The following is a 461,373-nucleotide window of genomic DNA, read 5'->3' on the forward strand; positions in this document are numbered from 1 at the left end:
CTTTAGCCAGGTTGTGGAACACTTCAGAACCCATACGTACTGCTTCTTTCAGGGATTTCGCGCCAACTGGCTGAATCATGAATTCCTGAATATCAACGTTGTTGTCTGCGTGCTCACCACCGTTGATGATGTTCATCATTGGTACAGGCATGGAGTATTTGCCTGGGGTGCCGTTCAGTTCAGCGATGTGCTCGAACAGTGGCATACCTTTAGCCGCCGCAGCCGCTTTGGCGTTCGCCAGGGAAACGGCCAGGATTGCGTTCGCACCGAAGTTAGATTTGTTTTCAGTACCGTCCAGATCGATCATGATCTTGTCGATGCCAGCCTGATCTTTGGCATCTTTGCCAACGATAGCCTGAGCAATAGGACCGTTAACAGCGCCAACCGCTTTCAGTACGCCTTTGCCCATGAAACGGGATTTGTCGCCATCACGCAGTTCCAGCGCTTCGCGGGAACCGGTAGAAGCACCTGATGGAGCAGCTGCCATACCGACGAAACCACCTTCCAGATGAACTTCGGCTTCAACGGTCGGGTTACCACGGGAGTCGATGATTTCACGACCGATGACTTTAACGATTTTGGACATTAGATTTTCCTCAGTACAAGTTAAACTAAAACTCCAGACAAACAACGCGTACCAAAGGTACGCGTTGCCGTTCTAACTTTTTTTACTTCGCCTGACGCTTCTGGTAGTCGCTGGCGGCCTTCACGAAGCCTGCAAACAGCGGATGCCCGTCACGTGGCGTTGAAGTAAATTCCGGGTGGAACTGGCAGGCGACAAACCACGGATGGTTTGGCACTTCGATGATCTCGACTAACTGATCATCCCCGGAGCGGCCCGCAACACGCAGACCCGCAGCTTCAATTTGTTTCAACAGCATGTTGTTGACTTCATAGCGGTGACGATGGCGCTCGGTGATGACCGGCTCGCCGTACAGCTTGCGAACCACGCTATCGTCAGTCAGCTGGCAGGCCTGTGCGCCGAGACGCATAGTGCCACCCAGATCGCTCTTCTCGGTACGGACTTCGACGTTACCGTCTTCATCACGCCATTCAGTGATAAGCGCCACAACAGGGTACTTACAGTCTGGCACAAATTCCGTAGAGTTCGCGTTTTCCATTCCCGCTACGTTGCGCGCAAATTCGATCAGCGCAACCTGCATACCCAGACAGATGCCGAGGTATGGAATATTGTTTTCACGCGCATAACGCGCGGTGGCGATCTTGCCTTCTACACCACGGTAGCCGAAGCCGCCAGGGATAAGGATAGCATCCAGATCTTTCAGGATTTCAACGCCACGCGTTTCAACATCCTGCGAATCAATCAGCTTGATGTTCACGGAGACACGGTTCTTCAGACCACCGTGTTTCAGCGCTTCGATCACGGACTTATAGGCATCCGGCAGCTCAATGTACTTGCCGACCATACCGATAGTCACTTCGCCTGCCGGGTTGGCTTCTTCGTAAATAACCTGTTCCCATTCAGACAGGTTTGCTTCCGGACAGTTCAAGCTGAATCGTTTACAAATATAATCGTCGAGACCCTGTGATTTCAACAGGCCCGGGATTTTATAAATGGAATCGACATCTTTCATTGAAATAACGGCTTTTTCAGGCACGTTACAGAACAATGCAATTTTCGCACGTTCGTTCGCCGGAATGGCGCGATCGGAACGGCAAACCAGGATGTCAGGCTGAATACCGATAGAGAGCAGCTCTTTAACAGAGTGCTGGGTCGGTTTGGTTTTCACTTCACCTGCCGCCGCCATGTAAGGCACCAGCGTCAGGTGCATGAACAGCGCGTGTTCACGACCAATGTCTACCGCCAGCTGACGAATCGCTTCGAGGAACGGCAGGGATTCGATATCACCCACGGTACCGCCGATTTCAACCAGCACAACGTCATGCCCTTCGCCACCGGCAAGGACACGCTCTTTGATGGCGTTAGTGATGTGTGGGATAACCTGCACGGTCGCGCCCAGATAGTCACCACGGCGCTCTTTACGCAGAACGTCAGAGTAGATGCGGCCAGTCGTAAAGTTATTACGACGGGTCATTTTGGTACGAATGAAACGCTCGTAGTGGCCAAGATCCAGATCGGTTTCAGCGCCGTCTTCAGTAACGAACACTTCCCCGTGTTGGGTTGGGCTCATGGTGCCAGGATCGACGTTGATGTACGGATCCAGTTTCATCATGGTCACATTGAGGCCACGGGCTTCAAGAATGGCTGCGAGGGAGGCTGCGGCAATGCCTTTACCCAGAGAGGATACGACCCCGCCGGTCACAAAAATATAGTTCGTTGTCATGCTGAACCTGAGAAGTTAGGGTGAAACGATGGAATAACCAGGACGGGAAAGTAGTATACCCGAACACGGCGAGCGCCACAAACTTTCATTCTCCGTCTCCATTCCAGGCCATGACAAACATAAGGAGTGAGAAAATAGCCCCTTTTGGGTAAATGTTTTTGACGCAAATCAAGCGCTTGTCATTTAAAAAATCACACAAATTGCGCTTGATCGCAAAATTTCGTTAGAGATCAGATTCCTGGCGCTTTACTTCCTGCCAGACTTCTTCCATCGCGTCGAGGTCAATACCGCTCATTTCCAGGCCTCGCGAGGCGACAATCCGCTCCACTTCGCGAAAGCGGCGCTCGAATTTCAGGTTGGCTTTTTGCAGCGCCGTTTCCGCTTTTACACCCAGGTGGCGAGAAAGGTTGACGGTCGCAAACAGCAGATCGCCCATCTCTTCCTCAAGCTTTGCTTCATCCACCACCGCCTGCTGCGCTTCGTGCATGACCTCGTCAATCTCTTCGTGCACTTTATCCAGCACCGGGCCGAGTGAGGTCCAGTCAAACCCCACGGCGGAGCAGCGTTTCTGGATTTTGTGCGCGCGCATCAGCGCGGGCAGGCTCAGCGGAATGTCGTCCAGCGCGGAGTGCTGGGATTTTTCTGCCCGCTCGGCGCTTTTGATCTGCTCCCAGCGGGCCAGGACTTCGCTGCTGGTCCCTGCGGTAGCGTCACCGAAAATATGGGGATGACGGCGCTCAAGCTTGTCGCTGATGGCAGCGCAGATATCGTCAAAGTTAAAGCGCCCCTCTTCCTGCGCCATCTGCGCGTAGAACACAACCTGGAAAAGCAGATCGCCCAGCTCGCCGCGCAGGTCGTCAAAATCTTCACGGGAAATCGCGTCCAGCACCTCGTAGGTCTCTTCAAGGGTGTACGGGGCGATGGTGGCGAAAGTCTGCTCTTTGTCCCACGGGCAGCCGTTTTCCGGGTCGCGCAGGCGTTTCATGATGCCGAGCAGGCGGTCGATTTGAGTCATAATACTGTCCTGATGAAAAAATGCCGGGTGGCGGCGTTGCCTTACCCGGCCTACGGAAGAGGATGTTTAGCCGCCGTGCAGACGACGCGCGTCAATCACATCCGGCACCTGGTTCAGCTTGCCGAGCACGCGGCCCAGCACCTGCAGGTTATAGATTTCGATGGTCATATCGATGGTGGCAAGCTGCTCGCGGGTATCGCTGCGGCTGGCGACGCCCAGCACGTTGACCTTCTCGTTGGCGAGAATGGTCGTGATGTCGCGCAGCAGGCCGCTGCGGTCGTTGGCAGTGACGCGCACCACCAGCGAGTAGCCGGCGGAGTAGCTCTCGCCCCAGACCGCTTCCACGATGCGCTCCGGCGCATGGGACTGCAGCTCGGCAAGCTGGTCGCAGTCGGAACGGTGAATCGAAATTCCGCGCCCCTGGGTGATAAAGCCAACGATATCGTCGCCTGGGATTGGCTGACAGCAGCGGGCAATGTGGTGCATCAGGTTACCGACACCTTCGACCACCACGCGGCCGTTGTCTTTGCTGCGCTGCTGCGGCGCGTAGGTTTTCTGCTGCAGCTGCTTCAGCGCCGCCGCGTCCTGCTCTTCCGCGCTTGGCTTATTGAACTGCGCCTGCAGGAAGTTCACCATCTGATTCAGACGAATATCACCGCCGCCAATCGCCGCTAACAGCTCATCAAGCTCGTTGAAGTTGTAGCGCGGCAGCAGGAATTTCTCCGCCTCTTTCAGGCTGATCCCGATATGCTCCAGCTCGTCGTCAAGGATCTGGCGGCCGGCAAGGATATTCTTGTCTCGATCCTGTTTGCGGAACCAGGCGTGAATCTTCGAGCGCCCGCGGCTGGTGGTGACATACCCCAGGTTCGGGTTAAGCCAGTCCCGGCTCGGGTTCGGCTGCTTCTGGGTAATGATTTCAATCTGGTCGCCCATCTGCAGCTGATAGGTGAACGGTACGATACGCCCGCCAATTTTCGCCCCGATGCAGCGGTGCCCCACATCGCTATGGATGTGGTAGGCAAAATCGAGCGGCGTAGAGCCGGCCGGCAGGTCGACAACGTCCCCTTTCGGGGTAAAGACGTAGACGCGATCGTCAAAGACCTGGCTGCGCACTTCGTCGAGCATCTCGCCGGAATCGGCCATCTCTTCCTGCCACGCAATCAGCTTACGCAGCCAGGCAATGCGGTCTTCGTGGCCTGAACGCGCCCCGCCGGACGTGCCTTCTTTGTATTTCCAGTGCGCTGCAACGCCCAGCTCGGCGTCCTCGTGCATCTGTTTGGTGCGGATCTGAATCTCGACCGTTTTACCGCCAGGGCCAAGCACCACGGTATGGATTGACTGATAGCCGTTCGGTTTGGGGTTGGCGACATAGTCGTCAAACTCATCGGGCAGATGGCGGAAGTGCGTGTGCACTATCCCCAGCGCGGCGTAGCAGTCCTGCAGACGCTCCGCCACGATACGCACGGCGCGCACGTCAAACAGCTCGTCAAAGGCGAGGTGTTTCTTCTGCATTTTGCGCCAGATGCTGTAGATGTGCTTTGGTCGACCGTAGACTTCAGCGCGCACGTTCTCTTCTTTCATCGCCTGGCGCAGGCCGCCGACAAATTCCTCGATATAATGCTCGCGGTCGATGCGGCGCTCGTGCAGGAGTTTGGCAATCCGTTTGTATTCCGCCGGGTGCAGATAGCGGAAGCAGTAATCTTCCAGCTCCCACTTCAGCTGACCAATCCCCAGCCGGTTCGCCAGCGGCGCATAGATGTTTGTACACTCTTTGGCAGCCAGCACGCGCTCGTCTTCCGGCGCATCCTTCACCTCTCGCAGATGGGCAATACGCTCGGCCAGCTTGATGACCACGCAGCGGAAATCATCCACCATGGCCAGCAGCATCCGGCGAACGTTATCGACCTGCTCTGAGGAGACGGAATCCGTATGCGCGGCTTTGAGCTGACGAATGGCTGCCATATCGCGCACGCCGTGGATCAGCGCGACGACGGATTTTCCGACGCTGTCGCGCAGCACGTCTTCGCTGACCACGTCCGCATCCGCGAGGGGGAAGAGCAGCGCGGCCTGCAGCGTTTCGATGTCCATGTTCAGCATGGACAGGATTTCAACCATCTCCACGCCTCGCCACAGGAGAAGATCGGCGTCGGGATGCCCCTGCGTGGTGCGCAGACAATAGGCCCAGGTTTCGGTTAAGCGTTCACACGACTGCTGGCTGGAAATTCCCAGACTTGCGATCCATTTTTGTGGGTCAAACTCCCCAGCTTTATTGAGATGTGCACTTCTTACCGCAACCATTGTCCTCTCCTTTAGGGACCAGGGCCTGTCGAAGTCGACAAGCCAAACAAATTAGATGTGCTCGAACAACACCATCGATTCCAGATGCCCAGTGTGCGGGAACATGTCCAGCATTGCCAGACGCTGAATCTGGTAACCCGCGCTGAGCAGTGCCTCGCTGTCCCGGGCAAGCGTTGCCGGGTTACAGGAAACATAGACCACACGCTTTGGCGCGAGTTTAATAATATGTGCCATCACGCCCGGGGCACCGGCACGCGCCGGGTCGAGCAAAATTTTATCGAAGCCCTGCTTTGCCCACGGCTGTTGGGTGACATCGTCCTCAAGATTTTGATGAAAGAATGTCACATTTTGCAAGCCGTTCTGCCGCGCGTTCTCCTGCCCTTTCGCCACCAGCGCCTCAACGCCTTCCACACCGACGACGCTGGCCGCTTCTTGCGCCAGCGGCAGCGTGAAGTTGCCCATTCCGCAGAACAGATCGAGCACCCGGTCGCTTTTCTGAACGTCCAGCCACGCCAGCGCTTTCGCCACCATCTGCTGGTTAACGCCATCATTGACCTGAATGAAATCCCGCGGGCTGAACGTTAAGCGTAGCCCGTTTGACGCATACCAGGGCGCCTCACCGGTAACCTGTTCAAGTATCTCGCTTTGTGGTGCAAGGAAAAGCGCCAGGTCGTGGGAATGCGAAAAGCGTTCCAGTTTTTCGCGATCTTTCTTCGACAACGGCGCGGTATGGCGCAGCACCATCAGCGGGCCATTGTTTGCCATGACCAGTTCGACGTGCCCAAGATGGCGTACGCCGTCCAGCCCGGAGAGGCAGATGCGCACTTCCGGAAGCAATGCCTCAAGATGGGGCACCAAAATGGGGCACCGCTTCACGTCAACGATGTCGCTGGAGCCGGCCTTGCGAAACCCCATCTCCAGCCGCTCCGTTTTTGGCTGATAGCTGAGGCTCAGGCGCGCGCGACGACGATAGCCCCAGGGCTCATCGGCAACAATTTCGTTAACGTCATGTTTGAGCAGACGCGCCAGCGCGCGGCTTTTGCTTTTTTGCTGTAATTCTGTGCTCGCATGCTGTTGCTGGCAGCCGCCGCACACGCCAAAATGGGGGCAGCGGGGTGCCACACGCTCCGGGCTATCGCTGAGGCGACGCTTAACCTGCCCGCGCGCAAACTGGCGTTTATCTTCCGTCAGCGTAATTTCTGCTCGTTCTGCTGGCAGTAAACCTGTTATAAACAGAGCCTTACCATTGTGGCGTGCCACTCCCTGGCCAAACGGATCGAGGTCCGTGGCCTCAACAGTGATGATTTGACGCGTCGTCACGCGTCGCTTTGCAGAGTAGAATTGCGCCATCGCCGAGATTTTTCTCACATAACCATAATTATCTTAATTGTCCCATAACGGAACGCCATGACCAACTACAGCCTGCGCGCGCGCATGATGATTTTGATCCTCGCCCCCACCGTTCTCATCGGTTTGCTGCTGAGTATCTTCTTTGTGGTGCACCGCTATAACGATTTGCAGCGACAGCTGGAAGATGCAGGCGCCAGCATTATCGAACCGCTTGCCGTCTCCAGCGAGTACGGCATGAACCTGCAAAACCGCGAATCCATTGGGCAGTTAATCAGCGTACTCCACCGCCGCCACTCGGACATCGTACGCGCCATTTCCGTTTACGACGAACATAACCGCCTGTTTGTGACCTCAAACTTTCATCTCGATCCGGCAGCACTGAAGATCCCTGACGGTACGCCGTTCCCGCGCCACCTCACCGTATTGCGGCGCGGCGATATCATGATCCTGCGCACGCCGATCGTGTCGGAAAGCTATTCCCCCGATGAGTCTGCGCAGTCCGACGCCAAATCCAGCAATAATATGCTGGGATATGTGGCGCTGGAGCTGGATCTCAAGTCGGTCCGGCTACAGCAGTACAAAGAGATCTTCATTTCCGGCGTGATGATGCTGTTCTGCATCGGCATTGCGCTGATCTTCGGCTGGCGCCTGATGCGCGACGTGACGGGTCCCATCCGCAACATGGTTAACACGGTTGACCGCATCCGCCGGGGACAGCTCGACAGCCGTGTGGAAGGGTTTATGCTGGGCGAGCTGGATATGCTGAAAAACGGCATCAACTCGATGGCGATGTCGCTGGCGGCGTATCACGAAGAGATGCAGCACAACGTTGACCAGGCGACGTCCGACCTGCGCGAAACGCTGGAGCAGATGGAGATCCAGAACGTTGAGCTGGATCTGGCGAAAAAGCGCGCTCAGGAAGCGGCGCGTATTAAATCGGAATTCCTTGCCAATATGTCGCACGAGCTGCGCACGCCGCTCAATGGCGTGATCGGCTTTACCCGTCTGACCCTGAAAAGCGAGCTCAACCCCACTCAGCGGGATCACCTGCACACCATTGAACGCTCGGCCAACAACCTGCTGGCGATCATTAACGACGTGCTGGACTTCTCCAAGCTGGAGGCGGGCAAGCTGATCCTCGAGAGTATCCCCTTCCCGCTGCGCAGCACGCTGGATGAGGTGGTGACGCTGCTCGCGCACTCATCGCACGACAAAGGCCTGGAGCTGACGCTTAACATTAAAAACGACGTGCCGGATAACGTTATTGGCGATCCGCTGCGCCTGCAGCAGGTCATAACCAACCTTGTCGGGAATGCCATTAAGTTCACCGAAAGCGGTAATATCGACATCCTGGTAGAGAAACGCTCGATCAGCAGCAATAAGGTCCAGATTGAAGTCCAGATCCGCGATACCGGCATCGGTATTCCGGAGCGCGACCAGTCGCGTCTGTTCCAGGCGTTCCGTCAGGCGGACGCCAGCATCTCCCGCCGTCATGGCGGTACCGGTCTGGGGCTGGTGATCACCCAGCGTCTGGTGAACGAGATGGGCGGCGATATCTCATTCCACAGCCAGCCAAACCGCGGTTCAACCTTCTGGTTCCACATTAATCTGGACCTTAATCCGAACGTGCTGACCGATGGCCCGGTGACGGACTGCCTGAAAGGCAAGCGTCTGGCCTACGTTGAACCTAACGCTGCGGCGGCGCAGTGTACGCTCGACATCTTAAGCACCACGCCGCTGGAGGTGGTCTACAGCCCCACCTTCTCGGCGCTTGCCGTAGAGCATTACGATATTCTGCTGATGGGCATTCCGGTCACCTTCACCGGCGAGTTGACCATGCAGCAGGAGCGCCTGGCGAAAGCCGCGTCGATGACCGACTACCTGCTGCTGGCTCTGCCGTGCCATGGGCAGCTCAACGCGGAAGAACTGAAAAACGACGGCGCGGCCGCGTGCCTTTTGAAACCACTGACCGCAACCCGTTTGCTGCCAGCCCTCACGGAATATTGCCGTCTTAGCCAGCATGCCCTTCCGCTGATTAACGATGAGCAAAAATTGCCGATGAGCGTGATGGCGGTGGATGATAATCCGGCCAACCTGAAGCTCATTGGCGCATTGCTTGAGGACCAGGTTCAGCATGTGGAGCTGTGCACCAGCGGCGCGCAGGCGGTTGAACAGGCTAAGCAGATGCAGTTCGATTTAATCCTGATGGATATTCAGATGCCGGGCATGGACGGCATCCGGGCGTGCGAGCTGATCCACCAGCTGCCGCATCAGCAGCAAACGCCGGTTATTGCTGTCACCGCGCACGCGATGGCGGGCCAGAAGGAGAAGCTGCTGAGCGCCGGGATGAATGATTACCTGGCGAAGCCCATCGATGAAGAGAAACTTCATAGCCTGCTGTTGCGCTATAAGCCGGGTCATATTGGCGGAACGTACACGGTTTCCAGCGAGCAGGCTGAGATAAGCGTTAATCAGAACGCCACCTTTGACTGGCAGCTCGCGCTGCGCCAGGCGGCAGGTAAACCCGATTTGGCCCGCGACATGCTGCAAATGCTGGTCGCGTTTCTGCCAGAAATTCGCAACAAGGTGGAAGAGCAGCTGGTGGGTGAAAACCCGGAAGATCTGCTGGACGCAATCCACAAGCTGCACGGCAGCTGCGGGTACAGCGGCGTACCGCGGCTGAAAAACCTCTGTCAGTTGCTGGAGCAGCAGCTGCGTGCGGGCACGCCGGAATCGGAGCTTGAACCGGAGTTCCTGGAGCTGCTGGATGAAATGGATAACGTGACGCGCGAAGCGATGAAGGTGTTGGGGAGCTGAGGTAAAAGCCCGGTGGCGCTACGCTTGCCGGGCCTACAGGTGCACTAACGTAGGCCGGGTAAGGCGAAGCCGCCACCCGGCAATCACAGCTAAAATGCCTGCCCCACTTTCAGCACCGCCGCGATATTCCTTGCGGCCATCCTGACGTTCTCGCCGGCATTTTCCAGCGCGTCTTCCAGCGTGCAGATGGTGTAGATCACGCTAAACACGGCATCAATGCCGTGATCGTGTACCACGCCAACGTCCGCCGTCAGGCTGCCTGCAATGCCAATAACGGGTTTGTTAAAGCGTTTTGCCACCTTTGCCACCCCCACCGGGACTTTGCCGTGGATCGTCTGGCTGTCAATGCGGCCTTCCCCCGTGATCACCAGATCCGCATCGGCCACCTGGTCGGACAGGTGTAGCGCATCGGTCACGATCTCAATGCCCTGGCGCAGCTGCGCGCCGCAAAAGGCGTAGAGCGCCGCGCCCATGCCCCCCGCCGCGCCGCCGCCAGCAAGGTTCAGCACGTCGATATCCAGGTCCCGGGCAATCACGCTTGCATAGTGCGCAAGCGCGTTGTCCAGGGTGACGATCATCTCGGGTGTGGCGCCCTTCTGCGGGCCGAATACGGCTGACGCGCCATCGTTCCCGGTAAGCGGATTGGTTACATCGCAGGCCACCTCAATCCGGCATTCCGCCAGACGCTTGTCCAGCCCGCTCAGGTCGATACGCGCGAGTTTTCCCAGCTCGCCCCCGCCCTGCCCAAGAGGCTGTTCATTGTCGTCCAGCAGCTTCGCCCCCAGCGCCTGCACCATCCCTGCGCCGCCGTCGTTGGTAGCGCTGCCGCCAATGCCAATAATAATATGCTTAACGCCCACATCCAGCGCGTGACGAATCAGTTCGCCCGTGCCCCAGGAGGTGGTTTTCAGCGGATTACGCTGCGAAGGCGCCACCCGCTCCAGGCCGCTTGCCGCCGCCATTTCAATAAAGGCGCTCTGCTTATCTCCGGACAAGCCATAGAACCCCTCCACGCGCTCGCCCAGCGGGCCGGTCACCGGAACATGCACAATGCTTCCCTGCGTTGCCGCGATCATCGCCTCAACCGTCCCTTCGCCACCGTCCGCGACCGGCAGCTTCACGTAAACCGCCTCGGGAAAGATCTCGCGAAAACCACGTTCTATCGCTGTCGCAACCTCAAGCGCACTCAAACTTTCCTTATACGAGTCCGGTGCGATAACAATTTTCATAAGCCATCCTTACGCATAGTCGTTACGTTAAGCATACACCACGTAAAAGACCGCTCATGGGAGCGGTCCCAATGCGTTTATCGTACCATGCACGGGCGTTTATTGTCGAATGTCCAGTCAGGGATGAGATACTGCATCGCCATCGCATCGTCGCGCGCGCCCAGACCGTGTTTCTGATACAGCTCATGGGCCTTCATGACCTGATCCATATCCAGCTCAACCCCCAGCCCCGGCGTGGAAGGCACCTGCACCATGCCACCTTTGATCTCAAACGGCTGCTTAGTGAGACGCTGATTACCTTCCTGCCAGATCCAGTGGGTGTCGATAGCAGTGATCGTGCCCGGCGCAGCGGCGGCGACGTGCGTGAACATCGCCAGCGAGATATCGAAGTGGTTGTTGGAGTGCGAACCCCAGGTCAGGCCAAACTCATGGCACATCTGCGCCACGCGAACCGACCCCTGCATCGTCCAGAAGTGCGGGTCAGCCAGCGGAATATCGACTGACTGGAGGGATAAGGTGTGTCCCATCTGACGCCAGTCGGTCGCAATCATATTGGTCGCGGTCGGCAGCCCCGTAGCGCGACGGAATTCCGCCATCACTTCACGGCCAGAGAAGCCTTGCTCAGCCCCGCACGGGTCCTCCGCGTAGGCCAGCACACCTTTCAGCTGCTTGCCGATCGCAATCGCTTCATTGAGAGACCAGGCCCCGTTCGGATCGAGCGTCACACGCGCCTGCGGGAAACGTTTTGCCAGCGCGGTGACGGCTTCCGCCTCTTCTTCCCCGGCCAGCACGCCGCCCTTCAGTTTGAAATCGTTGAAGCCATATTTTTCGTATGCCGCTTCCGCCAGGCGCACCACCGCATCCGGGGTCATTGCCTCGTCGTGGCGAAGCCGGTACCAGTCGCATTGTTCATCCGGCTGGCTCTGATACGGCAGTGGCGTCAGCTTGCGGTCGCCGACAAAGAACAGATAGCCCAGCATTTCCACTTCGCTACGCTGCTGCCCCTCGCCCAGCAGCGACGCAACGTTAACGCCCAGATGCTGGCCCAGCAGATCCAGCATCGCGGCTTCAATGCCGGTCACCACGTGGATAGTGGTGCGCAAATCGAAGGTCTGCAGACCCCGGCCCCCGGCATCGCGATCGGCAAAGGTGTTACGCACGGTGTTGAGGACATTTTTGTACTCACCCAGCGTTTTGCCCACCACCAGCGGAATGGCGTCCTCCAGCGTTTTGCGGATCTTCTCCCCGCCCGGAATTTCACCCACGCCGGTATGGCCGGCATTGTCTTTGATAATGACAATGTTGCGGGTAAAGAACGGCGCGTGCGCGCCGCTCAGATTCATCAGCATGCTGTCATGGCCCGCAACCGGAACGATCTGCATGGCGGTGACGACAGGGGTCGTAAAAGTACTCATCGTGTAATCCTTTTATCAGTGACGTCCGAAAACAGGGCGCTTACGGTCAAATGTCCAGCCGGGAATAAGGTACTGCATCGGGCCCGCATCGTTACGCGCGCCGCCCGGCAATTTTTTATACGCCTCATGGGCTTTATGGATCCGATCCCAGTCCAGCTCCACGCCCAGGCCCGGCACATCCGGTACGGCAATCTTGCCATTGATGATTTCCAGCGGATTTTTCGTCAGGCGGGCTTCGCCTTCCTGCCAAATCCAGTGCGTGTCGATGGCGGTCGGGTTACCCGGCGCCGCCGCGCCAACGTGGGTAAACATCGCCAGCGAAATATCAAAGTGATTGTTCGAATGACAGCCCCAGGTGAGCCCCCACTCATCGCACAGCTGCGCCACGCGGACCGCGCCTGAGAGCGTCCAGAAGTGCGGGTCCGCCAGCGGTATGTCGACGGCGTTGAGCATCACCGCATGGCCCATTTCGCGCCAGTTCGTGGCGATCATATTGGTCGCCACCGGCAGCCCGGTGGCCCGACGGAACTCGGTCATCACTTCGCGGCCCGAGAAGCCCTGTTCCGCGCCGCAGGGGTCTTCCGCATAGGTCAGGACATCCCCCAGCCCTTTGCACAGGCTAATCGCTTCATCCAGCAGCCATGCACCGTTTGGGTCAACGGTGATCCGAGCATCCGCAAAGCGTTTTTTCAGCGCCCGGACCGTTTCAATCTCCTGCTCGCCGGGCAGCACGCCGCCCTTCAGCTTGAAATCCTTAAAACCGTAGCGATCCTGCGCCGCCTCGGCCAGCCGCACCACCGCGTCGCTGGAGAGCGCTTCCTGGTGGCGCAACTGATACCAGTCGTGTTCGCCCCTGGAGCGAGCCAGATAGGGGAGATCGGTTTTATTGCGATCGCCAATGTAGAACAGATAGCCCAGCACGGTGACCGCATCGCGCTGTTTGCCGGGCCCCAGCAGTTCGCAGACCGGGACATTGAGCGCCTTACCCAGTAAATCAAGCAGAGCCGCTTCTAGTGCGGCGACCGCATTGACGCGCAGTTCAAACGTCCAGGCACCGTTACCGAACGTCTCAAAGTCTGCCGACTGGTTGCCCTTATGCACCCGCTGAACCACCCTGTTCAGACGGGCAATCTCCTGCCCCACCACCAGCGGAATGGCATCGACCAGCGTCTGGTAAATCACCTCTCCGCCAGGGGCCTCGCCCACGCCGGTATTCCCTGCGCTGTCTTTTAGCACGACGATATTACGGGTAAACCAGGCGTTATGGGCGCCGCCAATATTGAGCAGCATGCTGTCCTGTCCGGCCACCGGAATGACCTTCATCTCGGTGACGGTTGGGCTCAATTGCGTTGTCATCAGCCACGCTCCGCAACAGGTTTAAGTTCGACGCGTTTGATATCCCCCACCAGCACCAGGTAACTCAGGACCGCCACCAGCGCATGCACACCCACGTAGATTAGCGCACCGTTGAACGAGCCGGTGGTACCGACGATGTAGCCGATAGCGATGGGCGTCACAATCCCGGAGATGTTGCCGAACATGTTGAACAGACCGCCGCTCAGGCCGCTGATCTCTTTCGGGGCCGTATCCGCCATTACCGCCCAGCCCAGCGCGCCAATGCCTTTGCCGAAGAAGGCCATCGCCATAAAGCCGATAATCATCCACTCGGCATTGACGTAGTTACAGAACACCATGGTCATGGAGAGCAGCATGCCGAGCACGATGGGCGTTTTACGCGCGATGTTCAGTGAACCCGTGCGGCGCATCAGCCAGTCGGAAATCACCCCGCCGAGCACGCCCCCCACGAAGCCACAGATGGCCGGGACCGAGGCAACAAACCCCGCTTTCAGAATCGACATGCCGCGTGCCTGCACGAGGTACACCGGGAACCAGGTGATGAAAAAGTAGGTCAAGGCGTTGATACAGTACTGGCCCAGATAGATCCCGATCATCATGCGCGAGCCGACAAGCTGCCTGATCTGCGCCCATTTCTGGCTGAACGGCACTTTCGCCGTCGAGGATTTCTGATCCATGTTGATCAGCGCGCCGCCTTCAGCGATGTACTCCAGCTCTTTTTTGTTTACGCCAGGGTGCAGGTTGGGTTCGTGGATCACTTTCAGCCAGATAAAGCTAATGACGATCCCGAGTCCGCCCATAAAGAAGAACACGTGCGACCAGCCCACCTCATGGGTTAGCCAGCCCATAATGGGCGCAAAGATCACCGTCGCGAAGTACTGTGCGGAGTTGAAAATCGCCACCGCCGTTCCCCTCTCCTGCGCCGGGAACCAGGCCGCCACAATGCGGCTGTTGCCCGGGAAGGAAGGCGCTTCCGCTAAGCCCACCAGGAAGCGCAGCGTGAAGAGCGCGACGATAATGCCGAAGCCGCTGAAGATATCGACGAAGCCCTGCAGTAGGGTAAAGGCAGACCAGATAAAGATGGACCAAAAGTAGACCCGTTTCGAGCCAAAGCGGTCGAGCAGCCAGCCGCCAGGAATTTGCCCGATGACGTAGGCCCACGAGAAGGCGGAGAAAACGTAACCCATGCCCACGGGATCAAGGCCGATATCTTTTGCCATTTCCGAGCCGGCAATCGACAGCGTGGCGCGGTCACCATAGTTAAAGGACGTGACGATAAACAGCATCACCACTATCCAGTAGCGAGCATTGGTGCGCTTTTCAGCGCTGCTCGCTGCGTGGCTTAATGAACTCATTGTTGCACTCCTGAAACATAGCTTTCGCCTGGTTCATTCTGTACAGCACCGGTAGGGTAAGCAGAATGAGATTGGTTTTTGTCGTTTTGGTACGGCCTGAAGCCGTTTTATCGTGACCGAAAAAGTATATGAAGGAGTGCCTCTTCACCTCACCGTGCAAAAACACAGTATTAAAGGGCGTGAGGGAGGTTGTTTAGGGCATAAGCCCAGAGGAGTGGAAGGTGGTTCACGGAAATGGCGTTTGGTGCGGGGTGTGATGCCGGGTGGCAGCTACGCCTGACCCGGCCTGGAAAACCCGCAGGCCCGCGCAAGCGAAGCGCCGCCGGGCAGAGTGTTATTTGAGAAGTGAGGCCCAGTTCTCCACCCACGGGTTTGATTCGCTTTCTGGCTCCGGGTGCTCACCCGCATCAATCAGCAGCATCTCGCCGACGCGCTGGGCGCTCTGCTCCTGCAACAGCGCATCGAACTGCTTGCCGCCGCCGCAGAAGTTAGCGTAAGAGCTATCGCCGAGCGCGATGATGCCGTAGTGAACATCTGGCTGATAGCCAAGCTGGTCTTTAATGCCCTGAAACAGCGGCACGATGCTGTCCGGCAGATCGCCCTGCCCGGTGGTGGAGGTCACCACCAGAATGTATTTATCTTTATACTTTTCCCAGTCCGCCAGCTCCGGGTCTTCATAGACCGTGGCTTTATGGCCCTGGCTTGCCAGAATCGCCTCCGCCTCTTCCGCAACCAGCAGCGAGTTGCCGTACATTGTGCCGACAAAAATGCCTACTTCAGCCATGCTATTTTCCCATAGTGAATGCGCTTACTCTTCATCCTGAACGTTGCCCGATACAAACTCAACCCTTTCATTTTCGGGGAGTTGTCCCAGCCAGCCAAACTGTGACAGCGCCTGCATCCAGACGTCGTCCAGCCCCGCGCGGAGAGTCAGCGGCTCGCCGGTAAACGGGTGCGTCAGGCTCAGCTCGCTTGCGTGTAACATCAGACGATGGCAGCCAAAGTGTTCGGCCGCGCTGCGGTTCTGGCGCAAATCACCGTGTTTGCTGTCGCCAATAATCGGGTGGCGCAGATGCGCCAGATGGCGTCGCAGCTGGTGCTTGCGCCCGGTTTTCGGCAGAAGCTCGACCAGGCTGTAGCGTGTGGTCGGAAATTTGCTGGTGGCCACCGGCATTTCCGTGGTTGCCATGCCGCGATAATCCGTCACGGCCGGCTGCGGGCCTTTGTCATCCCGGGCAAATTTATCGCCGATTTTGTCCAGCTCCTCCACCAGCGGGTAGTCCAGGGTGGCGGACTCGGTCAGCCAGCCACGCACGATCGCGTGGTAGCGCTTCTGGATCTGGTGCTGTTCGAACTGCTGCGCCAGCAGACGGCCAGCTTCGCTGGAAAGCCCCATCAACAGCACGCCGGAGGTCGGCCTGTCGAGGCGATGGGCGGTAAACACATGCTGACCAATCTGGTCACGAACGGTCTGCATCACCACCACTTTCTCGTCGCGATCCAGCCAGCTGCGGTGCACCAGCCAGCCTGACGGTTTATTCACCGCCACCAGCCACTCGTCCTGATAGAGGATTTCCAGCGTCATGCATCTTCACCGGCAAACAGGGCATCCAGCTTTTCCAGTTCGACCAGCATGACGTCGCGCGCAGGGTGGGTCGCTTCGAGCGCCATTTCATAATAGGGAGAGACAGCAAACGCCTGCGGCAAGGGGTGCCCCCCCTCAAGCAGGGCGTGCATGCGCGGAATTAACACCCACTGCAGCCACTCGAAAGGCGCCAGCGTATCCAGGCAGAAAGGCTGGGTGCTGGTGAACGCTTCTGGCTGCGGCGCGGTCTCCTGCCACAGCTGATGTTGGCGCAAAAGGGCTTCGATGGCGTGCAACTGAGCACGAACGCTATCGTGTTGCGTCATAGTAACCTCAACTGAAAATGTGAACGGCGCGCAGCATAGCATTGCGAAAGGCAGAAATAAAAAAAGGGAGCACTGTAAAAACAGTGCTCCCGGTTCGTTCCGCAGCATTCCAGCTACAATTCGTGCTCCCTGCTCATCCGTGACAACTTTTCCTGAAGCCCGAAGGCCTGGTCATCCGTCTACCTTTCGCATCCTGCACACATCTTCCTGACGTGTTTGTTTCATCCTGAAACGTCCTGGCCTTCCTGACCCACCGACCATCCTGACCGGCTCTCGTTCTCCTTCCTGGAGGTGTCCCTTACGCATCCTGCGTTATCCACTTCGCTTCATCCAGAAGCCTTCCTGCTGCGCCATCCTGACGAGTCCTGTGTGAGAAACGCCATCATCCTGATGTTCGTTTCTCGTGTCGGCTTCCTGTCGACGGAGATAGAATCCGCTATTCCGCTTCGTCTTACAACCCACTCAGCCAGCGTTGTAAGACGCGGGGACTCCCTAAAAATAATAGGAGGAACAACTAATTCGTTGAAAAATAGAGTGATATTAATCTGAATTTAATGAGGTAATACTGAATGTTCCAGCGATCTCTCACAAACCTTGTAAGAGATCTCTCACACGCGCTGTAGCAGCATGGATTACAGAAGGGGCTCAAGTCGGGTGAGGAAATCCGCAAGAGAAGGGGCGAGAGTCTCGCGATTTCGGGTACCGATAGTCTCTTTAATCACTTCGCCTGACAGGTTACAGACGGAGATAACGTCCAGCTCGCTGTCCAGCGTGGCAATAAAGAGCGTCGGAGAAAGCTTAAGGCGTTTTTGCGTGACCAGATGACCGATCAGGTTTTCCTGAACACGCTGCAGATCGTCTTCGCTCCAGGTCTGCAACAGCGTCAGCGTCATGTCCGCAAAGCGCGCGGGCATATCCCCTGCAAACTGCGTGGCATAAAACGCATGAACCGCTGGTTGTACCACAATGTCCATTGCCCGTTCAACCGCATTTACATTCTGCTCGCCGTTATTCGGCTTCGGCTGCCAGATCACGTAATCCTCAAGCGAAGAGATAATGCACGGCGAAGGGACGCCATATAAATCAGCACTTTGCGGCCACGTGCCCTGCTTTTCATGCCATGCGTCGCAGTAGCGGGTCGTGAAGGTAGTGAGGGCATTTGCAGTTTCGATGTCCACCGATTTCTCTCTTCTTGTCAGACAGGATAAACTCAGGCCATAAGTGTACCTGTAAAGTGGCTATGAAACATGTCTTACGAAAATCATCAGGCGTTAACCGGCTTAACGCTGGGTAAATCGACCAATTACCGCGATACCTACGATGCAAGCCTGCTGCAGGGCGTGCCGCGTAGCCTGAACCGCGACCCTCTGGGACTGCACGCGGACGCGCTGCCGTTCGTGGGTGGCGATATCTGGACGCTGTACGAACTCTCGTGGCTCAACGCGCGCGGCCTGCCGCAGGTGGCGGTGGGTCACGTTGAGCTGGACTACGCCAGCGTGAATCTCGTCGAGTCGAAAAGCTTTAAGCTCTATCTCAACAGCTTTAACCAGACCAAATTCAACAGCTGGGACGACGTTCAGCGCACCCTGGAACGTGATCTAAGCGCCTGCGCGCAGGGAACGGTGAGCGTTTCACTGTATCGTCTGCACGAGCTGGAAGGCCAGCCGATCGCCCACTTCAACGGGACCTGCATCGACGATCAGGATATCGAGGTGGAGAATTATGAATTCAGCGCGGACTACCTCGAAAACGCGGCGAGCGGCAAGGTGGTCGAAGAGACGCTGGTCAGCCATCTGCTGAAATCCAACTGCCTGATCACGCATCAGCCGGACTGGGGTTCGGTGCAGATCCAGTATCGCGGGCCAAAAATCGACCGGGAAAAATTGCTACGCTACCTGGTGTCGTTCCGCCATCACAATGAATTCCACGAGCAGTGCGTGGAGCGCATCTTTAGCGATATCCAACGCTTCTGCCAGCCAGAAAAATTGAGCGTTTACGCGCGCTACACCCGCCGCGGCGGCCTGGACATCAACCCGTGGCGCACCAATACCGATTTTGTGCCGGCGACGGGCCGGCTGGTGCGTCAGTAATATAAATATTTTCACAATATGCGCGGTATCTTCCGCGCTTTAGGTTGTGAAACGTCACGCGGCAGGGCTATTGTAATCAACAGGGAAAGACGATAATCGTCCCGTAAGGAGCTCACTTGATTACACATATTAGCCCGCTTGGCTCAATGGATATGTTGTCGCAGCTGGAAGTGGACATGCTTAAACGCACGGCCAGCAGCGATCTTTATCAACTGTTTCGTAACTGTTCACTTGCCGTTCTGAACTCCGGAAGCCTGACAGATAACAGTAAAGAACTGCTGTCCCGCTTCGAAAGCTTTGATATCAACGTGCTGCGCCGCGAGCGCGGCGTGAAGCTTGAAGTCATCAACCCGCCGGAAGAGGCGTTTGTCGACGGACGCATCATCCGTTCACTTCAGGCTAACCTGTTTGCCGTGCTGCGTGACATCCTGTTTGTTAACGGGCAGATCCACAACGCAGGCCGTTTCCAGCATCTCGACCTGGAAAGCTCGGTCCATATCACCAACCTGGTGTTCTCTATTTTGCGCAACGCCCGTGCCCTGCACGTGGGTGAAGCGCCGAACATGGTCGTCTGCTGGGGCGGTCACTCCATTAACGAAACCGAATACCTTTATGCGCGTCGGGTGGGCACCCAGCTTGGCCTGCGCGAGCTGAATATCTGTACCGGATGTGGTCCGGGTGCGATGGAAGCGCCAATGAAAGGTGCCGCAGTGGGTCACGCGCAGCAGCGCTACAAAGAGGGACGGTTTATCGGCATGACCGAGCCGTCCATCATCGCCGCTGAGCCACCTAACCCGCTGGTTAACGAGCTGATTATCATGCCGGATATCGAAAAACGTCTTGAAGCGTTTGTTCGTATCGCCCACGGCATCATCATCTTCCCGGGCGGCGTGGGGACAGCGGAAGAGCTGCTCTATCTGCTGGGTATTCTGATGAACCCGGCCAACAAAGATCAGGTCCTGCCGCTGATCCTGACCGGGCCAAAAGAGAGCGCCGACTACTTCCGCGTGCTGGACGAGTTTATCGTACACACGCTGGGTGAAGCCGCGCGTCGTCACTATCGCATCATCATCGACGATGCTGCGGAAGTGGCGCGCCAGATGAAAAAAGCGATGCCGCTGGTGAAGGAGAACCGTCGCGATACCGGGGATGCCTACAGCTTTAACTGGTCAATCCGCATTGCACCGGATCTGCAGATTCCGTTCGAGCCTTCACACGAGAACATGGCGAACCTGAAACTTTACCCGGATCAGCCGGTGGAAGTCCTGGCCGCCGATCTGCGTCGCGCCTTCTCCGGGATTGTGGCGGGCAACGTCAAAGAGGTCGGTATACGCGCCATTGAGCAGTACGGTCCGTACAAGATCCACGGCGATCCGGAGATGATGCGCCGTATGGATGACATGCTGCAGGGCTTTGTCGCCCAGCACCGCATGAAGCTGCCGGGCTCTGCCTATATTCCTTGCTACGAAATCTGCACCTAACGCTTAGCGATATCTCATCAAAGCCGGGTCGCCCTGTTGCGCGTCCCGGCTTTTTTTATTCCTGATGTAATTCATAGGCATCACTAATATCTTTTACAAAATCGCCACAAACGCAAACGATTACCTGTATTTTTCAACCGTAAATTATCAGCCTTAATCCAAATTACCTGCCAGAAAATACTAAAAACCCATTTCTTTACAGCGAAAGACACCTATATCAAGGGCCAGTCTTTCAGCGCACATGTCGTTGGTGGTAGCCTTCGCGCGCGTAAATTCTCTTTGATGTTTTTTTAACAGATAAATGGTCTAAAGATGCCCACATCATAAGTGGATTATTGCATTTGGGATCGCGATCACTGATAGATTCATAACGAGAATGTATCTTTCCGCCCGCCAATAGTTACGGGCGAAAATTATTAAAAAACCGTCACTGAACGAATTTCATATTACCGTCAGGCACTTTTTCATCGGATTTGACTAAAAACCTGACAATTTGCTTCCTCCAGGAGATACAGATGGAAACCACTCAAACCAGCACCGTTGCTTCGATTGAATCCCGAAGTGGTTGGCGCAAAACGGATACCATGTGGATGCTTGGCCTTTACGGCACGGCAATCGGCGCTGGTGTACTGTTCCTTCCTATCAACGCAGGCGTCGGCGGTCTGATTCCGCTGATCATTATGGCTATCATTGCTTTCCCGATGACCTTCTTTGCACACCGCGGTCTGACCCGCTTCGTGCTGTCCGGTAAAAACCCGGGCGAAGACATCACTGAAGTGGTTGAAGAGCATTTCGGCGTGGGCGCAGGTAAACTGATTACCCTGCTCTACTTCTTTGCGATTTACCCTATCCTGCTGGTTTACAGCGTGGCGATCACCAACACCGTTGAAAGCTTCATGCTGCACCAGCTGCACATGACGCCGCCACCGCGTGCCATCCTGTCTCTGATCCTGATTGTCGGCATGATGACCATCGTGCGCTTCGGTGAGCAGATGATTGTGAAAGCGATGAGCGTGCTGGTGTTCCCGTTTGTGGCCGCACTGATGCTGCTGGCCTGCTACCTGATCCCACAGTGGAACGGCGCAGCGCTGGAAACCCTGTCCCTGAGCAGCGCGTCTGCGACCGGTAACGGCCTGCTGATGACCCTGTGGCTGGCGATCCCGGTAATGGTCTTCTCCTTCAACCACTCCCCAATCATCTCCTCTTTCGCCGTGGCGAAACGTGAAGAGTACGGTAATGGCGCAGAGAAGAAGTGCTCCAGCATCCTGGCACGCGCTCACATCATGATGGTGCTGACCGTTATGTTCTTCGTCTTCAGCTGCGTACTGAGCCTCTCCCCGGCGGACCTGGCGGCAGCGAAAGAGCAGAACATCTCAATTCTGTCTTACCTGGCGAACCACTTTAACGCACCGCTGATTGCGTGGATGGCACCGATCATCGCGATGATCGCCATCACCAAATCCTTCCTGGGCCACTACCTCGGCGCACGTGAAGGCTTCAACGGTATGGTGATTAAATCTCTGCGCGGTAAAGGCAAGAGCATTGAAATCAACAAGCTGAACAAAATCACTGCACTGTTCATGCTGCTCACCACCTGGGCGGTAGCGACGCTGAACCCAAGCATCCTGGGCATGATTGAAACCCTGGGCGGCCCGGTCATCGCGATGATTCTGTTCCTGATGCCGATGTACGCGATTCAGAAAGTCCCGGCTATGCGTAAGTACAGCGGTCATGTCAGCAACGTCTTTGTGGTTATCATGGGGCTTATCGCTATCTCTGCGATCTTCTACTCCCTGTACACCATGTTCTGATTCTCACCCGCGCCGTCCCCGGACGGCGCACACCCTCCTCTCTGACTGAAAGCAATGGACGCATCATGATTAGCGTATTCGATATCTTCAAAATCGGTATTGGTCCTTCCAGCTCTCACACCGTCGGACCGATGAAAGCCGGTAAGCAGTTCACGGATGACTTGATTGCACGCGGCATCCTGCACGACATCACCCGCGTGGTTGTCGATGTATACGGCTCACTTTCCCTGACCGGGAAAGGCCACCACACCGATATCGCCATTATCATGGGCCTGGCGGGAAACCTGCCGGATACCGTTGATATTGATGCGATCCCTGGCTTTATCCAGGACGTGAACACCCACGGGCGCCTGCTGCTGGCGAACGGCGAGCATGAGGTTGAATTCCCGGTTGACCACTGCATGAATTTCCATGCGGACAACCTGTCGCTACACGAAAACGGCATGCGCATTACCGCGCTGGACGGCGACAAAGCGGTATACAGCCAGACTTACTACTCTATCGGCGGCGGTTTTATCGTCGACGAAGACCACTTTGGTCAAACCAGTACCTCTTCTGTCGAGGTGCCGTATCCGTACAAAACGGCGGCAGACCTCCAGCGCCACTGCCAGGAGACGGGCCTTTCCCTCTCCGGTCTGATGATGAAGAACGAGCTGGCGCTGCACAGCAAAGAGGAGCTGGAACAGCACTTCGCTAACGTCTGGGAAGTGATGCGCGGCGGTATTGAGCGCGGGATCACCACCGAAGGCGTTCTGCCGGGCAAGCTTCGCGTACCGCGTCGTGCGGCAGCGCTGCGCCGTATGCTGGTGAGCACCGACAAAACGACTACGGACCCAATGGCCGTGGTGGACTGGATCAACATGTTCGCCCTGGCGGTAAACGAAGAAAACGCCGCAGGGGGCCGTGTGGTCACCGCGCCAACCAACGGTGCCTGCGGCATCGTTCCGGCCGTACTGGCGTACTACGACAAATTTATCCGTGAAGTGAACGCGAACTCGCTGGCACGCTACCTGCTGGTGGCCAGTGCGATTGGTTCGCTGTATAAGATGAACGCCTCCATTTCCGGTGCGGAAGTGGGCTGTCAGGGTGAAGTCGGCGTGGCGTGCTCCATGGCGGCGGCAGGTCTGGCGGAGCTGTTGGGCGCAAGCCCGGCGCAGGTGTGCATCGCTGCGGAAATCGGCATGGAACATAACCTGGGGCTGACCTGCGATCCGGTTGCCGGCCAGGTACAGGTTCCGTGCATCGAGCGTAACGCGATTGCCTCCGTGAAGGCGGTAAACGCGGCGCGTATGGCGCTGCGCCGCACCAGCGAACCGCGCGTCTGTCTCGATAAGGTTATCGAGACCATGTACGAAACCGGTAAAGATATGAACGCCAAATACCGCGAAACCTCTCGCGGTGGCCTGGCGATGAAGATCGTAACCTGCGATTAAGCCTCTCAGGAAGCCTCGTTTTGCGAGGCTTCTTCCTGTTTTCCCCACCATTCATAGTTTCACGCTGCTGACAGTGTTACCCTTCACGCATTAGATAGAAGGGAGATTATCTGTGGCCGTTCATTTACTTATCGTCGATGCACTTAACCTGATTCGCCGTATCCATGCGGTACAGGGGACGCCCTGTAAAGACACCTGCCTGCACGCGCTGGAACAGCTTATCCGCCACAGCGAGCCCACCCACGCGGTCGCGGTTTTTGATGACGAAGCCCGCAACACGGGCTGGCGGCAACAGCGTCTGCCCGACTACAAAGCCGGACGCGCACCGATGCCGGACGATCTTCACGCCGAATTACCCATGCTGCGCGCCGCATTTGAACAGCGGGGCGTCCCCTGCTGGGGCGCACAGGGAAATGAAGCCGACGATCTCGCGGCCACCCTGGCCGTAAAGGTGGCGAGTGCCGGGCATCAGGCCACGATCGTTTCAACGGATAAAGGCTACTGCCAGCTGCTCTCCCCGACTATTCGCATTCGCGACTATTTTCAAAAACGCTGGCTGGACGCGCCGTTCATCGCCAGCGAGTTTGGCGTATCGCCTGAGCAACTGCCGGATTACTGGGGCCTGGCAGGCATCAGCAGCTCTAAAGTTCCGGGCGTGGCCGGTATTGGGCCGAAGAGCGCCGCGCAGTTGCTGACCGATTTTCAGCGTCTGGAGGGCATTTACGCCCGTCTGGACGAGGTGCCCGAAAAATGGCGCAAGAAGCTGGAGGCGCATAAAGAGATGGCGTTTATCTGCCGGGAAATCGCAACGCTACAGACAGATTTACAGCTGGACGGGAATTTACAGCAGTTGCGCTTAGAACGTTAAAACGACTACAGGGTTTTTGTAGGCCCGGTAAGCGCAGCGCCACCGGGCAAAACAAAGCACGTATTAGCGCTCGTCGCGACGCCCGCCTACGGCCGCCCACCAGCGACGAATATGCACCGTCACCTCTTCGCGGTCGTGATACAGCTGACGCGCCTGGATCTCCACGTTAATCCCGTGTTCGTCCAGTTGCTCCTGAATGTAGGCCAGGTTCTGCGACACCTCCTCATAGCGCTTTTTCATCGGCAGCTTGAGGTTGAAAATGGTCTCGCGACACCAGCCGTTCACCAGCCAGGAGGCCATCAGCGCGGCCACTTTCGCCGGTTTCTCAACCATGTCGCACACCATCCATGAGATGTTGTTGCGGTTCGGGCGATAGCGGAAACCGTCTTCACGCAGCCAGGTGACCTGTCCGGTGTCCATCAGGCTTTGCGCCATTGGGCCGTTATCAACGGACGATACCCACATGTTGCGTTTCACCAGCTGATAGGTCCAGCCGCCCGGGCACGCGCCGAGATCGACAGCGTACATGCCGTTTGCCAGACGCTCATCCCACTCATCCGCCGGGATAAAGACGTGGAACGCCTCTTCCAGCTTCAGCGTAGAACGGCTTGGCGCATCGGCCGGGAAGCGCAAACGCGGAATGCCCATAAAGAAAGGAGAGTTGTTGGTGGTGTACGAATAGCCCGTATAGCAGCAGCCCGGTGCAATAAAGAAGATATGCACCACCGGACGCTTCGGCGTTTCGTAGTTCGTCAGCACGCCCGCCTCACGCAGCGCCGCGCGCAGCGGAACGGTGAACTTACGGCAGAACTTCATCAACTCTTTACTTTCGTTGGTATCCGCCACTTCAACGCGCAGATCGCCGCCCTTCTCCACCACGCCCTGCAGCATGCCCACGATTGGCGTGATGCGGTCTTCAGGGGGAAGGTCTTTGAGCAGCTCACCCGCGACAAACATCTGGCGCGCAAAAATCAGCGAGCTGAACGGCAGCTCGCGCGCCAGCTTATCCGCATCTTCAGGCTGATAGCATTCGAATACCACATAGCCCGCGTTTTCTTTTACGCGGGCAAAGCCGAAGATTTCGCGCTTCGCCGCTTTATCGGTAATTTCCGCGGCGCACTCTTTCTCAAACCCCGGGCGACAATATAAAACAACCTTATTCATGAACAACGCCCTTGCGTTTCAGACGGATAGCTCCGATAAACATTAATACCCAACCCGCCAGGAAGCTGACGCCACCGACAGGTGTAACAAACGCCCACAGGCGTAAATGCGAAAGTGCCAGACAGTAAAGGCTGCCGCTGAAAAGCACCGTACCCAGCGCCAGAAAGACGCTGCTCCAGTAAAACCAGATGCTGATACGGCGCTGCATCGCCACCGCCAGCCCAAAGATTGCCAGCGTATGGAACGCCTGATATTCAAGGCCGGTCTGGATCCAGCCCATCTCTACAGCGCCCAACGACTTGCTTAAGACATGTGCGCCAAAGGCGCCCAGTGCAACAAAAATAAAGCCACTCACCGCGGCAAAAATCAGCATGAATCGGCTGGTCATGTTTAAGTCCTGAATTGATGCGTGCCCGGCACACAAACGTTATTGTTCATACCTGAAGCGGAATTTTTCTTGCTCGCTTGCCGCCTTCGCCAGTATCCACTGCCGGAAGGCGGCTATTTTACCCAGTTCTGCCTGACTGTCATGACAAACCAGATAAAACGCATTCTTGCTGACCAGTACATCATTAAAAGGGCAGACCAGGCGACCTGCCTCTATTTCGGACTGCGCCATGACGTTGTTCGCCAACGCCACGCCCTGCCCGTGAATGGCAGCCTGTAACACCATCGCACTGTGGCTAAAGATGGGTCCCTGCTGCACGTTTATATGTGTAAGACCTAATTGACGGGTATAAGTTTGCCAGTCGCGTCGAGAGGCATCATGCAAAAGCGTATGCTGCGCCAGGTCAGCGGGAGACTTCAGCGCTTTGTCGCCCGTTAACAGCAGAGGGGAACAGACCGGCAGGAGATATTCTGCGTATAATTTCTCAACACGCAAGCCCGGCCAGTTACCGCGCCCATAAAAAATCGCGACGTCCACGTCATCGGCCAGCTTGTCTTCCTGACGATCCACGGCCTGGATTCGAACGTCTATCCCCGGATAAGCTGAGTTAAAGCTTGAGAGTCTTGGCACCAGCCACTGAATGGCAAAACTGGGCAATAAACTGACAGTCAGAGCACCTTTTGCACTGCGGGCCTGTAGCTTACGCGTGGCTTCAGTAAGCTGCGAAAAAATCTCTTTAATATCCTGAAAATAGCTCTGCCCCTCTTCGGTCAACAGCAACGAGCGGTTGCGTCGACGAAACAGCTTAAGGCCCAGAAAATCCTCCAGAGACTTGATTTGGTGACTTACTGCGGCCTGTGTCACAAAAAGCTCATCGGCTGCGCGGGTGAAGCTCAGGTGACGTGCTGCTGCATCAAAAACACGTAATGCGTTGAGGGGGGGCAATCGCTTTGACATGGTTATATGGCTTAGATGTTAAAGGAATTTAACAAATAGGAAACAACGTTTAACCTATTAGTTTTTTTTATCTGAGCCATTATAATTTGTCCGTTGAGGAACTACCAGCAAATACCTATAGTGGCGGCACTTCCTGAGCCGGAACGAAGAGCTTTTTTCGGAATGCGTGTTCTGAAGGGCTTTTGGCTTACGGTTGTGATGTTGTGTTGTTGTGTTTGCAATTGGTCTGCGATTCAGACCACGGTAGCAACGCTACCAATTTTTCACTTCCTGTACATTTACCCTGTCTGTCCATAGTGATTAATGTAGCACCGCCAACTTGCGGTGCTTTTTTTTCGCCTGCGATCGGTTAATGCTCGATCTCTTTCATCTCTTTCACGTCCGTGCGGTTGATCTGCTGCTTGTTCCCGTTAGCATCTTTGTACGAAATCATCCCGGTATCGTTATCGGTTGTCGGTTTCCCTTCCGAAACGATGGAACGACCATCGTTGGTGTGCATCACGTAGTTGTTACCGGAACAGGCGCTCAGGGCAAAAGTAAACGCACAGGCAGAGATGATTGCAGCTGTCTTATTCATGATTATTCTCCTTTAGCAATTAATGCTATTCAAACCTCGATTTATAACAGGCTAAAACATCCGCCTAACACTATTTAGCATAACCTGCTTTTTTGGGGTCATGAGGATAAGCAGACAATTCTGATAGATATCAACCTCCTTGCCCTGCCACGGAAATTGCGCGACGATCGTGATATTGAAATGAGGAATCCCATGAACGCTTTCAGTCCTGCGCAGTTCCGCGCACAGTTTCCGGCGCTGGCCGATGCCGGTATTTATCTGGACAGTGCCGCCACCGCCCTTAAGCCACAGGCGGTCATTGACGCCACGCAGCAGTTTTACAGCCTGAGCGCCGGGAACGTGCATCGCAGCCAGTTTGCCGAGGCGCAGCGATTAACCGCGCGCTACGAAGCCGCACGCGATCGCGTGGCGCACCTGATCAATGCCGAAAGCGGGAAAAATATCGTCTGGACGCGCGGCACCACCGAGGCCATCAATATGGTGGCCCAGTGCTACGCGCGCCCGCTGCTTCAGCCGGGCGATGAGATCGTCGTCAGCGAGGCGGAACATCACGCCAACCTGGTGCCGTGGCTGATGGTGGCCGAACAAACGGGTGCACGCGTGGTGAAGCTTCCGCTGGGCGCAGACCTTCTGCCCGATGTGGCCCGTCTCCCCGAGTTGATTACCCCCCGCAGCCGCATTCTGGCGCTTGGACAGATGTCTAACGTCACCGGTGGTTGCCCGGACCTGGCTCAGGCGATTCGCATCGCGCATGCCAACGGGATGGTGGTGATGGTCGACGGTGCGCAGGGCGTGGTGCATTTCCCCGCCGACGTGAAGGCGCTGGATATCGACTTCTATGCCTTCTCAGGACATAAGCTCTACGGGCCAACCGGTATTGGGGCGTTGTACGGCAAGCCAGAACTGCTGTCAAAAATGACGCCGTGGCTGGGTGGCGGCAAAATGATCACCGAAGTGTCGTTCGATGGCTTCAAAACGCAGGATGTTCCCTATCGCCTGGAGGCCGGTACGCCGAACGTGGCGGGTGTGATTGGCCTAAGCGCGGCGCTGGAGTGGCTGGCAGAAACAGACGTTGTGCAGGCTGAAAGCTGGAGCCGGGGACTGGCGACGCTGGCAGAGGAAGAACTGAAAAAGCGCCCGGGTTTCCGCTCGTTCCGCGTTCAGGACTCAAGCCTGCTCGCCTTTGATTTTACGGGCGTGCATCACAGCGACATGGTGACGCTGCTGGCGGGGTATGGCATCGCCCTGCGCGCCGGGCAGCACTGCGCGCAGCCGCTGCTGGCGGCGCTCGGCGTGAGCGGCACACTGCGCGCCTCGTTCGCGCCCTATAACACACAAAGCGATGTTGACGCGCTGGTCGCTGCCGTTGACCGCGCGCTTGAAATACTGGTGGATTAATGACTCACGCTGCTTTAGCCGGACATCCGTTTGGCACCGTCATCACTGAAGAGACGTTAAAACAGACCTTTGCCCCGCTTTCACAGTGGGAAGATAAATATCGCCAGCTGATTCTTCTTGGTAAGCAATTACCGACCCTCTCTGACGATCTCAAGGCGCAGGCGAAAGAGATCGCTGGCTGTGAAAACCGCGTCTGGCTGGGCGTAAGCGTGTCCGGCGAGAAGCTGCACTTCTTCGGCGACAGCGAAGGCCGCATCGTCCGGGGCCTGCTGGCCGTATTGTTGACGGCAGTGGAAGGGAAAAGTGCGGCGGAACTGCTGGCGCATTCGCCGCTGGCGTTATTTGATGAGCTGGGGCTGCGCGCACAGCTCAGCGCCTCGCGCGGTCAGGGGTTGATCGCGCTCAACGACGCAGTACTGGACGCCGCACGTCAGGCTCAGGCCTGACGTTCCGCCTTCGCCATCATCTTCTTCAGGGCGTGAGACACCGCCACAAAGCCGAAGGAAGCGGTCACCATGGTGGCCGCGCCAAAGCCTGAGGCGCAATCCATTCTCTTTGGCCCTTCCGCCGTGCTTTTCATCGCACACACGGAACCATCGGCCTGCGGGTAGACCAGCGCTTCGGTCGAGAACACGCAGTCTACGCCCAGCTTGCCCTTGCTGTTCTTCACCACGTTGAAGTCGCTCTTCAGGCGTTCACGCAGCTTGGCGGCCAGTGGATCCTGAATGGTTTTCGCCAGATCGGCCACCTGGATCTGCGTAGGGTCGATTTGCCCGCCCGCGCCGCCGGTCGTCACCAGGGGAACCTTGTAACGACGACAGTAGGCGATCAGCGCCGCTTTTGGACGCACGCTGTCGATGGCGTCAATCACATAGCTGTAGCCTTTGCTCATGTATTCAGCGACGTTATCAGCCGTCACAAAATCATCAATCACCGTGACCCGACATTCCGGGTTAATCAGGCGGATACGTTCCGCCATGACCTCAGATTTTGCCAGGCCGATGCTATCACGCAGGGCGTGGATTTGACGGTTGGTGTTGGTGACGCACACGTCATCCATATCAATCAGCGTGATTGCGCCAATACCGGTTCTCGCCAGCGCTTCTGCGGCCCACGACCCCACACCACCAATGCCCACGACGCAGACGTGCGCATCCGCAAACAGCTGCAGGGCTTTTTCACCATAGAGACGTGCCGTGCCGCCAAAACGCTGGCGCCAGGCATCGCTGATTACCACAGACATAACACCTCAGATGTAAAAAGGGTGAGGTTCTCCTCACCCTGAACAGTAATCCGTATTGCGCTCAGAATACCACAATCAGCCGCTGAATACGTTTCCGGCACCCGGTGCCGCCTTCAGCACCCACACGCGTCCGTAGTGGTTATACCAGCCTGCGCGGTGGCCTGCATCCGGGCCAATGCCCTGATAGATATCGAAGTGCTGCCCTTTGATCGCGCCGCCAACGTCCAGCGCCACCATCAGACGCAGCTCATACTGGCCGTTGAACTTGCCGTTGTTGTCCAGTAACGGGACCTCAGCCAGCAGCGTGGTGCCCGCAGGAATAATCGAACGATCCGATGCCACCGACGCACGGCCAATCAGCGGTACCGCGCTCGCCCCTTTCACCGGCGCGAAGTTTTGCGGTTTAAAGAAGACGAACGACGGGTTCTGCTCCAGCAGCTCACGCACCTCGGCTTCGCTGTGCTTTTCGCCCCACTCGCGGATCGCCTGCATCGACATGTCTTCTTTCTTCACTTCGCCGCGGTCGATCAGCACCTTGCCAATACTGCGATAGGCGTGGCCGTTTTTACCGGAATAGCTAAAGAAGTTAAGCGGCGAGCCGTCGCCAAAATCAATATAGCCGCTGCCCTGAACGTCCATGATGAAGTTGTCCATCAGGGAGTTGCTGTAAGCAAGAACGTAGTTTTCGCTCAGCGCACCGGCGTAGATCTCAGCGCGCGACGGCAGACGGCCGCGTTTTGGCGGCATGCGGTAGATAGGGTACTGGAACTCGCCCTGACGCGTGTGTCGTGCCTGAATAACCGGGGTGTAATAGCCGGTGAACTGGACGTTGCCGTAGTTATCGGCCCCTTCCATCTGCCAGGCGTCGATACCAAACTGACGCATGTTGCGCGTATCGCCGCCCGCCCGCAGCCAGTCCTGTACCGCGCTATAAACGTTGTTCTGTGCGCTGTACAGACGCGGTGACGCGTTGCGGATCTGGTAGACCTGCTCGGAGAAATCACCGGCATTGATCGGTGCGCCGACCGCATCAGGCTGATTAACTAAAGAGAAAGGCTGGGATAATTTCCCGTCTTTATACTGCTGACCGCGATCGGTCGGTTTGGAAGAACAGGCCGCAAGAATCGCTACCATTGCGCCCGCCATCAGATACTTCGCCCAACGTCCTTTCATTCTGTCTCGTCTTTAAGTTGCCCATTTCCGCGTGATGAAGATAACAAACCGCCAGGGCTAATGAAATGCGATCGCATGCCCTTTGGCAAATTTTGCGCAAAAAATAGTCCAAACCGCGCCATGTCGTTCAATTTGCATACAAAATCATGATAAATGTGAAAAAGGGGTTGCATCACAAGTCTATCCGAGTATAGTGCGCATCCACGGACGCGGGGTGGAGCAGCCTGGTAGCTCGTCGGGCTCATAACCCGAAGGTCGTCGGTTCAAATCCGGCCCCCGCAACCAATTAAAATTTGATGAAGTATCTTCTACGACTGTAGAAAGACGGACGCGGGGTGGAGCAGCCTGGTAGCTCGTCGGGCTCATAACCCGAAGGTCGTCGGTTCAAATCCGGCCCCCGCAACCAATTAAAATTTGATGAAGTATCTTCTACGACTGTAGAAAGACGGACGCGGGGTGGAGCAGCCTGGTAGCTCGTCGGGCTCATAACCCGAAGGTCGTCGGTTCAAATCCGGCCCCCGCAACCAATCAAATTTGAAGAAGTAAGTTTCTGCGAGAGTAGAAAGACGGACGCGGGGTGGAGCAGCCTGGTAGCTCGTCGGGCTCATAACCCGAAGGTCGTCGGTTCAAATCCGGCCCCCGCAACCAACACTTCTAAAACAATAAACACCCTTAAGGGTGTTTTTTTGTATCTGTCGTTTGTGAATTTGCCGGGCGTTTACCCGGCCAAAAGATCTACCCGCGCCGCGCCAGCGTCGCCCCGTCAGAGAAATACGCACGAATCCCTGCCAGAATCGACTCCGCCACTTCCTGCTGGAATTTTGCCGTCTTGAGCTTACGCTCCTCTTCCACGTTACTGATAAACGCGGTTTCAACCAGGATGGACGGGATATCCGGCGCCTTGAGTACCGCAAATCCGGCCTGTTCAACGCTGTTCTTGTGCAGCTTATTGATGTTGCCCAGCTTGCCCAGCACCGCTTTACCAAACTTCAGGCTGTCGTTAATGGTCAGCGACTGCACCATGTCGAACATGGTGTGGTCGACGTAGCGGTCGCCGCTTTTGCTCACGCCACCGATCAGGTCCGAGGCGTTCTGGGTATCCGCCAGGTATCTTGCTGCGGTACTGGTCGCGCCTTTGGTTGAGAGCGCAAACACCGACGAGCCGCTTGGCTGACGGCTGGTAAACGCATCCGCATGGATCGAGACGAACAAATCTGCGCGCTGCTTCTGTGCTTTCGCCACCCTGACCTTCAGCGGAATAAAGACGTCTTCATTACGCGTCATATAGGCGCGCATATTGCCTTCTTTATCAATCAGCGCCTTCAGACGACGGGCAATTTGCAGAACCACGTCTTTTTCACGCGTGCGGTATTTCCCCACCGCACCGGAGTCTTCGCCGCCGTGGCCTGGATCGAGCATGATCACAATCGGACGATCGCGCCCTGCTTTCCCCGGCTGCGGACCGCTTTGCGCCGGCGGAACCTGACGCTGCAGATCGCCTTTGTTGTAATCTTCCAGCAGGGCAAGAAGCGGATCCTGAATATCCGTCGCATTGGCCGGGTAGAGATCCATCACCAGGCGCTCTTTGAACGTCGCGACAGGCGCCAGGGCAAACAGCTGCGGCTTCACGTTCTGCTTCAGTTCAAACACCATGCGCACGGTTTGCGGATCGAACTGCCCGACGCGCGCCGATTTAATAAACGGATCGTCGCCGCGGATCTGCGCCGCCATCCCTTTCAGCACGGAGTTAAGGTTAACGCCTTCGAGATCCACCACCACACGTTCCGGGTTGCTGAGGGCAAATTGCTTATATTTCAGCACGCGATTGGATTCGACCGTCACGCGCGTATAGGTCGACGATGGCCAGACGCGCACCGCCACGACCTGACTGGTGGCGGCAAGACCGACCTGACTGACGCTAAGCAACCACATTGCCCCGGCCCCTTTTAACAAACGGCGGCGGCTTATTGCTGAATTGGATCCCGACATGCTTCTCCCGAGCAAGAACACTGACTGATATACAAAATGTCCAGATTGACCGAAAACTTTAACGAATGACGCATAAACTGTCATCTATAAAAGGGTAAACAATCATACGCTAACGCACGGATTACTTATCATTTTCTGTGGGTCGCGGAAAATTTGCGCTTGCACACGCGGCCACAATCGAATAAAAATACAGAAATTACGAATAAACATTCATTAAGGGTTGTGCCATGGTGAAGGAACGTAGAACCGAACTGGTCCAGGGATTCCGCCATTCTGTTCCCTATATCAACGCCCATCGGGGAAAAACGTTTGTCATCATGCTTGGCGGCGAAGCCATTGAGCATGAAAATTTTTCCAGCATCGTCAATGACATTGGCCTGCTGCACAGCCTGGGGATCCGCCTGGTGGTGGTCTATGGCGCGCGCCCGCAGATCGACGCTAACCTGGCCGCTCACCACCACGAGCCGATTTACCACAAGCATACCCGCGTCACGGATGCCAAAACCCTTGAGCTGGTGAAGCAGGCGGCAGGTCTGCTGCAGCTGGATATCACCGCTCGCCTGTCCATGAGCCTGAACAACACGCCGCTGCAGGGCGCGCATATCAACGTCGTGAGCGGCAACTTCATCATTGCCCAGCCGCTCGGCGTGGACGATGGCGTGGATTACTGCCACAGCGGCCGCATTCGTCGTATTGATGAAGAAGCCATACACCGCCAGCTGGACAGCGGCGCCATCGTGCTGATGGGCCCGGTCGCCGTTTCCGTGACCGGCGAAAGCTTTAACCTGACCTCAGAAGAGATCGCCACGCAGCTGGCGATCAAGCTGAAGGCGGAAAAAATGATTGGGTTCTGCTCCTCCCAGGGCGTCGTGAATGATGAAGGAACGATCGTGCCGGAACTCTTCCCGAATGAAGCCCAGGCCCGCGTGGAGGCGCTGGAAGCCGAAGGCGATTACCACTCCGGCACGGTCCGCTTCCTGCGTGGCGCCGTGAAGGCCTGCCGCAGCGGCGTGCGCCGTAGCCACCTGATCAGCTATCAGGAAGACGGCGCCCTGCTGCAGGAGCTGTTCTCCCGCGACGGTATTGGTACGCAGATTGTCATGGAGAGTGCGGAGCAGATCCGCCGCGCCACCATTAACGACATCGGCGGCATTCTGGAGCTGATCCGCCCGCTGGAACAGCAGGGCATTCTGGTGCGTCGTTCACGCGAGCAGCTGGAGATGGAGATCGACAAATTCACCATTATTCAGCGCGATAACCTGACGATTGCCTGCGCCGCGCTCTATCCGTTCCCGGAAGAGAAGATCGGTGAAATGGCCTGCGTGGCGGTGCATCCTGATTACCGCAGCTCTTCACGCGGTGAAATGCTGCTTGAGCGCGTGGCGGCACAGGCGCGCCAGATGGGGCTGAGCAAGCTGTTCGTCCTGACGACGCGCAGCATTCACTGGTTCCAGGAGCGCGGTTTCACGCCGGTGGATATCGATTCTCTGCCGGAAACGAAGAAAGAGATGTACAACTATCAGCGCCGTTCAAAAGTGCTGATGGCGGACCTGGGATGATACGACGCCCTCACCGTGCGGCGAGGGCTTTCATTCAGAGGGACTCAAATATCGCGCCCAGCCCGCTTCGGCGTTCCGTGCGGGTGGCAATCGCCTGCACCAGCACGCGTTCATCGGTATACAGCGACAGGCGCTGACGCGCGCGCGTAATGGCGGTATAGATCAGCTCGCGGGTAATGACGGGGGAAAGCTGCGTGGGCAGGATCAGCGCCGCGTGGTTAAACTCGGAGCCCTGGGACTTATGCACCGTCATCGCCCAGGCGGTTTCATGCTCGGGCAAACGGCTGGGCTGGAAAGACTTCACGCTCCCGTCCGGCATCTGGAACCAGACGCGCAGCCCCTGGCCGCAGTCGAGCGCAATCCCGATATCCCCGTTAAACAACCCCAGCGCGCTGTCGTTGCGGGAAATCATCACCGGCCGCCCTTCATACCAGCGCGAGTGCGGGGTGCGGTTTATTTTACGCTTTTGCACCAGCAGCTGTTCCAGCCTGTCGTTCAGGCCCCGGACACCAAAGGGACCTTCCCTCAGCGCACAGAGCAGCTGATATTCACCAAATGCGGCAATGACCTGCTCCGGCGAACGCTGCTGTTGTACGCCCGTCAGAAAGTGCTGATACCCCTGCAGGGCCTCATCCAGCATCGCCTGATACTCTTCCCCGGTCTGCAGCGATTTTTTCTCAATATCCGTAAAGGTGCCGTCAAACACCGCAGTGGTTGTGCGCCGGTCGCCCCGGTTCACGGCCGCCGCAAGCTGGCCGATACCGGAATCGCTGCCGAAGCGGTAGCTTTTCTGCAGCAGACACAGGCTGTCGCGCAGCGCCCCTGCAAGCGAATGGTTTTCAGAGGTAAGCGAGCATCCGGTGAGACGGGCTAGCTCCTGAGCGCGTTCTGCGGTATATCCCAGGCTGGCATAGGTGCAGATATCGCCCAGCACAGCCCCCGCCTCCACGGAGGCAAGCTGGTCGCGATCGCCCAGGAAAATAACGCGCGCGTGCGGCGGTAGGGCATCAATCAAACGCGACATCATCGTCAGGTCAATCATCGACGCCTCATCCACCACCAGCACATCCAGGTGCAGGGGATTACCGGCATGGTAGCGCAAACGCTGGCTGCCAGGCTGAGCGCCAAGCAAACGGTGTAGCGTGCTGGCTTCGTTGGGGAAAAGCGCCAGCTGCTCCCCGGTAAGCGGCAGCTTTTGCAGCGCGCCGCCTAACGACTCCGTCAGACGCGCCGCCGCTTTACCGGTGGGAGCCGCCAGGCGAATACGGCACTTTTGCTCACCCGAGAGCTGAATCAGCGCGGCAAGCAGTTTTGCCACGGTGGTCGTTTTCCCGGTGCCCGGTCCGCCTGAAATCACCGAGATCCGACGCGTTAAGGCCACGGCTGCCGCCACTTTCTGCCAGTCTGTCGCCTCGTCAGAGGAAAACAGCGCATCCAGCGTTTGCCGGAGCTGCGTTTCATCGCAGGGAAGCGGGGCGTTGGTCTCGCTGAAGAAGCGCGCCACCGTCAGTTCGTTACGCCACAGCCGGTTAAGATACAAACGCTCGCCGACCAGAATCATTGGCGTCCCGGTATCGGCTCCGCTCACGGCAGGCGAACCGCGTAGTATCGCCTGCCAGTCCAGTGCGTCACCCAGCAGCGCGAAACACGCCTGTAAAGCCGGGGGCATTTTCTCATCCACCGCCAGACGCGACAGCGGCAGGCATACGTGCCCCTCCCCCGCGTCTTTGCTCAGAATCGCGGCGGCAAGCATGACGGCAGGCTCCTCGCCTGCCACCATCATGGCAAACTGCACGTCCAGGTGGCGAAGTAATCGTTGTTCAACCGCGTCCAGCAGTAGCGCCTGCATCGTCATGCCATCTCCTCCGTGCCTGCGGCAAACAGGTTATCCATTTTTTCAATCAGTTCCGCAGCCGGACGCGTGCTAAAGACGCCGGAACGCGGGTCGTTGGCATCCACGCCGCGCAGGAACAGGTAAATCACGCCACCAAAATGCGCGTCGTAACGGTAATCGGCAATACGATGGCGCAGGTAACGGTGCAGCGCCAGGGTATAAAGCTGGTACTGCAGATCGTAGCGATGCAGTTGCATAGCCGACGCCATCGCCTGTTGGGTATAGGCTTCGCTGTTTTCACCCAGCCAGTTCGATTTGTAATCCAGCAGGTAGTAGCGCCCGTCGTGGCGGAAAACAAGGTCGATAAAGCCTTTTAGCATTCCTTGCACCTGGCGGAAGTTCAGCGGCGGGCACCCGGCGGACAGCGGATCGTACTCGCGGATCAACGCATCAAGCACCTCGGCCCTGAGCGGGCTGGCGATGGGGAGGTAAAACTCCATCTCCACCTGCTTATCTTTGGTGGTCAACTGGCTAAGCGAGATCCCCTGGGCCGTGAGCGGGGCGTGCAGAACCGCGCGGATCCATTCAGTAAGAACCGGCTGCCATTGCGCGTCGTAACCACCGCTCTGTAGCATCTTCAGCACCCACTCTTCGGAAACCGGCTGGGTAAAATCCAGCTCTTCAAACAGGCTGTGTAAAAACGTGCCCGGCGAGGCGCCGCGCGGGAACTGGTGCGGCGTCAGCACCGGCTCAGCGGGTACGCTACCGGCGCCTGCGGCATCCACGTCCAGTTTTGGCATCAGATCCTGCGCAATACTCTGCCCGTGCTGCTGTAAGCCAGAGTAGCTGGTCACGCGCCAGTCGTCGGCAATCGTACGTACCACCTGACGGGCATGGAGATCTGACTCGTGCGGCTCCGGCATGTGCCAGCGGCTGTTGTCGGGCAGCGATGGAATATACAGGGCAACATGCTCAGTACAAAGCGATTCGATGCACTGGCGCAGGCCCGCCGCGTCTTTGGGTTCACCCTGCTGAATAAGCCGCCCCAGCGCGCTCAGATGAAAATCGCTCTCTCCGCTCTTTTCGCCCCGACGACGGAACAGCGGCGCAACGCCCAGGCTGCAGTGCCATACCGAGCGGGTCAGCGCCACGTAGAGCAGGCGCAAATCTTCCGCCAGACGTTCGGCCTCTGCCAGCTCAACGCTGGACTCCGCGTTGCTGAGATCGAGCACCGCCTCGAACGACTCGCGATCGTGGTAAAAAGCCTGATCCTGCACGCGGTAATTGGCGATAAACGGCAGCCAGACCAGCGGATATTCCAGGCCTTTCGACTTGTGGATGGTGACGATCTGCACCAGATGTTTATCACTCTCGAGGCGCATCTGCTGGCTGGATGAATTGGTGTTCGGATCGGCAATCTGCTGCGCCAGCCAGCGCACCAGGGCGTGCTCGCTCTCCAGCTGCGTACCCGCCTCCTGCAAGAGTTCGCTGATGTGTAAAATATCGGTCAAACGCCGCTCGCCACCTGCGGTAGCCAGCATATTCTCGGCAATGTGGCGCTGAGCCATGAGCTCGCGCACCATCGCCATCACCCCGCGCTTCTGCCATCTTTCCCGGTAGTGGACAAACTCTTCCACCACCGCATCCCACGCGGCTTCGTCATTGTTGAGCGCATCAATATCGCGCGCGTTCAGTCCGAGCATCGCGCTGGCTAATGCGCTGCGCAATGTACTTTCCCGCTCCGGGGCCAGCACGGCCTGCAGCAGCCATAACATCTCCTGCGCCTCCAGCGTTTCAAAGACGCTGTCACGGTTCGAGAGGTAGACGGAGGGGATATTCAGTAACGTCAGGGCGTCGCGGATTAATGCGGCCTCCTGACGGCTGCGCACCAGCACCGTAATATCCGATGCCTTTACCGGGGTGGGGTTATCCCCCTTCCACAGCAGCGCCTCGCCTCGCGCTCCCGCACTGAGCCAGTCACGGATTTGCGCAGCACAGTGCTGGGCCATGGCATTTTGATAGTCGGCAACGCCGCAGCCTTCCCCATCCAGCAGCCAGAAGTTCATGGCAGGCTGCGTCACGCCGTTAAACTCGAAGCGCAACGAGGCATTTTTCGGGGCAAATTTTACCGGCTGAAACGGGATCTCACGGAACATAAACGCCGTATCCATGCGGCTAAACAGCGCGTTGACGCTTTCCACCATGCCGGGAGAGGAGCGCCAGTTGGTATCGAGCGTGTAGTGCGCATCAACCTCGCTGCGGGCCTTCATATAGGTGAAAATATCCGCACCGCGGAAGGCGTAGATGGCCTGTTTCGGATCGCCGATTAACAGCAGCGCGGTGTCGGGCTGCTGGCGCCAGATACGGCGGAAAATGCGGTACTGCTGAGGGTCGGTGTCCTGGAATTCGTCTATCATCGCCACCGGGAAGCGGGTGCGAATCGCGGCGGCAAGCGCTTCGCCATTTTCACTGCACAGCGCCGCATCCAGGCGGCTCAGCATATCGTCGAACCCCAGCTCGCCACGGCGGCGCTTTTCGCTCGCCACGGCTTCACGAATTTCCGTCATGGCGCGAGCGATCATCAGATCGTTGAGCGTAAGGGGCTCCGCCAGCAGGGTTTCAATCGCCACAAACAGGGGATGCTCAGGTACAATGCCGTCGGCTTTTGTCCGCTCAGCCAGGAAACGTTGGGAGAATTTCTCCAGCGCGTCCGGGAGCTGGTAGCCCCGCGTCTCTTCCTGCGCCCAGGCGCTGACCTTGTCGATCCATTTTCCCTGATTGCCACGGTTGAACTTGCGACGATCGATGCCGGAATTTTCGATGATGGCGTCAATCTCGCCGACTGACGCCATCCATTTTTGCTTGATGTCCGCAATTTTCGCGATGATTTTTTCATGCCGCGTGGCCAGGGTTTCATCTGCCGGCGGCGGGGATTTGATGACCGGCGCTTCCCCCTGCAGATAACGATCGATCGCGCGCAGCAGCGCTTCCGGGCCTTTCCAGAGCGCGTGTACCGCTTCGGCAATATCGCGCTGTAAGGGGTAGCAGTGGCGACGCCAGAAATCCGCGCAGGCCTGATAGCGAAGCACGGATTCATCTTCAATAAGCTGCTGTTCGAACAGCATACCGGACTCGAACGCGTTCAGGCTCAGCATGCGCTGGCAAAAACCGTGAATGGTAAAGACGGACGCTTCGTCCATCTGCCGTTCAGCGAGCAGCAGCCACTGGGCTGCCTGCTGCTTATCGGCAATCTCTTCCAGAAGGCTGGCGTAGAGGGGGTTATCCGTGCTCTGACGCAGACAGGCGATGCGCAGCTCGTGGATATTGGTACGAATACGGCCCCGCAGCTCCGCGGTAGCGGCCTCGGTGAAGGTGACCACCAGCAGCTCTTCCACGCTCAAAGGACGTGGAAAAGCGGCGTTGCCGCCAAGGCCTAACAGCAGGCGCAGATAGAGGGCGGCAATGGTGAAGGTTTTTCCCGTTCCCGCTGAGGCTTCAATCAATCGTTCACCCTGCAGAGGTAAACGTAAGGGATCAAGGGACTCAGCGGTATCGGTCATTCTTTCTTACTCCAGGGCATAGATTGCTGCAGCGCGCTGACGCTCTTCCAGACTTTCCAGCCTTTCGGATTCACGTATTCCGTTTTCCCGTTCTGGCTACCGGAAACCTGGGACAGGATGGTGATTCCCTGCGGCTTAATGACCGCCTGATGGAAGAAGTCGGCAACCTTCTGCGGCGTCAGCTGTTTTATCTCGGCCACTACTTTATCACGCGAATCAAATTTCAGATTACCGCGATCGAAATCTTTGCTCAGCTGCGAGGCTTCTTCACCCAGCGTCTGCGGCGGCTGCATCACCTGCGCGATGACGGCCTGCTGGATCTGGGCAAACTCTTCCGGCTTCATGGCACGCAGTTTTGCTTCCACCTGCGGGAAGAAAGCCTGGTAACGCTGCCAGAGATACGCCGGTTGTTTATCGCTGCTTTGCAGCAGGAACCCCAGCCCCCACTGACGACCGACGTTCATGGAGAAGGCAAACACCGCGTAGCCAAGCTGCTCCTCTGTGCGTAACTGGTTATAGAACCACGGCTGAATAATCTGTCCCAGCACGGCGCTCTGCGCTGAACTGGCGAATTCATCGTAGCCCGTTGGCACAAAGACCGCGGCCAGCGCGGAATCCGTGCTGTTACCCGCTTTTTCAAAGATTACATTCTGCTTTTTCTCAACCAGCACGTCCTGGTTGCGGCACCACTCGTCGCCTTTAGAGGCGAGCTGAGTGCGAACATTCTCCGCCAGGGTTTTGGCCTGCTCCTCACTCATGTTGCCAACGATCAGGAACTCCGGACGCGTGTTGGTTTTCAGCGCATCGCGGTACGCCAGCACGTCTTTTAAGGAGATGGAAGGCAGCAGCGCGCGGCGATCCTCACGCTGGAAATAAGGAACCTGCGACAGCATTTGCGCCGGCATAAGCGCCAGATCGTAAGCCTTGCCCTTCTCGGCAGAATCCATCATCTGGGCATACCAGGATTTAGCCTGCTCAAGCTGCTCTTCCGTCGGCGTGTAGCTGAAGTAGCCCTCCAGCAGGGCCTGGAACAGCTGAGGCAAGCGCTGGGTATAGCCGTTTGCATTAAGCATCAAACCGTTATTGGCGTTGGTGGAGAAGCTGATCCCGCCCACGGCGGCCTGGTTGCTGAGCTGATCGAGCGCGATACCGGCGAGATAGTCATTGAGCGCGAACATCACCTGATTTTTGGCGCTGTTCATGGCTTTCGGGTTACGCAGCACCACGCTGACATCGGCCTTTGGCTCGCTGGCGAAATAGCGGCTTGGGGTGTACACGACGCGCAGCGTGGGCTCATCAATGATGAGTTCCGGATGCGGGTAATCTTTCGTCGTTTTGATCAGCGAGAAGTCATCCGGAATATAGGGGTTCAGCTCCGGCAGCTTCAACGCAATCTCCCCGGCCTTCTTCTGCCAGTCGGCGAAGGTCTGGGCGCTGATTTTATCCACCTGATAAGGGGCATCGACAAAGTACGCCGTCTTGTTATGCGGTTCGTTCGGGCTGATGTACCAGATGCGGGCATTCTCCGGCGTCATCATCGCCAGGCGGGCTTTTACCGCCCCGGCATCATACTGGTCGGCAATATTTACCGCGTCGAGGGTATGTTCCACCGGCACGCGGATCATGGTGTCCGCCAGCCACTCCACATAATCCATGTCGCGGGTGATGGACGGGTAGCGGAAATCGAGATCCAGCACGTGCGCGAGTTCATCAAAATAGCGCTTATCGACGCCTTTCTCACGCAGTAAGGAGAGGTAGCTAAAGATAGCCGCTACGACTTCATCACGGTTGGCCTGTCCTTTGTCAGTCAGGGTGGCGGAGATCGCCAGCACGCCGCTATTGCCGTTCACAACCGGATCGGAGTCGGCGCGAATGCCTTCCGCCAGCCCCTGCTTTTGCAGCCAGTCAGACAGCGTACCCGGGCTACGGTTACCAATCAGATAGGTGACCAGCTCATCGGTTTTACTGCGGAACTGTGCCGTGTTGTTATCAATGCGGAATTCCACGCGCAGCACTTTGCGCGGCATGGCAGGAACGTAGTGGATCACGATGCCTTTTTGCGCGTCAGTGACCACCGGAACGGTTATTTGCGGCAGGTCGATATTTTTATTCGGCACCCGGCCAAAGGTTTTGGCCGCCATGGCTGCCAGCTCCGGCAACGGTTTATTGCTGTAGATGACCGCTTTCATCAGGTTGGCGGAGTAGTATTTATCGCGAAACGCGTGCAGGGCATCCAGCACCGGGCTGTTCGGTTTGTCGCTCAAGGTTTCCAGGTTACCACCGGAGAAGCGCGAACCCGGGTGCGCAGGGTTGATGGTTTCGGCGCTGACCTGCGCCATGCGCATACCGTCTCGCGTGCGGGCCATGGTCAGCTCGGCATTCACCGCATTACGTTCACGATCGGCGTATTTTTTATCCAGCAACGGCGCGGCGATGGAATCGGCAAGGCGATCGACAGCCCCTTCCAGCGCATCATTTTCGACTTCGAGATAAAAGGCCGTGCGGTACGGTGCCGTACTGGCATTGTGGCTGCCGCCATGCATCTTCAGAAATTCGGACAGGCTATCTGGCTGCGGGTATTTTTTTGACCCCATCAGCGTCATATGTTCCAGATAGTGTGCAAGCCCAGGATGAGCGTCAGGATCTTCCAGCGACCCAACCGGCACCACTAATGCCGACAGGGATTTCACCGCCTGCGGGTCGGAAACCAGCAGCACGGTCATCCCGTTATCAAGGCGAATAGCCTGATATTGACGGGTATCTTTTTCGCTCTTACGGATAGTTTCCTGAACGGGTTGCCAACCGGAGTCTGCGTGAGTGACGGGCGCCCAAAGGGCAATAAACAAAACAAACGCTTTAAACAAGGTGCTGCCTGGCATTACGACCTCTTTATCACGGCTACATCATTAACAAACTGCGTGCTGGACACGCCAACATCTCTTTCTTTGGGTACATCAGTCCGTGATAAGAAGTGCATCATAAATGAACACCTTTATCTGCGCAATTTTTATACAGCACTCAGGACTGATTAAATCTAAACAACGGCAACAGGTAGCGCTGCGCCTCTTCCGTGATCGCCTCAAAGTATTCTGGCTCGAGCGCTCGCCACAAACGCTGATACCAGACATCCTCACCTTCACCCCGCACCATCATGTTTCCTTCATAGGCCTGCATAAACTTACTGCGCGCTTTCTGGAGCGAAGCCTCATCCGTTAACATCGCATCATTCTGCGCGTCATAACAGGCTTTTATCCAGGCGCCGCCACTTTCCGGTAGTAACAGGAGCGGTTTGTTCATTCCCTGACGGTAGCCTTCAATGTACAAAGACAGATAACCTAACGCCTGCTCGGCCTCCATCGGCGGGAAGCGCCATTCGCCCTCTTTGCGCACGAAAATGCGGCTTTCGCCTTTATGCCCACCCGCACTGTAGACAAGATGTTCCAGCCAGAGTTGCAATCCTTGCGAAACGCTTAGCATTGAGGGCCGCCAGCGCAGCAGCCCATCCGGCTGTACCTGGGTTAACCAGCCCGTGAGCTGTACCCCGTTGCAGTTGAGATCAATTTCAATACTTTTCCCCGGCTGTCGGCACGCTCTTACGCGCTCTGCCAGAGCGGTCATCTCCTGGCACTGCGCCTCCCAGACGATCTCCCCGAACGCTCCGTAGGGCAGCTGACCCGCAGCACGGTAGCGACGGTAAAGTTTGTCCGCATCTTCCTCTTCAACCAGCGCATTCAGCAGCTGCAGGTTTAACTGGTAGCGCTCCAGACCTTCCAGCGTAAACGGTTCTGCATCAGGAATTTCACTCTCTTCAGAGCGGAAGTTGACCTGCAGTCGCTGCTGGAAGAAGGCGCGCACCGGATGTGCCCAAAACCGCTGAAGCTGCTCGAAGGTCAGGGTGTCGATGGGGCGCGGGTCAAGTTCCTGAATGAAATCAGTATGCGCATTCCCCTCTTTTTTCGCCGCCGGTAACCACTCATGGGCATAGCTCTGGCGCTCGCCGGCAATATAGTTCACCGGGTCAAACGGCATGCGGCTGTGGAAACAGGTGATATGGGCTTTCACCCTCTGCTCGCTTTCATCACAGTTGCGCTCTTCATCTCCCGGCAGGTAGTGGCTCTGGCCGATATAGTCCACCAGCTCCTGCACCAGTACGGAGGGGAAACGCTCGCTGTTGTCCTGAATAGAACGGCCGATATAGCTGATATAGAGCTTGCTCTGAGCAGAAATGAGCGCTTCAAGGAAGAGGTAGCGGTCATCATCCCGGCGGCTACGATCGCCCCGTTTTGGGTTTGCGCTCATCAAGTCGAACCCCAGCGGCGGCAGCGCGCGCGGATACACACCGTCGTTCATGCCAAGCAGGCAGACCACCCTGAACGGGATAGAACGCATGGGCATCAGGGTGCAGATATTGACAGGCCCCGCCAGGAAACGCTGGCTGATTCGCTCCTGGTCAAGCCGCTGCGTCAGCTCATCACGCAACAGCGACAGCGGGATGGCCTCGTGGTAGTGGGAATTCACGCCTTCGTCGATGATAGCCTGCCACTGGGTTTCAATGAGCGCCATCGCCGCTTCGGTGTCATTGTCCGGCAGGAAGAAATCATTGAGTAACGCCCTGCAGACCGGGAGCCATTCTTCAAGTGGACGCGGCTGCAACAGCGCATATCGCCAGCGATTAAGCTGCATTAATAGCGATGCTAAATGCCCTACCAGTTCAGCAATCAACCCGCTGGACTCATCATAAGGCAGCACCTCATTCCACTCGCCCTGGCTGCTTTCCATGGCGTAGCCCAACAGCATACGCGTCAGGCCAAATCGCCAGGTGTGCTGTCCGGTTGCGGGAAGCTCGAACTCCTGAACGTTATCGTCATCGATCCCCCAGCGCACGCCAGACTCATTCACCCACTGACGAAGGTAGCGCAGACCCTCTTCATTAATGTTGAAGCGTGCGGCCAGCACGGGAACATCCAGCAACGCCAGGACATCTTCGGAGATAAACCGGCTCTCCGGCAGTGAAAGCAGAGTGATAAACGCCTGCAATACCGGATGCGACTGGCGGGCACGACGGTCAGATATCGCGTAAGGCAGGTACCGTTCCCCCGTCGCGCTGCCAAAGACGGCCTGAATAAAGGGACTGTAGGTGTCGATATCCGCCACCATCACCACGATATCGCGTGGCGTCAGGTCGGGATCTTCCTGCAGCATCGCCAGCAGCTGGTCGTGAAGCACTTCGACCTCACGCTGCGGGCTGTGGCAAACGTGGATCGTGACGCTGCGATCGTCAGGATCCAGTTTTCGCTTATTGTCGCTGCGTTCGAACTCGTTCGCCGTCACGCCCATGACGGCGCGGTTTTCAAGATCCAGAATATCTAACTGAATATTATGCAGCAGGCAGTCCGGGGCGATCTCAACAAAGGCATCCACATCACCTTCACCTGAGGAAGTGATGTCTGAAAGCATGTGAATGTAGTCACGCCCCAGCTTCCCCCACGAGGCAAGCAGCGGATTGGGCAGGTTCTGGATACCGTCTTCATCGAAAAGCTGCCCGGCCGTCGAGCCGTCTTTAAACAGCGGGATGGATCGTTCTTCAAAAAGGCGCTTTCTTTGGCGAGTTACCAGCCGTGCAAGCCAGCGTTCGTCGAGAATATCCCCCCAATACTGTCGGCAAGGGTTGGTAAACAAAATATGAATATCAATATGTTTACCCAGCGCATTCAGCGCCTTCAGATAGACAGGGGGTAATGCGGATATCCCGCAGATAAAAACGCGTGACGGCAGTCGGGCCGGGCGTTCCGACGCATTTTCAAGTATCGAGATAAACCGATCGTAGAGATTGGCACGGTGCCACTTAGGCTGGCCCAGTCTCTCGGTATGCTCCACAAGCGCTTTCCACAGCGGGGCCTGCCATATTTGCGCCTCCGGCAGGCCTTCAACCAACTCGCCCGCTTCCCAACGAATTAACCAGTCGGAGCGGTAAACAAGGTATTGGTCGTAGAGATCGGCAGTGCGCGACGCCAGCTGGAACAGCTTGCGCTTGTCGGTATCGTCATTGAGGTAGTGGCGCAGCATGGCAAATTCATCGTGCTGCAGCATTTCCGGCAGCAGCGCCATCAGCTTCCAGCTCATGGCCTGCTTGTTGAAGGCGCTCTGCTCCGGGATATCCGGCAACACGCGGACAAACATCTCCCAGATGAAGCTCGCAGGCAGCGGAAAATCAATATTCGCGGCAATACCAAATTTGCGGGAAAGCGACATTTGCAGCCACTGCGCCATACCGGTGCTCTGCACCAGCACCATTTCAGGCTCAAAAGGATCGTCAAGCCGCTCGCGCTCAACGATAAACTCCATCAGTGCTTCCAGCACATCCAGACGATTTGAGTGGTAGACCCTTAACATAGACGCTCCCGACTACTGGCTAACCGGGCAATGCAGACGCGTTAACTCACCGCGCCGACCCAGAGAAGAAATAAGTGTAACCGTGATGCTGACACATCCTTCGAGCGTTGTCTGCCCCCGACTGGCCTGCCAGCCTGCCGGGAGAACATTTGTTGAGAGCTGAGACTGGTTCCAGGCATGGTGCCAGAGCTGGCGATACTGATTAAACACGGTGAACCGCGCCGCCAGCGCCCGGTGATACCCCGACAGTGCCGTCACGACCACCACCAGCAGCATCATCGCCAGCAGGACCTCAACCATGCTAAACCCTTTTTCTCTGCTCACGGCAGCTGACATAACGCACTCTCCTTAAGGGGGCAAAAATCGCTCCAGCCGTGAGGCGAAAAGCGCACTATCCCGTCGACGATCTCTCCCCTGCGCCAGAGCAGCAGGTCGTTGCCGCCGGCTATCAGTAGTACCCGCGCCTCGCTCAGCTGACGCAAACACACCCGCCATGCCGATGTCGTTTTGCACTGGACTGGTGGCGCTGACGCCCAGCGCTGAACGCGCCCCCACTCAAGCGCGGACTGCACCGTCGCCTGCTGCTGAAGCGAGCGGTTCTCACCGCCGACGAGCGCACTGAACGTTGTGAGCTGCTGATTGAGGCCCGTCAGGATCAAAGTACCAAGCACCAGTAAAAGCAGAACCAGCGCCAGCGAAGATATGCCGCGTTGACGATTCACAGGTTGTACCCCGTGACCGTATACAACGCCTGCCAGGGTTCCCCTTTTTCATCTTTACGCCTCGCGGCCAGTTCGATATTCAGCTCTGGCGCAAAACCGGCATGTTCGACTCTCCTCACCACAAAGTGTGCTATCGCAAGCCTGTCCGGGTCCGTGAGCTTTTCCCACCCTTTTCCTTCACACGACGTCGCGCCACGCAGGGTTTCCAGCGCCCCCGATTCCAGACGAAAACCGGTGCTGTCATTTTCTGACGCGCTGCTATCCCAGTAGCCGTTACTGTTGGCATCCCACCGCGCAATGATGCAGCGCCCCTGCCTGCCGATTGTCAGCGCCTGTCCCTGGCAATTTCCCGCGCAGTACCCTGCACGCTGAAGCTGTTTGCCGAGGGCGAACAGGCGTTGCCAGACCTCTTCTTCCAGCTCTCGCTGGGCAGATTGCAGTAATACCGCCCGCTGCAATCCGGGCAAAAAGCGCGATGCGCTTATCAATAACAGGCTGCTGATGGCCGTAGCAATCAGCACTTCGGTAAGCGAAAAGCCGCCCTGTCTCATCGACATTGTCCTCCCTCGGAGACCTTACACATCCTGATGCGCCCTCCGTCTGAAACGATAATCAGCCAGTCTCCGGCACGACTTTGAACGCGTATCCGCCCTGCCCATGCCGTATCCCGTAATCCATAGAACCCCAGCGACGGCGTGACCTCGCCGATCGCGACCTCAGGCCAGAGGGGGAGTAGCACAAAGGGACTGTCCTTCTCACAGACCTGCACGGCAGAGCTCACCAGACAGTCCCGATCGCCCACCCGCTGAAGGATAATTTGGTGGTCGCTGTTGTGGCGGTTGGCATGGTTGCGCAGAAACAGCAGGTAATCTCGCACCTGACTGGCGGTTTGCCACAGCCGCTGCTGCCGTTGCCAGCAGTCCCAGCCGTACAGGCCTGAGGCGCTGAGGATGACGACAAGCGAAACGGCGACCAGCGTTTCGATAAGCGTAAAACCGTTCTCTTTTTTCATACCGGGAGTGTGGCGAAGCGCCGTGAACATGACGAGCATCGGATTATCGTTTTGCGAGGCGTCATCCGCAGAATTGGGAGGGTTGCAGCGCGTTGCACGCCTTCTGGATAGCGCTTCGGGAAACGGGAGAAAGGCGAAAAAAAAACCGGCGCTAAACAGCACCGGTTGTGTCAGGCTTTACCGCATCAGATAGCGACAGGCGCTTTGATGCCCGGATGGGGGTCGTAGCCCTCAATCTCGAAATCTTCAAAGCGGTAGTCGAAGATGGATGCCGGTTTGCGTTTGATAATCAGCTTCGGCAGCGCACGCGGTTCGCGGGTAAGCTGGAGATGCGTCTGTTCCATATGGTTGCTGTAGAGATGGGTATCCCCACCGGTCCAGACGAAATCACCCACTTCCAGGTCGCACTGCTGCGCCATCATATGAACTAACAGTGCATAGCTGGCAATGTTAAACGGCAGGCCGAGGAACACGTCACAGGAGCGCTGGTAGAGCTGGCAGGAGAGCTTGCCGTCAGCGACATAGAACTGGAAGAACGCGTGGCACGGCGCCAGCGCCATTTTATCCAGTTCGCCAACGTTCCAGGCGGAAACGATGATGCGGCGCGAGTCCGGATCGTTTTTCAGCTGGTTCATCACGGTGGTGATCTGGTCAATATGGCGGCCATCAGGCGTTGGCCATGCGCGCCACTGCTTGCCGTAAACGGGGCCCAGGTTGCCGTTCTCGTCTGCCCATTCGTCCCAGATGGAAACGTTATTTTCGTGCAGATACGCAACGTTAGTATCGCCTTGCAGGAACCAGAGCAGTTCATGAATGATCGAGCGCAGGTGGCAGCGCTTTGTCGTCACCAGCGGGAAGCCTTCCTGCAGGTTGAAGCGCATCTGGTGGCCAAAAATGGAGAGCGTACCGGTACCGGTGCGGTCATTTTTCGGCGTGCCCTCATCGAGCACTTTTTTCATCAATTCAAGATACTGTTTCATGGTTCCTCAGGAAAGTTGTTGCTGTGGACGACGACGATACGCCCAAATCATCATAATGGCACCCGCGACGATCATCGGAATGGAGAGGATCTGCCCCATGCTGATGTACTGTACCCACTCGCCGGTAAACTGGGCGTCAGGCTGGCGGAAGAATTCGACGATGATGCGGAACGCGCCATAGCCAATCAGGAACAGCCCGGAAACAGCCCCCATCGGACGTGGCTTGCGGATAAACAGGTTGAGGATGATAAACAGCACCACGCCTTCCAGCGCCAGCTCGTACAGCTGGGACATATGGCGCGGCAGCACGCCGTAGGTATCGAAAATGGACTGCCACTCAGGATGCGACGGCAACAGCGCCATGTCTTCCGCGCGCGAGCCCGGGAACAGCATGGTAAAGGAAACGCTCGGGTCGACACGCCCCCACAGCTCACCGTTGATAAAGTTGCCCAGACGGCCAGCGCCGAGACCAAACGGGATCAGCGGTGCGATGAAATCTGACACCTGGAAGAAGTTGCGTTTGGTGCGTTTGGCAAAAATCACCATCACCAGAATCACCCCAATCAGGCCGCCGTGGAAGGACATGCCGCCGTCCCAGACGCGGAACAGATAGAGGGGATCGTTCAGGAAGACCGGGAAGTTATAGAACAGCACATACCCAATTCGGCCACCCAGGAACACGCCGAGGAAGCCCGCATAGAGCAGGTTTTCAACTTCGTTTTTAGTCCAGCCGCTGCCAGGACGGCTGGCGCGACGGCCCGCGAGCCACATGGCAAAAATGAAGCCCACCAGGTACATCAGACCGTACCAGTGAAGCGAAACAGGTCCTATTGAGAAAATGACCGGATCAAATTCCGGAAAATGCAGATAACCACTGTTCATCTGTCACCACAAGATGTTGTTATTCCGCTGAAAGTGGACAGCGGTAGAAATGCGATTCTGCCGTAAGCAGAGGCTCCAAAGTTGCGAATCATAGCACAAGGCGGGCGCGGAGGATGCGCCCGAGATGTAAAAGATGTGTATAGGGTTTTATGCGCGCTGATGCCCTCTCCCACAGGGAGAGGGAGAAAGGCTTTAGCGGCCGCCGCGGATCAGACCGCCCATACCGCGTCGTTCCATAAACGCCGCGACCTGGTGGCGAACCTCAGCAGCCAGCTGCGCCTCAAGGCTACGCTCTGCCAGCTCGCGGGCATCATTGATGTCAATATGCCGCAACAGATACTTCACGCGGGCAACAGCGCGACCGTTCATCGACAGATGGCGGTACCCCAGACCAATCAGGATCGCAACGCACATGGAGTCCCCGGCCATTTCACCGCACAGGCGTAAATCAATGCCGTACTGCTCCGCTTCACGGGCAATCATCGCTAAGGCGCGAATGATCGCCGGATGCAGGCTATCGTAGATACTGGCGACGCGGGTGTTGTTACGGTCGACGGCCAGAATATATTGCGTCAGGTCGTTCGTGCCGACAGAGATAAAATCAACCCGGTTCGCCAGCTGCGGCAGCATAAAGACCATAGACGGCACTTCAAGCATGACGCCGATCCGCGGTTTCGGAATCGCATAACCGATCATCTCTTCCACTTCACGGCCTGCACGTTCGATCAACCGACGCGCTTCGTCGATCTCATCGATGCTGGTGACCATCGGCAGCAGGATGCTGAGATTGCCCGTCGCCGCGTTGGCGCGGAGCATCGCGCGCACCTGGATCAGGAAGATCTCAGGCTGGTCGAGCGTAATGCGGATCCCACGCCAGCCCAGGCACGGGTTTTCTTCGCTGATCGGCATATAGGGCAGCTGTTTATCCGCCCCGACGTCCAGGGTTCGCAGGGTGACAGGTTTGTCGTTAAACATTTGCAGCATGCCCTGATACTGCGCCACCTGCTCCTCTTCAGAGGGAAAGCCGCTCTGCAGCATGAACGGGATTTCGGTGCGGTACAGGCCAATGCCGTCGATGCGACTGCCAAGCTTTTCTTCATGCTCAGGGCTTAAACCGGCGTTGAGCATGACTTTGATCCGCTCACCGCTCTTAAGCTGGGCGGGCAGGTTAACGTCATCTTCCGCCAGCTTGCTTAATTCATTCTCTTCGCTGATAAGACGCTGGTATTCCTGGAGCAGAACCGGCTCAGGATCGACCAGCAGCTCACCGCGATAGCCGTCGACCACCAGCGTACGGCGATGAAGTACCGACGGCTGAATGTCCGCCCCCATAACGGTAGGGATACCCAGCGCGCGCACCATAATGGCGGCGTGCGAGTTGGCGGCACCATCGCGCACCACCACACCGGCCAGCCTGTCCTGCGGCAGTTCAGCCAGCGTCGTTGCCGAGAGTTCGTCGGCGACCAGAACAAACCGTTTTGGCCAGGCGTTAGGCCCCTGAATGGTGTCATCAAGATGGAACAGCAGGCGCTGCCCCAGGGCGCGCAGATCGCCTGCGCGCTCTTTCAGGTAACCGTCGGTCAGTGCCGCAAATTGATCGGCAAATTTTTCGATGACCTTCTTAACCGCCCACTCCGCGACCGAGCCTTTATCCACTTCCGCAAAAAGCTCGCGGCGCAGGCGCGCATCGGAAAGCAGGTGCGAATAGAGGTCAAAGATGGCCGCCGTCTCTTTTTGCGCGCCTGCGGCAAAGCGCTTGCTGTAGCGACGAAATTCATTCGCGGCCTCTTCCAGCGCGGCGGTAAGACGCTCGCGCTCCAGCGCTTCATCAAGCGTTGAGGCTTCATAAACCTGCTCCATGAGCGGCAGCGTGGCATCCATCCAGCCTTCAGCAATCGCCACGCCTGGCGAGGCCGGAAGGGCACGAATGCGCGTATGGCGATACTGGCCAAAGAGCGCGGCAAGCTGAGACTGGGAGAGGATCGCCGCCATCTGCGTGGCCAGCGTGACGAGGAATGACTCCTCGCTTTCGTCGTACTGACGTAGCTCACGCTGCTGGACAACCAGCACGCCGAGCAGCTGGCGACGCTGGATAATCGGCACGCCAAGGAAAGCGCGGAAGCGCTCTTCTTTTACGGAAGGAATGTATTTAAAGCTGGGGTGTTTTTGCGCGTCAGCAAGGTTAATGGGTTCAGCCAGTCGCCCAACCAGACCCACGATACCCTCATCAAATGCGAGCGTTACGGTGCGTCCACGCGGTTTTTTCAAACCACGGGTCGCCATCAGGTAATAGCAGCGCCGATCGTGGTCGGCCAGATACACCGAACAGACCTCGGTCTCCATCGCAAGACAGATGTCGGTGACCAGAATATTCAGCGCCTCGTTCAGACGCGGCGCGCTGGCCACCTTCTCGACTATTTCTCGCAAGCGGGTGAGCATGATTTGCGTAGCTTAACCTCTTTTACGTCGCCAGGCAGGTGCGCTCTGCGGCTTAGGCGGGATCTCCTGAAGCTGCATCACCACACTTGCAAACTCTTTCATCACCCTACGGTAAACATCGCGCTTAAATGACACGACCTGACGAACAGGATACCAATAGCTCACCCAGCGCCAGCCATCGAACTCCGGCGTACTGCTGGTTTGCATATTGATGTCTGAATCGTTGCCCACCAACTGCAACAGAAACCACTTCTGTTTCTGGCCGATACAAACCGGCTTTGTGTCCCAACGCACCAAACGTTTCGGTAACTTGTAACGCAACCAGTTGCGGGTCGAAGCCAGGATGCGAACATCTTTTCGGCTCAAACCGACCTCTTCAAAAAGCTCCCGGTACATCGCTTGTTCTGGGGACTCTCCAGGATTGATCCCGCCTTGCGGGAACTGCCAGGAGTGCTGACCATATCGACGGGCCCACATCACCTGGCCCTGACGATTACAAATTACTATTCCTACGTTTGGGCGGTAGCCATCGTCATCAATCACCGGACTACCCCAAACTAAACCTTATATATGAATGATTGTTTCACACTACAGGGAGGCGGTAAACCACTCTCTTACAGGCCTGCAACCTAATAACAATTGAATAACTCACAAATATGTGCGGAGTTATAAACAGATATGAGACAGTAAAGGGAATTTTATTCACCTTTTCTGTGGATATAGTTGTGAAGAAGTGTCTGATTACCGATGAACAACCTCAAGCGCCGCGAAAGACCCTTTTATACCCCACCGCATTAATATGATTGTTTTCATAGTGTTATGAGTATTTACATAAACAAAAAACTGATTAGCGTGACGATCGTCACATCAGGGATCGTCGCACTGATGAAAGATCGAACAGCGTCGGTTTTATCCACAGATTGTGCCAATAAGTTAGTCACAATTTGTTTGAAAATTCGATTTTCATCGCACGTCAAGGCTGTAAATGGAAACAGTAGTCAGGGTTATGCCCAGTTATCCCATTTTTCTGTGGATAACATGGTGTAAGATCCTGTTCATTGTCAGTGACCAGATTTGAACAACCGGTTTTCTCACCCAGGCGGAACGATTCCAGACCAATAAAAAATCCTATAAATCATAGAGATGTCATATTGGTACAGAAATAGTTAAACTCTATCCACAGGGGACAATTTCTTCGTTTATTTTTTAATCAAAAGGTTACCGTCATGCACCCGCTTACACCCTTGCTCTCACCACCGTCCAGCGAGAGCCAGTTGCTACTGCAGGCACAGCGTCTGGCTGGCTTTTCGCTTGGCGAGCTGGCGGCAATGGCCGGGCTTCCGATCCCAAAGGATCTGAAGCGGGATAAAGGCTGGATCGGTATGCTGCTGGAGCTGTGGCTGGGTGCCAGCGCAGGGAGCAAACCCGAGCAGGATTTTGCAGCCCTTGGCGTGGAGTTAAAAACCATCCCAGTAGACCGCCAGGGCAAGCCGCTTGAGACCACCTTCGTCTGCGTTGCGCCATTAACCGGCAATACCGGCGTAACCTGGGAAACCAGCCACGTTCGCCACAAGCTGAAGCGCGTATTGTGGGTACCGGTTGAGGGTGAGCGTCAGATCCCCCTGGCCGACCGACGCGTCGGCGCGCCGCTGCTCTGGAGCCCTGACGAGGATGAGGAGCATCAGCTGCGTCTGGACTGGGAGGAGCTAATGGACATGATTGTGCTTGGGCAGGTAGAGCGTATCACCGCCCGACACGGAGAAGTATTACAGCTGCGTCCGAAAGCGGCCAACAGTAAAGCACTTACCGAGGCAATCGGCGCGCAGGGCGAGCCTATCCTGACGTTGCCGCGCGGTTTTTATCTCAAAAAGAATTTCACCGGTGCACTACTCGCACGTCATTTCCTGTTGAAAACATAGTTTTTTACTTATTTTGAGAGCTCTCGAACATAATCGACTGCTTTTTAAGATTTTACCGCTTCCTCAAGTCGCCATATCGGGTTAATACTAGATGATGATTTGATACAAGCCAGATGAGGACGATAACGATGAAAAAATGGGCAGTGTTAGTGTCAGCAGTCGGTTTAGCGTTTGCTGTATCGGGCTGTAGCAGCGATTACGTCATGGCGACAAAAGATGGTCGAATGATCCTGACCGACGGCAAACCCGAAGTCGACGATGATACCGGTCTGGTCAGCTACCGCGACCAGGAAGGCAATAAAATGCAGATCAATCGCGACGAAGTCTCGCAAATTATCGAGCGATAAACAGAGAGAGGTCAGTCGCTTGCTGGCCTTTTTGATTTTTTTCTTCCCCTTTTGCTTCCCCTCTGCCATGTTTATATTCCTTTGTCGGGCACGGCCTGACGCGGTCTATAAGTCTATTGAGGAAGCCGGCTATGCATTATCACCGTATCCCCCACAGCGCTCTGGAAATTAGCCAACTGGGGTTGGGCACGATGACATTTGGTGAACAAAACAGCGAAGCCGATGCCCATGCACAACTCGATTACGCCGTCAGCCAGGGCATTAACCTGATTGATGTCGCAGAGATGTACCCTGTACCGCCACGTCCTGAGACGCAGGGACTTACCGAAACCTACGTCGGTAACTGGCTGGCAAAACGCGGCAACCGTGAAAAGCTGGTGATTGCCTCCAAAGTCAGTGGCCCCGCGCGCAACAACGATACCGGGATCCGCCCGAATCAGATCCTCGATCGCAAAAATATCCGCGCTGCACTGGACGCCAGCCTCAAGCGTCTGCAAACCGACTATCTCGACCTCTACCAGGTGCACTGGCCGCAGCGGCCAACCAACTGCTTTGGTAAGCTCGGCTACAGCTGGAATGAGAGCGCCCCCACCGTGACGCTGCTGGAAACGCTGGAAGCGCTGACCGAATGCCAGCGTGCGGGAAAAATCCGCTACATTGGCGTGTCTAACGAAACGGCCTTTGGGGTCATGCGCTATCTGCACCTGGCGGATAAGCACGATCTGCCGCGTATCGTGACTATCCAGAACCCTTACAGCCTGCTTAACCGCAGCTATGAAGTGGGTCTGGCCGAAGTGACGCAGTATGAAGAAGTGGAACTGCTCGCCTACTCCTGTCTCGGCTTCGGCACGCTGACGGGGAAATACCTGAACGGTGCGAAACCGGCCGGTGCGCGTAATACCCTCTTTAGCCGCTTTACCCGCTACAGCGGCGAGCAGACGCAGAAAGCCGTTGCCGCCTATGTGGATATCGCGAAGCGTCACGGTCTTGACCCTGCGCAGATGGCGCTGGCCTTCGTGCGTCGTCAGCCGTTTGTTGCCAGTACCCTGCTGGGCGCAACCACGATGGAACAGCTGAAAACCAATATTGAGAGTTTCCATCTGAACCTGAGTGAAGAGGTGTTAGCGGAGATTGAAGCGGTGCATCAGGTTTATACTTATCCAGCACCGTAGCCTGATACTTTTGCCCGGTGGCGCTACGCTTACCGGGCCTGCAGGTGCTCAAACCCAGGCCGGGTAAGGCGAAGCCGCCACCCGGCTATATATCAACGGCGACGTTGCCACATCCACAAGCCCGCAATCGCAATCGCAAACAGCCCGCCAAACCCGACGCCAATCCCCACCACCGGCACACCCACTTTTACCGCCAGCGAGTAGAGTCCCAGCATTAACAGCATCGCCAGGTTTTCACCCAGGTTTTGTACGGCGATGGCATTCCCCGCCCCGACGGTCTGCTTGCCACGCTCCTGCAGCAACGCGTTCAGCGGCACCACGAAGAAGCCCCCCAGAATACCAATCAGGATCAGGAGGACATAGGCAGGCAATAACGCATGCTGCAGCGAGAAAATCAGCACCACAACGCCAATCAGGATCCCGGCGGGCATGCAGCGTGCTACCGTCTCGAGCGTCACCAGCTTCGCCGCCGCGCCTGCCCCCACAACAATGCCGATGGCCACCATCGCATTAAGATAGGTCGGCGTCGCGTTGTCAGTAATCCCCAGCGCCACGGGCACCCACAGCACCAGCAGGAAGCGCAGCGTAACGCCCGCGCCCCAGAACATACTGGTCCCCATCAGGGAGAAACGCGTTTCACCGTTACGCCACAGCACGCGGCAGGCAGTAAAGAAGCTGCCGGTCATTGGTTTAACGCGCCAGGACTGGCCCGGGCGAGCCACCGGCAGCTTCGGAATAAACAGGTTCGCCACGACCGCCCCGCCATACACCACCGCACACACGCCCAGTGCCGCCAGCACATGCCAGTCGGCCAGCACGCCGCCCGCGACGGATCCGAGCAGAATAGCGGCAATGGTTGACGATTCCATCAGGCCGTTGGCTTTCACCAGCTTATCCCCGGTGGTCAACTCGCCGAGGATGCCGTACTTCGCCGGCGAGTAGGCGGCGGCCCCAATGCCCACCAGCGTATAGCCAATAAACGGATTGAAGCCAAAGCAAATGCTGGCCGCCCCCAGCAGCTTGAGGCCGTTGGCAAACATCATCACCCGGCCTTTCGGGAAGCTGTCCGCCACCTGTCCCACAAATGGAGCAAAAATAATGTAAGCGCCCACAAACACCATCTGCAGGATCGGCTGACTCCAGTCGGGGTAAAACTCGGCTTTCAGCAGCGCCAGCGTGGCAAACAGCAGCGCGTTATCACCGAACGCAGAGAGAAACTGCGCGGCGATGACGGCCATCATGCCTTTCGACCTGAGGGATGTGTTAGTGTGTACTGACTCACGCATTTTGCTGTTCCGCCTCTTCAACCATGCCTTTCAGGGTCACGAAATCGGGCTTCCCGCTGCCCAGCACCGGGAGCTGTTTCAGGTAGCGAATATCGCGCGGCACGGCCAGTTCAGGAATACCGTGTTCGCGTGCATAGCTCAGTAATCTGTCGCGCTTAAGCTCACTGTCGGTCGTAAACAGTACCAGCGCCTCACCTTTGCTGGCATCGCTCTTCACGACGGTAGCGTGCATCTTCTCGGCAGACACGGCCGTCGCCAGTTGCTCAACCATTTCCAGAGAGACCATTTCACCGGCAATTTTGGCGAAGCGTTTTGCGCGTCCCTGGATCTGTACAAAGCCTTGTTCATCAAAGCGGACGATATCGCCGGTGTCGTACCAGCCGGTTTCAACCTCGCCGTTGACGTTCTCCGCCGTCGGCGCTTCCAGCACGCCCGGATTTTCCACGCGCAGATACCCGTTCATCACGTTTGGCCCTTTCAGCTGCAGGCGGCCACCGTCCTCTATGCCCGGCACCGCCAGCAGACGCGCGTCCATCCCCGGCAGAATGCGGCCAACCGTTCCCGGTTTCGCCGCCATCGGCACGTTAATCGAGACCACGGGCGCACACTCGGTCACGCCATAGCCTTCGAGAATGCGCAGACCAAACTTGTCCTGCCAGATCTGACGCGTGCTCTCCTGCAGTTTTTCTGCGCCAGCCACCACGTACCGCACGCGATAGAAGTCATACGGATTGGCGAAACGCGCATAGTTCCCCAGGAAGGTAGAGGTTCCGAACAGAACGGTACAGTTACGGTCATACACCAGCTCCGGCACGATGCGGTAATGCAGCGGGCTTGGGTAAAGGAATACTTCAGCGCCGGTCAGCAGCGGCGTAAACAGCCCCACCGTCAGGCCAAAGGAGTGGAACAGCGGCAGCGCCGACATAAAGCGGTCGTTCGCGGTAAAGTCGGCGATGCTTTTAATCTGCTCGACGTTCGCCAGAATGCTCTTGTGGCTGTGGACGACGCCTTTCGGGTTGCCCTCCGATCCCGACGTGAAGAGGATAATCGCGTCATCTTCCGGCTGCTGTTTGACCTGGGCCAGACGCGGCATCAGCAGATGCGCAAAAATCCACAGCTTGTCGCCGGTGGTCACGTCCGCTTTCAGATCTTCCAGGAAGACCCAGCGCACCTGAGTGAGCTGCTCGGGAAGATGCCAGAGCTTGCCTTTGTCCAGGAACTGGCGGGAGGTGAATACAGTATTGATTTGCGCAGCGGTTATCGCGCTGGTCAGCCCCTTCACGCCCGCCGTGTAGTTCATCATCGCCGGAATACGGCCCCGGGAAACCGCACCGAAAATCACCGCCGCGCTGATGCCCGCGTTAGGCAGCATCAGGCCTATCTTTTCGCCCTTTTTGCTGTACTTCTCCAGAATACGGCCCACAAACAGGGTTTTGGTCAGCAGCTTGCGATAGGTATCCGGAGTAAAGTTGATGTCTTCGATGCAGTTTTTCTTCGCGCCATAGCGGTACTGCGCGGAAAGCAGGGATTCGTACAGCGTTTCGCGCGGGCGCACGGCCATACGCGCTTCCATCATAATCTGATGCAGCATTTCCCCGGCGATTTTACGGCGATCGCGGGCACGCGGCGCGTCGGGCATCGGTAATGACGTTGGCGGCAGGATATGCAGCGTGATTTTGGGGAACAGACGCTGCTTCACCAGCCCCTTCAGACGGCTGAAATGGGTCAGCTCCGCGCCTTCAATACGCAGCGGCACCACGGTCGCTTTTGACTTCGCCGCAACAAACCCCGCGCCGTCGTAGATTTTCATCAGCGAACCGGTCACGGAGATCCGTCCTTCAGGGAAAATGACCACCGGGCGCCCCTGCTCGACCAGACGTACCAGATGCTTAATCATCATCGGCTTTGTCGGGTCGAGCGGCACAAAATCAATCAGCGGCGAGAGCCAGCGCATGTACCACTGCTGGCTGATGGAGGTATACACCGCAAACACCGGACGCACGGGCAAAAACAGCGCCAGCAGGATGCCGTCTATAAAGGAAACATGGTTTGGTGTGATCAAAACGCGTTCGCCGCTAAGCGCCCGGGTGTCGCCAGTGATGCGGATGCGAAAAAGAATACGGAAAAGCGTACGGAAGAACCCAAATAGCATCTCAACTCCCTTTGCCAGCCAGTGTGGAGGGTTATTAGTAAATGGTGGCAGATTACACGAGAAGTGATAAGGGAGCGACAGCAAAAGTGGAGGCGAAAAAAAACCTGCGCATCCGCGCAGGTTGGTGCAAGAGATGAGTACGAAACCGTACTAAGAATTCTCACCAATCAATACCTCTGGGATCTCAACTGTATCAACCTCTTTAACGCCCTTGCTATCGGACAATCGCAACAGCCTGAGGCAAAGTGTAACTAAAGGTTCAGATTCACATTTTTCAGACATGACTGGGCGTGTAACGATTACACCGCCAGGGGTGTGCTGCGTCACGTTTGTGGAGAGCGGAAATCCGCTCCCCTTGAATGCACGCCGCTTTTCCGCAACACTATTTGGTGTGTAAACGCTTACCCCCAATAAGAAGGTAATGAATGGCGACAATAAAGGATGTGGCCCGTCTGGCTGGCGTGTCGGTGGCAACCGTCTCGCGCGTGATTAATGATTCACCAAAGGCCAGTGACGCATCACGTCAGGCGGTACAAAGCGCCATGGAATCCCTGAATTATCATCCCAATGCCAACGCTCGCGCGCTCGCCCAGCAGTCCACAGAAACGATTGGTCTGGTGGTGGGCGATGTTTCTGATCCCTTTTTCGGCGCCATGGTGAAAGCGGTTGAACAGGTTTCCTATCAGACAGGCAATTTTTTGCTGATCGGCAATGGCTATCATAACGAACAAAAGGAACGCCAGGCCATTGAACAGCTGATCCGCCACCGCTGCGCGGCGCTGGTGGTTCACGCTAAAATGATCCCGGATGCCGAACTGATTCACCTGATGAAGCAGATGCCCGGAATGGTGATTATCAACCGTATCATTCCCGGCTTTGAGAAACGCTGTGTGGCCCTCGACGACCGCTACGGCGCCTGGCTTGCCACGCGGCACCTGATTCAGCAGGGCCATACCCGGATTGGCTATCTCTGTTCCAATCACCCCATTTCTGATGCGGAAGACCGTCTGCAGGGCTACTACGATGCCCTGCGTGAAAACGGGCTGCCGTGTAATGACCGTCTGGTGGCCTACGGCGAACCGGACGAGAGCGGCGGTGAACAGGCCATGACCGAACTGCTGGGCCGCGGACGGAATTTCACGGCGGTTGCCAGCTATAACGACTCTATGGCCGCAGGGGCAATGGGGGTGTTGAATGACAACGGAATTGAGGTACCGGCAGAAATTTCGCTGATTGGCTTCGACGACGTGCTGGTCTCCCGCTACGTTCGCCCGCGTCTGACCACCGTGCGCTACCCAATCATCACCATGGCAACGCAGGCCGCCGAGCTGGCGCTAGCGCTGGCTGAACAGCGCCAGCCGCCGGAAATTACCCATCTGTTTAGCCCGACGCTGGTCCGTCGTCACTCCGTTGCGTCGCCTGCAGAAGCGCAAAGCGAATAACGGTAGAGGTGCACCCGCGTGTTGGGGTATTCCAGCCCATCACCGATATACTGCCAGCCGTAACGTTCGTAGAAGTCGCGGCAGGCAGACCAGAGATGGAGCTCCTCATACCCGGACTGCGCGGCGTAAGCGATAACATGCCGCTGAAGTTCTCCCGCAAGCCCCTTGCCTCGCGCCGCGTCGTCTACGTAGAGCGCCGCCAGCCACGGACAGAGATCCTGACGGGTGATCAAATCGCAGCGCCAGAGTCCCACCGTGCCAAGAAGCTGTTCGCCGTCAACGGCAATGAACGTCAACGGTAATGCCCCAGGCGTCTGGCTGTGCTCAACAATGCTGTGGAAAAATTCCCGAGGAAGCCCTTCGCCAAAGGCCTGCCAGATCCAGTCGGTAACCTGCTCTGCGAAGTGTGGCGCCTTGTAAAGCGGGAGGATGACAGCCTTATTCATGTTTCACCTGCATTTTCTCATGTATTTACTGGCCTGATGCTCCAGCCCGGTTCGGTGATTATCTTACCAGAGTCAGGCTATTGAGTTTGACTTCAGGCTGGCCGGACGAATCGTTACCAAAAAGCGTGATCGTGGCAGAGTTTTTGCGCTTCCCGCATCGCTTATACGGCATAAGCTCTGTGGTAAACTGCAGATCGTTACGTGGAAGCAGGAATATAGAATGGCAACAATGCTGGATGTATCACTGCGCGCGGGCGTGTCGAAGGCCACGGTATCGCGCGTGCTGAACGGCACAGGTCAGGTAAAAGAGAGTACGCGTCAGCAGGTGTTTGCTGCGATGGAAGAGCTGGGCTATCGCCCGAACTTTCTCGCGCGCTCGCTGGCTAACCAGACCAGCAACAGCATTGGTCTGGTCGTCTCGACCTTTGACGGCTTTTATTTTGGCCGCCTTCTCCAGCAGGCGTCGCGGCAGACCGAAACTCACGGGAAACAGCTGATCGTCACCGACGGTCACGACGCGCCGGAACAGGAAGAGCAGGCGGTGCAGATGCTGGCCGATCGCCAGTGCGATGCCATCGTGCTTTACACGCGCTACATGAGCGAAAAAGCGATCGTCAAACTGATGAACACCGTGAAAACGCCGCTGGTGGTCATTAACCGTGAAGTGAGCCAGGCGCCGGATCGCTGCGTGTTCTTCGAACAGCAGGATGCCGCATTCAAGGCCGTGGATTACCTGATCGGCCAGGGCCATCGGGAGATCGCCTGTATCACCGTCCCGATCCACACTCCCACGGGTAAAGCGCGGCTGATGGGCTATCGCAAGGCGCTGGAAAAGCACGGTATCCGTCTGGACGAGCGCCGGATAAAGTACGGCGATGCAGGAATGACGCGGGGATACGAGCTTTGCAAGGAATTGATTGCCGACGGAGTACCGTTTAGCGCCCTGTTTGCCTGTAACGACGATATGGCGCTGGGGGCGTCCAAAGCGTTGCACCAGGCGGGGCTGAAAATCCCGCAGGATATCTCCCTGTTCGGCTTTGATGATGCCCCAAGCGCGAAATGGCTGGAGCCTGCGCTCTCGTCGGTTTATCTGCCCATCGACAATATGATTGTCACCGCCATCGATCAGGCGATCCGGCTGGCAAGAAACCAGCCGGTCGATGCCATCCCGCCGTTTACCGGCACGCTGGTGTTACGCGATTCGGTCACAACGGGGCCGTACTTTCATCAGATGAGTTCTAAAGCCAGCAGTTCCTGAATGGTCTGGCGACGGCGTATCAGCCGCGCCTTGCCATTATCAAACAGCACTTCCGGCAGCAGCGGGCGGCTATTGTAGTTAGAGGACATAGACGCCCCGTAGGCACCGGTATCATGCAGCACAAGATAATCACCCGGTTTGACCTCTGGCAGCGCGCGGGTTTCCACTTTGCCGCCCTCCTGCTGGGTAAACACGTCACCCGATTCGCACAGCGGCCCCGCAACGACCGTCTCAACGCGCGGCGCCTGCGTTAAATCGCGGCCGTCGGCAGCCAGGGCGGTAATGTGGTGATAGCTACCGTACATGGACGGACGCATCAGGTCGTTAAAGCCTGCATCAATCAAGACGAAGTGGCGAGACCCCATCTCTTTCACGCTGCGCACCTGAGAAACCAGCACGCCGGCTTCCGCCACCAGGAAACGACCCGGCTCAATTTCCAGCTTCACCGCGTGGCCCAGATGCGCGGCAATTTGATCGCGCGCGGCGCTCCACAAACCGTAATAGTGATCGGTATCGATCGCCTCTTCCCCTTCGCGATAAGGAATGGAGAGACCACCGCCCGCAGAGATCGCCTCCAGATCCTGACCGAAGTCGACAACCTGACGCACCATCGCGCCGCACACCTGTTCCAGGTGGCCGTAATCCACCCCAGAGCCAATGTGCATATGAATGCCCACCAGCTTCAGGTTGTAGCGCTGTAACACCTCCAGCGCGGCAGGCATGTCGGCATACCAGATCCCGTGCTTGCTGTTTTCGCCGCCGGTATTGGTTTTTTGGCTGTGGCCATGACCAAAGCCCGGGTTCACGCGCAGCCAGACGCGGTGGCCGGGAGAAACCTGACCGAGCTGCTCGAGCATATCCACAGAACCGGCATTTACCGGGATCTGCAGTTCGTGAACACGCGCCAGCGTCGCATCGTCGATCACATCGGCAGTAAAGACGATCGCGTCGCTGTCGGCTTTCGGATCGTATCCGGATACCAGCGCGCGCTCAATTTCGCCGAGTGAAACGGAGTCAACCTTCACGCCCTGCTCACGCATCAGGCGCAGAATATGAATATTGGAGCAGGCCTTCTGGGCAAAACGCACCACGTCGAACTGATGCAGGGCGGCGATCTTCTCGCGGACGATCTGCGCGTCGTAGACCCACACCGGACAGCCAAACTCGGCAGGCAGGCGCAGCAGGTTTTCGGCGTTCAAATCGGTATCAGTCTGGTTCAGCGGGCGTGGCATGGTCTTCTCCGGATAAATGCGTTTTGATGATTACGCCACAGCGCAAGGAGAATAAAAAATATCGTTTTATCGCGAGTCTATGCAAAAATGATATGGACAGTTCTCTGCTTTCAGGTGCCCTATGCCCGCCGTCAATTTACGCCATATCGAGATTTTTCACGCCGTGATGACCACCGGTAATCTCACCGAAGCCGCACAGATGCTGCACACCTCGCAGCCGACGGTGAGCCGCGAGCTGGCGCGCTTCGAGAAAGTGCTGGGGCTGAAGCTGTTCGAACGCACCCGGGGCCGGCTTCACCCGACGGTACAAGGATTACGCCTGTTCGAGGAAGTTCAGCGCTCCTGGTACGGGCTGGACAGAATAGTAAGTGCCGCGGAAAGCCTGCGCGAGTTTCGCCAGGGCGAGCTGTCGATCGTCTGCCTGCCCGTCTTTTCGCAATCCTTTTTGCCGATGCTGCTCCAGCCCTTTCTGGCCCGCTACCCGGAGGTCAGCCTCACCATCGTGCCGCAGGAATCTCCCCTGCTTGAAGAGTGGCTTTCGGCTCAGCGCCATGATTTAGGGCTAACCGAAACCCTCACCACCCCAGCGGGCACGGCGCGCACGGAGCTGCTCTCGTTAGATGAAGTGTGCGTTCTGCCCGCCGGGCATCGGCTTGCCGGTAAGGCGGTGCTCACGCCGGAGGATTTCCACGGGGAAAACTACATCAGCCTGTCGCAGACCGACAGTTACAGACAGCTGCTGGATACCCTGTTTGCAGAGCATCAGGTCAAACGGCGAATGGCGGTGGAAACGCACAGCGCGGCCTCGATTTGCGCGATGGTGCGTGCCGGCGTCGGCGTCGCGGTGGTGAATCCGCTCACGGCGCTGGATTATGCCGGAAGCGGGATCGTCATCCGCCGCTTTAGCGTGTCCGTCCCGTTCACCGTGAGCCTGATCCGTCCGCTACACCGTCCGGCTTCCGCGCTGGTGGACGCTTTCACCGAACACGTCATGGAGCACGCGCGTCAGGTGGCGCTTCGCTTACCTGACCTGCAGGACCCATTATGACAACATAAACGCCACGGCATCCGCAGCATGAATAGCGGTGGTATCAAATACCGGAAGAGGGCTTCGCTCAACGGGTACCAGCAAACCGATCTCCGTGCAGCCGAAGATCACCCCTTCAGCCCCCTGCTGCGCGAGTTTTTCGATGACGCTGACGTAGAAGGCGCGGGAGGTTTCGCTGAAGGTGCCGAGACAGAGCTCGTCAAAGATAATCTGATTGATGCGCACCCGGTCTTCTTCTTCAGGGATCAGGCTTTCGATCCCAAACGCGCTGCGCAAACGCCCGCGATAGAAATCCTGCTCCATGGTGTAGCGCGTGCCCAGCAGCGCTACGCGGCGCATCCTTGATGCCGCAATTGCACGCCCGGTCGCGTCAGCGATATGCAGGAACGGCAGCGAGCAGCGGTTCTCAATATGCGATGCCACCTTGTGCATGGTATTGGTACAAAGCAATATCCCCTCGGCCCCAGCCCGCTCTAGCCCCAGCGCCGCCTGGGCCAGGATCGCCCCGGCTTTATCCCACTCGCCGCTCGACTGGCAGGCTTCGATTTCATGAAAATCCACGCTGTGCAGCAGCAGGCTTGCGGAGTGCAGACCACCCAGACGCTGTTTTACCCCTTCGTTAATCAGGCGATAATAAGGGATTGTCGATTCCCAGCTCATTCCACCTAACAGGCCGATCGTTTTCATCATCCCTCCTTTTCGTTGATTTCTTCTTTTAACACAACCGGTGCCAATAAAAAAAGGCGCTCTGTTCAGCGCCTTGTTAAACAAAAATCGGTTATCTCCTGCATACGCTGGAATACGTAGACAGGCAATCCGATCACACGCCAATATTCCGCAGCTTCTCCCCGGCCATCAGCTTGCGCTCGATGTGTTCCAGCGTCACGCCTTTGGTTTCTGGAATCAGCCAGAACGTGACGCCAATAAATGCCACGTTCAGCACCGTATAGAGCCAGAACGTTCCCGCTGCACCAATCGCGTCCAGCAGCGTCAGGAAGGTCGCGCCGATGATCATGTTCGATACCCAGTTGGTGGTCGTGGAACAGGTGATGCCAAAGTCGCGGCATTTGAGCGGCTGAATTTCGGAGCATAGGATCCACACCACCGGCGCGGCGCTCATCGCGTAACCTGCGATACACATCATGGTCATCCCGACAGAAAGCCAGGAGAGTCCGCTGGAAGCCGTGCCGTTATCAAACTGCATCAGGCAGTAGCCGAGGATCAGCGTGCCGAGCGCCATCACGCTGAAGCCAATTTTCAGCGCCGGTTTGCGGCCCGCCTTGTCCACGGTGAATACGGCAATAAAGGTGGCAAACATGAAGGTCAGCCCGACCACCAGGGTGGCGATCATCTGCTGTTCGGTGGTGGTGAACCCCGCCATTTTGAAAATGCGCGGCGCGTAGTACATGATGATGTTCATGCCGGTGAACTGCTGCATCGCCTGCAGCAGCATGCCGAGGAAGACCGCCCGGCGCACGTTGCGGTTGATTTTAAACAGCGCCCAGCCCCCCTGCTTGAGCTTCAGGCTTTCGCGGATCTCGTTCAGCTCCTCGCGGGCTTTTTCAGAGGTATCGCGCAGCATGCGCAGCACCTCTTCCGCCTCCACGTGGCGCCCTTTTTGTGCCAGCCAGCGCGGGCTGTTCGGCAGGAAAATCACTAAAACAATCAGCACCACCGCTGGCAGCGCCAGCACGCCAAGCATTGCGCGCCAGTTGCCGCTGTAGCTGAAGTAGGTGTCAGACAGAAACGCCAGCACGATACCCAGCGTGACCATCAGCTGATACATGCTGATCATCTTCCCGCGCACGTTCTCGCTCGCCATTTCGGAGAGATAAAGCGGCGCCGTGTAGGAGGCAATCCCCACCGCCACGCCCAGCAGCACGCGGGAAAGCAGCAGAACCTCAACGTTTGCGGCAAAGGCGGAGCCAATGGAGCCGGCGACAAAAAGAATCGCCCCGGCCATCAGGCTGTATTTGCGCCCCAGGCGAAACGAGAGCCAACCGTTGAACAGCGCGCCAATGGCCGCGCCGAGCATCATGCTGCTCACCACCCACTCCTGCAGGCGGCTGCTCAGGGTAAAGTGATCGGTAATAAAGGGCAATGCACCGGCAATGACGCCAATATCCAGTCCAAATAACAGGCCCGCCACGGCGGCGGCAATAGAGACAAACTGGTTCATGCGGCGAGTATCACGCAGCGCAGCGGGCATTAGGGTAGAGTCATTTATAGATGTCATATTTTCCTGCCTGAACAGTGAAATTCGTTAAGTGAAATTACGAGATAGCGAGAAAAAGTGTCAGGCGGGAAAAGGTGAAGATATGGATTATTTCGCTGCGACATAGCGTTCTGTGATGGACATTACAATTTCAACTAACGCTGAATAATCACATGCTTTTACTAATCATCTAATTTTTAAAGATTAAAAGTGTGATGGCTGTCGTTCATGACTTTTTAGTATGGATTTTCCGTGTTTATCCATATGGATTTTGACATTTTTTAAGCAAAAAAAACCTCTGCCCAAAAGCAGAGGTCCAGACCCGATGCGGGCTATCGCGCCAGCCAGCCGCCATCGACCGCTACGGTGTAGCCGTTGATATAGTCCGATGCCGACGAGGCCAGAAAGACCACCGGCCCCATCAGATCGCCCGGAAGCCCCCAGCGCCCCGCCGGAATGCGGTCGAGGATTTCCGCGCTACGCTGCTCGTCCGCACGCAGCTGCTGCGTGTTGTTGGTCGCCATGTAACCCGGCGCAATCGCATTCACATTGATGTTGTGTTTCGCCCACTCGTTTGCCAGCAGGCGGGTCACGCCCATCACGGCGCTTTTGGAGGCGGTGTAAGACGGCACGCGGATACCCCCCTGGAACGAGAGCATGGAGGCAATATTCACGATCTTGCCGCCGTTCCCCTGCGCAATAAAGTGCTTTGCCGCCGCCTGGGACATGAAAAATACGCTCTTGATGTTCAGATCCATCACGTCGTCCCAGTCGCGCTCGCTGAAATTGATCGCATCTTCACGGCGAATCAGCCCGGCGTTGTTGACCAGAATGTCGATGTGACCGAATTCCGCCACCGCGCGATCCAGCAGTTCAGGAATGGCATCGATTTTACGCAGGTCGGCGGTCAGGCTCAGGAAGCGGCGGCCCAGGGCCGTCACGCGCTCGAGGGTTTCCGTCGGTTCAACGATATTAATTCCGACGATATCGCAGCCCGCTTCCGCCAGGCCTAACGCCATCCCCTGACCCAGCCCGGTGTCACACCCGGAAACCACCGCCACTTTCCCCTGCAGAGAGAATGCATCCAGAATCATGTTTATTCCTTACTCTTTCAGAGCCTGTCACTCACAGGCAGGTTTATGCGTCACTGCCCGCGACTAGCGCAGATCGCTGACCGCAACATGGTCCATATCATCAAAGACCTGGTTTTCACCCACCATTCCCCAGATAAAGGTGTAGGCTTTTGTCCCTACGCCGGAATGAATAGACCAGCTCGGCGAAATCACCGCCTGCTCGTTATGCATCACGATATGGCGCGTTTCCTGCGGCTGTCCCATCATGTGGAACACGCAGGCGTCCTCATCCATGTTGAAGTAGAAGTAGACTTCCATGCGGCGCTCGTGGGTATGGCACGGCATGGTATTCCACAGGTTGCCCGGCGCAAGTTCGGTCAACCCCATGCTGAGCTGGCAGGTCTCCAGCACGTCCGGCACGAAGTATTTATTGATGGTGCGGCGGTTGCTGGTGAGGTTGTCGCCCAGCGTCACGGGCGCGACGTCTGCCGGGGTCACCTTTTTGGTTGGACAGGTGGCGTGGGCCGGCGCGCAGTTATAGTAGAATTTCGCAGGCCTGCTGGCGTCGATGCTGGCAAAGACCACGTCTTTCGCCCCTTTACCCACGTACAGCGCCTCGCGATGGCCAATCTCATAGCACCGTCCGTCTACGGTGATGGTGCCCGGCCCGCCGATGTTAATCACCCCCAGCTCGCGACGTTCGAGGAAATAATTCACGCCCAGCTGTTTACCGACCTCGCCGCCCACGGAGACGGTTTTCGTGACGGGCATAATGCCGCCCACAATAATGCGGTCGATATGGCTGTAAACCATGGTGTACCTGTCAGCCTCGAATATCTGCTCGACTAAAAATGCCTTGCGCAGCCCCTGCGTATCCAGCGTTTTGGCGTGCGCGCTGTGGATGCTTTCTCTGACGTCCACGGTAACCTCCAGATGTGGTCATGCCCGAAGGCGGGAAGTAAAACGAAACAGCGTTCCGTTTTACATGATGAGCACATACTATCGGCATAAAGTGGGCTTTTCAATTATATTTAAAACAACGTTTCATTTTTATTTTTGTTTATCGCGGAATTGATGCCCGGATCACGCTAAAACCGTCGGGAGATAAAGATCACGATAAAAAAAACCTCCCGGAGGAGGTCTTTTTTTAATGAGGAAAAATTAGCGTTCAATGGCCAGCGCCACCCCTTGTCCGCCGCCTATACAGAGCGTGGCAATCCCTTTGCGGGCGTTGCGCTTCTTCATTTCGTGGACCAGCGAAACCAGGATCCGGCAGCCGGACGCCCCGATCGGGTGCCCCAGTGCGATCGCCCCACCGTTTACGTTGACCCGCAGCGGATCCCACTCCAGCATTTTTCCGACGGAGATCGCCTGCGCGGCATAGGCTTCGTTCACTTCGATCAGATCCACATCAGAAAGCTGCCACCCCGCACGCTCCAGACAGCGACGGGTCGCATAGACCGGCGCGATCCCCATTAACGCAGGATCCACGCCCACGCTGGCGAATGCCTTAATGCGGGCCAGCACGGGGAGATCGAGTTCAAGGGCTTTGCTTTCGCTCATCATCATCACGGCCGCGGCGCCGTCGTTAATGGAAGAGGCATTTCCCGCCGTGACCGAGCCCTGCATTTCAAACGCAGGATTCAGCCTCGCCAGCCCTTCAGCGCTGGCGTCGGTGCGCGGCTGTTCATCGGTATCCACAACGATAACCTCGCCCCCCTGACGCTGCGTGCTGACCGGGACAATTTCGTCCCGAAAACGGCCGGAATCAATCGCCGCACGCGCTTTTTGCTGCGAGCTTAACGCATAGGCATCCTGGACCTCACGGCTGATGCCGTACTCGCGCGCCAGGTTTTCCGCCGTTACGCCCATATGATAATCGTTGAAGGCATCCCACAGCCCGTCATGCACCAGGCTGTCGAGCAGCTGGCTGTTGCCCAGCTGCGCGCCGGTACGGCTGTCGGTCAGGACGTGCGGCGCGCGGCTCATATTCTCCTGCCCGCCCGCAATGATCACGTCCGCCTCACCACACTGAATGGCCTGCGTCGCGAGATGCAGCGCTTTTAATCCTGAACCACAGACGTCGTTGATAGTGATAGCGGAGACGGTATTGGGCAGTCCGCCCTTCAGCGCCGCCTGTCGCGCAGGGTTTTGCCCGGCACCGGCCGTGAGGACCTGTCCCAGAATCACCTCATCAACTTCCTGTGCTGCGATCCCGCTACGTTCTACCAGCGCTTTCACCACCACACTGCCCAGGTCAACCGCCGAGTGACGCGCGAGCGCTCCCTGAAAACAGCCGATAGCTGTACGCAACGCACCCACTATTACGACATCTTTCATCACGACCTCTGTGTTAAATGACATGACGATAGTAGAGGATTGTTACTGGCAATTATCTTAATTGTTTAAAAATAGTGAGTTTAATCACAAGGATCAGCGTGCATCCTGCAGATACTGCCGCAGCCAGCTTCCGGCAACGCCGGGAGGGGATCGTTTATTCCACAGCAGATCGATGCCGATCGCCCGCGGCCAGCCGGGAACATTGAGCTGTACCAGGGATTTCGCGGCGGCAAATTCCTCCACCAGCGCGCACGGCAAGACGCACCAGCCAAATCCCTGTACCGCCATACTCAAGAGTAACAGGTAATTCGGGGCTGACCAGACGGGCCCGCGCGCGATCTCCGCCTCACGCTCAAGATAGGTGCTCAGCCGCAGCTCTCGCCAGCCGTGCAGCTCGTCACGCTGAACGTCATCCTGCCCGGCCAGCGGATGCGTGGTCGCGACATAGATCGCCATGCGGGTCTGCATCGGCAGCCGGATGGCGCCAATATCCGTAGGATAACCGTCTCGCGCTTCGGTGAGGCCAATCTGCGCGCGCTCCTTTTGCAGCAGATCGATCACGTCCTCCTCTTCGCCAATCAGACATTCGAATTCCGTATGGGGAAAGCGCGCATCAAACTGCTTCATCATCTCTTCCAGCACGTCCGGGTTGAGGGTATCGGAAAGGACAAACGTCAGACGCGCCTCCGTTTGCGCCGTGAGCGACACCGCCAGCTCATCCAGCCGCGTGCTGGCGGCGAGAATAGCCTGCACGTAGCCCAGCACCTGTTCCCCCTGGGCCGTTAACACCGGCTGGCGGGCCGAACGGTCAAACAGCTCAAATCCCAGATCGGCTTCAAGGTTGGCAATGGACGTGCTGACCGTCGACTGGCTTTTACGCAGCCGGCGTGCGGCCGCAGAGAAAGAGCCTGCTGCAACGGTCTCGACAAACGCGGTCAGGGCTTCGGGTGAATAGCGCATAACCTATCTACTTTTACGATGGATACTATCTTTAATATATCAGCTTTAGCGATAAAAATAGGCCACATCAACGCCCATACTGGCGAATTAACGAGGTCTATCGCTATGCAACATCAGGATGCACTCCAACGTAAACTGCCGGAGCGGATCTTTCATGCTGTCTGTTTTGAAGGGATTGCGACGGCGATCCTCGCCCCTACCGCGGCGTGGCTTATGCAGCGTTCCGTGGTGGAAATGGGTGGGTTGACCATTATTTTGGCCACCACCGCCATGCTGTGGAACATTATTTATAACGTCGGCTTCGACCGTTTCTGGCCTGTTCAGCGCGTCAAACGTACGGCAAAAGTGCGTGCGCTGCATGCGCTGGGGTTCGAATGCGGCTTTATTGTGATTGGCGTGTCGATTGTCGCCGCCGTGCTGGGCGTCACCCTGCTGCAGGCATTCACACTGGAAATAGGTTTCTTCCTGTTCTTCCTGCCGTACACCATGTTCTATAACTGGGCGTACGATAATCTGCGTGAGAAATTTCTTAAGCGCCGCCAGCAACGACGCGCCCTGGCAGGCTGAACCGCCTCTGGCCGGACGCCCGTTCCGGCCCGACGTCTTCGAAGCAACTGCGCTCTTAAGGCATAACTATGGTAAATTGCACGCCATTCTGATGGTTTGATAGTTGATACGTTGCTCTAATGTCGAAAATTTGGTCAAAAGATGAGACTCTCTGGAGTTTCGCTCTCTACGGCACGGCCGTGGGCGCAGGAACGCTCTTCCTGCCCATTCAGCTGGGCTCCGCAGGCGCAATCGTCCTGTTTATTACCGCCCTCGTGGCCTACCCCTTAACCTACTGGCCGCACAAAGCGCTGGCGCAATTTATCCTGTCGTCGAAAACAAAAGGCAACGAAGGGATCACCGGCGCCGTTTCGCACTATTACGGCAGGAAGATCGGCAACCTGATCACCACGCTCTATTTCATCGCCTTCTTTGTGGTGGTGCAGATTTATGCGGTGGCCATCACCAACTCGTTAACCGAGCAGCTGGCAAAACACCTGACGGTAGACACCACCGTTCGCGTGCTGGTTAGCCTGGGCGTGGTGCTGGTCCTGAATCTGATCTTCCTGATGGGACGGCATATCACGATAAAAGTGATGGGCTTCCTGGTGTTTCCGCTGATCGCCTATTTCCTGTTTGTCTCGCTCTACCTGATCGGCAGCTGGCAACCCTCGCTGCTGACCAGCCAGATGGCCGTCGATCGCCATACGCTGCACCAGGTCTGGATTTCGATTCCGGTGATGGTGTTTGCGTTCAGCCACACGCCGATTATCTCGACGTTTGCCGTTGACCGCCGCGAGAAGTTCGGGGACGAGGCCATGGCTAAATGCAAGAAAATCATGAAGGTGGCATACCTGATTATCTGCCTGAGCGTGCTGTTCTTTGTCTTCAGCTGCCTGCTTTCTATTCCACCGTCGTATATTGTGGCCGCCAAAGAGGAAGGGGTGACAATCCTGTCTGCGCTGTCGATGATGCCCTCTTCACCGGCGTGGCTCGGCATTTCCGGGATTGTCGTGGCGATTATTGCGATGTCGAAATCGTTTCTCGGCACCTATTTTGGGGTGATTGAAGGGGCGACGGAGATCGTGAAGTCGTCGCTGAACCAGGTGGGCGTGAAAAAGAGCCGCGCCTTTAACCGCGCGATATCCATCATGGGGGTGTCGTTAATCACCTTTGCCGTCTGCTGCATTAACCCGAACGCCATTTCGATGATTTACGCCATCAGCGGCCCGCTTATCGCCATGATCCTGTTTATCATGCCGACGCTGTCGACGTATCTGATCCCCTCCCTGAAACCGTACCGTTCCATTGGCAACCTGCTGACGCTGATCGTCGGGGTGCTGTGCGTGTCGGTGATGTTTGTCGGCTAATTCCCTTTCCTGCCCGGCGCGCTGCCGGGCAGGCCATTCAACCCCGGCCTCCTGCTTACAGCGGAAAAGGCCTGTCCTGCACCACCGTTTTCATGACAAGCGTTGAGCGAAGATGCTGCACGCCGGGCATAGCGGAGAGCTTCTCGTCGTAGAGCTTCTGGAAAGCGGAAAGGTCGCGGGTCACGACGTGCATCAGATAATCAGGATCGCCAAACAGGCGCTGAGCCAGCACAATCTGCGGGATCTCCTCCACCGCCTCTTCAAACGCGCTGACCGCCTTGCGGTCACCCTCTTTCAGCGTCGCGAACACTATCGCCAGGAAGTTAAACCCCATTTTGGCGGGGTCGAGGCTGGCACGGTATCCCGTTATGGCCCCGCTTTGCTCCAGCGCCCGCACGCGACGATGGCACGGCGAGAGGCTCAGATTCACCCGCTCAGCCAGTTCGGTAAGCGACAGGCGGCCGTCAGACTGCAGCTCAGCAAGAATTTTTCTATCGATGCTATCCATGTGGAAGATTTTCTCATTTTCACCGTGTTATGAGCATAACATTGAAAGCCTATTTCGCAGTGTTAGCGATATTCTTTTTCGCAACGTATAACGCACTGCGGGAGTATTTCAGGACGATGGAAATGAGTATTGTGGCCGGCTTTTGGGTGGTTTCGTTTCTGCTCATCATGACCCCGGGGGCCGACTGGGCCTACGCTATTAGCGCCGGAATTAATGGACGCCGCGTGGTCCCGGCGGTGATGGGGCTGATGTCCGGGCATCTGCTAGCCACATTGATTGTGGTGGCAGGCGTGGGGGTATTGATTGCTCAACATCCGCTGGCGTTAGCCGGGCTCACCGTGGCGGGAGCCCTGTATCTCCTGTGGCTTGGCATAACGTTATTGCGTCACCCGGCCGCACCGGAGAAGGCCACCCAGCATGCGGGTAACTGGACGCAGTGGGCGGTGAAAGGACTCTGCATTAGCGGCCTTAACCCGAAGGTTTTTTTGCTGTTCCTGGCCCTGCTTCCGCAGTTTACAGACCCAACCGGAAGCTGGTCGATAGCGATGCAGATGTCCGCGCTTGGGATGATGCACCTTATTACCTGTACCCTGGTCTATCTGCTGGTGGGGTATGGTTCGAAAGCGGTGCTGGCGACCCGGCCACAGGCGGCCCGTCTGGTGAGCAGGGCATCGGGAGGGTTGATGGTGCTGATAGCGCTGGTACTGCTGTTTGAGCAGGTGAGATAACTGTCTTTTTTGCCGGGTGGCGCTGCGCTTACCCGGCCTACATTTCACAAAGATATCAATTAATTGCACAATTCATTGTAGACCCGTGCAAGCGTAGCGCCGCCGGGCGAAACTCACAAATCGCACGTTGTCAGCAGTCTGAAAAAACACCGGCCATCGCCGGTGTTATTTACGCCCGAATATCGTCATATTCCCGCGTTTTATCAAATTCATGTTTCGCGAACGGGCACAGCGGGATAATTTTGCGATTCTCACCGCGCATCTTCTCCACCACTTTCGCCACCAGCTGTTTACCGACGCCCTGCCCTTTCAGGCTCTCATCCACATCGGTGTGCTCGATAATGCTCAGGTGCTCGCCGGTTGGCACGAAGACAATCTCCGCCACCTGGTTGCCGTTCGCATCATTCACGTAAAACTTGTTATGGCCTTCCAGAATATCCATGGTTCCTCGCTTATTTTTGGCGATACTTCAGCGCACCGCTCGGGCAGGTATCAATCACGCGGACAACCGTTTCAACGTCCACTTCATCGGGAATAATCCACGGTTTACGTTTCAGATTAAACAGCTTTGCGCTCCCACGCACGCAGTTACCGGAGTGTTTGCAGATCCCGGTGTTGAAGTAGACGTCAATTTTCTCGCCGGTATAGGCCCGGTAACCCGCATCCAGTAGCTCTTTATCCATGACATTGCCTCTGTAATTATTATCGTGCTGAATGAAGCATAGCCTTACGGGATCCTGATGGCTATAACGCCGAAAACGAAAAGCCAGGTCACAACTCTTTTCTTGCCAGATTGCGTCCGCTATTTGCCCATGTCAGGCTCGGCAAATGTCACTTTTACATAACATCCGCAGGTTGAATGAAACGCAGACTCTCATTTCAGGTAAAGCTGTTTTTAGCGCTGGTGTGCTTCTCCTGCCTGCTGTTAGTTCTGCTGGGAACGATCCTGTTTCATTTTATTGACCGGCAGCTCCATCACGATCTCGGCCAGCGCGCCCGGGTGCAGGCCAGCCAGATCGCGCTGATGCCGGGTCTGGCGGCCATGGTCGCGGCCAGAGATATTCCGGGGATAGCCCGGTTAATTCAGCCGCTGCGCGCCCAAAGCGATGCCAGCTACATTGTGATTGGCGATACCGAGGAACAGCACCTCTATCATTCGGAATCCCCGGAACGCATAAATTTACCGATGATCGGCGGGGATAATGCGGAAGTATTACAGGGCAAAACCATTATTTCCGTGCGCCAGGGCGGGATTGGGGTTTCACTGCGCAGCAAAGCGCCGATCTTTAACGCGCAGCACCAGGTGATTGGTATTGTCTCGGTCGGCTATCTGACCTCCTATATTGCCAATATTAATGCCCGCATACTCTGGCAGTCCGGGCTGTACGGCGCGGGGCTTCTGCTGCTGCTGTTTATGTTCTCCTGGCTGTTTACCCGCAATCTCAAAAAACAGATGTTCCGACTGGAGCCGAAAGATATCGCTCAGCTGGTTTTGCAGCAGCGCGCGCTATTAGAAGCCATGTATGAAGGGGTATTTGCCGTCAATGATGAGAAGCAGCTGATTTTAATTAACCGCGCCGCACGAGAGATGCTGGATATCCGGCAAAGTGAGAAAGCGCTTATCGGCAAACCGCTGGAAGACGTTCTGCAGACGTCGCCGGGCTTTTTATCCCAGCGCTACGCCTCGGTGAGCAGCGGTAGCCACGACCAGATTGCGGTGCTGAACCAGCGGGAGGTGATCGTCAACCGCGTCGCGATTGAGGTCGAACCCGGCGTTGAAAGCGGCTGGGTCTACAGCTTTCGCGACAAAAATGACATCAACACCCTCAGCAGCCAGCTCAGTCAGATCAAGCGCTATGCGGATAACCTGCGCATTATGCGCCACGAGCAGCTGAACTGGACCGCCACGCTGGTGGGCTTGCTGCAGATGAAACACTATGACGAGGCGATTCGCTACATTCAGGTGCAGTCCGAAGGCGCGCAGCGCGTGCTGGACTTTGTCTCCGCCCGTTTTTCCTCTCCCGCGCTGTGCGGGCTGCTGCTCGGAAAATACGTCAGCGCGCGCGAAAAAGGGATCGAACTGCTGTTTGATCCCGCCTGCCAGCTCACCCGCATGCCCGCCACGCTCAACGAAACGGAGCTGATGTCCATTATTGGTAACCTGCTGGATAACGCGGTGGACGCGACCCTTAAGGCTCCGGTCCCCGCGCCGGTGGAACTCTACATTTCTGACCGAAACCAGGAGCTGCTGATCGAGGTGGCCGACCGGGGCTGCGGGGTGGAGGATGCGATGAAGCCGCATATTTTCCGCCAGGGATTCAGCAGCAAGCCGGAACGTGAAAACGACATTGTGGGTACCGAGCACGGTATTGGCCTGTATCTGGTGGCAGGATATATCGACAAGGCTGGCGGCAGCATTGAGATTGCCGACAACACGCCACAAGGGACTATTTTTTCTGTGTTTATTCCGAATGGGCAAAAGCATGACCCGAGCACTTGATGTTGTGATCGTTGAAGATGAGCCGCACCTGGCGGAGCTGCATCGCGAGTATATCGAGCAGAATTTTCATTTGCGCGTGGTGGGCATCGCCGCGTCGATTGAGCAGGCATGCCGCCTGATTCGTCAGCATCAGCCGCGGCTTATCCTGCTGGACAACTATCTCCCGGACGGTAAAGGCGTGGAGCTCATCGATAACCCGCTGCTGAAAAGCTACGAATGCTCGGTGATCTTCATCACCGCCGCCAGCGATATGCAAACCTGCAGCCACGCCATGCGCAGCGGCGCGTTTGACTACCTCATCAAGCCCGTCTTTTTCCAGCGCCTGCACGCCTCGCTGGAGCGTTTTATGCGCTTCATCCACACCGTACAGCAGGTGAAGGTGGTCGACCAGCATGCGCTGGATCGCCTGTTTCATCTGCCTGCCGCGGAAGCCTCCGTAACGCCGTCCACAAAGGGCATTGAACCCCAGACGCTGGAGCGGATAAAACGCCTGTTCGCCGAGCATCCCGACAGCGCGATGTCGGTTGAAGAGGTGGTGGAAAACGTGGGGATCAGCAAAACCACGGGGCGTCGCTACCTCGAATACTGCGTGGAGAGCGGGTTAATCAGCGTTGAAATGCTGTACGGCAATATTGGTCATCCTCGCCGGTTATACCGCAAAGCCCCCGATAAACCGTAATCCGCAACCGTTCGTTGGCTAACGTTCGCGGATTTTATGGTGTTAATTGCTGAAACGACGGCGACAATCACACTTCGGAATCATTGCCCTCGCCTCCCTATTGTCGGAGGCGCGCTTTACGCTATGTTGACAATTAGTTCCTCAAATGTAACTAAAAGGTTAACTATAATGTCGAACACGTTCCGAATTTCTCTGCTTACCGCTACCGTACTGTTCTCTGCTTCTGCACTGTCTGCCCTGCCGCAGGGTTATCCTGCTGAGTATCAAAAAGTGGTTGATGCCGCCACGAAAGAGGGCAAGGTTGTCATCTATTCCACTACCGACATCAAAGCTGCCGGGCCGCTGATCCAGGGCTTCGAAAAAACCTACCCGGGTATTAAAGTCGAATACAACGACATGAACAGCACCGAGCTGTACAACCGTTTCATCAGCGAACAGGCTTCCGGCGGCGTGAGCGGCGACGTGGTCTGGAGCTCCTCGATGGACACGGGCCTGAAGCTCGCCACCGACTACGCCATGGAGTACAAATCTCCGGAGCAAAGCCAGCTGCCGAAATGGGCGGTCTGGAAAGATAAGGCCTACGGCACCACCTATGAGCCGGTGGTCTTTATCTACAACAAGCGCCTGATCCCGGCCGGTGACGTGCCGGATTCTCACGCCGCGCTGGCGAAGCTGATTGCCAGCCAGACGGACAAATTCAAGAACAAAGTCACCACCTACGACATCGAAAAATCGGGTCTGGGCTTTATGCTCTCGGTGCAGGATCACAACGCCGATCCGAACTACTTTAAGACCCTGGCCGACGTCGCCAAAGGAGGCCTGTCGGTGCAGTCGTCTACCGGCACCATGATGGAGCGCGTCTCCTCCGGTGAAAACCTGATCGGCTTCAACATCCTCGGTTCCTACGCGGAAGCGCGTGCGAAGAACGATCCGTCACTCGGCATCTCCTATCCGAAGGATTACACCCTGGTGCTGTCGCGCGTGTCGTTCATCAGCCAGCAATCGCAAAACAGCAATGCCGCGAAGCTGTGGCTGGACTACGTGCTCTCTGAACAAGGGCAAAGCATTCTGGCCAACCAGGCGGACATTCCCTCCATTCGTAACGATATCGAAGGGAAAAATGATATCGACGGCCTGACCAAAATCCTCGGCAACGCGCTGAAGCCGATCCCGGTTGATGAAACGCTGCTGGAATACCTGCAGCCGAAAAAACGCCTGGAGTACATCAAAGAGTGGCGTACCGCCGCCGGTAAATAAGCGTCTGAGCGCGGCGCTGGCCGCCGCGCTCCCTTATCGACTGAGTTCGTTTTTCTGGGCTGCAACACCAGGGATACCCCATGAATACATTACGCAGAAAGTGGCAAAGCCTGCCGCGAGGCATCGTCGTGCTGATAACCGCCCTGGTTATCTACACGCCGCTGTCGTTTATCGTGATCCAGAGCTTCCTGTCCGCGCCGTTCTTTTCGCCGTCAAAAGAGTGGAGCTTTGAATCATTTGATTTTATTTTCACCGACCCCGATTTTTATAAGGCCCTGAAAAGCGGTTTTATTCTGGCTTTCGGGCTGGTCTTTATCTCTATCCCGCTGGGCGGCGTGCTGGCGTTTCTGATGGTGCGTACCGACCTGCCCGGTCGCCGGCTGATTGAGCCGCTGATCCTGGTCCCGATTTTCGTTTCACCGATGGTGCTGGGCTTCGGCTACGTGGTGGCCGCCGGTCCGGTGGGCTTTCTCTCCCAGTGGGCTGAGGCGCTGATTGGCTTTGTGCCTTGGAACATCTACGACATGTCGAGCATTGTGGTCATTGCCGGCCTGACGCACGTCCCGCACGCCTATCTGTATATCTCGTCAGCGCTGCGCAGCGTGGGCTCCGACGTGGAAGAAGCCGCGCGCACCGCGGGCGCGTCGCCCTGGCAGGTGATGACCTCCGTCAGCCTGCCGATGGTGCGCCCGTCTATTCTGTACGCCACCGTGCTGCTGTTCTTCCTCGGGCTGGAAGTGTTCGGCCTGATGCTGGTCCTCGGCGACCCGGAAGGCAACATGGTGCTGGCGACCTATCTCTATAAGCTGACGAACAAGATGGGTACCCCATCCTATAACCTGATGGCGGCGGTTGCCGTGGTGCTGATCTGCATCACCATCCCGCTGGTGATGCTCCAGCGTCGCCTGATGCGCACCGCCAACCGTTTCGTCACCATGAAGGGCAAGGCCTCGCAGGCCCGCGCGCTGCCGCTGGGTAAATGGCGCTGGGTGGCTGGCGCGGTGATTGCCTTCTGGCTCACCGTCACCATTGGCGTTCCATTGCTCGGCGTGGTGCTGCGCGCGTTTATCTCCAACTGGGGCGTGGGCGTTTCGCTGTGGGACGAGCTTTCTCTGAACACCTTCCGCACCATCTGGGCGCAGCCCAACCTGCTGCGCGCCATCGTTAACTCCATGGCGATTGGCGTCATTGGCGGCGCGCTGGCCGTGGTGTGCTACCTGTTTGTCGGCATTGCCATGCACCGCAAGCCGGATAACACCACGCGTTTCCTGGACTACAGCGTGCTGGTGCCGCGCGCCGTGCCTGGCCTGCTGGCGGGTCTGGCCTTCCTGTGGGTGTTCCTGTTCCTGCCGATGTGGCTGGATAACTCGCTGAAATCCGGCTGGCTTTCCGGGTTTGCCTGGACCGACTGGATGCGTGAAAACGTCATCGTCTGGCTACGCTCGCTGCGCAGCACCATTTTCAGCGTCTGGCTGGCCTATACCGTGGTGTGGATGGCTTACGGGCTGAGGCTTATCTCTTCCACGCTGCTGCAGGTAGGGCCGGAGCTTGAAGAGGCGGCGCGCAGCACCGGGGCGACGCGCGGGCAGATCACCCGCCACGTCACCATCCCGCTCTCCCGCTACGGCCTGATCGGTTCGTGGCTGCTAATGTTCCTGATCTTTGAACGCGAATACTCAACGGGTGTGTACCTGCTTTCACCCGGCACGGAGACCATCGGCTCGATGCTGGTTTCCCTCTGGGCCGCAGGCGCCATTGATATCGTGGCGGCGCTCTCTTTCATTAACATCCTGCTAGTCGTGGTAGGTCTGGGCATTGCCCTTCGTTTCGGAGTGAAAATACATGATTGAATTAGCGGTTGACGATCTGCACTTAACCTACGGCGACAATCCTGTTTTAAAAGGTGTCTCCATGAACCTGAAGCGCGGCGAAGTGGTCTCCCTGTTAGGCCCCTCCGGCAGCGGCAAAACCACCCTGCTGCGTGCCGTCGCGGGTCTGGAAAAGCCGACTCAGGGCTCGATTGTGATTGGCAACAATAAGGTTTACGACGGCACGCCGCGCAGCGAGGTCCCGGCGGAAGAGCGTAACCTGGGGCTGGTATTCCAGTCCTATGCCCTGTGGCCGCACAAAACCGTGTTTGAGAACGTGGCCTATCCGCTCAAGCTGCGCAAAGTCCCGGCCAAAGAGACCCAGCAGCGCGTGCAGGACGTGCTGGACCAGCTGGGTCTGGGCCATCTTGGCAAACGTCACCCGCACCAGCTCTCCGGTGGACAGCAGCAGCGCGTGGCGATCGGCCGGGCGCTGGTGTACAACCCGCCGGTGATTTTGCTGGACGAACCGCTCTCTAACCTCGACGCCAAGCTGCGCGAAGAGGCCCGCGTGTTCCTGCGCGAGCTGATTATCAAGCTCGGGCTATCGGCACTGATGGTGACGCACGACCAGAACGAAGCGATGTCCATATCCGACCGCATCCTGCTGCTCAACAACGGCAAAATTGAGCAACAGGGCACGCCGCAGGAGATGTACGGCTCGCCGAAAACGCTGTTTACCGCCGAGTTTATGGGCAGCAACAACCGCCTGCACGGCAAGGTCACCGAAGTGCGCGAAGGCAGAGCGCGTATCGAAGGCAAAGGCTGGGTGCTGTGGGGTCAGGCCGGTGAAGGGGTGCAGAGCGGTGATGAAGCCACGGCGGTGATCCGCGTCGAGCGCGTGGCGGTAGTCGAGGGGCCAGGGGAAAATCAGCTTGAGCTGCCGCTGCTTACCAGCATGTATCTCGGCGACCGCTGGGAATACCTGTTCCGCACGGTGGGGGATGATTTTGTCATTCGTGCGTATGGGCATGAGGTTCGGGATCCGCAGCACTGCCATCTTTCGCTGCCGGAGAAGCATGTTTGGGTGTTCCCGAAAGGGTGAATTTAAGAGGAAAAGGCTGCGGGATGCGGCCTTTATACGTTAGAAAACAGGAACAGCGTACCAAAGATCCTCATTTTTTAGATAGGGCAGAATCGTCTGCCGGGGCGGAGTAAATCTATAAATGACTTTGAGGTCTCTGTTAAACCCGTGGTGATTCAGGGGCGGTTTGCCCCCTTATTCTTTGGGATAAGAAAATTCAGCAGTGACTAAATGCGATTCTGATTTACCTGATTGGACGTCATACGCGAAGTTATACCGCTCTCCAGGTGCAAATTTAAATCCGAACACAGGAAGACACCCGCCCTTTTGAACATACACGGGCTTGTCATCAAAAATCTTGTGAAGAGAGTCGCTATTATCACTGTTGATTTGGATAGCAGTGATCCGTTCCTGTGGCTCCAGTGGTGACACCACACAAACTTGATTATCTTTGATTAATGCCGTTGTAGATTCACGATCTACCATTCGATCACCCGGCCCAGGGCATCCCGTTAAGATGAATACAACACCCAGCAACATTTTGTTCTTCATGTTTAACGCCCCTTCCCTGTTAAGATTTTCTGGTAAAGCGAAGGGACATCCTGCAACAAATCTACGCCCCTGTACATCCCCATGCGCCCTGGTCTCTGATAGTAAGACCACTGACTGACCCCATAAACCAGCAGTAACCAGTAATCAGCTAAAATAGAGGCTTGCTGTTCAAGAGAGTAATCAGTGAGTTTTTCTTTATCCAGCCTGTAGGTATATTCAGCAGCCCAGCTAAAAGCTCCCCGCATTCTCACCCATTGCCCGTGTTGGTGTTGCCAGACATGCCCCAGCTCATGGATGAAAACATATTTATCTTCGATGAAAACCGAGTTTGCGGAAAAGTCTTCTCTGTACATCGACTTTCTGTACCATAACTCTCCGTTTGGAGTCATCGCGTAGTTTTGTTTTTGTAGTCCGAATGGTAAATAACTGTCGCAATGAATCCAGACACGGCTATAAACTATCGAATCACCGAACACCCTACGAGCCATTGCAATCTCGCCTAATGTCATCCGGCGTAATTTTCCTTCCTCTGCCTGTGCGCTCATAAACTGTCCTCCTTGTATGATTTATATCAGGGTATCCAGGGAGCATAAAACGCGCAACTAACAGATTTAGGACAATAGAAGACATAAAGCCCCGTTGATGATGCAGCAACAAGCGGAGCGTAGCGACTTCATCAGATTGTCAGAGGGATCACACCTTATCAGGGTGCTCGTGTACCGTCAGGAGCGTGAGCGAAGCGCTGGCAGAGCCTGCATATCGTGTGCAGGTACGTTTACCACTATACACCTGTTTACGTGCCTCATAAGGCCGCACATCGGGCTTTAATGCGTGATCAATCTGTTGATGGCATAACGATGCCTGGATGGGCTTTATCTTCACGTTTTGCTATCGCGGTGTGAGGATGCTACTGCCGCCAACGCTGAGTTATACTGTCATCTCACCATGTAACTTAGCGTGACAGTTACCAAGGGCGGATCAAAATGGTAGAACCCATAGGCAACAAAAAATAGGTAACTATTTAAGTTCCTATTAGAGAAGGCTTCAAAGACTTGTTTACAAGTGGAAATTCTGGAGCGGGCGAAGGGAAAACACCCCCGCTCCAAAGATCTCGTAATCCCATGGATTTATTAACAAAAACTTTGTGCATTGTAGGAGGGTTTTGTAGGAGGAACTACAACGATTTACAAACCGCTTCACTCCAGAACGCTGATAAGTTTTAGCGCGTCACTTCTGACAGAATCTTGTATTCGCTCAGAGTCAGCGATCAATACCAAAGCCTCAATACTTAAACCATCCCTGATCACTTTTCGCGCTTTACTGAGACGGCTCCGGCAACTTTTCTCTGTATAACCCTCACGTGAGTGCATTTGCTCAATGATATAAGCGCTTGATAAATTTGAATCGGCAAAATGATGGTAGTAGTTTACGAAGCACTCCATCCCGATAGCCTTAAGGAGGGTGACCAGGGTAACACTACTCGTTATCTTATCTGGTTGATTCGATAACTCTTCCATAGGTTCGGGTGGAAGGGTTTGCATAGCCGCTTCATTGACTGAAGCCGAACTCCTGACAATCAATTCTTCTTTGATGGAACTAACTCGGGGATCAGTAAGAATCGCGCCCTTGAGGTTAACGATATGTGCGTTAACGTGGTCACTATGCCGAGCGTAATCTCGTATTACTTCATGTGGGATTTTGTAGGCATCAAGAATGTTGTAAGTTTCATCGAAAATAACGGCTATCAAATAATCAAAATCGGCAGCTTCATAGTTACGCAATGCACTGAGTTGCCGGGAAGGATTATCCGGCGTGACTCTCCTCGCTTTGATCTGCACTTTCTTGCCATCAGCATCAATGGCATCAGCACCCGCCGACGAATTACTGAGAAGAGTCATACCCAGTGCATTAGAAACCAGCCATTCAGCATAGTCACCAACAGGATTATTCTTGGTGCGAATGACACCTCTAGAACGCAACTGCGTTAAAATTTCGGAATGAAGTGACAGCAATTCAAGATTATTCAGCGCATTTAGCCAATCATATGATGTTAAATGATTATTTTTCAAAAACACTCTCCATTGCCGAAGTGAAATGCCACTGTAACGCCTACGTAACGCACCTGGATTTTGATGTTTTGTCGACTCTTATAGAAGAGTAAGACTGATTCATAGGTGTCTCATCTTTTACCAAAGAAGACTGTTCATTAATACAGCATCCAGAATTTATAAACTTACACTTACTTCACTTTCTCAGTTTGCCCCACCGCACTGCCGAAACAATACCCCAGTTGCCACTGGCATTGGGCCTACGCCATTTTGCTGTCTCCATGCTACGGAGATACTCAAGAGCTTCAGAAAACGTGCCAAAACGCTTCTGAGCCGCTTTATCACCTACGCCAAACGAACCATCACGGGTGCTCGCCAAACCGGGGTGAAAACAGGAACCATCGGCTGCGTATGGAACCAACAGTTCAGGATCATTATCTTCAGATGAGTCAGACGCTAACAACTGCCACGGCTCAACACTGAGAGCATTAGCCAGCACCTCAATCGCATCCAAAGACGCATTAGAACCGCCGCGTTCAATGCGGCTCATATAGCTACGAGCAAACCCACACCGATCGGCAAAGGCTTCCTGACTCATTCCGGTGGCAATGCGCAACTCTTTTACTCGTTGTCCAAACAGTTTTCTCAGGGTCATGTTCATGCTCTGAATTTGCGCAGATGTCCACTAAAGAGCCACGCACCAATAGTGACATTTTGAGTCAATGCGTTATCATGCGGTTAAAATCACCGCTGGGGTGGATTCTGAGGGATAACAACATGTCAAAAACACGGCTTAGTAAGCCCGGTTTTTCAGCCAAGTCTGTGCTGACCATTATGTTAATCGCTGCGTCATCTGCATCTTATGCAGCAGAAAGCATCGATCAACTGGCGACGCGCATCGGTATGGATCACTTTCGGGAAGCGATTAAGAATGGCGACCGTAACGCCTTTAAAACTCTACCGGCAAAAGGCTATAAAAACGGTCTTACCGGGCTGTTAATCAAAACTAACACTTACGTTAACCCCGAATACAGCTTTGCTGATTGCGATACGGACACCATTATTGTCTCGGTGCAAGAACACAAAACGCTCCCCGGTTGCCGCATATCTCTAAAGCTAGCGACTAAAGATGCTGACGGTAGCTATCACGATAATGGCATTCGCATCGAATACGGTATTGCGACCGGCTCCAAAAAGTTTATCGCCAACAATTCAATGTGGGCACAACATGCCATCAGCGGTGATAAAGTGTTAGAAGGTGCTATCCACCCGGATAAAACAAATAACCATAAAGATCAAATGTGCATGGGTATGGCTCAATTTACTGCAAACGTAACCGAAGGCCGAAACGGAGGAATGAGCAAAGGTGAATATTATCAGCGACTTGATAATATGAACGGTAAGTCCGAAGTCACTCCTCAAATGATCATGCTCTATAAGACCTTCGTTGACTACGTATATGAACACCCGAAACAAGATGCTCAGGTTTCAGCGGCCTTTGTTTACACTAACTGTATAAACAACTTCTGATCGCATACTGCATCTTTTTATCAAACCCACAGCAGGAGACAGGCAGATGTAACTACGTTATGCGGAAGCTATCTGGCATTTGAGTATATTATAGTTTCAAGAAAGCGTTTTCATCTCATGTAAAGGTTCCAGCTTTTGATACATCATTCCTAATTACTCCGGTCAGTTTAGAACTAGAAAGCTGACCGGTAAAAGCCACAATATTGAATACTTATAAATCATAACCAGAGCTTCAAAAACAGGCGGATATTCAAAGCAGCAGGATGTAATCCATAACCGTGAACAGGATTAATTATCACTAGGTATGCAACATATCCCATTCATCTCCAAGCACCCATCTTAAGGCAGATAACTTGCCATTGATCATTCCCCATTCAAAATCATCCCAAGGGCCAGTGTCTTCATATTGTTCTTCGACTTTCTCAGCTGCCAACTTTGCCCTTTCCCAGATATCTTCATGAATAACATTATTACCATGGCGTGCATCTCCTTTAGGTATTATAGAAATATCATCTATTTCAATTTTATACTCCCTGTATTTATGCCGGTTATACCATGCTTTTTCACAATACTCATTAATCGCAGTTAGTATGTCTGTTAAGCTTCTTGTGTCATCATCAAACCAATTATTTTCTTCTTCAAGCACACTTAAAAGCTCAGGTTCTATACTATTTATAGCCTCCGCAATATCTAAATGATAATGGACATTATCAGAAAATATTTCACCAAAATCCGGATGTGGATTTCGCCTATCAGTTAATGAGCTGAAATTCGTATAGTTTTCCGTAACAAAATGGAAGACGCCATTTTTATCTTTCATAAAGTCGTAAAACAACTCAATTAATATTGAATCAGCAACGCTGTTTTTCGAGCGATGAAAAGGGGCTCTCTTATCCAATGCCCTTGCCACGGCTTTTAACCGAACGGAATCACTAGCCTCAAGACTTATACATTTATCCATCAGAGATTCAATCATCTCCGCTGTATGCCCTGTAACTTCGCTTAAAATAGGCAAGCGACTTCCAACATCATTTAATACAGCTAGCGCTTGGTCCTTACCATTACCTCCATAAGCCCCAATTATTTTTTTGACTTTATGAAATTCCGAACCAATTTGCTGCTTAGTAGCCTCAATAACCCTGTCCTTATTTCGAAGGAATTCTTCCTTCACCAAGGTTGGGATTACAATAGCAGCGTTGTTACTATCCAATAATTGGTTAAATGCTTCAAGTAGTGCATGCTGGTTCTTTGACTTTGCTATAGTTAGCCAAACACAGGTATCGATGTAGAGATAATGCACTTTTTTAATCTCCGCAAGTAAGGAATAGAAACAATACTAATCTTCAGAGAAGTTGGTAACAATTATTAATAATCACCTTAAACCAAACTCAATGTTACTTCGGTCTTGGATGCCTATCTGATGGCACACCAATCATACATAATCCTGAATGGACGGCGATCAACTATGTGAATTAGCTATATAACATAACCTCTTTTAGACCACTCCTGACGGTTAAAAGAAATACATACCGCTACCCAAAATGCCAGCTCGAGCCTGAGATGCAGATGAGCCTTAATCAAGTATTGCAGCTATAGTGGCCCTGGAAACGCCGTATTCACGCGCTAACGCACTGACACTGGCTCCGCTATTCTTTTTCTCTATAATCGCCATACGGGCTTCTGGTGCGATTTTAGAAGGTCTGCCCAATTTCTTGCCTTCGGCTTTTGCTCGTGACAGCCCCGCCTGAGTGCGCTCAATGAGCAAGTCACGCTCCATCTCTGCAACCGCTGCCAGCATTGACAGCAGAAGCTTACCCGCAGCGGAGGTGAGATCAGTCGTGCCAAGCTGGTGGACAATAACCTTGATATTTCGGTCAGCCAACTTTCTGACAGTTTGCAGAACGTCAATCGCATCACGCCCCAGACGGTCTAGTTTTGCAACTACCAACGTTTCACCATCGCGGATTTTGCTGAGCATTTCAGAAAACGCTTTGCGTTGCACCGCAGGAACCTTCCCGCTAACAACATCAGTAAACCAAAAGTCGAAAGTCCATCCAGCTTGCTCAAGTTCCAAACGCTGGTTCTCAGTATCTTGCTGCGATGTCGAAACACGCCCGTAGCCAAAAATCGCCATAGTCATCTCCTCATCCGGCCCCTGCTAGAAATCGGTGTCAACAATAGGACGCCTGCCAACAATTGCCAAGGCTAATTTCTCCACAGTCTGGAAGTCACCTCAACAGAGATGCCGGAAAACGGTCGTTTGTTGGCGCTTAAATCCAGCAGAAACCTGTTAGGATGAAACCATCACATCCAAAGGACAATTGAAATGATCAAAGACGCTATTTTTTCACCGTGTGGTAAGTATCGTTACTCTTTATCAAGAGTCTGGGATGATTCAAAACCATATACGCTTTTCATCGGGCTGAATCCGTCATATGCGGACGCTGAGAACGATGATCAAACATTGAGCCGTTGCATATCGTTTGCCAAAAACTGGGGCTATGGTGGCGTATACATGGCCAACCTGTTCGCGTTCGTTCACACCGACCGCTTTGAGATGATGAAAGCAGCCGACCCTATTGGAGCCGACAACGACAGACACTTATTGCAGCTTATCGACGGAGCAGGCCTTATCGTTGCTGCATGGGGAAACGAAGGTAGACACCTTAAGCGCTCAACAGCCGTCCGTCAGCTATTGCCAGCAAGCACAATGTGCTTCGTCTTAAACGCCACAGGTGAACCGAGACACCCTCTGTATATGAAAAATGACAGTGTTCTCATACCCTTAAGTTAACAACGACTACTGCGTTCAGAATATGAACGCAGTAGATTGATAAGTAAGGTTTTTATCGTAAACTCGTTGTGCTACCGTGCTCGAAATGTTCTCAAATCTGCTCAGTTCGAATTACCCTGATGCCGGTTTGAAGTTCCGTTCAATAAGGTCGCACTATGAAAAGTCGAGAATGCAAAGCTGCCGAAGCAGACCGCAAATTCTTTAAAGTCTCAGCCGGGATTGACTGGCTGGACTTAAAGATCAGCTTATCCAGACTGACCCAGCATCGCTACGTTCAGGAAGAATTACTTAAAATCACAGGATTAAAACTTTGGGTTGAACCCTGCGGCATACGTATCTCAAAGTTGTCATCATGCGAACCCCGTCCCGGTAACAACGTCAAAACGTGGGTTAAACCCATGATAAGCAGCACTAACGATGTTTTTCGGATTCGCTTCCGTGATCTACTGGCAAACCATGGCGGGAAGCTGGAAGCAGTGCTCGAACAATTGCAAAAACGTTTCCCATTTGCATATGATCCGCAAATTGTGGGGGTCGAAGTCTTCTGCGATTTCAGGCACAAAGCTCGGTCGATTACCGCTACAAGTGCGATGACCTATCGACTTCAAAGCGCCCTGTTCAGCACGGGAAGTAAAGTCCTACAATTCAATCCCGTAGCTAGGCGAAATGTTTTCCTTGATGTTCCCGGTGCTCGAATCAATCCTGAATGGAACCTGAGAACGGGTAACAAGTGGGACAAAATCTCGTGGCAGGTCTATCACAAATGCACTGACGACGGTCAGAAACTACCTGTAAAAAAGCAACGCGCTCGTGTTGAAGTCACGTTAAAAGGTGCTGCGCTCACTCACTACTCTCTTCACCGCCTTAACGACATGCAGCGCTTTCGATTTGAAACCCTCGCTCACCTGTTCAAATTTCGCAAACCACTTGAGCCTGAAATGATGGCTGACGGTGATTTGTTCCGGTTGACCGCTATCAACGCAGTTCGTAAGGTGAACGACGCAACAGCCGAGCGCGGATTGCATTCTTTCAATAACATAGGACGAAGGGATAAACGTAGCTGGATGATGGTCAACGGTGACAAGCGCCTGCGGAAAGAAAGCTCGCATCTGGCGGTTGTTAGCGATCTGCAAAACGCCGTCAAGGGTGCTTTACGTCGCCTCCACGTTTAAGCCTCCGCCCATTTCGTTATTCCAAAAAAAAGTGACAATCAGCAGGAAAGAAGCCGCATTCCTGCTGGTCTGGATACAGTTCTCTTAATAACTGTATATATAACAACTCAACTATCAGCTTACACACCTTAGCTATCGGTGTTTGTCGTTTGCTGTTCCCTTCAATCAAACACGAACGGAACGTTTTTTACCTTCTTCATGTTCGCGGTATAAATGCAGCCGGATAAGCTGGGCGAGAGAAAGTGGATCTCCTAGATTTGGAAGCGACTCTTGCAGGCATAGCGTCCGAAAATTTCCGCGACGGCAAGGCATTCCTTATACTTAACAGTCAGTCATGATTGCATTTTTGACATGGCAGAGTAAGAATATTCTTAATGGTATTTTTTCTCATGACTAAAAACAGCTTAAAGGGTGATATGAACACACGCTTGGTAATAATGTTTTCTGTTAGCGTTATGCTTACAGGATGTGTAAAACACGTCGACCGTTCTCCAAAAGGAGATGTATCCCTTTTGACTTCGAATGAGCTTTGTCGGGCTGCTGGCTATGCTTACGCCACAGGTAATTCTGAACGTTTTTACGCTGCTGTAGCTGAAGGAAAGAAAAGGGATGCAAATCATACAATAGGTATTACCGGACCTGAATGCGGCACGATGAGCAATCTGGGAGCACTTCAGGCTCAACAAGATGCCCAAGAGAATCAATTAGCACAAGCTCGCTTTGCCGCCGGAATGCAGAACCTTTCAAATACCTTAGCCCAGCAACAACAGATGCAAATACAGCAACAAGCGGCCTTCGATGCCAATATGCAAGCGACACAAAACAATTATCAATTACAACAACTGAACAACAATATAAGCCAACTTAATAACAACTTAATCAATTGACTTAAGCATATAATTTTGCATCTGGCATCAACACAACATGCCAGCGGAATCGAAAGCATTCAATTTTCAAGGTGATGTATGCCCGTATCCAGTTATTACCAAGCCCAACCGGATAGTTATGTGCGCTTTGATTGGCGTGGCAATTCCATAGAAGGCGAGTTTTTCAGCTATGAGGAGTGTGGCCGAGATATCGATCCAAAATGGGGATACATCCGACCATTTGATAGAGTCATCAGACAACAACTAATCGATAATTTGCAAGCAACTCACGGGATTGATCTCCAGACATTCACCTCTCAAGGCGACCTGATCACCTGTGATGCTTTTGTCACCCATAAAGATCTGCAGGCAGCACACCAAGTTCTCGTAGAGTCCTTTGATTTCGTTGATGAATCGGAGCTTACAACTGAAAGGGAACACATCGGTAACTGCCGTGTCGATTTGATAAGACGCCAATACATTGTCGGCAGCAATCTTAAAGAGCCCAAAGAGTCTTTGGACAACCTCAATGCAGAGTTTCTTAAATGGGTAACACCTTTCTACACGCCGTTGCGTTACGAGCGGAAATGGTTAACCAAGCATCGTGAAGGGTTATTACGTTTTGGCGCGCTCGTTGCTGTCGCTGTTTTTGCCTATATCCACTACGGCTGATAATAGAAAAGCGAGACCTGTCCTGCGGTTTTGAGAAACCAACTTCATTCCGCACCATATTTACATCCTGCACTTAATAAAAATGCGATAAGGACAAATCGAATGAAAAAAGTAATGATGAAAACTGTTTTAGCCAGTTTGGTTGTATCCAGTATTACTGTGTTGACAGGTTGTGTAACCTCACCAGATATGGAAGCAGCTAAACAACCGCTGGGTAGTATAGTCAGTGTTGTTAACGTTCCCGGGGTTAAAAAGGATGTACTTTACAGTAGTTCCAAAATTTGGGTTGCAAAGGCCTTCACTGATTCTAACAGCGTAATCCAATATGCCGATAAAGAAGAAGGTTCGATTGTTGGCAAGGGGAATGTTCAATACCCATGTGACGGTTTTAATGATTGCTTAGCTAATGAAGATGTTCGATATAAATTCACTATGAAAATCGACACAAAGGATGATAAAGCTCGCATCACCTTTGATGATATCCACATTTATCGTCCAGCCCATGTAACCAGCGGGATTGCGCTCCCTGCCATAGATTCGCCAAATATGACTGTTGGTGGACAAGCAAAAGCTAAAAAAGCGTTGAATGATATTGTGGAACAATACAAACGCGAGATCGTGACTGAAAGTAGCTCTGCTGCAAAAGACTGGTAACAGCCATCAGCTCAAAAACTTACCGGATAAGTTTTTGAGCTTTTATATCTGGGATTATGTGTGGCCGCATAATGATAGTTATGACAAGTTATCACACGGCATTTTTATTGCATTCGAAAGCAACCTGTTTCACTTGGCTACGCTAGCAACTCTATGAGAGCGCCGCAAATTCCGCGCCATGATTTCCACTACCTTCTTTAAAAAACTCGCCAGAGAGCTTCCTGGCGGGTTAAATGCGCATGTCATCACCTATACAATCAGCCAAATGTCACGATGAAACGAAGTTCATAACCTCTACCAGTAGGCCAGACTTTTTTTACTGAAGATACTTTCCACCCATCGACGCTCCATTCACCTTCTTTCCCATCACTGAGTAAACCAACAATGTCGGCAATTTTTCCGGGAGAATGAGGAAACATCTTTTTCATTATTTCAAATGAACCGTTTATAAAATAACCTCGGGCAATTTTGATGGCATTTGGCTCTTGATTATTCATATTAAGGATGAGCATCAATTTCTTTGTTTTGTCCTGATTACCTGATACGTAGTAAGCGATGTTATTGTTCATAGTGTCGCTACTATTCGGCGTTTCTATCTCAAAATAGGGTGTTCCGCACGTATAGTCTTCGCTGCCTTCAGCATATGGTTTATAGGTTGACGGAGTTTTAATGAATGGCATTCCTGAAAGAAAATGGCAAGCATCTGAAGGAACCGGGTCAGGTATGCTAACGGCGAAACCTGGAGAGGAGATAATGGACAGCAACAAAAAAATAAACTTTTTATTCATGGCAAAAAATCCTGATCAAGCGAACCCAGTAAGATGTGTTTTATTGACCCGAGCAACATGCATGAAAGGTTACAATGTCAGGTCGTAACAATCCGTGTAACTAGTTTATCGGTCAGTTCAGCAGACACTTTATACCGCCGCCATGGGATCGATGTTGTTTCGTTTGGCAACTCGCTTCATGACCCGGATTGCTACTACCTCATTCGCACCTTTGACAGCGCTGAAAAATGGCTGCGGCTCTCAATGCTTTTTACGCAAGCGATGACTGGCACAGCGGTCCACGCGAAAACATCGTTGGCAGCATAGAGACCAGCATTAAAACAGTGATGAATCTACCAACTAAAAACGTGGAAGGGCTGCGGGTGCAATCGTAGGTTATATGGATTCACCAGACGCATTTTAAGCGCCTCAAAATTTGGCACTATGAAAATACTACCCTTAATAAAAAAAGCGCCACATAGCTTCCTGGTGCGTTTGGCACATCTTACGATTTATGTCTGCGCCGCGCGTCGATGACGCCTTGATAGATGCATGAATTTCACGCTGCCCTATCAGGGCGCGATAACGAACCGGAACGGTGATCCGCAGAACATAAATACCACTTGGACGTCGATATAGATTATCACGCTGCGCCATCGGCTGTATGACCCCTTTGTAGGAGGATCACGAGCGCCGTCACGTATGGTTTAGAAAAAGATAGTGGAATGAATACGTTAGGGGAATTCTGGAGCGGGCGAAGGGAATCGAAGCATCGAAGACAGTCACTCACTAACCATTTGTTTCATAAAGAATCATGAATCCTTTTGGTTACAGTAATGGTTACACATTGAGTGATCTCTGGTCAAGGCTGAATGAACGTAATGTTCCCCTCGGAGGAATAGAACCAAGCTGAGAAGTGCTGTAATGCCCTAATGTTTAAACTTCAAGAGATGGCAGCCCCCACTGCTCAGTGGTACAACTTTGAGAGGGCTACAGGGGGGAAGTCGTTAAACTTTATATATTAGATACCTGCGGAGATTTTTGTGAGGAATTTTAAGCACAAGAACCATCTGCTAGCGCCACCAGCCCCCACCGACCGCAAAGTGAAGACCAGTTAGCACCAAAGCAATGGTGATTGCGGCAGTAAAGAGAACACCACAAACCGACGATAATCTATTGAAGACAATGCGGTACACGATACCCAACAAGAACAAAACCCCGGAGGCCCACCAAAAGGCGCTCACTGCTCTAGCAAGCGTCCGATATGTTGACCACTGCACCCCACCATAAATGTAACCAGCCATGCAACCAGCAGCCAGTAATAATAAAGCCATCCCAACAAATGACCCGATACCTTTCAACATGTTGATATTCCTTTAAATAACCATAAAGCGGAGTCTAAAGGATAACCCGGATGCGGGCATACTGCTGATCGTTTGTCTCGATCGGTGAACTGAAATTGATCGCTGGTATCTATCACGATTGACACACGAGTCTTTCAAACGAGGGAGAGCAACGCATAATCAATTTTTGAAGTCGGGTAGTACAATCCTTTTCTGCCTGCGATATGAACACACCTCAAGTCGGTGCTAGACTAACTCTTGCCGCTGAACAAGCGGAACACTGTAATCGGGACGGATACTTCTGGAGCCAGGCATAGCTCGCATCTCTTGCGGGAAGTGCCATATATTAAAATCCTTATTCGGGAACGTATCATAATGAAACACATCCCAGCCAAGCAAAGCTGCCATTCGTTCAAAGGCCAGCTCTTTAGCCACTGACAGCTCCAATCGTGGATTGAGGTACTTCAAGTATCCAGAGTTAACAGCCCCGGTCAGAATGTCTACAACCTGTAATCCAAGATGATGCTTGGAATCGTGCATCGTCACAGACTTAACCAGCTTATTCATTCCTGCCCTAGCCAGCATGTTGTTAGCAACAATGCCTGTCACCTCATCGTTCTTTTTGTACTTATCAATCTTCTGATCAATTATGACCTCTACTTCGTTCTTAATCTGCTTCGCAACGTTTTTAACGAGCAATGTGTACGTTTGGTAAAAAGCCAGCTCCCTGTCCGTCTGCCAGTTGTTGTACATATTCTTCACAACAATAATCGAATGGAAACAACATGAGTTTTTTAGCACCATTGCCAGCAGCTCAATGCAGATATTTGCCTGCCCTGCACTGTTCTTTATCTTCGACCATTTCAACTCACCAATAATGCCGTACTTGTCCTTCAGCTTCTGGACTCGATTATTGAAGATATGCAGAGTGTCTTTACGCACACACAGCAAACCAATGCCATAACAGCGGTCACTCCCTGTCGTACCACTCTCATCACCAAAAGCCACGTATTCCATGCACAATACCCACTTTAAATTGTATGGATATTTTATGCTCAAACCAAGTTGTGGGCAATGTATTGCAGACTACTGAGGTACTCTGAAACGCCCCTACTGACCAACTTAGAGCCCTCAAGACCAGGAGGCAGAGGATGAACATTTAGAATATCTGTGAGGTTGAGATGAATAGTGTCTAATGGTAACACTGCTGATTATTACAAGAGTCATCAATGACAAGATTAATGAAAGGGGATAACTCTAAGTGCTCTTAAAGTTAGCCTTTAAGCTCTTATTATTATCTTGTGTAAACAAGTAATATAACTTTAAGGTCTTTAAGTAACACTTTAAGTTTAGCCCCTGCAGACCATATTAAATATGATTTCTATCATTGGCTATTCACTTATCGACTGACCCAGAGCACGCAGGAAGCATTCACTTTAAATAAACGCTTGGTGTCTGTAATTGGCCATCCCGCCCCTGAAAGGATGCGATAAGTTACGGTTAATTGTCATAGAGAGAAAACTTTTTGTCTTCTCTCTCCCTATAGTGAGTCGTTAATACCTAAGCACTCTTTTTGTCTCGCTTTTCGATACCCTGTCTAGGCCCCTCAGGCATACTCTGGAACATCGCCTCGATTTCTTTTGGTCTTGTGATTCGGTCATCGACAATGATATTCAACAGCTTAAAGAGGCCATGCGTTAACTGTGGGTCATCATCAAGGTTAATCTCTCCAGGATGGACCGCCTGATTCCCTACGATACGACAGATGTCTGCTGCTTGTTGAATGCGAGGAGGTAATCCTTTCTCCACGAGAGACTTTATGTCAGTGTTAATGTTGCTCCCCGGCTCGCCTAAGTGGACCATTAACTTCTGAAGACACAGACGGAGAAGCGCTGCGGCCCCTTTAGGAGACAGATTGACGATGCTTCTAGCCTCCATGTAGTCGGACTTACAGTCCTCCGGCATATCTGGGTTCGGCATTTCAACATTCGCAGATGCAGGAATTAGGAGGGACTCCTCAAACCAATATGAGTACTCCTCACAGCGCTCACATTGTGACACGTGCATAGGGAAAGCCATTTCATCATAGTAAGGATATAATTGGTCCCACTTTTGCTTAGCATACGCCTGACAGTACGGACAGTTAAAAGCTTCTTTCTTGAACTCCGCTGGTTCATACGGAACTGCCATTTATTTTACCTCCTTATAAATACCTACCATCACACTAACCAGCCTATCCACCTCAACCTCTTTAGCGTAGCGGTCATAGGTAATAGACCCTGAGCTATGCCCCATAATCGCCTGAGCATACGCTAATTCAACACCATGTTGTTTTAATTGAGTCGCAACTGTGTGTCTAAACGAGTGAAACGCTAAGCCTTCACGATCAGTAAGAACCTTGGGTAACAGCGTACGGTTAAACCATTTACTCACCTGCTCACCGTAACCGTTCTTCATTAAGCGCAAACCATCAAATACCATAGCGTCATCACCACCAGAGCCTCTACGGGTCTCTACAAGCGCCATAAAGTCAGCCAATACAAAACCATAGGCACCATCGACCAAAGGCACACAGCGATCACTGTGAGCGTTCTTGATGCTCTTACCCTGCAGGCTGTTATCGTCTTCATTGATATGGATATAGACAACTCCAGACTCAGTGGTCCTAATGTCTTTGACCTGAAGCTGAGCCACCTCATTAAGCCTTGCCCCAGTGATAGCAGCCAAAGCTGTAACGTAATAGTGATAGGGCTTACCAGAGGTCTTCTGAGAGTATGCCTTAGCGGCGACCAGTAATTGCCCCACCTGCTCCGTAGAGAAGGCGTTACGGGCCTCTGAGGCTTTACGCTGAGGGACCTTAAGCTCCAGACCTTCAGTCATGTTCTTTTTAATCAAGTCATTGCGCATAGCCCACTTAAAGACAGCCGCCATCTTAATAAGATACTTGTTGTTGATGGTAACGACATCCAGACAATCTGTCTTATCTTCACGGCTCAACAGGTCAGCAAGTGGGGCATCCTTAAAGCGCTGCTTACGGTTCCTAGGTAACTGCTGGAGCACATCACGAACTCTGAGCATGTCTGCTCTACTGGCTTCAGCATTGAGACCCAGATAGTCGAATATTTCGATTAACGCTGCGTGGGACGCTTTGTTTTCTCTTAAGGTGGCTGGCTTCCAGTTCTGAGCGTTCTCCGCTTCGTATTGCTCAAAGAGGCTCGCTACGGTGACGCTGGGCGTGACTTCTGGTTTTGCTTCTGGAGCACTAACAGATAAGGACACAGAGGCTTGGTCATCTTGCCAATCAATACAACTAAAACCATCGATATAATCTATGAGTGGCTTACTGTCTCCCGCATCGATACGCTTCATACAGGCCTTAAGCACTCCCAAAGCCTCGTGAATGTAACGATGCTGGTCAATGCTAAGGGGTTCACAGGCTAGTGCATCAACAAGGTTCCCACCGAGTTCTGAATAAAGCCCGCTATATGTTTCCCTCATGTCAGGCTCGAAGAGGTCAGAGCGGCCCGCCGATAGTTCCCATTCAGCGATGTCCTTGAGGTGCTCTCTCATTTCCTCATAGGTTGCGTTAGGGTTGTCTGCATGTATTGCCTTGAGTGCTGCCTTGATGTGCCGAGAGTGAGCCATAGCGGTACGTCTGTCCTTAGTCCGTAGTGATACTGAGGTCATTCTATCATTGTTTGGTTGCCTGACCCGAAGACGGAAATAGTAGACGCCGTTACGCTGGTAGAGATAGGAGACGGTTGGGAATTTGTGACTACTTGATAGCTGAATCATATGTCTGTATGCCCTGAGAGGGTTACACAGTGGGTTACAGTAAGTAACGCTGTAAGGAGGCATTAAGCCATATCCCAAAGGATTCAGTAACTTATTGAACTTCAAGAAGTGTCATGGAGCGGGCGAAGGGAATCGAACCCTCGTATAGAGCTTGGGAAGCTCTCGTTCTACCATTGAACTACGCCCGCTTTGAGGTGCGTAAGGCATTATAGACCTTACGCACCTTCATACAAGCCTCTTCACAACTAACCGGCGATTAAATAATCACTTAGCACTTCGGTTTGCTGCCGGGCGCAGGAAGATAGCGCTGCGGATCGATGGCCGTCGCCTTATAGCGGATCTGGAAATGCAGCTTCACTGAATCCGTACCGGTACTGCCCATGGTGGCAATCTTCTGCCCTGCTTTGACGTTCTGCCCGTTGTTGACCAGCATCGTGTCGTTGTGCGCATAGGCCGTGATGTAGTCTTCGCCATGCTTAATCATGATCAGGTTACCGTAGCCGCGCAGCTGGTTACCCACGTAAACCACCTTCCCGGCCCCGGAGGCATAAACCGGCGTACCGCGCGCAGCGGCGATATCAATACCCTTGTTGCCACCTTCAGAGAGTGAGTAAGGGGCGACCACTTTACCGCTGGCAGGCCAAATCCAGCAGCGCTGTCCAACCGGCGGCCATGACGATTGTGGCACCTGATAGGACGGCGTCACTTTGGCGGTTTTGCCTTTCGAAGAGGATTTTTTACCGGAGGACGATCCGCCGCTAACCTTCAGCTGCTGCCCCACCTCGATGGTGTAGGGCGGAGAAAGGTTATTCAGACGCGCCAGATCCTTCACGCTGGTCCCCGTTGCGCGCGAAATCCGGTACAGAGTGTCCCCGCGTTTGACGGTGTAGACCGAACCGGAATAGCTTCCCGTATCCGAAGATTTGCTCCCTGAACAGCCCGCCAGTAATAGCGTCAGCGTCAGGCAAAAAATAGCGGTAAGGGGTTTTCTCGTCAGGCTTCCTGCAAACAAAACAGATCCTCGGTCAGCGTGAATGGCGCACTATGATAACAGCCAAAACGAACAGGGGTCATGCCCTTTTCCGCTCTACGAGCCAAACCGTTCGTATAAGAATGCAGTATAATGCTTCGGCTGATGGTGCTGAACCACTCGGCAATTTGGCACTGGAGCATCAATGAGTATTCAAGAACACGTTATTTTGGTAAACGACCAGGGAATGGTGATTGGCACTCAGGAAAAATATGCCGCGCACACGTTACATACCCCGCTGCATCTGGCGTTCTCTTCCTGGCTTTTTAACGCAAAAGGCGAATGTCTGATCACCCGACGCGCCTTAAGCAAAAAAGCCTGGCCCGGCGTCTGGACCAACTCCGTGTGCGGCCACCCGCAGTCGGGTGAAGAGACAGTCCAGGCGATAATCCGCCGCTGCCGCTTCGAAGTGGGCGCAGAACTGACCGATATCACCGCCGTCGCCCCTGAATTTCGCTATCGGGAAACCGACCCGTCCGGGATCGTGGAAAACGAAATTTGCCCGGTATTCGCCGCCCGCATCACCAATGACGTGACGATAAACGAAGATGAAGTGATGGACTATCAGTGGGTTGAGCTGGACGCGCTATTCCGCGCGCTGGACGCGACGCCCTGGGCCTTTAGCCCGTGGATGGTCATGGAAGCGACGACCGCCCGCGAAAAACTCATAGCCTTCGCGGCGCAATAAAAAAGCCCCTTTCGGGGCTTTTTTTACATCTTAACGTCTTACTTGACCGGGCGCATCGCCGGGAACAGGATCACGTCGCGGATGGTGTGGCTGTTGGTGAACAGCATCACCATACGGTCGATACCAATTCCCAGACCCGCCGTTGGTGGCAGACCGTGCTCCAGCGCGGTCACGTAGTCTTCGTCGAAGAACATCGCTTCGTCGTCGCCTGCCGCCTTCGCGTCAACCTGATCCTGGAAGCGCTGAGCCTGGTCTTCCGCATCGTTCAGCTCGCTAAAGCCGTTGCCGATTTCACGGCCGCCGATGAAGAATTCGAAGCGGTCAGTGATTTCAGGGTTCTGGTCATTACGACGCGCCAGCGGAGAGACTTCAGCCGGGTACTCGGTGATGAAGGTAGGCTGAATCAGGTGCGCTTCGGCCACTTCTTCGAAGATCTCGGTCACGATACGGCCCAGACCCCAGCTCTTCTCAACCTTGATACCGATGCTTTCGGCGATCGCTTTCGCAGAATCGAAGTTATCCAGATCGGCCATGTTGGTTTCCGGACGGTACTTCTTGATCGCTTCGCGCATGGTCAGTTTTTCGAACGGCTTGCCGAAGTCGAAGACTTCTTCACCGTAAGGGACCTGCGTGGTGCCCAGAATATCCTGCGCCAGCGTACGGAACAGGGATTCGGTCAGCTCGATCAGATCTTTGTAATCCGCGTACGCCATATAGAGTTCCATCATGGTGAACTCTGGGTTATGACGAACGGAGATCCCTTCGTTACGGAAGTTACGGTTGATTTCGAACACGCGGTCAAAACCACCAACCACCAGACGCTTCAGGTACAGTTCCGGCGCGATACGCAGGTACATGTCCAGGTCCAGGGCGTTGTGATGGGTGATGAACGGACGCGCAGACGCGCCGCCCGGGATCACCTGCATCATTGGGGTTTCCACTTCCATAAAGTCGCGGTTCACCATGAACTGGCGGATACCGGCCATGATCTGGGAGCGAATTTTGAAGGTCTTGCGGGATTCATCGTTAGAGATGAGATCCAGGTAGCGCTGACGGTAGCGCGCTTCCTGATCCTGCAGGCCGTGGAATTTGTCCGGCAGCGGGCGCAGGGCTTTGGTCAGCAGACGCAGCTCAGTGCAGTGGATAGACAGTTCACCGGTTTTGGTTTTGAACAGTTTACCTTTCGCGCCCAGAATATCGCCCAGGTCCCACTTCTTGAACTGCTCGTTGTAGATGCCTTCCGGCAGATCGTCACGGGACACGTACAGCTGAATGCGGCCGCCAACGTCCTGCAGGGTCACGAAGGAGGCTTTACCCATGATACGACGGGTCATCATGCGGCCCGCAACGGCCACTTCAACGTTCAGCGCTTCCAGCTCTTCGTTCTCTTTCGCGTCGAAGTCAGCGTGCAGTTGGTCTGAGGTGTGGTCACGACGAAAATCGTTCGGGAACGGCACGCCCTGCTCGCGCAGCGCTGCCAGCTTCTCGCGGCGGGTTTTCAGTTCGTTGTTAAGATCGACTACCGCGTCAGCGCCCTGTGCTTGTTGTTCAGACATGTTGGTTCCTCATAACCCTGCTTTCAAACTTGCTTCGATAAATTGGTCCAGGCTGCCGTCCAGCACCGCCTGCGTGTTGCGGGTTTCAACCCCGGTACGCAGGTCTTTGATGCGGGAGTCATCAAGGACGTAAGAACGGATCTGGCTGCCCCAGCCGATGTCAGACTTGTTGTCTTCCATCGCCTGTTTCTCAGCATTTTTCTTCTGCATCTCCAGCTCATAAAGCTTCGCTTTCATCTGCTTCATGGCCTGGTCTTTGTTCTTATGCTGGGAACGGTCGTTCTGGCATTGCGTGACCAGCCCGGTTGGAATGTGGGTAATACGCACCGCAGATTCCGTACGGTTAACGTGCTGGCCGCCCGCGCCGGATGCGCGGTAAACGTCGATACGCAGGTCCGCCGGGTTAATTTCGATATCAATATCTTCATCAACTTCCGGGTAAACAAACGCGGAGCTGAAGGAGGTATGACGACGGCCGCCGGAGTCGAACGGGCTCTTACGCACCAGGCGGTGAACGCCCGTTTCGGTACGCAGCCAGCCGTAGGCGTAATCACCGATGATCTTGATGGTGACGGATTTAATACCGGCCACTTCACCTTCAGACTCTTCGATAATTTCGGTTTTGAAACCGCGCGCTTCGGCCCAGCGCAGGTACATGCGCATCAGCATGCTGGCCCAGTCCTGCGCTTCGGTACCGCCGGAACCTGCCTGAATATCGAGATAGCAGTCAGCGCTGTCGTATTCGCCGGAGAACATGCGACGGAATTCAAGCTGCGCCAGCTTCTCTTCCAGCACGTCGAGTTCTGCTACGGCTTCGTTAAAGGTCTCTTCGTCGTCGGCTTCGACGGCCAGCTCCAGCAAACCGGAAACATCTTCCAGCCCCTGGGCCATTTGATCCAGCGTATCTACGATAGCTTCGAGAGAGGAACGCTCTTTACCCAGCGCCTGTGCGCGTTCAGGTTCGTTCCAGACGTCCGGCTGTTCCAGCTCGGCGTTTACTTCTTCAAGACGCTCTTTCTTGGCATCGTAGTCAAAGATACCCCCTAAGAACGTCAGAGCGCTCCGTGAGGTCCTGAATACGGTTTTTTACCGGATTAATTTCAAACATGGTCTGTTTTCTTTTATGGACTTGTCAAAATGCGGTGATAAGAGCGGGATTGTACCGAATCCACGCCCTTTTTTATAGAGATTACTGCCGCTAAATTGGCCAGATATTGTCGATGATGATCTGAAGGGTGCGGTTACCGCGAAACTCGTTGATGTCCAGTTTGTACGCCAGCTCGACCTCGCGCACGCCGTTGTCCGGCCATACCGCCGTGTCAACGTTAAAGGCAATGCCGTCCAGCAGCGGGCCGCCGCCGACCGGTTCAACCATCACCTTCAGATGACGCTCGCCGACGATGCGCTGCTGCAGCAGGCGGAAACGGCCGTCGAACAGCGGCTCCGGGAACATCTGCCCCCATGGACCGGCATCGCGGAGCATTTGCGCCACGTCCATCGTCATCTCAAGCGGTGAAAGCTCGCCATCGGACACCACTTCCCCCTGCAGCAGGGCCGGGTCAATCCAGTCGGTGACCAGCTCGCCGAACAAGCGCTGAAACTCGTCGAATTTCGCCTCTTCCAGCGACAGGCCTGCCGCCATCGCATGGCCGCCGAACTTGATCATCAGGCCCGGATACAGCGTATCGAGACGCTCCAGCGCGTCGCGCATGTGCAGACCCTGAATCGAGCGGCCTGAGCCTTTCAGCGTGCCGTCGCCCGCGGGGGCGAAGGCGATCACCGGGCGGTGGAAGCGCTCTTTAATGCGCGACGCCAGAATGCCGACCACGCCCTGATGCCACTCGGGATGGTACATTGCCAGGCCGCCCGGCAGCGTGTCGCCGCTGCGCTCCAGTTTTTCGCACAGGGTCAGCGCTTCGGCCTGCATTCCCTGCTCAATCTCTTTACGTGTCTGGTTCAGGGCGTCCAGCTCGTTGGCCAGCACGCGCGCCTCACCGAGGTTGTCGCACAGCAGCAGCGCGACGCCAACGGACATATCGTCCAGTCTTCCGGCCGCGTTCAGGCGTGGACCGAGGGCAAAGCCCAAATCGCTTGCCGCCAGCTTGAGCGGGTCGCGGTTGGCGATTTCCAGCAGCGCCTTGATCCCCGGACGGCACTTGCCTGCCCGGATACGGCTTAAGCCCTGCCAGGTCAAAATACGATTATTGGTATCGAGCGGGACCACGTCCGCGACGGTACCCAGCGCCACCAGATCGAGATATTCGGCCAGGTTCGGTACGGCAATACCGCGGGATTCGAACCAGCCCTTGTCGCGTAACAGGGTACGCAGCGCCAGCATCAGATAAAACGCCACGCCTACGCCCGCGAGGGATTTCGACGGAAAATCACAGTCGCGCAGGTTGGGGTTAATAATCGCGTCGGCGGCAGGCAGCGTTTCACCGGGGAGATGGTGATCGGTAACCAGCACCGGGATCCCCAGCGCGTGGGCATGATCGACCCCCGCATGGGAAGAGATCCCGTTATCGACGGTCATGATCATCTGCGCACCGCGGGCGTGGGCCTGATCGACCACTTCCGGGCTGAGTCCGTAGCCGTCTTCAACACGGTTCGGCACCAGATACGTGACGTTATCGCAGCCCAGCGCGCGCAGGCTGAGCACGCTCAGCGCGGTGCTTGTTGCGCCGTCGGCGTCGAAATCCCCTACTACCACAATACGCGTGTTCTCACGCAGGGCGTTGTAGAGCATTTCAGTGGCTTTTTCGATGCCGTTCAGCTGCTGCCAGGGCAGCATCCCTTTTACGCTGCGTTCAAGATCCTCAGCACGACGCACGCCGCGGCTGGCGTAGAGGCGCTTCAGCAGCGGCGGGAGATCGTCCGGCAAATCAATCGGTTCAACCGCCTCGCGGCGGCGCAATTTTATCGGGGCTTTCACGCGGATTATTTACCACTAACCTGTTTCTGGTGCGCGTCGAGGAACTCTTTCATCTCTTTTGGTCCCTGATAGCCCGGAACGACGTACCCGTTGCTCAGGACAATCGCTGGCGTACCGCTCACGCCAAACTGCACGCCCAGCGCGTAGTGGTTAGCGATATCAATGTCGCAGGAGGCCGGCTTAACGCCTTTGCCGTTCATCGCGTCGTCAAACGCTTTGTTGCGGTCTTTTGCACACCAGATGGCCTTCATGTCCTGCTCCGGCTGGCTCTGCACGCCCGCGCGCGGGAAGGCCAGGTAACGCACGGTAATACCCAGCGCGTTGTAGTCTTTCATCTCTTCATGCAGCTTGTGGCAGTAGCCGCAGGTGATATCGGTGAAGACGGTAATAACGTGTTTTTCCTGCGCCGCCTTATAGACGATCATCTCTTTTTCGAGCGCGTTCAGGTTTTTCATCAGCAGCTGGTTGGTCACGTTGACCGGCTGCGCGCCGCTCACGTCGTACATTGGCCCCTGAATAATGTGTTTGCCGTCTTCGGTGACGTACAGCACGCCGCTGTTGGTCAGTACCGTTTTCATCCCGGCGACCGGTGCTGGCTGAATATCGCTGCCGGTGACGCCAAGCTTAGCGAGCGACTGTTTGATAGCGGCGTCGTCAGCATGGGCGAAACCGGTGAATGAGGCTGCCAGCAGGGTGAACAGCGCGAAACTCTTTTTCATAGTTGATCCTGTTACAATTCGTCGGCACTCACGCACGAGGGTGGTGCTGTTGGTGTAGCTGCCGCAGGCGTTCCGTCGCGACATGGGTGTAAATTTGCGTCGTGGAAAGATCGCTATGTCCCAGCAGCATCTGCACCACGCGTAAATCCGCGCCGTGGTTGAGCAGATGCGTCGCGAAGGCATGACGCAATACGTGCGGCGATAGCTTTTCACTGTCGATACCGGCCAGTGTGGCGTAATGCTTGATGCGATGCCAGAACGTTTGCCGCGTCATCTGCTGCGCGCGCTGGCTCGGAAATAGAACGTCGATAGACGCGCCGTTGAGCAGCCACGGGCGACCGTGCTCCAGATACGTTTCCAGCCAGTAAACCGCCTCTTCGCCCAGCGGAACCAGCCTTTCCTTGTTTCCTTTACCGATGACGCGCACCACGCCCTGACGCAGGCTGATGTCGCTCATCGTCAGGCCAACCAGCTCCGAAACGCGCAGGCCGGTAGCATACAATAGCTCAAGCATCGCTTTATCGCGTAACTCCAGCGGCAGGTCAACAGCCGGTGACTGTAATAATCTCTCAACTTGTGCTTCGCTGAGATCTTTCGGCAGCCGCTGCGGGAGCTTAGGGGATGCCAGCAGCGCGCTGGGATCGTCTTCGCGGATCTTCTCACGGTAGAGATGCTGGAACAGCCGACGCATGGCGCTGAGCAAGCGCGCAGAGCTGGTGGCTTTGTAGCCCCCTTCTACACGTTCACCGAGCAGCGCCTGCAGGTCGTCGCTTTGCGCGCTCGCCAGCGAGAGCTGCCGACGGGCCAGCCACTCCACCAGCATGGTAATATCGCGCCGGTAGGCGCTGAGCGTATTCTCGGCCAGATTTTTTTCCAGCCACAGCGCGTCGAGAAACTGTTCAACGAGTGCGAGATCCTTTTCCACATCAGCCCCTTTGATTCTGCAGTCAGGCCATTATGCCTGATTGTGACCGGTTTCTGGTACACTACGCGCAAAGTCAAAGCATGAATTGAGATAGTTACGCGATGAATATTGGTCTGTTCTATGGTTCCAGCACCTGCTACACCGAAATGGCGGCAGAGAAAATTCGCGACATCATTGGCCCGGAACTGGTGACGTTGCATAACCTGAAAGATGACGCGGTCGCGCTGATGGAACAGTACGATGTACTGATCCTGGGCATCCCAACCTGGGATTTTGGTGAGATACAGGAAGACTGGGAAGCCATCTGGGATCAACTCGACTCAGTCAATCTCGACGGCAAGATCATTGCCATGTACGGCATGGGAGATCAGCTGGGTTACGGGGAATGGTTCCTGGACGCACTCGGCATGCTGCACGACAAGCTCGCGCCGAAAGGGGTGTCGTTCATCGGCTACTGGCCAACCGAAGGTTACGAGTTCACCAGTAAAAAACCGATTATTGCCGACGGCGAGCTGTTTGTTGGGCTCGCGCTGGATGAAACCAACCAGTACGATCTTAGCGATGAACGTCTGCAAACCTGGTGCGAGCAGATTCTGGGCGAAATGGCAGAAAAGTTTAGCTAACGCGCGCTACCCCTGCGTCGTCTGCTGCAACAGCATCCGGCGCAGGTCTCGCCATTCGGCAGCATCCATACTGTCAGCCGCCAGCCAAAGATGCTGGCACCGCCCGCCGTCCACCTTGCGTAACCGTAACATCATGCCGCAGTTGAGCATCCAGGGCATACCGAGAATATCCCACTCTTTACCCTGCCAGCGCAGGCGGGAATCCATCAGTAATTTAATCTCTCCCTGACGGGCATTAATGCGACGCTGGCTGCGTACGCTGTCAAAAACGACAAACGAAAGTAGCAGCAGCCACAGCGGCGTATAGCTCAGCGGCCACGGCATCAGTAACACAAAGGCCGCAACCAGGCCGTGGAGCAATAAAGACATCCACTGCGAGCGCCACGAGACGCGAAGATCAGATTGCCACAGGACCACGTTCCCGATTCCGTGTTTGAATTAATTGCACCATCCGTTGCAACTCGGTGTCGGCGGGTTTGCCGTGGTTCATCAGCCAGTTGAATAAATCCGGATCGTCAGACTCAAGCAAGCGAACAAACAGACGCTTATCGTCGTCGCTTAAGGTGTCATACTCATATTCGAAGAAAGGCATGATGGAAATATCAAGTTCACGCATGCCGCGACGGCACGCCCAGTGAATACGGGCCTTGTTGTTAATATCCATGTTCAGTTTCCTGCATTACGTTTGGCACAGTCGGTACCCCATTCGGTGTTCTTTATTTCTCTACGGGGACACCAGCTAGTGTAACGTGTTTTTGACCGTTTCATTACTGGAATATTGCGATCAACAAGCAGGCTTCCAGAATAATCCCTACAAACACAGCGGATTACACTATTTTGCGTGGCGCTACGCAGAACCGGTTTATGGCACAAATGGCCTGTTGAAAGCGCTTGCATTGCCTGCAGGCTCTTTTACCATTAGGCATTATCAAAGCGTTAAGCAATTCAGGATATCGTTATGGCCTTTACACCATTTTCTCCTCGCCAGCCCGCCGCCTCTGCGCGTCTGCCGCTGACGCTTATTTCTCTTGATGACTGGGCGCTGGCAACGCTCACCGGTGCCGACGCCGAAAAATATCTGCAGGGCCAGGTGACCGCCGACGTCAGCCAGATGACCGAACACCAGCACCTGCTGGCCGCCCATTGCGACCCAAAAGGCAAAATGTGGAGCAACCTGCGTCTGTTCCGCCGTCAGGACGGCTTTGCCTTTATTGAGCGCCGCAGCCTGCGAGACGCCCAGCTCAAAGAGCTGAAAAAATACGCGGTCTTTTCCAAAGTCACCATTGCCGCAGACGACGAACATGTCCTGCTGGGTGTGGCCGGCTTCCAGGCGCGTGCGGCGCTGAAAAACCTGTTCAGCGAACTGCCGGATGCCGAAAAGCAGCTCGTCAGCGAAGGCGCCACCTCAATCCTGTGGTTTGAACACCCGGCGGAGCGTTTCCTGTTAGTCACGGATGCGGCAACTGCCGAACGCGTGACCGAAGCGCTGCGCGGCGAAGCGCAGCTCAACAACAGCCAGCAGTGGCTGGCGCTGAACATCGAAGCGGGTCTGCCGATCATTGACGCTGCAAACAGCGCGCAGTTTATTCCTCAGGCAACGAACTTACAGGCGCTGGGCGGCATCAGCTTTAAAAAAGGCTGCTACACCGGCCAGGAGATGGTCGCACGAGCAAAATTCCGCGGGGCAAACAAACGCGCGCTGTGGACGCTGGCGGGACATGCCAGCCGCGTCCCTGAAGCGGGTGAAGATTTAGAGCTGAAGATGGGTGAAAACTGGCGCCGAACCGGCACCGTATTAGCCGCCGTACAGCTGGATGATGGACGTCTTCTGGTGCAGGCCGTTATGAACAACGACATGGAAGCTGACAGCGTGTTCCGCGTGCGTGACGATGTGAACACGCTGAGCATCGAGCCGCTGCCGTATTCACTGGAAGAGTGATGCTGTATCGCCCGGTGGCGCTGCGCTTACCGGGCCTACTTATCCCGTAGGTCGGGTAAAGCGAAGCCGCCACCCGACGAAAAACTACACCTGCCCCACATACAAATAAATCGCCAAAAAGTGGCACACGCTGCCGCCCAGCACAAAACCGTGCCAGATAGCATGGTTGTACGGAATGCGCTTGCAGACGTAGAAAATGACGCCGAGCGAATACACCACGCCGCCTAAGGCCAGAAGCGTTACGCCCCCTATCGACAGTTTGATTGCCAGCTGGTACACCACGATCAGCGACAGCCAGCCCATGGTCAGATAGGTGACCAGCGACAGCACCTTAAACCGGTGCGCGATGGTGAGCTTAAACAGGATCCCGAGCAGCGCCAGACTCCAGATAACGATCATCAGCCCGCGCGACAGCGGTGAGTTGAGCCCCACCAGCAGAAACGGCGTATAGGTACCTGCAATGAGAAGATAGATAGCGCAGTGGTCAAATTTCTTGAGCCACATCTTGGCCCGCTGATGCGGGATCGCGTGATACAGCGTCGAGGCCAGAAACAGCAGGATCATGCTCCCGCCATAGAGGCTGTAGCTGGTAATCGCCATCGCGCTGGCATTGGCGTCTACCGCCTGCACCAGCAATAACACTAAACCGACAATCCCAAACACCAGGCCAATGCCGTGGCTGATGCTGTTGGCTATTTCCTCAGCCAGCGAATATCCCTGTGCGATTAATGGTCTACTCACCATACAAAACTCCGGGAAAACAAAAGATGATTATTCATCGCATCACTATGCTAACTGAGAATGATTCCAGTGAACACCTGTTAGCTAAAATAATTTCACTTCAGGATTTATACCTAAAAATCATAGGTATAAATGAATTTTTCACCTAACATTTGTTCACGTTAAAATTTAACCATTAAGAATCAAGAGCATAAAAATGGATCCTGCCGTCTGGCCGCATGTTATGATGGATACATGAGGTCTGAATAAGAGTTATGCCACTGTGAGTATGTTCACCCACTCCGCCATTGCCAGTCTCAATAACCTGGAGATGATGGTCTACAACTATGTCATTAAAAACCGTGACAAAGTCATGTACATGACCATCCGCGAGCTGGCGGATGCGGCGGGTGTCTCGACGACCACTATCCTGCGCTTTTGCCGCAAGCTTAACTGCGAAGGCTACTCGGAGTTTCGCGTTCGCTTTAAGCTTTATCTTGAACAAAACGAGCCCCAGCAGGCGAATTTCGGTGCCAGCGAAATAATCAGCTTCTTTAAAAGCGTAAATAATGAAGAGTTCGACGCGTTATTAGATAGTGCGGTCGATATTATTTTATCGTCGGAACGCATTATATTTGTCGGCGCAGGGACATCAGGCTCGCTGGCAAAATATGGCGCACGTTTCTTTTCTAATATCGGAAAATTCAGTAACCATATTGATGACCCTTATTTCCCGGTCACCAATGACATGGCGAAAAATGCGCTGGCGATTGTGCTCTCCGTCTCGGGTGAGACCGAGGAGATCCTGCGCTTCGCCAGCCAGTTTAGCCTGCATCACTGCAAGGTGCTCTCCATTACCAGCCACGAGCACTCGCGTCTCGCAAAACTGGCGGACTTTAATCTCTCCTGGCACGTTCCCCAGACGCGTATTGCAGGCGTCTACGATATCACCACGCAAATTCCCGTCATCTATATTCTGGAATCTCTCGGCCGTAAGCTGGCGAAGAAACTTGCAGAATAAAACATCCTGTTTTTTTGATGTGACAAATCACATTATGCCCAATTTGTTATATCGTGACATTTAATTTCGCTTTGCTAGACTCGATGCCAATAAGCCATTTATTGAGAATAGCAGCGATGAAAAAATTGACCTTACCAAAAGATTTTTTATGGGGTGGCGCGGTTGCCGCTCACCAGGTTGAAGGCGGCTGGAACAAAGGCGGCAAAGGGCCAAGCATTTGCGACGTATTAACCGGCGGCGCACACGGCGTGCCCCGCGAAATCACGCAGGACGTGGTGCCGGGAAAATACTATCCCAACCATGAAGCGATTGATTTCCACGGCCATTACAAGGAAGACATCAAGCTGTTTGCCGAGATGGGCTTCAAGTGTTTCCGCACCTCCATTGCCTGGACGCGTATCTTCCCGAACGGTGACGAAACGCAGCCAAACGAAGAAGGGCTGAAGTTTTACGACGACATGTTCGATGAGCTGCTGAAATACAACATCGAACCGGTGATCACCCTCTCCCACTTCGAAATGCCGCTGCACCTAGTGAAGGAGTACGGCAGCTGGACCAACCGTAAAGTGGTCGATTTCTTTGTGCGCTTCGCGGAAGTGGTCTTTGAGCGCTACAAAAACAAGGTCAAATACTGGATGACCTTCAACGAAATCAACAACCAGCGCAACTGGCGCGCCCCGCTGTTCGGCTACTGCTGCTCGGGCGTGGTCTATACGGAACATGAAAATCCGGAAGAGACCATGTACCAGGTCCTGCACCACCAGTTTGTGGCCAGCGCCCTGGCGGTGAAAGCCGCGCGCCGCATCAACCCGGAGATGAAAGTCGGCTGCATGCTGGCGATGGTGGCGCTCTATCCGTTCTCCTGCAAACCGGAAGACGTGATGTTCGCCCAGGAATCGATGCGCGAGCGCTACGTCTTTACCGACGTCCAGCTGCGCGGCTACTACCCGTCCTACGTGCTGAACGAATGGGAGCGTCGTGGCTTCTCCATCAAAATGGAAGCGGGTGACGAGCAGATCCTGCGCGAAGGCACCTGCGACTACCTGGGCTTCAGCTACTACATGACCAACGCGGTGAAGGCGGAAGGCGGCACCGGCGATGCCATTTCCGGTTTCGAAGGCAGCGTGCCGAACCCGCACGTGAAGGCGTCCGACTGGGGCTGGCAGATTGACCCGGTGGGCCTGCGCTATTCTCTGTGCGAACTGTACGAGCGTTACCAGAAGCCGCTGTTTATCGTTGAAAACGGCTTCGGTGCCTACGACAAGGTGGAAGAAGACGGCAGCATCAACGATGACTATCGCATCGACTACCTGCGTGCCCACGTGGAGGAGATGATCAAAGCCGTCACCCACGATGGCGTCGATCTGATGGGCTATACGCCATGGGGCTGTATCGACTGCGTGTCGTTCACCACCGGCCAGTACAGCAAGCGCTACGGCTTTATCTACGTGAACAAGCACGACGATGGCACGGGCGACATGTCGCGTTCCCGCAAGAAGAGCTTCGAGTGGTATAAAGGCGTGATTGCCAGCAACGGCGAGGCGCTGTGATTTTTTGCCCGGTGGCACTGCGCTTACCGGGCCTACACGAATAGGAGGCAGGGCCGCCACCCGGCTTATTTCCCGCCCGCTAACTCGATAAAACTCCCCGTCACGTACGACGCCTTTTCGCTCAGCAGCCAGACAATCGCCTGGGCGACCTCTTCCGGCTGGCCGCCGCGCTGCATCGGCAGCAACGCTTTCACGCGATCCACTCGCCCCGGTTCTCCGCCGGAAGCATGAATATCGGTATAGATCAGGCCCGGACGGACGCAGTTGACGCGAATGCCCTGCGCCGCCACCTCCAGCGACAGCCCCGTTGTCAGCGAATCCACCGCCCCCTTGGACGCGGCGTAATCCACATATTCACCCGGTGCGCCCAGGCGGGACGCCGCGGAAGAGACATTCACTATCGCCCCGCCCTTGCCGCCATGTTTGAAGGACATGCGTTTTACCGCTTCCCGGCAGCAGAGGAAGTAGCCCGTAACGTTGGTCGCCAGGACGCGGTTAATACGCTCAGCGGAGAGATTCTCAATGGTGGATTGCTCAAACAGAATCCCCGCATTATTGACCAGCGCGCTCAGCGGCTCGCCTTCACGATCGAGGCTTTCAAACATCGCCAGCACCTGAGCTTCATCACTGATGTCTGCCCGAACGGCAAAGGCTTTACCGCCCGCCTCAACAATCTGGTTGATCACATCCGTTGCGGCCTTAATGTTGTGATGATAGTTCACCGCCACGGTGTAGCCTTCGCGGGCCAGCTGCAGCGCAGTGGCCTTCCCAATGCCCCGGCTGGCGCCGGTCACAAGTGCAATGCCCATTTTCTTCTCCCAATAAAAAAGCCGGGTGGCGGCTTCGCCTTACCCGGCCTACGTTACTACATCAGCAATGTTACTGGTATTCGCTCATCGGCACGCAGGAGCAGAACAGGTTACGGTCGCCGTAGACATCATCAAGACGCTTCACGGTCGGCCAGTATTTGTTCGCCACGCCTGCCGGGAAGACGGCCAGCTCGCGGGAATAGCCGTGGTTCCACTCGGCCACCAGCTCGTGCTGGGTGTGCGGAGCGTTGACCAGCGGGTTATCTTCCAGCGTCCACTCGCCGTCCTGCACGCGGTCAATTTCCATGCGGATGGCCAGCATCGCGTCGATAAAGCGGTCCAGCTCGGCTTTACTTTCGGACTCCGTTGGCTCCACCATCAGCGTGCCCGCAACCGGGAACGACATGGTAGGCGCGTGGAAGCCGTAGTCGATCAGGCGTTTGGCAATGTCCAGCTCGCTAATGCCGGTCTGCTCTTTCAGCGGACGAATATCGAGGATGCACTCGTGCGCCACGCGACCGTCGCGGCCGGTATAGAGCACCGGGTAGGCAGACTTCAGGCGCGTCGCAATGTAGTTGGCGTTCAGAATGGCCACCTGGCTCGCCTGCTTCAGCCCTTCCGCGCCCATCATGCGGATGTACATCCAGCTGATTGGCAGGATAGAGGCGCTACCGAACGGTGCCGCAGAGACCGCGCCCTGACGGGTCAGCATGCCTTCGATCTGCACAACGCTGTGGCCTGGGACAAACGGTGCCAGGTGCGCTTTCACGCCGATTGGGCCCATGCCCGGGCCGCCACCGCCGTGCGGGATGCAGAAGGTTTTGTGCAGGTTAAGGTGCGACACGTCCGCGCCGATAAAGCCCGGAGAGGTAATGCCCACCTGCGCGTTCATGTTCGCGCCATCGAGGTATACCTGACCGCCGAACTGGTGCACCACTTCGCACACTTCACGGATGGTCTCTTCGTACACGCCGTGGGTGGACGGATAGGTCACCATGATGCAGGAGAGCTTGTCGCCCGCCTGTTCGGCTTTCGCGCGCAGGTCAGCCAGGTCGATGTTGCCGTTCTTATCGCACGCGACCACCACGACTTCCATGCCCGCCATCTGGGCTGAAGCCGGGTTGGTGCCGTGGGCGGAGCTTGGGATCAGGCAGATATCGCGATGGCCTTCGTTGCGGCTTTCGTGATAGTGACGGATTGCCAGCAGGCCCGCATATTCACCCTGCGCGCCGGAGTTCGGCTGCATGCAGAGCGCGTCGTAACCGGTCAGCTTCACCAGCCAGTCGGAAAGCTGGTTAATCATCACGTGATAACCTTCCGCCTGCTCCGGCGGGCAGAACGGGTGCAGCTCGGAGAATTCAGGCCAGGTGATCGGGATCATCTCTGCTGCGGCGTTCAGCTTCATGGTGCAGGATCCCAGCGGGATCATCGCCTGGTTCAGCGCCAGATCCTTGCGCTCCAGAGAGTGCATGTAACGCATCATCTCGGTCTCGCTGTGGTAGCGATTGAAGACCGGGTGCGTCAGGATGGCGTCGTTACGCAGCATGCTGTCCTGAATGGAGCGGCTGTCGAGCGCAACTTCTTTGTCGAGTGCGTCAATGTCCAGACCGTGCGCGTCACCCAGCAGCACGCTGAACAGGTTCAGGATATCGTCGCGGGTGGTGCTTTCATCCAGCGTAATGCCGACGGCGTTGTGGATGTCGCTGCGCAGGTTGATCTTTGCCGCGTCCGCACGCGCCAGCACGGCGGCTTTGTCCGCCACGTCCACGCACAGGGTATCGAAGTAGTGGGCATGGCGCAGCTTAAAACCTTTTTGCTGCAGTCCGCAGGCCAGGATATCGGCCAGGCGGTGAATGCGGCTGGCAATGCGTTTCAGGCCTGCCGGGCCGTGGAACACGGCGTACAGGCTGGCGATGTTAGCCAGCAGCACCTGTGAGGTACAGATGTTAGAGTTCGCTTTCTCGCGGCGGATATGCTGCTCGCGGGTCTGCATCGCCATGCGCAGCGCGGTATTACCGGCAGCGTCTTTGGAGACGCCGATAATACGGCCAGGCATGGAACGTTTGAATTCATCTTTCGCGCCGAAGAACGCCGCGTGCGGGCCGCCGTAGCCCATCGGTACGCCGAAGCGCTGCGCAGAGCCGAATACGATATCCGCGCCCTGTTTGCCCGGCGCCGTCAGCAGCACCAGCGCCATAAAATCGGCGGCAACGCTCACAACCACCTTGCGGGATTTCAGCTCGGCAATCAGCGCGCCGTAGTCGTGAACTTCACCGGTGGTGCCCACCTGCTGCAGCAGCACGCCGAAGACGTCCTGGTGATCCAGCACTTTGTCAGCGTCATCGACGATCACGTCAAAGCCGAAGGTTTCCGCACGTGTGCGCACCACGTCCAGCGTCTGCGGATGCACGTCCGCCGCCACGAAGAAGCGGTTGGCATTTTTCAGCTTGCTCACGCGCTTCGCCATCGCCATCGCTTCGGCGGCGGCGGTCGCTTCATCGAGCAGAGACGCGGAGGCGATATCCATACCGGTCAGATCCAGCGTTACCTGCTGGAAGTTCAGCAGCGCTTCCAGGCGACCCTGGGACACTTCTGGCTGATACGGCGTATAGGCGGTGTACCAGCCCGGGTTTTCCAGCATGTTGCGCAGGATCACCGGCGGCAACTGCACGTTGGTGTAGCCCATGCCAATGTAAGACTTATAGCGCTTGTTCAGGCCGGCGATAGCCTTCAGCTCCGCCAGCGCGGCGAACTCCGTGGTGGCTTCCCCCACCTGAGGCGGCGTGGCTAGCTGGATGTCTTTTGGCACAATCTGGCCGATCAGTGCGTTTAATGAATCCGCGCCAACCGTCTTCAGCATCTCCTGCTGTTGCTGAGCATCCGGCCCAATGTGACGTTCAATGAAGGCGCCACGGTTTTCAAGCTGGCTTAAAGTCTGTGTCATGAGCGATGGTTCCTGAAACGTGCAGTGAATCGTAGTTATCTGTAACGCTGTTGCCCGGTGGCGCTAACGCTTACCGGGCCTACGTTGATCTCCAGGCCGGATAAGCGCAGCGCCATCCGGCACAACGTTATTCGTCTTCCAGTAGTGCTTCGTATGCGGTCGCATCCAGCAGCGCGGCAACCTGGGATTCGTCGCTGGCTTTGATCTTGAAGATCCAGCCGCCTTCATAAGGCTCGCTGTTGACCAGCTCCGGGGAGTCGCTCAGCGCGTCGTTGACTGCAACAATCTCACCGCTTACCGGTGCGTAGATGTCTGATGCCGCTTTTACGGACTCCGCCACGGCGCAGTCGTCGCCCGCGCTCACGGTCGTGCCCACGTCAGGCAGGTCAACAAACACCATGTCGCCCAGCAGCTCCTGCGCGTGCTCGGTGATCCCGACGGTGTAAGTGCCGTCCGCCTCTTTACGCAGCCACTCGTGTTCTTTGCTGTATTTCAGTTCTGCTGGCACATTGCTCATTGAAGTTCTCCTGATAAAAATAGTTAGGCGACCGGCTTACCGGCGCGAACAAAAATCGGTTTGGTCACGTTGACCGGCATTTCGCGGTTGCGGATTTGCACCACCGCCGTTTCGCCAATGCCCGCCGGCACGCGTGCCAGTGCAATACTGTAGCCCAGCGTCGGTGAGAAGGTTCCGCTGGTGATCACGCCTTCGCGAGGATTGCCGTCAGCATCGGTAAAACGTACAGGCAGCTCGCCGCGCAGTACGCCTTTTTCCTTCATCACCAGGCCAACCAGCTGTTCAGTGCCCTTCTCGCGCTGCATCTCCAGCGCTTCACGGCCAATAAAGTCACGGTCAGCCGGTTCCCACGCGATGGTCCAGCCCATGTTGGCGGCCAGCGGAGAGACGCCTTCGTCCATCTCCTGACCGTAGAGGTTCATGCCCGCTTCCAGACGCAGCGTATCGCGCGCGCCCAGGCCCGCAGGCTTCACGCCCGCCTCCACCAGCGCACGCCAGAAATCAGCGGCCTTTTCGTTCGGCATCGCAATTTCGTAGCCCGCTTCACCGGTGTAGCCGGTGGTGGCGATAAACAGATCCCCCGCCTGCACGCCGAAGAACGGCTTCATGCCTTCGGTGGCTTTACGTTGCTCATCGTTGAACAGAGACGCGGCTTTCGCCTGCGCGTTAGGCCCCTGCACGGCGATCAGCGACAGGTCATCACGGACGGTGATGTCGATGGCATACGGTTCGGCGTGTTGGGTGATCCAGGAGAGGTCTTTTTCGCGGGTGGCGGAGTTTACAACGAGGCGGAAGAAATCTTCGGTGAAGTAGTAGACGATAAGGTCATCAATCACGCCGCCCGAGGCATTCAGCATGCCGGTATAGAGCGCTTTACCCGGCGTCTTCAGTTTGGCGACGTCGTTTGCCAGCAGATAACGCAAAAACTCCCGGGTGCGGCTACCGCGCAGATCGACAATCGTCATGTGGGACACGTCGAACATACCGGCATCGGTGCGCACCGCGTGGTGCTCATCAATCTGCGAGCCGTAGTGCAGCGGCATCATCCAGCCGTGGAAGTCCACCATTCGGGCGCCGCACAACACGTGTTGTTCGTACAAAGGAGTCTGTTGAGCCATCTTGTCCTCGTTGAAAAATACACCGTGAAACCCGGTATCGGCCCCGCGTTCGGGCACCGACGCAAACGTTCTCTTTTACCTGAACTTACCACCGAAAACGGCGGTTAACCATAAGGCAAAACAGGTCATCACATTAGCTTATGACCAAAAAACGCTGAAAAGCCTACAGAGTTATCCACTGGAAAAATGCGATTAACCCCGCACAAAATTCACAATGATCTAACAGGATTTAGCACATGGTGATATTTCGTGCGGAAAAACGGGCCGAATTTCTGTAACGAGAAAAACACGACATTAGATTATCTAATGCGAAAAATGACGTGAAATTAGAATATTTCAAACGAGGGAATTTCCCCGGCGCAGAGGCCGGGAAAAGAAAGTGTGACAGGGGTCTACATTAACGCAGCCAGTCCGGGAGGTCGTTCAGACCCATCGCCTGACGGAGGAGTTGGGGTTTAACACCCGGAAGAGTGTCAGCAAGCTTAAGGCCGATGTCGCGCAGCAATTTCTTCGCCGGATTTGACCCGGCAAACAGCTCGCGGAAGCCCTGCATGCCCGCCAGCATCATCGCCGCGCTGTGCTTGCGGCTGCGCTCGTAGCGACGCAGGTAGAGATGCTGGCCGATATCTTTGCCTTCACGATGCAGGCGACGCAGCTCTTCTACCAGTTCCGCCGCGTCCATAAAGCCAAGGTTGACGCCCTGCCCGGCCAGCGGATGAATGGTATGCGCCGCATCCCCCACCAGCGCCAGACGGTGCGCCGCAAACTGGCGCGCGTAGCGGCCGGTTAACGGGAACACCTGGCGCTCGCTTTCAAGCGTGCACAGGCCAAGGCGGTTATCAAAGGCCACGCACAGCGCCTGGTTAAAGGCCTCCGGCGTCGCCTCATGCATCTGCTGGGCTTTTTCCGGCACCAGGGACCAGACAATTGAGCACAGGTGCGGATCGGCAAGCGGCAGGAACGCCAGTATGCCATCGTTGTGGAAAATCTGGCGCGCCACGCCGCCGTGCGGCTCTTCGGTACGGATCGTCGCGACCAGAGCATGATGGCGGTAATCCCAGTACGTCAGCGGGATATCGGCTTTATTACGCAGCCAGGAGTTGGCACCGTCAGCACCGACCACCAGACGCGCGGTCAGCATGTCGCCACTCTGCAGGGTGATAAACGCCTCGTTTTCGCCCCACGCCACCTGCTGAATCTGCGCAGGCGCAATCAGCGTCACGTCGCTGCACTGCTGTGCTTTCTGCCAGAGCGCGTGGTGGATCACCGCGTTTTCAACGATGTGCCCCAGATGGCTATAGCCCATGCTTTCATCGTCAAAAGCAATATGACCAAAGCTGTCTTTATCCCACACTTCCATGCCGTGATAGCAGCTGGCGCGGTGCGCCACAATATCTGCCCAGACGCCAAGGTGCGTCAGCAGCTTTTCGCTGGCCGCATTGATCGCCGAGACGCGGAGTTCCGGCGGCGCATCCGGTGCAATGGGCTGAGGCTGCTTTTGCTCCAGCACCGCCACGCGCAGGCCGCTGCCCTGTAATCCGCAGGCCAATGCCAGTCCAACCATTCCGCCGCCAACGATGGCGACATCAACATTTTGCACGGTGATAACTCCTTAACGCGCGACCCAACCCAGGGTCCGCTGCGCCAGCACGTCACGTGCCGGAATGAATAATTCCATCGCCATCAGCCCAAGGTTGCGACCCGCAACCAGCGGTGCCCAGCGATTGGCAAAAAGATGAACCAGACCATCGGTCACACCGATGGTGGCCTCTTTATCCGCCTGTCGGCGCTTCTGGTAATGACTCAGCACCGAATAGGCCCCACAGTCTTTTTGCTCGCCCCACGCCTGCGCCAGAGATTCGGCCAGGCTCATGACATCGCGTAAGCCAAGGTTGAAACCTTGCCCCGCGATAGGGTGCAGCGTCTGCGCGGCATTACCGACGAGCGCCAGACGATGGGAGATGGACTGAGACGCCGTAGTAAGCGAAAGCGGGTAGACCGTCCGCTTGCCGGCATGGGTAATACGCCCCAGCCGCCAGCCAAAAGCTTTCTGCAGCTCGGTACAAAAACGTTCGTCAGACCAGGCCTTCACCTCTTCAGCCTTATCCTGCGGATGGCACCAGACCAGGGAACAGCGCCCGTCCGACATCGGCAGCATCGCCAGCGGGCCATGCTGCGTAAAGCGCTCAAAGGCCCTGCCGTTGTGGTCAGCTGCGGTAGCGACGTTCGCAATGACCGCCACCTGCCCGTAAGGCTGCTGGCGCCACTCCACGCCACACTGGGTGCCGAGCGACGAGCGCGAACCGTCCGCAGCGACCAGAAGCTGGCCTTCAAGGACGGTGCCGCTTTCCAGGGTCACGCTGACCGACGCGTCACTCCGGCTCACGCTGGCCACGCGCGCGGGACAATGCAGCGTGACGCCCGGCGCGTCCTGGAGCAGGCGGAACAGACGTAATCCGACGTCGTGCAGCTCAACAACCTGACCCAGGGCATCAATCCGATAATCCTGCGCGTCCAGCGTGACAAAGCCAGCATGGCCGCGATCGCTGACGTGAACGGTCCCGATCGCCGTAGCACGGTCGGCAATCGCCTGCCAGATCCCAATGCGGGAAAGCTGCTGGCAGGTGCCCTCCGCCAGCGCAATGGCGCGGGCATCAAAACCGGGGTGGTTCGACGCCTCTGGCGCAACGGCTTCTACCAGGTGCACCGGAAGCTGGCCCTGCGTCATATGCGAAATGGCCAGCGCCAGCGTGGCCCCGGTCATGCCGCCGCCCACGATAATCACGCTCATGCGCGTGCCGCTGCCATCAGCGCCTCGATATCGTCAGCGTTTTTCACGACGCTGGCGGTCAGGTTTTCGTTACCGGTTTCGGTGATCACGATGTCGTCTTCAATACGAATGCCAATCCCGCGGTATTCTTCTGGCACGTCGGCATCCGGCGCGATGTAGAGACCCGGCTCCACGGTTAACACCATGCCCGGCTCCAGCACGCGCGAACGGTCGGCGCCGTATGCGCCAACGTCATGCACGTCCAGCCCCAGCCAGTGGCTCAGGCCGTGCATGAAATACGGTCGGTGCGCATTTTCAGCAATCAGGGTGTCGACATCTCCTTTCAGGATCCCGAGCCTGACCAGACCGGTAATCATGATGCGCACCACTTCGCCGGTCACTTCCTGCATGGAAGTCCCCGGACGATACAGTTTGAGCGCTGTCTCAAGGGATTCGAGAACAATGTCGTAAATCGCGCGCTGTGCCGGCGAGAATTTACCGTTCACCGGGAAGGTACGGGTGATGTCCCCCGCATAGCCCTGATATTCGCAACCGGCGTCAATCAGCACCAGATCGCCGTCGCGCAGCGCACTTTCGTTTTCGGTGTAGTGCAGAATGCAGCCGTTTTCCCCGCCGCCGACAATGGTGTTGTAGGAGGGATAGCGCGCGCCGTGGCGGTTAAATTCGTGGTGAATTTCGCCTTCCAGCTGGTATTCGAACATCCCGGGACGGCATTTCTCCATGGCGCGGGTGTGTGCCAGCGCGCTGATTTCGCCCGCGCGGCGCATCACATTTAGCTCTTCCTCAGACTTGAACAGGCGCATCTCATGCACCACCGGACGCCAGTCCGTCAGCGTGGCCGGTGCGGACAGGTTCTGGCGCGAGCCTTTGCGCAGCTTATCCAGCGCGGTGAAGACAATCTCATCGGCGTAGGCATATTCGCCCTGCGCGTGATAGAGCACGTCGAGGCCGTTAAGCAGCTGGTAGAGCTGCTGGTTGATTTCGCTAAACGCCAGCGCCCGGTCAACGCCCAGCTTCGCCGGCGCGGCCTCCTGGCCCAGGCGGCGGCCAAACCAGATTTCGGCCGTCAGGTCGCGCACGCGGTTGAAAATCACGCTGTGGTTGTGGGTGTCATTGCTTTTAATCAGCACCAGCACCGCTTCCGGCTCGTTAAAGCCGGTGAAGTACCAGAAATCGCTGCTCTGGCGATAGGGATATTCGCTGTCGGCGCTGCGCGTCACTTCAGGCGCAGCAAAAATTAGCGCGGCGCTGCCCGGCTGCATTTTCGCCAGCAGCGCCTGACGGCGGCGCGAATACTCTTGACTCGAGATAACCATGACACCCTCCTGTGCGTTATTTTTCTTAATGTAAGGTTGGCTTACGAACTTCCGGTGCGGTCGGCTGTGAGCGCGTAAAGTTGTCGTGGCACAGCAGTGCCGCCACGCGCACGTACTCGATGATCTCTTCGAGAGACATTTCCAGCTCTTCCTGGTCTTCGTCTTCATCGTAGCCAAGCTGGGCAATGTTGCGCAGGTCGTCGATCGCCTCACCCGCTTCGCCGGTCACTTTATCCAGTTTAGGCTGCGTGACGCCCAGCCCCAGCAGATAGTGGTTTACCCAGCCGGCCAGCGCATCGGCGCGATCGAACACGCTGACGTCGTCGCCGTCAGGCAGATAAAGCTGAAAAAGGAAGCCATCGTCTTCCAGCGAATCGCTGATGGCGGCGTGCATTTTACGCAGCGCTTCCGCCAGCTCGTGACCAAACGCCAGCCCTTCATTCGTGAGGTCGTGGATCAGCGGCTGCCAGGAGCTGTCGCTGTTTCCGCCGCACAGCATGCCACTGATCAGACCGTGCATTTCGGCAGGGGTTAAACCGACTCCCTGCTGGTTCAGTAACTGGTTTAAATCCTTGTAACCAGGCATTTCGTTCTGTATAGACATGCGCATTCGTCATCATTGGGGGGAAGTTTCATGATATGCTACCACTTTGGACCCTGGTGATACCAGAAAAGGGCTTGTATCTTCACATCAGGGTAGCTATAGTGTCGCCCCTTCGCAGCCCCCGGGGCAGTAAGCGAAGGCAGCGCAGTCAATCAGCAGGAAGGTGGCATGTCTGCACAACCCGTCGATCTCCAGATTTTTGGCCGTTCACTGCGAGTGAATTGTCCGCCTGAACAAAGGGATGCTTTGAATCAGGCTGCGGACGATTTGAATCAGCGGTTGCAAGATCTAAAAGAACGCACTAGAGTCACAAATACTGAGCAGCTGGTTTTCATCGCCGCGTTGAACATCAGCTATGAACTGACTCAGGAAAAAGCGAAGACCCGCGACTACGCGGCAAGCATGGAGCAGCGCATAAAAATGCTCCAGCAGACCATAGAACAAGCATTGCTTGATCAAGGTCGCAATCCCGAAAGACCGGGACCCAAGTTTGAATAACACTTCTCAGTTGACTATGGTAGAGTAACTGTGAAGGCAAAATTTCTCTGAGATGTTCGCAAGCGGGCCAGTCCCCTGAGCCGATATTTCATACCACAAGAATGTGGCGCTCCATGGTTGGTGAGCATGCTCGGTTCGTCCGAGAAGCCTTAAAACTATGACGACACATTCACCTTGAACCAAGGGTTCAAGGGTTACAGCCTGCGGCGGCATCTCGGAGATTCCCTCTCTTTTCTTCTACCGACTACCATGACTCAATCCCCTGAAGTTTCAGCTTCACGCCAGGACATTCGTCAGCTCATTCGTCAACGCCGTCGTGCGTTAACCCCAGAACAGCAAGCGCATTTTGCCCAGCAGGCCTCCGCCCGTATGATGGCGTATCCCCCTGTCGTGATGGCGCGCACGGTTGCCCTGTTTCTGTCGTTTGACGGCGAGTTGGACACCCAACCGCTGATAGAGCAACTCTGGCGCGCCGGGAAGAAGGTATACCTGCCGGTGCTGCACCCGTTCAGCGAAGGCAATCTGCTTTTTTTGCACTATCACCCGCACAGCGAGCTGGTGGTGAATCGTCTGAAAATCACCGAGCCGAAACTCGATGTGCGCGACGTGCTGCCGCTGTCACAGCTGGATGTGCTGATTACGCCGCTGGTGGCGTTTGATGAGCAGGGACAGCGCCTGGGAATGGGCGGTGGTTTTTACGACAGAACGCTACAAAACTGGCAGCAGTATGGGTTGCAGCCGGTAGGCTACGCGCATGATTGCCAGGGCGTGGAGGCGTTGCCGGTGGAGAAATGGGATGTGCCGTTACCGGCGGTGGTGACGCCCAGCAAAATCTGGGTCTGGTAGGATAAAGCCGGGTGGCGGCTGCGCCTTACCCGGCCTACATAAATCCTCAAACATTGTAGGTCGGGTAAGCGTCAGCGCCCCCCGACACCACAGACCGCACCATCAGTAAAGCAGACGCGCGCGAATCGTCCCCGGAATGGCCTTCATGCTCAGCAGCGCTTTCTCGGCCACATCGTCATCCGCTTCGATATCAATGACCACATAGCCCATCTGCGAGTTGGTCTGCAGATACTGCGCGGCAATGTTGACGCCCTGCTCGGCAAAGATCTGGTTGATTGCGGTGAGCACGCCTGGACGGTTTTCGTGGATGTGCAGCAGACGACGACCGCCGTGCAGCGGCAGAGACACTTCCGGGAAGTTCACCGCAGAGAGCGTAGAACCGTTGTCGGAGTATTTGCTCAGTTTCCCCGCCACTTCCAGACCGATATTCTCCTGCGCTTCCTGCGTAGACCCGCCGATGTGCGGCGTCAGGATCACGTTGTCGAACTCGCACAGCGGAGAGGTGAACGGATCGCTGTTGGTGGCGGGCTCCGTTGGGAAAACGTCGATGGCCGCCCCTGCCAGATGCTTACGCTTCAGCGCATCGCACAGCGCAGGGATATCGACCACCGTGCCGCGCGCGGCGTTAATCAGCAGTGAGCCCGGCTTCATCAACGCCAGCTCTTCTGCGCCCATCATGTTTTTGGTGGACGCGTTTTCCGGCACGTGCAGGCTTACCACGTCACTCATGTTCAGCAGGTCAGACAGGTGTTGAACCTGGGTGGCATTGCCCAGCGGCAGCTTGCTTTCGATATCGTAAAAATAGACATGCATACCGAGAGATTCCGCCAGAATCCCCAGTTGGGTACCGATGTGGCCATAGCCGATGATACCCAGTTTTTTCCCACGGGCTTCGTAGGAGCCCGCAGCCAGTTTGTTCCAGACGCCGCGGTGTGCTTTAGCGTTAGCCTCCGGAATGCCGCGCAGGAGCAGCAGCAGTTCGCCAATCACCAGCTCCGCCACGGAACGGGTGTTAGAGAACGGGGCGTTGAAGACAGGAATACCGCGTTTCGCAGCAGCATTCAGGTCAACCTGGTTGGTACCGATGCAGAAGCAGCCGATAGCCACCAGCTTTTCCGCCGCGGCAATCACATCTTCAGTCAGGTGAGTACGGGATCGCAGGCCAATGAAGTGGGCATCACGGATGGACGCTTTCAGCTCTTCGGTATCAAGCGCGCCTTTGTGAAATTCGATGTTGGTGTAACCTGCCGCACGAAGGCTATCGATTGCTTTTTGATGCACGCCCTCGACCAGCAGGAATTTAATCTTGTCTTTCTCCAGTGATACCTTTGCCATTTACCCGACCCTGTTTTTGTCTGAACTGATGTTGTGCTGGATATAAATCCGCTGTAGCCAACATATCAAAAAAAACTATTGCAGCAATATGAACGTTTGCGTCAGTACGCTGAAGGAAAGTCATACAGCGCAAAATGGCAGAGGAAAATGCTATGGAAATTTACAAACGCGGAAGGATCGGCAAAAGAGGCATAAAAACGTGACACAAGTCACCGAATTTAGCGTTTCAAAAATTTTTTAGCGGGGGGAGGACTCCCCCCGTCAGATCATTTTACGATGGTTTTCACGCCGTCAGCGGTGCCGATCAGCGCCACATCCGCGCCACGGTTGGCGAATAGCCCTACGGTCACTACGCCTGGAATGCCGTTGATGGCGTTTTCCAGCGCAATCGCGTCAAGAATTTCCAGACCGTGAACGTCGAGGATCACGTTGCCGTTGTCGGTCACTACGCCCTGACGATATTCCGGACGACCGCCCAGCTTGACCAGCTGACGGGCAACCGCGCTGCGGGCCATCGGGATCACTTCAACCGGCAGCGGGAAATTCCCCAGAATGTCCACCTGCTTGGAGGCGTCGGCGATGCAGATAAACTTGTCCGCAACGGAGGCGATGATTTTTTCACGGGTCAGCGCCGCGCCGCCGCCTTTGATCATCTGCATGTGGCCGTTGATTTCATCCGCACCATCAACGTAAATCCCCAGACGATCCACTTCGTTAAGATCGAAAACGGTAATGCCGAGGCTTTTCAGCTTTTCCGTGGAAGCATCAGAGCTGGAAACCGCGCCCTCGATCTGCCCCTTCATCGTGCCCAGCGCATCGATAAAGTGTGCCGCGGTTGATCCTGTACCGACACCGACAATGGTACCCGGCTGTACGTACTGGAGAGCGGCCCATCCTACTGCTTTTTTCAGTTCATCCTGCGTCATGATCGTTTTGCCTGTGGTGTGAAAACTCAGGGCGCATTATAGAACACGTCGAATGGAATTCGTCTGCCACAAAGGGAAAATTGTGTCATAGTGCAGAATAAGCAAAATTAAGGAGCCAGCCAGAGCAATGAAACGTCCGGACTACAGAACACTACAGGCACTTGATGCAGTTATTCGTGAACGAGGCTTTGAGCGCGCGGCGCAAAAGCTTTGCATCACGCAGTCCGCCGTCTCTCAGCGTATCAAACAGCTTGAAAACATGTTCGGCCAGCCGCTGCTGGTGCGTACCGTGCCGCCACGTCCAACAGAGCAAGGGCAAAAGCTCCTCGCTCTGCTGCGTCAGGTTGAACTGCTGGAAGACGAGTGGCTGGGTGACGAACAAACGGGCTCTACGCCGCTGCTGCTCTCTCTGGCGGTCAACGCCGACAGTCTGGCAACCTGGCTGCTGCCGGCCCTGGCGCCGGTCCTCGCGGACTCCCCTATCCGTCTGAATTTGCAGGTTGAAGACGAAACCCGCACCCAGGAACGCCTGCGTCGCGGTGAAGTGGTTGGGGCGGTCAGTATTCAGCCTCAGGCGCTGCCAAGCTGCCTTGTCGATCAGTTAGGCGCCCTGGACTACCTGTTTGTGGGTTCAAAAGCCTTTGCGGAACGCTACTTCCCCAACGGCGTCACCCGCGCGGCGCTGCTGAAAGCCCCTGCCGTGGCCTTCGACCATCTGGACGATATGCATCAGGCGTTCCTGCAGCAAAACTTCGACCTGCCGCCGGGCAGCGTGCCGTGCCATATCGTGAACTCGTCAGAAGCCTTCGTGCAACTTGCGCGCCAGGGCACCACCTGCTGCATGATCCCGCACCTGCAGATTGAGAAAGAGTTGAAAAGCGGTGAGCTGATTGACTTAACGCCGGGGCTGTATCAGCGTCGGATGCTCTACTGGCACCGTTTTGCGCCGGAAAGCCGCATGATGCGCAACGTCACTGACGCGCTGCTGGCGTACGGGCATAAGGTATTGAGACAGGATTAAAAAGAAAAGCCGGGTGGCGGCCACGCCTTACCCGGCCTACAGATTACTGAGCCGGTTTCGGCTGTGCTGCAACAGGTTCAAGCTGGAACACCACATCCACCTGATCGTCGAACTGGATCGTCGGCTGCTCGTAAGTTTCCTGAGCGGATACCGGCGCTGCGTCAGCCTTCATCATACGAACCATCGGGCTTGGCTGGTAGTTAGAGACGTGGTAACGCACGCTGTAAACCGGACCGAGCTTGCTCTTAAAGCCAGAAGCCAGCTGTTCCGCCTGGTGAATGGCATCATCAATCGCCGCTTTACGCGCTTCGTCTTTGTATTTCTCCGGTTGCGCAACGCCCAGCGACACGGAACGGATCTCGTTCAGGCCCGCCTTCAGCGCACCATCCAGCAGCGAGTTAAGCTTATCCAGCTGACGCACGGTCACTTCAACGGTACGCACCGCACGGTAGCCTTTCAGGATGCTTTTGCCATTCTGGTAGTCATAATCGGGTTGAGTACGCAGGTTCGCAGAGTTGATATCTTTTTTACCGACACCGTTCTGCTCGAGGAAAGAGAGGTATTGCGCAACGCGATCGTCAGCCTGCTTCTTGGCCGTCGCTGCATCTTTCGCCGCCACATTCACCTCAATTGCCAGGGTTGCAACATCGGGTACCGCGTCCACGCTTGCGGTGCCTGACGTGACGATGTGCGGGCCATCCGGCAATTCGCTTGCCTGCACCGACACCGCACCGAAACTCACTAATGCCGCCAGGGCCATCACTTTGAACTTCACTGTCATTCCTCCATGTTGCGAAGAGTGCCCCAATAACAGGGCGCATGCCAGCAAGCTTAGCGGGTCTTATTCAGTTGTCCATAAGACAAGGATTAGTTGAACAATTCCTGGACATGATGAATCCCCTCTTTCGCCAGCTGGAAAGCGATAAACCACATCACCAGGCCGACCAGGGTATTAATGATGCGCTGGGCTTTGGCCGTACGCAGGCGGGGCGCCAGCCATGCCGCCAGAATGGCGAGACCGAAGAACCACAGGAAAGAGGCGCTGACCGTACCGAGCGCAAACCAGCGTTTCGGCTCAACGTCCAGTTGACCGCCCAGGCTGCCCAGCACGACGAAGGTGTCGAGATACACATGCGGGTTAAGCCAGGTCACCGCCAGCATGGTGACGATAATCTTCCAGCGCCCCTGCTTCATGACCTCCGCGCTCGCCAGTTCGAGGTTGCTGCTCATCGCCGTTTTCAGCGCGCCGAATCCGTACCAGAGCAGAAACGCCACGCCGCCCCAGGTGACCAGCGCCAGCAGCCACGGAGACTGCATCAGCAGCGCGCTGCCGCCAAAAATCCCGGCACAGATCAGCAGCAAATCGCTTACCGCGCACAGCAGGGCAATCATCAGATGGTACTGGCGGCGGATGCCCTGATTCATCACGAACGCATTTTGCGGGCCGAGGGGAAGGATCATAGCCGCACCTAAGGCAAGCCCTTGAAAATAATAAGATAGCATGATGATTTTCTCGCAGTGTTGTTCTGGAAGCTGACTATACTGCGCGAACTACATTAGATGAAATGGATAATATTAATTGGGTATTAGCGGAGCTTATGAAGGTAAAGCCCGGTGGCGCTAGCGCTTACCGGGCCTACAACGTCGGGGGATTACTCGGCGGCTTTCTCGCGTTTAAGATTCACGTCCATCTGCGGATACGGGAAACTGATGCCGTTGGCGTCGAAGTCGCGCTTAATGCGTTCCAGCACGTCCCAGTATACGTTTTGCAGATCGCTGCTTTTGCTCCAGATACGCACCACAAAGTTAATGGAGGAAGCGCCGAGTTCATTCAGGCGAACCGTCTGCTCTTTGTCTTTCAGAATGCGATCGTCAGAAGCAATGATGTTGGTAATCAGCGACTTCACCTGATCGATGTCGGAGTCGTATGCCACGCTGATAATCAGTTCGTTACGACGCACCGGCTCACGGGAGAAGTTGATGATGTTGCCCGCGATAATTTTCCCGTTCGGCACGACCACGATGCGGCCATCGACGGTACGCATAGTCGTTGAGAAAATCTGCACCTGCAGCACGGTTCCGGCAATGCCGCCAAGGTCAACGTATTCGCCGGAGCGGAACGGACGGAAGGTCACCAGCAGCACGCCTGCCGCCAGGTTTGAAAGCGAGCCCTGCAGTGCCAGACCAATGGCCAGACCGGCGGCACCGAGAACGGCAATGACGGAGGCGGTTTGCACCCCCACACGGCCCAGCGCGGCAATCAGCGTGAAGGCGATAATGCCGTAGCGCACCAGTGCGGAGAGGAAGTCTGCCACCGTGGCGTCAATGTGACGGGCCAGCATTACGCGGTTAACCGTATTCGAGACAATACGCGCCACGATCATCCCGACGATGATGATGGCAATCGCCGCGACGATGTTCACGGCATAGCTCAGCAGCAGGGCCTGGTTGCGCACCAGCCAGTTACCGGCGTTATTGATGCTGTCTACAACATCGAGTTGTTCCATTTATTCTTCCTTTTGTTAAACCAAAACACAAAATCCATCCCCCATGGAGACAGGCAGGTCAGTAAAGGGTAAACAAAAAGCACCGGCTTTGCCAAACAGATCACAAAAACAGGGCTGGCAGGGTATTGAAAAAGCATAAAAAAAGGCCCGCATTTGCGGGCCTTCTGATGCTGTTAGCAGCTCAAATTACAGAACGTCGATCGCGTTCAGTTCTTTGAAAGCCTGCTCCAGACGGGTCACCATGGACGTCTGCGCTGCGCGCAGCCATACGCGTGGATCGTAGTATTTCTTGTTCGGCTGGTCTTCGCCTTTCGGGTTGCCCAGTTGGCCCTGAAGGTAAGCTTCGTTCGCTTTGTAGTACTGCAGGATACCGTCCCAGGTTGCCCACTGGGTGTCGGTGTCGATGTTCATTTTCACGACGCCGTAGCTTACGGAGTCTTTGATTTCCTGAGCAGAAGAACCGGAACCGCCGTGGAAGACGAAGTTCAGGCTGTTGTGCGGCAGGTTGTGTTTCTTGGAAACGTATTCCTGAGAATCACGCAGGATGGTTGGGGTCAGAACCACGTTACCTGGTTTGTAAACGCCGTGTACGTTACCGAAGGACGCTGCAATGGTGAAGCGTGGGCTGATTTTGCTCAGCTCGGTGTAAGCGTAATCAACGTCTTCTGGCTGGGTGTACAGTGCAGAAGCGTCCATGTGGCTGTTGTCCACACCGTCTTCTTCACCGCCGGTGCAACCCAGTTCGATTTCCAGGGTCATGTCCATTTTGGCCATGCGCGCCAGGTACTTAGAGCAGATTTCGATGTTTTCGTGCAGTGACTCTTCAGACAGGTCGATCATGTGAGAAGAGAACAGTGGTTTACCGGTTGCCGCGAAGTGTTTTTCACCCGCGTCCAGCAGACCGTCGATCCACGGCAGCAGTTTCTTCGCGCAGTGGTCAGTATGCAGGATAACTGGAACACCGTAGTGTTCAGCCATCTGGTGAACGTGGTGCGCACCAGAGATAGCGCCCAGGATTGCAGCACCCTGAGGAATGTCAGTTTTCACGCCTTTACCTGCGATGAACGCAGCGCCGCCGTTAGAGAACTGAACGATAACCGGTGCTTTAACTTTAGCAGCAGTTTCCAGTACGGCGTTGATGGAGTCGGTACCCACGCAGTTAACTGCTGGCAGAGCGAAGTTGTTTTCTTTAGCTACCTGGAACACTTTCTGTACGTCATCACCAGTGATAACGCCAGGTTTTACGAAATCAAAAATTTTAGACATGTTGCTTAGTCCTGTATCTTCGGCCGTTAGAAAAGGTGCGAGCTCTTAAAAGCGCGCTGAAAATTGGGCAGGTTTCCCTGCCCTTGAATGGCTTACTTCTTAGCGCGCTCTTCGAGCATTGCTACTGCTGGCAGTACTTTGCCTTCCACGAATTCGAGGAATGCGCCGCCACCAGTGGAGATGTAGGAGATCTTGTCAGCGATACCGAACAGGTCGATTGCTGCCAGGGTGTCACCACCGCCTGCGATAGAGAACGCTTCGCTGTCTGCGATTGCGTTAGCCACGATTTCAGTCCCTTTGCGGAAGTTCGGGAATTCGAACACGCCAACAGGACCGTTCCACAGGATAGTTTTTGCGTTTTTGAGGATTTCAGCCAGTTTCTGTGCAGAAACGTCGCCCAGGTCCAGAATCTGCTCTTCGTCTTTGATGTCGTTTACAGATTTCAGGGTCGCGGTTGCGGTTTCGGAGAACTCAGTCGCGACGCGAACGTCAGTTGGAACCGGGATATCACAGGTACCCAGCAGGCGTTTGGCTTCGTCAACCAGGTCTGCTTCGTACAGGGATTTACCGACGTTGTGGCCCTGAGCGGCAACGAAGGTGTTCGCGATACCACCGCCAACGATCAGCTGGTCAGCGATTTTAGACAGAGAATCCAGAACGGTCAGTTTGGTAGAAACTTTAGAACCACCAACGATAGCGACCATCGGACGAGCAGGCTCTTTCAGTGCTTTACCCAGCGCTTCCAGTTCGTCAGCCAGCAGAGGACCGGCACACGCTACGTCTGCGAATTTACCGATACCATGGGTAGACGCCTGAGCACGGTGAGCCGTACCGAATGCATCCATCACGAATACGTCGCACAGTGCAGCGTATTTTTTGGACAGGGTTTCGTCGTCTTTCTTCTCGCCTTTGTTGAAGCGAACGTTTTCCAGCACAACCAGCTCACCGGCTGCAACGTCAACGCCGTCCAGGTAATCTTTCACCAGGCGAACCGGGTTGGACAGTTTGTCTTTCAGGTAATTAACCACTGGCAGCAGAGAGAACTCTTCGTTGTACTCGCCTTCAGTTGGACGACCCAGGTGGGAGGTGACCATCACTTTCGCGCCCTGCTTCAGAGCCAGCTCGATGGTTGGCAGAGATGCACGGATACGCGCGTCGCTGGTCACTTTGCCATCTTTAACCGGTACGTTCAGATCGGCACGGATGAAAACGCGTTTACCAGCCAGATCCAGATCGGTCATCTTAATTACAGACATGGTGAATCCTCTCGTTGATTCTTAAAGTTTTGCAGACGCACGATGCGCCTTACCTGAAACCTTGAGCAGCCATTGCTAACGTGGTGTCGAGCATTCGGTTAGCAAAGCCCCATTCGTTATCACACCAGACCAGCGTCTTGATAAGGTGTGCGCCACTGACCCTCGTTTGCGTGCCATCGACGATGGCGCTGTGCGGGTCGTGGTTAAAATCTACTGAGACCAACGGTAATTCCGTATAGTCAACTATACCATGAAATGCCCCCTGTGCCGCTTTTTGCAGCAACAGGTTGACTTCACACGCTTTTACCGGTTTTTTCACCGTCACGCTAAGGTCGATCGCGGTGACGTTGATCGTCGGGACGCGCACGGCAATCGCCTCAAAACGATCGTTGAACTGCGGAAAAATTCGGGTAATCCCAGCAGCCAGCTTTGTATCCACCGGAATGATTGACTGGCTCGCTGCACGCGTGCGCCGTAAATCCGGGTGGTAAGCGTCAATGACCTGTTGATCGTGCATGGCGGAGTGAATCGTGGTCACGGTGCCGGACTCAATGCCATACGCATCGTCTAACAGTTTGATGACCGGAATAATGCAGTTGGTGGTACAGGAGGCGTTGGAAACAATGCGGTGTTCGGCTTGCAGCTCATGCTGGTTGACGCCAAACACGACGGTCGCGTCGAGGTCGTTACTGCCGGGATGAGAAAACAGGACTTTTTTCGCACCAGCAGAGAGATGCGCTTCGCCATGTTCGCGATTGCCATACACACCGGTACAGTCAAGCACGACATCCACACCCAGTTCACGCCAGGGTAGCCCGGAGATGCTGTTCTCATGCAGCACACGAATAGCGTCATCACCCACAAAAAGCTGATCTCTTTCCTGGCGCACATCCCAGGCAAAGCGTCCGTGGCTGGTGTCATACTTCAACAAATGCGCCATGCCCGCAGCATCCGCCAGTTCATTGATTGCCACCACGGTCATTTCCGCCCGACGTCCGGATTCATACAAAGCACGAATCACATTACGCCCGATGCGACCGAAGCCGTTAATCGCTACGCGTACGGTCATAGATCTCCTGCAAAGCAATCCCTGAGTTTGAGGTGGCTGAAAGAGTAATCCAGCTACGCCCGAAGGGGAATCCTTGCTGTCACAAACTGCGATTGATTGGTCATTTGTCGAACATTTAATCGACTGAAACGCTTCAGCAAGAATAAGCGAATCGGGGAATAAAAGGAATGTCTGTCCAGATGAATAAGCGAGCTATATGACTTGCGTCACATTTTAGGTGGAATAATGCTGCTTACAAAAAAGCCGGGTGGCGCGCTAGCGCTTACCCGGCCTACTTTCGAGCCATTTGTAGGCCCGGTAAGCATAAGCGCCACCGGGCAAAACGGCGATTACAGCAGTTCTTTCGCCTTCGCGACAACGTTCTCAACGGTGAAGCCGAACTCTTCGAACAGCAGTTCTGCCGGAGCAGATTCACCGAAGGTGGTCATACCGACGATAGCGCCGTTCAGGCCCACGTATTTGAACCAGTAGTCAGCGATACCCGCTTCCACTGCCACACGCGCGGAAACCGCTTTAGGCAGTACGGATTCACGGTAAGCAGCATCCTGCTTGTCGAACGCGTCGGTAGACGGCATGGAAACCACGCGCGCCTTCACGCCTTCGGCAGTCAGTTTTTCCCATGCGGCAACAGCCAGTTCAACTTCAGAACCGGTAGCGATGAAGATCAGCTCTGGCTGGCCCGCGCAATCTTTCAGCACATAACCGCCGCGCGCGATATTCGCCAGCTGCTCTGGGGTACGTTCCTGCTGCGCCAGGTTCTGACGGGAGAGGATCAGCGCGGTAGGACCGTCCTGACGCTCAACGCCGTATTTCCACGCCACCGCGGATTCCACCTGGTCACATGGACGCCATGTGCTCATGTTCGGGGTCACGCGCAGGGAAGCCACCTGCTCTACCGGCTGGTGAGTTGGGCCGTCTTCGCCCAGACCGATGGAGTCGTGGGTATAGACCATCACCTGACGCTGTTTCATCAGCGCCGCCATACGCACGGCGTTACGCGCATATTCAACGAACATCAGGAAGGTAGAGGTGTACGGCAGGAAACCACCGTGCAGGGAGATACCGTTGGCAATCGCAGTCATACCGAATTCACGTACACCGTAATGGATGTAGTTACCGGCAGTGTCTTCGTTGATTGGCTTAGAACCGGACCACAGGGTCAGGTTAGATGGTGCCAGGTCAGCGGAGCCGCCGAGGAATTCAGGCAGCAGAGGACCGAACGCTTCAATGGCATTCTGAGACGCTTTACGGCTCGCGATTTTAGACGGGTTCGCCTGCAGCTTAGCGATGAATTCGTTCGCTTTCGCGTCGAAGTCAGACGGCATGTCACCTTTCATACGACGGGTGAATTCAGCCGCTTCCTGTGGGAAGGCTTTCGCGTAAGCAGCGAACTTCTCGTTCCATGCCGCTTCTTTTGCCTGGCCTACTTCTTTTGCATCCCACTGAACATAGATCTCAGATGGGATTTCGAATGCAGGGTATTTCCAGCCCAGCGCTTCGCGGGTCAGTGCGATTTCCGCGTCGCCCAGCGGCGCGCCGTGGGAGTCGTGCGTACCCGCTTTGTTCGGAGAACCGAAGCCGATGATGGTTTTGCACATCAACAGGGACGGTTTGTCCTTCACTGCGCGCGCTTCTTCTACTGCACGTTTAATCGAGTCAGCATCGTGGCCATCAACGCCACGCACAACGTGCCAGCCGTAGGCTTCGAAACGTGCAGCGGTGTCGTCAGTGAACCAGCCCTCAACGTGACCGTCGATGGAGATACCGTTGTCGTCATAGAACGCAACCAGTTTACCCAGCTTCAGGGTACCTGCCAGGGAGCACACTTCGTGAGAAATGCCTTCCATCATGCAGCCATCGCCCATGAACGCGTAGGTGAAGTGGTCAACGATGTCGTGGCCAGGACGGTTGAACTGCGCCGCCAGGGTCTTCTCAGCAATCGCCATACCCACAGCGTTTGCAATACCCTGACCCAGCGGGCCGGTGGTGGTTTCTACGCCAGCGGTGTAGCCCACTTCCGGGTGACCTGGAGTTTTGGAGTGCAGCTGACGGAAGTTTTTCAGCTCTTCGATAGGCAGATCGTAGCCGGTGAGGTGCAGCAGGCTATAGATCAGCATAGAGCCGTGGCCGTTGGACAGCACGAAACGGTCGCGGTCAGCCCATGATGGGTTCTGCGGGTTGTGGTTCAGGAAATCGCGCCACAGAACTTCGGCGATATCAGCCATACCCATAGGGGCCCCTGGGTGGCCGGATTTGGCTTTCTGTACTGCGTCCATGCTCAGCGCACGAATAGCATTAGCAAGCTCTTTACGTGAGGACATTTTAACTCCAGATCGGACTGTTAAAGGCCATGCCCTTGACGACAGCGCGTTTTGGGCTACGCCGGAAAAAAGTGCCAACAATGTAACCCAAGCCGCAAGTCATGTACATGGAGCATTCTTTTGCTTGTTAAGAAATCTCTGGATCATGCTCGCATGTTGCGCAATCTGCTCGCCCGGCCCTGTAGATATTCCTTATACTTAGCCCGACACCGGCTTCGCTGACGGTGCACTTTTCGGATTTTATTCAGATTAACGAGTACGGAAGCAACCTCATGAAAATGCGTGCAATAGTGCTGGCCCTGGGTACAACGCTCCTGCTGAGCGGCTGTCAGAATATGGACTCTAACGGTCTGATGACGTCAGGCGCAGAGGCCTTTCAGGCCTATTCCCTGAGCGATGCGCAGGTAAAAGCGCTGAGCGACCAGGCCTGTAAAGATATGGACGGAAAAGCCACCCTTGCGCCGTCTGACAGTACCTACACGCAGCGTCTGAATAAGATTGCTTCCGCGCTGGGCGATAACATCAACGGCCAGCCGGTGAACTACAAGGTGTACATGGCGAAAGACGTCAACGCCTTCGCGATGGCAAACGGCTGTATCCGCGTTTACAGCGGGCTGATGGACATGATGACCGACAACGAAGTGGAAGCGGTTATCGGCCATGAAATGGGCCACGTTGCCCTGGGCCACGTGAAGAAAGGGATGCAGGTAGCCCTGGGCACCAATGCCATCCGCGCAGCGGCAGCCTCTGCAGGCGGTATCGTTGGCAGCCTGTCGCAGTCACAGCTGGGCGACGTAGGTGAAAAGCTGGTGAACTCTCAGTTCTCCCAGCGCCAGGAGTCCGAAGCGGATGACTACTCCTACGATCTGTTGCGCAAACGCGGCATTAATCCATCCGGTTTAGCCACCAGCTTCGAAAAACTGGCCAAGCTGGAAGCGGGACGTCAAAGCTCCATGTTTGACGATCACCCTGCCTCAGAAGAACGCGCACAGCATATTCGCGACCGTATGGCCGCAGACGGAATTAAATAATTTCAGAAGGAGGCAGTTTTGCCTCCTTTTTATTTCGCATGAATTGTTAACTTAACAGCACGTATCGATAACACCCCTGGAAGCCCCGCAAAATCTGCCCTGTCACATCGAAACACCTGGTCACATAATTATTGCAAAGGTCACTTTTTCCGGTAATTATCCCCCCTGCAGTTATTCAATTAATATATCCAGACAGAGACGTTCCCTCCGTGAAAAAAGAATTATCATTAATTGCTTTAAGTTTATTTGCCGCATTACCTGCCGCTGCAAGTCAGCAATCCGACAGCCAGGGTTTTATTGACGACAGCCATCTGGACCTGTTTTTACGCAATGCGTATATCAGCCGTGATTATCATCAGGGCCAGCAGGACAAAGCCGAATGGGGTCAGGGGATCATCGCCACGTTTGCATCCGGCTATACTGAAGGACCGGTTGGCTTTGGTGTGGACGGTATTGCTCAATACGGCGTGCGCCTGGATGGCGGCCGCGGCAAGAGCGGCGCGGGCGGCATCGACTTCTTTAAGCAGGAAGACGACGGCCGGGCAAAATCCGATCTGGCAAAGTTTGGCGCAACCGCCAAAATGCGCATCTCGAATACCGTACTGAGCTACGGGAATCAGCGACCAGAATTGCCTATCGTGAATGCCGACAGCTCCCGCCTGCTGTTTGAAAGCTATACCGGCACCATGCTGACCTCAAAAGAGATCGATGGTCTGGAAATCAATGCCGGTTATTTCACGGACGAGCAGCGTAAAAGTGACGACCGCCACGACAGCGGGCTGAAGAGCCTCTCCTTCGGCGGCGCGAGCTACCAGTTCAACGACCAGTTCAGCGGCGCGCTTTACGCCTCTCACAATGAAGAGGTGATGAACAAGCAATATCTGGGCCTGAACTTCAAACAGCCGTTCAGCACCGGGCAGCAGCTGGTGCTCGACTTCAACGGTTATAACTCCCGTCTGGACCAGAGTTATGCGGACAGCCTCGACACGGGCCGCAGCAACGCTATCTGGAGCCTGGCGGCGAGCTACATCTGGGATATTCACACGTTCAAAGTGGCGTACCAGCAGAGCAGCGGCAGCACCGGCTACAACTACGGCGGCTACCGCGACCAGGGCGGCGTGGGTGATGGCGGTAACACCATCTGGCTGGCAAACTCCTACTGGTCTGATTTTAACGGCGAAGATGAACGTTCCTGGCAGGCATCCTACGGTCTGGACTTTGGTGGCCTTGGCCTGCCGGGTCTGAGCTGGACCACCGCCTACGTGCGCGGGGACAACATCAAAACCGCAGAAACCAGCAACGGCAAAGAGCACGAGTGGTTTAATCAGATCCAGTACCAGGTGCAGGATGGTCCGGCGAAGGATCTGAAACTGAAACTGCGCTATTCCGTACTGCGCGTCTCCAGCAACGCCAGCGATTATAACGTGGGTGGGGATGAGATCCGCGCTTACGTGGAATACCCGTTTAACGTCTTTTAAAGGCAATAAAAAACCTCTCCAGGGAGAGGTTTTTTTTACACCAGAAGAGGCTTATTCGCCTTTTTTGGCTGCCTGGATGTAGAGCATTTCCAGTGCCAGGGTCGCTGCGGCCAGCGCAGTGATCTCGGACTGGTCATACGCAGGCGCCACTTCCACCACGTCCATCCCGACAATGTTGAGATCCTTCAGGCCGCGCACCAGCTTGATGGCACGGTCTGAGGTCAGGCCGCCGATCACCGGCGTACCGGTACCCGGCGCAAATGCCGGATCCAGGCAGTCGATGTCGAAGGTCAGATACACAGGCATATCACCCACGATCTGCTTCACCTGCGCGAGGATGTCATCAACACCGCGATCGTTAACCTGACCCGCATCCAGCACGGTGAAGCCGTTGTCTTTGTCGAATTCAGTGCGAATACCGATCTGCACGGAGTGGTTCGGGTCGATCAGACCTTCATTCGGCGCGGTGAAGAACATGGTGCCGTGGTCAAACTCACAGCCGTTGGCGTAGGTGTCGGTGTGGGCATCGAAGTGCACCAGCGCCATTTTACCAAAGTGCTTCGCGTGGGCGCGCAGCAGCGGCAGGGTCACGAAGTGGTCGCCGCCGAAGGAGAGCATGCGCTTGCCGGCAGCCAGCAGCTTCTCGGCGTGGGCCTGCAGCTTTTCGCTCATCTCACGCGCGTCGCCAAAGGCGTACACCAGGTCACCGCAGTCCACCACGTTCAGACGCTCGCGCATGTCGAAGTTCCACGGGAAGCGGTTGTGCTCCCAGGCCAGGTTAGTGGAAACCTGACGGATCGCCGCCGGGCCATGACGCCCACCCGCACGGCCTGACGTTGCCATGTCGAACGGCACGCCGGTGATCACCCAGTCCGCATCACTGTCGTACGGCTGGAAGTTCATCGGAAGGCGTAAAAAACCAAACGCGTTAGATACCAGAGAGTTATCGTACTGATGACCTAAAGTGCTCATGTCCTGTCCTCGTATCATAGATAGACGATCGTTGCTAAAGGTGAAAAAAAATCCCTTCCGCGTCGTTAAGCCCGACGAGGAAGGGATCGTTTCATATCGTAATGCTGTATGGCGCTAAGAATAGCGCCTGAATCCATTAAATTCAAGCGACTCATAAATACAACATATATAGACAACCCATCCTATTCATCAAATAAAATCATAGCCATAAAAATATTATAATCTTTACAATCCATATATTTTCCAAGTGAATATTTAATTCATCCCACCATCTATTTCGCCCTTGTAATTCAAAGAAAAAAACACCTCATACCATATTCATACATACATAAACAGCATGAGACAGTCTCAATTCGGAATTTATTTAGTTTCATCCTGTGGTTTTCTCTTTTTTTACTCCCTACAATCCCGCCGCTTTATTAAAATTTATGTCTAAATGGAATTATCTATGAACAAATATTTAAAAATTGGTCTTTTTACCATTCTGGCGGGAGCGGGTTCTGCAGCAGCGGCAGAAGATGGCACAATTACCTTTGACGGAACGATCAGTGACGCCACCTGTATTATTACAGGCGGTGACGCACAGGGTGAATCCACCTCTCCTGATTTCACCGTGCATCTGCCAAGCGTCAGCACCACCGCGCTGGCCACTGCGGGTCAGCGCGCGGGAGACACGCCATTCTTCATTAAACTGAGCGGCTCAAATTGCACCAACAACAAAGTCGCCAGCGTCTTCTTCGAACTGGCACAGAGCACCAATATCAACACCGCGACCGGTAACCTGAAAAACACCGTTACCACGGGTGGTGCCGATAAAGTTGAAATCGGTCTGTTAGATTCCAGCAAAGCTGTTTTGGATCTGAACACCGCAAACAATAACCCGAAAACAGCGGTCATTTCGGGTAATACCGCTCGCTTCGACTACTGGGCGCAGTACGTTGCCACCGGCGGTGCGGCAACGGCCGGTAAAGTCACCACTGACGTCATTTATTCCATTAAGTACCAGTAAGACCTTTGAGCAGTGGGAGTGATCCCACTGCTTTCCCTGCCACATTTAGGAACGTTGAGCCTGATGGTCAGTAATATTCTCAAAGTAATGTTAATGGTGACATTGACGTGGTTCCCCTGCGCCAACGCCACTATACAAATTTTAACAACTCGTGTGGCATTCAATGCAAACGAGAGTGAACAAACCGTTCGCGTGAATAACCTCAGTAAAAACCCGGAGCTGGTGCAGGTCTGGCTTTCCAGCACCGACAAAACCGATGGGACGGAGAAGGAGAATCTTCCGTTCTTTATCAACCCTCCCGCTGCGCGCGTTAACGGTCAGAAAGGGAAAGTTTTCCGTATATTCCAGACAGAGGAAGCCGCAGGAAAATACCCGAAAGATCGCGAAACCCTGCTCTGGCTAAACGTACTGGATATTCCACCTGAACTGCCGGAAGAGGCGGATCGGAATCAGATAAAAATGGCGTTCCGCACGATGATCAAATTTTTCTATCGCCCTGCGGGCCTGAAAGGCAATCCCATGCAGGCGGGCGACGATCTGAAGTGGGAACTGCGTAAAGTGGCAAAGGGCTACGACGTGGTGGGAACCAATAATTCGCCTTTCCACGTGAGCATGACGAGCGTGTGGCTAACGAATGCCGACAATAAAGACATTGAGATCCCCGGTGACATGATTGTCCCTTATGGAACGCTGGTTTATCACTTTCCGCAGGTGAGCGCAGTGAGTGGACGCGGCATATTTAAATACAATTATATCACTGATTTAGGCGCATATATTAAGCGCACCTATAACTTTTAACTTTTTATACGTTCTACCTTTCGGAAGGTCAAATGTCCGCACGCCATAATAAATACAGGCTTCTCAAAAAAGCGAAAAGTACCCTTGGCCAGATAATGATTCTGGCATTGTGCATTTCAGGCCAGGTTAACGCAGAAACAGAAAAAAAAGCGGTAAACTTTTCTCGCGGCTTTATGAATTTCTATGACAGTGGATTAGACCTTAGCCAGTTCGACGGGGTAGATAAAATCCAGCCAGGTGATTACAAACTGGAAGTATTTAGCAACTTGCGGAAATTAGGAACCTGGCCCATTTCATTTATTCCGGCAAACAATACGCAGGGCGTAAATGCCTGCATGACGCCGGAAATGATTATCCGCTTTGATGTCGATACCAGCAAACTGCCGGAAAACTGGAAGACGGGCCGCTGCCTGATCCTCGAAACGCTTATCCCCGGCGCGACCGTCACCTACAACCAGGATGATGAGCGCCTGGATGTCACCGTTCCGCAGGCGATGCTGCTCAATACACCAGAGGGTTATATCAGCCCTGAACTATGGGATGACGGTGAACCTACCCTCATGGCCTCCTACGCGCTGAGTGGTTCAAGCACGCGCAACCGTGAGTTAGGTGAAACCAGCAACTATCTCTTTGGTAACCTGCAAACCGCTATGACGCTCGGTGCGTGGCGTTTTGTAACCTATGACACCCTGAACCTCGGCAATGATATTGAGGATGAAGGGGTCGATCATCTGCAGGCATTTGCCAGCCGGGGAATTGCGGCCTGGCAATCTGAAGTGGTGCTGGGCGATCTCAACACCAGCGGGGAGATGTTTGATACAACGGCTATTCGCGGCGTCAGACTCGCCACCGACGATCGCATGCTGCCGGATTCCGTGCGCAGCTATGCGCCTGTCGTTCGTGGTTTTGCCAACAGCAACGCGACGGTCACCATCAAGCAGTCCGGCAGTACCCTCTATGAAAAAGTGGTTCCCCCAGGCGAGTTTGCCATCAGCGATCTCTATGCAACGGGCTACAACGGCGATCTGGAAGTCACCGTCAAAGAGACCGATGGCACCATCAATTCCTTTACCGTCCCCTACTCCAGCGTTCCGCAGCTGCTGCGCGAAGGCTATTTTCGCTATTCGGTCACCTCGGGTGAAATCCGCAACACATTTCTTGCCGATGATCCGTGGATGACGGAAGGCACGCTTCAGTACGGTTTGCTTAATAATCTGACCGGTTACGTAGGCGCTCAAACCGCGTTTGATGGCGATTACAACGCCCTGCTGGGTGGTGTGGCTATCAATACCCCGCTGGGGGCATTAGGCCTGGACGTTACCCGCTCTTATACGAACTTTAACTCCAGCACCGGGAACGATGACTGCGGCTCACTGTGTGACATGTCCCTGCGTATCAGCCTTGCTAAAAATCTTTCCGAAACCGGGACAAATTTCAGCCTGGTGGGTTACCGCTACTCCAGTAAAAATTACTACTCGCTGTCGGATGCCGTCAGCGTGAAGCAGGCGCTGGAGCATGGTAACGACCGATATTTACCCGAACGCTATCGTGAACGCCTGGAAGCAAACATCAACCAGATGCTGCCTGCGGGTTGGGGAAGTTTCTACGTCAGTGGTTTCATCGGCAACATCTGGAACGATGAACTGGGCCGCACGGAAAAATCCAACTACGCGCTGGGATACAACAACCGGTTTGGCTCGTCGACCTGGGGCATTTCGCTTGGCCGAACCAACAATGAAGACGGTGGTCACGACGATACGATCTACCTGAGCGTATCTATGCCGCTCGGCCATCGTTATGAAAAACAGGCTCGCCTGGGAGCAAACTTTAGCTACAACAGTGATGAGGCCACCATCCGCACCTCGCTCAGCGGCTCGGCCGGCGAGCGATCGCAGTATGGCTTTAGCGGCTACTTCAGCGAGTCCAGCAGGCCAGAAACCAACTTCGGTACCAACCTGTCTTATGTGGGCGATAGCGCTTCCGGCGGCGTCGCGTTCAGCCAGTCCCTCCATAGCTTCATGGGCGGTCTGAACATGAACGGTGGCGTGGTTGTGCACCGTGGCGGTATCAATTTGACCCCAACGTTAGGCGACACCATTGGCGTGATAGAGGCCAAAGGCGCTGAAGGGGCAAGAGTTTACCCTGATTCAAATGCGGTCATTAAAGATAACGGCTACGGGATTGTCGGCTATCTGACGCCTTACAGATACAACGATGTCTTCATTGATCCAAAAGGTACATCAATGAGTGTCGATGTAGAGGATACGCGTAAGAGCATTGTGCCAACCGCCGGTGCCGCCGTGCATATCAAAATGGAAACACAGCAGAAGCAACAGACCTTTGTGCGCTTCACACATGCCTCCGGGCAAAAGATCCCCTTCGGCGCATCCATTACCGATGGTAGCAATACCACGCTCGGTATGGTCGGACAGGGTGGCCTGGCAATGCTGACCTTACCTGAACCTGGCAAGCCGATCGTTATTAAATGGAATAGTAATAAGGTGATGAACGCGTGCTCAGCAGAAGTCAATCACCTTTCTGATAACAGAAACACCCGCAACATGAATAAAGCCGCCTCCTTTAATGCAATAGATATTCTCTGCAAAGGCCTTTAACAGAAAATGAATAAATACATTACTACTCTGCTTTATCTCGTTTTATTATCCGTTTTATGGATGTTTACCCTTGAAGCAAAAGCCTCAGCGTGCAGACTCGAAGGCGTGGAAAAGGTTTTAAATATTACAGACGACATTACGTTAAACCCTGCGGATAAAGGCTCCACTGGAACGGTCTTATGGTCGAAAACGTATTCTGCACCTAACATCAAATATATCTGTGATGAATCAACGCAAACGCAGTGGCACACCGCTTACAGCCGAAATTATCTCTCTTCCTCGGTAGATAAAGTCTATACAACCGAAATTCCGGGTATCGGTATTCGGATGAAATGGCCAGCCAACGCAGGGAACACCTGGGTGCCGGGTAACTCCGGCTCTCCGGTGACCTGCAGCCCGAGCTGTTCTATCGACAACAGCACCGTATTGGTAGAGTTCGTGCAGACAGGTAATATTAATCAGGGAGAATCCGAGATCCCTGCCGGCGAAATGGTTAACGTAAAAGTCAAACCTTTGCTCACGCCAGAGGATGCGCTTCGTATTCTTACTATCAATTTCTCAGCGCCAATTAAAGTAAATACGCGTTCATGTTCCATTTATCCCTCGTCGACCAACGTCGATTTGGGGACCTACAGTATTGCCTCATTCCAGAATACGCTAAATTATCAAGGTGATAAAAAGGACTTTTCTATTACCATCACATGCCCGGAACAGGCACAAGTTGGCTTAACTTTCTCTTCCCTGATCAATACCAAATTCGCATCAATGAACGGTCTTTTGGGCGTCGAGACCGGCGAAGGCTACGCGAAAAATTTCGCGATTATGGTTTACGAAAAATCCAGCCCGTATGTCTCATCGGCCCTTGTTCTTGGAAAAGAATACCCTTTCCAGGTTTCATCCCGCTTAACTAAAAACTATCAGGCCCAGATATTCGTTCCTGCCGAGGTTAATCGCGAAAACTCATTAAGTGCTGGCAGGGTGGTCGGCGCAATTCAATACACCATGGCTTTAAGATAATTATCAAGGAGAGATTCGTGCTTCAGCGTTTTTCAAAATATGCACTTTTATTAGTGCCGTTCATTCCTGTGGCTCACGCTACGGCGGCACTCCCTGGTCAGCAAAATAAACAGGAACTGGATCGTCTCGAAAGACAAACCAGCCAGGCATTAATAGAAGAAGCCAAGCGGACCGAGCAGTTAATCCAGCAACAAAAAAAAATGCGCGAAGCCGGAGATGAAACCCTGGCCAGCAGCGACTCGAACTGGAAATTTCAGGTCAATCATATTGTCATCCTTGATGATACGCAGTTTGACAACTCACCGCAGCGTCAGGCGATTATCGATCGCTATGAGGGCAAAATGCTCGGTCGAACAGAAATATTTGAACTGGCCAAAGAACTGACCGATTTTTATATTTCTCGTGGTTATGCCACGACGCTGATTGGTGTTGAGCCCGGTAATATCAAAACGGGCACACTCTCTCTGCGGGTGATGTGGGGAAAAATACACGATCTTAAGGTTAACGGGCAAGCGCCGTCCTTCCGTGAACGCACGCGCATGTTCACTGCCTATCCTTTTGCGAAAGACAAGATTCTGAACATGCAGGATGTCGATCAAATGGTCGAAAACCTGCTGCGCGTTTACCCTAACGACAATATTGAAATTCAACCGTCTGTTATAAACAGCTATTCCGATCTTAATCTGCTGCACGTGCCTGCATTCCCTCTTTCGGTCACCGCGGGTCTTAACAACTCTGGCTTTAAGGCTGACGGCTGGCAGCAGTATTATGGCAGCGTAACCGCTAAAAACATTGCCGGCATCAATGATATTTTCAACGTTTATTATTCATGGAATAACCTGAAGAATAACCAGGATAATCAGGATTCGTGGTCAACGAGTTACAGCATCCCACTGGGTTATTGGTCGTTTGACGCGCTTTATTACAAATCCAGCTACGACAAAACGCTTGCCGGCAATAACGCCAGCTACGCTTCTGACGGAGATTCTGACCGTGCTTCTCTGCGTGTCAGCCGCATGCTCGGCCGTAACGCCACGGGTAAAACCAGCTGGTGGGCAAAAGTTGAAAGACGTAATAGCAACAACAGCATTGAAAACCAGCGTATAGACGTCAGCTCTAAAACCTATACCTCGATTTCGTCGGGCGCTACCTGGGTCGGCGCTCTGATGAACGGCTGGTTCTATGGCGATGTGGGCGTGACGGCAGCGGTTCCCTGGTTTGGTTCCGCCTGGAAAAACGATGCCGACCTTAAAGGGTTTGACCTTGATTACGTCAAGTACAACGGCATTGCCAGCTGGACGCGTCCGCTTTTTCAGTCTGGCCGTTTAGGTGGCGTGTATGAACTCAACGCAGGGTTCCAGTACACCCCGAACGTACTGGTTAGCGATGCAAAATTAACGCTGGGCGATGAATTCACCGTACGCGGCTTCAAGGACGATAGCCTGCTGGTTGATAGCGGCGGCTGGATCGCCAATACCCTGCAGTTTCCATTCGATGTTGGCGTCGGCGGTATCTATCAGCTTATTCCCTATGTAGGTTATGACCTGGGCTTTGCCAAAGATAATTGCCCTAAAGGCGTCAACGTATGTGATAGCCAATTCATGATGGGTGGCTCTGTCGGGATTAAAGCTACCGGTAGCCATTTTTCAACGTATGTCCTCGCGGGCTGGCCTATAAAAAAACCAGATTCACTGGAAGAGAATACCGTCGATAACACGGTCGTTTATTACAAGATGGAAGTAACGTTCTAATTTAAGGAATTTTTATGAGCAATAATAAAACCTCAAAAACGAAGCTAACCGCAGGGAATTTGCATAAACACCTTTGCCCACTTTTTATTTCAATAGCGGGTATTCTCGCAGCTAATGCCGAAGCCGCAACGGTGCCGGATGCCAGCCAGAGTAAAGGGCCAACAATGGGTCAGGCGGCTAACGGCACGCCAGTCGTGAATATCACCGATCCGAATGCGAAAGGCGTCTCGCATAATAAATTCGACCAGTTTAACGTTGATAAAAATGGCCTTATTTTTAACAACAGCATGCAGGATGGTGTGTCTAAGATCGGGGGTTACACGGTTAAAAACGCCCAGCTTGAGCATGAAGCAAAAGCAATTATCAGTGAAGTGACGGGAGCCCAGGCGTCCTATATTAACGGGACGATGGAAGTCTTCGGCAGAAAAGCGGACGTGATCGTTGCTAACCAAAACGGTATTAGCGTTAACGGCGCCACCACCATTAATGCCAACAGCCTGACGCTGAGTACCGGTAAGGTGCAGATGAAAGAGGACGGCAACTATAAACTAGCTGTTGAAAAAGGCACCGTGTCTCTCACAGGACAAGGCATTTCTACCGAAGGGCTAAGCTACTTCGACATTGTCAGCCGAAGTGCAAAACTGGAAGGTGAAATTGCCGGCCAGGCGGACGTTAAGGTAGTTGCCGGGCAGAACGATTACGATCTCTCCAGCCGCCAGCACACGACTCGCGCCACGGGTGACGGCCATACGCCGGATGTCGCGATTGACGGTCGGGCGATGGGGTCAATGTACGGTGGTAAAATTCAACTTATCAGCACCGAATCCGGCGCAGGCGTCCGTCATGAGGGCAGTATTATTGCCACGGGTGACATTGAGATCAGTGCGAACGGCGACGTGACGCTGACAGGTTTACGCAGCGATAAAAATGTCACTGTCAGCGGCAACAATATTGCCCTGAACAAAAACAGCAGCGGCACCGGAAGTACAGAAGCGCAAAATAATATTATCCTGCATGCGCTCTCTGGCATGACGGTGAATAACGACGTTATCTCCCGTAACGGCACGATCCGAATTGATGCCTCAACCCTGCTGCAAAATACGGCTGCTATCATTGCGCAAAACAGTGCCACAACAGCGGTACCCGCCATTCAGATTAATGTTGCCGGGCAGTACACCCTTTCCGGAAAACTAAAAGCGCTGGATGCTAACGGCGCTGTCATTTCCGGTGGCGTCGTGACGTTAAAAAATGGCGATTTTGTCGTCATCCAGAATGGCCAGCAGGTGCCCTTCAGCACCCTCGTCTCCGATGCGGAGATCGTCAGCAACAGTGGTAATGTCAACATCACCGCGGGCAGCATGACTAACAATGAAGGCGTTATTCTCGCGAAGAAAGGGACGCTGCAGTTCAACCTGACCGGTGCGTTTGAAAACAAGGGTTCCGTCAGCGCCACAGGGGATATCTGGATTGCATCAGGTTCAATGAAGAACAATGGCATCCTGTATGCCAGCAACGCCCAGACGCTGTCTGTCGGCCATCTCGACAACGCAGGCCGCCTCTACGCGGATAAAAACCTGGTTATGACCGCCAGCGCCCTGAACAACAGTGGTCATATTGGCGCTAATAGCGGTGAGATGCGCATTAAGGTCAACGGTGAGGTTTCAAACAGCGGCACCCTGAGCGGTAACGATGCGCTGATCTTCATTGATGCCGACGGCAACATCGTCAACGACGGCACCATTGCCAGCAACAAGCATGACGTGACGCTGGCATCCGGCGGCGACACGCTCAGCAATACCGGACGTATTGCAGGACGTAATGTCTCCACCCAGACCCGTAAAGCCAGTGCAAACGTCAGTAACAGCGGCACCATCAGTGCCAGCGAGAAACTGACCATCGCAACCGCGAATCTGAAAAACCAGGCCGGCACGCTGAGTGCGACCACTGACATGCAGCTTGATGTCAAAAAAGAGCTACAGAATAGTCAAAAAGGCAGCATTATTGCCGGGAAGAACCTCACCATAAAGGGTGACGGCGCGCTGGCAGTACACAATGACGATGGGCTGATCCAGGGCGATAATATCAATGCCAGCGGAATTTCCACCCTCTCTAACACCCATGACGCGCTGATCGCGGCAAGAGAAAACCTCTCCGTTACAGCGACATCGTTGCTTAACGACGCCTCAACCATTCAGGCCGGTAGCCTGACGCTCGATCGCGTCAGCACCGTCGATAACCTTAACGCCGCCACGCTGTATGCCAGCAAGACGCTGCAACTTACCCATCTCAACACGCTGAATAACACCGGCAGTTTTGTGATTTCTGACGGCACGCTGTCACTGTCCGATGTGAACACCCTCAATAACACTGAAGGTGCAACGCTATTCGGTGCTGGAAATACCACGCTGAGAAACGTAGGTACCCTTAATAACAGCGGCGCATCGATGATTAAATCGGATAATGCGCTCTCGATCGCGACGACCACGACGCTTAATAACAGCAGTGATGCAGTGATTGCCTCTGAGGGCAATCTGAATATCAGCGGCGTGAAGACGTTAAACAACCGCTCGGTGATTATCGGCAATGGCAATATCGCGATCGATGCCGTTGAGGAGCTGAAAAACGACGGTGTGGTTCAGGCAGGTCTGGATCTGATTATTCGCAACGTCAAAAACCTGGCCAACACAGGTGAAGGGCATGTTTTAGCTGCACTGCGTAACCTGACGATTGAAGACGTTGAGTCGCTCATCAACAGCGACGGCGCGGTCATCTCCGCCAATATGCAGACGGTGCTGAACGCCATCGGCGTTCTGACCAACCGCACGGCCGGTGTCATTCAGGCTGTAAACGGCCCGCTGGAGATTGTCGCCAACACGTTGAGCAACATTGGCAGCCTCACCGCAGAGGACGGGCAGCAGTCGGTGTCCACTCTCGTGGCGGGCGGCGACATTACGATCAATGCGCAAAACATGCTTAACACCGAACAGGCGGTGATTGTGTCGACGCAGAGCGATCTGTCAGTTAATGTCGCTAATAATCTGATCAACGCCAATGCAGCGGTACTATCGGGTGCCAACAATACGAACCTTAACGTAGCGGGCGGGACGATTAGCAACGAAAAAAATGCCCTGATCGCCGGGAATAACATCACGATTAATGCCTCGCAGCTGAATAATCATGATTCCGGCACGACCTCTGCCAGAAACGACCTCAACATCCATACCGGTTCATTCAATAACATCAATGGCATCCTCGAAGCGGGTCATGATTTATTGCTCAAGGTAAAAGACTCCATCGCGCTGAATGACAATAACCGCAGTATTCGTGCAGGTCATGATATGACGCTCAGCACGGAAGGTACGCTGTTCAACAACACCATGATGGAAGCCATCGGCAACCTGACGCTCCAGGCAGACGGTAAGGTGATCAACAGCAAGTCTGTGGTCACGGGGGGTGATTTACGCATCAACGCTAATGAGGTAATGAACAACAGCAACAGCCTGCTCTGGTCGTCAGGGAAGATGGATATTAATGCCCACGACGGTGCCTTTGTTAACGACTATAACGGTAACGTGCTGAGCATGGGTGACATGTCGCTCATCGCGAAAACGATTATCAACTCCGCCGGGATCATTCGCTCCGAACAGAACATCAATATTGATGCGGCCTCTCTGGAAAACCAGAGCACCTATACGGGTGGCACCATTTCGCAAACCCAAACGCAGGATGCCGTGGGTCAATGGGCCGGTATTGATAATGTGATGACGCAGGTCAGGATTACCACGGTTCTGCACATCCCGGTTCTGGCGTCAGATATCGCTATGAGTAAGCTCGGCGAAATCAGCGCCGGGAAAGATATTAATATTAACCAGCGCGGCATTTTCGACGAAAAAGAGGTTAAAAATAACGGCGGCCTGATCCAGGCGGGACGTGATATCACCATCACGGGTAATCTGCTGAACTCGCCAACCTATACCTCCGAATCCATGTATGACTATCTGAATCTCATCCTTGAGCAACCGATAGTACTGACCGACTACTGGAAGGTGGCAGCAGAGCACTACACGACGCTGACCTTCAACTCGCTCTATCAATACCTTGATTTCATCTTTGGTGACGGCGCACCTGCAACCAAAAGCGGTACCCAGGATCCAAACAGAGAGCGTAGCTATAAATCGCTTCTCGACGCCGCGAATGACTCAACCCAGCTCAACTACGTCATGAGCAAAGTGTTTGGTGAAACGTGGAATTCGCAAGATTACGCGACCCTGAACACGGCATGGCATAACCTGGTAAGCAATGACACCAGCATTACCCCTCTGAAGACGAATATGATCTACTTCGTGCCTTCAGAAAAAGGTGAAATCACGGCGGGTCGTAACTTTACGCACAATGGCGGCACGCTGGATAACGGCCTGGCTAACGCTGGCACAATCAAAGAAAACGCCAAAATTGAGAATATCGACGTGGGTGACTACACCATCGACACCGCCGTCGCGGGCTATGATGTTGCCATCAATACCAAAAAGCTGAATGAACTGGCCATGGGGATCAGCCCACCGCCGACCATCAAGGATTTGGTCTCTCTGCCGGGCATGTTTGAAGTCACTGACGAATTCAAAAAAGCCTCTGAGGCGGCGAAAAACGGTACCGAATACAGCGGCCCGGCCAACCACATCATTCCGATTTTCGAAACGCGCCCGGAAATGATCGATCAGAGCAAGTACAGCGGCTCTGACTACTATTTCGACAAGGTGGATTACACTACCACCGAAACCGTTAACGTCATTGGCGATAACTACTTTATCTCCGAACTGATTCGTCGAGAGATCAGCCGCTCCGTAGGCAGCATGTTTGCGATACGAGACGGTCTTGAAGGCGATGCGCTGGTACAAAACCTGATGGATAACGCCGGTATTGCGGCGAAAAACAGCGATCTAAATCTGGTGGTGGGGCAGCCTCTGAGCGAAGAGCAGCGCAATGGGCTAACCCAGGATATCGTCTGGTTCGTGAGCCAGAACATCAAAGGGACGGAAGTGCTGGTGCCGGTGGTCTACCTTTGCCCTGAAACCCTTAGCCAGCTGGCTAACGGTGATATCAGTAAAGGCACAGCGTCCATTGCAGCCGGAAATAGCCTTTCAGTTGATGCCACCGCCATTAACAACGTGAACGGTACCCTCTCCTCTAAGGGTGACGTCACGCTGAAATCCAAAGGGGATATTAACAACATCAGCAATGCGACAGATGCTGGCATCTCGGCGGGCGGTAACGTCTCAATGACGTCGGAAAATGGCAGCATTGCCTCAAACGGCGCGGCAGTGAACGCCGGTGGCGACATTGACATGAAGGCTGAAAAGGGCGACATCACCCTGACCGCATCTGTCGGACACGGCGAAGACGGCAAGCAGAAGATTCATGCGCACGATGATGGCGTCACCGCAGGCGGCAGTATCAACATGCAGGCGAAAACCATCACTTCCAACGCGGCTGATATTACGGCAGGCCAGGACGTGAATATGAAGGCGAGCGAAGGTGACGTCACCTTCAACGACCTGCATCAGATTGATTCTAACCGTACCATCAATACCGAGATCAACGGTCTGTCCAGCTATACCACCACCGACACCAAAACGGTGACCGGCGAAGCTATCGGCGCAACCGTCAAGGCTGGCGGCAATGTGCAGATTGATGCCAGCAAGAATGTGGTCATCGAAGGCGGCAGCATTGACGCGAAAAGCGGCTCCATCAACGCGGCAGAAAACGTTGAGATAAAGACGTCTGAAAACGTGTCCGCTGAGGAACACACCACACAGTCTCGCCAGTTTGTTGCTGAGGCCGGCATCAGCGGCGCCGGTAAATCCGCCTCGGCTTCCTACGGCAAAAACGACGGCACCACAAAAAATACCACCTCTGGCGACTACACCAGCGCAGGCGGTAATTCTGAAACCTCCGCGATTGGTGCCAAACCGGGCCGCGCACCGATCACCGATACTGCCGGTTTCAAGGTGGGTATGGAAGACACAACCGATACCGTGTCGACCCAGAGCAAGCAGAACACCAACGCGTCCATTAATTTTACCGATTCCGGTTCCGTAAATGCAGGAAAAACGGCGGATATTGGCGGCGCTGACCTCTCCGCCGGAGATAAGCTCAGCATTAACGCGAAGGATGTCGCAAGCACCAAATACGAGGATGAAACCAAAACCACCGTCACACATAAAGACCGCTTTGTCGGTGTTTCAGGTGAGGCCCACAGTGCGGTAGTTGATGCGATCGACAAAACCGGGAATCTCATTGATAAATCGCAGCAAGGCCAGTCGATTAACAGCGGAACCACCACGGCGGAAGTGCTGGGCGATGTGTCCAACATCATGCTAAACGATCTTGCTGGCGGCTCCGTCACTTTCGGCGGGAACACGACAAAAACGAAAGAAACGCGCACCGCAACGGCGGAGAATACCACCAATATTAATGCTAAAAACGTCAGCATTAATTCGACCAACGATACCACGCTCAACGGCGTGAACGTGAACTCGCAGAATACGGAGATCAATGCGGGTGGTAATGTGGACATTAACGCAGCGAAATCAACGACCTCTTACACCAATGAAACCGAAAAACACAAAGGCGGCCTTACCGCAGGCGTGGGAGTGGATATAACCGGCGCAAGCGGCGGTATTTCAGTCGATTACAACGGCAGTACGGAACACGGCTCGGGTAACTCTACGTCGTATAAGAACAGTACTATCAACGGCAACACGGTGACAGTGAACGCTGGCGGTGATATGAACATGAAGGGCGCTAACATCGATGCAGAAAAAGCGGATGTTAACGTTGCAGGCGATATGAATATCACCTCCGTGCAGAATACCGAGCACACCGAAAGCAGCCGCGGTAACTGGGGCGCTTCTGTGGGCATCTCCGTCTCGGCAGCGGGCATCATCCCGAACGCGTCCGTCAACGGGGGCGGCGGCTCTGAAAGTTACGATTCGTCTAAAACAGCGAAGCAATCCGGTATCAATACCAGCGGCGAGCTGAATGTGAAAACCGGAGGCGACCTCAATATGACCGGGGCTAATCTGGTATCTCAGGATGGCACCGGATCGGTGAACGTTGCGGGTGATATCAATGCGAAAACGCTGGAAGACCACGTTGAGCAGGATGGTCTGTACGGCGGTGGCGGCATTGGCCTGAGCAATGGCGTAGTGCCTTCCGGTAACATCTACGTCGACACCGTGGATGAAATTCACTACAACGAAACGCAGAAATCCACTATCGCCGTGGGTGACACCACCAGTGCGGCAGTGAATGGCGATCTCAATACCCATAAAGATGAAATGTCGGTTGTCACGCGTGATGAGAAAGAAGCAGGAAATAACATTTCCTACACGCTTGCCGATCCGGGGATTCGTAAGAAGAAGAAAAGCGGCGCTGACGCAGACAGCGATACTCCAGCGAAGCCGGATGACGGCCATACGGACGATGGCGGCTGCCCTCAGAAGTGTACGCCGACTAAGCCAGGCTCAACGCAGCAGCAGACGACAACCACGACGCGTACAACGTCTGATTCTCAGCATATGACGATTGAGAAAACGACGGCGACAACGACCTCCACGTCCGCCTCTTCGGTGGTCCATAAGGAGGCCGTCGCGTCTGAAACCGCACGCAGTGAAGCCGTGCCAAACGTTGCGCCGTCAACGTCCCAGCCGCTGACGCCAAAAGCGAAACCAGAGGCCGCAACGGTTACACCAAAAGCGAAACCAGAAGCCACAACGGTTACGCCAAAAGCGAAACCAGAAGCCACAACGGTTACGCCAGTGAAGAAATGGGCCGTACCGGAAACTAACTATCCGGTGCTCTCTCCGGGCTCTGCAACGGGTAAAACCGGTAAAGACATGCCGAAAACACCGGACCACAGGAAGTGGAATGGCGACATGACCAACGGCGTTGCGCCATCCAGCAACACCAAAGGCGATGACGTCAAGCTCTCGCCGGGTTCGTCCACCGGTCAGACCGGGATGGATATGCCGAAAACGCCGGAACACAAGCAGTGGAATGGCGACATGACCAACGGCGTTGCGCCATCCAGCAACACCAAAGGGAATGACGTTAAGCTTTCTCCGGGGTCGTCCACCGGTCAGACCGGGATGGACATGCCGAAAACGCCAGAACACAAGAAGTGGAATGGCGACATGAGCAAAGGTGCGATGAACGCGCGTCCACAGTGGAAGGCGTTGCAAATCGATCGACCGATTGATATCTATGCTCCGGTAACCATTACCTTCACCGACGAGCAGTACAGCTAAAACAAAAGGGTCTGACTTTCGTCAGACCCTTTTTTAACGCCCCTTTCGAACGTTATTCGTCTTCCAGATACGTATATCCGTACAGACCCGCTTCAAACTCTTCCAGGAACTGCTGCTGCAGCGCATCGTCCAGCCCGGTGTTTTTCACCTGGTCGCGGAACTGCGTGAGCAGGGTTTTCGGATCCAGCTGAACGTATTCCAGCATGTCCGCCACGGTATCCCCTTCGTCAGACAGCTCAACTTCCACGCTGCCGTCAGGGAAGACAAACACGTCAACCGCCTCGGTATCGCCGAACAGGTTGTGCATGTTGCCGAGGATCTCCTGATACGCGCCGACCATAAAGAAGCCCAGCATTGGCGGGTTCTCCGGGTCGTATTCCGGCATTGGCATCGTCGTGGCGATACCGTCGCCGTCCACGTAGTGGTCGATAGCGCCGTCAGAGTCGCAGGTGATGTCCAGCAGCACCGCGCGACGCTCCGGGGCGTGATTCAATCCTTCCAGCGGCAGAACCGGGAACAGCTGATCGATACCCCAGGCATCCGGCATCGACTGGAACAGCGAGAAGTTGACGTAAATCTTATCCGCCATACGCTCCTGCAACTCGTCGATTATCGGACGGTGGGCGCGGTTGCTCGGGTCGAGCTGCTTCTGCACTTCATGGCACATATTCAGATAGAGCTGCTCTGCCCACGCGCGCTCCTGCAGGCTGAAGGTGCCTGAAGAGTAGCCGACGTGAATGTCGTGCAGATCCATCTGGCTGTCGTGCAGCCATTCGCGCAGGGAACGGCGCGTGCCCGGCTCGTGCATCTCCTGCCAGGTTTCCCACATGCTTTGCAGGGAACGCGGGGCATCGTCTGCCGGCGGCGTCGCTTCGGTGGTTTCGCTGCGCTCAACGCCGATAATGTTAGAGACCAGCACCGTATGGTGCGCGGTCACCGCGCGACCGGATTCGGTAATCACCGTCGGGTGCGGCAGGCCGTTCTCTTCACAGGCGTCGCCGATCGCCCAGATGATGTTGTTCGCGTATTCGTTCAGGCCGTAGTTCACGGAACAATCAGATTGTGAGCGGGTCCCTTCATAGTCCACGCCCAGGCCGCCGCCCACGTCGAAGCACTGAATATTCACGCCAAGCTTGTGCAGCTCAACGTAGAAACGCGCCGATTCACGCACGCCGGTGGCGATATCGCGAATGTTGGCCATCTGCGAGCCGAGGTGGAAGTGCAGCAGCTGAATGCTGTCCAGACGGCCACGCTCGCGCAGAATTTCTACCAGCTGCAGCACCTGGTTGGCCGCCAGGCCGAACTTGGATTTTTCACCGCCGGAGGACTGCCATTTTCCGGAACCCTGTGACGCCAGACGCGCACGCACGCCAAGGCGCGGCACCACGTTCAGACGCTCGGCCTCTTCCAGCACGATGGCGATTTCAGTCATCTTCTCGATAACCAGATAGACCTTGTGGCCCATCTTCTCGCCAATCAGCGCCAGACGAATGTATTCACGGTCTTTATAGCCGTTACAGACGATCACTGAACGGGTCATCCCCGCATGCGCCAGCACGGCCATCAGTTCGGCTTTGGAACCTGCCTCCAGCCCCAGCGGCTCGCCGGAGTGGATCAGCGATTCAATCACGCGGCGGTGCTGGTTTACCTTGATCGGGTAAACCAGGAAGTAGTCGCCTTTATAGCCGTAGGATTCACGCGCGCGTTTGAACGCGGCGTTAATCGAACGCAGGCGATGTTGCAGGATCTGCGGGAAGCAGAACAGTGCAGGCAAACGCTGGCCCTGAGCCTCACGGGCTTTCACCAGTTTGGCGAGATCCACGCGCGCTTCAGGGACGTCCGGATCCGGGCAGACGCTGATGTGGCCCAGTTCGTTGACGTCGTAGTAGTTATTGCCCCACCAGGCAATATTGTAAGTGCGCAGCATCTTGCTGGCTTCCTCGGAGCTCATCGCAACCTCCTGCATAGAACGTAGTACACCCTGTTCGCCCGCTGACGAAGGCGAAAAAGAAGACATGTCGTCAGACATAGCGAACCTCAACTCTTTGTATTAAGTGTAAAACAGTTGACTACTATCGCAGCGTTATACGGCGATAACAACCCATAAACGGCTCCGTTTCCCAGCAGAGTATGCTGAAATCCAGACCGTGCGACCGGTTTCTTATTCATATCATTGTAAAACACGTATCCGAACTCTGTATGACAAGGTTCGGCGAAACCACGAGAAAACTCTTGTATTAACAAGAGCGCCCTTGTTCAGTTTTCACAAAGCGTGACCGGCCCTGGAATCCTGAGAAGCGCCGAGATGGGTATAACATCGGCAGGTTTGCAGACTAGAAATGCGGGTTGCGGGAATCAAATGCGCGCCAGAACGGCTGCGCTGAATTAGCGGAAAACGATGGTTCATTATCTCGTATCACCTCCACGGCCGCCTCTGCTGAAACGGACCCCAAGCCAAAGCTAAAAGTTCACTGCTTTACCCGGCTGGAAGTGGCGACACGATGAGTTCATCGAGCGCTTATTTTATATGAGCCGCGCGCCGCGTTTTATACCGAGAAGGGGGCTAAAAAGCAAAACAAAAATGCGCGTGTTGCCAGCACCGTCAGGAATTTTTGCCAGCAGCAATTTCAACTGAGTGAGAGATGAGTCAAAAAAAACTGGAAATCGGGTGAAGAAGTGACCTAAAATAGCCATCCAGATGTTAATCCATCTATACTGATTAACACTCATACTGCCAGTGTCAAAAACCTGCAGGCCTTGGTAGAATTATCTCCTTTGGCTATTCCACACAGCAGCTTGAGCTAACCAAATTCCTCTTAGGTGAAATAAAACATGGCAAAACACCTGTTTACGTCCGAGTCCGTATCAGAAGGACATCCTGATAAAATTGCTGACCAAATCTCCGATGCGGTGCTGGATGCGATCCTCGCGCAGGATCCAAAAGCACGCGTCGCGTGTGAAACCTATGTCAAAACCGGCATGGTTCTGGTTGGCGGTGAGATCACCACCAGCGCATGGGTTGATATCGAAGAGATCACCCGTAACACGGTGCGTGAGATCGGTTATGTGCATTCTGATATGGGCTTTGATGCCAACTCCTGCGCGGTACTGAGCGCAATTGGCAAACAGTCTCCAGACATCAACCAGGGCGTTGACCGTGCCGATCCGCTGGAACAGGGCGCGGGCGACCAGGGCCTGATGTTCGGCTATGCAACCAACGAAACCGACGTGCTGATGCCAGCGCCGGTCACCTACGCACACCGTCTGGTGCAGCGTCAGGCTGAAGTGCGTAAAAACGGCACCCTGCCGTGGCTGCGCCCGGATGCGAAGAGCCAGGTCACCTTCCAGTACGACGACGGTAAAATTGTCGGTATTGACGCGGTGGTTCTGTCTACCCAGCATGCCGAAGATATCGATCAGAAATCCCTGCAGGAAGCAGTGATGGAAGAGATCATCAAGCCGGTTCTGCCAACCGAATGGCTGAGCAGCGCCACCAAATTCTTCATCAACCCGACCGGACGCTTTGTTATCGGCGGCCCAATGGGTGACTGCGGCCTGACCGGTCGTAAAATCATCGTTGATACCTACGGCGGCATGGCGCGTCACGGTGGCGGTGCATTCTCCGGTAAAGATCCATCAAAAGTGGACCGTTCTGCAGCGTACGCGGCACGTTATGTGGCGAAAAACATCGTTGCTGCCGGCCTGGCTGACCGCTGTGAGATTCAGGTTTCCTACGCCATCGGCGTGGCTGAACCCACCTCCATCATGGTGGAAACCTTTGGTACTGAGAAAGTGCCTTCAGAACAGCTGACCCTGCTGGTGCGCGAGTTCTTCGACCTGCGCCCATACGGCCTGATTCAGATGCTGGATCTGCTGCACCCAATCTACAAAGAAACCGCTGCATACGGTCACTTTGGTCGTGAACATTTCCCATGGGAAAAAACCGACAAAGCCGCCCTGCTGCGTGAAGCTGCCGGTCTGAAGTAATCGACTGACATCGCTTTTAAAAGGCCAGCCTTCGGGCTGGCCTTTTGCATTTGTGCGATCATCCTTGCCCGGCGGCGCTTCGCTTGCACGGGCCTACGAGTTTTGGGCATTTGTAGGCCGGGTAAGGCGCAGCCGCCACCCGGCTGAAAGGTGTACCCTTTGGAACCGATTACACCGCACCGGTACCCCTCCGCTTTCAGAATATTCTCTTTGCATGATCGCCATTCTTCTGCTGTTACATTCCCTTTCAGTTAAGTCTGAAATATCTCCTTTCGCGATGCGCCTCACTTCATTTACCTCTATATTTTCAAAGCTTTAATTTTATTTACGGTTGCACACGAGTGTAACCGATTACACCTATGTGATTAATCTCACATATTTTTACGGGTCGCTCACCTACCCTTACCATCAATAAAACTGATAACCCAACTGGAGGGCATAATGCCTGACAATAAAAAACAGGGGCGTACGTCCAATAAGGCGATGACATTCTTCGTCTGTTTCCTCGCCGCCCTGGCAGGATTACTTTTTGGCCTGGATATCGGCGTGATTGCCGGTGCATTACCTTTCATCACTGACGAGTTCCAGATTAGCGCTCACACCCAGGAATGGGTGGTCAGCTCCATGATGTTCGGTGCGGCCGTTGGGGCCGTCGGCAGCGGCTGGCTCTCCTTCAAACTCGGACGTAAAAAGAGCCTGATGATTGGCGCGATCCTGTTCGTGGCCGGCTCACTCTTCTCCGCTGCTGCACCTAACGTTGAGGTCCTGCTGGTTTCCCGCGTGCTGCTCGGTCTGGCCGTGGGCGTGGCGTCCTATACCGCCCCACTGTATCTGTCGGAAATCGCGCCGGAGAAAATCCGCGGCAGTATGATTTCGATGTACCAGCTGATGATCACCATCGGTATTCTCGGTGCATATCTTTCCGATACCGCGTTTAGCTACAGCGGCGCATGGCGCTGGATGCTCGGCGTGATCATCATCCCTGCGGTTCTGCTGCTGATTGGCGTCTTCTTCCTGCCGGACAGCCCGCGCTGGTTTGCTGCAAAACGTCGCTTCCACGATGCCGAACGCGTGCTGATGCGCCTGCGCGATACCAGCGCGGAAGCGAAAAACGAGCTGGAAGAGATCCGCGAAAGCCTGAAGGTCAAACAGTCCGGCTGGGCGCTGTTTAAAGAGAACAGCAACTTCCGCCGGGCGGTGTTCCTCGGCGTACTGCTGCAGGTGATGCAGCAGTTCACGGGGATGAACGTCATCATGTACTACGCGCCCAAAATCTTTGAGCTGGCGGGTTACACCAACACCACCGAGCAGATGTGGGGGACCGTCATCGTGGGTCTGACCAACGTGCTGGCGACCTTTATCGCCATCGGTCTGGTGGACCGCTGGGGACGTAAGCCAACCCTGACGCTGGGCTTCCTGGTGATGGCGGCCGGTATGGGCGTCCTCGGTACCATGATGCATGTGGGCATTCACTCCCCAACCGCCCAGTACTTTGCGGTAGGCATGCTGCTGATGTTTATCGTCGGGTTTGCCATGAGCGCCGGTCCGCTGATCTGGGTGCTGTGTTCTGAGATCCAGCCGCTGAAAGGGCGTGATTTTGGTATCACCTGCTCTACCGCAACGAACTGGATTGCCAACATGATCGTCGGCGCAACGTTCCTGACCATGCTCAACACTCTGGGTAATGCCAATACCTTCTGGGTCTACGCCGGTCTGAACATCTTCTTTATTGTGCTGACTATCTGGCTGGTTCCGGAAACCAAACACGTTTCGCTGGAACATATTGAACGTAACCTGATGAAAGGTCGCCCGCTGCGCGAAATCGGCGCCCACGACTGATCCTCTTACGGGAGGCGCCTCTTGCGCCTCCCCGCTTCCCGCTTTATGCTCTGCCCCTATGAAAGCTCCCCGTCTCCCCATCGCCATTCAGCAAGCCGTTATGCGCAGCCTGCGGGAAAAACTCGCGCAGGCGAACCTGAAGCTTGGTCGCAATTACCCTGAACCTAAACTCGTCTACCAGCAGCGTGGCACCTCGGCCGGTACCGCCTGGCTGGAATCCTATGAGATCCGCCTGAACCCGGTTCTGATGATGGAAAACCAGCAGGCGTTTATTGATGAGGTGGTGCCGCACGAGCTGGCGCACCTGCTGGTGTGGAAACACTTCGGACGCGTAGCCCCCCACGGCAAGGAGTGGAAGTGGATGATGGAAGCGGTGCTCGGCGTTCCGGCGCGCAGAACCCATCAGTTCGAGCTGGAATCGGTGCGCCGCAATACCTTCCCCTACCGCTGTCAGTGTCAGCAGCACCAGCTTACCGTCCGCCGCCATAATCGCGTGGTGCGCGGCGAGGCAACCTACCGCTGCGTGAAATGCGGCGAGCCGCTGGTGGCGGAATAATTATCTGAACGTTCAGGAACTTTCCTGATCTGACTGATTGCATACAGGAACAACATTCGTTACGTTGCGGGCTCGTTTTGACACGGAGTGTAAGATGTCCCGTAATTTTTCTCTCGCGGTCGCCTTTCTGACGACGGCGCTCTCAGGCCACGCCCTGGCCGACGGTATCAACAGTTTCTCTCAGGCCAAAGCGGCCGGTGTAAAGGTCAACGCTGACGTACCGGGCGATTTCTACTGCGGCTGTAAAATTAACTGGCAGGGTAAAAAAGGGGTCGTTGACCTTGAGTCCTGCGGCTACAAGGTGCGTAAAAACGAAAACCGCGCCAGCCGTATTGAATGGGAACATGTCGTTCCGGCATGGCAGTTTGGCCACCAGCGCCAGTGCTGGCAGGATGGCGGACGTAAAAACTGCGCCAAAGATCCGGTTTACCGCCAGATGGAAAGCGACATGCATAACCTGCAGCCCGCGGTGGGCGAAGTGAACGGCGATCGCGGCAACTTCATGTACAGCCAGTGGAACGGTGGCGAAGGTCAGTACGGCCAGTGCGGTATGAAGATTGATTTTAAAGAGAAAGTCGCCGAGCCCCCTGCCCGCGCGCGCGGCAGCATTGCCCGCACCTATTTCTATATGCGCGACCGTTACGATCTCAACCTCTCCCGCCAGCAGACCCAGTTGTTCAACGCCTGGGACAAGCAGTACCCGGTGACGGAGTGGGAATGCCAGCGCGACGAGCGTATCGCCAGAGTCCAGGGGAATCACAACCCTTACGTCCAGCGGGCTTGCCAGGCGCAAAAGAGCTAACCTACACTACGGCAATTCGCTTATATCGCATGACACATGGAATTTCTGACTATGCGCATTCCCCGCATTTACCATCCTGAACTGATTACCGCAGGCCGTGAAATCGCCCTGTCTGATGACGCCGCCAACCACGTTGGCCGCGTGCTGCGCATGGGCACCGGCCAGGCAATACAATTGTTCGACGGCTCTAACCAGGTTTTCGACGCGGAAATCACGCGGGCGGATAAAAAAAGCGTACACGTGAACGTCCTGCGTGGTGAAGTGGATGACCGGGAATCACCGCTGCATATCCATCTGGGCCAGGTGATGTCGCGCGGCGAGAAAATGGAGTTCACGATTCAGAAATCCATTGAACTGGGTGTAAGCCTCATTACGCCACTTTTTTCTGAGCGCTGTGGCGTTAAACTGGATGCGGAACGTCTGAACAAAAAGATCCAGCAGTGGCAGAAAATTGCCATCGCGGCTTGCGAACAGAGTGGCCGCAACCGTATTCCGGAGATCCGCCCGGCGATGGATCTGGAGGAGTGGTGTGCAGAAGAGGACAGTGGGCTGAAGCTCAATCTTCATCCGCGCGCCAGCGCCAGCATCAATACGCTGCCGCTGCCCGTTGAGCGCGTTCGCCTGCTGATTGGCCCTGAAGGCGGCCTGTCGGCGGACGAAATTGCGATGACGGCACGTTACCAGTTTACTGATATTCTGTTGGGACCTCGCGTTCTGCGCACTGAGACAACGGCACTCACGGCCATTACCGCGCTACAGGTACGGTTTGGCGATCTGGGTTGACGCATAATTGGAGAGAAAGATGATCAAGCTCGGCATCGTGATGGACCCCATCGCAAACATCAACATCAAGAAAGATTCCAGCTTCGCCATGCTGCTGGAAGCGCAGCGTCGCGGCTATGAACTCCACTATATGGAGATGAACGATCTTTACCTGATCAACGGTGAAGCCCGCGCCCGCACCCGCATCGTTAACGTCGAGCAGAACTACGACAAATGGTATGAATTTGGCACAGAGCAGGACATTGCCCTGGCCGATCTCAACGTCATTCTGATGCGTAAAGATCCGCCATTCGACACCGAGTACATTTACTGCACCTATATCCTTGAACGTGCAGAAGAGAAGGGAACGCTGATCGTCAACAAGCCGCAGAGCCTGCGCGACTGTAACGAGAAGCTCTACACCGCCTGGTTCTCTGACCTGACGCCGGAAACCCTGGTGACCCGCAGCAAGGCGCAGTTGAAGGCATTCTGGCAGAAGCACGGCGACATCATCATGAAGCCGCTGGACGGGATGGGCGGCGCGTCGATTTTCCGCGTGAAAGAAGGCGACCCGAACATTGGCGTGATTGCCGAAACCCTGACCGAACTGGGCACCCGTTACTGCATGGCACAGAACTATATTCCGGCAATCAAGGACGGCGACAAACGCGTGCTGGTGGTGGATGGCGAACCGGTCCCTTACTGCCTGGCGCGTATCCCGCAGGGTGGCGAAACCCGTGGTAACCTGGCGGCCGGCGGTCGCGGTGAACCGCGTCCGTTGACCGAAAGCGACTGGGAAATTGCCCGCCGCGTAGGCCCGACGCTGAAAGCCAAAGGCCTGATCTTCGTCGGACTGGATATCATCGGCGATCGTCTGACCGAAGTGAACGTCACCAGCCCGACCTGCATTCGTGAAATTGAAGCGGAATTCCCGGTCTCGATCACCGGAATGCTGATGGACGCCATCGAAAAACGCCTGCAGAAATAACCCACCAATGAGTGACAGCGTCCGGGTTTCTCCGCATACTGGTCGCTGTCGCTTTTTAAACCAGGAAACAGTACCTCTGACAATGAATTTACAGCATCACTTTCTTATTGCCATGCCTGCTCTCCAGGACCCGATTTTTCGCCGCGCCGTGGTTTATATTTGTGAATACAATGAAGACGGTGCGATGGGTATTATCATTAATAAACCGCTGGAAAATCTTCAGGTTGAAGGGATTCTGGACAAGCTGAAAATCCCGGCTGAAGCGCGACTGCCGGAGATCCGGCTTGATAAGCCCGTGATGCTGGGTGGACCTCTTGCAGAAGATCGCGGCTTTATCCTGCATACGCCGCCGGTGTTCTCTTCCAGTATTCGCATTTCGGATAACACCGTCATCACCACCTCGCGTGACGTGCTCGAAACGCTGGGCACCGCAGAGCAGCCTTCTGAAGTGCTGGTGGCGCTGGGCTATTCGTCGTGGGAAAAAGGCCAGCTAGAGCAGGAGATCCTCGATAACGCCTGGCTCACCGCCCCTGCGGACATGAATATCCTGTTTAAAACGCCGATTGCCGATCGCTGGCGCGACGCGGCGAAGTTGATTGGCATTGATATCCTGACCATGCCTGGCGTAGCGGGGCACGCCTGATGAGCGGAACGCTTCTGGCCTTCGATTTTGGCACCAAAAGCATTGGCGTCGCCGTGGGGCAGCGCATCACCGGTACCGCGCGTCCGCTTACCGCCCTGAAGGCCAACGACGGTACGCCGGACTGGAATCTCATTGAGCGTCTGCTCAAAGAGTGGCAGCCGGATGACGTGATTGTCGGATTACCGCTCAACATGGACGGTACCGAACAGCCGCTGACCGCCCGGGCGCGTAAGTTCGCCAATAAAATCCATGGTCGCTTTGGTGTCTCCGTGAAGCTGCACGACGAGCGTCTCAGCACCGTCGAAGCGCGTGCGGGTCTGTTTGAGCACGGCGGCTTCCGGGCGCTGAACAAAGGCAGCGTGGACTCCGCTTCTGCCGTCATCATCCTCGAAAGCTATTTCGAGCAGGGCTTTTAAGCACAGGGGCCTAGAGCCGCCCCTGCGCCCGTCTCTCCGCCAGGCTTTGGTCAAAGTTCTGCATGCCTGCCTGCTGTCCGGTTTGAATCATGCCGGGCAGCTGCCACGTTTTTCCTTCTCGTATCAGATTTGCCGCCGCCGCGGTATTCACCAGCAGCTCATACAGCGCGACGCGCCCGTCCTGTAAGTCAGGAACCAGCTTCTGCGCCAGCACCGCCCGCAGGCTGCCGGCCAGCTGGTTACGCACCGGATCTTTCTCCTGCGCCGGGAACGTATCGACCAGCCGCTCAATCGCCTGCGATGCCCCGCGCGTATGCAGCGTCGCCAGCACCAGATGCCCGGTCTCCGCTGCCGTTAGCGCCAGGCGGATCGTTTCGCTGTCGCGCAACTCTCCCAGTAAAATCACGTCCGGATCTTGGCGTAAGGCACTGCGCAGCGCATCGGCAAATGACGGGCTGTGCTGGCCGATCTCCCGCTGCTGGATCAGGCAACGCTCGCTCTGATAGATAAACTCCACCGGATCTTCGAGCGTGAGAATATGGCCGTCAGTATGGTGGTTGAGAAAATCGACCATCGCCGCCAGCGTCGTGGATTTGCCGCTGCCGGTCGCCCCCGTCACCAGAATCAACCCGGACGCATTGGTTAACAGTTCCGGGATTGCCCTCGGCGCGCCCAGCGAAGCGAGCTGCGGACAGGTACGCGGCAACAGCCGCAGCGTCACAGAGACTCCGCGCATCTGCTTAAAGGCACTGCCGCGCAGGCGCTGGCCTCCCGCCACCGTCGCGGCAAAATCCACCTGCCCGTTGGCCCACCATATCCCCTGCTGCTCATCGTTGAGCCACGCTTTTAACAACTCCCCGAGGTCCGGAGAAGGAAACGGTGCCGGTTCAAGGCGGCCCGTTCTGCGCCAGCGAGGTGGCGAATCACTGCACAGGTGTAGATCGGAGACGTTATGCTTTACACTAAGGGCCACAATTTCTTCCACATCCATAGACTACTCCTCGGAAAATGAACGACATTGCGCATAACCTGGCACAGGTCCGGGACAAAATCTCAGCCGCCGCAACGCGTTGCGGCCGGGCTTCAGAAGAAATTACGCTGCTTGCAGTCAGCAAAACCAAGCCTGCGAGCGCCATCGCAGAAGCCATTGACGCAGGCCAGCGGGCGTTTGGTGAAAACTACGTCCAGGAAGGCGTGGATAAAATTCGCTACTTCCAGGAACAGGGGAAGACGGATCTGCAGTGGCACTTTATCGGCCCACTGCAGTCGAACAAAAGCCGTCTGGTGGCGGAGCACTTCGACTGGTGCCATACCGTTGACCGTCTGCGCATTGCGACACGCCTGAACGACCAGCGTCCGGCAGAGATGCCAGCGCTTAACGTGCTGATTCAAATCAACATCAGCGATGAAAACAGCAAGTCCGGTATTGCGCTGAGCGAGCTGGATGCGCTGGCAGCCGAGGTGGCCGAACTGCCGCGCTTAAGCCTGCGTGGTTTGATGGCAATCCCGGCGCCTGAGTCAAGTTATGAAAGGCAGTTTGCCGTGGCACAGCAAATGGCTGTAGCATTTGAGGCGCTTAAAGCGCGCTATAACACGGTAGACACGCTTTCTCTGGGCATGTCGGATGATATGGAAGCCGCCATTGCGGCAGGCAGCACGATGGTGCGCATCGGCACGGCAATTTTCGGTGCGCGCGACTACTCAAAATAATAAGGAAACCTGAGGAACGCCATGAAGACGTTGACTTTCCTGCTCTCAACGGTCATTGAGCTGTATACGATGGCGCTTTTGCTGCGCGTCTGGATGCAGTGGGCCCGCTGTGATTTTTACAATCCGTTCTCGCAGTTTGTCGTGAAAATCACGCAGCCTGTTGTCGGACCGCTGCGCCGTATTATCCCGGCCATGGGGCCCATCGACAGTTCGTCTCTGCTGGTGGCGTTTATTCTGAGCGTTATCAAAGCGATTGTGCTGTTTATGGTCTTCACCTTCCAGCCGATCATCTGGATTGTCGCCGTCCTGATTTTGATCAAAACCATCGGTCTGCTGATCTTCTGGGTGCTGCTGGTCATGGCGATCATGAGCTGGGTGAGCCAGGGCCGTAGCCCGGTGGAGTACGCCTTGATTCAGCTGACCGAGCCGCTGCTGCGCCCGATCCGTAACCTGCTTCCGTCTATGGGCGGCATCGATTTTTCGCCGATGATCCTGGTTCTGCTGCTCTATGTGATCAACATGGGGGTCGCTGAACTGCTGCAGTCCACGGGCGATATGCTGCTGCCGGGGCTGTGGATGGCGCTATGAGTGCCGTAAGCACCTGCGCTGACGGGCTGGTTTTACGGCTGTATATTCAGCCGAAAGCCAGCCGTGACGGTATTGTTGGACTGCATGGCGACGAGTTAAAAGTCGCCATCACTGCCCCGCCCGTTGACGGCCAGGCGAACGCGCATCTGACCAAATATCTGGCAAAACAGTTTCGCGTGGCTAAAAGCCAGGTCATCATTGAAAAAGGCGAACTGGGGCGGCATAAACAGGTAAAAATCCTCAACCCGCAATCTATCCCGACGGAAGTCGCGGCTTTGACAGAACAGGACTAAACCATGCAGAAAGTTGTTCTCGCGACCGGTAATGCCGGTAAAGTGCGCGAGCTGGCCTCGCTATTACATGATTTTGGGCTGGATGTGGTCGCCCAGACCGAGCTCGGCGTGGATTCCGCCGACGAGACGGGGCTGACGTTTATCGAAAACGCGATCCTGAAAGCACGCCATGCCGCACAGATTACGGGCCTGCCCGCAATCGCTGACGACTCCGGTCTGGCGGTCGATTTTCTCGGCGGCGCGCCGGGGATCTACTCTGCCCGCTATTCCGGCGTTGACGCTACCGACCAGCAGAATCTGGAAAAGCTGCTTGTCGCCCTGAAAGACGTCCCGGACGAACAGCGCACCGCGCAGTTCCACTGCGTGCTGGTCTATCTGCGTCACGCGGAAGACCCTACGCCGATCGTCTGCCACGGCAGCTGGCCGGGCGTGATTACCCGTGAAGCAGCTGGCAAAGGCGGCTTTGGCTATGACCCGATTTTCTTTGTCCCTTCCGAGGGCAAAACCGCTGCGGAACTGACCCGCGAAGAAAAAAGCGCGATATCCCACCGCGGACGCGCGCTGAAACTGTTACTGGAAGCACTGCGTAATGGCTAATTTGCCGCCTCTGAGTCTTTATATTCACATCCCGTGGTGCGTGCAAAAATGCCCGTACTGCGATTTCAACTCGCACGCGCTTAAGGGCGAAGTGCCGCACGATGACTACGTTGCGCATCTGCTGGCCGACCTGGATGTCGATGTACCTTACGCACAGGGACGTGAAGTTAAGACCATTTTCATTGGTGGCGGTACGCCGAGCCTGCTGTCAGGCCCGGCGATGCAAACGCTGCTGGACGGCGTGCGTGCGCGCCTGAACCTGGCAGCGGATGCTGAAATTACGATGGAAGCCAACCCCGGCACCGTTGAGGCCGACCGTTTTGTCGACTATCAGCGCGCGGGCGTGAACCGCATCTCCATCGGCGTGCAGAGCTTTAGCGAGCCGAAGCTGAAGCGCCTGGGGCGTATTCACGGCCCGGAAGAGGCGAAGCGCGCGGCAAACCTGGCGACCGGTCTTAATCTTCGCAGCTTTAATCTCGATCTGATGCACGGCCTGCCGGATCAGTCTCTGGAAGAGGCGCTGGACGATTTGCGCCAGGCCATTGCGCTGAATCCCCCTCATCTGTCGTGGTATCAGCTCACCATCGAGCCCAACACCCTGTTTGGCTCGCGTCCGCCGGTGCTGCCGGATGACGACGCGCTGTGGGATATCTTCGAGCAGGGTCACCAGCTGTTAACCGCTGCGGGCTATCAGCAGTACGAAACGTCGGCATATGCAAAGCCGGGCTACCAGTGTCAGCACAACCTGAACTACTGGCGCTTTGGCGACTATCTGGGCATCGGCTGCGGCGCACACGGCAAGGTGACCTTCCCGGACGGGCGTATTCTGCGTACTGCCAAAACCCGCCACCCTCGCGGGTATATGGAAGGCCGCTACCTGGAGCGTCAGCACGACGTCGAGGCGGCGGATAAGCCGTTTGAGTTCTTTATGAACCGCTTCCGTCTGCTGGAAGCCGCGCCGCGTAAAGAGTTTGCCCTTTATACCGGGTTGCCGGAAGCCGTGATTCGCCCACAAATAGATGAGGCGCTGGCGCAGGGGTATCTCAGGGAATGTGAGGAATACTGGCAGATCACCGAGCACGGCAAACTGTTCTTAAACTCCCTTCTCGAGTTGTTCCTCGCCGAAGAATCTGAAGGCTGATTCAGAATTTTGCATCCCGTTCTGCCGGCTGAGGGAAAGGCTGGCAGAGTGTGGGGATGGAAAAAATTCGTTCTTATGCAAAACAGCTCAGACGCGAGCTGACAAAAGAAGAAAGACGGCTTTGGTATTTACTGCGCAGTCGCCGTTTCGGAAATTATAAATTTCGGCGACAGCATCCTGTAGGCCACTACATTCTGGATTTCGCCTGCTGCGCGGCTCGTCTGGCCGTTGAGCTGGATGGCGGGCAACATGATGAAAATCAGGAATACGATCGTCAAAGAACGTGCTGGCTTAATGAGAAAGATTGGTATGTCATTCGTTTCTGGAACAACGAACTCTGGGATAACGAAGAGGCGGTATTAGAAAAGATCCTTGAGACACTGCAAATGCTACAACCCTCACCCCGGCCCTCTCCCTGAAAGGGAGAGGGAGCAAACCATCCCCTAGCCCCTTTGGGGAGAGGGTTAGGGTGAGGGGGAAAATTAATTACTTCAGCGTCCCCACCAGCGCCTTCCGGCTATCTTCCAGCGACACCACGCGCTTACACACGTCTTTGCCGAACTGCTGGAAATCATCTTCCTGGTTTTTCCACTCGTTCTGAATGGAGGTTTGCAGGCCGCCCAGACTGCCCAGCACGCCCTGCAGCGGGTTACCGCCGCCTTTCAGCACCGCTTTGGCGCCCATCTCGTTGATGCTGTCCTGCAGGATGCCGCCCATCGCCTGGTTCACCAGCTGCTGCCCGTCGGCACGGACCTGATCGATCGCCTTGTAGTGGAACGTCAGGCCGTCGGAGCGCGTCTCGATAATGCGGTTCATCTGTTCTTTAAGCTGCTTGTCCAGCTTCGTCAGGCGGGTGCGCATGTTACTGCTCTCACCCACCTCTTTGGTGATGATCTTATCCAGCGCCACGCGGCTCTTTTCGACGCGCGTCAGGGCACCTTCATTAATCCACGGCAGCGCGGTACGCAATTCGGACTGGTAGTCTTTCGCCTGCTCGCGCTGTGCGGCAGTCAGGTTGTACTGTTTGCCGTTATAGGTGACGTTCCCTTCTGGCGTAATCACCAGATTGCCGTTCTCGCCTTTGACCTGCACGGTTTGCGGGCTTAACACCACGTCATCACGCGGGGTGACGCTACATTGATAATCCGCATGGGCGGTGAATCCGGTTGCCATCAAAGCAACAGCCAGCAACGTTTTGCGCATCTTAAACACTCCCTCAGACAAAACGGGCCAGCTAATGCTGGCCCTTGACTGCTTTATTAGTCCCACCAAACGTCGAAAAGTTCGCTGACGCGGACATCTTCGAGCTTGTGATCTTCAAGCCATTTACGGACCAGGGCCTGATGTTCTTCGGTGCATTTACCCACTTCCTGGGTGCAGATCAGACCTTCCCAGGCCAGATAGCCGCTACCGTCGAAGGCCAGTTTGTTTGGCTCGATCACCTCGTTGATGAACGCATCCACGTCCTGATCGATCTGCTCAACGCTGGTGCCTTCCGGGAAACGCCACGCAACGGAGAAGCCCACTTCCTGGAATTCTTCGATGTGCATCTTTTTACGCAGACGACGGCTACGATTCTTTGCCATTATTTCACCCTCTCGAACATTAAGTCCCATACACCGTGACCAAGACGATGGCCACGCTGTTCAAATTTCGTTACCGGACGCGATTCCGGACGCGGTACATAGTCGTTATTCGCAGACTGGTTTTTATAACCGTCGAGCGACGACATCACTTCCAGCATATGTTCCGCATACGGTTCCCAGTCGGTTGCCATATGGAAGACACCGCCCAGCTTCAGCTTGCTTTTAACCAGCTCGGCAAACGGCGCCTGAACGATACGGCGTTTATTATGACGCGCTTTGTGCCACGGGTCAGGGAAAAAGAGCTGAACCATGGTTAAAGAATTGTCAGGAATCATTTTGTGCAGCACTTCCACCGCGTCGTGACACATCACGCGCAGGTTCTCAACGCCCTCTTCATGGGCCGTTGCCAGACACGCACCGACGCCCGGGGAGTGGACTTCGATACCGAGGAAGTTCTGCTCCGGGCGCGCTTTCGCCATGGTCACCAGCGAGGCGCCCATACCGAAGCCAATTTCCAGCGTGACCGGCGCGTCGCGGCCAAACAGCTCGGCAAAATCCAGAGGCTGCTCGCTGAACTCAACGCCCATCACCGGCCAGTAGTTGTCCAGCGCGTGTTGCTGACCTTTTGTCAGGCGGCCCTGACGACGGACAAAGCTGCGAATACGGCGCAGCGGGCGACCGTTTTCATCAAATTCCGGTGAAATGACGTCGTTTTTCATAAAAGAGTTGTCTGCTTGTGAGAATGTTCGGGAAACGGGCATTATCCAAAGTTAAGGCTTCTATGCAAGCATGGGAAAGATCCGGTTTACAGCAGATTGACGCTGTGCTGCAATCTGCGTCCCTGATTATGCGAATCGATGACCATGCAAGCCTCTCAATTTTCAGCCCAGGTGCTGGACTGGTACGACAAATACGGGCGTAAAACCCTGCCCTGGCAAATTGAAAAAACGCCGTACAAAGTATGGCTCTCCGAGGTGATGTTGCAACAAACGCAGGTCGCCACGGTGATCCCTTACTTCGAGCGTTTTATGGCGCGCTTCCCGACGGTCACCGATCTGGCGAACGCCCCGCTTGACGAGGTGCTGCACCTGTGGACCGGGCTGGGCTATTACGCCCGCGCGCGCAACTTGCACAAGGCCGCACAGCAGGTCGCGACGCGCCACAACGGTAAATTCCCGGAAACTTTCGACGAGGTGGCGGACTTACCCGGCGTCGGGCGTTCGACCGCAGGCGCTATTCTCTCCCTGTCTTTAGGCAAGCATTTCCCGATCCTCGACGGCAATGTGAAGCGCGTGCTGGCACGCTGCTATGCCGTTGACGGCTGGCCGGGGAAGAAGGATGTTGAAAAACGCCTTTGGGAAATCAGTGAAGCGGTTACCCCAGCCAACGGCGTCGAGCGTTTCAACCAGGCGATGATGGATCTCGGCGCCATGGTCTGCACGCGCTCAAAACCCAAATGCGAACTCTGCCCGGTAAATAACCTCTGCGTGGCGTATGCCAACCATTCCTGGGCGCAGTATCCGGGCAAGAAACCCAAACAGACGCTTCCGGAGCGCACCGGCTATATGCTGCTGATGCAGCACGGCGATGAGGTCTTCCTCGCCCAGCGTCCGCCGAGCGGTCTGTGGGGTGGTCTATACTGCTTCCCACAGTTTGAAGATGAAGACTTGCTGCGTGAATGGCTTAAACAGCGCGGGATTGCTGCCGATAACCTGACGCAGCAGACCGCGTTTCGCCACACCTTCAGCCATTTCCATCTGGATATTGTGCCGATGTGGCTTCCCGTGTCCTCCTTCGCCTCGTGCATGGATGAAGGCACCGCTCTCTGGTATAACTTAGCGCAACCGCCATCAGTCGGACTGGCGGCTCCCGTGGAGCGCCTGTTACAGCAATTACGTGCCGGTGCAATGGTTTAGCATCGACAAGAAAAAGAGGAATGAGTATGGCCAGAACGATTTTTTGTACTTTCCTGCAGCGTGACGCTGAGGGCCAGGATTTCCAGCTTTATCCGGGCGAGCTGGGTAAACGCATCTACAATGAAATCTCCAAAGAAGCCTGGGGACAGTGGCAGAAAAAGCAGACCATGCTGATCAACGAGAAGAAACTCAGCATGATGAACCCGGAACACCGCAAGCTGCTGGAGCAGGAGATGGTGAGCTTCCTGTTCGAAGGTAAAGACGTACACATCGAAGGCTATACGCCACCGGAAAAATAATATCGAGCGGCTGTTGCCGGTTGACGCTACGCTTACCCGGCCTACAAAACCGTAGGCCCGTGCAAGCATAGCGCCGCCGGGCAACAGCAACGACCAGGCAAACACAACACGCACTCCCGGAATGATGAAAAAACTTTTAGCGCTAGCCCTTGTTGCGCCGTTGCTGGTCTCGTGTTCGTCAAAAAAAGGCGATGATTACAACGAGGCCTGGATCAAGGACACCAACGGTTTTGACATTTTGATGGGGCAGTTTGCCCACAACATCGAGAACATATGGGGATTTAACGAAGTTCTTATTGCCGGACCTAAGGACTACGTTAAGTACACCGACGCCTATCTGACCCGTAGCCACATCAACTTTGATGAGGGGACGATCACGATTGAGACCATCGCAGGCACAGACCCTGCGGCTCGACTCCGTCAGGCCATTATCAAAACCCTGCTGATGGGTGACGATCCGGGCTCAATCGATCTCTACTCCGATGCCGACGATATCACCATCTCGAAAGAGCCGTTCCTGTACGGTCAGGTCGTCGATCAGACCGGCCAGCCGATCCGCTGGGAAGGTCGCGCCACGAAATTTGCCGACTACCTGCTGCAAACGCGCCTGAAGAGCCGCTCTAACGGTCTGAAGATTATCTACAGCGTCACCATCAACCTCGTCCCGAACCACCTCGACAAGCGTGCGCATAAGTACTTAGGCATGGTGCGTCAGGCCTCACGCAAGTACGGCGTGGATGAGTCGCTGATCCTGGCGATTATGCAGACCGAATCCTCGTTTAACCCGTATGCGGTAAGCCGTTCCGACGCCCTGGGGCTGATGCAGGTGGTGCAGCACAGCGCCGGTAAAGACGTGTTCCGCGCGCAGGGCAAATCCGGCACGCCGAGCCGCAGCTATCTGTTCGACCCGCAGAGCAACATTGATACCGGCACGGCCTATCTGGCGATGCTGAACAATGTCTACCTCGGCGGCATCGACAACCCGACGTCGCGTCGCTATGCGGTGATCACCGCCTATAACGGCGGCGCGGGCAGCGTGCTGCGCGTCTTCTCAAATGACAAAGTGCAGGCCGCAAACATCATCAACAGCATGGCGCCGGGGGATGTCTACGCCACCCTGACCACCCGCCACCCGTCCGCGGAATCCCGTCGTTATCTGTATAAGGTGAATACGGCGCAGAAGAACTACCGTCGCCGGTGATCCGCACACCTTCTCCTGCAAGGAGAAGGTGTTCTGCTTCCCCCCACCCATACGAAAATGTTATTTGCATCACAATCCAAACTGCAAATTAATGTGGATTGCATTTTTTTGCGGGAGGTAACAAAACATATCGTTGCCAACTGATAGAATTGCATCAAATAACAACCCTGAATGTTTCTATAACAACATATCTCCCGCTCACTTGTGAGGAAAGTAACATGAACCTTAAGCTGCAGCTTAAAATATTGTCGTTTCTGCAGTTCTGCCTGTGGGGTAGCTGGCTGACTACACTCGGCTCCTATATGTTTGTGACGCTCAAGTTCGATGGTGCGTCAATCGGTGCCGTCTACAGCTCGCTCGGTATTGCGGCTGTCTTCATGCCAACGCTGCTGGGGATCGTGGCGGATAAATGGTTAAGCGCCAAATGGCTGTACATGCTTTGCCACCTGGTGGGCGCGGGGACGCTGTTTATGGCAGCCCAGGTGACCACGCCGGGGGCGATGTTCATGGTGATCCTGCTTAACTCGCTGGCCTATATGCCAACGCTTGGGCTGATCAACACCATCTCCTACTACCGCCTGAAGTCCGCGGATATGGATATCGTCACCGATTTCCCGCCAATCCGTATCTGGGGCACCATCGGCTTTATCATGGCGATGTGGGGCGTAAGCTTCGCGGGCTTCGAACTGAGCCATATGCAGCTCTATATCGGTGCGGCACTCTCCGTATTGCTGGCGATCTTCACCCTGACGCTGCCAACCATTCCGGTGTCTAACCAGCAGAAAAACCAGAGCTGGAGCACCATGCTCGGCCTGGATGCCTTCGCGCTGTTCAAAAACAAACGCATGGCGATCTTCTTCATCTTCTCCATGCTGCTGGGCGCGGAGCTGCAGATCACCAACATGTTCGGCAACACCTTCCTGCACAGCTTCGATAACAACCCGCTGTTCTCCGGCAGCTTTATCGTTGAGCATGCGTCGGTAATGATGTCCATCTCTCAGATCTCTGAGACGCTGTTCATCCTGACCATCCCGTTCTTCCTGAGCCGCTACGGCATCAAGAACGTCATGCTGATCAGTATCGCGGCGTGGATGCTGCGCTTCGGTCTGTTCGCCTACGGCGACCCAAGCCCGTTCGGCACCGTGCTGCTGGTGCTGTCGATGATTGTTTACGGCTGCGCCTTCGACTTCTTCAACATCTCCGGCTCGGTGTTTGTGGAAAAAGAGGTTAAACCTGAAATCCGCGCCAGCGCGCAGGGTATGTTCCTGATGATGACCAACGGCTTCGGCTGTATTCTGGGCGGCGTGGTGAGCGGTAAAGTGGTTGAGATGTACACCACTAACGGCATCACCAACTGGCAGCCGGTGTGGCTGATCTTCGCGGCGTACTCGCTGGTGCTGTTCTTCGCGTTCATCGCGCTGTTCAAGTACAAGCACGTGCGTGAACCGCACGGTGCGCAGCCAATCGCGCATTGATTGTTGTGCCCGGTGGCGCTGCGCTTACCGGGCCTACAAAACCAGACCGTAGGCCGGGTAAGGCGAAGCCGCCACCCGGCTATTTTATTGCAGAAAGCACCCACCCCACCGACAGCAAATCCGCGCTGCCGCCCGGGCTCAGGTTCCGTTCAATCAGTGCGTTATCCATTCTGCTCAACGCCTCGCGGTCCCAGCCGTTATCCAGCAGTTCCCGCGCGTAGCCCTGAACGTAGCGCAGCCCTTCCATGCCGCCGCGCGACACGAGATTACTGTCCTGATTGACGGCCATCAGGCGCAACAGCAGGCCGTGAAGCGACTGTCCGTTCCACGAATCCAAAGCCTGACGCACCGTCGCAAAGCCGCTCTCCGCCTCACCGCGCGCGCCGGTTAAGCCGTACTGCTTAAACTGCCGCTCGCCCGCCGTCGCCTGTCCGCTGCGTGCGGCCAGCTCCCGCGACACCAGCCCGCGGCAGATGTTACTCACCTCACAGCAGAGGCTCTCTGCGGAGACATTTTTCACACGCCCGGCGGCGAAGCACAGTAACCCCAGGGCAAAAATGCCGCCCTTGTGGGTGTTTACTCCGTTCGTCGCAGCATACATCGCCTGCTCGCAGGCCAGCCCCATCGGGCGGAGAAGTCGTAGCTGTTCCCCAGCCGGTTTATCCGCATGCGCGCTGCCCAGCTCGGCAAAGCGCGAAAACCACGGCGTAATCGCCGCAATGCTGCGGACAAACAGCGCGTGGTCCATATCGCGATGGGAACCGTTGTTGAGCCTGTCCACCAGCCCCGGCTTGGGCGTCAGCTCCAGCTCCTGCCACAGCGCCGCCTCGGCAAGCGCGGGCACGTCAGCCGGGCGCGGTTTAGTCGCGAGCAAACCAGTCATCGATCGTCTTCTCCACGCGGGAAACCACCTGCTCAATGGGGTGATTGCGCGAACGGGAACAGGCGTGGGCGGGCGCGTCGCAGATCAGGCAGCGCCTGAGATTCCCCCCCAGCGACTGACGCCCGACGTGGCCGTGCTGAGGGCAAATCACGTCCAGATCCCACAGCCTGCCGAGCGGGTGCGTCTGCTCCAGATCCGCACAGTGCGCTTTGATTTCCACCGCCGGATGGGCCACGCACCAAAGGGCTTCAGGTCCGGTCGGGAGCCACAGCACCTGACGGTCCAGCACCTGCCAGCGGTTTTCCCACAGCAGCTGGTCGCACATCTGCAGCGCCACGCCCATGGTATTGCGGTAGCGCAGGCTGTCCTTGATCTCCCCTGGAGTGACCAGCGTGAGGGAAATCACCGGTTGTTGATAGTGCTCAAGCATGTCAGCCTGGCGCGCTGCGCGGCGCTCTTTCGCCGCCAGCAGTTCGTCAAGGCTGACACCCGCCCGCACGGGTGTCGCTAAAGTCATACGTCCTCCTTCACCTGTCGCACGGTGTCGATCACGCTGCCGTCGCGGTAGCGGATCACCCCGACGATTTTGTCGGTAAACTCAATCGGTTTCGGGACGCCGGTCAGGGAGATCGCCCGCTCGTACAGCGCGTTGATATCCACAACCTTCAGCCCGGCTTCCAGCAGCCGCTCGCGGATTTCCGGGCGCGCCGGGTTGACCGCGATGCCGTGATCGGTAACCAGCACGTCGATGCTTTCGCCCGGCGTGAGGCGCGTGGTAACCCGCTTCACGACCGTCGGAATGCGGCTGCGCAGCAGAGGGGCAACGACGATGGTCAGGTTCGCCGCGGCGGCCACGTCGCAGTGCCCGCCGGACGCGCCGCGCATCACGCCGTCGGATCCGGTGATGACGTTGACGTTGAACTCGACGTCGATTTCCAGGGCGCTGAGGATCACCACGTCGAGCTGGTCGCAGCTTGCCGCCTTGCTGCCGGGGTTGGCGTAAACGTTGGTGGAGATCTCCACGTGGTTCGGGTTGCGCGCCAGCGAGGCCGCCGCCTGACCGTCAAAGCACTGGGTATCGAGCAGCTTTTCGATGAGCCCCTTCTCGTGCAGATCCACCAGGCTGCCGGTGATGCCGCCGAGCGCAAAGCGCGCCTTCACGCCGCTGCGCTCCATCTTCTCTTCCATAAAGCGGGTGCAGGCCGTGGCCGCCGCGCCGGAGCCGGTCTGCATCGAGAAGCCCGGTTTGAAGTAGCCGGAATGCTCGATCACGTCCGCCGCATAGCGGGCGATCATCAGCTCGCGCGGGTTGCTGGTGACGCGCGCCGCGCCGACGCTGATTTTCGCCGGGTCGCCCACGCTCTCAACCTGCACGATGTAGTCCACCTGGTCCTGCACCAGGCTGGCGGGCATATTGGGGAACGGCACCAGTTCTTCAGTCAGCAGCACAACCTTGTGGGCAAAATGCGCGTCCACCATGGCGTAGCCCAGGGAACCGCAGCACGATTTTCCGTGCGTCCCGTTGGCGTTGCCAAACGCATCGCTGCACGGCACGCCGAGAAACGCCACGTCGATATTCAGCTCACCGTCCTGGAGCAGCTTCACGCGCCCGCCGTGGGAGTGAATTTGCACCGGCTCGTCCATCAGCCCGTGGGAGATGGCGTCTGCCAGCCTGCCGCGCATGCCGGAGGTGTAAATCCGGGTGATGACGCCGCTTTCGATATGCTCGATCAGCGCGTCGTTGCAGGTCATCAGCGAGCTGGAGGCCAGCGTCAGGTTTTTGAAGCCCATCCGCGCCAGCAGCGCCACGACGGTGTTAATCACCCGGTCGCCTTCGCGAAACGCGTGGTGGAAGGAGATGGTCATCCCGTCCTGCAGGCCGCAGCGTTTAACCGCCTCTTCAATGGAGGCACACAGCTTGCGGCTGTGCTTCGCATCGCTGTCCGCCAGCCACGGCGTGGCGCTGTGGGCGGTATCAAACGGTTTTAAGTCCCTCAGATGGGGAAAATTCACGTGAAGAAGTTCAGTCTGATTCATTGTCTTATCCTTACCGACGCACGCCGGAGGCCGCCGCGCGCTCCAGCACCACCTGCGCGTGGTTAATAATCGGTGCATCCACCATTTTGCCGTTGAGCGACACCACGCCCAGGCCGTTACGCTCGCCCTCTTCTGCCGCCTCAATCACCCTTCTGGCGTGATCCACCTCTTCCTGCGTCGGGGCGTAGGCGTTGTGCAGCAGGTCAATCTGGCGCGGGTTAATCAGCGATTTGCCGTTGAAGCCCATCTTGCGGATCAGATCGACCTCGCGCAGGAACCCGGCCTCGTCGTTAACGTCTGACCACACCACGTCGAAGGCGTCGATACCCGCCGCGCGGGCGGCGTGCAGCACGGCGCAGCGGGCGTAGAACAGCTCGGTGCCGTCGCCGCGCTCGGTCTGCATATCCATCACGTAGTCAAAGGCGGCCAGCGCAATGCCGATGAGGCGCGGAGAGCTGCGGGCAATCGCCACGGCGTTGATGACGCCAATGGCCGACTCAATCGCCGCCATCACGCGGGTGGAGCCGATCTCGCGGCCGCACGCCTGCTCGATGCGCTCGAGGTGACCCTCCAGCTCATAGATGTCGTCCGGGGTATCGGTTTTCGGCAGACGAATCACATCCACGCCTGCCCGCACGGCGGCTTCCAGATCCAGCAGGCCAAACGGCGTGCTCAGCGGGTTAATGCGCACCACGGTTTCGATATCCTGATACATCGGGTGCTGCAGCGCGTGGAACACCAGCATGCGCGCCGTATCCTTCTCGCGCAGGGCAACGGCGTCCTCAAGGTCAAACATGATGGAGTCGGGACGGTAGATAAAGGCGGTGGAGAGCATGGCGGCGTTGGCGCCCGGCAGGAACAGCATGCTGCGGCGGAGTTTGCTCATTTCAGCGCCCCCCAGTTGATGGCCTGTTCATCGGCGGCACGCAGCAGCGCGCTTTGCAGGCGGGCGCGGATCACACAGTCCAGCGCCCCTTTGTCTTCAATAATGATTAATCCCTGGTGCACGTTCATGGCGCGCAATGTGTCGTTGACCACCTGGCGAATTTGTTCGCCAAACTGCTTAATCACTTCGCTGTGGATGACGATCTCCAGCTCGCCGTGAGCGGGAGCAATTTTCACCATCAGGTCGCTGGACTCCTGCGTTCCGGCCAGCGCCTCCCTTACAATTTTCATGATAAATTCCTGGTAGTTAAGCGACTTCGGCACTCGCACGGTAATGCGTTTCGAGGTGCGCGAAGGTGGAGTCCGGGACAATCTCCCGGATCCGGGAAAACTGCTGTGTCTTCAGTAATCGGCGCACTTCGGACGCCGATATGGCGTTACCGGTGGCCTTGATGCGCGGCATTTCCACCACCTCAATATGCGAGGCCAGCAGGTCGTGCAGCGTCTGGTTGTACTGGCGGGTGATGTCGCAGAACGGCTCCGAGCCGATGAAGCGGTGCGTGATGCCGAGCGCCGGGGCGATGAAGTCCCTGAAGATCAGCACGTCGATCTCGCTCCACGCCTGCTGCACTTTGCCGGTCTCCTTCAGGAAGTAGGCCGGAAACGTGGCGCGGGAGATGATGTACTGCGAGCCTTCATGCACCACCACGTTCGGCAGATGCGCCACCCCCGCGCGCACCATCTCCAGACGCGCGCTGAACGGGAAGAACGATGCGTCTTCACGCACCACGAACAGATGCAGGGCATCGCACCGCTGCGCCGCCTGCTCCACCAGATGGCGGTGGCCGAGGGTAAACGGGTTGGCGTTCATCACGATGGCGCCAATCTTCTCTCCACATTTGCGGCTCGCGCGCAGAGAACGGCAGTAGCGCGCGATCCCCTGCGGGGTGTTCTCCATCAGCACGGCGTTGTTCCCGCTCTGGGCAATCGGCCAGAAGCCGCTGCGGGCAAAGCGCTCCCGGTTGCACGGCCGGGTGCAGAGGAAGAGGTGAAAATGGCCGCGCTCCAGCGCCGCATTTTGCACCTCCGCCAGCAGCCGCGCGCTGAGGTTCTCGCCACGAAGCTGCTCGTTGACCGCCACGCACTTGATAACGTTGGCGGCAAGCCCTGCGCACCCCACCAGCTGCGGGCCGGACCAGGCTTCGACGAACAGCGTGATGTCGTTGTCCAGGCCAAGGCCGCTGTCTGCCAGCAGATAACGGATCTGACTCAAGCGTTCCGGGTGTTTCGCCACCAGCGTGTGGCGAAAATCGATGGGTTGCGAATGCATGCTGCCGCCTTACTTAATGTGCTGCCGCAAGCCCGACGACAGGCGCTTCCACGATCACGTTGCTGAGATGACCGATATGCTCGATCTCCACCTCAATGCGATCCCCCTCTTTCATAAACAGCGGCGGATTGCGCTTTTTACCCACCCCGCCAGGGGATCCGGTGATGATCACATCGCCAGGACTCAAGCGGGTGAAGGTGCTGATGTATTCGATCAGCTCCGCCACCTTGTGGATCATGCTGCTGGTGTTGTCTTCCTGCACCATGCGGCCGTTCAGCCAGGTGCGGATTGCCAGTTGGTGCGGATCCGGGATCTCGTCCGCCGTCGCCATCCACGGGCCAAACGCGCCGGTTTTGCGCCAGTTTTTACCGGCGGTAAACCAGGTGTGCTGCCAGTCGCGGGCGGAGCCGTCCATGTAGCAGCTGTAGCCGGCCACGTGGCGCAGGGCGTCGTCGCGGCTGATGTTCTCCCCGCCTTTACCGATGATCACCGCCAGCTCGCCTTCGTAGTCGAATTCGCTGGAGTGGCGCGGCTTCAGCACCGGCTCGTTGTGGCCGGTCTGTGAGTCGGGGAAGCGGACAAACAGCGTCGGGGCCGGGTTGTGCTGGTCAAACTCCTTGCGCTTGTCGGCGTAGTTCATGCCCACGCAGAGGATTTTTTCCGGCTGCTCAATCACCGGTAAGAAGGTGATGGCGCTCATCGGCACGTCCACGGCATCGTTCAGGTAGCGGGTGGCCTGCGCCAGCCCGTTGCCCTGCAGCAGCGCTTTAAGGTCGCTGTAGCGGTCGCCCAGACGGCGACCTAAATCAATCACGCCGTCGGCCTGGACGATGCCGTAGCTGCGTTTTCCCTGGTATAAAAAGCTTGCGAGTTTCATTGTTCTTTCCTGAAAACTTAAACGAGGAAGTTGCCCAGAATCAGCAGTGAGATGGAGACGTTAATCGCCCCGCCGATACGGGTAGCAATCTGGGCGAACGGCATCAGGCTCATGCGGTTGCCTGCGGTCAGGATCGCCACGTCGCCGGTACCGCCCTGGCCGCTCTGGCAGCAGGAGACGATGGCGACATCAATCGGGTGCATGCCAATCTTTTTGCCGACGAAGAACCCGGTCGCCACCAGCGCGGAGACGGTGCTGATAATCACCAGCAGGTTGGTCAGCGTGAAGGCGGCCACCAGTTCATGCCATGGGGTGATGGCCACGCCAACGGCAAAGAGAATCGGGTAGGTCACAGAGGTCTGGAAGAACTTGTACACCACCTGCGAGCCTTCCAGCAGGCGCGGAGAGGCGCCGTTGCAGAGCTTCACCAGCACCGCCATAAACAGCATGCCGACCGGCGCAGGCAGGCCAATCAGCTTGTGGCCGAGCATGCCCAGCATGTAGAGCAGCACCGCCAGCAGCGCGCCGGAGGCGATGGTGGTCACGTCCGCTTTGCCGGAGAACGCGGGCTGAGAGACGGTGGCATCGGCATTGGCGCGGTTAGGCATCAGCTGACCTTCACCGGTCAGGTGTGGATAACGCTTGCCCAGCTGGTTCAGGCACCCGGAGATAATGATGGCAGTCAGACCGCCGAGCATGACCATCGGCAGCACGCGTCCGAGCGCCACGCCCTGGTCCATATGCAGCAGGGTGGCATAGCCGATGGAAAGCGGGATTGCCCCTTCCCCGACGCCGCCCGCCATGATCGGCAGGATGATAAAGAAGAAGATCTGGAATGGCTCAAGACCCAGCGCCAGGCCGACGCCCATCCCCACCAGCATGCCGACGATTTCGCCGCACAGCATCGGGAAGAAGATGCGCAGGAAGCCCTGAATCAGCACCGTGCGGTTCATGCTCATGATGCTGCCGACAATAATGCAGCAGATATAGAGGTAGAGAATGTTGGTGGATTTGTAGAACTTAGTGGTGGACTCGACCACCACGTCCGGCAGCAGGCCGTAATAGACCAGCGCGGAAGGGATAAAGGTGGCGCAAATCGCCGCCGCACCGAGCTTGCCGACAATCGGCAGGCGTTTGCCAAACTCACCGCAGGCAAAGCCGAAGAAGGCCAGCGTCGCCACCATCACCACGATATCGCTCGGCAGTTTTCCGCCCAGGCAATCAATGGCGATCAGCGCGCCCGCCAGAACGAACAGCGGCAGAGGAATAATCCCGATTTTCCAGGTATCCATAATATGCCACCAGCGCTCTTTGAGCGAAGGCCGCTGAATTTCAATCGGGTCGTGGGTAACAGAGAAAGAATCGTCAGTTGTGCTCATAATAAGCCCCTTGGTTATTTTGTGCGTTCAGCTTAGAGTCACAAAGGCTTACTTTATGTGAGGAATGGCATATTAAAAGCGAAGTTTTAATGGCAGCTATGGTTTTAATGGTTTCTTTTATTTAATGTGATTTACGCCTTATTTATGGCCGTGGTTTTTATGGTTTCTTTTCTGAATTGAACAAACAAATAACATTTATTCGTGCAGCCAGAGGCCACCCGTCTTTGGGATGATGCTTTTACAACGCCCGCTGTGCAAGGGATCACAAGTTTTCGGCAAAGCGGACGTCCGCGCGAAAAAAGATGATATATTGGCGTTCTTTGTCGCTACCTTGCGTGAGAGTTATGAAAGTCTCTTTCCAGATAAAGCTGTTTATTTCGCTGGTTGCCTTTTTCTCAGTGCTTTTTGCGTTACTGGGCGGATATTATTATGCCGATGTCGGGAAACAGCTTTATCAGGAAATGAGCACGCGCGCCAAAATACAGGCTGAAGAGATTGCGCTTATTCCAACATTGCGACATGAAGTTGAACAAAAGAATATCATCGCCATCCATGATTTTATGCAGAAGATTTCTGCGCACAGTGACGCCAGCTTTATTGTGATTGGTGATAATAAGGGCCAGCATCTTTTTCACTCCGTCTTCGCCGACAGAGTGGGCACCACGCTGGTAGGCGGTGACAACGAAGCCGTATTGCAGGGTAAAAGCACCACCACCATCCGCAAAGGCGGGTTGGGTATTTCGCTGCGCAGTAAGGCCCCCATCTTCAACGCTGCCGGACAGGTGGTCGGCATTGTTTCGGTCGGCTATCTCACCAGCTACCTGGACACCATTACCGTCAGTAAAGTGGTCAATATCCTGATTGCCGCGGTGCTGCTGCTGATTGCTCTCTTTATCTTCTCCTGGTTCTTTACCCGCAGTATTAAGAAGCAGATCTTCTCCCTCGAGCCGCGCGAGATCGGCCTGCTGGTGCGCCAGCAGAAGGCGTTGATGGAGTCTATTTATGAAGGCGTCATTGCCATTGACGATCAAAGGCGGATTGAAGTCATCAACCAGGCGGCGCGCAAGCTGCTGGGGCTGAGCCAGCCGGCCCGCGAGCTGCGCGGGCAGCTGATAAGCCAGGTGATCGATCCGGTCCCGTTCTTCGACACGCAGACGATGCTGGCGAAAGATACCCATGATGAGATTTGCCGTTTTAACGATCTCACGGTGATTGCCAGCCGGGTCCACATCATGCTTGAGGGGTCGCTGCAGGGCTGGGTGATCACCTTCCGCGATCGCAACGAGATCGACTCGCTGAGCGCCCAGCTCAGCCAGGTCAAACGCTACGTCGATAACCTTCGCATCATGCGCCATGAGCAGTTAAACCGGATGACCACCCTCTCCGGTCTGCTGCATATGGGCCGCTATGAGGAGGCGATTGGCTACATTCAGGCGCAGTCTGAACACGCTCAGGAGCTGCTGGACTTTATCTCTTCGCGCTTCAGCTCCCCGACCCTGTGCGGCCTGCTGCTGGGGAAAGCCGCCCGCGCGCGGGAGAAAGGGGTCGAGCTGAGTTTCGACCCGGCCTGTCGGCTGGACAGGCCGTTCCTGCCGTTGGGGGAACAAGAGCTGATTTCGATTATTGGCAACCTGCTGGATAACGCTATCGAAGCGACGCAGCGGTCGCCGCTTCCCCACGCGCCGGTGGAGGTGCTGATAAAGCTCAGCGACCAGGAGCTGATTATTGAAGTCGCCGACCAGGGCGTAGGCATCAAGCCGGAGATCCGTGAGCGGATCTTTGAGCGCGGCATCACCACCAAAACGCGCGGCGATCATGGGATTGGTCTGTATCTGATCGAAAGCTACGTCACACAGGCTGGCGGCGCGATAGAAGTTGCCGATAATATCCCGCGCGGCGCCATTTTCTCCCTGTTTATCCCGGCCACGGGAACCGCCCGGCAACTGGAAGACACCGACTATGCAACATGAACTTATCGACGTACTGATTGTTGAAGACGAGAACGAGCTGGCGCAACTGCACGCGGAGCTGATAGGCAAACATCCGCGTCTGAGGCTGGTGGGCATTGCCTCGTCGCTGGCTGCGGCCCAGGCAGAGCTTGCAAACAAACAGCCGCAGCTGGTGCTGCTGGATAACTATCTGCCGGACGGCAAAGGGATCTCGCTGATCAATAACCCCATGCTGGCCCGCGCCAACTGCTCGGTGATTTTTATTACCGCCGCCAGCGATATGGACACCTGCAGCCAGGCCATCCGCAACGGCGCGTTCGACTACATCCTCAAACCCGTCTCCTGGAAGCGGCTCAGCCAGTCGCTGGAGCGCTTCGTGCAGTTTGCCGAACAGCAGAGGGTCTGGAAGATTGTCGACCAGCAGAACGTGGATTCGCTGTATCAGCTTCAGGCGAAAAATTACCGCCAGGACAACGGCAGCAAGGGCATTGAGGAAAATACCCTGGCGCGGGTGCAGTCGCTGTTTAACGACAAGGCAACGCACAGCTTTACCGTGGATGAGGTGGTGAGCGAGACGGGATTGAGTAAAACCACCACCCGTCGCTATCTGGAGCACTGCGTGGAGGCGGGTTTTCTGACGGTGGAGATGCTGTACGGCAAGATTGGGCATCCAAGGAGGATGTACCGCCGCGCAGAAGCCTGAAGCGATATTGTAGGCCCGGTAAGCTTGCGCCACCGGGCAAATCGCCGGGTGGCGCTGACGCTTACCCGGCCTACGTTCGGGGGAGAGTCTACTTCAACACATATCCATACAGCCGCTTAATCCCGTCGGCATCCTTCTCGCTGTACACGCCCTGCAGCTCCGGCGAAAAGCCCGGCAGCAGGTTGATGCCCTCCTCCAGCGCCAGGAAGTAACGCTGTACCGCCCCGCCCCAGACTTCACCCGGCACCACGCACAGCACGCCCGGCGGATAGGGCAGCGCCCCTTCGGCAGCAATCCGCCCTTCGGCATCCCGTATGCGAACCAGCTCCACATTCCCGCGAATATACGCCTGATTGGCATCCTGCGGGTTCATCACCACCTCAGGCAGGCTCTTCTTGCGGAACATCGCCTTCTGCAAATCCTTCACGTCGAAGCTGACGTAGAGATCGTGCATCTCCTGACACAGTTGGCGAAGGGTATAATCCCGGTAGCGCACCGGGTATTTCTGGAAGATCGTCGGCAGCACGTCGGCCAGCGGGGTGTCGTCTTCAATATGCTGTTCAAACTGCCCCAGCATTGCCACCAGCTGAGCCAGCTTGTCGCTGCTTTCGGCAGGCGTCAGCAGGAACAGGATCGAGTTAAGGTCGCATTTTTCCGGCACGATGCCGTTTTCACGCAGGTAGTGCGCCAGAATCGTCGCCGGGATCCCGAAATCGGTGTACTCCCCGGTTTCGGCATCAATGCCCGGCGTGGTCAGCAGCAGCTTGCACGGGTCAACAAAGTACTGCTCGCTCGCATAGCCCTCAAATCCGTGCCATTTGGCCCCCGGCTCGAAGCTGAAGAAGCGCAGCTCGCTGGCAATGGCGTGCGTCGGATGATCCTGCCACGGCCGCCCCGCCACCACCGGTGGGATAAACGGCTTGATCATATGGCAGTTGGCAATGATGGCCTTGCGCGCCTCAATGCCCAGCTCCACACACTCGGCCCACAGCCTGCGCCCGCTTTCCCCTTCGTGGATTTTCGCATTGACATCCAGCGCCGCGAACAGCGGGTAAAACGGGCTGGTGGAGGCATGCAGCATAAAGGCGTTGTTCAGCCGCTTGTGCGGGCAGAAACGCGCCTGGCCGCGGATATGGTTATCCTTTTTATGGATCTGCGACGTTTGCGAGAACCCGGCCTGCTGTTTGTGCACCGACTGGGTCACAAAGATGCCCGGATCGTTCTCGTTCAGTTCCAGCAAGAGCGGGGACGTTTCCGCCATCATCGGAATAAACTGCTCGTAGCCTACCCAGGCGGAGTCAAAGAGAATGTAGTCGCACAGATGGCCGATCTTGTCGATCACCTGACGGGCGTTGTAGATCGTCCCGTCGTAGGTGCCAAGCTGAATGATCGCCAGGCGGAAGGGACGCGGCTCGTCGGCTTTCTCCGGCGCCGCCTCGCGGATCAGGTCCCGCAGATACGCGTCGTCAAAGCAGTGGTCGTCAATCCCGCCGATAAAGCCAAACGGGTTACGTGCGGCCTCAAGGTACACCGGCGTGGCGCCCGCCTGGATCAGCGCCCCGTGGTGGTTAGATTTATGGTTGTTGCGGTCGAACAGCACCAGATCGCCACGAGTGAGCAGCGCGTTGGTCACCACCTTGTTGGCCGCCGACGTGCCGTTCAGCACGAAGTAGGTTTTATCCGCGTTGAAGACTTTCGCCGCAAACTTTTGCGCATGCTTGGCGGACCCTTCGTGGATCAGCAGATCGCCCAGCTTCACGTCGGCATTGCACATGTCCGCGCGGAACACGTTCTCACCAAAGAAATCATAGAACTGCCGCCCTGCCGGATGCTTTTTGAAAAACGCGCCGTGCTGGTGGCCCGGACAGGCGAAAGTGCTGTTGCCCATCTCCACATACTGACTCAGGGTGTCGAAAAACGGCGGCAGCAGGTTCTCTTCGTAACGGCTGGCAGCAGTCTCCAGTTCCAGAAACTCCTGAGCTTTACCCGAGATGACCGCGGTGGCGCCGTCAGGCACCTCCGTTGGCTCCTGAGAGAAAATAAACACCGGTAAATGAAAGCCCGTGCGTTTCAGCAAGGCAAGGATGCCGCTGCGACTCTCTGTCGTCGTCATGACGACCGCTGCCACATCGGTGAAATCCGTGCTGTCCAGCGTCACCTTTTCGCGATGCGTAGACACCGTTGAGAGCAGCTCGCGGCTGACGGCGATTTTCATGGTTTTCATAAGCGCAATTACCCTCACCGAACGGTGAGACAGGGAGGAGAAAATTCGCGCAATAATGTCACCTTTTATTTTGAGGTGCAAGAAGGAATCAGTATGCACGTATATCACCCAAAGCTAAGGCCCGCGCAGCGCTGACGTGCCATAATAATGCAATATCAATGATTAAATAACAGGAGTTAAGCGTGGTTATCGGGCCATTTATCAACGCAGGAGCCGTATTGCTGGGCGGCGTACTCGGCGCAGTGCTGAGCCAGCGGCTGCCGGAGCGTATCCGCTCATCCATGCCCTCGATATTCGGCCTGGCCTCGTTAGGGATCGGTATTCTGTTAGTGGTCAAATGCGCCAACCTGCCGGTGATGGTGTTGGCCACCCTGCTCGGCGCGCTGATTGGCGAGTTTTGCTATCTGGAAAAAGGCATCAATAATGCGGTAGGCAAAGCCAAAAACCTGATAGCCCGACCGGGCAAGGCGAAGCACGGCACGCACGAGACGTTTATTCAGAACTACGTCGCCATCATTATTCTGTTTTGCGCCAGCGGCACCGGGATTTTCGGTTCGATGCAGGAAGGGATGACGGGCGACCCGAGCATTTTAATTGCAAAAGCGTTTCTGGATTTCTTCACCGCCACTATTTTTGCCACCACGCTCGGCATTGCCGTCGCGGCGATTTGCGTGCCGATGCTGCTTATCCAGCTGGCACTGGCTACCTGCGCCACGTTAATTCTCCCGCTCACTACGCCGGCGATGATGGCAGACTTTACCGCCGTCGGCGGCCTGCTGCTGCTGGCAACAGGGCTGCGCATCTGTGGGATCAAGATGTTTGCCGTGGTGAACATGCTGCCCGCGCTGCTGCTCGCCATGCCGCTCTCCGCGCTCTGGACGCACTTTTTCGCTTAAGGATGCGGCGAAATGGTGAGAGATTGCGCAGTCCGTAACGAAAACAACATTTTTCGTTGACGCCACCGGGCAGATCGGGTTTAATGCGCCCCGTTGCCCGGATAGCTCAGTCGGTAGAGCAGGGGATTGAAAATCCCCGTGTCCTTGGTTCGATTCCGAGTCCGGGCACCACTTATTCATACACGGACGTCCACTGACGTCCGTTTTTTGTTTTAAAGTCAACAAACTATCTACTTTATCCCCCTCGCTGACGTTCACTAACATTCATCAACATCCACATTGCCTTGATGGTATATCTGTTGGTATTGTTAGTTCGATACATTTTGTACCATCACAGGGAGGGGTAAACGATGGCTCTCACTGATGTCAAGGTAAGAAATGCCAAGCCCGCCGACAAGCCTGTAAAGCTCACTGACGGCAACGGCATGCATCTTCTTATTCATCCTAATGGCTCCAAATACTGGCGTCTACAATACCGCTTTGCAGGAAAACAAAAGCTACTGGCTCTTGGGGTCTACCCTGCTGTCTCTCTTGCTGATGCCCGTAACCGTAGAGATGATGCCAGAAGATTAATTGCTGCTGGTATCGACCCCTCTGAAAAGAAAAAATCTGAAAAGGTAGAGCAAAGCGGCGCTCTTGCTTTTGAGTCCGTTGCCAGAGACTGGCATGCAAGCAACATCAAATGGTCAGAAACACATGCTGAAAGGGTAATGAACAGCCTTATCAATCATGTGTTCCCTGTTATTGGTAAACGAAATATTACCGACCTCAAAACCCGTGACCTACTCCAACCTATTAAGGCGGCTGAAAAGTCCGGGCATCTTGAGATTGCTGCTCGTCTCCAGCAACGTATCACCGCTATCATGCGATATGCTGTTCATAACAGTATTATCGATAGTAATCCTGCACAGGACTTAGCAGGTGCCATTGCGACAGCAAAACGAGTCCATCGCCCGGCTCTTCCATTTGAACGCATTACAGAGCTTCTGAGCCGCATTGAGAGCTACAGAGGAAGACTGCTCACCCGCCTTGCTGTTCGACTCACTTTACTGACTTTTGTTCGTTCAAGTGAGATGCGTTTTGCCCGTTGGTCTGAAATTGATTTCAAGAATGCGCTCTGGACGATACCTGCAGAACGTGACGAACTTCAAGGGGTGAAACACTCCAGCCGTGGCTCTAAGATGAAAACCCCTCACCTTGTTCCATTAAGCAAGCAGGCTTTAGCCACCTTGAGAGAAATTCAGAAGCTCAGTGGAGATCAGGAAATCATCTTCATTGGTGATCACTATGCTTATAAACCCATGAGTGAAAACACTATCAACAACGCGCTTCGTAAAATGGGCTATGACACCAAAACAGAAGTTTGTGGACATGGTTTCCGCTCTATGGCCTGTAGTGCCTTAATCGAATCCGGCTTATGGTCAAAAGATGCTGTTGAGCGTCAGATGAGCCATCAGGAGCGTAACCATGTTCGCGCCGCTTACATCCATCTTGCTGAACATCTCGATGAGCGTAGGCTAATGCTACAGTGGTGGGCTGACTATCTTGATGCCAATCTTAACGATATGGTAAGGCCATTTGAGTTTGCCCACAGGTGATCGTTTTGAGTTTGAAATCCAAGGCTAACCGCTTGATAACCCATCACATAACAGTATATAACTCTTTGTTTTAAATATGAATGAATAGCCATCATTGGTTGATGGCTATGACTTGATACCGTAGAATGTTTACCAATTTCAGGCACCGATTTCCCGTGACCTCATGACGGATACTTTTTATGAAAAAAATAACTTCTGATATGACAGAACTACAATCAATGAATATAACTGAAGATAATATCAGCAAACTTAACTCTTTGTTTCCTGAAGCATTTAATGAAAACGGCATTGATTTTAACGTTTTAAAACAGCTTTTGGGTGAAAATGTAGACGAAAAAGAAGAACGCTATGGCCTGAACTGGCATGGTAAGCGTCAGGCTCGTCAGCTTGCTCTTACCCCTTCCCGTGGCACCTTACGCCCATGTAAAGATGAAAGCGTTGATTGGGATAACACCAAGAACCTCATGATCGAGGGTGATAACCTTGAAGTGTTAAAGCTTCTTCAAAAAAGCTACACTGGAAAAGTTAAGCTTATATATATTGATCCTCCTTACAACACCGGGAAAGATTTTGTTTATCCTGATAACTTCCAAGATAATATGAAAAATTATCTTGAAATCACAGGACAAACAGAAGAAGGTGTCCGGGTAAGTACAAATGCAGAAACCAGTGGGCGTTATCATACAGACTGGTTAAATATGATTTACCCACGATTAAAGCTTGCTAGAAACTTGTTGAAAGAAGATGGGGTTATTTTCATATCAATAGATGATAGTGAACAAGCAAATTTAAAAAAAATATGCGATGAAATATTTGGCGAGGAAAACTTCCTTGCATGTATCGCATGGGAAAAAAGATATACTCGTAGTAATAATGCCAAAAGATTTTATTCATTAAAAGACTCGATCTTATGCTATAGGAAATCTGATGCATTAGAGTATGTTAAAGAAGCAAGAAATGAAAAATCAGACTCTAATTATAGCAATCCAGACAATGACATCAGGGGGGACTGGACGACATCTTCATACATAAACCCCGCAACCAAGGAACAGCGTCCAAATTTAGCCTATGAAATAACCAGACCATTAAATGGCGAACAAGTCACGCATCCAACTCATGCTTGGAAGTATAGTATAAATGAACATTTGAAACATGTTGATGAAAAAAGGTTGTGGTGGGGTAAAGATGGTACTGCACAGTACCCAAGATTGAAATTATTTTTATCTGAACAGACAGATGGTTTAGTGCCGATTGATTTATGGAGTTATAAAGATGCCGGAACTACTGATGAGGGAGGCAGTGAAATAAAAGCACTTTTTGATAAGGTTGTTTTTGACACACCAAAACCTAAAAAATTAATTAATAAAATGCTATCAATAGCAACCAACAATGAATCCAATGATATAGTTCTAGATTTTTTTTCAGGTTCAGGAACTACTGGACACGCGGTAATTGAGAAAAACACGGAAGATAATGGAAATCGTAAATTTATTTTAGTACAACTTCCTGAGGTTTTATCTGAAGAAAATAGAGATCAGAAAGTAGCTGCTGATTTTTGCGATTCGATACTAAAACCTAAAACAATAGCTGAACTGACCAAAGAGCGCCTGCGTCGTGCAGGTAAAAAAGTTCGTGAAGACAATCCAGAATGGAAAGGAGATGTTGGTTTTCGTGTTTTCAAACTCGATACATCTAATATCCGTCCGTGGGAAGCCACAGCAGAAACCATCTCAGAACAGATTGACGCTTATGTAAGCCCAATCCTTGATGGCCGTAGTGAAGAAGATTTGCTTACAGAGTTGATGCTTAAGCGTGGCATTGACCTGAGTGTAAACATTGAAACCCGTCAGTTTGATGGATTAACCGTTTCTTGCGTTGACGGTGGCAAATTGTTTACCTGCTTTGCTAAACAAATCCCTGCATCTTCAGTAGAAAAACTGACCAAGGGGATCATCGACTGGCATAAGAGTTTAAAGGCTGGCAAAGATACTGTCTGCTATTTCCTTGATGACGCATTTGAAAATAACGTTGCTAAAACAAATCTTTGCGCCATTCTGGAACAGCATGGCCTGACTAACCTGCACAGCCTGTAAGGAATGAGATGAAACTACATTTTGAATCTGACCTTACCTATCAGCAAAACGCCATAACTTCGGTCTGTGATTTGTTTGAAGGGCAAGAGAAATGGGAAAGCGAAATGACTGTGCTGGCCCCAGCACAGGGTGCACTCTCATTTGAAGGCGCAACAGGTTCAATGCCTATAAACCCACAGATACCCGAAGATGATGTTCTGCTGAAAAACTTAAACAATGTTCAGTTGAAGAATCAGCTTCCACCTTCACCAGTGCTAGACAGCCATGACTTTACTGTCGAGATGGAAACAGGGACAGGTAAGACGTATGTTTATCTTCGCACCATGCTTGAGTTGAATAAACGATATGGCATGAGCAAATTTATCATCGTAGTTCCTTCCGTTGCCATCAAGGAAGGCGTTTATAAAACACTACAAATTACTGAAGAACATTTCAAAAGCCTTTATGCGGGAGTTCCATACCAATACTATCTGTATGACTCGTCAAAACCTGCGGATGTGCGAAATTTTGCAACCAGCTCTGTTATGCAGATCATGGTAATGACAGTTGGTGCGATTAACAAAAAAGACGTTAATAAGCTCTATCAGCCCAGTGAAAAAACGACCGTTGACGATATGGATAAACCAATCGATCTGATACGTGCTACACGTCCAATTATTATTGTCGACGAACCGCAAAGTGTGGATGGTGGCTTAAATGGTGCAGGTAAAACCGCACTTGATGCTATGCACCCAATGTTCACCATACGCTATTCAGCGACACATGTGCATAAACATCATATGGTGTATCGCCTCGATGCCATTGATGCCTATAATCAAAAACTGGTCAAACAGATCGAAGTTGCCGGGCTTGAAGTCCAGAATGCAAGCAATAGCCCCTATGTAAAATTGGTCAGTATTAACAGTAAGAAAAATAACATTAACGCGACTGTTATTGTTGATTTAGCCGATAAAAAAGGGATCGTGAATCGGTCAGAGATTACCGTGTATGACGGTACGACACTTGATGACGAAACGGGGCGTGATATTTATCAGGGATACAGGATAAGCGAAATCAGAACAGGCAAGGAAGGTTATCTTACACTGGAAACGCCTTCTAATACATATTATATGAAAGTAGGTGATGTCGTGGGTGATATTGACCCGATGCTCATCCAGCGTCATATGATTAGGCGTACAATTCGTGAACATCTTGATAAAGAACTTCGCCTGAATTCTCAGCAAATCAAGGTTCTCACCCTGTTCTTCATTGATAAGGTTGATTTCTATCGCCAGACTAATGAAGAAGGACTTCGTGAACCGGGTGAATATGCTCGTATCTTTGAAGAAGAATATCTAAAAGCGATCAAAAGCCCCGCATATAAAGATTTGCTCCCTTCTCATCCAGAACATGCTAAAGACGTTCATGATGGTTATTTTTCCATTGATAAAAAAGGTGGATGGGCTGAAACAACCGAAAGCAATAATGCAGGCCGCGAAAATGCGGAACGCGGTTATAACCTCATCATGAAAAATAAAGAGAAGCTTTTGAGTTTCTCGAATCCGGTGAGGTTTATTTTTTCACACTCTGCTTTAAAAGAAGGCTGGGATAACCCCAATGTATTCCAGATCTGTAGCCTTCGAGAGATGGGAAGTGAACGAGAACGTCGTCAAACATTAGGGCGTGGTCTTCGCCTGTGTGTTAACCAAGAGGGTGAACGTGTTCGTGATGACAGCATTAACATTCTGACTGTCGTTGCCAGTGAAAACTATGAAGCCTATGCCGAACGACTACAGAGCGAAATTGAGAACGAAACAGGCATCCGTTTTGGTATCATCGAAAAAGATGCGTTTGCACATCTGATCTTCTCTGATTCCCCGCAAGGTTTAGGTATCACCGGTTCACATGAGATTTGGTCTGAACTACAAACTGAAGGTTATCTTGAAAAATCGGGAAAAATCACCAAAGCCCTGAAAGAAGTATTATTCGAAAACACTTTTGTTGTTAGTGAGAAGTATGCCTCACTACAGGAACAAATTGAAACTATCCTGCGTAAATCAGCAGGGCGACTCAATATAAACAATGCTGATGAGCGTAAAACAATCAAATATCGGAAAGAAGTCTTAAACAGCCCAGAATTCAAAGCGTTATGGCAGCGCATTTGTCAAAAAACGCTGTACCGACTAGCATTTGATGAAGAAGAATTGATTAAATCCTGTACGAAATCACTTTCTGAAATGCAGCCTGTAGCAAAAGCAATGGTCAGTTTCAGCAAAGCAACAATCAAACAAAGTCAATCTGGCCTTGATGTCAAAGCTCAGTCTAATGGGACAACAAGCGCTGTAATAGATGTTGCAGAGCAGCCACTGCCAGATATTCTTGGTGTTCTACAGGAAAAAACCGGACTGACAAGACGCAGTTTAAGCACCATCCTGAAAGAGAGTGGAAGACTCGCTGATTTTGCTAAAAATCCACAGCAGTTTATCAGTGAAGCTATAGGCCGAATCAACTACTGCAAACGCCTGTCAATTGTTGATGGTATTAAATATTATCCACTAAAAGGAGAGGTGTATGCGCAAAGTCTCTTTATGGATAAAGAGCTAACAGGATATGCCCGTAATCTTTTTGAAACCTCGTCTAAGTCAGTTTACGAATATGTTCCTAAAGATTCTGAAGTCGAAAGCCGTTTCGCTCAGGAACTCGAAGAACAGGATGAAGTTAAGCTTTATGTGAAGCTTCCCGGTTGGTTTAAAATCCCGACGCCACTGGGAACCTACAATCCTGACTGGGCCTTAGTTATTGAAGACAATGGTGAAGAACATATTTACTTTGTTGTAGAGACAAAAAGTAAACACATTGGTCTTGGTAATGAAGAAGATGCGAAAATTACTTGTGGCAATGCTCATTTTATCTCACTCAAAGATCAGAAGCTTAATCCTGCGAGATATATGCTCTCTACAACCATAAATGATGTGTTAAGCAGTATATAAAATGGAAAAGGGCCTTAAGGCCCTTTCCTTTTCCCTTAAAGGGAACTCTCCATTGGAGAGAATACATATCCCCACACTTGGGGCAAATAAATCAGCCCATTGGGCTGTAAACTACTCCCCATATATGGGGCAATCAGACACTTCATGAAGTGAATGTTCTCAAGGAACCCTTATTAAGTACAACATTAGATGTAGATTGTCAAATATATTTTAATATTTATTAAATATATATTTGCTATCACCAATCACAATAAATTTATTCCTCCATAGTTATAAGATCAAACCAAGTTCCTAATATCTTATCTTTTTATATCTCATGGTATATATCTGAATGTCAAAACATGGTATAAAACAACCAGAGAGCATTTTTATAGGCTGCTATTAGTTGACTCTCCTTTCCCCTTTGCTGTTTCCTATAAAAGAGCCAGAGATAGATAATAGCATTTATATTTCTATCCTATTCACTCTGGATCGATCGGCTCACAGCTTATTAGGGCGCTCGGAACATCAACATAGGATAAAATACCTACCATTTAAATAAATCATAAGATGATACATGTCAAACTAACGCATAAATTTATGCGTTAGTTTAATCTTGCTTATCTGCAATGATAATTTTCGATGACTGTAATACCAGTCATAATATTAAGTATTTAACCACCTCTTCTACTTTACAGTCCACAGTTTTAGCTACTTAAGCAACCTTGGATAAAGAATTTTCTTTTGTCTTAAGGCGACTCAGGCGATTTTGTGCTTATGTTATTTTCGGTTTATAGGTTTCTGTTCTTGGTATTTAAAACTGTAAATTAATAGAAACGCGCACCTGAGGCACCGCATCGCAAGTAAATATCGGCATCGATTTCGACTTGATTTTCTGGATTGACGACAACTACCAGATACTTAAACGGGAAGTTCTATAATTCTTATCCGTTAGGGTATTTTGTGCTATAGTATTAATTCTCAGTTAACATTGTATCTCAAGGTGAGCATGAAAAACAATTTAGCAACTTGGATTTCCTTCTTGATTTTCTTTTTACTGATCTTTATTGTTCGATGGTGTTTGCTTCCCGATTATTTAAAAATTTCAGGATTAACATTTCTATTATTATTCGTTTTGAGTTTATTCACTTACATCATCCTTATGAACTGGATTGTTAAATCATCTACTCAAAACAAAGTCATAAGTTATTTCAAAAAAGGAAATGACTTAACAAAGCCACAAAGAAATTTATTCTTTTTTTCCGGTTTTATTGTCGGGATTATCATTCTGAAGTTTTTTTAGTTTCTCTTTTAGTCCATCAACTTCATCTCTTGTCCACAGATGATTCAATATTGCGGTTAGCCCCATAAGGCTAACCCCTAACAAACCTATTTCGAAAAATGATAAATACATATTAACCTCGCTTAAATTTATAAAAAATAGTGACCAGAAACTTATTCCTGCCTACCCACCATATCCTCAAGAAATCTTTTCCCTCGCAATTTAATTCTTGCTTTAGCCTCCGCATTGATATTTGAAGCTTGTAATAACACCCCCAATACAAACTCCTTATCGACATCTTCTACTTTAAAGCCAACAGCTTTAGCTACTTCAGCACCAAGGATGATCTTCAGGCGTGTCTCAGCGCTCTTGGATAAAGATTTCTCTTTGGTCTTGAGACGATTCAAACGCATCTGTGCTGAGGCTATTTTTTGTTTAATTGTTTTTTCTGTTCTAAGCTTTTTACCTTCTTTATTTTTCATGAATACATTATCTTCTTTTTCCACTACAAACCCCTTTTATATTATTTAATTCGTTAATTCATAAATTAACTCGTTTTATGATTAAGTAAAGGTAATGGAAGAAAGATATTTTATATTGTCTAGTTATATTAAACATCTGAAAGATTGAGACAAGGTTGTTGAAAGATAAAATTTGAGTGTTTCTGATAAATAGTATTCGGGTAAGCTAGCTCACCCGAATGTTTTGCTAATTACTTTTTAGACAGCTTCTCTAATACCTGCATTAACAGGGCAGTGATAACGAAGCAAAGTTGAAGCCCCATATACATGATTATTTTATCATTAGGAATATTCTTTGACTCCATAAAAACACCCAATAAATGGATAGTAGATATTGAAACTACTGAAAAGAAAACCTTATTTTTTAGAGATTCCACATCCATCTTGCCTATCCATGACAACTCATTATCTGCCCCTTTTACATTCAACCGTGAGACAAAGTTTTCATAGCCGGAAAAAATCACCATAACAAGCAATCCCCCGATCAGAACGAAGTCGATAAGTGATAGGAGGCTAAGTATTATTTCTTCATTGTTGTAATGGGCTACATTCAACACTATCTCATACAACTCTACAAAGAATTTATAGGCTAAAACTATCAGACTGGCAGATAGTCCCAGATATACCGGAGCCATTATCCATCTTGCTCCAAATAAGATACGCGTAAATAAATTGCCCATAAAAATCTCCTGTTTAGTAACCATGACTAACTGCCAACTTATTGATTAAATTACTATTACTTAACTATCGTTTTTCTTGAAGATAAGAACCATTTCAAATGAAAGCGGGTATCTTCTTGACCTGACACAATATGTCATTATATTTGATAAAATAAAAATAATGTTGCGAACACTGGCAACCGTGAACGTGCTCTACAAAGAACTGTTACTTTTATACCAAAAACGAATAAAAGAGGGATTCTCTATGAAGTTATGGAACAAAACGATTTTGGCTGCAGCAATAACCCTTCTCATCGCTGGTTGTGATGACGCGGATAAGAAAGTGGATAGCAACCTTAATCAAGCTAAGGAAGCCGCCAGCCAGATTAAAGATGCTGCTGCTGACAAAGCTTCATCCATTAAAGACGAAGCGGATAAGCATATTGATGCTGTTAAGCAGGAAGCCAATAAGCAAGCAGATCAACTCACTGAAAAGGCAAAATCCATCAAAGCAGAAGCTGACGCTAAAGCACAATCTTTAGCTGATCAGGCTAAAGCGAAAGGAGATGAAGTTAAAGCCGATGCTAAACAAAAAAGCGATCAAGTAGTAGAGAAGGCTGAACAGATTAAGGCACAAGCCATCTCCGGTGCTAACGAGCTGGCAACTGATGCTGCAGCTAAGACCCAAGAAATCAAAGACAGCATGAAAAAGGATAATACCCCAGCACAAGCTGATTCTACCCCAACTGAAAATAAACAGTAATTACAGGAGCCAATATGGGTATTTTATCTTGGATTATCTTCGGCCTCATCGCTGGTATCATCGCAAAATGGATTATGCCGGGTAAAGAAAACGTAGGGATTATCGTCACCATTATTCTGGGGATCGTCGGTGCTGTTGTAGGAGGCTACATTAGCACGTTCTTCGGATTCGGTAAGGTTGATGGGTTCAACTTTGGTAGCTTCGTCGTGGCAGTAATTGGCGCTATCGTTGTTCTATACATCTACAACAAAGTTAAAAGCTAAAGTTATAAAAAGGGGCATAGGCTATGCCCCTCTTACAAAGGCAAGGACTTAAACATGGAATATTACGGGATTGTTCTGCTAAAGTTTGTTATCGGGTTTGTTGTTGTCATATCTCATCTGAACTTTTCTGGCAAAACCCAGCTTTCACAAATGACTCCAGTTGACTTCATTGGGAACTTTGTTCTTGGCGGGATTATAGGTGGTGTTATATATAGTGATGCTATACCTATGCATCAATACATCATTACATTGTTTATTGGTGTTGCTCTTATTTCTTTACTCAATTGGGTAAGTAAACACGTCTGGTTTTTCAGGTCATTTACCATTGGTGAGCCAATCCCGATCATTAAAGACGGAAAGTTTTTGATGGAAAATATACTCAGGCGTCGAAATAAAATAGATATCATCAATGTCGCGTCTCAACTCCACTCTCAGGGCGTACATTCATTTCAGGAAATACGCTACGCACAAATAGAGCCAAGTGGTTCTCTGTCTGTGGTTTGCGAAGGCGGTAAAATGCCGTCAATAATTCTTATGAAAGATGGAAGAGCACGCCTTTCAGAACTCAGCGGGATTGAGAAAGACGAAGAGTGGCTCGATAACCTACTCAAAGAATCTGGAATAGAAAGAGAACAGGTATTCATCGCAGAGTTCTGGGATGGAGAAATTACATTTATCCTCAAAGATGGGAAAGTGAAGCGAAATCAACATTGAGACTTAAAGTATAAGCTGCAATTCATTTCTTTTACATGACTAACAGGTAAGAACTATGACTATCACAGCACGCCTTGGAGGCCGTACACTTCTTGGTGAAGGAACTTACATTATCCCATCAACTGAAACTTTATCTGTTTCGGTAAGCTTAACACCTGAAAAATTCCCGAAACTGGCAGAAGTAAAAACCTTAACACTCAATGTTGAATACAATGACTCAGTAGAAAAGCAAACGGTCTTTTTTTCACCTGATGGTGAAAATAGCTCGAAAATGACTCTTTGCAACTGGAATAATAGTTTAGGGACCACGCTAAACACATTGTATCCACTGATGAATATTGAAGGAAAAATGGTAGAGCTTTGCCTCTATAATGTGAGGGTGGGAGAAACAAACGTTTTGACTCTCCAGTTCTGGCTTCCAGAGTTATAATCTTTGATCAATATCAGTGTAATAAAAACCTTTTAAAGGAGTTAATATGGCTGGTTGGTTCGAATTAGATAAAAGCGTCAATAGTCAGTATAAATTTGTTCTCAAAGCTGGTAATGGAGAAGTCATCCTGACCAGTGAACTTTACACATCCAAAAGTGCTGCAGAAAATGGCATCGCATCGGTTCAGGCAAACTGCAAGCTTAATGAACGATACGAACTGAAAGATTCATCTAATGGAAAGTTTTATTTTAACCTAAAAGCGGCCAATCATCAGGTAATCGGCACCAGCCAGATGTACGCATCTAAGCAATCCCGCGATGTAGGTATCGCTTCCGTTAAAACAAATGGAACAACAGCAACGATCAAAGATAACACCTAATCGATATACCTAAAACCAAGCCTCACGGCTTGGTTTTAAACGGAAAAAGAAGCCCTTCATTAATTAGCGTCTTATAAGATATTTCACATATATCATTTGCACAATCTCTTGGTCCCGGATCGGCTCCCGTACCCGCAGCATTTTCCATGGTCGAAATCTTATCATATCGAATACTCACATACGCATTAACAGCATTTCCTATTTTCCTGATCTGTTCTCCCACTATACGGGCTAGAATCTGATCTTGTACGGACTTCATTTCTTGAAACTTCATAAATGTTATAGCTGAGCCAATACCAAGAACCAATACTAACTCCAGCAATGAAAACCCTCTTTTTATCATAGTTGCTCCCTCCTAATTCTGTTCCATTAATTACTAATTAACAAAATCATACAATTTAGCAATAGTCCTGCTTTGACTTTGTTGGATATCTGAATAAGATATATAATTATTTTTCGACATAAGAGGTTTAATATGAAGTTATTACCAATATTTTCTTTAATGGCTCTTTCCGCTTTTGCTTGTTCCGCAAATGCCGCAGATAACCACTCTAATAAAATTAATGTGAAAACAGGTTCTCAATTCAAAATTGAGCTTAAATCTAATCCAACGACTGGATATTCATGGATTTTACGAAAACTTCCCGATAATGTTGCATATGTTGGCAGTCAGTATGATGAAGATTCAACTTGCCAGAGTAAAAAACTTTTGGGTTGTGGTGGTAAAACGATAATGCATTTTATTGCTGTTTCTTCAGGTTTATCGCAAATCGAACTTCAGTATGCTCAACCTTGGGAGCCTCTTCCAAAAGAAAAGACCATATACAACATCCATGTTGAGTAGATAACACTAAAAAATGCTCAGTAGTATATTGCTGAGCATCACTCTATGCCTTTTTCATTCATGATTGCTTTATATTTTTCAATATACTTATTCATTAGAAGATTTTTATTGTAATTTAGTTCTTTCTGGTTGAATAATGCTTTTTTTATCTCACTCTTTGAATAGCCATTGTTAACCATTATAGCAAGTTTATTCATGTCTGTTATTCTTTTCATAATATAAATACACGAGCTTTGATTTTCCTCGCAAGAGTTACTTGCTATGTAGTCTTTACCTTTCTTTATATCCTCTTCCAATCTGCCGTTTCTCTTTAAGGCAAAGAAATAGTCGATTCGATTTTCTTGAAATATCGGAGAATATTGGTCGTATTTCTCATCAACATAGATTTTGTTGTATTTACCATCAACAAAAACAAGTGATAGCGGTAGTAAATTGTATTCAGCCTCTGCCATAAGCGCTCTACTATTTAGTTGTTCAGCTTCTATTGGCTTTGGTGAAGCATATATATGACTTGAAAACATTAAAATGATAATTAAAAAAAATCTTGTTTGCATACTTGGATATCCTCTATTGATTACTCACTTACTAGTATCAAATACTAGACGAATATCAATAGAGGAACTTCAAAAAGTTATCTCAAAGATTTATCTAAATTGTTATAGTCTCTTTCGATATCATAACAATTATAAGCTACATTTTTTGCTTCGGGAACCAATGACAACATTTTAACCATTTTGATAGCTTGTTTATTATCGATATGACAAGCCATTGATACCTTATTTAACAACTTTTCGCCTGTAATGAGTTTAGATTCTTGACTCATTTCACAGGCACAAGTTAGCTCACCAACTTCCACACCCTGAACTTTGGAGGGAAGTTCTGCTGCATGTGCTGGTAGAAGCAAAAAACCCAGTAAAGCTACCAGTATAGGTTTTACTCTCATTGATCATCTCACTTTGAATTATAGAGGAAAAATAAAAGTATCAGAAAACTCAAATCATAGAAAGCCCTATGAGCTGCGCTGTATGATTGTTGTAAACAATCAGCTGCTGAAATGGCTTGCCTGTTAATGATGGGATTTATCCCGAAAAAAAAGCATTTTGGTTTAAAAAATGAAATGTCAGTAAGCTAAAAATAAAATCATGCAACACAAACGAGTGCAACCACTAACATTTAATACCTAATACTCTCCCCGTTACTTATTTTATTAAATCAATGAAAACAATTTCATCTGTTATCTTTTGATTCTGTTTTTTGATTTTAATCTGTGAAATGTGCAACACATAAAAGCATCTGTTATTTTTACTATTTTATCTCAACTCCTCTTTCCCGCCTTACGGCGGGAGAGAAAAGAACTCCATTTGCCCTTACGGGCGCTTTCTAAACACCAAAACCCAATTATTGTCCTACCTCAACCGTTTATCCGATTCCTACCCTTTTAAATTAACAGATACTAAAACTAGTGTTATTAATTAAGAGTAAGAAAACTTTTTACATTGTCGTTATTTTTAGCTCCTTTAGGAGATATAAAAATAAAGCAATGCCCACCTATACACTGCTACGCAGTGTGTGGGGTCTACCGACGGTTGCCTGCCGCAGGCTAACACCGTTTCCTTCGGAAACAAGGTCAACGTCAACACCAGAGTTTTTCTTGCGAAAAACTAAAACCAGCATAGTCGCATTGGAGATTTATATTTTGGTTTGTTATTTAAGATTATATTGAGGTTCTTTTTATTGTATGGCTATTTTTCATCTTGATTTTAAAATTGTGAAACGAAGTGAGGGCAAATCTTCCGTTGCGAAGGCTGCTTATCATGCTCGTACAAGGATAACAGATGAAAGAACAGGCGATACGTATGATTATAGCCGTCGTACCGATTTATACGGACATTTCATATTAGCACCCGTTAATGCTCCTCAACATATTGTAAAAGACTCTACAGCATTGTGGAATGAAGTTGAAAGAGTTGAGCGTCAGAGCAACGGACAAACAGCTCGTTATTTCGATGTTTCCATTCCTGCCGAGTTAAATAATGATGACAAGAAAAAACTTGTCCTTGAGTATTGTCAGAAAAATTTCGTTGATAAAGGCATGATTGCCGATATCGCTTTCCACGATCTCGATAGTGATAATCCTCATGCTCACGTTATGTTGACGTTAAAAGCCATAGGCCCGGAAGGTTTTGGTAAAAAAGAAAGAAGCTGGAACGACAGAAAAATGTCTGTGTTGTGGCGTGAGTCATGGGCATCTATGGCTAACAGCTATCTCGAAGCCGCAGGTTCATCAGAACGTATTGACCATCGTTCCCTTCAGGCCCAGCATGAAGAGGCATTAGAAAAAGCGGCGGCTGCTCTGGACAATGAAGAACAAGCGCTATGGCTTGCTAAAGCCGCTGAAACAAACCGCCCTGCAATGAAACGTATCCACAGCGCTAAATGGCGTAGTAAAGCTGCTCAAGAGCAAAGAGCCGCAGAACAGGCTGTTCGTGATGCTGCCAAGCAAGAAGCCGTTGAAGTCTACAAAACATTCAGTAAGCTTGATCTTGAAATTGTTGTTGATGTCAGAAACTTTACGATTACACATCTTGCTGAACCAGAAGAGATTGTATTACCAAAAACAAGCTCCAACTCTTCTGCCAATGAAACGCAAAGACCTGTACTTGTAGCACCACCTCCTCATACTCGTATGCGAGGTGTTAAATCCTATCGTGATAAATCCAAAGTCAGTAAGGTTGTTGCTGGTAAGAAACCATTGGTCAGGATTACTGATTCTGGAAAAAATACTATTCTGAAAACATCCTCCTCTCAAGCCCTAAACAGGGCATCCAGAAGCGCCCCTGAACGTGTTAAGAGAAAACAGGCTATTCCACGTCAGGATAATATTTTTAAACGCTTCACAACTCTTGTAATTGATTTTTTCAAGCAGAAGTTTGTATGGGCTAAAGCAAACAAATCCCAAATTGATCTTATCAGTGAAGAACATGATAAACGTATTGCTGAAAACTATGTCTTTGATGAGGTATTAGGCCGTTCTATTCCTCGCGCTGAATATGAGAAAAAAGCCAAGTTTAACCAAGATAACTATAAACCAACACCGGATGAGATCAACCGTTTTCCAAGCCGCTTAACTAAAGCCGAAAAAGCGGATAACGCTCTGGACAATATGCCTATGATTTCGAATGACAGAAATATGCATGCAACAAAGTTAAAACCATCAAGATATCGTGATAGAACATGAACACATTAGTTAATTGTCTCATGTTTGTATTATCCCAAATACCTTCTTACATTTATCTTTCACTCAGGGCCGTGTAAGTATAGTATTATAGAGGAACTCCTTCAGCATTCTGGCAATATAATTCAAAGCTATTTAGCCATGAAGTTATTGCTTATATTTTAAGGTAGTGAATTACCTCTGATATAAGTGAAACTATCTTTATAACTTAATTTCACTGACCAAAGCACATCATCTTTACTAAGATAACCTCATTAACTTTTAAATTTATAATGTTTTTTTGTGATAAATCGTCATCTAATTTTTTAGCAAAGGTTCTAATTTAGGCGGTTATACAAATTAAAGCATGAATATTTTTTCATCGTTATAGTACTTGTCAATTTTTTCGTGTTGAATTATTATAACCACCAATATGATTTTTTGATTTTATCACAAGTGGAAGGGATACAATGCAAAATCATCTTAACATCCGTGGCGAACCTATACAGAGCGTATATTCCGAATACCGAAAAGGAAAATACATTGTTAATAGGAGATATCAACGTAAATTAGTATGGTCTTTACCAGAGAAGCAAAGATTTATAGACTCATTGATTAAACAATATCCCGTTCCTTTATTTTTGGGTGTAGTGTTTCAGCACAAAGAAAAAGGTTCATGTTTTGAAATACTTGACGGCATGCAACGGTTAGAAGCAATTACTTCTTTTATTGATGGGAAATTTAGTGTCGATGGGAAGTATTTTGATCTATCAGTTGTTGCAGAAACTAACCAACTATTAATTAACAAAGAATTAATTCAAAACGAACCTAAACTCGAGTTTGACTCCTGTAAAGCATTGCTTAATTATTTATTACCAATATCAACATCTTCATATACATCAAATGAGCATGTAGATGAAACATTCAGAAGAATAAATACTGGCGGCGTAAGATTATCAACACAGGAAGTAAGACAAGCAGGCAAAACTTGTGACTTCTCCCAGTTAGTCCGGAAATGCTCTATATATATAAGAGGTGATGTATCACATACAGATATTGTTGAATTGGGGAAAATGAGAGCAATCAGTTTAACAAAAAACGAATCTGATTACGGTATAAAAATCAGCGATACTTTTTGGAATAAAAATCATATTGTCACTACAGCCAATGTTTTAGCGTCACGTGATGAAGAATTGGTTGCGCACATTCTACTGTCTATTTTACTAGGAGGTAAAAGTCAAACCGCATCAAATTTCCTGAATGATGCATATCTTGAAGGTGCCCCTACCAATGTAAAAGCTAATGATTCAATAGCTAAGCACGGAATAGATACCCTATATAAACAGTTTTGCTTTGTATATGATGAGATAAAGAAAACAATAAACGAATTCCCTTGCATTTACTCCAAGCATCTATATAAGAGCAAGCCTGTAGGTGTTTCAGATTCTTTTCAGGTAGTTTTCCTTGCTTTTTATGAAAAGATGTTTAAGCAGAATAAAAAAATACAGAACTATAAATCACTATCAAAATTAATGAAAGGCTTAGCCAGTGAGTGTATGTCAGGATTAAGCAATAATAGAAAATGGACATCTGCTGACAGGACAAGAATGATAAGGGCTGTATCAGGTGTGCTCTCACCACAGTTTATTGCTAGAGAGGGAATGGATCCACTATCACAATCTTGGGTAGAGAACCTTGAAAATATTTTAAATCAATCCCGAACAGAAAATGTTTGCTATGATTTTAAGATTGGTTTTTACCCGCTCAACGAATCCAATGATTTTAATTCCGCTTTACTTTCTAAAGTCGTAAAAACATTAACCGCCATGGCAAATTCTCATGCGGGAGAAAATTATATAGTTGTAGGTGTTGCTGATAATCATCGTGATGCAGAAAAATATTGCGAGAAGTATAAATCCAAAGCTAGAAAATGTGGTGAGTTTTATATAACAGGAATAAACCACGAAGCTGATGCGAATATAACGAACATTGACAGGTATCAACAAAAAATAAAGCAACTAATTGAAAGGGAACCAATAAATGACACAACAAAAAGATTAATATTACGAAATATCCTACTTTGCAAATATTATGACAAAGATGTTTTAATCTTAAAGATAATCCGTGGTAAAGATCCAATTAAATATGATGGGAGTATTTATATTCGTAAAATGGCTAATACAGACCCTACCCCAATCGCTCAGGACGATGAGTTCGAATTTTATAAAGAATTTATCGAGCAATCTTCACGTTATCCATATTTATAGCATCATTATTTGATAATTTACTCCCAGCCTCGTAGGTTGGGAGTAAATTTGGCTTTTGAGTAATTTTTCTAATTACATTCTCCGCCTGAACATAATATTATCAGCGAAGATCGCCTTACCAGCTATAAAAGCTACAGCAAAAATTATTGGCAGACTGATAGTAGCTCCCGCCATACCTGTAGACATTCCGATCAGTATAGACAGGCCGAAGGTCAAAACTATAACAATGAAAGCATACCAGCCGGGGAAGGTTCCATACAGAACCGTCGCCATGCAGCCAGTACAAACATGCACACCGCGCTGGCTCTCTTTCAGGCAAAACGGACACTGGATTGTATTGTTTTCCATGATAGACCCCTTAGAGCGCTTTCCAGCCATTGCTGGTTTGAACAAGATTAATCATGCTCTCTTCAGGTTCATTCATACCCTTGACACTTGAGAACACTTTTTTGTCTACCCATGAAGGAACATCCGCCAACTTCCATGTATAAGACACGCGAACAACTTTCTGATTACCGTTTCCCGGTTCAGTCCATTCCTTTATCTCAGCAACCGCACGATGACCAACACAGGCACCATCTTTACGATCCCAAAACTCAACCGCTTGGCCTTTGTCTGTTACTTCCAGAACATCGACACTACTGAAACCATTAGCTTGTTGAGAAACATCAAGCAGCCCCTGATTAGCCAGACCTTTCAATATTTCATCACTGGCACTATACCCCGCTGAACGGTAGCCATGGTTGACCCGGATGGGGAAGCCCTTATTGAACACAATGTCATTATCCTGCAAGGAGTAGCACAGCTTTGAATGTGAAATCTTCGCATTGATAGCTTTCTCAAAATCACCTTTTTCACCGCAGCCTGATAACAACACGGTAAGGCCCGCAATGGCTAAAAATTTACGCATGGTTCTTATCCCTTTTTGTGACTGATAGTGCCGTTTTTCAGAACAACCAGATGAACTGGCATATCGGCATTGTTGACGGTAGCGAATCCACGGACTTCGAAATTGTTTACAGTTCCGGTGACGCTGACTTTCTGGCCTTTCTTATAAGTAAGAACGGTATCATCAATACCAGAGTAGTAATCCAGCCAGACCATCCCGCCGCAGTAGCTGGTATCGGTTGTTTTAAAGAGCAGATAATAGTTAGGGGCTGATTTGGGCATTCCCGTCATCATGTCGCTGGCACTTCTTCCCTTCGTAACTTCCAGAACAGTGGCATTGGTGATAGCGATCCTTTTGCCTGTCCATTTCTTTTCTGCTGCCATTGCATTTTCTTCATAGTCTTTGCAAACAGCACCAAGCCCAGATACAGATGATACCGGGCCAAGGCTTTGAGTGGTGGCAGTTCCCCCCAGCGCTTTACCTACTGAAGACAACGAAGAACTGATTGCGCCATTAACTGTATTTACGCCATCGTTGAGCTGCTGGCATCCTATTAGTGCGGCAGCAGACAGTACCAGTGGCATCACTATCCGTAATTTCATATCTATCCCCAATGTGTTGAAACTTTATGTCAAAGACAGCCCTACCCATAGGTTGGTCTCTCTGGGCTGAAAAAAAGCATTAATCAATTGATAGGATTCAATTTATTTTTCTGTTCGTCATATCGTTTGTATCGATCGAATTCAAATCATTTGATAGCTCAAGGCTATCATATATACACAATCGATCGATATAAACAATTAAAACACCGTTCAATTGACACCCATTCAATAGCTTAAACCTATCAAAAGCAATTTATTGATCTTTTATATCGATCAATAAGTGGTGTAATGTGCACGAAGAGCCATGTCAGTAGCTGTTTGCACATGGATGGAGATAGAAAGGTATAGGTCAGAACAGGTAATACCCTGTCGACCATTACGCAGACAGGGATTGTTAGATCTCAGGTAACGTAGCTATCTTCCGATATGGTGTTGCAAAAACCTGTATGCAACGCATGTTTTAATATGCTGTTTCATATGGAATGGTTGCTACCATTCAGATTTTTCAATCATCTTCCAAAGCACTCACACCGCTTGCCGGGAAATTGCTTTTCATATTATTCGATATCTTCGGAACTAAGGACTCTATTGTTTCTTCGCTAACTTGGCTCAGTTCAGAAATCAATCTTCTATATGTATTAATCATTCGTTCCTGATCACACTCATGTGCTGATTCTGATAAGAAGAAATAGTCATAATCTTTGATATGAATATTATCACCATTTTGCAAAGTGAGTTTTATTACTTGTTCATTCTCTTCAACATCTTTAACAATACAAGTCATAAATGGTATTTTTTTATTTGTATGAAAGAGCGTAATAACCTTAATGTTGTTCATTCTTTATTTTCCTTCTTTTTTATTATTTAATACCATATCGAATCGGTAAAAATCAAATTTAACTCATTTAATAAACGTTTTACCTTTTTTTCTTATTCTTTTGAAAAGATATATCTCTTATGAGCTAAAGCTCATGTGCTGACGCACGGCTACGCCCTAACGCTGTAAAAAATATTTAACGTTTTAACAATGGTATGTGCAATGTCTGAGGGAAAAGCCAAAAGGATCAACATCTATTCTTTTATTCATGATTAAATATTTTTGATCCTATATTTCATAACAGTATTAGCACTAAAAATATAGTATTTGCTCTTAAACGCATAGGAAAGCTATATCCCCAAAAGCAGCACTGAGTGATTGTCCGAAACAATCACATTGCTGAACAGGGTTCATCCCTGTTAATGATGGATTTATCCAAAAAAAGATCGCGTCGAAGACGCCAGATTAAGTGAAAGAATAATTAATTAAGTTCATATAATAAAAGCAGCGGTTTGTGATTGTAGAAAACAATCACTTCGCTGTAATAATATTATAAGATAAATAAAATAAGCAGTATAGTAGGTGTCTTTGTTGTAAGGCACAAATAAACCATGCAGAAAACCAGCCGAAATAACAAAAAAGAAAAACTGGACTCTCTTAACTTCTTACTAATTATTTAATTATAAGCACTCTCCCAGCCCAATAAAATCACCGCTTCGCAACTTTTTTTCCTATGTTTAAACATAGCAAACTCCTATGTTTAAACATAGATCCGTCCTATGTTTAAACATAGCAACATCTATGTTTAAACATAGATTATTTAACAAATAACTACATCATAAAAATATATTTTCTATTTTATTTATAGTTCTACTATTGACTTTCATTTTTTTGCATAGTATTAGAATACATATAACAAAAATAAAAAGAGAGAATAATATGAATACAAACGATTCTGATCTATTACACTTATTTGAATCATTAACAACCGAGCAAAAGATAGATATCGCAAGACGCTTGCTACAAAACAAAGAAATAAGATCAACTACAGTTATTTCTTCTGAGGATAATAAAGCAATCTCATTTTCCCAACCTTATGTATTTGCTTTTACTTCCAACTTTCGAGTTTTTTCTGATCTTGATATTTCTAAGAATGAATTCCGCGTATTAACCTACATCTTGGAATATATGGAGTTTGGAAATCTGATTAACCTTTCACAATCATCACTGTGCAAAGCATTGAATATCGCTTCCGGTAATATGTCTAACATTTTCAAAAAACTCAGACAGAAAGGAATACTCGTCGAGCATCATGGTCACCTCTATATCAACTCTAATATATTTGCAAAAGGGATGAGTCATCAACTGGATAAGAAACGTAAAGAACAGCTAAGCAACGCTCGCAATCTTTGCGCTGAAATAGAACAGTATCCAGATGAATATACGAAATATTCACAGGAAGAAAGAAGAAAACTGACATTAGAAACAGAGGTTAAAGAAATATATACTGACGCATTCGTTTTCAGTAAGAAGAGAAAGAATAATGCTGTTCCTAATACTAATAACAGCATTCATATCGATAAACCACGAAAGGTATATAAAAGAACAAAGGAAAACGAGGAAGCAAGGAGAAACTCTGTTGACGTATAATATCATAGGCAGAAAGTATCCTGATACAATAACAACTACAAGGAGATAACAATGAAAAAACTACCCGGTTCTCTTGAGATTAAAGTTCACGAAAAACTCTCTAAAAGTGATATCCTGAATATATTAGCTGAACAAATGACCATGCTTGAGGAAACATTTGGCATTCAGGAGTTTAAACTTTTCTCTTATCTTGAATGCTACATCGGAGATAAGAAACAGGCGTTATATTATAATAGCCGCAACTGTACCGTCGCTACCTTCAGATTAAAGGGGCTGGAATCCCCGGTAAACACAGCTAAGTTCATATCAAAGAAAAACGGACAACGCGTTGTTTCCTTTGACAAAGAACTGGATATAGACAGAATATCTGCTACAGTCCGAAATATACAAACCCATAATCCTTATCAGGGGTGGTCTAAAGGTGTCAGTGTTGTGCCAGCTTCAATCATCAGTCGAGTGATCCGCGAGGATATAATTCGAGCGCAGGAAGAACAAGGCCGACTTCATCGTATTGAGGAACAGCGCAAAAAAGATGAACAAATACGCAAAGAAAAAGAAAGAGAGGAATATGAACGACCTTTAAAAGCTTTTATCTCTTCAAAAATAAAAGAAAGTGGCTTATCTGAGAAGGATTTCAAAAAGCAGATTTGTTCAAGCTGCGACTATCTGAAAGACCGCGCCACAAAATCAAGATATTTTACTGAACGACCAGAATTATTTGACAAATATCAAAATGAAAGATTAATTCGTTTTTCGATAAAAGGCATCGATGGGAGAGTAGAAAAAGTAGAAATTTATACAGACACAGGTGAGCTTATTTTTAAACAGTATAAAACCAAGTAATGATTACATAGTCATGCCAATTTGACACTTACACCATATCACGTAATATAAATATACCCACTATTTTTTTACGAGGTATATATGAGGAAAGTAAAATTAGACAATGATGATTTAATTCAGTATCTGAACACCATCAAAGCATTAAAACAATATCCAACGATGTCTGAATACAGAGATGAATATCGCAGATTAAGAACCAATGGCTCCCCCTTAATTGAAGCAAAACAGTTTAAATCTGCGCACACTGATCTCTTTAGATTAGACCGAAAGAAAAAATCACTGCTCGGAAAATTTATTGAAGAACTTAATCCTATCAGCCATGCATCAGCTATTGCATCCAAGAGCCTTGAGAAGGTTCAGGAATCCATGCTCTACAGAAAAACTCTAATAGAAAAAACACCTGATGAACTCTTCGCTCTTGTCATCAAACAGCGTACAGAAGCTGCTCTTGAGTTCCAACGTTCTGTTGAACAGAGTCTTGAGCAACTTTCTAACATTTCGTCAGAGTTCGAACCATCAAGTCAACTACGACGAAAAATGGCCCTATAAATCGATCCTCTGCTTTTCGTTTGAAATGGTTCTAATAGATTGCTCTAATGCTAATATTTACTATATTATTAATATGTTGGTGTGTTTTAAATCGATCATCAGACAATACTGCACACCATTTCGATCCCCCATTTCAAACACAGGATGGCATAGTATGAGTGAAGCATTAAAGGTACTGAACAATATTCGTATACTTCGCGCACAGGCTCGTGAAACTGATCTGGAAACGCTGGAAGAGATGCTGGAAAAACTCTCTGTTATCGTGGATGAGCGCCGTGAGGAAGAACATGCAGTACTCAAGGAACAAGAACAACGTCAGGCTAAGCTTGAAGCCTTCCGCCGGAAACTGTTAGAAGATGGTATCGATCCTGCGGAGCTACTTTCAGCGGTAGGTTCCACTAAGCCTAAAACCAAATCGACACGCACTCCACGCCCTGCTAAGTATAAATATACAGATGATAACGGTAATGAGCAGACTTGGACTGGTCAGGGCCGTACTCCGAAAGCAATAGTGGCTGCTATTGAAGCAGGTAAAACACTGGAAGATTTCCAGATTTAATCTCATTACATTTTTTATTAAAAGCCGCCAATGTAATATTGTCGGCTATGCTTTTCACTTTAATTCTTACGATACGAATATGAGAAAGATATGACTGACCTATTCGATATAATCTATTCAGATCACCCAAAATCTGCAATTTTTTTTCTGTTTTTCATAGTAGTAAATTTAATCCTATGGGGTTGGAACAAAAAGCACCCGAACAGAAAAGGTGAAAATGATGCTCTCAAAAAACCACTAGTTTTCTTTCTTATTGTTGCTGGAGTCATTTACTTTATTCTGGTTGGTATTTCTGTAGTAGATTATTCCAAGAGTAAAAACCCAGTCAGTGATGTTCAGTATAACACTATTAAATAATAGTCTACCTCCCTCAAGGGAGGTTTTAAGCATAAAAGTAGATGTTCCATACAATGACAAATATGACACTAATGCATGTAATAACGTTAAAGTGTTCATCAAAGTATCGATATAATTTATTATCTTTGAGTGATGACAAGAATCTTACTGTTCTTTTTTTCATTGAAACCTCCTTTCTTATATAGTTACTAATTGAAAACCTCTCACAAGCGCCCTTCAGTCTTCTACTAAAAAGAGTAAGCCTTTTTATATGAACCTCATTTATTTTTTATCAGACTTTATTATTTACATATAACATTGTTCATTGATATGTCAACTAAGTTAAAAATCGAAAATAGGTTTCATAAATTCTGATGCAAGTGGTTTTTAATACTAAAAAATATCTTATCAACTAGCTATTAACTTTTAAGTGTGTTCCAAACATTTACTTGCTTATTCGCTAATAGGTCACTTCATCAGAAACTAGTTTCACCTCATATTGTCAGATTACGTATTACCGGAATCCATTCCGGTAACACTTTTTAGATATGCTCATGTATCCCTCTGAATAACATTACTGATATTATCTGTTTATGTCCATATCCCAGTCCAACACACTATAATCATCAAAAGATCGTCCCGACTCTATATTTCTTATCAACATATCCTTGACATATAAATCATGAAAAAACATCACCCTTTTTAATAGCTCTGTTATATTTATATATTCATACTTTTCCTTTCCTGTACCATAAGCAGCCTTGTAATACTCAAACTCAGTTAATACTTCCTTCATGTGGATTCGTAGTGCAAACTCAACAACATCTTCATCATTTACATAAATCACTGCATCATCTTTGTTTACACTTGCCATGCTGTATATCCTGTCCACATACAACATTAGCGTTGCTGAAATGGCGAATATCATTGTTTCATCTTTTTTACTCAGATTATCTTTCTTCATCTATATCCTCTTTTTTGATTTTTAGTATTTAATAAAAAAACAGTTAGTATTAACAAAACACCCAAGCATTACGCACAAGCCGTTCTGCAACCTCTTCAAAGTTGACCTCTGAAAGTTTTCCTTGATTTCCTTCTTGTGTAGTAAACTTCTCAAAGTTATGACAAATATGATTAATAGTGAGCCGTATAAATGCGCTCATAAAATCAGCGTCATCAACAAGGTGCGAAATGCTGTCACTACACATACCCTGCATTGTTTTCCAACTTGCTTCGAAAGAACGCTTCGCCAGATCATAAAACAGCTCAGTCGATGTATTTTTAATTTCAATATTTTTAGACATAATGACTCCACATTTTAAAATGATATTTATTGGTTTATTATTTCCAGCCCCATATGTGGGGCTAAACAGGGCTATATTTTTGAAACTTATATGCTCATCTTCTTTTATGGTTAACACGCAGTGTTATTAATACCACCTCCTTATCAACCATTTTTACTGAATGCCCTTGCTCATAATACTCAGCTCTGGCTGCTTTTTTAAAAGTAGCACCTGCATTTTTAATGCTCTCTTTATAAATGCCTTCCATGAATGCATCATCTTCCATTAACACATCAACTTCATCGGGACGAATTTCCTTAAGCGTATTTATTTTCATTTCATAGAATAAACTTGCCATATGCATGAAAACCTTCCGGGATTCTTTTATCAGTTTTTCACTCATTTCTCTACCTCTTGATTTATATTACACGCTGTTTATTTGCGCTGATTTCTATTCTTTTGTAATAAAGAACGTAACCATCCCCACTAAAACATTTAATCAAAAACTCATGATAGTTACTTAGTATAGTTTTAACCTCCGGGACTGATATGCGTTTAATCTTTATCTCTTCAGGACTTTCAAACCATTCCTGTAACGTGAGATTAATAATATCCATTATGAATATCTCCCTGTAAAATCCATCCTTCATTTTTTTCAGAAAAGCATCCTCCCTTAGATTGTAATATAAGTAATGTATTAACTCGTTATAGGTATTTATAACATCAGTAGTAAAGTTTGCTGTCTCAGGATTACTCGCGGTTATTTTTACTGGTATTTCATTCCAGCCTAAACATTTTTCGTTCATATTCACCTCTCTCATTAATAGTTAGTACGATACGCAGAATAAATAACTCTCAGATTCCTTCTCACCTCATCCAAGAACAGATAATATTCTTCCCCTTTATTATCTTTCATTGATTCAGCAAACTCTTGTTTTGTTCGCTCAATCACTTTAGCAATCACTTCTTCAACATAACGTCTGTTTTTAAAATAGCGCTCATAATCATTCCCCATACAATCAATCATGACCTGAAGATGTTTTCTAAAGTTATTTATTGCCATTTCCATAAATACTTCTGTCTCATCATTCGTAACAGTCACCACACAAGGCAGTACGTTTTTACTTTTCATATATTCCCCTTTTGTTTAAAATGTTTGCATTCAGATACGCAGCGAGATTTCGCAATCATTTTTTCAATCCACTCATCAATCTCACTTTCGATAAAGGCAATAGACCTTTCACTTATCTTTACTTGCTTTGGAAATCTTCCAGCCTTTATAAGCTCATAAATCCATGTCCTGCCAAATCCAGTTTTTCTTATTACTTCCGGCAACCGGATAAGTTTCGGGTGTTTTTCTTTATTGGTTTGAATCATATTTATCTCCATTATTTTTTACGTAATACCTATGATATTTTGTTTTATGGTGTGTTGTTCGATGTGATAATTGTATGGATTTTTCTTGTGATTTAGGAGGGACGTTCAGGGATAAGTTTTTTACGCAGATTTTTGGAATGGGAAAAATAGAGTATGTTCAGCCTTAGTGAATATAGGCGATATTTACATTGCGCAAAACACCGCCTTTTGGAAGATCAGTCCTGATCGGATTGCTCATCCTTACCAAGTTCCGCTCTGATTAGATCCTGAATATTCCAGTGTCTTCTGTCGTCGTATCTATATGTAAAATCGACAAAAGAGCGATAGTGAGCAAGGTTTGTCAGATACTTAACTGCCAGAGGATGATCTGTTGACTTCACCTTATCTACATCACGGATACCGTCTTTAAACTCATCAGGGTATAAAAAGCTGGTCAGTTGTGGCATACCAATCCTGACCTCTTCATCCTGCGCCCAGTACAGCAGGTCCATGATGGGGATAATGTTGTAATCGAGTATTTTTTTAAGGTTGCTGACCCCAAAGCGAAAATCTCTGGCTGGAGGCTCAGGAGCCTGTAGCTGCTGTTTCCACTCAGGAACCATGACTTTCAGGTGATTGATGATTTCTTCGGGTGATGTTTCTGCCAGATTAATTTGAACCAGCATCAGCCCTTCGTTGTTTACCTCGGCTTCCTTCAGGTAGTGCGAGACTTCCATATGAGGTAGGGGCTTTCCTTCCGGGTTAACGTATTTATCGAAAGCCGCAACATAACCCGCCACCTCCCATAGCCCTTGGTGTGTTACAGGCTTGATGGCATAGCTGGAAGACAGTCTTTTTTCTGGCCCCCCGAAAACATCACCAAACACGACCTTACCTTCAATCAGTTCTTCGTAATAGTTCTGATGCCTGCGACGGCTTTCAGGAGGCAACTCCCCACTGTTTTGCCCCATGCGGTAAGCGACAATCCTGTTTTCAATCTCTTGAAAAAGTTGTTCTACTGTCAAATTTTGCAGGACGCTGTAATTTTCAATGTTGAACCATTCATTAACAGCGCTGGCGATCTCCGCTTTGGTCATGTGGCATCTATCCTTCTGGCTTTACTTATCGCTTTGATATGTTATGAGTAAACATATCGGATTTGGTGACGGTAATCTATTGAATAGAGCAGGGAAAAGCAGCTGAACAATCAGTCCAGACTTGAAGATTGTTCAGTAAGATTTGGCAGGGTATGTTGTCATAACCAATTGAATATAATTGACTTTATTTGCAATCACACTTATAAACTGATGGTACATTGGTTGGTATACTTAAGGTGATTATGATTATTCTACATTTATTTCATATTGTTAACACAAACTACGATTCCGAGTCCGGCACCACTATTTAAAGAACCCGCCCTCGTGGCGGGTTTTTGCTTTCTGAGTCAACAACTTGTTGGTTTATCAGTAGTTACCCCTCTTATCTTTCCTCCGGCCCCGCTTCCCGGTGGTACAAAATGGGCATTATGATAAAGCCTACCAAAGACCGAAACGGCACCTACTATACAGTGGACACATGCCGGATTGCCCAGGGCCTCCGAAAACGTCCAGTCATGCTGCACATCCGGCCTGATTGATGGTGAAATTCCCGACAAAAACGCCTGGCTTTCCGCTGGTGTTGCCCTTTCCCTACTACAGCGGCCACTCAAGCGAGAACGGGCTTCTCATTGATGCCATTGAGCAAAAATCTGGCCTGATACTTCCGGTGATGCCCGGTGAAAGCCGTCTAGTAGGCCGAGGTGTGTAGCTGCAAAAAGCGACTTCTGCTTCAGACCCCGTAACCACATTGCTACTATATTGTGCATGCGTTGGCACGCATGGCAGTCAGAGGGAGCCGTTTATCAGTCTAAACAGACGCCGGTAAAGCAATTGAGAGGAATTACAATGGATGCAGCATTGCTTAACATGATGCAATCAGGTGGAAGAAATAAAGCCTGGGCGGAAACGATGGTGAATATGGAAGCCAGGAAACTGGTAAATACAGCCAACACTCTGTCGGCTTTTCATCTCAGCGATGGTCTGACTCGAATGAAGTTCATTCAGGAAATTCGGGACCTCATAGAACAACAGTTTACGCTAGCTCGTCAGGCTAAATCAGATAAAGAATGCATGGACTGCGTTAAAATACTTCGAGAAGAAAACTATAACCTCCTGGAACAAGCTCGTTTATTACGAACGAAGGCAGCGAAGCTTTACGCGAAAGTCGAGTTCATCCGAGAGAATAACAAAATTGTTGGGTATGTTATCTCGGCAGTTAGTGTTGTCCTGGCCGGTGCTGAAATAGCCGCAGGATTTACACTGATTGGCACGATGACCCCTCTCGGAGTTCTTGCTGGTGCGATTCTGGTTACTGACGGGGCAAACAGCATCAGTAAAGAAGTGGCTCGCTACGCAACGAACAACACTACCAGTGAAGGGCTGGTCGCGAATGCCGCGATGTCTACAGCTGAGTTTATGGGCTTTAGTCGTGAGAATGGTTTAGGTGTCTACAAATCAATCTCACTGGCCGCTAATGCGTATACCATTTTTGGCTTGTTACGGCGACCTGGTACCTGGCGACTGTTTCGTTATCTACCCACAGACTATTACCGAAAGGTGAGCACATTGAGCCGCCCGCAGCTTACAATGAAAATAGCGGGTTACGGCGTGAAAGCTAAGATTATTTTTGATCTGTTGTCCGTCAGCGACCCGTCTCAGAATTAGTCAGCATTTTACGGTAACGCCAGGATTTGTAGCCAAGTTTTGCTGGCGTTATATACCAGATAAAAGGTAGTACAATCAATAACGTGAGCGCAAGTGTCAGACTTGTATCCCTGGATGCAAGTAAAAGAGTTAAAGCCAGTATGATAAAGGCAATAATAGTTATCCACTTCATTGCCTTAAAACGATTGGCCAGATCATGAGTTACGCTATCAAACGAACCACCGTAATTCTCGATATTGTTTTTAAGCTTTTGAAGATCTCGTTTACTAAAACCTGATTTTAAAAGTGCTTCTTCGCTGGTCATTCTACTAACCGTCCCATAACTCACTGAAACATGTGACGAAGTTTAACTGAATTTGACGGATAAATCGCTACCTGACGATATTTGTCAAATTTATATTTATATCAAATAGTTGAAGATATCTTACAGTGGCGGTGACCAGACTCTTCAATCGTGTCCATGACAACGTCCTTGTGTCGTTTTGAGCCAGAGTAAATCCAAACCCAAGGCCAGGAAGTTGTCCTCATCCAGCGTTCTCAAACCTCTGAATACCGCCCACAATTATGCTTTTGTTCTCTCCCCAACCTAGGGATCGTTCCCACCTGCGCCCAGCAGTTTGTTTTTGAAGATAAACAAACACGCCTCGTTGAAGTTCTCCGCCCCCAGCCGTTCCGAGAGCGCCATTCGTTTGCGATAGAGACTTTTCACCGACGTATTCAGCTCGCCTGCAATCTCCTCCATTGACATCCCTGCTCTCAGCAACCGCAACATGATCGTTTCATGCGTGCTCAGCCGTAAATTCAGCAGCCACTTCGTGGTCAGGCGACGGCCCTTCATATTGAGCACCAGGTTAAACAGCGAGGCCATGTCCGGCGCCGTCAGCGACGTGTTCATAAACAGCTTCATACTGAGCAGATTCTCCTCGCGATGGCGCATATCAAGCATAACGCAGCAGATCGTTTTTTTCGTTCTGGCCGGATGGCGTATCAGATAATCATATAGACGGAGCGGCGCACGACTATCAATCAATACAGAATATTCATCTGCACCGTTATCAAATATGTTTCTGTCAATCGAATCGAGCAGGATAATATCCGGAAAAAATATCCGCATCCCCCTGACAAGGTAGCGGTCCTGAGTCACTAACACTATTGAAGTTGCCACTAACCATCCCTTTTAGATTAAAGCAAGAACGATCCTGCGAAAAGAAGACCGCCTTCGTTTTATAGCGCTGTTATATTAACGATAGATGTATTCTGGCTTTAGACATCCCTCAATACACACATTGATGAGTAAGACTTCCTGTAGACTATCATTCAATGTCTGTCTTTAATTATAAATAAAAAACAATCGCAGAAAAGTCACTTCTCTAAACATTAAGAATTTTTGTCATGAAACTTCCCAAACATGCACCAGAAAGTACTTTAATTGAGGCTGACAAGCGTCATTAAAAATATATACAAAACTGTCACAATAAAAATAAAATCATTATATTTCAATTAGTTGTAATTAATCGCTCAATTCAAAACAAACACAAAAAACTGCTCATTACAGAATTATCTCAAAACGACACAGCCGCTTTTCAGCATATTTATCGGGCAACATATCGGGTGTACATTACCTCCCATCCAGTCCACTAAGATGAGGCGCCATAATTACCTTTAAGTAAGTACCCCATAACGTTACTGCATTCAGATTTAATGTTCTCATTTATGGCCTTTAACGCAGAGTTAAAAGGCAGCCGTGTTATGCAATGGATTCATGATAAACAAATGGCAAATAGATATGGAAAGATCGCTTCGCTTCAGTACATTATTCTTTTATCGCACCCCAACATTATTGTTTCTGTTATTACTCTTTCCTGTTCTGGTTCAGGCGACGGAATCCGTTTATGAGCAACAGATTCAACAGGCGCGTAACGGTAATTACACGTCGTTTCTCGATTATCTTCAGCGCTATCAGCAGCAGCATGCCCTGACGCCTGAGCACGTTGCGGACTGGTTACAGGTGGCGGCCTGGGCAGGCCATGATGACGAGGTTATTCAGGTCTGGCAGCGCTACAGCATTTATATGCCGCTGCCCGCCCGCGGCGTTGCGGCTGTCGCGCAGGCCAGACGAAATCAGAAAGCGTGGGAGCCCGCTCTGGCGCTCTGGAAAGAAGCGCGCAGCCTTGCGCCGGATAACGACGATTATCGTATCGGCTATATCAAAACCCTGGCCGATGCCCGTAAAGATACGCTTGCCCTTCAGGAGGCCCGACGGCTGGTGGCGGAGGCCCCCTCGCAGGCGCATCTTCAGACGCTGGCATACGTCTGGCTACGCCAGGGAAAAAGCTGGGATCGGCTTTTAGCCGACACGCGCGCGCTGTATGTCGCGCCAGAAAATCACGCGCTTCTCCGCGAGCGGGTCGACGCGCTAACGGATAACCGGGTCAATACCCCCGCGCTCCTGCTTTCACAAAAGGTGGCGCTAGCCCCCGCGGAGCGTCGTCGTCTTGAGCTGAATGCCGCCGCCGAAAGCGTTCGCCTTGCAGATGTGCCGGGCAGAACAGAAAAGGAGCGCCTGCAGCTTGCGCAATCCGCGCTGAATCGTTACGACGCGCTGCTGTCTCGCTGGCAGAGCGAGCCGCAGGCCGCGGAAGACGTCGTGCTTGCGCGTATCGACCGGCTCGGCGCGCTGTATGCCCATGCCGATTACCCGCGGGTCATCAGCGAATATCAGGATCTGACGGCAGCCCGGCATCCGGTGCCGGGCTGGGCAATCGGCTGGGTGATCTCCGCATATCTGCAGGAGAAAAACGCTGCCGCCGCCTTCGCGCTTCTGCAACGCTATCCGCAGTACGCATCCGATCCGCAGGACGAGGAGCACGCGCTTTTCTACGCCTGGCTGGATACGGGAGAGTATCCGTCCGCCCGCCGGTATGCAGAGCGCCACACCCGCAACGTTCCCTGGACCCGTTACGATTTCGGCTCCCCTACTCCTCAGCCGAACGATCGGTGGCTTACCGGCCAGTCGCTCCGTTTTAACTATTTGCTGGCGACGAATGCCCTGCCGGAAGCCGAAAAGCTGGCGCGACGTCTGGCGACAACCGCGCCGGGCAATCAGGGATTGCAGATTGACTACGCCACCCTATTTCAGGCGCGAGGCCTGCCGCGCGCGGCCGAGCAAACGCTGAAAATGGCGGAGGCGCTGGAGCCCTCGAATCTGGAACTTGAGCAGCAGCAGGCTTACGTCGCCATGGATCTGCAGGAGTGGCGGCAGATGGATTTACTGGCCGACGACGTCATTGCCCGCGCGCCGCGCGATCGCAGCGCAAGGCGTCTGGACAGGCTCCGCACCGTCCACCATATGTCCGAGCTGCGCCTCAACGCGAGCAAGGGTTTGCACTCCGATAACCCCGTCAGCGGGACGCACGATCTCAACTGGGACGCCACGCTCTATGGCCCGCCCGTAGTGGATAACTGGCGGCTGTTTGCCGGCACCCGCTATGCAGAGGGCAATTTCGATGAAGGCAAAGGCTCCAGCCGTCACCTGTTGGGCGGCATCGAATGGCGGCCACGCGATCTCCAGCTCGAAGCCGAGCTCTCAAGCAACCGCTATCACGGCGCGAACAAGCCGGGCGCTCGCCTCTCAACGACGTACAGCCTCACCGATAGCTGGCAGGTCAGCGGCAGCCTTGAGCGCCTGTCGCGCAACACGCCCCTGCGGGCGTTACGCAACGGGATCAGCGCCAACCGGGGGGAAGGCGGGGTGCGCTGGTATCAAAACGAGCGCCGTGAGTATCAGTTCAGCGCCGCCCTCAGCCGCTTCTCGGATCATAACCGCCGACAGGAATACACCCTCACGGGCAAGGAGCGTCTCTGGCAGACCTCGTCCCTGACGCTGGATCTCGAACCGGGGATCGCCGCCAGCAAAAACAGCCTGCGGGACACCCTCTATTACAACCCGGCGCGGGATCTCTCCGTGACGGCCGCCCTGGCCGTTGACCATGAGATGTATCGCCATTACGACACCCTCTGGAGCCAGCAGTTCGTGGCGGGAGGCGGCCGCTACTGGCAGAAAAATCAGTCCGCTGGTGCCATCGCTCTGCTGGGTTACGGACAACGCGTTCAGTGGAACAACGTCATGGATACCGGCGTGATGCTGAACTGGGACAAGCGCCCTTACGACGGCAAACGCGAGAGCAACCTCTCCGTCACGTTTGATGCGACTTTACGCTTTTAAGGATGATGATAATGAACACACGTTTTTCCGCGAGCCTGATACTCATCGGCTGGCTCTGCCTCAGCGCAAATGTCTGCGCGCAGGCATTTTCGTTTATTGCGCCCAAAGATCGGCCGCAGCTGGAGGCGAGCAAACCCTGGCCGCAGAACCAGTTTCTGGTGCTGGCCTACCACGACGTCGAAGACGATGCCGCCGATCAGCGCTACCTCTCCGTGCGCACCAGCGCGCTAAACGAGCAGATAAGCTGGCTGCTGCACAACGGTTATCACGTCATCAGCGTGCAGGACATTCTGGATGCCCATGACGGAAAAAAAACGCTGCCGCCCAAAGCCGTTCTGCTCAGCTTTGACGACGGCTACAGCAGCTTTTACACCCGCGTCTGGCCACTGCTTCAGGCGTGGAACGTCCCTGCGCTCTGGGCGCCGGTGGGCAACTGGGTGGATACGCCGGAAAATCAAAAAGTTAACTTCGGCGGCCTGATGACGCCCCGCGATCGTTTCGCGACGTGGGATATGGTGCGCGAGCTCAGCCGGTCTCCGCTGATTGAGATCGGGTCGCACACCTGGGCCTCGCATTACGGCATTGTTGCCAACCCGCAGGGCAGCCGCGAACCCGCCATCGCCAACCGCTTTTACGATAAAGCGACGGGCCGCTATGAAACCGATCGGCAGTTCAGCCAGCGGATCGGCGATGACGTTCACAAAGTGACTGAAAAAATCACGCAGGTGACGGGCAAGGCGCCGCGCGCCTGGGTCTGGCCCTACGGTGCCGCCAACGGCACGTCGCTCGCCATCGCCAGACAGCAGGGTTATCAGCTGGCCTTTACCCTTGAGGACGGGCTGGGGAACGTGCAGGAGCTGGGCAACATCCCCCGTCTGCTGATCGCCGGCAATCCCTCGCTCAAGGCGTTTGCCAGTACGGTCAGCCAGGTTCAGGAGCGCGAACCCGTGCGCGTCATGCACGTCGACCTCGACTACGTTTACGATCCCAATCCAGCCCAGCAGACGCAAAATATCAACAGGCTGATCCAGCGGGTCTACGACATGAAAATCAGCCATGTTTTCCTGCAGGCGTTTGCCGACCCGCAGGGCGACGGCAGGATCAAGGCGCTCTATTTTCCCAACCGCCAGCTGCCGGTCCGGGCCGACCTGTTTAATTTTGTCTCCTGGCAGCTGCAAACCCGCGCGGGCGTAAAAGTCTTCGCGTGGATGCCGGTGCTCTCGTTCGATCTCGATCCTGCCCTGCCGCGCGTGCAGCGTCGGGACCGCTCGTCAGGCCAGCTGCGCGAAGCCACCGATCCCTATATCCGGCTCTCCCCGTGGGACCCGCAGGTGCGCCAGCAGGTGACGGACATCTATGAAGATCTGGCCCGCTATGCCAGCTTCAACGGGATCTTGTTCCATGACGATGCGGTGCTGACGGACGTGGACGATGGCCCTCAGAGCACAACACGTCAGAAAAGCCAGACGCTTATCGGGTTTACCCACGCCCTGAGCCTCGCGGTGAAGCATATCCGTGGCCCGCAGATAAAAACCGCGCGCAACATGTTCGCCTTGCCCATTCTGCAGCCCGAAAGCGAAGCGTGGTTCGCGCAGAATCTTGACGACTTTCTGGCGGAGTATGACTGGACGGTGCCGATGGCTATGCCGCTGATGGAGTCCATCCCGGCAGACGAGAGCGATGCCTGGCTGACGCGTCTGGTTAACGCGGTCGCCGCGCGTCCCGGCGCGCTCGATAAAACCATTTTCGAGCTGCAGGCCCGGGACTGGGATGGGAAACCGCAGCGCGCCGTTTCCGACAGCCAGCTGGCACAGTGGATGCGCGTGCTCCAGCTGAACGGCGTCAAAAACTACGGCTACTACCCCGACGACTTCATCAACAACCAACCTGATATCTCACGCATCAGGCCTGTATTTTCTTCGTACTGGTACCCTGACAATGACTGATCGCATTATCGCCTTTTCCATTTTATGTCTGGTATTCGGGTTGCCGTTAGGCGTGGCCGCCCTCTTTACCGGCGAGCTGATTCTGGATTTTGTGTTCTTCTGGCCGCTGTTCATGTCGGTGCTCTGGATAACCGGCGGCCTCTATTTCTGGTTTCAGCTTGAACGCCACTGGTCGTGGGAGAAAGAGACGCCCGCCCCGACGCTCGCCGGTGAGCCGCTCATCTCCATTCTTATCCCCTGCTTCAACGAGGGAAGGAATGCCCGGGAGACCATCAGCGCCGCGCTGGATCAGCGGTATGAAAATATCGAAGTTATCGCCATCAACGACGGCTCGTCTGACAAAACCGCGCAGGTGCTGCAGGCGCTGGCGCAGGAACATCCGCGCCTGCGGGTAATTAATCTCGCGGAAAACCAGGGGAAAGCGCTGGCGCTCAAAGCCGGGGCAGCGGCGGCCCGGGGCGATCTGCTGGTCTGCATTGACGGCGACGCCCTGCTCGACCGCGATACGGCAGCGTATCTGGTGGCCCCGCTGATTCAGTATCCCCACGTCGGTGCGGTCACCGGGAATCCGCGTATCCGCACGCGCTCCACGCTGATCGGTCGCATTCAGGTGGGCGAGTTCTCATCGATTATCGGGCTCATCAAGCGGACGCAGCGGATCTATGGCCGGGTCTTTACCGTCTCGGGCGTCATCGCCGCCTTTCGCCGACAGGCGCTGGCGGACGTCGGGTACTGGAGTCCGGACATGATCACCGAAGACATCGACATCAGCTGGAAGCTCCAACTGCGCCACTGGGATATCTTTTTCGAGCCGCGGGCGCTGTGCTGGATCCTGATGCCGGAGACGCTGAAGGGCCTGTGGAAACAGCGTCTGCGCTGGGCCCAGGGCGGTGCGGAGGTGTTCCTAGTCAACCTTCGCAGGATTGTGCGCTGGGAGCATCACCGCATGTGGCCCCTGTTTCTTGAGTATGCCCTGTCAACGCTGTGGGCCTTCGCGTACGCCATGACGGTGCTGTTATTTATCCTCAGCCATATCACGCCGATTCCCGCCAGGCTGACCGTGGAGAGCCTCTTTCCACCGGCGTTTACCGGGCTGCTGCTGGGCGTGATGTGCTTGTTGCAGTTCCTGGTCAGCCTGTTCATCGAGCGGCGCTATGAACGGAAGGTGACCAGCTCGCTTTTCTGGGTGATCTGGTTCCCGATGGTGTACTGGATGATCGGCCTGTTCACCACCCTCGTCGCGTTTCCAAAAGTCATGCTTAAACGCCAGCGCGCCCGCGCGCGCTGGATCAGTCCGGACCGGGGAAAAGGAAGCCTTCAATGAACGAAAATACCTTAATTCTGACCGAACATCGGCTGTTGCCACGTCTTTTCGATGCCGCGTTAACGCTGGTGGCGTGGGGAGGCTTTCTGTTTTTCCTGTATGCCCGGCTCTGGATGCAGCTCACCGAGGAGAGCGACCACCGCTGGAGCGTGATTATTGCGTCCTTTAATACGGTGTTGCTCTACCTGCTGTTCGCCGCGCTCAACGGCTGGCTGCTGATTTTGTGGTATCAGTACAATCGCCGTCGGGCCCACGCGAGGCGGCGTCAGCCGGGCTATTTTCCCCAGGAGGAGCTGGCCCGCAGCTTTAATGTCTCACCGCAGATCATCTCTGAGATGAGCCAGTACAACCTGCTGACGGTCTATCATGACCAGATTGGCCGCATCATCGATCTGAAGATCAACGGGCAGGAAGAGGAAGAACAGTAACGAAAAGCCCCCGCAGGATGCCCTGCGGGGGCTTTTTTATTGCGGGTAAGAGCTACTTATCTTTAACCACGATCAGCGGCTCAATATCGCTCTCTTTCTTCACCACCAGCGAGTCATCGCCGCGCAGGCAGGTCCCACCGTAGTTCCCGCCCACGGTAAAGGTACAGACCTGTATGTACTTGCCGTCGACCTTCGGCAGGCACCACAGCTGCTGGTAGATGTTTTTGCGGTCAACAAACTTGCCGCTGGATTTATCCAGCAGTTCGTCCTGGGCGCTAATCAGGTCGATATTGCTGCCGCAGCGTCCGGCAATCGGCTTAACGGCGTATCCGGTCTGCTTCAGCAGATCGTTGACCTCAAAATCGGTGTCGAGCAGGTAACGGTGATTCGGGAACAGTTGCCACAGCACCGGGAGAATCGCCTTGTTGCCGGGAATAACGGTCCACAGCGGTTCAAAGACCAGCACCTCCGGGCGCAGCAGGACGTCAATCAGGCGCACTTCGCCTTCAGGATGTCCGGTGCGGATCGGCACGGCGGCGTATTCGGTTTCGCTGACCTCGCGGATCTGCTCTATCGCCGTCTCCCACGCCCAGGTTTTCCACACGCAGTTGACGTGGCGACCCTCGTCGTCAATCAGCTGTCCGGCGGCATCCCAGCTCAGCGCCCCCAGCCCGTGGAGGATTTTGGTCTCGAACCCGGCCTGCATCAGCGAACGCTGAATAAAGAGCGCGTGATAGTCCTCTTCGACATCGTTGTCCTGCATGATGTGGACGAACGGCCGGGCGTGGCTGTGCTTCCAGGCGCCGGTCAGCTCTTCCAGCAGGCCTTCTGCCGGGTTATGCCCGTTGCCGCGATAGCCATTTTTCACCCACTCTTCGAGAATCAGCCCGCCCTCGGTATGGCAGGAGGCGGAGTCGGCATTGTACTCGTAGACCTTGATGCCGCGCTCATCCATGCAGAAATCCATACGACCGGTGATCATATGGTGACGACGCCACTGCCAGGAGAGGCGCAGGCGCGGCCAGAGGATTTTCGGGATGTCGAAAAGCGCCAGCAGGCTGTCGTCTTTCAGCACCTTGTCCGTGGCGTGCAGGTACATCAGGTGCAGCTCGTTGGTGGCTTTGATCAGCTCCTGTTCGGCGCTTTCGGTAATGGTGAAGTACTGGCAGGGATCTTTGTTGATCACGTGACCGTTGGCGCGAATATACGCCTGCTGCAGCGCGTCATTTTCGTTGAGCCATTTCCCGTCGAACTGACGTGTGTTTTTCAGCCGCGCGCCGCTGATTTTCAGCAGTTCGCCGTCGATTTCCGGCTGCGGAATGCTATGTTCTGTGTCGTCGGTCTGGATCATCCAGCCGAGAATTTCCGTGTCGCTGAAGGTGTCGTGGAGGATGTAACACCCGTTCTCCACGCTCAGGCGCAGCTCGCGCGTCCACTGCTGCCCGAGCGGCAGTGGGGAGTGAATCACGTTCTGCTCGGCGATACGCACCTTATCGTCCAGAAGCTGGGTGATCACCGCCACGTGGCCGGTCTCGTGAAACTCGCCGCCCTTTTGCCAGATCAGCAGCGCCCCGGCGCGCGGCGCGCGTTTTGAGCCGTTGGCAAACGCCTGAAGGGGCAGAATGTTATCGTTCACCACCTGACGCAAAAAGCGCAGAGAGAAAATTTCCCACGCCATACCGACGTCGGTAAACACGAAGCCATAGTTGAGGAACAGGAAACGGCGGGCAAACTCAACGCACTGCCACTTGTGGCCCATGTATTCGTTGCCGATGTAGCTGCGGAAATCCGCATCTTCCGGATAGTTTCGCGGGTCCAGACTGCCGTAATTTGAAGAGTAAATCGCCACGCCACCGGGCGCATAGCCTAACAATGTCCCGAATGGCGCATCACTGCTTAACGTTCCTTTACGCATGTATCCAACCTAAAACAGGCAGGCGGCAATTTTTATGGGTTGTCGTCGTCTGCACGTTGTAATTAACCTGACAGAGGAGCGTTTATCATACACCTGCGTGGTAAATAATTCGCCTTACCCGGCCGACAAAACACAAAACCCTGTAGGTCGGGTAAGCGAAGCGCCACCCGACACGTTTAAGGCTCACATCTTAAACAGCCAGCACGCCGCGAAATGCCCTGGCGCGATCTCCTGCATCGCTGGCTCCTGCGTCTGGCAAACCGGCATGGCGTGCGGGCAGCGGCTGCAGAACTTACAGCCCGGCAGCGCGGACGTAGGGCCGGGCATTTCGCCGCGCAGGGTGGCGTCTTCGAGGTTGCGAATCCGCGGGTCGGGCTGGGGAACCGCCGCCAGCAGCGCGCGGGTATAAGGGTGCGCCGGACGCTGATACAGCTCATTCGCCGGGGCCACCTCCACCAGCTTACCGAGGTACATCACCCCAATGCGGCTGGAGATATGACGCACCATCGAGAGATCGTGGGCGATGAACAGATAGGTCAGCCCCAGCTCCTGCTGCAGGTCCTGCAGAATATTCACCACCTGCGCCTGCACCGAGACGTCCAGCGCCGAGAGCGGCTCATCGCACAGCACAAATTCAGGACGCACGGACAACGCGCGGGCAATACTGATGCGCTGGCGCTGCCCGCCGCTGAACTCATGCGGGAACCGCTCAAGGTGCTCCTGCTTCAGCCCCACTTTGTAGAGCAGCGTTTCCGTCCGTTCGCGCTGTTCTTCACGGCTGTAGCCGTGGATCTGCATCGGCTCGGCCACCAGCTGCCGCACCGTCATGCCGGGGTTGAGCGAGGAGTAAGGATCCTGAAAAATCGCCTGCATCCGCTTACGCAGCGGCTTGAGCTCTCTTTCGCGAGCATGGGCAATCGCCTGTCCGGCAAAGTGGATCTCGCCCGCGGTGATATCGAAAAGGCGCAGAATGGCGCGCCCGAGGGTGGATTTCCCGCAGCCGGACTCGCCCACCAGGCCAAACGTCTCGCCGGGCTGGATATCAAAGCTCACGCCATCAACCGCCTTCACCGCCGCGCCTTTACGCAGCAGACCGCCGTTAAGCGCATAGTGTTTGCGCAGATCGCGCACGCTTACTAAAGGGGCCTGTTGTTCACTCATGCCTGAATCTCCTTATCGGCCCATAGCCAGCAGGCGGCGCGATGGCCTTCACCCATGGCGTAAAAAGCGGGCTGCCGTTCACACTGGGGCATGCGTTTCGGGCAGCGTTCGGCGAACGGACAGCCCGGCGGCGGGTTAAGCAGGCCAGGCGGCGCGCCCTCAATGGGCGATAAACGTTGGTTGACCTCATCCGGGCGCGGCAGCGAGGCCAGCAGCCCCTGGGTATAAGGATGTGCAGGGCGATAAAAAATATCCTCCACGCTCCCCTCCTCCATCACCAGCCCGCCGTACATCACCACCACGCGGCTGCAGACCTGCGCCACCACGCCGAGATCGTGGGTGATCAGCAGAATCGCGGTTTGGGTCTGCTGTTGCAGGCTTTTCAGCAGACGCAGGATCTGCGCCTGAATGGTAACGTCCAGCGCGGTGGTCGGCTCATCGGCAATAAGCAGCTTCGGGTTGCAGGAGAGCGCAATGGCGATCATCACCCGCTGGCGCATCCCGCCGCTGAACTCGTGGGGATACTGGTCGTATCGGCGTTCCGCCTCGGCAATCCCCACCTGTTCCAGCATGGCGATCGCCGCCGCTTTGGCCGCTCTTTTGGTGAGCCCTTTATTGCGCATCAGGATCTCTGCCATCTGTTTACCGATGGTCAGCACCGGGTTCAGGGCGGTCATCGGATCCTGGAAAATCATCGCGATCTCGTTGCCGCGAATGGCGCGCATCTGCGCAGGGGTTTTCTGCGCCAGATCGTCATTCTGGAAGCGAACGCTGCCGCCGGTTATCCGTCCGTTGCTCCCCAGAAGCTGAATGATCGACTTACAGGTGACGCTTTTCCCGCAGCCCGACTCGCCGACGATGCCGACAAGCTCCCCCGGCTGAACCTGAAAGCTCACGCCGCGCACCGCGTGAACCTCGCCCTCGCGGGTGCGGAAGGTGGTTTGCAGGTTCTCAAGCGCTAATAAGCTACTCATCGCGATTCGCTCCTGGCTCAAAGGCGGTACGGAACACATCGCCCAGCACGTTAAAGCTGAACACCGTCAGCAGGATAAGAATGCCGGGGAACATCGCCAGCCACGACGCTTCGCCAATATAAGACTGGGCGTTGTTGAGCATGCTTCCCCACGACGCCGCCGGTGCCTGTACGCCCAGCCCTAAGAAGCTGAGCGTCGACTCCATCAGAATGGCCGAGGCGATATTGAGCGTGGCGGCCACGATAATGGTCGGCAACACGCCGGGAATAATGTGGCGAACGATAATGCGCAGCGGGTGCTCCCCCGACGCGCGGGCATAAAGCACATACTCGCGCTCTTTCACCGACAGGGTTTCTGCGCGCACCAGCCGCGACATGTTCATCCACGTCAGCAGGCTGATGATCAGAATGATGTTATCCACGCCCGGCTTGAGGTACGCATTCACCACCAGCAGCAGGAAGAAGGCCGGAATGGCCATCAGGATATCCACGGCGCGCATCATCAGGTTGTCCAGCCAGCCGCCAAAGTAGCCGCTCACCGTTCCCACCACCGTGCCGATAAGAGTGGAAAAGAGCATGGCGAGAAAACCGACCATCAGGGAGATCTGCCCGCCATACAGCGCGCGGGTGAAGTAGTCGCGCCCGTACTCGTCGGTGCCAAACCAGTGCGCAGAATCCGGCGGCAGCGTGCGTGCGCCAAGCGCCATCCGATCCGGATCGTACGGACTCAAGCCCGCACAGAGCGCGGCGATAACAAATATAAAAAGCACAAACAGGGAGAACTGCGCCGGACGATTGCGGCGCAGCTGGTGACGAACCTGCTTCCAGCGTCTGCTCATGCGGGTTACCTCAGCGTACGAATGCGGGGATCGGCGAAGCGATAAAGCAGATCGGCGATCAGGTTACCGACGATCAGCATCATCGACGAGAGCATGACGATCGCCATGATCAGCGGGTAGTCCAGCGAGGCGATCGACTGGATCCCGAGCAGCCCCATCCCCGGCCAGGAGAAGACGCTTTCCGTCACGTAGGCCCCCACAATCAGCTCACCGAACGACAGCCCAAACAGGGTGATCACCGGCAGCAGCACGTTTTTCAGCACGTGGCGGAACAGAATGCTGGAACGCGTGGCGCCGTAAGCCAGCTGGGTCTGCACGTAGTCGGCCGAGAGCTGCGAGATGGTGTTGGAGCGGATGTAGCGCACGTAGCTGGAGAGGTTGTAGAACGTGAGGGCAATACACGGCAGCACGCCGTGGCGCAGCACGTCCAGCGTATTATCCTCCATGCCGATGGTGCGCATCCCCATGCTGGGGAACCAGTTAAGCTGCACGGCAAAGACCGTAATGAGCAAGATGCCGAACCAGAAAATCGGCACCGAGATGCCGATATAGGCGAACAGGTTCAGCAGGTGATCCAGCCAGCGGTGCTTAAATGCCCCCGCCAGCAGGCCCAGCGGTATGGCCAGCACGATCGCCAGCAGCAGCGACGCGCCCATCAGCCCCAGGGTGGCCGGAATGCGTTCGCCGATCATCTCCAGCACCGGCCGGTGGTAGATCAGCGAATAGCCGAGATCGCCCTGCAGGACGTTCTTCAGCCACAGGACGTACTGCGTGACCAGCGGCTTATCCAGCCCCAGACTCTGGCGAATACGTTCGATATCTTCCGGAGCCATGCGCGGCGTGATGTACGCCGCCACCGGATCGCCGGGCGCGAGCTTGACCAGCAAAAACGCCACCAGCGAAATGAAGAACAGCATCGGCAGCAGCTGCAGCAGCCGACGCGTGAGGAGTGTGTTCACGACATGCCCTTACCAAGGCCCCGACCCGACGGCCGGGGCAATCGCTTATTTCTGATAGATTTTTGACAGATCCTGGAACAGATAGACCGGTTTCGGCTCCGCTTCCTGGGTGCCGCCGAAACGCTTGTCTACCGCGACGGTCGCATTGGTATAGGCGATCGGGTAGTACGTCATGTCGTTCGCCACGGTCTGCTGAATTTGCTTGTAGATATCGGCACGTTTTGCGGCGTCGGTTTCCACGGCGCCTTTATCCCACAGGGCATCAAACTGCGGATTTTTGTAGTGCGCGTAGTTATAGGCTTCGTTGCTCATGAACAGCGATTTGTAGCCGTCCGGCTCTGAGCCCATGATGTAGCCGCCCAGGTTCAGCTCCCACGCGGTGTTGTTCATATCGAGGCTGCGCTGGGACATGGCGTTGGAGTCCAGCGGCATCAGCTCCACGTTCACCCCAATGCCCTTCAGCGCCTGCTGAATGTAGAGCGCCATGCTCTCCTGGGTTTTGTTGGTATTCACATACGCCAGGCGCAGCTTGAGGTTGTCCGGCGCGCCGGACGCTTTAAGCCGCTCTTTAGCTTTTTGCAGGTCGAATGTGTATTGCTCGACGTCATCCGTCTTGTAAAGCGTATCGGGCGTCAGGAAGGACGTCGCCGGTTTGGCGTAGTCCAGCGAGGTAAAGGCGGTCTGGGTCAGCTCGTCTTTGTTGATGGCGTACGCAATGGCCTGACGCAATTCTTTGCTCTTCATTACCGGCACGTTCTGGTTGAACGTCATATAGGCCAGACGGCCTTCCGGATAGACCACGAAGTCAAACTTACCGGTATTTTTCAGGCGGTTCACATCCTGCGGGTCAACCATCTTGAGGTTGATTTCACCGTTTTGCAGCGCAAGGTTGGCGGCGTTACTGTCTTTGGCGAAACGGTAGGTCACCGAATCTAGCTTCGCTTTGCCGTTCCAGTAATCGTCAAAACGGGTCAGGGCATAATATTGTCCGGCGCGGTACTCTTTAAATTTGAACGGCCCGGAGCCGACCGGTGCATCGTTTTTGCTGCTCTTTTCCAGGTCGCCTTCGCCGGCGAACACGTGCTGCGGGATCGGGTAGATCTGTACCAGCGTGCCGGTAAAGGCCGCGCTGACCTGCGGTAAGGTGAACTTAACGGTGCGGTCGTCAACCTTGCTTACCTGTACCGGCTTATCGCCGTAGGTGAACATGCTGCGGAAGAAGCTGTGCTGTTTGGCATCCAGCAGCTTATTGAAGGTGAAGACCACGTCGTCCGCCGTCAGCGGCTGGCCGTCCTGCCATTTCAGGTTGGGTTTTAACGTCAGGGTGTAGCTCAGGTTGTCGGCGGAGGGCGTCAGGCTTTCCGCCAGGCCCCATTCGATCTTACCGTTATTGAAGCTATAGAGCGGGGCATAGAGCGCCTGCATGATCGTCAACGTGGTACGGTCGCTGGCGTAGAGCGGATTTACAGCTAACGGGTCGCCGGAGGTAATACCGATAATCAGCGAACCGCCCGCTTTTGGCGCATCGCTTTTTGCCGCTGAGGGCGTATTTGTCTCTTTATTTTTCGCATCATCACAGCCCGCCAGGCCTAACGCGAGCGAAACAACCACTGCCGATAACAGAAGCTTGCGCATCTCACTAACTCCTTGCCTTATAAAGTGTTTATGACTGCATCTTTTATTTATGTTGAAGCATCATATGCAGCTTTATCCGTTTACGCATTAATTATGAAAATGCGATTTTCGATTAAGCTTATGCCGTATTTGATATATATAAGCAGCAGAAGGAATAGCGGTTAATTGCTTGCGCTCACAACGTTAAACGCTTCACAAATCTCCTGCTACACTGCCTCAACACATCACTCAAAAGGCAGGCCAACATGTCAGACAACACGTATCAGCCACCCAAAGTGTGGGAATGGAAAAAGAACAACGGCGGCGCGTTCGCCAACATCAACCGCCCCATTTCCGGCGCGACCCATGAGAAAGATCTTCCTGTCGGCTCTCACCCGCTGCAGCTCTACTCGCTGGGCACACCGAACGGCCAGAAAGTGACGATCATGCTCGAAGAGCTGCTGGCGCTGGGCGTGACGGGCGCGGAGTACGACGCGTGGTTGATCCGCATCGGCGAGGGCGACCAGTTCTCCAGCGGCTTCGTGGAGGTGAACCCGAACTCGAAAATCCCAGCGCTGCGTGACCACTCCACGAACCCGCCAACGCGCGTCTTTGAATCCGGCAATATCCTGCTCTATCTGGCGGAGAAATTCGGCCACTTCCTGCCGAAAGATCCGGCGGGACGCACCGAGACGCTGAACTGGCTGTTCTGGCTGCAGGGCGCGGCGCCGTTCCTCGGCGGCGGCTTTGGCCACTTCTATAACTATGCCCCGGTGAAAATTGAGTACGCGATTGACCGCTTCACCATGGAAGCTAAACGCCTGTTCGACGTGCTGGATAAACAGCTGGCGCGCGGTCGCTACGTGGCGGGTGAGGAGTACACCATTGCGGATATCGCCATCTGGCCATGGTTCGGCTGCGTGGCGCTGGGCAGCGTGTATAACGCCGCTGAGTTCCTCGACGCAGAAAAGTACACCAACGTGCAGCGCTGGGCGAAAGACGTGGCGAATCGCCATGCCGTTAAGCGCGGACGCATCGTTAACCGCACCAGCGGCGAGCTGAACGAGCAGCTCCACGAACGCCACGCGGCGAGCGACTTCGAGACCAATACGGAAGATAAGCGTCAGGCGTAATGTTCTGCCGGGCGGATCGCCGCCCGGCAACCGAGATCCTTTCGCAGGGCATGATTGGCCTAAAGGTTGAGCCGGTATTGCTGGCACTATCTGTGCGTTTTTCTCACCTCAGAGTGAGAAGCGACGTATCAACCGACAGCAGTCACAAAGGATCTGTTATGAAACTGATTAAAACAACGCTGGTTATCAGCGCCCTCATTTTTTCCACCTCGGGAATGGCCATCGATAAAACCGCCGCTGGCGCGGTAGCAGGCGCTGCCATTGGCGCGGCCACGGGCAAAGATCTGAAATCCACCGTTGGCGGTGCCGTTGTTGGCGCAGGCACGGGTGCCATGTTCAAAAACGGCGACAAAGGTAAAGCCGCGCGTAAAGGCGGCGCCGTAGGGGCTGCCGTGGGCGCAGGTGCCGCGGCGGTTACCGGCAAGAGCGTGCTGAAAGGTGCAGCCGTTGGCGCGGGAACGGGCGCGCTGATTGGTGAAGCGACGCACTGATAAACTTCGCCGGGCGTCGCAGCGCGTGCCCGGCCTCATGGCTGTTCAGTAATAACCCCGCACCCAATCTCGCATTTTTGCGAGCCGCTTTCCGAAATAGCATTTCCCCTCTGTCGCAGCGATGTTAACAATTGCCAGTCGTAGCCTGAAGATTACAATGCATTTGCTTATTGTAAACTACAGGCTACAATAATGGCTAAGGTTAAACACTACATCACAGCTGACGGGTATGACCCTTTTGATGCATATCTAAGAAGTGTGAAAGATCCCATAGCAAAAACCATGATTGCCACGCGTGTCGCCAGAATGTCAACGGGTAACTATGGTGATTGTAAACCATGCAGAGAGAGCGTTTCAGAGCTCAGAATTAACCAGGGGCCGGGTTACCGTGTCTATTTCAGCGAAGTCTCCGATCCGGCAGATGGCGCAGTGAGTCTGGTGCTACTGACTGGAACGAAAAAAAGCAAAGTGCAGATATTGAAAGAGCCGTTGAGTACCTCAACGACTACAAGCGCAGGATATAAAAGGAAATCGCAATGGCTAAATCAGTACTCCATGATGACGCAATGGTACAACTCCTGAAAGATTCTCCGGATTTCGCGCCCGTATATCTTCATCAGGCTTTCATTGAAATTGACGAGCCCGGAGGCTATGAGGCATTCATCCTGGCTTTACGACATGTTATAGAAGCCTCCGGCGGGATGACTGTCATTGCAAAACGCGCAGGCATTTCTCGCGAATCACTCTACAAATCACTTTCACCAAACGGTAATCCCTCATTTAAGCGTATCGCCGAAGTGGCATCTGCAACGGGATACCCAATATCCCGAATTGCAACAGCAGGATTAAACACAACAGCGTGAGAGCCACTCCAAAATAGGCCCGGATATGCGACCCGGGCAATACATCAATGGTGATCGTCATACTGATGCTCAATCACCATTCCTTCCGCCACGCTCGCCACATGGCGTGCACGCGGATGATAGACCGGAGCAGGGGCGGCATACGTTGTTTGTACAGGTGCAGGCGCAACGCTTACCGCCTCAGGAACCGTGGCTGACTGCGGAACAATCACGACCTTATACCCGGTGGGGACATCGACCGTGACGCTCTGGGCCATCGCTGTATTGACCACGGCAAAACCTGCCAGGGCTGCTAATAAAATAATACGGTTTTTCATAAATTGAATTATTTCCGGCTTCAAGAAGATAATTCATTATGTCGGCGAATTCTTAAGACAATATTAATTTTCATGTTCTGGAATGTGCAGAAAATGCCAAATATATTGTCACAAGCGAATATTTTAATTTTTGAAATATATTGACTTACGCTTTTTAAAAAGGCGGCAAGAAACATGTTCGCATGCCGCCTCGCCTGTTATGTTAATACTTTATATCCCGCGCTTTTTGCCGCCCGGCCTGTTTCATCTGACGTTTATCCTGGCGGCAGTCGTGATTACTCTGGTTATTGTTCGCCACGCAGGTCTGTTTCACCTGCCGTGACGCGTCGCGGGTTTCCTGCCTGACATCACGCGCCACGCGCCGCGCCTGCGCCTGCTGGGTCGCGCTGGTGGAAACCGAGAAAAGCGTCAGAAAAATGAGAGAAAGGACAGGGATAAAAGATAACGATCTGTTCATAGCAACACCTCGTAGAAGAGAGTCCAGAACGTCAGGCGTTAGCAAAAGAATAGCAGTTTCAGAGCACGCGGAATGGGGAAGGCGTTAATAATGTAAGGCCGCTCAAGGCGGCCTTATCACGTTGCGTTATGCCGTCAGGCGGAACTTCTGCACCGAGCGCTGAAGATCTTCGGTCTGACGCTCCAGCGCCGAAGCCGCCGCGGAAACCTCCTCCACCAGCGAGGCGTTTTGCTGGGTGACGCCGTCCATCTGGGTAATGGCGATACCGACCTGCGAAATGCCCTTACTCTGCTCCTCAGAGGCAGAGGCGATTTGCTTCATAATGGTCGTCACTTCCGTCACGTCCCGCAAAATCGCATCCATGGTCGTACCCGTGTCGCTTACCAGCTTTGCACCCTGCTCGACGCGGGACACGGAGTCGGTAATCAGCCCTTCAATCTCTTTCGCCGCGTTGGCGCTGCGGCTTGCCAGGTTGCGAACTTCGCCTGCGACGACGGCGAAGCCTCGGCCCTGTTCACCCGCGCGCGCGGCTTCAACCGCCGCGTTAAGTGCCAGAATATTGGTCTGGAAGGCAATGCTGTTAATGACGTTGGTGATTTCAGCAATTTTCTTCGAGCTTTCCGAAATACCGCTCATGGTGCTTACCACCTCTTCCACCAGCGAACCGCCGCGGCTGGCGGTGGTTGAGGCCACATCGGCCAGCTGGCTTGCCTGGCGGGCGCTCTCCGCGTTCAGTTTCACCGTAGCGGTCAGCTGTTCCATGCTGGCTGCCGTCTCTTCCAGTGCCGCCGCCTGCTCCTCGGTACGGGAGGAGAGATCGTTGTTACCGCTGGAAATCTCCGTCGCCCCGCGCCAGATATTTTCACTGCCGGAGCGGATCGTGCTGACCGCCTCGCGCAGGCTGTCCTGCATGGCGCTCAGCAGCGGCACCAGCTGTCCCACGCAGTTGCGGCCGAACGGCTCAATGGGCTGGCTGAGATCGCCCTGAGCAATCTGGCGGAACTGCTGGCGAATGCGGTCCAGCGGTTTGACCAGCATCGCGACCAGGTAACGGTCGGTGAAGAGCAGGATCAGCAGACCGACGATCGTGGCGACGATAATCACCGTACGGGTCATGCTGGTCAGGCCGTCCACCACCACGCGGGTGCTGTCGAGCGACTTCGCGGCAGCATTGTTGAACTCTTCAGCCGCCGCGCCGAACGCGCGGCTCAGCGTTGGCGTGACGTTATTAGCCTGCTGACGATAGCCGTCCAGCGCGCCCAGTTTCGCCTGCTGCATTTGCGGCGTCACGCCCTGTTCGAGCAGCGCCTGCCAGGCACCGATCACCCGGGAAGAGACCTGGGGGTCCATTGGGCCTGGGGAGATCGCTTTCATCTCTGCCAGCTTCTTGCCCATGTTATCCAGCGCCTGCTGGGCAGAGGCCAGATCCGGCGTGCCGCCTGCGGCTTTGACTTCCATTGCGCGGCTCAGACGGGTCACAAAGCGGAAATACTGATCGTTGCCCTGGCTGAGCACCGTCATCTGCTTGACCAGCTGGCGGTCCACCTCGTTGCCATCTGAAACGCGAGACAGAGACCAGGAGCTGTACAGCCCAACACCCGCCCACATTAAACAAAAGATCCCGAGAATCGCCAGCATGACGAAACGGATCGTGAAATTACGGAGCATATTCATAAGTCTTCCTTGCCGTGAGGGTGAATTCGCCCAGAGGCGAGTCTTACCCTCGTTATCGGCAGAAACTGACGAAGTTATACTATTTCGCGCGTAATTTTATAAAAATCTTCGCTACCCTGCCGTTCGCCGGAAAAGGATAATCACTGCGGGGAAAATCTTACTGCTCAATACATGTTTTCATATTTCAGCAGCCGTCGAAATGTAAAACAGACAAACAGTTAATTAACCTCACAACCCGAAAGGATGAATACCCTGATGAATGAGCCGGTCAAAGAACCGCACGACCGGTCAAGAAACCCTTTAATTTGTATGCAAATCATTCCAAAGCATTTAGCTCATGAATTAAATTAAATTTATTAATCATATTTAATTATTTAAACGCTAATTATTGTGCAGGATATTTTTTTAGATTTCATTACATCCTTACCTGCTGAGGAAGTTCTTATTTTAAATAAATTCATTTAAAAAGAGCCGGACAATTTTCGACTCATCCAGAGAACTTCAAATGCGCAAATTAATGAATCGTACATTGCTTTCGCAATGTGTATTAGTGGCTTTAACGTCATTTGGCGCCCAGGCTAACGTAACACCCGCTACGCCCTGCCAGCCGGGCGTGACATCGCAGACCTGCGGCTTAACGAAATATGTAGATAATAGTTTTTATGAAGATCCCGGCGTGACTAATGCCATTATGGCCGACACCACCGCAAATAATATCTTTATGGATGGAAGCCGTGAATCAGGGGATACCCAGTCATTAACCGTTTCTGGTACCGACATGTCCGGCCATTATATTCAGGGCAGCAACGGGGGGACGGCTAATATTACGGTGAATAACGGCGCCACCGTCGATATGATCGAAGTGGGCAATACCGGTGCAACCACCAATACGACGGTGACCATCGATGACGCCACGCTGAATGGCGAAAATGACGCCGGAAGCTACGAGGGCAAGAAAGCCTATATGATGGGTTCCGCCATTTATCTCGACCCCATGGATAAAGGTTACCACACCGTCAACGTTGAGGACGGCAGCATGCTGCACGGCAGTATTCTCAGTGCGGGAGCCGGTGCACAAAATATTGCCATCAGCAACAGCACGATGGATAAAGGCGGTATTTACGCGGGTAGCGATAAATCTGATACCAATATTACGCTGACAAACGCTTCCGTGGATGCCTCGCAGAGCGAAATCGCGCAGAACATCGACACGCTGGCGGTAAAACTGAGCGAATACAAGCCATTCAGCGACATCAACCTGGATGCCTTTGGCGATGTCGCCATCGCGATGTACGGAACGAAGGCTGATTCGCTGGCGCTGGATAACAGTACGGTCACCGGCGACATTGGGGCCTTTAACGAAAACGGCACCACGCTGATTTCATTGACCAATAACAGCGTGGTAAATGGCAATGTGACCGTCGATGGTAACGCCGCAAATTCCGTTCTGGTGGATAACAGCACCGTGAATGGCGAGATAAATACCAGCCAGAGTACGGGCAATAGCACAATTACGCTGCAGAACAACGCGACCGTCAACGGTGATATTACAACGGGTGCAGGTGATGATACGGTCGTGCTGACCAATGATTCACATGTCAATGGCAATGTTAACGGTGGTGACGGCAGCGATACCCTGTCAATGGATGCGGGCAGTTCTATATCCGGACAAATAAGCCAGTTTGAAACGGTAAATACCACCAGCGATAACAGCATTGCCATTGATAAAATTAACGATGCAACCAGCTGGAGTTTGCAAAACGGTTCAACCCTGATTGCCAACACCACCGGCAGCAATGCGCTGGTTACCATGAGCACCGACAGCTACGTGAATTTCGGTAATATTACCGGCGCAAATAACGCCGTGGTGGTGAACAGCATTACGCCGTCAGCGCAAAATCAGCAGGGAATAGTCCTGGGGACCTTCACCACGTCGGGCAGCAGTGCGCCGCAGAATTATGCAGCAGCCACGTTTACCAACGGCGACCAGACCGTGGAGAACCGTAGCGGCGCGTATAACTACAACAACAGTCTGAATATTGTTGCGGCCGACAGCGCGCCTCAGGCTCAGCTGACTGCAGATAATAGCCAGAGCTGGAATATTGAATTTAACAGCCAGAAGGGCAACCTTGCGAGCGACGTTCAGGGGCTGGTAGCCGGCCTGGATGCAGCGGAACAGGCCGGGCATCAGGTAGCGGATGACATCAGCAACCACATGAACCAGGTGCATCTGGCAAACCTGCTGGGAGAACAGCAGGACGGTGCGCAGGTCTGGGGCGATTTCCTTTATCAGAACGGTAATTTTAGCAACGACGTCGACTACAAAAGCATCACTCAGGGTGCGCAGGGCGGCGTAGACTGGACGGCGCATCTGGACAACGGCGACAGCGTCACCGGCGGTATCGCGCTGGCGTGGACGCGCAGCCGCGTGCAGGACACCAGCGACGGCGCGGATAGCTTCAAAGACAGCGTTTACGGTAACTACTACAGCCTGTATGGCGGCTGGCAGCAGGCGCTGAACGGCCGAACCTGGGGTCTGTTTGCTGACGGCAGCTTCAGCTACGGCGATATGCGTTACTCGCTGTCTGCCAACAACGTGACGGGCGATACCAGCGGTATGACGGAAGCGCTGCACGGCTCCACCGATGGCAGTCTGTATCTGGCGCAGGCCCGCACCGGGGTGAACGTGTTGCTGCCAGGCGAAACGCTGCTGCAACCCTACGCCACTCTTGGCTGGGATCAGACCAAAGCGAACGGCTTCTCTGACAGCGAAGTCACCTTTGCCGACAGCCAGGTCTCTTCCTGGAACGGCGGTGCGGGCGTGAGGCTCACCACCACCCTTCGCGATTTGAACAAGAACGTGAAGGTGATGCCGTGGATCGACGCGCGCTTCCAGAAAGAGTTCAGCGATGACACCGACATTCAGGCGGCGGATTATCACAACACCTCCGGTCACAACAACACCATGGGCATCTTTGGGGCAGGTATCAACGCCACCATCGCCCATAACTTCACCCTGACTACCGGCGTCTATGTCGGTACTGGCGATGTGGATAACGATGCCAGCGTACAGGCGGGGATGAGCTATAGCTTCTGATTGTCGTCTGATTGCCCGGTGACCTGCGTGTACCGGGCAGTGCGGGACTCAACGTCTGACGCATCCCGGGGAAAATTGCTGGCAGGGAGTTCTGCCATCGCTTCTCCCCGGGATTTGTGTTTTGATAAGGACAGAATGAAAACGCCGTTTCAAAAATTCATCGATAAGAAAAGGAGACATCATGTCCTGGTACCCTGCCCCTGACCGCTACGAGAACATGCAGTACCGCCACTGTGGCAAAAGCGGCCTTCGCCTGCCCGCGCTGTCGCTTGGCCTGTGGCATAGCTTCGGCCATATTCAGCCTCTTGATGCCCAGCGGGCGCTGCTGCGTAAAGCCTTTGACCTCGGCATTACCCATTTCGACCTTGCCAACAACTACGGCCCGCCAGCAGGCAGCGCGGAAGAGAATTTTGGCCGTCTGCTGCGGGAGGACTTTGCCGCGTATCGCGACGAGCTGGTTATCTCCACCAAGGCGGGTTACGACATGTGGGCCGGGCCATACGGCTCAGGCGGATCGCGCAAATATCTGCTCGCCAGCCTCGATCAGAGCCTGAAACGCCTGGGCGTCGACTACGTGGATATTTTCTATTCCCACCGCGTGGATGAAACCACGCCGATGGAAGAGACGGCCTCTGCGCTTGCCCACGCCGTGCAGAGCGGCAAAGCGCTGTATGTAGGCATTTCCTCCTATTCAACCGAGCGCACGCAAAAAATGGCCGAGCTGCTGCGCGAGTGGAAGATCCCCCTGCTGATCCACCAGCCGTCCTATAACCTGCTCAACCGCTGGGTCGATAAGACCGGTTTGCTGGATGCGCTGGCGGCAAACGGTACCGGGTGCATCGCCTTTACCCCGCTGGCGCAGGGGCTGCTGACCGGAAAATACCTGAACGGTATTCCTGAAGATTCACGCATGCAGCGTGAAGGCAAGAAAGTCCGCGGTCTGAACGAAAAAATGCTGACCGAAGCCAACCTGAACAGCCTGCGTTTGCTGAGTGAAATGGCGCAGGCGCGGGGTCAGACTATGGCGCAGATGGCGTTGAGCTGGCTGCTGAAAGACGCGCGCGTGACGTCAGTGCTGATTGGCGCAAGCCGCCCGGAACAGATTGAGGAGAACGTTCGGGCGCTGGATAACCTGCGCTTTACTGAGGACGAACTCAAGCGGATTGACCAGCATGTTGCGGATGGGGAGTTGAACCTGTGGCAGGCGTCGTCTGATAAATAATACCGCACCGAGCAGTCCCCTCTCCCCTTTGGGGAGAGGGTTAGGGTGAGGGGTAAGGCGTACTTTACTTCTTACTGATCTTATCCAGATACCCCATCACAAACGCAGACAGCACAAACGTCAGATGGATAATGACGTACCACATCAGTTTGTTATCCGGCACGTTCTTCGCGTCCATAAACACGCGTAGCAGGTGGATAGAAGAGATCGCCACAATCGACGCGGCCACTTTATTCTTCAGCGACGAGGCATCCATTTTGCCCAACCAGCTGAGCTTCTCTTTGCGCTCGTCGATATCCAGCTGAGAGACGAAATTCTCGTAGCCGGAGAACATCACCATTACCAGCAGCCCGCCCACCAGGGTCATATCCACCAGCGACAGCAGAACCAGAATCAAATCCGCCTCGGCAATGGAAAAGATATTCGGCAGAACGTGCAGGATTTCCTGAAAGAACTTAATCGTCAGCGCGATAAGCGCCAGCGAAAGGCCAAAATAGACGGGGGCCAGTATCCAGCGAGAGGCGTACATGGCGTTTTCAAAAAAGCGTTCCATAAAGTCCTGTTTGCAAAAGAAACCAGCGCCCAGTATATCCCAATGGCGCTGACTGTTTGCAATAGCTCACCAGTATGGTCACTCAGACGTTGTCGGGGTTAACCTCGGGACGGGCGTATTCCGGCCAGACCAGCACCACCAGCTCCGGGTAGGCTTCAAGGCTGAACTCACGAAAACACTGACGCAAATTTAATACGTCCAGATCGGAATAAGAGACCTTCTCGCCGTTAAGGCAGCGTTTTTTGATATTGTCATAATATTTATACACGGCTGAATTGAGATCGCTACAGCGACGCTGTGCTTCAAACAGTCCGGGCGTGTCATTAATTTCCGACATTTTCATGCGTTTAATTGTCGCGTGTAAAAAGTCGATATATTCATGGTTCACCCGCCAGTACCAGACAGGCGTAACGGAGTTCATCAATACAGAGAAATGGTCTTCCCCTTCCTCTTTTGTCATGAGTTCCGGTTGCGGCGGTTCACTGGTGTCTTTCGACACTTTCGTTTTATTGAACTCCTGCATCAATAAAAGCACACCAGCGGTCAGTAATAGTAATGTGATGACCGTAAAAAAGATGCTGTTCATGGGTAGGCTCCATTTTTTTGATTTTAAATTTGCCTCATGATATTGTCAACGAATCTCACGCCTTTACCAACCCCACCCTGTTGAAATTAAAGGAAATTAAAAATGCTGCCCGACTATCTCGTCCCGGCTAAGTACCACATTACGCCTGTGGAACAGCAACCGACGGAAGCAGAAAAAGAGGTCAGTTTCACTCAGGGGAAAAGAAAGCTCTCTGATTTCGAGCCTGATATATTAATTGGTGTTTCCCGTACCGGCAAATCCCGTAATATGTTGCTGGAAGAGCACGATCGTCATATAAAAGACCGCTTATTTCGCGCCATAAAAATTGAAGCCTTTGTCCACCTGCTGAATGATCTGCAGGCCGAAGGTGAAATAGATGCCCAGAAACTAAGTCAAATATTGGCCGAAAAAACCAAAGAAATTAACGAAGCGGGCAATGAAATTTGGCTTAACTTAATTACGCGCGAAAAAAACAACCCAATTTTTTATAGCCTGGGGGAGGATTAACGTGAAGGAAGTTAAAAATAACGACGTTTATTTGACTTTGGATGATAAAAAAAGTGATGAATTTATCTTAAAGCAAAATCTCGACGCGCTGCGAAACACAAAAAATGACGAGATGACGCGCATTACACAAGACCTGGTATCGATCCCGGCGACGCTGGTGCGGCTGAAATGGCAGAATCGCCGTGAGATTTATCCGCTGCAGGTCAAAGAAGAAATTTACGGTGCCGTGATGAACGCCATCATGGAACAGCGGCCAGAGCTAAAAGAGAAGCTTCTGGGACGCCTTGAGGCCAACTACCAGTATCTGCTTGCCAGAGAGATCGCCACCCTGCGTCTGACGCGCAAACTGTCAGACGGCGAGTACCGTACCTCAAACGTCACCTGCGTTGCGCTTGATGAGGACGCGCTGGCAACCCCCTCTACCGCACCGACGGAAAATAAGAACGCATAAACCCAACAGGCATAAAAAAAGCCGGCTTTCGCCAGCTTCTTTATCACTTCGCGGCCGCTTTCTCTTCGCCGACCAGCCCAATCTTCAGATAACCCGCCTGATGCAGCGTGTCCATTACCTTCATCATGGTTTCATAATCCACGGTTTTATCCGCACGGAAGAAGACCGTGGTGTCTTTTTTACCGCCGGTAAGCTGATCCAGCGCCGGGATAACAGAGTCGGCCGTTACCGGGTCGTTACCGAGGAACATCGATTTATCGGCCTTCACGGACAGATAGACAGGCTTTTCCGGGCGCGGCTGCGGCTGGCTGGACGAGGCTGGCAGATTCACCTTCACGTCCACCGTCGCCAGCGGCGCGGCCACCATGAAGATGATCAGCAGAACCAGCATGACGTCGATAAACGGCGTCACGTTGATCTCATGCATTTCGCCATTATCGTCCAGATTTTCGTTTAGACGCATCGCCATAATATCAACCTACGCGCAGTTTGGACGCCGCGTGCACCGGCTTAACGGCGCTGGCATTCAGGTCGAGATCGCGGCTCTGCAGCAGCAGAACCTGCGCGGCAACGTCACCGAGGGTGGCTTTGTAGCTGCCAATCATCCGCGCGAAGATGTTGTAGATAACCACCGCCGGAATCGCCGCGACCAGACCAATCGCCGTCGCCAGCAGCGCTTCGGCGATACCCGGCGCAACGACCGCCAGGTTGGTGGTTTGGGTCTGCGCGATACCGATAAAGCTGTTCATGATGCCCCAGACCGTACCGAAAAGACCGATGAACGGCGAAATCGCGCCGATGGTGGCCAGATAACCATTGCCGCGCCCCATGTGTCGGCCAACGGCCGCCACGCGACGTTCCAGACGGAAACCGGTACGCTCCTTGATGCCTTCGTTATCTTCACTGCCCGCGGAGAGTTCCAGCTCGTTCTGAGCTTCATTCACGAGCAGGGTAGTCAGGCTTTTCGCGTGGAAGGATGAGGTCATATCTGAGGCCTGATCCAGAGAGCGGGCTTCTGCCAGCTGTTGCTGTTCCCGCTTGAGGCGACGCTTCTGCGAAAGCAGCTCGGCGCTCTTGCTGAAGAAGATAGCCCAGGTGACAACGGACGCCAGAATCAGGCCGATCATCACAATCTTAACCACGATGTCAGCATGCTGATACATGCCCCAAACGGAGAGATCCGCCTGCATCAAATTATTACCCACTCTGTATCTCCAGGACGCAAATCACAAAATCTGAACGTAATAATATCAAAACATCGTCGAATTGATAGTAGTTCTCATTAGTATTTGCATAGTGCCGCAATTTTCGTTCACTTTCCTTGCGCTTACGCAGTAAAAATTTCTTATGCGCTTTTTTGCTAATATTTTCTGCTTATTCGATAAGCCTGCGGGTGCAGTTTTTTCCAATCGTGGTAGTCTGGACGTCCAGACGTATAAAAACAGGGTTAGCGAACATGACAACGAAGCATCTTGATACCACGCTGGTACAGGCAGGACGCAGCAAAAAATATACTCAGGGATCGGTCAACAGCGTGATTCAACGCGCCTCCTCGCTGGTGTTTGATACCGTTGAGGAGAAAAAAAACGCCACGCGCAACCGCGCAAAAGGCGGACTGTTTTATGGTCGTCGCGGCACGCTAACCCATTTTTCTTTACAGGAAGCGATGTGCGAGCTGGAAGGCGGCGCAGGCTGCGCGCTGTTCCCGTGCGGCGCGGCGGCGGTCGCCAACACCATTCTGGCGTTTGTGGAACAGGGCGACCATATCCTGATGACCAACACCGCCTATGAACCCAGCCAGGACTTCTGTACCAAAATCCTCAGCAAGCTTGGCGTGACGACCGGCTGGTTCGACCCGCTGATTGGTGAAGGTATTGCCGAACTTATTCAGCCAAACACGCGCATTGTATTCCTGGAATCGCCGGGGTCGCTCACCATGGAAGTTCACGACGTGCCGGCTATCGTCAAGGCCGTGCGCAGCAAAGCGCCAGAGGCGATCATTATGATCGACAACACCTGGGCGGCAGGCGTGCTGTTCAAAGCGCTGGAATTCGACATTGATATTTCCATCCAGGCGGCGACGAAATACCTGATTGGCCACTCTGACGGCATGATTGGTACTGCGGTTTCCAACGCGCGCTGCTGGGATCAGCTGCGTGAAAACGCCTATCTGATGGGCCAGATGGTGGATGCCGACACGGCGTACATGACCAGCCGCGGAATCCGCACGCTGGGCGTTCGCCTGCGTCAGCACCACGAAAGCAGCCTGAAGGTGGCCGAATGGCTGGCGCAGCATCCGCAGGTTGAGCGCGTAAACCATCCGGCGCTGCCGGGCAGTAAGGGGCATGAATTCTGGCAACGTGACTTTACGGGCAGCAGCGGTTTGTTCTCGTTTGTGCTGAAAAAACGGCTGAATAATGACGAGCTGGCAAGCTATCTGGATAATTTTAGCCTCTTCAGCATGGCCTACTCCTGGGGCGGTTTTGAATCCCTGATCCTGGCTAACCAGCCGGAGCAGATCGCGGCCCTGCGCCCCGGCGGTGAAGTGGACTTCAGCGGTACCCTGATTCGACTGCATATCGGTTTAGAAAATGTTGACGATCTGATTGCGGATTTAGCAGCAGGGTTCGAGCGTATCGTGTAGAGTGCTGGCTGAAAATGTACTCTCTGGACGCTTTTGTGGACACCGCAAGCAGAAAAGTCTGCATGAGTTGCGCCCGGGATCAAACCCGACGGGCGAATTAGGGAGTACAATAGCGCTATATCTGCTGTTCCACAGGAAAGTCCATGGCTGTTATTCAAGATATTATCGCGGCGCTCTGGCAACATGATTTTGCCGCCCTGGCGGATCCTCACGTCATAGGCGTCGTCTATTTCGTGATGTTCGCAACGCTGTTTCTGGAAAATGGATTACTGCCAGCTTCGTTTTTACCCGGTGACAGTCTGCTTTTGCTTGCCGGGGCGTTGATCGGCAAAGGCGTCATGGACTTTACGCCCACGATGGTTATCCTCACTTCCGCAGCCAGCCTGGGCTGCTGGCTGAGCTATCTGCAGGGCCGCTGGCTCGGCAACACGCGCGTGGTCAAAAGCTGGCTGGCGCAGTTACCCCATAAATACCATCAGCGTGCAACCTGCATGTTTGACCGACACGGCCTGCTTGCGCTGCTGGCCGGACGTTTTCTGGCGTTCGTTCGCACCCTTCTGCCGACGATGGCGGGCATTTCCGGTTTGTCGAACCGCCGCTTCCAGTTCTTCAACTGGCTGAGCGCCCTGCTTTGGGTTGGCGTGGTGACGACATTCGGCTATGCGCTGAATATGATCCCCTTCGTGAAACACCACGAAGATCAGGTGATGACCTTCCTGATGGTGCTGCCGATGTTCCTGCTGGTGGCGGGTCTGGTGGGAACCATCGCGGTAGTGATTAAGAAGAAGTACTGCAGCGCATAATTCAACAAAGCCGGGTGGCGCTATCGCTTACCCGGCCTACGTTTTTCGTCAGGCTCCCTGCATCGTTCTTATACGTGACGCATCCTCTCCCGGCGTGACGCCGAAATAGCGCTTAAACTCCCGACTGAACTGCGACGCACTTTCATAGCCCACCCGCATCGCCGCCGCGCTGGCCTTCATGCCGTCGTGGATCATCAGCATCCGCGCCTTATGCAGCCGGTAGGTTTTGAGGTACTGCAGCGGCGAAGTGCTGGTCACCGATTTAAAGTTATGGTGAAACGCCGAGACGCTCATATTGGCTTCCGCCGCCAGCTGGTCGACGCTGAGGTTTTCGGTGTACTGGCTTTCGATACGCTTGAGCACGCGGCTTATCAGGCTGAAGTGGGTCTGTCGGCTCACCAGGGCAAGTAACGCGCCGCCGCCCGGGCCCAGCAGCACGTGGTACAGAATTTCTCGGATAATCTGCTTGCCCAGTATGCGCGCGTCCAGCGGCCTCTCCATGACGTCCAGCAGACGCTCAATGGCGCAGAGGATCTCTTCCGACAGCGTTGCCGAGTTGATCCCGCTTGAGGCCATCGAAGGCTGGAAGAGTTCGTCTTCGCCAATCTCCATCAGCAGCTCCTGCAGCTGGAGGATATCAACATTGACGCGGATCCCCGCCAGCGGAACCGCCTCTGTCGCGAAGGTTTCACATTCGAAGGGTAAAGGTACTGTCAGCAGCAGATATTCATTGGTGTCGTAGCGGAACACGCGCTCGTTGATATAGCCAATTTTATGGCCTGAGAAGAGAAAAACGATGCCCGGCTGGTACATGACCGGCGTGCGCGTTCCGGGCTGCGTGCCGTAGAGCAGGCGAATGTCCGGCAGCAGATCGCTGGCACGATTTTCATTATCTATCAATCTCTTAATCTGCGCAGTGAGCTGCTGGCAGATAGCCTCACGGTTCATCTTGCGTTACTCCGGGTGCGGTTTTCGACGTTGACAGTGTGCGTTGTTTTCCGCGCTTTCTCCAGCGCTCTGTAGAAATGGGCAAGACATCGGCAGGAATGTGCATTGAGGGCGTAGCCCCGGACAGCCACAATGTGCAGCATCAGGTCGCCCTCTGCGCACCACGGTTTTTCACCCACTAAAGGGAACGAGCAATGAACAACTTTAATCTTCACACCCCAACCCGCATTCTGTTTGGTAAAGACGCTATCGCTGACCTGCGCGCACAGATCCCTGCTGACGCCCGCGTGCTGATCACCTACGGTGGCGGCAGCGTGAAAAAAACCGGCGTGCTGGATCAGGTTTACAGCGCGCTGGACGGTCTGGACGTGCGTGAGTTCGGCGGCATTGAGCCAAACCCGTCCTACGAAACGCTGATGAACGCGGTGAAAATCGCCCGCGAAGAAAACATCACCTTCCTGCTGGCGGTCGGCGGCGGCTCCGTGCTGGACGGCACCAAATTCATCGCGGCGGCAGCGCACTATGCTGACGGCATCGATCCGTGGCACATTCTGGAAACCCGCGGCAGCGACATCAAAAGCGCCATCCCGATGGGCTCCGTGCTGACCCTGCCGGCCACCGGTTCTGAATCCAACAAGGGCGCGGTGATCTCCCGTAAAACCACCGGCGACAAGCAGGCCTTCATGAACGAACACGTTCAGCCTGTCTTCGCCATCCTGGACCCGGTCTACACCTACACCCTGCCTGCGCGTCAGGTCGCGAACGGCGTGGTCGATGCCTTTGTTCATACCGTCGAGCAGTACGTCACGTATCCGGTGAACGCCAAAATTCAGGATCGCTTCGCGGAAGGCATTCTGCTGACGCTGATTGAAGAAGGTCCGAAAGCGCTGAAAGAGCCGGAAAACTATGACGTTCGCGCCAACGTGATGTGGGCCGCCACCCAGGCGCTGAATGGCCTGATCGGTGCTGGCGTGCCGCAGGACTGGGCGACGCACATGCTGGGCCACGAGCTGACGGCGATGCACGGTCTGGATCATGCGCAGACGCTGGCCGTTGTGCTGCCTGCGCTGTGGAATGAAAAACGTGATACCAAACGCGCCAAACTGCTGCAGTACGCTGAGCGCGTGTGGAACATCACCGAGGGTTCTGACGATGCGCGTATTGATGCCGCCATCGAAGCGACCCGCAGCTTCTTTGAAGGTCTGGGCGTGCCAACGCGTCTGTCTGGCTACGGTCTGGACGGCAGCTCTATCCCTGCCCTGCTGGCGAAACTCGAAGAGCATGGCATGACCCATCTGGGCGAGCACGGCGACATTACCCTGGACGTCAGCCGCCGTATTTACGAGGCGGCACGCTAAGCGTTTTTGTCCCCCCGACTTTCGTTTTTTGACATTTCGTCCAGACTTAATGCACACCCCATCGCCGGAGTCTCCCTCCGGCGATGCGCACCTGAAGGAGGAAAAATGGCAAACCAAACCGTAATCAAGCTGCAGGACGGCAACGTGATGCCCCAGCTGGGGCTAGGTGTATGGAAAGCCGGTAACGACGAGGTCGTCTCCGCCATTCATAAAGCCCTGGAAGTCGGCTACCGGTCGATTGACACCGCCGCCGCGTACAAAAACGAGGACGGCGTGGGGACCGCACTGGCCAGCGCCGGTGTCCCCCGCGATGAGTTATTCATCACCACGAAACTGTGGAATGACGATCAAAAGCGTCCCCGCGAAGCCCTGCAGGAGAGTCTAGAGAAGCTCCAGCTCGATTTCGTCGACCTGTATCTCATGCACTGGCCGGTTCCGGCCATCGACCATTACGTTGATGCCTGGAAAGGGATGATTGAACTGCAAAAAGCGGGGCTGGTGAAAAGTATCGGCGTCTGTAACTTCCAGGTTCATCACCTGCAGCGGCTGATTGACGAGACGGGCGTCGCGCCTGTGATTAACCAGATCGAGCTGCACCCGCTGTTGCAGCAGCGCCAGCTTCACGCCTGGAACGCCACGCATAAGATTCAGACCGAATCCTGGAGCCCGCTGGCTCAGGGCGGTGAAGGGGTATTCGATCAGAAAATTATCCGCGACCTGGCGGATAAATACGGCAAAACCCCGGCGCAGATCGTCATTCGCTGGCATCTGGACAACGGCCTGGTGGTGATCCCGAAATCGGTCACGCCATCGCGCATCGCCGAGAACTTCGACGTCTGGGATTTCCGTCTGGACAAAGATGAGCTGGGGGAAATTGCGAAGCTGGATAAGGGCAAGCGTTTAGGGCCGGACCCGGATCAGTTTGGCGGATAATCGCGTAAAAAAGCCGGGTGGCGGCTGCGCCTTACCCGGCCTACGCGCTGGCCTGTAGGCCCGGTAAGCGCTAGCGCCACCGGGCTTTGTTACAGGTTTAACCGATCTTACGTTTTACGGTCTTCTTCGTTCCCGCTCCACCGTTCGAACGCTGATGCACAATCGGCGTGTGCTTGGTCAGCGCCGGGCGCGTATTGCGATTCTGGCGACGCGCTTCGCGCATCTCCTCCAGCGTCGGGGCCGGTACCAGACAGTCGCGGCGCGAGCCGATCAAGTGCTTTTTGCCCATCTCTTCCAGCGCCTGGCGGATCAGCGGCCAGTTGGCCGGATCGTGGTAGCGCAGCAGCGCTTTGTGCAGACGACGCTGTTTATCCCCTTTCGGCACCACCACGTCTTCACTCTTATAGCCAATCTTACTCAGCGGGTTCTTGCCGGTGTAGTACATGGTCGTCGAGTTGGCGAGCGGTGACGGATAGAAGTTCTGCACCTGATCCAGGCGGAAGCGGCGCTGCTTCAGCCACAGCGCCAGGTTCACCATGTCCTCATCACGCGTGCCCGGGTGGGCGGAGATGAAGTACGGGATCAGATACTGCTCTTTGCCCGCCTGCTTCGAGTAGGTGTCGAACAGCTGTTTAAAACGATCGTAGCTGCCCATGCCCGGCTTCATCATCTTCGACAGCGGGCCTTCTTCGGTGTGCTCCGGCGCAATCTTCAGATAGCCACCCACGTGGTGCGTCGCCAGCTCTTTGATGTAGCGCGGATCTTCCACGGCGATGTCATAACGCACCCCGGACGCGATGAGGATCTTCTTGATGCCCTTCAGATCGCGCGCGCGGCGGTAGAGGTTGATCGTCGGCTCGTGGTTGGTGTCCATGTGTTCACAAATGCTCGGATAGACGCAGGAGAGGCGACGACAGGTCTGTTCCGCGCGCGGTGATTTGCAGCGCAGCATATACATGTTGGCGGTTGGGCCGCCAAGATCGGAAATCACGCCGGTAAAGCCCGGCACGGAATCGCGGATGGCTTCGATCTCATTGATGATTGAATCTTCAGAGCGGCTCTGAATAATGCGCCCTTCGTGCTCGGTAATGGAGCAGAAGGAACAGCCACCGAAGCAGCCGCGCATGATATTGATCGAGAAGCGGATCATCTCATACGCCGGGATGCGGGCGTTGCCGTACGCCGGGTGCGGCACGCGCTTGTACGGCAGCGCAAAGACGCTGTCCATCTCTTCGGTGGAGAGCGGGATCGCTGGCGGGTTGATCCAGATAAAGCGCTCGCCGTGCTTCTGCATCAGCGCGCGGGCGCAGCCCGGGTTTGTTTCATGGTGCAGAATACGGGACGCGTGCGCGTAGAGCACCTTGTCGGCTTTCACCTTCTCGTAGGAGGGCAGCAGTACGTAGGTCTTTTCCCACGGCTTCGGACGCGGCGGCTGCACGACGATCGCCTTCGCTTCCGCCTTCTTTGGCTCTACCGGTTTGTTATCGGCACACGGCAGATCGTCGCCGTACGGATGTGGGATCGGGTCGATTTTGCCCGGCATATCGATGATGCGGGAATCTACCCCGCGCCAGCCCGGCAGCGCCTCTTTCACCATAATGGCGGTATTGCGCACGTCGCGGATGCTGCTCACCGGCTCGCCCTGCGACAGGCGGTGCGCCACTTCCACCAGCGGACGCTCGCCGTTTCCGTAAATCAGCATGTCGGCCTTGGAATCCACCAGCACCGAGCGGCGCACGGTATCTGACCAGTAGTCGTAGTGCGCGGTGCGGCGCAGGCTCGCCTCGATGCCGCCCAGGATCACCGGCACGTCTTTCCAGGCTTCTTTGCAGCGCTGGGTGTAGACGAGGGTTGCGCGGTCCGGACGTTTGCCCGCCACGTTATCCGGCGTGTAGGCGTCGTCATGGCGCAGCTTACGGTCGGCGGTATAGCGGTTGATCATCGAGTCCATGTTGCCTGCGGTCACACCGAAGAACAGGTTCGGTTTACCCAGACGCATAAAGTCGTCTTTGCTGTTCCAGTCGGGCTGGGAGATGATCCCCACGCGGAAGCCCTGCGCTTCGAGCATACGGCCACAGATGGCCATGCCGAAGCTCGGGTGGTCAACGTAGGCATCGCCCGTGACCAGAATGATATCGCAGCTGTCCCAGCCCAGTTGGTCCATCTCTTCCCGGGACATCGGCAGGAACGGCGCCGGTCCAAAGCAGGCCGCCCAGTACTGGGGCCAGGAGAAGAGGTCACGATCCGGCTGGATCAGGGAAATTGCGCTCATAATGCTTCCGAAGAAAAAATAAACAAAAGGAGCGGGATTATACGCTGTTCATCTGCCAGATTTGAAGAAAAGGATGCAGGAAGCAGGCAGATATTCACGGAAGTCGTTAAAATACGCCGCCCTGATAATTTTGGATCATAATATTCACTCTATTTTCCGGTGATTTGCCCCGGAATGCGTGTTTGTGCGGAGCTCAGTTGTGAAGCCCAACGATTCGTTACATGTCTCCCAGCTGCGGGTTGTCCTGCACCTCTGCGGTTTCCTTGTGCTGCTGTACAGCCTTTCCATGCTGCCGCCGATGGTTATCGCCCTGCTGAACAAAGAGCGGACCTACTTTGCCTTCCTGACCACTTTTTTAACCTTTTTTAGTCTCGGAGGCTTAACCTGGCGGGCAACCCGCCACGCCGGCATCCAGCTGCGCACCCGCGACGGTTTCGTGATTATCGTGCTGTTCTGGCTGCTTTTTTCATTGATTAGCGCCATGCCGCTCTGGATGGATGACGGGCTTCAGCTCTCCTTTGCTGACGCGCTCTTTGAAGGGGTTTCCGGGATCACCACTACCGGAGCGACGGTGATCGGGGACGTCAGCGCCCTGCCTAAGTCGTACCTGTATTACCGCGCTCAGCTGAATTTCATTGGCGGGTTAGGCGTCATCGTGCTGGCCGTCGCGGTCCTGCCGCTGCTGGGCATTGGCGGCATGAAGCTCTATCAGTCAGAGATGCCGGGGCCGTTCAAGGAGGAGCGTCTGACGCCCCGCCTTGCCGATACCGCGCGCACGCTGTGGGTGACCTACTTCGCGCTGGGCGTGGCCTGCACTCTGGCCTACTGGCTGGCGGGAATGTCCTTTTTTGACGCCGTCTGTCACGGGCTTTCGACCGTGTCACTGGGCGGCTTCTCCACCCGCAGCGAGAGCATTGGTTTTTATGACAGCCACGCAATCGAGCTGGTTGCCGGGGCGTTTTCGCTGCTCTCCGCGTTTAACTTCACCCTCTGGTACGTCGCCATTGTCCGACGCACCCTGAAGCCGATTCGTCGCAGCCCGGAGGTTAAATTCTTCCTGAGCGCCGCTGCGGCGATTATCCTCATCACCGCCTGGCAGGTCTGGCATGCAGGCATGTACAGCCCCACGGATAGCCTGGTGCACGCCTTCTTCCTTGCCAGTTCGATGATGACCGATAACGGCCTGTCGACCGCCGACTACGCCCAATGGCCCACCCACACCATCTTCCTGTTGTTGAGCACCAGCTTTTTTGGCGGCTGCGTAGGCTCGACCTGCGGCGGGATCAAAGCCCTGCGTTTTTTGATTATGTTCAAGCAGAGTATTCAGGAGATGAACCAGCTGGCGCATCCGCGCGCGCTGCTGAGCATTAAGGTGGGCAAAAGCGTGGTGAATGAACGCGTCCTGCGCTCGGTCTGGAGCTTCTTCTTTCTCTACGTGATGATCACGGGCTTTTTTGTCTGGGCGCTTAATCTGATGGGCTACGATCTGTTTACGTCATTCGCGACGGTCGCCGCCTGTATCAACAACATGGGGCTGGGATTTGGCGAGACGGCGTCGACGTTCGGCACGTTAACAGAAGGGGCTAAGCTGTTGATGTGCGCGGCGATGATCTTAGGGCGTCTGGAAATTTACCCGGTGCTGATTCTGTTCTCGCGCTTTTTCTGGCGGGCATAAACCATTCCCGGCGAACCGGGAATGTCAGAGATTATGGCGCGGGGTTGATCAGCATTTGCCCTACGGACCCCCTGTCCATCATCTCCAGCGTCTGGCTGTGGAACAGGAACGGGAAGTGCGGCCACGAAGGCTGGCCGTAGTAGACGAGCAGTTCAACCTGACCGTCCACCCAGACGGTGTCTTTCCAGCCGCGATCTTCCGGGAACGGCATCGCGCCGTTAACGTTGCGGATCAGGAAGCTTACCCCTTCAATATGGAAGGACTGCGGCATATCTGAACGCACCGTCCAGCGCTCCCAGGTGCCCTGCTGCGCGGTGATGTCGATACGGTTGACGTCCCACAGCGCACCGTTGATGCCCGGATCGTCGCCCAGGCTGATATCACGGCTGCGCACCGGGGAGCCGCTCATGATCTCCTGCGGCAGCAGGCGCATGGGCAGGCTATCGGTCACCAGCGGCAGCAGGCCGGTTGGACGCAGGGTCAGCACCAGGGTCGAGACAAGAATGCTCGACGGTTCAAAGAACCCGCGAATACGGTCAACAATGCTTGCCGCTTCGCCGCAGGTCACAGAGACTTCATCCCCGTTGGTCATATCAATGAGAATTTCGCGACGCTCACCCGGCGCGAGCGCCAGCTGTTTGACGGACACCGGTGCCGGTAAAAAACCCTGATCGCCGGAGATCACGTGCAGCGGACGGCCATCGCTCATTTGCAGCTGATAGCGGCGCGAGTTAGACGCGTTGAGCAGGCGCAGGCGCACCCAGCCACGGGACACTTCGACATACGGGCTCTGCGCGCCGTTAACCAGCAGCGTATCGCCAACGAAGCCACCGCTCCCCGGTTCGCTGTATTCCGGCGTACCGAAATTATCCAGACGTTTGTCCTGGATGATAATCGGGAAGTCATCCACGCCGTAGTGGTTCGGGATCGGCAGGGATTTGCTGACTTCATCTTCCACCAGCCACATGCCGGCCAGGCCGTTATAGACCTGCTGCGCCGTGCGGTTAGGCGTGTTGGCGTGATACCACAGGGTTGCCGCGCTCTGGCGAATCGGCAGAACGGGCGCCCAGTCGGCGCTGGGCGACATCATGCGCGCCGCGCCGCCAATCAGCGGGCCAGGCACCTGCAGGCCGCTGATGGTCATGGCGACATTTTCAGGGGTACGGTTACTGTAGATGAGCTTTACGTCATCGCCATTCCACACGCGTATGGTCGGCCCAAGGTAACGTCCGTTAATGCCCCAGACCGGCGCACGCGTCCCCTGGGTAAAGGACCAGTGGCTGCGCTGCAGCGTCAGGAAAAGCGGCTGGCCGCGACGGGATTCAATGAGTGGCGGAATAGGCAGCGGCTGTTGCTGCCCGGCGGCGCTGGCTGTCAGCGGCATCGCACCCGCACAAAGGGCGATCCCCGAAGCCTGAATAAACTGACGCCGACTGAGTGACATATAAGCTCCATCTGAAACGACTAACAACGCGGGAATTCGTTTTCCCTTCAACGCCGGGTTAGATCTTACCGGCGGCTTCTCTCTCTGCGACTTCTTTGTCGAGCAGCGCAATATGCTCAGCCATCAGATCACGGCAGTGCGCTGCCAGCTCGCGCACCTGATCTTTACCGTATTTGCTGGTATCGACGGGTGGCAGCATTTCGACAATCACCAGCCCGTTATTCAGGCGGTTAAGATTAATCTTATTCGAAGTATTGGAAACGCACACAGGAATAATTGGAACACCTGCCGCAATTGCGGCATGAAACGCACCGGTTTTAAACGGCAGCAGGCCGCGGCCGCGGCTGCGCGTCCCTTCCGGGAACATCCAGATTGAGATCCTGCGCTTTTTAAAATGATTCACCACTTCTGCAATGGTGCCGTGCGCTTTTGCACGGTTATTACGGTCAATCAGCAGGTTACCGGTAAGCCAGTACAGCTGACCAAAAAACGGGATCCACAGCAGGCTTTTTTTGCCCACCGTCACGGTCGGTGGAAGCACGATATTGGAGGCCGTCACCATATCGTAGTTGTTCTGATGGTTGGCGATATAAATGGCGTTACCGAAATTCTCCGCTCCTTCCGGCAGGCGTTTTTCAACTTTCAGACCAAACAGCGGCGCAAGACGCCCGAACATATGGCCAAAGGTGGCGACATGCTTCGGATTACGCGGGCTGAACAGGCAATAAATAGAGCCGAAAATACAGACCAGAATACAGTAGATAACGGTAAGAATAAGACGAACAATATATAGCATAGCGACCTCTGAAGCCCTGACAGCTGACAATTATACTTCACCTGTGGCCAGGTAAGGACTTTATTACGAGCGCGTATTGTTAATCGCAACGCACGAATTAACAACGATTTTACGGGAAATTTTATTGAAATTCCCCCTCCGGACAGAGGGGGATATCATGACATTACTCTTCGCTGTCACCCGCCGCGCTGCGTGCAGGAGAGTCAATCTCCACGCGGTCGATACGCTGCAGGCCGCGCATCAGCGAGCCGCGGCGACCGCGCTCGCCCACCACCTTCTGCAGCTCTTCCGGACGAAGCTTGATTTTGCGCTTGCCGACGTGAATGGTCAGCGTGCTCTGCGGCGGCAGCAGGAAGAGGTGCGCCAGGCCATCTTCGCCTTTCGCGGCCTCCGCCGACGGGATGTTGATGATCTTGTTGCCCTTGCCTTTTGACAGCTCCGGCAGATCGCTGACCGGGAACATCAGCATACGTCCGGCGGTGGTGATCGCCAGCAGCATGTCGCTTTCGTTCTCGATCACCAGCGGTGCCATTACGTGAGCGTTGTCCGGCAGGCTAATCAGCGCCTTACCGGCACGGTTGCGGGAAACCAGATCGTTGAAGGTACAGATAAAACCGTAGCCCGCGTCAGACGCCAGCAGCAGCTTCTGGTCATCGGCTTCCATCAGCATATGGTCAACCGTCGCGCCCGGCGGCAGCGTCAGCTTGCCGGTCAGCGGTTCACCCTGCCCGCGCGCGGAAGGCAGCGTGATCGGGTCGATGGCATAGCTGCGACCGGTGGAGTCGATAAACGCCACCGGCTGGTTGCTCTTGCCTTTCACCGCCGCTTTGAAGCTGTCGCCCGCTTTGTAGCTGAGCCCCGGCGCGTCGATATCGTGGCCTTTGGCGCTGCGCACCCAGCCGCTCTGCGACAGGACAATGGTCACCGGCTCGGACGGCTGCATGTCGTGCTCGTTCATCGCCTTCGCTTCTTCGCGCTCGTGCAGCGGAGAACGACGGTCGTCACCAAACGCGTCGGCATCAGCCTGCAGCTCTTTCTTCAGCAGGTTATTCATCTTGCGTTCGGACGCGAGGATCGCCTGCAGCTGATCGCGCTCTTTTTCCAGCTCGTTCTGCTCGCCGCGGATCTTCATCTCTTCCAGTTTGGCGAGATGGCGCAGCTTCAGCTCGAGGATCGCTTCGGCCTGGGTTTCGCTGATGCCAAAGCGCGACATCAGGGCGGGCTTCGGCTCGTCCTCGGTACGGATGATCTCAATCACCTCGTCGATATTGAGGAACGCCACCAGCAAACCTTCGAGGATATGCAGGCGCTTAAGCACTTTCTCCAGACGATGGTTCAGACGACGGCGTACCGTATCGCGGCGGAACGTCAGCCATTCGGTGAGGATCTCCAGCAGGTTTTTCACCGCCGGGCGTCCGTCGAGGCCGATCATGTTCAGGTTAATGCGGTAGCTTTTTTCCAGATCCGTGGTGGCGAACAGGTGGTTCATCACCTGCTCCATGTCCACGCGGTTAGAACGCGGCACGATCACCAGACGGGTCGGGTTCTCGTGGTCAGATTCGTCACGCAGGTCGTCCACCATCGGCAGCTTTTTATTGCGCATCTGGGAGGCGATCTGCTCCAGCACTTTGGCACCGGAAACCTGATGCGGCAGCGCGGTGATCACCACGGCGCCGTCTTCTTTATTCCACACCGCGCGCATGCGCACGGAGCCGCGACCGTTCTGGTAGATTTTGCGGATTTCCGCACGCGAGGTGATGATTTCGGCTTCGGTCGGGAAGTCCGGGCCCTGCACGATATCCAGCAGATCGTCGAGCGAGGTTTTCGGCTGCTCAATCAGGGTGATGGCGGCTTTCGCCACTTCACGCAGGTTGTGCGGCGGAATGTCCGTCGCCATACCGACCGCAATCCCGGTGGTGCCGTTCAGCAGGATGTTCGGCAGACGCGCGGGCAGCATCTTCGGCTCCTGCAGCGTACCGTCGAAGTTCGGTACCCAGTCAACGGTCCCCTGCCCCAGCTCGCCCAGCAGCACTTCGGCATATTTAGAGAGGCGGGACTCGGTATAACGCATCGCCGCGAAGGATTTTGGGTCGTCCGGCGCCCCCCAGTTCCCTTGACCATCCACCAGCGGGTAACGGTAAGAGAACGGCTGCGCCATCAGCACCATCGCTTCATAACAGGCGCTGTCGCCGTGCGGATGGTATTTACCCAGTACGTCACCGACGGTACGGGCGGATTTCTTGAACTTGGCGGTGGCATTCAGCCCCAGTTCGGACATCGCATACACGATGCGGCGCTGTACGGGCTTCAGGCCATCCCCGATAAACGGCAACGCCCTGTCCATGATGACGTACATGGAGTAGTTCAGGTAGGCGTTTTCCGTGAATTCATGTAGCGCGAGGCGCTCTGCCATATCGCTCATTACGTGTGATTCCTCAACTCAGAAACCGAAGGGTTTCAGGCAATATTGCCGCAGATACTACCCTATCTGACGAGTTGAGTCACAAAGAAAAAGGGCCGCTTATGCGGCCCTTTTCGGGTTATTTGTTCAGCTTAATGACCTGCTTCACGTCGATTTCAAAATCGTTCCACTCTTTATCGACCTTGCCCTGGATTTCCACTTTATCCTGCGGGGTGACGGTCACGCCGTTCCAGCGCTTGTGGTCAATTTCCACGTTCACCGTGCCGGTCTCATCGCGGAAGGTGTAGCGGTCATCGGACAGGCGCTGGGTGATGTTCCCGCGCAGCTTCACCCAGCTGTCGTCCTTCATCTCTTTTACCTTCACCGCGGTGGTGAGGTTGGCGTCGTTATCGACAAAACCGCCTGCCTGCGTTTGGGTCTGGGTCTGTGCGGCTGACGGGCCGTTAAATCCGCCCTGCGCGGCAAAAACGGGGGCAGTGGTCATCATCATGATGGCGGCAATAGCAGCGAATTTTTTCATATTAACTCTCCCTTTAATCTGGTTTCGCAGTCCATTAAACAGGGTAATCCTTAACAACTTCTTAAGGGAAAAATTTATTTATTATTGCTGTACAGCAGGCGCTTACAGAGGGTTTACTGACGACATCAAGGAGGGAATATGCGCATTTTACTGGTAGAAGACGACACGTTAATCGGCGACGGTATCAGGGCGGGTTTAAGCAAAATGGGCTTTAGCGTGGACTGGTTTACCGACGGCAAAACCGGTCAGGCCGCGCTCGCGTCTGCGCCCTACGATGCCGTGGTGCTGGATCTGACGCTGCCGGAAATCGACGGTCTGGACATCCTGCGCGCGTGGCGCGAAAGCGGGCACAGCGAGCCGGTATTGATCCTGACCGCGCGGGATGCGCTTAACCAGCGCGTGGAAGGGCTGCGTCTTGGCGCGGATGATTATCTCTGCAAGCCGTTCGCGCTGATTGAAGTGGGTGCCCGCCTCGAGGCGCTGGTCCGCCGCAGCCACGGCCAGACGCATAGCGAGCTACGCCACGGCAAGGTCACGCTCGATCCGACCCGTCTCGTCGCCACGCTGGACGGTGAACCGCTGACGCTGAAGCCGAAAGAGTTCGCGCTGCTGGAACTGCTGATGCGCAATGCAGGCCGCGTGCTCCCTCGCAAGACGATTGAGGAAAAACTGTATACCTGGGACGACGACGTCTCCAGCAACGCGGTAGAAGTCCACGTTCATCATCTGCGCCGCAAGCTTGGCAGCGAGTTTATCCGCACCGTGCACGGCATCGGCTATACCCTGGGTGACGCATGAAGCTGACGCAACGCCTGAGCCTGAAGCTGCGCCTGACGCTCCTCTTTTTAGCGCTCTCTCTGACGGCATGGTTTGCCGCCAGCCTGGTGGCCTGGCAGCAGACCACCCACAAGCTGGATAAGCTCTTCGACACGCAGCAGATGCTGTTTGCCAAACGGCTGCTGACGATGGATCTTGACGAGATCCGCGCCCCCGAACGGATGCGCGAGCTCCCGAAAAAAGTGAAGCATGGCCGTCTCGATGACGACGCGCTGGCTTTCGCCATTTACGCCGTCGACGGCAAAATGCTGCTAAACGACGGCGAGAACGGGCGCGATATTCCGTACCACTATCGCCGCGACGGATTTGCTAACGGGCAGCTCCAGGATGATAACGACGAATGGCGTTTCCTGTGGCTGACCTCACCCGACGGGAAGTACCGCGTGGTGGTCGGCCAGGAGTGGGAGTACCGCCAGGATATGGCGCTGGACGTGGTCAGCTCGCAGCTCACGCCCTGGCTGGTAGCGCTGCCCGTGATGCTGCTCTTGCTGATTCTCCTCCTGAGCCGGGAGCTGAGGCCGCTGAAAAAGCTGGCGCAGACCCTGCGCTCCCGCTCGCCGGATGCGACCGAGGCGCTTGTGCTTCAGGGTGTGCCCACGGAAGTGCGCCCCCTGCTCGACGCGCTGAATCACCTCTTCGCACGTGCCCAGGAGATGATGACCCGCGAGCGCCGCTTTACGTCCGATGCCGCCCACGAGCTGCGCAGCCCGCTGGCGGCCCTGAAGGTGCAAACTGACGTGGCGCAGCTCTCGCAGGACGATCCGCAGGCGCGGGAAAAAGCGCAGGCACAGCTGCATGCGGGAATCGACCGAGCTTCCCGGCTGGTGGACCAACTCCTCACGCTGTCGCGTCTGGACTCGCTGGATAACCTGGACGATGTCGAACCGATAACGCTTGCCGATTTACTGCAGTCGGCGGTGCTGGATATCTGGCATCCGGCGCAGCATGCAGGGATTGATATTCGCCTCATCAACCATGCCCCGCAGGTCAAACGTCAAGGGCAGCCCCTGCTGCTCAGCCTGCTGGTGCGCAATCTGCTGGACAACGCCATCCGCTACAGTCCGCGCGGCAGCGTGGTGGACGTGACGCTGGACGCGCGTAGCTTTAGCGTGCGCGACAACGGTCCCGGCGTTGACCCCGAGGTGCTGGCGCGCATCGGCGAGCGTTTTTATCGTCCACCGGGCCAGAACGCCACGGGCAGCGGGCTGGGGCTCTCTATCGTCAGGCGCATTGCCGCGCTGCACGGGATGCGCGTCTCGCTGAGCAATGCGGCGGAAGGCGGCTTTGAGGTGAAGGTCAGCTGGTAGCGGATTATTGCATCTCCAGCAAAAGACTTTGCACATTTTGCTCATTTTTCCGCTCCGTCCTCGCGCGTAGAATACCCGGCATACTCTCATCGTCGAGGACAAATAATGAGCAACATCCTGATTATCAACGGTGCAAAAGAATTTGCGCACTCTAAAGGCCAGCTGAATGACACCCTGACCGAGGTCGCGGACGGTTTCCTGCGCGACGCCGGGCATGATGTTAAGGTCGTGCGTGCAGACAGCCACTACGACGTGAAAGCCGAAGTGCAGAACTTCCTGTGGGCTGACGTGGTGATCTGGCAGATGCCAGGCTGGTGGATGGGCGCGCCGTGGACCGTGAAAAAATACATGGACGACGTGTTCACCGAAGGTCATGGCTCGCTGTATGCCAGCGATGGGCGCACCCGCTCTGACGCGTCCAAAAAATACGGTTCAGGCGGCCTGATTCAGGGCAAAAAATATATGCTATCACTGACCTGGAACGCCCCGCTGGAAGCCTTCACCGAGAAAGATCAGTTCTTCGAGGGCGTGGGCGTGGACGGCGCGTACCTGCCGTTCCACAAGGCGAATCAGTTCCTGGGCATGGATCCGCTGCCGACCTTTATCGTTAACGACGTGATTAAAATGCCTGATGTCCCGCGCTATATCGCAGAATATCGCAAGCATCTCGCGGAAATTTTTGCTTAACTGGTAGCCTGGAATTAAAGGAGTAGTAAACATGCTTACCGTTATCGCAGAAATCCGTACTCGTCCAGGTCAACATCACCGCCAGGCGGTGCTGGATCAGTTCGCGAAAATCATCCCGACCGTACTGAAAGAAGAAGGCTGCCACGGCTACGCGCCGATGGTGGATGCCGCCACTGATGCCAGCTTCCAGGCGACCGCGCCGGACTCGATCATCATGGTTGAGCAGTGGGAAACCGTCGCGCATCTTGAAGCGCATCTGCAGACCGCGCACATGAAAGCGTGGAGCGACGCGGTGAAGGGCGACGTGCTGGAAACCCACATCCGCATCCTGGAGCAAGGGGTTTAAGTTCGTGGAATTTGCCGGGTGGCACTGCGTTTACCCGGCCAACAAAACCTGAACCGTAGGCCCGGTAAGCGCTAGCGCCACCGGGCTTTGTTGTTTTTAGCTGCTTTTCTTCCCTGGCTTTAACCCGCGATGGAGCTCATTGATGCGCTTCATTGACTTAATGGTGCGCTGCGGCTCGGTGGCGGCGACGGACAAAATGATCATCTCCAGACAGAGCAGCACCGTGCCGTGGAGCGGGATTTTACCCTTTTCGCCGCCGCGCGGAACGTGGATCACCACGCTGGCCTCCTTACTGAAACGCGAATCAAGGGCGTTGGTCAGCAGGATGGTGGGAATGCCCAGACGTTTTGCTTCACGCAGGGTGGTTTGCCCTTCCCGGTGCGCGGATTTCTGCGCCATCATCACCAGCACGTCACCGCGCTGAAGCGCAATCAGCTGTTCGGCAAGCCCGATCCCGGTACGGTTGAGCGGCGTGGCGGGTAACCCCATACGGCTGAACAGCCTGGCAGTGTACTCGGCCAGAATGCCGGAGGCGCCAATGCCAAATATGGCAACCTGCCTTGCCTGCGCCAGCAGTGAGACCGCCTGCGCCATCGCGTAGCGGTTGTGGGGCTCGGATAACACCTCGCAGGTGTGCTGATGTCCCTCCAGCACGAAATCAATGCTCGCGTTGACGTCGCTGGCGAGCGTGTTCACCGTGGTGGACATCTTTTCGCTGGAGGTGACCACCGGGCCAAACCACTGCTCCAGCGTCTGCTTGAGATCGCGCAGCCCGGCGAACCCCAGCGCCTGTATGGCGCGGACCACCGTGGCATCCGAGGTTTTCACTACGGCGGCAATCTCCATGGCGGTCTGCTCCATCACCGCTTCGCGGTTGTCATGGATATAGCGTGCGACCTGCAGCAGACGCGGCGTCAGCTGATGCGCCCGCGCGCGAAAGCGGTCGCCATAGACATCCACGCGCCCCTTCTCTTTGCGGATCACCGTGAGGCCTCCGGCAGCGGACGCCCGGCAATCTGTGACTGCACCTGCGCGGCCATCAGCCCTAAAGACGCGAACGAATTCGAGATCGCCTCTTCACGCGAGATCAGCACGTAGTGCCCGCTCCGGCAGGCATTCAGGAACTGACACCAGCCCGGCATCACCGCCTCCATCGCTGCCAGCTCGTCCTGCGGTTTACCGCCCGTATCCCCGCGCCAGGTAGCAAAGACGAAATCGGCATCCAGCTCCGGCAGGCGCTCGGCGCTGACGTCGATGCGCCCCCCTTCCGGGATGGACTCAATCAGTGGCGGGAATTTGAATCCGGCGTCGCGCAGAACGCGGCCCAGCGAGTGGTAGCTGTGCATGGCGTTGATTTTCCCCTGATTGGCCTGAATCACCGATACGGTGATTTTGCGCGTGTCGATGGTCGCCTTCAGCGCCTTGATTTGCTCCTGATATCGCCGCTCCAGAACCTTGAGCCGCGCCTGCGTTCCTGTCAGCTGAGCCAGCTTGCGGTAGATTTCCGGCGCGCCGCCGTCGAGATGATCGATGCTCACCGTCGGGGCAATTTTCGCTAATTGTTCCACCGGCGTGTTGCGGGTCGGCTCGGTAACGATCAGGTCAGGTTTGGCGGCGGCGATGGCTTCGATGTCAATATCCGCCGTGCCGATAAATTTGATATCGGAATTATCGAAGTCGACGCCGGTTAACATGCCGCTGGAGCGCAGAAAATGGCTGCCGTCCGGCCGCGTGCGGCCATGGCTCGCCACCGGCGGCACGCCAAGCTCAATCAGCGGAATGGTAATATCCAGATCGTGTAAGGAGACAATCCGTTTCGGGTGCACCGGCACCACCACCTTTCGGTTCAGATCGTCAGTAAAGATCTGCGTCGGCTCCGCCGCGCTCACCGCGAACCCCACCAGCAACAGCATCGAAAACAGTACGCGCATCATAATCCCCTAAAATCTGTCCCGGCGCTGCCAGAGCAGCAGCAGGAAAAACGGTCCGCCAATCAATGAAATGACAATTCCCGCCGGCAGCTGCAGCGGGAGGAATGCCAGACGTCCGACGTTATCCGCCAGCAGCACCAGCAGCGCGCCCAGCACGGCGCTTCCCGTCAGGAGCGCGGTCTGACCACCGCGCAGCAGCAGGCGCGCCATATGCGGGGCAATCAGCCCCACAAAGCCAATGCTGCCCACGCAGGAGACGCAGGCCGCCGTCAGCACTACCGGGGCGAGAACCCGCAGCAGTGCCAGCCGGGTTGTGCGCACGCCAAGGCCCGCGGCGGCCTGATTGCCGAGCAGCGCCACGTCCGCTGCCCGCGCGGTAAAGAGCAGCAGCGCAAACGCGGGGGCAGCCCAGAGCGCGGCCAGCCCTACCAGCGTCCAGTTTGCCGCGTGCAGGCTGCCCGCCAGCCACAGCATCGCCGTCTGCACGTCGCGCACGTCGGCGGTGGTCATAAAGACGCCCATTGCCGCGGCAAACGCCCACGACACGCCGATGCCGATCAAAATGAACCGCGGGCGCGAGATATCGCGCGCGAGGACGATCACCAGCAGCGCGGTCAGCAGCCCGCCGGCCATGCCAATCAGCGGACGCCAGGCCAGGCTCAGCGCCGGGAACTGAAAAATCAGCAACAGTACCGCCGCGCTACAGCCCTCCTTCACGCCGATAAGCCCCGGGTCAGCCAGTCCGTTGCGGGTGATGGACTGCATCGCCGCCCCCGCCATGCCGAGCATCGCGCCGCACAGCACCGCCATCAGCAGGCGCGGCAGGCGGATATCCATCACGACGTAGCGCGTCTCCGCCGTCAATGTTTCAGGCGAAAACAGCGCCCGCCCGATGGCAGAGTCGGGAATGGGCAGAGAACCGTGCGTCAGGCCAAAGCCCAGCAGGCCTAGCGCCATCAACGCGAAAAGCGACAGGTACGCCAGCGCCTTCGGGCGAACCAGCGCCGACAGGCGACCAACACGGATCGCGCGGAGTCCGGCCCGGTTCATTTGAACATCCTCGAGGCCATAAGGATGAACACGGGCGCGCCGACAAGGGCCGTCATGATGCCGGTTGCCAGCTCCCAGGGGGTAAACAGCGTGCGGGCAGCGATATCCGCCAGCAGCAGCACCAGCGCGCCGCACAGGGCCGACAGCGGCACCATCACGCGCAAATCGACCGACACCAGACGGCGGATGAGCTGCGGCACCACAAGGCCGATAAAGCCAATCGGTCCGGCGAGGGAGACGGCCGCGCCGCAGAGCAGCGCAATGGCCAGCAGGGCAAGGAGGCGGGTTTTCAGCAGCGACACGCCAAGCCCCTGCGCCATTCTGTCGCCCAGCGCCAGCATGTTGAGTGAGGGCGACAGCCCGATAGCAAGAACAAAACCAGCGGCTGCCGCCCACAGGGCGCTCTGGAGCATCTGCGCGTTGATCCCGGCGATATCACCCGCCAGCCAGGTGCGCAGAGAGAGTAGCGTCTGTTCATCCAGGATTAACACCGCGGCGGTAATCGACGAGGCAAACGCCGACATCGCCACGCCGCACAGGGTGACCTTCATCGGCGTGAGCCCGGTGCGACCGGTCGAGGAGAACATCAGCACCAGCAGAAACAGCGCGGCGGCACCGGCGGCGGCAATCAGCGGACGACCAAACGGCAGCGAAAGCCCAAGCGCGCTGGTCACCACCACCGCGAGCGCTGCCCCGGCGTTGAGCCCCAGAATATGCGGCTCGCCGAGCGGGTTGCGGATCACGGACTGCAGCAGCACGCCCGCCACGCCGAGCGCGGCGCCGGTAACCATTGCGGCGCAGAGGCGCAGCAGCCGTAGTCTGATGATGATGTTATGGTCGAAATTGCGCGGGTCGAAGTGAAAGAATGCCTCCACTACCGTTTGCGGGGCGATAAAGCGTGCACCGATCCCCAGATGAGCAATCGCCCCCATTGCCAACAGCAGGGTGAAAATCAGGAAAGCCAGAGAGATGCGCATCATGGCTTCTGAATGCTCTGGCGAAACGGCATAAAGAACGGTTTGCCGGTCAAGGGGTTGATGGACATATGCACGTCCACATCAAACACCGCTTTGATCAGCTCCGGCGTGCAGGCGTCGCCTTCATGTAGCACCCCCTCGACTTTTCCCTGGCGTAAAAAGACCAGGGAATCACCGTAGTTCACGGCAAAGTTGAGATCGTGCAGCACCACCACGACGGTACGCCCGTGCTGGCGGGTCAGGGCGTGCAGCAGTTCCAGGATCTCCACCTGGTAGCGAAGATCGAGGAACGTGGTGGGTTCATCCAGCAGGATATACGGCGTTTGCTGCGCCAGCGCCATGGCGATCCAGCAGCGCTGACGCTGGCCGCCGGATAAGCTTTCCACCGGCATATGGGCAAACGCTGCCGTGCCGGTCAGGCGCAGGGCCTCTTCCACCGCCAGTTCGTCCTCGTCGCTCCACTGGCGCATAACGTTTTGCCAGGGAAAGCGCCCGCGCGAGACCAGCTCAAAAACGGTTAACCCTTCCGGGAGCAGCGGGGACTGCGGGAGAATACCAAGCTGGCGGGCGACGGCTTTGGTCGGCTGCTCGTGGATCGCCTTGCCGTCGAGAACCGCCGCGCCGCCAAGCGGCTGGAGCAGCCGCGCAATGGTGCTCAACAGCGTGGATTTCCCGCAGCCGTTTGCGCCCACCAGAACGGTTATTTTCTGCTGGGGGATCGCAAGAGAGATATCATCAACGATGATTTTTTTCTGATAGCCCGCAGAGAGGTTCTCCAGAACCAGTCCCGGTTGTTTTGTGTTGTGAGCCACGTGAACGCCAACGTAATAAAAAAGCGCAACAAATATAAATAAAAATCATTCTCTTTTGAGAGTTTGACGCCACGCCATGTAGTAGTCAAGAGAAGAAACACCCTGAAAAAACCAGGGGTAACGGAGCGTTACCGTGCAGACCACAAAATTAATAAATCATTATTTTTCAATTAAATAATTAATTACCCTTGTACTTTCCCGTTGCGTTTCATGCATGTAGCCGATTTTTATCATTTTTCATTTACTACTACATTCCCGCATGATTGAATGATTCTCAATTACATGTTCGATGCCGATTCTGGCTAACGAGCAGAGCATAAAAGGGCAATGACTCACACATTCTTCCGTGAAGGTGATTCACGGATATTTTGGGATAACAGATGTAATGGCTACGTTCACACCTTCACTCTCTGGGGTAAAAGGGCGCGCGCTCTTTTCACTGCTGTTTATGGCGCCGCTGGCCCAGGCGGCGGACACCACCGCGGCTAAAGACGGCGAAACGCTTACCGTCACTGCCGATCCAAATACGCCGGCGGAAGCCACCAACGGCTACCAGCCGCTGAACACCTCCACCGCAACGCTGACCAACATGCCGATGCTGGATATCCCGCAGGTGGTGAATACCGTCAGCGATAAAGTGCTGGAGGATCAGCACGCCACCACGCTGGATGAGGCGCTCTATAACGTTAGCAACGTGGTCCAGACGAATACCCTCGGCGGTACGCAGGATGCCTTCGTGCGCCGCGGGTTTGGCGCGAACCGGGACGGCTCGATCATGACCAACGGCCTGCGCACCGTCCTGCCGCGCAGCTTTAACGCCGCCACCGAGCGCGTGGAGGTGCTTAAAGGCCCGGCCTCAACGCTGTATGGCATTCTCGATCCGGGCGGCCTGATTAACGTCGTCACCAAACGCCCGGAGAAAACCTTCGGTGGTTCTCTGTCCGCCACCTCCTCCAGCTTTGGCGGCGGCACCGGACAGGTCGATGTGACCGGCCCGATCGACGGCACGCGTCTGGCGTATCGCCTCACGGGTGAGTATCAGGACGAAGATTACTGGCGTAATTTTGGCAACGAACGCAGCACCTTTATCGCCCCGTCGCTCACCTGGTTCGGCGATGATGCCACCGTGACCGCGCTCTATTCGCATCGCGACTATAAGACGCCGTTCGATCGCGGAACGATCTTCGATCTCAACACCAAAAAGGCCGTTGATGTCGATCGTAAAACCCGATTTGACGAGCCGTTTAACGTGACCGATGGTCAGTCCGATCTGGCGCAGCTGAACGCGGAGTATCGCCTCAACAGCCAGTGGACCGCGAAGTTCGACTACAGCTACAGCCAGGACAAATACAGCGATAACCAGGCCCGCGTGATGGCCTACGATGCAAAAACCGGCAACCTGACCCGCCGCGTGGATGCGACCCAGGGCTCGACCCAGCGCATGCACAGCACCCGCGCGGATCTGCAGGGGAATGTCGATATTGCAGGCTTTTACAATGAGATCCTGAGCGGCGTATCGTATGAGAATTACGATTTGCTGCGTACGGACATGATGCGCTGTAAGAACGTCAAAGGTTTCAACATCTACCATCCGGTTTACGGCAAACTCAACAAGTGTACAACCGTCTCCGCCGCAGACAGCGACCAGACGCTCAAGCAGGAGAGTTATTCGGCCTACGCGCAGGATGCCCTGTACCTGACGGATAAGTGGATCGCCGTCGCCGGGATGCGCTATCAGTATTACACCCAGTACGCGGGCAAAGGTCGTCCGTTCAACGTCAACACCGACAGCCGCGACGAACAGTGGACGCCAAAGCTGGGGCTGGTTTACAAGCTCACGCCATCCGTCTCGCTGTTTGCCAACTACTCGCAGACGTTTATGCCGCAGTCGTCCATTGCAAGTTACATTGGCGACCTGCCGCCGGAAACCTCAAACGCCTACGAAGTGGGCGCGAAGTTCGACCTGTTCGACGGCGTTACCGCCAATATCGCGCTGTTTGATATCCACAAACGCAACGTGCTGTACAACGAAAGCGTGGGAGGTGAAACCATCGCCAAAACGGCGGGCCGCGTGCGATCCCAGGGCGTGGAGGTGGATCTTGCCGGGTCACTGACCGAGAACACCAATATTATCGCCAGCTACGGCTACACCGACGCGAAGGTGCTGGAAGACCCGGACTACGCGGGCAAACCGCTGCCGAACGTGCCGCGCCACACCGGCTCCCTGTTCCTGACGTACGATATTCACAATGTGTTTGCCGGGAATACCCTGACGCTGGGCGGTGGCGGACACGGCGTGAGCCGTCGTTCAGCGACCAACGGCGCGGATTATTATCTGCCGGGCTATTTTGTGGCGGATGCCTTTGCGGCCTATAAGATGAAGCTGCAGTATCCGGTGACGCTGCAGGTGAACGTGAAGAACCTGTTTGATAAGACCTACTACACCTCGTCCATTGCGACCAACAACCTGGGCAACCAGATTGGCGACCCTCGCGAAGTGCAGTTTACGGTGAAGATGGAGTTTTGATGTAAAAAAGCCCGGTGGCGCTAATGCTTACCGGGCCTGCGATCCATTCCCTCTCCCTGCGGGAGAGGGTTAGGGTGAGGGCATCAAGCCTCAATATCCGCCATATCGCCTTTCTCCTGCAGCCAGTTACGACGGTCTTCCGAACGTTTCTTGGCAAGGAGCATATCCATCATGGCGTTGGTCTGCTGTTCGTCTTCATCGCTGATCGTCAGCTGCACCAGACGGCGCGTGTTCGGATCCAGCGTCGTTTCGCGCAGCTGCATCGGGTTCATCTCGCCCAGCCCTTTAAAGCGCTGCACGTTCGGTTTGCCCTTCTTGCGCTTCAGCTGTTCCAGCACGCCCGCTTTCTCTTCTTCCGTCAGGGCGTAGTAAACCTCTTTGCCGAGGTCGATACGGTATAGCGGCGGCAGCGCCACGTAGACGTGACCGTTTTTCACCAGCGTACGGAAGTGCTTCACAAACAGCGCGCACAGCAGCGTGGCGATGTGCAGACCATCGGAGTCCGCATCCGCGAGAATGCAGATCTTGCCGTAGCGCAGCTGGCTCAGATCGTCGCTGTCCGGATCGATGCCGATCGCGACCGAGATATCGTGGACTTCCTGCGAGGCCAGCACTTCATCAGACGAGACTTCCCAGGTGTTCAGGATCTTACCCTTGAGCGGCATGATCGCCTGATATTCACGATCGCGCGCCTGCTTGGCCGACCCGCCCGCCGAGTCCCCTTCCACGAGGAACAGCTCGGTGCGGTTGAGATCCTGCGCGGTACAGTCTGCCAGCTTGCCCGGCAGCGCAGGGCCGCTGGTCAACTTTTTACGCACCACTTTTTTCGCCGCACGCAGACGACGCTGGGCGCTGGAGATCGCCATTTCGGCCAGCATCTCCGCCGCCTGAACGTTCTGGTTCAGCCACAGGGTAAAGGCATCTTTCACCACACCGGAGACGAACGCCGCACACTGGCGTGACGACAGACGTTCTTTGGTCTGACCGGCAAACTGCGGATCCTGCATCTTCACGGAGAGCACGTAGGCGCAGCGGTCCCAGATATCTTCCGCCGACAGCTTCACGCCGCGCGGCAGGATATTACGGTATTCGCAGAATTCGCGCATCGCATCCAGCAGCCCCTGACGCAGGCCGTTGACGTGGGTCCCGCCGAGCATAGTGGGGATCAGGTTAACGTAGCTTTCGGTCAGCAGCTCGCCGCCTTCCGGCAGCCACAGCAGCGCCCAGTCCACCGCTTCGGTATCGCCACTAAAGTTGCCGACGAACGGTTTTTCCGGCAGCGTTGGCAGGCCGTTTACCGCTTCGCACAGGTAGTCGTTCAGGCCATCGGCGTAGCACCAGGTCTGCTCGGTATTGTTAACGTGATCTTTAAAGGTGATTTCCACGCCCGGGCAAAGCACCGCTTTGGCTTTCAGCAGGTGCGTCAGGCGGGATACGGAAAAGCGCGGGCTGTCGAAGAAACTCTCGTCAGGCCAGAAGTGGACGCTGGTGCCGGTGTTGCGTTTGCCGCACGTGCCGACAACCTGCAGATCCTGCACCTTCTCGCCGTTTTCAAACGCGATGTTGTACACCTGGCCGTCGCGACGGACGTTCACTTCCACGCGTTTGGACAGGGCGTTGACGACGGAAATCCCCACGCCGTGCAGGCCACCGGAGAACTGGTAGTTTTTGTTGGAGAACTTACCGCCCGCATGCAGACGACAGAGGATCAGCTCAACGGCCGGAACGCCCTCTTCCGGGTGGATATCCACCGGCATGCCGCGCCCGTCGTCAATAACTTCCAGCGACTGATCGGCATGCAGGATGACGTCAACGCGTTTGGCATGGCCCGCCAGCGCTTCGTCCACACTGTTATCAATAACTTCCTGGCCCAGATGGTTTGGGCGCGTCGTATCGGTGTACATCCCCGGGCGGCGGCGAACCGGCTCAAGCCCGGTGAGGACCTCAATGGCATCAGCGTTATAGGTTTGCGTCATGATTTAAACTAGCAATTCGCATTGATTGTCAGTGGCTGTGCAGTCCAAGAAAATCGACAATCTGGGTGAAATGATTCTCAAAGCCCGTGAAAGCATGGTTTCCGCCCTCTTCTATAGTCTGGCGGCAGGAGGCGTAATACGCCACTGCCTGGCGGTAATCCAGCACTTCATCACCCGTCTGCTGCAGCAGCCAGATGAGATCCGGCGCCTCGAGCGGGTCGACCTGCATAACTTTGAGATCGTAAATATGGCGTGACTCTAGCACATATTGCTGGCCGGTGTAGGGGTTCTCGTTTTCGCCAAGAAAGTCCCGCAGCAGCTCAAATGGCCGTACCGCCGGATTAACCACCACGGCGGGCAGCATAAAGCATTGCGAGAGCCAGGTGGCGTAATATCCCCCCAGCGATGAACCGACCACACCAAAGGTTTCGCCGCCGTGCGCAAGCACGATGGATTCCAGCATTTCCGCGGCTTCTGCCGGGTAAGGCGGCAGCTGTGGGATAATCATCTCAACGTCAGGGTGATGCTCGCTCAGCCACTGGCGAAACTGTGTCGCTTTTGCGGAGCGCGGCGAACTGTTAAATCCGTGCAGATAAAGGAGCGTAGACATCAATAGCCTTCTGAAGCGGTGTCCGGGCGGAACTGTGCGCCGGTCAAACGGCAGACTTCCGTGGTCAGCGTGCCGTCGGGATGCAGTTCCAGCCAGCGCCAGCCTGGCGCGATGGTATCCAGCGTAAAGTTGGCGCAGTGCGGCTTAAACTGAACGCAGGTCGACGGCGTTGCCAGCATGCGGCGTCCGTTCCAGTCGAGATCCTGCTCCTGGTGAATATGCCCACACAGCAGATTTTTCACCCGCGGGAACTTCGCCAGCACGCGATCCAGCGCGGCGGAGTTGCGCAGGCTGTGCTGATCGAGCCAGCTGCAGCCCGCTGGCAGAGGATGATGATGAAGCAACAGCAGCGTGTGGCGTTCAGGTTCAGCCGCCAGTTTGGTCTCCAGCCAGTCGAGCTGAAACTCGCTTAACTCACCGTGCGGGACGCCGAACACCTGGCTGTCCAGCAGCAGGATCTGCCACTGTTCACCCGCAAAAACACATTTCGCCGGAGAAATCCCCGCATCCTGGAGAGAACTGTACATGGCGGGCTGAAAATCGTGGTTACCCGGCAGCCAGACGCAGGGCGCGCTAAAGCTCGCGATGCCTTCAGCAAAATGCTGGTAGGCCGCGGAAGATTGGTCCTGCGCCAGATCGCCCGTTGCGACAATCAGATCGCATGCACGGTTTTCAGCGTGAATGGCGCTCAGTACCGCCTGATAACTCTCCCAGGTATTCACCCCCAGCAGCGTTTCATGCTTTTCGGCAAAAAGGTGGGTATCGGTGATTTGTAATATCCTGACTGGCGCCCCACCAGCAACAGTCAGGTTCAACAGGCTTTCCAAATGGTGTCCTTAGGTAGGTTTATGACGCTAACAAACCGGAATCGCCATTGCTCCATGTGCTAAACAATACCTTAGCCAGTCGGCTAAAAACTGGTTAATTTGATGCTTTTCGTCGCGTTGATGCAACTTTTTATTCGGGTAATCATACCGCGCCTTGAAGCGAAAGATCTGCTGGCTTGAACACACTTCAGCGACCATCGCGTCGTGATAGAGGCGTACCGTCATCGACGGCAGGCTCCAGTAGCTAATGCTGGGTGCCGTTTGCTCAATCTCCACCAGCGTAGTGTAGCGCGTTGATTCTGTTATCGTTAATCGATACTGCGCGTTGCTCACCTGATAGCTTACCGTTTCGCCGGGTGCGTCGTTTCTCGGCAGCAGGCGGCGCAATTGTGCAAAATTGGTTTCGCACAGGCGCATCATTTCTGGGAAGTCAGGCGTATAGCGCTTCATTTTTTCCACTCGTTTCGTAATGTCTGATAATGCAGCTGCAGCCATTGCAGGGCGATGACAGACGCTGCGTTGTCGATTTTCCCCTCTTCTACCCACTGATAAGCCTGTTCCCGGCTCACCACATGAACCCGAATATCTTCGTTTTCATCAGCCAGACCGTGAATGCCTTCTGCGGTCGTGGCGTCCACTTCGCCCACCATAATGGATAAGCGTTCGCTGGTGCCACCCGGACTCGCCAGATAGCTCAACACCGGTTTGGTGCGGCCCACCACCAGCCCCGCCTCTTCCAGCGCCTCGCGCCGGGCGACGTCTTCAACCGTCTCGCCTTCTTCGATCATCCCGGCCACCATCTCCAGGAGCCACGGGCTCTCACTGACGTCATAAGCGGCGATGCGGATTTGCTCCACCAGCACGACTTCGTCACGCACTGGGTCAAAGGGTAGCAAGACTGCCGCATGCCCGCGCTCAAAAATTTCGCGTCTGATTTCGCCGCTCATTTCACCGTTAAACAGGCGATGCCTGAAACGGTAAAGATCCATTGAAAAAAAACCGCTATAAAGCGTTTCTCGTGCAATAATTTCTACATCGTTTTTGGCGAATGTCACGGGCAACTTTTCTGGTTTTTGCATGAGTCGAGTCCTGGTAGCAATGGTGATGAAATTGTGAATTTCAAGGCTGTTTGGCTGCCGTTTGTAAGGCTATATGATAGATTGGTGCAAATTACCGCCAGATGGCACGTAACGCCAACCTTTTGGTGTGGATGATTCTGTTAGAATCGGCAATTATTTTTTAATTAGATCAGCGCTAATACTGCTTCACAACAAGGAATGCAAATGAAGAAATTGCTCCCCATCCTTATCGGCCTGAGCCTGACGGGCTTCAGTGCAATGAGCCAGGCGGAAAACCTGTTACAGGTCTACCAGCAGGCACGTCTGGGCAACCCTGATTTACGTAAATCAGCGGCCGATCGTGATGCTGCGTTTGAAAAGATTAACGAAGCGCGTAGCCCCTTGCTGCCACAGTTAGGGTTAGGTGCAGATTATACCTACAGCAACGGTTTCCGCGACGCTAACGGCGTAAACTCCAATGCTACCAGTGCCTCACTGCAATTAACACAGACGCTGTTTGATATGTCCAAATGGCGTGCCCTGACCCTGCAGGAAAAGAGCGCGGGCATCCAGGATGTGACCTATCAGACCGACCAGCAGACGCTGATCCTGAACACAGCTACGGCGTACTTCAACGTGCTGAGCGCCATTGACGCGCTCTCCTACACCGAAGCGCAGAAACAGGCCATTTACCGTCAGTTAGATCAAACCACCCAGCGCTTCAACGTGGGTCTGGTGGCGATCACCGACGTGCAGAACGCCCGTTCACAGTACGACACCGTGCTGGCTAACGAAGTGACCGCGCGTAACAACCTCGACAACGCGCTGGAATCCCTGCGCCAGGTGACCGGGAACTACTATCCTGAGCTGGCCTCCCTGAACGTCGACAGCTTCAAAACGGATAAGCCGCAGGCCGTTAACGCCCTGCTGAAAGAGGCGGAAAACCGCAACCTGACGTTGCTGCAGGCGCGTCTGAACCAGGACCTGGCCCGCGAGCAAATTCGTCAGGCGCAGGACGGCCATCTGCCAACCCTGAGCCTGAGCGCCTCTACCGGCGTTTCTGACACCACCTACAGTGGCTCTAAAACCAATTCTGCCCAGTATGACGACAGCAATATGGGTCAGAACAAAGTGGGCCTGAGCTTCTCCCTGCCGCTGTATCAGGGCGGTCAGGTTAACTCCCAGGTGAAACAGGCGCAGTACAACTTTGTTGGCGCGAGCGAGCAGCTGGAAAGCGCCCATCGTAACGTGGTGCAGACCGTACGTTCATCCTTCAACAACGTGAACGCCTCAATCAGCAGCATCAACGCCTATAAACAGGCAGTTGTGTCTGCACAGAGCTCCCTGGACGCGATGGAAGCGGGTTACTCGGTCGGTACACGTACTATCGTTGACGTGCTCGACGCCACCACCACGCTGTACAACGCGAAGCAGCAGCTCTCCAGCGCGCGTTATCAGTACCTGATTAACCAGCTGAACATTAAGCAGGCTCTGGGTACGCTGAACGAGCAAGACCTGCAGATGCTGAACAGCGCACTGGGCAAGCCGGTCTCCACCTCTCCGGACAGCGTTGCACCGGAGAACCCGGAGCAGGTTGCCGCGGTTGATAACTTCAACGCTAACAGCAACACCCCTGCTGCACAGCCTGCTGCCGCGCGCACCACAGCGCCTGCCAGCAAGGGCAACAATCCGTTCCGTAACTAAGCATTGCCCGATGGCGCTTCGCTTATCGGGCCTACTGAATCGTAGGCCGGGTAAGCGCAGCGCCACCCGGCGCAAAATCACATCCGAACGTAAGCCAACGTAAAGATCCCCCTGATTCCGCCCCTCTTCGCTTCATTTTCAACCACTCATCCTCTATCCTGAGCGTTATTACCACTGGGTCCTGGAAGACAAACATGAAACGGACAAAAACGATCAATCACGCGTCGTTCCGCAAGAGCTGGAACGCACGTCACCTCACCCCTGTTGCGCTGGCGGTTACCGCTGTCTTTATGCTGGCAGGCTGTGAGAAAAACGATGAAACGGTTTCGCTGTATCAAAACGCGGACGACTGCTCCGCCGCAACCGGCAAAGCGGCCGAATGTAAAACGGCCTACACCAACGCGCTGAAAGAAGCGGAACGCACCGCGCCGAAATATGCCTCACGCGAAGACTGCGTAGCGGAATTTGGTGAAGGTCAGTGCCAGCAGGCACCGGCTCAGGCAGGCACGGCACCTGAAAATCAGGCACAGGCGCAATCCAGCGGCAGCTTCTGGATGCCGCTGATGGCAGGCTACATGATGGGCCGTCTGATGGGCGGCGGTGCGGGCTACCAGCAGCAGCCGCTGTTTAGCTCGAAAAACCCGGCCAGCCCGGCTTACGGTCAATATACCGATGCCAGCGGTAAAGGCTACGGCGCAGCGACTCCGGGCCGCACCGTAACCGTACCGAAAACCGCGATGGCGCCGAAGCCTGCGACCACCAGCACCATCACCCGCGGCGGGTTCGGTGAGTCTGTGGCGAAACAGACCAGCATGCAGCGCAGTGCATCAGGCACCTCTACTCGCTCAATGGGCGGCTAATCATGGAACGAGTCAGTATTACCGAGCGCCCGGACTGGCGCGAAAAAGCCACCGAGTACGGCTTTAACTTCCACACCATGTACGGCGAGCCGTACTGGTGTGAAGACGCTTACTACAAGCTCACCCTGGCCCAGGTTGAGAAGCTGGAAGAGGTCACGGCTGAGCTGCACCAGATGTGCCTCAAGGTGGTGGAAAAAGTCATCGACAGCGACGAGCTGATGGCCAAGTTTCGTATTCCAAAGCACACCTGGAGCTTTGTCCGCCAGTCGTGGAAAACGAATCAGCCTTCGCTTTACTCTCGCCTGGATCTGGCGTGGGACGGCGTGGGTGAACCGAAGCTTTTAGAAAACAACGCCGATACGCCAACCTCCCTTTATGAAGCGGCATTCTTCCAGTGGATCTGGCTGGAAGATCAAATGAACGCCGGAAACCTGCCGGAAGGCAGCGACCAGTTCAACAGCCTGCAGGAGAAGCTGATCGAGCGCTTTGCCGAGCTGCGCGAGCAGTTTGGCTTCAACCTGCTGCATCTCGCCTGCTGCCGCGACACGGAAGAAGATCGTGGCACGGTTCAGTATCTGCAGGATTGCGCCGCCGAAGCGGAAGTGGCGACCGAGTTCCTCTATATTGAGGATATCGGCCTGGGTGAAAAAGGTCAGTTTACGGACATGCAGGATCAGGTCATCAGCAACCTGTTCAAGCTCTACCCGTGGGAGTACATGCTGCGCGAGATGTTCTCCACCAAGCTGGAAGATGCAGGCGTGCGCTGGCTGGAACCGGCCTGGAAGAGCATTATCTCCAACAAGGCCCTGCTGCCGATGCTGTGGGAGATGTTCCCGAATCACCCTAACCTACTGCCAGCGTACTTTGCGGAAGATGATTACCCGCAGATGGAGAAATACGTCGTTAAGCCGATCTTCTCCCGCGAAGGCGCGAACGTGTCGATCATCGAAAACGGTAAAACGCTGGAAGCGGTTGAAGGGCCTTACGGCGAGGAAGGGATGATCGTCCAGGCGTTCTATCAACTGCCGAAATTTGGCGACAGCTATACGCTAATTGGCAGCTGGCTCATTAACGATCAACCTGCCGGAATTGGCATTCGCGAAGATCGCGCGCTGATCACGCAGGATCTGTCGCGGTTCTACCCGCATATTTTTGTGGAGTAAGATCTGCCGGGTGGCGGCTTCGCCTGACCCGGCCTACGGTTTTGTAGGCCCGGTAAGCGTAGCGCCACCGGGCATATTTTCACCCTACCTGCACCGACAGCATACTCAGACTTCCCATCTCTAATCCATCGACCGGGATCGTAACCGGCTCCTCACCGTCCCACGCGCCAAGCACGTACAGCAGCGGCAGGAAATGCTCCGGCGTCGGGTTAGAGAGCGAACCGCCCTCGTGCTCCAGATAGTTCACCAGCGGATGCGCCTCAGCCGGGCCTTGCCAGGTCAGGTTCGCTTTAACGTAGTCGTTAAAAGCGGTCGCCCACGGATATGGCGTGTTTTCGCCATGCCAGCGCGCCGTACGCAGGTTGTGCACCACGTTGCCGCTTGCCACCAGCATGATGCCTTCATCACGAAGCGTCGCCAGCTTGCGCCCCATCTCCAGATGCCAGGCAGCCGGTTTGGTGCTGTCGATGCTCAGCTGCACCATCGGGATATCCGCATCAGGATACATTTTTATCAGCACGCCCCATGAGCCATGGTCAAAGCCCCAGGCTTCTTTATCCAGCGCAACCGGAACAGGCGCCAGCAGTTCCACCAGCCTTTGTGCCAGCTCAGGCGAGCCGGGGGCCGGATAGTGCGTGTCATACAGCGCCTGCGGGAAGCCGCCAAAATCATGAATGGTTTTTGGCGCTTCCATGGCGGTCACGCCCGTGCCGCGGGTGAACCAGTGCGCAGATACCACCACAATCGCTTTTGGACGCGGCAGCGTCTCGCCCAGATGACGCCATGCGCGGGTATAGACGTTATCTTCCAGAACGTTCATTGGGCTGCCGTGGCCTAAAAACAGGGCTGGCATACGGGAAGAAGTCATGATGATATCCTTACAGAAGGTGTCAATTTAATGGTGCTACATTACGCGCAATCGGATAAAGATGAACGCTGATAAGCGTGAAGATCATCATCAGGAATTTTGAATGTAAGGAATGTGTAAAGCCGGGGTTCGCCCCTCGCTTTGCCAGAAATGAATCATTTATATTAATGATAATCATTATCATAAGGAGCAATCCATGTCAGTCCCTCTGATCCTGACCATACTGGCGGGCGCCGCGACCTTTATCGGCGCAATCCTCGGCGTGCTTGGTCAGAAGCCGTCAAACCGCGTGCTGGCCTTCTCGCTGGGCTTTGCTGCCGGGATCATGCTGCTTATCTCCCTGATGGAGATGCTCCCTGCTGCGCTGGGCACCGACGGGATGTCTCCCCTGCTGGGCTACGGCATGTTTGTCGTTGGCCTGCTGGGTTACTTTGCCCTCGACCGGATGCTACCCCACGCGCATCCGCAGGATTTAATGCAGAAAAACGTAACGCCTGTGCCGCGGAATATTAAGCGAACGGCGGTTCTGCTCACGCTGGGGATTAGCCTGCATAACTTCCCGGAAGGGGTCGCGACCTACGTGACGGCCAGCAGCAATCTGGAAATGGGCTTTGGCATCGCGCTGGCGGTGGCCTTACACAATATTCCTGAAGGTCTGGCGGTCGCCGGACCGGTGTATGCCGCCACGGGCTCGAAACGTACCGCGGTATTCTGGGCAGGAATTTCCGGGATGGCTGAAATCCTCGGCGGTGTCCTGGCCTGGTTGATTCTCGGAAGCCTGGTCTCCCCTGTCGTGATGGCCGCCATTATGGCCACAGTTGCCGGGATTATGGTGGCGCTTTCCGTCGATGAATTAATGCCGCTGGCGAAAGAGATCGATCCCAATAACAACCCCAGCTATGGCGTGCTGTGCGGAATGTCAGTCATGGGCTTAAGCCTGGTGTTATTGCAATCTGCAGGTATCGGTTAGGATTAGTCTGCCTCCGTATAATACGGAGGCAGACTTTCGAAACGTTAAGATATAGATAGAAATGATACGTTATTTTGTTGCCAACAAAGCCCTTGCAAAATATATAGCTTATAGAAATAGAATGATGAAATTTTATCAGTCCATTATCTGAGTTACTGCATATATTATGAATGTTAGCCGATGCTTACAATCAACATTAATTATATATTAATATAATCTTAAAATAGCTTTAAGATGCAGTAATCGCATCTCCCCTTCGTCCTCCCATATACTCCATTTGCGTTTTGAAACTTATATTCAGAGTATGAATTCGTTTGAAAAAGGATATTTTCATGTATATGGGTAAAAAAATTCTATTAGCTGTAACTATCGCTGCCGCAGTATCGGGTTCCGCCTTTGCTGCCGAGCAGGGGTCGGGAAAAATCAAATTCAAAGGCGTTGTTATTGATGCGCCTTGCAGCATTGCACCAGACAGCGTTGATAAAGAAGTCGATCTCGGTGAAGTGACCACAGCCGTGATCAATGCCAACAAGAAGTCCTCCGCAGTTCCGGTTGATATCAATCTGGAAAACTGCCAGCTTGACGATCCGGCCGACGAGACTGACACACCAGTGACCAAAGTCGATGTCACGTTTACCAGCTCAGCGACAGACGCGACCGACACCAGTCTGATGACCAATACCTATGCAAGTGGTGCACAGAACGTGGGCGTTCGTCTTCTGAATAACGCCGAAGCCAACATCACGCTGGGTGCTGCTAATGAGGTTGCTCTGCTGGCAGGTTCAACGACTCAAACGCTGCACTTCAAAGCATTAATGGAAGTGGTAACGGGTAAAACGGCGACTGCTGGCCAGGTGGAAGCTACAGCCAACTATATTCTGGCGTATAAATAACTACGCCATGTTTCAAATTAAACCGGCTGGCATTTAATGTCAGCCGGCGTTGAATGTATTTATTTGAGTAACAGGGCGATGACATATAAATTACAATGCATAATTATTATGACGTCCCTGTTTATGGCGGAACTTGCCTCCGCCACTGAATTTAACATCAATGCCATCGATAAAGATCAGCGTGGCAGCGTTGATTTATCTCTTTTTAAAGATCAAATATCGATCACACCAGGCGACTATTTTGTTACCGTTTCAATTAATGATATCCCGCTGGCAAATGGCTGGCAGCTCCGCTGGCAGGAGATAGACAAGAGCGTACACGTCTGTATTCCACCTGAACTGGCCGATACATTTGCTCTGCAGGACAATATCCGTAGCGCATTGGCGGAAAAAGACGGGTGCGTCGACTTTGCATCAAAACCGGATATTAAATTTAATTTTGAGCAATCCAGCCAGACGCTGAAGGTCACGATACCTCAGGCCTGGTTACAGTACCGTGCCGCAGACTGGATGCCCCCTTCAACCTGGGACAACGGCGTGCCGGGCGTACTACTGGATTACAATCTTTTTGCCAGTCATTACCAGCCGAACGATGGCAGCAGCACGGATAACGTCAACACTTATGGCACTGCCGGCGCGAATATGGGCGCGTGGCGACTGCGCGGTGATTATCAGTATACTCAAACCCATACCGACGCAGGTTCAGAGAATGACGGACGCTTTTCACGCCTCTATATGTTCCGCCCTCTCCCCTCGCTCGGAGCCAAACTCACACTGGGTGAAACGGATTTCCAGTCCGCTATTTTTGATGCCTTCACCTATACCGGTGCCTCCCTGATTAGCGATGAGCGCATGCTGCCATGGTCGCTGCGCGGCTACGCGCCACAAATTACCGGCCTCGCGCAAACTAACGCCACGGTAACGGTTAGCCTGGCTGACCGTGTCATTTACCAAAGCAACGTTCCGCCAGGGCCGTTTGTTATTCAGGATCTAAACCAGTCTGTACAGGGTACGCTGGACGTCAAAGTGACAGAAGAAGATGGGCGCGTAAGCACCTTCCAGGTTTCTGCGGAATCGGTGCCTTTTTTAACCCGCAAAGGTCAGGTTCGCTATAAGCTGGCGGCAGGAAAAGCACGCAAAGACGCCTCGCATGACGTTGAAGATAACGCGTTTATGAGCGGCGAATTCTCCTGGGGGATGCTGTCACAAACCTCCCTCTACGGCGGTACGCTCGCCGATGGCGATCGCTACCGGTCCGTTGCCGCCGGAATAGGTCAAAACATGGAGTACCTGGGCGCGCTCTCTTTTGACGTGACGCAGGCAACCAGCCAGTTGCCCAATCAGAATAGCCAGACAGGTTACAGCTACCGATTCAACTACAGTAAGCGTTTCGATACTACCGGCAGCCAGCTTACGCTCGCCAGTTATCGCTATTCCGACCCGCAGTTTCTCAGCTACGCCCGTTTTCTGGATGATGACAATAACGATCGGCAGTCAGAAAAACAGACGCTCAGCGTGACGGCAAGCCAGTACATTTCGGCGCTATCGCTCAACCTCTATGTGAACATGCTGCGTCAAACCTGGTGGAACGATTCCTCCTCCACGACGGGCAGCGTGACCGCAGGCTATAACTTTGATATCGGTCGCTGGAAAAATCTGGGCGTCACCGTGTCGTGGAGTAAAACCCACTATGAAGACGAAGACGACGATACGCAGTTCTATCTCTCACTGAGCGTACCGCTCGATCCCGATCATCGTCTGAATTACGACCTGCGCAACAGCGAGAGTCTGAGCCAGAACGTATCGTGGTATGACACATCAGACCGCAACAACACCTGGGGCGTTTCGGCAGGTACCGAAAGCGAGAAGTCAGATGCCGGCGCGCAGGTGAGCGGCAACTATCAACATTATTCTCCTTATGGCGACCTGAATCTCTCCGGGAGCGTTAAGGCTAACGAATACAATTCCCTGAGTGCCAGTTGGACCGGTTCATTCACCTCGACGGCTAAAGGCGCTGCGCTGCACCGCCGCAGCTACGGTAACGAGCCGCGCGTGATGGTCAGTACCGATGGCGTAGGCAACATCCCGCTGAACATGTCGCGGGATGAAACCAATCGCTTCGGGATTGGCGTTTTACCGTCCATCTCCAGCTATTCGCCTTCCAGCGTGCAGGTCAATATGAACAACCTGCCCGATGGCGTAGACGTTGACACCCGCGTCGTCACCTCAACCTGGACGGAAGGTGCCATCGGGTACCGTCAGATCGCGACGCGTGCAGGCAATGATATCGCAGGCATCTTACGAACTGCCTCTGGCACGCCGCCGCTGGGCGCCGTTGTTCGCCAGCTGGAAGACGATCGGCAGATTGCCATGGTCGCCGATGACGGCCACGTCTGGCTCGGCGCCGTAGAGCCACAACAACAGTTTCGCGTGACGTGGGGAGACAATCAGCAGTGCCGCTTCACGTTACCTTCACACCTTGAAAACAGTATGCAGTTGATACTGCCATGTCAGTAAGAAATCATGATGAAATTAACCTTACTCAAAAGCCTGTGCCTGATGCTGGTCGGCACAGCATTCACCACTCACGCGGCCGTAAACCTGGACCGCACGCGCATTGTCTTTCCGGAAAGCGACAAGGCCAGCAGCCTGAAGATTGAAAACCAGAGTAAAGCGCTGCCCTATCTGGCGCTCTCCTGGATTGAAGATGAGAAAGGCCGTAAAGAAGACAGGCATTTCATGGCGCTGCCTCCGATTCAACGCATTGAAGCGGGTTCCGCATCACAGGTCAGGATCGTTAAGCAAGCGGCCACCAGTCAGTTACCGAAAGACAGAGAATCCCTGTTTTATTTCAACCTGCGCGAAGTGCCGCCGAAAAGCACCAGCGCTAGCGATGAACGCAGCGTCATGCAGGTGGCGATGCAGAGCAGGATCAAGCTGTTCTGGCGCCCTAAAGCGATTACCAAAAAACCCGGCGAGCAGGCGGAAATGCGGATGGAAGTTTCAGCCACTGCGAATGGGCTGACCATACATAACCCGACGCCGTACTACATCACGCTGGCGTGGCTCAGTAAGAATGCCAGAACCATGCTGCCGGGCTTCGACAGCCTGATGCTTGCGCCTTTCGCGACAGCAACAACCTCTACCGGTGACTACCACGGTAACTATTACAGCATCGGTTATATCGACGATTACGGCGCGCTGAAAAAGGTCGACGTACAGTGCGCGGGAACGGCGCAGTGCTCGCTCAACGAACGGAAGATCGAAAAAGATGCGCAATCTCGCTAAGGTATTGTTCATAGTGCTGCTCTCAGTGCTGCCTTTAAGAGAAGCGCTGGCGCTCGACTGCTACCTGGGCGGTTCGGGCGGCCCCGTAGAAGAAACTAAAACGATCTCGCCGTTTGCTATCCCCAGTAATGCACAGGCAGGTGAGAAAATTTGGGAATCGGATGACATCAAAATCCCGGTGACATGCAACCACAATGTCACAAGCAGCTTTCAACCGGAGGATATTTTTGGCTGGGTGAATCCTTATCCTTCAACCTCCGATCCCTATTATGAACTGGGCGTAACCTATGAAGGGATAGACTACGATGCAAAAGGCCAGCCTAACGGCGTCGATACCCGACAGTGTCTGGACAACCAAAACATCACGATTTATACCCCCGAGCAGATCCGACAAATGGGATGGGAAAATCGTATCTGTTCCGGTAACCCGGATGATATCCACACTTCACGAACCTTCATTGCTCGTCTGCGCTTATACGTAAAAATTAAAGCCATGCCACCTCACGGCTACGTCAGCTCGCTGAGCGATTACATCGTTGTCCAGTTTGACGGAAAAGGCGGCGTGAACCAGATGTCGGATGCGAAAAACCTCAAATATCACATCAACGGGCTGCAAAATATTACCGTTCTGGACTGCGGGGCAACGTTCAGTATTTACCCTGAGAACCAGGAGATTGATTTCGGCACCTTTAGCGCACGCGATATCGTGAATCAACAGACGCGTAAACGGACCTTTTCGGTGAAGACGACGAAAGTGCAGGATGCCCAATGTTCAGATGGCTTCAAAATGGACTCGTCGTTCTATACAAATGAAGCGCTTACCGCCAACGATACCGCACTGCTGATAGGCAATGGCCTGAAGCTGAGGATCCTTAACGGAACCGAGCCCTACACCTTTAACCACTACAACGAATACGTGGATTTTACGGGCAGCACGCTTGAGCATGAGCAGCAATACACCGCAGAGCTGTCGCCGGTCGAAGGAAAAGCGATCCAGTCCGGCCCGTTCGAAACGGTGGTGCTGTTCAAAATTAACTACCACTAGAGACAAAAAAGCCGGGTTTCCCCGGCTTTTTCACATCAGCCATTTCAGCTGGCTTTGCGCTCGTGCGCCTGGCGATACTCGATCAGATCTTCAATCGTTACCACCGGCATGTTGTGCAGACGTGCGAAGGTGATGCACTCTGGCGCACGCGCCATAGTGCCGTCGTCGTTGGTCAGTTCACACAGCACGCCCGCAGGTTTGAAGCCTGCCAGCGTCACCAGGTCGATCGTCGCTTCGGTGTGACCGCCGCGGGTCAGCACGCCACCCGCCTGCGCGCGCAGTGGGAAGACGTGGCCTGGACGATGCAGATCGGATGGCTTCGCATCATCAGCAATCGCGGCACGTACGGTGGTCAGACGGTCAGCCGCAGACACACCGGTGGTCACGCCATGCGCCGCTTCAATGGTCACGGTAAATCCGGTACCAAAGGCGCTGGTGTTGTTTTCGACCATCATCGGCAGCTCGAGCTGCTTACGACGATCTTCGGTAATACACAGGCATACGATGCCGCTGCCGTGACGGATGGTCAGCGCCATCTGTTCAACGGTCATGTTTTCGGCGGCGAAAATCATGTCGCCTTCGTTTTCACGGTTTTCATCGTCAAGCACCATCACACCGCGGCCTTCGCGCAGTGCATCCAGTGCATGTTCAACACGTTGAGTTGAAGTGCCAAAAGAGGAAAGTAGCGTCTGATTCATGGTAAAAAAACCTCATTAACATTATGGTTACCAGAATCAGGGCAGTCTTAGGAGCGCCGTATAAGCGGCAAAAAGATAACGTGAGCGGGCCCATGCCCGACTGGATCGTTACTCTCTCCCATCCGGACTCTAACCGTCGGCCCCGGAATTACACCGGATCTGCTGACCTTTGAGAATTCACCCAAAGCGCTCGCGGGCTTTCAGCGTTAAGCTGATTTACCGCCGGTGGGGAATTTCGCCCCGCCCTGAGAATAAGCGAGATAACTATAACGCTATTGATTATCCTGGGCAATGCATAAGCATCAAACAATTTTGTTTACCCCGGGCATGACGCGCTACAATGGACACTAACACCTTTTCATCAAGGGAAACGACAATGATTGACCCGAAGAAAATTGAGCAAATTGCGCGTCAGGTTCACGAGTCTATGCCAAAAGGCATTCGTGAATTTGGTGATGACGTTGAGAAGAAAATCCGCCAGACGCTGCAGGCGCAGTTGGTTCGCCTTGATCTCGTCAGCCGCGAAGAGTTTGACGTGCAGACCCAGGTTCTGCTGCGCACCCGCGAGAAGCTGGCACTGCTGGAACAGCGTCTGACCGAGCTGGAAAACCGCAATGCGCCGGAAGAAGTGAAGCCAGCGCCAGCCATTCCGCCGGTGGATAACCAGGAGTAAGTGCGGCCTGTTGAGCCCGGTGGCGGCTACGCCTTACCGGGCCTGAATGAACGCGTAGGTCGGGTAAGGCGCAGCCGCCACCCGACATAAAAAAACGGGCCAATAGGCCCGTTTTTTACTGACTGTCTTTCTGGATCTTCTTGATGATGTTGGTGGTGGAACACCCATCCTCAAAGTTAAGCACCATCACCTCGCCGCCGTTGGCCCAGACCTCTTCGCTGCCCGCGATTTGCTCCGGCTTGTAATCCCCACCCTTCACCAGCAGGTCCGGCAGAATACCGGCAATCAGGCGCTGCGGCGTGTCTTCTTCAAACGACACCACCCAGTCCACGGCTTCCAGCGCGCCGAGCACGATCATACGCTGCTCCAGCGGGTTCACCGGACGCGTTTCACCCTTCAGGCGCTTCGTCGACGCATCGCTGTTCACCGCCACAATCAGGCGATCGCCCAGCTTACGCGCATTCGCCAGATACGACACGTGGCCCGCGTGCAGGATGTCGAACACGCCGTTAGTCATCACCACTTTTTCACCGCGCTTGCGCGCAGCGGCGACAGCCACTTTCAGCTCGTCTTCGGTCATCACACCGAAACCGGTGTCCGCACGGCCGCGCACCGCGTTTTCCAGCTCGATTGGGGAAACGGTTGAGGTACCGAGTTTACCGACGACCACACCTGCCGCGGCGTTGGCGAAGTAGCACGCTTCTTCCAGGGAGTTCCCCGCCGCCAGCGTCGCTGCCAGCACGCCGATCACCGTGTCGCCGGCACCGGTCACGTCATACACTTCCTGCGCCTGGGTTGGCATATGCAGCGGCGCCTTGCCCGGCTGCAGCAGCGTCATCCCCTGCTCGGAGCGGGTCACCAGCAGCGCAGATAATTCGAAGTCAGCAATGATCTTCATGCCGCGCTCAACCAGCTCTTCCTCGGTTTTGCATTTGCCCGCCACCGCTTCAAACTCGGAGAGGTTTGGCGTCAGGAGGGTTGCGCCGCGATAGCGCTCAAAGTCGGTGCCCTTAGGATCGATCAGCACCGGTACGCTGGCCTTACGCGCCAGCTGGATCATCGTCTGCACGCTGGCCAGCGCGCCTTTAGCGTAGTCGGACAGTACCAGCGCGCCGATATTGCCCAACGCCTGGTTAATGCGCTCGTGCAGCGGCTCGGGATCAACGCCTTCGAACCCTTCTTCAAAGTCGAGGCGGATCAGCTGCTGGTTACGTGACAGCACGCGCAGCTTGGTGATGGTCGGGTGGGTCGGAACAGAAACGAAGTCACACTTCACGTTCACGTCCGCCAGCGACTTGCTCAGCGCGCGCGCCGCATCGTCGATACCGGTCAGGCCAACCAGACGCGAGTGCGCGCCCAGAGAGGCTATGTTCATCGCCACGTTTGCCGCGCCGCCGGGACGCTCTTCAATGGTGTCGACCTTAACCACCGGTACCGGTGCTTCCGGAGAGATGCGGCTGGTCGGCCCATACCAGTAGCGATCCAGCATCACATCCCCAACAACCATTACCCCAGCACGTTCAAACTCTGGCAGTGTTACTTTCATTCCTGACTCCAGAAAGATTCACAATTTGCGCGCGATAATATCACACTTGATTTGTTACGCACGGTTCCACCAGCCACTTCTGCCAGCTGGCCGTTACCTGAGCGCGCTCTGCGACAAAACAGTCCAGCGCCACGTGCCCCGGCTGCTCCTGTAGCGCCAGGTGATGCAGCTCGTCGCGCAGCGTGGTGTAGGCGCGGGTTAAAGCCTGCGCCTCCTGCTCGTCCATAATGTTGTTTTGCGCCAGCAGCTCCAGAATGCGCACGTTATCCGACCAGCGGGTCAGCTTCGGCTTGTCGTGCGCGTGGAGCAGCACCAGATACTGGGTAATGAACTCAATATCGGTAATCCCGCCCTCGTCGGCTTTGATATCAAAGCGATCGCGGTGTTTATTACCCAGGTGCGCGCGCATTTTCTCGCGCATTTCGCGCACTTCCGTCTGCAGCGTACTGCCCTCGCGCGGGGTGGTCATCACATCCTTACGGACGGCATCGAACTGCGTTTTGAGCTGCGGATCGCCATACACCACGCGGGCGCGCACCAGCGCCTGATGCTCCCAGGTCCAGGCTTCATTCTTCTGATAATCGGCGAAGGACTCCGTTGAGGTGACCAGCATACCCGCCGCGCCGGACGGACGCAGGCGGGCATCCACTTCATACAAAATGCCCGACGAAGTGCGGGTGCTGAACAGGTGCATGATGCGCTGGGCCAGGCGCAGATAGAACTGACGCCCGTCAATCTCGCGCTCGCCGTCGGTCATCACGTCGACCGGGCAGTCATGCAGGAAAATTAAATCCAGATCGGAGCTGTATCCCAACTCCCAGCCGCCGAGCTTGCCATAACCGACCACGGCAAAGCCCCGCCCCTCACGGTCAGCAAGGTGCTTCGGCTGGCCGTAGCGGGCCACCATCTGCACCCACGCCTGCTGCACGACCGCGTCGATGATCGCCTCCGCGAGCCAGGTTAAGTGATCGCTCACTTTCATTACCGGCAGCGTTCCGGCGATATCCGCCGCCGCCACGCGCAGCATCTGGGCCTGCTTAAACTGTCGCAGCGCCTCCAGCTGCTGCTCTTCGTCCTCTTCCGGCACGCGCAGCAGATACTGACGCAGCTCGTCACGGTAGGCATCCGTCGCCGTGGGTTGATACAGGGTGTTTGGGTCGAGCAGTTCATCCAGCAGCAGAGGGTAGCGCGCCAGCTTGTTGGCCACCATCGGGGAGGCGGCGCAGAGGGAAATCAGGTGCTTCAGCGCCCCCGGAAACTCGCTCAAAAGCTCAAGGTACGTGGTGCGCGTGATGATCCCGCTCAGCAGCGGCATCATGCGCGACAGCGGCACCGGCGCATCCGCCCGCGAGCAGACCTCGCTCAGCAGGTGCGGCATCAGGTGATCCAGCACCTGACGGCCGCGCGGGCCAATGGCGCGCTTGTTCAGCTCAAGACGGAAATCGGCAATCAGCGCCACCACGCGATGGCGCGCGTCGTCGGTTAAATGCGTCAGCACCGGCGTGGTGTCATCTTCCTGGAGCGCGTCCTGCCACAGCTCGCGCCAGTGCTCGGAAAGGGCATCGTCCTGCGATTCGCTTTCGTCATCACCGATTAGCTCGTTGAAGATGCGGCGCACGCCTGCCATATGGGCATCGAGCCGTTCGGTCAGCGTTGACCAGTCATCCACGCGCATCCCCCAGGCCAGACGCGCCCGGTTAAGGTCATCCCCCGGCAGGGTCTGGGTCTGTTCGTCGTTGATGCTTTGCAGCAGGTTTTCCAGACGGCGCAGGAAAAGATAGGCCTCGCGCAGGGTTTGCGCGTCGCCGTCCGGCAGCAGGTGAAGCTGCTCGATGGCGCTCAGCGTCGGCAGCAGCGAGCGGGACTGTAGCGACGGCTCGCGCCCGCCGCGAATCAGCTGGAAGACCTGGACGATAAATTCGATTTCGCGAATGCCGCCCGCGCCGAGCTTGATGTTGTCCTTCAGCCCGCGACGGCGAACCTCACGGGCGATCATCCCTTTCATATTGCGCAGGGACTGGATCACGCTGAAGTCAATATAGCGACGGAACACGAACGGGCGCAGCATGGCGCGCAGCTCGTTGGCGTAGGCGTCATCGCTGTCGCCCATGATCCGCGCTTTGACCATCGCGTAACGCTCCCAGTCGCGCCCCTGCTCCTGGTAATAATCCTCCAGCGCGGCAAAGCTCAGCACCAGCGGCCCGCTATCGCCGAACGGACGCAGGCGCATGTCCACACGGTAAACAAAGCCGTCCTGCGTCGGCTGATCCAGCGCCTTAATCAGACGCTGACCGAGGCGGGTAAAGAACTGGGCGTTGTCCAGCTCGCGACGGCCGCCGCGCGTGGAGCCGTTCTCAGGCCAGGCGAAAATCAGGTCGATATCGGAGGAGAAGTTCAGCTCGCAACCGCCCAGCTTGCCCATCCCCAGAATCAACAGCGGCTGAGGAACCCCTTCCTCGCTGCACGGCGTGCCCCACTCTTTACAGCAGGCGGCGTAGAGCCAGTCGCGCGCGGCGACAATCAACGTCTGCGCCAGCTCGCTTAACTGCTGCAACGTACTCTCTTCACTCACCAGTTCCAGCGCCTGCGCCCAGGCAATGCGCACCATCACACGACGGCGGAACTGACGCAGGACGCGCATCAGCGTCGCCTCATCCGTGACGTCTTCAAGCGCGGCCTGCAGCCAGCCGGCATAGTGCCGCCACTCGTCCGCCTGCGGCGGTGCGTTCTCAAGCTCCGCCAGCCAGTCCGGGTAGACGGCAATGCTTTCCTGCACAAAATCACTGAAGACGAGCACACTTTTCGCCTGCTCGCTTAACGATGACGCCGGTAATGACTCAGGCAGACGTTCGCAAACGGTCTGCCACTGCTGCTGTAACGGTGAAGAAAGCGGCATTCTAGGGGTTCCTTGCCAGAGTTAACGTTTTCCGCTGTGCAGCCAGTACGGCTCCTGCGAAATGGCCTCGTTACGAAAATGCTCTATCTCAATATGCTGACGGGTTTCGATGGCATGCTTCAGCCCCTGCCAGTTTTCCAGCCACGCCTGCGCCTGTGGCCCGTCGTAGGCACCGGAAAGGAGCAGCATGCTGTCGATGTTGCGCGAAAGACGGGGAAGCTGATCGCCATACTTATCGCCGAGCGGATACGCAAAGGTGCTCTTCAGTTCGGCCGCATGACGGGAAAGATGAATATCTGCGAAACGCTTAAAGTTTTCCGCGATTTTGGCCTCGGCTTTCGCATCCAGGAAGGCGCGCCAGCCGCGCGTCACCAGAAACTCGGTCAGCGCCAGTTTTGCCGAAGCGGCTTGCGGACTGTAGATCGCCGTCTGCGCAGATACGTCCGAGAGCATCAGCGTTTCGGTTTGCGTCAGCAGATCACGTAAGTGAGCGCTCGCTTTGCGAGGAACAATACCGCCGAAGAGCGTCAGGGTATGGCGCACCAGGGCAATGGCCGCCAGCACGTGGGATTTGGCGTTTTTCACATTTCGTACCCACAGCTCTTCATGGTACTGCCACTGAGAAAGCGCCAGCTCCAGCGCGGCTTCCAGCCCCTGCTCAACGCTGGCTTTCGGCGCAACGCGCAAAATGGTCATCTCTTTCAGCACGCGCGGCGCATTTCCGGCGGCCAGATGGTAACCCCGCGCGGCTTTGCTCAGGCTCCCCTGGCGCAATCCGGACTGGTTCACCAGCCTGCGCGCCAGCTTCAGCACGTCATTTGCGTCCCCTTCCAGCAGCTCAAGCTCCAGTTCGCAGATCGGCTCCTGGTACTCACCCGCCTTCACCTCACCCAGATCGAGGGCGATTTCGATGCGGCTTTTACCTTCCGTCACCAGCCATTTCTCGCGCCAGAAATCGGTGCTGAACAGCGGCTGCACCTGCTCCGCCAGCGTGGCAGGCAGCTCGCCTTCCGGCCAGACTTCCGCCGGAAAACGTTCCAGCTCAAGTTCTGGCTGACTGATGTCGATATTGTATTCCGGACGCTGATGTAACCCGCCGACCACACGGCCGGCAATTTTCATCGTCATCTCGTAGCGCCCACTCGCGCCACGGATGCGCAGCCCCATATCGTGGCGGCGTAGCCAGTTATCCGGCGTTTCGTAATAAATATTAACCAGTTGTACCGGTGCATGGTGTTCGCCGGAGAGCGTATGCAGATGCTGGCGGAGTGCGTCAACGCTGTCTTTTTCGACGATAAATTTTAATTCGATTTCCTGAGCCATAGCCTTGTACTTTTGCGGGCGTCACAGACGCGTCAATGAGGGCGAACTTCCTCGCCATTTGTTTGTCAGTACATAGTATTTTGCGCCAAATTGCCATGCAATGAGCAATTTGACGGGCGTAAATGTGTAGAGTCGTGACACAGATGATTCTGATTGCTGATGAATGCTTTGCGTAGAGACACTGTTGCCACTACTATCGTTCCACTATTTATGAAAATAACGACTAATGATGCTTAAATTACGCCTGATTGGACTTACTTTACTCGCTTTTAGCGCCGCAACCGCAGTGCACGCTGAAGAGAAGCGTTACGTTTCTGACGAACTGAACACTTGGGTACGCAGTGGCCCCGGAGATAATTATCGCCTCGTGGGCACGGTAAATGCCGGCGAGGAAGTCACCCTGTTACAGACCAACGCGGACACCAACTACGGTCAGGTTCGCGACAGTTCTGGCCGCACGTCCTGGATCCCGCTGAAAGAGCTGAGCACCGTGCCAAGCCTGCGCACCCGCGTACCGGATCTGGAAAATCAGGTGAAAACCCTGACCGACAAGCTGAACAATATCGACGGAACCTGGAACCAGCGTACCGCCGAGATGCAGCAGAAAGTGGCGCAGAGCGACGGGGTGATTAACGGCCTGAAAGAAGAGAACCAGAAGCTGAAAAACGAGCTGATTGTCGCGCAGAAGAAAGTGAATGCCGCCAACCTGCAGCTCGATGACAAACAGCGCACCATCATCATGCAGTGGTTTATGTATGGCGGCGGCGTGCTGGGCGTCGGTCTGGTGCTGGGTCTGGTTCTGCCGCATCTGATCCCAAGCCGTAAACGTAAAGATCGCTGGATGAACTAATTCGTCTTCTCTGCCAGACTTACGTATCATTCTGGAAAAGAGAAAACGGGAGTGTCAGGCGTGAAGAGTTATCTGGTCGGTGGTGCGGTACGTGATGCGTTGTTAGGTCTGCCGGTCAAAGATAAAGACTGGGTGGTGGTGGGCGCCACCCCGGAAGAGATGCTCGACGCGGGCTACCAGCAGGTAGGCCGCGATTTTCCCGTCTTTTTACACCCGAAAAGCCGCGAAGAGTATGCCCTGGCGCGTACCGAGCGGAAGTCAGGTTCGGGCTATACGGGCTTCACCTGCTATGCCGCGCCGGACGTCACGCTGGAGGACGATCTCCTGCGTCGCGATCTCACCATTAACGCGCTGGCGCAGGACGAGCACGGCCAGATTATTGACGCTTATGGCGGCCAGGACGATCTGCGCAACCGTCTCTTACGTCACGTCTCCCCTGCGTTTTCTGAAGATCCGCTCCGCGTGCTGCGCGTGGCGCGTTTTGCCGCGCGTTACGCCCATCTCAGCTTCCGCATTGCCGATGAGACCATGGCGCTGATGACCGCCATGACCGAGGCGGGCGAGCTTGAACACCTGACGCCAGAGCGCGTCTGGAAAGAGACCGAGAATGCGCTCACCACGCGTAACCCGCAGGTCTTTTTCCAGGTGCTGCGCGACTGCGGCGCCCTGAAGGTGCTGTTCCCGGAAATAGACGCGCTGTTTGGCGTACCGGCTCCGGCGAAATGGCATCCGGAGATTGACACCGGCGTGCACACGCTGATGACCCTGAGCATGGCGGCCATGCTCAGCCCTGACGTGGACGTGCGCTTTTCCACCCTGTGCCACGATCTCGGCAAAGGCTTAACGCCAAAAGAGCTCTGGCCTCGGCACCACGGGCACGGTCCGGCAGGGGTGAAGCTCGTCGAAGGGCTGTGCCAGCGCCTGCGCGTGCCGAACGAAATCCGCGATCTGGCGAAACTGGTGGCCGAATTCCACGACCTGATCCACACCTTCCCGATCCTGAAACCGGCCACCATCGTTAAGCTGTTCGATAACATCGACGCCTGGCGCAAACCCCAGCGCGTGGAGCAGATCGCGCTCACCAGCGAGGCTGACGTGCGCGGGCGTACCGGGTTTGAAGCCTGTGACTACCCGCAGGGACGTTTACTGCGTAAAGCCTGGGAGGTAGCCAAAGCGGTGCCGACGAAGGACGTTGTCGAGGCGGGATTCAAAGGCCCGGACATTCGCGAAGAGCTGACGAAACGGCGGATTCAGGCGGTTTCAGAGTGGAAGGAAAAGCATTGCCCTCAGCCAAAAGACTGAGGGCAGTCGGTCAGAAGAAGACCACGTACACCGCAGCGGCAACGATAAAGCGGTAGATCGCGAACGGAATGAACGAGATACGCTTAATCAGCTGCAGGAAGGTTTTGATGGCAATCAGCGCCACGATAAACGCGGTGATGAAGCCGACGGCGAACATCGGAATGTCGCCGGTGGTCAGGAAACCAATGCTTTTATAGAGGTCAAGCGCGGTGGCGCCCATCATCATCGGCACGGCCAGCAGGAACGAAAACTCTGACGCGGCGTAACGGCTTACGCCCATCAGCATCCCACCGGAAATGGTTGCACCTGAACGGGAGAAGCCCGGCCACAGCGCCAGACACTGGAAGCAGCCAATGATAAACGCCTGACGATACGTCATATCGTCCAGCCCTTCCGCGCGCGGCGTTTTTGGCTTCAGCACTTCCGCGGCGATCAGCAGGAAGCCGCCCACCACCAGCGCGTACATCACGTTAATCGGGTTAAACAGCGATTTGATGGCGTCGTGGAAAACCAGGCCCAGCACCACCGCCGGGATCATCCCGAGCAGAATATGGATCAGCGACAGGCGGCCTTTACTCATCCCTTCGTGCTGCGGCGGACGGCCAAAATGGATACCGATCAGGCCAAACAGACGGCGCCAGAACATCACCACCACCGCAAGAATAGACCCCAGTTGGATCACCACTTCAAACGTTTTGGCGGTATCGCCTTCAAAGCCCAGCAGATGACCAACAATGATCATATGGCCGGTACTGGAAACCGGTAAAAACTCCGTCAATCCTTCGACCACACCCAGTATTGCCGCCACCAGCAGCGAGTGCATATCGCTCATCTATAAACCCCTAAAAAAATATAAAAAAAACGGTCGCCCCGACGGCTACCGTGAAAGATACAGCTATAAGACAGATATAACCTAAAAGGGTTTAGCTATTATGACGTTAAATCTTGCCTTTCAGATTTGTGCCACGCTCGATAATGACGCCCACGTTGGCGGCGCGCGCCACCGCGCCCGGTTTGCTCAGCTTGATGCGCACCCACGGTGAGTTGAATTTTTTCAGCAGCAATTCTGCGACCTCTTCCGCCACCCGTTCGACCAGCGCAAAACGTTGCCCTTCCACGTGGCCGATGACCGTTTCACTGATGTCGGCGTAGCTGAGACAGTCGTTCACGTCATCGCTTTTTGCCGATTTGCGGTTATCCCAGCCCATTTCGATATCGAACACCAGCTTCTGCTCGATGGTCTGTTCCCAGTCGTAAACACCAATAGTGGTGATTACCGAAAGTTGCTCTATAAATACAATATCCATCACGACCTGCCTGCTTTTTGGCTAAACCGGATACCACTTCCGGCGAATTATGCGTATTATCCACAGATGCTGAGAATACAGATACATTTTCAAAACGGAACAGCGTTATGAGTGCAATCGCGCCTGGAATGATCCTCCTCGCCTATCTTTGCGGCTCAATCTCCAGCGCCATTCTGGTCTGCCGCATCGCCGGGTTACCTGACCCGCGTGAAAGTGGTTCCGGGAATCCGGGAGCGACCAACGTACTACGAATTGGCGGCAAGGGAGCAGCCGTAGCGGTTTTGATTTTTGATGTTCTGAAAGGGATGCTACCCGTCTGGGGCGCGTATGCGCTGGGCGTCACGCCGTTCTGGCTGGGGCTCATTGCCATTGCTGCCTGTGTCGGCCACATCTGGCCCGTATTCTTCGGTTTTAAAGGCGGCAAAGGCGTGGCAACCGCCTTTGGTGCCATTGCGCCTATCGGCTGGGATTTAACCGGCGTGATGGCTGGCACCTGGCTGCTCACCATTCTGCTGAGCGGCTATTCGTCGCTGGGCGCGATCGTCAGCGCGCTGATCGCCCCGTTCTACGTCTGGTGGTTCAAACCTCAGTTCACCTTCCCGGTATCGATGCTCTCCTGCCTTATCCTGCTGCGTCATCACGACAATATTCAGCGCCTGTGGCGTCGTCAGGAGACCAAAATCTGGACGAAGCTCAAGAGGAAGAAAAAAGACGCTCCGTAAGGTTAGTTATGCCTTATAGCCAAATGTGATTTTGGTCACCTTCTGCCTGTGGTAACTGTTAATGACACAACACAACCACATAAGAAGAAAATGGCAGAAATCACAGAAACAACCCCCCTTTCAACGGCAGGAAAACGTTCCGATGGCGACATCCAGTGGGTGCGCAGCGCATCGGATGTTTCACGCCTCGTTAATGATGGTTCTCAGGGCCGGGCCAATGCTCGCATCGTGATCGGTATCGCGCTGGGCGGGATTTTCCTCGATGCCTACGATCTGGGCGCGCTGGCCTTCGGCATAAAAGATATCACCCGCGAATTTAACCTGACGCCCGCCGGTACCGGCATGGTGGCGTCCGCCATTACGTTTGGCGCGATTGTCGGGGCGCTGCTCGGCGGTTATCTCACGGATAAAATCGGGCGCTATCGCGTCTTTATGGCCGACATGCTCTTCTTCGTGGTGGCCGCCATCGCCTGTGCGCTGGCCCCGAACGAATATGTGCTGGCGGGTGCCCGCTTTGTCATGGGGCTTGGCGTCGGGATCGACCTTCCCGTAGCGATGGCATTTTTAAGCGAGTTCGCCAGGCTAAAAGGCCCCGGCAATAAGGCCTCCAGCGTCGCCATGTGGTGCCCCACCTGGTATGCCGCCATCAGTATCTCCTACCTGCTGGTGCTCTTCTTCTACGCCGTGCTGCCGGAAAGCCACAGCGACTGGCTGTGGCGCCTGATCCTTGGCTTCGGCGCGGTACCCGCGCTGGTGATTATCGCTATCCGCAGCCGCTACATGAGCGAATCGCCGGTCTGGGCGGCAAATCAGGGCAACCTGAAGGAGGCGGCGTCTATTTTGCGTCAATCGTATAACATCAATGCCCACGTGCCGCAGGATGCGCTCAGCCAGCCAGCTCCCGTCGTGAATAAAGCGAAATGGTCCAACTACCTGAACCTGTTCCGCGGGATCTATCTGCGGCGCACCACGCTCGCCACGCTGCTGTCCGTCGTCTCTTCGTTCGCCTATAACGCGGTGGCGTTTGGTCTGCCGGTGATCATCTCCAGCTTCTTCGTCCAGTCGATGCTGACCACCATCCTGATTTCTCTGGCGCTTAACCTGCTGTTTGCCTTCGTCGGCGGACTGCTGGCGGTACGCTACGTGCCGCGCTTCGGCGCATGGCGGATGTCGCTGGCGGGTTACGCCTGCCAGCTGGTCGCGCTGCTGGGCCTGGGGCTGATTGGTCGCCCGGAAGGCGCCACCGAAGGCGTGCTTGCCGTGGCGATGCTGGCGCTCTTCCTGTTCGGTCAGGGCTTCGGCCCGGGCGCACATACCATGACGTTTGCCTCACTGAGCTATCCGACCTCGCTGCGCGGCGTCGGCGTGGGCCTTAACCAGACGCTGATGCGCAGCAGCTCGACGCTGTCGCTGTTCCTGTTCCCGCTGCTGGTCGCCTCGCTCGACACCGCCGTGTTCTGGGTGATTGCGCTGGCGCCATTTATCGGCCTGGCCTCGCTGCTGGCGATCCGCTGGGAGCCGTCGGGGTATGATGTGGATGCGGAGGATTACCGCTAATAATAAATAATATCATCGCTTTTCCTGCCGGGTGGCGCTGCGCTTACCCGGCCTACATTACAGACCATCCATAAGCGACTCATATGACAGCCTTCAATTCTGCCAGGGCATACTGAAACGACCCCGATGATGAGCAGATGGATGCAGCATGTTAGCAGCTCAGGTCACTGATAATTCGTACAAAGGCTGGCAGGCGTCGCTTGCCCTGCAGTTTTGTCACACCCCTGAGAAAACCCTCCTGCACTCCGCTCATCACGTCGGGCCGCTTACCGTTCAGCGTCCATTTTATCCCGAAGGCGAGACCTGCCACCTCTATCTTCTGCACCCGCCGGGTGGGGTTGTGGGCGGGGATAGGCTGGATATTACCGTGCGTCTGGACGCCAAAAGCCATGCGCTTATCACCATGCCCGGCGCCAGCAAGTTCTATCGCAGCAGCGGCCCGCAGGCTCGCCTGCATCAGCACTTTTATCTCGATGAGGGATCCACGCTGGAGTGGCTGCCGCAGGACACCATTATCTTCCCCGGTGCGAATGCCGCGCTGCGCTCCATCTTCCACCTGAAAGCCTCCAGCACGCTGCTGGCGTGCGAGCTGTACTGCCTGGGACGACCGGTAATCAATGAGACCTTTAGCCACGGCACGCTGGAGAGCCGCCTTGAAGTCTGGGTTGAGGACGAGCCGCGTCTGATTGAGCGTCTGCACCTCAGCAACGGCGATCTTACGCCCGTCGCCGGGCATCCGTGGATCGGCACGCTGCTATTCTACCCGGCCAGAGAAGAACATCTCGACACGGTGCGCGCGCTGCTCGCGCCTCTGGGCCATTTTGCGGGGGCAACACTCACCGACGAGCTGCTGTCGGTGCGTTTTCTCTCCCACGACAACCTGATTTGCCAGCGGGCGATGCGCGACATCTGGCAGTCGCTTCGCCCGCTTCTTACCACCAAAACCGCCTGCTCGCCGCGTATCTGGCAGACATAAGAGAAACGTTATGGAACTGACCCCCAGAGAAAAAGACAAGCTGTTGCTGTTTACCGCCGCGCTGGTTGCCGAACGCCGCCTTGCGCGCGGGGTAAAGCTCAATTATCCGGAATCGGTCGCGCTGATCAGCGCCTTCATCATGGAAGGCGCGCGCGATGGCGAAACCGTCGCCTCGCTGATGGAGGCGGGCCGCCACGTCCTGACGCGCGACCAGGTGATGGAGGGCGTGCCGGAGATGATCCCGGACATTCAGGTGGAAGCCACCTTCCCGGACGGATCCAAGCTCGTCACCGTCCACAACCCGATCGTCTAAGGAGCGCGTGATGATCCCAGGCGAATACCAGATCCAGCCCGGCACGATTGCGATCAACGTCGGGCGCGAAACCCAAACCGTGATTGTCGAAAATCACGGCGACAGGCCGATCCAGGTCGGATCGCACTATCACTTTTACGAAGTCAACCCGGCGCTGAAGTTTAACCGTGAGGCGACCCGAGGCTACCGGTTAAACATCCCGGCCGGCACCGCCGTGCGCTTTGAGCCCGGCCAGAAGCGGGAAGTGACGCTGGTTCAGGTCTCGGGTGCGCAGCGCATTGTCGGCTTTCGCGGCGAGGTAATGGGCGAGGTGAAACATGGCTGAGATTTCGCGCCAGGCTTACGCCGATATGTTCGGCCCCACCACCGGCGATAAGGTGCGGCTGGCCGACAGCGAGCTGTGGATTGAAGTAGAAGACGATCTCACGATCTACGGCGAAGAGGTCAAGTTCGGCGGCGGGAAGGTGATCCGCGACGGCATGGGTCAGGGGCAGATGACCGCAAACGACTGCGTGGATCTGGTGCTGACCAACGCGCTGATCGTCGATCACTGGGGGATCGTGAAAGCCGATATCGGCGTCAAGAACGGGCGGATCTTTGCCGTCGGTAAAGCCGGGAACCCGGACATCCAGCCCGGCGTGACGATCCCGATTGGCGCGGCGACGGAAGTGATTGCCGCCGAAGGGAAGATCGTCACCGCAGGCGGGATCGACACCCACATCCACTGGATCTGCCCGCAGCAGGCGGAAGAGGCGCTGGTCTCCGGCGTTACCACCATGATCGGCGGCGGCACCGGTCCGGCGGCGGGCACCAACGCCACCACCTGTACGCCGGGGCCGTGGTATATCGCCCGAATGCTGCAGGCTGCCGATAGGCTGCCGGTGAATATTGGCCTGCTCGGCAAGGGGAACGGCTCCAATCCTGCGGCCCTGCGCGAGCAGATTGCCGCGGGCGCCATCGGGCTGAAGATCCACGAAGACTGGGGCGCGACGCCTGCGGCGATCAACTGCTCGCTGGAGGTGGCCGAAGAGATGGACATTCAGGTGGCGCTGCACAGCGACACGCTGAACGAGTCCGGGTTTGTCGAAGATACGCTGGCCGCCATTGGCGGGCGCACCATCCACACCTTCCACACCGAAGGGGCGGGCGGTGGCCACGCGCCGGATATCATCACCGCCTGCGCACACCCGAATATTCTGCCCTCCTCCACCAACCCGACGCTGCCCTACACGGTCAATACCATCGACGAACATCTCGACATGCTGATGGTTTGCCATCACCTCGATCCGGATATCGCCGAGGACGTGGCGTTTGCCGAATCCCGCATTCGTCGGGAGACCATCGCCGCGGAAGACGTGCTGCACGATATCGGCGCGTTCTCGCTCACCTCGTCAGACTCCCAGGCCATGGGCCGCGTCGGGGAAGTGATTATCCGCACCTGGCAGGTCGCGCACCGCATGAAGGTCCAGCGCGGCGCGCTGCCGGAAGAGACCGGCGAAAACGACAATTTCCGCGTCAAGCGCTACGTCGCCAAATACACCATTAACCCGGCGCTGACCCACGGTATCGCCCATGAAGTCGGTTCGATTGAGGCGGGCAAGCTGGCAGATCTGGTGGTCTGGTCCCCGGCGTTCTTCGGCGTCAAGCCCGCCACCATCGTCAAGGGCGGGATGATCGCCTGCGCGCCGATGGGCGACATCAACGCCTCGATCCCCACGCCGCAGCCGGTGCATTACCGCCCGATGTTTGGATCGCTGGGCGCCGCGCGCCACGCTACGCGGCTGACGTTTATCTCGCAGGCCGCCAGTGCGAACGGCATCCCACAGCAGCTCAGTCTGCAGAGCGCCACGGCGGTGGTAAAAGGCTGCCGGACGGTGAAAAAGGCCGACATGATCCATAACGCTCTGCAACCGAACATCACCGTTGATTCGCAAACCTACGAGGTGCGCGTCGACGGCGAACTGATTACCAGCGAACCGGCTGACGTTCTGCCGATGGCGCAACGCTATTTCCTGTTTTGAGGAGTAATGATGATCTATTTAACCCAACGTCTGGACCATGCGCACCCGATCACCGCCAGCGTCACGCTGCCGATTGACGTGCGGGTGAAAAGCCGCGCCCGCGTGGCGCTGAACGACGGGCGCGAAGCCGGGCTGATGCTGCCGCGCGGCCTGCTGCTGCGCGGGGGGGACCTGCTGACCACCGACGACGGCAGTGAGGTGATCGAAGTGATCGCAGCGGCTGAGTCCGTCTCCGTGGTGCGCTGCGCCGACCCGTTCCTGCTGGCCCGCGCCTGCTACCACCTGGGCAACCGCCACGTGCCGCTGCAGGTGATGCCCGGCGAGCTGCGCTATCACCACGATCACGTTCTCGACGATATGCTGCGCCAGTTTGGGCTGGAGGTGACCTACGCCAGCCTGCCGTTTGAACCGGAAGCGGGCGCGTATGCCAGCGATGCCCACAGCCATAGCCACGCTCACGCCCATTCACATTAAGGATCCATCATGCGCAAGTTACTCCCCCTGTTACTGCTGGCTTTTTCCGTTCCCGCGCTCGCGCATCCCGGCCACGGTGCCGACAGCTTTCAGGCTGGTTTTTTCCATCCGCTGACCGGGCTCGATCACCTGCTAATGCTAGCGGGCGCTGGCGTGCTCTCGGCGCTGAGCGGCCGCAAGCTCCTGCTGCCGTTTGCCACCCTCGGGATGATGCTTGTCGGCGCCGTTGCGGGCAGCCTGCTCGGCGGCTTTAGCGGCATGGAGATGCTGATTATCGCCTCGCTGGCGGTCAGCGGCGTGATGATGTTTAAGACTGAAAACCGTCTGCTGCTGGCGGTGCCTGCCCTGGCGATGTTCCACGGCTGGGCGCACGGCGTGGAGATGTCCGGCCATAGCTTCTGGCTGTTCACCAGCGGGTTTATGTTCGCCAGCGCGACGGTGCTGTGCGCCAGTTTCGCCGCAGGCTTGCTGCTGCGCCGTCACGACGGCCTGCGTAAAACCTTCGGCGGCGGGCTGATCGTCTCCGCCCTGCTGGCGCTGATGAGCTGATGGAGCACGCCCGCCAGTGGCTGCGCCTGATGCAGCTCTCCAGCAGCAGCCTGCCGGTCGGATCGTTTACCTGGTCGCAGGGGCTGGAGTGGGCCGTGGAGGCGGGCTGGGTCACGGACGCCGACGCCTTTAAACGCTGGCAGATCCAGCAGATGGAGCAGAGTTTTTTCTGCGTCGATCTGCCGCTGTTTCACCGTCTCTGCCAGGCCTGCAATCGGAACGACCTGGCGACGGCCAGACGCTGGACGGCATACCTGCTCGCCTGTCGGGAAACGCGCGAGCTGCGCGAAGAAGAACGCAACCGCGGAGCGGCCTTTACGCGTCTCATCAAAAGCTGGGAGCCGGACTGCCCGGCAGAATGGCTGGCGCTGTGCAGGCAAAGCCAGCTCTGCGGCATGGCGTGGCTCGGCGTGCGCTGGGGCATTGACGTGCGCGAGCTGGCGCTGAGCCTCGGTTACAGCTGGATTGAGAGCGCGGTCATGGCAGGCGTCAAGCTGGTGCCGTTTGGGCAGCAGGCGGCGCAGCAGCTGATTATCGAGCTGAGCGACCATTTTGCCGCCGGGCTTGAACAGGCCTTTTTACGTCGCGACGACGCGCTGGGGGCAGCAACGCCGCTGTCCGCCATCGCCTCCGCGCGCCACGAAACCCAATATTCACGACTATTCCGTTCCTGAGGAGTCAACATGGCTGATTACAAACATCCCCTGCGCGTGGGCGTGGGTGGCCCGGTAGGGTCGGGCAAAACCGCGCTGCTGGAAGCGCTCTGCAAGGCAATGCGCGACACGTATCACCTGGCGGTGGTGACCAACGACATCTACACCAAAGAGGATCAGCGCATCCTGACCGAGGCGGGCGCGCTGGCGCCGGAGCGCATCGTGGGCGTGGAGACCGGCGGCTGCCCGCATACCGCTATCCGCGAAGACGCCTCGATGAACCTGGCGGCGGTGGAAGCGCTCAGCGAGAAGTTCGGCAATCTGGATCTGATCTTCGTGGAAAGCGGCGGGGACAACCTGAGCGCGACGTTCAGCCCGGAGCTGGCGGATCTGACCATTTACGTGATCGACGTGGCTGAAGGGGAAAAAATTCCGCGCAAGGGCGGGCCGGGGATCACCAAGTCCGATTTTCTGGTGATCAACAAAACCGATCTCGCGCCGTACGTGGGGGCGTCGCTGGAGGTGATGGAGCGCGACACCAACCGCATGCGCGGCGAGCGTCCGTGGACCTTTACCAACCTGAAAGCGGGAGACGGTCTGGGGACGATTATTGCGTTTCTGGAAGAGAAAGGGATGCTGCGGGTGTAGTGCGGGTTATTGCCGGGTGGCGGCTTCGCCTGACCCGGCCTACGGTTTTGTAGGTCCGGTAAGCGCAGCGCCACCGGGCAAAAAAACTCACGCCTCAGGCAGTTCCGCCAGCGGCCAGCGCGGACGCACGGACACGCTCAGGTCAGACGTTGCGCCAGCGTTCAGGCGCACCATACCGGCGTAGGCAATCATCGCCCCGTTATCGGTACAGAATTCGGGACGGGCGTAGAACACTTCCCCACGACGCTTTTGCATCATCTCGGCGAGCTTCGCGCGCAGCGTGCGGTTGGCGCTGACGCCGCCCGCCATCACCAGACGCTTGAAGCCGGTCTGATCCAGCGCGCGCTTGCACTTGATCATCAGCGTATCCACCACCGCATCTTCAAACGCGCGGGCGATATCGGCGCGGGTCTGCTCGCTGTCGTCGTTATTGCGGATCGTGTTGGCCGCGAAGGTTTTCAGCCCGGAGAAGCTGAAGTCCAGCCCCGGACGGTCGGTCATCGGACGCGGGAAGACAAAGCGCCCTTCCGTTCCCTGCGCCGCCATTTTGGACAGCATCGGGCCGCCTGGGTAATCGAGTCCCAGCAGCTTGGCGGTTTTGTCGAACGCTTCACCGGCAGCGTCGTCGATTGACTCGCCCAGCAGCTCGTACTTGCCAATGCCCGTGACGCTAATCAGCTGCGTATGGCCGCCGGAGACCAGCAGCGCCACAAACGGAAATTCAGGCGGATTCTCTTCCAGCATCGGCGCCAGAAGGTGCCCTTCCATATGGTGAACCGGGATGGCTGGCACATCCCACGCGAAGGCCAGCGAACGGCCAACCGTCGCGCCGACCAGCAGCGCGCCGACCAGACCCGGCCCCGCGGTGTAGGCCACGGCATCAATATCGGTTGAACTTAACCCGGCCTCTTTCAGCGCCGCCTGAATCAGGGGAACGGTTTTACGCACGTGGTCACGAGAGGCCAGTTCAGGCACGACGCCGCCGTAGTCAGCGTGCAATTTCACCTGACTATACAGTTGGTTGGCCAGAAGCCCTTTTTCGTCGTCGTAAATGGCGATGCCGGTTTCATCGCAGGATGTTTCAATACCCAGTACACGCATGACTTGTTTTACCTCGTTTCAATACCGCGCAGTGTAGGGTCAATGACCCGACTTGTAAAACTTTGTTCGCCCCTGGAAGAAGGCTCGTGTATACTCCTCACCCTTATTAAAGTCCCTTTCAAAATCGCATCGGTGCTTTACAAAGCAGCAGCATTTGCAGTAAAATTCCGCACCATTTTGAAATAAGCTGGCGTTGATGCCAGCGGCAAACCGAATTTATTAAAGGTGAGAGTTACATGCCGGTAATTAAAGTACGTGAAAACGAGCCGTTCGACGTAGCACTGCGTCGCTTCAAACGTTCATGCGAGAAAGCAGGTGTTCTGGCTGAAGTTCGTCGTCGTGAGTTTTATGAAAAACCAACGACCGAACGTAAGCGCGCTAAAGCTTCCGCTGTGAAACGTCACGCGAAGAAACTGGCTCGCGAAAACGCACGCCGTACTCGTCTGTACTAATTGGTTGAGGGCCTCAGCCCTCAATTGACAGACAGAGTAGTAGTCGTAAGGCCGTGCTTCCGGAAGGAATGCGCGGCTTGTTTTCGTTTATAAGTCGCTTAAATTTTGGGGCATATGGCCGGAAGAATCCCACGCGTTTTCATCAATGACCTGCTCGCCAGAACCGACATCGTCGATCTCATCGACGCGCGGGTAAAGCTGAAGAAGCAGGGCAAGAATTACCATGCGTGCTGTCCGTTCCATAACGAAAAAACCCCCTCCTTCACCGTAAACGGTGAAAAGCAGTTTTACCATTGCTTCGGCTGTGGTGCTCACGGTAATGCCGTCGATTTTTTAATGAACTACGACAAGCTCGAGTTCGTTGAAACCGTCGAAGAGCTGGCGGCAATGCATAACCTTGAAGTGCCGTATGAAGCTGGCAGTGGGCCAAGTCAGATCGAGCGCCATCAACGGCAAACGCTGTATCAACTGATGGATGGCCTGAATTCGTTTTACCAACAGTCTCTTAAGCACTCTGCGGCTGAACCTGCGCGTCAGTATCTGAACAAGCGCGGACTGAGCGACGATGTCATTGCGCGTTTCGCTATTGGCTACGCCCCGCCCGGCTGGGACAACGTGTTAAAGCGTTTTGGCGGCAATAGCGAAGATCGTAAGTCTCTCATCGATGCAGGCATGCTGGTCACCAACGACCAGGGACGAAGCTACGACCGCTTCCGCGAACGGGTAATGTTCCCAATCCGCGACAAGCGAGGCCGGGTAATTGGTTTTGGTGGTCGCGTGCTGGGTGATGCCCTGCCGAAGTACCTCAACTCCCCGGAAACCGATATTTTCCATAAGGGCCGCCAGCTTTACGGCCTTTATGAGGCGCAGCAGGATAACGCGGAACCACCGCGTCTTCTGGTCGTCGAAGGCTATATGGACGTCGTTGCGCTGGCGCAGTACGACATTAACTACGCGGTTGCGTCGTTAGGAACGTCCACGACGGCGGATCACATCCAGCTGCTGTTCCGCGTGACCAACAACGTGATTTGTTGTTACGACGGAGACCGCGCCGGACGCGACGCCGCCTGGCGCGCGCTGGAAACCGCGCTACCCTATATGACCGACGGGCGTCAGTTGCGCTTTATGTTCCTGCCCGACGGTGAAGACCCGGATACGCTGGTGCGTAAAGAGGGCAAAGCGGCGTTTGAAGCGCGGATGGAGCAGGCACAGCCGCTCTCCACGTTTTTGTTTAACAGCCTGATGCCGCAGGTCGATTTGAGTACTCCTGACGGGCGCGCGCAGCTCAGCACGCTGGCGCTGCCGTTAATCAGTCAGGTGCCCGGCGAAACGCTGCGCATCTACCTGCGTCAGGAGCTAGGCAACAAGCTCGGCATTCTGGATGACAGCCAGCTTGAACGTTTAATGCCTAAACAGGCTGAAAACGGTGCGGTTCGCCCCGCGCCTCAGCTAAAACGCACAACCATGCGTATACTGATAGGGTTACTGGTACAAAACCCCGAGCTGGCGCCACAGGTGCCGTCGCTGGCGGGTTTGAACCACGAAAAATTGCCCGGGCTTGCCTTATTTTCAGAACTGGTCAACACCTGTTTGTCTCAGCCAGGTCTGACCACCGGACAACTTTTAGAGCATTATCGAGGCACAAAAGAGGCCGCAACCCTTGAAAAATTGTCGATGTGGGACGATATAGCAGATAAGGACATTGCAGAAAAAACGTTCACCGACTCACTCAACCATATGTTTGATTCGATGCTTGAGCTGCGCCAGGAAGAGTTGATAGCTCGCGAGCGCACACACGGTTTGAGCAGCGAAGAACGCCGGGAGCTCTGGATGATTAACCAGGAACTGGCGAAGAAATAAAGAAATTTAACGGCTTAAGTGCCGAATATCGATCGGGAAGCCCCCGGCAGCCGCACTGAGAGGCAGCGGCAAAAATATAAGTACGCCCTCGCTTTAAAGGTTGGCAGCCCCATCGCCGACACCAATCAAACGAATTAAGTGTGGATACCGTCTTATGGAGCAAAACCCGCAGTCACAGCTGAAACTTCTTGTCCAACGTGGTAAGGAGCAAGGCTATCTGACCTATGCCGAGGTCAATGACCATCTGCCGGAAGATATCGTCGATTCAGATCAAATCGAAGACATCATCCAAATGATCAATGACATGGGCATTCAGGTGATGGAAGAAGCACCGGATGCCGATGATCTGTTGCTGGCTGAAACCTCCAACAACACTGACGAAGATGCGGAAGAAGCTGCTGCACAGGTACTGTCCAGCGTGGAATCTGAAATCGGGCGTACCACTGACCCGGTCCGCATGTACATGCGCGAAATGGGTACCGTTGAACTGTTGACCCGCGAAGGCGAAATTGACATCGCAAAACGCATCGAAGATGGGATCAACCAGGTTCAGTGCTCTGTTGCCGAGTACCCGGAAGCGATCACCTATCTGCTGGAGCAGTACGATCGCGTTGAAGCGGAAGAAGCGCGCCTGTCTGACCTGATCACCGGTTTTGTCGACCCGAACGCTGAAGAAGATATGGCACCTACCGCCACTCACGTCGGTTCTGAACTGTCTCAGGAAGAGATGGATGATGACGAAGACGAAGATGAGGAAGAGAGCGACGACGACAGCGCCGATGATGACAACAGCATCGACCCGGAACTGGCGCGCGAGAAGTTTGCCGAGCTGCGTACTCAGTACGAAGTGACGCGTGACACCATCAAAGCGAAAGGCCGCAGCCACGCAGCCGCTCAGGAAGAGATCCTGAAACTGTCTGAAGTGTTCAAACAGTTCCGCCTGGTGCCAAAACAGTTCGACTACCTGGTGAACAGCATGCGCGTGATGATGGATCGCGTACGTACCCAGGAACGCATCATCATGAAGCTGTGCGTTGAGCAGTGCAAAATGCCGAAGAAGAACTTCATCACCCTCTTCACCGGCAACGAAACCAGCGAAACCTGGTTCAACGCGGCTATCGCGATGAACAAGCCGTGGTCTGAAAAACTGCACGACGTGAAAGAAGACGTGTATCGCGGCCTGCAGAAGCTGCAGCAGATTGAAGAAGAGACCGGCCTGACCATCGAGCAGGTTAAAGATATCAACCGTCGCATGTCCATCGGTGAAGCGAAAGCCCGCCGTGCGAAGAAAGAGATGGTTGAAGCGAACCTGCGTCTGGTTATCTCTATCGCCAAGAAATACACCAACCGTGGTCTGCAGTTCCTGGATCTGATTCAGGAAGGCAACATCGGTCTGATGAAAGCGGTAGACAAGTTTGAATACCGTCGTGGTTACAAGTTCTCCACCTACGCTACCTGGTGGATCCGTCAGGCTATTACCCGCTCTATCGCGGATCAGGCGCGCACCATCCGTATTCCGGTGCATATGATTGAGACCATCAACAAGCTCAACCGTATTTCCCGCCAGATGCTGCAGGAGATGGGTCGCGAGCCGACGCCGGAAGAGCTGGCCGAGCGCATGCTGATGCCGGAAGACAAGATCCGTAAAGTGCTGAAGATTGCCAAAGAGCCAATCTCCATGGAAACACCGATCGGTGATGATGAAGATTCGCATCTGGGTGATTTCATCGAGGATACCACCCTCGAGCTGCCGCTTGACTCTGCCACCACCGAGAGCCTGCGTGCCGCAACGCACGACGTTCTGGCTGGCCTGACCGCCCGTGAAGCGAAAGTGCTGCGTATGCGTTTCGGTATCGATATGAACACCGACCACACGCTGGAAGAAGTGGGTAAACAGTTCGACGTTACCCGCGAACGTATCCGTCAGATCGAAGCGAAGGCGCTGCGTAAGCTGCGTCACCCAAGCCGCTCTGAAGTGCTGCGTAGCTTCCTGGACGACTAACCCAGATAAACAGCAAAAAGCTCCCAATCGGGAGCTTTTTTTTTGTTTATTCCCTCTCCCTGTGGGTGAGGGCATCAGGCCGCAGAGGAGCTAAAGCCCCCGCACCATCAGCGCCTCATCCAGCTCCCTGTAGGCCTCCACCAGCTTGTCCAGCGTCGCCCTGTTGAGCCCGCTCGGGTTCGGCAACACCCACACCTGCGTAACGCCAATCATGATGCTCTGCTTACCCCACTTAGCCCCGCGCTGGCTGAATGCCTTCTCGTAGGCCTGCTTGCCGAGGATCGCCAGTGCGGCCGGCTGGTAGTCTTCAATCTTCTTCACCAGCTCCCGCCCGCCGCTGCGCAGTTCATGCAGGTTGACCTCGCTTGCCTGTACCGTCGGCCGCTCGACCAGCATGGTAATTCCGCAGCGCGTATCCAGCAGGTGCAGCTCCTCTTCGGGCTTGAGTAACCTGTCGGTAAATCCGGCCTGATAGATCACCTTCCAGAAGCGATTGCCCGGATGGGCAAAGTGAAAACCGGTGTGCGCCGAGGACTTGCCCGGGTTGATTCCGCAGAACACCACCCGCAGGCCAGGGGCCAGAATGTCGTTGATCATCTTTACTCCCGCTGATACATCGTTATGGAAGTATAAAGGATTGATAATGCGTTGTTTATAAAAACAGCAGGCAGGTGTGAATGGCTGGATTGCTGCGGGGAGTTACTTTATAATTCACCGCCACGGCCCCTTAGCTCAGTGGTTAGAGCAGGCGACTCATAATCGCTTGGTCGCTGGTTCAAGTCCAGCAGGGGCCACCAAATTTTAGCAGTACATACATATACTTAGGCCACTCACGCGAGTGGCCTTTTTGTTTATTTAAATCCCATGGGCAGCGAAATGGCAGCAGGAGTTCCATAAAAAAACCCGCCAGCAGCGGGCCAGTACGAAAGTTGTTGATGCAACCCCTTCGGATGCAGAGGTTATGATGCGCGGGGGCAACATCCTTGTACTCCAGCGCATTCCTGGACACTCTGATATTAAGGTAACGATGCGCTACGCTTACTTTGCACCTGACCACCTGAACGAAGCGACATTGCTCACCCCACCAACAATTTTATAAAGCATTGTTTTTAGAAGACAATATATGGAATGGGATACATTATTAGTATTGATCTGTGTACTTCTTTGCGGATTGTGGATGATTTTTCATTCAGCAAAAGCTCTTAGAAGTGGGGTCTTCGTCGGTTGGTATAAAGGCACATATGAAAACTACTACATCTACCGATCCGAAACACCTATCTACTTCTACTGGTATAACACTGTGTTTTCGCTGTTCGGCTCCTTTATGATTGGTTTAGCCCTTTACCTATTGAATGGCGATTATCATTTTTTATAGGCATCGTTGGCAGCAAACCTATTCACTATGCTTTCATATTTGACATTATTCGATGCAAAAACCCATTAAAAATAAACTAACTCATTGTTTTATAAATCTTTAAAATGGAGCTCAGTATCGCCAGGTCGCGGGTTCTAGTCCAGCAGGGGATACCAAATTTAAGCTGTAGAATCATATGATTAAGCCACTCGATTGAGTGGCTTTTTTGTTGGCTGAATAACGGGTGCCCCCTTGTTGTCCCCTGAGTTTTCCCCCAAGCATTTGCCAGGTTACACCCCGCCTCTGATTTTTGCTGCACCCTATTCAAGCACATACGGAATCAATCACACATAGTCCGGCCTGCCGCTCACCCTCACAAACCCTAAAAACTAAAGAAATCCCCCATCGCGCCGATCATCATCCGTGTGTATTATTTCCTGTAGCTTTTACAACAACTAACCTTAACTCAAATACTTAAGCGCCAAAGCGAAAGGCATCATGAGCACACCGATCAAACGGCTAGAAATCATTAAAAATGCCATTGAGCTGGAAGATGACGACATCATCCAGAGCCAGCTGACACGCCTGAAAAATGAAGCGTTTGACGATGATCTACAGGCAATCGTCGTGGCGCTTGAGGAGAAGAACTACACCGCGGCCATGGCGGCCATTACCGCCTGGCTGCAGGGCCAGCGCGCCGTGACGCCGTGGCGCGATCCGCAGGTGGCGGCCAGCAAGCTGGAGCTGAAGGCGCTGGAAGAGCGTCTGCGCGATCTGATTGACCGCCGCAACGCGCGGGTGCAGCAGCTTGATGAGTTCAACGATCTCTATTTCTCCCGCCTGGGGCCGCTGATGCAGCAGATCCTCGCCCTGCGTAAAACGCTGGCGGAGCTGAACCTGCGTCGTCAGCAGGCGGAAGCGCGTCGTCGCGAGGAGGATTACCGTCGCTGCCAGCACTATATGGCGCAGGCGGTAGAGGTGCTGGCGACGCTGACCCAGCGCTGGCGCGATCTCCCGGCGGACTCCGTGCAGGCCGCCGAGGCGCGTAAGCATCTGGAGCAGCAAAGCAATCTGATTGCCAACCTGCTGGCCGAAGCGCTGGAGCTGGAGAGCGGCTTAACGCGCGAGGAGGAGCCTGCGCGTCAGGCGCGCGACGAGGCCAACGAAGAGTACGAGAAGTATCGCGAACAGCATCACGATGCCGAAGTGCGGCTGCGCAAAGGTAAGCATCTTTCACAAGAGGACCAGAACGAACTCAAGCGTCTCTGGCGGCAGGCGAGCAAGCTCTGCCACCCGGATCTGGTGGCGGACGATCTGAAAGAAGAAGCCAACAACATGATGGTACAGCTTAACCAGGCGAAGCAGCGCGGGGATGTGAAAGCCATTCGTTCGCTGGTGGCCCGCCTGCAGCAGGGCTTCGAGCCATTGATGGCAAGCGACAGGCTGAACGATCTGGAACGTATCCGCAAAAAAATGGCGCAGGTTCGCGAGCAAATCGACATTTTAGTGAACGAGCTGGCGGAGCTGGAGAAAGAGGAGTCCTGGCTGCTGGTCTCCTCGCTGAGCAATATGGAAGCGTACTTTGCTCAGCAGGAGAAAGCGCTGCACGAGGTCCGCGCCTCGCTCGAACATCAGGTGAGCGAAGCGCAGCTGGATTCGGCAGCCTGATTATTTGGCGTGCCAGTATGCGCTGGCACGCACCAGCTGTGGGTCAATCGCGTCGGTTTCAAACTGACGGCTCAGGCGTTTCACCACCTTCCCTTCCCCGGTCAGCCAGATAAAGTAATCGTCCTCCGGAACGGTCAGCGCCGCCAGATGGTCAGCGACTGCCTGCTCGCTGTGGCCCACCACCCACGTGATATTGAACGCGCTCAGGTCCGCCAGATAGTCCTGGTACGATTCATCCCCAACCGTCACGACCGCGTGTATGTCCGGGCGAACCGGCAGTTGAGCAATGCTCTCTAAGCGTCGGCGCAGCGCGGGCATGCCGGATTCATCGCACACGTAAAGCTGCCAGGCGTAATCCTCCGGCACCACCAGCGAACCGCGCGGGCCGCCAATGGTCAGCGTGTCTCCCGCTTTCGCCTCAACCGCCCAGCTGCTGGCAATGCCGCCGTCATGAATGAAGAAATCGAGCATCAGCTCATGACGGACCTCATCATAGAGCGGCGTATAGTCGCGCGCCTGCGGACGCACGCCGTCACCCCAGTCGATGCCTTCATCGGTGACCACCGGTGGCGTAAACGTTGTCCCGGGTGCCGGGAAAAAGACTTTGGTATGGTCGTCGAAACCGCGGGAGCTAAAGCCCTCCAGCGCCTCGCCGCCTAAAACAATGCGCTGAAAACCCGCGCTGGCGCGCTCAACGCGGAGCACCGTCAGCTCGCGAAAACGCAGGTCATTACGAACACGCTGTGGATAACGAGTAGATGCCATTTTTAGACCCTTTTCTGATGAATACGATATATCTAAATCAATTTTTAAATGATAATGATTACTAATAAGGAAAAATGCAAGATCTTTTAGATTGCATCTGAATATATCTTAGATATAGTTTAGATATATCAAAAAAAAGGGAATACTATGCGACACGAACACGAGGGCGGCGGACGTCGGCCGCGCTTTTTCGGCCACGGCGATTTGCGGCTGGTGATTCTGGATATCCTGACCCGCAACGCGAGCCACGGCTATGAGCTGATTAAAGAGATCGAGAACCTGACCCAGGGGAACTACACCCCGAGCCCGGGCGTCATCTATCCAACCCTGGATTATTTGCAGGATCAGGCTTTTATCACCATTACAGAAGAAGAGAACGGGCGTAAGCGCATTGCGATTACCGCTGAAGGACAACGCTGGCTGGACGAAAACCGGGAACAGCTGGAACAGATCCAGGTGCGTATCAAAGCGCGCAGCGTCGGCTTTCAGCTGCGCAAAAACCCCCAGATGAAGCGGGCGCTGGATAACTTCAAGGCGGTATTAGACCTGAAGGTGAATCAGGGAGAGCTCAGCGACGCGCAGCTTAAGCAGATTATCGGCGTAATCGACCGCGCGGCGCTGGAGATCTCCCAGCTGGATTAAGCCGGTGCGTGCTCGCTCACGCGGAATACGCGTACCAGCTCTTTCAGGTGCATCGCCTGTTCGTTAAGCGATGCCGCCGCCGCGACGGATTCCTCCACCAGCGCGGAGTTTTGCTGGGTAGTGGCATCAATCAGGCCAATCGCGCTGTTGATCTGCGAGATCCCCTCCGTCTGCTCATGGCTGGCCTGACGGATCTCGCGCAGGATCGCATCCATCTCCTCCACGTTGCCAACCATGCCGTTAATCAGCCCACTCGCTTTTTCGACCAGGTTCATCCCGTCCTGGGTCTGGCTGGTGGAGCTCTCAATCAGCTCGCGGATTTCGCTGGCAGACGACGCGCTCTTCTGGGCAAGCTGGCGCACCTCTCCGGCCACTACCGCAAAGCCGCGGCCGTGCTCACCGGCGCGCGCCGCTTCCACCGCCGCGTTCAGCGCCAGAATATTGGTCTGGAAAGCAATAGCGTCGATCAGGTCGATAATGTCGGACATCCGGTTGGAGGTCTCGTTAATCAGGCGCATTTTGCTGGTCACCTGCTTCATCATCTCACCGTTGTTTTTGACCACCGTGGCGGCATCGGCAGAAAGGTTGGTCGCTTCACCGGTATGCGAGGCGGTATTTTTCACCGTGGCGGTGATCTGCTCCATCGAGGCGGCAGTCTGTTCAACGGAGCTGGCCTGCTCTTCCGTGCGTGCGGCCAGATCCTGGTTCCCGGCGACAATCTGCGCGGCAGCGCTGGAGATATTCTCCGAGCCGGTTTGCACCTGCTGCACAATGTCCAGCAGACGCGTCTTCATCTCCATCAGCGCATGCAGCAGCAGGCCCGTTTCGTCTTTGCCGTGCGGCGTGATGCTGCCCGTCAGATCGCCCTCTGAAATCGCTTTTGCGAAATTCACCGCCTCACCGAGCGGGCGGGTGATGGCGCGCACGATAAACCAGCCAATCAGGCTGCCTGCCGCAACGCTAAAGAGCGTGAGCAGGATCAGCAGCAGACGGTTAGACCTGAAATCTCCTTCCACCTGCGTGCCCGCACGCTGCATCTCGCTGTTCTGAATGGCGATCAGCTCCTTCACCTTCGCTTTGTAAGCCTGCTGCACGGCGAGGGTGGTGGTCATCATTTCCTGTATGGCGCCCGCACGGTTGTTGTTCTGCACCGCCTGCAGAATGCGGTAGCGTGAATCCAGGTACTGCTGGCGCACGCTGCGGATATCCGCCAGCACCTGCTGAGACTGTTGATCCTGCAACGCGGTGTTCAGCTCGCCCAGGATCACCGTGATATGCTCGCTGATCTCTTTCAGGCGCTGCTGAGATTGCCCCGTGTAGGTACCCTGCTCGTCCAGCAGCATCAGCTGTTGAGTGCTAATAAATTCCTGGAAGTTATCAATTAACTGGTTCGCTTTTACCGTGGTCGGATAGTCATGGGTAACAATGGACTGCATCCCATTATTTGCCCGGTTCAGGCTCAGCAAAGACACACTTGCGCTGATCGCCATCAGGACAATAAAGAACCCAAACGCCAGAAATAATTTCGTGCCGATCTTTACGTCATGAAAGAACATATTTTCTCCATCGATGTGATTATTTCTCAGACGATCGCTGTTATCGGTAACGATTTCGCTAACTTTATGAGTTTGATCGTTTTTTTATTTCATAATCCTCACAATACATAGGTGCAGGCTATTAATATGGCCTCATCGATCGTTACCAGACCGCCAAACGGGGTATTTTCGAAATAGCATTCTGAAGAACTGACTTAGGCAGGAATAAATAACTGAGGCACTTTCTTTAGTTATTTAATATTAAATTAACAACAAACCCCATTAATAGTCACAATCAGAAAAATAAAAAGCCGTTTATTCCCTACGGTATAAACGGCTTTTTTGGAACATGACTGACTCAATGGAGCACGGTCACCGCATCCTTAAGGCGTCCGGCGCGGTGCTTCACCATGGCAGAAATGTGCGCGCTCTCCTCGACCAGATCGGCGTTTTTCTGCGTGATGCTGTCGAGTTCAGCTACCGCACGGGTTAGCTCTGATAAGCCGGTTGCCTGCTCGGAGGTCGCGTGGCTGATCTGGGCGATAAGCTGGGTCACGTTTTTCACCTGCACAACGATATCATCCATCGTACGGCCCGCGGCGTGAACCTGCTCAGAGCCGGACTGCACCTTGCTGGCACTGGCATCAATGAGTTTACGAATATCGTTAGCCGCACTGGCACTGCGGCTGGCGAGATGACGGACTTCGCCCGCGACCACGGCAAACCCTTTGCCCTGCTCCCCTGCCCTTGCCGCTTCAACCGCCGCGTTCAGCGCCAGAATATTGGTCTGGAACGCGATATCGTTAATCAGAGAGGTAATCGAGCCAATGCGCTGCGTGCTGTCGGCAATGTCATCCATCGTTTTAACGACGGTTTGCATCGCGTTGCCCCCTTTCGTCGCCGCGCTGCTGGCGGCCACGGAGAGTTTGTCCACCTCGGCGGCGGTCTCGGAGTTACTCTGCACGGACGCGGCCATCTGGTTCATTGTCGCGACGGTCTGCTGCACGTTCGCGACGGTCTGACGGGTCCGATCGTTCAAATCTTCATTCCCCTGCGCCAGCCTGTCGCTGCCGTCACGGACGCTCACTACCTGGCTCGACACGTCATTGATCAACCAGCGGCACATCAGGCCAAGCTGTCCTACCGCGCGCAGCGTCAGGCCCAGCTCATCGCTGCGGTTAAGATGCTGCACGCTGTTGCGCTCGCCGGTGGCGACCTTCAGCGCCTGTCGCGCCACATTCTCTATCGGGCGGACAATCTGTTGCTCAAACAGCAGCGTTCCCATCAGCATCACCACCGCAGCGGCGGCAAGCGGTAACCAGCCTGCGGAGGTGGCGGCCAGCGTGGCGGCGAGTCCGGCAAAGAGCACCGCCATCACGCTGCGCACGCGCCAGCGCAGCGGCATGGCCGGGAGTTTACCCAGCCAGCCCTTTCCCACCACCAGCCCTTTGTGAATACGTTTTTTACAGCGCCCGTCGTTCAGCGCCCGGTAGAGCGGCTCCACGGCGGCGATCTCTTCCGCTGTGGCTCTGGTGCGAATCGACATATAGCCCGTCACCTGCCCGCGGCGCACCATCGGCACCGCGTTAGCACGCACCCAGTAGTGGTCACCGTTTTTGCGCCGGTTTTTGACAATCCCGCTCCACGGCTCGCCCTGCTGCAGCGTGTACCACATATCGGCAAACGCAGCTTTTGGCATATCGGGATGGCGCACCATATTGTGCGGCTGGCCCGTCAGCTCATCGAGCTGATAGCCGCTCACCTGCACAAAGGTGTCGTTGGCGTGGGTGATGTAGCTGTGGACGTCTGTGGTAGACATTAAGGTGGTGTCATCGTCCAGAGGATATTCATTCTGGGTGACATAGGTTGGAGAGGACATCGTGAGCATCCCTTGCAGGTTATTTGAATGTTAATTTTGTGGGTCAATGTTTTTTCGGCGGTAAACAATTTATCTTTAGTTGTTAAACTTGATGAAGATCGCAGATTTGACTTAAACCATACTTTTTGTACGATATTTTAATTCATTGATTTCAAATACTTTCGCGAAGAAATTACCGACAAAGTATGACCTGTTAATGCCCGCTTAAGTTGCAGCGTATGCACCTCTTTAGTGCAGCGACACTCTTCCCCCCTTTCTTTATACTTGCTGCCCCGTACCGCTAAATCCCGTTTGGCTTCCTTCGGCATGATTAAATATTGTGCAACATTATTTTAACCTGGCGTTTATCCCGATTTTCGTTAAGGCCTCTGAAGTGGCGTAATCCCTGCAATACTTAAACCAGTATCATGTGATACGCGATCCCCGGGAGCACATTTTGAACAGGTTACCTTCCAGCGCCTCGGCTCTTGCCTGTACCGCGCACGCACTGAATCTCATTGAGAAGCGAACGCTTGATCATGAGGAGATGAAACAACTTAACCGTGAGGTCATCGATTACTTTAAAGAGCACGTCAATCCAGGGTTTCTGGAGTATCGCAAATCTGTTACCGCCGGCGGGGATTACGGAGCCGTAGAGTGGCAAGCGGGAAGTCTCAACACGCTTGTCGACACCCAGGGACAGGAGTTTATCGATTGCCTGGGAGGTTTTGGAATTTTCAACGTGGGGCACCGTAATCCAGTTGTGGTTTCCGCCGTACAGAATCAACTTGCGAAACAACCTCTCCATAGCCAGGAACTGCTCGACCCGCTTCGCGCCATGCTCGCGAAAACGCTGGCGGCCTTAACGCCCGGCAAACTGAAATACAGCTTCTTCAGCAACAGCGGCACAGAATCGGTCGAAGCGGCGATTAAGCTCGCCAAAGCGTACCAGTCGCCGCGCGGGAAATTTACCTTTATCGCCACCAGCGGCGCGTTCCACGGTAAATCCCTCGGCGCACTGTCGGCGACCGCTAAATCCACTTTCCGCAAACCGTTTATGCCGCTGCTGCCGGGCTTCCGCCACGTGCCGTTCGGCGACATTAACGCCATGCGCACCGTGCTGAGCGAATGCCGTAAAACCGGCGATGACGTGGCGGCGGTGATCCTGGAGCCCATTCAGGGTGAAGGCGGCGTCATCCTCCCTCCGCAGGGCTATCTGCCTGCCGTGCGTCAGCTGTGCGACGAGTTTGGCGCGCTGCTGATCCTCGACGAAGTCCAGACCGGCATGGGGCGTACCGGCAAGATGTTCGCCTGCGAGCACGAAAACGTGCAGCCGGACATTCTGTGCCTGGCGAAAGCGCTCGGCGGCGGCGTGATGCCGATTGGCGCGACGGTCGCCACCGAAGAAGTCTTCTCGGTGCTGTTCGACAATCCGTTCCTGCATACCACCACCTTTGGCGGTAACCCGCTGGCCTGTGCGGCGGCGCTGGCGACCATCAACGTGCTGCTGGAGCAAAACCTGCCTGCGCAGGCGGAGCAAAAAGGCGACATGCTGCTGGACGGCTTCCGCCAGCTGGGCCGGGAATACCCTGACCTTGTGCAGGAGGCGCGCGGCAAAGGGATGCTGATGGCGATTGAGTTCGTTGATAACGAAATCGGCTACAGCTTCGCGAGCGAGATGTTCAGGCAGCGTGTGCTGGTGGCCGGGACGCTTAATAACGCAAAAACCATTCGTATTGAACCGCCGCTTACGCTGACCATTGAGCAGTGTGAGCAGGTGCTAAAAGCGGCACGTAAAGCGCTGGCAGCACTCAGTGTGCGCGTAGAAGAGATCTGATCAATCCCCCCTCTTAACCGAGGGGGATTTCATTTTTCTGGTATAAATATTACAAATTGAAATAATAGTATTATATTTCAGACATACATTTATACTTTTAAAATTATAAAGTTCCTTTTCTCTTACATGATTTTTTTTGCAACCAAACCGATATCCATACACCACCTTTATCTATTTGACCGAAAACAGGGCGCCCATTGTTAAAATCCGGTAAAAACACCACTACTTACATCATTTAAAAATATTAATTAATTCTAATATTATACCTAAAAAAAACTAACGGCATATTATACCACCATACATTGAAATAATATTTCACGGCTCCTAGAATACCTGCCGCGGAACATCATAAACATGATGAAAAGAGCTTTTCAATAAGCCCGTCCATTATGCGAAATGCATATTCTAAATAACGGAACTTGTTAAACGTTATTCAAGTTCACGCTGTGAAAGCATATAGCTTTTACTCAATTTCAATTTGACAGAAAGATGTTTATTTAAAAGGATTTGTATGAAAAAGCACGTTTTAGCAATGGTCATTGCAACGGCAATGGTAAGTGGCGTAGCGATGAACGCACAGGCAGACACCGTCACGGTTTCTGGCGGTACGGTTAACTTCGTTGGCCAGGTTGTTAATGCTGCATGTTCGGTCGCAGCTGACTCCGTAGATCAGACTGTAACGCTGAGCCAGGTTCGTACTGTGAAATTGACGACAAAAGGAATGCAGGCGAACCAGAAAGAAGATTTCAAAATCGTTCTGGAAGATTGTGACACCACGGTAAGCCAGAACGCCGCTGTGATTTTCAACGGTCAGCAAGACGCAGCACTGGCAGGTTCACTGGCTAACACAGCGGGAGCTGGCTCAGCAACTAACGTCGCACTGCAACTGTTCGGACCGGATGGTAACGTACTCAATATCGGTGATACCTCCTCCAACGTGAAGCTGATCAATGGCGAGAACACCATCCCGCTGAGCGTTGACTACATCGCTACCGGTGCGGCCACGCCGGGTAACGTATCCTCGACTGCAACATTCCAGATGGTTTACTCCTGATTCGTTAGCAGCAGTAACACCCTCGGAATCTGATTCGGGGGTGTTTTGCCGATCCATCGAAACGGAGTCACTATGCGACAGGTCACCAGGCAATCAGTGCTGTTTTTCAGCGTATTGCTGTGCGTTGCACTGCCCGCCTCGGCAATTGACGACGGAAGCGTGCATTTTCAGGGGCAAGTCGTCAACACCGGCTGTTCCGTCAGTGCAGAAAGTCAGGACCAGATTGTGCGTATGGGCCAAATACGCAATAACGAATTTGCCGCAACGGGCGATTGGGCAGCACCAACAGCCTTTCAGATAACGCTAGAAGACTGCGATACCAGCGTCAGTCAACGTGCGGGCGTACTGTTCAGCGGCGAGTCCGATGCAAAAGACCCGCAAATTTTTCGCGCAGGTTATGGCGCAGGCGCAGCGCAGGGGATTGGTGTGGGAATATTTGACGCAACCGGCCATCTACTTATTCCGGATACAGCCCCGCCCTGGTACGCCCCCTTGCAGAACGGCGCCAATGTTCTGCGTTTTATGGCGAAATACCGCTCCACACAACCGCACGTTCAGGCTGGTACGGCCGACGCCCAGGTATGGTTTAACGTCGTCTACCAGTAAAACACTCAGAGGCCCGAGTGCCTCGTCATGAGAATTGAGGGAACAATGCAAATGAACACATCACCTACGTCTTTGTCTCGCCTGATGATGGCTGGTACGTTGCTGCTGACAATGGGTCTGGCAACGAATGCCTCTGCAGGTGGAATTGCTTTAGGGGCTACCCGCGTCATTTATCCGCAGGGGGATAAACAGGTTTCATTACCGGTGATCAATTCGTCGGCAGACAATACGTTCTTAATACAATCATGGGTAGCCAACGTTGAGGGTATCAAGTCACCAGACTTTATCCTTACGCCACCGTTGTTTGTTATCCACCCTAAGAAAGAGAACACGCTGCGTATTATGTATATCGGCCCCGACCTTCCTGCCGATCGCGAAACTGTTTTCTATCTGAACAGCAAGGCTATTCCGTCTGTCGATAAAAATAAGCTTCAGGGCAATACGCTGCAAATAGCAACACAGAGTGTGATTAAGTTATTCATTCGCCCTAAGAAATTAACATCCCTTTCCGTGGATGCGCCCAAAACGCTGACGTGTCGGACAGAAAATGGAAAAGTCATCATAACGAATCCATCACCGTATTACGTATCGTTGGTGCAGTTCTTTGTTGGGGGAACCCGTCTTCCCAATTCAATGGTCGCACCTAAAAACACGTTGACGGTGGATATCCCCGGCGGCGGTTCCGGCAGTGTGAAATTCCAGACAGTGAATGATTTCGGCGCAAATACCCCTACGCAGATTTGTTCCCATTAACAACCTGAAATGAAATAGCAGACCTGCATTTTGTCTTCAAGGAAGGAAGTACTTAGCATTTACTGCAGGGAAAAGAGATGAAACGTAATACTTCACTGATTTTTAGCACATTTTCTTTAACATCCCTTACGCCAGTGGCGATGGCGATAGCAGGATTGCTATCGCCATCAGATGCAAGTGCAGAATATTTTTTCAACCCGGCATTTTTGTCTAGCGATCCCTCTGCCGTTGCTGACCTGTCGCGGTTTTCCACCAATGGCCAGGCACCAGGCGTTTATCGTGTCGATCTCTGGCTTAACGGGGCGTTTGTGGCGACTCGCGATATCACCTTTACGGCAAGAAATACCGCGTCGACGGCACAACCGCAGGCGGATGATACCGGTCTGACCGCCTGTTTATCAGCAAAAGCACTGGAAAACCTGGGCGTTAACCTTCAGGCGTTCCCTGCGCTGACGGCGGAAAAAACGGACAGCTGTATTGATATTGCGTCAATCATTCCCGCCTCATCAACCACCTTTGATTTTGAGCATCAGCGGCTGGATATCAGTATCCCGCAAGCCGCCCTGAGGAATAGCGCACGCGGATATATTCCGCCTGAACAATGGGATGAAGGCATTAATGCCCTCCTGCTGAATTATAACTTCACCGGCTCTCGTAGCCGCGATCGGGGGGAGAGCAACTCAACCAGTAAAAGCTATTTCCTCGGGCTTAACAGCGGGTTGAACCTTGGCCCGTGGCGGTTAAGGGATTACTCAAGCTGGAATTATCACAACAGCGATGACTCACGCAGCGACAACTGGCAGCACATTAATACCTATGTTGAACGCGCGGTCATTCCGCTGAAAGGAAGACTGACGCTGGGCGACAGCTACACCCCATCAGACGTATTTGACAGCCTCCCTTTTCGCGGTGCGCAAATCGCCTCTGATGACAATATGCTGCCCGATAGCCTGAAGGGTTTCGCGCCCACGATCCGGGGTATCGCAAAAAGCAATGCTCAGGTAACCATTAAGCAAAATGGCTACACCATTTATCAAAGCTATGTTCCACCGGGTGCATTTGCGATTAGCGACCTGTTTCCCACGTCCTCAAGCGGTGACCTCAGCGTTGAGGTAAAAGAATCTGACGGTAGCATCAACAGCTATTCCGTGCCTTATTCCACCGTTCCCGTACTCCAGCGTGAAGGCCGCGTAAAGTACGCATTAACAGCGGCCGAATACCGCAGCAGCAGCGATCAACAGGATGAGGTTAATTTCGTTCAGGGGTCTCTAATCTGGGGGCTTTCGCATGGCTTCACGCTGTATAGCGGATCGCAGATAACCAACAATTACCACTCGCTGGCATTCGGCACCGGCCTGAATATGGGTGAACTGGGCGCTATCTCTGCGGATGTGACTCACGCGAAGAGCACGCTGGCGGATGACAGCACGCATTCAGGGCAATCGATCCGTTTTCTGTATGCAAAATCCCTTAACGGCCTCGGCACTAACTTTCAGCTGCTGGGCTACCGGTACTCGACCTCGGGATTCTATTCCCTGGATGAAACAGCCTATAAGCAAATGCGCGGCTACACAGGTGACCCCGAGGACAACGATACCGAACAGCAAAATCCCTGGATGGATTATTACAATCTGTACTACACCAAGCGAGGAAAGGTTCAGTTCAACATCTCTCAGCAGCTTGGTCATGCAGGTTCGCTCTTTGTCACGGGCAGCCAACAGACCTACTGGCATACCGATGAAAAAAATACGCTACTCCAGGTAGGCTTTAGCGGGACCATTAAAGATGTGTCCTACAGCCTGTCCTACAACTACAACAAATCACCGGGCATGTCGAAAAGCGACGAGATTTACGCGCTGAATTTGTCGCTGCCATTGAGCCTGTGGCTGCGTCCACAAAACGATGTCAGCCAGAAGCATAACTATGCTTATGCCACCTACAACATCAGCACCGACAAAAAGGGTGAAACCTCGCAAAATGCCGGGATCAACGGCACATTGCTTGAGGATAACAACCTGAGCTACAGCGTTCAGGAAGGGTATTCAAGCCAGGGGACAAAATCACAAGGCTCCAGCAGCCTTGAATACGATAGCGCCTATGGCAATGCGAACGTGGGCTATAACTACAGCGGAAACGGCGACTACCAGCAGGTGAACTACGGTTTGAGCGGCGGCGTCATTGCTCACCGGAACGGCATCACCCTTAGCCAGCCGCTGGGTGATACCAACGTGCTGATTGCCGCTCCGGGCGCGAGTAACGTCAAGGTCGAGAACGAGCCAGGTATTCATACCGACTGGAGAGGCTATGCCGTGGTTCCCTACGCGTCCTCGTATCATCTCAACCGCATGGCACTGGACATCAACTCACTGGCTGACGATATGGATATCGATGATGCCGTAACCAATGTGGTCCCAACCCGTGGCGCGGTTGTGCGTGCAACCTTCAAAGCCCGGCCTGGTACGCGTGCGTTAATGACCTTAACCCATCGGGGCAAACCCGTTCCTTTCGGTGCCATGGTGTCACGTGATGACAATGGCAGCGATACGATTGTGGGTGAAGACGGAGAGGTCTATCTCTCTGGCCTGAGCCCGGCGGGAACGCTGAAAATTCAGTGGGGTGAAGGGTCAGACAAGCAATGTAGCGTGAAGTATCAATTACCTGAAAGTAAACAGCCGCTGCTGCGGTTGAAAACGGAGTGTATATAAATGAAATTATGGATGATTTTATTTTATGTGGTCGGGCTGGCATTCTCACCTTATGGAATAGCCGATATTTGTAAAAATGCTAACGGTGGCATCTCGATTGTTAACTATGATTTGACCACCACGCTGAACACCAATCAGAACATTAAAGGTGGCTCCACAGAGCTGGAAAAAAATCAGGATGTGCAGGTTAACGCCACCTGTCCACCGGGTGAGTGGGAAAAACGCACCTATCGCTCCTATTTGAGCCCTTTTCCGGTCGTCAAAACGGATGGTGAATGGAAATATCTCCAGCTTGACCCGGATTATATTATTGGCGCCATGAAAATAAATGACGCAACCATTGGTGAGTTTTATCCCCCCATTGAGTACGTTCACATGGGCGGCCACGATGAAGTGGATACCGGCGGCGTTTTCCCGGTCAACGATAATGACCTGATCTTTAAATTACAAATTGTCAGGCCTTTTATCGGCACCGTAGTTATCCCGCCAAAATTGATGTTCAATGTGTACGTCACCACGACGAATAACGATCGCCTGACCAATATTGTCTACCAGATTACCTACAGTGGCGTTATTACCGTGCCGCAAAACTGCGTCATTAATGCCGGGCAAACCGTGACGGTGGATCTGGGTTCTCTTTATCACGGTGATTTTACGCGCGCCGGGCAGATGCCGGACAACGCTCAGCCCAAAACCTTTAATGTGCCCATTGAATGTAATGCTGACGTGAACTCGCCGGCACAATTAACCTTGCGCGTTATGGGCACATCGGACCCTCGCTACCCGGAAGCGCTGGCATCGGATAATCCTGATGTTGCCGTCGTGGTTACCAGTGAGCAAGACAACATACTGAAACCGAATGTCTTTTCAAGTAGCGCACCTTTTACGACTGATGAGGCGGGCAAGGCCAACGTGACGCTGAAAGCATATCCTATCAGCACAACGGGCAATTCCCCGGAACTGGGCGTGTTCACCGCTCTGGCCTTGTTACGCGTTGATTTCGCATAAGGATTGGGTGATGAAAAAGCGCTATTTTCTCCTGTTTCTGCTGGCAAATCTGGCGTTGTCCTTACAGACCGCCAGAGCAGATAATGACAGTTTCAATGTTCAGTTTATCGGCACCATCGTGGGGGAGTCCTGCAACGTCGACACAGGCAGCGTTGAGCAGACGGTCGAACTCGGTGACTTTACCGCGGATGATTTCCCGTCGGTTGGCACCACAACGCCGGATACAAAGTTTGATATCACGTTGAAAGGTTGCACCCGCGCCATTAACGGCACCAAAGTTTGGTTTACCGGGAATGTGGATGCGAACAACCCGACATTGCTGGCACTTTCAGATAACGGAAAGGGAACGCCTGGCAGGATGGCAACGGGCCTCGGCGTCGAGCTACTGGATTCCAATCGCACCCCAATACCGATCAATAATACGGAGTCCTCGCTTTATCCGCTGCTGCCTGGGGATAACACGCTCACGTTTTATTTGCACTATAAATCCACGCTGCCCGTCGTGACGTCAGGAAATGCGACTGCCGTTATGTATTTTGACCTGCTTTATCAGTAAGGAATATGAATGAAACCGTTTCTCCGGTTATTTTTCTTCTGCATTATCCTGATGCACCTGGGCAGTGCGAGTACAATGGCGCACGACGGGACCGTTTATATTGTAGGTACCGTAAAAAGCAAAACCTGCATCATATCGCCTGATTCGGAAAATCTTATCGTTCGTATGAGCGACGTCGCCACAGGGCAATTTACGAACCAGAAAAATAATACGCCATGGGAACATTTTGCTATCAATCTTGAAAACTGCGGCGCAGGGTTGAATAACATCAGTACCCATTTTGAAGGCACACCCAATCAGGGCAACGCAGATTTGCTTTCGCTGACAGGCGGTCCGGGTTATGCCAGCGGCGTGGCTATCGGTATTTATAATCCGGACAAAACGCTTATACCGCTGGGCGATGAAAGCCAGCTGTTTACGCTGTCAAATAACCAGCTTACTGCCACCCTTGATTTTTATGCCCGTTATCTTGCTGACGGAGGCGCTGTATCGCCCGGAACAGCCAATGCTGCAGCAACCTTTATTTTGACTTATGCCTGATAACACCGTGATGAAACTGCGCATCCTGATCCCTGTTTTAGCCATCTTAACGTTCATCTCTTTTGCGCATGCAGGCGTCGTGATAGGGGGGACACGCTTCGTCTATCCTGAAAAACAGCACTCCATTACCGTTTCAGTGCGCAATAAATCCACGCTTCCCTGGCTGGTCAGCGCAAAAATTTATGCTGGCGGAAACTGGCCAGGGGCAACCTTTGCCCCACAGGCGACCTCGGCGCTTGTTGCAACGCCCGCGCTTTTTGCACTACAGGGCGGACGCGAAAATAGCATCAGGATTTTTCGTGCCGATGAGGGTTTGCCTGCTGACCGTGAAACGCTTTTCACCCTCAGCATCTCAACCATTCCAGCCAGTAAAACCAGCAGCGACAACGTGCAAATGGCCGTACGTTCAAGCTTCAAAGTGTTCTATCGCCCTGAGGGATTAAACGGCAATCCAGAAAACGCGTATCGGGAAATCCTCTGGTCATATTCAGCAAACCAGCTCGTGGTGAAGAACCCGACCCCCTACTACGTGACGCTCTTCCAGACGCGTATTAACAACAAATCCATTGATAACGCGGGCATCATTGCCCCTTTTAGCCAGCGAACAATGGACGAGTGCCAGAAGGCGCCTCGCTGCGAAATACGCTGGCAAACCATAAACGACTATGGCCGGGTTATGCCGCCCGTGGTTAACATCCTTAATCTGAAATGAGTACCCATCATGTTTTTCATAAAGCACCCCTTCCTCGTTCTGACCGTTTTCGTCACACTGACCGCACCGGCGCTGAGCCAGGCCGCTGAGTTTACCGCTGAGCAGAAGACGGAAATCGGCAAAATCGCCGAGGATTACTTTACCGCCCATCCGGAAAAAATGGGTGAAGCGATATCTATCTACCTGGCTAATCATCCTGAGTTTCTGGTTGCCGCGAGCGAAAACCTACGCCAAAGCCAGCAAGCGGCCGCACAAAAAATGAAAGAGATGCAGGACGCAGCCAAAAAAGCGCAGTAAAGCAAAATCAAAAGCCGGGCGGCCTACGCTCATCCGGCCTACAAAACCATTCCACCTTTTCCCCAAAAGCCCGGTAAGCGCAGCGCCACCGGGCAAGACCATTACTCCGGCAATAACCCGACAAAGCTGCGTTTTTTGCGTGGCTCCGACATCAGCTCCTCCAGCTTATCCACGCACGCGAGATAGTGCGGGGTTTGCTTATGCGCCAGCACCGCCTCTTCGTCTTTATAGGCTTCGTAGATAAAGAACCGGGTTTTCACCCTCGGGTCCTGCAATACGTCAAAACGCAGGTTCCCCGGCTCCTGGATTGCGCCCTCGTGGTTGGCGCGAAACACCTCCAGAAACTCGTCCACCCGCTCGGGCTTAATGTTGATCTCTACCAGCGTCACGTTCATTTTGCTTCTCCCTGTTTCTCTTCCTGCCAGAACTGGAACGCATCACGGGCATTCCAGCTATCGTGCACCACTTTCTTCACCGCCTTCAGCATGGCGAGCGGCGCGCTGGACTGGAAGATGTTGCGCCCCATGTCCACGCCGGACGCGCCCTGGTCTATCGCGCGCCAGCACATCTCCAGCGCCTCGTGCTCCGGCAGCTTTTTGCCCCCCGCGATAACGATCGGCACCGGGCAGCTGGCGGTCACTTTTTCAAAACCCTCATCCACGTAGTAGGTTTTGACGAACTGCGCCCCCATTTCGGCGGCGATGCGGCTGGCGAGAGAGAAATAGCGCGCGTCGCGCGCCATCTCTTTCCCCACGCCCGTTACCGCCAGCGTCGGCATGCCGTAGCGCGCCCCTGCATCGACAAGCTTGATGATGTTGTTGATCGACTGATGCTCAAACTCGCTTCCGATGTACACCTGCGCCGCCACCGCGCAGACGTTCAGGCGCAGGGCGTCTTCCATCGCCACCGCCACGCACTCGTTGGAAAGTTCACCCAGAATCGAGTTACCGCCGGAGGCGCGCAGCACCACCGGTTTGTTCGTCGCGGCGGGCACCTGGCTCCTGAGGATGCCGCGGGTACACATCAGCACGTCGGTTTCACCAAACAGCGGCGCGATAGAGAGGTCGATACGCTCAAGGCCGGTAGTCGGCCCCTGAAAGTAGCCGTGGTCAAAGGCCAGCATCACCGTGCGGTTGCTCTGCGGGTTGAAGATGCGCGCCAGCCGCGACTGCATGCCCCAGTCCAGCGAGCCGCAGCCCTTCAGGGTGAACGGCACATTTTGCTGCGGCGTGCCGATGCCAAAATCCTTGCCGTCTTTGATGTCGTCTAAATCAGCCATTTGCTCCCCCGTCAGAAATCGTATTTGCTGATGTTCTCTTTGGTGAACACCACGCGTTCCGGCAGCAGCACGATGCCGTTGCCCTTCGCCTCATACTGGTAGCCCTGCACGCTGTTCGGCTCGACCTTCAGCGTCCCGATATTTTTCACGTCTACGCTGTCGCCGACGTTAAGATCGCCTTTTTTCAGCAAACGATCGGCGACATTGACCGCAATTTTGCCCTGTTGCACCACGTCCCACAGGCCGAAGGCCTTCACCGTGCCGCGCTCAACGTACGGGCGCATCACGTTCGGCGTGCTGAACCCGACAATCGCCACGCCTTCCCGCTTCAGGTTTTCTGCCGCCTGCGCGGCAGCAGGAAGCGCGTTGGCGTCCGGGGCGACGATCGCATCCAGATCCGGATAGGCTTTTAAGATCCCTTCGGCGGTCTGCAACGATTTGGTGGCGTCGTTATAGCCAAACTGGGTGGTGACGATCTGCCACTGGGGATGGTCTTTCTCGATTTTGGCCTTCGCCTCTTTCACCCACTGGTTCTGATCGGTAACGGTCGGGCTGGAGTAGAAGAACGCCACTTTCGCGTTCGGTTTGGTGACCTGCTTGCCCGCCATCTCCACCAGCAGGCCGCCCAGCTGTTCCGGCGTGCCCTGGTTGATGTAGATGCTGCGGCACTCCGGTTTGGTGTCGGAATCCCAGGTCAGGACCTTGACGCCGCGCTGCATCGCGCGCTTCAGCGCCGGACACAACCCATCCGGCGACACGGCGGAGACGATAATGGCGTTATAGCCCTGGTTGACGAAGTTATTGATGAGCTGCACCTGGCCGGAGACGCTCGGCTCGGTTGGGCCGTCGTAGGTCACGTCCACGCCAAGATCTTTCCCCGCCTCTTTCGCACCGTTGCCGCCGCTGGTGAAGAATCCCACGCCCACCAGCTTCGGGATAAAGGCAATGCGGTCCGCCGCCTGCGCCGAAGCGAAGCTGAGGGCCATTGCCAGGACGAGCAGTTTTGTTTTCATCTTACGCTCCGGATAGTTTTCTAAAGAGAGATCGCACCCATTCGCGGTGCAGACTCAGCGAACGCCCCATCACCACCACAACCAGCAGCGCCCCCGACAGCGCGCTCGACACCTGGTTGGGGATGCCGACCATCTGTAAACCCTGTTGCAGATACCCCACCAGCAGCGCCGCCAGCGCCGTACCGACAACCGAACCTGACCCGCCGTAGATATTGGCTCCGCCGAGCACGGCGGCGGTGAGCGCAGGCATTAATAGATCGCGCCCCAGATCCGAACGCGCGGAGCCGAAATAGGAGACCATCACCAGCGCGGCAATCGCCGAGGCCACGCCCACCAGGCCGTACAGCACGTAGGGCATGCCGTTCACCGGCAGCGCCGCATAGCGCGCCGCGCGCGGGTTCTGCCCAATAAGGAACAGATGACGGCCAAAGCGCCCGCGGTGGGTAATGAGCCAGAAGAAGACGGTGATTACCGCGAACAAGACCAATGGGATCGGCAGACCCAACACCGTGAGGTTAGCGAACGCCGTGAAGCTGTCCGGGAAGCCGCCGATGCCCTCGTAGCCCGTCGCGCCCGCCATGCCGGAGAGCAGCAGCGCGCCGCCACCGTAGAGGTAGAGCGTGCCGAGGGTAATGACCAGCGGGCTGATGCCGGTGTAGTGGATCAGCGCCGCATTCACCAGCCCGCACAGCAGACCCAGCAGCAGCGTAAGCGGAACAGCGACCGCCATCGGCCACCCGGCCTGCATCATCACCCCCAGCGCAATCGCGCACAGGCCGATGGTCGAGCCGAGGGAGATGTCGATCCCGCCGCTGACGATCACCAGCGTCAGCGGCAGCGCCACAATGCCGATGCAGATGAAGTCGCTGGTGCTGAACAGCAGCATGTTGACGTCGAGCATGCGCGGGTTGATGGCGCCAAAGAACAGGATCTCCAGCACCAGCAAAATGAGCAGCGCGCTTTCCCAGTTAAGCCTCATTTACGCCACCTCTTTTTTACGTTTGGGAAAGGGGGTGACGTGCTTTCCCCCTCTGTTGCCCGGCTGGAAACGACCGTACTTCAGCGCCCGCTGATGCCGCGCCAGCGCCTGACGCAGACGCCCGTCGAGCACCAGCACGCCCAGCAGCACCAGCCCGGCGATAAAGTCGTTCCACCAGGCCGGAAGCCTGAACAGCACCAGCACGGTGTCGATTTGCGTCAGGAAGAACGCACCGAGCAGCGCGCCGATCAGCGTGCCCGTTCCGCCCAGCAGTGAAATGCCCCCCAGTACGCAGGCGGCGATGGCCTTCATCTCCAGCCCGCTGCCGGTCTGGTTGGGCACGAAGCCAATCTGTGCGGCAAAGACAATCCCGGCGCAGGCCGCCAGCATGCCGTTGAGGGTAAAGGCGATCATGCGGGTGCGATTCACCGCCACGCCCAGCTGGCGCGCGGCGGCGAGGTTATCCCCCACCGCGTAGAAATCACGCCCGAACGCGGTGCGCGACAGCGTCCACGCGCCGGTGACCACGATAATCAACACCACCATGCCAAGGGGCGACACGCCGATGGCCGCAGGCTCAGAGAGGGATTTCAACCCCGGCGGCAGCCCTTCAATCCACTTTCCGCCCGTCCAGAGCAGCATCGCTCCACGGTACAGCCCCAGCGTGCCGAGGGTGGCGACAATCGCCGGGATGCGTAATCCCACCACCAGAAAACCGTTGAATGCCCCCGCCAGCGCGCCAACTGACAGCGCGAAGAGAATGGAAAGGGGCAGGCTGTAGCCACTGTTCAGCGCCACGCCGACGGCGATGGCGGACAGCCCGACGGTCGACCCCACGGAGACGTCGATATTGCGGGTCAGCATCACCAGCGCCGCGCCGATCGCCAGCAGGATCAGGATCTGCGAGCTGGCGAAGATCATCCCCAGCGTCTGCAAACTCAGGTACGACGGATTGAGCGCCACCAGCACGGCGAACAGCGCCAGTATGGCGAGAAACGCGCTCAGCTCGCGGTTTTTCAGTAAGATCTTCATGATTGCCCTCCAAACGCCAGCGCCATCATGCGATCGAGGCTGACGGCATGGCGCGGCAGCTCGCCGCTGAGTACGCCCTGATGCATCACCAGCACGCGATCGGCAAGGCCCGGAAACTCATCGAGATCGCTTGAGATCATCAGCACCGCCACGTTCTGCGCCGCCACGCTTTTGATAAGCTGGTAGATATCGGCGCGCGCCGAGACGTCCACGCCGCGCGTCGGTTCATCGACGATCAGCAGTAACGGGTTGGCCTCCAGACAGCGTGCCAGCAGCACCTTCTGCTGGTTGCCGCCGGAGAGCGTGCGCACGGTTTGATCCGCATGGTTGAGCTTGATCCCCAGCGCCCGGTGATAGCGCTCCACCACCGCGGACTCTCTTTTCCGCTGCTGCCAGAGCGACGGCTCGTTCAGCGCCACGGTGTTCCAGCGGATCGGCGCGTCGAGGAACAGGCCGGACACCTGCCTGTCTTCCGGCAGGTAGACCAGGCCTTTGTCCAGACGTGAACTTACCGGTGCGGCGGTGATGTCCTGATTCTCCAGCCAGACGCGCCCCCCGCGCACAGGCCGCAGGCCATAGAGCGTTTCGGCAAACTCGGTGCGCCCGGAGCCTACCAACCCGGCCAGGCCGACGATCTCCCCGGCGTAGATCTCAAGGCTGAGATCGATAAACCCTTCCCCGGTAAGATCCTCCACCCGCAGCACCGGAAAGTCCTGCGGCTGGGTGCGACGATTGCCCGGCAGCGCCAGCCACAGCTTTTGCGTATCGCTGAGGGATTTCTCGCGGCTTACCGGCGTCATGGCGGCGATCAGGGCGTTATCGTCGAACTGCGCGGCTTCACCGCTGAGCACCACCGCGCCGTCGCGCATCACCGAGACGTGGCTCGACAGCATGCGAATTTCCGGCAGCTTGTGCGAGATAAAAACGATCCCGACGCCGAGCGCCTGCAGGGCGCGGATCTGACGAAACAGCCGTTCGGTTTCGCCCGGCGTGAGGGAGGCCGTGGGCTCGTCGAGCATCAGGATCCTGGCGTTGCGCATTAATCCGCGCAGGATCTCTACCATCTGCTGATCCGCCACTTCCAGGGTGCTGGCGGCGGCGTCGAGGTTCAGCCGGCACTGCAGCTGCTCAAGTTTCTCCGCCAGCCGCTTTTCCCGATCGCGTTCGCGCGGCAGGCGGAACAGGATGTTTTCCCGCACCGTCAGGTTGGGGAACAGCAGCGGCTCCTGCGGCACGAGGTAAATGCCGAGCGTGTGCGCCTGCACGGGCGTCAGCCGCGCATATGACTGCCCCTCGACGGAAAGTTCACCCTCATCCGGCGTCTCGACTCCGGCGATGATCTTCATCAGCGTCGATTTTCCCGCGCCGTTCCCGCCCATCAGCGCGTGCACCTGGCCCGCAAGCAGCGTGAAATCAATGCCTTTTAGAACCGGCACGCCTGAGAACTGCTTGCTGATATTCCGCGCGTCGAGAAGTGGTATCATCATCGCTCCGCTATTGAACAAATGATTTTTAGATTTAATAATGTTCAAAAGCGTAGACGGTGAACTATATTTACAACCGTGCAGGGATCACAGTTTTATCGATTGGGATTCAGATAAACCAGAAACGATCGAAATGATCCGTTTTGTCGCGTGGCTCACACTTTCCCTCCGCGTCATCACGAACATATGATCTAAATTTTTATAAGAGTTCAACTATGAGCGATAAACGCACTGCGGAAGAAGGACGGTTTGCCGGGCTGGCGCTGGCGGAAGAGGAGCTGGTGGCGCGCGTGGCCTGGTGCTACTACCACGACGGGCTGACCCAGAACGATATCGGCGAGCGGCTCGGGCTGCCGCGATTAAAAATCTCCCGCCTGCTGGAGAAAGGCCGCCAGTCCGGGGTGATCCGCGTGCAGATTAACTCCCGGTACGAGGGCTGCCTGTCGCTGGAAACCGAGCTGCAGCAGCGCTTTGGCCTGAAGCTGGTGCGCGTGATGCCTGCCCTAAATACGCCGCCGATGAACGTGCGGTTAGGCATTGGCGCGGCGCAGTCGCTGATGGGCGTGCTGGAACCCGGCCAGCTGCTGGCGGTGGGGTTCGGTGAAACCACCATGAGCAGCCTGCAGCACCTGAGCGGCTTTATCAGCTCGCAGCAGATCCGCCTCGTGACGCTCTCCGGCGGCGTCGGGCCGTACATGACCGGTATCGGCCAGCTGGACGCGGCCTGCAGCGTCAGCATGATCCCCGCCCCGCTTCGCGTGTCTTCCGCCGAAGTGGCCGGGATCTTAAAACGCGAGACCAGCGTGCGGGACGTGATCCTCGCCGCCACCGCAGCCGACGTGGCGGTAGTTGGTATTGGTTCAGTAAACCAGCGCCGTGACGCCACGATCCTGCGCTCCGGCTATATCAGCGAAGGTGAACAGCTGATGTACGCCCGCAAAGGGGCGGTCGGCGACATTCTCGGCTATTTCCTCAATGCCGAAGGGGAGTGCGTTGAGGAGCTGGAGATCCACAAAGAATTACTCGGCGTCTCGCTTGATGAGCTGGCGCAGCTGCCCACCATCGTTGGCGTGGCCGGCGGGGAAGAGAAAGCCGATGCGATTTATGCCGCACTGAAGGGTCGCCGTATCAATGGCCTGGTGACGGAAGAGACGACAGCCCGCGCGGTGCTGGCTCTGGCCAAATAAGAGCCCGCCCTGCGCTAACAGCGAGGCAAGCTCATGAGTTACCTTTTAGCGTTAGATGCAGGGACCGGCAGCGTTCGCGCCGTGATTTTCGATTTGCAGGGCAACCAGATTGCCGTCGGCCAGGCCGAGTGGAAGCACCTGAGCGTGGAGAACGTGCCGGGCTCGATGGAGTTCGACCTCGACACCAACTGGCAGCTGGCCTGCCGGTGCATTCATCAGGCGCTGGAGCGTGCGCGCCTGAGCGCGGCAGATATTCAGTCCGTCGCCTGCTGTTCGATGCGCGAAGGGATCGTGCTGTACGACCGTAACGGCGAGGCCATCTGGGCCTGCGCCAACGTCGACGCCCGCGCCAGCCGCGAGGTGGCCGAACTCAAAGAGATCCACGATGACCGTTTTGAATCCGAAGTGTATGAGGTCTCCGGCCAGACGCTGGCGCTGAGCGCCATGCCGCGCCTGCTGTGGCTGGCGCACCACCGTCCGGATATTTACCGCAGGGCCGCGACTATCACCATGATCAGCGACTGGCTGGCGGCGAAGCTCTCCGGCGAGCTGGCGGTCGACCCGTCGAACGCGGGCACCACCGGCATGCTGGATCTCTTCTCCCGCGACTGGCGTCCGGCGCTTCTCGACATGGCCGGGCTGCGCGCCGATATCCTCTCCCCGGTGAAAGAGACCGGCACCGTACTGGGTGCTATAACCCGGGAGGCCGCGCAGCAGAGCGGCCTGCGCGAAGGCACGCCGGTAGTGATGGGCGGCGGCGACGTGCAGCTGGGCTGTCTGGGGCTGGGCGTGGTCCGCGCTGGACAAACGGCGGTGCTGGGCGGCACCTTCTGGCAGCAGGTGGTCAATCTGCCGCAGGTACGCACCGACCCCGACATGAACATCCGCGTGAATCCGCACGTCATCCCCGGCATGGTCCAGGCGGAGTCGATCAGCTTCTTTACCGGGCTGACCATGCGCTGGTTCCGCGACGCCTTCTGCGCGGAGGAAAAGCTGATTGCCGAGCGGATGGGGATGGACACCTATTCCCTGCTGGAAGAGATGGCCAGCCGGGTGCCGGCGGGCTCCCACGGGGTAATGCCAATCTTCTCCGACGCCATGCATTTCAAGCAGTGGTACCACGCCGCGCCGTCGTTTATTAACCTCTCCATCGACCCGGAAAAATGCAATAAAGCGACGCTGTTCCGCGCCCTGGAAGAGAACGCGGCGATTGTTTCGGCCTGCAACCTGGCGCAGATTTCACGCTTTTCCGGCGTGACGTTTGAGAGCCTGGTGTTTGCGGGCGGCGGGTCAAAAGGTGCCCTGTGGAGCCAGATTTTAAGCGACGTCACGGGCCTGCCGGTGCGCGTGCCGGAAGTCAAAGAGGCAACGGCGCTGGGCTGCGCGATTGCCGCGGGTACGGGCGCGGGGCTGTTTGCGGATATGGCCTCGACGGGCGAGCGGCTGGTGAAATGGAGCCGCGAGTTCACGCCAAACCCGGCGCACCGCGAGCTGTACGACAGCATGATGCAGAAATGGCAGGCGGTATATGCGGACCAGCTCGGGCTGGTGGACAGCGGACTGACCACGTCGATGTGGCAGGCGCCGGGGCTGGTGCGGGCAGCGGCGCCGTAAATAACGCCGGATAGCGCTACGCTTATCTGTCCTGGGGTTTTGTAGCCCCGGTAAGCGCAGCGCCACCGGGGAAGTTCTTTGAGATCTATCACAATCATTCGATCCCGCTTTTACCTTTCCGCTGCCGCTGGCTAAATTAGTAACTCATCCGACCACATAACAATAATTTTCCACTGGAAGAGACTATGAGCCGCTACCCGTCGTTATTCGCCCCTCTCGATCTGGGGTTCACCACACTCAAAAACCGCGTGTTGATGGGCTCGATGCACACCGGGCTCGAGGAACATCCTGACGGGGCCGAGCGTCTGGCGGCTTTCTATGCCGAGCGCGCGCGCCACGGGGTGGCGCTGATTGTCACCGGCGGCGTGGCCCCTTCCCCTTCCGGCGTCGGCATGGAGGGCGGTGCGGTGCTGAACGATGCAGCACAGCTGCCGCATCACCGCATTGTGACCGACGCGGTACACAACGAGGGCGGTAAAATCGCCCTGCAAATTCTGCACACCGGACGCTACAGCTATCAGCCGAATCTGGTTGCGCCATCGGCCATTCAGGCGCCGATTAACCGCTTCACTCCGCATGCTCTGAGCCACGACGAGATCCTGGCGCTGATTGACGACTTCGCCCGCTGCGCCGCGCTGGCGCGTGAAGCGGGCTATGACGGCGTTGAGGTGATGGGCTCCGAAGGCTACCTGATTAACGAGTTCCTCGCCGCCCGCACCAACCAGCGCGACGACGAATGGGGCGGCGACTATGCCCGCCGGATGCGCTTTGCCGTGGAGGTGGTGCGCGCGGTACGTGAACGTGCGGGTGCGGACTTTATCATCATCTTCCGCCTGTCGATGCTCGACCTGGTGGAGGGCGGCGGGACGTTTGACGAAACCGTGCAGCTGGCGCAGGCGATAGAAGCCGCGGGGGCCACCATTATCAACACCGGCATCGGCTGGCACGAGGCGCGCATCCCGACCATCGCCACGCCGGTGCCGCGCGCGGCGTTCAGCTGGGTAACGCGCAGGCTGAAAGGCAAAGTGTCCGTTCCGCTGGTCACCACCAACCGCATTAACGATCCGCAGGTGGCGGACGATGTGATTTCGCGCGGCGATGCCGACATGGTCTCTATGGCGCGCCCGTTCCTGGCCGATGCCGAGCTGCTGTCCAAAGCGCAAAGCGGCCGTGCGGATGAGATCAACACCTGCATCGGCTGTAATCAGGCCTGTCTGGATCAGATCTTCGTCGGGAAGGTCACCTCCTGCCTGGTTAACCCCCGCGCCTGCCATGAAACCAAAATGCCGATCGTTCCGGCGGTCAATAAAAAACGCCTGGCCGTCGTGGGCGCTGGCCCGGCAGGCCTGGCGTTTGCGGTCAATGCCGCCTCGCGCGGGCACGGCGTGACGCTGTTTGATGCGTTGGGAGAGATTGGCGGGCAGTTTAATATCGCCAAACAGATCCCCGGCAAAGAGGAGTTCTACGAAACGCTGCGCTACTACCGCCGGATGATCGAGCTGACGGGCGTCGAGCTGCGGCTTAACCAGTTTGTCCACGCGGCGGATCTGACTGATTTCGATGAGGTGATCCTGGCGAGCGGGATCGTACCGCGCACGCCTGCGATCGAGGGTATCGATCATCCAAAAGTGCTGAGCTATCTCGACGTGCTGCGTGACAAAGCGCCGGTTGGCGAGAAGGTGGCGATTATCGGCTGCGGCGGGATCGGTTTTGACACCGCGATGTATTTGAGCCAGCCGGGCGAAGCCACCAGCCAGAACATTGCCGAATTCTGCGTGGAATGGGGTATCGACACCAGCCTCAGCCAGTCCGGCGGCCTGCGACCCGAAGGGCCACAGCTGCCGAAAAGCCCGCGCCAGATCGTGATGCTGCAGCGTAAAGCCAGCAAACCGGGCGAAGGGCTGGGGAAAACCACCGGCTGGATCCACCGCGCCACCCTGCTCTCGCGCGGGGTGAAGATGATCCCGGCGGTGAGCTACCAGAAGATCGACGACGACGGGCTGCACGTCACGATCGGCGGCGAGCCGCAGCTGCTGCGCGTGGATCATGTGATTTTGTGTGCCGGGCAGGATCCGAAGCGGGATCTGGCGGATCCGCTGCGCGAGGCCGGTAAAACGGTGCATCTGATCGGCGGGTGCGACGTGGCGATGGAGCTGGATGCGCGGCGCGCGATTGCGCAGGGGACAAAATTAGCTCTGATGATCTAGAACATTGCCGGGCGGCGCTGCGCTTGCCCGGCCTACGGGTCCGAGGCCATTGTAGGCCCGGTAAGCGCAGCGCCACCGGGCAAAACAATCTTACCGACGACGTCCCAGCTTCACCGCCTTCAGCACCACGAACTTGTTATTGGTCGCAATGGTCACGCAGTTACCGAAAATCTTCTTCAGCTTGTGGAAGTAGTCCAGGTGGCGGTTCGCCACGATGTACAGCTCGCCGTTAATCTTCAGGCAGCGGCGCGCGTGGTGGAACATCTCCCAGGCGACGTTATCCGTCAGGGCGTGCTTCTGGTGGAACGGCGGGTTACAGAACACGGCGTTGAAGCGGAACGGCTCTACGCCCGACAGCGCGTTGTTGATCATAAACTCGCAGCGGTCCAGCGCGTCCGGCATATTGGTTTCCACGTTCAGACGGCTGGAGGCCACCGCCATCGGCGATTCGTCGCTGAACACCACGCTGGCCTCCGGGTTCTTCGCCAGCAGCGTCAGGCCAATCACGCCGTTGCCGCAGCCCAGATCGACAATTTCCCCTTCCAGATTTTCCGGCAGGTGTTCCATAAAGAAGCGCGCGCCGATATCCAGACCGGTGCGGGAGAAGACGTTCGCGTGGTTATGGATGGTCCAGTCTGTCCCTTCCAGCTTCCAGCTCAGCGTTTCTGGCGCGTCGGCCAGCTCAGGGGCGGCGAACGTACAGTTGATCAGGCGCGCTTTTTTCCAGGCCAGCGTGGTGGTGGTCGGGCCAAGGACCTTCTCAAACAGCTCCAGCGTCGAAGTATGAATATCGCGCGCTTTGGCACCCGCGATGATGCGGGTTTCTGGCGTGACGACCTTACGCAGCGCGCGCAGCTGCTGCTCCAGCAGCGCCATGGTTTTTGGCACTTTGATGAGCACCACGCCCGGCGCCTGCGGGTAGTCCGCGGTGCTGTCGAGGAACTTCACGCTGGATTCGTCGATGTCGTTATGGCGCAGGTTTTCACGCGTCGCCAGCTCGCTTAAGTAGGAATCGCCGATGCTGTACGGCGTGTGCTCCGCCAGGGCGCAGCCCAGCGCGCCGAAGGCGTCATTCAGGATCAAAACCGGGCCGCGGATTTCAGTCTCATCCAACTGCTGCAGCAGATATTCATCCGCCGCTTCCCACGCCTGAAGCGGGTTAACGTCGTCCGTTTCCGGGAAACGTTTAAGGTTGAGTGAACGGAAACCGTTGTCTAAGTGGCTCATCGGCCCTCCTGAATGGTAAAATTTGGCGTATCCCTGAAAAGGGTGCGTGAGTATACCCGTTTTATTGTCGATTTGGGGCGTTGATGAACCAACTTACTTATCTCCAGGGCTACCCGGAGCATTTACTTTCTCAGGTTCGCAGCCTGATTGCCGAGCAGAAGCTCGGCGCGGTGCTGGAAAAACGCTACCCCGGCACCCACGATTTCGCGACCGATAAAGCCCTCTGGCAGTATACGCAGGATCTGAAAAACCGGTATCTGAAGAGCGCGCCGCCGATCAACAAGGTGATGTACGACAACAAGATCCACGTGCTGAAAAACGCGCTCGGCCTGCACACCGCCGTCTCCCGCGTGCAGGGCGGCAAGCTGAAGGCCAAGGCGGAGATCCGCGTCGCGACGGTTTTTCGCAACGCGCCGGAAGCCTTTCTGCGGATGATTGTGGTGCACGAGCTCGCACACCTGAAAGAGAAAGAGCACGACAAAGCGTTCTATTCTCTGTGCTGCCATATGGAGCCGCAGTACCACCAGCTGGAGTTTGATACCCGGCTGTGGCTTACGCATTTATCGTTAAAAGGTAATGCGGAATAGCGCACGCGAATTGTCATGATGACGTGCTACAGTGGCTAAAAGTTCCCCGCTACGGAGTACGTAAACGTTTATGATACGTTTCGCAGTCATTGGAACGAACTGGATCACGCGCCAGTTCGTCGACGCCGCCCACGAAACCGGCAAACTGAAACTTACCGCAGTCTATTCCCGCAGCCTTGAGCAGGCGCAGAGTTTTGCCAACGATTACCTGGTCGAGCATCTCTTCACCTCGCTTGATGACATGGCGCAAAGCGACGCCATTGACGCGGTCTATATCGCCAGCCCGAACGCCCTGCACTTCCCGCAAACGAAGCTGTTCCTCAGCCATAAAAAGCATGTGATTTGCGAGAAGCCGCTGGCGTCGAACATCGAAGAAGTGGAAGCCGCCATCGCGCTTGCCCGCGAAAACCAGGTGGTGCTGTTCGAAGCGTTCAAAACCGCCAGCCTGCCGAACTTCCTGCTGCTGCAGCAGTCCCTGCCGAAGGTGGGCAAAGTACGCAAAGCGTTTATCAACTACTGCCAGTACTCGTCGCGCTACCAGCGCTATCTCGACGGCGAGAACCCGAACACCTTTAACCCGGCCTTCTCGAACGGCTCGATTATGGATATCGGTTTCTACTGCCTGGCCTCTGCCGTGGCCCTGTGGGGCGAGCCGCACGGCGTCACGGCCACCGCCAGCCTGCTGGAGAGCGGCGTGGATGCGCACGGTGTCGCGGTGCTGGATTACGGTGATTTCAGCGTGACGCTGCAGCACTCCAAGGTGAGCGATTCTGTCCTGCCGAGCGAAATTCAGGGCGAAGCGGGCTCGCTGGTTATCGAGAAGATCTCCGAGTGCCAGAAGGTGAGCTTTGTCCCGCGCGGCGGCAAAGCGCAGGAGCTGACGCAGCCTCAGCATATTAACACTATGCTCTATGAGGCAGAGGTCTTCGCCCGTCTGGTGGAAGACAACGAAGTGAATCACCCAGGCCTTGCGGTGAGCCGCACCACGGCGAAGCTGCAAACGGAGATCCGCCGTCAGACCGGCGTGGTATTCCCGGCAGACGGCGTGAGCGCGGAAGTTATCGCGTAAAGCTGTGTAATGAAACGGCGCAGACCATTGACGAAACCGATGGTCTGACATATTTTGTTACCTGCAAAGGGGAGTAACTTCTTCGCCGGTGGATCGTCATTACGATGCGTGCAATACCGCATCCGGTCGCCGGGCAACCCTCGTGGTTGTAAGTGAGACCTTGCCGGAAGGCGAGGTCTATGCATAAAAAGCTAACGGCTATCGTCTTCTGACCATGGCCGTTTTTGTTTTTTATGTGTAAGGAAAATAGTATGCATTCTGTCGGCACTCCAATGTTGTGGGGCGGATTCGCGGTTGTCGTGCTCATCATGCTGGCGATCGACCTCTTTTTGCAGGGCCGTCGCGGCGCGCACGGCATGACCATGAAACAGGCCGCCGTCTGGTCGCTGGTCTGGGTTACTCTCTCCCTGCTCTTCTGCGCCGCCTTCTGGTGGTATCTGGCCTCGACCGAAGGCCGCGCGGTGGCCGATCCTCAGGCGCTCGCCTTCCTCACTGGCTATCTGATTGAAAAAGCCCTGGCGGTTGATAACGTCTTCGTCTGGCTGATGCTGTTCAGCTACTTCGCCGTGCCTGCGGCTCTGCAGCGTCGCGTGCTGGTGTACGGCGTGCTGGGTGCAATTATCCTGCGTACCATCATGATCTTCGCTGGCAGCTGGCTGATTACCCAGTTCGAGTGGCTGCTGTACGTCTTCGGCGCGTTCCTGCTGTTCACCGGGGTCAAAATGGCGCTGGCGAAAGAGGACGGCTCCGCGATTGGCGATCGCCCGCTGGTGAAGTGGATCCGCGGCCATCTGCGCATGACCGACAAGATCGAGAGCGAGCACTTCTTCGTGCGCAAGAACGGCCTGCTGTTTGCCACCCCGCTGCTGCTGGTGCTGATTCTGGTTGAGCTGAGCGACGTGATTTTCGCCGTGGACAGCATTCCGGCCATTTTCGCGGTGACCACCGACCCGTTCATCGTTCTGACCTCTAACCTGTTCGCCATCCTCGGCCTGCGCGCGATGTACTTCCTGCTGGCGGGCGCGGCGGAGCGCTTCTCCATGCTGAAGTACGGCCTGTCGGTGATCCTGGTGTTTATCGGTATCAAGATGCTGATCGTCGATTTCTACCATATCCCGATCGCCATTTCGCTCGGCGTGGTGTTTGGCATTCTGATCGTGACGCTGATTATCAATACCTGGGTTAACCGCCAGCACGATAAGAAGCAGCAGGCTTAATGCGTTTTGCCCGGTGGCGCTGGGCTTACCGGGCCTACAACGTCACCCCGTAGGCCGGGTAAGCGCAGCGCCACCCGGCACTTTCGTTAATCAATAGTTAAAAAACATGACGCAACACGTAAAATCCAGCATTTTACGCTTCCCTCCTTTCGCGCATTCCCTATACTCGACCAGGCAAACATTTACTTACATCCGGACATAAATGTGACTAAGAGCACATTCGGAATGGAACGCAATTTCACTCAGGAATAATGTATGAGCACACAATCGACGGGTCTTTTTGCGCGCCTGGCGCAGGGAAGTCTGGTTAAACAAATTCTGGTAGGACTGGTGCTGGGTATTCTGCTGGCCATGGTGTCAAAACCTGCTGCGGAGGCCACGGGGCTGCTCGGGACGCTGTTTGTGGGCGCCCTGAAAGCCGTCGCGCCGGTACTGGTTCTGATGCTGGTCATGGCATCGATTGCCAACCACCAGCACGGACAAAAAACCAACATTCGCCCTATTCTGTTCCTGTATCTTCTGGGAACCTTCTCTGCAGCCTTAACGGCCGTGGTGTTTAGCTTCCTGTTCCCGTCCACGCTGCACCTGACCAGCGCGGCCGGTGATATCACGCCGCCGTCCGGCATTGTGGAAGTCCTTCGCGGTCTGCTGATGAGCATGGTCTCTAACCCCATCACCGCGCTGATGAGCGGAAACTACATTGGCATCCTGGTCTGGGCGATTGGTCTGGGCTTCGCGCTGCGTCACGGCAACGAGACCACGAAAAACCTGGTCAACGATTTGTCCAACGCTGTCACCTTTATGGTGAAGCTGGTGATTCGCTTTGCGCCAATCGGTATTTTCGGCCTGGTCTCCTCCACGCTGGCAACCACCGGTTTTGACGCGCTGTGGGGCTACGCGCAACTGCTGGTTGTGCTGGTCGGCTGTATGCTGCTGGTGGCGCTGGTGATCAACCCGCTGCTGGTGTTCTGGCAGATCCGCCGCAACCCGTATCCGCTGGTGCTGACCTGCCTGCGCGAGAGCGGCGTGTATGCCTTCTTCACCCGCAGCTCTGCGGCGAACATACCGGTGAACATGGCGCTGGCGGAGAAGCTGAACCTGGATCGCGATACCTATTCCGTGTCGATCCCACTGGGTGCGACCGTGAACATGGCGGGTGCGGCGATTACGATCACTGTACTGACCCTGGCGGCGGTGCATACGCTGGGTATTCCGGTGGATCTGCCAACCGCGCTGCTGCTGAGCGTGGTGGCATCGCTGTGCGCCTGCGGCGCATCCGGCGTGGCGGGCGGTTCGCTGCTGCTGATCCCGCTGGCGTGTAATATGTTCGGCATCCCGAACGAAATCGCCATGCAGGTGGTTGCCGTCGGCTTTATCATCGGCGTGCTGCAGGACTCCTGCGAAACCGCGCTGAACTCCTCTACCGACGTGCTGTTTACCGCGGCGGCCTGTCAGGCGGAAGACGCGCGTTTAGCGAAGAACGCCCTCCGCAGTTAAAAAGAAAAGCCCGGTGGCGGCTACGCCTTACCGGGCCTACAGGGTTTAGTAGGTCGGGTAAGCGCTAGCGCCACCCGACAAAGTACTTACAGCGTCACACCGCTCTTAAAGATTGCCAGCTCGCGGAAATCGTTCTTCTCGTTGCAGGTCTGCTTGCCGCTGGCAATTTCCACAATCGCATCCACGAATTCCGTCAGCAGCTGCGGCATCGCCTTGCCGTGGATAAGCTGCCCGGCATCAAAGTCAATCCAGTGTTTTTTCTTCGCCGCCAGCTCGCTGTTGGTGGCGATTTTCACCGTCGGCACAAAACCGCCGTACGGCGTGCCGCGACCGGTGCTGAACAGCACCATATGGCAGCCGGCTCCCGCCAGCGCGCTGGTGGCGACCGCATCGTTACCGGGCGCGCTCAGCAGGTTCAGACCGTGCGTTTTCAGGCGCTCGCCGTAGCGCAGAACGTCAACCACCTGGCTCGCGCCTGCTTTCTGGGTGCAGCCGAGGGATTTCTCTTCCAGCGTGGTGATCCCCCCCGCTTTGTTACCCGGCGACGGGTTCTCATAAATGGGCTGATTGTGGGCAATGAAGTACTGCTTGAAGTCGTTCACCATGGTGACGGTTTTTTCAAACGTCTCCTCGTCGCGGCAGTGGCTCATCAGAATACGTTCCGCACCGAACATCTCCGGCACCTCGGTCAACACCGTCGTGCCGCCGTTGGCGATCACATAGTCCGAGAAGCGCCCCAGCATCGGGTTGGCGGTGATACCGGACAGGCCATCAGACCCGCCGCACTCCAGACCAAACTTCAGCTCGCTCAGCTTGCCCGGCTCGCGCTTGTCGTGGCGCATCACCTCATACAGCTGATGAAGCTGTTCGACGCCCGCTTCCACTTCGTCGTCCTGATGCTGGCACACCATAAAGTGCACGCGCTCAGGGTCAAACTCACCGAGCGTCTCGCGGAAGGCGTCCACCTGATTGTTCTCGCAGCCCAGGCCAATCACCAGCACCGCGCCCGCGTTCGGGTGGCGCACCATGTTTTGCAGCATGGTTCGGGTGTTGATGTGGTCGTCACCCAGCTGGGAGCAGCCGTAGGTGTGGCTGAACAGATGCACGCCGTCAGTCCCTTCGGCATCGTTGGTCTCTTTCAGGAAGCGCGTCTGGATCTGACGCGCAATCCCGTTCACGCAGCCGACGGTCGGGAGGATCCACAGCTCGTTGCGGATCCCCACGTCGCCGTTTGCGCGGCGGTAGATCTGCACCTCACGATCCGCCGCCTGCTCTTGTGCCGCAGGTAAATCAGGTTGATAGCTGTACTCGTCCAGATCGCTCAGATTTGTGCGGGCGTTGTGGGAATGGATGTATTCACCCGGCGCGATATCCGCCAGCGCATGACCGATGGGCAGACCGTACTTCACCACGTTCTCCCCTTTGGCAATGGGGATCAGGGCAAACTTGTGTCCACGTCCAACGGACTGGCGTAACGTCACCGACTGGTTGTCGAAGGTGACTTCCGTCCCTTCGGTTAAATCTGCCAGCGCGACGGCCACGTTATCCAGCGAATGGATTTTGATGTATTGCATATCAACCTCAAACGGCCTTAGTTCAGTTCAATGGCGAAGTAGTCACGCGCATTGTTAAAGCAGATGTTTTTCACCATGTCGCCCAGCAGCTGAATATCCGCCGGCGCTTCGCCTGCGTGCACCCAGCGGCCAATCATCTGGCACAGAATGCGGCGGAAGTATTCATGACGGGTATAGGACAGGAAGCTGCGGCTGTCGGTCAGCATGCCGACAAAGCGGCTCAGCAGGCCAAGCTGCGCCAGCTGCGTCATCTGACGCTCCATGCCGTCCTTCTGATCGTTGAACCACCAGCCGGAACCGAACTGCATCTTGCCCGGCATCCCTTCGCCCTGGAAGTTGCCGATCATCGTGCCCAGCACTTCGTTATCGCGCGGGTTCAGGCAGTAGAGAATGGTTTTCGGCAGCAGGTTTTGTTCGTTCTGTTTGCTCAGCAGTTTTGACAGCTCTTCCGCCAGCGGACGGTCGTTGATGGAGTCAAAGCCCACGTCCGCACCCAGCAGTTTAAACTGACGCTGGTTGTTATTGCGCAGCGCACCGATGTGGTACTGCTGTACCCAGCCGCGACGCGCGTATTCGGCACCGAGGAACACCAGTACCGCCGTTTTGAACTGCGCCACTTCGTGCTCACTCAGGGCTTCGCCGGAGAGGCGACGCGCCAGAATGCTGTCCAGCTCGGCCTCGTTTGATTCCGCAAACAGCACCACGTCCAGCGCGTGGTCAGAGACTTTACAGCCGTGCGCCGCGAAGTGATCCAGACGTTTGGTCAGCGCGGTTTGCAGATCGGCGAAACGACGGATGTCGGTATCGGACACTTCCGCCAGCTTCGCCATGTAGTCGTTGAACGTGGCCTGCTCAATGTTGAAGGCTTTGTCCGGGCGCCAGCTTGGCAGCACTTTGATATCAAAAGAGGTGTCTTTGGCGACAACGGCATGATGCTCCAGGGAGTCAATCGGATCGTCGGTGGTGCCGACCATCTTCACGTTCATCTGCTTCATGATGCCGCGTGCGGAGAAGTTATCCTGCGCCAGGAGCGCATTGCACTGGTCCCAGATTTCATCGGCGGTCGCTGGGGAGAGCAGTTTGCCGGTGATGCCAAACGGGCGACGCAGCTCAAGGTGCGTCCAGTGATAGAGCGGGTTACCGATGGTGTGCGGGACGGTCGCCGCCCAGGCGTCAAACTTCTCGCGATCGGTCGCATCGCCGGTGCACAGGCGCTCAGCCACGCCGTTGGTGCGCATCGCACGCCATTTGTAATGGTCACCCTTCAGCCAGATGTCATACAGGTTTTTGAAACGGTAATTTTCGGCAACCTGCTGCGGCGGCAGATGGCAGTGGTAGTCGAAAATCGGCTGATCTTTTGCATAGTCGTGGTACAGGCGGCGAGCAAATTCGGTATCTAACAGAAAATCGTCGGTCATAAACGGCGTCATTATCGTCTTCCTCATTACGGGAGCGTCAGAAAGCGTATGTTCATATGCTGCAAAGTTATCACACCAATTTCCACCCTCCGACGTTTTTTTCGTGAGTGAGATCAATAAACGCAGACAAATACATTACCCAAATTGGGGTAAATCCTTCTACAAGCCGCGCCAGTACTGGCTTGAAGCGACACGAATAATGTCCCCACAAAGAATCATACATTTGTGATGTCACTCACCTTTTAAAGCTGTATGACAAGTTATCTTTTCGCCGTCGCAAACTATAAGCCGACGGAATGCATTCCTGGTGTCAGTTACACCAGATTTGACGGTACGGAAACCGACTTATGCAGATGACTTTTGGCAAGGTTCGGGCCGTTCCGGGACATTTCCCGGTTACGCCCCTCCCGTTACTGAACGGCTCCCGGCAACGGTCGAGCGGTTACCGTGTCCCGGCACGGCAATACTATAACGATGAGGTTTTACATGCGTAAAATTAAAGGGTTACGTTGGTACATGATCGCACTGGTGACGTTAGGCACCGTGCTGGGCTACCTGACGCGTAACACCGTCGCAGCCGCAGCGCCGACGTTAATGGAAGAGCTGCATATCTCCACGCAGCAATACTCCTACATCATTGCTGCCTATTCCGCGGCGTACACCATCATGCAGCCTGTTGCAGGCTACGTGCTGGATATCCTCGGTACCAAAATCGGCTATGCCTTCTTCGCCATCGCCTGGGCGGTGTTCTGCGGAGCCACCGCGCTGGCGGGCAGCTGGGGCGGCCTGGCGCTGGCGCGCGGTGCGGTCGGTGCGGCAGAAGCCGCGATGATCCCGGCGGGACTGAAGGCCAGTTCCGAGTGGTTCCCGGCAAAAGAGCGCTCTATTGCTGTCGGCTACTTCAACGTGGGTTCGTCCATCGGGGCGATGATTGCGCCGCCGCTGGTGGTGTGGGCTATCGTGATGCACAGCTGGCAGATGGCTTTCATCATTTCCGGCGTGCTGAGCTTCGCCTGGGCAATCGCGTGGCTGGTTTTCTATAAGCACCCGCGCGATCAGAAAAAACTCTCCGAAGAAGAACGCGAGTACATCATTGGTGGTCAGGAAGCGCAGCATCAGACCAACAACGGCAAAAAAATGACCGTCTGGCAGATTCTGGGCACCCGTCAGTTCTGGGGTATCGCCCTGCCGCGTTTCCTGGCGGAACCGGCCTGGGGGACCTTCAACGCGTGGATCCCACTGTTCATGTTTAAAGTCTACGGCTTTAACCTGAAAGAGATCGCGATGTTCGCCTGGATGCCGATGCTGTTCGCTGACCTGGGCTGTATCGTCGGAGGCTACCTGCCACCGCTGTTCCAGCGCTGGTTTGGCGTGAACCTGATCGTTTCCCGTAAGATGGTGGTCACCATGGGCGCACTGCTGATGATTGGCCCGGGCATGATCGGCCTGTTCACCAGCCCGTACGTGGCCATCGCCCTGCTGTGCATCGGTGGTTTTGCGCACCAGTCCCTGTCCGGCGCGCTGATTACGCTCTCGTCTGACGTCTTCGGTCGCAACGAAGTGGCCACTGCCAACGGCCTGACCGGGATGGCCGCCTGGACCGCGAGTACGATGTTCGCGCTGGTCGTCGGCGCGCTGGCGGATACCATCGGCTTCAGCCCGCTGTTTGCGGTACTGGCGGTCTTCGACCTGCTGGGCGCGGTGGTGATCTGGACGGTGCTGAAAAGCAAATCGGCAGAGGAGCTGGCGAAAGAGTCACTCGGAAAACCGGCCACGCAGAGTTAGCATTGCTGTGCCGGGTGGCGCTACGCTTACCCGGCCTACAAAACCCGTAGGCCCGTGCAAGCGAAGCGCCGCCGGGCATTTAAAGGCCACTCAGTAGTGGCTTTTTTAATGGCAAAATCTGGAGAGTGGCACGCAAAAGTGGTATAACAAATCATCTGCCGTACCCTGTCTGGAGCGCATATGGAAATCACCGAACCACGTCGTTTATATCAACAACTTGCTGCGGAGCTGAAAGATCGCATCGAGCAAGGTGTCTATCTTGTCGGTGATAAACTGCCCGCCGAGCGCTTTATCGCGGATGAAAAAAGCGTCAGCCGCACCGTGGTGCGTGAAGCGATCATCATGCTGGAAGTCGAAGGCTACGTTGAGGTACGCAAAGGCTCCGGCATTCACGTCATTTCCAATCTGCCGAAACACTCTCCCGTCGCGGACGAAAGTCTGGAATTCGCCAGCTACGGTCCGTTTGAGCTGCTCCAGGCTCGCCAGCTGATTGAAAGCAACATTGCCGAATTTGCAGCGACGCAGGTGACCAAGCAGGACATCATGAAGCTGATGGAAATCCAGGAGAATGCCCGCAAGGAAAAATGTTTCCGCGATTCTGAGTGGGATCTGCAGTTCCACGTCCAGGTCGCCCTGGCAACCCAGAATACGGCGCTGGCGGCAATCGTTGAGAAAATGTGGACTCAGCGCGTTCACAACCCGTACTGGAAAAAACTGCACGACCATATCGATTCCCGTACCGTCGACAACTGGTGTGACGATCACGATCAAATCCTCAAGGCGCTGATTCGTAAAGATCCGCACGCCGCTAAGCTGGCGATGTGGCAGCACCTGGAAAACACCAAGCAGATGCTGTTCAATGAAACCAGCGACGACTTCGAATTTAACGCTGACCGCTATCTTTTCGCCGATAATCCCGTTGTTCATCTCGATACGGTCCCCAGTGCCGCAAAATAGATGACCTTCCCGCTGGCAGGCGCTTCGCTGCGCCTTCCGGCGAACGTGGGTAAGCAAAACATATATAGTGTCAGCCTTTGTAAATCCCCTCGCTCACTTTCTGGGCTTACGCCAAAATCAACTCACGCCTGCAAATTCTGTGACGCAGAACGTTGGGCTTTGTTACAATTGGATTCACTTCGTTATTTTGTAAGTTAGTGCTTGCTAACCAGCCAATTAACAGGGAACAGTGTTGGCCACACCGCAATGTGTCCGCGAGCGACCATAATGAAATCACAACCATGTCGCCGTGCTGTTTGTCCCGGATAACAGGCATGACGTTAACCGATTTCCAGGAACACTGAATGGAACTTTTGACCCAACTACTGCATGCCCTCTGGGCGCAGGATTTTGAAACGCTGGCCAACCCTTCCATGATTGGCATGCTCTATTTCGTCTTGTTTATGATCCTGTTCCTTGAGAACGGCTTGCTGCCTGCTGCTTTCCTGCCCGGTGACAGTTTACTGGTGCTTGTCGGCGTGCTGTGCGCCAAAGGGGCGATGGCATTCCCGCAAACTATTTTGTTACTGACCGTCGCTGCGAGTCTCGGCTGCTGGGTCAGCTACATCCAGGGAAGATGGCTGGGCAATACCCGGATCGTCCAGAACTGGCTCTCGCACCTGCCTGCACATTATCACCAGCGGGCGCACCACCTTTTCCATAAGCACGGGCTTTCTGCGCTGCTGATTGGCCGCTTTATCGCCTTTGTACGCACCCTGTTGCCGACCATTGCCGGTCTGTCGGGGCTGAGCAGCGCGCGCTTCCAGTTCTTTAACTGGATGAGCGGCCTGCTGTGGGTACTGATTCTGACGACGCTCGGCTATGCGTTGGGGAAAACGCCAGTCTTTATGAAATATGAAGACCAGCTGATGTCCTGCCTGATGCTGCTGCCTGTGGTGCTGCTCGTCTTCGGTCTGATCGGCTCGCTGGTCGTCCTGTGGAAAAAGAAATACGGAGCCAGAGGCTAACGATGGCTATCTCACCGCTCGCCCTGCGCCGTTTTGCCTGCGCCGTGATGACACTGGTGGTGCTCAGCGCCATGCTGCTGGCATGGAGCGCGCTTTCGCACCAGGAATCCACGCTGGCCATTCGCCCGGTGAACCAGGGTGCCAGCGTGCCTGACGGTTTTTCTGTCTGGCACCATCTGGACGCGAACGGGATCCGCTTTAAAAGCATCACCCCGCAGGACGATGTTTTACTGATCAAGTTTGATTCCCGTGCGCAAAGTGCCGCCGCGAAAGTGGTTCTCGACCGTACGCTGCCGCACGGGTATATCATTGCTCAGCAGGAAGATGAGAGCCAGCCTGCTGCCTGGCTGTCGCTGATTCGCGATACGTCGCATCGGTTTGGATAATTACCAGGATTCCGAATCTTTTCACTCACTTTGGTGAATCCCCCGTTTACTTACTATGCTTAAGTACGCGGAGCACCCCTCGAATGTACTCCGCATAACTTTGGATAGCGGCTTACGCCGCAACACAATGGAAGGTTTCGATAATGAAATTCCGCATGACTCTGGCTCTGGCCCTTTTTTCTTTAAGCACAGCATCCTTCGCAAATTCTCTCTGTCAGGAGAAAGAACAGGCTATTCAGCGTGAGATCGGTTATGCCGAAAAGCATAACAATCAGCACCGTGTTGATGGTCTTAAAAAAGCGCTGAGCGAAGTGAAAGCGAACTGTTCAGACAGCAAGCTGCGTGCCGACCACCAGAAGAAAATCGCTGAACAGAAGGACGAGATAGCCGAGCGCCGTCGCGACCTGCAGGAAGCGAAAGAGAAAGGGGATGCGGAAAAAATTGCTAAGCGCGAGAAGAAGTTGAAAGAAGCGCAGGACGACCTGAAAGCGCTGGAAGCTCGCGATTATTGAGTTAACGGAAATCTCAACAGGAGAGAATCATGTCAAAAGATACGACGTCTGAACATCTGCGCGCTGAACTGAAATCCCTGGCCGATACCCTGGAAGAGGTGCTGAACTCCTCTGCTGACAAGTCAAAAGAAGAGGTCAGCAAGCTACGCAGCAAGGCGGAGCAGGCGCTGAAAGAGAGCCGCTATCGCCTGGGTGAAACCGGCGATGCGCTGGCAAAACAGACCCGCGAAGCGGCCGCGCGTGCGGACGAATACGTGCGTGATAATCCATGGACGGGTGTCGGGATTGGTGCCGCAGTCGGTGTGGTACTGGGTGTCCTGCTGACGCGTCGTTGATATGGAAGATCCTCGTCACGCACAAGGGCCTGCTAACAACGTCCTCGGCATCGGCCAGCGTATTTTGACGACGCTGGTCGGGATTGCCGAAACGCGCGTCCGGCTGGCAGTGGTCGAACTGGAGGAGGAGAAAGCGAACCTCTTCCAGATGCTGCTGATGCTTGGACTGACCATGCTCTTCGCCGCGTTTGGTCTGATGAGCCTGATGGTGTTAATCATCTGGGCCATTGACCCGCAGTATCGTCTTAACGCCATGATTGCCACGACCGTCGTTCTGCTGGTCGCGGCGCTGATTGGCGGCATATGGACGCTGCGTAAAGCGCGTAAGTCCACGTTCCTGCGCCATACGCGTCAGGAGCTGGCTAACGATCGCGCCCTGCTGGAGGATGACAAGCCGTGAGCGGTAAAACCGAACGTCAAAAGCGAAAAGCGTACCTGCTAAGCCAGATCCAGCAGCAACGGCTGGATCTGTCGGCCAGCCGTCGCGACTGGATTGACGCGACGCGACGGTTTGACCGGGGCTGGAACACCTTCCTGAGCCTGCGTTCATGGGCGCTGGTCGGCAGCAGCGTGATGGCTATCTGGACGGTTCGTCATCCAAATATGCTCATCCGCTGGGCGCGCCGGGGTTTTGGTGCCTGGAGCGCCTGGCGTCTGGTGAAAGCCACGATCCGTCAGCAGCAATTACGCTAGCCTTCTCGCCGGGTGGCGGCTACGCCTTACCCGGCCTACTCGCACGCGTAGGCCGGGTAAGCGCAGCGCCACTCGGCAAAACCCTCCCCCTCCCTTACTCAATATCTTTGAAGAAGATTGACAGTTTTCCTTGCTAACAATCGCCCACCGTCACGTTTATGATGCTCTCCATCGACAGCAACGACGCGGTATCTACCCGGAATTGCAGACAAATAACGTTCAGCCGCTGATGTGGTTTCCTGGAGAGTAAAATGAAAAAATTAGAAGATGTTGGTGTACTGGTCGCGCGTATTCTGATGCCAATTCTGTTCATCGTGGCAGGTTGGGGCAAAATCACCGGTTATGCGGGTACCCAGCAGTATATGGAAGCCATGGGCGTTCCGGGGTTCCTGTTGCCACTGACCATTCTTCTTGAGTTCGGCGGCGGCCTGGCAGTGCTGTTCGGCTTCCTGACCCGCACCACCGCGCTGTTTACCGCAGGCTTCACCCTGCTGACCGCGTTCATCTTCCACAGCAACTTTGCGGAAGGCGTGAACTCACTGATGTTCATGAAAAACCTGACCATCGCGGGTGGCTTCCTGCTGCTGGCCGTCACTGGCCCGGGCGCATACAGCATCGACCGCGTTCTGAATAAGAAATGGTAAGCACGCTATACTGAATAAACACAAAGCGAGGAGACATCTCCTCGCTTTTGCTATCTGACGGAGGAGAAAAAATGGGACAACTCGTAGACGGCGTCTGGCAGGATGTCTGGTATGACACCAAATCCACCGGAGGTCGCTTTAAGCGCTCTGTTTCGGCCTTCCGTAACTGGCTGACCGCCGACGGCGCACCAGGCCCGAGCGGCGAAGGCGGCTTCGCGGCTGAGAAAGATCGTTATCATCTTTATGTTTCCCTCGCCTGCCCGTGGGCCCACCGCACGCTGATCGTGCGCAAGCTTAAAGGTCTCGAATCCTTCATTCCGGTTTCCGTGGTCAACCCGCTGATGCTGGAAAACGGCTGGGCGTTTGACAGTGATTTCCCAGCGGCAACCGGCGACGATCTTTATCACCATGATTTCCTGTACCAGCTCTATCTGCGCGCCGATCCGCACTACACCGGGCGCGTGACCGTGCCGGTGCTGTGGGACAAGAAAAACCAGACGATTGTCAGCAATGAGTCTGCGGAAATCATCCGCATGTTCAATACCGCGTTTGACGCGCACGGCGCCCGTGCCGGAGATTACTATCCGGTTGAGCTGCGCGAGAAAATTGATGAGCTCAACGGCTGGATTTACGACAACGTCAATAACGGTGTCTATAAGGCCGGTTTCGCCACCAGCCAGGAAGCGTATGACGAAGCGGTCGGAAAGGTGTTTGAATCGCTGGAACGCCTGGAACAGATCCTGGGCCAGCATCGCTACCTGACGGGCGATCGCCTGACGGAAGCGGACATTCGCCTGTGGACCACGCTGGTTCGCTTTGATCCGGTCTATGTCACCCACTTTAAGTGCGACAAGCACCGCATCAGCGACTACCTGAACCTGCATGGTTTCCTGCGCGACATCTACCAGATGCCGGGCATCGCGGAGACGGTCGACTTCGACCATATTCGCACCCACTATTTCCGCAGCCACAAGACCATCAACCCGACGGGTATTATCTCCATCGGTCCGTGGCAGGATCTGGATGAACCGCACGGGCGCGACGTCCGTTTTGGATAAATAGTAAGGGCATCACCAGATGCCCTTTTTTAATTCACAATCTCCATCTATTCTTACCTCGATCGCTTAGAAAACAAGTGATTGACTGACTAATGAGGCAAGGAAAATGGACTGGTATTTAAAAGTACTGCGCAACTACATTGGATTTGGTGGCCGCGCCCGCCGCAAAGAGTACTGGATGTTCGTTCTGGTGAACTTCATCCTCATCATGGTGCTGGGTATTGTGGATAAAATTCTTGGCTGGGAGCGGGCTGGCGGTGAAGGCGTGCTGACCACCATTTATGGCCTGTTAGTCCTGCTGCCATCGTGGGCGGTATTGTTCCGTCGGCTGCACGATACCGATCGTTCGGCGTGGTGGCTATTGCTGCTGTTGATCCCGATCGTGGGCTGGATCGTGATTCTTATCTTCAACTGCCAGAGCGGGACGCCGGGCGAAAACCGCTTTGGTCCCGATCCTAAGATCGGCGCGTAAAATAACGCCCGGTGGCGCTTACGCTTACCGGGCCTACTCGTTTATTTATTGTGGTGGGCGAAGAGTTTGGGTATTTCGCGCAGGCACCATGATTTTGCTTCGCCCATGCTGTCGCGACGCCACGCCATAATGATATCCACTTCGCTGGTGTACTCCGGACTCACGACCCGCAGCCGCCCTTCCGCAATATCTTTCTCCACAAACGGGTACGGCATCGTCGCCACGCCCAGACCGGCCAGCAGCGCCTGCCGTTTGTCTTCTAGGGAGGTCACCGTCAGACGTGGCTGTTTATCCAGCAGCTGCACCGTCAGCACCGGACGCTCGCGCGCGGTATCCGCGACCGCCACGCCGCGATATTTCACGCGCGTCACTTCGGAGAGCGGCTCCGGCTCCTGGTGAATCGGGTGGTTGGGGGCGGCAACGTAGACGTTCATGACGCTGTAGAGCTTGCGCGAGTTGATTTCCGATGAGGAACGGAAGTGCATGTCCGGCGCAATAACGATATCCGCCCTGCCCGTCTCCAGACGTTCCCACGCCCCTGCCAGCACCTCGGTGATGATCGACAGCTGCGTATTGGCCTTCGCCGCCAGGCGGTCCACCAGCGGGAACAGCGCTTCGGTTGGCACCAGCGCTTCGGTAACTAACGTCAGATGGGTTTCCCAACCGCGCGCCAGCGCTTCGGCGTCAGTCGTCAGCTTATCCGCCGCTTCCAGCAGCACGCGGCCGCGCTCCAGCAGCATTCGACCGACGTTGGTGAATTTTGTTCGATGACCGGAGCGGTCAAAAAGCACCACGTCCAGCTCTTCCTCCAGCTTCTGCATGGTGTAGCTCAGCGCAGACGGAACGCGCCCCAGTTCATCGGCCGCCGCCGCAAAACTGCCGCGCCGGTCAATCGCGTCCATGACGCGAAGCGCCTCAAGCGTCAATGCTCTCTCTTTAGCCATCTCGTTCTCATTCAGGAAATTTGAACATACCAGGCAGAATATCTGGCTAACAATGAAGCGTCCATACCTTTACCATTGTTTTAGTGTAAAGAGAGGTCAAGTTTATGATTACGACAAGAACAGCTAAACAGTGCGGACAAGCCGATTTCGGTTGGCTGCAGGCCCGCTACACCTTTTCCTTTGGACACTACTTTGACCCTAAACTCCTCGGTTACGCTTCACTGCGCGTGTTGAACCAGGAAGTGCTCGCCCCGGGCGCCTCCTTCCAGCCGCGTACGTACCCGAAAGTCGATATCCTGAACCTGATCCTGGAAGGCGAGGCAGAATACCGCGATAGCGAGGGCAATCATGTCCAGGCAAAGGCTGGCGAAGCGCTGTTAATTTCCACGCAGCCGGGCATCAGCTATAGCGAGCATAACCTCAGCAAAGACAAAACGCTGACCCGTATGCAGCTGTGGCTCGACGCCTGCCCTGAGCGGGAAAATCCGCTGGTACAGAAGTTAGATTTAACGGGCGATAAGCAACAGCTGATTGCATCCCCTGATGGCAGTAAAGAGAGCCTGCAGCTGCGTCAGCAGGTGTGGCTGCACCATATCGAGCTGAAGAAAGGTGAGCAGGCAAGCTTCCAGCTTCACGGCCCGCGCGCCTATCTGCAGTCGATTCACGGTACGGTGCATGCGGTGACGCACGCGGAAGAGAAAGAGGCGCTCACCTGCGGCGACGGCGCGTTTATTCGTGATGAAGCGAATATTACCCTGGTGGCGGATACGCCGCTGCGCGCGCTGCTGATTGATTTGCCGGTTTAAAGAACGCCCTCACCCTAACCCTCTCCCACAGGGAGAGGGAACCGATAGAGCCCTGAACTCGCTACACCTTACTCGCCATGATCTCAATAATCTGCCGGTCCGTTGCCTGCATCGAGCGGCACGCCAGTGCGCACAGGTTCGCGATCGACTGCTCCACATCGTGCGCGACAATCCCCTCGTTGCCCGTCACGCCCGACTCATCAAGCGCCATCATCACCGCTTTCCAGGCGCTGCTGACGCTGGTGGAAACCTTCATGGCGCAGCTGTTTGACGCCCCGTCGCAAATCATCCCGCTGACGTCACCGATCATACTGCCGATCGCCATTGCGATGGTCTGGTAACGGCCACCCATCAGCCACGCCATGCCCGCCGCAGCGCCCATCGCCGCCGTTGTCGCCGCACACAGTGCGGACAGGCGCGGAAGCTGATAATGGATATAGATCGCCGACAGATGCGACAGCATCAGCGCCCGCGCCAGCCGTTCGTCACCGGCCTGAAGGTGCTCAGCCACAACAACGACGGGCATGGTGGCGGTGATCCCCTGGTTACCGGAGCCCGAATTGCTCATCGCCGGCAGCGTTGCGCCCCCCATCCGGGCATCCGAGGCGGCGCTGGTGCGAATAACAATGTCTGAACCCAGATCCTGCGCCAGCCATCCGCGCGAGCGCTGCTTCTCAAGCGTTGCGCCAATATGCAGCCCCCACTTCCCGCGGAGCCCTTCGCGGGAGAGCGCATCGTTCAGTTGCCCTGCTTCCAGGATGAAGCGAATGGCCTCAAACGGCACCTGCTCGACAAATTCCAGGATCTGCGACAGCGTAGCGTGCGACAGTACTGCCAGCGGGTTGTCATCCACCTCGGTCACGGGCTTATCCAGCGTAAAGCGCGTTTCCCCCTGGCAAACCACTTCCACCACCCGGGTATGCCCGCCCGCGATGGTCACCATTACCGAGAGATCCCCGGCATAAACGCAGGCACGGGAATAGAGGATCTCATCGCAGGCCTCCTGCAGTTTTACCTGCACTTGCCCTGCCTCAAGCAGGGCTTTGGCGCGGACCAGTGCATCGGCTGTGGCATCTTTCAACACCTCCAGTCCGGCGTGCGCATTACCGCCAATTGCGCCCAGCGCCGCAGCAATCGGTAATCCGACCATGCCGGTACCCGGTACCGTCACGCCCAGCCCGTTTTTCATCAGGTTCGGCGAGACCCACGCCTCAATCCGTGTGACCTCCCCCGGCAGAAGGTCTGCGGCCATCGCACAGGCCAGTGCCAGAGAGACGGGCTCGGTGCACCCAAGGGCAGGCTTCACTTCTTCCTGCACCGCGCGAATAAATTGATTCCATAAAGGATGAGTTTGCTCAGACATCGTTACGACCTTAATTACCCTCAGGAGAATGCGAGGAAAGGAGAAACACAAAGCAGCAGTCCGGTGATGATGATTATCACCAGCGATACGCCTTTATATTTATGCAGCGCCGGTACCTTGTAGACCAGCCATGCCGGGATCAGACAGCCCACCATGCCGAAGATGGGGCTGCAAATGGAGGTGAAGCTCAACACCGGCGCGTTCAGGACTATCGCGCTCCAGGCCAGCAGAATGGCGAACAACATAATCCCGCGCTGGACGGCGTTTTCATTGATTCTTTCTGCCGGCATTTTGCGGCGCAGGATGTTCATGACGATACCCTGCGTGGCCTCGCGGAAGCCGAGGTAGACGCCGAAGAACGCGGTCATCACGGCGAAGATATTGAGGATCACGCTGACGATTTTGACCCAGCCCGCGCCGTCGCCACTGATAAACTGCGCCGCAATCGCCAGGGCAGAGATATTCTGCTCGTAGGCTTTGACCGCCTCATCGTGCCCCATCGCCAGGGTGAAAGAGACGGCATAGAAGAAGACCGTCACAAACAGGACGCCAAAAGCAATGTTCATCGCCCGTAGCGCCTTATGACGCGCCACCTCCACCGATTTTTCACGCGAGCGGTAAGAGATCACCATCGGGCTCAGGGTCTGAATAAAGAGAATGGAGGTTAAGGTAAAGGGCAGCGTAATGATGGCGTTTTTAATCAGCAGCCCCATCGGCGGCAGCATGCCCACGTTGGCTAAATGCCAGAGGCCGATCATCGACAGGCCCAGCGCGGCAACTACGAATAATTTGGTCAGCACCATCAGGCTGGACACTTTAAACAGCAGCTTTTCACCGCGTGAAGAAATCGCGACCAGAATGCAAATCAGGAATAAACCGTAGAACGGATTTTCCGAGAGCAAACCGTCGGTCACGCCGAAGGTGTGCAAATACGAGGCGCTGTCGTTGGTAATGGCCGTGGAATAGACAAACATCCAGATCACCAGCATCACGAAATAGAGCGCACCTAATAAAATTCCCCAGTTCTTACCCAAATACCCGCTAATTACGCTCGGGTAGTCTTTGCATTCCGGGGATTCTGCCAGCGTGTTAATAAACAACCGTTGAAATAAATACATGGCGGGATAACCAATAATGGACGAGAGCAAAAAGACCCACAGCCCCATTAATCCGACTTGTACCGGGAGAAAAACAATCCCCGCGCCGATAGCCATCCCAATACTCATGATGACCCAACCCGTGTCGGTGCTGTCGAATGTGATCGCCTCTCGCCACTCGCTTTCACTCATTCCCGCCCGCCTTGCCGCGGGGGAATCATTCACAATGACACTGCTGTTTGTTGCCGTATCCATGGGGCACTCGCTTATTTTGTAGGGTAAACAGTTGTTTTTATAAGGTTCCGATCGCCAGCGATGGCGATTCAGATGGCAGCAGGTGCTTGTTATTGATGTGAGAAAATCTTAACCGGAGCGAGGGAGAAAAAAGTCACAACTTTTATGAGGATTTTCGAATGATAGAGGAAAATTTGCTTTGTTAATGGGTTGATAGACGGTATTTTTCTAAAAGTGACGCCGATCAAGAAATAAAAACCCGCGCGGTGCGCGGGCAGGAAATCAGTTAGCCAGCGCGTTAGCCATATCCGTTCTAATCTGTTTGCGCTGTTCCGGCGTCAATACCTGACTGACGTCGAAGTAATATTTCACGCGGTAATAGCGGGTCTGCTCTTCAATTTTGCTGAATGCACTAAGCTGGCTTTTCACCGTGCTTTCGTCCCATTTGCCCGCCTGGAACATGTCGATCAGCGCACCGTCCTTCACGCCCGTCATCGGGATCTTGCTGACATTTTGTTCCAGCTGCTTATGCAGATCTTCAATCTTTTTCACCTGCTCATTGCTGAGCTTCAGGTGCTGTACCAGAGGATCCTGGGACGGTGACGGGGCAGCCTCAACGTTTGCGGCCTGCGCCGTAAAACTGCACACCACCAGTGAAGCAGCAGCCAACGCAATGCGGGTCATTTTCATCATCTTACAGTCCTTACATGCTGTTATAGGAAAAAGCAGGAGCATTGTTTTTCAAGAGCGGATGAATATGTGTGAGTAATTATATAAACAATTTTGTATGTTAAGCGGGTCGATTTATTTATCTCCTCCATTAAACCCTACGACTCTATTTCTCTTTCTAAGATCAGTTATTTACAATAAATTTGAGTTATGTAACCATCCCATTTTATCCCTTCATTTAGTCAGGTTTTTGTTATGGATAACTGGCTGGCGCTTTTTGACGGGCAAACCCGTTACTTTCTGGATATTAATGACAGTCCAGTGAAGCCGGATGTTTTGCGCTTTCGCGGCAGGGAAGCCCTGAGTGAGCCGTTCCGGTGGGATATTGAGTTCACCTGCCTGCAGGCGAACATCCCCCCGGAACAGGTGCTGATGAAATATGCCACCTTCCGGATGCGAAGCGGCAAAAATGTCCACGGCAGGGTGACCCGCCTGGAATGGCTGTCCACATCCAGGGACCAGTCTCACTACCGGCTTACGCTCAGTTCCCGCCTGGCGCTGCTGGGATACACCCGGCAGTGCGCGGTATATCAGAACCAGTCCGTCCCGGAGGTGGTGGAGCAGGTGCTGCGCAAACACGGGCTGGAGGGACCTGATTTTGACTTCCGCCTGGAGCGCACCTACCCGCCGCGTGAAATTATCACCCAGTGGCGGGAAACGGACCTGGAGTTTATCCGGCGCATTCTGTCCGAGGTGGGCATTTACTGGCGTACGGAGATGGACGACGTGCGTGGTCTGGATACGTACATATTTGCCGACAGCCAGCTTAACTACCGGTTTGACGTGCGCCTGCCCTACAGCGAGCCATCGGGCCTGTTTGACGGCGCGGCAGAATCGGTCTGGGATGTGCGGACCTGGCACAGGGTAGTCACCGCCACCGTCGCCACGCGGGATTACAACTACCGGACAGCCACCACGCCGATGGATGCGACGGTCAGCGTGCGTAACGATGCGGTCACCACCGGGGAACATTACCGCTACGCAGCGCCTTACCGTGACGCAGGTGACGACACCAGCCCGGAGCCGGAAACCGAATCCGGCGCTTTTTATGCCCGCATCTACCACGAGCGGGAACTGAACAAATCAGCCCGCATCCACCTGTTCAGCAATGCTGCCCATCTCACGCCCGGGCAGGTGCTGGAGCCACAGGGCGATGTCATTACGGCCCTGAAGGAGGGGGTTGTCCTCACGCTCGTGACCTTCCGGGGAGCCCGTGATTCCCGCCTGCACGTGTCGGTGTGGGGCATGCCCTACACCGAGCGTTACTGTTTCCGCCCGGCGGACATCCCGCGCCCGGAAATCCACGGCACGCTTCCGGCCCGGGTCGAGAGCCGGGAGAAAAATGATATTTACGCCCACCTTGACGAACAGGGGCGCTACCGGGTGAAGCCCGACTTCGACCGGGAGGGGACGGAACCCGGGTACGGCTACCTGTGGCTGCGGATGGCAAAGCCTTATGCCGGAGACACGCTGGGGTGGCACACACCGCTCACCGACGGGACCGAAGTGGCGATTGCGTACAGCAACGGCGATATTGACCTGCCGTATATCGCATATGCCCTGCACGATTCTGAACATCCGGACCCTGTCTCCCGCGACAACCACACCCGCAACGTGCTGCGCACCCCGGCGAACAACAAGCTGCGGATGGAGGATAAACGTGGCGAGGAGCACATCAAGCTCGCCACGGAGTACGGCAAAACGCAGCTAAACAGCGGGCATCTGGTGGACGCACAGGGACAGCGTCGCGGCACAGGCTCAGAGCTGCGCACCGATGAGTGGGGCACGATACGTGCCGGTAAAGGACTGTTTGTCAGCGCGGATGCACAGCCTAAGGCGCAGGGGGAAGCGCTGGACAGGGACGCTGCACTGAAGGAAATCGACCGGCTGAATCAGCAACTGCAGCAGCTGGAAATCGCGGCGGAGCAGGCACAGGCGCTGAAGGCGGACGTTGACAGCCAGATAAAGATGTTTGAGCAGCGGCTGAAGCCGCTCAATGAGGCGCTGCTGATGTCCGCTCCGGAAGGGATAGCCCTGACCAGCGGGGAGCACCTGCAGATGACGGCCGCGAAGAACGTCGCCATTAATGCGGGCGGGGATATCAGCACCGGCGTGATGGGGAACATGACGGTGCTGGCAGGCGAAAAGCTGGGGCTGTTTGCGCGGACGGGGCAACTGAGCCTGAAATCCGGGGAAGGGCCAATAGATGTGCAGGCGCAGAACGCCAGCCTGCGACTCTTTGCGGAGCAGAAGCTGACGCTGAGTTCAGCGAGTGACATCTCGTTTGCGGGGAAAAAACGCATCACGCTGATTGGGGGCGGAAGCTACCTGCGGCTGGAGGCGGGAAAGGTCGAGTATGGTACGACGGCGATGTATATGCGAAAGGTGAAGCGGACGATGGCGGCGGGGGCTTCAGACATGCCGTTAAAGATGCCCCGCACGGGCACCTCACATATCTATTCCGCAATTTATCAGTTACGGGATGAGCAGGGTAACCTTCTGGCAGGCAAACCCTATAAGCTCACTATCCCTTCCGGACAGACCGCTACGGGCTATACCGATGAAGAAGGTAAAACCGTGCCCGTCTATACCCGCACTCAGGAAAATGTCGAACTTCACGTTGTGCAGAAAAAACCGCAGCCGCAGGAAACACTGTGGTTTATCGGTGACGGCTCAGAGCAGCAAATGGAAACTGAACTCAGGGAGCAGCCATAATGGAACTACCGGATTTACCCATATCGCCTGATTCACCCGACATCCCTTTGGTTAAAAACAACCAGCCGTGGGACTGTACCACCACCGGCGTGGAAATGGTGGAAAAGCAGTCGCAACTGCCGACGGAGAACAACCGTCAGTATCTGCATATCAAGGTGGAATATGCGATGCGTTTTCCTCGCCTGTCGGCAAAAGTTCGTCGTAACGGCAAAAGCTATCAGATGAGCCTGAAGCAGCTAATGATGAGCGGGCTTATCCGCGCAGATGAAATCGCGGCAAAATATTACTGGTGGTACAAAGCGGAAGTGCCATTTGATATCCGCCCCACGCCGCCCCGCCCTTATCTCAGCAGCACGCAGACAGGGCCGGGCAGGCGGCATACCACCAACCCTTTTCCCGAACCGGGAAAAGGCATTTATCGCCGTCCGGACGTGATTATAGTGAAGAACAGGAAGGACCGCTGGCCGGGACTTGCGGGGCCAGATACCGAGGGAGTGATGCATGCGGATAATCTGGAGCGGCTGGTGGAGGTGAAGTTCCCGGAGGATAAGCTGGAGCGGGAGCAGTATGACGATTATATGCTGATTGTTGGCGGCAACCGTAAAAAAATGACCATTCTGGAGATCCACGATTGCCGCCCGCAGGAGCAGCAGTGGAGCGATCAGGTGGTCAACGTGACGTTACAGAACTGGGTGAAAAGCGGGGCGAAATACTGGCCGCTGTACCTCTATCCCCCCATTTTTACCCCGCGTCCGCCAGATGCGCCAGCGCCTGCCCGAATCCAGCCGTGGACCTATGTGGGCGATACCGTCGCCGATCTCAGTGAAGGTGCCATTCGCGGCATCGCCGAAGGCTGGAATGCGCTGTCAAAAGAGATGCAGCAGAAACTCCAGCGCGTCGCGGGCTGGCTGAACGACAGCGGCGTATGGGTCTATTCACAGGGCAGCCAGGCATGGCACTGGGCCAGCCGCACCGGTCGTTCGATTGCCTCATGGACGGACGAACAGCTGCGCACCGCCTGGCGGGAGATCCAGCAGGCAACGGATATGACGCTGGAGATGCTAAAAGAGGTGGACTGGGTGCAGGTGCTGACCGATGCGGCAACCGCCATAGGGGTTATTATGGTGGCGGTCGGCGTGGGGGTGCTGCTGGTCACGCTGGGCATTCCTGAAGCCATTATCGGCGCGTTTTTACTAATTGTACGCCTGGCGATAAGCGCCTGGGGGACGCTGGCGGCGATCCTCGGCGCAGGAACCACCGTGGCGGTAGCCGTGTAATAAGGAGTCATGATGTTAAAGGATCTGGAACTGAAATATATCGAAAAATGGCTGCCGGAAGCATCGGTAAAATACAAGGACGGTAGCCCGGCAGTGAACCTCGGGCTGATAATCACCGTGTTCTTTAAAAACGGCCATACTCCGGATGTCCGCCGCAAAATGGTGGAATGTGTGGATCGTTATTACGAGGAGTTTAAGCTGTATCTGAAGAAAACCATGGCACCGAAGTGGGTTGGCATTACAGATAAAAACTATCAGAAAAAACGGCAGCAGATCCTGGACTCAACGCCTGAGGAGATCTTTTCCTGGTATTTGGGAAGCGTCGATACGGATTACCATGCTCCGGATTATGAAATTCTTATTATGGGAAAACGTATATTCCACAATGAAAATAACCGCTCCGTTATTAAACTGATTTTTCCCCTTTCCCTGTTAAAAGAGCCGGACGGTAAGGAACGGTATGAATCCTGGCTGGTGTGGTTATGTAACACTTTTAAAGTTGAAAGCGGCTATGCAGGGCTGTCATTTATTCTGCCCTATGCCTTTGAACGGATGTTCCCGTATGAGTATGCCCTGGCACAGCGCTTTTCCGGTGTAATGGTGGACTCTCTGGGCACACTGGAGGGCGGGGAGGCGGTTGAAGGACTCAAGAGTGCCTGCTGGTACACCATACTGGGTACGCCGTGGCTGGAAAAGCTCGGCGGGCAAGATGCCGTCGCGCAGCGTCTGGTGAAAACACCGGAAATCAGCCTGCTCGCCTATAACAACGGGGTAATTCTGAAAGCCGGTGAGCTTACTCCTGGTCTGGGTGAGATGAAAACCGAAGGCTTCCCCCCCTTACTGGTAAAGGTGAACCAGATTATTCGTCCGGTTCGTTATGACGGCCATAAAGGGCTCCATTTCTATTCCGAATACGAAAACCACCAGTTTGATGAAGAATCCTCCATGAAGTGGTTTGCCCGCTTCGATGAGGCCAGCGCCCTGCTGGACGGCGAAGAGCCTGTAACCTCATCTGAGCCGGTACGCATTACCCGCTGGACCGATGAAACCGCCCCGCACGCCGGGCAGTGGGCCGCCATCGTTAACGGCACAACGGAGTATATTCAGACCCGGGAAGGGCAGAAGATGCCCGCCTTTGAGGATAAGCACGGCAAAAAACACCGCGCCCGCTGGTCACTGCTTAAGCGTGACGACCAGGGCAGCGTATTTGTTATTCCGGAATAAGAGAAACAAGAGATGGAACTCAGTTATATCGAAAAATGGCTGCCGGAAGCATCGGTTAAATACAAGGACGGCAGCCCGGCGGTGAACCTCGGGCTGATTATCACCTTGTTCTTTAAAAACGGCCATACGCCGGAGGTTCGCCGAAAAATGGTGGAGTGTGTGGATCGTTATTACGGTGAGTTTAAGCCGTTTCTCAGGAAAACGCTGCCGGTAAAGAAATGGACCAGAATCACCGAAAACAATTATGCCAGACAGCGGCAGACCATCCTTGACTCAACGCCTGAAGAAATTATTGACTGGGTACTAAGTTCCGCTCAGGAGTCCTATCTTGCGCCGGGTTACAGCATCTTAATTATGGGAACTCGCATTTTTCATAATGATACGGACCGTTCAGTTATTAAACTTGTCTTTCCTCTTTCCCTGCTGAAAGAGCCGGACGGTAAGGCACGGTATGAAAACTGGCTGCTTTGGCTGTGCAATACCTTCGAAGTGGAAAGCGGCTATGCCGGGCTGTCGTTCGTTCTGCCCTACGCGCGTGAACGCATGTTCCCGTATGAATATGCCCTGGCGCAGCGTTTTTCCGGCGTGATGGTGGACTCTCTGGGTACCCTGGAAGGCGGGGAGGCGGTCATTGGCCTGAAAGGTGCCTGCTGGTACACCATCCTGGGTACGCCGTGGCTGGAAAAGCTCGGCGGGCAAGATGCCGTCACGCGGCGTCTGGTGAAAACACCGGTAATCAGCCTGCTCGCCTATAACAACGGTATAATTATGAAAGCCGGTGAGTTACCTCCATCACTGGGAGAGATGAAAACAGAAGATCTTCCCCCTTTACTGGTGAAGGTAAATCAAATCATCAAGCCGGTTCGCTACGATGAACCCCGCTCGCTGCATTTTTACTCGTCCTATGAGAACCACCAGTTTAATAAAGAATCGACCATGAAGTGGTACCGGCGCTTCGACGATGCCAGCGCCCTGCTGGAATGAAAAAAGCCCCCTTTTAACAAAGGGGGGCTGTCAACCCTATTTCTAATTTACATCGCCTGCGTAAACGTCCTCGAAATCACGTCCTGCTGCTGCTCGCGTGTCAGCGCATTAAAGCGCACCGCATAGCCCGAAACGCGGATCGTCAGGTTCGGGTAATTCTCCGGATGCGCAATGGCATCGAGGAGCATCTCCCGGTTCATCACGTTAACGTTCAGGTGCTGCCCACCCTCAATAGACGCTTCGTGATGGAAGTACCCGTCCAGCAGCCCTACCAGGTTGGTTTTGCGCACCATCTCGTCTTTGCCCAGCGCCTGCGGCACGATGGAGAAGGTGTAAGAGATCCCGTCTTTGGCATACGTGAACGGCAGCTTGGCGACCGACGTTAACGAGGCCACCGCCCCTTTTCTGTCGCGGCCGTGCATGGGGTTCGCGCCTGGGGCAAACGGCGTGCCGCCGCGTCGTCCGTCCGGCGTGTTCCCGGTCTTCTGCCCGTAAACCACGTTAGAGGTAATGGTCAGGATCGACTGAGTCGGCACCGCGTTGCGGTAGGTTGGCAGCGCCTGAATTTTCTTCATAAAGCGTTCCACCAGGTCGCAGGCGATGCTGTCCACGCGGTCATCGTTGTTGCCGTACTGCGGGTAATCCCCTTCTATCACGAAATCGACCGCCAGACCGGTATGGTCGCGCACCGGCTTCACCGTGGCGTATTTAATGGCGGACAGGGAATCCGCCGCTACCGACAACCCGGCAATGCCGCAGGCCATGGTGCGGTAAACGTCCCGATCGTGAAGCGCCATCAGCGAGGCTTCGTAGCTGTACTTATCATGCATGTAGTGAATGAGATTCAGCGCGCTGATGTACTGCACCGCCAGCCAGTCCATAAAGTGATCGAGACTCGCCATAACGGTGTCGTAATCCAGCACGTCGTCCAGCAGCGGCTCGGTTTTCGGGCCGACCTGGATCTTCAGCTTCTCGTCCACCCCACCGTTGATCGCATACAGCAGCGTTTTGGCGAGGTTGGCGCGCGCGCCGAAGAACTGCATCTGCTTGCCGATCACCATCGGGCTGACGCAGCAGGCAATGGCGTAGTCGTCGCTGTTGAAGTCCGCACGCATCAGATCGTCGTTCTCATACTGCAGCGACGAGGTAACGATCGACACCTGCGCGGCGTATTTCTTGAACGCGATCGGCAGTTGTTCAGACCAGAGGATCGTCAGGTTCGGCTCCGGCGCGGGCCCCATGGTGTGCAGGGTGTGCAGATAGCGGAAGCTGTTTTTGGTCACCAGCGTGCGGCCGTCCAGCCCCATGCCGCCGATCACTTCCGTGGCCCAGATCGGATCGCCGGAGAAGAGCGTGTCGAATTCCGGCGTGCGCAGGAAGCGCACCATGCGGATCTTCATGATGAAGTGGTCGATCAGCTCCTGCGCCTGCACCTCGTTCAGCCGCCCCGCCTGCATGTCGCGTTCGATGTAGATATCGAGGAACGAGGCCGTGCGCCCCAGCGACATCGCTCCGCCGTTCTGGGATTTCACCGCCGCCAGGTAGGCAAAATAGAGCCACTGCACCGCTTCCTGGGCGTTCATCGCCGGACGTGATATATCAAAGCCATAGTTCGCCGCCATCTGCTGGATCTGCAGCAGCGCGCGCTTGTGCTCCGCCAGCTCTTCGCGCAGGCGGATCGTCGCCTCCAGATCTTCGCCGCGCTCCAGCCGGCCCTGCAGATCGGCGAACTGAAACTCACGCTCGCGCACCAGATAGCGGATGCCGTAGAGCGCCACGCGGCGGTAATCGCCGATGATGCGCCCGCGCCCGTAGCCGTCCGGCAGACCGGTCAGCACGCCGGATTTACGGCAGCGCATCATCTCCGGCGAATAGACGTCAAACACGCCCTGGTTGTGGGTTTTGCGCAGGTCGGTAAACAGGTATTCAAACTGCGGATCCATCTCCCGGCCATAGGCTTCGAACGAGCTGCGGATCATGTTGATCCCGCCGTACGGATGCAGGGCGCGCTTGAGCGGCTTGTCGGTTTGCAGGCCGACGATCGTCTCCAGATCCTGGTCGATGTAGCCCGGCCCGTGGGCCGTAATGGTGGTGGCAATGTTGGTGTCAAAATCCACCGGGGCATGGGTGGCATTTTCCTGACGAATGCCGACCATCACCTTCTGCCACAGCGCCGTCGTTGCTGGCGTCGCCTGCGCGAGGAAAGCTTCATCGCCTTCATAAGGGGTGTAGTTATGCTGAATAAAATCGCGGACGTTGACGGCGTTTTTCCATTCTTCACCGCGAAACCCGGCCCATGCGTCGCTGTAGGGCGCGACGCCCGTTTCGATTGTTACTTTCATCAGATTCTCGCTTTATCAGGCGTAAGCCGCAGCCGGGGTAACCTTCCCAAGACGGAGGGCGTCCAGCGCGATCATTTTTTCTTCGTTGGTAGGGATCACCGCGCAGATCACGCGGGAGGTATCAGTGGAGATGACGCGCTCACCCGCGCTACCCGGCAGGGCATTTTTGGCGTCGTCGAGGCGGATCCCGAACACTTTCAGATGTTCCGCCACCAGCGCGCGGACAAGCGTTGAGTTTTCGCCGATGCCGCCGGTAAAGACCACCCCATCGAGGCGGTGCAGCGACGCCGCGTGCCCGGCGATATGTCGCGCTATACGGTGAACGAAGGTCTGGATAGCCAGCTGCGCCCGCTCATTACCGGCGTGCCAGGCTTTCTCCAGCGCGCGTAAATCGGAGGAGATGCCGGAGATCCCCAGCAACCCGGACTCTTTGTTGACCATGCGCTCCAGATCCTCAAACGACTGGCCGGTCTGCTGGGCAATCCACGCCATCGCGCCAAAATCCACGTCGCCGCAGCGCGTACCCATCATCAGTCCTTCCAGCGGCGTCATGCCCATGGACGTATCCACGCTCTCGCCGTTACGCACCGCGCAGATGGACGCCCCGTTGCCGAGGTGGGCAACCACCAGGCCGCTGTCATCGGGGGACAGCCCGAGGAGCGCGTGCGCCTGCCCGGACACGTAGCGGTGAGAGGTGCCGTGGAAGCCGTAGCGGCGCACGCCCAGCGCTTCAAAATAGCGGTACGGCAAACCGTACAGGTACGCCTGCGGCGGCAGCGTCTGGTGGAAGCTGGTATCAAATACCGCGACCTGCTGCACGCCCGGAAACAGGCGCTCTGCGGCTTCCACGCCGCTCAGGTTGGCGTAGTTATGCAGCGGCGCCAGCGGGGAGACCTGGCGGATCTGCTCAATCACCTCTTCCGTAATCAGGGTCGACTCGCTGAAGAGGTCACCACCGTGCGCAATGCGGTGGCCAATTAAGGCCACGCTGCTCATCAGGTCACGCTTCTCCAGCTCCAGGGCGATGGCAGCCAGCGCCCCTTCGTAGTCCTGGTGAGCCAGTCTGGCTGGCTCACCCCCGTTCACGGAAATAAAGGTTTTATCCGTGTTGATGCCGTCTACAATGCCCGTCACCAGGGCGTCGCAGCTGCTGGCATCGAGCACCGAAAACTTAACAGAGGACGAACCGCAGTTAATTACCAGTACAACCGGAAACTCAATCATCATGTGACTCCGCTCTTCCTGAGCAATGGGTTAGAACAGTTTGTAAACGATATTCAGAATGGTCAGCAGGCCCACAACCGTGACGAAGATGTTCTCGGGTTTGCCCTTATATTTCGCCATGGCCGGTGCTTTGCGGATGGCGTACATCGGCAGCAGGCACAGCAGAGAGGCGATGATTGGCGCGCCCATGGCTTCGATAAGGTCGAGAATGTTCGGGTTGGCGTACGCGACAACCCAGGTGGAGCCCATGATGAACACCATGCTGATGGTGTTCAGTTTGCCGACAGAGACCTTCTTCTTATCGCCTTTGTAGCCGAACTTGAGGATCAGGCCATTCAGCCCTTCCAGCGTGCCCAGGTAGTGCCCGAAGAAAGATTTGAAGATAGCGACCAGAGCAATAATGGAAGCGCCATATTCCAGTACCGTCGCGAACGTCGATTTAGTGCCGGACATGGAGGCAAAGTGGTTCGCCAGGTAAGAGAGCACCGGAATGTTCTGCGCTTTGGCGTCCGCCATGTTCTGCGGAGAGAGCGTAAACAGGCAGCTAAAGGCGAAGAACATCACCACAGCCACCATCAGCAGGCTGGCGCGACCGATGATTTTGGAACATTTCTGCTCGGTGAATTCTTTACCGAACTCCGGCTCGTACTCTTCGCGCTTGGAGACCACAAACGAGGAGACGATAGGCGAGAAGTTGAAGGAGAAGACCATGATGGAGATCCCCAGCCACACCGTAACCAGAATGCCGTCATGGCCGGTGAAGGCGATATCGCTCAGGTTGACCTGGTCGATCACCGCGGAGTTCCAGTAAGGGATCAGCGACAGGGAAATAAGTACCAGACTGGCAATAAACGGGAACACCAGGAAGCTCATCACCTTCACCATCAGGTCTTTACCAAACCAGATAACAAAAGCCATCAGCAGCAGCAGGAACAGCGCCACCACGCCGCGGTTTAGCGCAGGCAGCTGGAGCTGGTTTTCCCAGAAGGTCATGAAGGTGTTAGTAATAGTGACGCCGTAAATCCACAGCAGCGGGCAAATGGCAAAGAAGTAGAGGAATGTGATCACCACCCCACCGGTTTTACCGAAATGCTCTTCCACCGTTTCGGTGATGTTGCCGGAGACGTTGCTGCCGGACAGGCAGAGGCGCGCCAGCGCGCGGTGGCAGTAAAACGCAATCGGGAACGCGAGAACCAGCATCAGCAGGATAGGGATTAAGCCTCCAAAGCCTGCGCGAATGGGGAAGAACAGCACGCCTGCGCCAATGGCGGTACCAAACAGGCCAAGCGTCCAGGTGGTATCAGACTTACGCCAGGAGGACGTTTTTGTCTGGCCAACGATAATGCTTTCTGTGTTGCTCATAGGTCACCTTTATGCGTCAACGAAGCCGGTAATTTGGGAAACACGGGAGAGATCGATATTGCCGCCGGAAATAATGCAAACGGTTTTGCGGCCCTGAATATAGTGGTCAAGCTTGCCGCTTAATAACGCGGCACAGGCCAGCGCGCCGGCGCCTTCCGTCACCACTTTATTTCGCTGAATAAGGGCAATCATGCTGTTGCGAATATCGTCTTCGCTCACCAGCACAATGTCATCGACCAGTTCACGAACGATTTCGAAGGTTAATTTACCCGGACGAGAGACGTCGCAGCCGTCGGCTAACGTGCCGGTAACGCGATGGTTGGTTATTTCTCCTGCCTGCCAGGAGGCCGCCATTCCGTGCACGTTTTCAGACTGTACGCCGATAATATTAATGGTCGGGTTGATGGATTTAATCGCCGTTGCAATCCCGGCAATTAATCCGCCGCCGCCGATAGGGACAATGACGTTATCCACGTCGTATAAATCTTCGAGAATTTCGAGGCCGATGGTGCCCTGCCCGGCGATCACTTTGGCGTCATCGTAAGGCGGAATAAAAATGCGCCCTTCCATCTCGACGATTTCGCTCACTTTAGCGATGGTGTCGTTGAAGTTCTCACCGTGGAGCACCACTTCCGCCGAGTAGTCGCGGGTCGCGGCCACTTTAGATTTTGGTGCGCCCATCGGCATCACCACTTTACCGTCGATGCCGAGCATGGCGCAGGAGAGCGACACTCCCTGCGCGTGGTTTCCCGCAGAGCAGGCGACCACGCCTTTGCGCTTTTCAGCATCGGTCAGCGAGCTTAATTTATTAAACGCGCCGCGAATTTTGAACGAACCGGTACGCTGCATGTTCTCAAATTTAAGGAATATTTCGCCCTTACACCGTTCGCTGAGATAATTCGAGCGCGGCATACCGGTTTTATATATCTTGCCTGCCAGTCGTTTTCTGGCGTCCTGAATATCTTCAATGGTTACCGGGAGATCGTAGGTAATATGCATAATATCCTCGTTATAATAATTCATTCTTTTCAGGCAAAGTCAGGGTATCAGAGCGTTAATACGTTAAGCTCTGGGTATTTTTTAAAATAAAAACTTATTATTCATCGTCGTCTTTCGATATTCATCGACGAATATTGTTTAGCCAGCTCAACTAATACTGACGCCGATTTTTTAATCCTGTAATTTTTAGACCATACGGCGGCATAACGCGCCACGGGTAATTCGTCTTCCACGGGCAGCACAATAAATTGATCCGAACCGAATGGGGCAATCATGTCGCGGGGAATCACCGTCAGATAATCGGCATTCAGGACAAGGTTATAAATGGTGACGACGGAATCGGTCTGGACGATGTTTTCGATGCTGATGTGGTTGTCTTGCAGAGTGGTCAGAAGTTCTTTGTAGTAGCCCATATCGGTTTGCGGCATCACCCACTGCTCGTGCGTAAGCGATGCCAGTGTCGTCGGGCCGGTGCACGTTCGCGTTTTGCTGGCGACCAGCACAAACTCAGACTCAAACAGCGGTTCGACGTGCAGATCCTGCAGCAGCATTTCATCGCTCAGCGTGCCGATAGCGAAATCCAGACGACCATCGCGAATGGCCGGGAGGAAAGAGGAGAGCTGAGCTTCATACATTGAGACGCGCGCTTTCGGGAACACTTCCTTGAATTTTTTGATCATCTCAGACAGGAAGGTAAAACCAATCAGCGACGGATAGCCAAAGGAGACATCCATAACGGTGCTAAAACTGAGACTATTGATTTCGCTCACCATGTTTTTCATTTCACGCGTGATCGACTCGGAGTACGAGAGCAGAACCTGGCCTGCAGCCGTCAGTTTTACGCCCGTATTTTTACGTACCATCACTTCCACACCGAAGTAAGATTCGATATCGCTGATGATTTTGCTGACGGCGGGTTGCGTCAGGCCCAGTTGTCTTGCAGCAGAACCTATGGAGCCACTTTTAATGACTTCCTGAAATACCACGAGGTGCTGTGTTTTCGGTAGAATAATAGTGTTCATAATATTCTGCGCTTATTTCCCTATGACGGGGTGAATTCTACTCAATAATGTTTCAGGGGGTATGTGCTGTTACTCACAATTTGCTTTGAGCAACCCTTAACTCACGCTTCAAAAACCCATTAAAAATCTTATAAATCAATGCATTGAAGGCAATTAAATACGCTACTACGCTGATATTGATCAACAAAAACAGCGGTAATAAATTTATTTTATGGCGATAACCCGGATTAATTTCACCGTTCTTAAAAAATCAATAAAGACGATATTTCAGGCAATTAAAGGCTAATAAATAACCGTCATTTATTTGAAACATACTTTCATTTAAGCCATTTTTTACGACGTAAATTTTCAAATTTCAGGAAAAGAGTGGAATACGTCACATATTCACGGAGGAAATGTATTTGATTTCAATAAGCGCATATCAAACGAGAAAAGATTTACGAACATTAAGCTAACAATCATAACAAATTATCAATACTACAGATCGCCGGTTTTTTAGATTTAAATTTTGTGATGGCGATCGTCTGCAGATGCCGAGGCGGAACCGGCGAGTGAAAAACAGTGAAATGTGCTTAATGTCGCAAATATGAGAATTGATGTCGTTTGTGTGGTGCCGGGTGGCGCTGCGCTTACCCGGCCTACAACAACCAGAAAGCAAAAACCCCGCCGAAGCGGGGTTCCCTAAGAAGTTGAAGCTGACCGATAAGCCGGGTTCTGTCGTGGACAGTCATTCATCTAGGCCAGCAATCGCTCACTGGCTCAAGCAGCCTACCCGGGTTCAGTACGGGCCGTACCATGTGAACCCCTATTTGGCCTTGCTCCGGGTGGAGTTTACCGTGCCACGGACTGTTACCAGCCGCGCGGTGCGCTCTTACCGCACCCTTTCACCCTTACCTGATCCCGCTTGCGCGGGCCATCGGCGGTTTGCTCTCTGTTGCACTGGTCGTGGGTTTCCCCCCCAGGCGTTACCTGGCACCCTGCCCTATGGAGCCCGGACTTTCCTCCCCTCCGCCCGTCTCCCCCGAAAGGGACGACGACGAAGCGGCGACTGTCTGGTCAGCTTCGGCGCGCAGTATAGAGGGTTTGCGCGCCGCTGTCACCCTCGGCTGTGGGTAAGCCGTGATTAACGCGCCACTTCCACCTTCGCCAATTTTTCGTAGTAGCATGCAATTGCGCTGTGATCGGCCGTGCCCAGGCCATCGGCACGCAATGCCTGCATCATCTCCATGACCGCTGCGGTCAGCGGCAGCTGTGCGCCCACGCCGTGGGAAGTGTCCAGCGCGTTCGCCAGATCTTTGATATGCAGGTCGATGCGGAAACCGGGTTTGAAATTGCGATCCATGACCATGGGCGCTTTGGCGTCCAGCACCGTACTGCCTGCCAGACCACCGCGAATAGCCTGGTAGACCAGGTCCGGATTGACGCCCGCTTTGGTTGCCAGCGTCAGCGCTTCAGACATGGCGGCAATGTTGAGTGCCACGATCACCTGGTTTGCCAGCTTGGTCACGTTACCCGCCCCAATCTCCCCGGTGTGTACCACGGAGCCCGCCATGGCTTTCATCAGGTCGTAAAATTTATCGAAAATAGCTTTATCGCCGCCGACCATGACCGACAGCGTGCCGTCGATGGCTTTCGGCTCGCCGCCGCTGACCGGTGCATCCAGCATATCGACGCCCTTCGCCTTCAACGCCTCGCTGATTTCACGGCTCGCGAGCGGTGCGATAGAGCTCATATCGATCAGCACCAGACCCGGTTTCGCGCCGTCGATAATGCCGTTTTCACCCAGCGCGACTTCTTTGACGTGCGGGGAGTTTGGCAGCATGGTGATGATGACATCGCACTGCTCGGCAATGGCTTTCGCGGTGGTGGCTGCCTCTGCGCCAGCCGCTATCACCTCAGCCACGGCCTGTGGATTATGATCGGAGACCACCAGCGAGTAACCTGCTTTGATGAGGTTCTTACTCATTGGTTTACCCATGATCCCCAGGCCAATAAAACCCACTTTCAGCGTCATAATCTGTTTCCTCAATGATGGTTATTTTTTAAAAGCGTCCGCTAATTTCTGCGTAGCCGAGCGGAAAACGCCGAGGTCGCTGCCGACGGCAACAAACGTGGCTCCCCACTCCAGGTAGCGGCGGGCGTCAGCCTCAACCGGCGCCAGAATGCCGCACGGCTTGCCGTGCGCTTTGGCGCGGGCAAAGATGTGCTGGATCGCGCGCTGCACGTCAGGGTGGCTGGCGTTACCCAGATGGCCTAAGGCGGCAGCCAGATCGCTTGGACCGACGAAGATCCCGTCCACGCCGGTTGTGGCGGCAATCGCGTCGACGTTATCGACGCCCTGCTGGCTCTCGATCTGAACCAGAATGGTGATGTTGCTGTTGGACTGCGCGAAATAGTCCGGGACGGTGCCAAACATATTGGCGCGGTGCGAAACGGAAACGCCGCGGATCCCTTCGGGAGGATAGCGCGTTGACGCCACGGCCAGCGCCGCTTGCTCTTCCGTCTCCACAAACGGGATCAGGAAGTTGTAGAAGCCGATATCCAGCAGACGCTTAATAATCACCGGTTCGTTGGTGGGGACACGCACCACCGGGGCACTGTTGCTGCCTTTCAGCGCCATCAGCTGCGGAATAAACGTGCTGATATCGTTTGGTGCATGTTCGCCGTCCAGCACCAGCCAGTCGAAACCGGCCAGGCCCAGCACTTCGGTGCTGATAGGGTTTGCCAGCGCGGACCAGCAGCCAATCTGAATCTGGTGCGCCGCGAGGGCCGCTTTAAATTTATTCGGGAAGATAGCGTTATTCATCGTATTTACCTTTTTAATTCCGCAGCCTTTTTCAGTATCGTTTTATTTATTCATACACCGCGCCATCATGATATTTATTATTCGGACATATTCTGGCGTAATAAAATCGTCATTCAGTATAAGATGCAATCCACGGCCGCACATTGTTTTAATGCTCAGGTATTACGCTATTTTTTGATAAAAATTTTTGCATATGCACAAAGCACTGGGCGCTAATGCACAGAATCAAGGATTACGGGCTCGCGAGCGATCGGGATCACATTTTGATATTGAATCTGCTGACATGCTTTATTTCTGAAAGCCGCGTATTTATTTCTACCATCAGAAAAATGGCTGAACTTATTATCAGAATGCTGGAGAATACTGACCAATGGCCGACATTGAAATTCGACAGGCACCGCCGACGGCGTTTTATATAAAAGTGCACGACGCCGATAACGTGGCGATTATCGTCAACGACAATGGCTTAAAAGCAGGAACCCGCTTCCCGGACGGGCTGGAACTGACTGAGCATGTTCCGCAGGGACATAAAGTCGCCCTGGTGGATATCCCTGCTGAAAGCGAAATTGTGCGTTACGGTGAAGTCATCGGCTATGCCGTTCGTTCGATACCGCAGGGAAGCTGGGTGGAGGAGTCGCTGGTGGCGCTGCCAGAAGCGCCGCCGCTGAACACGCTTCCGCTGGCAACCCGCGTGCCGGAACCGCTTCCCCCGCTGGAAGGCTATACCTTTGAAGGGTATCGCAATGCGGACGGCAGCGTCGGCACCAAAAATCTGCTCGGCATTACCACCAGCGTGCACTGCGTGGCGGGCGTCGTGGATTACGTGGTGAAAATCATCGAACGCGATCTGCTGCCAAAATACCCGAACGTCGACGGCGTGGTGGGCCTGAACCACCTCTACGGCTGCGGCGTGGCGATTAACGCGCCCGCTGCCGTGGTGCCTATCCGGACCATCCACAATATCGCCCTGAACCCCAACTTTGGCGGCGAGGTGATGGTCATTGGCCTCGGCTGTGAAAAATTGCAGCCAGAACGCCTGCTGCAGGGTACCGAGGATGTCAAAGCCATCCCGGCAGACGAGGCCAGCATCGTGCGCCTGCAGGACGAACGCCACGTCGGTTTCCGCTCAATGGTCGACGATATTTTGCAGGTAGCAGAACGCCATCTGGACAAGCTCAACCGCCGCCGGCGCGAAACGTGCCCGGCGTCGGAGCTGGTGGTCGGAACCCAGTGCGGCGGCAGCGATGCCTTCTCCGGCGTGACGGCCAACCCGGCGGTGGGCTATGCGTCCGATCTGCTTGTTCGCTGCGGCGCCACGGTGATGTTCTCCGAGGTGACTGAAGTGCGTGACGCCATCCATCTGCTGACGCCGCGCGCCGTTAATAAAGAGGTCGGCAAGCGGCTGCTTGAGGAGATGGCCTGGTACGATAACTATCTCGATATGGGCAAAACCGACCGCAGCGCCAACCCGTCTCCGGGCAACAAGAAAGGCGGCCTGGCAAACGTGGTGGAAAAAGCCCTCGGCTCTATTGCCAAATCCGGGCAGAGCGCCATTGCAGAAGTGCTCTCTCCGGGCCAGCGCCCGACGAAACGCGGCCTGATCTACGCGGCAACGCCGGCCAGCGATTTTGTGTGCGGCACGCAGCAGGTAGCATCCGGCATTACGGTACAGGTCTTTACCACCGGGCGCGGCACGCCGTACGGCCTGATGGCGGTGCCGGTGATCAAGATGGCGACTCGCACCGAGCTGGCAAACCGCTGGTATGACTTAATGGATATTAACGCGGGCACCATCGCCACCGGGGAGGAGAGCATTGAGGACGTGGGCTGGAAGCTGTTCCACTTCATTCTGGATGTCGCCAGCGGGCGAAAGAAAACCTTCTCGGACCAATGGGGATTGCATAATCAGCTGGCGGTGTTTAACCCGGCACCGGTGACGTGATTTTCCGTCCCACATCTATCCCGCATTTAGGTAACCCGTCGGACACGCCGCAAACCTTCTAAGTTGAGGCGATACCTGCTAGCTAAAAGACACATAACGATCCGTAGGCCGGGTAAGGCGCAGCCGCCACCCGGCAAAACAGGCAGCAGGAGCTTACTCCCCCTGCTGCTCCAGCGCATACTTATACAACGCATTTTTCTTCACGCCGTGAATTTCTGCCGCCAGCGCAGCGGCTTTCTTCAGCGGCAGTTCCGACTGCAGCAACGCCAGCGTGCGCAGCGCGTCGGCAGGAAGGGCGTCTTCTTCCGCCTTGTGCCCTTCGACAATCAGCACCATTTCACCCTTGCGGCGGTTTTCGTCTTCCTTCACCCACGCCAGCAGCTCGCCCACCGGTGCGCCGTGGATGGTTTCCCAGGTTTTGGTCAGCTCGCGCGCCAGCACCACGTAGCGGCCTTCCCCCCAGACGGTCACCATATCTTCCAGGCTCTCCAGCAGGCGGTGCGTGGATTCGTAGAAAATCAGGGTGCGCGGTTCCGCTTCCAGCTCTTTTAAGACGTCGCGGCGGCCTTTTGATTTAGCAGGCAGAAAGCCTTCATAGCAGAAACGGTCAGACGGCAGACCTGCGGCGCTTAACGCCGCAATCGCGGCACACGGTCCCGGCAGGGGCACAACGCGAATACCGGCTTCGCGACAGGTACGCACCAGGTGATAGCCCGGATCGTTGATCAGCGGCGTACCGGCATCGGAGACCAGGGCTATGTTCTGCCCCTCTTTCAGCTTCGCCACCAGCGTTTCGGCTTTTTGTTGCTCATTGTGATCGTGCAGCGCAAACAAACGGGCGTTAATCGCGAAATGTTGCAGCAGCAGGCCGGTGTGGCGGGTATCTTCAGCAGCAATTAAATCAACAGCTTGCAGTACGGTGAGCGCACGTTGGGTAATATCAGACAAATTCCCGATAGGAGTAGGTACAATATAAAGCTGACCTTGAGAATTATCTGCCGTTTCGTGTTGTTTCATTGTTTCGTCCGTATTGCCGATTTAATATTGAGCATTGCGTAAAAAAAATCACTGGATACAGTATGGTACCGTTAACGTTTCTTCGAAAAAAAGCCACGCGCAGCGTGCCGCTTCTGCTGGCAGCCCTGATCTTTGCAGGCTGTGGCACCCAGGCACCTGACCAGAGCACCGCCCATCTCCAGGGTTCTGCTCAGGCTGATTCTGGCTTTTATCTGCAACAAATGTCGCAGAGTTCAAATGATACCAAGACCAACTGGCAATTACTCGCCATTCGTGCACTGCTGAAAGAGGGTAAAACCCAGCGGGCAGCCGAACTGTTTAACCAGTTGCCAAAAGATCTTAACGACGCACAGCGTCGCGAGCAGAGCCTGCTCTCTGCCGAGCTGAAAGTCGCGCTGAAAGATTACGCCGCCGCGAAGAAGATCCTCGGTGATATCGACGTAAGCGCTCTGGATAAAAACCAGCAGGCGCGCTTCTGGCAGGCGGGTATTACCGCTGAGCAGGGACGCCCTTCCCTGACGCTGCTCCGCGCGCTCGTCGCGCAAGAGCCGCTGCTTGGCGGTGCTGATAAGCAGAAAAATATTGATGCCACCTGGCAAGCGCTGGCGTCGATGACGCAGGAACAGGCGCAGGCGCTGGTCATCAACGCGGATGAAAACGTCCTGCAGGGCTGGCTGGATCTGCAGCAGATGTGGTTTAACAACCGCAGCGATCCAAAAATGTTGAAAGCCGGCATTACGGACTGGCAGACGCGCTACCCGCAAAACCCGGGCGCGAAAATGCTGCCAACCCAGCTGGTGAACGTGCAGAACTTTAAGCCAGCTTCCACCAGCAAAATCGCCCTGCTTCTGCCGCTCAACGGCCAGGCGGCGGTGTTTGGACGTACCATTCAGCAGGGTTTTGAAGCGGCGAAAAACGGCACGACGTCGGTAGCCGGCAGCGCCGTTCCCGCACAGGCAGCCCAGGCGGCTAATGTGAATAATGATGTTGTCAGCCCATCCGCCGCAGAGACCAGCGACCTGACCACGGCGCAAACGCCAGCGCAGGGCACGATGCAAAACCCTGTGACGGCCCCGACGACGCCTCCAGATGAAGCTGCACCGGCTACAGCAGCACCTGCGGCCCAGGCTCCGGCCGAGACGCAAACGGCGCCAGCTCCTGCCACAACAGCAGAACAGCCTCAACAGCAGCCTGCACAACCCGCGGCTCAACCTGCCACGCAGCCGCAGGCCGTGGCAACCACCAGCGCCAACCCGGGCGCTGAATTGAAAATCTACGACACCAGCTCGCAGCCGCTTGACCAGGTGCTGGCGCAGGTACAGCAGGACGGGGCGAGCATCGTTGTCGGTCCGCTGCTGAAGAACAACGTGGAAGAGCTGATGAAGAGCAATACCACGCTGAACGTGCTGGCGCTCAACCAGCCAGAGCAGGTTCAGAACCGGGCCAATATCTGCTACTTCGCGCTCTCTCCAGAAGATGAAGCCCGCGATGCGGCGCGTCATATTCATGAGCAGGGTAAGCAGGCTCCGCTGCTGCTCATCCCACGCAGCACGCTGGGCGATCGCGTGGCCAATGCCTTTGCCGATGAGTGGCAGAAGCTGGGCGGCGGCGTGGTGCTGCAGCAGAAATTCGGTTCCGTCTCTGAACTGCGCGCAGGCGTCAACGGCGGGGCGGGTATCGCACTTAACGGTAGCCCGGTCACCGCGAGCCTGCCACAGCAGCAGGGCGTGACGATTGGCGGCCTGACGATCCCTGCGCCGCCAACCGACGCGCAGATTAGCGGTGGCGGTAAAGTGGATGCGGCCTATATCGTTGCCACGCCGCAGGAGATCGCCTTTATCAAACCGATGATTGCGATGCGTAACGGCAGCCAGAGCGGCGCAACGCTCTACGCCAGCTCCCGCAGCGCACAGGGCACCGCAGGCCCGGATTTCCGTCTGGAAATGGACGGTCTGCAGTACAGCGAAATCCCGATGCTGGCCGGCAGCAATCCATCCCTGATGCAGCAGGCGCTGAGCGCGGTGCGTAACGATTACTCTCTGGCGCGTCTGTATGCGATGGGGGTTGATGCGTGGGCGCTGGCAAACCACTTTACCCAGATGCGTCAGGTGCCGGGCTTCGAGCTTAACGGCAACACCGGCGATCTGACCGCGACCCAGGATTGTGTGATTAACAGGAAGTTATCATGGCTCAAATACCAGCAGGGGCAGATCGTCCCGGCCAGTTAAGCCGCAAACAAACCGGCGATGCGTGGGAGTTAAAGGCGCGTCGCTGGCTTGAAGGCAAAGGACTGCGTTTTATCGCCGCCAACGTCCGTGGACGTGGTGGCGAAATCGACCTGATCATGAAAGACGGTCAGGTCATTGTGTTTGTAGAAGTGCGCTTTCGACAGTCCTCCCGTTTTGGCGGTGCTGCCGCCAGCGTGACGCTCGCCAAACAACATAAATTATTACAGACTGCCCACTTGTGGCTTGCCCGCCATAATGGGAGTTTTGATACTGTGGATTGCCGGTTCGATGTGATAGCCTTCACCGGAAATGAGATCGAATGGCTTAAAAACGCTTTTGGCGAAGACGCATAATTAAGATTTAAAAGGGATAACGTGCTCGAAAGAATTAAAGTGTGCTTCACAGAAAGCATCCAGACTCAGATTGCCGCGGCGGAAGCCCTTCCGGATGCTATCTCGCGTGCCGCAATGACGCTGGTGCAATCCCTGCTAAACGGCAACAAAATCCTCTGTTGTGGCAACGGCACGTCAGCCGCCAACGCACAGCATTTTGCTGCCAGCATGATCAATCGTTTTGAAACAGAACGTCCCAGTTTACCTGCCATTGCACTTAATACCGATAATGTGGTCTTAACGGCGATTGCTAACGATCGTCTGCATGACGAAATTTACGCAAAGCAGGTGCGAGCCCTGGGTCATGCCGGAGATGTGCTGCTGGCTATCTCCACGCGCGGCAATAGCCGGGATATAGTCAAAGCTGTTGAAGCCGCCGTCACCCGCGACATGACTATCGTGGCCTTAACCGGCTATGACGGGGGTGAGCTGGCGGGTCTGCTTGGGCCGCAGGATGTGGAAATCCGCATTCCGTCTCACCGGAGCGCGCGTATTCAGGAAATGCATATGCTCACGGTGAACTGCTTATGTGACTTGATCGATAACACGCTTTTCCCTCACCAGGATGATTAAGGAGTTCTTATGAAGGCTTTATCGACCCTCGCAGTCCTTATGTCTGCATTACTGCTTCAGGGATGTATCGCTGCGGCCGTTGTGGGTACTGCCGCAGTAGGCACCAAAGCGGCAACCGATCCGCGCACTGTGGGAACACAGGTGGATGACGGTACGCTGGAGCTGCGCGTCAACAGTGCGCTGTCGAAAGACGAACAGATCAAGAAAGAGGCGCGTATCAACGTGACGGCTTATCAGGGCAAAGTGCTGCTGGCAGGCCAGGCGCCGAATATGGAGCTCGCCTCGCGTGCGAAACAGATTGCGATGGGCGTTGAAGGGACCACAGAGGTGTTTAACGAAGTGCGTCAGGGCAAGCCAATTGGTTTGGGTGATGCCTCTTCCGATACCTGGATCACCACCAAAGTACGTTCCCAGCTGCTGGGCTCGGACCAGGTGAAATCTTCCAACGTGAAGGTGACAACGGAAAACGGTGAAGTGTTCCTGCTGGGTCTGGTGACCGAACGTGAAGGGAAAGCGGCGGCCGATATCGCCAGCCGGGTGAGCGGCGTGAAGCACGTCACCACCGCGTTTACTTACATTAAATAAAAAAATCCCCTCAAGTGAGGGGATTTTTTTGTAGGCCCGGTAAGCGTAGCGCCACCGGGCGTTTTTCACAGAAGCGCAATACTTCCCACCATCACCCCGCTCAACGCCACCAGCCCCGCGGTGAGCCACAGCGCTTTCGCCGGGAATGACTTACGCAGCATAATCAGCGACGGCAGGCTGATGGCCGGTAACGTGATGAGCAATGCCAGTGCCGGTGCGGTGCCCATGCCGGCCAGCATCATGGTCTGAACAATAGGAATTTCTGCGGCGGTAGGGATCACAAACAGGCAGCCTGCAACGGCCATCGCAATGACCCACAACAGCGTGTTGTCGATAGCGCCATCCGCATGCGGGAAGAGCCAGACGCGCGCCGCCCCGAGAACCAGCACCGCCAGGATATAGACCGGGATGGTGCTCCAGAAAAGCTGCCATAGCGCCCTGCCCCAGCGCGCAAAGAACCCGCCCTGCGGCTCGCTGACGTCCAGCTCAACAGACGCGGACTCTGGCGCCTTATCCTTCACCAGATTCTGCACCAGCGTCGCCACCACCAGCACGGTCAGCAGTCCGGCCACCAGACGAATGAACGCGAAATGCCAGCCCAGGACAAAGCCCATAAACACCAGCGTCGCCGGATTGAGCAGCGGGTTGCCCATCCAGAACGCCAGCGCGCCGCCCATCGACACGCGCTGGCGGCGCATCCCTGCCGCCACGGGCGCAGCGCAGCAGGAGCACATCATGCCCGGCAGGGAGAAGATCGTTCCCAGCAGCGTCCCCTGAAAGCGCGGCTGTCCGAGGGTTTTCACCAGCCAGTTGCGCGGGATCAGCACCTGAATCAGTGAGCCCAGGATCACGCCTAAGACGGCGGCCTTCCAGACGGCAAGGAAGTAGACCATGGCATAGTCCCACGCCGCCTGAAGCGGGCTGGCATCCGCCTGAGCGAGAATAGATTTACCGATGCTGTGCGTTTCGGCGGCGGTGAAGGCTTTGCCGTAGTACGGCTGCCATTTCACGTACCAAAGGCCAACGATGACCACGAGAAAGAAGAGTGCGGGCTTCCACCATTGAACAGGTGTTGCCGCCTGAGATGAAGACTGACCAGTCATAGCATTCCCCGGAGAGTATGAGTAATTAGCCGGGGGAGTTTACGCCTCGCCCTGCGCGATTTCACGCAGTTTTGCCGAAGGGATAATGTTTACGCCCGCTTTCGACGGAGCCAGTCCCTCTTTTAACAGCGCACGCGCGACGTCCCGCGCCTCGATAGATTTCCAGTTGCCGGGCAGGATCCGAAACAGCGGGGCAAATATCGACTCGTTAAAGCGGCGCTCGTCCCGGTGGCCGATCAGCATTGAGGGGCGCACAATCGTCAGCTGCTCCCATTTCTGCGCAATCAGCGCATCCTCCATCTTGCCCTTCACCTTGTTGTAGAAGAAAGGCGATCCGGCACTGGCGCCCAGCGCGCTGACCACCAGAAAATGTCTGGCTCCCAGCTTTTTCGCCGCAAGCGCGGTGTCCACCACCAGCGTATAGTCGGCGTGGATAAATGCCTCTTTGCTACCCGCCTCCCGACGCGTGGTGCCCAGACAGCAAAAGGCGATATCAATCGGGTCCTGGACCTGCGCCAGCGCATCCGTCAGCTGGGGATCGTGCGGATTAAAGACCCCGGAGATGTCCACCAGCGGTCGACGCGTCGGGGCGGCGATGTAGTTCACGCGGCGATCCTGAATCAGCAGCCGCAGCAGATGATCGCCCACTAGCCCGGTAGCCCCGGTAATCAGTACCTGACTCATCGTATCCCCTTTACAGAATTGTCCGTTTGCGAACTCAGCGTCGTCGACCACACTTAGAAGTCTGTTACAGGTAAGTATTTACCACAAGCGGAGAAAAATCAGTCTGAAGCCAAAACAACGGAGGAAGCATGGGCAAGAAAATCGCAGTCTTGATTACCGACGAGTTTGAAGATTCAGAATTCACCTCTCCTGCAGAGGCGTTCCGCAAGGCGGGACATGAGGTCATCACCATCGAGAAAGAGGCGGGCAAAACGGTGAAAGGCCATAAGGGCGAGGCCAGCGTGACCATCGACGAGACTATCGATAACGTGAGCCCCTCAGATTTTGACGCCCTGCTTTTACCCGGCGGCCATTCACCGGATTCCCTGCGCGGAGACGAGCGCTTCGTAACCTTCACCCGGGACTTTGTCTCTACCGGCAAACCGGTCTTTGCCATCTGTCACGGGCCGCAGTTGCTCATCAGCGCGGAGGTTGTACGCGGGCGTAAGCTCACGGCGGTGAAACCGATCGTTATCGATCTGAAAAATGCGGGGGCCGAGTTTTACGATCAGGAGGTGGTCAACGACAAAGACCAGCTGATCACCAGCCGGACCCCGGACGATCTCCCGGCGTTTAACCGCGAAGCGCTACGCCTGCTCGGCGCGTAACCAGTGCAGCTTCTTGCCAAAGCCCAGGGTGTTGTCGGTAAATTTCAGCTCATCGAGGCGGATTTCCCACACCGGGGCTTTTAGCGCAGCGGCGACCGGAAAGCGGCGCGTGTAGTGCTTGCGACGCGCGTCGCTCTCTTCTCCGTCCAGTCGACGGATTTCCCCCTTAAACTGTACCCCACGGATCAGCGCGACTGTCTTCGGCTGGCCATTTACCGTGCCCGCGACTTTTGCCTGCTGGCCGGTCATCTGCGCATGACGCGTTTTGTCTTCGCTCATGACGTAAAACGCGACGCGCTCCGGATCGTAGTAGTAAAACGCGTTTGCGCACCACATCTCACCCTCGCTGTAGACGCACCAGGTGACGACGTGCTGCTTCGCCAGCCAGCGGTTAATGGCGGCCAGTGTTTCCATTTTCGTTCTCTCTCATGCTATGGTGCGTTCACCTTAACATACTGAATCTGTTTACCGTGTGCTGGTTTCTCTATCTTGTCCGAACCGCTGATAACGCACTCTACACCGGGATCACCACCGATGTGGCGCGGCGTTTTTTACAACATCAAACGGGGAAAGGGGCAAAAGCGCTGCGGGGGAAAGGAGAATTACAGCTCGCCTTTTCGGCGCCCGTCGGTGACCGATCGTTGGCGCTCAGGCTGGAATACCGCATCAAACAGCTGACGAAGCGCCAGAAAGAGCGCCTCGTGACCGGAGACGGCTCCTTTGAGGCGCTACGCGAGAGCCTGATTAAAAGCGATTGAAATGGTCGTGGTATTCGACCAGACCATTGACGCCGTTGAGCGCGTCGTCCGCAAGACGGTGCACCTGGAAAGCGGATTCCGTACCCGGCCAGCGGCAGCGCAGATCGTAATGCGCGGCCTGCTCGAAGCCCAAACGGCCATAGAATGCCGGATCGCCCAGCGTTACAACGGCCGCATAACCGAACTCATTGAGCGAATCCAGCCCTTCATAGACCAGCTGGCGCGCTAGCCCCTGCCCGCGATAGTTTTCATCCACCGCCAGCGGTGCCATACCGACCCACTGCAGATCTTCGCCCTGAACGATGACCGGACTGAAGGCAACATAGCCCACCACCTGACCTTCATCATCGGTGGCAACCAGCCCCAGCGTGATCAGGCCGTCTTCACGGAGATCGTGGACCAGTTGGGCTTCCGCATCGCTCTCAAAAGCGCGGCGTAATAACGCATCGATACCCGGTGCATCAATCCCAATTTCGACTCGAATCAGCATGGCTCACCTACTGAAGTGTGTTTACTGTCCGGCGGGGTTTTCAGCCCGGCCTCAACGAAATCTGCCATTTGCATTAACATTACGCGCAGCGCTTTCGGCATCTGCTCCAGCTCAATGGCATCCATTAAATTCTTAACGTACAGGCCCAGCTCCGTGTCGCCTTCAATCACCAGACGGCGCTGGAAGAAGAGCGTATCCGGATCCTGCTTGCGCGCGGCGATCATCAGCAGATCGCTGGCATTGGCGCTAAAGCTCACGTCCGCCTCGGCGGTTTCGCGGACGATCAGCTGGTCATTCTCAACGGAGGTAAACCAGCGCAGCCCGATGTCACGCACCTCAATGCTCAACCAGCGGCCTTCCAGGAATTCCAGCTCGCCATCCTGCAGCGCCTGGCGGAACTGCCAGCTCAGGACCTGCTCCAGCACCTGACGTTTAAGCGCGAACGGCGCCAGCTTTACCGGCACGCTCAGCATTGATGGGCCAAATTGTACGAGACGTGAACGCAGTTTATCCAGCACGAGCTTTACTCCCTGATATCTATAGTCCTGCTATTTTGCCATATCCGACGCATAACATAGCGGCGTAAATCAACAAACCGTCGTCCGGACAACCTCATTATTGGTGCCATCAATACGCCATTAGCTGCCTTAAATCAAAAATTGTCGCGTATGGGTTAATTAAAATCCCAGCTCGTTAACATTTTTGCGATCGACAACATCAGGATAAATTATGGAGCTGCTCTGCCCTGCCGGAAACCTTCCGGCGCTTAAGGCGGCCATCGAAAATGGGGCCGATGCGGTCTATATCGGGCTGAAAGATGACACCAATGCCCGCCATTTTGCTGGCCTCAACTTTACGGAGAAAAAGCTTCAGGAAGCCGTTAACTTCGTTCACCAGCACCGACGCAAGCTGCATATCGCCATCAATACCTTTGCTCATCCTGACGGCTACGCCCGCTGGCAGCGCGCGGTGGATATGGCGGCACAGCTGGGTGCTGATGCGCTGATTCTGGCCGACCTCGCCATGCTTGAGTATGCGGCAGAACGCTATCCCCATATTGAGCGCCACGTCTCTGTTCAGGCATCTGCCACCAACGAAGAGGCCGTACGTTTTTATCACCGAAACTTTGACGTGGCCCGCGTGGTGCTGCCGCGCGTACTCTCTATTCATCAGGTTAAGCAACTCGCGCGCGTCACGCCAGTGCCGCTGGAAGTTTTTGCCTTTGGTAGCCTGTGCATTATGGCCGAAGGCCGTTGCTATCTTTCCTCCTATTTGACCGGCGAGTCGCCAAATACCGTCGGGGCCTGCTCCCCTGCCCGCTTCGTTCGCTGGCAGCAAACGCCGCAGGGGCTGGAATCTCGCCTGAATGAGGTGCTGATCGACCGCTATCAGGACGGTGAAAACGCGGGTTATCCTACCCTGTGTAAAGGCCGCTATCTGGTAGACGGCGAGCGTTACCACGCGCTGGAAGAGCCCACCAGCCTTAACACGCTGGAGCTGCTGCCGGAACTGCTGGCGGCCAATATCGCCTCGGTGAAAATTGAAGGTCGCCAGCGCAGCCCGGCGTACGTGAGCCAGGTGGCGAAAGTGTGGCGTCAGGCCATCGACCGCTGCATGGCGGATCCGCAGAACTACGCGCCGCAGCAGGCCTGGATGGAGACGCTCGGATCGATGTCCGAAGGCACGCAAACCACGCTGGGCGCGTATCACCGTAAATGGCAGTGAGAAAATCATGAAATATTCATTAGGGCCGGTGCTTTACTACTGGCCAAAAGAGACGCTGGAAGATTTTTACCAGCAGGCCGCCACCAGCAGCGCCGATGTGATTTACCTCGGCGAAGCGGTGTGCAGCAAACGCCGGGCGACGAAAGTGGGCGACTGGCTGGAGATGGCGAAAAGCCTGGCGGGAAGCGGCAAACAGGTGGTGCTTTCCACGCTCGCGCTGGTGCAGGCCTCTTCTGAACTGGGCGAGCTGAAACGCTACGTTGAGAACGGCGATTTCCTGCTGGAAGCGAGCGATCTCGGCGTGGTGAACATGTGTGCCGAGCGCAAGCTGCCGTTTGTCGCGGGTCATGCCCTGAACTGCTACAACGCGGTGACCCTGCGCCTGCTGCTCAAACAGGGGATGACGCGCTGGTGCATGCCGGTGGAACTCTCCCGCGACTGGCTGGCAAACCTGCTTAAACAGTGCGACGAGCTGGGCATTCGCAATCAGTTTGAAGTGGAAGTGCTGAGCTACGGTCATCTGCCGCTGGCCTACTCCGCCCGCTGCTTTACCGCACGCTCGGAAGACCGTCCGAAAGACGAGTGCGAAACCTGCTGCATTAAGTATCCGAACGGGCGCAGCATGCTGTCCCAGGAGAATCAGCAGGTGTTTGTTCTCAACGGTATTCAGACCATGAGCGGCTATGTCTATAACCTCGGCAACGAGCTGGCGTCGATGGACGGGCTGGTCGATATGGTGCGCCTGTCGCCGCTGGATACCGGCGTGTTCGCGATGCTGGACGCCTTCCGCGCTAACGAAAACGGCGCTGCTCCGCTGCCGCTGACGGCAAACAGCGACTGTAACGGCTACTGGAAGCGTCTGGCCGGGCTGGAACTGCAGGCCTAAAAAAGGCTCACTTTGTTAACAACGGTTATCATTTTTTAATGCAGTATTAAAGATTCACCGTCGACAAAGTGAGCTGTTATGACTGACAAAACCCTTCCGTTTTCGGTGCTGGATCTGGCGCCGATCCCACAAGGCTCCTCGGCAAGAGAAGCCTTTTCGCACTCTCTGGATCTGGCTCAGCTGGCCGAAAAGCGTGGCTATCACCGCTACTGGCTGGCCGAACACCACAACATGGTGGGCATTGCCAGCGCCGCCACCTCGGTACTGATTGGTTATCTGGCGGCAAATACCACCACGCTGCACCTGGGCTCCGGCGGCGTGATGCTGCCGAACCACGCCCCGCTGGTGATCGCCGAGCAGTTCGGCACGCTGAATACCCTCTATCCGGGCCGTATTGATTTAGGGATTGGCCGTGCGCCGGGTAGCGATCAGCCGACCATGCGCGCCCTGCGCCGCCATATGAGCGGCGATATCGACAACTTCCCGCGCGACGTGGCCGAACTGGTGGACTGGTTCGACGCGCGTGACCCGAACCCGCACGTGCGCCCGGTACCGGGTTACGGCGAGAAGATCCCGGTCTGGCTGCTGGGCTCAAGCCTCTACAGCGCGCAGCTCGCAGCCCAGCTGGGGCTGCCGTTTGCGTTTGCCTCGCATTTCGCGCCGGATATGCTGCATCAGGCGCTGCATCTTTACCGCACGCACTTCAAACCGTCCGAACGTCTGGAGAAACCGTACGCGATGGTCTGTATCAACATCATTGCCGCCGACAGCAATCGCGACGCGGAATTCCTTTTCACCTCCATGCAGCAGGCGTTTGTGAAGCTGCGCCGCGGTGAGACGGGCCAGCTTCCGCCGCCGGTGGAGAATATGCATCAGCTGTGGTCAGCTTCAGAGCAGTATGGCGTACAGCAGGCACTGAGCATGTCGCTGGTAGGCGATAAAGCGAAAGTGCGTCACGGGCTGGAGGCGGTGCTGCGCGAAACGCAGGCGGATGAAATTATGGTTAACGGTCAGATTTTCGATCACCAGGCACGTTTGCATTCGTTTGATTTGGCCATGCAGGTGAAAGAGGAGCTGGTGGGGTAGCCTTTTTGCCAGGTGGCGCTTCGCTTACCTGGCCTACGGGGACGCGTAGGCCGGATAAGGCGTAGCCGCCATCCGGCACAAAATGTTTACTGGTACACCGGCAACAGATTAAAACTCGACAGCACATGTACCAGGGCATTGCCCGCGCCAAACACCAGGATCAGCGCAATCATCGGCTTGCCGCCCCAGACGCGGAATTTCGGGCTGCCGAAGCGTTTACGTGATTTGCGGGCCAACAGCGCCGGCACAATTGCCGCCCAGATGGTCGCCGCCAGACCGGCATAGCCGATGGCGTACAGGAAACCGTTCGGCCACAGCAGGCCGCCCACAATCGGCGGCAGGAAGGTCAGCAGCGCGGTTTTGAAGCGGCCCATCGCAGAGTCATCAAAGCCAAACAGATCCGCCAGGTAGTCAAACAACCCTAGGGTCACGCCGAGGAATGAACTCGCCACCGCGAAGTTAGAGAAGATCACCAGCAGCAGATCCAGGCTGCGGCTGTTCAGCACGCCGCTCAGGGCCTGCACCAGCACATCAATGTTACCGCCCTTCTGCGCAATACCGATAAACTCCGGGCGCGGGATATTGCCCATCGTCCCGAGCAGCCAGATGACGTACAGCGCCAGCGCCAGCAGCGTGCCGTAGACCAGACACTTCACAATCGTGCGCGGATCTTTGCCGTAGTACTTCATCAGGCTCGGCACGTTACCGTGGTAGCCAAACGACGCCAGGCAGAACGGCAGGGTCATCAGCAGGTACGGCGTATAGGAGGTATTCACTTCGGCAATGTTAAACAGCGTGGCAGGCGTCACGTGCCCCAGCAGGCTGCCGAAGGTCAGGAAGAAGGTGATGACCTTCGCGCCCAACACGATCGCCGTCATCCGACTCACCGCTTTGGTACTCATCCAGACGATAAACGCCACGCCCAGCGCAAAGCACAGCCCGGCCAGACGCGCCGGTACGTTCAGCGACATCTCCGAGAAGGTGTGATGCAGAATCGAACCGCTTGCCGAGATATACGCGTAGGTCAGGATATAGAGCACAAACGCGATGGACAGCCCGTTCACCAGGTTCCAGCCTTTGCCCAGCAGGTCTTTGGTGATGGTGTCGAAGCTCGCGCCAATGCGGTAGTTCAGGTTGGCTTCGAGGATCATTAGCCCGGAATGGAGCATACAGAACCAGGTAAAGACCAGCGCGGCCAGCGACCAGAAGAACCACGCACCGGACATGACCACGGGCAGGGAGAACATCCCGGCACCTATAATGGTTCCGCCGATGATCACCACGCCGCCAAGCAGCGAAGGTGACGTTTGGGTGGTGGTTAGTGTCGCCATACAGCCTTTTCTCCAGTCAATCATGCGGTTCTGCATTTTAATGCGACGCACTGTACCAGTACAAGAGTACAAAGGGAATAAAAAAAGCCCCGATAGCATGTATCGGGGCTGTATATTTTACTTTACGTCAGAAGCGTAAGGCTTACGCGTCACCGAAACGACGACGGCTGGTGCCTTCTTCACGACGCGGGCCACGGCTTTCACGGCGCTCGCCGGAGAAACGACGACCTTCACCACCGCGACCTTCGCTGCGACCGCCTTCACGACGCTCGCCGCCGAAACCGCGACCACCGCCACGACGTTCGCCGCCACGGTCAGGGCGTGGCTGCGCATCGCCCAGCAGCTGCATGTTCATCGGCTTGTTCAGGATGCGGGTACGCGTAAAGTGCTGCAGTACTTCACCCGGCATGCCTTTCGGCAGCTCGATGGTAGAGTGGGAGGCGAACAGCTTGATGTTACCAATGTAACGGCTGCTGATGTCGCCTTCGTTAGCGATAGCGCCAACGATGTGACGAACTTCAACACCATCATCACGGCCCACTTCAATGCGGTACAGTTCCATATCGCCTGCGTCGCGACGTTCACGACGAGGACGGTCTTCACCACCACGCTCTGGACGGTCACCACGTGGGCCACGATCGTTACGGTCGCCACGACGTTCGAAGCGGTCGTCACGGTCACGGAATTCACGCTTAGGACGCATCGGTGCATCTGGTGGCACGATCAGGCTACGTTCGCCCTGAGCCATTTTCAGCAGTGCTGCAGCCAGGGTTTCCATGTCCAGCTCTTCGCCTTCAGCAACAGGCTGAATCTGCGACAGCAGCGCACGGTACTGATCCAGATCGCTGCTTTCCAGCTGCTGCTGTACTTTGGCGGCGAATTTTTCCAGACGGCGTTTGCCCAGCAGTTCTGCGTTTGGCAGGTCCGCTTCTGGAATGGTCAGCTTCATGGTGCGTTCGATGTTACGCAGCAGACGACGCTCGCGGTTCTCAACGAACAGCAGCGCACGGCCAGCACGACCCGCACGACCGGTACGGCCGATACGGTGAACGTAAGACTCGGAATCCATCGGGATGTCGTAGTTAACAACCAGGCTGATACGCTCAACGTCCAGACCACGTGCTGCCACGTCGGTTGCAATCAGGATATCCAGACGACCGTCTTTCAGACGCTCCAGAGTCTGCTCACGCAGGGCCTGGTTCATATCGCCGTTCAGCGCTGCGCTGTTGTAGCCGCTACGCTCCAGGGCTTCAGCCACTTCCAGGGTCGCATTTTTGGTACGAACGAAGATAATCGCCGCATCAAAATCTTCCGCTTCCAGGAAACGTACCAGCGCTTCATTTTTACGCATGCCGTATACAGACCAGTAGCTCTGGCTGATGTCCGGGCGAGTGGTTACGCTGGACTGAATACGCACTTCCTGAGGTTCTTTCATGAAGCGTTTGGTGATACGACGAATCGCTTCCGGCATGGTGGCAGAGAACAGCGCGGTCTGATGACCGTTCGGGATCTGCGCCATGATGGTTTCAACGTCTTCGATGAAGCCCATACGCAGCATTTCATCTGCTTCATCCAGTACCAGACCGCTCAGTTTAGAGAGATCCAGGGTACCGCGCTTCAGGTGATCCAGCAGACGGCCCGGCGTACCTACAACAATCTGTGGGCCCTGGCGCAGGGCGCGTAACTGCACGTCATAACGCTGGCCGCCGTACAGGGCAACCACGTTTACGCCGCGCATATGTTTAGAGAATTCCGTCATGGCTTCTGCAACCTGAACAGCCAGTTCACGGGTTGGAGCCAGAACGAGGATCTGCGGTGCACGCAGGTCCGGATCAATGTTGTTCAGCAGCGGCAGCGAGAACGCTGCAGTTTTACCGCTACCAGTCTGGGCCATGCCCAGCACGTCACGACCAGAAAGCAGGTGTGGGATACACTCAGCCTGGATCGGAGATGGTTTTTCGTAACCCAGATCGTTAAGGGCTTCAAGGATAGGAGCCTTCAGGCCCAGATCTGCAAAAGTGGTTTCGAATTCAGCCATGTAGTACGAGTGCCTCAATGTCAATGGCGGCCAGTCTACTTAGCTCATCGTGAAAATGATTAGCAATTTTCATTGAAAAGTGTGAACCGGCTCAAAGTAGGTGTATTGACGAACAACAACGCCCTCACCAGTTAAGGTGATGGCAATCAAAAGATTACGGGCTGATGTTTATGTCGTCAGCTATTGCTGGTCCGATTCTGCCAGGTCGTCTTGCTCCTGGCCCAAGAGCGATAATTCCAACAATGCATAACGGTGCTCAACGAAGTTGTGTACGTTGTTAGCAACCGCTAATTTGAACAGTGCCGTAGCGCTGTCCTTATCCCCCAGACTTAGGTAGTACTTACCTAAATAGAAGTTGGTTTCACTGAGATGCTCAGCGAGCGAGGTGTTATCCGTTGCGTCCGCCTTGAGGCGTTCCATCAGCGTTGCTTCGCTAATGTTGCCCAGGTAGAACTCGACAATGTTCCATCCCCACTGTTCCTTGTCCGATTTATCGAAGCGCTGTTTCAGTGCCTCTTTTGCCTGCTTCTCATCGAGCTTCCGCTCAACGATGTAAAGCCACAGGCTACGGAAAGGATCATTAGGATCGTCTTGATAAAACGCCAGCAGATCATCTTGCGCTAACTTGTCACGACCGCCGTAGTACAATGCGATACCGCGATTCAAGTGCGCGTAGTTGTAAGTTGGATCAAGCTCAAGTACAGAATCAAACGCTTCATAGGCAGCATCAAAATTGCCTGCCTGCGTTAAATAAATGCCTAAGTAATTGAATACTTCAGGCATATCAGGTCGGATAGCCAGCGCTTGTGAAAAATCATTTCGCGCCAATGCCCTCAGACCGAGACTATCATACAACACTCCGCGCTCATATAAAAGCTGTGCGCGTTCGTCATCGGTTAAAGCCCGACTGGCAAGTATTTGTTCCATGCGTGCCAGGATCACTTCCTGCTGCAAAGTCGGTTGCAATGGCACTGCGAGGACTTCGCTCTTACGCCAGGCAGAGTTGCTGCATCCTGCCAGCGTTAAAGCTGTCGCAACGAAACACCAGCGCAAAAAAGGCTTCATTTCCCACTCCCGAAGACAACTATTGGATGAACGTCCTGTCCCCCGGCGGCTTAACAAGGCGTCCTGCCTGATAATAGGCCCTCCGCAAAGCGGAGGGCAAATGGCAACTTACTCGCCTTGCTGTTCTGCTGCCTGTGCTTCTGGCGCAGCAGCTGGCTGAGACTGCTCGGTTGCTTCTTTAATGCTCAGACGGATACGGCCCTGGCGATCAACTTCCAGAACTTTAACCGGCACTTCCTGACCCATCTGCAGGTAATCGGTCACTTTCTCAACGCGCTTGTCAGCGATCTGAGAGATGTGAACCAGACCTTCTTTACCGCCGCCGATGGCAACGAACGCGCCAAAGTCAACGATACGGGTCACTTTACCTGCATAGACGCGGCCCACTTCGATTTCTGCAGTGATTTCTTCGATGCGACGGATCGCGAATTTCGCTTTCTCGCCGTCGGTAGCTGCGATCTTCACAGTACCGTCATCTTCGATTTCGATGGTGGTGCCGGTCTCTTCGGTCAGCGCACGGATTACGGAACCGCCCTTACCGATAACATCTTTGATCTTGTCTGGATTGATCTTGATGGTGTGAATACGCGGTGCGAATTCAGAGATATCACCGCGTGGCGCGTTAATCGCCTGTTCCATCACGCCCAGGATGTGCAGACGTGCACCTTTAGCCTGGTTCAGCGCAACCTGCATGATCTCTTTGGTGATACCTTCAATTTTGATATCCATCTGCAGCGCAGAGATACCGTCGCGGGAACCCGCCACTTTGAAGTCCATATCGCCCAGGTGATCTTCGTCGCCCAGAATGTCAGACAGAACAACATAGTTGTCGCCTTCTTTCACCAGGCCCATTGCGATACCCGCAACGGCGGCTTTGATTGGCACGCCTGCATCCATCAGCGCCAGAGAGGCACCACACACGGAAGCCATGGAAGAAGAACCGTTAGATTCGGTGATTTCAGACACCACACGTACGGTGTACGGGAATTTGTCTGCTTCTGGCATCACTGCCAGCACGCCGCGCTTCGCCAGACGACCGTGACCAATTTCACGACGCTTCGGTGAGCCAACCATGCCGGTTTCACCTACGGAGTACGGAGGGAAGTTGTAGTGGAACAGGAAGCTGTCAGTGCGCTCGCCCATCAGTTCGTCGATGATCTGCGCGTCACGGGCTGTACCCAGGGTCGCGGTAACCAGCGCCTGCGTTTCACCACGGGTGAACAGCGCAGAACCGTGAGTACGTGGCAGCACGCCAGTACGCACGTCCAGACCACGGATCATGTCTTTTTCACGGCCATCGATACGCGGCTCGCCAGCCAGAACGCGGCTACGAACAACGTTTTTCTCGATAGCGTGCAGGATTTCGCCAATTTCGTTAGCGTCCAGCGTTTCGTCTTCGGCAACCAGGGTCGCGGTTACTTCAGATTTGATCACATCAACCTGAGCGTAACGCTCCTGTTTGTCGGTGATGCGGTATGCATCGCTCAGACGAGATTCTGCCAGAGCTGCAACGCGTGCATTCAGCGCATCGTTAGCTGCTTCAGGCTGCCAGTCCCAACGTGGTTTACCGGCTTCTTTCACCAGGTCGTTGATGTTCTGGATAACAACCTGCTGCTGGTCATGGCCGAAGACCACAGCACCCAGCATCTGATCTTCGCTCAGCAGTTCAGCTTCGGATTCAACCATCAGCACAGCGGCTTCAGTACCCGCAACCACCAGGTCCAGCTTACTTTCTTTCAGCTCTTCCTGAGTTGGGTTCAGCACGTACTGGTCGTTGATGTAACCGACGCGCGCGGCACCGATTGGGCCATTGAATGGAATACCAGACAGTGACAGGGCAGCGGACGCACCGATCATCGCCACGATGTCCGGGTTAACCTGTGGGTTAACGGAAACAACGGTCGCGATAACCTGTACTTCGTTAACGAAGCCTTCCGGGAACAGCGGGCGAACCGGGCGGTCAATCAGACGCGCGATCAGGGTTTCGCCTTCGCTTGGACGGCCTTCACGACGGAAGAAGCCACCCGGGATTTTACCGGCAGCGTAGGTACGCTCCTGGTAGTTAACGGTCAGCGGGAAGAAGTCCTGACCTGGTTTAGCTTTTTTCTGGCCCACAACGGTAACGAATACCGCGGTGTCATCCATGCTTACCATAACGGCAGCAGTCGCCTGACGTGCCATCATGCCGGTTTCCAGCGTGACGGTATGTTGACCATACTGGAATTTACGAACGATCGGATTCAGCAAAGTTCTGTCCTTTCTTAAATGTTTGACAGCACACCACCGGTGTGCTGTCGATTTGACCCGACCTTCTTCGCATCCTCGCGACTAATGACAACCAACACCCCCCTGGGTGAAGCCTCTCATTAGCCGCGCGAACCTCTGCAATGAAGATCATTTATAGCAACAATACAATAGTTTCCAGTGAATTGCTGCCGTCTGCTTGAAAAAAGGGGCCATCAGGCCCCCTTTTCTGAAACTCGCAAGACTTAGCGACGCAGACCCAGACGCTCGATCAGCGCGGTGTAGCGTGCAACATCTTTACGTTTCAGGTAGTCGAGCAGTTTACGACGCTGAGAAACCATACGCAGCAGACCACGACGGCTGTGGTGATCTTTTTTGTGCTCTGCAAAGTGACCCTGCAGGTGGTTAATCTGTGCAGTCAGCAGTGCAACCTGAACTTCGGTAGAACCGCTGTCGTTAGTACCACGACCAAACTCAGAAACGATTTTAGCTTTAGCTTCAACGCTTAGAGACATTTTCAAACTCCAAAGTATAAAGAATGTAAGGATGCCGATCTCTAATTCAGCAATCCCATGTACGCCCCGCAGATTGTTAAACAATTTACCAGGCGTTAAGCGGCGATATTCTACTCGTCTCCCCTGCTTATCGCAAGGTGAGCCGTTATTACCGTCACGCGTCGACCGGATATTCGACGACCAGACGACGCGGCGCAACGCGCCCTTCGCCATCCATTTCGCCCATGCCGATGAATTTCCCTTCGTCACCTTCAGTCACGCGTACCAGGCCTTCCAGCGGCGCATCTGACGTACGAACCGGGTTGCCGTTCTTAAAGTAAACGGACGATGTTAAAGGAAGATTAACAACCGGGAAGTCCGCAGCCGGACTGTCCATCGGCATCAGCAGTGGATCGAGCAGCTCTGCCGGCGCAATCCCCTGCGCTTCAGCCTGTTCAACCAGCTCGCGCAACTGTTCCAGGGTCACCATTCGCTCCACCGGGTACTTGCTCACCGCAAGGCGACGCAGGTAAATCACATGCGCGCCGCAGCCCAGCTTTTCACCGAGGTCATCAATGATGGTACGAATATAGGTCCCTTTCGAGCAGTGCACTTCCAGCTCCAGCTCATCACCTTCGTGGCGAATAAAGAGCAGCTCATACACGGTAATCGGACGGGCTTCACGCGGGACGTCAATACCCTGGCGCGCGTATTCGTAGAGTTTTTTGCCCTGATACTTCAGCGCCGAATACATCGACGGCACCTGCATCGTCTCCCCACGGAAGCTCTCCAGCGCCGCATCAAGCTGCTCCGCGCTGAAGGTCACCGGACGCTCTTCCACGACCTGGCCATCCGCGTCGGAGGTATCCGTGCGCTGGCCCAGCTTAGCGATGACGCGGTAACGCTTATCGGAGTCGAGCAGGTACTGGGAAAACTTTGTCGCCTCTCCCAGGCAGATCGGCAGCATGCCGGTTGCCAGCGGATCGAGCGCGCCGGTGTGGCCCGCTCGGTTGGCGTTAAAAATACGCTTCACTTTTTGCAGCACGTCGTTGCTGGAAGCGCCCTGGGGTTTATCCAGCAGCAGCACACCATGCACGTCGCGACCGCGACGACGAGGACGACTCATCAGTCCTCCTTGCTGTCGTCCGCCGGGTTAACACGACGCTCATCGTCATGTTTCACCACGCTGGTCACCAGGTTGGACATACGCATACCTTCGACCAGCGAGTTGTCGTAGAAGAAGGTCAGTTCAGGCACGATACGCAGGCGCATCGCTTTGCCGAGCAGAGAGCGGATGAAACCAGAGGCTTCCTGCAGCGCTTTAATGCCGTTCTTCACTGCGGCTTCGTCCTGATCGTTCAGGAAGGTGACGAACACTTTGGCATAGGCCAAATCACGGGACATTTCCACACCGGAAACGGTGGTCATCATGCCGACGCGCGGGTCTTTGATTTCACGTTGCAGAATGAGTGCGATCTCTTTCTGCATTTCCTGCGCTACGCGCTGAGGGCGACCAAATTCTTTCGCCATAATAAATTCTCCAGACAAAAAAGGGGCTAAAGCCCCTTTTTGAAATTATTGCCGGGTGGCGCGAGGCGATCCCGGCTTACAATCGGAAATTAAGCGATGGTACGCTGAATTTCGATGATCTCGAACACTTCGATCATATCGCCAACGCGAACGTCGTTGTAGTTCTTCACGCCGATACCACATTCCATGCCGTTACGGACTTCGTTAACGTCATCTTTGAAGCGGCGCAGGGATTCCAGCTCGCCTTCATAGATAACCACGTTGTCACGCAGTACGCGGATTGGGTTGTGACGCTTGATGTTACCTTCGGTAACCATACAGCCCGCGATCGCACCGAATTTCGGTGATTTGAACACGTCACGTACTTCAGCCAGACCGATGATCTGCTGTTTCAGCTCAGGAGACAGCATGCCGCTCATCGCTGCTTTCACTTCGTCGATCAGGTTATAGATGACGGAGTAGTAACGCAGATCCAGGCTTTCGGATTCAATCACTTTACGCGCAGAGGCATCCGCACGAACGTTGAAGCCAACCAGGATAGCGTTGGAGGCAGCAGCCAGGGTCGCGTCGGTTTCGGTGATACCACCTACGCCAGAACCGATGATCTTCACTTTCACTTCGTCGGTAGACAGTTTCAGCAAGGAGTCGGAGATCGCTTCCACAGAACCCTGAACGTCGGCTTTCAGAACGATGTTCACTTCGTGAACTTCGCCATCGGTCATGTTGGCAAACATGTTCTCGAGTTTAGATTTCTGCTGACGAGCCAGTTTAACTTCACGGAATTTGCCCTGACGATACAGTGCCACTTCACGCGCTTTCTTCTCGTCACGCACCACGGTCACTTCGTCACCAGCAGCCGGAACGCCGGACAGACCCAGGATTTCCACTGGAATGGACGGACCTGCTTCCAGCACTTCCTGACCCAGTTCGTTACGCATCGCACGAACGCGACCGTATTCGAAACCGCACAGAACGATATCGCCTTTATGCAGCGTACCTTCACGAACCAGAACGGTAGCAACAGGGCCACGTCCTTTATCCAGGAAGGATTCGATAACCGCACCGCTCGCCATACCGTTACGGATGGCTTTCAGCTCCAGAACTTCGGCCTGCAGCAGGATCGCGTCCAGCAGTTCGTCGATACCGGTACCCGCTTTCGCAGACACGTGTACGAACTGGCTTTCGCCGCCCCACTCTTCCGGCAGGATACCGTACTGGGAAAGTTCGTTTTTAACACGATCGGGATCCGCTTCTGGCTTATCGATCTTGTTCACTGCAACCACAACCGGCACACCCGCTGCTTTCGCGTGCTGGATAGCTTCGATGGTCTGCGGCATGACGCCGTCGTCTGCAGCAACAACCAGAACAACGATATCCGTCGCCTGAGCACCACGAGCACGCATGGAGGTAAATGCGGCGTGGCCTGGGGTATCCAGGAAGGTGATCATACCGTTGTCAGTTTCTACGTGGTATGCACCGATGTGCTGAGTAATACCACCCGCTTCGCCAGAGGCAACCTTGGTAGAGCGAATATAGTCAAGCAGCGAGGTTTTACCGTGGTCAACGTGACCCATGATGGTCACTACCGGTGCGCGCGGTTCTGCCGCAGCACCTGTGTCACGGTCGCTCATTACTGCTTCTTCCAGCTCGTTTTCACGACGCAGGATAACTTTGTGGCCCATCTCTTCCGCAACCAGCTGTGCGGTTTCCTGATCGATCACCTGGTTGATGGTTGCCATCGCGCCCAGCTTCATCATTGCTTTGATGACCTGAGAGCCTTTAACCGCCATCTTGTTCGCCAGTTCGCCAACGGTAATGGTTTCGCCGATCACAACGTCACGGTTAACGGCCTGAGCAGGCTTCTGGAAGCCCTGCTGCAGAGCGGAACCTTTACGCTTGCCGCCTTTACCACCGCGAACAGCCGCACGTGCTTCTTCACGGTCAGCTTTGGATTCCGCGTGCTTGTTACCTTTTTTCGCCGGACGCGCTGCTTTTGCATTACGACCACGGCCACGGCCGCCTTCTACTTCACGGTCGTTATCATCTTCAGCCTGACGTGCGTGCTGAGAAGTGGTCACGTGATAGTCGCTGGTGTCTTCAGACTGCTCAGCGGTATCAACACCGTTCTTCTCATTTTCTTCTGCCATGCGACGCGCTTCTTCGGCGACGCGGCGAGCTTCTTCTTCCAGCTTACGGCGGGCTTCTTCTTCCGCTTTACGCTTCAGCTCGGCAGCTTCATTTTCACGGCGGGCTTTTTCAGCCTGGGCGGTTTTGGTCATTTCGTCTGTCTGTTGATTGCTCACTTTGTCTTTTTCCGCAGCGTCACGCTTCACTTTATCACTTGCGTCGCGTTTCGCTTTTTCTGCGGCCTCACGTTCAGCTTTTAATTCTGCTTCACGTTTAGCGGCTGCTTCCGCCTCACGCTGAGCTTGTTCTTCCGCTTCACGCTGTGCCTGCTCTTCCGCGGCAAGGCGTTCTGCCTCTTGCGGATCACGTTTTACAAAGGTGCGCGTCTTGCGGACTTCAATTTGTACCGATTTGCTTTTGCCACCGGTACCAGGGATGTTTAACGTGCTACGCGTTTTGCGCTGCAGCGTTAACTTGTCAGGCGTAGAGCCGTGTTCACGGTTCAGGTGCGTTAACAAGGTTTGTTTTTCTTGCGCGGTCACCGAGTCATCAGCGGACTTCGGGATCCCTGCATCAGCAAATTGCTGTACCAGGCGGTCCACGGAGGTCTGAATCTCAGCAGCCAGCGATTTTACAGTTACATCAGTCATGCTGTTCCTTCCTGCTACAGTTTATTACGCTTCGTCGCCGAACCAGCAAATATTACGTGCGGCCATGATGAGCTCGCCGGCTTTCTCGTCGGTTAAACCTTCGATATCAGCCAGGTCATCAACGCCTTGTTCAGCGAGATCTTCCAGCGTACAAACACCACGGGCAGCCAGCTTGAACGCAATCGCACGATCAAGACCTTCCAGATTCAGCAGGTCATCAGCCGGCTTCTTATCGCCAAGGCTTTCTTCCTGAGCCAGTGCCAGGGTGGTCAGTGCGTTTTTAGCGCGTTCACGCAGGGCTTCAACGGTTGGTTCATCCAGACCGTCAATTTCCAGCAGCTCTTTCATTGGCACATAGGCCAGTTCTTCCAGCGTAGAGAAACCTTCTTCAACCAGAACAGTGGCGAAATCTTCGTCAATATCCAGGTATTTGGTGAAGGTATCGATCGCCGCATGGGCTTCAGCCTGATGCTTAGCCTGCAGGTCATCAACGGTCATGACGTTGAGTTCCCAGCCGCTCAGCTGTGACGCCAGGCGTACGTTCTGACCGTTACGGCCGATTGCCTGCGCCAGGTTGCCCGCTTCAACAGCGATATCCATGGTGTGTTTGTCTTCGTCAACAACGATAGACGCCACATCAGCCGGAGCCATTGCGTTGATCACGAACTGCGCCGGGTTGTCATCCCACAGAACGATATCAATACGTTCGCCGCCCAGCTCAGTAGAAACTGCCTGGACACGCGCACCGCGCATACCGACGCAAGCACCGACCGGGTCGATACGCTTGTCGTTGGTTTTCACCGCAATTTTCGCACGGGAGCCCGGATCGCGAGCCGCCGCTTTAATTTCGATAACTTCTTCACCGATTTCCGGTACTTCGATACGGAACAGTTCTACCAGCATTTCTGGTTTAGAACGGGTCACGAACAGCTGCGCACCGCGAGCTTCTGGACGCACAGCGTACAGAACACCACGAATACGGTCGCCCGGACGGAAGTTTTCACGCGGCAGCATATCTTCACGCAGGATCACGGCTTCAGCGTTACCCGGCAACCCTTCGGATTTGATCTCCAGGGAGATGTTGTCGCGGTTCACTTTCTTCACCACGCCAGTGATGATTTCGCCTTCCTGATCGCGGAACTGATCGACAACCAGCGCGCGCTCGGCTTCGCGCACTTTCTGCACGATAACCTGTTTAGCGGTCTGGGTAGTGATACGGTCGAAGGTCACAGATTCAATCTGATCTTCAACGTAGTCACCCACGTTCAGACTTTCGTCTTCAAAACGGGCGGCTTCCAGCGTGATCTCTTTAGTCGGCTGGGTCACTTCTTCAACGATTACCCAACGACGGAATGTATCGAAGTCACCGCTTTTACGATCGATTTCTACGCGAACATCGATCTCTTGTTCGTATTTTTTCTTGGTTGCTGTAGCCAGTGCACTTTCCAGCGCTTCAAAAATCTTCTCACGCGGCAGTGATTTCTCGTTGGAGACGGCTTCAACAACAGCCAAAATTTCTTTGTTCATCGCGGGCTTTTCACCTCAATCCAGACTGTTAAAAGTGGGGAACCAGGTTCGCCTTCTGGATATTACTCAGCGCGAACACTTCATCTTTGCCTTCGACTGTCACCGTGATCATTTCACCATCAACGGCTTTGATAATTCCCTGCCATTTACGGCGGTTCTGTACGGCCATACGCAGAACGAGAGCCACTTCTTCACCGGTAAAGCGCACATAGTGCTCGGCCGTGAACATCGGGCGATCGAGGCCAGGTGAGGAAACTTCCAGGTTGTACGCAACGGTAATTGGGTCTTCAACATCAAGAACCGCACTCACCTGGTGGCTGACATCAGCACAATCATCAACATTGATGCCATCTTCACTATCAATATAGATGCGCAGCGTCGATGTACGGCCGCGAACGAATTCGATGCCGACCAGTTCGTAGCCCAGTGCTTCGACCGGTGCAGTAATCATCTCTGTTAATTTTTGCTCTAATGTGGACAAGCCCACCCCCAAGACATAAAAAAAGGGCGTAAAGCCCAGTTATTCTGTAGTCAGATAACAAAAAACCCCGATAAATCGGGGCTTTAGATAACTGAACCCTATAGCCACAACTGTGGCCTGGAGCACTCTCCGAAAGAATTTTTTCAAATCCAGCTACGAAGGCTCTAAGTCTTCACAGTATATTTGAAAAAGAACTTTATGGGAAAGTGGTTGCGGGGGCCGGATTTGAACCGACGACCTTCGGGTTATGAGCCCGACGAGCTACCAGGCTGCTCCACCCCGCGCCTGAAACGTGGCAAATTCTACGCGTTTTGGACAGAATTTGCAAATAATGCTGGGATTTGGTACCGAAGACGGGACGTAAAATCGGCGTTTAGTATATTGATAGTTGACCCCACCTGTCAAGGCGACTTCCGCCAGATCGATCAGACCAAAATTTTTACAAAAAACGCACGAGTCTCTTCCGGTCTTCGCCAAAAGATGATTAAATGAATACTCACTTATTTTGCATAAAAATGCACAAGAGAGCGAAAGCGGTCTCTAATCAGTCAATCAAGCAGGGTTTTATTCTATGACGACGATTCTCAAGCATCTTCCGGTAGGACAACGTATTGGCATCGCTTTCTCAGGTGGCCTGGATACCAGCGCTGCACTGCTGTGGATGCGCCAGAAGGGAGCGGTTCCGTATGCTTATACTGCGAACCTGGGTCAGCCGGATGAGGACGACTATGATGCCATTCCTCGTCGCGCGAAAGAGTATGGTGCAGAGAACGCGCGCCTGATTGACTGCCGTAAGCAACTGGTCGCGGAAGGTATCGCGGCGATTCAGTGTGGTGCATTCCATAACACCACCGGCGGCCTGACCTATTTCAACACCACTCCGCTGGGCCGTGCGGTCACCGGTACCATGCTGGTTGCCGCAATGAAAGAAGACGGCGTCAACATCTGGGGTGATGGCAGCACCTATAAAGGAAACGATATTGAACGTTTCTATCGTTATGGCCTGCTGACCAACGCCGAATTGCAGATCTACAAACCGTGGCTGGATACCGACTTCATCGACGAGCTGGGTGGTCGTCATGAGATGTCCGAGTTTATGATCGCCTGCGGCTTTGACTATAAGATGTCCGTCGAGAAAGCCTACTCCACCGACTCCAACATGCTGGGTGCGACGCACGAAGCAAAAGACCTGGAATTCCTGAACTCCAGCGTGAAGATCGTTAACCCAATCATGGGCGTGAAGTTCTGGGATGAAAACGTGAAGATCCCGGCAGAAGAAGTGACCGTGCGTTTCGAACGTGGTCATCCGGTTGCGCTGAACGGCAAAACCTTCTCTGATGACGTTGAGCTGATGCTGGAAGCTAACCGTATTGGTGGTCGTCACGGCCTGGGCATGAGCGATCAGATTGAAAACCGTATCATCGAAGCGAAAAGCCGTGGCATCTATGAAGCTCCGGGAATGGCGCTGCTGCATATTGCTTACGAGCGTCTGCTGACTGGTATTCACAACGAAGACACCATTGAGCAGTATCACTCTCATGGCCGTCAGCTGGGCAAACTGCTGTATCAGGGCCGCTGGTTCGATCCGCAGGCGCTGATGCTACGTGATGCGCTGCAGCGTTGGGTGGCGAGTGCAATTACCGGTGAAGTGACCCTGGAACTGCGTCGCGGTAACGACTACTCCATCCTGAACACCGTGTCTGATAATCTGACCTATAAAGCAGAGCGTCTGACCATGGAGAAAGGTGACTCAGTGTTCTCACCGGACGATCGTATTGGCCAGCTGACCATGCGTAACCTGGACATCACCGATACCCGTGAGAAGCTGTTCAACTATGTTGAGAATGGCCTGCTCTCCGCCAGTTCCGGTAACGGTCTGCCGCAGGTTGAGAACCTGGAACACAGCGATAAGAAATAATCGATAATGAAACATGCAAAAGGCGCCCAATGGGCGCCTTTTTGTTCGGCTTTTGTAGGGCGGGTAAGCGCAGCGCCACCCGCCATTTTGCCCGGTGGCGCTGCGCTTACCGGGCCTACGAACGGCAAAAGCTACAGACGAAAAAAAGACGTCTTTCGACGTCTTTTTTCTGGAATATTGGTACCGAGGATGGGACTCGAACCCACAAGCCCGTTAGGGCACTACCACCTCAAGGTAGCGTGTCTACCAATTCCACCACCTCGGTACGGAATACTTACTGCGGGATATCGCTGGTTGGCTTAGCCGGTGCAGCTGGCTGAGTCTGCTCAGTTTTTGCTGGCGCGCTCAGGTTTTCCCACTCGCTTCCTTTGCTGGTCTTGTTGCTGTTGATATTGCCAAGCACCAGACTGATGATGAAGAACAGCGTCGCCAGAATCGCCGTCGTGCGGGTCATGAAGTTCGCAGAACCACTTGAACCGAACAGCGTACCGGAAGCGCCTGCTCCGAAGGAGGCTCCCATATCAGCGCCTTTACCTTGCTGCAGCATAATCAGCGCTACAAGAGCGATGGCTACAATAAGGAAAACAACTAAAAGAGCTTCGTACATAATCAACCTGTTCCTTGCGGATTTGCCGCATACCAATGCTTCGACCAATTAGCAGGATTTCTGTTTCCCACTGAAGCGGGTGTGAATACTAACCAAAGCGAATCACCTTCGCAAGGGCATTTTCGACGCATTGTATCAACTGCGGAAAAAAACAGCAAAAAGCCATTAATTGCTTAAAACAAAGGCGGCAAACGCCGCCTTTTTAAACATTTAGCGTGCAAGATTATGCAGCTTTAACAGCATCCGCAATACGGTGCGCAAATTCGGTTACCTGCGCTTCATCTTCGCCTTCCACCATCACGCGGATCAGCGGTTCAGTACCAGACTTACGCAGCAGCACGCGTCCACGGCTGCCCAGGGCCGCTTCAACGTCAGCCATTACCGCTTTCACGTTCTCATTTTCCAGCGGATCGCCTTTGCCGGCAGTGAAACGTACGTTTACCAGGATCTGTGGGAACATTTTCATGCCGCTACACAGATCGTGCAGGCTCATATGGTTTCGCGCCATGGCGGCAACCACCTGCAACGCGGCCACAATACCGTCACCGGTGGTGGTTTTGTCGAGCAGGATCACGTGACCTGAATTCTCAGCGCCGATACGCCAGCCCTTCTCCTGCAATTTTTCCAACACATAGCGGTCACCCACTTTCGCGCGAACGAACGGAATACCGAGCTGTTTCAGCGCCAGTTCCAGGCCCATGTTACTCATCAGCGTCCCGACCGCACCGCCGCGCAGCTGACCCTGACGCAGACCTTCACGCGCAATAATGTAGAGGATCTGGTCGCCATCGACCTTGTTACCTTCGTGATCAACCATGATCACGCGGTCACCGTCGCCGTCCAGCGCAATACCCAGATCGGCTTTTTCGGCCAGCACGCGCGCCTGCAGGGCACGAACGTCCGTCGCACCGACCTGCTCGTTGATATTCAGACCATCCGGCTCACAGCCGATGGCGATGACTTTCGCACCCAGTTCGCGGAAGACATTCGGGGCGATGTGATAGGTCGCGCCATTTGCACAGTCCACCACAATTTTGAGGTGGGCCAGGCTCAGCTCATTCGGGAAGGTGCCTTTACAGAATTCGATATAGCGACCCGCCGCATCAACGATACGGTTCGCTTTACCCAGCTCGGCGGAATCAACACAGGTGATCTCTTTTTCCATTTCAGCTTCAATGGCTTCTTCCACCTCATCCGGCAGCTTGGTGCCATCAATAGAGAAGAATTTAATGCCGTTGTCGTAGAACGGGTTATGAGAGGCCGAGATAACAATCCCCGCTTCCGCACGGAAGGTGCGTGTCAGATACGCGACCGCAGGCGTTGGCATTGGGCCTGTAAAAGAGGCGGACAGTCCAGCCGCCGCCAGCCCCGCTTCCAGCGCGGACTCCAGCATATAGCCGGAAATACGAGTGTCTTTACCGATGATAATTTTACGTGAGCCATGACGCGCCAGAACCTTGCCGGCAGCCCAGCCGAGCTTCAGGACAAAATCAGGGGTGATGGGAGCATCGCCTACGCGCCCGCGGATACCGTCGGTACCAAAATATTTACGATTACTCATAGCGTTTGTTTTCCTTCGCTGCCAGTGTGGCTTCCACCACACGCATGGCTTCTACTGTTTCTTTGACGTCATGGACACGAATGATGTGCGCCCCCTGCATCGCCGCAATCACCGCGCAGGCCAGGCTGCCGCTCAGGCGTTCGCTCGGGCCTACATTCAGCAACTGGCCAATCATCGACTTTCTCGACATCCCCACCAGCAGCGGCAGACCAAAGTGATGGAATTCCGATAAGCGCGCAAGCAGCGCATAGTTGTGTGAGAGATTTTTACCGAAACCGAACCCCGGGTCGAGCAGCAATTTCTCTTTTGGGATACCGGCACGTTCACAACGTTCGATATGCTCAATAAAGAAGCGATTTACGTCGGCAAAGACATCGTCATACTTCGGCGCGTCCTGCATGGTTTTCGGTTGCCCCTGCATATGCATCAGGCAAACCGGCAGCCCGGTTTCCGCAGCCGCCTCAATCGCTCCCGGCTCGGTAAGTGAACGAATATCATTGATAATGTGAGCGCCCACTTTCGCCACTTCACGGATCACTTCCGGTTTAGAGGTATCTACGGAGATCCACACTTCAAATCGCTGCGCGATTGCTTCAACGACCGGCACCACACGCGCCAGCTCTTCTTCCACAGACACGTCCGCCGCACCGGGGCGCGTCGATTCGCCGCCAACATCAATGATGGTGGCACCTGCATTAATCATTAAATTCGCATGCTTAACCGCCTCGATAAGCGTGTTATGCGTGCCGCCGTCAGAGAAGGAGTCAGGGGTAACATTCAGGATCCCCATCACATGGGGATGTGAAAGATCGAGATGCGAGTCCTGAGCGAATAATTTCATGGCGAAATCCCTGATATCTAAATGGTTAAACAGAAATGAAAAACCCCGGAGCAAGCTCCAGGGTTTGAGGTACAGACAAACGCTTCAACAGCAGTGACTTACTTATCGCCCAACTGTTCTGACATGGTGTTGCCCGGGTTTGGCGTACGCGGTTCATCAACCGGACGCGGCGCACGCGGGGTGCCATTGTTGTCAGAGTTATTGGAAGCGCCTGGGTCTTCCCAGCCTGCTGGCGGACGTACTTCGCGGCGCGCCATCAGGTCGTCAATCTGCGGTGCATCGATGGTCTCATATTTCATGAGCGCATCTTTCATGGAATGCAGAATGTCCATGTTGTCATTCAGGATCTGACGCGCGCGACCGTAGTTACGTTCAATCAGCGCTTTCACTTCCTGGTCGATGATACGAGCCGTTTCATCGGACATATGTTTCGCTTTTGCCACGGAGCGGCCCAGGAACACTTCGCCCTCTTCCTCTGCATAGAGCAGCGGACCGAGTTTGTCGGAGAAGCCCCACTGAGTCACCATGTTACGCGCCAGGTTTGTCGCCACTTTAATGTCGTTCGACGCACCGGTAGAAACATGTTCCGGACCGTAAATAATCTCTTCCGCCAGACGACCGCCGTACAGGGTTGAGATCTGGCTTTCCAGCTTCTGACGGCTGGCGCTGATCGCGTCGCCTTCAGGCAGGAAGAAGGTCACACCCAGCGCACGACCGCGCGGAATAATCGTCACTTTATGCACCGGATCGTGTTCCGGCACCAGGCGACCGATAATCGCGTGACCCGCTTCGTGGTAAGCCGTGGACTCTTTCTGCGCTTCCGTCATCACCATGGAGCGACGTTCCGCACCCATCATGATCTTATCTTTCGCTTTCTCGAACTCCACCATCGACACGACGCGCTTGTTACCGCGAGCGGCAAACAGTGCAGCTTCGTTGACCAGGTTAGCGAGATCCGCACCGGAGAAGCCCGGAGTACCGCGCGCAATGATTGCCGCGTCGATATCTGGCGCCAGCGGTACGCGACGCATGTGGACTTTCAGAATCTGTTCACGACCGCGAACATCCGGCAGACCGACAACAACCTGACGGTCGAAACGGCCTGGACGCAGCAGCGCCGGGTCAAGTACGTCCGGACGGTTAGTTGCCGCGATAACGATGATACCTTCGTTACCTTCGAAGCCGTCCATCTCAACCAGCATCTGGTTCAGCGTCTGTTCACGTTCATCGTGACCACCGCCCAGGCCTGCGCCACGCTGGCGGCCTACGGCGTCGATTTCATCGATGAAGATAATGCACGGTGCTGCCTTCTTGGCCTGCTCGAACATGTCACGCACACGAGATGCACCAACACCCACGAACATTTCGACGAAGTCAGAACCTGAAATAGTAAAGAACGGCACCTTCGCTTCACCCGCGATGGCTTTCGCCAGCAGGGTTTTACCGGTACCCGGAGGGCCAACCATCAGCACGCCTTTCGGGATTTTACCGCCCAGCTTCTGGAAACGGCTCGGCTCGCGCAGGTATTCAACCAGTTCACCGACCTCTTCTTTCGCTTCGTCACACCCGGCAACGTCCGCAAAAGTGGTCTTGATCTGATCTTCCGTCAACATACGCGCCTTGCTCTTACCGAACGACATGGCACCTTTGCCACCGCCGCCCTGCATCTGGCGCATAAAGAAGATCCAGACGCCGATAAGCAGCAGCATCGGGAACCAGGAAATGAAGATAGAAGCCAACAGGCTTGGTTCTTCTGGCGGCTCGCCTACCACTTTGACGTTTTTGGTCAGAAGGTTATCAAGCAGCTTAGGATCGTTCACCGGGATGTAAGTCGTGTAACGGTTACTATCTTTCTTGGTAACGTTGATCTCACGTCCGTTGATACGCGCTTCGCGAACCTGGTCCTGATTGACCTCCTGCAGGAAGGTAGAATAATCCACCTTGCGGCCATTCGACTCGCTGGGCCCAAAGCTCTGGAATACTGACATCAGCACAACGGCAATGACCAGCCAGAGTATTAGGTTTTTCGCCATGTCACTCAAGGGATTAACCTCATATTACAACTGTGTTAAAAACAGCGTCAGGATACTCTATATCCAGTTTCATTCAAACTTTCGTCTGAAATCTCCCGGTTATCATTTTCGCCCGGTCGCTACAATATACACTTCACGGGAACGGGCCCGGGAAGAGTCCGGCTTACGAACTTTGACCTTCGCAAACAGGGAGCGAATTTCCTTAAGATACTCCTCGAAACCTTCGCCCTGAAACACCTTCACAACAAAACTACCACCAGGCGCTAGTACATCACGACACATTTCTAACGCTAGCTCCACCAGATACATGGCGCGGGGGATATCCACCGCCGGTGTTCCGCACATATTTGGTGCCATATCTGACATGACAACCTGGACCTTACTGTCACCTACACGATCAAGTAACGCTTTCAGCACTAATTCATCACGAAAGTCGCCCTGAAGGAAGTCGACACCGACGATGGGATCCATTGGTAAAAGATCGCACGCGATGATTCGGCCCGTTCCGCCGATCTGCGTTACCGCATACTGGGACCATCCGCCAGGTGCCGCACCGAGGTCAACAACCGTCATCCCCGGCTTAAAAAGTTTGTCACTTTGCTGTATTTCATCAAGTTTAAACCAGGCACGGGAACGCAACCCCTTTTTCTGTGCCTGTTGAACATATTTATCGCTAAAGTGTTCCTGAAGCCAGCGGCTGGAGCTGGCAGAACGCTTTTTACCTGTCATTTAACATTTCCGTCCTGGTTCATCGTTACTTGCCTGTGACGTAAATTTCTACGCAGCTATTTGGCGATATTAGGGAGATGGCGGTAGAATGAACCGTTTTCAATCCCAACGTAAGCAAAAATATACGATGAATCTGAGTACTAAACAAAAACAGCACCTTAAAGGTCTGGCACATCCGCTCAAGCCTGTAGTGATGCTTGGCAACAATGGTTTGACCGAAGGGGTGCTTGCCGAGATTGAACAAGCGCTGGAACACCACGAGCTGATCAAGGTGAAAATCGCCTCTGAAGACAGAGACACTAAAAACCTGATCGTGGAAGCCATCGTGCGCGAAACCGGCGCCTGTAATGTACAGGTCATCGGTAAAACGCTGGTGCTCTACCGCCCATCTAAAGAGCGTAAAATCTCGCTGCCACGTTAAGGATATCCTGAATTAAACACATTTTCTGTGTGAAACGAGGGATTTCTGTCAGCAGGCGAGCAAAATGCCATGCTCCTTGAGTTGATAAAAGGCCGCTACGCGGCCTTTTTCTTTTCTTTACAATGTATCAACATCTTAGTAGAGAAGCGAATTACAGGTATTCAACCTTAATAATTTCGTATTCCACTTCACCGCCAGGGGTGCGGATGGTGACAACATCGTCCTGCTCTTTGCCAATCAGGCCGCGAGCAATCGGTGAGTTCACCGAAATCAGGTTCTGTTTGAAGTCAGCTTCATCATCACCCACGATGCGATAGGTCTGCTCTTCGTCGTTGTCCAGGTTCAGCACGGTAACGGTTGAACCAAAAATCACACGGCCATTATTCGGCATTTTGGTGATATCGATAACCTGTGCATTGGACAGTTTTGCTTCGATATCTTTAATACGCCCTTCACAGAAGCCCTGCTGCTCACGCGCGGCGTGGTATTCAGCGTTCTCTTTCAGGTCGCCATGCTCACGCGCTTCCGCGATAGCGGCGATGATTTCAGGGCGACGTACGGATTTCAGAAAATCCAGCTCTTCGCGCAGTTTTTCGGCACCACGTAAGGTCATCGGAATAGCTTGCATTTGTTATACCTCTTAAACATTCCTGTTGGGAGCAGTGTTCCCTGCTCCAGCCCACCTGAACAGGCCAGAAGCAAAAAGAAAACCGACCCGGGAGCAACGCCCCAGGTCAGCAGCAATTTTTCAATTTGATACGCATTTTACCGCGAAGTTCACTATGGGTCATCGTTTACTTTGCAGTGCCATGCACCGTAGTATGACGGTTTGTTTTCGGGTTGTTAGCGCGAGATTATGCGATTTTCCAGTTTTATCATCGGATTGACTACCAGTATAACGTTCACCGCCCAGGCCGCGAATGTTGATGAGTACATTAATCAGCTTCCCGCAGGCGCGAACCTTGCCCTGATGGTGCAGAAGGTTGGCGCACAGGCTCCCGAGATTGACTATCACAGTCAACAGATGGCGCTGCCTGCCAGTACCCAAAAGGTGATCACCGCCCTCGCCGCTCTGCTCCAGCTCGGGCCTGACTTCCGTTTTACGACCACCCTTGAAACCAAAGGTAACGTCGAGGGTGGCGAACTGAAAGGCGATCTTATCGCCCGTTTTGGAGGCGATCCGACCTTTAAACGCCAGGATATCCGCAATATGGTTGCGGCGCTAAAAAAAACCGGCGTGCAGAAAATTGATGGCAATGTGCTGATCGACACGTCCATCTTTGCCAGCCACGACAAAGCCCCTGGCTGGCCGTGGAACGACATGACGCAGTGCTTTAGCGCCCCGCCCGCCGCCGCGATTGTTGACCGTAACTGCTTCTCGGTTTCGCTTTACAGTGCGCCAAAGCCGGATGATTTAGCGTTTATCCGCATCGCGTCCTACTACCCGGTCACCATGTTTAGCCAGGTTCGCACGCTGGCCAAGGGTTCCCCCGATGCCCAGTATTGCGAACTGGATGTGGTGCCAGGCGACCTTAACCGCTTCACGCTCACTGGCTGCCTGACGCAGCGCGCCGATCCGCTGCCGCTGGCCTTTGCGATACAGGATGGCGCAAGCTATGCAGGCGCCATTCTGAAAGATGAGCTGAAACAAGCGGGAATAACCTATTCCGGCACCCTGCTTCGTCAGACGCAGGTCAACCAGCCCGGCACGGTCATCGCGAGCAAACAGTCTGCGCCGCTGCACGATTTACTGCGAATTATGCTGAAAAAGTCGGACAACATGATTGCCGATACGGTGTTCCGCATGATTGGCCACGCCCGTTTCGGCGTGCCGGGAACCTGGCGCGCGGGCTCAGACGCGGTGCGTCAGATTCTGCGCCAGCAGGCGGGGATCGACCTGGGTAATACCATCGCCGTCGATGGCTCCGGCCTGTCGCGCCATAATTTGATCTCTCCGGCCACGATGATGCAGGTGCTTCAGTACATTGCACAGCATGACACTGAGCTAAACTTTATTTCAATGCTGCCGCTGGCCGGACATGACGGTTCACTGCAGTACCGCGCAGGGCTTCACGCTGCCGGCGTGGATGGCAAAGTCTCCGCGAAAACAGGCTCACTGCAGGGGGTTTACAACCTTGCAGGCTTCATCACTACCGCCAGCGGACAGCGCATGGCATTCGTGCAGTATCTTTCCGGCTATGCCGTCGAACCGACCGATCAGCGCAATCGTCGTATTCCGCTGGTTCGCTTCGAAAGCAGGCTTTATAAGGACATCTACCAGAATAACTAGCGATGAAACTACTTATAGTTGAAGACGATCTGTTATTGCAGGAAGGGCTGGCGCTGGGGCTGGCCAATGAAGGGTATGCTCTCGACTGTGCAGGCACCGCAGCAGAGGCGGATGCCCTGATCCAGAGCGGCGAATACAGCCTGGTGATCCTCGATTTGGGCTTGCCGGATAAAGACGGCGCCACGCTGCTCAGCCAGTGGCGACGTCGCGGCATCAACAATCCCGTCCTGATCCTGACGGCACGTGATGCCATTGAAGATCGTATCACCGGCCTCGATGCAGGCGCAGATGATTATCTGGTGAAGCCTTTCGCGCTCGCGGAGCTGCAGGCACGGGTGCGAGCGTTGATTCGCCGTTATCAGGGCCATAGTGATAACTTACTGACCGACGGCGACATTACGCTGAATTTGCAAACCCAGCAGGTGCTGCAACAGGATCAGGCCGTAGAGGTCACGCCAAAAGAGTTCGCCTTGCTTACGCGTCTGATCATGCGCAGCGGGCAAACGGTACACAGAGAAACGCTCCAGCAGGATATCTACTCCTGGCAGGACGATCCCGGGTCAAATACCCTTGAGGTCCACATCCATAATCTGCGGCGTAAGCTCGGCAAAGACAGGATCAAAACCGTTCGCGGCGTCGGCTATCGTCTGGAGAGCCAGAAATGAACAGCATGCGTCGGCGTCTGATGGTACTGCTGGCGGTCATTCTCCTGTTTTTCCAGCTGATAAGCGTCATCTGGCTATGGCATGAAAGCCGTGAACAGATTGGTTTTCTGGTCAACGAAACGCTGTCAGCGAAAGCGCGCAATAATCACGTTGAGAAAGAGATACGCGAAGCGATTGCCTCGCTGCTGGTCCCTTCCCTGGTGATGGTTGGCTTTACCCTGCTCTTCTCTTTCTGGGCGGTCACCTGGATAACCCGGCCGCTGAATAAACTCCGCGCCAGCCTCGCTAACCGTTCAGCCGATAACTTAACCCCGCTTCCCATGTTTTCCGACATGGAAGAAATTGGCGCGGTGACGACCTCCCTGAACCAGCTGCTGGCCCGGCTGGATAGCACCATTAAGCAGGAACGTCTCTTCACCGCAGACGCCGCTCACGAGCTGAGAACGCCTCTTGCTGGCATCCGGCTCCATCTGGAGCTGATGTCGCAGTCAGGTGCACCACAGGCCGCCACGCTGATTAGCCGTATCGATCAGCTCATGCATACCGTCGAACAGCTGCTGATGCTGGCCCGGGCCGGACAGGCCATGGCGAGCGGACACTACGAAACCGTGAACTGGACGGAAAATATCATTGAACCTCTCGGCCTGGGGCATGAAGCCAAAGAGCATACGGTGATTTGGCCCGCTAAAAGCGCGCTCACGGTTCAGGGAGACGCCGTTCTCCTGCGCCTCATGCTGCGCAACCTGCTGGAGAATGCCGGGCGCTACAGCCCGGCAGGGACAACGATTACAGTGACATTAACCGAGGTCGACGGCGGGACGCAGATTAGCGTTATCGATCAGGGTCCTGGAATTGATGAAGCGCACCGACAGTCAATTACCGAGCCGTTCCGCCGTCTTGACCAGCGCTACGGAGGCAGTGGGCTGGGCCTGAGCATCGTGCAGCGCATCCTCCAGCTCCACCACGGCAGGCTAACGCTTGAGAATGGCGCTGAAGGTGGCTTAATCGCCAGCTGCTGGCTGCCCGCAACGCTGGAATAAAAAAAGCCCCCATAACGGGGGCTTTGAACAGCAATTAGTGCTTGTAGATGAACTCGACGCCTTCTTCGTCGTCTTCATCCCAGTCATCATCCCAGTCTTCATCGTCTTCTTCCGCTTCCAGCTCTTCGAGCTGCTGGCGGTGGTAGTCATCCCACATGAATTCGACTTTTTCAGGCTGTTTGACTTCTTCCGCCTGAACAACTGGGTTCTCAATGATGAAGGTCATCACATCCCAGCACAGATCTTTCACACCAACCTGGCTTGCCGCAGAGATCAGGTAGTATTTGTCTTCCCAACCCATCGCTTCAGCAATGGCTTTCGCTTTTGCTTCCGCTTCGGCTTTGTCCATCAGGTCGATCTTGTTGAAGACCAGCCAGCGTGGTTTGTTCGCCAGTTTCTCGCTGTATTTCTCCAGTTCGCCAACGATGATGCGGGCGTTTTCAACCGGATCGGAACCGTCGATAGGATCGATATCAATGAGGTGCAGCAGCACGCGGCAGCGCTCAAGGTGTTTCAGGAAGCGAATACCCAGACCCGCCCCTTCCGCGGCGCCTTCAATCAGGCCCGGAATATCGGCGACCACGAAGCTCTTCTCGTTATCCATACGGACAACGCCCAGGCTTGGTACCAGCGTGGTAAACGGATAGTCAGCCACTTTTGGCTTCGCCGCAGAAACCGCGCGAATAAACGTCGATTTACCTGCGTTTGGCATACCCAGCATGCCCACGTCAGCCAGAAGCATCAGTTCCAGCTGCAGGTCGCGCTTATCGCCCGGTGTACCCATCGTTTTCTGACGCGGCGTACGGTTAACGGAAGATTTGAAACGGCTGTTACCCAGACCGTGCCAGCCGCCTTTCGCCACCATCAGGCGCTGACCGTGTTTGGTCATGTCGCCCATGGTTTCACCCGTCCCCTGGTCAATCACACGCGTACCGACCGGAACTTTAATGGTGACGTCTTTACCGCGTTTCCCGGTACAGTCACGGCTCTGGCCGTTCTGGCCACGTTCAGCGCGGAAGGATTTTTCGAAACGGTAGTCGATCAGCGTGTTGAGGTTCTCATCCGCCTCCAGCCACACGTCACCACCATCCCCACCGTCGCCGCCATCAGGACCGCCACGAGGGATATACTTTTCACGGCGGAAGCTCACGCAACCGTTGCCGCCATCACCAGCCACGACCAGGATCGTTGCTTCATCAACAAACTTCATTTTACTCTCCGTAACTCATTCGCCTGAGCGGGGGACTACTACAACCGCTTCATTTTTGCGCCAACGTCCCCAAAGACGATGACCAATGGCGGAATACATCGCGCCCGCAACCACGACAAACGCACCGAGATAACCCAACAGGTTGAGCATCGGTCTGACGAAGACATCGGGCCAGGCCATTGATAACAAATCTGAAAATAACAGCGTAAACAGCGGGGTAAGCGTGATCAACGCGCTCACCTGTGCTGCCTGCCAGCGCGCCATCGCTTCGGCCAGCGCGCCATAACCGACCAGCGTGTTCAACCCACAAAAAATGAGGCACGCCAGTTGCCAGTCGCTAAGCTGGGTAATCACGCCCGGCTTCGCTAATGGCAGCAATGCTATTGTACACAAAGTGTACAGCAAAAAGAGGATCTGCTGTGAAGCAAGCCGACGCAATAACACCTTTTGCGCGACGCCATAGCTCACCCAGACCGTTGCTGCCCCCACACCGAAAATGACACCCCAGGTGTAATCCGTCAGGCGGGTAAAAATCTCGATCAGACTGGTGTTGAAGAACATCACCAGACCGCACAACAGCATGCTCGCCCCGATAATCTGCGTACCGCGCATCTTCTCCTTGAGGATAAAGACGCTGGCGACCATCATGCCCACCGGCGAAAGCTGACCAATCACCTGCGACGCCGTGGGGCTGAGATATTGCAGGGAAGAGCTGAACAGGATGAAGTTACCGAACAGACCGCCCGTCGCGATAGCCAGCAACACCAGCCAGCGCGGTTTACGGAAGAGCCGCAAGGGTGGAAGCTTACCTTTGACGGCAAGAATCGCCCCGAGGCCGATGCTTGCCATCAGAAAGCGATAAAAGACCACCGTAGGCGGCTCCATCACTTCCAGTACCTGCTTCATTGCAATTGGCAGTGCACCCCAGCACATTGCGGTTGTGAGCGCCAAAAGAATTCCTATGCCGGCCTGCTGCTTCATGCCCGTTTTCCCTACAGAAAAAATTACCGGGTTTCCAATGTAAAAAGCCCCGCAACAGGTTGCGGGGCTTTAATCCGTTACCGGACCGAGAAAACCTTACTCAGCAACGATGCTGATGTATTTACGGTTGTTCGGGCCTTTAACTTCAAATTTCACTTTACCGTCTGCTTTAGCAAACAGAGTGTGGTCACGACCGCAACCTACGTTGTTGCCAGCGTGGAATTTGGTACCACGTTGACGAACGATGATGCTACCCGCCAGAACGGATTCGCCACCGAAACGCTTAACGCCCAGGCGTTTAGCTTCTGAATCGCGACCGTTACGTGTGGAGCCGCCAGCCTTTTTATGTGCCATTTAAATCTCTCCTCAGGTCTTAGGCGCTGATGCCAGTAATTTTCACATCAGTGAACCACTGACGGTGGCCCTGCTGCTTACGGTAGTGCTTACGACGACGAAACTTAACGATTTTAACTTTCTCGCCACGACCGTGTGCAACAACTTCAGCTTTGATAACGCCGCCATCAACGAAAGGAACGCCGATTTTGACTTCTTCACCGTTTGCGATCATCAGAACTTCTGCGAACTCAACAGATTCGCCAGTTGCGATGTCCAGCTTTTCCAGGCGAACGGTCTGACCTTCGCTTACTCGGTGTTGTTTACCACCACTTTGGAAAACCGCGTACATATAAACTCCGCTTCCGCGCACGTCCTCGTATGAATCAGAGTGCGCTATAAATATTCACAATAGGGCGCGAATATTACGCAAAACGCGAGCCTTTGACAAGTGCTACCGTCAATACATGAAGAAAAAAAACACAACACGTACGGTAACGTTTATCTGAGCCGTTTTTTCAGTACAATCAGCACTACTATTGATAAACCGAAACCCTTCGTTACCCCATTGAAGATGGGATCAACAGGATAAAAAGCCCGGCTTTTGCGATGAATTTAGAAAAAATCAACGAGTTAACCGCGCAAGATATGGCGGGTGTGAATGCAGCAATCCTGGAGCAACTCAACTCTGACGTTCAGCTGATCAATCAGTTGGGCTATTACATTGTCAGCGGCGGCGGTAAACGCATTCGTCCGATGATTGCTATTCTGGCTGCCAGAGCCGTTGGCTATCAGGGAAATGCCCACATCACTATCGCCGCGCTCATCGAATTTATCCACACGGCGACGCTTCTGCACGACGATGTGGTGGATGAATCGGATATGCGTCGTGGCAAAGCCACGGCTAACGCCGCGTTCGGGAACGCAGCCAGCGTCCTGGTGGGGGATTTTATCTATACCCGCGCCTTCCAGATGATGACCAGCCTGGGTTCCCTGAAAGTGCTGGAAGTGATGTCCGAAGCCGTTAACGTCATCGCTGAAGGCGAAGTGCTGCAGCTGATGAACGTCAACGACCCGGACATCACCGAAGAAAACTACATGCGCGTCATCTACAGCAAAACCGCGCGCCTGTTTGAAGCGGCGGCCCAGTGTTCCGGCATTTTGGCGGGCTGTACCGAAGCGCAGGAAAAAGGCCTGCAGGACTATGGCCGCTATCTGGGCACAGCCTTCCAGCTGATTGACGATCTGCTGGACTACAGTGCGGACGGCGAGACGCTCGGCAAAAACGTTGGCGATGACCTGAACGAAGGCAAACCGACCCTGCCGCTGCTCCACGCCATGCGTAACGGAACGGCCGACCAGGCGAAGATGATCCGTGAAGCGATTGAGCAGGGAAATGGCCGCCATCTTCTGGAACCTGTACTGGAAACCATGGCAATCTGCGGATCGCTCGAATGGACGCGTCAGCGTGCAGAAGAAGAAGCCGACAAGGCCATCGAGGCCCTTCAGGTCATTCCAGACAGCCCATGGCGCGAGGCACTGATTGGCCTTGCCCACATCGCCGTTCAGCGCGACCGTTAATCTCCCTTTTTCTCCCCGCGATCCTGGCGGGGAGATTCCAGTACACACCAGTAAATTCCGCGTTCATGTAAATTCATCGGTTTAGAGACCGCATGAATAAAGCCATGTCTTATTCTGAATATTCCTTCAAGTAACGCGAACTTTTTAGAACAAGAGTTCGAAATGGGTATAGTAAACCCGTCGTTTCAGAAGAAACGGCGTAGGTGAATCCGAACTTAAGGACGGCGTTATGGATACGAAATTTATCGACTGGCACACGGCTGATATTATTGCCGCACTGCGCAAAAAAGGCACTTCACTGGCAGCAGAGTCCCGCCGCCATGGACTGAGTTCTTCAACTCTGGCAAACGCCCTCACCCGCCCCTGGCCAAAAGGAGAATTAATTATCGCAACGGCGCTGGACACGCATCCGTGGGTGATTTGGCCTTCGCGCTACCACGATCCTGTCACCCATGAATTTATCGACAGATCGCGCATGATTCGCCAGAGAAAAGTAAAAAAAGAATCGCAGGAATAAGTTTTTTTTGACAGGAACAGCAACCCCCCGGTCATTTCTGGCAGGGGGCTGCCGGAACGATTACTCGCCCTTCACACGCTCGATATTGGCACCCAGCGCGCGCAGTTTATCTTCGATACGCTCATAGCCACGATCGATGTGATAAATACGATCCACGATCGTTGTGCCTTCCGCGATACAACCCGCCAATACCAGGCTGGCAGACGCACGCAGATCGGTTGCCATCACCTGAGCACCGGACAGTTTCTCAACGCCGTGGCAAATCACGGTATTACTTTCGATCTCGGCACGTGCCCCCATACGGATCAGCTCCGGTACGTGCATAAAGCGGTTCTCGAAAATGGTTTCCGTGATAAAGCCGGTCCCTTCGGCGACCAGGTTCAACAAGGTGAACTGTGCCTGCATGTCAGTTGGGAAGGCCGGATGCGGTGCCGTACGCACATTGACCGCTTTTGGACGCTGTCCATGCATATCAAGGCTGATCCAGTCTTCACCGATTTCGATATCCGCGCCCGCATCGCGTAGTTTCGCCAGCACCGCATCCAGGGTATCTGGCTGCGCGTTGCGACAAACAATTTTCCCGCCAGAGATCGCAGCAGCGATCAGGAAGGTACCGGTTTCGATACGGTCCGGCAGTACGCGATAGACACCCCCGCCCAGACGCTCAACGCCTTCGATGGTGATGCGGTCGGTACCCTGACCGGAGATCTTCGCACCCAGCGCCACGAGGAAGTTGGCAGTATCCACAATCTCCGGTTCACGCGCGGCGTTTTCGATGATCGTGGTCCCTTCTGCCAGCGTTGCCGCAGACATAATGGTCACCGTTGCACCCACGCTCACTTTGTCCATAACAATGTGCGCGCCTTTCAGACGACCATTGACGGACGCTTTAACGTAGCCTTCTTCCAGCTTGATCTCTGCGCCCAGTTTTTCCAGGCCAAAGATGTGCAGGTCAACCGGACGCGCACCGATAGCGCAACCGCCCGGCAGCGAAACCTGACCCTGACCGAAACGCGCCACCAGCGGGCCAAGCGCCCAGATGGAAGCACGCATGGTTTTCACCAGATCGTAAGGGGCAGAGAAGTTATTCACCTTGCTGGCGTCGATCCAGACGGAACCGTTACGCTCGACTTTCGTGCCCAACTGGGTGAGCAGCTTCATGGTGGTGTCGATATCTTTCAGCTTCGGTACGTTCTGAATCTCTACCGGCTCTTCCGCGAGCAGTGCAGCAAAGAGGATGGGCAGCGCGGCGTTTTTCGCGCCAGAAATTGTGACTTCGCCCTGGAGACGCGTTGGCCCCTGTACACGAAATTTATCCATGGTGTGCTCTCTTATAAATTCAACCGTGCTGCGGGCCTGTCGCCCTCAGCTCAAAAACCGTTTAGTTTGCGATCGCGTGCCCACTCTTGCGGGGTGAACGCTTTAATCGACAGGGCGTGGATGCGGTTATCCGCAATATATTCCATCAGCGGCGCGTACACAGCCTGCTGTTTCTTCACACGGCTCATACCGTCGAACATCTCACCCACAGCAATAACCTGGAAGTGACTGCCATCGCCTGTGACGTGGGCTTCCTGAAGGGAGAGTGCATTCATCAGCACTGTCTGGATTTCATGATTTTCCATGGGCTCTTAATCATCTGATAGTGAAAACAAGCCCAACATCTTAGAGCAAAGTGGCGTCGTCTTAAACAAGCAAAAAGCCCCGACGATGAAACTGTCAGGGCTTTCGGAAGTAACGCACTGAAAATATTAACGAGGCAGTACGTCCTGAGGCAGATTGTAGAGCTGCGCCAGAGTCACGACATTCTCGCTCGCGCCGCGAAGCGTGACGCTCGCCCCCTGCTTTTTCCCTACCGCAACCAGATGGGCAAGCAGCGCAACGCCTGCCGTATCTACCCGCGTGACGTCGGTTAAGTCAATAACCGTCACGCCCTGCATGGCCTCATGGCGTTTATCCCATAAGGGGTTCAGCAGATCCTGATCCAGCTCACCGGACAGCTTTAATGTCTCGCCTTCACGCGACCAGCTGAGTTGCTGTGACATTACTTCTTCTCGTCCAGACTAATTTTCTGACGAGCGATGGACTGCAGCTGCGCGGTCAGGCCATCAATCCCCTTGGTGCGCAGCAGGTCGCTCCACTCGTTCTGTTTGGTGGTGATCATGCTTACGCCTTCGGCGATCATGTCATACGCCTGCCAGTGGCCGGTCTGGCTGTTTTTACGCCACTGGAAATCCAGACGCACCGGCGGACGACCGTTAGGATCGTTGATCGTTACGCGAATAGGGACGATGGTCGCATCACCCAGCGGCTGCTCCGGGGCGATCTGATAGGTCTGACCGTGGTACATCGCCAGCGCCTGACCATACGCCTGCTTCAGGTATTCACGGAAAGCGGCAAAATAGGCATCACGCTGAGCCGGGGTTGCGTCTTTGTAATAGCGGCCCAGCACCAGGGCTCCCGCATATTTGATCTGCACGTACGGCAGCAGCTCCTGGTCAACCACGTCACGCAGGTAATCAGGATTAGCACGAATCTTAGGCTGCTCGTTTTTAAGACGATCGAAGGTTTTCTTCGCGGCTTCGTCCATCAGTTTGTACGGGTTACTCTGATCCGCCGCGTGCACCGCGGTGAGAGGGGCAATAACCAGCATGGCAACCATTAACAGTCGTTTAAACATGAATGACTTCTCCTGATATTAATTCGCAGCACCTGGGGTCGGCGCAGCATTGGTATGGTCTTCACTCTGCGCAGGGGCATTGTCAGACTTTTTATCATCCCCTTTACTGTTGTAAAGGAACTGACCAATCATATCTTCCAGCACCATGGCGGACTTGGTGTCCTGGATCACGCTCCCGTCCTTAAGGATAGTCGTTCCCAGCTCGGGGTCTTCAAAACCGACGTTAAGCGCCAGATATTGTTCGCCCAGCAGACCGGAAGTCCGGATAGAAAGGGAGCTGGTGTCCGGAATGTGGTTGTAACGCTCTTCGATATCCATCGCGACACGTGGCAGATAGGTCTTCTCATCCAGCGTAATGTCAGATACGCGTCCGATCACCACGCCGCCAATACGGACCGGTGAACGCGCCTTCAGCCCGCCGATGTTATCGAAGGTGGCATAGATGCGATACGTCGGCTCGGTGCGCACAGACGTGATATCCGCCGCTCTCAGGCAGATAAACAGCGCGGCCAGCAGCGCCAGCAGCAGGAATACACCGACCCAAATTTCATTTTTTCTCGTTTGCATGAACTCAATTCCCAAACATCAGTGCGGTGAGCACAAAATCCAGACCCAGTACGGCCAGCGACGAATGAACGACTGTACGTGTAGTTGCGCGGCTAATGCCCGCCGACGTCGGGATGGCATCGTAACCATTGAACAATGCAATCCAGGTGACCGTAATGGCAAATACCACGCTCTTAATCAGGCAGTTAATCAGATCCATTCGCAGATCAATGGCGTCCTGCATGGCAGACCAGAAGAAACCGGCATCAATGCCTTTCCAGTGCACTCCAACCAGCGAACCGCCCCAGATCCCCACGGCGACAAACAGAATCGTCAGCAGCGGTAAAGAGATGACCCCGGCCCAGAAACGCGGCGAGATCACGCGACGCAGCGGATCGACCGCCATCATCTCCATGCTGGAGAGCTGCTCGGTCGCGCGCATCAGGCCAATTTCAGCCGTTAAGGCCGACCCCGCGCGCCCGGCGAAAAGCAGCGCCGCCACAACGGGCCCCAGTTCACGCAGCAGCGAGAGCGCCACCAGCATCCCGAGGCTGGTTTCCGCACTGTAGGTTGTCAGCACCAGGTAGCCCTGCAGACCCAGCACCATACCGATAAACAGACCGGAGACAATGATGATGAGCATCGACAGCACGCCGACGTTATAAAGCTGACGCACCAATAGCGGCGCGTGCTTGCGGAATTCCGGCTTGCCGACCAGCGCGTTGAATAACATCAATCCGGCACGCCCGAACGTCCTGATGGTTTTTATGCCACGGTGTCCGAGAGCGGCCAACGCATTTAACAGCATGAGTGGCTTAACTCCCTATTCCCAGTAAATCGTCACGATAGTCGCCCGCCGGGTAGCGGAACGGCACAGGGCCATCGGCAATACCGTCGAGGAACTGCCGCACGCGCGGATCGCAATTTTCCTGCAGCGCCTGGGCGCTACCGTGTGCGACGATCTTTTTGTCCGCTACGATGTAGGCGTAATCGGCAATGCTCAACACTTCAGGTACATCGTGAGACACCACAATGCAGGTGACGCCAAGCGCGCTGTTCAGCTCAGAGATGAGCTTCACCAGCACGCCCATCGTGATGGGATCCTGCCCGACAAACGGTTCGTCGAACATGATTAAATCAGGTTCTAATGCGATGGCTCGCGCCAGCGCGGCACGACGCGCCATCCCGCCGGACAGCTCCGAAGGCATCAGCTTCGCGGCGCCCCGCAGCCCGACGGCTTCTAGCTTCATCATCACCGTGCTTTTCAGCAGCGCAGGCGGCAGGCTGGTATGCTCGCGCAGCGGATAGGCAACGTTATCAAAGACGTTCATGTCGGTGAACAAAGCCCCCGACTGAAAGAGCATGCTCATGCGTTTGCGAACAGTATACAGGCGCGAGCGCGACATCTCCGGGATGTTTTCGCCATCAAAGAGGATTTCACCGCTATCCGGTGGGATCTGCCCACCGATAAGGCGGAGCAGGGTCGTTTTACCGATCCCGGACGGCCCCATGATGGCAGTAATTTTGCCACGCGGCACGGTCAACGAAATATCATCAAATATCAATCTGTTGGCGCGAGAAAAACTCACACCGCGGACATCGACTAAATTCGCCATGGTTTGGCTCATTTATGGTTCCTTTCTTATCCTGCTCACGTTAAGGCATGTAGCCTGAATCAGCCCTAAACTCCGCATTTTTACAGAATAATAACCGTAGAGGTTAGCGAAAGCTGGCATTTGTTTTACTTTTCCGGCGCATAAAGTCAAAATTAGGAATTCGTTACGCCTCAGACTGTATGCAGTCCAGCCATTCCCGAGCAATGGACCGACGAGTATACCTGAAGAAAGGACTTTTGATGCTTTTAGCAACAGCACTGTTAATAATTGGTTTACTGTTGGTGGTCTACAGTGCTGACCGTTTAGTGTTTGCTGCATCTATCCTGTGTCGCCTGAGTGGCGTACCGCCTGTTGTCATCGGCATGACCGTGGTCAGCGTAGGAACGTCGCTTCCTGAAATCATCGTCTCTGTCTCCGCCTCGCTGCATGGTCAGGTAGACTTGGCAGTCGGCACCGCCATTGGCTCTAACATCGTCAATATTTTATTGATTTTAGGCCTGGCCGCGCTGCTCCATCCTTTTCGCGTGCATTCTGATGTTCTGCGCCGTGAATTGCCGCTAATGTTACTCGTAAGCCTGCTGGCAGGGTGCGTATTTTACGATGGCGTACTGAGCTACAGCGACGGCATTTTCCTGCTGGCGCTGGCCGTTATTTGGCTGCTGTATAGTGTTAAGATCGCCCGTCTGGCTGAAAAGCAGGGTCAGGATAGCCTCACGCGCGAGCAGGTCGCCGAGCTTCCGCGAGAAGGCACGCTGCCTGTTGCCCTGCTCTGGCTGGGCGTCGCGCTGATCATCATGCCGATGGCAACGCGCATGGTCGTGGATAACGCGACGGTGCTGGCGAACTATTTTGCCATCAGCGAGCTGACTATAGGCCTGACGGTGATTGCCATCGGCACCAGCCTGCCGGAGCTGGCCACCGCCATTGCGGGTGCACGTAAAGGTGAGGATGACATTGCCATTGGTAATATCATCGGTTCTAACATTTTTAATATCGCCATTGTGATGGGACTGCCGGCCCTGATTTCGCCAGGGCCCTTTAATCCTCTGGCGTTCTCACGTGATTACGGCGTGATGTTGCTGGTCAGCGTGATTTTTGCCCTGCTCTGCTGGCGGCGGCAACGACAGATCGGCAAAGGCGCAGGCGCGCTGCTGACGGGTGGATTTATCGTATGGATGGCGATGCTGTACTGGCTCTCGCCTCTTCTCTCTGGGTAAACGGAAACGCATTATGTCGCAAATAGAATTGCAGCCGGGTTTTGACTTTCAGAAAGCAGGCAAAGACGTTCTGGAGATTGAACGTGAAGGTCTGGCGCAGTTAGATCAGTACATTAATCAGGATTTTAGTCTGGCATGTGAGAAGATATTCTACTGCGCCGGCAAAGTCGTGGTGATGGGGATGGGCAAGTCCGGCCACATTGGACGCAAAATGGCGGCAACCTTTGCCAGTACCGGCACCTCGTCCTTCTTTGTCCACCCGGGGGAAGCCGCGCACGGGGACCTGGGTATGGTCACGCCGCAGGATATCGTCATCGCGCTCTCCAACTCCGGTGAGTCCAATGAAATCCTGGCGCTCATCCCGGTTCTGAAGCGACTGCAGGTGCCGCTGATTTGCATGACCAGCCGTCCGGAAAGCAGCATGGCGCGTGCAGCCGATATTCACCTGTGCGTGAAGGTTCCTAAGGAGGCCTGTCCGCTCGGTCTGGCGCCGACCTCCAGCACCACCGCTGCACTGGTCATGGGCGATGCGCTTGCCGTGGCGCTGCTTGAAGCCCGTGGCTTTACGCCGGAAGATTTCGCGCTTTCCCACCCGGGCGGCGCGCTGGGGCGCAAGCTCCTGCTGCGGGTAAACGATATTATGCACACCGGGGATGAGATCCCTCACGTCAGTAAAGAAGCCTCCCTGCGTGATGCGCTGCTGGAAATCACCCGTAAGAATTTGGGGATGACGGTCGTGTGCGACGGTCTGATGAAAATTCAGGGGATCTTCACCGATGGCGACCTGCGTCGCGTGTTCGACATGGGTGTCGATGTCCGCACGCTCGGCATTGCCGACGTGATGACGCCGGGCGGTATCCGCGTGCGTCCGGGTACGCTGGCCGTGGATGTGCTGAACCTGATGCAGTCCCGCCATATCACCTCCGTTATGGTTGCCGATGGCGACCAGTTGCTGGGTGTGGTACATATGCATGATCTGCTGCGCGCAGGCGTAGTGTAATGAAGGATAAGACAATGAGTAATGCGGGTGCATCCCTTGCAACCTGTTATGGTCCGGTCAGTACCCAGATGATGGCAAAGGCGGAAAACATTCGTCTGCTCATCCTCGATGTGGATGGGGTTCTCTCCGACGGCCTGATTTACATGGGCAATAATGGTGAAGAGCTGAAGGCGTTTAACGTTCGCGACGGCTACGGTATCCGCTGTGCGCTCACCTCGGGGATTGAGGTGGCGATCATCACCGGACGAAACGCTAAACTGGTAGAAGACCGCTGTGAAACTTTAGGTATTACCCATCTGTATCAGGGTCAATCCGATAAGATGGCGGCGTTCAATGATTTACTGGGTAAACTGGCTATCGCACCGGAAAACGTGGCCTACGTCGGGGACGACCTGATTGACTGGCCGGTGATGGCTGAAGTTGGGCTGAGCATCGCCGTTGCCGATGCGCATCCGCTGCTGATCCCGCGCGCCGACTACGTTACCCACATCAACGGTGGCCGCGGCGCTGTCCGTGAAGTCTGCGATCTGCTTCTGCTGGCGCAGGGCAAGCTTGATGAGGCCAAAGGGCAATCGATATGAGTAAAACCAGACGTTGGATTATCATTTTGCTTTCGCTTGTCGCACTGGTATTGATTGGCGTGAACCTTGCCGATCGCGACGATACGCAAACGGAAGTGATCAACAATACCGATCCAACCTATAAAAGCGATCACAGCGACACCGTGGTCTACAGCCCGGAAGGCGCGCTGAACTATCGCCTGATTGCCCAGCATGTTGAATATTTTTCCGATGATGGCGTTTCATGGTTTACCCAACCTGTGATGACCACATTTGATAAAGACAAAGTGCCGACGTGGTCAATTAAGTCAGATCGGGCCAAACTGACAAATGACCGTATGCTTTATCTGTATGGCCACGTTGAAGTCAACGCCCTGACCGCTGACTCGCAACTGCGAAAAATTACGACGGATAATGCCCAGATCAACCTGGTAACCCAGGACGTGACGTCGCAGGATCTGGTCACACTGTATGGCACAACATTTAATTCCAGCGGTTTAAGAATGCGCGGGAACTTACGCAGCAAGAACGCCGAGCTGATTGAAAAGGTTAGAACCTCCTATGAAATTCAAAACAAACAAACTCAGCCTTAAAGTAATTATCGCCAGCGCGATGCTGGCGGCCAGTCTCCCCGCGCTTGCTGTAACGGGCGATACCGACCAGCCGATCCATATTGAGTCCGACACCCAGTCTCTCGATATGCAGGGTAACGTCGTCACCTTCACGGGTAACGTCGTCATGACCCAGGGCACCATCAAAATCAACGCCGACAAAGTGGTCGTGACCCGTCCGGGTGGCGAGCAGGGCAAAGAGATTATTGATGGTTACGGCAACCCGGCAACCTTCTATCAAATGCAGGACAACGGCAAGCCGGTGAAAGGCCGCGCTACGCACATGCACTATGAGCTGGCGAAGGATCTGGTCATCCTGACCGGGAATGCGTATCTGGAACAGCTGGACAGCAACATTACCGGCGACCAGATTACCTATCTGGTTAAAGAGCAAAAAATGCAGGCCTCCAGCGAGAAAGGCAAACGCGTGACCACCGTACTGGTTCCGTCGCAGCTGCAGGACAAAGGCAAGGGCCAGGCCCCGGCACAGAAGAAGAGTAACTAATTCGTTATGGCAACATTAACTGCAAAAAACCTCGCGAAGGCCTATAAGGGCCGCCGTGTCGTAGAAGATGTCAGTCTGACCGTCAACTCCGGCGAAATCGTGGGGCTGCTTGGCCCGAACGGTGCGGGTAAAACGACAACCTTCTACATGGTGGTGGGTATTGTGCCGCGCGATGCCGGCAACATTATCATTGACGATGAAGACATCAGTCTTCTGCCGCTGCACGCGCGCGCGCGTCGCGGGATCGGCTATCTGCCGCAGGAAGCCTCCATTTTCCGTCGTCTCAGCGTTTACGACAACCTGATGGCGGTCCTGCAAATTCGTAACGACCTGACCAACGAACAGCGTCAGGATCGTGCCAACGAGCTGATGGAAGAGTTCCACATTGAGCATCTGCGCGACAGCCTCGGTCAGGCACTCTCCGGGGGCGAACGCCGTCGCGTTGAGATTGCGCGTGCGCTGGCCGCAAACCCGAAATTTATCCTTCTGGATGAACCGTTTGCGGGCGTTGACCCCATCTCCGTTATCGACATTAAACGTATCATTGAGCACCTGCGCGACAGCGGGCTTGGCGTACTGATCACCGACCACAACGTGCGTGAAACGCTGGCCGTGTGTGAACGCGCCTATATTGTCAGCCAGGGCAATCTGATCGCCCACGGTACGCCACAGCAGATCCTCGAAGACGATCATGTTAAGCGCGTCTATCTTGGGGAAGACTTCAGACTCTGATAGGGTAGAGGTAACGTAACGCCGAACCGGAGAAAAATGCTCTGAACATGAAGCAAGGTTTGCAATTAAGGCTCAGCCAACAACTGGCGATGACGCCGCAGCTACAGCAGGCAATTCGCCTGTTGCAACTGTCCACGTTAGAACTTCAGCAGGAGCTCCAGCAGGCGCTGGACAGTAACCCCCTGCTGGAACAAACCGATCTTCATGACGAGGTAGATACCCAGCAATCGCAGGATACTGAAGCGCTCGATACCGCGGATGCACTCGAACAAAAAGAGATGCCCGACGAGCTTCCGCTTGATGCCAGCTGGGATGAAATCTACACCGCCGGAACCCCTTCCGGTACGCGTGCAGACTACCAGGACGATGAGCTACCGGTCTATCAGGGCGAAACCACCCAGTCGCTGCAGGATTACCTGATGTGGCAGGTGGAACTCACCCCCTTCTCCGATACCGACCGCGCGATTGCCACGTCCATTGTCGATGCCGTTGACGACACCGGCTATTTGACCGTCACCCTCGACGATATACTGGAAAGCATGGGCGACGACGAGATTGAGCTTGAGGAAGTCGAAGCCGTTCTGAAGCGCATCCAGCGTTTCGATCCGGTAGGCGTGGCCGCAAAAGATCTGCGCGACTGTCTGCTGATCCAGCTTTCTCAGTTCAGTAAAGAGACGCCATGGCTCGAGGAGGCGCGCGCGATCATCAGCGATCATCTGGATCTGCTGGCGAACCACGATTTCCGCACCCTGATGCGCGTCACGCGCCTGAAAGAAGAGGTGCTGAAAGAAGCGGTGAATCTGATCCAGTCGCTCGATCCGCGCCCCGGTCAGTCGATCCAGACCAGCGAGCCCGAGTACGTGATCCCGGATGTGCTGGTCAGAAAACACAACGGCCGCTGGGTCGTTGAACTGAATTCAGACAGCATCCCTCGCCTGCAAATCAACCAGCAGTATGCCTCCATGTGCACCAGCGTGCGTAACGACGCCGACAATCAATATATTCGTAGCAATTTGCAGGAAGCGCGATGGCTGATCAAAAGTCTGGAGAGCCGAAATGATACGCTGCTACGCGTCAGCCGCTGTATTGTCGAACAGCAGCAGGCGTTCTTTGAGCAGGGTGAAGAGTATATGAAACCGATGGTGCTGGCGGATATCGCCCAGGCCGTCGAGATGCATGAATCAACCATTTCCCGTGTCACCACGCAGAAGTATCTGCACAGTCCACGCGGTATTTTTGAGCTTAAGTATTTCTTCTCCAGCCATGTGAATACCGAGGGCGGCGGCGAAGCGTCGTCAACGGCCATTCGTGCTCTGGTGAAGAAGTTGATCGCCGCGGAGAATCCCGCGAAGCCACTAAGCGACAGTAAGTTAACCACCATGCTGTCCGATCAGGGTATTATGGTGGCACGTCGTACTGTTGCGAAGTATCGAGAGTCTTTATCCATTCCGCCGTCCAACCAGCGTAAACAGCTGGTCTGACACAACCGATAAGGAAGACACTATGCAGCTCAACATCACTGGACAAAACGTCGAAATTACTGTGGCTTTACGCGACTTTGTGAACGCGAAGTTTGCAAAACTCGAGCAGTATTTCGAAAGGATCAATCAGGTCTACATTGTGTTGAAAGTGGAGAAAGTGACTCATATCTCGGATGCCACCCTGCATGTTAACGGGGGGGAACTGCATGCCAGTGCGGAAGGGCAAGACATGTACGCTGCTATCGACGGCTTGATTGATAAGCTTGCGCGACAGCTCAATAAACACAAAGATAAACTGAAACAACACTAATTGTCCGGGCAGTTAACGGGTGCAGGACGGCCTGTTGTGAAACACAACAGGCCATTTGTACAGTTAGCGCTTAGGTGAAATTATGATGAACAACGATTCCGCTCTTCAACTGAGCAATGTCCTTAACCAGGAATGTACCCGCAGTGCGGTTCACTGCCAGAGCAAAAAACGTGCGCTGGAAATCATCAGTGAACTGGCCGCAAAACAGCTGGGCCTGCCGCCGCAGGTGGTGTTCGAAGCGATTCTGACCCGCGAAAAGATGGGCAGTACCGGTATCGGCAACGGCATCGCAATCCCGCACGGCAAGCTGGAAGAGGATACCCTGCGTGCCGTCGGTGTGTTTGTGCAGCTTGAAACACCGATCGCCTTTGATGCCATTGATAACCAGCCCGTCGATCTCCTCTTCGCGCTGCTGGTGCCTGCTGACCAGACGAAAACCCATCTGCATACGCTGTCGCTGGTCGCCAAACGTCTGGCTGATAAAACCATTTGCCGTCGACTGCGCTCGGCTCAAAGTGATGAAGAGCTTTATCAAATTATCACCGAAGCAGAAGGCAATCAGGATGATGCATAACCAGGAGATGGCCTTCACATCTGTTGTCCTGAGGAGAAACGGAACATGGTGCTGATGATTGTCAGCGGTCGTTCAGGGTCGGGGAAATCCGTTGCTCTGCGCGCGCTGGAAGACATGGGTTTTTACTGCGTCGATAACCTGCCGGTCGTGTTGCTGCCCGACCTGGCCCGTACGCTTGCGGAGAGACAGACCTCGGCCGCCGTCAGTATCGACGTTCGTAACATGCCGGAATCGCCAGAGATCTTCGAACAGGCAATGAGTAACCTGCCTGACACGTTCTCGCCTCAGCTGCTGTTCCTCGATGCAGACCGGAATACCCTGATCCGCCGCTACAGCGACACCCGTCGTTTGCACCCGCTTTCCAGTAAGAACCTCTCCCTGGAGAGCGCAATCGATGAAGAGAGCGATCTGCTGGAGCCGCTGCGTTCTCGCGCCGACCTGATTGTCGACACCTCTGAGATGTCCGTTCACGAGCTGGCGGAAATGCTGCGTACCCGCTTGTTGGGCAAACGCGAGCGCGAACTGACAATGGTGTTCGAATCCTTTGGCTTCAAGCACGGTATCCCGATTGATGCGGATTATGTTTTCGACGTGCGCTTCCTGCCGAACCCGCACTGGGATCCGAAACTGCGTCCTATGACCGGTCTGGATAAACCCGTCGCTGCTTTCCTCGACAGGCACACAGAAGTTCACAATTTTATCTACCAGACGCGAAGCTACCTTGAGCTATGGTTACCTATGCTGGAGACAAACAATCGTAGCTATCTGACGGTAGCGATTGGCTGTACCGGCGGTAAACATCGTTCGGTCTACATCGCCGAACAGCTGGCCGACTACTTCCGCTCGCGCGGAAAGAACGTTCAGTCCCGTCATCGCACGCTGGAAAAACGTAAAACATGACCGTAAAACAGACCGTTGAGATTACCAATAAGCTGGGCATGCATGCGCGCCCGGCGATGAAGCTGTTTGAGCTGATGCAGGGTTTCGATGCAGAAGTTCTGCTGCGGAATGACGAAGGTACCGAAGCGGAGGCGAACAGCGTCATTGCGCTGCTGATGCTGGATTCCGCCAAAGGGCGTCAGATTGAAGTCGAAGCCACCGGCCCCCAGGAAGAGGAAGCGCTGGCGGCGGTGATTGCGCTGTTTAACGCGGGGTTCGACGAAGATTAAGGTCTCTGCCCTTCAGGCGGGTGGCGCTGCGCTTACCCGCCCTACATAAGTTTGTTGCTCTCCATAAACCCTTCTCCTCCCAACTGACGCATCTGGCGCATAATCCACGCCTGACGGCTTCGCACGTACCCTGAGGGGGCACTGGCTTTAAAGCGGAGGGGATTAGGCAGAACAGCCGCGAGCAGCGCCGCCTCAGACATGCTCAGCTTGCTGGCGGGTTTATTAAAATAGCGTTGTGATGCAGCTTCGACACCAAATACCCCGTCGCCAAACTCGGCAACGTTGAGATACACGGTCAGAATGCGCTTTTTGCTCCAGACCGTTTCCATGCCCAGGGTGAGCCCCGCTTCCAGCCCCTTTCGCACCCAGCTGCGGCCGTCCCACAGAAACAGATTTTTGGCCGTCTGCTGCGACAACGTTGACGCGCCGCGCACGCGGTTTTCATGGCGTTCATTATGCGCCAGCGCCTTCTCAATGGCCGCAACGTCGAACCCCCAGTGCTCCGGGAATTTCTGATCCTCCGCTGCGATGACCGCCAGCCCCATGAACGGAGAGATCTCGTCCATGCTTACCCAGTCAGAATGGGCAACATAGCCGAAATCGCCGCTGAGCCACGCGCCGAGCTGACGCTCAACCATCACGGCAGAGAACGGGACCGGCATAATGCTGAACACGGCCAGCCCGCCTCCCCAGAACACCGCCATGACGAGAACGATGCGTAGAAGAAGGCGTTTCACCCATGCGCCTGCGGAAAACGGACGCCTCATTCCGTCAGCACCAGCACGCGGGCGACCAGTTTTTCAATGCCCACGGCGGCTTCCGCGATATTCTTCGCCAGCATATACGCAGGCGTGGTGACAATCTTGTTATCTTCATCAACCACAATGTCATCCACCGGGCACGGAACGTGTTCGCCCCCCATTTCTTCGACAATCTCTGCGGTATCAATATCCGTCCCGATGGTCACGCGCAGCGGGAAATCAAAAATTTTAGGCAACATCGCCGGTGCGATACAGATAAAGCCCAGCGGTTTCCCTGCCGCATGCATGGCCTGCGACAGCGCTTTGAGATGAGGATCGATCTGACACTCCGCGCCCTGCGCGGCAAAGGTACTGAGATTTTTGGCTGCGCCAAACCCACCTGGCACAATGAGCGCATCAAGCTCTGCAGGGTCTGCCTGAATAAGAGGATGGATGACACCTCGCGCAATGCGCGCGGCTTCAATCAGCACGTTACGGGTTTCCGCCATTGGCTCACCGGTCAGATGGTTAATCACATCCGCCTGATTTTTGTCCGGTGCAAAACAAATCACCTCGGCTCCCTGCTTAGCCAGGGCCAGCAGCGTGATGACGGCTTCGTGTATCTCAGAGCCATCGTAAACACCGCATCCGCTTAGCACGACACCAATCTTTTTCATCATGACAATCCTTTTCTGCAACTTGCTGAAGCACATTAATAATTTTGATTAAAACGCTATGCTTCACACATTTCACTGATTCATGTAACAAACCATTTAAGATTTGCTATCTTATCTGCGTGCGGCCTAAATTTTTCAGGCAGCGCCCTTTCAAAAATAACGTTTAAAAACAGGCGCAGCCACGATTTCCCTGGTGTTGGCGCAGTATTCGCGCACCCCGGTTAATCCGGGGTCATTTTTTTCTGGCGTCAACCCAGGCTTTTAGCACCGCCACATCGTTTTGCCATTCCTGTTTCATCTCTTCAACCCAATCACCCACGTTATCTTCCCATGCAGGTAAATCAGGCGACTGAATCTGTTGCCCCAACTGCTGCAGATGGCGTAAGCCAACCGAGCCGGCGGCACCTTTGATTTTATGTCCTTCTTCCACGATCCCCTTCTGGTCACGGGCCGTCAGGTTGGATTCCAGCACGCTCAGATAGCCCGGCATCATTTTTTCGAACACCGCCAGACCGTCGGTAATCAGTTTCGGCCCCACCAGATCGATGTACTGCTCCAGCATCGCGGTATCGAGTATCGTTTGGGCTTTTGCGCTATCAACAGACGTCATGGTGCTCTCCTCTTCATCATGGGTATCCCAGAACTTTTTGATCATAGCGGTCAGAGCAGGCACCGCCAGCGGCTTGCTGAGTACATCGTCCATACCGGCATCGAGATACTCTTTTTTATCTTTCAGCACGTTCGCCGTCAGGGCAACCAGCGGCGGCAGTTCGTCGGCCGCGTACTGACGCGTCAACTCGCGCGAGATATCCAGCCCGGTCATATCCGGTAATTGAATATCCAGCAGAACAAGATCGTATTCGCCTGGTTTAAACATCTCCAGCGCGGCTTTGCCGGTCATCGCGACATCCACGCTGTTGCCCAGTTTTTCCAGCACAGAGCGCGCCACAATTACGTTCAGCTCAATATCTTCCACCAGCAGGACGTGCAGGGCAGGCAGCGGCATATCGTCATTTTCAAAGCTATCCTCTACCTCTTCCGCCACCGCAGGGGCATGGACCGTCAGCGTGAAGGTTGACCCTTTGCCCGGCTGGCTGGCAACGGTGATATCGCCGCCCATACTCTTCGCCAGACGTTTAGAGACCGCCAGGCCAATGCCCGTACCGGTGGCCGGTTTCCCACCGTTGCTGTCTTTCACCTGATAGTACATGGCGAAGATTTTGTCCTGCTCCTCCAGCGGAATACCCATCCCGGAGTCTTCAACCTCGAAGTGCAGCATGTCACCTTCGTCATAGCGGATACGCACCGCCACCTTTCCTTTCTGGGTAAATTTCACTGCGTTGCTGATCAGGTTCCACAGGATCTGGCGCAGTCGCGTGCCGTCCGTCACCACTTTATGCGGCAGCGGCAGGGTTGGCTCCATGACAAAGCTCAGTCCCTTCTGCTGCGCCTGCAGGCCAGACAGGTTTTCCAGATCGGCAAGGAAGCTGGTGAAATCCACAGGCTGGTTATCAAGCTGAACTTTACGGCGCTCCATCTTATCCATATCAATAATATCGTTGAAGATATTACCCAGCGTGACCGCTGAAACATGGATAGTCTTGAGGTATTTTTCCTGCTCTGCGGTCAGGTCGGTATCAAGCAGAATACGGCTCAACCCGACGATGCCGTTAAGCGGCGTACGCAGCTCGTGGCTGATGGTGGAGATAAAGGTGGTCTTGTCGCGGCTGGCGCGCTCCAGGGCATCCTGATAGCGCTTACGCTCGGTAATATCGCGGCCAAAGCCCATCAGGCCGTGGCGTTTCCCCACGCGGTCATAGTAGGGTACCTTACGGATCTCAAAGCAGGCTTTGCGCCCGTCCGGGTAATCCAGCCACTGTTCATAGGTCAGCGAGACGTTATGACGGAAGACTTTTTCGTCGGTCTCCATGACCTTGGCCGCCGCCTCTTCAGAGTAAACGTCCTGCGGCTTCAGGTGTATCAGCTGCTTCTCGCTTTTCCCGGTGAGCAACTCCATCGCCCGGTTACAGCCGGAAAACTCTTTATCTTCATTACGGTAGAACACCAGATCCGGCGACGCATCCAGGAACGATCGCAGGAAAGAAGATTGCTGCTCAAGCTGGATCTGCGTGACCTCGCGCTCTTTCATTTCGATTTTCAGCTGCTCCAGGGTGGCCTGACGCTCGGCCTCCGCTTTCTCACGATCTGAAATCTCCTGATTCAGCTGCGCAATGTTGTCTTTGAGCTGGACGTTGAGCTTCAGGTCGCGCTCGCGCATCTCTTCCAGCTTATCCACCAGCTTAGACAAACGCTGGCGGGACTCTTCCAGCTGTTCAACCACCACGGAAAGGAAATAGACCGCCCAGGGAGTAATAAGCAAGCCAAAGAAGATGGAGCGGATGACGTCGATACTCTCGACCTGACCATGCAGAACCATGGTAACCGCCATTTGCACGACAATGGCCAGAACGACCAGCGCCAGCGCAAGCAGCATGGAAAAACGCACCAGCCCAAGCTTCATCATCAGGTCGACGTAATACTGGGCAAGCATTCGAATTTGCTTCATAGAGGATCCCTTCACGACGTTATCGCTCAATAATACTCAAATTCGCGGCGGGACGTTGAAGGTTGTGAGAAAAAGTGCGGGGTGAAACAGGAGATTAGCCTCGCTCCCGGGTAACCGGAAGCGAGGAGAGGTCAATCAGGAGCGTTTCAACAGCAGCCAGAGACTGATCAGGAGGAAGCTGGCGCTTGGCAGCAGCGCACCGATAATCGGCGGAATGCCATAAACCAGCGTCAGCGGACCGAAGATCTGATCGAGCACGTAGAACACAAAGCCGAAGCTGATGCCGGTCACGACGCGGACCCCCATCGGCACGCTGCGCAACGGACCGAAGATAAACGACAGCGCCATCAGCATCATTACCGCCACGGACATCGGCTGGAAGATTTTGCTCCACATGTTGAGCTGATAGCGTCCCGCATCCTGTCCGCTCGACTTCAGGTATTTCACATAGTTGTGTAAACCGCTGATGGAGAGCGCGTCAGGATCCAGCGCCACGACGCCGAGCTTATCGGGCGTCAGGTTGGTTTTCCACGTACCGGTTACCGTCTGAGAACCCGTAATCTGTTTCGGATCGGTCAGGTCAGATTCATCAACCTGGGACAACCGCCACTGCTTATGTTCGGCGTCAAACTTCGCCGAAGAGGCGTGGCGAACGGACTGCAGACGGCGCTGGTCATCGAAAGCGTAGATGCTCACTCCGCCCAGTTCATCATTCCCCTTCACCCGTTCGATGTAGACGAAGTTTTTACCGTCTTTCGCCCATAAACCTTGCTGAGTCGAGAGCAGTGAGCCGCCGTACATCGCCTGAGCACGGTAGTTACGCGCCATCTGTTCGCCCTGCGGCGCGACCCACTCGCCAATCGCCATGGTCAACAGCACCAGGGGGATGGCGGTTTTCATTACCGACAGCGCGACCTGCATACGGGTAAAACCCGAAGCCTGCATAACGACCAGCTCACTGCGCTGCGCCAGCATCCCCAGCCCCAGCAGCGCCCCCAGCAGGGCCGCCATCGGGAAGAAGATCTGCACATCTTTCGGCACGCTGAGCAGGGTATACATCCCCGCGCCCAGCGCGTCATAGCTCCCCTGCCCGGCTTTTTTCAGCTGATCGACAAATTTGATAATGCCGGAGAGGGACACCAGCATGAACAACGTCATCATGATGGTGGTAAAAATGGTTTTACCGATATAGCGATCAAGAACGCCAAACGCCTGCATTAGATGGCTCCTTTACGCGAGAATCGGGCACGTATGCGGCGCACAGGCACCGTATCCCACAGGTTTAACCCCAGCGCCAGTAAGATGTACAGGCTGTTAACGAACCATGTCCAGACCATAGGGTCCAGCTTACCCTTCGCGCCGTTGGAACGAATCGAGGTTTGCAGCAGGAAATAGATCAGGTAAAGCAGCATCGCTGGCAGCATAGAGAGCACGCGTCCCTGACGCGGGTTCACCACGCTCAGCGGAACGACAATCAGCGCCATCATAAACACGGTGAAGACGAGCGTAACACGCCAGTGGAACTCAGCACGCGCTCGGTTGGTATCGGTATTCCAGAGGGTACGCATGTCCATTTGCTCGGTATCCGTTGGATCGAGCGCCACGGTCTGATGGCCGATAATGGCCTGATAGTTCTGGAAATCCGTAATGCGGAAGTCACGCAGCATCGCGGTGCCTTCGAAACGGGTGCCTTTGTTCAGCGTCACAACCTGAGAACCATCTTTGCGCTGAGCAAGCTGACCGGAGTCGGCAACCACCACAGAAGGACGCGCGTTACCTTTAGGACGCAGCTGCGCCAGGAAGACATCGTTGAATTTGCTGCCGTCAACGCTCTCAATAAACAGCACGGAGTTTCCGTCGGTTGCCTGCTGGAACTGTCCCTGGGCTAACGCCGCCATGCCGGGGTTGGCTTTCGCTTCGGCCAGCACTTCGTCCTGATGGCGAGAAGACAGAGGACCCGCCCACATCACATTCACCGCCGCAACGATACCCGTGAACAGCGCCAGTATCATGGCGGCTTTGACCAGCACCGCTTTGCTCAGGCCACAGGCATGCATCACCGTGATTTCACTCTCGGTGTAGAGTTTCCCAAGCGTCATGAGCAGGCCAAGGAAAAGACTTAGCGGCAGGATAAGCTGCGCCATTTCCGGGATCCCTAAACCAAGCAGGGAAAGCACCAGATTTGTTGGAATTTCGCCGTCAACGGCCGCACCGAGGATCTTAACCAGCTTCTGACAGAAAAAAATCAGCAGCAGGATGAAGAGGATCGCCAGTTGGCTTTTGAGCGTCTCCCGCACCAGATATCTTATGATTATCACTTTAAATACGCCCGTAAAAACCCGTCTCTTTGCTGGAAAATCGCTTGTTTCATGGCTTAAACGTCATTTATTCTCTTGAGTCGTCGAAATCATCGCTAAGATTAAAACATCCGGCGGATTCACGCTTCAGGACTTTTTCTGACGTGTCGAAACCGTAGTAACGTAAGATTAACACGAAGTCACCACAACAGCGGACATGAGTTACGAAAGGTTTCAATTCTATCCGTAGCCGCCGCCGTTGTCTTTAAGATTCAGGAGCGTAGTGCATGGAGTTCAGTGTAAAAAGCGGTAGCCCGGAGAAACAGCGGAGTGCCTGCATCGTTGTGGGCGTCTTTGAACCACGCCGACTCTCCCCGATCGCCGAACAACTCGATAAAATCAGTGACGGCTATATTAGCGCCCTGCTGCGCCGTGGCGAACTGGAAGGCAAACCTGGGCAGACGCTGTTACTGCACCATGTTCCGAACGTACTGTCAGAGCGCATTCTGCTGATTGGCTGCGGCAAAGAACGCGAGCTGGATGAACGTCAGTACAAGCAGGTGATTCAGAAAACCATCAATACGCTGAATGATACCGGTTCAATGGAAGCCGTCTGCTTCCTGACCGAGCTGCACGTTAAAGGGCGTAACACGTACTGGAAAGTGCGTCAGGCAGTCGAAACGGCAAAAGAGAGTCTGTACAGCTTCGATCAGCTGAAGACCAATAAAAGCGAGCCGCGTCGTCCGCTGCGTAAAATGGTCTTTAACGTGCCAACCCGTCGCGAGCTGACCAGCGGCGAGCGCGCGATCCAGCACGGTCTGGCGATTGCCGCCGGTATTAAAGCGGCAAAAGATCTCGGCAACATGCCGCCGAACATCTGTAACGCCGCTTACCTCGCCTCTCAGGCGCGCCAGCTGGCCGACGCCTACAGCAAAAACGTGATTACCCGCGTCATCGGCGAACAGCAGATGAAAGAGCTGGGAATGCACTCTTACCTGGCGGTGGGTAACGGCTCTCAGAACGAATCCCTGATGTCGGTTATCGAGTACAAGGGCAACCCGGCCGAAGACGCGCGCCCTGTCGTGCTGGTCGGTAAAGGCCTGACCTTCGATTCCGGCGGTATCTCCATCAAGCCTGCCGAAGGCATGGATGAGATGAAATACGACATGTGCGGCGCGGCGGCGGTTTACGGCGTGATGCGCATGGTCGCGGAACTTCAGCTGCCGATCAACGTGATCGGGGTCCTGGCGGGCTGCGAAAACATGCCCGGCGGTCGCGCGTATCGCCCGGGTGACGTCCTGACCACCATGTCCGGCCAGACGGTAGAAGTGCTGAACACCGACGCCGAAGGCCGTCTGGTACTCTGTGACGTGTTGACCTACGTTGAGCGCTTCGAGCCAGAAGCGGTCATTGACGTCGCCACCCTCACCGGTGCCTGCGTGATTGCCCTTGGCCACCACATTACCGGCCTGATGTCTAACCATAATCCGCTGGCGCACGAGCTGATTAGCGCCTCGGAGCAGGCCGGTGACCGCGCATGGCGTCTGCCGCTGGGTGATGAATATCAGGAGCAGTTGGAGTCTAACTTCGCGGATATGGCGAACATTGGCGGACGTCCTGGCGGGGCAATCACCGCGGGATGCTTCCTGGCGCGCTTTACCCGCAAGTACAACTGGGCGCACCTGGATATCGCGGGCACCGCATGGCGCTCCGGTAAGGCCAAAGGCGCAACCGGTCGTCCGGTGGCGCTGCTGTCGCAGTTCCTGCTCAATCGTGCGGGTTTTAACGGCGACGAGTGATACAAAGTGCCGGGTGGCGGCTTCGCCTTACCCGGCCTACACGCCACTCAACCGTAGGCCGGGTAAGCGAAGCGCCACCCGGCTTTGCATTTAAATCCACGACAAGAAGCCCCATATATGAAGAATGCAACGTTCTACCTTCTGGACAACGACACCCATCAGGATGGACTCAGCGCCGTCGAACAGCTGGTGTGTGAAATTGCCGCAGAACGTTGGCGCGCAGGCAAACGCGTGTTGATAGCCTGTGAAGATGAGCAGCAGGCGATTCGTCTCGATGAAGCGCTGTGGGCCCGCCCGCCTGAGAGCTTTGTTCCGCATAACCTGTCAGGCGAAGGGCCACGCGGCGGGGCGCCGGTGGAAATTGCCTGGCCGCAAAAGCGCAACAGCAGCGCGCGCGACATTCTGATTAGCCTGCGGATAGATTTTGCAGATTTTGCCACCGCTTTCACAGAAGTGGTAGACTTTGTCCCTTACGAAGAATCCTTGAAACAACTGGCGCGCGAACGCTATAAAGCGTACCGCCTGGCTGGTTTTAACCTGAATACGGCAACCTGGAAATAATGGAAAAGACATATAACCCACGCGATATCGAACAGCCGCTTTACGAGCACTGGGAACAGCAGGGCTATTTCAAGCCTAACGGCGACGAAAGCAAAGAGTCCTTCTGCATCATGATCCCGCCGCCGAACGTCACCGGCAGTTTGCATATGGGTCATGCTTTCCAGCAGACCATCATGGACACCATGATCCGCTACCAGCGCATGCAGGGCAAAAACACCCTGTGGCAGGCGGGGACTGACCACGCGGGTATCGCGACCCAGATGGTGGTTGAGCGTAAAATTGCCGCTGAAGAAGGGAAAACCCGCCACGACTACGGTCGCGACGCGTTCATCGACAAAATCTGGCAGTGGAAAGCGGAATCTGGCGGCACCATTACCCGTCAGATGCGCCGTCTCGGCAACTCCGTGGACTGGGAGCGCGAGCGCTTCACCATGGATGAAGGCCTTTCCAACGCCGTGAAAGAAGTCTTCGTTCGCCTGTATAAAGAAGACCTGATTTACCGCGGCAAGCGCCTGGTTAACTGGGATCCAAAACTGCGCACCGCGATTTCCGATCTGGAAGTGGAAAACCGCGAGTCTAAAGGCTCCATGTGGCACATCCGCTATCCGCTGGCCGACGGCGCAAAAACCGCTGACGGTAAAGATTACCTGGTGGTCGCGACCACCCGTCCGGAAACCCTGCTGGGCGATACCGGCGTGGCCGTTAACCCGGAAGATCCGCGTTATAAAGATCTGATTGGCAAATTCGTGGTGCTGCCGCTGGTAAACCGCCGTATTCCGATTGTGGGCGACGAACACGCCGACATGGAAAAAGGCACCGGCTGCGTGAAAATCACCCCGGCGCACGACTTCAACGACTATGAAGTGGGTCGTCGTCACGCCCTGCCGATGATCAACATTCTGACCTTCGACGGCGATATCCGCGAAAGCGCAGAAGTGTACGACACCAAAGGCAACGAATCCGACGTCTATTCCAGCGACATCCCGGCCGAGTTCCAGAAGCTGGAACGCTTTGCCGCGCGTAAAGCGATTGTGGCTGCCGTTGACGGACTGGGCCTGCTGGAAGAGATCAAACCTCACGACCTGACCGTGCCGTACGGCGACCGTGGCGGCGTGGTTATCGAGCCAATGCTGACCGACCAGTGGTACGTGCGTGCCGACGTGCTGGCGAAACCGGCTGTGGAAGCGGTTGAAAACGGCAGCATTCAGTTCGTGCCGAAGCAGTACGAAAACATGTACTTCTCCTGGATGCGCGATATTCAGGACTGGTGTATCTCCCGTCAGCTGTGGTGGGGCCACCGTATCCCGGCATGGTACGACAACGAAGGCAACGTGTACGTTGGCCGCAGCGAAGATGAAGTGCGCCAGGAAAACAACCTGAGCGCTGACGTTGCCCTGCGTCAGGACGAAGACGTGCTGGATACCTGGTTCTCCTCCGCGCTGTGGACCTTCTCCACCCTCGGCTGGCCAGAAAACACCGACGCGCTGCGTCAGTTCCACCCAACCAGCGTGATGGTGTCCGGCTTCGACATTATCTTCTTCTGGATCGCCCGCATGATCATGATGACCATGCACTTCATCAAAGATGAAGACGGCAAGCCGCAGGTTCCATTCCATACCGTCTACATGACCGGTCTGATCCGCGACGACGAAGGCCAGAAGATGTCCAAATCCAAGGGTAACGTCATTGACCCGCTGGATATGGTTGACGGTATTTCTCTGGAAGAGCTGCTGGAAAAACGCACCGGCAACATGATGCAGCCGCAGCTGGCGGAGAAAATCCGCAAGCGCACCGAGAAGCAGTTCCCGAACGGGATTGAGGCTCACGGTACCGACGCCCTGCGCTTCACCCTGGCAGCGCTGGCCTCGACCGGCCGTGACATCAACTGGGACATGAAGCGTCTGGAAGGTTACCGTAACTTCTGTAACAAGCTGTGGAACGCCAGCCGCTTCGTGCTGATGAACACCGAAGATCAGGATTGCGGCTTCAACGGCGGCGAGATGACCCTCTCCCTGGCCGACCGCTGGATCCTGGCGGAATTCAACCAGACCGTGAAAGCGTTCCGCGAGGCGCTGGACAGCTACCGCTTCGATATCGCGGCGGGCATTCTGTATGAATTCACCTGGAACCAGTTCTGTGACTGGTATCTGGAGCTGGCGAAGCCGGTCATGAACGGCGGCACTGAGGCGGAACTGCGCGGCACGCGCAACACGCTGATTACCGTTCTGGAAGGCCTGCTGCGCCTGGCGCATCCGGTTATTCCATTCATCACCGAGACCATCTGGCAGCGCGTGAAGGTGATTGCAGGCATCAACGCCGACACCATCATGCTGCAGCCGTTCCCGGCATTCGATGCGGCTAAGGTTGATGAAGCGGCGTCTGCGGATACCGAGTGGCTGAAGCAGGCGATCGTGGCGGTACGTAACATTCGTGCTGAAATGAACATCGCGCCGGGCAAACCGCTGGAGCTGCTGCTGCGCGGCTGTAGCGAAGCGGCCGTTCGTCGCGTCACCGAGAACAACACCTTCCTGAAAACCATGGCGCGTCTGGAAAGCATCACCGTGCTGCCTGCTGATGACAAAGGTCCGGTTTCCGTGACCAAAATCATCGACGGTGCCGAGCTGCTGATCCCGATGGCGGGTCTGATCGACAAAGACGCTGAGCTGGCTCGTCTGGCGAAAGAAGTGGCGAAAGTCGACGTGGAAATTGGCAAAATCGAAAGCAAGCTGGCGAACGAAGGCTTTGTTGCCCGCGCGCCGGAAGCGGTCATCGCGAAAGAGCGTGAGCGTCTGGTTGCCTTCGCCGATGCGAAGACCAAGCTGATTGAGCAGCAGGCGGTTATCGCTGCCCTGTAATGCTTTTACCCCTTACGCTTCAGGGCGTAAGGGGTAACCTTCCTGAAAACTCCTCGCTTGCACTCCCCTTTCTGCGGTGCTATTAACAGCAGTTATGTGTCAATTTTTGTAATGAGTAATGCTATGAGCGTGATTACCCCCGTCGCGACGACGATGCGCCGGATCGCTGAGCAGGATAACCCGGCTATCGCCGCCGTTATTCGCACCGTTTCTGCCGAATATGGACTGACGGCTGACAAGGGCTACACGGTTGCCGACCCGAATCTGGACGCGCTTTTCCAGCTCTACAGCCAGCCTGGTCATGCCTACTGGGTCATCGAGCAGAACGGTCAGGTCGTGGGCGGCGGCGGCGTGGCGCCCCTCAGCTGCAGCGAGCCGGATATCTGCGAACTGCAGAAAATGTATTTCCTGCCAACGGCACGCGGACAAGGACTGGCAAAAAAGCTGGCGCTGATGGCGCTGGACCACGCGCGCAAGCAGGGTTTTACCCGCTGCTACCTTGAAACGACCGCCTTCCTCAAAGAGGCCATCGGCCTGTATGAACATCTGGGCTTTGAGCATATCGATGCGCCGCTGGGCTGTACCGGCCACGTTGATTGCGAAGTCAGAATGCTGAAAAGTCTGTAACTTTCGTTCCTGCCCTCTTCTGTTAAGCGGCTGTAAACTGAATGCTCTACACTCTCAGTTCACACCACAACGGGGGAAACACGATGTCGAAGATAAAAAGCTACGCCGCACCGCAGGCGGGTGCAGAACTTGAGCTGTACGAGTACGATGCGGGCGAACTAAAAGCAGAAGACGTCGAAGTACAGGTTGATTACTGCGGGATCTGCCACTCGGATCTCTCGATGATCGACAACGAATGGGGCTTCTCCAGCTATCCGCTGGTTGCCGGGCACGAAGTTATTGGTCGCGTCGTGGCGCTCGGTAGCGCCGCGCAGGACAAAGGGCTCAAAGTGGGCCAGCGCGTGGGCATTGGCTGGACGGCACGCAGCTGTGGTCACTGCGATGCCTGTATCAGCGGCAATCAAATCAACTGCCTCGAAGGCGCTGTTCCCACCATTCTCAACAAAGGTGGTTTTGCCGATAAACTGCGCGCCGACTGGCAATGGGTTATCCCGCTGCCGGACAGCATTGATATCGAATCCGCCGGTCCGCTGCTGTGTGGCGGCATCACCGTCTTCAAGCCGCTGCTGATGCACCATATCACCGCCACCAGCCGCGTCGGCGTCATCGGTATCGGCGGCCTGGGGCATATTGCCATTAAGCTGCTGCACGCGATGGGCTGTGAAGTCACGGCGTTCAGCTCGAACCCGGCGAAAGAGAAAGAAGTGCTGGCGATGGGGGCGGATAAAGTGGTGAACAGCCGCGATCCGCAGGCGCTGAACGCGCTGGCGGGCCAGTTTGACCTGATCATCAACACCGTTAACGTGGATCTCGACTGGCAGCCGTACTTTGAAGCGCTGGCCTACGGCGGTAACTTCCACACCGTGGGGGCGGTGATGAAGCCGCTGCCGGTTCCGGCGTTTACCCTGATCGGCGGGGATCGCAGCATCTCCGGTTCTGCAACCGGTACGCCGTACGAGCTGCGCAAACTGATGAAATTCGCCGGACGCACCAAAGTGGCGCCGACCACCGAACTGTATCCGATGTCAAAAATCAACGAAGCGATCCAGCACGTGCGCGACGGCAAAGCCCGCTACCGCGTGGTGCTGAAAGCAGATTTCTGATGTGAGTTTGCCGGGTGGCGGCTTCGCCTTACCCGGCCTACTTTCACTGCTGCGCCAATACGTTAAATACTTCCGCTACCGCGACCGCTCCCGGATCCATCACCCCATCCAGGTTCTCTTTATTGACATACGACGAGCGTCCCGCGCCGGCTTTCGCCATTTTTGCCGTTGCTTCTGCGCCCTGCTGCGCGGCCTGCGCTGCCGCCTGAATATTGCCTTTCTGTAACGCCTCCAGCGCTGGTTGCAGCGCATCGATCAGCGTGCGATCGCCAAGATCCGCTCCGCCGTACTGCTTCATCTGCGTAAGTCCACTGAGCAAGGCCTCCGGGAGCGTCTGACCATCGTGAAGCTTTTGCCCGGCCGCGGTGAAGAAGATCGACATCAGCACGCCGCTCGACCCGCCCATTACCGTAGCCAGCCGCTCGCCAACCAGTAACAGCAGCTTAGGCACGTCATTAAGCGGGAGCGCGTTCTCCTCCAGGCGCTGCGCAATATCCCGCGCCCCTTGCGCAAAGGTAGAGCCGGTATCGCCATCCCCCACTTTAGCATCCAGCGCGTTCAGGCGGTTTTCGAGCTGGAGCAGCGTTGTCGTCACGGAGGAGACAAACGCACGCACCTGTGGATTGTCAGACGGAGTGTACTCCACACGGTCATGAATGGCGCTATGCGCCACGGTGCGCAGTGGCGCAAACGCGACGGGCTTCTGCCAGCCCAGCGTCTCGACGTCGGCGTGAATCGCCTTTTCAAAGAAATCGTTGAGCTTCAGCAGCGTCAGAGAAAAGCCTTTCATATCCAGCGCGCTGACCAGCGGCGCAGGGCCAATCAGGTACGCGATATTCTCTTTCAGCGCCGAGTGCGCCAGCTCTTTGGTCAGCAGCGCCATCTCCAGCGCCGATACGCCGCCAAGATTGTTAATCAGCACCGCAAAACGCCCCTCCCCCGCCTGCGCGCGTAACGGCGTCACCAGGGTGTCGATAATGGCTTTGCTGTTTTGCGTATCCACCACGGAAGCCCCGGGCTCGCCGTGAATGCCCAGGCCCAGCTCGACATGGCCTTGTTTAATCCGCCCCTCTTCATCGTCGCTGCCCGGCAGGTTGCACGTTTGCATCGCCACGCCCAGGCTCCAGAGGTTATCGCAGGCCTGTTGCGCAATATCCCGCACCTCGCTCAGCGATTTCCCCTGCTCCGCCGCATAGCCCGCAATCTTGTGCACCAGTGCCGTACCGGCAATACCGCGCGGCTGCTTGTTATCCGGCAGCGCGATATCGTCCGCCACAATCACCATCTCCACCTTCAGGCCGTAGCGCTTGGCCTTTTCGGCCGCCAGACCGAAGTTCAGGCGGTCGCCGGTGTAGTTTTTGACGATCAGCAGACAGCCGCGATCGCCCGTGACCGCGACGATGGCATTCAGTACAGCATCCACGCTCGGCGAGGCAAACAGATCGCCGCATACAGCCGCCGTCAGCATCCCTTTCCCAACAAACCCGGCGTGTGCGGGTTCATGGCCTGAGCCGCCGCCGGAAATTACCGCCACGCGGCTTTTATCCCAGTCGCCGCGCGCGACGATCCTGATGGCCGGATCGATATCAAGCTTGACGAGATTGGCATGTGGCGCAGAGAGCAGTATGCCTTCAATGGCCTCGTTGACCAGCTGTTTGCGATCGTTAAAGAAGAATCTGGACATAGTTTCCCACTATTTTGTGAACCGTATGCAAAAGCATAGTCCGCGCTGGATAATGCGCCGCAAAGTCAGCAATTTACTCAGCCGTTTTACCGTCAGGTTGCCTATACTCCACCCAGGACTACGAGAGGAAGCGCATCATGAGTACACCATTGTTAATTGCCCGGACGCTGGAAAAAGAGCTCTATTTACTGCCCGCGATGGCGAACCGCCACGGTCTGATCACCGGCGCGACCGGGACGGGGAAAACCGTCACCCTGCAAAAGCTGGCGGAGTCGCTTTCGGAGATTGGCGTACCGGTCTTTATGGCTGACGTAAAAGGCGATTTAACCGGTGTGGCTCAGGAAGGGACGGCCTCTGAAAAACTGCTCGAACGGCTGAAGAATATTGGCATCACGGACTGGACGCCCCACGGTAACCCGGTGGTGGTGTGGGACATCTTCGGTGAAAAAGGCCACCCGGTACGCGCCACCGTCTCCGATCTCGGTCCCTTGCTGCTGGCCCGTTTGCTTAACCTCAACGACGTGCAGTCCGGCGTGCTGAATATTATCTTCCGCATTGCCGATGACCAGGGGCTACTGCTGCTTGATTTCAAAGATCTGCGCGCCATTACGCAGTACATCGGCGATAACGCCAAATCCTTCCAGAACCAGTACGGCAACATCAGCAGCGCCTCGGTGGGCGCAATTCAGCGTGGCCTACTGACGCTGGAGCAACAGGGTGCCGAGCACTTCTTCGGCGAGCCGATGCTGGAGATCAAAGACTGGATGCGCACCGACAGCAGCGGCAAAGGGATTATTAACATCCTGAGCTCCGAGAAGCTCTACCAGATGCCGAAACTCTACGCCGCCAGCCTGCTGTGGATGCTCTCTGAACTTTACGAACAGCTGCCAGAGGCGGGCGACCTTGAGAAGCCGAAGCTGGTGTTCTTCTTTGATGAAGCGCACCTGCTGTTTAACGATGCACCGCAGGTGCTGCTGGACAAGATCGAGCAGGTTATCCGCCTGATCCGCTCCAAAGGCGTCGGCGTCTGGTTTGTCTCGCAAAACCCGTCGGATATCCCCGATAACGTACTGGGACAACTCGGTAACCGCGTACAGCACGCCCTGCGCGCCTTCACGCCGAAAGATCAAAAAGCGGTAAAAGCCGCCGCGCAAACCATGCGCGCCAATCCGGCCTTTGATACCGAAGCCGCCATTCAGGCGCTGGGCACCGGTGAAGCGCTGATCTCGTTCCTGGATGCGAAGGGCAGCCCGTCCGTAGTGGAACGCGCCATGGTCATTGCGCCTTGCTCGCGCATGGGGCCGGTGACCGACGATGAACGCAACGGACTGATTAACCACTCACCGGTTTACGGGAAGTACGAAGACGAGGTGGATCGCGAATCTGCTTTCGAGATGCTGCAAAAAGGAGTCCAGGCGACAACGGAATCGCAGGATGCGCCTGCCGCTAAAGGGCAGTCTGTCGCCGTGGATGACGGCATTCTTGGTGGACTCAAAGACATCCTGTTCGGCAGCACCGGGCCGCGCGGCGGCAAACGCGACGGCGTAGTGCAGACCATGGCGAAAAGCGCCGCGCGACAGGTCACCAATCAGATCGTGCGCGGCATGCTGGGGAGTTTGTTAGGCGGCCGTCGCCGCTAGACGAGGAACCCACGGGCGGCCCAGCGCCGAACCCTGTACGCCGTTCTCCTGCAGGTAGCGGTCAATTTCCACCATCCCCGTCCAGCGGTTCTCACACCACAGCGGTGCCAGAAGCGTTGGACGGCGGGCGCTGGCCGAGATGCGGTGGTAGACAATCTCCGCTGGCGTGTGGCGAATCATCTCCCCCGCCGTCACCGTATAGTCCTCAAGCTCGATACCGCTTAACCGCCCGGCCTCCCAGGCTTTCGCCATAATGCTGCCCTTCACGATATGCAGCGGATGAAGCTTGATGCCGTCCACGCCGGTTTCAACGACTTTTTCCAAGGTTTCAAGGCCATGCTGTTGACCTTCACCGGGCAGACCGACAATCAGATGTGAACAGACCTTCAGCCCGCGCTCGCGTGCCAGCCGCGTGGTGCGCTGGTAGCAGGCGAAATCATGGCCACGGTTGATACGGTGCAGCGTTTTGTCATGTGCGGTTTGCAAGCCCAGCTCCAGCCAGATCTCGTAGCCTTGTTCTTTGTACTCGCTGAGCAGGTCCAGCACCGCGTCCGGTACGCAGTCCGGGCGGGTTCCCACGCACAGCCCAACGATGTTGGCCTGGCTGACGGCCTGCTGATACATCGATCGCAATACCTGCACCTCCGCCCACGTGCTGGTGTAAGCCTGAAAATAGGCCAGATACTGCTTCGCACGGTTCACCAGGCTGGCCTGATGAGCAAGCTGTTCAGCGATAGAGTTATGTTGCTGTGCTTCATCGGCAAACGACGCGACGTTACAGAAGGTGCAGCCTCCGCGCCCGATGGTGCCGTCGCGATTCGGGCAGCTAAACCCGCCGTGCAGCGTCAGCTTATGAACCTTTTGCCCGTAGCGCTGCAAAAGATCCCCACCAAACATATTGACTAATTTCTGTAACTGCATAATCTGATAGACCGTCCCGGAGAAAGGGGACAAGCCTGCCATTTTTAGCCTCTGTCGGCGATGACCTGGATCAATCGCCCTGGACGGCCTTTATCTATATGAATAAATACTCAGGATTACTGCAATTTCATTCACGCCGCATGTGATTACTTTTCCTTATGTTCTGATTGTTTTTTTCATTTATAGCGCCATCACTGAAAAACAGTGTGTTTATGCGGGTTTGCGGCCAATGCCAGATTATTGTTCTGCTATAAAACCGCTATTCAGCACGCTACATGGATAATACCGCTTTCATATAGTGAGTCAGATCACACTCCGCTGCGCTCTTTCAGGGCATTCTATCAATGTAAAATTAGTTAAATAGCCTTTAAATACAGGTAGATAAACTCTCTTTAGCACATTTTTGTATAAATAAGATTGCCATTTGACCTGTGTACCAATTCCCGATAAGTTGGAAATCCGCTGGAAGCTTTCTGGATGAGCGGCCTGCTCATCATATTTATGCAGTAATTGAGATTCCCTCTGAAGCAAGTCCTCAAACTTGTTTACCTGCGCGAAAGGATGAAAAAGAGGGCGAATGCGAGGTCCGCGTATGAAACGCAAACCCCGTCGCCATGCTCTTTCTGTGCCTGTGCGCCACGGTAAAGTTCAGTGGGAAGCCCGACGAGCCTGGGGAGGTTCACTGATATGTTGTACGATAAATCCCTTGAGAAGGATAACTGTGGTTTCGGCCTGATCGCCCACATAGAAGGCGAACCTAGCCACAAGGTGGTGCGTACCGCTATTCACGCACTGGCCCGTATGCAGCACCGTGGCGCCATTCTTGCCGATGGTAAAACTGGCGACGGTTGCGGCCTGCTGCTGCAAAAACCGGATCGTTTCTTCCGCATCGTGGCGGAAGAGCGCGGCTGGCGTTTAGCCAAAAACTACGCTGTCGGCATGCTGTTCCTGAACCAGGATCCTGAAAAGGCTGCCGCCTCACGCCGCATCGTCGAAGAAGAACTTCAGCGTGAAACCCTGTCGATTGTCGGCTGGCGCGATGTGCCAACCAACGAAGGGGTGCTCGGTGAAATCGCCCTCTCCTCGCTGCCTCGTATTGAACAGATTTTCGTCAACGCGCCTGCGGGCTGGCGTCCGCGTGATATGGAACGCCGTCTGTTTATTGCCCGCCGCCGCATTGAAAAACGTCTCCAGGACGATAAAGAGTTCTACGTCTGTAGCCTCTCTAATCTGGTAAACATCTATAAAGGTCTGTGTATGCCGGCTGACCTGCCGCGCTTCTACCTGGACCTGGCGGACCTGCGTCTGGAATCGGCCATTTGCCTGTTCCACCAGCGATTCTCCACCAACACCGTTCCACGCTGGCCGCTGGCGCAGCCGTTCCGCTACCTGGCGCACAACGGCGAGATCAACACTATTACCGGTAACCGCCAGTGGGCCCGCGCCCGTACTTACAAGTTCCAGACGCCATTGATCCCTGACCTGCATGATGCCGCGCCGTTCGTGAACGAAACCGGCTCGGACTCCAGCTCGATGGATAACATGCTGGAACTGCTGCTGGCGGGCGGGATGGATATCGTGCGCGCCATGCGTCTGCTCGTGCCGCCGGCCTGGCAGAACAACCCGGATATGGACCCTGAGCTGCGCGCGTTCTTCGACTTTAACTCCATGCACATGGAGCCGTGGGACGGCCCGGCGGGCATCGTCATGTCCGACGGTCGTTTCGCTGCCTGTAACCTGGACCGTAACGGTCTGCGTCCGGCGCGCTACGTCATCACCAAAGATAAGCTCATCACCTGCGCCTCTGAAGTCGGCATCTGGGATTACCAGCCTGACGAAGTGGTCGAGAAAGGCCGCGTCGGTCCGGGCGAGCTGATGGTGATCGACACCCGCAGTGGACGCATCCTGCACTCCGCCGAAACCGACAACGATCTGAAGAGCCGCCACCCCTACAAAGAGTGGATGGAGAAAAACGTGCGTCGTCTGGTGCCGTTTGAAGATCTGTCGGATGAAGAAGTGGGCAGCCGCGAGCTGGACGATGACACCCTCGCGAGCTACCAGAAGCAGTTTAATTACAGCGCGGAAGAGCTGGACTCCGTCATCCGCGTGCTCGGTGAAAACGGCCAGGAAGCGGTCGGCTCGATGGGTGACGATACCCCGTTTGCCGTGCTCTCCAGCCAGCCGCGCATCATTTACGACTACTTCCGCCAGCAGTTTGCGCAGGTCACCAACCCGCCAATCGATCCGCTGCGTGAAGCCCACGTGATGTCGCTGGCCACCAGCATCGGTCGCGAGATGAACGTCTTCTGCGAGGCCGAAGGCCAGGCGCACCGTCTGACCTTTAAATCGCCGATCCTGCTGTACTCCGATTTCAAACAGCTCACCACCATGAAAGAGGAGCACTATCGCGCCGACACGCTCGATATTACCTTCGACGTGAACGACGCGAGCCTCGAAGAGACGGTGAATGCGCTGTGCGACAAAGCCGAACAGATGGTGCGTAACGGTACCGTGCTGCTGGTATTGTCCGACCGCAACATCGCGAAAAACCGTCTGCCGGTGCCTGCACCAATGGCGGTGGGCGCTATCCAGACGCGTCTGGTGGATAAGAGCCTGCGCTGCGACGCCAACATCATTGTTGAAACCGCCAGCGCGCGCGACCCGCACCACTTTGCCGTGCTGTTAGGCTTTGGTGCGACAGCGATCTACCCGTACCTGGCCTATGAAACGCTGGCCCGTCTGGTGGATACTCGCGCGATCGACAAAGATTACCGCGCGGTGATGCTGAACTACCGTAACGGCATCAACAAAGGTCTGTACAAGATCATGTCCAAAATGGGCATCTCGACCATTGCCTCCTACCGCTGCTCGAAGCTGTTTGAAGCGGTCGGCCTGCACGATGAGGTCGCCAACCTTTGCTTCCAGGGCGTGGTCAGCCGCATCGGCGGCGCCGGTTTTGCTGACTTCCAGCAGGATCTGGTGAACCTGTCCAAGCGCGCCTGGCTGGCACGTAAGCCGCTGGATCAGGGCGGTCTGCTGAAATACGTTCACGGCGGCGAGTATCATGCCTACAACCCTGACGTGGTGCGCACGCTGCAGCAGGCGGTTCAGAGCGGCGAATACCGTGATTATCAGCAGTACGCTGAGCTGGTGAACAACCGTCCGGCGGCGACGCTGCGCGACCTCATTGCCCTGAATCCGGGTGATGAAGCGGTCAGCATTGACGAAGTCGAACCGGCATCCGAACTGTTCAAACGCTTCGATACCGCGGCGATGTCCATCGGCGCGCTGAGCCCGGAAGCCCACGAGGCGCTGGCGGAAGCCATGAACAGCATCGGCGGCAACTCTAACTCCGGCGAAGGCGGTGAAGATCCTGCCCGTTACGGCACCAACAAAGTGTCCCGTATCAAGCAGGTGGCATCCGGCCGCTTTGGCGTGACGCCAGCGTACCTGGTCAACGCCGACGTGATTCAGATTAAAGTCGCTCAGGGTGCGAAACCGGGCGAAGGCGGTCAGCTGCCGGGTGATAAAGTTACCCCGTACATCGCCAAACTGCGCTACTCGGTACCGGGCGTGACGCTGATCTCCCCGCCGCCGCACCACGATATCTACTCTATCGAGGACCTGGCGCAGCTGATTTTCGACCTGAAGCAGGTCAACCCGAAAGCGATGATCTCCGTGAAGCTGGTTTCCGAACCGGGCGTCGGCACCATTGCCACCGGCGTGGCGAAGGCCTATGCGGACCTTATCACCATCGCCGGTTATGACGGCGGTACCGGCGCAAGCCCGCTCTCCTCCGTGAAATATGCGGGCTGCCCGTGGGAACTTGGCCTGGTGGAAACCCAGCAGGCGCTGGTCGCTAACGGTCTGCGTCACAAGATCCGTCTGCAGGTGGACGGTGGCCTGAAAACCGGCCTCGACATCATCAAGGCGGCGATTCTGGGTGCGGAAAGCTTCGGCTTCGGTACCGGCCCAATGGTGGCGCTGGGCTGTAAATACCTGCGTATTTGCCACCTGAACAACTGCGCAACTGGTGTTGCAACCCAGGACGAGAAGCTGCGTAAGAATCACTATCACGGCCTGCCGTTCAAAGTGACCAACTACTTTGAGTTCATCGCCCGTGAAACCCGCGAGCTGATGGCGCAGCTGGGCGTGAAGCGCCTGGTAGACCTGATTGGCCGTACCGACCTGCTGAAAGAGCTGGAAGGCTTCACCGCCAAGCAGCAGAAGCTGGAGCTGTCTAAGCTGCTGGAAACCGCGCAGCCGCATCCTGGCAAAGCGGTCTACTGCACCGAGAACAACCCGCCGTTCGACAACGGCGTGCTGAACGCGCAGCTGCTGCAGCAGGCGAAACCGTATGTGGACGACAAGCAGAGCAAAACGTTCTGGTTTGATATCCGCAACACCGACCGTTCCGTGGGTGCCTCCCTCTCCGGCTACATCGCGCAGACGCACGGTGACCAGGGGCTGGCAGCCGATCCGATTACCGCACACTTCAGCGGTACTGCGGGTCAGAGCTTCGGCGTGTGGAACGCAGGCGGCGTTGAGCTGTACCTGACCGGCGATGCCAACGACTACGTCGGTAAAGGCATGGCGGGCGGTCTTCTGGCGGTACGTCCTCCGGTCGGCTCAGCCTTCCGCAGCCATGAAGCCAGCATTATCGGTAACACCTGCCTGTACGGCGCAACCGGCGGTCGTCTGTTTGCCGCGGGCCGTGCGGGCGAGCGTTTTGCGGTGCGTAACTCCGGTGCTATCACCGTGGTGGAAGGCATTGGCGATAACGGTTGTGAATACATGACGGGCGGGATTGTTTGCGTTCTGGGTAAAACCGGCGTGAACTTCGGCGCAGGCATGACGGGCGGTTTTGCCTACGTCCTGGATGAAGACGGTGAGTTCCGTAAACGCGTGAACCCTGAACTGGTAGAAGTGCTGGACGTTGACACGCTGGCCATTCACGAAGAACACCTGCGCGGTTTGATTACCGAACACGTGCAGCATACCGGTTCTTCGCGCGGCGAAGAGATCCTGGCGAACTGGCCGGCGTTCTCTGCGAAATTCGCGCTGGTTAAGCCGAAGTCCAGCGATGTTAAAGCCCTGTTGGGTCACCGTAGTCGTAGCGCAGCAGAGCTGCGCGTGCAGGCGCAGTAAGGAATTCAGATGAGCCAGAACGTATACCAGTTTATCGACCTGCAGCGTGTTGATCCGCCAAAGAAACCGCTGAAGATCCGCAAAATTGAATTTGTTGAAATCTACGAGCCGTTTTCAGAAGGCCAGGCCAAAGCACAGGCAGACCGCTGCCTGTCCTGCGGTAACCCTTACTGCGAATGGAAATGTCCGGTACACAACTACATCCCGAACTGGCTGAAGCTGGCCAACGAAGGACGTATTTTTGAAGCCGCCGAGCTATCTCACCAGACCAACACCCTGCCGGAAGTGTGCGGCCGAGTGTGCCCTCAGGATCGTCTGTGCGAAGGTTCCTGTACGCTGAACGACGAGTTTGGCGCGGTGACCATCGGCAACATCGAGCGCTATATCAACGATAAAGCGTTCGAGATGGGCTGGCGTCCGGACATGACCGGCGTGAAGCAAACCGACAAGCGCGTGGCGATCATCGGCGCGGGCCCGGCGGGCCTGGCCTGTGCGGACGTGCTGACCCGCAACGGCGTGAAGGCGGTGGTCTTTGACCGCCATCCGGAGATTGGTGGCCTGCTGACCTTTGGTATCCCGGCCTTTAAGCTGGAAAAAGAGGTCATGACCCGTCGCCGTGAAATCTTCACCGGCATGGGCATTGAGTTCAAACTGAACACAGAAGTGGGCCGCGACGTACAGCTCGACGATCTGCTGAAGGATTACGACGCCGTGTTCCTGGGCGTGGGTACCTATCAGTCCATGCGCGGTGGTCTGGAAAACGAAGACGCGCCGGGCGTTTATGACGCGCTGCCGTTCCTGATTGCCAACACCAAGCAGATTATGGGTTATGGTGAAACCGCCGATGAGCCGTTCGTCAGCATGGAAGGCAAACGCGTGGTGGTGCTGGGCGGCGGTGATACCGCGATGGACTGCGTGCGAACCTCCATTCGTCAGAATGCGGCGCACGTTATCTGTGCTTACCGTCGTGACGAAGAGAACATGCCGGGCTCTAAGCGTGAAGTGAAAAACGCACGTGAAGAGGGCGTGGAATTCCAGTTCAACATCCAGCCTCTGGGTATTGAAGTGAATGCCAACGGTAAAGTGAGCGGCGTGAAGATGGCGCGCACTGAGATGGGCGCACCGGATGCAAAAGGCCGTCGTCGCGCCGAGATCGTGGCCGGTTCTGAACACGTGATCCCGGCCGACGCCGTGGTGATGGCGTTCGGTTTCCGCCCTCACAGCATGGAATGGCTGGCGAAGCACAGCGTTGAGCTGGACTCGCAGGGCCGTATTATTGCGCCAGAAGGCAGCGATAATGCCTTCCAGACCAGCAACCCGAAAATCTTCGCCGGTGGCGATATCGTTCGCGGTTCCGACCTGGTGGTGACGGCGATTGCCGAAGGGCGCAAAGCGGCTGACGGGATACTGAACTACCTGGAAGTGTAAGAAAAAAGGGAATAAACCTCCCGGTTTATTCCCTTTGTTACCTACAGCGTAATCAAAAAAATTTCAGATATTTCAGCATGAAGCTTGCCAGCCTATCAATGCTTGAGTCAGCTGCAAGAAAAAAACAGGCATTTCATTGGCGATAGAAATAATGAAGAGCTATTTTTTACTCCCCGAAATGCTACCTCGTCAGCAGAGTCCAGGTTAAGTCACTTTCCAGTACGGTTTGATCGGTGATGCGGCTAAACGCATTGTCATCCAGCACAGGTGATAGCGTGACCCGGAAATTCATCTGCTGGCCTGAAGGCACCTGATTATTATCAACCGCAATAACCGCTTCATTATTACGCACATAAAACGGCGAAGGTGTGCCGCTTTGCGGAGTAAAACCGAGCTGATCGACCGTTTTGCCGACGGTGTAATTTTTACCATCGATGGTCATATCATCGATTTTAACCGCCATCCCGCCAGACTGGCCGAATGTGAAGCGCCCTTTATCGCCTGCCGTCCCCTGTAACAACACCGCCATTTGCTGCGGCTGCGGACAGTAAACATTAACGTTGAGGGTACGGTCCGCCATTTTGTGCCAGTTCTGCTGGGTTTTATCGATATTATCTCGACGCATTTCATGGTAATCCACCACCGGCTGCGAAAGCGATATTTGGCAATCTTCCGCATTTGCAGTCGCCACGAAGAAAAGTATCCCCAGCGCTGTTAATCCTACTGTTTGTTGATAATTCATCGGCATACTCCGTTTACTTCTTCATAGAAGGCGTCTTCATTGCGTTTCTCAGGAAGAGCGAAATCGAGTTTGCACAAACGATTGTTGTTGGCGTCCATGGCGTACAGCGCCGGTAACTGATCCGCATCGTTGATAAAGACATGACCATCATCAACGACCGTCACAATGTAGTTGCCCTTCTCATCCACGATTGCCAGCCCTTTTCTCAGCGGCTGACCATCGGTTTGCTTCATACGCAGCATCACACGTCGGCTGTTCAGCACCTTGAAGTCAAGCTCGCTGACTGAAGCGTGACCTGCGGCGATATATCGGGTGCCGTTTGCCAGCGTCATATTCTGCGGCAGCTTGTTGGCATCCACTTCTATACGCGAATTGCGCCACTCGTTTAGCGAAGGTACAACCGCCTGTCCCCAGGCATCGGTCCAGACCGTACCCTGTGGCGTAGCGATTTCTACCCCGCTTTTCTTCTCGCTCAGTCTGGCAATCGCAAAGGTATCGCGAATCGCATACGGCGAGAACGTCACGCCATTTTTGTGCATAGCGATGCCGCCCGCCAGGGTGGCGTTATAGTTACGCTGGTGATCACCGTTGCTGCCACCACCCACGCTCAGCTGGGTATAATGCAGGTTGGTGTTAAGGTTACCGTTGAAGCTATTATCGCTGGACGACTGGTCACGATCGGCGGCGATATAGTAGTGTGTGTTTTCGCCCAGCGAACCGCTGTTGGCCACACCGTAAGTGGTATTGTCGCCCTGCTTGCGCATGTAAGTGCTGACAGACTGCCCCGGACTCAGCGGAATGCTGACGTTGATGTACAGCATTTCATCATCCTGGTCGTCATCGACGTTGCCCACAGCGCTTTGCCAGTTGGCGGTAACGCTGGCATATTTAAATGTCTTACCCCACGACAGAAGCAGATAGCGGGAATCCTCAGAGTTCCCGCTGCTCTGGTTATAGTTGAAGCCTGCTGAGAAAACGCCTGCCAGACCGGATGAGAAACGTATGCTGCCGGAGTAGGCGTTATCGTACCCCTGATAGTCATCGTCCATCGCTTCTGCCATCTCACGGTAGCCGCCGCTGTAGTGCGTCGCGCTGGTGGAAAGCGATACATGGGAGGAAAGCGTAAGATCGCTTCCTAGCTCGGTTTTAAGTCCACTGTTGCTGTCACCAAAAGACTCTTTGCTTGCCGCAACCGTCGTGGAAACAGACCAAAGATCGCTGATAAGAAAATCGGTACGACCGCCAGCAGCCTGGTAATCTTGAGCGGCAGTACCGGAGGCCAGAAGGTTCATCCACGGGAAAATGCGCCAGCCGTCGGAAACGTTCATCACCAGCGGATCGCTGTAGTCGCTATCGATGCTGCGTACCTGACCGGCAGACACGGTAAGCCCCTGCGGGCGAGAAAGATTTCGCTGCTTCACAGCGGCAGCAGGAACAATAAAGTGATTCGTGGAGCCGTCCGACTCTACGACGGAAACGTCTAAATCGACGTTGTTACGCGCAACCGGCACGTCATCCAGCGTAAATGGTCCCGCGGGCACGAGCGTACTGAAGATCAGCTGATTGTTCTGGCGAATCTCCACGCGAGCCTGGGAGGAACGGGCAATGCCTGACACGCTGACGCCGCTGCCGTCTTTTGTCAGCCCGCTAGTCGGCAAAAGCTGGATACCGGTAATGGGTATGCCGCTCAGCACATTAGACATGGCATTAATTTCACCGACCTGCATGGTTAACTTCTGCGGGACAAAAACATGCTCTGCATAGGTGTAAATGCTGTCAGCATTTTTCTTGCCATTGTCATCCGTCAGGATGTAATTACTGCGAAGCGACCAGTCAAATGCGTTAAAACCCGCTTCCAGATTGGCCTGCGAATAGCGGGTTTTGTCGCTACCGCCATATTCGTTACGAGTGCTGAAAAGCGAATAGTTGAGCATCCCGGCGGCACCGCCGTGCTGGAAGTTTCGGATATCCGACGACAGGCTGTTTACCGCTTCAGGCGGCAGATACAACTCAACGGCTTCCTGGTTTGGCAACGCGTTGATTACCGCTTTCGGGTAGTCGTCGCGGATGTTGTGGCACGCCTCGCCTGCCTTCAGGGGGACTGGCATGAGGCCTGCGAAATCAAGCAGATCGTTATCAAAACACAGCACGCCGTCCTTATTGAAACGGACGGCGGCCATTCCGCGATCTTCACCATTCACTTTAACGTTCACGGAATGGGTTCCGGGCAGAAAACGCGATGCTTCAGCGAAATAATGGTTCAAGTCGCTCGATAACCCCAGCGTTTTCATTACCCCCGTATCAAACGTCACTTCCCTTGCGAGTACGGAGGCGGAGTCAAACATCATCAGAGGCAAGGTGCCGCAGAGAACTGCGCGGACACAAAGTGCAATACGGCTTTTTTTATTCACCGTTTGATCCCTATATTATTTATTTAATTCTGAGGTAAAACTCGGCACTTCAATGCCATAACGGCTGGCCGGGAAAAATTTAACGTGGCTGTCACCGCTGCTCGTTTTGTTCAACGCAGCCGTCATCGTCTCACCTGGCAGAAGGTAAGTTTTGGAAAGCGTGGCGTTTGCGCCTGAAGGTTGTAATACGACTTTTTGTGCCAGACGAACAACGTACTTACTTGGGTTGGTTACTTTTACAGAAGATCCGACCGTAGACCATTTGAGGTATTTCCACGCATCCGTCACGACCCCCAGCGTAGCCGGGCGTATTAGCACTGGAATATCCTGGCGAATATTAATGCCAATTTTAATTTTTTTATCGTCATTTTTTGGTGGAATACCGTCAAATGTGACGCGTTTTAAATG

Annotated in this window: 421 protein-coding genes, 9 tRNA genes, 2 other RNA genes, 4 pseudogenes and 1 riboswitch (2 of these 437 cut by a window edge); of the genes and pseudogenes, 209 read left to right on the forward strand and 227 right to left on the reverse strand. The window is 54.9% G+C overall.

What is annotated here, in order from left to right; all coding sequences use genetic code 11:
- The 5 genes from eno to rlmD all read right to left on the reverse strand — a co-directional run.
- Nucleotides 1–586: the 5' end (the start) of a phosphopyruvate hydratase gene (gene eno / locus L362_RS09010; protein WP_003862715.1), read on the reverse strand. The gene continues 713 nt to the left of window position 1, outside the view; 586 of the gene's 1,299 nt are visible here — the first part of the coding sequence; the start codon lies at nt 584–586; its stop codon lies beyond the left edge, outside the window.
- Between the two features lie 82 nt (nt 587–668).
- Nucleotides 669–2,306, reverse strand: a complete 1,638-nt coding sequence (gene pyrG / locus L362_RS09005; RefSeq protein WP_008499626.1) for a glutamine hydrolyzing CTP synthase — start codon at nt 2,304–2,306, stop codon at nt 669–671.
- A gap of 223 nt (nt 2,307–2,529) precedes the next feature.
- Nucleotides 2,530–3,321: a nucleoside triphosphate pyrophosphohydrolase gene (gene mazG, locus L362_RS09000; protein ID WP_023344816.1), complete on the reverse strand. Its 792-nt coding sequence runs from the start codon at nt 3,319–3,321 to the stop codon at nt 2,530–2,532.
- Nucleotides 3,322–3,387: 66 nt separating this feature from the next.
- Complete coding sequence (gene relA, locus L362_RS08995) at nt 3,388–5,619, reverse strand: GTP diphosphokinase (protein WP_008499628.1); 2,232 nt, start codon at nt 5,617–5,619, stop codon at nt 3,388–3,390.
- A gap of 51 nt (nt 5,620–5,670) precedes the next feature.
- Nucleotides 5,671–6,969, reverse strand: a complete 1,299-nt coding sequence (gene rlmD / locus L362_RS08990) for a 23S rRNA (uracil(1939)-C(5))-methyltransferase RlmD (RefSeq protein ID WP_023344817.1) — start codon at nt 6,967–6,969, stop codon at nt 5,671–5,673.
- 57 nt (nt 6,970–7,026) lie between these two features.
- Here rlmD and barA point away from each other — a divergent pair, with 57 nt between their 5' ends.
- The gene (barA, locus tag L362_RS08985) at nt 7,027–9,786 is read left to right on the forward strand and encodes a two-component sensor histidine kinase BarA (RefSeq protein ID WP_021241900.1); all 2,760 of its coding nucleotides are present in this window, start codon (nt 7,027–7,029) and stop codon (nt 9,784–9,786) included.
- A gap of 89 nt (nt 9,787–9,875) precedes the next feature.
- Here the strand turns inward: barA and L362_RS08980 are convergent, their stop codons facing one another.
- The 8 genes from L362_RS08980 to syd form a co-directional block, all read right to left on the reverse strand.
- Nucleotides 9,876–11,015 carry a glycerate kinase gene (locus tag L362_RS08980; RefSeq protein WP_023344818.1) on the reverse strand — a complete coding sequence of 380 codons (1,140 nt, stop codon included), beginning with the start codon at nt 11,013–11,015 and terminating at the stop codon, nt 9,876–9,878.
- 77 nt (nt 11,016–11,092) lie between these two features.
- Nucleotides 11,093–12,430, reverse strand: a complete 1,338-nt coding sequence (gene gudD / locus L362_RS08975) for a glucarate dehydratase (RefSeq protein ID WP_008499632.1) — start codon at nt 12,428–12,430, stop codon at nt 11,093–11,095.
- 15 nt (nt 12,431–12,445) lie between these two features.
- The gene (locus tag L362_RS08970; protein ID WP_023344819.1) at nt 12,446–13,786 is read right to left on the reverse strand and encodes an enolase C-terminal domain-like protein; all 1,341 of its coding nucleotides are present in this window, start codon (nt 13,784–13,786) and stop codon (nt 12,446–12,448) included.
- Nucleotides 13,786–15,141: a galactarate/glucarate/glycerate transporter GudP gene (gudP, locus tag L362_RS08965; protein WP_008499635.1), complete on the reverse strand. Its 1,356-nt coding sequence runs from the start codon at nt 15,139–15,141 to the stop codon at nt 13,786–13,788. The genes L362_RS08970 and gudP overlap by 1 nt, the downstream gene beginning before the upstream one ends.
- A 334-nt stretch (nt 15,142–15,475) precedes the next feature.
- Nucleotides 15,476–15,925: a flavodoxin gene (locus L362_RS08960; protein WP_023294459.1), complete on the reverse strand. Its 450-nt coding sequence runs from the start codon at nt 15,923–15,925 to the stop codon at nt 15,476–15,478.
- Nucleotides 15,926–15,949: 24 nt separating this feature from the next.
- A complete protein-coding gene (truC, locus tag L362_RS08955; RefSeq protein WP_023344820.1) occupies nt 15,950–16,726 on the reverse strand; it encodes a tRNA pseudouridine(65) synthase TruC in 777 nt (258 codons plus the stop codon).
- Nucleotides 16,723–17,052 (reverse strand): YqcC family protein, encoded by a 330-nt coding sequence (locus L362_RS08950; RefSeq protein WP_008499638.1) that lies wholly within the window; start codon nt 17,050–17,052, stop codon nt 16,723–16,725. Before L362_RS08950 ends, truC begins: the two co-directional genes overlap by 4 nt.
- A gap of 632 nt (nt 17,053–17,684) precedes the next feature.
- Nucleotides 17,685–18,230 (reverse strand): SecY-interacting protein, encoded by a 546-nt coding sequence (gene syd / locus L362_RS08945; RefSeq protein ID WP_008499639.1) that lies wholly within the window; start codon nt 18,228–18,230, stop codon nt 17,685–17,687.
- 69 nt (nt 18,231–18,299) lie between these two features.
- Between syd and queF the strand changes: the two genes are divergently transcribed.
- The 5 genes from queF (at nt 18,300) to xni (ending at nt 24,735) form a co-directional block, all read left to right on the forward strand.
- Nucleotides 18,300–19,142: an NADPH-dependent 7-cyano-7-deazaguanine reductase QueF gene (queF, locus tag L362_RS08940; RefSeq protein WP_023344821.1), complete on the forward strand. Its 843-nt coding sequence runs from the start codon at nt 18,300–18,302 to the stop codon at nt 19,140–19,142.
- A gap of 116 nt (nt 19,143–19,258) precedes the next feature.
- Complete coding sequence (gene ppnN / locus L362_RS08935) at nt 19,259–20,623, forward strand: nucleotide 5'-monophosphate nucleosidase PpnN (RefSeq protein WP_008499641.1); 1,365 nt, start codon at nt 19,259–19,261, stop codon at nt 20,621–20,623.
- A gap of 515 nt (nt 20,624–21,138) precedes the next feature.
- Nucleotides 21,139–22,434: an HAAAP family serine/threonine permease gene (locus L362_RS08930; protein WP_008499642.1), complete on the forward strand. Its 1,296-nt coding sequence runs from the start codon at nt 21,139–21,141 to the stop codon at nt 22,432–22,434.
- A 65-nt stretch (nt 22,435–22,499) separates the two neighbouring features.
- Complete coding sequence (gene sdaB, locus L362_RS08925) at nt 22,500–23,867, forward strand: L-serine ammonia-lyase II (RefSeq protein WP_023344822.1); 1,368 nt, start codon at nt 22,500–22,502, stop codon at nt 23,865–23,867.
- A gap of 112 nt (nt 23,868–23,979) precedes the next feature.
- Nucleotides 23,980–24,735, forward strand: coding sequence for a flap endonuclease Xni (gene xni, locus L362_RS08920; RefSeq protein ID WP_023344823.1), 756 nt, complete (start codon nt 23,980–23,982; stop codon nt 24,733–24,735).
- A 63-nt stretch (nt 24,736–24,798) separates the two neighbouring features.
- Here xni and rlmM read toward each other — a convergent pair whose 3' ends face one another.
- The 4 genes from rlmM to L362_RS08900 all read right to left on the reverse strand — a co-directional run bounded on the left by rlmM (nt 24,799) and on the right by L362_RS08900 (nt 27,821).
- Nucleotides 24,799–25,899, reverse strand: coding sequence for a 23S rRNA (cytidine(2498)-2'-O)-methyltransferase RlmM (gene rlmM / locus L362_RS08915; protein WP_023344824.1), 1,101 nt, complete (start codon nt 25,897–25,899; stop codon nt 24,799–24,801).
- Entirely contained in the window at nt 25,892–26,287 is a 396-nt protein-coding gene (locus tag L362_RS08910) for a DUF423 domain-containing protein (RefSeq protein WP_008499646.1), read from the reverse strand. Before L362_RS08910 ends, rlmM begins: the two co-directional genes overlap by 8 nt.
- Nucleotides 26,288–26,326: 39 nt before the next feature.
- Nucleotides 26,327–27,244 (reverse strand): glycine cleavage system transcriptional regulator GcvA, encoded by a 918-nt coding sequence (gene gcvA, locus L362_RS08905; protein ID WP_008499647.1) that lies wholly within the window; start codon nt 27,242–27,244, stop codon nt 26,327–26,329.
- Between the two features lie 349 nt (nt 27,245–27,593).
- Complete coding sequence (locus L362_RS08900; protein ID WP_008499648.1) at nt 27,594–27,821, reverse strand: YgdI/YgdR family lipoprotein; 228 nt, start codon at nt 27,819–27,821, stop codon at nt 27,594–27,596.
- A gap of 192 nt (nt 27,822–28,013) precedes the next feature.
- Between L362_RS08900 and csdA the strand changes: the two genes are divergently transcribed.
- Nucleotides 28,014–29,219 carry a cysteine desulfurase CsdA gene (csdA, locus tag L362_RS08895; RefSeq protein WP_023344825.1) on the forward strand — a complete coding sequence of 402 codons (1,206 nt, stop codon included), beginning with the start codon at nt 28,014–28,016 and terminating at the stop codon, nt 29,217–29,219.
- Nucleotides 29,219–29,665: a cysteine desulfurase sulfur acceptor subunit CsdE gene (gene csdE, locus L362_RS08890; protein ID WP_023344826.1), complete on the forward strand. Its 447-nt coding sequence runs from the start codon at nt 29,219–29,221 to the stop codon at nt 29,663–29,665. Before csdA ends, csdE begins: the two co-directional genes overlap by 1 nt.
- Here the strand turns inward: csdE and tcdA are convergent.
- Nucleotides 29,656–30,462 (reverse strand): tRNA cyclic N6-threonylcarbamoyladenosine(37) synthase TcdA, encoded by an 807-nt coding sequence (tcdA, locus tag L362_RS08885; protein ID WP_023344827.1) that lies wholly within the window; start codon nt 30,460–30,462, stop codon nt 29,656–29,658. The two genes, csdE and tcdA, sit on opposite strands and share 10 nt — an antisense overlap.
- A gap of 75 nt (nt 30,463–30,537) precedes the next feature.
- Nucleotides 30,538–31,635: a murein transglycosylase A gene (gene mltA / locus L362_RS08880; RefSeq protein ID WP_021241890.1), complete on the reverse strand. Its 1,098-nt coding sequence runs from the start codon at nt 31,633–31,635 to the stop codon at nt 30,538–30,540.
- A 208-nt stretch (nt 31,636–31,843) separates the two neighbouring features.
- Between mltA and L362_RS08875 the strand changes: the two genes are divergently transcribed.
- The 4 genes from L362_RS08875 (at nt 31,844) to L362_RS08860 (ending at nt 32,283) form a co-directional block, all read left to right on the forward strand.
- Nucleotides 31,844–31,920 (forward strand) — tRNA-Met (locus L362_RS08875).
- 44 nt (nt 31,921–31,964) lie between these two features.
- Nucleotides 31,965–32,041: transfer RNA gene (locus L362_RS08870), tRNA-Met, on the forward strand.
- 44 nt (nt 32,042–32,085) lie between these two features.
- Nucleotides 32,086–32,162, forward strand: a tRNA-Met gene (locus L362_RS08865).
- 44 nt (nt 32,163–32,206) lie between these two features.
- A tRNA-Met gene (locus L362_RS08860) sits at nt 32,207–32,283 on the forward strand.
- A gap of 87 nt (nt 32,284–32,370) precedes the next feature.
- On the opposite strand, the gene amiC is transcribed toward L362_RS08860, so the two are convergent.
- Nucleotides 32,371–33,624, reverse strand: a complete 1,254-nt coding sequence (gene amiC, locus L362_RS08855) for an N-acetylmuramoyl-L-alanine amidase AmiC (RefSeq protein ID WP_021242006.1) — start codon at nt 33,622–33,624, stop codon at nt 32,371–32,373.
- Nucleotides 33,625–33,851: 227 nt separating this feature from the next.
- Between amiC and argA the strand changes: the two genes are divergently transcribed.
- Complete coding sequence (argA, locus tag L362_RS08850) at nt 33,852–35,183, forward strand: amino-acid N-acetyltransferase (protein WP_008499655.1); 1,332 nt, start codon at nt 33,852–33,854, stop codon at nt 35,181–35,183.
- Nucleotides 35,184–35,217: 34 nt separating this feature from the next.
- Here argA and recD read toward each other — a convergent pair whose 3' ends face one another.
- The 12 genes from recD to rppH all read right to left on the reverse strand — a co-directional run bounded on the left by recD (nt 35,218) and on the right by rppH (nt 53,548).
- A complete protein-coding gene (gene recD, locus L362_RS08845; RefSeq protein WP_023344828.1) occupies nt 35,218–37,038 on the reverse strand; it encodes an exodeoxyribonuclease V subunit alpha in 1,821 nt (606 codons plus the stop codon).
- Nucleotides 37,035–40,577 (reverse strand): exodeoxyribonuclease V subunit beta, encoded by a 3,543-nt coding sequence (gene recB / locus L362_RS08840; RefSeq protein WP_023344829.1) that lies wholly within the window; start codon nt 40,575–40,577, stop codon nt 37,035–37,037. Before recB ends, recD begins: the two co-directional genes overlap by 4 nt.
- A complete protein-coding gene (gene ptrA / locus L362_RS08835; RefSeq protein WP_023344830.1) occupies nt 40,574–43,456 on the reverse strand; it encodes a pitrilysin in 2,883 nt (960 codons plus the stop codon). The genes recB and ptrA overlap by 4 nt, the downstream gene beginning before the upstream one ends.
- 139 nt (nt 43,457–43,595) lie before the next feature.
- Nucleotides 43,596–46,970, reverse strand: a complete 3,375-nt coding sequence (gene recC, locus L362_RS08830) for an exodeoxyribonuclease V subunit gamma (protein ID WP_023344831.1) — start codon at nt 46,968–46,970, stop codon at nt 43,596–43,598.
- A gap of 12 nt (nt 46,971–46,982) precedes the next feature.
- Complete coding sequence (locus tag L362_RS08825; protein ID WP_023344832.1) at nt 46,983–47,306, reverse strand: prepilin-type N-terminal cleavage/methylation domain-containing protein; 324 nt, start codon at nt 47,304–47,306, stop codon at nt 46,983–46,985.
- Nucleotides 47,291–47,692, reverse strand: a complete 402-nt coding sequence (locus L362_RS08820) for a DUF2509 family protein (RefSeq protein ID WP_023344833.1) — start codon at nt 47,690–47,692, stop codon at nt 47,291–47,293. The genes L362_RS08825 and L362_RS08820 overlap by 16 nt, the downstream gene beginning before the upstream one ends.
- Complete coding sequence (locus tag L362_RS08815) at nt 47,689–48,249, reverse strand: prepilin peptidase-dependent protein (RefSeq protein WP_021242012.1); 561 nt, start codon at nt 48,247–48,249, stop codon at nt 47,689–47,691. The genes L362_RS08820 and L362_RS08815 overlap by 4 nt, the downstream gene beginning before the upstream one ends.
- The gene (locus L362_RS08810) at nt 48,240–48,704 is read right to left on the reverse strand and encodes a prepilin peptidase-dependent protein (RefSeq protein ID WP_032638032.1); all 465 of its coding nucleotides are present in this window, start codon (nt 48,702–48,704) and stop codon (nt 48,240–48,242) included. Before L362_RS08810 ends, L362_RS08815 begins: the two co-directional genes overlap by 10 nt.
- Before the next feature lie 185 nt (nt 48,705–48,889).
- Nucleotides 48,890–49,684, reverse strand: coding sequence for a thymidylate synthase (gene thyA, locus L362_RS08805; protein ID WP_008499663.1), 795 nt, complete (start codon nt 49,682–49,684; stop codon nt 48,890–48,892).
- A gap of 6 nt (nt 49,685–49,690) precedes the next feature.
- On the reverse strand, nt 49,691–50,566 hold the full coding sequence (gene lgt, locus L362_RS08800) for a prolipoprotein diacylglyceryl transferase (RefSeq protein ID WP_023344836.1): 876 nt from the start codon (nt 50,564–50,566) through the stop codon (nt 49,691–49,693).
- A gap of 192 nt (nt 50,567–50,758) precedes the next feature.
- Nucleotides 50,759–53,005 (reverse strand): phosphoenolpyruvate--protein phosphotransferase, encoded by a 2,247-nt coding sequence (gene ptsP, locus L362_RS08795; protein WP_008499665.1) that lies wholly within the window; start codon nt 53,003–53,005, stop codon nt 50,759–50,761.
- 12 nt (nt 53,006–53,017) lie between these two features.
- Nucleotides 53,018–53,548, reverse strand: a complete 531-nt coding sequence (gene rppH / locus L362_RS08790; protein ID WP_013098553.1) for an RNA pyrophosphohydrolase — start codon at nt 53,546–53,548, stop codon at nt 53,018–53,020.
- Between the two features lie 683 nt (nt 53,549–54,231).
- Between rppH and mutH the strand changes: the two genes are divergently transcribed.
- The 3 genes from mutH (at nt 54,232) to L362_RS08775 (ending at nt 56,443) form a co-directional block, all read left to right on the forward strand.
- The gene (mutH, locus tag L362_RS08785) at nt 54,232–54,924 is read left to right on the forward strand and encodes a DNA mismatch repair endonuclease MutH (protein ID WP_021242015.1); all 693 of its coding nucleotides are present in this window, start codon (nt 54,232–54,234) and stop codon (nt 54,922–54,924) included.
- Nucleotides 54,925–55,052: 128 nt separating this feature from the next.
- Nucleotides 55,053–55,271: a YgdI/YgdR family lipoprotein gene (locus L362_RS08780; protein ID WP_008499668.1), complete on the forward strand. Its 219-nt coding sequence runs from the start codon at nt 55,053–55,055 to the stop codon at nt 55,269–55,271.
- 131 nt (nt 55,272–55,402) lie between these two features.
- Nucleotides 55,403–56,443, forward strand: coding sequence for an NADP(H)-dependent aldo-keto reductase (locus L362_RS08775; RefSeq protein WP_021242016.1), 1,041 nt, complete (start codon nt 55,403–55,405; stop codon nt 56,441–56,443).
- 92 nt (nt 56,444–56,535) lie between these two features.
- Here the strand turns inward: L362_RS08775 and lplT are convergent, their stop codons facing one another.
- Together lplT and aas are read right to left on the reverse strand one after the other, a co-directional pair.
- The gene (gene lplT / locus L362_RS08770; protein WP_023344837.1) at nt 56,536–57,729 is read right to left on the reverse strand and encodes a lysophospholipid transporter LplT; all 1,194 of its coding nucleotides are present in this window, start codon (nt 57,727–57,729) and stop codon (nt 56,536–56,538) included.
- Entirely contained in the window at nt 57,722–59,881 is a 2,160-nt protein-coding gene (gene aas, locus L362_RS08765) for a bifunctional acyl-ACP--phospholipid O-acyltransferase/long-chain-fatty-acid--ACP ligase (protein ID WP_008499671.1), read from the reverse strand. The genes lplT and aas overlap by 8 nt, the downstream gene beginning before the upstream one ends.
- 425 nt (nt 59,882–60,306) lie before the next feature.
- Here aas and galR point away from each other — a divergent pair, with 425 nt between their 5' ends.
- A complete protein-coding gene (galR, locus tag L362_RS08760) occupies nt 60,307–61,323 on the forward strand; it encodes an HTH-type transcriptional regulator GalR (RefSeq protein ID WP_021242019.1) in 1,017 nt (338 codons plus the stop codon).
- Here galR and L362_RS08755 read toward each other — a convergent pair.
- Entirely contained in the window at nt 61,284–61,769 is a 486-nt protein-coding gene (locus L362_RS08755) for a GNAT family N-acetyltransferase (protein WP_023344838.1), read from the reverse strand. The two genes, galR and L362_RS08755, sit on opposite strands and share 40 nt — an antisense overlap.
- A gap of 220 nt (nt 61,770–61,989) precedes the next feature.
- Here L362_RS08755 and L362_RS08750 point away from each other — a divergent pair, with 220 nt between their 5' ends.
- Nucleotides 61,990–63,027 carry a LacI family DNA-binding transcriptional regulator gene (locus tag L362_RS08750; protein WP_008499674.1) on the forward strand — a complete coding sequence of 346 codons (1,038 nt, stop codon included), beginning with the start codon at nt 61,990–61,992 and terminating at the stop codon, nt 63,025–63,027.
- Here L362_RS08750 and lysA read toward each other — a convergent pair.
- The gene (gene lysA, locus L362_RS08745) at nt 62,997–64,259 is read right to left on the reverse strand and encodes a diaminopimelate decarboxylase (RefSeq protein ID WP_023344839.1); all 1,263 of its coding nucleotides are present in this window, start codon (nt 64,257–64,259) and stop codon (nt 62,997–62,999) included. The genes L362_RS08750 and lysA overlap by 31 nt on opposite strands.
- A gap of 121 nt (nt 64,260–64,380) precedes the next feature.
- On the opposite strand from lysA, the gene L362_RS08740 reads away from it, so the two are divergent.
- A complete protein-coding gene (locus tag L362_RS08740; RefSeq protein ID WP_008499676.1) occupies nt 64,381–65,307 on the forward strand; it encodes a LysR family transcriptional regulator in 927 nt (308 codons plus the stop codon).
- Here the strand turns inward: L362_RS08740 and L362_RS08735 are convergent.
- The 6 genes from L362_RS08735 to L362_RS08710 form a co-directional block, all read right to left on the reverse strand.
- Nucleotides 65,302–65,994, reverse strand: coding sequence for an aspartate/glutamate racemase (locus L362_RS08735; RefSeq protein ID WP_023344840.1), 693 nt, complete (start codon nt 65,992–65,994; stop codon nt 65,302–65,304). The genes L362_RS08740 and L362_RS08735 overlap by 6 nt on opposite strands.
- Nucleotides 65,995–66,127: 133 nt before the next feature.
- Complete coding sequence (locus L362_RS08730) at nt 66,128–67,561, reverse strand: arabinose-proton symporter AraE (protein WP_223825726.1); 1,434 nt, start codon at nt 67,559–67,561, stop codon at nt 66,128–66,130.
- 293 nt (nt 67,562–67,854) lie between these two features.
- A complete protein-coding gene (gene kduD / locus L362_RS08725; RefSeq protein ID WP_008499679.1) occupies nt 67,855–68,616 on the reverse strand; it encodes a 2-dehydro-3-deoxy-D-gluconate 5-dehydrogenase KduD in 762 nt (253 codons plus the stop codon).
- Nucleotides 68,617–68,679: 63 nt separating this feature from the next.
- On the reverse strand, nt 68,680–69,516 hold the full coding sequence (kduI, locus tag L362_RS08720; protein ID WP_021242025.1) for a 5-dehydro-4-deoxy-D-glucuronate isomerase: 837 nt from the start codon (nt 69,514–69,516) through the stop codon (nt 68,680–68,682).
- A gap of 240 nt (nt 69,517–69,756) precedes the next feature.
- Complete coding sequence (locus L362_RS08715; protein ID WP_023344842.1) at nt 69,757–70,935, reverse strand: acetyl-CoA C-acetyltransferase; 1,179 nt, start codon at nt 70,933–70,935, stop codon at nt 69,757–69,759.
- Between the two features lie 93 nt (nt 70,936–71,028).
- Complete coding sequence (locus tag L362_RS08710; protein ID WP_021242027.1) at nt 71,029–71,895, reverse strand: LysR family transcriptional regulator; 867 nt, start codon at nt 71,893–71,895, stop codon at nt 71,029–71,031.
- A gap of 105 nt (nt 71,896–72,000) precedes the next feature.
- Here L362_RS08710 and L362_RS08705 point away from each other — a divergent pair, with 105 nt between their 5' ends.
- Nucleotides 72,001–72,462, forward strand: coding sequence for a multidrug/biocide efflux PACE transporter (locus L362_RS08705; protein WP_008499683.1), 462 nt, complete (start codon nt 72,001–72,003; stop codon nt 72,460–72,462).
- Nucleotides 72,463–72,581: 119 nt separating this feature from the next.
- Complete coding sequence (locus tag L362_RS08700) at nt 72,582–73,811, forward strand: amino acid permease (RefSeq protein ID WP_021242029.1); 1,230 nt, start codon at nt 72,582–72,584, stop codon at nt 73,809–73,811.
- A gap of 55 nt (nt 73,812–73,866) precedes the next feature.
- On the opposite strand, the gene L362_RS08695 is transcribed toward L362_RS08700, so the two are convergent.
- Nucleotides 73,867–74,319, reverse strand: a complete 453-nt coding sequence (locus tag L362_RS08695) for an Lrp/AsnC family transcriptional regulator (RefSeq protein ID WP_021242030.1) — start codon at nt 74,317–74,319, stop codon at nt 73,867–73,869.
- A gap of 116 nt (nt 74,320–74,435) precedes the next feature.
- Here L362_RS08695 and L362_RS08690 point away from each other — a divergent pair, with 116 nt between their 5' ends.
- A complete protein-coding gene (locus tag L362_RS08690) occupies nt 74,436–75,047 on the forward strand; it encodes a LysE family translocator (protein WP_025912423.1) in 612 nt (203 codons plus the stop codon).
- A gap of 169 nt (nt 75,048–75,216) precedes the next feature.
- Here the strand turns inward: L362_RS08690 and L362_RS08685 are convergent, their stop codons facing one another.
- Both L362_RS08685 and yjdI read right to left on the reverse strand, forming a co-directional pair.
- Nucleotides 75,217–75,489 carry a GNAT family N-acetyltransferase gene (locus tag L362_RS08685; RefSeq protein WP_008499687.1) on the reverse strand — a complete coding sequence of 91 codons (273 nt, stop codon included), beginning with the start codon at nt 75,487–75,489 and terminating at the stop codon, nt 75,217–75,219.
- Between the two features lie 10 nt (nt 75,490–75,499).
- Nucleotides 75,500–75,730 (reverse strand): 4Fe-4S mono-cluster protein YjdI, encoded by a 231-nt coding sequence (gene yjdI, locus L362_RS08680; RefSeq protein WP_008499689.1) that lies wholly within the window; start codon nt 75,728–75,730, stop codon nt 75,500–75,502.
- A 176-nt stretch (nt 75,731–75,906) separates the two neighbouring features.
- On the opposite strand from yjdI, the gene L362_RS08675 reads away from it, so the two are divergent.
- The 5 genes from L362_RS08675 to L362_RS08655 all read left to right on the forward strand — a co-directional run bounded on the left by L362_RS08675 (nt 75,907) and on the right by L362_RS08655 (nt 82,396).
- Nucleotides 75,907–77,547, forward strand: coding sequence for an ATP-binding protein (locus L362_RS08675; protein ID WP_023344843.1), 1,641 nt, complete (start codon nt 75,907–75,909; stop codon nt 77,545–77,547).
- On the forward strand, nt 77,531–78,226 hold the full coding sequence (locus L362_RS08670) for a response regulator (protein WP_032638033.1): 696 nt from the start codon (nt 77,531–77,533) through the stop codon (nt 78,224–78,226). The genes L362_RS08675 and L362_RS08670 overlap by 17 nt, the downstream gene beginning before the upstream one ends.
- A 168-nt stretch (nt 78,227–78,394) precedes the next feature.
- Complete coding sequence (locus L362_RS08665) at nt 78,395–79,483, forward strand: ABC transporter substrate-binding protein (RefSeq protein ID WP_023294490.1); 1,089 nt, start codon at nt 78,395–78,397, stop codon at nt 79,481–79,483.
- Nucleotides 79,484–79,563: 80 nt separating this feature from the next.
- Complete coding sequence (locus L362_RS08660) at nt 79,564–81,333, forward strand: ABC transporter permease (RefSeq protein ID WP_023294491.1); 1,770 nt, start codon at nt 79,564–79,566, stop codon at nt 81,331–81,333.
- On the forward strand, nt 81,326–82,396 hold the full coding sequence (locus L362_RS08655) for an ABC transporter ATP-binding protein (RefSeq protein ID WP_023344845.1): 1,071 nt from the start codon (nt 81,326–81,328) through the stop codon (nt 82,394–82,396). The genes L362_RS08660 and L362_RS08655 overlap by 8 nt, the downstream gene beginning before the upstream one ends.
- A gap of 174 nt (nt 82,397–82,570) precedes the next feature.
- On the opposite strand, the gene L362_RS0123095 is transcribed toward L362_RS08655, so the two are convergent.
- From L362_RS0123095 to L362_RS08645, 4 genes are all read right to left on the reverse strand, one after another.
- Nucleotides 82,571–82,927 (reverse strand): putative T6SS immunity periplasmic lipoprotein, encoded by a 357-nt coding sequence (locus L362_RS0123095; RefSeq protein ID WP_025912428.1) that lies wholly within the window; start codon nt 82,925–82,927, stop codon nt 82,571–82,573.
- Nucleotides 82,928–82,929: 2 nt separating this feature from the next.
- Nucleotides 82,930–83,472 (reverse strand): hypothetical protein, encoded by a 543-nt coding sequence (locus L362_RS08650; protein ID WP_023344846.1) that lies wholly within the window; start codon nt 83,470–83,472, stop codon nt 82,930–82,932.
- A gap of 651 nt (nt 83,473–84,123) precedes the next feature.
- Nucleotides 84,124–84,996, reverse strand: a complete 873-nt coding sequence (locus L362_RS0123100; RefSeq protein ID WP_025912430.1) for a DUF6998 domain-containing protein — start codon at nt 84,994–84,996, stop codon at nt 84,124–84,126.
- Between the two features lie 175 nt (nt 84,997–85,171).
- Nucleotides 85,172–85,630, reverse strand: a complete 459-nt coding sequence (locus L362_RS08645) for a helix-turn-helix domain-containing protein (protein ID WP_023344848.1) — start codon at nt 85,628–85,630, stop codon at nt 85,172–85,174.
- 122 nt (nt 85,631–85,752) lie between these two features.
- Here L362_RS08645 and L362_RS08640 point away from each other — a divergent pair, with 122 nt between their 5' ends.
- Nucleotides 85,753–86,505: a hypothetical protein gene (locus L362_RS08640; RefSeq protein ID WP_023344849.1), complete on the forward strand. Its 753-nt coding sequence runs from the start codon at nt 85,753–85,755 to the stop codon at nt 86,503–86,505.
- Between the two features lie 298 nt (nt 86,506–86,803).
- Here the strand turns inward: L362_RS08640 and L362_RS08635 are convergent, their stop codons facing one another.
- Both L362_RS08635 and L362_RS08630 read right to left on the reverse strand, forming a co-directional pair.
- Complete coding sequence (locus L362_RS08635; protein WP_023344850.1) at nt 86,804–87,805, reverse strand: PIN domain-containing protein; 1,002 nt, start codon at nt 87,803–87,805, stop codon at nt 86,804–86,806.
- 273 nt (nt 87,806–88,078) lie between these two features.
- Entirely contained in the window at nt 88,079–88,639 is a 561-nt protein-coding gene (locus L362_RS08630) for a recombinase family protein (protein WP_023344851.1), read from the reverse strand.
- A 192-nt stretch (nt 88,640–88,831) separates the two neighbouring features.
- On the opposite strand from L362_RS08630, the gene L362_RS08625 reads away from it, so the two are divergent.
- From L362_RS08625 to L362_RS08605, 5 genes are all read left to right on the forward strand, one after another.
- Nucleotides 88,832–89,299 carry a DUF1643 domain-containing protein gene (locus L362_RS08625; RefSeq protein WP_023344852.1) on the forward strand — a complete coding sequence of 156 codons (468 nt, stop codon included), beginning with the start codon at nt 88,832–88,834 and terminating at the stop codon, nt 89,297–89,299.
- 155 nt (nt 89,300–89,454) lie between these two features.
- Nucleotides 89,455–90,471 (forward strand): hypothetical protein, encoded by a 1,017-nt coding sequence (locus L362_RS08620; RefSeq protein WP_023344853.1) that lies wholly within the window; start codon nt 89,455–89,457, stop codon nt 90,469–90,471.
- A 389-nt stretch (nt 90,472–90,860) separates the two neighbouring features.
- Nucleotides 90,861–91,358, forward strand: a complete 498-nt coding sequence (locus L362_RS08615) for a hypothetical protein (RefSeq protein WP_127341222.1) — start codon at nt 90,861–90,863, stop codon at nt 91,356–91,358.
- 78 nt (nt 91,359–91,436) lie between these two features.
- On the forward strand, nt 91,437–92,009 hold the full coding sequence (locus L362_RS08610; RefSeq protein WP_023344855.1) for a hypothetical protein: 573 nt from the start codon (nt 91,437–91,439) through the stop codon (nt 92,007–92,009).
- 102 nt (nt 92,010–92,111) lie between these two features.
- Nucleotides 92,112–92,663 (forward strand): DUF4468 domain-containing protein, encoded by a 552-nt coding sequence (locus L362_RS08605; protein WP_023344856.1) that lies wholly within the window; start codon nt 92,112–92,114, stop codon nt 92,661–92,663.
- 257 nt (nt 92,664–92,920) lie between these two features.
- On the opposite strand, the gene L362_RS08600 is transcribed toward L362_RS08605, so the two are convergent.
- On the reverse strand, nt 92,921–93,451 hold the full coding sequence (locus L362_RS08600; RefSeq protein WP_023344857.1) for a hypothetical protein: 531 nt from the start codon (nt 93,449–93,451) through the stop codon (nt 92,921–92,923).
- A 90-nt stretch (nt 93,452–93,541) separates the two neighbouring features.
- Between L362_RS08600 and L362_RS24970 the strand changes: the two are divergent.
- A pseudogene (locus tag L362_RS24970) lies at nt 93,542–93,825 on the forward strand (NIPSNAP family protein).
- A gap of 124 nt (nt 93,826–93,949) precedes the next feature.
- On the opposite strand, the pseudogene L362_RS24975 reads toward L362_RS24970, so the two are convergent.
- The 7 genes and pseudogenes from L362_RS24975 to actS all read right to left on the reverse strand — a co-directional run.
- Nucleotides 93,950–94,087, reverse strand: a pseudogene (locus L362_RS24975) (hypothetical protein); the annotation flags it as partial.
- A gap of 416 nt (nt 94,088–94,503) precedes the next feature.
- Nucleotides 94,504–94,794: a hypothetical protein gene (locus tag L362_RS08595; RefSeq protein ID WP_023294500.1), complete on the reverse strand. Its 291-nt coding sequence runs from the start codon at nt 94,792–94,794 to the stop codon at nt 94,504–94,506.
- A 225-nt stretch (nt 94,795–95,019) separates the two neighbouring features.
- Entirely contained in the window at nt 95,020–95,790 is a 771-nt protein-coding gene (locus L362_RS08590) for a DUF3800 domain-containing protein (RefSeq protein ID WP_023344858.1), read from the reverse strand.
- Between the two features lie 543 nt (nt 95,791–96,333).
- The gene (locus L362_RS08585; RefSeq protein ID WP_023294502.1) at nt 96,334–96,963 is read right to left on the reverse strand and encodes a DUF4145 domain-containing protein; all 630 of its coding nucleotides are present in this window, start codon (nt 96,961–96,963) and stop codon (nt 96,334–96,336) included.
- Entirely contained in the window at nt 96,964–98,568 is a 1,605-nt protein-coding gene (locus tag L362_RS08580; RefSeq protein ID WP_071787687.1) for a site-specific integrase, read from the reverse strand. It abuts the gene before it with no gap.
- A gap of 114 nt (nt 98,569–98,682) precedes the next feature.
- Nucleotides 98,683–98,756 (reverse strand) — tRNA-Gly (locus tag L362_RS08575).
- An 80-nt stretch (nt 98,757–98,836) separates the two neighbouring features.
- Entirely contained in the window at nt 98,837–99,580 is a 744-nt protein-coding gene (actS, locus tag L362_RS08570) for an amidase activator ActS (protein WP_023294504.1), read from the reverse strand.
- Between the two features lie 163 nt (nt 99,581–99,743).
- Between actS and idi the strand changes: the two genes are divergently transcribed.
- Nucleotides 99,744–100,286, forward strand: a complete 543-nt coding sequence (idi, locus tag L362_RS08565; protein WP_008499704.1) for an isopentenyl-diphosphate Delta-isomerase — start codon at nt 99,744–99,746, stop codon at nt 100,284–100,286.
- A 38-nt stretch (nt 100,287–100,324) separates the two neighbouring features.
- Here the strand turns inward: idi and lysS are convergent, their stop codons facing one another.
- The 5 genes from lysS to xerD form a co-directional block, all read right to left on the reverse strand.
- Nucleotides 100,325–101,842, reverse strand: a complete 1,518-nt coding sequence (gene lysS / locus L362_RS08560; protein ID WP_021242046.1) for a lysine--tRNA ligase — start codon at nt 101,840–101,842, stop codon at nt 100,325–100,327.
- Between the two features lie 9 nt (nt 101,843–101,851).
- Nucleotides 101,852–102,950, reverse strand: a protein-coding gene (gene prfB / locus L362_RS08555; RefSeq protein WP_095908218.1) for a peptide chain release factor 2 whose coding sequence is annotated in 2 segments (ribosomal slippage) — nt 101,852–102,874 and nt 102,876–102,950 — 1,098 coding nt in all. Because the reading frame shifts where the segments join, the coding sequence is not laid out codon by codon here.
- 90 nt (nt 102,951–103,040) lie between these two features.
- Entirely contained in the window at nt 103,041–104,774 is a 1,734-nt protein-coding gene (gene recJ / locus L362_RS08550) for a single-stranded-DNA-specific exonuclease RecJ (protein ID WP_023344860.1), read from the reverse strand.
- 5 nt (nt 104,775–104,779) lie between these two features.
- A complete protein-coding gene (gene dsbC / locus L362_RS08545) occupies nt 104,780–105,493 on the reverse strand; it encodes a bifunctional protein-disulfide isomerase/oxidoreductase DsbC (protein WP_008499708.1) in 714 nt (237 codons plus the stop codon).
- Nucleotides 105,494–105,521: 28 nt separating this feature from the next.
- Nucleotides 105,522–106,418 (reverse strand): site-specific tyrosine recombinase XerD, encoded by an 897-nt coding sequence (gene xerD / locus L362_RS08540; protein WP_023344861.1) that lies wholly within the window; start codon nt 106,416–106,418, stop codon nt 105,522–105,524.
- Between the two features lie 101 nt (nt 106,419–106,519).
- On the opposite strand from xerD, the gene fldB reads away from it, so the two are divergent.
- Nucleotides 106,520–107,041: a flavodoxin FldB gene (gene fldB / locus L362_RS08535; protein WP_008499710.1), complete on the forward strand. Its 522-nt coding sequence runs from the start codon at nt 106,520–106,522 to the stop codon at nt 107,039–107,041.
- A gap of 6 nt (nt 107,042–107,047) precedes the next feature.
- On the opposite strand, the gene L362_RS08530 is transcribed toward fldB, so the two are convergent.
- Entirely contained in the window at nt 107,048–107,458 is a 411-nt protein-coding gene (locus L362_RS08530) for a protein YgfX (protein WP_021242050.1), read from the reverse strand.
- Nucleotides 107,439–107,705 carry an FAD assembly factor SdhE gene (gene sdhE / locus L362_RS08525; protein WP_006178375.1) on the reverse strand — a complete coding sequence of 89 codons (267 nt, stop codon included), beginning with the start codon at nt 107,703–107,705 and terminating at the stop codon, nt 107,439–107,441. Before sdhE ends, L362_RS08530 begins: the two co-directional genes overlap by 20 nt.
- A gap of 294 nt (nt 107,706–107,999) precedes the next feature.
- On the opposite strand from sdhE, the gene ygfZ reads away from it, so the two are divergent.
- The gene (gene ygfZ / locus L362_RS08520; RefSeq protein ID WP_008499712.1) at nt 108,000–108,980 is read left to right on the forward strand and encodes a tRNA-modifying protein YgfZ; all 981 of its coding nucleotides are present in this window, start codon (nt 108,000–108,002) and stop codon (nt 108,978–108,980) included.
- A gap of 84 nt (nt 108,981–109,064) precedes the next feature.
- On the opposite strand, the gene L362_RS08515 is transcribed toward ygfZ, so the two are convergent.
- A complete protein-coding gene (locus L362_RS08515) occupies nt 109,065–109,724 on the reverse strand; it encodes a PAQR family membrane homeostasis protein TrhA (RefSeq protein WP_021242052.1) in 660 nt (219 codons plus the stop codon).
- A gap of 265 nt (nt 109,725–109,989) precedes the next feature.
- Between L362_RS08515 and L362_RS08510 the strand changes: the two genes are divergently transcribed.
- Together L362_RS08510 and bglA are read left to right on the forward strand one after the other, a co-directional pair.
- Nucleotides 109,990–110,721 carry a MurR/RpiR family transcriptional regulator gene (locus L362_RS08510; RefSeq protein ID WP_021242053.1) on the forward strand — a complete coding sequence of 244 codons (732 nt, stop codon included), beginning with the start codon at nt 109,990–109,992 and terminating at the stop codon, nt 110,719–110,721.
- Nucleotides 110,722–110,837: 116 nt separating this feature from the next.
- Nucleotides 110,838–112,271, forward strand: a complete 1,434-nt coding sequence (gene bglA / locus L362_RS08505) for a 6-phospho-beta-glucosidase BglA (protein WP_023294510.1) — start codon at nt 110,838–110,840, stop codon at nt 112,269–112,271.
- 65 nt (nt 112,272–112,336) lie between these two features.
- Here bglA and L362_RS08500 read toward each other — a convergent pair whose 3' ends face one another.
- The 8 genes from L362_RS08500 to L362_RS08465 all read right to left on the reverse strand — a co-directional run bounded on the left by L362_RS08500 (nt 112,337) and on the right by L362_RS08465 (nt 122,370).
- A complete protein-coding gene (locus tag L362_RS08500) occupies nt 112,337–113,080 on the reverse strand; it encodes an SDR family oxidoreductase (RefSeq protein WP_023344862.1) in 744 nt (247 codons plus the stop codon).
- A 70-nt stretch (nt 113,081–113,150) separates the two neighbouring features.
- The gene (gcvP, locus tag L362_RS08495; RefSeq protein WP_023344863.1) at nt 113,151–116,024 is read right to left on the reverse strand and encodes an aminomethyl-transferring glycine dehydrogenase; all 2,874 of its coding nucleotides are present in this window, start codon (nt 116,022–116,024) and stop codon (nt 113,151–113,153) included.
- A 127-nt stretch (nt 116,025–116,151) separates the two neighbouring features.
- Nucleotides 116,152–116,541 carry a glycine cleavage system protein GcvH gene (gene gcvH, locus L362_RS08490; RefSeq protein WP_008499718.1) on the reverse strand — a complete coding sequence of 130 codons (390 nt, stop codon included), beginning with the start codon at nt 116,539–116,541 and terminating at the stop codon, nt 116,152–116,154.
- Nucleotides 116,542–116,564: 23 nt separating this feature from the next.
- On the reverse strand, nt 116,565–117,659 hold the full coding sequence (gene gcvT / locus L362_RS08485) for a glycine cleavage system aminomethyltransferase GcvT (RefSeq protein ID WP_008499719.1): 1,095 nt from the start codon (nt 117,657–117,659) through the stop codon (nt 116,565–116,567).
- A 397-nt stretch (nt 117,660–118,056) separates the two neighbouring features.
- Nucleotides 118,057–119,259, reverse strand: coding sequence for an FAD-dependent 2-octaprenylphenol hydroxylase (gene ubiI / locus L362_RS08480; protein ID WP_023344864.1), 1,203 nt, complete (start codon nt 119,257–119,259; stop codon nt 118,057–118,059).
- Between the two features lie 12 nt (nt 119,260–119,271).
- Nucleotides 119,272–120,450, reverse strand: coding sequence for a 2-octaprenyl-6-methoxyphenyl hydroxylase (gene ubiH / locus L362_RS08475; RefSeq protein WP_023344865.1), 1,179 nt, complete (start codon nt 120,448–120,450; stop codon nt 119,272–119,274).
- Complete coding sequence (gene pepP / locus L362_RS08470) at nt 120,447–121,760, reverse strand: Xaa-Pro aminopeptidase (protein WP_031275147.1); 1,314 nt, start codon at nt 121,758–121,760, stop codon at nt 120,447–120,449. The genes ubiH and pepP overlap by 4 nt, the downstream gene beginning before the upstream one ends.
- Nucleotides 121,761–121,791: 31 nt before the next feature.
- Nucleotides 121,792–122,370 carry a YecA/YgfB family protein gene (locus L362_RS08465; RefSeq protein WP_025912457.1) on the reverse strand — a complete coding sequence of 193 codons (579 nt, stop codon included), beginning with the start codon at nt 122,368–122,370 and terminating at the stop codon, nt 121,792–121,794.
- 168 nt (nt 122,371–122,538) lie between these two features.
- Here L362_RS08465 and zapA point away from each other — a divergent pair, with 168 nt between their 5' ends.
- The 3 genes from zapA (at nt 122,539) to L362_RS0123110 (ending at nt 123,714) form a co-directional block, all read left to right on the forward strand.
- Entirely contained in the window at nt 122,539–122,868 is a 330-nt protein-coding gene (zapA, locus tag L362_RS08460) for a cell division protein ZapA (RefSeq protein ID WP_006811891.1), read from the forward strand.
- 41 nt (nt 122,869–122,909) lie between these two features.
- A non-coding RNA gene (gene ssrS, locus L362_RS24025) (6S RNA) lies at nt 122,910–123,093 on the forward strand.
- A 24-nt stretch (nt 123,094–123,117) separates the two neighbouring features.
- Nucleotides 123,118–123,714, forward strand: a complete 597-nt coding sequence (locus tag L362_RS0123110) for a 5-formyltetrahydrofolate cyclo-ligase (protein ID WP_032637857.1) — start codon at nt 123,118–123,120, stop codon at nt 123,712–123,714.
- Nucleotides 123,715–123,816: 102 nt separating this feature from the next.
- Here the strand turns inward: L362_RS0123110 and serA are convergent, their stop codons facing one another.
- Complete coding sequence (gene serA, locus L362_RS08455) at nt 123,817–125,049, reverse strand: phosphoglycerate dehydrogenase (protein ID WP_021242062.1); 1,233 nt, start codon at nt 125,047–125,049, stop codon at nt 123,817–123,819.
- Between the two features lie 266 nt (nt 125,050–125,315).
- Entirely contained in the window at nt 125,316–125,975 is a 660-nt protein-coding gene (gene rpiA, locus L362_RS08450; protein WP_003860091.1) for a ribose-5-phosphate isomerase RpiA, read from the reverse strand.
- Between the two features lie 127 nt (nt 125,976–126,102).
- Between rpiA and argP the strand changes: the two genes are divergently transcribed.
- Nucleotides 126,103–126,996, forward strand: a complete 894-nt coding sequence (gene argP, locus L362_RS08445) for a DNA-binding transcriptional regulator ArgP (protein ID WP_008499727.1) — start codon at nt 126,103–126,105, stop codon at nt 126,994–126,996.
- 43 nt (nt 126,997–127,039) lie between these two features.
- Here the strand turns inward: argP and L362_RS08440 are convergent, their stop codons facing one another.
- From L362_RS08440 to tkt, 7 genes are all read right to left on the reverse strand, one after another.
- Nucleotides 127,040–127,771, reverse strand: a complete 732-nt coding sequence (locus L362_RS08440) for an oxidative stress defense protein (protein WP_008499728.1) — start codon at nt 127,769–127,771, stop codon at nt 127,040–127,042.
- 92 nt (nt 127,772–127,863) lie between these two features.
- Entirely contained in the window at nt 127,864–128,499 is a 636-nt protein-coding gene (gene argO / locus L362_RS08435; RefSeq protein ID WP_021242063.1) for an arginine exporter ArgO, read from the reverse strand.
- A gap of 149 nt (nt 128,500–128,648) precedes the next feature.
- Nucleotides 128,649–129,503: a small-conductance mechanosensitive channel MscS gene (gene mscS, locus L362_RS08430; RefSeq protein ID WP_008499730.1), complete on the reverse strand. Its 855-nt coding sequence runs from the start codon at nt 129,501–129,503 to the stop codon at nt 128,649–128,651.
- A 186-nt stretch (nt 129,504–129,689) separates the two neighbouring features.
- A complete protein-coding gene (gene fbaA, locus L362_RS08425) occupies nt 129,690–130,769 on the reverse strand; it encodes a class II fructose-bisphosphate aldolase (protein ID WP_008499731.1) in 1,080 nt (359 codons plus the stop codon).
- Nucleotides 130,770–130,861: 92 nt separating this feature from the next.
- A complete protein-coding gene (gene pgk / locus L362_RS08420; protein ID WP_008499732.1) occupies nt 130,862–132,025 on the reverse strand; it encodes a phosphoglycerate kinase in 1,164 nt (387 codons plus the stop codon).
- Nucleotides 132,026–132,074: 49 nt separating this feature from the next.
- A complete protein-coding gene (gene epd / locus L362_RS08415; protein ID WP_023326032.1) occupies nt 132,075–133,094 on the reverse strand; it encodes an erythrose-4-phosphate dehydrogenase in 1,020 nt (339 codons plus the stop codon).
- A 329-nt stretch (nt 133,095–133,423) separates the two neighbouring features.
- Nucleotides 133,424–135,415 (reverse strand): transketolase, encoded by a 1,992-nt coding sequence (gene tkt, locus L362_RS08410; RefSeq protein ID WP_023344866.1) that lies wholly within the window; start codon nt 135,413–135,415, stop codon nt 133,424–133,426.
- Between the two features lie 272 nt (nt 135,416–135,687).
- Here tkt and L362_RS08405 point away from each other — a divergent pair, with 272 nt between their 5' ends.
- Together L362_RS08405 and L362_RS08400 are read left to right on the forward strand one after the other, a co-directional pair.
- On the forward strand, nt 135,688–136,446 hold the full coding sequence (locus L362_RS08405; RefSeq protein WP_008499735.1) for a metalloprotease LoiP: 759 nt from the start codon (nt 135,688–135,690) through the stop codon (nt 136,444–136,446).
- A gap of 209 nt (nt 136,447–136,655) precedes the next feature.
- Complete coding sequence (locus L362_RS08400; protein ID WP_021242067.1) at nt 136,656–137,924, forward strand: OprD family outer membrane porin; 1,269 nt, start codon at nt 136,656–136,658, stop codon at nt 137,922–137,924.
- 51 nt (nt 137,925–137,975) lie between these two features.
- On the opposite strand, the gene speB is transcribed toward L362_RS08400, so the two are convergent.
- Nucleotides 137,976–138,896 (reverse strand): agmatinase, encoded by a 921-nt coding sequence (gene speB, locus L362_RS08395; protein WP_008499737.1) that lies wholly within the window; start codon nt 138,894–138,896, stop codon nt 137,976–137,978.
- Nucleotides 138,897–139,344: 448 nt separating this feature from the next.
- Between speB and L362_RS08390 the strand changes: the two genes are divergently transcribed.
- The 6 genes from L362_RS08390 (at nt 139,345) to L362_RS08365 (ending at nt 154,392) form a co-directional block, all read left to right on the forward strand.
- Nucleotides 139,345–139,905: a fimbrial protein gene (locus L362_RS08390; protein WP_008499738.1), complete on the forward strand. Its 561-nt coding sequence runs from the start codon at nt 139,345–139,347 to the stop codon at nt 139,903–139,905.
- A gap of 93 nt (nt 139,906–139,998) precedes the next feature.
- On the forward strand, nt 139,999–140,703 hold the full coding sequence (locus tag L362_RS08385) for a fimbrial biogenesis chaperone (RefSeq protein WP_225828762.1): 705 nt from the start codon (nt 139,999–140,001) through the stop codon (nt 140,701–140,703).
- Between the two features lie 32 nt (nt 140,704–140,735).
- Nucleotides 140,736–143,318: a fimbria/pilus outer membrane usher protein gene (locus L362_RS08380; RefSeq protein ID WP_023344867.1), complete on the forward strand. Its 2,583-nt coding sequence runs from the start codon at nt 140,736–140,738 to the stop codon at nt 143,316–143,318.
- A gap of 6 nt (nt 143,319–143,324) precedes the next feature.
- Nucleotides 143,325–144,335, forward strand: coding sequence for a fimbrial protein (locus L362_RS08375; RefSeq protein ID WP_023344868.1), 1,011 nt, complete (start codon nt 143,325–143,327; stop codon nt 144,333–144,335).
- A gap of 17 nt (nt 144,336–144,352) precedes the next feature.
- Entirely contained in the window at nt 144,353–146,086 is a 1,734-nt protein-coding gene (locus L362_RS08370; protein ID WP_023294519.1) for a ShlB/FhaC/HecB family hemolysin secretion/activation protein, read from the forward strand.
- A gap of 14 nt (nt 146,087–146,100) precedes the next feature.
- Nucleotides 146,101–154,392: a two-partner secretion domain-containing protein gene (locus L362_RS08365; protein ID WP_023344869.1), complete on the forward strand. Its 8,292-nt coding sequence runs from the start codon at nt 146,101–146,103 to the stop codon at nt 154,390–154,392.
- Nucleotides 154,393–154,444: 52 nt separating this feature from the next.
- On the opposite strand, the gene speA is transcribed toward L362_RS08365, so the two are convergent.
- The 3 genes from speA to L362_RS23470 all read right to left on the reverse strand — a co-directional run bounded on the left by speA (nt 154,445) and on the right by L362_RS23470 (nt 157,086).
- Complete coding sequence (gene speA / locus L362_RS08360; RefSeq protein ID WP_008499744.1) at nt 154,445–156,421, reverse strand: biosynthetic arginine decarboxylase; 1,977 nt, start codon at nt 156,419–156,421, stop codon at nt 154,445–154,447.
- A gap of 8 nt (nt 156,422–156,429) precedes the next feature.
- Nucleotides 156,430–156,561 carry an acid stress response protein YqgB gene (gene yqgB, locus L362_RS24035; RefSeq protein ID WP_127312443.1) on the reverse strand — a complete coding sequence of 44 codons (132 nt, stop codon included), beginning with the start codon at nt 156,559–156,561 and terminating at the stop codon, nt 156,430–156,432.
- A 354-nt stretch (nt 156,562–156,915) separates the two neighbouring features.
- Nucleotides 156,916–157,086, reverse strand: coding sequence for a hypothetical protein (locus tag L362_RS23470; protein WP_045335271.1), 171 nt, complete (start codon nt 157,084–157,086; stop codon nt 156,916–156,918).
- Nucleotides 157,087–157,224: 138 nt separating this feature from the next.
- Here L362_RS23470 and metK point away from each other — a divergent pair, with 138 nt between their 5' ends.
- The 8 genes from metK (at nt 157,225) to ruvX (ending at nt 164,385) form a co-directional block, all read left to right on the forward strand.
- Nucleotides 157,225–158,379 carry a methionine adenosyltransferase gene (metK, locus tag L362_RS08355; protein WP_008499745.1) on the forward strand — a complete coding sequence of 385 codons (1,155 nt, stop codon included), beginning with the start codon at nt 157,225–157,227 and terminating at the stop codon, nt 158,377–158,379.
- A 441-nt stretch (nt 158,380–158,820) separates the two neighbouring features.
- A complete protein-coding gene (gene galP, locus L362_RS08350) occupies nt 158,821–160,218 on the forward strand; it encodes a galactose/proton symporter (RefSeq protein ID WP_008499747.1) in 1,398 nt (465 codons plus the stop codon).
- A gap of 58 nt (nt 160,219–160,276) precedes the next feature.
- Complete coding sequence (locus L362_RS08345) at nt 160,277–160,774, forward strand: SprT family zinc-dependent metalloprotease (RefSeq protein ID WP_021242073.1); 498 nt, start codon at nt 160,277–160,279, stop codon at nt 160,772–160,774.
- A gap of 94 nt (nt 160,775–160,868) precedes the next feature.
- A complete protein-coding gene (gene endA, locus L362_RS08340) occupies nt 160,869–161,576 on the forward strand; it encodes a deoxyribonuclease I (protein ID WP_021242074.1) in 708 nt (235 codons plus the stop codon).
- Nucleotides 161,577–161,627: 51 nt separating this feature from the next.
- Entirely contained in the window at nt 161,628–162,359 is a 732-nt protein-coding gene (rsmE, locus tag L362_RS08335) for a 16S rRNA (uracil(1498)-N(3))-methyltransferase (RefSeq protein WP_023344870.1), read from the forward strand.
- 19 nt (nt 162,360–162,378) lie between these two features.
- Nucleotides 162,379–163,326 (forward strand): glutathione synthase, encoded by a 948-nt coding sequence (gene gshB / locus L362_RS08330; protein ID WP_008499751.1) that lies wholly within the window; start codon nt 162,379–162,381, stop codon nt 163,324–163,326.
- A gap of 82 nt (nt 163,327–163,408) precedes the next feature.
- Nucleotides 163,409–163,969 carry a YqgE/AlgH family protein gene (locus L362_RS08325; protein ID WP_008499752.1) on the forward strand — a complete coding sequence of 187 codons (561 nt, stop codon included), beginning with the start codon at nt 163,409–163,411 and terminating at the stop codon, nt 163,967–163,969.
- Entirely contained in the window at nt 163,969–164,385 is a 417-nt protein-coding gene (gene ruvX, locus L362_RS08320) for a Holliday junction resolvase RuvX (RefSeq protein WP_021242076.1), read from the forward strand. The genes L362_RS08325 and ruvX overlap by 1 nt, the downstream gene beginning before the upstream one ends.
- Before the next feature lie 10 nt (nt 164,386–164,395).
- Here the strand turns inward: ruvX and L362_RS08315 are convergent, their stop codons facing one another.
- On the reverse strand, nt 164,396–165,376 hold the full coding sequence (locus tag L362_RS08315; protein ID WP_023344871.1) for a type IV pilus twitching motility protein PilT: 981 nt from the start codon (nt 165,374–165,376) through the stop codon (nt 164,396–164,398).
- Nucleotides 165,377–165,393: 17 nt separating this feature from the next.
- Here L362_RS08315 and L362_RS08310 point away from each other — a divergent pair, with 17 nt between their 5' ends.
- The 6 genes from L362_RS08310 to L362_RS24040 are packed head-to-tail and all read left to right on the forward strand — an operon-like array spanning nt 165,394 to nt 169,133.
- The gene (locus L362_RS08310; protein ID WP_008499756.1) at nt 165,394–166,095 is read left to right on the forward strand and encodes a YggS family pyridoxal phosphate-dependent enzyme; all 702 of its coding nucleotides are present in this window, start codon (nt 165,394–165,396) and stop codon (nt 166,093–166,095) included.
- 21 nt (nt 166,096–166,116) lie between these two features.
- Nucleotides 166,117–166,683, forward strand: a complete 567-nt coding sequence (locus tag L362_RS08305; protein ID WP_008499757.1) for a YggT family protein — start codon at nt 166,117–166,119, stop codon at nt 166,681–166,683.
- Nucleotides 166,680–166,976: a DUF167 family protein YggU gene (yggU, locus tag L362_RS08300; protein ID WP_008499758.1), complete on the forward strand. Its 297-nt coding sequence runs from the start codon at nt 166,680–166,682 to the stop codon at nt 166,974–166,976. Before L362_RS08305 ends, yggU begins: the two co-directional genes overlap by 4 nt.
- Nucleotides 166,977–166,979: 3 nt before the next feature.
- Nucleotides 166,980–167,573 (forward strand): XTP/dITP diphosphatase, encoded by a 594-nt coding sequence (locus tag L362_RS08295; protein WP_023344872.1) that lies wholly within the window; start codon nt 166,980–166,982, stop codon nt 167,571–167,573.
- Entirely contained in the window at nt 167,566–168,714 is a 1,149-nt protein-coding gene (gene hemW, locus L362_RS08290; protein WP_023344873.1) for a radical SAM family heme chaperone HemW, read from the forward strand. Before L362_RS08295 ends, hemW begins: the two co-directional genes overlap by 8 nt.
- A 56-nt stretch (nt 168,715–168,770) precedes the next feature.
- The gene (locus tag L362_RS24040) at nt 168,771–169,133 is read left to right on the forward strand and encodes a DUF559 domain-containing protein (RefSeq protein WP_023344874.1); all 363 of its coding nucleotides are present in this window, start codon (nt 168,771–168,773) and stop codon (nt 169,131–169,133) included.
- Nucleotides 169,134–169,200: 67 nt separating this feature from the next.
- Here the strand turns inward: L362_RS24040 and L362_RS08285 are convergent, their stop codons facing one another.
- The 3 genes from L362_RS08285 to trmB are packed head-to-tail and all read right to left on the reverse strand — an operon-like array spanning nt 169,201 to nt 171,019.
- A complete protein-coding gene (locus L362_RS08285) occupies nt 169,201–169,917 on the reverse strand; it encodes a YggN family protein (protein ID WP_008499762.1) in 717 nt (238 codons plus the stop codon).
- Between the two features lie 56 nt (nt 169,918–169,973).
- Complete coding sequence (locus L362_RS08280; protein WP_003862421.1) at nt 169,974–170,300, reverse strand: YggL family protein; 327 nt, start codon at nt 170,298–170,300, stop codon at nt 169,974–169,976.
- Nucleotides 170,300–171,019 (reverse strand): tRNA (guanosine(46)-N7)-methyltransferase TrmB, encoded by a 720-nt coding sequence (gene trmB / locus L362_RS08275; RefSeq protein WP_008499763.1) that lies wholly within the window; start codon nt 171,017–171,019, stop codon nt 170,300–170,302. Before trmB ends, L362_RS08280 begins: the two co-directional genes overlap by 1 nt.
- Nucleotides 171,020–171,163: 144 nt before the next feature.
- Here trmB and mutY point away from each other — a divergent pair, with 144 nt between their 5' ends.
- From mutY to L362_RS08255, 4 genes are all read left to right on the forward strand, one after another.
- A complete protein-coding gene (gene mutY / locus L362_RS08270; RefSeq protein ID WP_192812198.1) occupies nt 171,164–172,216 on the forward strand; it encodes an A/G-specific adenine glycosylase in 1,053 nt (350 codons plus the stop codon).
- A 26-nt stretch (nt 172,217–172,242) separates the two neighbouring features.
- Complete coding sequence (locus L362_RS08265) at nt 172,243–172,515, forward strand: oxidative damage protection protein (protein WP_008499765.1); 273 nt, start codon at nt 172,243–172,245, stop codon at nt 172,513–172,515.
- 124 nt (nt 172,516–172,639) lie between these two features.
- Nucleotides 172,640–173,716 carry a membrane-bound lytic murein transglycosylase MltC gene (gene mltC / locus L362_RS08260; RefSeq protein ID WP_021242082.1) on the forward strand — a complete coding sequence of 359 codons (1,077 nt, stop codon included), beginning with the start codon at nt 172,640–172,642 and terminating at the stop codon, nt 173,714–173,716.
- 218 nt (nt 173,717–173,934) lie between these two features.
- Entirely contained in the window at nt 173,935–175,191 is a 1,257-nt protein-coding gene (locus L362_RS08255) for a nucleoside permease (RefSeq protein ID WP_008499767.1), read from the forward strand.
- Nucleotides 175,192–175,270: 79 nt separating this feature from the next.
- Here the strand turns inward: L362_RS08255 and citG are convergent, their stop codons facing one another.
- Genes citG through L362_RS08215 form a run of 8 tightly spaced genes read right to left on the reverse strand, consistent with a single transcriptional unit; the run spans nt 175,271 to nt 182,582 of the window.
- Nucleotides 175,271–176,074: a triphosphoribosyl-dephospho-CoA synthase CitG gene (gene citG / locus L362_RS08250; RefSeq protein ID WP_023344875.1), complete on the reverse strand. Its 804-nt coding sequence runs from the start codon at nt 176,072–176,074 to the stop codon at nt 175,271–175,273.
- A complete protein-coding gene (gene citX, locus L362_RS08245; RefSeq protein WP_023294528.1) occupies nt 176,052–176,591 on the reverse strand; it encodes a citrate lyase holo-[acyl-carrier protein] synthase in 540 nt (179 codons plus the stop codon). The genes citG and citX overlap by 23 nt, the downstream gene beginning before the upstream one ends.
- The gene (gene citF, locus L362_RS08240; RefSeq protein WP_023344876.1) at nt 176,588–178,111 is read right to left on the reverse strand and encodes a citrate lyase subunit alpha; all 1,524 of its coding nucleotides are present in this window, start codon (nt 178,109–178,111) and stop codon (nt 176,588–176,590) included. The genes citX and citF overlap by 4 nt, the downstream gene beginning before the upstream one ends.
- Nucleotides 178,112–178,121: 10 nt before the next feature.
- Nucleotides 178,122–178,997, reverse strand: coding sequence for a citrate (pro-3S)-lyase subunit beta (gene citE / locus L362_RS08235; protein ID WP_023344877.1), 876 nt, complete (start codon nt 178,995–178,997; stop codon nt 178,122–178,124).
- Nucleotides 178,994–179,287, reverse strand: a complete 294-nt coding sequence (citD, locus tag L362_RS08230; RefSeq protein ID WP_023294531.1) for a citrate lyase acyl carrier protein — start codon at nt 179,285–179,287, stop codon at nt 178,994–178,996. The genes citE and citD overlap by 4 nt, the downstream gene beginning before the upstream one ends.
- A gap of 16 nt (nt 179,288–179,303) precedes the next feature.
- Nucleotides 179,304–180,326 (reverse strand): [citrate (pro-3S)-lyase] ligase, encoded by a 1,023-nt coding sequence (citC, locus tag L362_RS08225; RefSeq protein WP_023344878.1) that lies wholly within the window; start codon nt 180,324–180,326, stop codon nt 179,304–179,306.
- Nucleotides 180,327–180,339: 13 nt separating this feature from the next.
- A complete protein-coding gene (locus tag L362_RS08220; protein ID WP_023344879.1) occupies nt 180,340–181,203 on the reverse strand; it encodes a fumarylacetoacetate hydrolase family protein in 864 nt (287 codons plus the stop codon).
- Between the two features lie 17 nt (nt 181,204–181,220).
- The gene (locus tag L362_RS08215; protein ID WP_021242090.1) at nt 181,221–182,582 is read right to left on the reverse strand and encodes a 2-hydroxycarboxylate transporter family protein; all 1,362 of its coding nucleotides are present in this window, start codon (nt 182,580–182,582) and stop codon (nt 181,221–181,223) included.
- A 344-nt stretch (nt 182,583–182,926) separates the two neighbouring features.
- Here L362_RS08215 and L362_RS08210 point away from each other — a divergent pair, with 344 nt between their 5' ends.
- A complete protein-coding gene (locus L362_RS08210; protein ID WP_023344880.1) occupies nt 182,927–184,552 on the forward strand; it encodes an ATP-binding protein in 1,626 nt (541 codons plus the stop codon).
- Nucleotides 184,542–185,234 (forward strand): response regulator, encoded by a 693-nt coding sequence (locus L362_RS08205; RefSeq protein ID WP_023344881.1) that lies wholly within the window; start codon nt 184,542–184,544, stop codon nt 185,232–185,234. The genes L362_RS08210 and L362_RS08205 overlap by 11 nt, the downstream gene beginning before the upstream one ends.
- Nucleotides 185,235–185,322: 88 nt before the next feature.
- Here L362_RS08205 and L362_RS08200 read toward each other — a convergent pair whose 3' ends face one another.
- The gene (locus L362_RS08200; protein ID WP_023344882.1) at nt 185,323–187,458 is read right to left on the reverse strand and encodes an ornithine decarboxylase; all 2,136 of its coding nucleotides are present in this window, start codon (nt 187,456–187,458) and stop codon (nt 185,323–185,325) included.
- 182 nt (nt 187,459–187,640) lie between these two features.
- Here L362_RS08200 and L362_RS08195 point away from each other — a divergent pair, with 182 nt between their 5' ends.
- The 5 genes from L362_RS08195 to L362_RS08175 all read left to right on the forward strand — a co-directional run bounded on the left by L362_RS08195 (nt 187,641) and on the right by L362_RS08175 (nt 195,014).
- On the forward strand, nt 187,641–188,354 hold the full coding sequence (locus L362_RS08195; RefSeq protein WP_008499781.1) for a DUF554 domain-containing protein: 714 nt from the start codon (nt 187,641–187,643) through the stop codon (nt 188,352–188,354).
- A 95-nt stretch (nt 188,355–188,449) separates the two neighbouring features.
- Nucleotides 188,450–188,525, forward strand: a tRNA-Phe gene (locus tag L362_RS08190).
- A 179-nt stretch (nt 188,526–188,704) separates the two neighbouring features.
- On the forward strand, nt 188,705–189,952 hold the full coding sequence (locus L362_RS08185) for a tyrosine-type recombinase/integrase (RefSeq protein ID WP_023344883.1): 1,248 nt from the start codon (nt 188,705–188,707) through the stop codon (nt 189,950–189,952).
- 179 nt (nt 189,953–190,131) lie between these two features.
- Nucleotides 190,132–192,045 (forward strand): site-specific DNA-methyltransferase, encoded by a 1,914-nt coding sequence (locus tag L362_RS08180; protein WP_023344884.1) that lies wholly within the window; start codon nt 190,132–190,134, stop codon nt 192,043–192,045.
- A gap of 8 nt (nt 192,046–192,053) precedes the next feature.
- Nucleotides 192,054–195,014 (forward strand): type III restriction-modification system endonuclease, encoded by a 2,961-nt coding sequence (locus tag L362_RS08175; RefSeq protein WP_023344885.1) that lies wholly within the window; start codon nt 192,054–192,056, stop codon nt 195,012–195,014.
- Nucleotides 195,015–196,448: 1,434 nt separating this feature from the next.
- Here L362_RS08175 and L362_RS08170 read toward each other — a convergent pair.
- Both L362_RS08170 and L362_RS08165 read right to left on the reverse strand, forming a co-directional pair.
- A complete protein-coding gene (locus L362_RS08170; protein ID WP_032638035.1) occupies nt 196,449–196,757 on the reverse strand; it encodes a conjugal transfer protein TraD in 309 nt (102 codons plus the stop codon).
- Between the two features lie 230 nt (nt 196,758–196,987).
- Nucleotides 196,988–197,476 (reverse strand): TIGR00645 family protein, encoded by a 489-nt coding sequence (locus tag L362_RS08165; protein ID WP_023344888.1) that lies wholly within the window; start codon nt 197,474–197,476, stop codon nt 196,988–196,990.
- Between the two features lie 244 nt (nt 197,477–197,720).
- Between L362_RS08165 and L362_RS08160 the strand changes: the two genes are divergently transcribed.
- From L362_RS08160 to L362_RS08145, 5 genes are read left to right on the forward strand one after another with little or no spacing between them, the layout of a single operon-like run.
- The gene (locus tag L362_RS08160; RefSeq protein ID WP_023344889.1) at nt 197,721–198,218 is read left to right on the forward strand and encodes a hypothetical protein; all 498 of its coding nucleotides are present in this window, start codon (nt 197,721–197,723) and stop codon (nt 198,216–198,218) included.
- Nucleotides 198,219–198,232: 14 nt separating this feature from the next.
- Nucleotides 198,233–198,481 (forward strand): GlsB/YeaQ/YmgE family stress response membrane protein, encoded by a 249-nt coding sequence (locus L362_RS08155; RefSeq protein ID WP_023344890.1) that lies wholly within the window; start codon nt 198,233–198,235, stop codon nt 198,479–198,481.
- A gap of 54 nt (nt 198,482–198,535) precedes the next feature.
- Nucleotides 198,536–199,195, forward strand: a complete 660-nt coding sequence (locus L362_RS08150) for a DUF421 domain-containing protein (protein ID WP_023344891.1) — start codon at nt 198,536–198,538, stop codon at nt 199,193–199,195.
- 55 nt (nt 199,196–199,250) lie between these two features.
- Nucleotides 199,251–199,625: a hypothetical protein gene (locus L362_RS24695; protein ID WP_139596082.1), complete on the forward strand. Its 375-nt coding sequence runs from the start codon at nt 199,251–199,253 to the stop codon at nt 199,623–199,625.
- A gap of 46 nt (nt 199,626–199,671) precedes the next feature.
- A complete protein-coding gene (locus tag L362_RS08145; protein WP_023344892.1) occupies nt 199,672–200,004 on the forward strand; it encodes a YegP family protein in 333 nt (110 codons plus the stop codon).
- Nucleotides 200,005–200,026: 22 nt separating this feature from the next.
- On the opposite strand, the gene L362_RS08140 is transcribed toward L362_RS08145, so the two are convergent.
- Nucleotides 200,027–200,347 carry a type II secretion system protein gene (locus L362_RS08140; protein ID WP_023344893.1) on the reverse strand — a complete coding sequence of 107 codons (321 nt, stop codon included), beginning with the start codon at nt 200,345–200,347 and terminating at the stop codon, nt 200,027–200,029.
- A gap of 132 nt (nt 200,348–200,479) precedes the next feature.
- On the opposite strand from L362_RS08140, the gene L362_RS24045 reads away from it, so the two are divergent.
- Nucleotides 200,480–200,848 carry a protease inhibitor I42 family protein gene (locus L362_RS24045; protein WP_071787688.1) on the forward strand — a complete coding sequence of 123 codons (369 nt, stop codon included), beginning with the start codon at nt 200,480–200,482 and terminating at the stop codon, nt 200,846–200,848.
- Between the two features lie 38 nt (nt 200,849–200,886).
- Here the strand turns inward: L362_RS24045 and L362_RS08135 are convergent, their stop codons facing one another.
- Both L362_RS08135 and L362_RS24700 read right to left on the reverse strand, forming a co-directional pair.
- The gene (locus L362_RS08135) at nt 200,887–201,402 is read right to left on the reverse strand and encodes a hypothetical protein (protein WP_023344894.1); all 516 of its coding nucleotides are present in this window, start codon (nt 201,400–201,402) and stop codon (nt 200,887–200,889) included.
- A gap of 77 nt (nt 201,403–201,479) precedes the next feature.
- Nucleotides 201,480–201,791 carry a hypothetical protein gene (locus L362_RS24700; protein WP_139596083.1) on the reverse strand — a complete coding sequence of 104 codons (312 nt, stop codon included), beginning with the start codon at nt 201,789–201,791 and terminating at the stop codon, nt 201,480–201,482.
- A gap of 795 nt (nt 201,792–202,586) precedes the next feature.
- On the opposite strand from L362_RS24700, the gene mobQ reads away from it, so the two are divergent.
- Nucleotides 202,587–204,086, forward strand: a complete 1,500-nt coding sequence (gene mobQ / locus L362_RS08130) for a MobQ family relaxase (protein ID WP_023344895.1) — start codon at nt 202,587–202,589, stop codon at nt 204,084–204,086.
- A 446-nt stretch (nt 204,087–204,532) separates the two neighbouring features.
- Nucleotides 204,533–206,329 (forward strand): GmrSD restriction endonuclease domain-containing protein, encoded by a 1,797-nt coding sequence (locus L362_RS08125; protein WP_001179376.1) that lies wholly within the window; start codon nt 204,533–204,535, stop codon nt 206,327–206,329.
- Nucleotides 206,330–206,401: 72 nt separating this feature from the next.
- Here the strand turns inward: L362_RS08125 and L362_RS0123120 are convergent, their stop codons facing one another.
- The 4 genes from L362_RS0123120 to L362_RS08110 form a co-directional block, all read right to left on the reverse strand.
- Entirely contained in the window at nt 206,402–206,677 is a 276-nt protein-coding gene (locus L362_RS0123120) for a membrane protein (protein WP_032637864.1), read from the reverse strand.
- A 10-nt stretch (nt 206,678–206,687) separates the two neighbouring features.
- Nucleotides 206,688–207,239 (reverse strand): hypothetical protein, encoded by a 552-nt coding sequence (locus tag L362_RS08120; RefSeq protein WP_001224689.1) that lies wholly within the window; start codon nt 207,237–207,239, stop codon nt 206,688–206,690.
- Nucleotides 207,240–207,244: 5 nt separating this feature from the next.
- Nucleotides 207,245–207,820, reverse strand: a complete 576-nt coding sequence (locus L362_RS08115; RefSeq protein WP_023344896.1) for a hypothetical protein — start codon at nt 207,818–207,820, stop codon at nt 207,245–207,247.
- A 505-nt stretch (nt 207,821–208,325) separates the two neighbouring features.
- Complete coding sequence (locus tag L362_RS08110) at nt 208,326–208,658, reverse strand: hypothetical protein (RefSeq protein ID WP_023344897.1); 333 nt, start codon at nt 208,656–208,658, stop codon at nt 208,326–208,328.
- 918 nt (nt 208,659–209,576) lie between these two features.
- Here L362_RS08110 and L362_RS08105 point away from each other — a divergent pair.
- The 4 genes from L362_RS08105 (at nt 209,577) to L362_RS08090 (ending at nt 212,238) form a co-directional block, all read left to right on the forward strand.
- Entirely contained in the window at nt 209,577–210,287 is a 711-nt protein-coding gene (locus tag L362_RS08105) for a helix-turn-helix domain-containing protein (RefSeq protein WP_023344898.1), read from the forward strand.
- 51 nt (nt 210,288–210,338) lie between these two features.
- Nucleotides 210,339–211,130 carry a hypothetical protein gene (locus L362_RS08100; RefSeq protein WP_023344899.1) on the forward strand — a complete coding sequence of 264 codons (792 nt, stop codon included), beginning with the start codon at nt 210,339–210,341 and terminating at the stop codon, nt 211,128–211,130.
- Nucleotides 211,131–211,211: 81 nt separating this feature from the next.
- Nucleotides 211,212–211,679 carry a DUF4756 family protein gene (locus tag L362_RS08095; protein WP_023344900.1) on the forward strand — a complete coding sequence of 156 codons (468 nt, stop codon included), beginning with the start codon at nt 211,212–211,214 and terminating at the stop codon, nt 211,677–211,679.
- 154 nt (nt 211,680–211,833) lie between these two features.
- On the forward strand, nt 211,834–212,238 hold the full coding sequence (locus tag L362_RS08090) for an H-NS family histone-like protein (protein ID WP_001287394.1): 405 nt from the start codon (nt 211,834–211,836) through the stop codon (nt 212,236–212,238).
- A 919-nt stretch (nt 212,239–213,157) separates the two neighbouring features.
- Here L362_RS08090 and L362_RS08085 read toward each other — a convergent pair.
- The 7 genes from L362_RS08085 to L362_RS08055 all read right to left on the reverse strand — a co-directional run bounded on the left by L362_RS08085 (nt 213,158) and on the right by L362_RS08055 (nt 216,310).
- On the reverse strand, nt 213,158–213,538 hold the full coding sequence (locus L362_RS08085; RefSeq protein ID WP_023344901.1) for a hypothetical protein: 381 nt from the start codon (nt 213,536–213,538) through the stop codon (nt 213,158–213,160).
- 49 nt (nt 213,539–213,587) lie between these two features.
- Nucleotides 213,588–213,878: a hypothetical protein gene (locus L362_RS08080; RefSeq protein ID WP_023344902.1), complete on the reverse strand. Its 291-nt coding sequence runs from the start codon at nt 213,876–213,878 to the stop codon at nt 213,588–213,590.
- Between the two features lie 94 nt (nt 213,879–213,972).
- Complete coding sequence (locus L362_RS08075; protein ID WP_023344903.1) at nt 213,973–214,260, reverse strand: hypothetical protein; 288 nt, start codon at nt 214,258–214,260, stop codon at nt 213,973–213,975.
- 16 nt (nt 214,261–214,276) lie between these two features.
- Nucleotides 214,277–214,663, reverse strand: coding sequence for a hypothetical protein (locus L362_RS08070; protein WP_023344904.1), 387 nt, complete (start codon nt 214,661–214,663; stop codon nt 214,277–214,279).
- Between the two features lie 14 nt (nt 214,664–214,677).
- A complete protein-coding gene (locus L362_RS08065; RefSeq protein ID WP_023344905.1) occupies nt 214,678–214,989 on the reverse strand; it encodes a hypothetical protein in 312 nt (103 codons plus the stop codon).
- Entirely contained in the window at nt 214,986–215,234 is a 249-nt protein-coding gene (locus L362_RS08060) for a helix-turn-helix transcriptional regulator (RefSeq protein ID WP_000616796.1), read from the reverse strand. Before L362_RS08060 ends, L362_RS08065 begins: the two co-directional genes overlap by 4 nt.
- 215 nt (nt 215,235–215,449) lie before the next feature.
- Nucleotides 215,450–216,310 (reverse strand): DUF6387 family protein, encoded by an 861-nt coding sequence (locus tag L362_RS08055; protein ID WP_023344906.1) that lies wholly within the window; start codon nt 216,308–216,310, stop codon nt 215,450–215,452.
- A gap of 846 nt (nt 216,311–217,156) precedes the next feature.
- On the opposite strand from L362_RS08055, the gene L362_RS08050 reads away from it, so the two are divergent.
- Nucleotides 217,157–217,975, forward strand: a complete 819-nt coding sequence (locus tag L362_RS08050) for a DUF4225 domain-containing protein (protein ID WP_023326053.1) — start codon at nt 217,157–217,159, stop codon at nt 217,973–217,975.
- On the opposite strand, the gene L362_RS24055 is transcribed toward L362_RS08050, so the two are convergent.
- The gene (locus tag L362_RS24055) at nt 217,953–218,279 is read right to left on the reverse strand and encodes a hypothetical protein (RefSeq protein WP_039265473.1); all 327 of its coding nucleotides are present in this window, start codon (nt 218,277–218,279) and stop codon (nt 217,953–217,955) included. The genes L362_RS08050 and L362_RS24055 overlap by 23 nt on opposite strands.
- A gap of 282 nt (nt 218,280–218,561) precedes the next feature.
- On the reverse strand, nt 218,562–219,089 hold the full coding sequence (locus L362_RS08045) for a helix-turn-helix domain-containing protein (protein ID WP_021242095.1): 528 nt from the start codon (nt 219,087–219,089) through the stop codon (nt 218,562–218,564).
- 672 nt (nt 219,090–219,761) lie between these two features.
- Here L362_RS08045 and pgaA point away from each other — a divergent pair.
- The 4 genes from pgaA to pgaD are packed head-to-tail and all read left to right on the forward strand — an operon-like array spanning nt 219,762 to nt 225,898.
- Entirely contained in the window at nt 219,762–222,200 is a 2,439-nt protein-coding gene (gene pgaA / locus L362_RS08040; RefSeq protein ID WP_023344907.1) for a poly-beta-1,6 N-acetyl-D-glucosamine export porin PgaA, read from the forward strand.
- A 2-nt stretch (nt 222,201–222,202) separates the two neighbouring features.
- Nucleotides 222,203–224,146 (forward strand): poly-beta-1,6-N-acetyl-D-glucosamine N-deacetylase PgaB, encoded by a 1,944-nt coding sequence (gene pgaB / locus L362_RS08035; protein ID WP_196231161.1) that lies wholly within the window; start codon nt 222,203–222,205, stop codon nt 224,144–224,146.
- Nucleotides 224,139–225,470: a poly-beta-1,6-N-acetyl-D-glucosamine synthase gene (gene pgaC, locus L362_RS08030; protein ID WP_023344909.1), complete on the forward strand. Its 1,332-nt coding sequence runs from the start codon at nt 224,139–224,141 to the stop codon at nt 225,468–225,470. Before pgaB ends, pgaC begins: the two co-directional genes overlap by 8 nt.
- Complete coding sequence (gene pgaD / locus L362_RS08025; RefSeq protein WP_023326057.1) at nt 225,467–225,898, forward strand: poly-beta-1,6-N-acetyl-D-glucosamine biosynthesis protein PgaD; 432 nt, start codon at nt 225,467–225,469, stop codon at nt 225,896–225,898. Before pgaC ends, pgaD begins: the two co-directional genes overlap by 4 nt.
- A 52-nt stretch (nt 225,899–225,950) precedes the next feature.
- On the opposite strand, the gene gss is transcribed toward pgaD, so the two are convergent.
- From gss to L362_RS07995, 6 genes are all read right to left on the reverse strand, one after another.
- Complete coding sequence (gene gss / locus L362_RS08020) at nt 225,951–227,813, reverse strand: bifunctional glutathionylspermidine amidase/synthase (RefSeq protein WP_023344910.1); 1,863 nt, start codon at nt 227,811–227,813, stop codon at nt 225,951–225,953.
- A gap of 183 nt (nt 227,814–227,996) precedes the next feature.
- Nucleotides 227,997–228,974 (reverse strand): ABC transporter ATP-binding protein, encoded by a 978-nt coding sequence (locus L362_RS08015; RefSeq protein ID WP_023344911.1) that lies wholly within the window; start codon nt 228,972–228,974, stop codon nt 227,997–227,999.
- Nucleotides 228,971–229,948, reverse strand: a complete 978-nt coding sequence (locus L362_RS08010) for an ABC transporter ATP-binding protein (RefSeq protein WP_023344912.1) — start codon at nt 229,946–229,948, stop codon at nt 228,971–228,973. Before L362_RS08010 ends, L362_RS08015 begins: the two co-directional genes overlap by 4 nt.
- Nucleotides 229,941–230,786, reverse strand: a complete 846-nt coding sequence (locus L362_RS08005) for an ABC transporter permease (protein ID WP_023344913.1) — start codon at nt 230,784–230,786, stop codon at nt 229,941–229,943. The genes L362_RS08010 and L362_RS08005 overlap by 8 nt, the downstream gene beginning before the upstream one ends.
- Before the next feature lie 5 nt (nt 230,787–230,791).
- Nucleotides 230,792–231,745 carry an ABC transporter permease gene (locus L362_RS08000; RefSeq protein ID WP_023344914.1) on the reverse strand — a complete coding sequence of 318 codons (954 nt, stop codon included), beginning with the start codon at nt 231,743–231,745 and terminating at the stop codon, nt 230,792–230,794.
- A gap of 45 nt (nt 231,746–231,790) precedes the next feature.
- Nucleotides 231,791–233,380: an ABC transporter substrate-binding protein gene (locus tag L362_RS07995; RefSeq protein WP_023344915.1), complete on the reverse strand. Its 1,590-nt coding sequence runs from the start codon at nt 233,378–233,380 to the stop codon at nt 231,791–231,793.
- Between the two features lie 245 nt (nt 233,381–233,625).
- Here L362_RS07995 and yghU point away from each other — a divergent pair, with 245 nt between their 5' ends.
- The 4 genes and pseudogenes from yghU to L362_RS07975 all read left to right on the forward strand — a co-directional run bounded on the left by yghU (nt 233,626) and on the right by L362_RS07975 (nt 235,846).
- Entirely contained in the window at nt 233,626–234,492 is an 867-nt protein-coding gene (gene yghU, locus L362_RS07990) for a glutathione-dependent disulfide-bond oxidoreductase (protein WP_008499796.1), read from the forward strand.
- Between the two features lie 158 nt (nt 234,493–234,650).
- Entirely contained in the window at nt 234,651–234,983 is a 333-nt protein-coding gene (locus tag L362_RS07985; RefSeq protein ID WP_008499797.1) for a glycine zipper domain-containing protein, read from the forward strand.
- Between the two features lie 192 nt (nt 234,984–235,175).
- Nucleotides 235,176–235,507: pseudogene (locus tag L362_RS07980) on the forward strand (type II toxin-antitoxin system RelE/ParE family toxin).
- A 12-nt stretch (nt 235,508–235,519) separates the two neighbouring features.
- Nucleotides 235,520–235,846: a helix-turn-helix domain-containing transcriptional regulator gene (locus L362_RS07975; protein WP_023344917.1), complete on the forward strand. Its 327-nt coding sequence runs from the start codon at nt 235,520–235,522 to the stop codon at nt 235,844–235,846.
- A gap of 44 nt (nt 235,847–235,890) precedes the next feature.
- Here the strand turns inward: L362_RS07975 and L362_RS07970 are convergent, their stop codons facing one another.
- The 3 genes from L362_RS07970 to L362_RS07960 form a co-directional block, all read right to left on the reverse strand.
- Nucleotides 235,891–236,163 carry a hypothetical protein gene (locus L362_RS07970; protein ID WP_023344918.1) on the reverse strand — a complete coding sequence of 91 codons (273 nt, stop codon included), beginning with the start codon at nt 236,161–236,163 and terminating at the stop codon, nt 235,891–235,893.
- Between the two features lie 202 nt (nt 236,164–236,365).
- Complete coding sequence (locus L362_RS07965; RefSeq protein WP_023344919.1) at nt 236,366–236,620, reverse strand: hypothetical protein; 255 nt, start codon at nt 236,618–236,620, stop codon at nt 236,366–236,368.
- 126 nt (nt 236,621–236,746) lie between these two features.
- The gene (locus L362_RS07960) at nt 236,747–238,294 is read right to left on the reverse strand and encodes a methyl-accepting chemotaxis protein (protein ID WP_023344920.1); all 1,548 of its coding nucleotides are present in this window, start codon (nt 238,292–238,294) and stop codon (nt 236,747–236,749) included.
- Between the two features lie 550 nt (nt 238,295–238,844).
- Between L362_RS07960 and L362_RS07955 the strand changes: the two genes are divergently transcribed.
- Together L362_RS07955 and L362_RS07950 are read left to right on the forward strand one after the other, a co-directional pair.
- Nucleotides 238,845–241,391 (forward strand): autotransporter outer membrane beta-barrel domain-containing protein, encoded by a 2,547-nt coding sequence (locus tag L362_RS07955; protein ID WP_228861628.1) that lies wholly within the window; start codon nt 238,845–238,847, stop codon nt 241,389–241,391.
- 181 nt (nt 241,392–241,572) lie between these two features.
- Complete coding sequence (locus L362_RS07950) at nt 241,573–242,613, forward strand: aldo/keto reductase (RefSeq protein WP_023344921.1); 1,041 nt, start codon at nt 241,573–241,575, stop codon at nt 242,611–242,613.
- Between the two features lie 64 nt (nt 242,614–242,677).
- Here L362_RS07950 and L362_RS07945 read toward each other — a convergent pair whose 3' ends face one another.
- Nucleotides 242,678–243,166, reverse strand: a complete 489-nt coding sequence (locus L362_RS07945; protein ID WP_008499805.1) for a TIGR00645 family protein — start codon at nt 243,164–243,166, stop codon at nt 242,678–242,680.
- A gap of 82 nt (nt 243,167–243,248) precedes the next feature.
- Nucleotides 243,249–243,752, reverse strand: coding sequence for an ESA_00282 family adhesion-associated protein (locus tag L362_RS07940; RefSeq protein ID WP_008499806.1), 504 nt, complete (start codon nt 243,750–243,752; stop codon nt 243,249–243,251).
- A 102-nt stretch (nt 243,753–243,854) separates the two neighbouring features.
- Here L362_RS07940 and L362_RS07935 point away from each other — a divergent pair, with 102 nt between their 5' ends.
- Complete coding sequence (locus tag L362_RS07935; protein ID WP_008499807.1) at nt 243,855–244,259, forward strand: hypothetical protein; 405 nt, start codon at nt 243,855–243,857, stop codon at nt 244,257–244,259.
- Between the two features lies 1 nt (nt 244,260).
- Nucleotides 244,261–244,710: a hypothetical protein gene (locus L362_RS07930; RefSeq protein ID WP_023294557.1), complete on the forward strand. Its 450-nt coding sequence runs from the start codon at nt 244,261–244,263 to the stop codon at nt 244,708–244,710.
- A gap of 43 nt (nt 244,711–244,753) precedes the next feature.
- Here the strand turns inward: L362_RS07930 and exbD are convergent, their stop codons facing one another.
- Together exbD and exbB are read right to left on the reverse strand one after the other, a co-directional pair.
- On the reverse strand, nt 244,754–245,179 hold the full coding sequence (gene exbD / locus L362_RS07925) for a TonB system transport protein ExbD (RefSeq protein WP_008499809.1): 426 nt from the start codon (nt 245,177–245,179) through the stop codon (nt 244,754–244,756).
- 4 nt (nt 245,180–245,183) lie between these two features.
- Complete coding sequence (gene exbB / locus L362_RS07920) at nt 245,184–245,915, reverse strand: tol-pal system-associated acyl-CoA thioesterase (protein ID WP_021242115.1); 732 nt, start codon at nt 245,913–245,915, stop codon at nt 245,184–245,186.
- Nucleotides 245,916–246,166: 251 nt separating this feature from the next.
- Between exbB and metC the strand changes: the two genes are divergently transcribed.
- Nucleotides 246,167–247,354 carry a cystathionine beta-lyase gene (gene metC / locus L362_RS07915; RefSeq protein WP_023344922.1) on the forward strand — a complete coding sequence of 396 codons (1,188 nt, stop codon included), beginning with the start codon at nt 246,167–246,169 and terminating at the stop codon, nt 247,352–247,354.
- Nucleotides 247,355–247,497: 143 nt separating this feature from the next.
- The gene (gene yghB, locus L362_RS07910) at nt 247,498–248,157 is read left to right on the forward strand and encodes a DedA family general envelope maintenance protein YghB (RefSeq protein WP_008499812.1); all 660 of its coding nucleotides are present in this window, start codon (nt 247,498–247,500) and stop codon (nt 248,155–248,157) included.
- Between the two features lie 48 nt (nt 248,158–248,205).
- Here the strand turns inward: yghB and L362_RS07905 are convergent, their stop codons facing one another.
- The gene (locus L362_RS07905) at nt 248,206–249,105 is read right to left on the reverse strand and encodes an AraC family transcriptional regulator (protein ID WP_008502996.1); all 900 of its coding nucleotides are present in this window, start codon (nt 249,103–249,105) and stop codon (nt 248,206–248,208) included.
- Nucleotides 249,106–249,299: 194 nt separating this feature from the next.
- Here L362_RS07905 and yqhD point away from each other — a divergent pair, with 194 nt between their 5' ends.
- Nucleotides 249,300–250,463 (forward strand): alcohol dehydrogenase, encoded by a 1,164-nt coding sequence (gene yqhD / locus L362_RS07900; protein WP_008502995.1) that lies wholly within the window; start codon nt 249,300–249,302, stop codon nt 250,461–250,463.
- Nucleotides 250,464–250,568: 105 nt separating this feature from the next.
- Nucleotides 250,569–251,396, forward strand: coding sequence for a 2,5-didehydrogluconate reductase DkgA (dkgA, locus tag L362_RS07895; RefSeq protein ID WP_008502994.1), 828 nt, complete (start codon nt 250,569–250,571; stop codon nt 251,394–251,396).
- 97 nt (nt 251,397–251,493) lie between these two features.
- Here dkgA and L362_RS07890 read toward each other — a convergent pair whose 3' ends face one another.
- The gene (locus L362_RS07890) at nt 251,494–253,668 is read right to left on the reverse strand and encodes a YgiQ family radical SAM protein (protein ID WP_023344923.1); all 2,175 of its coding nucleotides are present in this window, start codon (nt 253,666–253,668) and stop codon (nt 251,494–251,496) included.
- A gap of 199 nt (nt 253,669–253,867) precedes the next feature.
- Between L362_RS07890 and L362_RS07885 the strand changes: the two genes are divergently transcribed.
- Nucleotides 253,868–255,343 (forward strand): TrkH family potassium uptake protein, encoded by a 1,476-nt coding sequence (locus L362_RS07885; RefSeq protein WP_023344924.1) that lies wholly within the window; start codon nt 253,868–253,870, stop codon nt 255,341–255,343.
- A gap of 31 nt (nt 255,344–255,374) precedes the next feature.
- Here L362_RS07885 and ftsP read toward each other — a convergent pair whose 3' ends face one another.
- The 4 genes from ftsP to L362_RS07865 form a co-directional block, all read right to left on the reverse strand.
- Nucleotides 255,375–256,787: a cell division protein FtsP gene (gene ftsP, locus L362_RS07880; protein WP_008502991.1), complete on the reverse strand. Its 1,413-nt coding sequence runs from the start codon at nt 256,785–256,787 to the stop codon at nt 255,375–255,377.
- A gap of 58 nt (nt 256,788–256,845) precedes the next feature.
- Nucleotides 256,846–257,583, reverse strand: coding sequence for a 1-acylglycerol-3-phosphate O-acyltransferase (plsC, locus tag L362_RS07875; RefSeq protein WP_008502990.1), 738 nt, complete (start codon nt 257,581–257,583; stop codon nt 256,846–256,848).
- Nucleotides 257,584–257,746: 163 nt separating this feature from the next.
- Nucleotides 257,747–260,005 (reverse strand): DNA topoisomerase IV subunit A, encoded by a 2,259-nt coding sequence (gene parC, locus L362_RS07870; RefSeq protein ID WP_023344925.1) that lies wholly within the window; start codon nt 260,003–260,005, stop codon nt 257,747–257,749.
- Between the two features lie 118 nt (nt 260,006–260,123).
- Complete coding sequence (locus tag L362_RS07865; RefSeq protein ID WP_023344926.1) at nt 260,124–260,525, reverse strand: YgiW/YdeI family stress tolerance OB fold protein; 402 nt, start codon at nt 260,523–260,525, stop codon at nt 260,124–260,126.
- A 138-nt stretch (nt 260,526–260,663) separates the two neighbouring features.
- Between L362_RS07865 and qseB the strand changes: the two genes are divergently transcribed.
- The 4 genes from qseB to L362_RS07845 all read left to right on the forward strand — a co-directional run bounded on the left by qseB (nt 260,664) and on the right by L362_RS07845 (nt 263,702).
- The gene (qseB, locus tag L362_RS07860; RefSeq protein WP_023294563.1) at nt 260,664–261,323 is read left to right on the forward strand and encodes a quorum sensing response regulator transcription factor QseB; all 660 of its coding nucleotides are present in this window, start codon (nt 260,664–260,666) and stop codon (nt 261,321–261,323) included.
- A complete protein-coding gene (qseC, locus tag L362_RS07855) occupies nt 261,320–262,669 on the forward strand; it encodes a quorum sensing histidine kinase QseC (protein WP_023344927.1) in 1,350 nt (449 codons plus the stop codon). The genes qseB and qseC overlap by 4 nt, the downstream gene beginning before the upstream one ends.
- Before the next feature lie 105 nt (nt 262,670–262,774).
- On the forward strand, nt 262,775–263,356 hold the full coding sequence (locus L362_RS07850; RefSeq protein WP_014833281.1) for an NAD(P)H-dependent oxidoreductase: 582 nt from the start codon (nt 262,775–262,777) through the stop codon (nt 263,354–263,356).
- A 31-nt stretch (nt 263,357–263,387) separates the two neighbouring features.
- The gene (locus L362_RS07845; protein ID WP_008502984.1) at nt 263,388–263,702 is read left to right on the forward strand and encodes a putative quinol monooxygenase; all 315 of its coding nucleotides are present in this window, start codon (nt 263,388–263,390) and stop codon (nt 263,700–263,702) included.
- A 96-nt stretch (nt 263,703–263,798) separates the two neighbouring features.
- On the opposite strand, the gene L362_RS07840 is transcribed toward L362_RS07845, so the two are convergent.
- Genes L362_RS07840 through L362_RS07820 form a run of 5 tightly spaced genes read right to left on the reverse strand, consistent with a single transcriptional unit; the run spans nt 263,799 to nt 268,472 of the window.
- Nucleotides 263,799–264,686, reverse strand: a complete 888-nt coding sequence (locus L362_RS07840) for a MurR/RpiR family transcriptional regulator (protein ID WP_023344928.1) — start codon at nt 264,684–264,686, stop codon at nt 263,799–263,801.
- Entirely contained in the window at nt 264,683–265,633 is a 951-nt protein-coding gene (locus L362_RS07835; RefSeq protein WP_032638039.1) for an iron-siderophore ABC transporter substrate-binding protein, read from the reverse strand. Before L362_RS07835 ends, L362_RS07840 begins: the two co-directional genes overlap by 4 nt.
- A gap of 9 nt (nt 265,634–265,642) precedes the next feature.
- Complete coding sequence (locus L362_RS07830) at nt 265,643–266,683, reverse strand: FecCD family ABC transporter permease (protein ID WP_023344930.1); 1,041 nt, start codon at nt 266,681–266,683, stop codon at nt 265,643–265,645.
- Nucleotides 266,680–267,663 carry a FecCD family ABC transporter permease gene (locus tag L362_RS07825; protein ID WP_023344931.1) on the reverse strand — a complete coding sequence of 328 codons (984 nt, stop codon included), beginning with the start codon at nt 267,661–267,663 and terminating at the stop codon, nt 266,680–266,682. The genes L362_RS07830 and L362_RS07825 overlap by 4 nt, the downstream gene beginning before the upstream one ends.
- On the reverse strand, nt 267,660–268,472 hold the full coding sequence (locus tag L362_RS07820; protein WP_023344932.1) for an ABC transporter ATP-binding protein: 813 nt from the start codon (nt 268,470–268,472) through the stop codon (nt 267,660–267,662). Before L362_RS07820 ends, L362_RS07825 begins: the two co-directional genes overlap by 4 nt.
- 385 nt (nt 268,473–268,857) lie before the next feature.
- On the opposite strand from L362_RS07820, the gene L362_RS07815 reads away from it, so the two are divergent.
- Complete coding sequence (locus L362_RS07815; RefSeq protein WP_023344933.1) at nt 268,858–270,999, forward strand: TonB-dependent siderophore receptor; 2,142 nt, start codon at nt 268,858–268,860, stop codon at nt 270,997–270,999.
- Nucleotides 271,000–271,082: 83 nt separating this feature from the next.
- Here the strand turns inward: L362_RS07815 and parE are convergent, their stop codons facing one another.
- The 5 genes from parE to nudF are packed head-to-tail and all read right to left on the reverse strand — an operon-like array spanning nt 271,083 to nt 275,491.
- A complete protein-coding gene (gene parE / locus L362_RS07810) occupies nt 271,083–272,975 on the reverse strand; it encodes a DNA topoisomerase IV subunit B (RefSeq protein WP_008502977.1) in 1,893 nt (630 codons plus the stop codon).
- Between the two features lie 28 nt (nt 272,976–273,003).
- A complete protein-coding gene (yqiA, locus tag L362_RS07805; RefSeq protein ID WP_008502976.1) occupies nt 273,004–273,585 on the reverse strand; it encodes an esterase YqiA in 582 nt (193 codons plus the stop codon).
- Entirely contained in the window at nt 273,585–274,412 is an 828-nt protein-coding gene (gene cpdA, locus L362_RS07800; RefSeq protein WP_008502975.1) for a 3',5'-cyclic-AMP phosphodiesterase, read from the reverse strand. Before cpdA ends, yqiA begins: the two co-directional genes overlap by 1 nt.
- A 27-nt stretch (nt 274,413–274,439) precedes the next feature.
- A complete protein-coding gene (locus L362_RS07795; protein ID WP_003862516.1) occupies nt 274,440–274,862 on the reverse strand; it encodes a DUF1249 family protein in 423 nt (140 codons plus the stop codon).
- Nucleotides 274,859–275,491 carry an ADP-ribose diphosphatase gene (gene nudF, locus L362_RS07790; protein ID WP_008502974.1) on the reverse strand — a complete coding sequence of 211 codons (633 nt, stop codon included), beginning with the start codon at nt 275,489–275,491 and terminating at the stop codon, nt 274,859–274,861. The genes L362_RS07795 and nudF overlap by 4 nt, the downstream gene beginning before the upstream one ends.
- Before the next feature lie 204 nt (nt 275,492–275,695).
- Here nudF and tolC point away from each other — a divergent pair, with 204 nt between their 5' ends.
- From tolC to L362_RS07775, 3 genes are all read left to right on the forward strand, one after another.
- A complete protein-coding gene (gene tolC / locus L362_RS07785; protein ID WP_023344934.1) occupies nt 275,696–277,174 on the forward strand; it encodes an outer membrane channel protein TolC in 1,479 nt (492 codons plus the stop codon).
- 194 nt (nt 277,175–277,368) lie between these two features.
- Entirely contained in the window at nt 277,369–278,034 is a 666-nt protein-coding gene (locus L362_RS07780) for a DUF1190 family protein (protein ID WP_008502972.1), read from the forward strand.
- Between the two features lie 2 nt (nt 278,035–278,036).
- On the forward strand, nt 278,037–279,197 hold the full coding sequence (locus L362_RS07775) for a glutathionylspermidine synthase family protein (protein ID WP_021242309.1): 1,161 nt from the start codon (nt 278,037–278,039) through the stop codon (nt 279,195–279,197).
- Nucleotides 279,198–279,276: 79 nt separating this feature from the next.
- On the opposite strand, the gene ygiD is transcribed toward L362_RS07775, so the two are convergent.
- Nucleotides 279,277–280,065, reverse strand: coding sequence for a 4,5-DOPA-extradiol-dioxygenase (gene ygiD / locus L362_RS07770; RefSeq protein ID WP_023294571.1), 789 nt, complete (start codon nt 280,063–280,065; stop codon nt 279,277–279,279).
- A 196-nt stretch (nt 280,066–280,261) separates the two neighbouring features.
- Here ygiD and zupT point away from each other — a divergent pair, with 196 nt between their 5' ends.
- The 5 genes from zupT to L362_RS07745 all read left to right on the forward strand — a co-directional run bounded on the left by zupT (nt 280,262) and on the right by L362_RS07745 (nt 286,261).
- A complete protein-coding gene (gene zupT, locus L362_RS07765) occupies nt 280,262–281,035 on the forward strand; it encodes a zinc transporter ZupT (RefSeq protein ID WP_008502969.1) in 774 nt (257 codons plus the stop codon).
- A 332-nt stretch (nt 281,036–281,367) separates the two neighbouring features.
- Nucleotides 281,368–281,928 carry a fimbrial protein gene (locus L362_RS07760; protein WP_021242311.1) on the forward strand — a complete coding sequence of 187 codons (561 nt, stop codon included), beginning with the start codon at nt 281,368–281,370 and terminating at the stop codon, nt 281,926–281,928.
- A 78-nt stretch (nt 281,929–282,006) separates the two neighbouring features.
- A complete protein-coding gene (locus tag L362_RS07755) occupies nt 282,007–284,445 on the forward strand; it encodes a fimbria/pilus outer membrane usher protein (protein ID WP_023344935.1) in 2,439 nt (812 codons plus the stop codon).
- Between the two features lie 9 nt (nt 284,446–284,454).
- The gene (locus tag L362_RS07750) at nt 284,455–285,216 is read left to right on the forward strand and encodes a fimbrial biogenesis chaperone (RefSeq protein WP_032637870.1); all 762 of its coding nucleotides are present in this window, start codon (nt 284,455–284,457) and stop codon (nt 285,214–285,216) included.
- Nucleotides 285,200–286,261, forward strand: coding sequence for a type 1 fimbrial protein (locus L362_RS07745; RefSeq protein ID WP_023344937.1), 1,062 nt, complete (start codon nt 285,200–285,202; stop codon nt 286,259–286,261). Before L362_RS07750 ends, L362_RS07745 begins: the two co-directional genes overlap by 17 nt.
- Before the next feature lie 44 nt (nt 286,262–286,305).
- Here the strand turns inward: L362_RS07745 and ribB are convergent, their stop codons facing one another.
- Nucleotides 286,306–286,959: a 3,4-dihydroxy-2-butanone-4-phosphate synthase gene (ribB, locus tag L362_RS07740; protein WP_008502964.1), complete on the reverse strand. Its 654-nt coding sequence runs from the start codon at nt 286,957–286,959 to the stop codon at nt 286,306–286,308.
- 106 nt (nt 286,960–287,065) lie between these two features.
- A riboswitch (FMN riboswitch) is annotated at nt 287,066–287,216 on the reverse strand.
- 119 nt (nt 287,217–287,335) lie between these two features.
- Here ribB and ubiK point away from each other — a divergent pair.
- The gene (gene ubiK, locus L362_RS07735) at nt 287,336–287,632 is read left to right on the forward strand and encodes a ubiquinone biosynthesis accessory factor UbiK (protein WP_008502963.1); all 297 of its coding nucleotides are present in this window, start codon (nt 287,336–287,338) and stop codon (nt 287,630–287,632) included.
- 115 nt (nt 287,633–287,747) lie between these two features.
- Here ubiK and hldE read toward each other — a convergent pair whose 3' ends face one another.
- Genes hldE through L362_RS07720 form a run of 3 tightly spaced genes read right to left on the reverse strand, consistent with a single transcriptional unit; the run spans nt 287,748 to nt 293,397 of the window.
- The gene (gene hldE, locus L362_RS07730) at nt 287,748–289,178 is read right to left on the reverse strand and encodes a bifunctional D-glycero-beta-D-manno-heptose-7-phosphate kinase/D-glycero-beta-D-manno-heptose 1-phosphate adenylyltransferase HldE (protein WP_003862540.1); all 1,431 of its coding nucleotides are present in this window, start codon (nt 289,176–289,178) and stop codon (nt 287,748–287,750) included.
- Between the two features lie 40 nt (nt 289,179–289,218).
- On the reverse strand, nt 289,219–292,074 hold the full coding sequence (gene glnE, locus L362_RS07725; protein WP_023344938.1) for a bifunctional [glutamate--ammonia ligase]-adenylyl-L-tyrosine phosphorylase/[glutamate--ammonia-ligase] adenylyltransferase: 2,856 nt from the start codon (nt 292,072–292,074) through the stop codon (nt 289,219–289,221).
- 21 nt (nt 292,075–292,095) lie between these two features.
- Complete coding sequence (locus tag L362_RS07720) at nt 292,096–293,397, reverse strand: CYTH domain-containing protein (protein ID WP_023344939.1); 1,302 nt, start codon at nt 293,395–293,397, stop codon at nt 292,096–292,098.
- Nucleotides 293,398–293,626: 229 nt separating this feature from the next.
- Between L362_RS07720 and L362_RS07715 the strand changes: the two genes are divergently transcribed.
- Both L362_RS07715 and L362_RS07710 read left to right on the forward strand, forming a co-directional pair.
- Nucleotides 293,627–294,247: a TIGR04211 family SH3 domain-containing protein gene (locus L362_RS07715; RefSeq protein WP_025912514.1), complete on the forward strand. Its 621-nt coding sequence runs from the start codon at nt 293,627–293,629 to the stop codon at nt 294,245–294,247.
- A gap of 60 nt (nt 294,248–294,307) precedes the next feature.
- A complete protein-coding gene (locus L362_RS07710) occupies nt 294,308–295,549 on the forward strand; it encodes a multifunctional CCA addition/repair protein (RefSeq protein ID WP_008502958.1) in 1,242 nt (413 codons plus the stop codon).
- Between the two features lie 10 nt (nt 295,550–295,559).
- Here L362_RS07710 and bacA read toward each other — a convergent pair whose 3' ends face one another.
- A complete protein-coding gene (bacA, locus tag L362_RS07705) occupies nt 295,560–296,381 on the reverse strand; it encodes an undecaprenyl-diphosphate phosphatase (protein WP_008502957.1) in 822 nt (273 codons plus the stop codon).
- 106 nt (nt 296,382–296,487) lie between these two features.
- Nucleotides 296,488–296,856 (reverse strand): bifunctional dihydroneopterin aldolase/7,8-dihydroneopterin epimerase, encoded by a 369-nt coding sequence (folB, locus tag L362_RS07700; protein WP_008502956.1) that lies wholly within the window; start codon nt 296,854–296,856, stop codon nt 296,488–296,490.
- 107 nt (nt 296,857–296,963) lie between these two features.
- Between folB and plsY the strand changes: the two genes are divergently transcribed.
- The 10 genes from plsY (at nt 296,964) to ureG (ending at nt 304,769) form a co-directional block, all read left to right on the forward strand.
- A complete protein-coding gene (plsY, locus tag L362_RS07695) occupies nt 296,964–297,578 on the forward strand; it encodes a glycerol-3-phosphate 1-O-acyltransferase PlsY (RefSeq protein WP_008502955.1) in 615 nt (204 codons plus the stop codon).
- A gap of 90 nt (nt 297,579–297,668) precedes the next feature.
- Nucleotides 297,669–299,135, forward strand: a complete 1,467-nt coding sequence (locus L362_RS07690) for an MFS transporter (protein ID WP_023326091.1) — start codon at nt 297,669–297,671, stop codon at nt 299,133–299,135.
- A gap of 148 nt (nt 299,136–299,283) precedes the next feature.
- Nucleotides 299,284–300,111 (forward strand): urease accessory protein UreD, encoded by an 828-nt coding sequence (locus L362_RS07685; RefSeq protein WP_023344940.1) that lies wholly within the window; start codon nt 299,284–299,286, stop codon nt 300,109–300,111.
- Between the two features lie 10 nt (nt 300,112–300,121).
- Nucleotides 300,122–300,424, forward strand: coding sequence for an urease subunit gamma (locus L362_RS07680; protein WP_003862556.1), 303 nt, complete (start codon nt 300,122–300,124; stop codon nt 300,422–300,424).
- Nucleotides 300,425–300,434: 10 nt separating this feature from the next.
- Nucleotides 300,435–300,749, forward strand: a complete 315-nt coding sequence (locus L362_RS07675) for an urease subunit beta (protein WP_023344941.1) — start codon at nt 300,435–300,437, stop codon at nt 300,747–300,749.
- Complete coding sequence (ureC, locus tag L362_RS07670; protein WP_023344942.1) at nt 300,742–302,445, forward strand: urease subunit alpha; 1,704 nt, start codon at nt 300,742–300,744, stop codon at nt 302,443–302,445. The genes L362_RS07675 and ureC overlap by 8 nt, the downstream gene beginning before the upstream one ends.
- A 9-nt stretch (nt 302,446–302,454) precedes the next feature.
- Nucleotides 302,455–302,919: an urease accessory protein UreE gene (gene ureE / locus L362_RS07665; RefSeq protein WP_023344943.1), complete on the forward strand. Its 465-nt coding sequence runs from the start codon at nt 302,455–302,457 to the stop codon at nt 302,917–302,919.
- A 9-nt stretch (nt 302,920–302,928) separates the two neighbouring features.
- A complete protein-coding gene (locus L362_RS07660; protein WP_023326096.1) occupies nt 302,929–303,468 on the forward strand; it encodes a HupE/UreJ family protein in 540 nt (179 codons plus the stop codon).
- The gene (locus L362_RS07655; RefSeq protein ID WP_023344944.1) at nt 303,468–304,142 is read left to right on the forward strand and encodes an urease accessory protein UreF; all 675 of its coding nucleotides are present in this window, start codon (nt 303,468–303,470) and stop codon (nt 304,140–304,142) included. Before L362_RS07660 ends, L362_RS07655 begins: the two co-directional genes overlap by 1 nt.
- A gap of 9 nt (nt 304,143–304,151) precedes the next feature.
- On the forward strand, nt 304,152–304,769 hold the full coding sequence (gene ureG / locus L362_RS07650) for an urease accessory protein UreG (RefSeq protein ID WP_008503187.1): 618 nt from the start codon (nt 304,152–304,154) through the stop codon (nt 304,767–304,769).
- A gap of 87 nt (nt 304,770–304,856) precedes the next feature.
- Here ureG and tsaD read toward each other — a convergent pair whose 3' ends face one another.
- Nucleotides 304,857–305,870: a tRNA (adenosine(37)-N6)-threonylcarbamoyltransferase complex transferase subunit TsaD gene (gene tsaD / locus L362_RS07645; RefSeq protein ID WP_008503186.1), complete on the reverse strand. Its 1,014-nt coding sequence runs from the start codon at nt 305,868–305,870 to the stop codon at nt 304,857–304,859.
- A gap of 236 nt (nt 305,871–306,106) precedes the next feature.
- Here tsaD and rpsU point away from each other — a divergent pair, with 236 nt between their 5' ends.
- The 3 genes from rpsU to rpoD all read left to right on the forward strand — a co-directional run bounded on the left by rpsU (nt 306,107) and on the right by rpoD (nt 310,184).
- Nucleotides 306,107–306,322 carry a 30S ribosomal protein S21 gene (rpsU, locus tag L362_RS07640; RefSeq protein WP_001144069.1) on the forward strand — a complete coding sequence of 72 codons (216 nt, stop codon included), beginning with the start codon at nt 306,107–306,109 and terminating at the stop codon, nt 306,320–306,322.
- A gap of 114 nt (nt 306,323–306,436) precedes the next feature.
- A complete protein-coding gene (gene dnaG / locus L362_RS07635) occupies nt 306,437–308,182 on the forward strand; it encodes a DNA primase (RefSeq protein ID WP_023326098.1) in 1,746 nt (581 codons plus the stop codon).
- A 154-nt stretch (nt 308,183–308,336) separates the two neighbouring features.
- Entirely contained in the window at nt 308,337–310,184 is a 1,848-nt protein-coding gene (rpoD, locus tag L362_RS07630; RefSeq protein WP_008503184.1) for an RNA polymerase sigma factor RpoD, read from the forward strand.
- 90 nt (nt 310,185–310,274) lie between these two features.
- On the opposite strand, the gene mug is transcribed toward rpoD, so the two are convergent.
- On the reverse strand, nt 310,275–310,781 hold the full coding sequence (mug, locus tag L362_RS07625; RefSeq protein ID WP_023326099.1) for a G/U mismatch-specific DNA glycosylase: 507 nt from the start codon (nt 310,779–310,781) through the stop codon (nt 310,275–310,277).
- 124 nt (nt 310,782–310,905) lie between these two features.
- On the opposite strand from mug, the gene L362_RS07620 reads away from it, so the two are divergent.
- The 4 genes and pseudogenes from L362_RS07620 to L362_RS07615 all read left to right on the forward strand — a co-directional run bounded on the left by L362_RS07620 (nt 310,906) and on the right by L362_RS07615 (nt 313,206).
- Nucleotides 310,906–310,981: transfer RNA gene (locus tag L362_RS07620), tRNA-Ile, on the forward strand.
- 164 nt (nt 310,982–311,145) lie between these two features.
- Nucleotides 311,146–311,283 (forward strand): annotated as a pseudogene (locus tag L362_RS24980) (site-specific integrase); the annotation flags it as partial.
- A 24-nt stretch (nt 311,284–311,307) separates the two neighbouring features.
- The gene (locus L362_RS25125; protein ID WP_110915166.1) at nt 311,308–311,559 is read left to right on the forward strand and encodes a DUF2542 family protein; all 252 of its coding nucleotides are present in this window, start codon (nt 311,308–311,310) and stop codon (nt 311,557–311,559) included.
- 477 nt (nt 311,560–312,036) lie between these two features.
- Nucleotides 312,037–313,206, forward strand: coding sequence for a coiled-coil domain-containing protein (locus L362_RS07615; protein WP_023326128.1), 1,170 nt, complete (start codon nt 312,037–312,039; stop codon nt 313,204–313,206).
- Here L362_RS07615 and L362_RS07610 read toward each other — a convergent pair whose 3' ends face one another.
- Nucleotides 313,207–313,971 (reverse strand): siderophore-interacting protein, encoded by a 765-nt coding sequence (locus L362_RS07610; protein ID WP_023326129.1) that lies wholly within the window; start codon nt 313,969–313,971, stop codon nt 313,207–313,209.
- A 147-nt stretch (nt 313,972–314,118) separates the two neighbouring features.
- Between L362_RS07610 and L362_RS07605 the strand changes: the two genes are divergently transcribed.
- Nucleotides 314,119–314,613: a PadR family transcriptional regulator gene (locus tag L362_RS07605; protein ID WP_008503175.1), complete on the forward strand. Its 495-nt coding sequence runs from the start codon at nt 314,119–314,121 to the stop codon at nt 314,611–314,613.
- Here the strand turns inward: L362_RS07605 and L362_RS07600 are convergent.
- Together L362_RS07600 and L362_RS07595 are read right to left on the reverse strand one after the other, a co-directional pair.
- Nucleotides 314,610–316,169, reverse strand: a complete 1,560-nt coding sequence (locus tag L362_RS07600) for a methyl-accepting chemotaxis protein (protein ID WP_023344945.1) — start codon at nt 316,167–316,169, stop codon at nt 314,610–314,612. The two genes, L362_RS07605 and L362_RS07600, sit on opposite strands and share 4 nt — an antisense overlap.
- 337 nt (nt 316,170–316,506) lie before the next feature.
- Nucleotides 316,507–318,027, reverse strand: coding sequence for a methyl-accepting chemotaxis protein (locus L362_RS07595; RefSeq protein WP_008503173.1), 1,521 nt, complete (start codon nt 318,025–318,027; stop codon nt 316,507–316,509).
- Nucleotides 318,028–318,463: 436 nt separating this feature from the next.
- Between L362_RS07595 and ygjG the strand changes: the two genes are divergently transcribed.
- The 10 genes from ygjG to L362_RS07545 all read left to right on the forward strand — a co-directional run bounded on the left by ygjG (nt 318,464) and on the right by L362_RS07545 (nt 328,074).
- Nucleotides 318,464–319,843 carry a putrescine aminotransferase gene (gene ygjG / locus L362_RS07590; RefSeq protein WP_023344946.1) on the forward strand — a complete coding sequence of 460 codons (1,380 nt, stop codon included), beginning with the start codon at nt 318,464–318,466 and terminating at the stop codon, nt 319,841–319,843.
- A 511-nt stretch (nt 319,844–320,354) separates the two neighbouring features.
- A complete protein-coding gene (locus L362_RS07585; RefSeq protein ID WP_008503171.1) occupies nt 320,355–320,897 on the forward strand; it encodes a fimbrial protein BcfA in 543 nt (180 codons plus the stop codon).
- Nucleotides 320,898–320,969: 72 nt separating this feature from the next.
- The gene (locus tag L362_RS07580; protein ID WP_021242352.1) at nt 320,970–321,503 is read left to right on the forward strand and encodes a fimbrial protein; all 534 of its coding nucleotides are present in this window, start codon (nt 320,970–320,972) and stop codon (nt 321,501–321,503) included.
- Between the two features lie 45 nt (nt 321,504–321,548).
- A complete protein-coding gene (locus tag L362_RS07575; protein ID WP_008503169.1) occupies nt 321,549–322,256 on the forward strand; it encodes a fimbria/pilus periplasmic chaperone in 708 nt (235 codons plus the stop codon).
- Between the two features lie 77 nt (nt 322,257–322,333).
- Nucleotides 322,334–324,961 carry a fimbrial biogenesis usher protein gene (locus L362_RS07570; protein ID WP_023344947.1) on the forward strand — a complete coding sequence of 876 codons (2,628 nt, stop codon included), beginning with the start codon at nt 322,334–322,336 and terminating at the stop codon, nt 324,959–324,961.
- On the forward strand, nt 324,962–325,969 hold the full coding sequence (locus L362_RS07565; RefSeq protein WP_008503167.1) for a fimbrial protein: 1,008 nt from the start codon (nt 324,962–324,964) through the stop codon (nt 325,967–325,969).
- Between the two features lie 10 nt (nt 325,970–325,979).
- Nucleotides 325,980–326,525, forward strand: a complete 546-nt coding sequence (locus L362_RS07560; RefSeq protein ID WP_023344948.1) for a fimbrial protein — start codon at nt 325,980–325,982, stop codon at nt 326,523–326,525.
- A 9-nt stretch (nt 326,526–326,534) separates the two neighbouring features.
- Nucleotides 326,535–327,065, forward strand: coding sequence for a fimbrial protein (locus L362_RS07555; RefSeq protein ID WP_023294617.1), 531 nt, complete (start codon nt 326,535–326,537; stop codon nt 327,063–327,065).
- A 10-nt stretch (nt 327,066–327,075) separates the two neighbouring features.
- Complete coding sequence (locus L362_RS07550; protein ID WP_050583071.1) at nt 327,076–327,777, forward strand: fimbria/pilus periplasmic chaperone; 702 nt, start codon at nt 327,076–327,078, stop codon at nt 327,775–327,777.
- Between the two features lie 9 nt (nt 327,778–327,786).
- Nucleotides 327,787–328,074: a hypothetical protein gene (locus L362_RS07545; RefSeq protein ID WP_021242358.1), complete on the forward strand. Its 288-nt coding sequence runs from the start codon at nt 327,787–327,789 to the stop codon at nt 328,072–328,074.
- Nucleotides 328,075–328,175: 101 nt separating this feature from the next.
- Here L362_RS07545 and lsrG read toward each other — a convergent pair whose 3' ends face one another.
- Genes lsrG through lsrA form a run of 6 tightly spaced genes read right to left on the reverse strand, consistent with a single transcriptional unit; the run spans nt 328,176 to nt 333,861 of the window.
- Nucleotides 328,176–328,469 (reverse strand): (4S)-4-hydroxy-5-phosphonooxypentane-2,3-dione isomerase, encoded by a 294-nt coding sequence (lsrG, locus tag L362_RS07540; protein ID WP_008503162.1) that lies wholly within the window; start codon nt 328,467–328,469, stop codon nt 328,176–328,178.
- On the reverse strand, nt 328,466–329,353 hold the full coding sequence (gene lsrF / locus L362_RS07535; protein ID WP_023344950.1) for a 3-hydroxy-5-phosphonooxypentane-2,4-dione thiolase: 888 nt from the start codon (nt 329,351–329,353) through the stop codon (nt 328,466–328,468). Before lsrF ends, lsrG begins: the two co-directional genes overlap by 4 nt.
- Nucleotides 329,354–329,364: 11 nt before the next feature.
- Entirely contained in the window at nt 329,365–330,366 is a 1,002-nt protein-coding gene (lsrB, locus tag L362_RS07530) for an autoinducer 2 ABC transporter substrate-binding protein LsrB (protein WP_023326137.1), read from the reverse strand.
- A gap of 1 nt (nt 330,367) precedes the next feature.
- Nucleotides 330,368–331,345, reverse strand: coding sequence for an autoinducer 2 ABC transporter permease LsrD (gene lsrD / locus L362_RS07525; RefSeq protein WP_023344951.1), 978 nt, complete (start codon nt 331,343–331,345; stop codon nt 330,368–330,370).
- Nucleotides 331,346–332,377 carry an autoinducer 2 ABC transporter permease LsrC gene (gene lsrC, locus L362_RS07520; protein ID WP_023344952.1) on the reverse strand — a complete coding sequence of 344 codons (1,032 nt, stop codon included), beginning with the start codon at nt 332,375–332,377 and terminating at the stop codon, nt 331,346–331,348.
- Nucleotides 332,374–333,861 carry an autoinducer 2 ABC transporter ATP-binding protein LsrA gene (lsrA, locus tag L362_RS07515; protein ID WP_023344953.1) on the reverse strand — a complete coding sequence of 496 codons (1,488 nt, stop codon included), beginning with the start codon at nt 333,859–333,861 and terminating at the stop codon, nt 332,374–332,376. Before lsrA ends, lsrC begins: the two co-directional genes overlap by 4 nt.
- A gap of 215 nt (nt 333,862–334,076) precedes the next feature.
- On the opposite strand from lsrA, the gene lsrR reads away from it, so the two are divergent.
- From lsrR to L362_RS07500, 3 genes are all read left to right on the forward strand, one after another.
- Complete coding sequence (gene lsrR, locus L362_RS07510) at nt 334,077–335,048, forward strand: transcriptional regulator LsrR (RefSeq protein ID WP_008503156.1); 972 nt, start codon at nt 334,077–334,079, stop codon at nt 335,046–335,048.
- Nucleotides 335,049–335,081: 33 nt separating this feature from the next.
- Nucleotides 335,082–336,662: an autoinducer-2 kinase gene (lsrK, locus tag L362_RS07505; RefSeq protein ID WP_023344954.1), complete on the forward strand. Its 1,581-nt coding sequence runs from the start codon at nt 335,082–335,084 to the stop codon at nt 336,660–336,662.
- Nucleotides 336,663–336,847: 185 nt separating this feature from the next.
- The gene (locus tag L362_RS07500; protein ID WP_023344955.1) at nt 336,848–338,869 is read left to right on the forward strand and encodes an NADPH-dependent 2,4-dienoyl-CoA reductase; all 2,022 of its coding nucleotides are present in this window, start codon (nt 336,848–336,850) and stop codon (nt 338,867–338,869) included.
- Between the two features lie 90 nt (nt 338,870–338,959).
- On the opposite strand, the gene rlmG is transcribed toward L362_RS07500, so the two are convergent.
- Nucleotides 338,960–340,096: a 23S rRNA (guanine(1835)-N(2))-methyltransferase RlmG gene (gene rlmG / locus L362_RS07495; protein ID WP_023344956.1), complete on the reverse strand. Its 1,137-nt coding sequence runs from the start codon at nt 340,094–340,096 to the stop codon at nt 338,960–338,962.
- Nucleotides 340,097–340,179: 83 nt separating this feature from the next.
- Between rlmG and L362_RS07490 the strand changes: the two genes are divergently transcribed.
- The 4 genes from L362_RS07490 to sstT all read left to right on the forward strand — a co-directional run bounded on the left by L362_RS07490 (nt 340,180) and on the right by sstT (nt 344,466).
- Complete coding sequence (locus L362_RS07490; protein WP_008503152.1) at nt 340,180–340,683, forward strand: YgjP-like metallopeptidase domain-containing protein; 504 nt, start codon at nt 340,180–340,182, stop codon at nt 340,681–340,683.
- Between the two features lie 70 nt (nt 340,684–340,753).
- The gene (locus tag L362_RS07485; protein WP_021242366.1) at nt 340,754–341,752 is read left to right on the forward strand and encodes a Gfo/Idh/MocA family protein; all 999 of its coding nucleotides are present in this window, start codon (nt 340,754–340,756) and stop codon (nt 341,750–341,752) included.
- Between the two features lie 251 nt (nt 341,753–342,003).
- Nucleotides 342,004–342,969, forward strand: coding sequence for a TerC family protein (locus L362_RS07480; protein ID WP_023344957.1), 966 nt, complete (start codon nt 342,004–342,006; stop codon nt 342,967–342,969).
- 255 nt (nt 342,970–343,224) lie between these two features.
- On the forward strand, nt 343,225–344,466 hold the full coding sequence (gene sstT, locus L362_RS07475) for a serine/threonine transporter SstT (protein WP_008503149.1): 1,242 nt from the start codon (nt 343,225–343,227) through the stop codon (nt 344,464–344,466).
- An 86-nt stretch (nt 344,467–344,552) separates the two neighbouring features.
- Here sstT and L362_RS07470 read toward each other — a convergent pair whose 3' ends face one another.
- Entirely contained in the window at nt 344,553–346,040 is a 1,488-nt protein-coding gene (locus tag L362_RS07470) for a UxaA family hydrolase (protein ID WP_023344958.1), read from the reverse strand.
- Nucleotides 346,041–346,057: 17 nt separating this feature from the next.
- Entirely contained in the window at nt 346,058–347,470 is a 1,413-nt protein-coding gene (gene uxaC, locus L362_RS07465; protein WP_023344959.1) for a glucuronate isomerase, read from the reverse strand.
- Nucleotides 347,471–347,944: 474 nt separating this feature from the next.
- Between uxaC and L362_RS07460 the strand changes: the two genes are divergently transcribed.
- The 11 genes from L362_RS07460 (at nt 347,945) to L362_RS07410 (ending at nt 355,307) form a co-directional block, all read left to right on the forward strand.
- Complete coding sequence (locus L362_RS07460) at nt 347,945–349,243, forward strand: MFS transporter (protein WP_008503146.1); 1,299 nt, start codon at nt 347,945–347,947, stop codon at nt 349,241–349,243.
- A gap of 180 nt (nt 349,244–349,423) precedes the next feature.
- On the forward strand, nt 349,424–350,200 hold the full coding sequence (gene exuR / locus L362_RS07455) for a transcriptional regulator ExuR (RefSeq protein WP_008503145.1): 777 nt from the start codon (nt 349,424–349,426) through the stop codon (nt 350,198–350,200).
- A 344-nt stretch (nt 350,201–350,544) separates the two neighbouring features.
- Entirely contained in the window at nt 350,545–351,207 is a 663-nt protein-coding gene (yqjA, locus tag L362_RS07450) for a DedA family general envelope maintenance protein YqjA (RefSeq protein WP_008503144.1), read from the forward strand.
- Between the two features lie 2 nt (nt 351,208–351,209).
- Entirely contained in the window at nt 351,210–351,593 is a 384-nt protein-coding gene (mzrA, locus tag L362_RS07445) for an EnvZ/OmpR regulon moderator MzrA (RefSeq protein ID WP_023344960.1), read from the forward strand.
- Between the two features lie 143 nt (nt 351,594–351,736).
- Nucleotides 351,737–352,105, forward strand: coding sequence for a DUF1090 domain-containing protein (locus tag L362_RS07440; protein WP_023344961.1), 369 nt, complete (start codon nt 351,737–351,739; stop codon nt 352,103–352,105).
- Nucleotides 352,106–352,134: 29 nt separating this feature from the next.
- A complete protein-coding gene (locus L362_RS07435) occupies nt 352,135–352,440 on the forward strand; it encodes an ElaB/YgaM/YqjD family protein (protein WP_008503141.1) in 306 nt (101 codons plus the stop codon).
- A 1-nt stretch (nt 352,441) separates the two neighbouring features.
- Complete coding sequence (locus L362_RS07430; protein WP_014885329.1) at nt 352,442–352,840, forward strand: phage holin family protein; 399 nt, start codon at nt 352,442–352,444, stop codon at nt 352,838–352,840.
- Nucleotides 352,837–353,133, forward strand: a complete 297-nt coding sequence (locus tag L362_RS07425; RefSeq protein ID WP_023344962.1) for a YqjK-like family protein — start codon at nt 352,837–352,839, stop codon at nt 353,131–353,133. The genes L362_RS07430 and L362_RS07425 overlap by 4 nt, the downstream gene beginning before the upstream one ends.
- Nucleotides 353,134–353,384: 251 nt before the next feature.
- Nucleotides 353,385–353,777 carry a DoxX family protein gene (locus tag L362_RS07420; protein ID WP_023294633.1) on the forward strand — a complete coding sequence of 131 codons (393 nt, stop codon included), beginning with the start codon at nt 353,385–353,387 and terminating at the stop codon, nt 353,775–353,777.
- A 71-nt stretch (nt 353,778–353,848) separates the two neighbouring features.
- Nucleotides 353,849–354,835: a glutathione S-transferase family protein gene (locus L362_RS07415; RefSeq protein WP_023344963.1), complete on the forward strand. Its 987-nt coding sequence runs from the start codon at nt 353,849–353,851 to the stop codon at nt 354,833–354,835.
- Between the two features lie 106 nt (nt 354,836–354,941).
- A complete protein-coding gene (locus L362_RS07410; RefSeq protein WP_023294635.1) occupies nt 354,942–355,307 on the forward strand; it encodes a DUF805 domain-containing protein in 366 nt (121 codons plus the stop codon).
- Between the two features lie 41 nt (nt 355,308–355,348).
- Here the strand turns inward: L362_RS07410 and yhaJ are convergent, their stop codons facing one another.
- Nucleotides 355,349–356,251, reverse strand: coding sequence for a DNA-binding transcriptional regulator YhaJ (gene yhaJ, locus L362_RS07405; protein ID WP_008503135.1), 903 nt, complete (start codon nt 356,249–356,251; stop codon nt 355,349–355,351).
- 104 nt (nt 356,252–356,355) lie between these two features.
- On the opposite strand from yhaJ, the gene L362_RS07400 reads away from it, so the two are divergent.
- Nucleotides 356,356–357,057: a pirin family protein gene (locus L362_RS07400; protein ID WP_008503134.1), complete on the forward strand. Its 702-nt coding sequence runs from the start codon at nt 356,356–356,358 to the stop codon at nt 357,055–357,057.
- A 61-nt stretch (nt 357,058–357,118) separates the two neighbouring features.
- On the opposite strand, the gene L362_RS07395 is transcribed toward L362_RS07400, so the two are convergent.
- The 3 genes from L362_RS07395 to L362_RS07385 form a co-directional block, all read right to left on the reverse strand.
- A complete protein-coding gene (locus tag L362_RS07395; protein WP_023344964.1) occupies nt 357,119–358,420 on the reverse strand; it encodes an L-cysteine desulfidase family protein in 1,302 nt (433 codons plus the stop codon).
- A 20-nt stretch (nt 358,421–358,440) separates the two neighbouring features.
- Nucleotides 358,441–359,772 carry an SLC5/6 family protein gene (locus L362_RS07390; RefSeq protein ID WP_023344965.1) on the reverse strand — a complete coding sequence of 444 codons (1,332 nt, stop codon included), beginning with the start codon at nt 359,770–359,772 and terminating at the stop codon, nt 358,441–358,443.
- Between the two features lie 261 nt (nt 359,773–360,033).
- The gene (locus L362_RS07385; RefSeq protein WP_008503131.1) at nt 360,034–360,444 is read right to left on the reverse strand and encodes a Spy/CpxP family protein refolding chaperone; all 411 of its coding nucleotides are present in this window, start codon (nt 360,442–360,444) and stop codon (nt 360,034–360,036) included.
- Nucleotides 360,445–360,675: 231 nt separating this feature from the next.
- Here L362_RS07385 and L362_RS07380 point away from each other — a divergent pair, with 231 nt between their 5' ends.
- From L362_RS07380 to L362_RS07365, 4 genes are read left to right on the forward strand one after another with little or no spacing between them, the layout of a single operon-like run.
- Nucleotides 360,676–363,195, forward strand: coding sequence for a type VI secretion system Vgr family protein (locus tag L362_RS07380; RefSeq protein ID WP_023344966.1), 2,520 nt, complete (start codon nt 360,676–360,678; stop codon nt 363,193–363,195).
- Nucleotides 363,195–364,472, forward strand: a complete 1,278-nt coding sequence (locus L362_RS07375; RefSeq protein WP_023344967.1) for a VRR-NUC domain-containing protein — start codon at nt 363,195–363,197, stop codon at nt 364,470–364,472. The genes L362_RS07380 and L362_RS07375 overlap by 1 nt, the downstream gene beginning before the upstream one ends.
- A 9-nt stretch (nt 364,473–364,481) precedes the next feature.
- Complete coding sequence (locus L362_RS07370; protein ID WP_032637875.1) at nt 364,482–365,696, forward strand: DUF3396 domain-containing protein; 1,215 nt, start codon at nt 364,482–364,484, stop codon at nt 365,694–365,696.
- Between the two features lie 12 nt (nt 365,697–365,708).
- Nucleotides 365,709–366,680, forward strand: coding sequence for a DUF3396 domain-containing protein (locus tag L362_RS07365; protein WP_023344969.1), 972 nt, complete (start codon nt 365,709–365,711; stop codon nt 366,678–366,680).
- Between the two features lie 47 nt (nt 366,681–366,727).
- Here L362_RS07365 and pflB read toward each other — a convergent pair whose 3' ends face one another.
- From pflB to garL, 8 genes are all read right to left on the reverse strand, one after another.
- Nucleotides 366,728–369,022, reverse strand: coding sequence for a formate C-acetyltransferase (gene pflB / locus L362_RS07360; RefSeq protein ID WP_023344970.1), 2,295 nt, complete (start codon nt 369,020–369,022; stop codon nt 366,728–366,730).
- A 15-nt stretch (nt 369,023–369,037) separates the two neighbouring features.
- Nucleotides 369,038–370,246: a propionate kinase gene (gene tdcD, locus L362_RS07355; protein WP_023344971.1), complete on the reverse strand. Its 1,209-nt coding sequence runs from the start codon at nt 370,244–370,246 to the stop codon at nt 369,038–369,040.
- Between the two features lie 30 nt (nt 370,247–370,276).
- Nucleotides 370,277–371,608, reverse strand: coding sequence for a threonine/serine transporter TdcC (tdcC, locus tag L362_RS07350; protein ID WP_023344972.1), 1,332 nt, complete (start codon nt 371,606–371,608; stop codon nt 370,277–370,279).
- Between the two features lie 9 nt (nt 371,609–371,617).
- Nucleotides 371,618–372,607 (reverse strand): bifunctional threonine ammonia-lyase/L-serine ammonia-lyase TdcB, encoded by a 990-nt coding sequence (gene tdcB / locus L362_RS07345; RefSeq protein ID WP_023326154.1) that lies wholly within the window; start codon nt 372,605–372,607, stop codon nt 371,618–371,620.
- A 101-nt stretch (nt 372,608–372,708) separates the two neighbouring features.
- The gene (tdcA, locus tag L362_RS07340; protein WP_008501504.1) at nt 372,709–373,629 is read right to left on the reverse strand and encodes a transcriptional regulator TdcA; all 921 of its coding nucleotides are present in this window, start codon (nt 373,627–373,629) and stop codon (nt 372,709–372,711) included.
- Between the two features lie 687 nt (nt 373,630–374,316).
- Nucleotides 374,317–374,693: RNase P RNA component class A (gene rnpB, locus L362_RS23515), an RNA gene on the reverse strand.
- 59 nt (nt 374,694–374,752) lie between these two features.
- The gene (gene garR, locus L362_RS07335; protein WP_008501502.1) at nt 374,753–375,643 is read right to left on the reverse strand and encodes a 2-hydroxy-3-oxopropionate reductase; all 891 of its coding nucleotides are present in this window, start codon (nt 375,641–375,643) and stop codon (nt 374,753–374,755) included.
- 21 nt (nt 375,644–375,664) lie between these two features.
- Nucleotides 375,665–376,435, reverse strand: a complete 771-nt coding sequence (gene garL, locus L362_RS07330) for a 2-dehydro-3-deoxyglucarate aldolase (RefSeq protein ID WP_023326156.1) — start codon at nt 376,433–376,435, stop codon at nt 375,665–375,667.
- Nucleotides 376,436–376,805: 370 nt separating this feature from the next.
- Between garL and garD the strand changes: the two genes are divergently transcribed.
- Complete coding sequence (gene garD, locus L362_RS07325) at nt 376,806–378,377, forward strand: galactarate dehydratase (protein WP_021242235.1); 1,572 nt, start codon at nt 376,806–376,808, stop codon at nt 378,375–378,377.
- A 153-nt stretch (nt 378,378–378,530) separates the two neighbouring features.
- Here the strand turns inward: garD and rsmI are convergent, their stop codons facing one another.
- Nucleotides 378,531–379,394 carry a 16S rRNA (cytidine(1402)-2'-O)-methyltransferase gene (rsmI, locus tag L362_RS07320; protein WP_023294650.1) on the reverse strand — a complete coding sequence of 288 codons (864 nt, stop codon included), beginning with the start codon at nt 379,392–379,394 and terminating at the stop codon, nt 378,531–378,533.
- A 62-nt stretch (nt 379,395–379,456) separates the two neighbouring features.
- Between rsmI and L362_RS07315 the strand changes: the two genes are divergently transcribed.
- Genes L362_RS07315 through dolP form a run of 4 tightly spaced genes read left to right on the forward strand, consistent with a single transcriptional unit; the run spans nt 379,457 to nt 383,172 of the window.
- Entirely contained in the window at nt 379,457–381,622 is a 2,166-nt protein-coding gene (locus tag L362_RS07315) for a penicillin-binding protein activator (RefSeq protein WP_023344974.1), read from the forward strand.
- Nucleotides 381,580–381,975 carry a YraN family protein gene (locus tag L362_RS07310; protein WP_021242244.1) on the forward strand — a complete coding sequence of 132 codons (396 nt, stop codon included), beginning with the start codon at nt 381,580–381,582 and terminating at the stop codon, nt 381,973–381,975. The genes L362_RS07315 and L362_RS07310 overlap by 43 nt, the downstream gene beginning before the upstream one ends.
- Before the next feature lie 21 nt (nt 381,976–381,996).
- A complete protein-coding gene (gene diaA, locus L362_RS07305) occupies nt 381,997–382,587 on the forward strand; it encodes a DnaA initiator-associating protein DiaA (RefSeq protein WP_003861754.1) in 591 nt (196 codons plus the stop codon).
- Nucleotides 382,588–382,596: 9 nt separating this feature from the next.
- Nucleotides 382,597–383,172: a division/outer membrane stress-associated lipid-binding lipoprotein gene (dolP, locus tag L362_RS07300; protein ID WP_008501489.1), complete on the forward strand. Its 576-nt coding sequence runs from the start codon at nt 382,597–382,599 to the stop codon at nt 383,170–383,172.
- Between the two features lie 65 nt (nt 383,173–383,237).
- Here the strand turns inward: dolP and L362_RS07295 are convergent, their stop codons facing one another.
- The gene (locus L362_RS07295; RefSeq protein WP_023344975.1) at nt 383,238–384,275 is read right to left on the reverse strand and encodes a permease; all 1,038 of its coding nucleotides are present in this window, start codon (nt 384,273–384,275) and stop codon (nt 383,238–383,240) included.
- Between the two features lie 39 nt (nt 384,276–384,314).
- Complete coding sequence (locus L362_RS07290) at nt 384,315–384,959, reverse strand: NAD(P)H-binding protein (protein WP_023344976.1); 645 nt, start codon at nt 384,957–384,959, stop codon at nt 384,315–384,317.
- 128 nt (nt 384,960–385,087) lie between these two features.
- Between L362_RS07290 and L362_RS07285 the strand changes: the two genes are divergently transcribed.
- The gene (locus L362_RS07285) at nt 385,088–385,606 is read left to right on the forward strand and encodes a type 1 glutamine amidotransferase domain-containing protein (protein WP_008501486.1); all 519 of its coding nucleotides are present in this window, start codon (nt 385,088–385,090) and stop codon (nt 385,604–385,606) included.
- On the opposite strand, the gene L362_RS07280 is transcribed toward L362_RS07285, so the two are convergent.
- Nucleotides 385,586–386,020, reverse strand: coding sequence for a YhbP family protein (locus tag L362_RS07280; protein ID WP_008501485.1), 435 nt, complete (start codon nt 386,018–386,020; stop codon nt 385,586–385,588). The two genes, L362_RS07285 and L362_RS07280, sit on opposite strands and share 21 nt — an antisense overlap.
- Nucleotides 386,021–386,034: 14 nt before the next feature.
- Between L362_RS07280 and L362_RS07275 the strand changes: the two genes are divergently transcribed.
- Nucleotides 386,035–386,364 (forward strand): GIY-YIG nuclease family protein, encoded by a 330-nt coding sequence (locus tag L362_RS07275; RefSeq protein WP_008501484.1) that lies wholly within the window; start codon nt 386,035–386,037, stop codon nt 386,362–386,364.
- Here L362_RS07275 and L362_RS07270 read toward each other — a convergent pair.
- On the reverse strand, nt 386,351–386,854 hold the full coding sequence (locus L362_RS07270; protein WP_023344977.1) for a GNAT family N-acetyltransferase: 504 nt from the start codon (nt 386,852–386,854) through the stop codon (nt 386,351–386,353). The two genes, L362_RS07275 and L362_RS07270, sit on opposite strands and share 14 nt — an antisense overlap.
- Nucleotides 386,848–387,372: a ubiquinone anaerobic biosynthesis accessory factor UbiT gene (locus L362_RS07265; protein ID WP_008501482.1), complete on the reverse strand. Its 525-nt coding sequence runs from the start codon at nt 387,370–387,372 to the stop codon at nt 386,848–386,850. The genes L362_RS07270 and L362_RS07265 overlap by 7 nt, the downstream gene beginning before the upstream one ends.
- A 211-nt stretch (nt 387,373–387,583) precedes the next feature.
- Here L362_RS07265 and L362_RS07260 point away from each other — a divergent pair, with 211 nt between their 5' ends.
- The 3 genes from L362_RS07260 to L362_RS07250 all read left to right on the forward strand — a co-directional run bounded on the left by L362_RS07260 (nt 387,584) and on the right by L362_RS07250 (nt 390,551).
- The gene (locus L362_RS07260; protein WP_021242249.1) at nt 387,584–388,579 is read left to right on the forward strand and encodes a ubiquinone anaerobic biosynthesis protein UbiU; all 996 of its coding nucleotides are present in this window, start codon (nt 387,584–387,586) and stop codon (nt 388,577–388,579) included.
- A gap of 7 nt (nt 388,580–388,586) precedes the next feature.
- Nucleotides 388,587–389,465: a U32 family peptidase gene (locus L362_RS07255; protein ID WP_023344978.1), complete on the forward strand. Its 879-nt coding sequence runs from the start codon at nt 388,587–388,589 to the stop codon at nt 389,463–389,465.
- Nucleotides 389,466–389,543: 78 nt separating this feature from the next.
- A complete protein-coding gene (locus L362_RS07250) occupies nt 389,544–390,551 on the forward strand; it encodes a luciferase-like monooxygenase (RefSeq protein WP_021242251.1) in 1,008 nt (335 codons plus the stop codon).
- Between the two features lie 86 nt (nt 390,552–390,637).
- Here L362_RS07250 and mtr read toward each other — a convergent pair whose 3' ends face one another.
- The 12 genes from mtr to L362_RS07195 all read right to left on the reverse strand — a co-directional run bounded on the left by mtr (nt 390,638) and on the right by L362_RS07195 (nt 404,322).
- The gene (gene mtr / locus L362_RS07245; RefSeq protein ID WP_023344979.1) at nt 390,638–391,882 is read right to left on the reverse strand and encodes a tryptophan permease; all 1,245 of its coding nucleotides are present in this window, start codon (nt 391,880–391,882) and stop codon (nt 390,638–390,640) included.
- Between the two features lie 142 nt (nt 391,883–392,024).
- The gene (locus L362_RS07240) at nt 392,025–393,920 is read right to left on the reverse strand and encodes a DEAD/DEAH family ATP-dependent RNA helicase (RefSeq protein WP_023344980.1); all 1,896 of its coding nucleotides are present in this window, start codon (nt 393,918–393,920) and stop codon (nt 392,025–392,027) included.
- Nucleotides 393,913–393,993: a protein YrbN gene (yrbN, locus tag L362_RS25130; protein ID WP_100122156.1), complete on the reverse strand. Its 81-nt coding sequence runs from the start codon at nt 393,991–393,993 to the stop codon at nt 393,913–393,915. The genes L362_RS07240 and yrbN overlap by 8 nt, the downstream gene beginning before the upstream one ends.
- 107 nt (nt 393,994–394,100) lie before the next feature.
- Entirely contained in the window at nt 394,101–394,985 is an 885-nt protein-coding gene (nlpI, locus tag L362_RS07235) for a lipoprotein NlpI (protein WP_008501476.1), read from the reverse strand.
- A 108-nt stretch (nt 394,986–395,093) separates the two neighbouring features.
- Nucleotides 395,094–397,232 (reverse strand): polyribonucleotide nucleotidyltransferase, encoded by a 2,139-nt coding sequence (gene pnp / locus L362_RS07230; protein WP_008501475.1) that lies wholly within the window; start codon nt 397,230–397,232, stop codon nt 395,094–395,096.
- A 242-nt stretch (nt 397,233–397,474) separates the two neighbouring features.
- Nucleotides 397,475–397,744, reverse strand: coding sequence for a 30S ribosomal protein S15 (rpsO, locus tag L362_RS07225; RefSeq protein WP_003861789.1), 270 nt, complete (start codon nt 397,742–397,744; stop codon nt 397,475–397,477).
- A gap of 154 nt (nt 397,745–397,898) precedes the next feature.
- Complete coding sequence (gene truB, locus L362_RS07220; protein WP_023344981.1) at nt 397,899–398,849, reverse strand: tRNA pseudouridine(55) synthase TruB; 951 nt, start codon at nt 398,847–398,849, stop codon at nt 397,899–397,901.
- Nucleotides 398,849–399,253, reverse strand: a complete 405-nt coding sequence (gene rbfA, locus L362_RS07215; RefSeq protein WP_003024988.1) for a 30S ribosome-binding factor RbfA — start codon at nt 399,251–399,253, stop codon at nt 398,849–398,851. Before rbfA ends, truB begins: the two co-directional genes overlap by 1 nt.
- Nucleotides 399,254–399,342: 89 nt before the next feature.
- Complete coding sequence (gene infB / locus L362_RS07210; RefSeq protein WP_008501472.1) at nt 399,343–402,030, reverse strand: translation initiation factor IF-2; 2,688 nt, start codon at nt 402,028–402,030, stop codon at nt 399,343–399,345.
- A gap of 24 nt (nt 402,031–402,054) precedes the next feature.
- Complete coding sequence (gene nusA / locus L362_RS07205; RefSeq protein ID WP_003861798.1) at nt 402,055–403,557, reverse strand: transcription termination factor NusA; 1,503 nt, start codon at nt 403,555–403,557, stop codon at nt 402,055–402,057.
- Nucleotides 403,558–403,585: 28 nt separating this feature from the next.
- Nucleotides 403,586–404,038 (reverse strand): ribosome maturation factor RimP, encoded by a 453-nt coding sequence (gene rimP, locus L362_RS07200; protein WP_014833432.1) that lies wholly within the window; start codon nt 404,036–404,038, stop codon nt 403,586–403,588.
- Nucleotides 404,039–404,245: 207 nt separating this feature from the next.
- Nucleotides 404,246–404,322: transfer RNA gene (locus L362_RS07195), tRNA-Met, on the reverse strand.
- Nucleotides 404,323–404,609: 287 nt separating this feature from the next.
- Between L362_RS07195 and argG the strand changes: the two genes are divergently transcribed.
- A complete protein-coding gene (gene argG / locus L362_RS07190; protein ID WP_023344982.1) occupies nt 404,610–405,956 on the forward strand; it encodes an argininosuccinate synthase in 1,347 nt (448 codons plus the stop codon).
- Between the two features lie 178 nt (nt 405,957–406,134).
- On the opposite strand, the gene L362_RS07185 is transcribed toward argG, so the two are convergent.
- From L362_RS07185 to rlmE, 6 genes are all read right to left on the reverse strand, one after another.
- A tRNA-Leu gene (locus tag L362_RS07185) sits at nt 406,135–406,221 on the reverse strand.
- A gap of 9 nt (nt 406,222–406,230) precedes the next feature.
- The gene (gene secG, locus L362_RS07180; protein ID WP_021242256.1) at nt 406,231–406,563 is read right to left on the reverse strand and encodes a preprotein translocase subunit SecG; all 333 of its coding nucleotides are present in this window, start codon (nt 406,561–406,563) and stop codon (nt 406,231–406,233) included.
- A 223-nt stretch (nt 406,564–406,786) separates the two neighbouring features.
- Entirely contained in the window at nt 406,787–408,124 is a 1,338-nt protein-coding gene (gene glmM, locus L362_RS07175; RefSeq protein ID WP_021242257.1) for a phosphoglucosamine mutase, read from the reverse strand.
- A complete protein-coding gene (gene folP, locus L362_RS07170) occupies nt 408,117–408,965 on the reverse strand; it encodes a dihydropteroate synthase (protein WP_008501468.1) in 849 nt (282 codons plus the stop codon). Before folP ends, glmM begins: the two co-directional genes overlap by 8 nt.
- A gap of 98 nt (nt 408,966–409,063) precedes the next feature.
- On the reverse strand, nt 409,064–410,998 hold the full coding sequence (gene ftsH / locus L362_RS07165; RefSeq protein WP_013098921.1) for an ATP-dependent zinc metalloprotease FtsH: 1,935 nt from the start codon (nt 410,996–410,998) through the stop codon (nt 409,064–409,066).
- Nucleotides 410,999–411,100: 102 nt separating this feature from the next.
- Entirely contained in the window at nt 411,101–411,727 is a 627-nt protein-coding gene (rlmE, locus tag L362_RS07160; protein WP_003861812.1) for a 23S rRNA (uridine(2552)-2'-O)-methyltransferase RlmE, read from the reverse strand.
- Nucleotides 411,728–411,854: 127 nt separating this feature from the next.
- Between rlmE and yhbY the strand changes: the two genes are divergently transcribed.
- A complete protein-coding gene (gene yhbY / locus L362_RS07155; RefSeq protein ID WP_003861814.1) occupies nt 411,855–412,148 on the forward strand; it encodes a ribosome assembly RNA-binding protein YhbY in 294 nt (97 codons plus the stop codon).
- A gap of 151 nt (nt 412,149–412,299) precedes the next feature.
- Here yhbY and greA read toward each other — a convergent pair whose 3' ends face one another.
- Nucleotides 412,300–412,776 carry a transcription elongation factor GreA gene (greA, locus tag L362_RS07150; protein WP_003861815.1) on the reverse strand — a complete coding sequence of 159 codons (477 nt, stop codon included), beginning with the start codon at nt 412,774–412,776 and terminating at the stop codon, nt 412,300–412,302.
- A 228-nt stretch (nt 412,777–413,004) separates the two neighbouring features.
- Here greA and dacB point away from each other — a divergent pair, with 228 nt between their 5' ends.
- Genes dacB through pmrB form a run of 3 tightly spaced genes read left to right on the forward strand, consistent with a single transcriptional unit; the run spans nt 413,005 to nt 416,143 of the window.
- The gene (dacB, locus tag L362_RS07145; protein WP_023344983.1) at nt 413,005–414,438 is read left to right on the forward strand and encodes a serine-type D-Ala-D-Ala carboxypeptidase; all 1,434 of its coding nucleotides are present in this window, start codon (nt 413,005–413,007) and stop codon (nt 414,436–414,438) included.
- 2 nt (nt 414,439–414,440) lie between these two features.
- Nucleotides 414,441–415,103: a two-component system response regulator PmrA gene (pmrA, locus tag L362_RS07140; protein ID WP_008501465.1), complete on the forward strand. Its 663-nt coding sequence runs from the start codon at nt 414,441–414,443 to the stop codon at nt 415,101–415,103.
- Nucleotides 415,100–416,143 carry a two-component system sensor histidine kinase PmrB gene (gene pmrB, locus L362_RS07135; RefSeq protein WP_023326166.1) on the forward strand — a complete coding sequence of 348 codons (1,044 nt, stop codon included), beginning with the start codon at nt 415,100–415,102 and terminating at the stop codon, nt 416,141–416,143. Before pmrA ends, pmrB begins: the two co-directional genes overlap by 4 nt.
- A 34-nt stretch (nt 416,144–416,177) precedes the next feature.
- Here the strand turns inward: pmrB and cgtA are convergent, their stop codons facing one another.
- The 4 genes from cgtA to rplU all read right to left on the reverse strand — a co-directional run bounded on the left by cgtA (nt 416,178) and on the right by rplU (nt 419,019).
- Nucleotides 416,178–417,353 (reverse strand): Obg family GTPase CgtA, encoded by a 1,176-nt coding sequence (gene cgtA / locus L362_RS07130; RefSeq protein ID WP_023344984.1) that lies wholly within the window; start codon nt 417,351–417,353, stop codon nt 416,178–416,180.
- Nucleotides 417,354–417,368: 15 nt separating this feature from the next.
- A complete protein-coding gene (locus tag L362_RS07125) occupies nt 417,369–418,334 on the reverse strand; it encodes a DMT family transporter (RefSeq protein WP_014833443.1) in 966 nt (321 codons plus the stop codon).
- A gap of 96 nt (nt 418,335–418,430) precedes the next feature.
- A complete protein-coding gene (gene rpmA / locus L362_RS07120; protein ID WP_004385076.1) occupies nt 418,431–418,688 on the reverse strand; it encodes a 50S ribosomal protein L27 in 258 nt (85 codons plus the stop codon).
- Between the two features lie 19 nt (nt 418,689–418,707).
- A complete protein-coding gene (gene rplU / locus L362_RS07115) occupies nt 418,708–419,019 on the reverse strand; it encodes a 50S ribosomal protein L21 (protein WP_003025032.1) in 312 nt (103 codons plus the stop codon).
- A 257-nt stretch (nt 419,020–419,276) separates the two neighbouring features.
- Between rplU and ispB the strand changes: the two genes are divergently transcribed.
- Complete coding sequence (gene ispB, locus L362_RS07110) at nt 419,277–420,248, forward strand: octaprenyl diphosphate synthase (RefSeq protein ID WP_008501461.1); 972 nt, start codon at nt 419,277–419,279, stop codon at nt 420,246–420,248.
- Between the two features lie 229 nt (nt 420,249–420,477).
- Nucleotides 420,478–420,765: a DNA-binding transcriptional regulator SfsB gene (sfsB, locus tag L362_RS07105; RefSeq protein WP_008501460.1), complete on the forward strand. Its 288-nt coding sequence runs from the start codon at nt 420,478–420,480 to the stop codon at nt 420,763–420,765.
- A 60-nt stretch (nt 420,766–420,825) separates the two neighbouring features.
- Here the strand turns inward: sfsB and murA are convergent, their stop codons facing one another.
- From murA to mlaF, 7 genes are all read right to left on the reverse strand, one after another.
- Complete coding sequence (murA, locus tag L362_RS07100) at nt 420,826–422,085, reverse strand: UDP-N-acetylglucosamine 1-carboxyvinyltransferase (RefSeq protein ID WP_008501459.1); 1,260 nt, start codon at nt 422,083–422,085, stop codon at nt 420,826–420,828.
- 50 nt (nt 422,086–422,135) lie between these two features.
- Nucleotides 422,136–422,390, reverse strand: a complete 255-nt coding sequence (gene ibaG, locus L362_RS07095) for a BolA family iron metabolism protein IbaG (RefSeq protein WP_008501458.1) — start codon at nt 422,388–422,390, stop codon at nt 422,136–422,138.
- Nucleotides 422,391–422,516: 126 nt separating this feature from the next.
- Complete coding sequence (gene mlaB, locus L362_RS07090) at nt 422,517–422,810, reverse strand: lipid asymmetry maintenance protein MlaB (RefSeq protein WP_021242262.1); 294 nt, start codon at nt 422,808–422,810, stop codon at nt 422,517–422,519.
- Nucleotides 422,810–423,445: a phospholipid-binding protein MlaC gene (mlaC, locus tag L362_RS07085; protein ID WP_008501456.1), complete on the reverse strand. Its 636-nt coding sequence runs from the start codon at nt 423,443–423,445 to the stop codon at nt 422,810–422,812. The genes mlaB and mlaC overlap by 1 nt, the downstream gene beginning before the upstream one ends.
- An 18-nt stretch (nt 423,446–423,463) precedes the next feature.
- Nucleotides 423,464–424,012, reverse strand: a complete 549-nt coding sequence (gene mlaD, locus L362_RS07080) for an outer membrane lipid asymmetry maintenance protein MlaD (protein WP_008501455.1) — start codon at nt 424,010–424,012, stop codon at nt 423,464–423,466.
- Between the two features lie 4 nt (nt 424,013–424,016).
- Nucleotides 424,017–424,799, reverse strand: coding sequence for a lipid asymmetry maintenance ABC transporter permease subunit MlaE (gene mlaE, locus L362_RS07075; protein ID WP_008501454.1), 783 nt, complete (start codon nt 424,797–424,799; stop codon nt 424,017–424,019).
- Between the two features lie 7 nt (nt 424,800–424,806).
- Nucleotides 424,807–425,619, reverse strand: a complete 813-nt coding sequence (gene mlaF, locus L362_RS07070) for a phospholipid ABC transporter ATP-binding protein MlaF (protein WP_008501452.1) — start codon at nt 425,617–425,619, stop codon at nt 424,807–424,809.
- A 227-nt stretch (nt 425,620–425,846) separates the two neighbouring features.
- Between mlaF and L362_RS07065 the strand changes: the two genes are divergently transcribed.
- From L362_RS07065 to npr, 11 genes are all read left to right on the forward strand, one after another.
- A complete protein-coding gene (locus L362_RS07065) occupies nt 425,847–426,824 on the forward strand; it encodes a calcium/sodium antiporter (RefSeq protein ID WP_008501451.1) in 978 nt (325 codons plus the stop codon).
- Between the two features lie 13 nt (nt 426,825–426,837).
- Nucleotides 426,838–427,824: an arabinose-5-phosphate isomerase KdsD gene (gene kdsD / locus L362_RS07060; RefSeq protein ID WP_023344985.1), complete on the forward strand. Its 987-nt coding sequence runs from the start codon at nt 426,838–426,840 to the stop codon at nt 427,822–427,824.
- Nucleotides 427,825–427,838: 14 nt separating this feature from the next.
- Nucleotides 427,839–428,405: a 3-deoxy-manno-octulosonate-8-phosphatase KdsC gene (gene kdsC / locus L362_RS07055; protein ID WP_008501449.1), complete on the forward strand. Its 567-nt coding sequence runs from the start codon at nt 427,839–427,841 to the stop codon at nt 428,403–428,405.
- On the forward strand, nt 428,402–428,977 hold the full coding sequence (gene lptC / locus L362_RS07050; RefSeq protein WP_021242266.1) for an LPS export ABC transporter periplasmic protein LptC: 576 nt from the start codon (nt 428,402–428,404) through the stop codon (nt 428,975–428,977). The genes kdsC and lptC overlap by 4 nt, the downstream gene beginning before the upstream one ends.
- Nucleotides 428,946–429,500: a lipopolysaccharide ABC transporter substrate-binding protein LptA gene (gene lptA / locus L362_RS07045; protein ID WP_008501447.1), complete on the forward strand. Its 555-nt coding sequence runs from the start codon at nt 428,946–428,948 to the stop codon at nt 429,498–429,500. The genes lptC and lptA overlap by 32 nt, the downstream gene beginning before the upstream one ends.
- A 6-nt stretch (nt 429,501–429,506) precedes the next feature.
- The gene (gene lptB / locus L362_RS07040; protein WP_008501446.1) at nt 429,507–430,232 is read left to right on the forward strand and encodes an LPS export ABC transporter ATP-binding protein; all 726 of its coding nucleotides are present in this window, start codon (nt 429,507–429,509) and stop codon (nt 430,230–430,232) included.
- A 47-nt stretch (nt 430,233–430,279) separates the two neighbouring features.
- Entirely contained in the window at nt 430,280–431,713 is a 1,434-nt protein-coding gene (gene rpoN, locus L362_RS07035) for an RNA polymerase factor sigma-54 (RefSeq protein WP_008501445.1), read from the forward strand.
- 22 nt (nt 431,714–431,735) lie between these two features.
- Nucleotides 431,736–432,023: a ribosome hibernation promoting factor gene (gene hpf, locus L362_RS07030; RefSeq protein WP_023344986.1), complete on the forward strand. Its 288-nt coding sequence runs from the start codon at nt 431,736–431,738 to the stop codon at nt 432,021–432,023.
- Nucleotides 432,024–432,105: 82 nt separating this feature from the next.
- Nucleotides 432,106–432,597, forward strand: coding sequence for a PTS IIA-like nitrogen regulatory protein PtsN (gene ptsN, locus L362_RS07025; RefSeq protein ID WP_008501443.1), 492 nt, complete (start codon nt 432,106–432,108; stop codon nt 432,595–432,597).
- A gap of 45 nt (nt 432,598–432,642) precedes the next feature.
- Complete coding sequence (rapZ, locus tag L362_RS07020) at nt 432,643–433,497, forward strand: RNase adapter RapZ (RefSeq protein WP_008501442.1); 855 nt, start codon at nt 432,643–432,645, stop codon at nt 433,495–433,497.
- Nucleotides 433,494–433,766, forward strand: a complete 273-nt coding sequence (gene npr, locus L362_RS07015) for a PTS phosphocarrier protein NPr (protein WP_003861872.1) — start codon at nt 433,494–433,496, stop codon at nt 433,764–433,766. Before rapZ ends, npr begins: the two co-directional genes overlap by 4 nt.
- A gap of 41 nt (nt 433,767–433,807) precedes the next feature.
- Here npr and mtgA read toward each other — a convergent pair whose 3' ends face one another.
- From mtgA to lptF, 5 genes are all read right to left on the reverse strand, one after another.
- Nucleotides 433,808–434,533, reverse strand: a complete 726-nt coding sequence (gene mtgA / locus L362_RS07010; RefSeq protein WP_008501440.1) for a monofunctional biosynthetic peptidoglycan transglycosylase — start codon at nt 434,531–434,533, stop codon at nt 433,808–433,810.
- A complete protein-coding gene (elbB, locus tag L362_RS07005; protein ID WP_032637878.1) occupies nt 434,530–435,183 on the reverse strand; it encodes an isoprenoid biosynthesis glyoxalase ElbB in 654 nt (217 codons plus the stop codon). The genes mtgA and elbB overlap by 4 nt, the downstream gene beginning before the upstream one ends.
- Nucleotides 435,184–435,415: 232 nt before the next feature.
- Nucleotides 435,416–437,749, reverse strand: a complete 2,334-nt coding sequence (gene arcB / locus L362_RS07000; RefSeq protein WP_023344988.1) for an aerobic respiration two-component sensor histidine kinase ArcB — start codon at nt 437,747–437,749, stop codon at nt 435,416–435,418.
- Nucleotides 437,750–437,884: 135 nt separating this feature from the next.
- Nucleotides 437,885–438,967: an LPS export ABC transporter permease LptG gene (lptG, locus tag L362_RS06995; RefSeq protein ID WP_008501437.1), complete on the reverse strand. Its 1,083-nt coding sequence runs from the start codon at nt 438,965–438,967 to the stop codon at nt 437,885–437,887.
- Complete coding sequence (lptF, locus tag L362_RS06990) at nt 438,967–440,067, reverse strand: LPS export ABC transporter permease LptF (protein ID WP_023344989.1); 1,101 nt, start codon at nt 440,065–440,067, stop codon at nt 438,967–438,969. Before lptF ends, lptG begins: the two co-directional genes overlap by 1 nt.
- Nucleotides 440,068–440,333: 266 nt before the next feature.
- Between lptF and pepA the strand changes: the two genes are divergently transcribed.
- The 5 genes from pepA (at nt 440,334) to L362_RS06965 (ending at nt 446,991) form a co-directional block, all read left to right on the forward strand.
- The gene (pepA, locus tag L362_RS06985; RefSeq protein ID WP_008501434.1) at nt 440,334–441,845 is read left to right on the forward strand and encodes a leucyl aminopeptidase; all 1,512 of its coding nucleotides are present in this window, start codon (nt 440,334–440,336) and stop codon (nt 441,843–441,845) included.
- A 117-nt stretch (nt 441,846–441,962) separates the two neighbouring features.
- Nucleotides 441,963–442,406: a DNA polymerase III subunit chi gene (gene holC / locus L362_RS06980; RefSeq protein ID WP_008502815.1), complete on the forward strand. Its 444-nt coding sequence runs from the start codon at nt 441,963–441,965 to the stop codon at nt 442,404–442,406.
- Complete coding sequence (locus L362_RS06975; protein WP_023344990.1) at nt 442,406–445,261, forward strand: valine--tRNA ligase; 2,856 nt, start codon at nt 442,406–442,408, stop codon at nt 445,259–445,261. Before holC ends, L362_RS06975 begins: the two co-directional genes overlap by 1 nt.
- Before the next feature lie 123 nt (nt 445,262–445,384).
- A complete protein-coding gene (locus L362_RS06970) occupies nt 445,385–445,888 on the forward strand; it encodes a GNAT family N-acetyltransferase (protein WP_008502817.1) in 504 nt (167 codons plus the stop codon).
- 83 nt (nt 445,889–445,971) lie between these two features.
- Entirely contained in the window at nt 445,972–446,991 is a 1,020-nt protein-coding gene (locus L362_RS06965; RefSeq protein ID WP_021242270.1) for an NADPH-dependent aldehyde reductase Ahr, read from the forward strand.
- A gap of 43 nt (nt 446,992–447,034) precedes the next feature.
- Here L362_RS06965 and L362_RS06960 read toward each other — a convergent pair whose 3' ends face one another.
- Nucleotides 447,035–448,675, reverse strand: a complete 1,641-nt coding sequence (locus tag L362_RS06960) for a dihydroxyacetone kinase subunit DhaK (RefSeq protein ID WP_023344991.1) — start codon at nt 448,673–448,675, stop codon at nt 447,035–447,037.
- A 137-nt stretch (nt 448,676–448,812) separates the two neighbouring features.
- On the opposite strand from L362_RS06960, the gene L362_RS06955 reads away from it, so the two are divergent.
- Nucleotides 448,813–450,315 (forward strand): helicase HerA-like C-terminal domain-containing protein, encoded by a 1,503-nt coding sequence (locus L362_RS06955; protein WP_023344992.1) that lies wholly within the window; start codon nt 448,813–448,815, stop codon nt 450,313–450,315.
- Here L362_RS06955 and L362_RS06950 read toward each other — a convergent pair.
- Entirely contained in the window at nt 450,295–451,236 is a 942-nt protein-coding gene (locus L362_RS06950) for a tRNA modification radical SAM protein MnmL/YtqA (RefSeq protein WP_100245852.1), read from the reverse strand. The two genes, L362_RS06955 and L362_RS06950, sit on opposite strands and share 21 nt — an antisense overlap.
- 687 nt (nt 451,237–451,923) lie before the next feature.
- Between L362_RS06950 and gltB the strand changes: the two genes are divergently transcribed.
- Both gltB and gltD read left to right on the forward strand, forming a co-directional pair.
- Nucleotides 451,924–456,384 (forward strand): glutamate synthase large subunit, encoded by a 4,461-nt coding sequence (gene gltB, locus L362_RS06945; protein WP_023326177.1) that lies wholly within the window; start codon nt 451,924–451,926, stop codon nt 456,382–456,384.
- Nucleotides 456,385–456,393: 9 nt separating this feature from the next.
- Nucleotides 456,394–457,812 carry a glutamate synthase subunit GltD gene (gene gltD, locus L362_RS06940; RefSeq protein WP_021242274.1) on the forward strand — a complete coding sequence of 473 codons (1,419 nt, stop codon included), beginning with the start codon at nt 456,394–456,396 and terminating at the stop codon, nt 457,810–457,812.
- A 181-nt stretch (nt 457,813–457,993) separates the two neighbouring features.
- Here the strand turns inward: gltD and L362_RS06935 are convergent, their stop codons facing one another.
- The 3 genes in view from L362_RS06935 to L362_RS06925 are tightly spaced (at most 15 nt apart) and all read right to left on the reverse strand, a layout consistent with a single transcriptional unit that may run on beyond the window.
- Nucleotides 457,994–458,554 (reverse strand): DUF1120 domain-containing protein, encoded by a 561-nt coding sequence (locus L362_RS06935; protein WP_023294675.1) that lies wholly within the window; start codon nt 458,552–458,554, stop codon nt 457,994–457,996.
- Nucleotides 458,551–460,965 (reverse strand): fimbrial biogenesis usher protein, encoded by a 2,415-nt coding sequence (locus L362_RS06930; RefSeq protein WP_023344994.1) that lies wholly within the window; start codon nt 460,963–460,965, stop codon nt 458,551–458,553. Before L362_RS06930 ends, L362_RS06935 begins: the two co-directional genes overlap by 4 nt.
- Before the next feature lie 15 nt (nt 460,966–460,980).
- Nucleotides 460,981–461,373, reverse strand: the 3' portion of a protein-coding gene (locus L362_RS06925; RefSeq protein ID WP_008502827.1) for a fimbria/pilus chaperone family protein. It continues 312 nt past the right edge of the window; 393 of the gene's 705 nt are visible here — the last part of the coding sequence; the start codon falls outside the window, past its right edge; it ends in the stop codon at nt 460,981–460,983.

Source organism: Enterobacter sp. MGH 16 (assembly GCF_000493175.1).
GTDB classification, from domain to species: domain Bacteria; phylum Pseudomonadota; class Gammaproteobacteria; order Enterobacterales; family Enterobacteriaceae; genus Enterobacter; species Enterobacter roggenkampii.

Coding starts and splice junctions, on each gene's coding strand:
- L362_RS07415 (WP_023344963.1), top strand. CDS start 353,849: ATGGGACAACTCGTAGACGGCGTCTGGCAGGATGTCTGGTATGACACC.
- L362_RS07690 (WP_023326091.1), top strand. CDS start 297,669: ATGGCAGAAATCACAGAAACAACCCCCCTTTCAACGGCAGGAAAACGT.
- zapA (WP_006811891.1), top strand. CDS start 122,539: ATGTCTGCACAACCCGTCGATCTCCAGATTTTTGGCCGTTCACTGCGA.
- argA (WP_008499655.1), top strand. CDS start 33,852: ATGGTGAAGGAACGTAGAACCGAACTGGTCCAGGGATTCCGCCATTCT.
- gss (WP_023344910.1), bottom strand. CDS start 227,813: ATGCGTAAAGGAACGTTAAGCAGTGATGCGCCATTCGGGACATTGTTA.
- trmB (WP_008499763.1), bottom strand. CDS start 171,019: ATGAAAAACGACGTCATTTCACCGGAATTTGATGAAAACGGTCGCCCG.
- glmM (WP_021242257.1), bottom strand. CDS start 408,124: ATGAGTAATCGTAAATATTTTGGTACCGACGGTATCCGCGGGCGCGTA.
- L362_RS07545 (WP_021242358.1), top strand. CDS start 327,787: ATGTTTTTCATAAAGCACCCCTTCCTCGTTCTGACCGTTTTCGTCACA.
- citX (WP_023294528.1), bottom strand. CDS start 176,591: ATGACTTTAGCGACACCCGTGCGGGCGGGTGTCAGCCTTGACGAACTG.
- L362_RS08150 (WP_023344891.1), top strand. CDS start 198,536: ATGGAATATTACGGGATTGTTCTGCTAAAGTTTGTTATCGGGTTTGTT.
- galR (WP_021242019.1), top strand. CDS start 60,307: ATGGCGACAATAAAGGATGTGGCCCGTCTGGCTGGCGTGTCGGTGGCA.
- mlaB (WP_021242262.1), bottom strand. CDS start 422,810: ATGTCACAGCAACTCAGCTGGTCGCGTGAAGGCGAGACATTAAAGCTG.
- L362_RS08910 (WP_008499646.1), bottom strand. CDS start 26,287: ATGACCAGCCGATTCATGCTGATTTTTGCCGCGGTGAGTGGCTTTATT.
- L362_RS23470 (WP_045335271.1), bottom strand. CDS start 157,086: ATGGCTATTTTAGGTCACTTCTTCACCCGATTTCCAGTTTTTTTTGAC.
- tdcC (WP_023344972.1), bottom strand. CDS start 371,608: ATGAGCAACACAGAAAGCATTATCGTTGGCCAGACAAAAACGTCCTCC.
- L362_RS08140 (WP_023344893.1), bottom strand. CDS start 200,347: ATGATAAAAAGAGGGTTTTCATTGCTGGAGTTAGTATTGGTTCTTGGT.
- L362_RS08075 (WP_023344903.1), bottom strand. CDS start 214,260: ATGAGTGAAAAACTGATAAAAGAATCCCGGAAGGTTTTCATGCATATG.
- L362_RS08115 (WP_023344896.1), bottom strand. CDS start 207,820: ATGAAATTACGGATAGTGATGCCACTGGTACTGTCTGCTGCCGCACTA.
- nlpI (WP_008501476.1), bottom strand. CDS start 394,985: ATGAAGCCTTTTTTGCGCTGGTGTTTCGTTGCGACAGCTTTAACGCTG.
- L362_RS0123110 (WP_032637857.1), top strand. CDS start 123,118: ATGACTCAATCCCCTGAAGTTTCAGCTTCACGCCAGGACATTCGTCAG.
- sstT (WP_008503149.1), top strand. CDS start 343,225: ATGAGCACACAATCGACGGGTCTTTTTGCGCGCCTGGCGCAGGGAAGT.
- L362_RS07420 (WP_023294633.1), top strand. CDS start 353,385: ATGAAAAAATTAGAAGATGTTGGTGTACTGGTCGCGCGTATTCTGATG.
- L362_RS08145 (WP_023344892.1), top strand. CDS start 199,672: ATGGCTGGTTGGTTCGAATTAGATAAAAGCGTCAATAGTCAGTATAAA.
- thyA (WP_008499663.1), bottom strand. CDS start 49,684: ATGAAACAGTATCTTGAATTGATGAAAAAAGTGCTCGATGAGGGCACG.
- plsC (WP_008502990.1), bottom strand. CDS start 257,583: ATGCTATATATTGTTCGTCTTATTCTTACCGTTATCTACTGTATTCTG.
- L362_RS08930 (WP_008499642.1), top strand. CDS start 21,139: ATGGAAACCACTCAAACCAGCACCGTTGCTTCGATTGAATCCCGAAGT.
- L362_RS07310 (WP_021242244.1), top strand. CDS start 381,580: ATGGCTCAAATACCAGCAGGGGCAGATCGTCCCGGCCAGTTAAGCCGC.
- yggU (WP_008499758.1), top strand. CDS start 166,680: ATGAGTGCCGTAAGCACCTGCGCTGACGGGCTGGTTTTACGGCTGTAT.
- L362_RS24040 (WP_023344874.1), top strand. CDS start 168,771: ATGGAAAAAATTCGTTCTTATGCAAAACAGCTCAGACGCGAGCTGACA.
- L362_RS07975 (WP_023344917.1), top strand. CDS start 235,520: ATGGCTAAATCAGTACTCCATGATGACGCAATGGTACAACTCCTGAAA.
- L362_RS08285 (WP_008499762.1), bottom strand. CDS start 169,917: ATGCGCAAAACGTTGCTGGCTGTTGCTTTGATGGCAACCGGATTCACC.
- L362_RS08500 (WP_023344862.1), bottom strand. CDS start 113,080: ATGGGCATTGCACTTGTGACCGGCGCCAGCCGGGGCATTGGGAAGGCC.
- L362_RS08310 (WP_008499756.1), top strand. CDS start 165,394: ATGAACGACATTGCGCATAACCTGGCACAGGTCCGGGACAAAATCTCA.
- mlaD (WP_008501455.1), bottom strand. CDS start 424,012: ATGCAAACGAGAAAAAATGAAATTTGGGTCGGTGTATTCCTGCTGCTG.
- citG (WP_023344875.1), bottom strand. CDS start 176,074: ATGACTGGTTTGCTCGCGACTAAACCGCGCCCGGCTGACGTGCCCGCG.
- npr (WP_003861872.1), top strand. CDS start 433,494: ATGACCGTAAAACAGACCGTTGAGATTACCAATAAGCTGGGCATGCAT.
- mltC (WP_021242082.1), top strand. CDS start 172,640: ATGAAAAAACTTTTAGCGCTAGCCCTTGTTGCGCCGTTGCTGGTCTCG.
- L362_RS08605 (WP_023344856.1), top strand. CDS start 92,112: ATGAAAAAAGTAATGATGAAAACTGTTTTAGCCAGTTTGGTTGTATCC.
- tdcB (WP_023326154.1), bottom strand. CDS start 372,607: ATGCATATTACCTACGATCTCCCGGTAACCATTGAAGATATTCAGGAC.
- pgk (WP_008499732.1), bottom strand. CDS start 132,025: ATGTCTGTAATTAAGATGACCGATCTGGATCTGGCTGGTAAACGCGTT.
- nudF (WP_008502974.1), bottom strand. CDS start 275,491: ATGCAAAAACCAGAAAAGTTGCCCGTGACATTCGCCAAAAACGATGTA.
- L362_RS08665 (WP_023294490.1), top strand. CDS start 78,395: ATGTCGAACACGTTCCGAATTTCTCTGCTTACCGCTACCGTACTGTTC.
- pflB (WP_023344970.1), bottom strand. CDS start 369,022: ATGAAAGTAACAATCGAAACGGGCGTCGCGCCCTACAGCGACGCATGG.
- mlaF (WP_008501452.1), bottom strand. CDS start 425,619: ATGAGCCAAACCATGGCGAATTTAGTCGATGTCCGCGGTGTGAGTTTT.
- bglA (WP_023294510.1), top strand. CDS start 110,838: ATGAAAAAATTGACCTTACCAAAAGATTTTTTATGGGGTGGCGCGGTT.
- L362_RS06935 (WP_023294675.1), bottom strand. CDS start 458,554: ATGAATTATCAACAAACAGTAGGATTAACAGCGCTGGGGATACTTTTC.
- L362_RS08165 (WP_023344888.1), bottom strand. CDS start 197,476: ATGGGCAATTTATTTACGCGTATCTTATTTGGAGCAAGATGGATAATG.
- lsrG (WP_008503162.1), bottom strand. CDS start 328,469: ATGAACGTGACGCTGGTAGAGATCAACATTAAGCCCGAGCGGGTGGAC.
- L362_RS07660 (WP_023326096.1), top strand. CDS start 302,929: ATGCGCAAGTTACTCCCCCTGTTACTGCTGGCTTTTTCCGTTCCCGCG.
- gcvP (WP_023344863.1), bottom strand. CDS start 116,024: ATGACACAGACTTTAAGCCAGCTTGAAAACCGTGGCGCCTTCATTGAA.
- L362_RS08095 (WP_023344900.1), top strand. CDS start 211,212: ATGAGGAAAGTAAAATTAGACAATGATGATTTAATTCAGTATCTGAAC.
- mug (WP_023326099.1), bottom strand. CDS start 310,781: ATGATCAACGACATTCTGGCCCCTGGCCTGCGGGTGGTGTTCTGCGGA.
- L362_RS07745 (WP_023344937.1), top strand. CDS start 285,200: ATGCGCAATCTCGCTAAGGTATTGTTCATAGTGCTGCTCTCAGTGCTG.
- L362_RS07435 (WP_008503141.1), top strand. CDS start 352,135: ATGTCAAAAGATACGACGTCTGAACATCTGCGCGCTGAACTGAAATCC.
- L362_RS08650 (WP_023344846.1), bottom strand. CDS start 83,472: ATGAGCGCACAGGCAGAGGAAGGAAAATTACGCCGGATGACATTAGGC.
- ygiD (WP_023294571.1), bottom strand. CDS start 280,065: ATGACTTCTTCCCGTATGCCAGCCCTGTTTTTAGGCCACGGCAGCCCA.
- rlmD (WP_023344817.1), bottom strand. CDS start 6,969: ATGGCGCAATTCTACTCTGCAAAGCGACGCGTGACGACGCGTCAAATC.
- metC (WP_023344922.1), top strand. CDS start 246,167: ATGACAACGAAGCATCTTGATACCACGCTGGTACAGGCAGGACGCAGC.
- ptrA (WP_023344830.1), bottom strand. CDS start 43,456: ATGCCAGGCAGCACCTTGTTTAAAGCGTTTGTTTTGTTTATTGCCCTT.
- sfsB (WP_008501460.1), top strand. CDS start 420,478: ATGGATACGAAATTTATCGACTGGCACACGGCTGATATTATTGCCGCA.
- holC (WP_008502815.1), top strand. CDS start 441,963: ATGAAGAATGCAACGTTCTACCTTCTGGACAACGACACCCATCAGGAT.
- L362_RS24055 (WP_039265473.1), bottom strand. CDS start 218,279: ATGACCAGCGAAGAAGCACTTTTAAAATCAGGTTTTAGTAAACGAGAT.
- kdsC (WP_008501449.1), top strand. CDS start 427,839: ATGAGTAATGCGGGTGCATCCCTTGCAACCTGTTATGGTCCGGTCAGT.
- L362_RS07905 (WP_008502996.1), bottom strand. CDS start 249,105: ATGAACCGTGAGGCTATCTGCCAGCAGCTCACTGCGCAGATTAAGAGA.
- L362_RS07250 (WP_021242251.1), top strand. CDS start 389,544: ATGACTGACAAAACCCTTCCGTTTTCGGTGCTGGATCTGGCGCCGATC.
- recD (WP_023344828.1), bottom strand. CDS start 37,038: ATGACGATGCAGGCGCTACTGCTGGACGCGGTTGAACAACGATTACTT.
- L362_RS08120 (WP_001224689.1), bottom strand. CDS start 207,239: ATGCGTAAATTTTTAGCCATTGCGGGCCTTACCGTGTTGTTATCAGGC.
- L362_RS08380 (WP_023344867.1), top strand. CDS start 140,736: ATGTCCGCACGCCATAATAAATACAGGCTTCTCAAAAAAGCGAAAAGT.
- L362_RS08705 (WP_008499683.1), top strand. CDS start 72,001: ATGCAACATCAGGATGCACTCCAACGTAAACTGCCGGAGCGGATCTTT.
- lsrD (WP_023344951.1), bottom strand. CDS start 331,345: ATGAGGCTTAACTGGGAAAGCGCGCTGCTCATTTTGCTGGTGCTGGAG.
- rsmE (WP_023344870.1), top strand. CDS start 161,628: ATGCGCATTCCCCGCATTTACCATCCTGAACTGATTACCGCAGGCCGT.
- L362_RS08065 (WP_023344905.1), bottom strand. CDS start 214,989: ATGAAAAGTAAAAACGTACTGCCTTGTGTGGTGACTGTTACGAATGAT.
- L362_RS24700 (WP_139596083.1), bottom strand. CDS start 201,791: ATGAGAGTAAAACCTATACTGGTAGCTTTACTGGGTTTTTTGCTTCTA.
- L362_RS24695 (WP_139596082.1), top strand. CDS start 199,251: ATGACTATCACAGCACGCCTTGGAGGCCGTACACTTCTTGGTGAAGGA.
- L362_RS07935 (WP_008499807.1), top strand. CDS start 243,855: ATGCTGCCCGACTATCTCGTCCCGGCTAAGTACCACATTACGCCTGTG.
- gshB (WP_008499751.1), top strand. CDS start 162,379: ATGATCAAGCTCGGCATCGTGATGGACCCCATCGCAAACATCAACATC.
- lsrA (WP_023344953.1), bottom strand. CDS start 333,861: ATGATACCACTTCTCGACGCGCGGAATATCAGCAAGCAGTTCTCAGGC.
- L362_RS07965 (WP_023344919.1), bottom strand. CDS start 236,620: ATGAACAGATCGTTATCTTTTATCCCTGTCCTTTCTCTCATTTTTCTG.
- L362_RS07255 (WP_023344978.1), top strand. CDS start 388,587: ATGAAATATTCATTAGGGCCGGTGCTTTACTACTGGCCAAAAGAGACG.
- ureE (WP_023344943.1), top strand. CDS start 302,455: ATGATCTATTTAACCCAACGTCTGGACCATGCGCACCCGATCACCGCC.
- qseC (WP_023344927.1), top strand. CDS start 261,320: ATGAAGCTGACGCAACGCCTGAGCCTGAAGCTGCGCCTGACGCTCCTC.
- murA (WP_008501459.1), bottom strand. CDS start 422,085: ATGGATAAATTTCGTGTACAGGGGCCAACGCGTCTCCAGGGCGAAGTC.
- L362_RS07575 (WP_008503169.1), top strand. CDS start 321,549: ATGCAAATGAACACATCACCTACGTCTTTGTCTCGCCTGATGATGGCT.
- L362_RS08045 (WP_021242095.1), bottom strand. CDS start 219,089: ATGCGGATATTTTTTCCGGATATTATCCTGCTCGATTCGATTGACAGA.
- rapZ (WP_008501442.1), top strand. CDS start 432,643: ATGGTGCTGATGATTGTCAGCGGTCGTTCAGGGTCGGGGAAATCCGTT.
- L362_RS07460 (WP_008503146.1), top strand. CDS start 347,945: ATGCGTAAAATTAAAGGGTTACGTTGGTACATGATCGCACTGGTGACG.
- L362_RS07555 (WP_023294617.1), top strand. CDS start 326,535: ATGAAACCGTTTCTCCGGTTATTTTTCTTCTGCATTATCCTGATGCAC.
- metK (WP_008499745.1), top strand. CDS start 157,225: ATGGCAAAACACCTGTTTACGTCCGAGTCCGTATCAGAAGGACATCCT.
- L362_RS07390 (WP_023344965.1), bottom strand. CDS start 359,772: ATGGATACGGCAACAAACAGCAGTGTCATTGTGAATGATTCCCCCGCG.
- L362_RS07380 (WP_023344966.1), top strand. CDS start 360,676: ATGGATAACTGGCTGGCGCTTTTTGACGGGCAAACCCGTTACTTTCTG.
- L362_RS08280 (WP_003862421.1), bottom strand. CDS start 170,300: ATGGCAAAGAATCGTAGCCGTCGTCTGCGTAAAAAGATGCACATCGAA.
- L362_RS07865 (WP_023344926.1), bottom strand. CDS start 260,525: ATGAAAAAATTCGCTGCTATTGCCGCCATCATGATGATGACCACTGCC.
- L362_RS08185 (WP_023344883.1), top strand. CDS start 188,705: ATGGCTCTCACTGATGTCAAGGTAAGAAATGCCAAGCCCGCCGACAAG.
- mzrA (WP_023344960.1), top strand. CDS start 351,210: ATGGCTATCTCACCGCTCGCCCTGCGCCGTTTTGCCTGCGCCGTGATG.
- citC (WP_023344878.1), bottom strand. CDS start 180,326: ATGCATTCGCAACCCATCGATTTTCGCCACACGCTGGTGGCGAAACAC.
- L362_RS07275 (WP_008501484.1), top strand. CDS start 386,035: ATGCTATGGTGCGTTCACCTTAACATACTGAATCTGTTTACCGTGTGC.
- L362_RS07960 (WP_023344920.1), bottom strand. CDS start 238,294: ATGAATATGCTCCGTAATTTCACGATCCGTTTCGTCATGCTGGCGATT.
- ureC (WP_023344942.1), top strand. CDS start 300,742: ATGGCTGAGATTTCGCGCCAGGCTTACGCCGATATGTTCGGCCCCACC.
- rsmI (WP_023294650.1), bottom strand. CDS start 379,394: ATGAAACAACACGAAACGGCAGATAATTCTCAAGGTCAGCTTTATATT.
- yrbN (WP_100122156.1), bottom strand. CDS start 393,993: ATGAAAATTGCTAATCATTTTCACGATGAGCTAAGTAGACTGGCCGCC.
- L362_RS06960 (WP_023344991.1), bottom strand. CDS start 448,675: ATGTCCAGATTCTTCTTTAACGATCGCAAACAGCTGGTCAACGAGGCC.
- L362_RS07290 (WP_023344976.1), bottom strand. CDS start 384,959: ATGAGTCAGGTACTGATTACCGGGGCTACCGGGCTAGTGGGCGATCAT.
- L362_RS07440 (WP_023344961.1), top strand. CDS start 351,737: ATGAAATTCCGCATGACTCTGGCTCTGGCCCTTTTTTCTTTAAGCACA.
- ribB (WP_008502964.1), bottom strand. CDS start 286,959: ATGAATCAGACGCTACTTTCCTCTTTTGGCACTTCAACTCAACGTGTT.
- lptG (WP_008501437.1), bottom strand. CDS start 438,967: ATGCAGGCGTTTGGCGTTCTTGATCGCTATATCGGTAAAACCATTTTT.
- lptB (WP_008501446.1), top strand. CDS start 429,507: ATGGCAACATTAACTGCAAAAAACCTCGCGAAGGCCTATAAGGGCCGC.
- L362_RS08740 (WP_008499676.1), top strand. CDS start 64,381: ATGCCCGCCGTCAATTTACGCCATATCGAGATTTTTCACGCCGTGATG.
- L362_RS07760 (WP_021242311.1), top strand. CDS start 281,368: ATGTATATGGGTAAAAAAATTCTATTAGCTGTAACTATCGCTGCCGCA.
- L362_RS0123095 (WP_025912428.1), bottom strand. CDS start 82,927: ATGAAGAACAAAATGTTGCTGGGTGTTGTATTCATCTTAACGGGATGC.
- L362_RS08080 (WP_023344902.1), bottom strand. CDS start 213,878: ATGTCTAAAAATATTGAAATTAAAAATACATCGACTGAGCTGTTTTAT.
- argG (WP_023344982.1), top strand. CDS start 404,610: ATGACGACGATTCTCAAGCATCTTCCGGTAGGACAACGTATTGGCATC.
- ureG (WP_008503187.1), top strand. CDS start 304,152: ATGGCTGATTACAAACATCCCCTGCGCGTGGGCGTGGGTGGCCCGGTA.
- rpmA (WP_004385076.1), bottom strand. CDS start 418,688: ATGGCACATAAAAAGGCTGGCGGCTCCACACGTAACGGTCGCGATTCA.
- L362_RS08255 (WP_008499767.1), top strand. CDS start 173,935: ATGAACCTTAAGCTGCAGCTTAAAATATTGTCGTTTCTGCAGTTCTGC.
- L362_RS08620 (WP_023344853.1), top strand. CDS start 89,455: ATGAAAAGTCGAGAATGCAAAGCTGCCGAAGCAGACCGCAAATTCTTT.
- L362_RS08675 (WP_023344843.1), top strand. CDS start 75,907: ATGAAACGCAGACTCTCATTTCAGGTAAAGCTGTTTTTAGCGCTGGTG.
- rpoN (WP_008501445.1), top strand. CDS start 430,280: ATGAAGCAAGGTTTGCAATTAAGGCTCAGCCAACAACTGGCGATGACG.
- dolP (WP_008501489.1), top strand. CDS start 382,597: ATGAAGGCTTTATCGACCCTCGCAGTCCTTATGTCTGCATTACTGCTT.
- L362_RS07615 (WP_023326128.1), top strand. CDS start 312,037: ATGAGCACACCGATCAAACGGCTAGAAATCATTAAAAATGCCATTGAG.
- gcvT (WP_008499719.1), bottom strand. CDS start 117,659: ATGGCTCAACAGACTCCTTTGTACGAACAACACGTGTTGTGCGGCGCC.
- ptsN (WP_008501443.1), top strand. CDS start 432,106: ATGATGAACAACGATTCCGCTCTTCAACTGAGCAATGTCCTTAACCAG.
- L362_RS08580 (WP_071787687.1), bottom strand. CDS start 98,568: ATGATTCAGCTATCAAGTAGTCACAAATTCCCAACCGTCTCCTATCTC.
- L362_RS08710 (WP_021242027.1), bottom strand. CDS start 71,895: ATGCGCTATTCACCCGAAGCCCTGACCGCGTTTGTCGAGACCGTTGCA.
- galP (WP_008499747.1), top strand. CDS start 158,821: ATGCCTGACAATAAAAAACAGGGGCGTACGTCCAATAAGGCGATGACA.
- idi (WP_008499704.1), top strand. CDS start 99,744: ATGAGTATTCAAGAACACGTTATTTTGGTAAACGACCAGGGAATGGTG.
- serA (WP_021242062.1), bottom strand. CDS start 125,049: ATGGCAAAGGTATCACTGGAGAAAGACAAGATTAAATTCCTGCTGGTC.
- L362_RS08015 (WP_023344911.1), bottom strand. CDS start 228,974: ATGAGTGAACAACAGGCCCCTTTAGTAAGCGTGCGCGATCTGCGCAAA.
- L362_RS07280 (WP_008501485.1), bottom strand. CDS start 386,020: ATGGAAACACTGGCCGCCATTAACCGCTGGCTGGCGAAGCAGCACGTC.
- L362_RS08825 (WP_023344832.1), bottom strand. CDS start 47,306: ATGTCAGCTGCCGTGAGCAGAGAAAAAGGGTTTAGCATGGTTGAGGTC.
- yqhD (WP_008502995.1), top strand. CDS start 249,300: ATGAACAACTTTAATCTTCACACCCCAACCCGCATTCTGTTTGGTAAA.
- tolC (WP_023344934.1), top strand. CDS start 275,696: ATGAAGAAATTGCTCCCCATCCTTATCGGCCTGAGCCTGACGGGCTTC.
- L362_RS08775 (WP_021242016.1), top strand. CDS start 55,403: ATGCATTATCACCGTATCCCCCACAGCGCTCTGGAAATTAGCCAACTG.
- L362_RS07490 (WP_008503152.1), top strand. CDS start 340,180: ATGAACCAACTTACTTATCTCCAGGGCTACCCGGAGCATTTACTTTCT.
- L362_RS08125 (WP_001179376.1), top strand. CDS start 204,533: ATGCAAAATCATCTTAACATCCGTGGCGAACCTATACAGAGCGTATAT.
- garL (WP_023326156.1), bottom strand. CDS start 376,435: ATGAATAACGCTATCTTCCCGAATAAATTTAAAGCGGCCCTCGCGGCG.
- L362_RS07410 (WP_023294635.1), top strand. CDS start 354,942: ATGGACTGGTATTTAAAAGTACTGCGCAACTACATTGGATTTGGTGGC.
- L362_RS08205 (WP_023344881.1), top strand. CDS start 184,542: ATGCAACATGAACTTATCGACGTACTGATTGTTGAAGACGAGAACGAG.
- kdsD (WP_023344985.1), top strand. CDS start 426,838: ATGTCGCAAATAGAATTGCAGCCGGGTTTTGACTTTCAGAAAGCAGGC.
- tdcA (WP_008501504.1), bottom strand. CDS start 373,629: ATGAACACTATTATTCTACCGAAAACACAGCACCTCGTGGTATTTCAG.
- queF (WP_023344821.1), top strand. CDS start 18,300: ATGTCTTACGAAAATCATCAGGCGTTAACCGGCTTAACGCTGGGTAAA.
- ftsH (WP_013098921.1), bottom strand. CDS start 410,998: ATGGCGAAAAACCTAATACTCTGGCTGGTCATTGCCGTTGTGCTGATG.
- L362_RS08685 (WP_008499687.1), bottom strand. CDS start 75,489: ATGGATATTCTGGAAGGCCATAACAAGTTTTACGTGAATGATGCGAAC.
- L362_RS08950 (WP_008499638.1), bottom strand. CDS start 17,052: ATGACGCAACACGATAGCGTTCGTGCTCAGTTGCACGCCATCGAAGCC.
- ftsP (WP_008502991.1), bottom strand. CDS start 256,787: ATGTCACTCAGTCGGCGTCAGTTTATTCAGGCTTCGGGGATCGCCCTT.
- L362_RS08005 (WP_023344913.1), bottom strand. CDS start 230,786: ATGAGCAGACGCTGGAAGCAGGTTCGTCACCAGCTGCGCCGCAATCGT.
- elbB (WP_032637878.1), bottom strand. CDS start 435,183: ATGAAAAAGATTGGTGTCGTGCTAAGCGGATGCGGTGTTTACGATGGC.
- L362_RS07940 (WP_008499806.1), bottom strand. CDS start 243,752: ATGAACAGCATCTTTTTTACGGTCATCACATTACTATTACTGACCGCT.
- L362_RS07825 (WP_023344931.1), bottom strand. CDS start 267,663: ATGATGCGCATCTCTCTGGCTTTCCTGATTTTCACCCTGCTGTTGGCA.
- L362_RS07795 (WP_003862516.1), bottom strand. CDS start 274,862: ATGAAGCGCTATACGCCTGACTTCCCAGAAATGATGCGCCTGTGCGAA.
- L362_RS08135 (WP_023344894.1), bottom strand. CDS start 201,402: ATGCAAACAAGATTTTTTTTAATTATCATTTTAATGTTTTCAAGTCAT.
- L362_RS08055 (WP_023344906.1), bottom strand. CDS start 216,310: ATGACCAAAGCGGAGATCGCCAGCGCTGTTAATGAATGGTTCAACATT.
- recC (WP_023344831.1), bottom strand. CDS start 46,970: ATGTTAAGGGTCTACCACTCAAATCGTCTGGATGTGCTGGAAGCACTG.
- L362_RS07550 (WP_050583071.1), top strand. CDS start 327,076: ATGAAACTGCGCATCCTGATCCCTGTTTTAGCCATCTTAACGTTCATC.
- L362_RS08180 (WP_023344884.1), top strand. CDS start 190,132: ATGAAAAAAATAACTTCTGATATGACAGAACTACAATCAATGAATATA.
- L362_RS07315 (WP_023344974.1), top strand. CDS start 379,457: ATGGTACCGTTAACGTTTCTTCGAAAAAAAGCCACGCGCAGCGTGCCG.
- epd (WP_023326032.1), bottom strand. CDS start 133,094: ATGACCGTACGCGTAGCGATTAACGGCTTCGGTCGCATCGGGCGTAAT.
- L362_RS08365 (WP_023344869.1), top strand. CDS start 146,101: ATGAGCAATAATAAAACCTCAAAAACGAAGCTAACCGCAGGGAATTTG.
- L362_RS07850 (WP_014833281.1), top strand. CDS start 262,775: ATGAGCAACATCCTGATTATCAACGGTGCAAAAGAATTTGCGCACTCT.
- L362_RS08815 (WP_021242012.1), bottom strand. CDS start 48,249: ATGTCGATGAGACAGGGCGGCTTTTCGCTTACCGAAGTGCTGATTGCT.
- L362_RS08100 (WP_023344899.1), top strand. CDS start 210,339: ATGAAAAAACTACCCGGTTCTCTTGAGATTAAAGTTCACGAAAAACTC.
- uxaC (WP_023344959.1), bottom strand. CDS start 347,470: ATGACGCCGTTTATGACCGACGATTTTCTGTTAGATACCGAATTTGCT.
- lsrC (WP_023344952.1), bottom strand. CDS start 332,377: ATGAAGATCTTACTGAAAAACCGCGAGCTGAGCGCGTTTCTCGCCATA.
- L362_RS08780 (WP_008499668.1), top strand. CDS start 55,053: ATGAAAAAATGGGCAGTGTTAGTGTCAGCAGTCGGTTTAGCGTTTGCT.
- rlmG (WP_023344956.1), bottom strand. CDS start 340,096: ATGAGCCACTTAGACAACGGTTTCCGTTCACTCAACCTTAAACGTTTC.
- L362_RS07485 (WP_021242366.1), top strand. CDS start 340,754: ATGATACGTTTCGCAGTCATTGGAACGAACTGGATCACGCGCCAGTTC.
- L362_RS07985 (WP_008499797.1), top strand. CDS start 234,651: ATGAAACTGATTAAAACAACGCTGGTTATCAGCGCCCTCATTTTTTCC.
- yhbY (WP_003861814.1), top strand. CDS start 411,855: ATGAATCTGAGTACTAAACAAAAACAGCACCTTAAAGGTCTGGCACAT.
- L362_RS07400 (WP_008503134.1), top strand. CDS start 356,356: ATGATTACGACAAGAACAGCTAAACAGTGCGGACAAGCCGATTTCGGT.
- L362_RS07560 (WP_023344948.1), top strand. CDS start 325,980: ATGAAAAAGCGCTATTTTCTCCTGTTTCTGCTGGCAAATCTGGCGTTG.
- L362_RS07845 (WP_008502984.1), top strand. CDS start 263,388: ATGCTTACCGTTATCGCAGAAATCCGTACTCGTCCAGGTCAACATCAC.
- yghU (WP_008499796.1), top strand. CDS start 233,626: ATGTCAGACAACACGTATCAGCCACCCAAAGTGTGGGAATGGAAAAAG.
- pmrB (WP_023326166.1), top strand. CDS start 415,100: ATGAACAGCATGCGTCGGCGTCTGATGGTACTGCTGGCGGTCATTCTC.
- L362_RS07715 (WP_025912514.1), top strand. CDS start 293,627: ATGCTTAAATTACGCCTGATTGGACTTACTTTACTCGCTTTTAGCGCC.
- ibaG (WP_008501458.1), bottom strand. CDS start 422,390: ATGGAAAATCATGAAATCCAGACAGTGCTGATGAATGCACTCTCCCTT.
- lptA (WP_008501447.1), top strand. CDS start 428,946: ATGAAATTCAAAACAAACAAACTCAGCCTTAAAGTAATTATCGCCAGC.
- L362_RS07830 (WP_023344930.1), bottom strand. CDS start 266,683: ATGAACCGGGCCGGACTCCGCGCGATCCGTGTTGGTCGCCTGTCGGCG.
- L362_RS08345 (WP_021242073.1), top strand. CDS start 160,277: ATGAAAGCTCCCCGTCTCCCCATCGCCATTCAGCAAGCCGTTATGCGC.
- L362_RS07605 (WP_008503175.1), top strand. CDS start 314,119: ATGCGACACGAACACGAGGGCGGCGGACGTCGGCCGCGCTTTTTCGGC.
- sdhE (WP_006178375.1), bottom strand. CDS start 107,705: ATGGATATTAACAACAAGGCCCGTATTCACTGGGCGTGCCGTCGCGGC.
- lgt (WP_023344836.1), bottom strand. CDS start 50,566: ATGAACAGTGGTTATCTGCATTTTCCGGAATTTGATCCGGTCATTTTC.
- tcdA (WP_023344827.1), bottom strand. CDS start 30,462: ATGTCTGTGGTAATCAGCGATGCCTGGCGCCAGCGTTTTGGCGGCACG.
- dkgA (WP_008502994.1), top strand. CDS start 250,569: ATGGCAAACCAAACCGTAATCAAGCTGCAGGACGGCAACGTGATGCCC.
- L362_RS07285 (WP_008501486.1), top strand. CDS start 385,088: ATGGGCAAGAAAATCGCAGTCTTGATTACCGACGAGTTTGAAGATTCA.
- L362_RS08155 (WP_023344890.1), top strand. CDS start 198,233: ATGGGTATTTTATCTTGGATTATCTTCGGCCTCATCGCTGGTATCATC.
- rpsO (WP_003861789.1), bottom strand. CDS start 397,744: ATGTCTCTAAGCGTTGAAGCTAAAGCTAAAATCGTTTCTGAGTTTGGT.
- sdaB (WP_023344822.1), top strand. CDS start 22,500: ATGATTAGCGTATTCGATATCTTCAAAATCGGTATTGGTCCTTCCAGC.
- citD (WP_023294531.1), bottom strand. CDS start 179,287: ATGAAAATTGTAAGGGAGGCGCTGGCCGGAACGCAGGAGTCCAGCGAC.
- L362_RS08600 (WP_023344857.1), bottom strand. CDS start 93,451: ATGAATAAAAAGTTTATTTTTTTGTTGCTGTCCATTATCTCCTCTCCA.
- L362_RS07065 (WP_008501451.1), top strand. CDS start 425,847: ATGCTTTTAGCAACAGCACTGTTAATAATTGGTTTACTGTTGGTGGTC.
- lsrF (WP_023344950.1), bottom strand. CDS start 329,353: ATGGCTGATTTAGACGACATCAAAGACGGCAAGGATTTTGGCATCGGC.
- L362_RS08970 (WP_023344819.1), bottom strand. CDS start 13,786: ATGACAACGCAATTGAGCCCAACCGTCACCGAGATGAAGGTCATTCCG.
- L362_RS08465 (WP_025912457.1), bottom strand. CDS start 122,370: ATGTCTATACAGAACGAAATGCCTGGTTACAAGGATTTAAACCAGTTA.
- L362_RS08960 (WP_023294459.1), bottom strand. CDS start 15,925: ATGGCTGAAGTAGGCATTTTTGTCGGCACAATGTACGGCAACTCGCTG.
- hldE (WP_003862540.1), bottom strand. CDS start 289,178: ATGAAAGTAACACTGCCAGAGTTTGAACGTGCTGGGGTAATGGTTGTT.
- mutH (WP_021242015.1), top strand. CDS start 54,232: ATGCACCCGCTTACACCCTTGCTCTCACCACCGTCCAGCGAGAGCCAG.
- secG (WP_021242256.1), bottom strand. CDS start 406,563: ATGTACGAAGCTCTTTTAGTTGTTTTCCTTATTGTAGCCATCGCTCTT.
- L362_RS07385 (WP_008503131.1), bottom strand. CDS start 360,444: ATGATGAAAATGACCCGCATTGCGTTGGCTGCTGCTTCACTGGTGGTG.
- L362_RS07570 (WP_023344947.1), top strand. CDS start 322,334: ATGAAACGTAATACTTCACTGATTTTTAGCACATTTTCTTTAACATCC.
- folP (WP_008501468.1), bottom strand. CDS start 408,965: ATGAAATTATTCGCTCAGGACTCGCATCTCGATCTTTCACATCCCCAT.
- qseB (WP_023294563.1), top strand. CDS start 260,664: ATGCGCATTTTACTGGTAGAAGACGACACGTTAATCGGCGACGGTATC.
- garD (WP_021242235.1), top strand. CDS start 376,806: ATGGCCGACATTGAAATTCGACAGGCACCGCCGACGGCGTTTTATATA.
- mobQ (WP_023344895.1), top strand. CDS start 202,587: ATGGCTATTTTTCATCTTGATTTTAAAATTGTGAAACGAAGTGAGGGC.
- L362_RS08625 (WP_023344852.1), top strand. CDS start 88,832: ATGATCAAAGACGCTATTTTTTCACCGTGTGGTAAGTATCGTTACTCT.
- L362_RS07585 (WP_008503171.1), top strand. CDS start 320,355: ATGAAAAAGCACGTTTTAGCAATGGTCATTGCAACGGCAATGGTAAGT.
- gcvA (WP_008499647.1), bottom strand. CDS start 27,244: ATGTCAAAGCGATTGCCCCCCCTCAACGCATTACGTGTTTTTGATGCA.
- hpf (WP_023344986.1), top strand. CDS start 431,736: ATGCAGCTCAACATCACTGGACAAAACGTCGAAATTACTGTGGCTTTA.
- L362_RS08715 (WP_023344842.1), bottom strand. CDS start 70,935: ATGAAAGATGTCGTAATAGTGGGTGCGTTGCGTACAGCTATCGGCTGT.
- L362_RS08755 (WP_023344838.1), bottom strand. CDS start 61,769: ATGAATAAGGCTGTCATCCTCCCGCTTTACAAGGCGCCACACTTCGCA.
- pgaC (WP_023344909.1), top strand. CDS start 224,139: ATGACTGATCGCATTATCGCCTTTTCCATTTTATGTCTGGTATTCGGG.
- glnE (WP_023344938.1), bottom strand. CDS start 292,074: ATGCCGCTTTCTTCACCGTTACAGCAGCAGTGGCAGACCGTTTGCGAA.
- ygfZ (WP_008499712.1), top strand. CDS start 108,000: ATGGCCTTTACACCATTTTCTCCTCGCCAGCCCGCCGCCTCTGCGCGT.
- L362_RS08630 (WP_023344851.1), bottom strand. CDS start 88,639: ATGGCGATTTTTGGCTACGGGCGTGTTTCGACATCGCAGCAAGATACT.
- truB (WP_023344981.1), bottom strand. CDS start 398,849: ATGAGTCGTCCTCGTCGTCGCGGTCGCGACGTGCATGGTGTGCTGCTG.
- bacA (WP_008502957.1), bottom strand. CDS start 296,381: ATGAGCGATATGCACTCGCTGCTGGTGGCGGCAATACTGGGTGTGGTC.
- L362_RS07950 (WP_023344921.1), top strand. CDS start 241,573: ATGTCCTGGTACCCTGCCCCTGACCGCTACGAGAACATGCAGTACCGC.
- L362_RS07755 (WP_023344935.1), top strand. CDS start 282,007: ATGACATATAAATTACAATGCATAATTATTATGACGTCCCTGTTTATG.
- L362_RS07260 (WP_021242249.1), top strand. CDS start 387,584: ATGGAGCTGCTCTGCCCTGCCGGAAACCTTCCGGCGCTTAAGGCGGCC.
- L362_RS07500 (WP_023344955.1), top strand. CDS start 336,848: ATGAGCCGCTACCCGTCGTTATTCGCCCCTCTCGATCTGGGGTTCACC.
- mltA (WP_021241890.1), bottom strand. CDS start 31,635: ATGAAAGGACGTTGGGCGAAGTATCTGATGGCGGGCGCAATGGTAGCG.
- mlaE (WP_008501454.1), bottom strand. CDS start 424,799: ATGCTGTTAAATGCGTTGGCCGCTCTCGGACACCGTGGCATAAAAACC.
- L362_RS06950 (WP_100245852.1), bottom strand. CDS start 451,236: ATGCAGTTACAGAAATTAGTCAATATGTTTGGTGGGGATCTTTTGCAG.
- L362_RS08060 (WP_000616796.1), bottom strand. CDS start 215,234: ATGATTCAAACCAATAAAGAAAAACACCCGAAACTTATCCGGTTGCCG.
- ptsP (WP_008499665.1), bottom strand. CDS start 53,005: ATGCTCACCCGCTTGCGAGAAATAGTCGAGAAGGTGGCCAGCGCGCCG.
- nusA (WP_003861798.1), bottom strand. CDS start 403,557: ATGAACAAAGAAATTTTGGCTGTTGTTGAAGCCGTCTCCAACGAGAAA.
- infB (WP_008501472.1), bottom strand. CDS start 402,030: ATGACTGATGTAACTGTAAAATCGCTGGCTGCTGAGATTCAGACCTCC.
- L362_RS08220 (WP_023344879.1), bottom strand. CDS start 181,203: ATGAAACTCGCAAGCTTTTTATACCAGGGAAAACGCAGCTACGGCATC.
- L362_RS07970 (WP_023344918.1), bottom strand. CDS start 236,163: ATGAAAAACCGTATTATTTTATTAGCAGCCCTGGCAGGTTTTGCCGTG.
- L362_RS06975 (WP_023344990.1), top strand. CDS start 442,406: ATGGAAAAGACATATAACCCACGCGATATCGAACAGCCGCTTTACGAG.
- L362_RS06965 (WP_021242270.1), top strand. CDS start 445,972: ATGTCGAAGATAAAAAGCTACGCCGCACCGCAGGCGGGTGCAGAACTT.
- parC (WP_023344925.1), bottom strand. CDS start 260,005: ATGAGCGATATGGCAGAGCGCCTCGCGCTACATGAATTCACGGAAAAC.
- L362_RS07370 (WP_032637875.1), top strand. CDS start 364,482: ATGATGTTAAAGGATCTGGAACTGAAATATATCGAAAAATGGCTGCCG.
- L362_RS08510 (WP_021242053.1), top strand. CDS start 109,990: ATGTTCACCCACTCCGCCATTGCCAGTCTCAATAACCTGGAGATGATG.
- L362_RS08405 (WP_008499735.1), top strand. CDS start 135,688: ATGAAAATGCGTGCAATAGTGCTGGCCCTGGGTACAACGCTCCTGCTG.
- L362_RS08610 (WP_023344855.1), top strand. CDS start 91,437: ATGCCCGTATCCAGTTATTACCAAGCCCAACCGGATAGTTATGTGCGC.
- gltB (WP_023326177.1), top strand. CDS start 451,924: ATGTTGTACGATAAATCCCTTGAGAAGGATAACTGTGGTTTCGGCCTG.
- yqgB (WP_127312443.1), bottom strand. CDS start 156,561: ATGAATAAGAAACCGGTCGCACGGTCTGGATTTCAGCATACTCTGCTG.
- gltD (WP_021242274.1), top strand. CDS start 456,394: ATGAGCCAGAACGTATACCAGTTTATCGACCTGCAGCGTGTTGATCCG.
- L362_RS07835 (WP_032638039.1), bottom strand. CDS start 265,633: ATGCGCGTACTGTTTTCGATGCTGTTGCTGGTGGGGTTCGCGGTGAGC.
- argO (WP_021242063.1), bottom strand. CDS start 128,499: ATGCTATCTTATTATTTTCAAGGGCTTGCCTTAGGTGCGGCTATGATC.
- barA (WP_021241900.1), top strand. CDS start 7,027: ATGACCAACTACAGCCTGCGCGCGCGCATGATGATTTTGATCCTCGCC.
- kduD (WP_008499679.1), bottom strand. CDS start 68,616: ATGATTCTGGATGCATTCTCTCTGCAGGGGAAAGTGGCGGTGGTTTCC.
- tkt (WP_023344866.1), bottom strand. CDS start 135,415: ATGTCCTCACGTAAAGAGCTTGCTAATGCTATTCGTGCGCTGAGCATG.
- rpsU (WP_001144069.1), top strand. CDS start 306,107: ATGCCGGTAATTAAAGTACGTGAAAACGAGCCGTTCGACGTAGCACTG.
- L362_RS08695 (WP_021242030.1), bottom strand. CDS start 74,319: ATGGATAGCATCGATAGAAAAATTCTTGCTGAGCTGCAGTCTGACGGC.
- L362_RS08980 (WP_023344818.1), bottom strand. CDS start 11,015: ATGAAAATTGTTATCGCACCGGACTCGTATAAGGAAAGTTTGAGTGCG.
- dsbC (WP_008499708.1), bottom strand. CDS start 105,493: ATGAAAAAGAGTTTCGCGCTGTTCACCCTGCTGGCAGCCTCATTCACC.
- L362_RS08325 (WP_008499752.1), top strand. CDS start 163,409: ATGAATTTACAGCATCACTTTCTTATTGCCATGCCTGCTCTCCAGGAC.
- L362_RS08595 (WP_023294500.1), bottom strand. CDS start 94,794: ATGTTGAAAGGTATCGGGTCATTTGTTGGGATGGCTTTATTATTACTG.
- lsrB (WP_023326137.1), bottom strand. CDS start 330,366: ATGAAAACAAAACTGCTCGTCCTGGCAATGGCCCTCAGCTTCGCTTCG.
- L362_RS08585 (WP_023294502.1), bottom strand. CDS start 96,963: ATGGCAGTTCCGTATGAACCAGCGGAGTTCAAGAAAGAAGCTTTTAAC.
- L362_RS07720 (WP_023344939.1), bottom strand. CDS start 293,397: ATGGCTCAGGAAATCGAATTAAAATTTATCGTCGAAAAAGACAGCGTT.
- lysA (WP_023344839.1), bottom strand. CDS start 64,259: ATGCCACGCCCGCTGAACCAGACTGATACCGATTTGAACGCCGAAAAC.
- L362_RS08085 (WP_023344901.1), bottom strand. CDS start 213,538: ATGAAGAAAGATAATCTGAGTAAAAAAGATGAAACAATGATATTCGCC.
- L362_RS07600 (WP_023344945.1), bottom strand. CDS start 316,169: ATGTTCTTTCATGACGTAAAGATCGGCACGAAATTATTTCTGGCGTTT.
- gudP (WP_008499635.1), bottom strand. CDS start 15,141: ATGAGTTCATTAAGCCACGCAGCGAGCAGCGCTGAAAAGCGCACCAAT.
- fbaA (WP_008499731.1), bottom strand. CDS start 130,769: ATGTCTAAAATTTTTGATTTCGTAAAACCTGGCGTTATCACTGGTGAT.
- L362_RS08390 (WP_008499738.1), top strand. CDS start 139,345: ATGAACAAATATTTAAAAATTGGTCTTTTTACCATTCTGGCGGGAGCG.
- exuR (WP_008503145.1), top strand. CDS start 349,424: ATGGAAATCACCGAACCACGTCGTTTATATCAACAACTTGCTGCGGAG.
- L362_RS07995 (WP_023344915.1), bottom strand. CDS start 233,380: ATGCGCAAGCTTCTGTTATCGGCAGTGGTTGTTTCGCTCGCGTTAGGC.
- rlmM (WP_023344824.1), bottom strand. CDS start 25,899: ATGAATAAGGTTGTTTTATATTGTCGCCCGGGGTTTGAGAAAGAGTGC.
- endA (WP_021242074.1), top strand. CDS start 160,869: ATGTCCCGTAATTTTTCTCTCGCGGTCGCCTTTCTGACGACGGCGCTC.
- L362_RS08645 (WP_023344848.1), bottom strand. CDS start 85,630: ATGACCCTGAGAAAACTGTTTGGACAACGAGTAAAAGAGTTGCGCATT.
- zupT (WP_008502969.1), top strand. CDS start 280,262: ATGTCAGTCCCTCTGATCCTGACCATACTGGCGGGCGCCGCGACCTTT.
- pgaA (WP_023344907.1), top strand. CDS start 219,762: ATGGAAAGATCGCTTCGCTTCAGTACATTATTCTTTTATCGCACCCCA.
- rbfA (WP_003024988.1), bottom strand. CDS start 399,253: ATGGCGAAAGAATTTGGTCGCCCTCAGCGCGTAGCGCAGGAAATGCAG.
- mscS (WP_008499730.1), bottom strand. CDS start 129,503: ATGGAACAACTCGATGTTGTAGACAGCATCAATAACGCCGGTAACTGG.
- L362_RS07365 (WP_023344969.1), top strand. CDS start 365,709: ATGGAACTCAGTTATATCGAAAAATGGCTGCCGGAAGCATCGGTTAAA.
- ruvX (WP_021242076.1), top strand. CDS start 163,969: ATGAGCGGAACGCTTCTGGCCTTCGATTTTGGCACCAAAAGCATTGGC.
- L362_RS08010 (WP_023344912.1), bottom strand. CDS start 229,948: ATGAGTAGCTTATTAGCGCTTGAGAACCTGCAAACCACCTTCCGCACC.
- mtr (WP_023344979.1), bottom strand. CDS start 391,882: ATGGCGACACTAACCACCACCCAAACGTCACCTTCGCTGCTTGGCGGC.
- L362_RS07125 (WP_014833443.1), bottom strand. CDS start 418,334: ATGAAGCAGCAGGCCGGCATAGGAATTCTTTTGGCGCTCACAACCGCA.
- L362_RS08265 (WP_008499765.1), top strand. CDS start 172,243: ATGGCCAGAACGATTTTTTGTACTTTCCTGCAGCGTGACGCTGAGGGC.
- relA (WP_008499628.1), bottom strand. CDS start 5,619: ATGGTTGCGGTAAGAAGTGCACATCTCAATAAAGCTGGGGAGTTTGAC.
- ispB (WP_008501461.1), top strand. CDS start 419,277: ATGAATTTAGAAAAAATCAACGAGTTAACCGCGCAAGATATGGCGGGT.
- tsaD (WP_008503186.1), bottom strand. CDS start 305,870: ATGCGTGTACTGGGTATTGAAACATCCTGCGATGAAACCGGCATCGCC.
- L362_RS07945 (WP_008499805.1), bottom strand. CDS start 243,166: ATGGAACGCTTTTTTGAAAACGCCATGTACGCCTCTCGCTGGATACTG.
- L362_RS08070 (WP_023344904.1), bottom strand. CDS start 214,663: ATGAACGAAAAATGTTTAGGCTGGAATGAAATACCAGTAAAAATAACC.
- L362_RS07685 (WP_023344940.1), top strand. CDS start 299,284: ATGTTAGCAGCTCAGGTCACTGATAATTCGTACAAAGGCTGGCAGGCG.
- lsrR (WP_008503156.1), top strand. CDS start 334,077: ATGAGCGATAAACGCACTGCGGAAGAAGGACGGTTTGCCGGGCTGGCG.
- pepA (WP_008501434.1), top strand. CDS start 440,334: ATGGAGTTCAGTGTAAAAAGCGGTAGCCCGGAGAAACAGCGGAGTGCC.
- L362_RS07295 (WP_023344975.1), bottom strand. CDS start 384,275: ATGACTGGTCAGTCTTCATCTCAGGCGGCAACACCTGTTCAATGGTGG.
- L362_RS07565 (WP_008503167.1), top strand. CDS start 324,962: ATGAAATTATGGATGATTTTATTTTATGTGGTCGGGCTGGCATTCTCA.
- L362_RS08170 (WP_032638035.1), bottom strand. CDS start 196,757: ATGAAAAATAAAGAAGGTAAAAAGCTTAGAACAGAAAAAACAATTAAA.
- fldB (WP_008499710.1), top strand. CDS start 106,520: ATGAATATTGGTCTGTTCTATGGTTCCAGCACCTGCTACACCGAAATG.
- yqiA (WP_008502976.1), bottom strand. CDS start 273,585: ATGTCTACGCTCCTTTATCTGCACGGATTTAACAGTTCGCCGCGCTCC.
- L362_RS08750 (WP_008499674.1), top strand. CDS start 61,990: ATGGCAACAATGCTGGATGTATCACTGCGCGCGGGCGTGTCGAAGGCC.
- L362_RS08735 (WP_023344840.1), bottom strand. CDS start 65,994: ATGAAAACGATCGGCCTGTTAGGTGGAATGAGCTGGGAATCGACAATC.
- amiC (WP_021242006.1), bottom strand. CDS start 33,624: ATGTCGGGATCCAATTCAGCAATAAGCCGCCGCCGTTTGTTAAAAGGG.
- L362_RS08105 (WP_023344898.1), top strand. CDS start 209,577: ATGAATACAAACGATTCTGATCTATTACACTTATTTGAATCATTAACA.
- dacB (WP_023344983.1), top strand. CDS start 413,005: ATGCGATTTTCCAGTTTTATCATCGGATTGACTACCAGTATAACGTTC.
- rpoD (WP_008503184.1), top strand. CDS start 308,337: ATGGAGCAAAACCCGCAGTCACAGCTGAAACTTCTTGTCCAACGTGGT.
- L362_RS08810 (WP_032638032.1), bottom strand. CDS start 48,704: ATGAAAAAAGAGAACGGTTTTACGCTTATCGAAACGCTGGTCGCCGTT.
- L362_RS07655 (WP_023344944.1), top strand. CDS start 303,468: ATGGAGCACGCCCGCCAGTGGCTGCGCCTGATGCAGCTCTCCAGCAGC.
- pgaB (WP_196231161.1), top strand. CDS start 222,203: ATGATGATAATGAACACACGTTTTTCCGCGAGCCTGATACTCATCGGC.
- L362_RS08385 (WP_225828762.1), top strand. CDS start 139,999: ATGGTGACATTGACGTGGTTCCCCTGCGCCAACGCCACTATACAAATT.
- yghB (WP_008499812.1), top strand. CDS start 247,498: ATGGCTGTTATTCAAGATATTATCGCGGCGCTCTGGCAACATGATTTT.
- L362_RS08210 (WP_023344880.1), top strand. CDS start 182,927: ATGAAAGTCTCTTTCCAGATAAAGCTGTTTATTTCGCTGGTTGCCTTT.
- L362_RS07270 (WP_023344977.1), bottom strand. CDS start 386,854: ATGCTGATTCGAGTCGAAATTGGGATTGATGCACCGGGTATCGATGCG.
- L362_RS08295 (WP_023344872.1), top strand. CDS start 166,980: ATGCAGAAAGTTGTTCTCGCGACCGGTAATGCCGGTAAAGTGCGCGAG.
- L362_RS08670 (WP_032638033.1), top strand. CDS start 77,531: ATGACCCGAGCACTTGATGTTGTGATCGTTGAAGATGAGCCGCACCTG.
- parE (WP_008502977.1), bottom strand. CDS start 272,975: ATGACGCAAACCTATAACGCTGATGCCATTGAGGTCCTCACCGGGCTT.
- pmrA (WP_008501465.1), top strand. CDS start 414,441: ATGAAACTACTTATAGTTGAAGACGATCTGTTATTGCAGGAAGGGCTG.
- L362_RS07775 (WP_021242309.1), top strand. CDS start 278,037: ATGGAACGAGTCAGTATTACCGAGCGCCCGGACTGGCGCGAAAAAGCC.
- speA (WP_008499744.1), bottom strand. CDS start 156,421: ATGTCTGACGACATGTCTTCTTTTTCGCCTTCGTCAGCGGGCGAACAG.
- L362_RS07680 (WP_003862556.1), top strand. CDS start 300,122: ATGGAACTGACCCCCAGAGAAAAAGACAAGCTGTTGCTGTTTACCGCC.
- L362_RS08305 (WP_008499757.1), top strand. CDS start 166,117: ATGAAGACGTTGACTTTCCTGCTCTCAACGGTCATTGAGCTGTATACG.
- mutY (WP_192812198.1), top strand. CDS start 171,164: ATGCAAGCCTCTCAATTTTCAGCCCAGGTGCTGGACTGGTACGACAAA.
- L362_RS07595 (WP_008503173.1), bottom strand. CDS start 318,027: ATGTCCTCTCCAACCTATGTCACCCAGAATGAATATCCTCTGGACGAT.
- rlmE (WP_003861812.1), bottom strand. CDS start 411,727: ATGACAGGTAAAAAGCGTTCTGCCAGCTCCAGCCGCTGGCTTCAGGAA.
- rpiA (WP_003860091.1), bottom strand. CDS start 125,975: ATGACGCAGGATGAACTGAAAAAAGCAGTAGGATGGGCCGCTCTCCAG.
- lysS (WP_021242046.1), bottom strand. CDS start 101,842: ATGTCTGAACAACAAGCACAGGGCGCTGACGCGGTAGTCGATCTTAAC.
- L362_RS08375 (WP_023344868.1), top strand. CDS start 143,325: ATGAATAAATACATTACTACTCTGCTTTATCTCGTTTTATTATCCGTT.
- L362_RS08160 (WP_023344889.1), top strand. CDS start 197,721: ATGAAGTTATGGAACAAAACGATTTTGGCTGCAGCAATAACCCTTCTC.
- L362_RS07890 (WP_023344923.1), bottom strand. CDS start 253,668: ATGAGCGCAATTTCCCTGATCCAGCCGGATCGTGACCTCTTCTCCTGG.
- L362_RS07750 (WP_032637870.1), top strand. CDS start 284,455: ATGAAATTAACCTTACTCAAAAGCCTGTGCCTGATGCTGGTCGGCACA.
- csdE (WP_023344826.1), top strand. CDS start 29,219: ATGACTCACGCTGCTTTAGCCGGACATCCGTTTGGCACCGTCATCACT.
- plsY (WP_008502955.1), top strand. CDS start 296,964: ATGAGTGCAATCGCGCCTGGAATGATCCTCCTCGCCTATCTTTGCGGC.
- L362_RS07580 (WP_021242352.1), top strand. CDS start 320,970: ATGCGACAGGTCACCAGGCAATCAGTGCTGTTTTTCAGCGTATTGCTG.
- L362_RS08700 (WP_021242029.1), top strand. CDS start 72,582: ATGTCGAAAATTTGGTCAAAAGATGAGACTCTCTGGAGTTTCGCTCTC.
- gcvH (WP_008499718.1), bottom strand. CDS start 116,541: ATGAGCAATGTGCCAGCAGAACTGAAATACAGCAAAGAACACGAGTGG.
- L362_RS08090 (WP_001287394.1), top strand. CDS start 211,834: ATGAGTGAAGCATTAAAGGTACTGAACAATATTCGTATACTTCGCGCA.
- ubiK (WP_008502963.1), top strand. CDS start 287,336: ATGATTGACCCGAAGAAAATTGAGCAAATTGCGCGTCAGGTTCACGAG.
- truC (WP_023344820.1), bottom strand. CDS start 16,726: ATGACGCTGGAAATCCTCTATCAGGACGAGTGGCTGGTGGCGGTGAAT.
- speB (WP_008499737.1), bottom strand. CDS start 138,896: ATGAGCACTTTAGGTCATCAGTACGATAACTCTCTGGTATCTAACGCG.
- L362_RS0123120 (WP_032637864.1), bottom strand. CDS start 206,677: ATGGAAAACAATACAATCCAGTGTCCGTTTTGCCTGAAAGAGAGCCAG.
- L362_RS08640 (WP_023344849.1), top strand. CDS start 85,753: ATGTCAAAAACACGGCTTAGTAAGCCCGGTTTTTCAGCCAAGTCTGTG.
- yhaJ (WP_008503135.1), bottom strand. CDS start 356,251: ATGGCTAAAGAGAGAGCATTGACGCTTGAGGCGCTTCGCGTCATGGAC.
- L362_RS08050 (WP_023326053.1), top strand. CDS start 217,157: ATGGATGCAGCATTGCTTAACATGATGCAATCAGGTGGAAGAAATAAA.
- folB (WP_008502956.1), bottom strand. CDS start 296,856: ATGGATATTGTATTTATAGAGCAACTTTCGGTAATCACCACTATTGGT.
- L362_RS08215 (WP_021242090.1), bottom strand. CDS start 182,582: ATGAGCACAACTGACGATTCTTTCTCTGTTACCCACGACCCGATTGAA.
- arcB (WP_023344988.1), bottom strand. CDS start 437,749: ATGAAGCAAATTCGAATGCTTGCCCAGTATTACGTCGACCTGATGATG.
- L362_RS24045 (WP_071787688.1), top strand. CDS start 200,480: ATGAAGTTATTACCAATATTTTCTTTAATGGCTCTTTCCGCTTTTGCT.
- L362_RS08690 (WP_025912423.1), top strand. CDS start 74,436: ATGGAAATGAGTATTGTGGCCGGCTTTTGGGTGGTTTCGTTTCTGCTC.
- mazG (WP_023344816.1), bottom strand. CDS start 3,321: ATGACTCAAATCGACCGCCTGCTCGGCATCATGAAACGCCTGCGCGAC.
- gudD (WP_008499632.1), bottom strand. CDS start 12,430: ATGAGTACTTTTACGACCCCTGTCGTCACCGCCATGCAGATCGTTCCG.
- L362_RS07815 (WP_023344933.1), top strand. CDS start 268,858: ATGGCTACGTTCACACCTTCACTCTCTGGGGTAAAAGGGCGCGCGCTC.
- L362_RS08900 (WP_008499648.1), bottom strand. CDS start 27,821: ATGAATAAGACAGCTGCAATCATCTCTGCCTGTGCGTTTACTTTTGCC.
- rplU (WP_003025032.1), bottom strand. CDS start 419,019: ATGTACGCGGTTTTCCAAAGTGGTGGTAAACAACACCGAGTAAGCGAA.
- L362_RS07480 (WP_023344957.1), top strand. CDS start 342,004: ATGCATTCTGTCGGCACTCCAATGTTGTGGGGCGGATTCGCGGTTGTC.
- L362_RS08110 (WP_023344897.1), bottom strand. CDS start 208,658: ATGAACAACATTAAGGTTATTACGCTCTTTCATACAAATAAAAAAATA.
- L362_RS08590 (WP_023344858.1), bottom strand. CDS start 95,790: ATGGAATACGTGGCTTTTGGTGATGAGAGTGGTACGACAGGGAGTGAC.
- L362_RS06955 (WP_023344992.1), top strand. CDS start 448,813: ATGAGTACACCATTGTTAATTGCCCGGACGCTGGAAAAAGAGCTCTAT.
- aas (WP_008499671.1), bottom strand. CDS start 59,881: ATGCTATTTGGGTTCTTCCGTACGCTTTTCCGTATTCTTTTTCGCATC.
- recB (WP_023344829.1), bottom strand. CDS start 40,577: ATGACCGATACCGCTGAGTCCCTTGATCCCTTACGTTTACCTCTGCAG.
- L362_RS08655 (WP_023344845.1), top strand. CDS start 81,326: ATGATTGAATTAGCGGTTGACGATCTGCACTTAACCTACGGCGACAAT.
- L362_RS06970 (WP_008502817.1), top strand. CDS start 445,385: ATGAGCGTGATTACCCCCGTCGCGACGACGATGCGCCGGATCGCTGAG.
- L362_RS08660 (WP_023294491.1), top strand. CDS start 79,564: ATGAATACATTACGCAGAAAGTGGCAAAGCCTGCCGCGAGGCATCGTC.
- dnaG (WP_023326098.1), top strand. CDS start 306,437: ATGGCCGGAAGAATCCCACGCGTTTTCATCAATGACCTGCTCGCCAGA.
- mtgA (WP_008501440.1), bottom strand. CDS start 434,533: ATGAGGCGTCCGTTTTCCGCAGGCGCATGGGTGAAACGCCTTCTTCTA.
- argP (WP_008499727.1), top strand. CDS start 126,103: ATGAAACGTCCGGACTACAGAACACTACAGGCACTTGATGCAGTTATT.
- L362_RS07780 (WP_008502972.1), top strand. CDS start 277,369: ATGAAACGGACAAAAACGATCAATCACGCGTCGTTCCGCAAGAGCTGG.
- pgaD (WP_023326057.1), top strand. CDS start 225,467: ATGAACGAAAATACCTTAATTCTGACCGAACATCGGCTGTTGCCACGT.
- garR (WP_008501502.1), bottom strand. CDS start 375,643: ATGACGCTGAAAGTGGGTTTTATTGGCCTGGGGATCATGGGTAAACCA.
- L362_RS25125 (WP_110915166.1), top strand. CDS start 311,308: ATGGAATGGGATACATTATTAGTATTGATCTGTGTACTTCTTTGCGGA.
- L362_RS07375 (WP_023344967.1), top strand. CDS start 363,195: ATGGAACTACCGGATTTACCCATATCGCCTGATTCACCCGACATCCCT.
- greA (WP_003861815.1), bottom strand. CDS start 412,776: ATGCAAGCTATTCCGATGACCTTACGTGGTGCCGAAAAACTGCGCGAA.
- mlaC (WP_008501456.1), bottom strand. CDS start 423,445: ATGTTTAAACGACTGTTAATGGTTGCCATGCTGGTTATTGCCCCTCTC.
- pyrG (WP_008499626.1), bottom strand. CDS start 2,306: ATGACAACGAACTATATTTTTGTGACCGGCGGGGTCGTATCCTCTCTG.
- L362_RS07240 (WP_023344980.1), bottom strand. CDS start 393,920: ATGGCTGAATTCGAAACCACTTTTGCAGATCTGGGCCTGAAGGCTCCT.
- L362_RS08315 (WP_023344871.1), bottom strand. CDS start 165,376: ATGGATGTGGAAGAAATTGTGGCCCTTAGTGTAAAGCATAACGTCTCC.
- csdA (WP_023344825.1), top strand. CDS start 28,014: ATGAACGCTTTCAGTCCTGCGCAGTTCCGCGCACAGTTTCCGGCGCTG.
- lplT (WP_023344837.1), bottom strand. CDS start 57,729: ATGCGTGAGTCAGTACACACTAACACATCCCTCAGGTCGAAAGGCATG.
- L362_RS07610 (WP_023326129.1), bottom strand. CDS start 313,971: ATGGCATCTACTCGTTATCCACAGCGTGTTCGTAATGACCTGCGTTTT.
- yjdI (WP_008499689.1), bottom strand. CDS start 75,730: ATGGATAAAGAGCTACTGGATGCGGGTTACCGGGCCTATACCGGCGAG.
- L362_RS08515 (WP_021242052.1), bottom strand. CDS start 109,724: ATGGTGAGTAGACCATTAATCGCACAGGGATATTCGCTGGCTGAGGAA.
- lptC (WP_021242266.1), top strand. CDS start 428,402: ATGAGTAAAACCAGACGTTGGATTATCATTTTGCTTTCGCTTGTCGCA.
- L362_RS08175 (WP_023344885.1), top strand. CDS start 192,054: ATGAAACTACATTTTGAATCTGACCTTACCTATCAGCAAAACGCCATA.
- L362_RS07395 (WP_023344964.1), bottom strand. CDS start 358,420: ATGTCTGAGCAAACTCATCCTTTATGGAATCAATTTATTCGCGCGGTG.
- yqjA (WP_008503144.1), top strand. CDS start 350,545: ATGGAACTTTTGACCCAACTACTGCATGCCCTCTGGGCGCAGGATTTT.
- exbD (WP_008499809.1), bottom strand. CDS start 245,179: ATGGCGATGCGTCTAAACGAAAATCTGGACGATAATGGCGAAATGCAT.
- tdcD (WP_023344971.1), bottom strand. CDS start 370,246: ATGATTGAGTTTCCGGTTGTACTGGTAATTAACTGCGGTTCGTCCTCT.
- L362_RS07675 (WP_023344941.1), top strand. CDS start 300,435: ATGATCCCAGGCGAATACCAGATCCAGCCCGGCACGATTGCGATCAAC.
- L362_RS07470 (WP_023344958.1), bottom strand. CDS start 346,040: ATGCAATACATCAAAATCCATTCGCTGGATAACGTGGCCGTCGCGCTG.
- hemW (WP_023344873.1), top strand. CDS start 167,566: ATGGCTAATTTGCCGCCTCTGAGTCTTTATATTCACATCCCGTGGTGC.
- L362_RS07430 (WP_014885329.1), top strand. CDS start 352,442: ATGGAAGATCCTCGTCACGCACAAGGGCCTGCTAACAACGTCCTCGGC.
- L362_RS08200 (WP_023344882.1), bottom strand. CDS start 187,458: ATGAAAACCATGAAAATCGCCGTCAGCCGCGAGCTGCTCTCAACGGTG.
- citE (WP_023344877.1), bottom strand. CDS start 178,997: ATGAGCAAACTCCGCCGCAGCATGCTGTTCCTGCCGGGCGCCAACGCC.
- lsrK (WP_023344954.1), top strand. CDS start 335,082: ATGAGTTACCTTTTAGCGTTAGATGCAGGGACCGGCAGCGTTCGCGCC.
- citF (WP_023344876.1), bottom strand. CDS start 178,111: ATGAATCAGACTGAACTTCTTCACGTGAATTTTCCCCATCTGAGGGAC.
- ubiH (WP_023344865.1), bottom strand. CDS start 120,450: ATGAGCGTGATTATCGTGGGCGGCGGCATGACCGGGGCCACGCTGGCG.
- cgtA (WP_023344984.1), bottom strand. CDS start 417,353: ATGAAGTTTGTTGATGAAGCAACGATCCTGGTCGTGGCTGGTGATGGC.
- L362_RS08615 (WP_127341222.1), top strand. CDS start 90,861: ATGACTAAAAACAGCTTAAAGGGTGATATGAACACACGCTTGGTAATA.